We start from the raw sequence: 343,999 nt of genomic DNA on the forward strand, positions 1-343,999 counted from the left end.
TTCAAGAGTTGCACCAATGGGCATCCGAACGGCGCAATAGGCCTGATCCTGCGGCAAATCGGCACCGCAATCTACGACGGCAAGCCCAATTTCAGGCGCTCGAGTAAGGCCATTCGATACGTCTTGGGCTAACAATGATGACACCCAAAGACCACAGGTGAGAATTGAGATAATCAAACGTTTCATGCGAAACTCCGCAAAGGTAAAAATTAGGATGACAAGGCCGAAATCGCCGCCGAAATATTGCGCAACTCTGAGCGCAACGTTTTTGGATTTGCCCCGGCATTGAAATCAGCTTCAACCGCAGTGACCTGATCTTCAAGAGCAGAGACATGTAAACCATTCGCTTGACCTGCCGAAGAGCTTCGCAGAGCGCTCAGACGTGTTTTCAAAGACGCGATCTCACTGCGCAATAATCCAATTTCACGGCTGTTGGACGCTTCTTGCGTCTCTAGGCTATTAATGTTGCGCTGTGCGGCGTTATTGCTAGCGATAATGCGCTCAACTTCTGCATCATTTGTCGAAATCTGACGATCATACTCACCCGTTTCGATATTTCGCAGGTTGTCGAAAATGTTAGCCTTTGAAGGATCTGTCTCCCCTTCACAGCCAGCTAATAAGATGCATCCCAATGCTGATGAAATAAGTGCTTTGAGCTTCATTATTCTTCCCTTTAGATCTAGCGGAAAAAGGCGCCCCCTATCAGCGCCCTCCGAGCTTACCTTACACTGATAAAGTCAATGGATTGAACAGTGCGATTCAAACGATTCCTCGTTGAAGTGGCCGCCGCTTTGGACCGCGAAAGATTCCCTGCGCCATCTTTTTCCAAGGCAACAAGATTTTTATACGCGCCATTCACCTGACCAGATGTGTTTTGCAGCGCGGCTCTGACAGCTCGACGGTTCGAATTCACACCACGTGCTCGGGCTTTGTAAATAGACTCGCTAATTTGACCTGCCGACACTTGACGACGCAACGATGAAAGTTCTGCGTTTTGCTGACGAACAACCGAACGCAAGCGCGATTCAATGCTGCCCAATTTTTGATTGATGCCGCTGATTTTAGCGATGACTTGCTTTTGCTCTACTAGCTTTTTATTTGCCTGTGCTGCTTCTTTTCCTGCACCGTACCCGACTGCGCCCCCAGCAACACCCCCCACAATCGCACCATCTTTGCAATCATCGGCGTCCCCACCCAACAACAGTGACAAAGCACAACCCGCAGCAGCACCAATAACTGCGCCCTCGATTGCGTTCCGCGCGACAATGTCTCTTGACTGGCGAGAAAGTGATTTTGCTTCAGCTAAAAGTCTACCTTCAGAAGCGGAAAGCTCTTTGTTTTTAGATGCTTGTCCTTGTGCCTTCGAAACACTCACTGGCTGATCTACACAAGCGGAAAGGGCCACGATACAGCACGCAGCGAGTAGTTTCATTAGTTTCATACTAATCTCCATTAATAGTCGTATTTAGTGCAATAGCATCACGTAAATCTGAAATTAATTGTTTCACAAGTATCACAATGAAACCAGCCCAGAAATTTACCGTTCCACAAGACTGAGCTGAGGTATAAACACAAAAAAATCTGTTATACGTTTCACCACCGTGGTTATTATTACCATTAAAAGCTATCGGCTTTTCCCTTTGCGGGTTGACGGTTGGGTTTTCAACCAAAACCTTAAACCTCCTGAAACAGTGATTATTCAACAAAAATTTCATGTGTGGTTGTACAGTCGCCATGCTGAGCTGTTAACAGCTGCACTCCGGGCTCATTAATTTCAATCTGCTGTAAGTTTTGACCAATTTTAACCCCGTTAAGGTACCAGGCCGCACCATTGCCACCTATTATGGAAATATTTTTACTTATTGATTTAATCCAAGCACCATCTTCTGGGTAAGAAATAAGTCTTTTACAGCTGGTAGCTAGTTTTGAATTATAAGTTGATTTACCCTGGCTGACCTTAGGCTTCGCAGGTCGAACCAGGCCTAATGATCTACCAATTTCCAGCGAAATAGGGAATGCCGTACTAACACCCGTTAGTGTAGTAGTAGGTTCATTATCTGGCGTACCAACCCAGACTAATACGAGATGTTTATCATAGATCTGAACGCTCCACGCGTCTTGTCTGGCGAATGAGGTGCCCGTTTTGAATGCAACTCGTTCTCCATTTGCCATATCTTGTATTAGTAACGATTGGATTTGATTGGCTGTATTTTGAGTGACCAATGTGAAGTCCGACATAGGAGCATTGTCTTCAGTAAAAGATAGGCGTCTAGCATATCCAGGATCTACAAGCCCCATATAGATATTCATCAACTGTTCTGGTGTTAGATAAAGACCACCAACAGCCAAGCTTAATCCCGCAAGTTGCTGAGAGTTTAGGGAGCCGTCTAGATAGGTGTTTAATTCAGCCTGTAATAGATCGGGGCCGACTTTTTCCAAAGCCCGGATTGCTGGAATATTGAGTGATGTCAGCAGTGCCTGCTTGAGGCTTACCTTGCCGCCAAAACCTTCACTGAAGTTTGTTGGCCGATAACCTGACTTAAAGTACGCCGTATCATCAAACACGTGTTCGTAGGTAATGAGATTACGATTAAGAGCTTTTGCGTACACTAACGGTTTCAAAGTGGAGCCTGGGCTACGTAGTGCGGTCAAATAGTTGATAGCACCTTTTCTAGTTTGTGAGCTGTATGTTGCTGAGCCTACATAAGCCCGGACTAGTCCTGTTTTCCGCTCAACAATCATTGCTGCTGCCTGGATAGGGGCAGAGCGGGTCTGAATGTCTTGTGCCAGTATGTTCTGCACTTCGCGCTGCCAGTCAGAATTGATGGTTGTGCGAAAGTGTTTGTTATCTGCAGAAGCGAGGCGCTGGGCTAGGTGTAACGCGTGGGATTCCGGCTTTATTAGACGAGTAGGAAGTGGCTCTTCTATTACCTCCTGAACGGTCTGATCTTGGAAACCTAGGCGAGGGGCTACTTTGGCGAGAACAAGTTGTTTCGCTTGGTATGCGTCAGCTGGGAACCTATCAGGACGGCGACGCTCAGGAGATTGTGGTAGAGCAACTAAAATCGCGATCTCGTTGAGTGTGAGTTGAGCTGGCGTCTTTTGAAACCATGCTTCGGTCGCGGCCTTGATACCCTCAATATTGCCACCGTACGGAGCCAATGTGAAATATGCTTCAAGAATTTCTTCTTTAGACCAGTGCTGCTCAAGTCGACGCGCTTCAATCATTTGTCGAATCTTTGTTAACAAGGAATGCTGGCGTAGGCTGGTGTCTAGCAACCGAACAGTTTGCATCGTTAGTGTAGATGCACCTGAACTCACTTTCCCGAACTTTATCGCGTTCAAAGCTGCACGCGAGATTGCTTTTAGATCTACTCCCCTGTGTTCCCAGAAACGTTGATCCTCATAAGCGACCAAAACTTCAATGAGTTCTGGATCAATGTCCTTAATTTTGATTGGCTCGCGCCAATAGCCCTCATCTGTAAGGCTAAGGTTTATTATGCGGTCATCGGTCCCTCGCAGAACAACAGAGACATCAGACAAGCGCCCCAAATTTGGTGGTTGTGCTATGTACCAAACTAGGGCGCTGAGAGTGACTACTAAGCTACCCGTCAGCGCAATGATGACTTGTCTGATTAGTGTCATCGTGCTTGAACGACTGTCCGTCTAATGTTTGATCGACCATTTATTTCGGGGAAATACATTTCTTCTACTGTGGCATCCGGGATTTGTGCTCTCCCTTCATAGGCCGCTCGTACAGTGTACCTCACAAAAGCGAAGCTACCTTGGAACCACCGATCATCAAAATGTGCGATTAGACGATCGTCCATTGCGGCTGTGAAGTAAGGCTTTCGACCTTCATTCAAGTCAACCTTAACGCCATTAACTTGCGGATCTGTAATTGTTGCATCTTCAATTTCGAAGCCTGTTGGTAACAAGTCTGTAAGAAGAAGATCAGACCCAGAACCTCGTCTAGTTCGATCGATTTCCACAACAACAGTAAATAAATCGCCTTGATTTACAGCTAAAACACCATCTTCCAATAGCACTGGCTCGCCTGAACGATCATACCACCATTTAGTAACCTTGTAGCCGTTATTGCGTGGTAAGGTGTAGCGTCGCTGGCCTGTAGTTTTGACGTTTAGGAAGAGTGGTGTTTTGGCATTGTGACCAATTTCAAATCCAAATTGTAGTTGTTGATTGGTGAGGGGGAGATTTCCGCTGTCATCAAGAACAAGATCCATTCCGTCCAGTGTGATTGTTGTTCCTGCCATTGAAGCTTCTTGGAACTTTTGAAGTGAGACTAGCTTGGCGCTTGATTGTGTTGAGCGATACCCACGCTGACTTAAGTGCTCATTAGTGTTAGCAATTACCGTCATTAACGGAGGTGCCAAAAGTTCTGTATCTAGCTCTGTCAGTAGGTGAGCAGTATCTGGCGCGGATACGCCGAGTTTATGATAAGATCTTCCACTGCTATTGGCCGTAAACCATGTACCAGTTGTACGGCTGACGTTTGGTTCTTCAGGGGTGTTTTTGTCTAACAGAAACTGTACTCGCTCTGCTAACTGCAACATTCGTTTCGTATCATTGAGATTTGCCGCCACCCAATATGCGAGAGCAAAATCTTCCAATGCATTCGATAGTACAAATGGGGTCACTTTGGCAGCAGCCAACTGAGGACGTTTCTCTGAGAGATCTAGGTCAATTGCATATCTTGCTCGCGACGTTACTTCATATCCTGAACGGGCAAGAATTCCATATGCATACAACTTTGTGCGCTGTTCATTGAAGTTTGTCCGATAGAGATATTCGAGGCCATTGTTAATCGCATCGATGACAGCCGCTTGATTATCTGCGTAGGGCAAAAGCTTTTGCAGAGTGTCCACGGCATAAGGTTGATAGACTTCGTAAACACGTGAATTTTTAGACCAATAGCCAAATGCACCAGATGTCTTCTGTTTAGCCATTAGGTTATCGATGCCGATCTGAATTCTACGTGATGTGTCTTTATCCAGCCCGCGTAATTCAGCCATTGCTACAACGCCTCGAGCTTTTGAAGAGACTTGTTCCACGCAGCCATATGGATAGCGGTCAAGTTCTGAAACTACCTGGCTTAAGTTAATTCCTACAGTGGATTTTAGGCTTGCTGTTACGGTACTACCAGGCTCGGCAAGGTCCACGATATACGAATTGTACGGCTGTACTAAAGAGCTGCCCAGTCCTAACCAGTTTTGTTTTTTTAGCTCGACAGATTGAACCTCTGAGACTGGGTATGAGCCGTGGCGTGAGACGAGTTCATATGTCCGACTGTATAGACGATCACCTGCTGCCATTTCGATCACTACTGGCACAGTTCCAGTAGTGTTGGCGGTAATAGGTAAGTCTACACTGAAGGTGTTGGACGCTGGCTTAGCGATGGTTTGAGTTGCAATCGATTTTCCAATCGTCGTCTTCAATTCCACCGGGCCGTCGAAGTCGTTCCATCGGATGTTCATTTTTGCATTTACGAAATCTTTTGGCGCAACAAATCGGGGCATTGAGACATCAATACTTACTGGGTCTTGAACCGTGATTGTGCTTTCTGAAAACCCAAAGCCTGTTTTATCCAAAGCGACTACGACCACGCGTAAACGACCTTCCCATTCCTCAGTTTGATCAAACTGGTAAACAGCCTTCCCATCGACAATATCGATTAGTGGGCTTGAGGCGACAAAGGTTTTGAAGAACTCAGACTTTGGAGCCTCAGCTGCGGCTGATAGCATCCCCTCATCACCACCGACACGTATTGCTTTTAGGCTGCTGTCTTGGGAAATAAGTTTGCCAAAATTTGTAAATATTCCAAAGTTGAGCGCTCGCTCGCCCAGATAATGATCTTGGATGTTGTCGTTCTTATAGCCAGAGATTGCGTGTATGCCTTCGTCAATTACAAAAATCATAGCGCTGCCATCAGTGCCATTGGTATCAATGGTGACCGAGATAGGGTCCTGGCTCGTAATTGTTTCCTGAGTATCTACCTCTACCGACAACTTACGGCCGGCTGCTGTGTTAGGGACCCATGTCTTGCCAATAGCAATTTGTGGTAAGTGTTCAGACCCTGGTGCGATAGGGCGGACCAAGGAACTCAACAGGTGGACGCCAGGCTCTGTCTTAGCCAAGATCTCCAACGGAAACTCAAATGCGCCTTCTTTAACTTCAGCTTCGAATACGGATTGTATGTCCTCATTAGCGACGAATATTGACAATTTTCCGTTAAAGGGCGCTGTGCCTCGTACATTTGTACCGTCAAAAGCTAAGCTCAGTTGTTCTGGCTCACTGGCGGGTTTGGCATTTGCACCCCAGCCAACATAGAATTCGTAGATAGTTTCAAAGCCAAGTTTGTTCTTAACGATCAGTTCATGACGACCCCATGAAAGAGGCGTTTTGAGTGTTAAGTTTTTATTAGATACGCTGCCGCTTTCCACAGCATTTTCTGAAACCCTAACCGCATTCCAGCGCCAACCGCCATCATAGTACCAGTTGTAGTCGCTATATACTCTTTTGACCGTGTACGTGACGCCATCGAAGCCAACGCTGTTTCCTTGGCGATCAACAGAGGCAACAGTGAAGCTAGGCGGATAATCTTCACTAGCGTAGTCATCAAAATTTGAACGGACGCCGACATAGCTATCGAGAGTGTCTAGAGCGACCCTCTCTTTTACTTTGTTTGCTCTCCCGCCCACATCGTAGACTGTTCCCTCAATAATAACTTCATAGAGGCTTTGGGCGTTGACCGTGTAATCTGAAAGGATTGAAGTGTTCAGTTTACCGTTTTCATCCAGCAACTGCTCATAGCTGTCTAATTGCTTGATTGATGATGCATCTGGATTGCCAAACACAAAGCCAGATAGTTCAGCAGATTTATGAGTTCTAACTTCTTTTAAGAAAGTGATGATTTCAGCTGACAAGTTTGCAGCTGGTCCGCCTGAATAATACTCACCTTGAAGCGTTAAGTTTTGCTGTTCCCCAAGTGCCCAGTATTCGCCATTTGTATCCAGCCGAGCTTCGATGGTTAAAGGCACAAAGTCGCTGATACTTATTTGGTGATCAGCAAGTATATCTTCGTCAACACTTAACACCTGAACAGAATACTGCCCAAGCGGCAGAGTTTTCTTCAGTTCTATTTTTTGAGCAAAGGCCCCAAATTCATTACTGGCAATTTGAGATTTATAAATTTCAGAATTTATACTGTTGAGTAAGCGTACCGTCAGCTCTTGATTAGGTAAGGGCTGTAAATTTAACTTTCGGGCTGCGCCAACAAAGTGAAGTGTCTCACCGGGACGGTAAACCCCTCTATCAGTAGTTAGATAGACATCTACATTTGCGCGTTTCTCAGTTCCACCAGTTAAGAAGCGAGGTTTCTGGTCTAGTGCGTTTAGCTCAATAATGCTTGAACCATTTTTCTCGGTTGAAACTATAAGAAACTTGGGTGCAAAGCCCTTGGTGCCATCTAAGAGCCGGTTTGAAACTTCGACCCGACCACTCTTATCAGAGGTACCTTCAAAAAGTGTTCTGTTGTTAGCGGCTGTTATGCGGACGCTGGCATCTCGTATAGCTGCAGTATCACTAAAACTGGTCAAAAAGATGTCAGATTTGTTTAGTCCTTTATAAAATTGAAGCGCAACATTTGAAATTGAGAACCACTGTGTTGGGCGGTTAGAATAGCGGCTCATCTCAATTTGCGGTGACGTAAATGTAGCAACAAACAGGCCAGAAGCATCATCGTTTAAGATGTCGCTGAAATTCAGGTTTACCTTCTGTTGCTGGTTAAGTGGCGCATCGAGCATAATTTTTTTCTTTGCAACCTCGTCCCCCCAATAGTCTTTGAGCTGATTAATATCTTGCCCGTCGAGAATTGTTAGGATGTCGGTATACGCGCTCAAAGAAGCTGCATCCACTTGATGCAGTGTCACTTCAATTTCACTCACGTTTACATACTCAATAGGCATCACTGCGTTAGATGGGTCAGCCATTATTGACTTAGATGCATCAAGCTTGATGCTCGGACTGCGCTCAGGCGTTTGAAAGGCCAAGTTTATCGGTGCTGTAACTGACTGTTTGGGCAGCCCGTCCCGCTTAAGTTGTAAATTCGGCAAAATACGCAGCTGATATCGCGTCGAATGTGCAAGACCGCTGATGCAAAACTCGCTTCGCTTGTCGTTCCAAGAATAAATATCTTTTGGACCAGTAACTGAAAATGCATCGACGATTTTATTGTTCGATGTCACCTCAAAATAGTTTTGAAAACTATCATCAGCAAAATCTAAAGTTCTGCCGCTTTCTTGTGCTGCTAACGTGGAGCAGACCGACGCTGTAGTCCCACTATCAAAGGTTCGTGGTGGATAAGCGAAAACGGCCTGATCAGTACTTTGTGCGTAGAATAATGCCGCATCGGCATTGAGGACCTGATCTTTATACGTGAACGTTGCGAGCTTACCGCTCGGAGCAGTACTCAAGGTGACGTCAATGACACCCAAGAAATTCACTTCAGCACCTGCTGGTACTGTTGTCGTGTCGTTAATGATGATGGGCTCAATAGAGACGTATCGTCCGAGTTGCTCAGCAAACGAGAGCGATGGCAGAGCCCAAAATAGAATGAACGCTAAAGATTTAATAAGGTTTAACATATTTTGGGTCTCTTTTGTGGTATCGAAGAAGCCTGACATTGCCCGATTAAAGACGCCATGCATCAATGGTTTTTATTTACAGCAATGTTCCGAGAAAATCACTGTCACAATCGGATTTGAGATGTCTTAGCTGATCAGAAAGATTTCCAACGGGCCAAGTGTTGTTTGATGCGAGTTCGTAGTCTTCTGTGATAAGTGTAAAATTGGTTTTTTCTGAATTTTTGGGTAGATAATTGACTACGTCCCATGCCCAGTAACCTAAACGAATGTAGACCAGATTAGTCTTACCGTTGATCCCTTGATAGGTCTTTAGCAGCTGTCCTGCGGAAGCAATTTGCATGTCCGACAGTAAAAAGCTGAGCGCCAATGTCTCTGTGTCCTTGAGCACGGTTTTTGGATTTTTTGAGATCTCTGCCCATAATCTTAACTCGACTGCATTACAGTTTTGCGATGCCATCACTTCCAACCGACCGATAGAGCTTTGGTTGGAAGGCGACGCTAAAATTTGATGTTGATCTTGTGCCCAATCTTCTGCGGCTACAGCGGTTGTTGCCATTATCCAAGAGATGGCCAGGGGCATTAGCTTCAATCCCATTCTTCTACCCACAATACGAGAGCACAGCAAATAAGGAGTGTTACAATCAGAATGGGTGCGGAGATCATCAGAACATCTTTCTATCTTATTTAGATTTCAAATAACTCCCGCGAGGTCGGGAGATCACCTCGCGGGAGGAGCAAGCTCGTCTGCTCGACAGGTCGCCTCAACCTGCAGATTTGGTCTACAATGGTGAAATGCAGATACGTCTCGGCGTTTTTGTGGATTTTGAGGAGATTTGTGCAGATTATGTGCAGTCGCGGTGAAACTGATTGATCCGCAAAACATGTGTCTTCATGTAAGGTGTAAGTGAGGAACAAATGCCCAATATTGTGATTGTCGATGACGAGGTGGAAATCCTTCAGCCGCTGGAAGAGATGCTCGTAGATGAGGGCTTCTCTGTTCGTGCTTTTTCAAGTCCACTCAAAGCGCTTGCTTATTTGCAGACGCAAAGCCCCGATTTGGTTGTGTTTGATATAAAGATGCCTGAGCTGAACGGTTTAGAGCTTCTCAAAAGAGTGAGGGAAATACATACAGCTTTGCCGGCAATATTCTTGAGTAGCAAAAATGAAGATGCTGACCAGTTGATTGGGTTTTCAGTTGGCGCTGACGATTATGTCGGCAAACCTTTCACAAAACAGCTACTTATGTTTCGGATTAGGTCTGTTCTTCGCAGGCATGCACCTACAGATAAATCACCCAATCAACCAATTGTTGCAGGTAGTTTAGCGATTGATCCAGAACGCCATTTGGTGAGCTGGCGTGATCATAAATTATCCATGACTGTCACAGAATGTATGATCTTGATGTCTTTAGCTGAAAGGCCAGGGACCGTTAAGAAACGAGCCCAACTCATGGATGCTTGCTACGATGGCAATGTATTTGTGAGTGACAGAACTATCGACAGTCATGTCAGAAATATCAGGTCGAAAATACGTGATGTAGATCAAACTGCTGAACCCATCACTACTGTGCATGGCCTAGGCTACAAGCTAGCCGTTTGATATGCGCAGCATCCTGACAAAAATCTTTAGCTTGTTTTTGGGCTTCAACGTTGTGTTGTGGGTTTTTGTGTTGGCTTCAGATGACTTTGTTACAGCCGAAATCACCCATAAAAAGAACCAGTTGTCGCTTTCGTCAGTTTTGTACGCTCAGCTTGTATTACCAATTATTCGACGCTCAGACATATCTGAGTTTGAAAAGCAGGTGACGATTAGCCAGCTTCTTTCGGGGCCTGCTATTCCAAGCTCAGAAAACATCAAGGTATATCGCTTTGAAGCTGAAGGCGACTTGCCATCATGGTTTAAATATTACGACGGTACGGCCGCTAATCGTTTGGCGCCCGTTACAGTGAGCGTTTTGCCTGCGAGTAAGCTCAGTTCTCCGAGCAAGACTAAATTAACTGATCAAATCGCTGAGCGGCTATTCAAAGTCTATAAGCCTTTAGTTGATGGCAGAGTTGTCACGCCAGAGATAGTAGCCAAGCGAGCACGTTTCAGCACTCAAAACGAAGTTTTAGACAGCGATTTAGATTCCTATTTCTTGCGAGTGCTGGCCCCAATACGTGACGGCAAAGAGACCGTCGGAGTTATTGAAGTATGGGATACCTATAAAATCAAAGATGCTTACTTTGGTCGTAACGCTGTGCGGCTAAATCTACTTGGGGGAATTTCTCTAATAAGCCTTATTCTTTGCCTTATATTGGCGATCTCAATAGCGGTGCCCCTGCGGCGCTTGTCTCGGCGCCTTGATAAGAAACTATCGCCTGATGACATTGCCACCCAATTACAAAGTTTTCGTATCAATAGTTTGAGTAAGCGCCGCGATGAAATTGGTCGGCTGCATGGTAATCTTGTTAAATTGACGGGCCAGATGACGGACCTCTTTAAAGAGAAGGAGCAGTTTGCAGCAGAAGTCAGCCATGAACTTAAAAACCCAATCGCTAGCATCATTGCTTATGCTGAAAATTCTGAGAACCGCTCAATTGCAGATGATAGTGCAATGACTAAAGTCAAAGCGCAGGCTGTTCGAATGAATAAACTTGTTTCTGAGATATCCGAGGCTGCTGTAGTTGATAACGATTTAGTCACCAAAAAACGCGAGCGCTTCAATCTGTCTGAAATGCTTGATGAAATCTTGACCCATTACCAAGATACTAATGAGTACCAAGGGGTCGAAATCATTGCTGAGATCCATCCCAAAGTAGTAATTTCCGGGCTGCAGGAGCGCTGGGGGCAAGTGGTTGTAAATTTACTCGACAACGCAATCTCATTTACGAGACCCACTGGCCGAATTCAGGTTTCGTTAAGTAAATCATGGCGCCGCGGTGTAGTACTTCAGGTAGAAGACAGTGGCCCTGGGATTAGTGAAGCCGTAGCTGAACTAGTATTTGAACGGTTTTATACTGCTCGTAAGGGTAATGCATCGCAGTCAAATGCATCTGGTTTAGGGCTGTCAGTTGTTAAACAAATTGTGGAAGCACATGGTGGTAATGTTAAGGTCGGAAAGTCAGACCTAGGTGGGGCGAGTTTTTGTATTAGGCTCGAGCAGACCTATGCATTTCGGGCATAAGTAGCTTTTTTATTCAATAAATAATCGGTTATCATAAATCCTAATTATAATTCCCAACTAGCAATACTCACAATAATATCATGCAAGACTTTCTGTAGATGCTTAAAGTGATAAGACCGAGATCCATGCATAGTGGCCAAAAGTCAGTCGACCTCAAAATCCCCACTTCTTTTCAAAATGAATTAAATCAGGACCGCTTTCGGGACCACTTCTGCAAACGTCTCTCCCACTAAGCCCCTAATACTAAATGACAAATTGTGTAGTTCGATGTCCTCTCCTGGGCACCAGTTTTCCCCTCAAATAGAGTAACCAATAATTAACCAATTCAGAGGCTAACTCATATCCTCTGATTGTGAGTTAATTATGTTCCCCAGTTTTCATCGATATCCAGCGTGAGACACCTTGTTATAGGCATAAACTTTGCTCCTGAGGCGATGTCTACGGGCCTGTATACAAAGCAAATGTGTGAGTATTTGGCCGAGCTAGATCATAAAGTCACCGTTCTTTGCGGACAGCCTTACTTTCCCAATTGGGCGACTTACGGTGGGTGGAGCAAATTTCGCTACACAAAACGCGATCATGGCAAAATTGATGTGACCCACTGTCCTCATTACGTGCCGCAGAACCCAACAGGCATAAGGCGCATCATTCATCATACGTCCTTTGCCTTTGCAATTTTGCCGATCTTGATTTGGTACAGTCTAACTAAGCGGTTCGATTTAATTACAGTCGTCGCGCCCTCACTGATAAGCGCGCCGTTTGCTTTTGCCTTCGCGAAGGTTTCAGGGGCACGATCGCACTTGCATGTTCAGGACTTTGAGGTCGAGGCAGCCTTTGCTACCAAACTCATCGATCCGGAGGCGCTACTCGGACGCGCAGCACTTCGTTTTGAAGAGTGGTGCCTGAAGCGCTTTAACTTGGTTACTACAATTTCACCGACAATGCTCCTGAAGCTCCACCAAAAGGGGGTTACACCCGACAAAACATATGAGTTGCGAAACTGGGCCGATACCAGCCGAATAAAGCCGCAAGAGCCGTCGCAGTCATTCAAAAGGGAAATTCGGATCAGCACAGAATACGTCGCGCTGTACTCGGGTAATATCGGCAACAAACAAGGTATCGGGATCATAGTTGAGGCTGCGAAACTGCTGTCGCGCCGCACTGACCTTACGTTCCTGATCTGCGGGAATGGTCCTGCATTGACAGATCTCAAGCGCAAAGCGTTAGGGCTGCCGAACGTCTGGTTTATTGACCTACAGCCGCTCGAACGTCTGTCCGACCTGCTGAGCATCGCGGATATTCACCTGATGCCCCAAATCGCAGATGCCGCTGACCTGTTGCTGCCATCAAAACTGACTAACATGTTTGCGTCAGGACGCCCTATTGTGGCCACGGCGGCACGTGGCACCGGCCTCGCGGATGAGATCAAGGGTGCAGGGATTGCTACGCCACCTAATGACGCGCCGAAATTTGCCCGCGCAATCGAACAGCTTTTGAACGACAAAGAATTACACGCCGAGATGGGCAAAAAGGCGCGTTTAATTGCGCTCACGCGTTGGGAAAAGAACTCAATACTTACTCGATTTGAGGCACGCCTGCGTGAATTGCTTGGCACGGCTAAACAAAAAGGTAAGCCACGCGGTAATCCACGCACATAGGCACCCCAGATGCCTCTGCTCTTTCCTTGAGCGCTCAAAGCGCATATGCCAGCGGGCAACACTATTGCAGGGCCGGATATGACAAACACACTCTACCAAAATGACCTCCCTGACGACTTGGATTTGGGTCCGGTCGTCGCGATTGACTGTGAAACGATGGGCCTACATCCGCACCGCGATCGTCTGTGTGTTATCCAGATGTCAGGCGGTGATGGAAACGCACATTTGGTACAGGTAGCAAAAGGCCAAACCGAGGCACCAAATTTGTGCCGCATGCTGACCGATCCAAACGTACTCAAGCTGTTTCACTATGGCCGGTTTGACATCGCGGCTATGGATAATGCCTTTGGCGCCCTCACTGCGCCGGTTTACTGCACAAAAATCGCCAGTCGCCTCATTCGCACATACACCGACCGGCACGGCCTGAAGAACCTTCTGCAAGAACTTTTGAGCGTGGACATTAGCAAGCAGCAACAATCCAGTGACTGGGGTGCCGAAAAACTTACTGACGCACAGCTGGAATATGCCGCAAGTGACGTGCTTTACCTGCACCGCTTGCGTGATGAGCTAAACATCCGCCTTGAGCGCGAAGGCCGCATGGAGCTTGCACAACGGTGCTTTGACTTCCTGCCGACCCGTGCGCAACTTGATTTGGCTGGTTGGCCTGACAGCGATATTTTCGCGCACTCCTGATTTGAGCGGATCCTAGATATGACTGATTTCAAAAGCCTTGGCCAAGATGTCATCCGTGCCGAAGCCGAGGCCCTTGAGACACTCGCCAATCAGCTTGGGGATAGTTTTGAGGCTGCAGCAAAGTTGATGCTTGCCGCGACAGGTCGGGTCATTCTTTGCGGGATGGGGAAATCAGGTCATATTGCACGCAAGATAGCAGCCACGCTGGCAAGTACCGGCACGCCTGCACAGTTTGTACACCCCGCAGAGGCCAGCCACGGTGACTTAGGCATGATGGCGAAGGGTGATGTTGTTTTGCTTTTGTCAAACTCAGGTGAGACCCCTGAACTGGCCGATGTGATTGCACACACAAGACGCTTCAACATTCCGTTAATCGGCATGGCGAGCCGCGCAGACAGCACCCTGCTGACACAGTCGGATGTTGCTTTGGTCTTACCTCAACTCGGCGAGGCCTGCGGTACCGGCGTTGTTCCCACTATTTCCACAACCATGACCCTAGCGCTTGGTGATGCTCTTGCGGTCGTTCTGATGAAGCACCGTCAATTTACGCCTGCCAACTTCCGCGATTTTCACCCCGGCGGGAAACTCGGCGCACTGCTTTCAAAAGTCGGCGAGCTGATGCACTCGGGCGATGCGGTGCCGCTGACTACGGCAAATACCTCCATGCAGGACGTACTCATTACAATAAGTCAAAAAGGCTTTGGCGTGGTGGGTGTGACCGATGACAACGGCACCCTTAAAGGAATTATTACGGACGGTGACCTACGCAGGCACATGGATGGGCTTCTTGACCTGACCGCAGGCGGTGTGATGACTGCCGCGCCAAAAACCATCTCACCAGATGCACTTGCCGAAGAAGCGGTCGGGCAAATGAATGAACGCAAGATCACATGTCTGTTCGTTGTTGACCCAAAAGGACCAGCACAACCTTGTGGGATTTTGCACATCCATGACTGTTTGCGCGCCGGACTGGGGTAGGATGGTTCGGGCGGACAACAGATATTCGCGACTGGTTGTTTGGCTGAAAATCATCCTGCCAATTGTCGGCCTTGTTTTGCTGTCGCTGCTGTTTTTGGTCGCACGACCCGCCACTGATGTCCAAAGCACCATCCCCTATGCCAAAGTCGAGATAGATGAGATTGTCGCGGATCAGCGCATTTCGGCACCCACATATTCAGGGGTGACTGCTGAGGGTGATGCTATTGAATTTAACGCTAAACTTGCCGCGCCAAGTCCAAACAAGCCCGACAGCATCACGTCTGAGGGCATTTCAGCGCGGATTGATCTCAAAGGTGGTACCACCATCTCGCTGACGGCGCCACAAGCAAGCGTGGACGGACCGACCCAAACCGCGCGCCTTTCGGGAGGTGTTGAGGTGAATACTTCAGCTGGTGTGGTGGTACGAACTGACGCCGTAACAACATCGCTTGAGACAGCTACGCTGGTAACCGATGGGTCTGTGGAAGCCACCTCATCGCTTGGCCAGATCACAGCCGGTCAGATGACTTTGATCCAGCAAAACCGCGGCGTACATGTTCTGGTTTTCCAAAACGGCGTCCGAGTGATATACCAGCCATGACTTCTGGAGAGCACCCTATGTTTTTGCGCTTTATCATTGCCGCTTTTCTTTCTATTTCCTTCTGCGTTTCGGCGACAGCGCAACAAGTTGCGTTTGGTAAAATTGCTAACGACCCAGATGCGGCACTTGAAATTACTGCCGACCAGCTCAACGTTAATCAAGAAAACGGTACCGCCATTTTTGATGGTAACGTCGTGATTGGCCAGGGTGTGATGCGCCTTGCCGCAGGCCGTGTTTTGGTTGTCTATGCGGAGGGCGACCAAAAAATTGAGCGGCTAGAAGCAACCGGCGGTGTAACGCTAGTGAATGGTGAGGACGCAGCAGAAGCAGAGCGCGCCGACTATTCAATTGCAAACAACGAAGTCGTAATGAGTGGAAACGTCCTCGTAACCCAAGGTCCAAATGCGTTGACGTCTGAAAGTATGACACTTGACCTTGCAACTGGTACGGCACGTATGAACGGTCGCGTGAAAACAATCCTCAACACTGGGCAGGACTGATGCCAGATCTCAAAGTAACCGAAGGGTCTGCGGGACTACGGGTCAGTAACCTACGTAAAAGCTACCGTAAGCGGACCGTCATTCGTGACCTATCCATGACGCTGGCGCGCGGTGAAGTTGTGGCTCTGCTGGGGCCAAACGGATGCGGTAAATCAACCTGCTTTTATTCAATTGCAGGCCTCGTCACGCCCGAAGGTGGCCAAGTGACGATTGATGGCCGCGACGTAACGACCCTGCCAATGTATCGCCGCGCCAAACTGGGTATCGGCTACCTTCCACAAGAAATGTCCATTTTTCGCGGAATGAGCGTTGAAGACAACATCGGAGCAATCCTCGAAATTTCTGAGCCGGATCGCGCTATTCGACGCAAACGACTTGATGAATTATTGTCTGAATTCTCGATTGAGCATTTACGCCGCGCCTCGGCACTTGCACTTTCGGGTGGCGAGCGGCGTCGCGTTGAAATTGCCCGCTGCCTTGCCGCTGACCCCAAATATGTGCTGCTGGATGAGCCATTTGCTGGTGTCGATCCCATTGCGGTTGGTGAAATTCGTACTCTCGTTTCAGACCTCAAAACACGCGGTATTGGCGTTTTAATCACAGATCACAACGTGCGGGAAACTCTCGAAATTGTTGATCGTGCTTACATCATGCACAGCGGAACGATCTTGATGAGTGGCACCGCAGCAGAGGTCGTAGCGGATGAGAAAGTGAAGCAAGTTTACCTCGGCCAAAATTTTCGCATTTCATAACCAGCGCGCAATCTCACTTGACAGATCGCACTGATCCAGCGCCAAATGAGGCTAATGAAAGTGGCCAGACCCATCTTTTTTAGCCTGATACTCGGTTGTCACCGCGCCCTTTCATTCAGCCAAAAGTTACCATTTCTTTACATTCATGCGTCAGGCCATGTTGGGCGGAAACGGTTCAAATAACACTGGAGACTTCATGCGCTATCAAATCACTGGCAAGCAAATCGACATCGGCGACGCACTTCAAACACATGTCAAAAGCGAACTTAATGACATCGTTGAGAAATACGCAGAACGACCGACGGACGCCAATGTGGTTTTTTCAAAAAGCGGTCATGAACACGTCTGTGAAGCGACCATCCATCTTTCAACCGGACTGACCGCGCAGGCAAAGGCTCATGCGACCGAAATCTATGCGGCATTCGATGAATGTGCTGAGAAAATGGAAAAGCAGTTACGGCGCTACAAACGGCGCCTGAAGGACCACCATAGCAAGCGGAAAGAACCGGTTGAACAATTGGGGGCTTCCTCTTATATCCTCGCGACAAGTGAGGGCGTTGACGATAGTGAACCGGAAACGTTGCAGCCTATGATTATTGCCGAAGTTGAAACCAAAGTTTCAACAATGTCAGTCGGTGAAGCGGTTATGCAGATGGAGATTTCCGGAGCGCCAGTGGTGATTTTCCGGAACGAGAGTAACAGTGCGTTTGGGGTCGTCTACAAACGCGACGATGGTAACATTGGGTGGATCGAGCCCAAAACGTAACAGGGCATCGGCGCATCAGTCGAAAAGAGCAGTACAATGAACCTAAGCGATATCCTTACACCAAACGCCGTCCGCGTCTTGGGCAACGTTAGCAGTAAAAAACGACTGCTGCACGATGTGGGTGACATCGCGAATGCGTGCTACGACCTTCAAGGTGCGCGATTGATTGAGGCCCTTATGAAGCGCGAAGAGCTTGGGCCAACGGGAGTAGGGCACGGTGTTGCCCTACCTCACGCGCGGCTTGACCATATCGACACTGTAAAAGGTGTATTTCTTCGTCTTGAACGCCCCGTAGATTTTGGGGCGGTTGATCGCCAGCCTGTTGATCTTGTGTTTGCATTGTTTGCACCCCGCGACAGCGGTGTTTCGCACCTCAAAGCGCTGGCTCTGGTATCGCGGACATTGCGCGATGAAGCGGTCTGCGAGAAACTTCGCGCAAATAGCGACCCATCAACGCTGTATGCAGTTTTGACTGCTCAGAATATCTCAAAAGCAGCCTAGTTTTTCCAAGCTGAGAAACCGAACGCCATGTAATCGCGCTGGTACGCCTCGCGGCACGCGCGTTCGACTTCAGCATCGTAGATTTCTGCCAGTTCGAACTCAGCACTCGTGTCAGACTGCGTTAAGGCCGGACACGCGCTTTTGACCCGCGCCGAAAGATAAGCAAGCCCCTCAGAAAGCTCAGCCTCTCGGATAACCATATCAGGGCTCATAAACGTGCTAAATCCCTGAAGGATGCTTGATTGACTTGCCCAGTTTGGATCAACGCGGATACTCGTTTTGCCCCCAAGGTTTGCCTTAATGAACTCCAAAAACTTCAAGAAGCCTACTCGGTGCTCATTAGGACCATATCCAAAAGAGCGGCGTCCATCTTTGGGTAGGGTAATGTCGTAGTTTTCGATCAGATTTTGCCTAATCACAGGAAAACTGGCCTCATCCACGTTGAGGATTCTTTCACAGAACACTCTATGGGCCCGCTCAATAGGATGGCAAACAACGGTAAACGTCCTGTTGGGGGTCCGGTTCCGCTTCCACCGCCGGACAGTCTTTTGCGAAAAATCCGTCAACAAATCAGCGGTCGCTACGCCGTCTACCTGAGCAAGCCAGTGCGTAACTTTAGCCATCGGGCCACCAGGAATAGGATGATATAAAAGCCCCGTTTCAGCGGCAGCAATGTAACTTGGAACTGCCGCGCTTCGGGCAGGTTCAGTTGATGCAACCTCCTGCTCATCAATCTGCTCCACCCTACCAAGCGCTGCTCGCATCTCTGCATAGTTTGAAACTTTTGAGGACAGCGGCGCAGGGTTTTGCCGCTTCAACTCGGTCGACAACCCGCTAAGTGCAGGCGCACCAAGATAAGCGGCGATCCCATTCAACACATCAAGTGAGTTAAGGTCATCATAGTCCACACAGAAGGGTGCCTGGCCCGCCCGTTGAAGTGCCCCCCGCAGGTCTTGCTGAAATGCTTGAAGATCAGCTAAAAATTTAGCGTATTTGCGCGGCTGAAATTCGATCTGGCTGGTTTTGCGCCGCGTCTCGTCGGTTAGTTTCCACTGATTGGTCGCACGCGCGATTTGAAGGGACACAAAGCTATCAAGCGGATTGCGCGTCAAAATGATCTTGGCGCACCGCTCATCCTCGATGATATCAGCTAAGATGCGCGGATCGTGTTCATGAAAATACCGAAATCCATTGAGGCCAGCGGCGTTTCGGATCGCCTGAACAAGAAGGTGCGGTTTTTGTTCGCGCTGTTTTTTGCTGATCCCCAAAATATCATCTCGGTTGGGATAACCGATAAACGCAGGATTAAACGCCTCACCATGACATGTAACGCCTGCCATCGCGTTTAGGTGGGTTTCCAAAAGATTGGATCCCGTTCGCATCTCGGCAAACATTACAAAGCTATCAAAACGGCCTGTCATCTATCTCACCAAATATGGTCGGCGAGGCTCTGGCACGGGTGCTGCCTCAACGCTTGAAAGGGGAAAATCACCCATCAAATACGGATGCATCCCTTCGTTTTTCAGGCTCTGCAGAAACTGCCCAAAACCAGTAAGATCAACCATCTTGGGCACTTCTGTCAGGCGCCGAGGTGGCTTTTGCCCCATCTCATCAACAATATCTTGTAACGCATCCATGGGCGCCTCAATGAAGTCAGCCAGTGTCCACGTTCGGACCTTTGCTTTTACGTAAGGCGTTTTCAAAATCTCTAAGAACTTGTTTTCAACGCACTGTAGGCGTGCCGCCTCAACACGGACCTCCGCGAAAGGACGCTTTGAGTGAAAGAGCGGCACAGCCCACGCGCCAGAAATCACAGAAATCTGTGCGTTCGGATCAAGCGCCAGTTTCCAGTTAAGGTCTTGCACATCAGCAGGTCCAAACTGAAAACACTGCCGTTCGCCGCGCGTGTTCCAGATAAGTGACGTCAGAAAATCACGTGGAGCATAGTCGCGAACTGCGGCGCTGTCCGACAAAGCGCCATTAAAACTTGGCTCACCGCCCGCAAAATGCACTTTGTCCCGAGCGAATAAATGCCCATGGACACGAACTGGCGTTGCCCTTGGAAGCCAATCCGCAAAGCCTTCAAAAACGTCATTAAAACCACAAAAGACAGAATAGGGCGCCGCAGTCATTGCGCCTTCGACACCTGCATGGGGGAATCGCCCTTGCATATACAACCCATTACGGCCGCGTACACGACGCTCAACCGCCTTGGCAAATATCCGGTCAATCTTGGCTGGAGCAGGCTCTGTTTGTGGTACGGCACCCTCATTCTTTTGAAGAAACGTATCATAAAGTACATTCGCTTGGGGCCAAATCTTACGCGCTACAAAGCAATCAGAACGGCGTAAAAGCTGTAGATGATCATCGTAAAAGATATGGGGCTTGCCCTGAAAATCGAACTTGGACAGCGTGAGCGAGCGGCTCTCAATTCGTTCGGAATGGATCCGCGCAAGCGTTTGAAAGTAACTCTCGTCCGATATCCAGACACGCTTGAAGTATCGATCATACGTTTGGCGCATCGGATCGTTCAAAATGGCAGAGAGCGTGCTGCGCGTCAGGCACCACCACTGAGATCCCATATGGGGTTGTAGTCCCGTGGGTATTTTACGTTTAAATCTGATGCGGCGCTGCAGCCGGACATACCCATCAAATAGCCTTCGTTGGTGCTTCCAAGAGAACGGGAATCGTAAGGTAAAGCGCTCAGCATCCAGGCCACCAATCGTCCAAGGAACGTCTTGGGTCGTGGCGCTTTCGATGAAATCTATTTTGGGGCGCGCTTTTAAATAGGCGCATAAATCGCGCACAGGCCGCAGGGGCAAACATGACCCAGATGCTAGAAAAACATGCTCGACCTGTGGATGCTCACGCAGGATTTGCTCAGCTGCCATTTGTGTTGCGCCAACCAATGACCATGTGCCCCAATGACATTTACGTCGTGCAGAAAAGCTCACCTCAGGCAAATCTGAAAGCCGCCCGCGAAACGCAGTGAATTCCGCCCGCGACACAGCTTTGTCAACATGGACAACAACGGGACAACCACCGGCCACCCAATGACGCACTACTTGTTCAGCACGGTCCAATGCCGTGTGAACAAGCATGATGACCCCAACGCTCATGCCCAATTTCCTTTAGACATGAGGCCCAAAATTTCGAGCTGCCGCCAGTTAATGTAACTCTCTGACCACTTGCACCAAAGATCGGGGTCACCCTTCATCTGCGCAGCGTAGGATTTATACTCATGACTGGCCGCGTAGTGCTGTTTGCGGTTCAGTTCTTCAGCCGCTTTGGCACCAAACGTATCAAGAAACTTGGCGTGCAGTAGAACGCCCGTAGCCTTCTCACCGCCATTTGCATCGTAGGTGAGGTTCAAACCGCGGGGCAAAAGCATGTGTGTTGAACTGACATAGGTGTAGCCTTTACGCCACTTGACGAGCGGGGTTTTGTTGAGCGCAGGCGCACGGATTGGGTCATCGGCGAAGAACATCCGCATGCGCGGACCACCTTGAATCCATAAATTGTCGTATCGGTTATTGCGCGAAATCGTGTAATTGCCCGCGTCAAACCAATTGAGCACCTCAAGGGGGTCCTGACCTTCCACATAGCGGGACTGACCTATTGGGCCCTTTGGATACATATCCAAAAGCAATGCGCTGAATGACCGTATCGAAGATGTATCAAGCCAATCAGTCAGCGCCCGAATGGGGCGCGTATCGCTGAACGGAAAGACAAAAAATTCGTCACAATCAACGGTCAAACACCACTTACCCGCACCATATTTCGAGAGCAGATAGTTGAGCCAATCCATCCCAAAGCGTGCCGATTTATAGCTATGTTGTGTCGTCCAAACCGATACATCGGGCTGCTGCGCAAGATACTCACGGCCACCATCATCACTGTCGTTATCAACAATCACAAAGTGATCGACACCCTGCGCACGGTAGTACTCCAAAAAATATGGCAAACGGCGCTTTTCGTTGCGAAGGGTAGAGAACAGAACGATGCCATCACGTGGGATTTGAGCAGTATTATTGACAACCATTCGCAACTCACGGGATTTGCGCCGCGCACGGATGCGCAAGCGCTTCCTCTGCAGCCTCATCCTGTATGAGCTCCAAATACCCAAAAGCCAAACCTCATAAATCCCCAACCGATCACCGCCGGTTTTCGTACATCGCAACTATAGGCCAAAAATTGCGTTTTCGTAAATAAATTCGCCGCCTACGCGCCCCATTTGATCGGATACATAAGTCCCAAATCAATCAACTGCTGCGGACCCTCATAGCGGGCAGCACCTTTGTGCCACAAATCAGGGTTCGCACTTAGGGCGTCATAATACTCATCATAAAGGGCGGAATTATTGAAATGCTCATCACGCTGCTTTTCCTCGGAAGATTTATCAACAACTTCGGGCAGAAATTTCGTATGAAGCAGAACGCCAGATGGCTTTTCACTTCCCTGATAATTCTGCACATCGTTCAAGCGCTTTGGCAGCAGCGAATGCGTTGAGTTCACATATGCAAAACGTCGGCTCCATTTTACAAAAGGGATCTTGTTAAGCGTCGGCGCGCGGCGGAATTCTTGGGCGAAAAACTGACGTGCCCGTGGCCCGCCCTGCACCCAAAGGTTGTTCATCCGTCTTTGTGTTTTGAAGTCGTACCCATCAGGATCAAACCAGCCTAAGACATCGATCGGATCATCACCCGCTTTATATGTCTGCCGCCCAAGTGGCCCTTTAGGATACATGTCCAACATGAGTGCCCCAAAGCAAGTCTCACCCGCCGCATCAAGCACTTTGGACAGCGCCCTGAGATCTTGAGTAGTACTCTGATCGTATACGAGCAACTCATCGGCATCTACCGTCAAGCACCACCGGTCATGTCCGTAAACAACCATCAACCACGTCAGCCAGTCCATCCCAAACCGCGACAGCCGATAGCTGTGATTGGTGCGCCAAACAGACACATCCGGTGCGCCGTGAAGCAGTTCAGAGCTGCCGTCCGTTGAGCCGTTATCTACCACCAAAAAGTGCTGTACGCCCAATCTGCGGTAGTGTTCAAAAAAGTATGGCAGGCGCGTGCGTTCATTGCGCACACACACAAAGCACAAAACACTGCTCGGAATGAGATTGGCAGTCTTATCGCTTACCAGCGCGAGTTGATTCCGCTTGCGCAATGCGCGCAACAAATATCGGCGGCGTTTCCACCGCAGTTTATAAGCATCAACGAGGCGCGCTATCATGCCAAGACCCGAAACGTCAGCTACACCAAATCACTGTGCAGCTTGTTGTTGGCCAACCATCTGCTGAAGATAGTCCAAAAGCTCATCGCGGAGATCATCGCGACCCAAGCCAAACGAGACAGTCGCCTGCAGAAAGCCGGCTTTCGATCCACAATCAAACCGCTGACCTTGGAAACGGTATCCATAAACGCCCCGTTCGTTTTCAATCTCTTTCGCGATCGCGTCAGTCAGCTGTATTTCACCGCCCGCGCCAGATTTAAGCTGACTGAGGTTTTGCAGTACTTTTGGCGAAAGGATGTAACGACCGATCACAGCTAAGTTCGACGGCGTGTCCTCAACGGAAGGCTTCTCAACCATACCTTTGACCGACACCATCGCGCCAAGGTCTTCTTGGATATCAAGCATGCCGTAGCTGCTTGATTTCTCTTTGGGGACCTCCATCGCAGCCACCATCGAGCCGCCTGTTTCCTCATATGCCTCTACCATCTGTTGGAGACACGGCTTATCCGCCGCAATAACATCATCAGGTAGAATAACCGCAAAAGGCTCATTCGCGATAAGCCGGCGCGCGCACCACACCGCATGCCCCAGACCAAGGGCTTTGTGTTGGCGAATATAGGCGATTGCCCCACTATCCATGTTGGTATTTTTTAGAACCTCAAGAAGCTCATCTTTGCCCTTTTTGCGAAGTTCTTGTTCAAGGGTTGGGGCATGATCAAAGTAATCCTCAAGCGCCCCTTTGCCGCGAGACGTTACAAAGATGAATTCTTTAATGCCTGCCGCACGTGCTTCATCGATGGCGTATTGGATCAGCGGGCGGTCAACCAATGTCATAATCTCTTTTGGCACTGATTTGGTCGCAGGCAAAAATCGCGTGCCCAAGCCTGCCACGGGGAAAATAGCTTTTGTTACCTTTTTTCGCATTTGTCGAACCTTACGCAGTATTTAGGCACAGGCTTCTTGCCCGAATATGTCACCAGTAAGGCAAATATATGGACCAAAATACATTTCCACGGCAGTAGGGAGATTAAACACAGCTATGCCATTGTAATCAAGCTTGGCCCATATCGCGTAGCATCTTCTCAATCAAAGGCACGTCTTCTGGATTATTTAGCTCCCAGAACTTTGCGCCACGGGGCTCAACCTCAACACACATCATGGGGCTTGCACGCTCCAAGAACCGAAGCTGCTCAAGCCCCTCAAGCCCTTCAAGCGGACCAGAATCCCATGTGGGATAGGCCATCAACGCCGCGGGCCGATACGCATAGACACCAACGTGATGAAACACAGGTGTGGGATCCTGTGCGTCAAAGTCTTGTGCGACGAACGGGATGACTTCTTTGCTGAAATAGAGCGCATTATTACCCGCGCCGAACACAGCCGTTGTCCCACCAACGCGACCATGCTTGCGGTCGTTCAAAAGGCTGTTCAGCGTCTCACCATCACACCGCAAAACCGGCGTGGCCACATCAGCAGCTGGCATATTTTTCAGCCCATCGATCAACGCCTCAACAAACCAAGGCGGCGTGAGCGGTGCATCACCTTGTAGATTGACCACAATATCGTGGTCCGCACCAAGGTTCGCATAGGCTTGTGCGCAACGCTCTGTGCCGTTGGCGCAGCTCTCTGACGTCATCACGACCTCCGCACCAAAACTCTCTGCCGCTTGGCGAATACGGTCGTCATCAGTTGCGACAATAACTTTGTCTGCACCCTTCACGGCCATCGCTGCCCGCCAAGACCGCTCAATCAAACTGCGTTTTGTGCCGTCAGCACCGGTAAGTTCAACAAGTGGCTTGCCAGGGTACCGCGTACTAGCGAACCGCGCAGGAATTACGATGAGAACGGACATATCTAGCCTCGCTTAAGATCAACGCCCGGTGCGTGGGCAATAAAGAACGGGTTTGCATAATCACTTTTGCCGTATTTGAGCGGCGTATGATCGTCAAAACGAATAACCGCACCACCCGCACCATTCAACACCGCATGACCCGCTGCCGTATCCCACTCCATCGTGCGGCCCAAACGCGGGTATATATCAGCCTCACCCGTCGCAATCAGACAAAACTTCAGCGACGATCCCGCGCTTTTCATATCGCTGACCGAATATTTATTGATGTAATCATCTGTCGCCTGATCGCGGTGAGACTTTGAGGCAACAACAAGCAGAGCTGTATTATCTGGGGATGACACAGCGATCTTCGCCTGCGGACCCACTTTATCTTTTGCAAAAGGTCCCGCCTCTTCAACACTTTCACCCGACCCATTTGTGTAAAACAACCGCTGACGGGCAGGCGCGTAAACAACCCCACGTGTCGGCACGCCGTTTTCAACAAACGCAATGTTCACTGTAAAATCACCACGCCGGTTGATGAACTCTTTCGTGCCATCAAGGGGGTCAACAATGATAAATGTATCCGCCGTTTGCGTATGGGAGGCAGACTGCTCCTCTGTCACCAAAAGCACATCAGGAAAAGCGGCTCGCAAACCCGCAGAGATAAGCGCATCCGCGGCCTCATCAGCGGCCGTTACAGGGCTATCATCTGACTTGGTTTTGATGTCAAAATCATCCGCTTCATAGATTTCCATAATCACGTCACCAGCGCGCAAAGCCAACTCGCGGAACACCGCTTCCATCTTTGTGAAATCCAAAACTGTTACTCCCGATGTCGAAATCATTGATAAATTAGCGAAAAAGCGTATGGTCTTGCGTAAGGCTTATGCGACTCTGGTAATAAAACAGCAAGATTTCTGTGAAACCAGTGGGGTCGCGTGTTGAGCAGGATAGTAAATGTTTAGTTTTGAAGCACGGCCTACCGGGCGCCGAAAAGCCGTTGGTCTACTTGAGTTAATCTATCATGGGATCGTCCGTGACGTCCGCAAAAGTCATGGCAATGCCTTCTTGGCGTTGCTTACCAACATGCTGCAGACAATCATCTTTGTCGCGGCATTCTACGTTATGTTTTCCGTACTAGGCCTGCGCGGCGCAACATTGCGCGGTGATTTCTTGCTGTACATCATGTCAGGTATCTTTTTGTTCCTGTGCCATACCAAAGCCCTAAGCGCAGTTGTTAGTTCAGAAGGTCCGGCATCAGCAATGATGAAGCATGCCCCCATGACCACAGCAATCGCCATATGCTCCTCTGCGCTAGGCTCTCTTTATATTCAGTTGCTATCGCTATTCTTAGTTCTGTTTGGCTATCACGTTATCTTCACACCAGTCGTCATCGAAGACCCAATGAGCGCGCTTGGCATGCTGCTTTTGTCTTGGGCCAGCGGCGTTGCAATTGGGATGGTTCTATTGGCGCTCAAACCATGGATGCCGGCTGTTGTTGGCATCTTCACCCAAGTGTACAGCCGTGCCAACATGATTGCCTCAGGCAAAATGTTCGTAGCCAATACGCTGCCAAGTTTTATGTTGGCGATGTTCGATTGGAACCCACTCTTTCACACGATCGACCAAGCCCGTGGCTTTGTGTTTGTGAACTACAACCCGCGCTACACAGATTGGGAATATGCGGCCCTTATCACGGTCATATTCCTAATGATTGGTCTGATGGGTGAGTTTTATACCCGCAAACACGCCTCCGTCAGCTGGAGCGCACGACAATAAGCCGGCTTAAGTTGCAACACGGAGCGTTAGGTTAAGCCGACCGCCGTTGGGCAAAAGTCGTGATGAACCACCTTTGATGCGGTCAATACCGTGATAGGCAAGACGGGCCTGTCCGCCCATCACAACAACATCCCCTGATTGCAGCCAGATGCTTTCCGTAGTGCCGCCACGCTCAAGGCCGCCTACACGCAACAAGCCCTCATCCCCGAGCGAGATGGAAACAACGGGCCACTGAAAATCAGCCTCATCATGATCGCGGTGCAACCCCATGCGGGCTGCTTCATCATAAAAATTGATCAAGCAACTGTCAGGCAACGGCGCGTCGCGCGTGACGCTGCTCCACACATCAAGGATTTCGCGCGGAATGGCGGGCCACGCCACGCCGGAAGGATGACGCGCTGCATACTGATAACCCGAAGCAGTTGCTGTCCACCCAACACGTCCCGCCGAAGTCATTCTGACAGACATCTGACGACCGGATGGTGTTTGTGGCCTCATCAATGGTGCCGCCTTAACGATGCCCCGGACTGCATCGACCAACTGCCGCTGTGCGCCAATATCCAATGCAGTTTTATAGATATGAAAGCCCCGAATGCTTAAAGTGGGTCGCATTATCACTTTCCTTCAAATTTCGGTGCATTTATCCAAGGCGCGCCGCTTGCAGCGCCCTACACCCCTCCCTATATACGCTGCGAACTGGGTTGTCCCTCTGTGGGCGCCCTTCACCTTGGGATTGAGGCTTGGATGCCGGACATAGGGTCCGCGCCTCACGACATCGCCGGAAAAAGAGGATGATAATTCATGGCTAAAGTTATTGGTATTGACCTTGGGACAACAAACTCCTGCGTCGCCATCATGGATGGTTCGCAGCCCCGTGTTATTGAGAATGCGGAAGGCGCGCGCACGACCCCATCAATCGTTGCATTTACAGACGACGAGCGTCTTGTAGGCCAGCCTGCAAAACGCCAAGCAGTCACAAACCCAGAGAACACTGTTTTCGGTGTTAAGCGTCTTATCGGCCGCCGCGCCGATGATGAGCATCTGGCAAAAGACAAAAAGAACATGCCTTTCGCTGTTATCAATGGCGGCAACGGCGACGCTTGGGTCCAAGCCCAAGACGAAAAATACAGCCCTTCACAGATTTCAGCGTTCATTCTGCAAAAGATGAAGGAAACCGCTGAATCGTACCTCGGCGAAGATGTGACACAGGCGGTCATTACCGTTCCTGCATACTTCAACGATGCACAACGTCAGGCAACAAAAGACGCCGGCAAAATCGCTGGTCTCGAAGTTCTGCGTATCATCAACGAGCCAACAGCAGCGGCCTTGGCCTATGGCTTGGATAAAAAAGAGACACAAACCATCGCGGTTTATGACCTTGGTGGCGGTACGTTCGACGTAACGATCCTTGAGATTGATGACGGTTTGTTCGAAGTGAAATCAACCAACGGTGATACGTTCCTTGGTGGTGAAGACTTTGACATGCGCATCGTGAACTACCTCGCGGATGAGTTCAAAAAAGCGAACGGCGTCGACCTGACCCAAGACAAGATGGCGCTTCAGCGTTTGAAAGAAGCCGCTGAGAAAGCAAAGATTGAGCTTTCTTCTGCAAGCCAGACTGAAATCAACCAGCCCTTCATCTCAATGGACGGCAAAACAGGCCAGCCGCTTCACTTGGTTGTTAAACTGACCCGCGCGAAACTGGAAAGCCTTGTCGGTGACCTGATCAAAGCGTCAATCAAACCATGCCAAGCGGCCCTGAAAGACGCAGGTTTGTCTGTTGGTGATATCGACGAGGTTGTCCTTGTTGGTGGTATGACACGTATGCCAAAGGTCATCGAAGAAGTTACAAAATTCTTCGGTAAAGAGCCGAACAAAGGCGTGAACCCAGATGAAGTTGTTGCCATGGGTGCTGCAATTCAAGCCGGTGTTCTGCAAGGTGACGTAAAAGACGTTGTCCTGCTTGACGTAACGCCGCTTTCGCTTGGTATTGAGACCCTTGGTGGTGTGTTCACACGTCTTATCGACCGCAACACAACGATCCCAACTAAGAAGTCACAAACTTTCTCAACTGCTGAAGACAACCAGAATGCCGTGACAATCCGCGTATTCCAAGGCGAGCGTGAGATGGCTGCGGACAACAAAATCCTCGGTCAGTTCAATCTTGAGGATATTCCACCCGCACCACGCGGCATGCCACAAATCGAAGTGACCTTCGACATCGACGCCAACGGCATCGTGTCTGTAGGCGCGGCTGACAAAGGCACTGGTAAAGAGCAGAAGATCACGATCCAGGCTTCTGGTGGCTTGTCTGATGACGATATCGAAAAAATGGTCAAAGATGCTGAGGATAATGCCGAAGCAGATAAAGATCGTAAGGAACTTGTTGAAGCCAAGAACCAAGCCGAGAGCCTCGTCCACTCGACTGAAAAGTCCATGGAAGAGCACGCAGACAAAGTGGACCCAACAACGATCGAAGCGATTGAGTTGGCAATTGCTGCACTCAAAGATGATCTGGAAACAGAAGACGCCGGTAAGATCAAAGGCGGCATCCAGAACGTAACTGAAGCTGCGATGAAACTTGGTGAAGCAATCTATAAATCAGCGCAAGAAGAAGCCGCTGGTGAGGAAGCCGCACCAGAAGATGGCAACGCCGGTGTTGATGATGACATCGTAGACGCTGACTTCGAAGATCTGGACGACGACAAACGCGCCTAATCCGCGCTAAGGAACCAATAAAGCCAGCCCGCATCCCTGTAAGACGGGTGGGCTGGCTTTTACGTTCCAAAGGGGAGACCACCCATGGCAAAACGTGACTATTATGAAATTCTAGGGGTCTCAAAAGGCGCATCCGCTGATGAGATCAAGAAGGGCTATCGCACCAAAGCGAAAGAACTACACCCAGACCGTAATGCTGATAATCCAAACGCCGAGGCAATGTTCAAAGAAGCGAACGAAGCCTACGAAGTGCTGAAAGACGCAGAGAAAAAAGCTGCTTACGATCGTTACGGCCACGCAGCTTTTGAAGGCGGCATGGGTGGCGGCCGGCAAGGTGGCGGTTTTGGTGGCGGGAACGGTGACTTCTCAAGCGCCTTTTCCGATGTGTTTGATGATCTGTTTGGTGACTTCATGGGCGGACAGCGCGGTGGTGGCGGTCGTACACGCGCCAGCCGCGGCTCTGACCTGCGCTACAACTTGCGCGTCACCCTTGAAGAAGCTTTCGCCGGCAGCCAGAAAACCATCAACGTCCCGACATCTGTTAACTGTGATACATGTACTGGCACTGGTGCAGACGGTGGGGCCGAACCCGCGACCTGTCCAACGTGTTCAGGCATGGGTAAAGTCCGTGCGCAACAGGGCTTCTTTACCGTAGAACGCACCTGCCCTACATGCTCCGGTATTGGTCAAATCATCAAGAACCCGTGCAAAGCATGTGGCGGTGCTGGCCGGACAGAAAAAGAGCGTTCCCTTTCTGTAAACATTCCTGCTGGTGTTGAAACCGGCACCCGTATCCGTCTTGCTGGCGAAGGCGAGGCTGGAATGCGCGGTGGACCGACAGGTGATCTTTATATTTTCATCGAAGTCGCAGAGCATGAAATATTTGAGCGTGACGGGCAAAGCCTGTTCTGCCGCGTACCTGTTTCAATGACGTCTGCGGCTCTTGGTGGCGACATTGAGGTGCCTACTATTGATGGTGGGCGGTCACGAGTGAAAATCCCGGGCGGCAGCCAATCGGGGCGCCAAATGCGTTTGCGCGGCAAAGGCATGCCCGGGCTTCGCGGTGGCGGCGCAGGCGATATGTTCATCGAAATGGCCGTTGAAACGCCTGTGAACCTTACATCTAAGCAGAAAGAGCTTCTGCGCGAGTTCGAAAAACTTAGCGAAGACAACAACCCACAATCGTCAAGCTTCTTCTCAAGCGTCAAAAGCTTTTGGGAAACGATGAAGGGTTAACTGATTTTTTAGAGAATCGGCGCATTCATGTCGTGTCATGAGTGCGCCAGATCAGTTTTCTGAAAACCAAATGCCCTTGTTCGAGGGCCAAGAACTTCTCTTTACCGGCCCAAAAGGCGGGGAGCTAAGTTACGTCAAAGATCATCGGCAACGTCTTCATCACCGTTTCGCCGAAGGCGGTGCGCGCGGAATGCCCGACTACGAATTACTCGAGTTAGTTTTGTTTCGATCACTTCCAAAATGTGATGTGAAACCAGTTGCGCGGCGGTTAATTGATACATTCTCGGATATCAATGGCGTGATTTCTGCCCGCCCCGAACATTTAGCCAAAATCCGCGGTGTGGGTGATTTGGTCATTACCGATCTGAAAATTCTGGAAGCCACGTCACACCGGATGGCACGCGCCCGAGTGATGCAAAAAGATGTGCTGTCCAGTTGGGACGCACTGATAAACTACTGTCACACAGCCATGTCACACGGTGACACTGAAGTGTTCCGCTGTCTTTTCTTAGACCGTAAAAATGTGCTGATTGCCGATGAGGAACTTGGCCGCGGCACCGTCGACCATGTGCCTGTCTACCCAAGGGAAGTTATGCGGCGAGCCCTAGAATTGAACGCAAGCGCCCTTATTCTTGTGCATAATCATCCGTCAGGCGATCCAACGCCGTCAAAATCTGACATATCCATGACACTAACCATGGAAAGCGCTGCCCAATCACTTGGGCTGACACTTCATGATCACTTAATCATCGGCAAATCGCGCGAGGTGAGCATGCGCTCAGACGGCTACCTCTGACCGCAAACCTCAGGCGCTATAAGGACAAGCCGTTAAACGCGCCCGTGACAGTGCTTGAACTTCTTACCAGAACCACAAGGACAACTATCGTTGCGTGATGGATTACCCCAAGTCGTAGGGTCACTTTCTACAAAGCCATCAACCGCGTTTTCATTATCGGATGCGGGGACAGCATCAGCCGGCGCTTGTAGCTGTGCCTGCTGTGCGGCCATTTGCGCCATCATCGCTTGCTGCTCTTCCTCCGTTAGAGGGCGGATTTGAGCCAGCTTCTGGGTTACATCGCCACGAAGACCATCGAGCAAAGCCTCAAATAGTTGAAAACTGTCGGTCTTATATTCGTTCAACGGATCACGCTGCGCGTATCCACGGAACCCCACGACAGAACGCAAATGCTCAAGAGCGATCAGATGCTCACGCCATTTTGTATCGATAGTGTTCAAAAGAAGCTGCTTTTCAATGCTCCGCATGCTGTCTTCACCGAACTGCTCAGACTTTTCAGCCATCATTGCATCGGCGGCTTCCTCAATACGCTCAAGGATTATCTCGTCATCGACACCTTCTTCGTCTGCCCAATCCACGATCGGCAGATCAAGGCCAAGGCGCTCAATCGCCTGCGCCTGCATGGTTTGCGTATCCCATTGGTCTGCATAGGTTTTTGGCGGCATGAACTCATCGACCAAATCTTCAATCACTTGATCGCGCATATCTTTTGTAATTTCAGACACGTCACGGCTTTGCATGATCTCAAGACGCTGGTTGAAGATAACCTTACGCTGATCGTTCATTACGTCATCAAACTTAAGCAGCTGCTTACGAATATCAAAGTTGCGCCCTTCAACTTTCGCCTGTGCTTTCTCGAGTGATTTGTTGACCCACGGGTGCACAATCGCCTCACCTTCCGCCATACCGAGGCGAGACAGAACTGCCTCAAGACGCTCAGAGCCAAAGATGCGCATCAGGTCATCTTCAAGCGACAGGAAAAACGACGAGCGACCCGGATCCCCCTGACGTCCAGAACGCCCACGCAACTGGTTATCAATCCGACGGCTTTCATGACGTTCGGTTGCCAGAACATAAAGACCGCCAGCCGCAAGAACCTTCGCCTTTTCATCCGCCACCGAGGCTTCGATTTCTGCGCGTAACGCTTCTGGATCAGCGTCAGGTTTCTCAGCCAGCGCTTCCATGACCTGCATATCGACGTTGCCGCCAAGCTGAATATCGGTCCCGCGACCCGCCATGTTTGTAGCAAGTGTTACTGCGCCAAGGCGACCAGCCTTTGCGATGATCTGCGCTTCTTGCTCGTGCTGACGCGCATTTAGAACGTTGTGCTCAATACCTTCGGCAGTAAGTACTTGGCTAATATATTCCGATTTTTCGATCGACGTTGTACCAACCAAAACAGGCTGACCGTTTGCGTTTGCGGCCTTCAACGCGTCAACAACAGCTTTGTATTTTTCGTCAGATGTGCGGAAAACTTGATCATGCTCGTCCACACGCTGGATGGGACGGTTTGTCGGCACTTCGACAACGCCCAGCTTGTAAATTTCACCAAACTCTTCTTCTTCTGTTTTGGCAGTACCGGTCATACCGCCTAACTTGGAATACAGACGGAAATAGTTTTGGAACGTGACAGAAGCGAGCGTGACGTTTTCAGGCTGAATAGCCACGCCTTCTTTCGCCTCAATCGCTTGGTGCAAACCATCTGACATACGACGGCCCGGCATCATACGGCCCGTGTGCTCATCAATGAGGATAACTTCGCCGTCGCGCACAATGTAGTCTTTGTCTTTGGTAAAGAGTTTATGTGCTGAAAGCGCTTGGTTCACGTGATGCACCAACGTTACACTTTCGGGATCATACAGAGTTTGCTCAGCATCAAGCAGACCACCTTCACGCAGGCGTTGCTCAAGCCACTCATTACCTTCTTCAGAATACGTAACGTTGCGGGTTTTCTCATCAATCGTGAAGTGTTCCTCGCTTAGTTCAGGAATAATCGTGTTCACGACTTTATACAGTTCAGACCGATCCTGCGCAGGGCCAGAGATAATCAGCGGGGTGCGCGCCTCATCAATCAAGATCGAGTCGACCTCGTCGACAATCGCAAAGTTGTGGCCCCGTTGTCCCATTTGGTCCAGCTCAGACCGCATGTTGTCACGAAGGTAATCGAACCCAAGCTCATTGTTGGTCGCGTATGTGATGTCGGCGGCGTAGGCTTGCTTTTTCTCAGCCTCTGGCTGCTGTGGATAGACAACACCCGTACTCAAACCCAACGCGCCATAAACTTTAGACATCCATTCCGCATCACGTTTGGCCAGATAATCATTGACCGTCACGATGTGTACGCCCTTGCCGCTAAGCCCGTTCAAATAGGCGGGGAAAGTCGCAACGAGGGTTTTACCCTCACCGGTTTTCATTTCAGCGATGTTGCCTTGATGCAGGAAAATACCGCCCATCAATTGCGTATCAAACGCCCGCAATCCAAGCGCACGGCGCGCGCCCTCACGACAGTTGGCAAAGGCTTCGGGCAGAAGACTATCGAGGCTTTCACCACCGGCAATACGCTCGCGAAACTCGTTTGTCTTTTCAATTAGTTGCTCATCGGTAAGCGCTTGGAAATCAGGCTCGAGCGCATTGATTTTCTCAACAAGTGGACGTGTCGATTTAACTTTACGATCGTTTGGAGTGCCAAAAACCTTCTTGGCGATGGTGCCTAAACCCAACATGTGTCTTCCTTGGCCGATGGCCCCAATAAAAATGTCATAAGACGGGTGGTTGCCCGTCCCGACCTGCAGCCATACATAAGAGCTTAACAGGCAGTCTCAAACCTTGAAGGCGTAAGTGCTGTAAAGGATGTAAGGGCCGCCTATGTTAGTGTCAACGGCACCACCCATGGGGCCACGAAAGGATCACGAAATGGTAAAACCCCTTAATTTTATTGGCGCAGCTTTGTTGAGTACTTTTGCCGCCACGTCCTTGCAGGCCCAAGATGCCTCAACCGTGATTACCTCGGTCAATGGCACCGACATTACACTTGGCCACGTCATCGCATCGCACGCGCGCTTGCCGCAACAATATCGTGATTTACCGCCAGAGGTCCTGTTTCAGGGCATCATCGATCAACTGACACAACAAGAGCTTCTCGCCCAATCTCTTGAAGACACACCCGCACGCGTTACGACTACTCTGCAAAACGAACGACGCTCGCTGCTGGCAGGTGAAGTGATTGACGCCCTGTCATCCGATGCTGTCGCGGAAGACGCGCTTAAGGCGGCGTATGAAGCCCAGTACGCTGATGCTGATTTGGGCAAAGAGTACAATGCCGCACATATTTTGGTGGAGACCCAAGACGAAGCAACCGCATTGGTTGAGCAGCTATCAAATGGTGCTGACTTTGCAGAACTTGCCAAAGAAAAATCAACTGGCCCGTCTGGTCCGAATGGTGGGGATTTGGGCTGGTTTGGAACCGGCGCTATGGTTGCCCCGTTTGAGGAGGCGGTCGTTGCGCTGTCTGTCGGCGAAGTTTCACAACCTGTCGAAACCCAATTTGGCTGGCACGTGATTTTGTTGAAGCAAGACCGCATCGCATCCGCCCCCAGCCTCGATGAGGTGCGTGCAGACCTGTCACAACGACTGCAACGTGAAGCCGTTGATAGCTATGTCGCCAATCTTCTTGAGGGCGCTGATATCACTCCGGCAGACCTTTCTGCAATCGACCCATCAATCATTTCTAACTACGAACTGTTGTCTGAATAAATGACCATATCGCCCCTCGCCCCAGCTAGTTTTCCCGTTGTCCCGATGATCTCGGGCGTCCGCTTTGCGACTGTCGAAGCTGGCGTGCGCTATTCAGGCCGTAAAGATGTGATGCTTGCACATCTGCAAGCCGGCACATCAATCGCAGGGGTTTTCACAACGTCCGCAACCCGCGCGGCACCCGTGCTGGACTGTCAGGCTAAACTTGGTGGCGACCCCTCTGGCGAGGCAGCAATTATCGTAAACTCTGGCAACGCTAATGCGTTTACAGGATCGGGCGGCGCAGAGGCGGTGACGAATATCTGCACAGCGGTCGCCGATACACTCGGGATTGCCCCTCAACGGGTGTTCTCATCGTCAACTGGCGTGATCGGTGAAGCCCTGCCATTTGAGAAAATTACAGCCAAACTTTCTGAGCTGAAAGAAGGTCTCTCACCGGGCAAGCTGAAGGGTGCCGCCGAAGCGATAATGACGACGGACACGTTCCCCAAAGCGGCAGGCGCACAGATTGATATTGACGGGAACACAGTATCGATCACCGGCATCGCCAAAGGGTCCGGCATGATTGCGCCCGATATGGCCACAATGCTGGTTTATATCTTCACCGATGCAAAAATCGCACAGCCAGACCTGCAACAGATGGTGTCCGCAATTAACGACAGGACCTTCAACTGCATCACTGTAGACAGCGACACATCTACTTCCGACACACTCATAATGGCAGCGACAGGCGCATCGAACGTTGACGTCACGGGTAACGCTGAATTTGCACAGGCACTTGAGACATTAATGCGGGACCTCGCTCATCAAGTCGTACGTGATGGCGAAGGCGCCACCAAATTTGTGACAGTCAACGTGACCGGCGCTGACAGTGAGCCGGATGCAAAGCGTTGTGCACTCTCAATCGCGAATTCGCCACTCGTCAAAACGGCGATCGCGGGTGAAGATCCAAACTGGGGCCGTATTGTTGCAGCTGTGGGTAAATCCGGTGCAAAGGCGGACCGAGACACCCTTTCAATCAGCTTTGGTGACATCCGTGTGGCCGAGAATGGTTGGGTCAGCCCAAGCTACGCGGAAGAACAAGGTGCAGCAGTGATGAAACAGCAAGACATTGCAATCAACGTAGACCTCGGCGTGGGAACATCCGATGCAACTGTGTGGACATGTGATTTGACCCACGGCTACATCACAATCAACGCTGATTATCGCTCATGAAGACGGTTCTTGTGTCTGCTGTAGCTTTGATTGACGTTGATGGTCGCGTTTTGCTCGGCCAGCGCCCTGAAGGTAAATCCATGGCAGGTCTGTGGGAATTTCCAGGCGGAAAAGTCGAAACGAGCGAAACACCAGAGGCAGCTTTGGTGCGGGAGTTAAACGAAGAGCTTGGCATTGATACGTGGGAGAGCTGCCTCGCGCCGCTTACCTTCGCGTCGCACTCATACGAAAAATTCCATCTTTTGATGCCGCTGTTTGCTTGTCGAAAATGGAACGGCACGCCCCAGTCGCGCGAAAACCAAGCCTTAAAATGGGTGAAAGCGAACAAACTAAGCAATTATCCAATGCCTGCCGCAGATATTCCGCTCATCCCCATTTTGCGTGATTGGCTTTAGGTTCGTACTTTCGACACTGATCTACGGCCTCAAGATAGCAAGATTTCTTGGTTACCATTTGGTTAAGATGCTCAAGTTGGTCGTATGTGGAACCCGAAAATGCTTAGAACAATTCAGATTGGAAGTGGCGTGTCCGTACAAGGGATTCTGATTAAGGCTCTCGAAAACGGCAAGCTACTCATCAGAATTGGTGACAAAACCTTTGAGGGTTTTCCAGTCTAACCAGTGTATGCTGACCCCTACAAACCGCTGAAATGAAAAAAGGGCGCCAATAGGGCGCCCTCTGTTATTTCAAATTACCGGTCGGAACCGAGGCTACTTCCAATCAAGAAAGCGTGCGCTCAACTTCTTCGCGCTCAAAGATTTCGATCACATCGTTGGCACGGATGTCGTCGTAATTCTCAAACGCCATACCACATTCTTGACCTGATTGAACTTCGGGCACCTCGTCCTTGAAGCGCTTCAATGTCTTCAATGTGCCTTCATGGATCACCACGTTGTCACGCAGCAAACGCACGCCAGCAGAACGACGGGCAACGCCCTCGGTCACCAGACAACCGGCCACTTTACCAACGTTAGACACCTTGAAGACGTCCTTAATGTTCGCATAGCCAATGAAGTTCTCTTTGATTTCCGCAGACAGCAGACCACTTGCGGCTGCTTTGACGTCATCTACCAGATCATAAATCACCGAGTAATAACGGATCTCAACACCCTTTTGGTTCGCCACGTTACGTGCGGTAGCATTTGCACGGACGTTAAAACCAAATACAGGCGCGCCAGACGCTTCGGCAAGGCCGATGTCAGATTCAGTGATCGCACCAACACCAGAGTGAAGCACACGAACACGGACTTCTTCGTTGCCGATTTTGTCCATCGCTTGGCTGATCGCCTCGGCAGAACCCTGAACGTCAGCTTTTACAACAATTGGCAGCTCAGTCATGGATTCGTCTGCTTTGGCATTTGCCATCAACTGCTCAAGCGTCGTTGCAGCACCAGCGGCCGCACGTTTGTCTTTCGCAGCCTGTGCACGGTATTCCGCAATTTCACGGGCCTGCGCTTCGGTTTCAGTCACGTTAAGCACGTCACCAGCTTCGGGTGTGCCGTTAAGACCCAGAACCTCAACAGGAACTGATGGACCTGCTTCTTTAACCCGCTCACCTTGGTCGTTAACCAACGCCCGGACTTTACCCCATTGCTCGCCGACAACAAAAATGTCGCCTTGCTTAAGGGTACCAGTCTCAACCAGAACCGTCGCAACCGGACCGCGACCAACATCAAGCTGAGCCTCGATCACAGCGCCGCGCGCAGCACGGTTGGGGTTGGCTTTCAGCTCAAGAAGCTCAGACTGAAGGCTAATCGCCTCAAGCAACTGATCAAGACCAGTGCCGTTGATGGCAGACACTTCAACATCTTGCACTTCGCCAGACATTTTCTCGACGATCACTTCGTGCTGAAGCAAATCAGTCCGAACTTTGTCAGCGTTTGCAGCAGGGCGGTCGATCTTGTTGATCGCCACAATCATCGGAACATTGGCGGCTTTCGCGTGGTTAATCGCCTCGATCGTTTGCGGCATAACCGCGTCATCCGCAGCAACCACCAAGATAACGATGTCAGTTACCTGCGCACCACGTGCACGCATTGACGTAAACGCCGCGTGACCAGGTGTATCGAGGAAGGTCAATTGCTTGCCATTTTGCTCGACCTGATACGCACCGATGTGCTGGGTGATGCCACCGGCCTCGCCCGCAACAACGCGCGCATTCCGGATTGCATCAAGCAACGAAGTTTTACCGTGATCAACGTGCCCCATCACAGTAATGACCGGTGGACGTGCCTCAAGGTTTTCAGGCGCATCTTCGATCTCAGTGATGACATCTTCCACATCAGAATCGGAAACCCGAACCACTTTGTGGCCAAATTCTTCGATGATGAGTTCGGCAGTATCCGCATCAATCGTCTGAGTTTGCGTCGCCATGATGCCATTCGTCATCAAAGACTTCACTACATCTGCAACTCGCTCGGCCATACGGTTTGCGAGTTCAGACACCACGATCACTTCGGGGAGCTGTACATCACGTACAACCTTTTCGCGCTCAACTGCGCCGCCCATAGCTTTCTGACGTTGGCGTTCTTGCTTACGCTTCATCGCCGCCATTGAACGCTGACGCCCACCTTCACCACCCGAAAGGGCTTGGTTCAGGGTAAGCTTGCCGCTGCGGCGACCATCGTCGTTACCGCGGTTTTTATTGCGTTTGTTGTCACGGTCATTATCCGCTTCGCGACGAGGAGCAGTAGTCAGCTTGCCGGGACCGCGTGGCGCAGCCGGTGCAGCAGGTGCTTCAGCAGGCGCAGCAGCACGTTTCGCAGCTTCTTCAGCTTCGCGAACCTTGCGTGCATCCTCATCTTTTTTCGCTTTCAGCGCTTCTTCGCGAGCACGCTCTTCGCGATCTTTAGCTTCTGCTTCTTCGCGGCGGCGTGCACGGCTTTCCGCGCGTGCCTTCTCTTCTGCTTCTCGCTTCGCAGCATCTTCGGCTTCGCGGGCTTTCGCCTGCTGCAAAGCCTTCATACGGCGTTCCATTTCCGCGTCGGAAATACCTGCCGGACGCTTCGATGGATCGCCCGCAACAAGACCTGCACCAGGTTTAGGCTGTGAGCCACCACCCGGCTTGGGCACCATTACGCGCTTGCGCTTAGTCTCCACCACGACGTTCTTCGTACGTCCGTGACTAAAGCTCTGCTTTACGTTACCAGGTCCGCCGCGGCGAACGCCCAATGTCTTTTTACCGTCGTCTTCACTCATCGAGTGCTTTTCCTTTCCGACGTGCCTTCACGCCGTTCCATTCACGTATCGCTTCCAGTTTGGCTGCGGTCTCAACGATACCATCGGTGAGCCCACCAGATGCGAGTGCGCCGTGTATCACACTTTCTCGCCCAAATGCCAAACCCAATTCATTTGCCGTCAAACAGCCGATAAATCGACCATAGTGTGGCGTACTCAACTTTGACTTGCCTCGCTCGGAACCGTCGCTTGCTTGCAACAGAACCTCTGCATACTCCTTCACGAGCCAGTCTTTTACTTTCTCAAATCCGACAACCGCGTGGCCTGCTTTGCGAGAAAGCGCCATCAAGTTCCCAAAACGCGCAACCAACGCATGATCCACAACAGCGATCAGATCATCAGGCGCAACCACCTTTGCCTTGGCGGCTTTACTGAACAAACCCTTTTTCTGGGCAAGCTCCAAAGCTTCTTTGGCTGCTGACACGTATATACCGCGTCCTGGCAATTTTTCCATCACATCAGGGTAAATGTGATTATCCGGCCCTACCACAAAACGGATCAAACCGCCTTTTGGTTGCACGTCACCTGTCGCAATGCACTTACGTTCAGGGCCGTTAGACCGGTCTTTATCAGCACCACCGCGCGTCATGTTCAAGGGTTCCCGAGGCCTGCGATCAGACCTCGGCCTCCATTTCAGCTGCGTCGCCTTCGCCCTCAACTTCATCAGTTTCAAGCTCGGTCGGATCAACCCAACCCAACATCACGCGTGCTGTCATGATCATGTCTTGGGCTTCCTGCAAGCTCACGTCAAACGGCTCAAGCGTACCGTCATCTTTTGAGCGCTCACCGTTCACAGTTGTCCAGCCGCCAGCAAGTTCCCAATCGGCGCAAGTTGCGAAATCCTCAAGAGTTTTAACGTCATCATTTGCAAGCGCTTCAACCATTTGTGGCGTCAGACCATCAAACGAGATCAAGCTATCTTCAGCACCCAAAGCGATTGCATTCTCAAGGGCCTTTTTGTTGGCCGCTTCGATGTTGTCACGGGCACGTGCCTGAAGCTCGGACGCAGTTGCTTCGTCTACACCGTCAATAACCAGAAGCTCATCTACTTCGACGTAGGCAACTTCTTCAAGCGATGTGAAGCCTTCAGAGACAAGCAATTGTGCGAAGAATTCGTCGACGTCCAGTGTTTCCATGAACAGCGCGGTGCGCTCAGCGAATTCTGCCTGCCGACGCTCGGATTCCTGTGCTTCAGTCAGAATATCAATGTCGAGGTGTGTCAGTTGTGACGCAAGGCGTACGTTTTGACCACGGCGGCCAATTGCCAGTGAAAGCTGCTCATCCGGCACAACAACCTCGATACGCTCGGCTTCCTCGTCAAGAACCACCTTAGTCACCTCAGCAGGCTGAAGCGCGTTCACAAGGAACGTTGGCTGATCGTCGTTCCATGGGATGATGTCGATTTTCTCGCCCTGAAGCTCGTTCACAACTGCTTGGACACGGCTGCCACGCATACCGACACAGGCACCAACCGGATCAATTGAGCCATCATATGAAATCACTGCAATCTTGGCGCGCGAACCGGGATCACGGGCAACTGCCTTGATCTCAATGATGCCGTCATAGATTTCAGGAACTTCCATTTTGAACAGCTCTGCCATGAACTCTGGCGCAGTACGGCTAAGGAAAATCTGCGGGCCGCGCTGCTCGCGACGAACGTCCTTGATGTAGCAACGGATGCGGTCGTTCGGGCGATAGCTTTCACGGCCAATCTTCTCGTTACGGCGCAAAACGGCTTCGCCACTGCCCACGTCAACGATGACGTTGCCGTACTCTTCACGCTTAACAAGCGCGTTGATGATTGTACCCGCGCGATCTTTGAATTCTTCGTACTGGCGGTCACGCTCAGCTTCGCGAACCTTCTGCAAAATAACCTGCTTGGCGGATTGTGCCGCGATACGGCCCATTTCAACAGGGGGTACTTCTTCGATCAGCTGTTGGCCGACCTCAGGGTTTTCCATGTACTGCTTGGCTTGTTCAACTGTGAACTCAGCTTGATAATTCTCAAGCTCTGCTTCCTCAACAACTGTGCGGACACGGGTGAATGTCGCACGGCCTGTCTTGCGGTCGATGCTGACACGAATGTCCATTTCGGCGCCGTAACGTGACTTTGCCGCACGCGCGAGGGATTCTTCCATGGCTTCGATGACGAGCGCAGGATCAATCATTTTCTCGCGGGCAACAGCCTCTGCAGTTTGCAAAAGCTCAAGCTGGTTCGCTGAGGTAATAGCCATTTATACGTTTCCTTCTTCTTCACCGTCGATGATGGTTTCAACCTCATCGAATTGTGTCTCGTCAATGTGACCCGCGTCTTTGCGGCCCTTTAGGACCTCGCGGATAAGATCATCAGTCAAAATAAGTTTTGCATCAGACAGCCAATCGAACTTGAGCCCGATAGTGCCTTCTTCAATGGTGATCAAAACCTCATCACCTTCAACGCCCGCAAGCTCACCCTTAAAGCGGCGGCGTCCGTCAATCAGTTCATCAGTTTCGATCCGGACCTCATAGCCCTCCCAAAGCGCAAAATCTTTCAAACGCGTCAGTGGGCGGTCAATACCAGGGCTGGAGACTTCAAGCGCGTAGGCATCCAGAATGGGATCCTCAACATCAAGGGTCGCGCTTACTTCGGTGCTGATCTTGGCGCAGTCATCCACCTCAATGGTGCCATCAGGTTTTTGCGCCATGATCTGCAACGTTGTCTGCTTGCCGCTCATCAATCGCACGCGCACCAGCTCATACCCCAAGTCTTCGATGACAGGTGTAATGATCTCGGCAAGTCGGCGATCAATCGCTGCTTTTGCAATCAGGTCGTTCATTGGTTCGTATACTTTCATCGCCCTAACTGTGGGCACAAAAAAACGGGCGCACGGCCCGTTATATCGCTTCGGTGGATGCTAGGTTTGGACCCCAACATGCCGCTGTTGAGATGCATATAGGCACAAAGGTACTAAACTGCAAGTGAAATGGTATGGTGACTGATTTAGCGATACCCCAAACAAAAACGCCCCACCAAACGGCGGGGCGCAGTTGTTAGTTTAGGGATACGTGCGTTACGCGAACCACCAACGCTCGACCAGACGCGAGCTATCCATCTGGAAGACGTTACCAATGGTGCCAGAGTTGGTCAGTTTAGTGCTGTGCGCATCGACGTAGTTTGCATACATCGGGATAACAGTCGCACCATCAACAGACATAATCTGCTGCATTTCGCCGTACATATCGCGACGCTTATCGCTATCAAGCTCGGCACGCGCCGTCAGGAGCAGCTCTTGGAAGCGGCTATTGTCCCACTTGCTGTCCCACCAAGGCACGCCAGCTTCGTATGCAGTTGAGAACATCCAGTCCTCGGTTGAGCGACCGGACCAGTAGCAGGCACACCATGCCTTTTTCATCCAGACGTTTGACCAATATCCATCATCAGGCTCTTGGATCACATCAATGTTGATACCCGCCGCCTTAGCAGAAGCTTGATAGAGCTGTGCCGCATCAACCGCACCAGCAAATGCTGCGTTTGCGGCAGATAGCTGAACAGTCAAACCATCAAGGCCAGCCTCTTTAATAAGGCTTTTCGCTTTATCAGGATCGTATGCGTTTTGCGCAAGACCATCGTTAAAGTATTGGTTGGCAGGCCCAATCGGATGGTCATTTGCAACACGGCCGTGGCCAAGCAAAATCTTATCGACCATCTCTTGGCGGTTAATCGAATGCTTAAGCGCCTGACGGACCTTCACGTTATCAAAGGGTGACAGGTTGGCCAGCATCGGGAACGTATAATGCTGGTTGCCAGTCACTTCAAAAATATTAACCGTTGGATTGGCGCGCAAAAGTGGCTCTGTCTTGAAATCAACGCGGTTCACCGCATCCACCTGACCCGTCATCAACGCATTCATACGTGCAGAGGAATCGTTAATCGCGACCGCTTCAACGCTGTCAAACCAACCTGCGCTGCCATCTTTGTAGTGGCTATCCACACGGCTCAACAATGCGCGAACACCGGGATCAAAGCTCTCGACTTTGTACATACCCGTACCGATACCCTTGGCGATTGCTTCTTCGACCTGACCGGCCGGATACATCACGATGTGATAGTCAGACAGCAGGAACGGGAAGTCCGCGTTACCAGCTTCAAGGGTAAAGACGATCTCGTGATCGTTAATCTTTTCCATGTTCGTGATCGCAGAAACAATCGGCTGAGCCGCAGATTTCGCGCCCTCAGCCACGTGCATGTTCAACGATTCGATCACATCATCAGCACCAAACGCTTTGCCGTTGTGGAACGTCACACCTTTGCGCAGCTTGAAGTTCCACACCTTGGCATCTGCTGACGCGTCCCAGCTCTCGGCAAGCTCACCTTTCAACTGGCCGTCCGCACCTACTTCGGTAAGGCAATCGAATACAGCGCCGTGCGCCAGCATGATCATAAAGCTGTCAGAATGCGTACGCGCGTCCCAGCTGTCAGATGTGTTAGCACCCGCAATCCCAAGGCGCAGCGTGCCGCCCTTTTTCGCTTCGGCGCGCGCGGGCACACCTGTGGCAGCCAGCATACTTGCGGCAACACCCGTCTTTAGAAGTCCGCGTCTACTTAGTCCTGACATATTCTTTTTCCCTTCGTTGAACAGTTTATCGAGTTTTCATAGGCAGGTTCGGCCCGCTCTCACTTAGATTTATTAGATCGCCTACATTTTACCGACGGCTGCATCACCAATGTTTTCCATGCCGCGTTCCTCAAGAAGATTGGTCAGCCAATCAGGGTCCATTTCGGGCACAGATGACAGCAGCAAATCCGTGTATGGGTGATGCGGCGGCTGGAACATCTCTGCCTTGGGCCCCTGCTCCACAACACGACCATCCTTCATAACAACAACTTCATCAGCAATAGATTTCACAGTAGCAAGATCATGCGTAATGAACATGTAAGTCAAGCCAAGCGTATCTTGCAGATCAGCAAGTAATCGCAAAATACCCTCGGCAACCAATTGATCCAGCGCGCTTGTAACCTCATCACAGATGATGAATTTTGGCTCAGCCGCAAGCGCACGGGCAATTCCAACGCGCTGTTTTTGACCGCCAGACAGCTCGGACGGTAAGCGGTCACGATACTGTGATGGCTCCAATTCGATCTGCGTCAGCAGCTCATCCACGCGTTTGGTTTTTTCACGGCCAGTCAGGCCCATGTAAAACTGCACAGGACGGCCAATAATTTCTGCGATAGTTTTGCGCGGATTAAGCGCCGTATCAGCCATTTGATAAATCATCTGGGCTTGGCGCAGCTGCATCTTATCACGCTGCTTATATGAAGCGGGCAGTTGCGCACCATCAAACTCAACGTGACCCTGTCGTGGAGCCAACAGGCCGGTAATGCAGCGCGCCGCTGTTGATTTACCCGAACCAGACTCGCCCACCACGGCCACTGTCCGACCAGCGTGCATGTCGAAACTAACGTCGCTCAAAACATCAACCTTGCCGTACGCCGCAGTGACGCCGCACACCGAGACAACGGGCGTTGCGCCGGTATGAACAGCAGGCTTTGCGGGGCGCTCAAAACTGCGGACAGCCCAAAGCGACTTCGTGTAGTCTTCTTGCGGATTGGCCAGCATTTCGCGCGTATCTGCGGTTTCAATCTCATCGCCGCGCAGCAAAACCTTAACCCGATCTGCCATCTGCGCGACGACTGCCAAGTCGTGCGTGATGTAAATCGCGGCGGTATCAAAATCCTCAACGATCTTGCGAATAGCCGCCAAGACCTCAATCTGCGTTGTCACATCAAGGGCAGTTGTTGGCTCGTCAAAAATGATCAAATCAGGGCGGCAGGCCATGGCCATGGCTGTCATTGCCCGCTGCAACTGACCGCCTGAAACCTGATGCGGATAGCGAAAACCAATTTCACGAGGGTTGGGAAGGCGCAAACGCTCGTAAAGCTGCATCGCATCTTCTGAACTTTCTGCACGCGCCATCACACCGTGCTGGATGGGTGCCTCAGTGTGCTGATCAATGATCTTATGCGCAGGGTTAAAGCTGGCGGCAGCAGACTGTGCGACATAGGCAATGCGCTTTCCAAGCAACCCGCGTTTTACATCTGCGGATGCTGAGACCAGATCGATGCCGTCAAAATTAACCGAACCAGACGAAATGCGGCACCCATCACGGGTATACCCCATTGCAGCGAGTCCAAGCGTGGATTTACCCGCCCCACTTTCACCAATTAAACCCAGAACTTCACCGCGCTTAAGGCTTAGGTTCACGCCATTGATAATGGGCGACCACACCTCATCACTGCGGCCTTCGATATAGATCTCGTTGATCGTTAAAAGATTATTCATGACTTCAGCCCCGACGATCTGTGAAGCATCCAGTCCACCACAAAATTCACAGCAACGGTTAGCAACGCAATTGCACCAGCCGCCAAGAGGGGTGCTGCTGCTACCTGTGGCGCAAAGGCGGCAAAGTTAATGAACTGCGCCAAATCACGAACCATCGTGCCCCAGTCAGCAAGGGGTGGCTGAATCCCAACACCAAGAAACGACAGCGATGCAATGGTAAGAAACACGAAACAAAATCGCAGACCAAACTCGGCCAAAAGAGGCGCAGTGGCGTTAGGCAAAATCTCTTTAAAGATCAGGTAGCCCATGCCCTCACCGCGTAGTTTTGCGGCCTCGATGTAATCCATAACGACGATGTTATAGCCAACCGCGCGCGCCAAGCGGTACACCCGCGTGCTGTCGATGACGGCGATGATTACAACCATGAACAATGTTAGCGGTATACCCAAACGCGGCGCCCAAACGGCCGCGATGGTCATCAAGAGCAGCGCAAAAATAAGCGATGGAATTGCCATCAAAACGTCCACCGCACGGGACATGATTTGATCAAACCAACCGCCAAGAACAGCCGCCAGAAAACCAAGCGAGCCGCCAAGGAAAAACGCCAGAAGCGTGGTGACGAATGCGATGCCAACTGTGTTCTGCGCACCATAGATCAAACGGCTCAACAAATCGCGACCCAACTGATCCGTACCAAGGGGAAATTCTGGGTTGCCGCCAATGGCAGGGTTTCCGCCCGGTACAATATTAGCCGCGACACCTTGAATGATTTCGTCCTGACCGTACGGTGCAATGACCCCCGCAAAAATTGCAGCGATTGAATAGAGGATGATCATCAAGATGCCGAAAGATGCGGTCAATGGCATCTGACGGAACAACTTACGCGATCCATTGGTGCCGATGCTGCGCCCAACAACACGGAAGAGCCACGCGGCAATGGTAAACAGCACAAAGGCCTCCATCGCTTTGCCAGCAAAGAAGTACTTATTGGCAACCAACGGATCAGCATCACGCGACAACGCATAAAGCCAAATCGCGCCCATGATAGCAACCAAACCAAAAATATAGCCGAACGCGGTCGCATAGGGCATATCGCGAAACACAGGCTCATCTGGCTTCAACGCACGCGCAACCGCACGGAAAGCCCATGCGAAAATCGCCATGCCAACAAAAAACAGAACCACAGTCACGAAACCACTCATTTTGGATGCCTCAGACGTGGGTTGGATAAGATCGACATAATGTCAGCCGCGAGATTAAGCAGAATATATGCCCCCGCGAAAATCAGACAGCACGCCTGCACAACGGGTATGTCACGCAATTTCACACTATCGACGAACAGCTGGCCAATACCCGGATAGACAAAAACAGTCTCAACGACGACGACGCCGGTAATGAGATAGGCAAGGTTAAGCGCGATCACATTGATAATCGGCGCAAGTGCATTGGGAAGCGCGTGCTTGACGATTACACGCATCGGGCTGATGCCCTTAAGGCGCGCCATCTCGATGTAAGGCGAGGCCAGCAAATTAATAATGGCAGCCCGCGTCATCCGCATCATATGGGCCGTAACAATCAGTGTAAGCGTAAGCGCGGGCAGCAACGTGCGCTCAAGACGCTCGGAAAAGCTCATCCCATCAAAGATATTCGAGAGGGACGGAAGGATCGGGTTCAACACTGCAAGAACCAGGATCAACACATATGCCAAGAAAAACTCGGGGCTAGAGATGCTGGACAGCGTGAAAATATTGGCCGCCCGATCAAAAATTGTCTCGCGGTAGAGCGCGGCAAGCACGCCCAAAAAAACCGCCAGCGGCACCGCAATCATCGCTGTCACACCTGCCAAAAACATCGTGTTTTCAAAACGCGGAGCAATAGTTTGTGCGACTGTACCAAGGCCTGATCCTGCGTCGCTACCAACAAAGCTGCTGAAATTAGCGGCGGCAAAGCTTGTGCCTAGATCACCGCGTACTGCACCGGACAGCCAATCAAGATAACGGACAAAAAACGGCTGATCCAAGCCTAAATCTTTGCGGATCGCCTCAACGGCGTCTTTGGTCGCGCCCTGACCCAAAATGCTTTGAGCAAAATCACCAGGGAGTAAGTTAACTGCGGTAAAAATGACAATTGAGACAACGAACAGCGTCACAAGACCAAGGCCAAGCCGCTGTAAAATAATCTTTGAAACGCTTCCCAAACTGGTCCCCAAAAATGACGAGCGTACACGCCCCCGAGTGATCAAGTTAAGGAAAATAGAAATCGTGTAAAGGCTTAACGCCCGCGCCTAGGCCAGCCTGGTTGCGAAACGATCCATCGTACGTACCAATTCCTCGCTGATGCCTGCCTCTGAAAGTGCGTGTCCTGCGCGCGCAATCAGCTTGAGCTCTGCCTCAGGCCAGTTTTGGGCCAACTTATAGGCCGACGTCGGCGGGCAGATCATATCATATCTACCTTGTACGATTATCGCCGGAATACCGCGCAGCTTGTCCATGTTATCAAGAATTTGATGGTTCTCGCCCAAAAAACCCGCGTTCATGAAGTAGTGATTTTCGAGCCTTGAGAAAGCACGGGCATACTCGGCTGGCGCGTCACCACCGGCACCCTCGTTCATGATGCTGGCCAATGCATTTTCCCAAGCAGCCCAAGCGCGCGCATAGCGCACCTCAGTGGCGTGATTACCCGAAAAGAGGCGCTTATGATACGCGCCAATCATGTCTGCGCGCTCTTCTTCCGGAACAAGGTTCTCAAAGGGTGCCCACAGATCAGGGAAGAACATCGCAGCGCCGCCACCGTAAAACCAATCAAGTTCAGCGCGGGTCATCAAAAACACACCGCGCAAAATAAGTGCCTTTGCGCGATCAGGGTGTGCTTGCGCGTAAATCAATGACAGCGTGGCACCCCAGCTACCGCCGAACACCACCCAACGCTCAATACCCAAAGTTTCACGAATAAGCTCAATGTCGCGCACCAAGTGCCACGTTGTATTATCCTCGACGCTGGCGTGAGGTCTTGACCGCCCACACCCTCGCTGATCAAACAAAATAATGCGGTACTGCGCAGGATCAAAATACCGCCGCATCGTAGGACTACATCCACCACCCGGACCGCCGTGCAACACAACGACAGGTATGCCATCGGGGTTTCCGCACTGCTCCATATAGACAGAATGGCCGTCGCCAACGTCCAGCATCCGTTGATCGAACGGTGCAAGCGCCGGATAAAGGTGCGACAAGGCGCGGCGGGGGGATGCGTTTCTGTCCATGAATGACCTATATAACCCAAAAGAGCGCCGAAACATCCGGTGCGCCATGTTTTTTTGTCATAAGGGCACATCATGACCAACGCACAAACAACCGTCGATCCCGCAGAAATCGCAAAATTCGAGGCAATGGCGGCAGAATGGTGGGACGTAAACGGTAAATTTAAGCCCCTTCATATGCTTAATCCGTGCCGTCTTGATTACATCACAAGACAAATTGCTGCTGAGTTTGGCCGTGATCTTACCCAAGACGCGCCTTTTGAAGGGCTCCGCATTCTTGATATCGGTTGCGGTGGCGGTTTGCTGTGCGAGCCGATGGCGCGCCTTGGCGCCACCATTGTTGGGGCTGATGCTGCCGAGAGAAACATTCCCGTAGCAAAAGTCCATGCAGAACAATGTGGGCTGGATATTGATTACCGCTTCACAACCGCAGAAGCCATGGCCGATGCAGGCGAGCAATTTGACGTGGTTCTCAATATGGAAGTGGTCGAGCACGTAGCAGACCCACTGGCATATCTAACGGCATGCCAACAGTTGCTAAAACCCGGCGGGTTGCAAATTTGCTCAACGCTCAATCGCAATCCCAAAAGCTATTTAATGGCGATCATCGGCGCAGAACACATTATGCGCTGGCTGCCAAAGGGTACTCATGAGTGGTCAAAATTCATCACGCCTGACGAGTTGTTCGAATTGCTGACCACTTCAGGAATGACACCCGTCGACCGCAAGGGCTTTGTCTTCAACCCAATCTCTTGGAGTTGGTCAATTTCTGAAAAAGACCTTAGCGTGAACTACGTGACAGCGTCGACAAAACCGGCCTAATCATCCGCCAGCTTTTGACGCATCTCGCGTAGAATTGGCAGGGTACGGCTTATCTTGTCGTGCCCGATATCTTCGACCATCTGGTTTACCAGCGGCGTGATTTTACGCACAGCTTCATCACGCGCCGCCCGCCCAGCGCCGCTAATCGAAACAAGCTTACGCCGCGCGTCGTCCCAATCAGGGCGAACGTGCACAAAACCCATCAGATCAAGTTTGTTAATCGTGTTGGTCATAGCCCCGCGGGTAAGTCGAAAACGGGCGGCAAGCTGTGCTGGCGTGCGTTCCCCCGTACTTGCAGCAAGATAATTCAGCACTGTTAAATGAGAAATTTCCATCCCATGGGGCAGCGCCTTGGTGACACGACTACGCAACAACTGATCAATCGCCAGAAGCTCAACGACAAGCGTCGCGCCAAGGGTATCAGACGTAGTAACCGGCATTAGGGCCCTTCGAAAAGTTGGTTGTGCTCCCATGCAGGAACACGCTTACGGGCTTTTAATACCTGATTTTTGTCAATTTCAATATAGCTGACGCCAACGCCCTCGCCAAAGTCGCTAAGCACATTTCCCCAAGGATCAACTGCCAAAGAGTGCCCGTATGTTTCGCGGCCCTCGTGCGCACCCCACTGCGCAGGCGCCAGAACATAACAACCTGTCTCAATTGCACGGGCGCGAAGCAACGTCTCCCAATGCGCCTTGCCTGTGGCGACGGCAAACGCAGACGGCACCATAAGCACCTCCGCACCGGCCTGTGCCAAAGCGCGATAAAGATGCGGAAAACGAACGTCATAACAAATTGTCATGCCAATATTCAGACCGTCTGCACGGCCTAAGACCGCAGAGGAACCAGGTCTGTAGCCGCGCGATTCCTGATAGGATTCTGCCTCTGACAACGTGACATCAAACATATGAATTTTGTCATACCGCGCAGTAATATTGCCCGAGCGATCAATCAGAAAAGACCTGTTGGCAAACCGACCATCAGTATCCTTTGTTTTCAGGGCCAAAGACCCAATCAACAAATTAACCCGAAGGGCTGCAGCCAAATCACGAAGCTTTGTTAGCGTAATATCGTCCACTTCAACGTGCAGAACTTCCATTTGCTGGGCACGACTTACGGAAACACAATTCGTCACCTCAGGTGTTGCAATAAACTGCGCACCGGATGCCGCCGCTTCTTCGATAAGCGCCGTTGTCCGTACAAGATTTTCTGCAGGACAATCACCAGAGTTAAGTTGTAGAAGGGCTGCCTTCACGCCAGTAATTTATCCAACTTGCCTGCACGATCCAATGCAAACAGGTCGTCACATCCACCCACATGGATATCGCCAATGAAGATCTGGGGCACAGTACGCCCGCCATTGGCGCGCTTGATCATTTCACCCTTGCGATCAGGCTGAGCCAAAATATTAATCTCTGAAAAGCTTACGCCCTTTTGGCTGAGAAGCCGCTTGGCAGAATGGCAAAAGCCACACAGGGGTGACGTATAAAGTTCAACAGTTTTCATTTTAGGGCGCTCCAATTTGTAGTTGCTAGATAGTTAAGTATCTTTTCCCGCGCGCGCTAGTGTGATGACGAACACCTCGCCAGCACGTGAAGATGCCAGCGCGTTTGCCGCCTCCGCAAGCGTGGCACCTGTGGTCATTACGTCATCTACTAACAAAATTGGTCGCTGAACGATATTTAAGGCGCGTTTTGGATTGACCGTTATCGCGCCGCTTAAAATGTTTAGTCGATCATCGCGGGTTTTACCCTCTAGCATCGGTGTCCGTTTAGGCCGCTGCAAAATATCTGGACCGTATTGCAACCCCATCTGTTGCGCTATCCCGCGAGCCAGCTCAGCAGACTGATTGTAGCGCCGACCAAAAAGACGCGACCAATGAAGCGGTATTGGCACGACCAGCATATTATCACGCCTAAGCGGTCTGGCATGCTGCGCCATCCATTTTGCAGCAGGCCGAACAAGATCAAGACGATCACCGTGTTTAATGCCAAGCACCATCCGGCGACCAAAACCGCTGTAATGAAACACGGACCGGCCAGCACTCCACGGTCTTGGCGCGTGCAAGCAATCGTCGCACTGCATACCATCGACTTCGCTCATCACTTGGGCGCCACATTTTCCACAGACACTGCCATTCAAAAAAGAAACCTCACCCCAACAATCCCCACAAAGCGCGTCAGGCCCGCCGGTCAAGGTGTCGCAAGTTAGGCAATGATGAGGATAGATCAGCCGAAGTGGGTTTTGCATTATAACTTTCCTGACTACATGAGCAGCATGACACAACAACCGCCCCTTACAGATACGCACACCCTGCACCTGCATCACAAAAACCGTCGGACCCCCGATGGGATGTTTTTGCAGCGAGAAGCATTCGATGAAATTTCAGAAAGACTGCTTGGGGTTAAGAAGTCGTTTACGAAAACAGCTGTGGTCACATCGTGGCCGGACCTATGGGCGAATATTGTGAAGGGGGCGGACGTCATCCACCCTGATGATACACTGCGATTTACGGACAACGGCTACGATCTGATCGTTCACGCAATGGATCTTCATTGGGCGAATGATCCTGTCGGGCAAATTGTGCAGTGTCGAAATGCGCTCAAGCCTGATGGATTGTTTTTAGCCGCTTGTTTTGGTGGCCAGACCCTAAACGAGTTACGAAGTGCTATCGCCAAGGCTGAAAGCAGAGTGATGGGCGGGCTGTCACCACGCGTTGTGCCCATGGGTGAAGTGCGCGACTACGGTGCGCTGCTTCAAAGAGCGGGCTTGGCGCTTCCGGTTGCGGACACTTTGACGCTGCCTGTGAGTTACAGCGACACGACTGCTCTGATGATCGATCTGCGAAAAATGGGGGAAAGCAACGCGCTTACCGCACGTACCAAAAAGCCCACGCCAAAATCCGTTTTCGACGCGTTAGAGACTGTTTATCGCCAGAATTTCTCTGACGGCAAAAGGCTGATCGCAACATTCGAAATCATTTTCTTGGCCGGTTGGGTGCCTGATGCAAGCCAACAGCAACCCCTCAAACCCGGCTCGGCAAAGATGAAATTAGCAGATGCTCTGCGTATTCCTGATGACCCAAAAGATTGACCTGAAGCGATTTCCAGTTATCTGGCAACTTAACGCACTTATACCTACGGACTTTAGATGATGTTTGACGCGAAAACGAATACGAGCGACGAGGCTATCTGCCCCGTTCACGCACCAAGCGATCACCCAAAGGTGAAGCCTGCTAAGATTGGGGTTTTGGTCGCCAATCTGGGCACACCGGACAATTACGACTACTGGTCGATGCGCCGGTATTTGAACGAGTTTCTGTCCGATCGGCGTGTCATTGATTACAGCCCATGGCTTTGGCAGCCGCTTTTGCAACTGATCATTTTAACAAAGCGTCCATTTTCTAGCGGTGAAGCGTATAAATCGATCTGGAACCACGACGAGGGCGAGAGCCCTTTGATGACGATCACAAAAAAACAAACCGCTAAGATAAAAGCGCAGATGCAAGAGACCTATGGCGATGACGTCATGGTCGATTTTTGTATGCGCTACGGAAATCCGTCTACAAAATCCAAGGTCCGCGCAATGATCGAAGCCGGATGTCAGAAAATTTTGTTTTTCCCGCTGTATCCACACTACGCCGGAGCAACATCAGCCACCGCAAATGACGAATTCTTCCGTGTTTTGATGAAAGAAAAATGGCAGCCAACCGTGCGCACGGTGCCGGCGTATTATGAGCGTCCGGATTACATTGAAGCGCTAGCCCAGTCGATTGAGACTGCCTACGCCAACGCCGAAAAGCGCCCCGAAATATTGGTGTGTAGCTATCATGGTGTGCCGCAGCGGTACCTGATGGAGGGTGATCCGTATCACTGCCAATGTCAAAAAACGACGCGCCTTTTGAAAGAACGTTTAGGCTGGGATGACACGCAGATCATCACAACATTCCAATCTAAATTCGGGCCGGAAGAGTGGCTTCAACCTTACACCGTCGAGGAAGTCGCGCGGCTTGCGGAAAAGGGCAAAACAAATATTGCAGTTTGTGCGCCTGCATTCTCAGCTGATTGCATTGAAACGCTTGAAGAGATCAACGAGGAAATCTTTGAGAGTTTTGAAGAGGCTGGTGGTCACGACTTCCTCTATATTCCGTGCCTTAATGATGATGATGCTCACATTGCTGCGCTCTGCAACACAATCGACGACAACCTAAAAGGTTGGGTATAAACGCCCTGCGTGCCAGCGATTAGTCTAGCTGCGCACCTGACCAAGTGATCAGGACCTCTCCCAGAGGGCCTGATGCACCGCCTACCCCTGCGATTTCGTCAGCTAAAGGCCCCGCTAGAACGGCAGTGACTGAAATTTGAGTGCTGCCTGCAAGAATGTTGCCGGCTCCCGACGTGCCAAATCCAATTGCCGAGGCATCTGTTTGCGTACCATTCACCAACGTGGGGCCGCTTAATTCAATGCCTGTAATTTCGATCATCTCTGCGCCCGTAGGATTATAATTCGCCGCCCCCGATTGGCCGATTGTAGCGCCACCTGTACGGACACTATCGGCAAGGACATCAGCGCGGCCAGCGCCACCAATAAAACGTAAGGTCGTACGTGCGTCCATTGTGACAGCGTAAGTTGCGGTACCGTCTGTGACCTGAGCAATCGCAGTGCCCTCATAAACAGTCGGAACTATTGGAACCGCAGAATTAGCAGAGGCCCGCACAGCAAGCTTCACATTCCCTCCAACCGGCGAGACCGGGAAAACGTGCTGCAGACCCAAACCCAACGCGTTTTCAATCAAGCCGACGCTGATCTGATCAATGATCAGACTTCTGTTAGTCAAATTCGCTTCCGTTTGACCCAGAGCAGTTTCAAGAGACAGGCTATCAAGACCCAAGGTTGCGACAGAAACAATCACATCTGGATTGGGCGTAGGGTCAGGCGGGTCCGGTGGATCAACAGGAGGATTAACCACAACCGGTCCACCGCCCGTCGTTGCACCGCCACCACCGCCGCTTGCGATTAATGTCACAATAAATAATGCGGCAACTACCGCCCTGCACACAAACTTAAAAAACATGGGTGCCATAGATCACAGCAGGTTTAATAAACGCCTAATCACACCCACAAATCACCAACGGACAAAGCATCAAGGCCAACCCCCCACAATTCAATCGTAGTGCCCTCAAGCGAGAATTCCGCGTGACCATTTGAGTTGGTATAGAACTGATCAAGCGCTGACTGGCGGGATGAAATACCATCAAACCCAGTCAATTCTAAGCGATCAATCCCCACATCAAAATCTGCACCAATCACCACAGCCTGATCCGTGAGAGAAGTATGCCCAATCACATCATTGCCATGCATTGGGTGGAACACAAATACGTCAGCACCGTAACCACCATTCAGAATGTCATCGCCACGGCCACCTTCCAATGTGTCGTCACCCCAGTACAAAAACGCACCAAAATCACCCACCAGAATGTCGTCACCCGCGCCGCCTTCAAGGGTATCATTGCCGTAACCACCAAGCAGCGTATCCGCGTTTTGAACACGACTTGCCACGTCACCATCAATCAACTGATTGGCACCACTTAAAGCGAGCAGAAAATCATTCCCGATACCGCCCTGCATTTGCGCCCCACCGTTTGTATCAAAAATGCTGTCATTTCCCGTATTGCCCTCGAGAATATCGCGACCACCACCACCCGAAAGTATGTCATCGCCATCACCGCCCGACAGGCTGTTGGCGGTGCTATCACCCAAAATCATATCATCGCCTGCTGACCCCAAGACACCTTCAATACTTTGATACGACTGACCCGTAATGTTGACTGAGTTAAGCGATGGATTGTCGAGCGATACGGTCACTTGCTCAAGCCCAGCAAAACTAATCACATCCAACCCCGTGCCTCCAATAAAGCTTGCATTGGGTTGGCTTGCCTCGAAGATTGTCGTTTCAGTCGATGAGAAGAACATCAGACTTCCGTCCCCAGACCCGCCTTCGATCAGATTAACCGTGGGCCGCGATAGACTTGTGTCCAGAATGTGAGCAATGTCATTGGCGCCCGCGCGCGTACCAGTAACGACAACCAAAACCTCTGAACCGTAGGTAAGGCGAAACCCGTCTGATCGGCCCTTCACTTCCATCTGGTCAAACGAATAGATCGACCCCCAAGCAGACAAATCAAGCCGATCCTCAATCAGATCGAAATCACGGATCGTATCTGTGCGGCCGTCAGATGTTAGGATGAACCGATCCGCACTGTCACCGCCGTAAAGAACGTCATTGTAGGCACCATCAACAAACAGGTCACCACCACCGTTGCCATAAATGACAGACGGCTCATCACCTGCAATAAGAAGGTCACTCTGTGGAGTTCCTTGTATAGTGCCCTCAATAACCGGCGTGGCATTCGGTAGCAAAGAAAGGGGCAACGTAAGCTCCGCAACGCCATTAATTGTGTCACTACTTACAAACACACGAAGCGTGCTGGACGTTTTCATCACCTCGATCTCATTGATCGTACCAAGAGATGCCTCAGCCGTGTCCGCGAATTGACCCAGCGACAGCAACCGCCCGTCACCCATGACGCTTAGCAACGAAATCCCCGCATCAGCGCCGCCCACCAGAATGAAGACCTGACCTTCGTGGTAGAAAGTCTCTACAGCAGCGGCGTTATTCAAGCGTGTCTCGCTCGTATCAATCACAAAATCCAGTAAGTTCAGCGCATTAGTCGAAATGCTAAGGGTCGCCAGCGCGCCGTGATCCGTTGTGACAAGTGCAATATGCTGTTCGCCTAATTCAATCACCTGCACATCAACAATGGCGCCAAACCCAAGCCCCTCGACCGCGCCAAGGCTATCGATAACGCCTATGTCCCCAGACAGGGTTCTTTCCAGTAAAATCACACCACCAGACGCAGACCCCGTGAGGATAAAATCACGACCATCAAGGGTAAATTCAACGATGCTTGAGATATTGCTGCCATATGCATGATCGCTGGCAACATTATCCGTGCTCGTGGCAGTTGTGGTATCATCGTCCACTGAAAACTGATGCAGACCGCTGACCCCATACCCCCCAGCAAGCAGCGACAGGCCGCTTTCGTTTTGGCTGACAGTATAATTGACCGCGTAATTTGCATGAGACAGGTCGGTGCTGTTCAGGCCGCCAGAAGCCCAACTGATTGGCGCACCGCCTGCGGTTACTGATTGTGTTCCAAAATTTAACGCGATGTCCGGCGCATTGGCTACAATTGGCTCCGCATCAATATCAAAGCCACCGCCATCAAGCGAGACAGTCTCGTACCAATCATTTTGAAAGCCAAAAACGCCCAGATATGTACCTGCCTGATTAGCAAAGACTGCCAAATCGCGCGGCCGCATATCTTCATTTGGCTCGCCCCAAACGTGGCGAACCTGAAAACTCAAGCTCAACATAAAACTCACCCACCTATTACCCTATTGGCAAGCTAACCGCGCAGGGTTAACGCAGCTTCAGCGCAACTAGGCAATTGAGTGATCAGTTTGTGGCGGAAATTGGACAATAAAAAACGGCGGCCTGCAGAACGCCGTTAGCTAAGATTTTATAAAGACTTATCTCTAAATGAGCAAAACCTGAGTACCCACTTTGGTCAAATCAAACAGCTCTTGGACGTGTTCATTATAAAGACCAATGCAACCGTTCGATGACCTGCGCCCAATCTTGCGCGTGTCATGAGTGCCGTGGATGCGGTAATATGTCCAACTCAGGTACAGCGCATGGGTCCCGAGCGGATTGTCCGGACCGGGGCCAATGAAGTCGGGCCATTCGGGGTTACGCTCTTTCATCGAAGGCGTTGGACGCCAGCTTGGGCCATCTACTTTTTGCGTGATCCGCGTACGCCCTAGACGGGTCAAATCATCTGAAAGCGGCACACTGGTAGGGTAGAGTTTATAAACACTCTCGTCCTCGGACCAATAATGCAGCGCACGAGACGTCACATCTACAAGCACGGCGCCATTCTTAAGGTTGCTAAAGTAAGGCTGCCACTCAAGCGCACGAAAACTTGAGATATTGCGACGAACAACTTCAGAGATGTCACGCTCAACTTCAATTTCCTCATCCAAGGCCAATGCTGGGCTGGCCAATGACGTCGCGGCAGCGCCGACAAACGCGCGGCGGCTCAATTTAAAAGTGTCGCTCATCAATATCGCTCCTGGTAAAACCATCTGACACATAATTATTGCCTGAAAGCCGCACTAGCAAATCAAACAAGCGTTAGATCGCCACGATTTTTCCAATCTGGGTTTGATCTACAACGGTGTTGGTTTACAGGTTGGGAAAGGTTTGAGGTTTTAATTGATATGATCCGTCCCATTCTTCTTTCGCTGACAGTTGCGCTTTCATTAGCGGCTTGTACCCCGATTACGTCAGGACAGCTGGCAATCGATGGAAAGCCTCGGCCAAAACTCTATAAAATCCGCGAACGCGATACTGCCAAAATCCAGTTCCGCACGCTGGATTCAGTAAATGCACTGCGCCAAGCGTCCGGGGCAGGACCAATCGAATTGAGCGCTGAGTTGACGGCAGCAGCAGCCACGCATGCGCGCGATATGTCGGTGCAAAACCGACCGTGGCACTTTGGCTCTGACGGGTCGTCCCCATTAGACCGCGTCGCACGCGCTGGATACTCTGGTGCATTCATAGGTGAGGCAATCTCGGAAACTTATGAGACCGAGCTAGAGACATTGGCCGCATGGATGGAAGAAGAAGGCACACGCCGTGTTATTCTGAATACCGATGCAACTGAAATGGGTTTTGCGTGGTTTCAGGAACCAAATGGCAAAATCTGGTGGACGTTGGTTTTAGGTGAGGCTGCCGCAACACCCCAAGAGCCGCTGCCCTTAGGGTAAAATCACAATTGGCGTTCCAGTTTGGACCATTGAGTAGATTTCCGTCATCTCACGATCTGTTACGGCTATACATCCCCATGTCCAATCCCCTCGCGCCCTTTGAAAGCGCGGGCCGCGACCATGGATGAAAATGTCCCCACCCGGTTCAACCCCTGCTGCCTTGGCGACAGCCATGTCGTTTGCATTCGGATATGAAATACCCAGAGACAGATGATACGCACTATTGGGATTGCGTCGGTCGATGAAGTACGTCCCCTCAGGTGTCCGACCATCACCTTCGGCCTTTTTATGACCTTCGGGCGCAAACCCAAGACCAATATTATAGCGGCGCAGAATGCGCTTATTTTGCATCAGCCACATTTTGCGGCGTGATTTTGACACCGTAATCTGAGTAACCTTAGGACCGCGGTAGGCTTTAGGCGCGCCCATAAGACCGCATCCCGCAAGCCCAAGGCCCATAAGCCCAAGGAGAAGTGTTCGCCGTTGCATCAATACCTGCCCTCAGTTTTTCACTGTCTTTCGGCACATTTACTGCAAAACGCTACTATCACAAAGACATTACTGACTACGGCCTATGGCTCGCGAAACGCCTCACGCGATTTATACAAAGGCTTCAAAAGATACTGCAACACAGTCTTTTCGCCCGTATGAAGCTCTACTTGCGCCTGCATCCCGGGCCGGATCTCAATGTATGCTTGCCGGTCGTTCAGATTAGCAAGATCAACCTGAAGCGTCACTTTGTAATGCGGATCACCGTCTGGCTTTCTGTCATCCTTAAACGTGTCCGCCGAGATAAACTGAACCTGCCCCTTCAGACTTCCATAGATCGTGTAGTCATAGGCAGAAAGCTTTATGGTCGCGTCTTGCCCCCGCTTGATGTTGGCGATGTCCTCGGGCCGCACGCGCGCCTCAACGAACAACTCTTCATCAAGTGGGATGATCTGAAATATCTCCTCGCCAGGCCGCACAACGCCACCGATCGTCGTAATGCTGAGGTTATTCACCACGCCACGCATTGGGGACTTAATGATCGTTCGTTCCAGTTGATCTTGGGCAACTTTCAAGTTTTGCCGCAACGTCGCAATTTCTTTCAATGTGTCTGAATACTGCCCAGCGCGCTCCAGCTCAGCTTGCGTAACGATTTCATTGTATTTGATCTCGGCGTCACCGTGGGCTTTGCGGGCGCGGGTAACTTCAATCAAAGAGACGATTTTACGTTCAAGCAAATTCTCGAGTAGCTCACGTTCCTTAGCGGCCTGCGCTAACACGTTTCGCGCGCCTTGGGTTCGGCTGACATAATCGCTTTGCCTGGCGTTCAAAAGCGCTTGCTCGGAGGCGACCATCTCAGGCTGCCGCGCAGCAAGATCAGCAGCAACGTCAAAATCAAACGCGCCAGCAACTTCTGCCTCAAGGCGCAGACGGCGAACCTCAAGCGCGTCAATCTGTTCTTGCAGATCATCGACCGCCGTTTGAAACCGCGTAGCATAAAGTGTGGCAAGCACTTGCCCCGGCTGAACCGTATCGCCTTGGCTCACCAGCATCTCTGACAGGATGCCGCCTTCAAGGTTCTGAATGATCTGAGGACGCGAACTGCTGACGACCTCACCATCCGCGCGCACAATCTCATCAATCCACGCAAACGCGGCCCAGCCAATGAACACCGCCAATGTTGCTGCAACGAGCCAGATGATAATGCTTGGCCCACGCATTGTTTCGTTCAAATCTGCGTCAATAGTTGCCATCAGCTTACCTTCTTTTTGGTTTGAGCAAGATGGTTAAGAACTTGTTCGCGTGGCCCATCAACCGTGAGGCGACCATGCTGCAAAATCAAAGTCCGCTCTGTAAGCGCAAGGATCGGAACCCTGTGTGTGGCAATGATCGCGGTGCGCCCTGTAAGCCAGCCCTTCAGCCGTTCAACAAGTGCACCCTCAAGTCCTTGATCAAGCGCAGCTGTCGGCTCGTCGAGCAGCACAATTTTGGGATCTTGCAGCCAAATCCGCGCCCAGCCGATGGACTGACGCTGGCCAATCGAAAGGCCCTCACCCCCATCGTGGATCACCAGATCCAAACCCTTGGGGTGGTTTTTGACATGTTCTCCAAGCCCCGCAAACTCAAGCGCCTGCATTAAGCGGTCATCGTCACGCTCAAGCATGTTCAAGTTCAGGTTATCGCGCAGTGTTCCTGCGAAAAGCCGCACATCCTGAGACAGGTAACCCACATTGCGACGGATATCCTTGGGGTGCACTTGGTTCATGTCCACACCGTCCAAAAGAACCCGACCGTCAGTGGGCGCATAGAGCCCTGAAATCAACTTAAGCAAAGTCGACTTCCCAGAACCGTTGCTTCCTAACACCGCCACAGTCTGTCCCGGCAGGATTTTCACTGCAGCCACATCAAGTGTTGGCGCGCCGTCTACATCGTACTGGAATTTCAGGTCGCGCAACTCAAACGTACCCTCCATCATTTCACGGCGAAGGTATGTTCTATCCTCGTTAAGTTCCTGCTCTGCGTCAGCCACGTCATCAAGACCATCCAGAGCAGCTTTCACGTTTGTCCAACGCGCCATAGTGCCTGCAAATTGAGTAAGGGGTGCAAGTGTACGGCTTGTGAGAATACCAACAGCAATGATGGACCCAACTGTGAACTGTCCGGCAAAAACCATATACGTGCCGACCACGACCGCCGCGACATAAGTCGCTTGCTGTACGCCTTGGCTCCAAAAAGTGAGCGTACTTGCCAGCTTGCGTTGCTCTGATGATTTCAAGCTAGAAAGCGTCATCAACTCGGTCCAGACGCGGCGGAAACGCTCTTCGCCGCGCTGTGCTTTTACGGTGTCCGCTTCGTAAATCGCTTCGTGCAATAACCGGCTTGCCTTGGCGCTAGCGCCTTGTGTCTCTTGCGTCAGCTTGATCATGCGTTTCTGAAAGAAGAACCCGGGGATCACCATCAATGCGCCACCGGCAACAAGGACCCAAACCAAGTCACCTGCGATCGACCAAACCAGCGCAAGAAAAACAAATACAAACGGAATATCCGTCAGGCTGCCAATGGTTGAGGCTGTAAAAAACTCGCGAACAGAACCGAACTCGCGCATGGCATTGTAAAGAGATGAAGGGGACGCGCCCTTACCGGCTTTCATACCCAACACGCGCTGCATCAGCACATTTTGAACTGAAAGCTCAATCTGACGGCCCGCTGAATCAAGCAGTCGCGCCCGTGCAATCTTTAGAAATGCTTCCATCAAAAGCGCCAAGCCAGCGCCAACAAAAAGCACCCAAAGCGTTGCCGTGGATTGATGGGGAATGACGCGGTCATACACCTGAAGCGAAAACAGCGCGACTGACACGGCCAAGATATTTGCCACGAAAGAGCCCACGCCAACCTCAATTAGTTGACGCTTATATTTTGGAAATTCGCCCCAGAACCAATGCGCGCGCGCAGACTTAGCAGCATGCTTCGTGGCAAGCTGTTGAAGGCGCACCTCACCGCGCACAATGATGCCTGTAAAGACGCTTTCAAACTCCTCTAGAGGGACCTCTGCGCGATTGTCTGAACATGTGATGTCGTAAATCGTTAGAGTATCTTGGCTTTGCTGCAGCACCAAAACAAACTGGCCGCTCGTCATCATTGCAATGGCTGGCCAGTGATCTGCCGTACAGACATTCACAGTCGCCACCTCAGTGGTGAGGCCCGCCTGCTTTAGCCCGCGCGCCATATCGCCTGCCGTTACTTCGCCAGTATTATGATCTGCATCTGAAACCATCGCCTCAAGAACGTCAGAGGTAACTGCCTCCACGCCCAAAATACCCGCATAAACACTTGCAAGCTGCGCCCGTGATCTCAGTTTCTCTGCAAAGGGATCAACAGCGGGCGTGACATCAATATTGGGCGTAGGCTCTGTCTGCGCATCCGCTTTGGTGCTGCGGGTCACTTTTTGCAGCTTACCGTCTTTTCGGGCGTTGATATCAAAGGCAAGAACAGGTCCGGTCAAATCTCTTCTCCGTCTGCCAACAAACCAAGTTCTTTGGCGATTTCCAATTGAATGCGAGCGACCTCGAATTGATGGGTAACGTGTGCCCGCTCACTGCGGATTTTCGCCTCGTAAACGTTGATCACATCCATCACGGGCCGCTGACCCGCATCATATTGCTGCTCAAACAAATCAAGGTTCGCATTCGCACCATCTAGCAAAGACTGGCTCTGTGATTGCTGACGCTGAACCGAGATGAGCTGTTGCTCAAGCTTGGCGAGGCGGCGGTTGCTATCCTCTACGGCTTGGGCAACTTGTCGCTTCGCCGCGTCCCGCTGTGCATCAATTGCCTTCAGATCAGAACCCAACCCAAAGCCGATCCCATTTTCAGCCCCAGCTGAAACACCTGCGCCGCGCGACCCGTCACTGCCGACAGAACCACTAAGCGTCAGCCCCGGCAACAAACCAGCACGGGCCGCGGTGGCCTCGGCAATTGCGCGGTCTTTCTCGGCATGCGCGCGCATGACCAACAGCGGCTCGGCACTATCGTTCAGAACCGGAATATCGGAGATACCCATCACATCATGGATAGAGGTTGCAGACATTGCGGCAAGTTCAGCTAAAGCAGTGTTCGCCTCCTCGACATCCTGCGCATAGGCAGAGCGGATCTCGGCTGCTTTTTGTTGAATGACCTGAAGATCAGCGCGGTTTGACACACCACCACGCACCCGTTCGCTCATCACCCACTCAAATTTCACCATCCGCTCTACCGCAGATTTGCCCACACGCGCGCGGGCTTTGGCACTTTGTGCGGTCAGATATAGATCGAGACCTGTGTAAACGCGGTTATTGGTATCTATCGCCAAATTTACTGCAGCGACCTCAACATCAGCAGCAGCAAACGCGCGTTCGGCCTTTTTCTTTCCATTATCGAAAAGAACCTGTTCGACCAGCAGACTTGCCACAACACCACCCAAAGATGTCAGCGATACAGACGGACCAATCGTGGGTAGCCAATTCTTGGAGCGCGCCTGCGACCGTAATTTGGCCGCACGCAGCTCAGCCTCGGCTGTGCGTGCATTTGCTGCCAGCACACCATCGCTGATCTCAGAAAACGGGCTGTTTTTTGGCAGAACACTCTGGCGCGATTGAAGCGTTGTGATGATCTTACTTGATGACGATTGCGCCGCATCAGCGCTATTAGTTTTAGGTGAAAACAACGCTTTGGTTCCACGTGTGACTTCGGGAAGCGGGTTCACACATCCAGACAACACAACCACGGCAATACCTGCCGCGATTATTGGTCTTTTGGGGATGTTGAAAGTCACCACTTAGTCTCCACGCACTCGTAAACCTTGCCCCGAAAGGGCGCAGATCAAGTAATCACTGCGCCCGTCACGGGTTTAGATAATAACGTTAATGTCTTCGTTAATAACGAGGCTGCCACCCTCGTTACCGAGAGAATACACATCAAAGGTTTGGCCATTGATTGTCTCGGTTGTGTTCGCACGAACGGCGCCTTGGATGTTGACCGTATCGTCACTGCCGCCGTTGATGCGCACTGTGTTGGAATTTGAAGATAGGCTTTCAAGATCATCGGCTGTAATCGTGAGTTGTGAGTCCTCAGCCAGCGACAGATTGATAGAACCGATATCAAATTGGCCAAGTGCAGCCACATTGAGATCCACAATATCGGTCGCAACATCGTCCAACACAAACAACGTTGAATTTGAATTTCCTGATGCATCATCCGCCGTAACCACCAACTGTGAGCCATCCGGCACACCGTGAGTAAACTCAAAGTCTGTCCGGTCACGCAATGTGTTCTCGGTTTGAGTAAATGTCACATTATTGGCGCTACCGCCTGCGGTAATTTCAGTAATGGTAAACGTGTCAGTTGTGGTCTCGGTACCAATTTCAACAACACCGTCACGAGCATCTTTATCAAATGACCGGATCAAAGGCGCATCGGGTGCCTGCGTGTCTACATCAAACGACGTGTTAAGCGACTTCACGTTGCCAACTGCATCAGTCGCTGTAACGACAACGTTCGCAGTATAATCACCAAGGGGCAAAGTGGCGGGATCAAACGAAATGCTCCAATCGCCGTTTGGTGCAACAGTTGCCTGTTGCGACACACCGTTAATGGCGACGGACACAGTTGAGCCAATTTCAGTCGTGCCGTTCAGCACAACACCGTCTGAATATTCACTTGCGTTAACAGCATTGTCGCCCTCAACCGCAGTGCCGGAAATGGACATGTTGCTAACGATCGTATCGATGCGCACGTTGGCAGATACATCGCGTACGTTGCCAGCAAGATCAGTGGCAGTAGCTGTAACAGCCGTAGAGGCGATCTCGGCGGCGGGAACAGCAGACGCGGGGAAAGTCACGTTCCAATTACCGTTACCGTCTGCAACCGTGGTAAGAGACGATGTGCCAAACGCAACAACCACAGTTGATCCAACTTCGGACGTGCCAGAGATCAGAACTCCGTTTGCTGCGTCAGACTGGCTGATGATGTTATCACCTTCGATTGGTTGCTGGATGCCCAGATTATCAACCACCGTATCAACGCGCACACTGTCAGCCACAGACAAAGTATTGCCAGCGCTGTCAGTTGTGGTGGCAGTGATAGAGGACGGGTACGTTCCACCGGCTACTTCGGTTGGCAGATATGTCGTGGTCCAATTGCCGTTCACATCTGAAACAGCCGTGTGCTCAACCCCGCCGAGGGTAACATTCACAACAGCCCCAGGTGTGGCGGTGCCATGCAGCACCACACCGTCACTGGCCTCGTTAAAGTTGATGACGTCATCGCCTTCGATTGGATCCGCACTCAACGTCAGGAAACCCGCATCACGGTCAATCTGAACAGTCTCGCTAATTGAAGTCGTATTTTGAGCCGCATCAGTTGCATCAATCGTCAGTGTTGTAGGTGTTTCACCGGTAGGGATCTGTGCACCATTGAAAGCCACAGACCAATCGCCATTCGGCTGTACAACTGCAGGCAAAGTGACTGCGCCAAGCGTCACCTGAACCGTTGATCCAGGCTCAACCGTCCCAGTCAGGGAAACGCCTTCCGCGGCCTCAGCAATGTTGATGACACCATCACCACCAACGGGACCACCTGTTTTGGTGAGGTCGTTTACATATGTATCCACGTCAAACGTATGGCTTGCAGTTACCACGTTACCGACCGCGTCAGTAGCTGTCGCGATTGCCGTCAACTCATACTCACCGTTGGGGAAGTCGGTTGCGGGGTATGTTACGCTCCAGGTGCCATCGTTCGCTACAGGGGCATCGTAGGTTGCATCACCAATCGCCACACTCACGCTTGATCCGGGCGCGGCAGTACCAGTCAGTACAACGCCATCGTTCCGCTCAGCACCGTTAACTACATTCTCACCCTCAACCTGAGTCGATGTGATCGCCACAGATGTGATCGTATCAATATCCAATGTGGATGTGGTTGATGCAGTATTTCCGTATGGGTCGGTAGCCGTCGCGACCACGGTTGCTTCATACTCGCCAGCGGGAATTTCTGACGCGGCAAAAACAGCAGTCCATGTACCGTCATCGGCAACAGTCGCCATGTGCGTCACAGAACCCATTTGCACTGAAACTGTTGAGCCAATCTCAGTCGTTCCAGTGATGGTAATGCCGTCATTGGCTTCTGCAGCGCTTACGACACCATCTTGCTCAACTGTCTCAGTCTCAAGCGTGACGTGCGCCAAGGTGTCAATATGAAGGGTGTCCGTTGAGGTTGCAGTGTTACCTGCTTCATCCGTAGCCAAGATGGAAACTGGTAGCGTATACTCACCGCCCTCCAGAACACCTTCCTCATATGTGACGGTCCATGTGCCGTTCTCAGCCACAATTGTCTCGCGGGTGTTGCCGTCAACCGTAACCTGAAGCGCTGCACCAGGCTCACCAACGCCGGAAACATCAACGCCGTCGCCATGATCAACCGCATTGACCGTATGCCCAACAGAGACTGTGCCCGCTGTAATTGAGGCGTCAGGTGGCGTGTTGTCTCCACCACCTCCTCCGCCACCACCGACCAACAGCGCGGCGCCGCCAGCCACCGCAGCACCAGCACCAGTCGCGCCGATCCCACCAAGACCCGTCAGAAGGGCGGTACCAAGCATACCCGCCTCCGGCTCTGTTACGATTGCATCGGCAATTGCAAAATCGACGTTGTCACCGCGTGTGAAGAAAAGTGCGTCATCAGCACTCCACTTTCCAAAGGCTTCTGCCTCGGAATAATATGCTGAAATCAGATCCCCACCTTGCTCGGAAATCTGCACCTCTGTGAGGAAGCCATCGTCGCCTAGAAACAGTTGATTAGAAACGGCGCCTGCCTCAACGAAGTATCCGCCAAGCGTAAGAACGCTGCCGTCCGTCAATGTAACAACCAAGTCACTCCCTTGCCGGTCAAAGCTAGCAACTTCGGATCGCCTTAAATTCAGTGAAATATCTTGGCTGCTGCCGATATTGAGAGCTGCGGTATCGCCGTTCTCCAGAACGGTTCCGCGCTGTAAATTGCCCGTGCCATCACGGACAACGAACCTAATCGCTGACATGGTTACTACTCCGCCTCAAAAGTTACGGCTTTTGGCGCCGCTTAACTATTGATACGAGCAATATATCTTTTGGTGTCAGATTTCTACTAAAATGTTGCGCACGGTCAGAGTGATGCAAATTTACCGCGTAAGGACGCTTGCGACTTCAACGTGATGAGACCACCTGAATTGATCCACAACCTCCAGTTTTTCCAAAGAAAATCCAGCTTTCATCAACGCCTCTACATCGCGGGCGAAGGTTACGGGGCTGCATGAAATCATCACAACCTTACGCACCTCACTTTCGATAATCTCTTGAACCTGCGCCTCAGCACCGGCGCGCGGCGGGTCAAGCACAACGACATCAAATTTGCGCAACTCATCCGGCATCAGTGGCCGTCTAAACAAATCACGCGCCTCTGTGGTGACCGAATGAAGGCCACTGGCCATGCGCCAACCTTTGGCCAACGCATCAATCATATCGGCTTCACCTTCAACCGCGTGAACAGCCGCATGAGCCGCCATTGGCAGGCTGAATGTGCCGCAACCTGCAAACAAATCTGCAACTTTTGCAGCACCTACGATATTATTGATGATGAACGCTTCAAGCGCCAACTGACCGTGTTCCGTGGCTTGCAAAAACGCGCCGGACGGTGGCGAAACCGCCGCTTTTCCCATCGTCAATTGCGGCGGTGTTTCCATCGCCAACAACTCACCGTTCCATGTCAGGCGCACAACCCCGTGCTGAACCGTCAGTTGTGCCAACGCCGCTTGCTCTTGCGGGCCAGCGGGCTTTGCACCGGCAACATCCAGATCAATGCCCGTATTGGTAACGGTGGCGGTAAACTCAACCTCCCCCTTGCGAGAGCCATACTCAACTGTCAGCTGCTCCAACACGGGAATGAGGCTCAACAACTCAGGATGAAGGATTTTACAATTGGGCACCGCCAAAACAGTATGAGACGCGCGGCCATGAAAGCCCACAAGCGCACCTGACTTTGTCCGCTTACCCGTCAGCTTAGCGCGCCGACGGCTTTGTGCTGGACTGGTATGAATGGCATCCACCACACGCTCAATCCCGCGTGAGGCAAGCGCCGATTGAACAACTTCTTTCTTCCAATTGGACACAAAATCATCATGGGCGTGCTGTAAACTGCAACCACCGCAGCTGTTGTAATGTGAACAAGGTGCTTTGATGCGGTGGTCAGAGGGCGTCTGAATTGCCGGCTTTGCCATGATCTGACCGTCGATATCGCCCTTCACCACCTCCCCTGGCAAGGTGCGCGGTACGAATATCGGTCCCGCTGCAATCCCGTCACCTTTATGGCCAAGCCGTTCAATCGTCACTTCAGCCATTTTCCAGCCCTTCAATTAAGTCATCTTTTGTCAGTGCAAAATCAGATGCAATCCATCGGTCTTTTGCATCCCGAAGGGCCGCGCCCAACTTAGCGCCCGAATACGCCGGCATAAGGTCAGCAGCAACCAAAGGGAAAACTGCCTCTACCCCACGGCGAACGTCATTTAGCCCATTCAATGGTTGCTCAAACATCGCAGCGCGCAAGGCAAGGCACAGCGCACCAACCTCAAATCCATGTTCATGACCCAATGCAGCAGCCGCGGTCATTGATCCCATCTCAGCACGGTAAATCGCAAATCGTTTCTGCTGTGCGTTACTTAACCGCAACGTCGAAACATCACCTGTGACAGCAGCAAGTCGCGCCATTGGGTCAACAGCCAAATCTGCGCTCAGATGTACAAAAACCGACAATATATTCGTGAACCCGCCTTCAACAACGGCATTCAGAACCCCAGTTTGCGCCATTGCAGACACGGCAAGGCTTGGGTCAGGCGCGGTCATAAGCTTAACCATTTCAGCGCCAATACGCTCACGGGCGATTTGCCCCAACCCTTCGATACCACCAGCACAGGCTGCCAGAGCATCCGCATCAAGCCCAAGCTCAAAACTACCGTACCAAGCCTGAAATCTAAAAAACCGCAGAATGCGCAAGTAGTCCTCGGCAACGCGATCATCCGCGTCACCAATAAACCTGACAAGGCCCGCATGAAGGTCAGGCAGACCGTTTAACGGATCAATCACCTCACCACTTTGGTTGGCGTACAACGCATTCATTGTAAAATCGCGCCGCTTAGCATCTTCAATGATTGATGTAGAAAACGCTACTTTTGCGTGCCGGCCATCCGTCTCAACATCACTTCTGAATGTAGTCACTTCAAACGGAGAGCCATGTGCCACAACAGTGACTGTGCCATGCTCAATACCCGTCGGAATAACGCGAAGGCCTGCTGCTTCTGCGCGAGCAATTACTTCGGTTGGAACAAGGGACGTAGCCATATCCAAGTCGGTTATGGCACGCCCCATCAACGCGTTTCGCACACACCCGCCCACGACATACCCCGCGCCGCCATCGGCATTGAGTAGGGCCAAAACAGTCTGCGGTGCTTTTGCTTGCAGCCAGTCAAATTGTGTCATTGCGCCGCCTCCGCGAGCGTTCTTAGCATGCGCGCCGTGGCCCCCCAAATATAATAAGGGCCAAAGGGTACCGTATAATAAGACCGCCACGTACCGGACCAGCGGCGCGACTGCACCGCATACCTGCCTGCATCCAAAAGATGATCAAGCGGCACCCAGAAAGCTTCGTCCACTTCGCCAGCTTCGCAGACCACCTCAAAAGGTTCTTTCAACAAAGCAACAACAGGTGTCACGTCGAAGCTGGTGACGGTTATGTGTGTCGGCAGCGTGCCAAGCACGTCCACCACACCGTCAGGCAACCCAACTTCCTCACGCGCCTCACGCAAGGCGGTTTCAATGACATCCGCGTCTTCGGGGTCTTGCTTGCCACCAGGGAACGCAATCTGGCCCGGGTGATGGCGCAGCTTGGCAGAACGCTTGGTCAGCAAAACTTCCTGCGCACCCGCAGTTTCACGTATCAAAACAAGCACTCCCGCAGGGCGCGTCTTGCTCGTTGGGTAGGGCAAGTCAGGGTTTAGATCAAAATCGGATGAGGCCCCCTGCGCAGTCGCAAGGAACCCCAACATTTGAGATCTTAGATCAGTCAGAGGCACCTTCTGCCTCGAATCCAACTGTCTTTGGGTCCATTTCGTAGTGTGCGCCGCAGAACTGGCAATCGGCCTCAACCAACCCCTCGTCGGTGGTCATGTGACCAATGTCTGAGGCAGAATAAATTGATAGGCTTTGCTTTACGCGCTCCTCAGAACATGTGCATCCAAAGCGAACGGGCTGGGCTTCATACACGCGGGGCTCTTCCTCGTGGAACAGCCGCAGCAACAAATCTGTTGGCGATACGGAGGGGCCGATCAACTCAAGCTCCTCGACAGTATCAAGCAGCACATTAGCGCGCGTCCAGTTTTCCGCCGCATCGTCCTCCAGAAGATCAGAAGCTGTGACCAATGCCTCACCAGATCCGTCTGGCGCATCTTTCTTTGCCATCAAAGGCGACGCCTTGGGCATGTGCTGTAACATCACGCCGCCCGCGCGCCAGCTTTCCTGTTCATCCGCAATTGTGGAGCGGCCGAAAGTAAGCGCAAAGCGCGTTGGCAGTTGCTCGGATTGAGCAAAATACGCCTCTGCACAAGCTGACAGCGAGCCACCCGCAATTGGTGTGATGCCCTGATAGGGCTGGGTGCCTTTGCCTTGATCAATCAAGATCGCAAAATAACCATTACCGATTTGGTCGTACCCATCGCCGTTCAGATCGATCGCGTCTTTGTCATAGCTGGCATAGGCCCTGATGCGTGCGGGCTGCCCGTCATCAGTGGGGCCGTAGTAATCCGTCGCGATCAAACGCACCGGACCGTTGCCGCGCACCTGCAAAGACAGCTTCCACCGCAGCGCGATCGTTTGACCGATTAGCGCCGTTAACAGGGACATTTCCGCCACCAGCGCCTCAATCAGCGGTGGATAATCATGTTGCGCCAAAACGTGATCTAACACCCCATCAAGACGCGCAACGCGGCCTCGAATATCCGATTGATCAAGTTGGAACGGTAGGACAGTGTCGTCCCAAGCGATTTTCGATGTGTTCGACATGTGATTTCCTAAGCCGGGTCGTGGCGACATATCGTGGCAATATAGGCACGTAAAGCACGCAAAAAAGGGGCAGCGCCATGATGATGCGAATTGGAGAGACACCAAAGGCCGGTCAGCGCTACGTTCATCGCCCCGGAGCCTACGCTATTTTGCGACGTGGAAGCGACATACTTCTGACCTTTCAAGAACGGCCAGAACCTGAATTTCAACTGCCTGGCGGCGGCGTTGAGGTCGGCGAACATCCAATCCCCGCCCTGCACCGTGAAATCTTTGAGGAAACCGGCTGGCGTGCTGCTAATCTTCGAAAGCTAGGCGCCTTTCGTCGCTTCACGTTTATGCCCGAGTACGATCTTTGGGCCGAAAAGCTGTGTTCCATTTACGTGGGAACACCTGTTTTGAAATTGAGTGAGCCTATTGAAAAAGGCCACCATGCGGTCTGGATGCCAATGAGCGAGGCAGTTGACGCATTAGGTAATGATGGTGACCGGATGTTTTTGAGTAGCCTTATTGAGCAGCTCTGAACCCCAACGAAATAGCCGACAAATCATCTTCAAGGTCATTTGAGCCAGTAAACCGCGTGACCTCATCAACGACCCTCTCCAAGAGGCGGTCGCCACAAAGAGAGCGGCTTCGCTCTAGCAACTCGCAAAGCCCATGTTCTGCGAACATCTCACCTTTTTTGTTCAGCGCCTCGGTGATCCCGTCTGACCCAATAAAGACCCGATCACCGGCATAAAGTTGAACATGAGACAATTCATATGACGCGCCCTCGATCAATCCTACCGGCAATCCACCAGCGCCAAGGCGCTGCGCCGAGCCCGCACTTCGCTGCAGGATTGGGTGCGGATGGCCTGCTTGGCAAAATGAAAAATCTCCCGTTTCAGTATTAATCACCCCATAAAGAATGGTGAAATAATGTTCTGTCGCAATTTCTGAAAACATCATGTCATTGAGACGTCGGACAACCCGTTCCGGAGAAACGGCCGCGGACCTGCCCGCTTGGTTATCAATGGCGACGTTTTGTACGGGATCACCAGCCGAGAGATACCCCGCAAGGCGCGCCGTCATCAACGCGCTTGATACGCCATGACCCGACACATCAAGACCAAACAGACCCACCTGATTTTCGTTAATCTTGAAGTAGCCAACCAGATCGCCACCGACGTGGCCGCTGGACCGCAAGCCCAACGAAATGCTGGCACGACCAAAGGTTACATTTGGCTCTGGCAACAGCGACATTTGAAGCGTTTTTGCCTGCTGTAAATCACGGTCTAAAATATCATATAGGCGCTGAATCTCGCCCAACGCACCAGCGATCTCAGCGTTTCGGATAAATAGCTCACGTTGCATTTCAACAATCCGGTGGCCTGCACCCAACCTCGCCTGAAGTTCAGAACCGTCCACAGGCTTTGTCAGGAAATCATCCGCGCCTGCTTCAAGCCCAAACGCAATATCTGCCGCATCACCCTTGGTGGTGAGCAGCACAAAATACGTGTAGGTTCCGTCTTCCATAGCGCGAAATTTTTGGCAAAACTCTGGCCCTGTTAGTTGCGGCATCATCCAATCACTGATGATCACGTCAAACTGCGCGCTGCGGCACATCTCAAGCGCCTCTGCGCCATCCGTCGCCTGAGTTACATGATAGCCACGTGCCTCTAGAATTTTTGATAAGATGCGTCTTTGAAGGGCGCTATCATCAGCAACCAACACGCGTTTGGCTACATTCCTGGCGTTTTCTGGCTGTTCCAAAATCATCTGACACGCGTGTCACGAAGGCTTGAAGATTAAGTTAAGATTTCCTCGATTTCAGTCATGTTAAATTAAAACTCTTTGCCGATATCTGGTGTAATACCGGGGGAACAAAATGATTGATTGGGCGCAAGTCAGGGCATTGCAAAGCGATGTCGGCGACGAGATATTTGATGAAGTCGTTAAAATTTTTGACATTGAAACGCGCGAGCTTCTTGGCGCGCTTGAGGGCAGCAAAACAGATGCTGAGCGCTCTAAAATTGCGCACGGTATTCGCGGAAGTGCGGTTAACTTCGGCATGTCCGATGTGGTTGAAGCCGCAAAACAGATCGAACAACAGCCCGAAGATGTTGCTCACGTTGCTACCTTGCGACAGGCCTATGACAGCACGATTGATGTGTTTCTAACCAACCTTAGTGCCAAGCGCCTAAATCAGGAATTCGGCTAGCGCACCATCGTTGGTGATGTCGCGATAGCCAAAACCACCCTGCTCCATCAAATCCGTAAGACGTGTGAAGCTGGATGGATCAGTGGTTTCGATACCAATCAAAACAGACCCAAAGTTGCGCGCTGACTTCTTGAGGTACTCAAACCGTGCAATGTCGTCACTGGGTCCCAGCATGTGAAGGAAATCTTTCAAGGCGCCAGGTCGTTGGGGCATCCGAAGAATGTAGTACTTCTTCAAACCAGCTGATCGCTGCGCCCGCTCTTTCACTTCCGGTAGCCTTTCGAAATCGAAATTGCCGCCCGAAGCGATACAAACCACCCGTTTGCCCCGAATATCGTTCGAAATGTCTTTAAGTGCATCAAGCGCCAACGCGCCCGCAGGTTCGAGTACGACACCTTCGGTATTCAACATATCCAACATAGTTGTACAAATACGGTCCTCGGCAATTCTAATGACGCGATCCAGCGGTGTGTTCTTTAGAACATCAAAGGTTGCATCGCCGATTTGCCCAACCGCCGCACCATCAACAAAAGTATCAACATGATCCAGCGCAACCGGCACACCCGCCTCAAGCGCTGCCGTTAGGTTTGCTCCACCTTCGGGTTCAACCAAGTACAAATCAGCATCAGACCCCTGACTGGCCATGTAAGCAGTCACGCCCGATGAAAGACCGCCGCCGCCCACAGGTAAGACGATCACGTCAGGCGCAGCACCAAGCTGTTGCATCATCTCAACTGCAACTGACGCCTGCCCCTCAATCACATCGGGGTCATCAAAGGGTGATAGAAAATGCGCACCCTGTTCATCACAATAAGCGCGCGCGGCAGCCAAAGTACTGTCGAAATAGTCACCAACCAACACAATCTCGATCGCATCCCCACCGAAAATACGTGTTTTATCAATCTTCTGCTGCGGCGTTGTTACAGGCATAAATATGACGCCGCGTCGCCCGAAATGCTTACATACATAAGCAACGCCCTGGGCGTGATTTCCCGCACTCGCGGCCACAAACAACTGCTGATCCGGGGTCTGCGCCAAACACTTGCGCATCGCATTAAATGCACCGCGAATTTTGTAACTGCGCACAGGTGTCAGATCTTCTCGCTTTAACCAGATATCAGCATCGTACATTTCGCTAAGGTGCGCATTTCTTTGAAGCGGCGATGCCTCGAACAAGGCGCGCATTTCTGTCTCGGATGCTTTGGCTCTTTGTACAAAATCGGTCATGTGCGTTCCCTCTGGTCTCGCCACCCTATCACAGAACAATGTTTCAGAAAGCAGCATCCCTTGCCGCAGGTAACAAAACGGATTATCCCGCCGCCATACGTGATCAGGAGAACGCCAATGTCTGCACCCAAAAAAGTCGTCCTTGCCTATTCAGGTGGCCTCGACACATCCATCATCTTGAAGTGGCTGCAGACAGAATATGGCTGCGAAGTGGTGACTTTCACTGCGGATTTGGGTCAGGGCGAAGAACTTGAGCCAGCGCGCGCCAAAGCGGAAATGATGGGCGCTTCTGACATCTACATTGAAGACGTCCGTGAAGAATTTGTTCGGGATTTCGTTTTCCCGATGTTCCGTGCCAATGCCGTTTACGAAGGTCTTTACCTGCTCGGCACCTCAATTGCGCGGCCACTGATCTCAAAGCGCCTTGTAGAAATTGCGGAAGAAACTGGCGCAGACGCGATTGCGCACGGCGCAACCGGCAAGGGCAATGACCAAGTTCGCTTCGAGCTGGCTGCATACGCGCTAAACCCTGACATCAAAGTCATCGCTCCATGGCGTGAGTGGGACTTATCCAGCCGCACCAAACTGATCGACTTTGCTGAGAAAAACCAAATCCCAATCGCAAAAGACAAGCGCGGCGAAGCACCATTCAGCGTTGACGCAAACCTTTTGCACACCTCGTCTGAGGGCAAGGTTCTGGAAGACCCGGCCGTTGAAGCACCCGATTATGTCTACCAACGCACGGTCCACCCAGAAGACGCACCGAACACAGCTGAATTCATCGAGATCGGCTTTGAAAAAGGTGACGCAGTAAGCATCGACGGCAAAGCAATGTCGCCTGCCGAAGTGCTGACCGAATTGAACACAATAGGTGGCCGCAACGGTGTTGGTCGCCTTGATCTGGTTGAGGGCCGTTTTGTGGGCATGAAGTCACGCGGTATCTATGAAACACCGGGCGGAACTGTCCTGCTTGAAGCACACCGCGGCATTGAGCAGATCACGCTGGACCGTGGCGAAGCGCACCTCAAAGACGAGCTGATGCCACGCTACGCAGAACTGATCTACAATGGTTTCTGGTTCAGCCCAGAGCGTGAGATGCTTCAAGCTGCAATCGACCACTCGCAGCGTCACGTAACCGGAACTGTTAAGCTGAAGCTTTACAAAGGCTCTGTGCGCACAGTCGCACGCTGGTCTGATCACTCGCTTTACTCTGAAGCACACGTCACATTCGAAGATGACGCAGGCGCTTACGATCAAAAAGATGCAGCAGGCTTCATTCAACTGAATGCACTTCGCTTGAAACTTCTCGCTGCGCGCGACCGTCGTCTCAAGTAAGACATATCAATCAGGTTTGAGGCAGTGCTTTGACAGTGTCTCGTAAATTGGCAAAGCGCGCTCCAACAGGGGCGCGTTTTCTTTTGTGACTTCGGGCAATGGGCCCTCAGCACCAGAAAATCCGGTACTATTGTGCACAGCGCCGTACCAGTGCTCCGCCCAAACACCATCAAAATCCTTGGGGCCGCACGGCCACGAAAGCATCGCCTCGTCAAACGGAATGCCCAGCGCATCACAAAGTTTACCAAGCATTTGCCGCGGATCAGCACGAATATCTGCACTATCAATCACCACGCCGCCAAACGTCTCAAACAACTCAAGCTGCTGCGCAAACCCAAGGTCGTCAAACGTGGGGCTTTCCCGTTTCGCCTGATAGCTGGCAATCACCCGCGCTGGATGTCGAATTAGAAAGGCATTCTTCACATCGCCAAGCCAGTCACGTGAAAACGTCGGCAACATATGATGTGTCATATGCTTTTCATACTGCAACGTTTGAGGTTTGGTCAGCGCCATAAGCGCGTCCTGCGCGTTTGTTGGCTGGCTTGCCAATATTGCATCCTGCATCGGGTGAACCAAACCTGTTTGCGCCAAATAGGCGGCATACAACGGCTCATCAATCGCGATGCAATCGGACCGGTTTCCAAACGCATACATCATAGCCGTCGACAGGTTGCGTGGACCTGACCACATGGCGATACGCGTCATTGTTGATCGACCAATTTCTTATAAAGCTCACGCAAGCGCATGGTCATAGGCCCCATCCCACCTGTACCAATCTGGCGCCCGTCAATGTGACTAACAGGAGTTTGCGCGCCGAATGTACCCGTCAAAAACGCTTCATCCGCGCCATAAGTATCAACAAGTGAGTAATTGCGTTCAAATACGGGAATTTCGCTAGCGCGACACAGATCAATCACCTTCTGCCGCGTAATGCCGTTCATGCAGTAATCGCCCGTGCTAGTCCAAACCGCACCCTTACGGACAATAAAAAAGTTGCACGCGTTAGTCGTGTTCACAAAGCCATTAACATCCAACATCAACCCTTCGTCAGCTCCAGCTTTTTCAGCAGCGATACACGCAAGAATACAGTTCAGTTTGCTGTGCGAGTTCAATTTTGGATCTTGGGTCATTGGCAAGCCTCGTAGATGAGGCACGGTCGCCAGCTTGATTGGTCGCGGAATTTTGGGTTGTGAGTGCTCCATAACAATCACGAATGTCGGACCACTTTGACTTAGACTTGGATGCTGAAATGGCCGCGTCTTTGGACCCCTTGTCACCATAAGCCGCGCGTGGGCGTTCGTGGTCATCTCATTAGCAATGCGGGTCTGTTCCAGCGCAGTTCGCACTTCTTTCCGGGTTTTGCCGATATCTAGATCAATCGCTTTTGCGGCCTCAAACAGACGGTCCAAATGCTCATCCAGAAAAGCCCAAACACCATTATAAAGACGCAACCCCTCCCAAACACCATCGCCCAGCATAAAGCCGCTGTCGTAAACGCTAACCACAGCCTCGACTTTTGGCACAACACGATCGTTCAAATAGATCAAAAGCGCTTCATTTCGGGCGTCTTCTTCGGCTTGGTGGGTTGTTACGTGCTCATTCATAATTTTGCATCCTGCACATCTTTAAGGTCGGGTATCACATCAGCAGTACCATGACGTGTCACCATGATCGCAGCGGCTTGAACGGCTAAATTCAGGGACTGTTCCAGACCAAAACCACGATCAAGCCCAGCCACAAAGTACCCAGTAAAAGTATCACCCGCCCCTGTAGTATCAACTGCAACAACTTTGACCGCAGGCACATCAAGCCTTGTGCCATTGTCATAAACTGTAACGCCATCTGCACCCTTGGTGATCAGCACCTGTGCAATGCCCAACTCGGACACATCTTTGCCAGTCGCATCTTGGAGCTGGTCTGCCTCAACCTCGTTCAACACAAGAATATCGATCAGCCCATCAAGCACCATAATTGCGTCGGCCGAAAACGGCGCGGCAGCATACATCACCCGCAGAGCAAGTTCTTTTGCAATTTTAGCCGCTTCATACTGACCATTGGTTTCGTTCTGCGTTACGAAAATATCACCGGCATTCGCCTCACTCAGCGCAGAGCCAATCAGATTTTCGGGAATAACCCCATTTGCGCCTGAATAGAGTATGATTTGGTTCTCGCCATCATCATCAACAGTGATAATCGCGTGGGCCGTTGGTTCATCCGCGACCGCAATAAACCGCGTATCCACGCCATACTCCAAAAGTCGGTCGCGCCATTTTGTACCGTCCTCACCCACAGCACCGATATGACAAACACGCGCCGCAGCGCGCGCCGCAGCCACAGACATGTTTGCGCCCTTGCCGCCCAGCCCAACAGTCAACGACCGAGAGGCCAACGTCTCTCCGGCAACGGGCAGCTTATCGACGCGGTAGGTATGATCGGCGTTAATAGACCCCAAATTCCAGATGGTCATGCATCACCCCACATTGCAGGCGGCAATAATTGCCATGTTCAAAATATCTGTCTCAGATGACACCGTCGAACAAATCTGAATCGGGTGATCAACACCCGTCAGGATAGGCCCTAAAATAGTAGCCCCCGCCATCTCTTGCATCAACTTCACGCTGATGGACGCTGAGTGACGCGCAGGCACCACCAACACATTCGCAGGTCCAGTAAGCCGTGAGAACGGATAGCTTTTTTGCGCTTCCGCATTCAGCGCCACGTCAACAGCCATCTCGCCCTCAAATTCGAAATCAACGCCCTTTTTGTCCAGCAACATAGGCGCCAAATGCATCTTCTCAGCACGTTCTGACACCGGATAGCCAAAGGTAGAAAAGCTGACAAACGCCACGCGGGGTACCAAACCAAGCTGCCGCGCAACACCCGCACCTTTAATGGCGATGTCGGCCAAGTCAGCCTCGTTTGGCCACTCATGAACAACCGTATCACCGATCAAAACAATCCGCCCTTTATGCAAAATAGCGGTAATGCCCACCGCGCCATCACCAGGGCCCAGATCAAACACATGGTTCATCAAATCCAGAACATGGGCAGATTTTCGTGTGGCACCGGAAACAAGTCCATCTCCGTGACCGTGGGCAAGCATAAGTGCAGAAAACACGTGGCGGTCACGCGCAGCGAGGCGGTGCACATCAGATTGGTCAAACCCTTTGCGCTGCAGCCGTTCATACAAGAATGATTTATACATCGGCAGATGCGGAGAGTTTTTGGCGTTCACCACCTCAAGCTCTCGGTAGGCATCGCCCATCCCTGCTGTAGTCAACAGGTCCTTAACATCAGCCTCACGTCCGACGACCAGCGCCTTGCCAAGGCCAGACCGCTGATACTGAACAGCAGCACGCAACACCCGTGGATCATCTCCTTCGGCGAAAATCATCCGCGCTTGCGCACGTTTTGCCCGCGCGTGAATGCCCCGCAAAATAGACGCGGTTGGGTCCATTCTTGATTTCAGATTAAGTGTGTACGCCTCCATGTCCACAATCGGGCGGCGCGCTACACCGGTATCCATACCAGCCTTCGCGACAGCAGGCGGGATCACATGGATCAAGCGTGGATCAAACGGTGTTGGAATGATGTAATCACGGCCAAATGTTAGCTTACGACCATATGCAACTGCGACCTCATCAGGCACATCTTCGCGGGCCAACTCCGCCAACGCACGCGCACAGGCAAGCTTCATTTCATCATTAATCGCCCGGGCATGAATATCCAGCGCACCGCGGAACAAGTATGGAAAGCCCAACACGTTGTTCACTTGGTTCGGGTAGTCACTGCGCCCCGTCGCAACGATGGCATCAACTCGCACCTCATGCGCTTCTTCAGGCGTGATTTCCGGATCAGGGTTTGCCATCGCAAAAATAACAGGGTTATCCGCCATTGATGCAACCATCTGCGGTGTAACAGCACCTTTTGCAGAAACACCCAAGAACACATCACAACCAACCATCGCATCCTCAAGGCTGCGCGCATCAGTGCGCGCGGCGTGTGCAGATTTCCATTGGTTCATGCCTTCGGTGCGGCCTTGGTAAATAACACCCTTTGTGTCGCACATAATGCAGTTGTCGTGCTTAGCGCCCATCGCCTTGATCAACTCAAGACACGCGATGCCAGCAGCACCCGCTCCGTTCAGGACGATTTTTACGTCCTCAATCTTCTTACCCGATAAATACAGCGCATTAATTAGACCCGCTGCGCAAATCACCGCTGTCCCGTGTTGGTCGTCGTGAAAGACAGGGATATCCATCTCTTCCTTCAGACGCTGCTCAATGATGAAACACTCGGGTGCTTTGATGTCTTCAAGGTTCACACCGCCGAACGTAGGACCCATCAGCTTCACAGCATTCACGAATGCATCCACGTCTTGGGTATCAAGCTCGATGTCGACGCTGTTTACATCCGCAAACCGCTTAAACAGTACCGCTTTACCTTCCATCACGGGCTTACTTGCTAACGCGCCCAAATTCCCAAGGCCCAAAATCGCTGACCCATTGGAAATGACCGCCACCAAATTGCCCTTGGTCGTATAATCATACGCAGCCTCAGGCGAGTCCGCGATAGCCTGAACAGGCACAGCAACACCAGGTGAATACGCCAACGACAGGTCCCGCTGGGTGGTCATTGGAACAGTCGCGGAAATCTCAAATTTGCCTGGAGTTGGCTGTAAATGAAACGCTAAAGCTTCGGCGTCGGTGACTTTGGTGTTGGACATCGTTTTTAGGCCTTTGTTTTGATTACAGAAGTGATAGCGCTCTGGATTGACACAAACAACGGTTTTGGGGTTTCGGCGACTTCGCCCTGCGGTTAGTTTTCACAAACACCGTTTGACCTTGGGGGATCCGATGGCGGCGTCTGCGCACACAACCACACCGATGATGGCCCAATATCTTGGCATCAAAGAAGAATACCCTGATGCGCTATTGTTCTATCGCATGGGCGATTTTTACGAGTTGTTCTTTGATGATGCGGTTCAAGCGGCCTCTGCTTTGGACATCGCACTTACCAAGCGCGGCAAACACAACGGTGAAGATATCCAGATGTGCGGTGTACCGTTTCATGCAGCCGAAGGATATCTGCTGACACTTATACGCAAGGGGTTTCGCGTTGCCGTGGGCGAACAGCTTGAAAGCCCGGCCGAGGCGAAAAAGCGCGGCCATAAATCTGTCGTCAAGCGTGGTGTCGTGCGGCTAGTCACACCCGGCACATTGACCGAAGACAGCCTGCTAGAAGCACGGCGTAACAACTTTCTCTGCGCCTATAACGAAGTTCGATCGGACGGTGCAATTGCGTGGGTCGATATCTCAACAGGCGAAGTGCGCGTTTTGTCATGCAAACGTTCACGCTTATCCCCTGAATTGGCGCGATTGCTGCCTAAAGAAGTGCTCATCGCCGATGCAATTGAACGCGATTGTGCGGAAATAGTGTCTGATATTGGCGGTGCGCTCACTGTTCTTGGTGCATCAAGTTTCGACAGCACACGGGGTAAAGAGCGGCTAATGGAGGCGTTTGAGGTCGCATCTTTGGACGCTTTCGGCACCTTCAATCGCGCGGAGCTTGGCGCACTTGGCGCCATTATTGATTATCTCGACATCACGCAGAAAGGGAACATGCCCCTGCTGCAACGGCCCATTCGGGAAGACGAAGGGGGCTTGGTTCAGATTGATGCCGCCACCCGCCGAAACCTTGAAATCACGACCAGCATGAACGGCGGGCGTGATGGCACATTGTTGCAAACCATCGACCGCACCGTAACGTCGGCAGGCGGGCGTTTGCTAGAGCGGCGCATCAACGCCCCTTCCCGTGATGTTACCCTGATCAATGACCGCTTGGATGCCGTTGCGCATTTTCTATCTGATCCATTGTTACGTGACACCGTCCGAGAAGCGCTACGCAAATGCCCTGATATTGAGCGCGCCCTATCTCGCATCTCTCTGGACCGGTCTGGACCACGTGACCTTGCTGCTATTCGTAACGGACTTCAACAAGCAGAAGATCTTTTCGCAAACCTGCCTCAAACTGGCCTGCCCACTGATATCGACGCCGCACGCACAGCACTTAGCGGCCACGGCGAACTGGTCGCACTTCTGGATGACGCACTGATCGCTGAGCCACCACTCTTGGCGCGCGATGGCGGATTCATCACAGAAGGATATGATGCTGAGCTGGATGAGACTCGCAAGCTTAGCAATGAGGGCCGAAGCGTGATCGCCTCAATGCAAGCCGATTTTGCTGAGCAAACGGGCATCTCATCGCTCAAAATCAAGCACAACAATGTCTTGGGTTATTTCATTGAAACCACCGCTCTTCACGCTGAAAAAATGCTGTCTGCGCCTTGGTCTGAAACTTTCATCCACCGCCAAACCACAGCAAACGCAGTGCGCTTTACCACCGTGGAACTGTCTGATCTCGAAACGCGCATCCTGAATGCAGGCGGTCGTGCGCTTGAAATCGAAAAGCGGGTCTATTCCAGCCTAACTACCGCGATTTTAGAAACCGCAGCGACAGTTGCCACCACATCAGCTGCACTTGCAGAACTAGATGTGTTTGCTGCGCTAGCCGATATTGCCAGCGGTGAAGGCTGGACCCGACCCACCGTTGACACCACTGGCGCATTTGAAATTGAACAGGGCCGCCACCCGGTTGTTGAAAGGTCGCTCAAGGCGCAAAACGCCGCGTTCGTGGCCAATGATTGCACACTGACCAAATCTGAAAATAACGCTGCCGTTTGGTTGCTAACGGGCCCAAACATGGCGGGTAAATCTACATTCCTGCGCCAAAACGCGCTGATTGCGTTGATGGCACAAATGGGGTCGTTCGTACCCGCTGCCCGCGCGCATATCGGTGCCGTTTCACAACTTTTCAGCCGTGTAGGTGCCTCGGATGATCTGGCGCGCGGCCGCTCAACGTTCATGGTTGAGATGGTCGAAACGGCCGCCATTTTGAACCAAGCTGATGACCGCGCCTTGGTTATTTTGGACGAGATCGGTCGCGGCACAGCAACTTATGACGGCCTATCAATTGCGTGGTCAACGCTGGAATATCTGCACGACCAAAACAAATGCCGCGCATTATTTGCGACCCACTACCATGAAATGACGCAACTTGCAGGCAAGATGGACGGCGTCAGCAATGCGACGGTTGCTGTGCGCGAACATGACGGCGATGTCATCTTTTTACACGAAGTCCGAAAAGGCGCAGCAGACAGGTCTTACGGCGTGCAGGTCGCAAAACTCGCAGGGCTGCCGCCAATGGTCATCGCCCGCGCACAATCAGTTTTAGAGGCACTTGAAAAAGGTGAGCGCGAAGGAACAGCGGGCCAAAAGGCTATCGTTGATGACCTGCCTCTTTTCTCTGCAACACCTGCCAGCCCAGCGCCTACAAAAGAAAAAGCCAACGCAGTTGAAGCCGCGTTGGCTGAAATGTTACCAGATGAGATGTCACCACGGGACGCGCTTGACGCCCTTTACCAACTCAAAGCGTTGACTAAGCCGGCGTAGAAGAAACGCCAACTTGCGCGGGGCGCAACAAACGATCGTGCAGCATAAAGCCCTCGGCCATTACCTGAATGATGTCACCGGCTTTGGTGCCCGGCACAGGCGCTTCAAACATCGCCTCATGGTTTTGCGGATCAAACCGGTCCCCGACTTCAGGTGAAATCACAACGATACCGTGCTTGCCAAAGACGCTGATCAACTCACGCATCGTCAGCTCAATACCCTCAAGCAGCGCTTTGTTCGCCTCGCGCTGTTCGTCAGTCACGGTTTCCAACGCGCGCTTCATGTTGTCATAAACTGGCAACATGTCCCGCGACAGTTTTGAACCGCCGTAATTCTCAGCCTCGCGGCGATCACGATCCGAACGCTTGCGCGCATTTTCAGCATCAGCCAGCGCACGCATGAAGCGATCGCGATAGTCATCACGCTCAGCCTTCAACGCATCACGCTCCAACTCTTCGTCAGAGAAATCGACATCCGCCTCTTGATCCAGCTCCGCCTCAGCTTCTGCCAAATCATCGAGGAAGTTCGTTGGTTCCTGTTCTGCCATATCTTTACCCTTTATCCGCGGTCGGCCATCAGTTTCCCGATTAATTGGGCAGTGTAATCAACGATCGGGACAATACGTCCGTAGTTCAATCGCGTCGGGCCAATGACCCCCACAGCACCAATAATCTTTCGGTCAGCGTTCATATAAGGAGAAACCACCAAAGAGGAACCCGAAAGTGAAAAAAGCTTGTTCTCAGAGCCAATAAAAATACGCACGCCTTCGCCTTCGTCGGTCAACTCTAGAAACTCGGCAATATCACGCTTGCGTTCAAGATCATCAAACAGCGTTTTGATGCGATCCAACTCTGCAGGATCACCACCTTCGTTAATCAAATTGGACCGCCCGCGCACAATAAGACGCTCGCTTGCGGTGCCTTCATTCTCCCAAAGCGCCAGCCCGCTTTCGACCATATCCTTGGCCAGCGTATCAATCTCTTGGCGGCGCTTTGAAATCTCACCGCTGACGACGCGCTGCAACTCTGAAACTGTCCTGCCTTCGGCAACGGCATTTAGAAAGTTGGCAGCTTCTCTCATCGAAGAAGGCGTCTGGCCCATCGGCGGTGTGAACACGCGATTTTCCACCTGACCATCCGCAAACACAAGCACCACCAAAGCCCGATCAGGACCAAGTGAGACAAACTCAATATGCTTGATCGGCGCTTCCGTTTTTGGCGTCAAAACCAGCGATGCGCCCTGCGTTAGACCCGAAAGCGCCCCACCAACGCGGTCCATCAGTGCAGGCACGCCATCAGAATTAGACGACATCGTATTCTTCAAATGGTCACGGTCCACGGCATCAAGATCACGGACCTCAAGTAAACCATCCACAAACATCCGCAAACCAATTTGCGTGGGCACACGACCCGCAGAAATATGCGGACTATCCAACAGACCAAGATGCTCAAGGTCTTGCATGACATTACGAATGGTCGCCGCACTTACCTTTTCCGACATTTCCCGCGTCAGCGTCCGCGACCCAACAGGATCGCCGCTCTCAAGATACGACTGCACAACGCGGCGAAACACTTCGCGCGACCGGTCATTCATATTGTCAAAGGGGCTCTCGATCTCTGTCATAGACGGTAATTTGATCCCCCCCACCCAATGTTGCAAGGGGTTGCGTTCAGTTTGCCACCATGTGATCCAATCTCCAGAAAAACAAAGGATGATATGATGCGCCCCTCCAACCGTGCACTTGATGAAATGCGGTCTATTGAGATCGAAACCAACGTGACCCGCCACGCGGAAGGCAGCTGCCTGATCAAAGTCGGCGATACCCACGTGCTGTGCACCGCATCTGTTGACGAGCGCGTCCCCCCCTTCATCAAAGGATCTGGCCTCGGCTGGGTTACTGCAGAATATGGTATGCTGCCCCGTGCAACACACACACGTATGCGCCGTGAAGCCAAGAATGGACAATCCGGACGCACCCAAGAAATTCAACGCCTAATCGGCCGCAGCCTCCGCGCCGGTGTTGACCGCGTCGCTATGGGCGAGCGTCAAATCACAGTGGACTGCGACGTTATCCAAGCGGACGGTGGCACGCGCTGTGCCTCAATTACGGGTGGTTGGGTTGCACTTTCCTTGGCCGTCCAAAAACTGATGAAAGCAGGCGACATCAAAACAAACCCGCTGATCAGCGCCGTTTCTGCGGTAAGCTGTGGCATCTACGCGGGCCAGCCCGTTCTTGATCTGGACTACCCCGAAGACAGCGAAGCAGGTGTGGACGGTAACTTTGTCATGACTGGCGACGCTGGTCTGATCGAAATCCAGATGTCCGCTGAGGGCTCTATCTTCAGCCGCACACAAATGGATCAACTTCTTGACCTTGCGATCAAAGGAAGCGCTGAGCTAACCAAAGCACAACTAGCGGCGGTAGGTGCATAAATGCGCAAACTCACCGAACCCAAGATCGTCCTCGCCAGCCATAACGCAGGAAAACTGCGCGAAATCTCTGAACTGCTGAAACCTTTTGGTATCGAAGTGGTCTCGGCGGGCGAGCTTGGGCTTGATGAGCCAGAAGAAACGGAAAGCACTTTCCACGGAAACGCCCGCATCAAAGCGCATTATGCCGCCAAAAATGCAGGCCTTCCGGCGCTTTCAGATGACAGCGGCATTACAGTTGACGGCCTTGACGGCGCACCGGGCGTCTACACCGCAGACTGGGCCGAAACGCCAAAAGGCCGCGACTTCCCCCTCGCCATGAGCAAAGTCTGGAACGCACTTGAAGAACGCGACGCCGACTACCCGCGCCTCGCCGCCTTTAACTGCACGCTCTGCATCGCTTGGCCCGACGGACACGACGAAATCTTTGACGGCATAGTCAAAGGCGAAGTCGTCTGGCCAATGCGTGGTGAACACGGGTTTGGCTTTGACCCCATGTTCCAACCCCTTGGTCATTCAGAAACATTCGGCGAAATGGATCCCGCGCAAAAACACGCCATGTCACACCGCGCCGATGCATTCGCAAAACTGATCGCAGGCTGCCTTGACTGAAGACTGGCAAAATGGCGGGTTCGGCCTGTACATTCACTGGCCCTTTTGCAGCGCAAAATGTCCGTACTGTGATTTCAACTCGTACGTTGCGGATAGAATAGACGAAAACCGCTGGGTTAGAGCCTACATTGCGGAAATTGAACGTACAGCTTCACTCACCAAAGGGCGGGTGCTGAATTCAGTCTTCTTTGGCGGCGGCACCCCCAGTTTGATGTCCGTTTCCGCCATTGAACAGATCATCACAGCCGTGCGCGCCAATTGGTCATGCGCAAATACGATCGAAATCACGATGGAGGCGAACCCGACGTCCGTCGAAGCAGGCCGTTTTGTCGGCTACAAAGATGCAGGTGTGAACCGTATTTCAGTTGGCATTCAAAGCCTCAACGATGATGATCTCAAACGCCTCGGCCGCCTTCATACAGTTCGCGAAGGCATCCAAGCCTTTGAACTTGCGTCAAAAACCTTTGAAAAGTGCAGCTTTGATCTCATCTACAGCCGCCAAAATCAAACACTTGCCGATTGGCAATCTGAACTGAAAGAGGCACTCACGATCGCTGCTGGCCACCTTTCAATGTACCAACTAACGATTGAGCCCAATACAGCCTTTGGTGATCGTTATGAAAAAGGCCTGCTAAAGGGACTGCCGACCGAAGACACCGAAGCAGACATGTATTTTGCAACGCAGGAAATCGCTGCAAATGCAGGATATATGTCATATGAAGTGTCTAATTACGCTAAACCGGACCATGAAAGCGCCCACAACCTGATCTATTGGCGCTACGGCGATTACATCGGTATCGGCCCTGGCGCGCATGGAAGGGTAACTCTTAACGGAACCCGCCACGCGACAGAAACGGAATTAAGTCCCCTAAATTGGCTCAAATCAGTCGAACAAAACGCAACAGGCGAAACCACGACCGCCCCGCTATCACGCGAAGAGCAAGGAACAGAATTTCTACTGATGGGCCTGCGATTGGCAGAAGGCGTTTCGCCAACTCGCTATAGCGAAATATCGGGTCTAACACTGCCAGAAACAGCAATTGCCCACCTAGCAGAACTCGGTTTGATCGCTGCAAATGACGACAACTTAGCAGTCACCCCCAAGGGACGACCACTGATTAACGGCATCTTGCGCGAATTGCTTACCGATTAACCCGCAAGCAATCTGCAAAGGTCATCTAGTTGCTCTAAGTCTTTGTATTTAATCACGATTTGGCCACCATCGTTGCCGGGATTGTGGGAAATTGAAACGCCCATCCGCAACTGGGCCGACAATTCGCCTTCAAGCGCGCGCGTATCAGCGTCTTTATCATTAGAGCCACCGCTGCGCCCACCACTCGAACCACCTGATTTGCCCGAGTTAGAGCCGTTTTTAACCAGCTCTTCGGTCTGTCGAACTGACAAACCCTTTGCGATAACAGTCTGTGCAATCTTACTTGGATTATCCGCGCTAATCATTGCGCGTGCGTGACCCATACTCAACGCACCCGTTACCACTTTGTCTTGCACATCGTCAGGAAGGGTCAATAAGCGCAGCAAGTTAGTAATGTGCGACCGGCTTTTCCCCATCGCCTTAGCAACTGCATCTTGTGTATGTCCATGTCTTTGGATCAATTGGTTGTAGGCTAAGGCCTCCTCAACCGCGTTCAGATCAGCGCGCTGAATATTCTCGATGATACCCAACTCGAGTACTTCAGTATCGTTGAAGTCCCGAACGATTACGGGCACTTCATGGATTTGCGCTCTCGCAGCAGCGCGCCAACGCCGCTCACCCGCAACAATCTGATAAGCACCTTTCTGCCCTGTCGTATCCGGACGGACGATCAGCGGCTGAATAATTCCCTTTTCCCGAAGCGAACTTGCCAACTCATCCAAATCACTCTCATCAAACGATTTCCGCGGCTGGTCAGGGTTCGGAAAAATTAGATCAATTGACACTAACGTGGTGCTTTTCACCACATCCTCCGACGGCGTTTCTGATTGCGTAGGAACATCAGCCATCAAAGCAGACAACCCACGGCCCAACCCGCGACCTTTGTTTGGTGACTTACTCATGATCTAAACTCCTTCTTGAGCGCGCTGCCGGCGCAAAAATTCCTTGGTCAGCGCACGATACGCCTGACTCCCGCTCGAACGCGGGTCATATTCTAGAACAGATTGCGCATAAGACGGCGCTTCACTTACACGTACGTTCCGCGGAATAACCGTTTTGAAAACAAGATCTTTCAGTACTTCTCTGGCATCATTTTCGACCTGCTGGGCCAAGTTGTTCCGCTGGTCATGCATCGTCATCACGACACCCTCGATACGCAAGGCGGGGTTAGCTGCTTCACGAACTTCACGGATGGTAATCATCAGCTGAGATAATCCCTCAAGCGCGAAAAACTCACTTTGTAGCGGCACAAGAATGCTATGTGCTGCGACCATTGCGTTAACAGTCAGCAAGTTGAGCGAGGGCGGACAATCAATAATGACATAGTCATAACCAAGTGCAGTCATATCTACTGACCGCAGCACGTCCCGCAGTAAAAAACTACGCTTTTCATTAGAAATAAGCTCTATATCGGCCGAACTGAGATCAGTCGTCGACGCGACAATATCAAGGTTTTCAACAGCCGTCGGAACAATAACCTCGTCAATCGGCGCATTTGAAACAAGAAGATCATACACCGTCTGGGTCGCTTCTTCTTTTTGCACCCCGAGGCCCGTTGTCGCATTTCCTTGTGGATCAAGATCGATCAGCAAAACCGATAGGTGCAGTTCAGACAGCCCTGCGGCGAGGTTAATCGCGGTTGTCGTTTTACCAACCCCCCCCTTTTGATTGGCAACGGCAATAATCTTTGCAGGATCGATATTATGCACGCTTCAACGCCTTAATCTTTACCAGTTTCGCCTCGGGATCGGTTTTGCTTGGGACCAAATCTAACTCAAACGACCACTTATCCCGCACAACTGCAAGCTCCGCTTCAACCGTACGCCCTTTTAAGAACAAATATTCTGTATCACTGTGCCCGTGGGGATGAGCCCAATCAAACAGTACATCAAGGCTTGCGAGAGCTCGGGCTGTTATCACATCCGCAGAAATCGGTTCGAGTGTTTCTATCCGCGCCGTTTCAACCCGGGCATTTAAGGAAAGTTCACGAATACACGTACGAAGAAATGCACACTTTCGGGCATCGCTTTCCACTAAAACCGTGGTTCGTTGGGGCGCGGTCTGAAGAAGATAAATGGCGATCACAATACCAGGTAGACCGCCACCACTTCCGAGGTCTGCTACTGTTTGCGTAATTTCACTGATATGACTGCATATCTGCAAACTATCGTTGATGTGGCGGTCGGACAAAGATTCCAAAGTTGTCGGTGAGACAAGATTGATCTTCGGATTCCACTTACGAATAAGCGCTTCATACGCCTGTAGCCGCTCTGATGTTTCACGTGAAACATCCATTACGCAATCGACTTTCGCTGACTGCTTTTAGCAATAGCCATCAAGATCGATAGACATGCGGGCGTCATACCGTCAATCTTTGCTGCCTTTGCAATGGTCTCTGGCTTTGCCTTCAAAAGCTTATTCTGCATCTCATTGGAAATACCGCTAACCGCCGAGTAGTCAAAGTTAACGTCAAGTGCGGTCTGTTCATCCCTTTTTAAGCCTTCTGCATCTCGGTCTTGCCGAGCAATATAGTGTGCATACATCGCGTCGTTAGAAAGCTGGAGCTGAATATCTGAATCAATACTTTCTACTCCTGCCTCCAACTTTGCAGCACACTCCATATCAAACCCGTTCATCGACAAAAGATCAAACAAAGTACGTTTGGTTCCATCTTGGTTGATTTTCACGCCCGTTTCCGCAACTTGTTTCGGCGTAAAGACCTTTGCAGTCAGAATATCCATCCCAACATTAATGGAGTGTTTTTTCTCATCATAAGAGGCCCAGCGGACCTGTGAAATCAGGCCAAGCTCTTTTCCAAACTCTGTGAGCCGTTGGTCTGCGTTGTCAGCCCTTAGCGAAAGACGATACTCCGCACGAGATGTAAACATTCTATAGGGTTCCAAAACGCCTCTACTCGTTAGATCATCTATCATGACGCCTATATAAGACGTCCGACGGCTGAAAATTACTGGCTCTCTATCCAAAACACTAAGGCCAGCATTTAGGCCTGCGACTAGCCCCTGTGCTGCGGCCTCTTCATATCCTGTAGTTCCATTAATCTGGCCCGCAAAATATAGGCTATTTACGCTTTTCAATTCAAGCGTCTGCTTAAGCGCCCTGGGATCTACATAGTCATACTCGATAGCGTAGCCTAGCTGATGTATTTCTGCGCTCTCAAGTCCCTTAATGGACCTAATGTACTGATACTGAACGTCTTCTGGCAACGACGTCGAAATACCGTTTGGGTAAATCCAGTCACTACTCAGACTTTCTGGCTCAAGGAAGATCTGGTGAGATGTTTTGTCAGCAAAACGAACAACTTTATCTTCAATAGAGGGACAATACCGCGGTCCAACACCATCAATGTGTCCACCGTACATCGCAGATTTATCGAGGTTTTTCGTAATTATGTCGTGTGTGTGTTCATTTGTGTGAGTGATGGCGCAACTAACTTGTTGAGCGGAAACATCTTTTGTCAGAAACGAGAAAAAGGCAGGAACGTCATCCCCAGGCTGAACTTCCAACCCCTCAAAATTTATCGATCCCTTCGCAATTCGAGGAGGTGTGCCTGTTTTTAGGCGTCCAATAGGAAGCCCCAAATTCAAAATACGATCAGCCAGCTTGGTGGAAGCATTCTCTCCCATTCGGCCAGCGCTGTAAGAAACGTCACCGATGTGCACTTTCCCATTCAGGAAGGTTCCGGTTGTCATAACTACCTTTTGAGCAGTGATTTCGGAACCATCACCGAGAACCACACCATTAACGATATCGCCTTGCATCTTCAGGTCAGCAACTTCACCTATTATGATTTCAAGGTTTGGTGTATTCCGTAACTCATGCCTCATAAGCTCCCCATAAAGAAGCCGGTCAACTTGGGCACGTGGCCCTTGGACTGCTGGTCCTTTTCGACGGTTTAGCAAGCGGAATTGGATGCCAGCTTGATCCGAAAGACGCCCAAGAATACCATCAAGCGCATCTATTTCGCGTACAAGATGACCCTTACCCAAACCACCAACTGCAGGATTGCAAGACATTGCACCGATGCCAGCCTCCGTCATTGTAATGAGCGCTGTTGAAACCCCTAACCGTGCAGAAGTTGCCGCCGCTTCAGTACCTGCATGACCTGCGCCGATTACGATTACGTCAAAATGTTTCACGTGAAACACTCCTTACTTTCCAAGACAGAACGACGAAAACACTTTATCCAGTACATCTTCAACATCAACGTGACCGATCAATTGATCAAGTTGTCGTGTTGCTGCGCGTAAATCATCTGCGACCAACTCAACTTCTTGTCCATTTTCCAAGCCAAAAATCGCTGTATCCAAATAGCCCACGGCGTTCGTAATCGCAATCCCGTGCCGTTCTAACGTAGCGACGCCTACCCTTGAAACGCGATCACTTAAAACCGTTCCGATATGGTTAAGGATGCGGTCGATGCCGTGGCCCGTCTTTCCCGACAACCCATTATCATACACACCTTCATCATCTTTAGCCGTCACGATCAAATCATCAGCCGTCATATCGACCGGCTCAACATCATCATTAGGCGTCTTGAGCCAAATGCGCAGGTCAGCAGAGGCAGCGCGATCCAAAGCACGTTCAACACCAATTTTTTCTACACTATCGTCAGTGGCGCGAATGCCCGCCGTATCAAGAATCCGTACTGAATGACCCCGCAGGTCAAGATCAACCTCCAACACATCGCGCGTGGTACCGGCTACATCCGTAACGATAGCTACATCACGTCTGGCTAACGCATTGATAAATGTAGACTTTCCAGCGTTTGGTTGACCAATGATGGCAACCTCAAACCCAGATCTTACACGTTCAGAAACAACTACGCCGCGGGCCTGTGCCTCAAGCTCAGCACGCAATGGCAGCAATATTTCGGACACCTCGGGGAATACATCCACGGGAACTTCTTCGTCGGCAAAATCAATTGTCGCTTGAAGCAGCGCGCCAGCGTGAATTAGCTTTGCACGCCAATCGGCCACTGCTGTTTTCAGATGTCCATTCAAAAGCTTACGCGCTTGGGTTGCTTGGCTTTCTGTCTCTGCGTCAATCAGATCAGCAAGCCCTTCAACTTCTTCAAGCGTCATTCGACCGTTGATCAAAGCACGGCGAGTAAACTCACCCGGTTCAGCCATGCGCATATTTGACAACTGAGAAAGGATTAAAATTGCTTCTTTTTGAATGGCGGGGCTACCATGAAGGTGCAGCTCTACGGTTTCTTCGCCTGTAAAGCTTGCTCCTTTGGCGAAACCCAAAACAAGCGGCGTATCAATTATCTCACCGCCTATTTTATGGAAATCCGCCAAATAAGGCGTCCGCCGATCCGCATTGATTTTAGGCATCACAGGCTTCAAGGCGTCAAAGACACCCTGCCCCGACAGCCGCAGCACACTGACACCCGCACGGCCGACAGCCGTCGCAAAGGCGAAAATAATATCCATTATTCAGCCTCCTTTTTGTAGCGGGTGTTAGCCGTTCATTGAGTCGAAGAAGTCCGCGTTACTCTTTGTTTGCTTAAGTTTTGACAGTAAGAATTCGATGGCGTCCGTCGTTCCCATTGGGTTCAAGATACGACGCAGCACGTAGGTTTTCTGCAGATCAACTTTATCAATCAACAGGTCTTCCTTACGTGTACCTGATTTCAGAATATCCATCGCTGGGAAGACGCGTTTATCTGCGACTTTACGATCAAGCACGATTTCAGAGTTACCTGTGCCTTTGAATTCTTCAAAGATCACTTCGTCCATCCGCGACCCAGTATCAATCAAGGCCGTTGAGATGATGGTCAAAGAACCACCTTCTTCGATATTCCGCGCAGCACCGAAGAACCGTTTAGGGCGTTGAAGCGCGTTGGCATCCACACCACCGGTCAAAACTTTACCAGAGGAAGGAACAACGGTGTTGAACGCGCGTCCAAGACGAGTGATCGAGTCGAGAAGGATCACAACGTCGCGTTTATGCTCAACAAGGCGTTTCGCCTTTTCGATAACCATTTCTGACACAGCAACGTGGCGCGTTGCAGGTTCATCAAACGTTGAGGATACAACCTCGCCCTTCACGGAGCGCTGCATGTCCGTAACTTCTTCTGGGCGTTCATCAATCAAAAGGACGATCAAATAGCATTCTGGGTGGTTTTTCTCGATGCTGGTCGCGATGTTTTGGAGCAGAACCGTTTTGCCCGTGCGCGGAGGCGCCACGATCAACGAACGTTGGCCCTTACCAATTGGCGCAACCAAGTCGATAATCCGCGCAGAGCGATCCTTGCTTGCTGTTGGGTCCTCGAGTTCCATTTTCAGACGCTCATCAGGGTAGAGCGGTGTCAGGTTTTCAAATGCAACTTTGTGGCGCGCTTTTTCGGGCTCTTCAAAATTGATTTGTTGAATGCTTGTTAGTGCAAAGTAACGCTCGTTATCACCAGGGGCACGCATGACGCCTGTAATCGTATCACCTGTGCGCAGCGAATATTGGCGGATCATGTCAGGTGAGACGTAAATATCATCCGGACCCGGCAGATAGTTTGCCTCGGTTGATCGAAGAAAACCAAATCCGTCCTGAAGCACTTCCATGACGCCGTCACCGCTGATTTCCCAGCCGTCTTCCGCCCGCTCCTTCAGAATCGAGAACATCATATCCCCTTTGCGCATCGTCGATGCGTTTTCGATCTCAAGCTCTTCAGCCAAAGACAGGAGGTTTTTTGGGCTTTGAGCTTTCAGCTCAGCCAATGACAGACGCTCTTGGGTCATACTTTCACCGTCATGCGTTGGAACGCATTATTTTAAAGGAGTTAAAGTGTTCGGATGAACACTTAAGCCGTAGCTAACATGAGTGGGTTAGTCAAACTTCGATTTGAGAGGTTCAATGCTTCTTCTAATAATAAGAAAGATTAAAAATTGATGATGATGGAGTGTTAAGAATATCTGTGGATTACTTTTTATCCAATTCTTTATCCACAGTGTATCGGTAGATTTACACCTAAATATATTTAGATAGTTGTATTAAATCAATATGTTGAGCATATCTTTACGTCTTGTTAATTAACGTAAAGCAAAATTATCCACAGCGTAGATTCGACACATTTATCCTTTCCACAGGCGTATAAAATCGGCAAATTGTCGTGGAATTGTGCTATGTCCTGCTGTGATGGGAATGGTGCTGAAATCTCACGGTGACTGTCCTTAAGGCATTCATTGGTTTGTCCAAAAGGTTATCCACATCTCTTTTTCACTTACACTCGCTTCGTCCTCGAAAATTCGGGCTCAGCTGCTCGAAAACGCGGGCATTCCTGTAACGATTCGACCTATGCCCATTGATGAGGAGCTGATCAAAGGCGCGATGGTTGCCGAAGGCGCACCCCCACGGGATGTCGCGGATGCGCTGGCTGAAATGAAAGCGCGGCGATTGTCAGATAAAGGACATGAGGGGCCGATTTTGGGCTGTGATCAGGTTCTGGACTTCAAAGGCGCTATTTATTCAAAGCCGACCTCACCAGATGATGCGCGTGCGCAGTTGCGGGCATTGTCAGCACAGGTTCATTATTTGCATACGGCGGCTTGTTTATATCAGGATGGCAAACCCGCGTGGCGGCATGTTTCACGTGTAACGTTGCGCATGCGGCAATTGAGTGATGCCTATATTGATGCCTACGTTGAGCGGAATTGGGATGACATTCAGCATACGGTTGGGTGTTACATGCTTGAGGCGGAAGGTGCGCGACTGTTTTCTCAGGTGCAGGGCGATTACTTTGCGGTGTTAGGCCTGCCTTTGGTGGAGCTTTTGTCGTTCTTAACCTTGCGCGGAGATATTGACGGATGAGTGGAAAACTACGGCTTGCGGGTGTCATTGGGCATCCAATTTCGCATTCAAAATCACCGCGTTTGCATGGGCATTGGCTAAAGCGTTACGGGATTGATGGGCATTATATTCCGATGAACGTCGCACCGGATGATTTGGCATGTACGATAGAATTACTCCCCCGACTTGGGTTTGCGGGGATTAACGTGACGCTGCCACATAAAGAGACTGTGATGGCTTTGTGTGATGAAATTACACCCCGCGCTAAGGCTGTTGGCGCTGTTAATACTGTTATTTTTCAAGAAGATGGCAGTGTTTTGGGTGATAACACTGATGGCTACGGTTTTATGGCTAACCTGTACGCTGGCGCGCCTAACTGGCGGGCTGACACGGGTCCAGCGGTGGTTCTGGGCGCTGGCGGGGCGGCACGTGGTGTTGTCGCGGCGCTACTTGATGCTGGTGCGCCACAGATCATCTTGAGCAACCGAACTGCTGAGCGGGCTACTGCGCTTCAGTCAGAATTTGGCGCACGGGTTGTGGTTTCTGCGTGGGATGACGTTGGTGATGCTATCAAGGGCGCGAACCTGCTGGTAAACACGACCTCGCTTGGGATGGACGGCCAGCCCGCCCTGCCCGTTTCGCTTGATCATTTGGGACCTGAGACGCTTGTGACAGATATTGTCTACGCCCCTTTGAAAACCCAACTTTTGATTGATGCAGCTGCGCGTGGATGTGCCGTTGTTGACGGGCTTGGAATGTTGCTGCATCAAGCTGCCCCCGGTTTTGAGGCGTGGTTTGGTCAAAAACCGATTGTGGATGACGAACTGCGCGACGCTGTTTTGTCATGACATTTGTCATAGGCCTGACTGGCTCAATTGGCATGGGCAAATCGACCACGGCGAAGATGTTTGCCAAGCGTTATATACCTGTGTGGGATGCGGATGCGGCGGTGCACCGGATTTATCAAAGCGGCGGTGGTGAATTGGCGACCGCGTTCCCGCAAGCGGTGAGAAACGGGATGATAGAGCGTGAATTATTACGCGAGATCATCCATCAAGATCAGACAGCACTAGCAAAGATTGAGGCGATCATTCATCCGCAAGTTGCCGCCGACCGCGCGCGATTTATTGAGGCCTCTAAAAGTGAGATCGTGCTGGTAGATGTGCCTTTGCTTTTTGAAACAGGTGCCGATGACAGTGTTGATGCGATTGTTGTTGTAAGCGCGCCAAATGACGTTCAGCGCGATCGTGTTTTAGCGCGCGACGGCATGACAGAAACGCTTTTCGATACTATCCTATCAAAACAAATGCCAGATGCCGAAAAGCGCGCAAAAGCGGATTACGTTATTGAGACAACTTCGCTAGATGCTGCTGAGGCGGCTGTTGATGCGATTTTGGCCAAGATTAAGCGGGAGTTAAGCGATGCGTGAGATCGTTTTGGATACGGAAACCACTGGTTTTGAGCCTGCCGAGGGCGACCGCATTGTTGAAATTGGTGCGGTAGAGCTGTGGAACCACATGCCGACGGGCAAGACCTATCACCAGTATATCAATCCGGAACGCTCAATGCCCCAAGGGGCGTTTGAGGTGCACGGGCTCGGCGATGATTTTCTGCGTGATAAGCCAGTTTTCAAGGATATTGCGCAGGATTTTGTTGATTTTGTCGGTACCGATGTAATGGTCATTCATAACGCGGCGTTCGATATGAAGTTCTTGAATGCAGAGTTGGGTTGGCTTGGGCGCCCTGCTCTACCGATGTCGCAATCGCTTGATACGCTGGCAATTGCGCGTAAGCGTTTCCCAGGCTCGCCTGCTTCGCTTGATGCGCTGTGCCGCCGTTTCAACATCGATAACTCGTCGCGGACTTTGCACGGAGCGTTGCTTGATAGTGAAATTTTGGCGGAAGTTTATCTTGAACTTATCGGCGGCAAGCAGCCGGATTTCGCGCTAAGTACCAACTCAAACAACGCATCTTCGGATCAAACCGCTGAATGGCGTCCTTCACGCCGTCCGACGCCGTTGCCATCACGGCTAACTGAAAAAGAAAACGCCGCCCACGCCGAATTTCTCGACAATATGGGCGGCGCAGTGCTTTGGCGATCTGAGACTTAGGTTATTAAGAAACAGTCGCGTTCTTTGCTTCTGCTTCAGCGCGGCGTGTAAGCTCTGCGCGGTAAAGCTGAAGGAAATCAATGGTTTCAAGGTTAAGTGGTGGGAAGCCACCATCACGAGTGACGTCGCTAACAACGCGGCGCACAAACGGGAACAGCATCCGTGGGCATTCGATCAGCAAGAACGGGTGAAGCTGGTCTTCTGGCACGTTTTCGATCTGGAAAACGCCGCCGTACTCAAGCTCCATCAAGAACAGCGCCGCTTCTGAAGCTTTTTCATTTGATTTGATCATCAGTTTAATGATGACCTCAAACTGGTTCTCAACAGTACGCTTTTTCGCGTCGATATTCACTTGAACAGAAACGTCTGGGGTTACATCGCCTGCGCCGCCTTTTTGAACGAGAATGTTCTCAAATGACATGTCGCGGATGTATTGCGCCAGCACGGACATTTTGATGCCTGCGGGTGCTTCTTGTGCGGGGGTTTCGTCAGCCATGGGGCATCTCCAATTAACTTATACTCGCAGTTTCGTAACAGGTCGGGGCAGGGGCCTCAATCCGTTAGTGTTTGGTCCACCCTGACGGTCCAGAAGGTTGATTTGCAGGTGGGGGTACCTCCTCAAAGTCACCATCAATGGTTGTTCCACCGGCTGTATTATGGTGGGGCTGGCGGGCCCGCGTGTTTGAAAAGCTTTGTACTTTGATCCGCGATTTGAGTGCGGAAAATACAGATGTGCGCACAGCGGGAATGAGCAATGCAAAGCCAACAGCATCAGTGAAAAAGCCGGGCGTGAGCAGGAGCGCGCCAGAGAACAGGATCATCGCGCCGTGGGCCAGCGGTTCTGTAGGGTCGTTCAGGTTTTCAAAGCTGCCGCGGACTTGTGACAGAGCAAGCGCGCCTTGTTGCCGCACCAATGCGGTTCCTAGAAGTGCTGTGATGACCACAATAAGTAGCGTTGGCCAAAGGCCAAGCCAGCCACCGATCTGAATAAACAGGCCAATTTCTATCAGCGGCACCGCTAGAAATGCCAAAAAGAGCCACATGGTTAAGATCCTTTTCATAACTTTACGCCAAGACCACAAACTAGGTGCGGTGAGTGGACTTGATCCTATGCCTGCCCTACATAAGTGCGAGTTAAGTAATTTTCCACGCCCCCAACGCCAGAGGCTTTCATGAACAGCTCACTCGTCCAACTTTTGGTCCTTGCCGGCATTGCCATCTTTTTGGTTTTGCGTCTGAAAAACGTGCTTGGCACACGTGAGGGTTTTGAAAAGCCACCAGAGGCTGTGCAAGATAGCACACCCGTGCGCCGTGAGTTTGAGGTGATCGAAGGCGGACCTGACCGTGATATCACGGATCATGCCGAAGAAGGTAGCGCCCAAGCTGATGCATTGGCGCAAATGAAGGCTGCTGATCCAAGCTTTAGCGTGAACGAGTTTTTGGGCGGGGCCAGTGGTGCCTATGAGATGATCTTGATGGCGTTTGAGGCTGGCGACATGGACGGCATCAAGGGGTTCTTATCAGATGATGTTTTCGAAAGCTTTAATAGCGTTGTCAAAATGCGCGAAGAGCAGGGGCTTTCTGTAGACGCCACTTTTGTTGGTGTCCGTGAGATGCGTTTGAAGGATGCGACGTACAACGCCTCTACGACCGAAGGCGAAGTAACGGTGAAATTCGTGGCCGAGCTTACTTCAGTTGTGACGAATGCTGAGGGTGAAGTGGTTGAAGGCAGCGCCAAAGAGATCAAACGCCAGAAAGACACATGGACGTTTGCACGCGTGATGTCGTCAGACGATCCAAACTGGCAACTGGTAGCGACTGGCGAATAAACGTAGATGGGCGCGGTAAATTTGAAGTGGCAAAGAAACCCAAAGGCTTAACTTCTGACGACCGCTCCATTTGGCAGCGTGTCGCAGAAACAGCTGTGCCAATTCAACATGCGCCCGTCAGTAGGCCCGCTGACAAAAAGCCCCCAAAGAAAATCCGTGCCGAGCAGCACCCCGCGATTTCCCACTTCAAGGTCGGTGTGCGGGCGGCTCCTTTGCCGCGAAAGCATGACATTCAAAAGGATATCCGGCAGCAGGTCGCCGAAGCCCCTGTAAACATGGATCGAAAGTCGTTTCAGAACCTGCGGCGCGGTAAGTTAAAGCCCGAGGGGCGGATCGACCTGCATGGGATGACGCTTGCAGAAGCCCACCCTGCATTAATAGGGTTTGTGATGTCGTCTCATCGCGCTGGGAAGCGGTTGGTTTTGGTGATCACAGGCAAAGGCAAACACAAAGACGAGGGCGGCCCGATGCCTGTCCGCATGGGCGTTCTTCGTCATCAGGTGCCTGAATGGCTGCGCATGGCGCCCGTTGCATCGCTTGTTTTGCAGGTCAGCGAAGCCCACTTAAAACACGGTGGTGGCGGCGCATATTATGTTTATCTACGGCGCAAACGTTAAAGCACGTAGCGGCTGAGGTCTGTTGAACGAGATAACTCGCCTAAGTGTTTCTCAACAAACGCAGCGTCCACAGTTATTTCATCACCACCGCGGTCAGATGCCGTGAAGGAAAGTTCTTCAAACACCCGCTCCAGCACAGTGTAGAGCCTGCGCGCCCCGATATTTTCGACGCTTTCGTTCACTTCCGCAGCAATTTTGGCTAGGGCAGCAATACCTTCGGCCGTGAACGAAACAGTCACATTTTCTGTTGCCATTAAGGCGGTGTACTGACGGGTAAGCGCGTTGTCTGTTTCTGTCAGTATGCGTACAAAATCGCTCTCAGTTAGCGCGCGTAATTCAACGCGAATAGGTAAGCGGCCCTGCAATTCAGGTAGCAGATCAGAGGGCTTAGCAATGTGAAATGCGCCAGATGCGATAAATAGAATATGATCGGTTTTTACGGGCCCATGTTTTGTCGAGACTGTCGTGCCTTCGATGAGCGGCAGCAAGTCGCGTTGAACGCCTTCGCGGCTGACATCACCGCTTCTTGTTTCGCTTTTGGCGCAGACTTTATCGATCTCGTCCAGAAAAACGATCCCGCTGGACGAGACTGCCTCAAGCGCGGTTTGTGTCACTGTCTCATCGTCCAACAGTTTGTCTGCCTCTTCGCCAATGAGCACGTCATAGCTTTCGGCTACTGTCATTTTCCGACGTTCGGTGCGGCCTGCAAATGCTTTGCCGAACAAGTCGCCAAGGTTCATCATTTGGCCGCCACCGGGTTGTCCAGGAATATCCATTGATGGCATTTGTGGCATCGGTGCAGCCACGTCGAGCTCAATCACAGTGTCGTCAAGCTCACCGGCGATGAGTTTTTTGCGGAACATTTCGCGTGTGCCGCTTCTTGCATCTTCACCGGCGATTGCAGTGATTACACGCTCTTCGGCGGACTTCATTGCCTTTGATTTAACTTCGTCGCGCATTGTTTCGCGAGTAAGGGTGATCGCGCTGTCCACAAGATCGCGGATGATCTGCTCAACATCACGACCGACATAGCCGACTTCGGTAAACTTTGTAGCTTCAACTTTGATGAAAGGCGCATTTGCGAGCTTGGCGAGGCGGCGGCTAATCTCAGTCTTGCCGACACCAGTCGGCCCGATCATCAGGATGTTTTTGGGATACACCTCATCGCGTAAATCATCAGGCAATTGTTGTCTGCGCCACCGGTTGCGCATTGCAACAGCAACGGCGCGTTTTGCGTCTGCTTGGCCAATGATGAAACGATCGAGTTCTGCAACAATCTGTGGGGGCGTTAAGTCAGTCATGATTTTATCGTCTCGATCGTGAGGTTTCCGTTGGTGTAAACACAGATATCTGCGGCAATTGCCATCGCGCGTTTCGCAATTTCTTCCGCGTCATGATCACTATCCATAAGCGCGCGACCGGCGGACAGAGCGTAGTTACCACCGGATCCGATTGCAGTGATGTCATGCTCAGGTTCAAGAACGTCACCTGCGCCTGTAATGACAAACAAGTCGGTTCCGTCTGACACAATTAGCATTGCCTCAAGTTTCTGGAGATATTTGTCCGTGCGCCAGTCTTTCGCGAGCTCAACTGATGCGCGGGCTAGCTGGCCTGGCGTTGCTTCAAGTTTCGCCTCTAGTCGCTCAAGCAATGTAAACGCATCAGCGGTTGAGCCCGCAAAGCCTGCAACCACATCATACCCACCCGGAGAAAGGCGGCGGACTTTGCGCGCGGTCCCTTTCATCACGGTCTGGCCAACGCTTACCTGACCATCGCCTGCAATGACGACCTTGCCGCCTTTGCGAACGCCGATGATTGTGGTGCCGTGCCAGCCCGGAAAATCTGAGTTGCTCATGTTTGCGCTCCCGCTTTTGTGCGTGGAAATAATATGGTTGCCGGCCGAGTGTTTCACAAGGCGATGTGCGTACGAAAAAAGGCGCACCTTGCTTGGCACGCCTTTGTTTTTCGTCTGGCCGCGTCTGTTAGATGGATTCTTCAATCCAGCTTTGCAGCGCTGCTTTTGGTGCCGCGCCGTTGCGGTTTGAAACAACTTCGCCGTCTTTGAAAACGAACAGAGCAGGAATGCCGCGAACACCCATTTGTGCGGCTGCATTCGGGTTGCTGTCTACATCGACCTTCACGATTTTTACTTTGCCGTCCATTTCGGCGGAAAGTTCTTCAAGTGATGGGCCGATTTGTTTGCAGGGGCCGCACCATTCTGCCCAGAAATCTACTACAACGGGGATGTCTGAATTGCGGACTTCTGCGTCAAATGTGTCGTCTGTTGCTGCAACGGTAGCCATTGGGTCTCTCCTTGAGATCTGCGTTGCTGTGAACCTAAGAGTGGGCGGGCACAGCGTCAAGATATGGGGGTCGTTTCCAGTGCCTGCATCACCATATCGTGGGGAAGCTCCATCAACTCAGCGGTTTTGGTCCATAGAAGAGCCGTCTTGATCGGTTTGTTGGGGAAAACCGCCTCTAAAGCTGCTGCATAGGCACCCATTTGGCGCAAAAGGCCTAGGGGCGTATCTTGAGGGTTTTCGGGAATGATCGCGTTTGATTTAAAATCGACCGCAAGAATGTGGTCGCCCTGATCGATTAGTCGGTCAATCGTTCCCAACACTTGCTTTCCCTCAAGCTGAGAAAGCGGTGATGTAATGCCAACCTCTGCCATTGCGCGATCAGAGAACAAAAATTCTAAGTGCGGGGCAGTTAAGACGTTTATGGCTTCTTGAATGATTTCCTCAGCAAGCGGACCGACAGCAAAGGCATCGTTGGTTAGTAAGAGTTGTTTCGCCTGTTCCTGCCATGCAGGCCGAGGCACGTCGGGCAAATATTCGAGAAGCAAGTGTATGAGTGTACCGCGACGCATCGCGGCTTCTTCGTCAAAATGAGTGTCTGATCCGCTATATAGAGCCTTTGCGCCACCCAGCATGGACGGCGAAAGTGGGCGTTGTTTCGCATCAGGCGCTGTTGGATTGAGCGTCAGGTGGGTTGGTATAGAAACGGATGTGGCATGCTTAGCTGTTGTAGGCGCATCTGTGGCGGCCCAAGTGCCAACCTCAAAGCGGAAAGGTGTTTCATCGCCAAGCTGCGCCGCCTTTGCACCAAGTTCAGTTACCGCGTCTTCGATGCGCCCGTACCACGTATCTGTCGTTTTCGCAGGGTCCATCACGCCATCAATCATGAGCCACTTTTCAGCGCGGGTCATTGCCACGTACAGCAATCGGTCACTTTCTTCGGCAGACAGGCGCTTTGCCTCCTCCACGGATGCCTCAAGACACTCGGGCATGTCTGCGGTGGCGGGCTTCCAAACAGCGGTGCCGTCTTTGTTGATGGTCGGGTCGCGGAACTGGCTTTTCTGTGCGCCTGTTTCAGGGAGAATAACAATCGGCGCTTCCAGCCCCTTAGCGCCATGGATGGTCATGACTCTGATTTGGTCACCTGCACTTTCGGCTTGTCGTTTTATCTCAACGTCCTCTGCCTCGAGCCACGTCAAAAAGCCGGTCAGGTTTGGTACGTCGTTTTGCTCGTACGACTGTGCTTGGTCGAGCAGCGCATCAATGCCGTCAACGGCCTCTTCACCCAAGCGGGCGATTAGCTTTCGCCGACCATCGTGACGTGTAAGGGCACTTTCCAGAAGATCAAAGGGGCGAAGAAAATCCGATGAATTTCGCAGATCATCAAGCACTTCCATAGTTTCAGGAAACTCAGTGCGCCTGTCCCGCATTTCTTGCCAAAGATATTTTTTGGCAGCGCGGCGATGGGCCAGATCGAACAAGTCTTGCTCGCTCCAGCCAAACAGGGGCGATTTCAGCAGCCCCGCAAGCGCGAGATCATCTTCGGGCGTCGATAAAAAGGCAAGCAGCGCAGTGAGGTCTTTGACCGCCAACTCGCCTGCAATTTTCAGTTTGTCAGCGCCCGCAATTTTCAGACCTTCTGTTTTGCAGGCACGGATCAGCTCGTGGAAAATCGCTGACCTTTTACGAACGAGAATTAGAAAATCGCCCTCATGAACGGGACGGAACACGTTCGGTGTTTCTTCGTCAGGAATACCAACTTTCGTATCGATCATATGTCGAATTCGCGCTGCAATACGTTTGGCCAATATCACCGTTGCGTCTTGTGGTGATTTACGGTCGAGGGGCGTGTGCCAGGGCAGATCATCCTCGGTTTTTTGTGGCTCAACCACTGAAAAAATATCCACGCGGCCAGCCAGTTCAGCTTTGAACGCCTTGTGTAAAACTGTGCCGCCTAGGCTTGTCGTGTCACCTTTTGAAAAGACCTTGTCGACGCTGCTCAAAACTGCTGCCGATGAGCGGAACGAGTATTCAAGCTGTAGTGGTTGAAAGGGTTTTTGGATGCTTTCCAGCTTGCTTTGAAAGCTATTGCGCATTTCAGAAAAGCCCGCGGGTTTGGCCCCTTGGAACGAATAGATTGACTGCTTGGGATCACCGACCACAAAAATAGTCCGCTCTACATCATCACGTGCGCCAAGACCGCTGGTGAATTCGGAGGCAAGGTTTTCAATGACGTTCCATTGGGTTGGGCTGGTGTCTTGCGCCTCGTCCACGAGGATGTGGTCAATGCCGCCATCGAGACGAAACAGAACCCATGACGCCATACTTTGATTGGACAGAAGATCGTTTGTTTTCTCAATTAGATCATCAAAATCAAGCCATCCACGGACTGTTTTGGCATCCTCATATTTTGGTAGAAAGACGCGCGCAAAAGCATGTAGGGCTTTGGTTTTGTGGGCTGCATCGAGCTTTAATTTCAGTTCTTGCGCGTCCTCAATACGCTGCATCAGATCATGAAGTTGTGCGGTGAGTTCAGGATGCTTTTCCGCGATCGCCTTTGTTGGAGCGCGTCCAATTTTGGCGCGCCGATTATTGGCGCCACTATGAAAAAGAAGTGGCTTTGCAAGCTCTGAAATAGCGGCGTAATCGAACGTTTTTATGGCATTCAGCGCGTCAGCAAGCTTGGTATCGTTGGCTGACGATGTGCGTAAAATTGGAATTAGGGCGGTAAAGAGATCGCCTTCAGACCCGTGAAAAGCTTGATCAACTAATGACTTTTCGGTCGTTCCAGAAGGCAGGTCCAATACGTCTTCAATCGATATATCAGCTGCATACAAGGCTTTGTTCTTGATGATATCGCGCGCGAGTTTTTCAAAATCTTGATCGGTAATTTGCATCGCCAAAGCATCAAGAAGGTGCCGATTTGGGCCGGTCGCAATATCGTCCAAAACAGCTTCGCGTAGCAGCACCCCTGCACGGTCTTCCATTTCGGTGAATTGGGGCGACACGCTGGCCTCAAGGGGGAACCGCCGTAAAAGTGTGGCGCAAAACGAGTGGATCGTTTGAATTTTGAGCCCGCCAGGTGCTTCGATCGCACGGGCGAACAAGCGCCGCGCATTATTCAGATCATGATCTGACCAAGCATCATTAACACCCAGTCCGATTAATTCCTTACGCAGATCGGGTTCGGGCTTCATTGCCCAATCGCCTAACCTTTGGAACAGGCGGTTCTGCATCTCGCTGGCGGCGGCTTTGGTGTAGGTCAGGCACAATATGCGCTCTGGCGGAACACCGGACAGAAGCAAGCGCGCGACCCGATCTGTGAGAACGCGTGTCTTTCCAGAGCCAGCATTTGCGGCAAGCCACGTCGACATATCGGGGCGGGCGGCCTGAATTTGCCGCAGGCTTGCGTCGTTCGGGATACTCATTTCAGCACCTCTGGGTTCGGTTCGTCCGTGACGTCCCACTCCCCAAATCGCGAGAGGTGATCGTACTCGTTTGCATAGGTGTCTTTTTCAGTTTGCCGGCGCGCAAGATATCCCTGATCCGGGTTGTCATAGGCTAAAATAAGCGCGCGTAGTTCTGTTTTGATCTCCGTAATTGAGGTCTCATCAATAGGAGCTGGCGTGCTTTGTAGTGACGAACCCACTTTTAGAAACACACCGCTTTCAGCGGACACAGGCCCTAATTCAGAAAACGCACCTTCTTCTATCATCAGCATTTGAAGCAAAAGCTGACGGTCAAACAGAAGCTGTTGTTTTTTCTGTGGCGGGGTACCTGTTTTGTAGTCGTAGATAATGGCCCCACCCGTTTCGGTCATGTCGATCCGGTCCGCTTGGGCGGTGAGGTCGAACGATATGTCGGCAAACGTAAGCTTTCCCTTTTGCTCTAGAAGGGTTGGCGCCCCGTATTGCTGCCTGACTTTTTCCTGTTCAACAAACTCGTGCGCAATGCGGCTTAGCTGCCCCAGCCACAGACGTTGAGCCGTTGGCCAAGGCGCTTTTTTGGCCAACACCTCCTCGGCGATATTGAGAAGTGTGTCGACGGGATCTGGCGTCTGTATCCTGTTCTGCTTGATGAACTCCTCAAATACAGAGTGAACTACGGTTCCACGCAGCAATGCGTCAGCGGATCGTCGCAGAGAATGGAGCGGCTTTAGTTTGAGGATGTCGCGCGCGTAGACATTGTAGGGATCGCGGATCAGGTGTTTGAACCGAGTGACCGACAAATGGCGGGGCCGGGCGCTTACAGGCGGGCGCGGGGCAGGGCGCTTGGCCGGTGCAACTTTCTGTTGTGGTTTTTCCAATTCAATAGCGAGCCGGAGCCATTTATCGCCGCGCGCCAACATTCCTTTATAAGCCGCCTCACCGTTTTGCTTTGGTAGGCCCTGAACAAGGTTTGTAATCCTGTTCAACCATCTGGATGGGACTGTCTCGGCATCGCTACTGCGGGCTGAGCGCGACAGCCATATTTTTGGCCCTGCCGCTGCGATTTGGAAGTCGTGCGCAGATAAGCCAAGTTTACGATCAGGAGATAGCAGGCCAACCTCGTTTCGCATTTTGCGGTTGAGCCATGGATCATGAGCCACAGCTTCTGGCCAGCTTCCTTCATTCAGTCCAGCAAGGATAACAATATCTGCGCCACCAACACGTGCCTCAAGGGTACCCCAAATAAAAACGTCTGGTCGTGGTTGTTCCCGGTCGCGGACTTCTTCATTTGCTAAAATACGGTGGAATAGGGCCTGATAATCGCGAGGGGATAGGTCGTTTCCATAGACCGCGTCTTGCTGGAGAAGCGTCACGGTTTGCAGCGCTTTCTCACCTTCGTCGCGCAACCAAAGCGCGCCATCGCTCTGAGAGCTGTCGCCCGTTGACAATAGCTCGGCGTACTTGAGGTGTACCTTAATGAGATCGGGCAAAGGTTGTGTGGTAGTGGCTGAGAAGACAGAAACTGCCCGCCCTATAAGGCTGGCCCACGTGCCAACACCTTCGTCTTTTTCACCGTTTGCCCATGCCACAAGCAGTTCTTCAGTGGGAAAAGGCATGCCGTATTTGCGGATGTATATTTCAAGGTTCCGCGTCCACCTAAGGTGGTTACCACGATCCCCGCCTGAAAAGACCAGAGGGTTTTTAAGCAATGCTAACAGCGTATCGGCGGTAACAGGTTCGCCCATAAGGCGTGCTGTTTGATCTAGCAGTCGGCCTGGTGCTGTGAGGTGTAGCGGGATGCCAGCACTGTCGTCAGCCCGAATGCGCCACCTGTCGAGCGCAGCGCTAACGCGGCGTGTCAGGGTGCGATCAGGTGAAATAAGCGCTACCGTTTTGCCTTGCTCAACGGCGTCTCGAATACCGATCGATATCGCTTGCGCTTCAAGCCGTGGCGATGGGGCGTTGAGAAGCGTGATATCTTCGCAGCACTCTTCCAAATCACCAAGTTTTGGACCTTCGCTAAGCCATTGATCCGTGATTGGCGCGGGGCGCAGGGCCAGTGATATCAGTTGCGTCCGTTTGGACTGCTCCGCTGACACTGTTTCATCCCACGGCTGTACTTGATCCGGACTTACATCGACCTCATCCATAAACGCTTTCAGGCGGTACTGCGGATGATCCTCAGCTTTGTGTTTCTCTGATGATAGGTTTGCCCAATCGCGAGTGGTCATTGAGGTGTCAAAACCCGGCAGGATGACAGCGCCTTGTGGCAGGCTTGCGATGGCGCGCATCAACCTTGCCGTTGTCCCGCGAGACCCCGTGGAGCCGGCAAGAATGATAGGATGCTCTGGCGGATTTTTGAGCCAAGTCCCAATAAGCGCATCGACTACCATGCCTTGACGGGTTTCTTTATCGGGTAGAGACGTTTCTGCCAGATATTGCTGTGCAATTGTCAAGAATTGCTGCGTACGTTGCCAATGTGCAGAATGATCCGACACATCAATGTTTCTTATAGCTTCTGGATCAACCGCCTCACTTTGTATCTCATCAGTGAGACGGGCAAGGCTATCTGCAAGGTCAAACAGGGCAGAGCGGGGCGCAAGCTCTGGCGAAGCCGTGAGCAGTGCATCAATCAGTTGGGCAAGCTCCAGATGTCTGCGAATGCGTGATACAGGTTGGGGTATGGCGCGTGTTTCTGGTGTATCATCAAGACCTGAAAGAAGCTTGATCCTCGGTAAAAGGCGCGCTGGGCCAGAGGCAAGCAATTCTGTGACACGCTGTTCCGAACGACGGGTATTAAATATTAACGTGGTCTTTGCCCATGACATCGGATCATGTCCATGCAGTCGCTGTTCAAGCCCGCGTGCAATGGTTTTTGGAAAATCACAGCCAAGGGGAAGGTGAAATACTCTTGGTGTCGGGGATTGGGGAAACATCATTTAACTAACATTCGTTCTGCAATATTTATGCCTTCGGGGTGGCCAACATCGCACCATTCGCCCGAGTATACATGACCCTTTAGGGTACCAGACTGCTTAAATATGTCCCAAAGTCTGCTGATCGAAAAGGATGTTTGCTCTATTTGGGATAGAGCATCTGTCTTTATGATTTGTAGCCCACTGTAGACAAAAGGCCCACCGCGAGAGATTACGCTGTGGTCATCAAGGGTGAAATCTCCACCCTCATGGCCGTTTGTCCGACTGGGGTCACATAAAAGTAGAAGTGCATCCATTTTGTTGGGTTTCCAGTGGGACAGCAGTTCACTAATCGGGTTATTCCCTCGCCAAACAGCATCGGTATTCATGGTGATAACGGGGTCTTTGCCCAGAATGCTTAAGGCATTTTTTAACCCGCCGCCCGTTTCAAGAATAGTTGGTACTTCGTGAACGACCTTGATGCCGGTTCCGAGAAAGTGATCTTGAATCTGTTCAGCAAGATAGTGAGTGTTTATGGCGATGTTTTCGATTTTTGCTTCATGCGCAATTTCGATAGCATGATCCACTAGCGGCTTGCCCGCCGCGGAAATCAATGGCTTTGGCGTTGTCTTTGTAAGATCGCCCATACGTGTGCCAAAGCCCGCACCAAACAACATCAGTGATGGTTTGTTGGGCATTTATGTCTCAATAGGTTTAGGATTTCGGGCGTTGGCTCAGGAATATTTTGGATTACAATCTGTGCTACCGACGAAAGGCTTGGATGTTGCAGATCCTGTTGTAGGCTGGCCCAAACGCGCGGAATAAAATCTAGGTAGGATGGTTTTCCGTCACGGATACAAAGCCGTGCGAAGACACCAAGAATGCGCAGGTTTCGTTGCGCACTTTGTACAGCACAGTTGGCGCTAAATTTATCAGGGTCGATGCCGCTTTCGGATTGATAATATTGCAGTAGGTCATCACGCACTGGTATTGATACGTCGCGGCGGGCATCGCCGAGCAGTGAGACTAAATCATATGTTGGCTGGCCAACCCGAGCGTCTTGAAAATCTAGAAGGCCGATGTTTTTCGGGGCCTCAAACATAGGCGTCCAGAGTAGATTTTCAGCGTGGTAGTCGCGTAAAACAAGAACTGGCGTGGCGGTTTCAGTTGCTTCTATCGCAGTAAATAAAGCCGTTTCTAGCTCTGCCTTGGCGTTATCCATTGCTCCGGCATTTTGAGCGTACCACTCTAGAGAAAGACATCCGAGCGGGGCCATCTCCGCCGCAGAATACTTTTCTAGCGGCGCTTCTGGCAGCCGTGATTGGTGCAGGTGAAGGAGCGCATCGACAGCGGCTTTGTATAGATCAAATTCTGACCCATTGGCTGCAAGTTTTGCCAGTAAGTCATCGCCTAAATCTTCGAGCAGAAGGAATCCGTTTGCCTCATCCTTGGCGTATATGGACGGTGGATTCAGTCCAATACTTTCCAAATGTTGGGCAATAAGAACGAAGGGTACAACATTCTCCCCCTTTTCAGGCGGCGCGTCCATTAAAATGGCGGTTTCAGCACTATTGGTTTTTCTAAGGCGGTAGTATTTTCTATTTGAAGCATCGCCTGCGATCATAGCCATTTCTGCATCTGACCATTGTGTTTTGGCGATGAATTCAGATGCCAGTTTACACCGCATTTTCAAAAACTTTCTGAAGAGATGCTGCCCAATCCGCATCTGTACTTTCGAATGATAACTTTCGGACATCACCGCCAAGATCGTTAATTCGGATGGTAAGTGCACCCGGCGGTGTTAGGTCTGCCAAGTTTTCAGGCCACTCGATGAGCGTGACGGCAGTAGCCATCGCATCATCTAGGCCAAGCTCAATCACTTCATGAGGACTTGAAATACGGTAAAGATCACAATGCCAAAGATCACCCAGTTTGGTTTCATAGGTCTGAACAATTGTGAATGTTGGGCTTGGAACATCTTCTGGCGTGTCTTGCAAAGACTGTATTAGCGCGCGGGCGAAAAGTGACTTTCCGGCCCCGACTGACCCAACCAAAAGCAGGCAGTCCCCAGCCTTTAGAACTTGGCCAATACTGACGGCTAAGTCTGCCGTCTGGTCGGGCGAGGTTGTCTCGGTGTGATACAGGGTTGAGGCCATACCCTGCACATTAGACCGTCACCTTACAGTCGCAAGGCGTTAAAGTGCGGCCATGCTTGTATTTTCTACTGCGGATGTGTCGCTTGGTCGTTCTGAGAAATGCACGAGCATGTGCCCACTTGCCTTTCGATCAATATTCAGCGCGACTGAGTTGTTACCTTCTAGAGCCAATTGGCTTTTCCAATGATGAACGGACATTGGTTTGTTGAGGGCTGCGCGCATTTGGTCCCACTTATCTGTATGTTTCGCACGCTTGCCGATGCTTGTGGCCGCACTGATTGGATAGTTTAATTTGTCTTCCCATTGCACGCGGAAGGCTGAGTTGGCGGCGCATACTTTTTTGCCCTGATCAATAATGCAAGTTGGCTCAGGAATTAGATCAAGTGCTTCTTTCAGCGCTATGTTTTCGGCCTGCAGTCCTTGAATGACCTCGCTCATGTCCGGCGTCTCTTCAATCGAGATCACGCGCGACCCTTCCGCGTGAGGCATCACGGCGGCTGTTAATTTGCGACCTTTTTTTGTGGCCCACGAGGTAGTCGCAACCGCATTTTTTTCGTCGGGTGTGAGGGCTGCGGCCCAGTCCTCAAAGCGGGTGTCCGCAGGGGTAAGCCGAAGTTCGCGTAGTTTATGAAGGAACATATCAAGTGATGGGCGTCGCAATAGAAAATCTATTGGAAGCGCATATTTATCGGCTAGTGCTGGGTTGAAGACGGTAAGCCTGTCATCACGATCAAACAGAGCCAGCCCACATGACAGCGCGGCAAATGTTTTTGCCATAGATTGGCGAAATTGATCCAGCTTTGCTTCTGCTTCAACAACTTGATCCGCTGGTGAGGCGTAGAACCGAAACCCTGCTTCCAAGACTTCATGTGAAACGTCATACCACTCTACCAATTTTTGGCTGTGAACTTGTGATATTCGCTGCTGAGTACCCGAAGGTTTTTGCTTCAAGCCGGTGGTAACGAGCAACTTCGGTAGGGGCCATGTTTCAATATGTTCGCAACGCTTCAAGTACGCTTCGTTAGCCCAAACGATCTCACCTGCTTCATTTTCCTCCCAAACGAGAAAAGGCGCTGACAAAGTTCGATCTGCTGATGTTTTCTGTGTGACGCTTGTGCCTTGAAGCTCGACACGAATGAGGGTGTGAATAGCCTCGAAGGTAAGCGACAGCCGTTCGTCCCTATGTGATTTCAGGGTTGAGTGACCCAAGGATACGGCAGTTTCAGCATGCGCATCTAGATCAGCAAAATCATCAGTAACGGCTGATTTGAAGTGGGCCCAATCATCAAGGTTACTGGGCTGGCTTATATCCTTTAGCAATGCCTTAGCGGTGTTTGTTGCATCAACCAGATACCCGTCTTCAAAAAGAAAAATCGTTCGCCTTTCGTCATTTGTGCCGAGTGAATAAGTTGGTTTTTGGGCTGTTAGGGTGGATGAACTAATCCACCAATTGGCTGCCGTAAAAAACACAAGGCAGGCGGAAAAAAATACAAAAGACGCCATCGTTACTCCGTGAAACTACTGACAGAGTATTTAGAAAACGAAATTAAAGAAAATATTAACAAGCCAAAGTTTTAGACGTCAAATGGCTCATTTTCGCCAAGTGACATTGTTTTGTCGCTGACTATTTTGGAGGCTAGCCATGACACTTCGACGATTGCGCCGCTTCGGTTGAGTGGTGTGGATGACTCAATGGTAGGATCTGATCCATTTGAAAACCGCAGGGTCGCGCCTGATCTTTCCAGCAGTGTTTTGGCAATAAATAGACCGAGCCCCATTCCTTCATAACCTGGTCTTTTTTGCTGATCAGTTTGTGAGTTGCGGCGTTTAACAAATGGATCGCCAATCCGGTTAAACACCTGCTGTGAAAACCCGTCGCCATCATCAGTGATCCGCAGTGTTATTTCGGTATCGCTCCATTGCACATCGATCCAAACTTGCGTGTCGGCGAAGTCCACCGCGTTTTGGATAAGGTTCCGCAGTCCGTGAATAATTTCGGGCCGACGATTGATGTGAGGTTGTGGAATGTCGTGCGTGTCATCAATTGCTGAAACGTCAAAATTAACGGCCTTGCCGCGGTTCATGTGGGGCTCTGCGGCCTCCTGAAGAACGGCTGAAATGGGTGCTGTCATCAGGTGCTTATCTTCTTTTCCGGCGCGCCCCATCGAATGCAAAATCTCGCGACAGCGTTCCGACTGCTCGCGGATTAGTTTGGCATCATCATAAAGGTCAGGTTGTTTGGAAAGATCTTCCATCAACTCGGCACTGACAAGTTTAATGGTGGCGAGCGGTGTTCCAAGCTCATGTGCGGCTGCAGCAACAACACCCCCCAAGTCTGTCAATTTCTGCTCACGGGCGAGGGCCATTTGAGTAGCGACTAGCGCATTGGACATTGTGTTCATTTCAACTGTGACGCGGCGTGCGTAAAGTCCGATAAAGATCACGCCAACGCCCATCGATACCCAGAAACCAAAGAGCAAAATAGACGGCATCTCATGGATGAAGCCCTGCGCGGTTCGCAGCGGTACGTAAAACGTTGTGAGAGCGGTAATCGCTAGCAACGTCAGTCCACCAACAGTAATTGTTGAGCGGGTGCTAAGTGCTGTGGCCGATATGGTGACTGGCGCGATCAGCAAAACAGCAAACGGGTTGTTCATACCCCCGGTCAAAAAGAGCAAAAGCGCCAACTGTCCAAGATCAAACATGATCATCGAAAGCGCTTCGTTCTCGTCCAACCTCTTGTTTTCAGGGAGTACGAATGTGGCGATCAGATTAAATATGATACCTGCGCCAACAACCATCAGGCATAGCCCCAAATCAAGGCTGAGCGAGAAGTAGATTTTCCCCACCGCCATCGCAGCAAGTTGTCCGGTAATGGCGAGCCACCTTAAGCCGATCAGAGTTCGTATCCTGATCCAGTTGGCGCGTGCACTTTCCTCAAAAAGAGCAATCTCGGATGCGTGTTTTGTTGGCACGTTGATTTGTCCTTAATGTGACCCATGGTCGCTTATCAAAGCCTACCATATCCTGCTACTTAGCGGGCATGACTACTTTTGAAATGTGAGAGGGTGTTAATTATGGCTAAGGGTTTCGCTATTGCTGCGGGTGTTTCGACAACAGCACTGGTTATTGCTGGCGTTTTGGCGACAACTATTTTGGCGCCATCCAACAGATTTGAGCAGTGCAACGTTATGGCTGTTGCCGGTGGTCAGCTTGGTGGACCGTTCACTTTGGTAAATCATAAAGGGGAGACGGTCACTGACCAAGATGTTCTGACACAGCCATCGCTGGTTTATTTTGGCTATACGTTCTGCCCTGATATTTGCCCGCTTGATGTTGTGCGAAACGTTGATGCGATTGATGCTTTGGCCGATCAGGGCAAAGATGTGAAACCTGTTTTCATTTCCATTGACCCCGAGCGCGATACGCCTGAAGTTTTGGCGGATTACGTCTTTAATTTTGGCGAAGATATGACGGCACTGACGGGTACGCCTGAGCAAGTGAAAGTAGCATCCAGAGCGTACAAAACTTTCTACCAACGCCAAGAAGGTGACCCAGATTACTATTTGGTCGACCATTCTACGCAGAGCTATTTTGTGCTTCCTGAGCAAGGTATCGTTCAACCTTTTGGTAGGCAAATTCGACCAGACCGCATGGCAGAGCAGATGGCTTGCATGATGGACGCAGTCTAAGAAATTGACCGCATAACAGTTCACTCCATATCATCACTCATAGACCAGTTTGGGAGATCACTATGTCGGCTGAAGCAAAGTATGAAATTGGCGAAGACAAGACATTGCTTTTGGTCGACGACGATGAGCCGTTTCTAAAGCGTCTTGCGAAAGCCATGGAAAAGCGCGGCTTTGCGGTTGAGACTTCTGACAGTGTTGCAGGCGGCAAGGCGATCGCCACTGCGCGTCCGCCTGCATATGCCGTTGTGGATTTACGGTTAGGTGATGGAAACGGTCTCGATGTGGTTGAGGTTCTACGCGCGCGCCGCCCCGACAGCCGTATCGTCGTGTTGACCGGATACGGTGCAATTGCGACTGCTGTTGCAGCGGTAAAGATCGGAGCTACTGATTATTTATCAAAGCCAGCTGATGCGAACGACATTACCAACGCACTTTTATCTGGCGATGATGAATTGCCTCCACCACCAGAAAACCCGATGTCAGCGGACCGTGTTCGTTGGGAGCATATTCAACGTGTCTATGAGCTTTGTGACCGAAATGTTTCCGAGACAGCACGCCGCTTGAACATGCACAGGCGCACGTTGCAGCGCATTTTGGCAAAACGTAGCCCGCGATAAGCTAAAGCTGTTCAATAAGTGCGTTGTAGCGCGCGGTGTAATCTGCGCGCACAACGGGTGCGGGTCGAAGGACGATTTCAAGATCGCCAATCAATGCTCCGTTTGGTTTGCCAAAGAACTTATCTGCCTCGGCTTCGGAAAAACCTGCGATCTGAACTGCTTCCATCCATGCGCTGATCTGGTCAGCTTTTTTGATCTTTTTCTTAACAGCGACTGGTATTTTTGCGGGCAGGCCAAAGCGGATGTGGATTGCTGCCTCAAGACGTTCATCCAAAGCACTGTAACCCGGTCCAACGGCGGCCTTAACGGGGCTAATCATATCGCCAATCACGTATTCAGGTGCATCATGCAAAAGGGCTGCTAGCCGCCATTTTGCGGGGGCGCTGGGGTTCATTCGGGAAAAAATCGTCTCAACAAGCAGTGAGTGTTCGGCAACGGAATAGGCGAAATCGCCGATCGTCTGCCCATTCCAGCGGGCAACAAACGCCAACCCGTGAGCGATATCTTCGATCTCAATGTCGACCGGTGTCGGGTCAAGCAGGTCAAGTCGCCGTCCCGATAGCATACGCTGCCAAGCTCGTGGTTGTTTCATCAGATACGCTCCGTAAGATCACTTCACGAAACTAAGGACCCCTCTACGCATTGTCGAGATGGGTCTGGAGTGCTATCTGCCCGTTAAATTCAAAACGAAAAGTGAGGCCATCATGGCGAACGATTACATTGTTAAAGATATCTCTTTGGCTGATTTTGGCCGTAAAGAGCTTGATATTGCGGAAACGGAAATGCCGGGCCTGATGGCGCTACGGGAAGAGTATGGTGATACCAAGCCTTTGGCGGGTGCGCGTATCGTCGGCTCTCTGCACATGACTATTCAAACGGCGGTTCTGATTGAGACGCTTGTGTATCTTGGCGCGGATGTTCGCTGGGCGTCGTGCAACATCTTTTCCACTCAAGACCACGCGGCGGCTGCAATTGCTGCAGGTGGTACACCTGTGTTTGCGATCAAGGGCCAGTCATTGGAAGAACACTGGGACTACCTTGATAAATCTTTCATGTTCCCAGATGGGCCGAACCTAATCCTTGATGATGGTGGCGACGCGACTTTGTATATTCTGCTGGGCGCCCGCGTTGAGAACGGCGAAACAGACCTCATCGAGGTGCCGACATCCGAAGAAGAAGTCGCTGTATTTGCACAGATCAAAAAGCGCATGAAGGAAAGCCCGGGCTGGTTCACAAAGATGCGTGGCCAAATTAAGGGCGTGTCCGAGGAAACGACCACTGGTGTTCACCGCCTGTACGATCTGGTAAAGCAAGGACAGCTTCCGTTTCCCGCGATCAATGTGAACGACTCTGTCACCAAATCGAAGTTCGATAATAAATACGGCTGTAAAGAGAGCCTTGTTGATGGCATTCGCCGTGCCACTGATACAATGATGGCTGGTAAGGTTGCGGTTGTCATGGGCTACGGCGACGTTGGTAAAGGCTCAGCTGCATCGCTCGCGGGTGCGGGCGCGCGCGTAAAAGTCACCGAAGTTGATCCTATCTGTGCACTCCAAGCGGCAATGGACGGCTTTGAAGTGGTTCTGCTCGAAGATGTTGTAGACACCGCTGACATCTTCATCACCACAACTGGCAACAAAGACGTGATCCGCATCGAGCATATGCGCGAGATGAAGGACATGGCGATTGTTGGCAACATCGGCCACTTCGACAATGAGATCCAAGTTGCGTCCCTGAAAAACCATAAGTGGACAAACATCAAAGAGCAGGTGGATATGATCGAGATGCCGTCAGGCAACCGTTTGATCTTGCTTTCAGAGGGCCGTTTGTTGAACCTTGGTAACGCAACGGGTCACCCGTCTTTCGTGATGTCTGCATCATTCACCAACCAAGTGCTTGCACAGATTGAGCTGTGGGTGCGTGGTAATGAATACAAAAACGACGTCTATATTTTACCCAAGCATTTGGACGAGAAGGTAGCGCGTTTGCACCTTAAGCGTATTGGCGTGAAACTCTCCCAACTGGATCCAGAACAAGCCGCTTACATTGGTGTTTCACCTGAGGGCCCATTCAAGCCAGAGCATTACCGCTACTAAGCTTACGATGAAAAGTATTTGAAACGCCGCTGGGTCAAACCGGCGGCGTTTTGCGTTTAAGGTCTGGGTGAAATGCGCGGCGTCATACAGCACTTAAATTTTCCCTTTAACGTGGCTGACTTAGCGCTTACCCTACGCAAACGGGGGCCAAGGTGGTTGTCCGGTAGTATTTTAACGAGGGGACTTACGGTATGGGTAAGCGCGACGATTTAATTGCGAAATATGCTGATGACTTGAAGAACAAATGCGGGATGACACCTGACATTGATCTGTTGACCAAAGTGACAATTGGCTGTGGTCCGGCGATCTATAACGCTGATGCGTCCACCGTAGCCGCAGGTCAGCCAGCAGAGCTTGAAACGGTTAAGAACAATTTTCTTATCAAAAAGCTGGGCCTTGCAGATAGTCCCGAACTTGATGCGGCGATTACATCAGTTTTAGAAACTTATGGTATGTCGGAGCGCAGTAAATATCGTGCGGTAGTCTACTACATGCTGACAAAGCATTTTGGAAAAGAAGCTGTCTACGGCTGATTGGTTATGAAGGGGCGCTGTATTTAGGGCGCCCTTTTTACGTTAGTTAATAGTCTCTTAATGTACTGAATTTAAAAGATATTTTATATATCAAAAGCTTGCACCTAAAGGTTAGAGTAGGTAGACGATCAATACGAACCAAGAATGGTTTGGACCTTTTATATTTGAACACGTGTGGTGCTAGGGAGCACGTGGGGTGAATGAGGGGTCCAAGGGGTTGGACCCCTCATTTTATGTTTCGCACCCAGCCATCTGACAAATCTTCTTCCAATGTTCCTTCGCCACTGGCTGTACGGACAACCTTGGCGATTTCACCAGTGGCATATCATCAAAGAACGGATCACCTTTGATCTCGGCCAGTGAAACAGGGCTGGGCAGTTCTTTGATCGCCTTGATGTCCACGCATTGCCAGCGGTCTTGCGTTGTTGTGCTATCTTGGTGTGCTTCTGAAATGATCTCAACGATCCCCACGACCGCCTTTTCATCTTGTGAATGATAAAAGAAGCCACGGTCACCGACAGCCATTTCACGCATGAAATTACGCGCCTGATAATTGCGCACGCCGTCCCATTCTTCGCCAGTGTCGCCTTTGGCGACCTGATCCGCCCAACTCCACGCACTTGGCTCAGATTTGAACAGCCAGTAGTTCATCCGCCAATGACCCTGTTCCAGTGAAGCAATTCCACGCTCTCAAACAGACCAGCAAGTGCATAGGGGTCTGATGCTGCCCAATCCTTGGCGTCAGCCATGCTTTGCACGTCCAGAATAACGACCGAGCCGATCATCTCGCCCGCGTCACTCAAAATTGGACCCGCTTGCTGCACGACACCGGTCGACTTGATGTACGCAAGATGCGCATCCCGGTTCGCTTTGCGCACATCAAGTGCGCCGTCTTTGTCTTTAGCTATCAGGCTTACAAGCATTAGCTTTCCTTCTTTAAGGGTCTATTCAAAAGTGATTTGACCGCATCTTGGACGGTGATTTGTTTGTCTACAAGTGCCGCTACGGTTTCAATAATCGGCATTTTACCATGATTTAGGGATGCCATTGCTTTCGCAGTTGCTGCGCCTTCGACAGTTTCCTCAGATATCCAGGTGTTACCCGCGCCAATCCCCAGTCCGTACCTAAAATTGCGCGAGGTTTCTGACGACGCGGTTAGGGTTAAGTCACCTAAGCCAGACAGGCCCATAAGCGTGTCAGTTCTGGCCCCAAGGGCTTCTGCGTAGGTCCGCATTTCAGAGAACCCGCGTGTCAGAATTGCCGCGCGCGCGCTTTCGCCGAGGCCTGATCCGATGGCCACGCCACATGCAATTGCAATCACGTTCTTTAGCGCACCACCCAACTCAACACCGCGCCAATCATCGGTAAGATACAGTCGAAGCGTTGGCGTGCTCAGGGCGTTTTGGAGGTTTATGCCCTCATCGCTCAAGGCAAGGGTAAGCGCTGTTGGAAGGCCTGCGGCGATGTCCTTGGCAAAGCTTGGTCCGCTCAGAATACCAACGGGCCCACCAAGATCGGCCTTTTGCATCAGGCCAACTGGCCCAAGTCCCGATTTTAAATCTACACCCTTGCAGCAAGCTATCAGTGGCCTGTTTCGCAATGCTGCCTGCTCTTGAAGTAATATCGTCGACAGCTGCTGTGTGGGCGTTGCGATCAATACGGTACCTTCGCCAGGCAGCTTGTTCGTAACGGTCACATTGGACGGCAGCTTGTAGCCAGGTAGCCGACGTTTGTTTTCCCGATCCGCATCGATTTGCGCCGCCGTTTTAGCGTCCCGCGCCACCAAACTAATGTCGTCGTTCGTAGCCAAAGTAATGGCAAGTGCGGTGCCAAAAGCGCCTGAACCCAAAATGGTGATGGTCATGCTTTGGCTCCTTTTTTGCCTGAGCCAAGCATTGGTGCCGCGGTTTGATCGAGCGGCCATCGGGGGCGCGCTGATAAGGTCAAATCGTCGTAGTGGCCTAGTGCAAAAAGTTCTGCGCCAGCATAGGCGATCATGGCCGCATTATCCGTACACAGGCTTAGGGGCGGCGCTACAAATGGTAGATCTTGGGCATTGCAAAGCGCAACCAAGCCCTGACGAATGGTCATGTTGGCAGCTACGCCCCCGGCAACCGCAACGGCCGTAGCATCTGGGCAAAGGGCGATGGCGCGCTGTGTTTTTTCCACCAACACATCTGTGACGGCGTTTTGAAACGCGGCGCAAAGATCACGTCGATGCGTTTGCGGCAACCCGCCGTGTTCTTCAACAATAGCGTCACGCGCGCGCAACAAAGCAGTCTTGAGACCAGAAAATGACATGTCGCAGCCGTCACGGTCCAAAAGTGGGCGTGGCAATTTATAGGCTTTAGGATTGCCGTTTTTCGCTTCGTTTTCTACCGATGGTCCGCCCGGTTGTGCCAGTCCCAAAAGACGCGCCGTTTTGTCGAACGCCTCACCGGGGGCGTCATCAATTGTGCCGCCAAGGCGTCTGTAGCTTGTTGGTGATTTCACTTCTAAAAACTGACAATGCCCGCCCGAGACAAGCAGCATCAAATAGGGGTACGCAATACCGTCACTTAGGCGTGGCGTTAAGGCGTGACCCGCCAAATGATTAACGCCGATCAGCGGTTTTCCCGATCCTGCGGAAAGCCCTTTTGCGCACATGACACCAGCTAAGACCCCACCAATAAGACCTGGTCCAGATGTTACCGCGATTGCGTCGATATCATCTAAACTTTTACTCGTCTGTTCCAGCACTTTCGCCACACAGCCATCCAGCTTTTCAGTGTGCGCGCGCGCGGCAATCTCAGGAACGACACCGCCAAAATCATTGTGAAGCTGCGTCTGACCTTCAACTACCTGCGCCAGAATGTTTGGCCCTTCAGTGCCCACTTGTACGATTGCCGCTGCGGTATCGTCACAGCTGCTTTCAAGACCCAAGATGGTCAGAGGGGGGCCATTGCGTGTCATCATGCTGCCAGCTACCATTTGCGCGATATGCAAACAATGCCTTCTGCTCGCCCCACAGTGATCATCACCCGCCCTGAGCCTGACGCGGCTCAGTTTGCAGAGCAGGCGCGCATGACGCTTGGCGCAGCCGTAGAGATAGTTTGTGCACCGCTTGTAGAGATTGAGCCGCTTTCTCAAGCAATCGAGTTTACCCATGATGAGCAGGTAATCTTCACCTCGCGTAACGCTGTGCGTCTTGCGCCGGACGGGGTGGGCCGAACGGCTTTTTGTGTTGGTCAGCGCACCGCTGAGCTTGCATTGGACGCGGGCTATCGCGCTGTGTCTGCGGATGGTGATGCATTGGACTTGATTATCTTGCTCAAGGCTCAGTCATCAGGACCGTTGGTTCATGTCCGCGGCGAACAAACAACGCTCAGCTTTTCAAATGCTTTGGCAGCGTCGGGTTTGGTCGTTCGTGATATCGTGGCGTACAGACAGGTGGCCAAAGAGCTACCCGCAGATGTTGTGTCTAAAATACTTTGCGAGCAAAGAACTATTGTGACCGCTTTCTCTGCAAATGCAGCCGAGGTTCTGTCAAAGCATGTTGCGGGAAACAAAGCGATGTCAACGCTTGTGGCGATTAGTTCATCTGCTGCGGCGCCGTTGGCGGGCAGTTTTGCGAAGACCGTGGTGGCATCGACGACGGATGCGGCGGGGCTTCTTGTGGCGGTGCAAGTGATCTGCGATGACTTGAGCAAACAGATATCTGGCTGATGTGACGCGATTGATTAGTGTATTGTTGAGCGTAAGCAAGATTCGAGGGAGTTAACTAGGTGGCCGAAAAGACATCTGAAGAAGAACCGATCACTGAAAAAGTTGACCCTGTGTTGGATGAAACGGTCGTAGACGCAGTTGCCAATGATACTCACGAAACGGACAGTACACCCGACGAGGAAGGTTCTGACGAAGCAGCTGTTGAGCAGGATGAGACGCCAAAAGAAGAGCCTAGCGATACGAAAACCAGTCCAAAGGGCGGTATTTTGCCGATGCTGGGTGCAGGTGTTGTGGTGGCTTTGCTTGGTTTTGTCGGGGGGCGTGCAGATATTATTTCAAACGATGCGCTTCCTGAGTTTTTACAACGCGATAGCACACTTGCAGAAACAGTTGCGGACCAAAAGGTGGCTTTGGATAACCTTGAGCAACGCTTGACCGAGTTTGCGATGGCTGATGACATCGCCGCACTTCAATCTCAATTGAACGAAGCGGCGGAAGATGGCGCGGCTGCGCGTGCCGCGTTAGCGGATCAAATTGCTAATCTTCCCGTTGTGACAGACAGCGCAGCGAAAGTTGATATTGCAGCGGTACAAGATTTGATCAACGCGCAGAGTTTGAAAATAGCAGCACTGGCTGAACAGCTTCAGGCACAAACCGAGCAAACTCAAACAAGTGTGGTGCAGCTTGAAGCCGCCGCCGTTGAAGAGGCGCTTTTTGCGCAGGCGCGTGCTGCATTGTCCCGAGTTCAGGCGGCTATCGAAACTGGTGCGCCTTTTGGTTCGGCTTTGGCTGATTTTTCACAAGCGAGCACGGCTACTGTGCCGGAAGTTTTGCAAGCTGTCGCAAGCACTGGTGTTCCGGCGCTGGCTTCTTTGCAGGATGAATTTCCACCACTTGCACGTCAGGCGCTTGCTGCGGCACGCTCAGAAACGCCAGTTCCCGAAACCACTGTTGGAAAGCTGTCAGCTTTTCTGGATCGTCAGACCGGAGCGCGCTCTGTGACGCCGCGTGAAGGGTCGGATGCCGATGCTGTGCTGTCGCGTGTTGAAGCTGCTGTGCGCAAAGGTGCGTTGAATGATGCGCTGGGCGAGTTGGATACGCTTCCAGAGACGTCTAAATCTGCTTTGTCGCCGTGGGCTGAAGCTGTAAAGCGCCGACTTGATGCCAGTACTGCTGCTGCTCAATTGGCAGCATCCCTTAAATCGAACTGAGGTCACGCATTATGCTTTGGTCCCTTACTAAAATTCTTGTTTTTGTTGCATGTGTGGCTGCCCTCGCGTTTGGTGCGGTTCAACTTTTGGAAATGGAGGGCGGTGTTCAGATTACCTTCAATGGGGTTGAGCGGACATTTGGCCCCCTTCAAACAGCCATTGCTTTTGCGGTGTTGGTCGCCGCGCTTTACATCGTGTTGAAAGTGTTAGGCCTGATTGGTGCTGTGCTTCGGTTCATTAATGGGGATGAAACAGCGCTGTCTCGTTATTTTGTGCGTAACCGCGAGCGTAAAGGATTTGATGCCTTGTCCGAAGGCATGATGGCGCTTGCGTCAGGCGAGGGGCGCTTGGCGATGTCAAAGGCTAGCAAAGCTGAGCGGTATCTACGTAAACCCGAGCTCACAAATTTGATCACCGCGCAAGCGGCAGAGATGGTTGGTGATACCAAAAAAGCGAACCAAGTTTACAAAGAGCTTTTGCAGAATGATCAGACCCGCTTTGTGGGTGTACGTGGAATTATGCGCCAAAAATTAGCTGCTGGTGATACGGATACGGCCTTGGCCTTGGCTGAGAAGGCTTTCGCTTTGAAGCCTAAGCATGAAGAAACGCAGGACGTTTTGTTGCGACTTCAGGCCCAGAAAGAGGATTGGAGCGGCGCGCGCAAAACGCTGACTGCGAAGTTGAAGCATGGATCGTTGCCGCGTGATGTGCACAAACGCCGCGATGCGGTTCTGGCGCTGTCAGAAGCGAAGGCGATTGTTGCAGATGATAGCACGATCGAAGTGAAAGAGGCGGCGATTGAGGCAAACCGGCTATCGCCAGATCTAATTCCGGCGGCGGTCTTGGCCGCGGATTCTTATATCGCAGCCGGTGAAGGAAAGTACGCGGCGCGGGTTTTGAAAAAGGCGTGGGGCGCGCATCCTCATCCTGATCTAGCGGCTGCTTTTGCACGAATTGCGCCCGAAGAAACTCCGACTGAGCGCCTCAAGCGGTTCAAAGCATTGACCCGCGTTGCCCCTGATCACGCCGAAACAAAAATGCTGCTTGCTGAGCTTCATATCGCGGCTGAAGATTTTCCAGCAGCGCGCGCTGCGATGGGTGATTTGGCGGAAAGCAATGCGACAACGCGCAGTCTAACAATTCTAGCGGCGATTGAGCGTGGCCAAGGTGCCAGTGATGATGTTGTGCGCGGTTGGTTGACGAAGGCGCTAACTGCCCCGCGTGGCCCGCAGTGGGTTTGTGAGAACTGTCAAAATATTCACGCAGAATGGGCGCCGACCTGCTCAAATTGCGGTGCTTTTGATACGCTTGCGTGGCGTACTCCAACGACTTCTGACGCGACGATGCCATCATCTACGGAAATGCTGCCTTTGCTTGTTGGCACGCCCTCAGCGTCCGATGTGGATGATGCCGAAGTCATTGATGAGGCGTCAACTGGCGTAGATGCATCGGAGAAATACTGACTGCGTTCAAACTATTTTTCGGCGTGCTCCTTATTAAATTTTAGCGATTAGCCCTGTCAGAGTTAATTTAAGTTAATCAAGGGCTTGTTTCGGGAAATAATTGTTCTAGTCTCCCTAACATTCTTGGAATGCCAAGAAGCATAGCTTCGTTATCAGAGGTTAGTAAGTTTCGTTATCCTGTGATGTGAAGCCGAAAAAATAAGCGACCCCATAATGGGTTGCGCTGATCGATTCCTTGGGAGGGACTATGACAAATACACTTAACCGCAGAAAGTTTTTGCGCGGCTCGGCTGTTGCCGGCGCTGCCGCTTTGGCGACACCAGCAGTTGCGGCCAACCACGGCACAACACTGAAAATGCAAGCTGCTTGGGGCGGCGGTATTTTCCTTGAAAATGCACAATCGTTTGCAAGCCGCGTTAACGAAATGTCTGGTGGTTCATTGACCATTGAAGTGCTGTCTGTCGACTCCGTCGTTAAGACAAGCCAGATGCAAGACGCGGTACACCGCGGCGTTCTTGATGCAGCGCACTACGTATCAGCCTACTGGTACGGCAAGTCCAAAGCCGCATCACTCTTCGGCACAGGCCCGTGCTTTGGCTGGTCAAGCCAAGAGATGCTCGGCTGGATCCACGCAGGTGGTGGTCAAGAGCTCTTTGATGAGCTGATGGATAGCCTGCGCTTGAACGTTGTGTCTTTCTTCAACTCACCGATGCCAGCACAGCCACTTGGTTGGTTCCAAGAAGAAATTAAAGACGCAAGCCAGATGAATGGTCTGAAGTACCGTACTGTTGGTCTTGCTGCTGACGTTCTGCTCGAAATGGGCATGTCAGTTGTGCAGTTGCCTGGCGGTGAAATCCAGCCAGCGATGAAATCTGGTCTAATTGACGCGGCTGAATTCAACAACCCAACATCTGACCGTGACTTTGGTATGCAAGATGTTTCCAAGCACTACCACTTGGCATCATACCACCAGAGCCAAGAGTGCTTCGAAGTTACATTCAACAAAGACAAGTTCAACGGCCTGTCACCTGAGCACCAGGCGATCATCCGTAACGCGTCAATGGCTGAAAACTCCGGCTTCTACTGGGGCAACACAAAGCGTTACTCAGACGATCTGATCAAACTGCAAGAGCAGGACGGCGTGAACGTATACCGTACACCAGATTCTGTTATGGCAGCGCAGCTCGAAGCATGGGACAAAGTTGCAAACCGCATTGCGGGCGACGATCCATTCTTCGCGAAGGTTATGGAGTCACAGAAGGCATACGCCAAAGATGTGATGAACTACCTCAACATGAACCAGCCTGATTACAAACTGGCGTACAACCACTACTTCGGTTAATCGCTTAGTTTAGAAACGGTGTGTCCGGGTGCTTTATTGCGCCCGGACATTTGCGCTCAATTGACGAGCGCCAATAATTCACATGATCTGTAGGGGAGCGACAGACACATGAAAATCGTTTATGCCATTGAGGGACTGAGCCTGTGGGTTGGACGTGCCTTTGGGTGGTGCATTCTCATCCTCACACTGTCCGTATCGTACGAAGTGTTCGTAAGATACGTCCTGAATTCGCCGACTGTTTGGGCGTTTGATATGATGATCCAGATGTACGGTGCTTTGTTCTTAATGTGCGGTGCGTATGCACTGGCGCAGGACACGCACGTGCGTGCTGATGTTGTGTACCGTTTACTACCGATCAAAGTTCAAGCCTCGTTGGATTTTGTGCTTTATTTCCTATTCTTCTTTCCGGGCGTCATTGCCCTTGCTTGGTATGGTTACGAGATCGCTTCTGATAGCTGGCGCTACAAAGAAGTGAGCTTTAACAGCCCTGCCAGTATTCAAATTTATTTCTTCAAATCTTTGATCCCGCTATCTGGTGCGCTGTTGGTGCTCCAAGGCTGTGCGGAGCTTGCGCGCTGCGTGATGGCGATGCGCACCGGTGCTTGGCCCGAGCGTTTGGCTGACGTCAAAGAAACTGAAGATTTGTTGGCGAATATTGATCTGGACGCGATCCAGTCAGCTACGCCTTCTAATAAATGAACCGCCATAAGAGCGAATAGAAAGATATAAAAAGATGTCAAATCCTGAAGTCGCCCTGTTGATGCTTGGGCTGTTCATTTTCCTTGTACTTCTTGGCTTTCCGATTGCTTTTACACTCCTCGCGATGGGTGTGGCATTTGGATATTATGCGTACCACCAAGGTGGTCCGATCGAGACGTTCTCGGATATTTTCAACAACAACATTTTCTACCTACTGAACCAGAACACGTATTCTGTGATGGAAAACCCGATCCTGGTTGCGATCCCGTTGTTCCTGTTTATGGGCTACGTGGTTGAGCGGGCGAACATCGTCGATAAGCTGTTCTTCTCTTTGTACATGGCTGCACGCAACTTGCCGGGCAGTCTTGCAATTGCCGCCTTGCTTACTTGTGCGGTGTTCTCAACGGCATCTGGGATTGTTGGCGCGGTTGTAACACTGATGGGCTTGTTGGCGTTTCCCGCAATGGCAAATGCCAACTATAACAAAAGCTTTGCGTCTGGCGTGATCTGTGCCGGTGGTACGTTGGGTATTTTGATCCCGCCATCCATCATGCTTATCGTCTATGCGGCGATCGCAGATTTGTCGCCCTTGCGACTTTATGCAGCTGCGGTGTTCCCCGGTTTATTGTTGGCGGGTCTCTACATTGTGTACGTGATCACACGTGTTTGGTTTAATCCTGCATTGGCGCCAAAACCGACCATGGAAAATGTGCCACCACCCCGCGAAATCTATAAAGACCTTTTGGTAAGCTTTGTGCCGCTGACTGTTTTGATTGCGCTTGTTCTTGGTTCAATCCTTGGTGGTCTTGCGACACCGGCTGAAGCCGCTGCTATGGGTGCTTTGGGCGGTATGGTGTTGGCGGTACTTTATCGCTCCATGACGTGGGAAAAGCTGAAGGAAAGCGTCTTCCTGACCGCAAAAGCAACCGCGATGGTGTGCTGGTTGTTCGTTGGTTCGTGGACGTTTGCATCGGTCTTTTCGTACTTGGGTGGTCACGACATCATTGCAGATTGGGTTGGTGGACTTGATCTTGAGCCGTGGGAATTCTTGATCCTTGCTCAAATCATCATCTTCTTGCTGGGATGGCCGCTGGAATGGTCTGAGATCCTGATCATCTTCGTGCCAATCTTCTTGCCGCTTCTCGAGGTATTTGGTGTAAACCCCTACTTCTTTGCGATGTTGATTGCGTTGAACCTGCAGACTTCGTTCCTGACACCACCCATGGCGATGTCCGCCTATTATCTCAAAGGGGTCCTCAAGGACAAAATTGAGTTGATGGACATCTTCCGCGGTATCATGCCGTACTTGGGCATTGTGATTTTGACGATGGTCTTGATGTATAACTTCCCAGGCATCGCATTGTGGTTCCCTGACTATCTCTTTGGACCATACATTCCATGATCCCAGATAGTTATAAACTAACTGCAACCGAGGCGGTGGATGCCATCGCCTTGGGACGCCTTAGTTCTGTTGAACTGGTCAAGTCTTGCTTGGCGCGCATTACGGAAACCGACGAAGCTATCAAAGCGTGGGCTTTCCTCGATCCTGATGCAGCACTTGCCCAAGCGGCTGAATGTGACCGACTTCGCAGAGCAGGTATGGCAACGGGTCGTCTTCATGGCATTCCGGTTGGCCTGAAAGACATCATCGATACCGCCAAAATGCCAACACAGCGCGGAACATCGATCTTTGCCGGACGGCAAACGGAACACGTAGCCCGTTTGGTTGAACGTTTGCGCGAAGAAGGTGCTGTGATCATGGGTAAAACCGTGACCACTGAACTGGCTTTTGTGCACGCAAACGAAACCCGTAATCCCCATAACGCCGACCACAGCCCTGGTGGTTCATCAAGTGGTTCGGCAGCTGCGGTTGCAGCGATGCATGTGCCGCTGGCCATTGGTACCCAGACAAATGGTTCCGTTATCCGTCCCGCATCATTCTGCGGAACATTTGGGTTCAAACCTACACGCGGCGTGATTTCTCGCAGTGGCGTTTTGCAGACGTCAGTTTCGCTTGATCAAGTGGGTTGCTTTGGTCGCAGTCTTGAAGACGTTGCCCTGTTGACCGATGCAATCGGAGGCTACGATCAAAATGATCAAGTTAGCTTTGCGCGCCCGCGTCCAAAGATGCTTGAAGGAGCGCAGGCCGAGGCATTGGTCACGCCCGAGTTTGCATGGTTTGACCTGCCCTTTAACGAGCGTCTTTCCGGCGATGCGCGTGAGGGCATGGAAGCGGTACTAGACATTCTTGGCTCTAAAGTGACCAAGATGGAGCCCGCAGATACCCTATCTGATCTTGTCATGGTGCAAGCGCGTATCCACGAATATGAAATTGCCCATCACCAAGCAGAGGTTTTCGATACGCACTGGGATCAGATCAGTGATACGTTAAAACCCATCATTGAGCGTGCGCGTAAAATCACAAAAACTGAGTATGAAGATGCGCTAGCTGTCAAAGGGTCCGCTGAGTCTTTCTTTATGAACTTCTTTCTGGATTATGATGCGGTCATTGCGCCGTCAGCTGCTGGCGAGGCTCCAAAGTTTGGAGACGGCACAGGCGATCCGATTTTTTGTACTCTGTGGACGCTTGCGGGGCTGCCATGTATCAGCCTTCCTCTTCTCGTTGGTGACAATGGGCTACCGATCGGTGTGCAACTTATTGGGCCACCTGAAAAAGATGACCGGCTTTTGCGCACGGCGCGATGGCTACAAACCTATTTATCTGAAACAGCCGAGTAACTGAGAGGACCTACAATATGTCATATATGGTTAAGTTAATCGCAGGCCTGACTGGCACAGCATTTTTGTGCATTTTCATCGGGGGCCTGTCCCAAAGTATCTCAAGCGGTTTTGCCGGCTTTGTCGGTGGTGCGCCGTTCATGCTTATCGCTATTCTCGTGTGCGGTATGGCCGTCTACGATTTCTGGGACGAGTGTGTACGTAAGAAATGAGTAAGAAACGTCTTTGGATTACGCGCCGCCTGTCTGATGCAACGCTTGAACGGGCTGCGCGCGATTATGACGTTGTTATCAACCATGAAGATACCCCCGGGACTGCTGCGGAGTTAATCGCGGCAAGTGCTGATTTCGACGCGGTTATCCCCTGCCACTCCGAACACTTTACTGCGGATGTGGTGAGCCAGTTTTCTGACCGCTTGAAGATTGTGGCCAATCATTCGGTTGGTGTCGACCACTGCGATATTCCTGCGCTTAACGCGCGCGGCATCGCAGTCACGAACACGCCCGATGTGCTTTCTGATGCGACCGCTGAGTTGGCTATGTTGTTGATGCTTGGTGCTGCACGCAATGCTGTAGCTGGTGACCGGATTGTGCGGACCGGCAACTGGGATAGCTGGTCACCGGCCTTTATGGTTGGCAAACAGGTAACCGGTGCGCGTTTAGGCATTATTGGGATGGGTCGCGTGGGGCAGGCTTTTGCTCAAAAGGCGCGAGGTTTTGGGATGCAAGTGCATTACTACAACCGCCGTCCGCTGTCGCCTGATCTTGAACACGGGGCTGTCTATCACGAGACCGTCGAAAGCCTTTTGGCGGTGTCTGATTTCTTATCGCTTCATTGTCCCGCAACGCCTGACACGGTCGACCTGATGAATGGTGAGCGTTTTCAAATGCTGCCAAAAGGGGCTGTCATTGTGAATACGGCACGTGGGGCGTTGGTTGATGAAGACGCTCTGATTGCAGCGCTTGATAGTGGGCATGTTTCTGCCGCCGGTCTTGATTGTTTTAAGGTTGAGCCGGGTGGCAACCCCAAGTTTTCGTCCTACGATAACGTATTCATGTTGCCCCACATCGGGAGTGCAACACGACAAACACGAGATGCCATGGGGTTCCGCGCCCTCGACAATCTTGATGCATTCTTCGCGGGCCAGACACCAAAGGATATCTTGACCAAATGATGGATAAATCAATCACCAAACTCGCGTTTCTGGGCCTTGGCGTCATGGGCTATCCAATGGCAGGCCATCTGGCAAAAGCAGGTCACTCCGTCACCGTTTACAACCGTACCACGGCAAAAGCTCAGGCGTGGGTAGATGAGCATGGTGGCAGCTTGGGTGAAACACCTGCAGAAGCAGCGCGGGGCGCAGAAGTTGTTATGGCCTGTGTCGGGAATGATGATGATCTGCGCTCGGTTTGCCTTGGACCTGACGGGGCATTCGCCACGATGTCCGAAGGCAGCACTTTTGTTGATCACACCACCGTATCCGCAGCAGTCACAGCCGAGCTTCACGCCGCTGCGAAAGCTAAGGGCATTGCCTTCGTCGATGCGCCTGTGTCTGGCGGACAAGCAGGCGCAGAGGGCGGGCAGCTTTCGATCATGTGTGGTGGTGCGCAAGCGGATTACGATTGGATTGAACCCGTCATCAATACCTATGCAAAATTGTGTCGTCGTATTGGTGAAAGTGGCGCGGGTCAGATGACCAAAATGTGTAACCAGATTGCGATTGCCGGGCTGGTGCAAGGGTTGTCCGAAGCGTTGCACTTTGCTTCCAAAGCGGGACTCGATGGCGCATCTGTCGTTGAGGTGATCAGTCAGGGCGCTGCCGGTTCATGGCAAATGTCCAACCGCTATCAGACTATGCTGGATGATCACTTTGACCACGGGTTTGCCGTTGATTGGATGCGCAAAGATCTGGCGATTTGTCTAAGCACCGCCGAGGAAAATGGCGCGTCACTACCAATCACAGCTTTGGTCGACCAGTTCTATAAAGATGTGCAGAAGATGGGTGGTGGCCGTTGGGACACATCCGCTTTGTTCAAGCGCCTTCAAAACGACGGCACTAAGTAACACGATAAAGTTGTGCAGCGCGCCAGCAGGTGTGTTGGTTCGCTGCATAGCGATTTTTGCGATATTCGGGTTCTTTTGCTGATCGCGATGGACATCAAGCTGTCGTTGGCTATCAATACCTATCCAAGAACATTGCTAACAAACACGCGCCGAAAAGAGTGCTGTCAGATAGAACCCCTCGGAGGAAATATGAAATTCAAATCCCTATTCGTCGCCGCGACTGTTGCGGCTCTGACAGCTACATCCAGCGTCGCTGAAGATCTCAAAGTTGGGATGATCACAACGCTTTCCGGTGGTGGCGCAGGCCTTGGTATTGATGTGCGTGACGGCTTTATGTTGGCAGTCGCACAATCTGGTCGAACCGATATTGATGTGATCATCGAAGATGACCAGCGCAAGCCAGACGTTGCTGTTCAGCTTGCAGACCGCTTGATTCAATCTGAGAAGGTTGACGTCATGACCGGTATCATTTGGTCGAATTTGGCAATGGCTGTCGTTCCAGGTGCTGTGGCTCAGGGTAAGTTTTATCTGTCGCCGAACGCAGGCCCTTCACCTCTTGCAGGCCGTGCGTGTCATGAAAACTATTTCAACGTAGCATGGCAGAACGACAATCTGCACGAAGCGGCAGGTGCGTATGCGAATGACGCAGGCCACTCAAACACATTTATTCTGGCACCTAACTACCCTGCTGGCACTGATGCGCTTACCGGCTTTAAGCGGACCTACAGTGGTGAGTTGGCTGGTGAAATCTACACCAAACTTGGCCAGTCAGATTATGCGGCTGAGATCGCACAAATCCGTGCAAGCGGTGCTGATAGCGTGTTCTTCTTCCTGCCCGGCGGGATGGGTATCTCGTTCCTCAAGCAGTATGCAGATTCAGGCGTTGACTTACCTGTTGTCGGCCCGGCCTTCAGCTTTGACCAAGGTATTTTGCAAGCGGTTGGTGCAGCAGCGTTGGGCGTCAAGAATACATCGCAGTGGAGCAAAGATATCGACAACGCGGCCAACGCTGCATTTGTTGAGACTTTTTCCGCTGAGTACGGACGCTTGCCATCGCTCTACGCAAGCCAAGGGTTTGACACGGCGAACTTGTTGATTTCAGCGATGGAAGCGGCAGATGTGAGTGACGCGGGTGCATTCCGTGCCGCTCTTAAGGCAGCAAATTTCGATAGCACACGCGGCGCGTTCGCCTTTGCCAGCAACCATCATCCAATCCAAGACATCTACGTACGCGAAGTGATCAAAGAGGGCGATGTGTTTACCAACAAGATCATTGCAACGGCATTGTCAGATCACTCAAACGCCTACGTTGCTGACTGCAAAATGTAAGCTAGCGTTCATTGGCCCGCGACGTGTGGGCCAGTGACTTTTCACACGGAAATCCATGTCGTTTATTCTGTTCATTGAGCAGGCCCTGAATGGTTTGCAGTTTGGGGTCATGCTGTTTTTGATGGCCGCTGGCCTGACGCTTGTTTTCGGCGTTATGGGGTTGATCAATCTGGCGCACGGCTCGCTTTATATGATCGGCGCTTTTGCTGCGGCGGCAGCTGCGGCGGCGACGGGATCATTCGTGTTGGCGTTGATTGCCAGCTTCGTATGCGCTGCGTTTGCTGGTGTCTTGATTGAATATTTTGTCATCAGACGTCTTTATGATCGTGACCACTTGGATCAAGTCTTGGCGACCTTCGGGCTTATCTTGATCTTCTCCGAGGGCACACGTTGGGTCTTTGGCTCATTTCCCTTGTTTCTTGATAAACCTGAGTGGCTCTCGGGCACGGTGATGCTGCCGTTAGGAATTGAATATTCGATCTACCGGCTGGCCATTATTGTTGTAGGCCTCATGATTGCGGCTGGTTTGTTTTGGATGATCGCGCGCACGCGTGTAGGTATCCGAATTAGGGCCGGTGAGAACGACCGCGAAATGATTGGTGCGCTCGGGGTTAATATCTCGCTTTTGTATACATTTGTTTTTGCCCTTGGCGCGGCACTTGCGGGACTGGCGGGTGCGCTGATTGGCGCGATCCAATCTGTCCAAGTCGGGATGGGTGAGCCGGTTTTGATACTAGCCTTTGTTGTGATTGTCATCGGTGGCATTGGCTCTATTCATGGTGCATTTATTGGCTCTGTCCTTGTCGGTATGACTGATACGCTTGGTCGGACAATGCTTCCTAGTCTATTTAGTCTGTTTTTGGAGCCGTCTGCAGCAACGTCTCTTGGGGCCTCTTTGTCCTCTATGCTGATTTATATTTTAATGATTGGCGTCCTTATTTTCAGGCCTAAAGGCCTGTTTGGGGGAGCATAGAATGCGGCGTGAGGCGATTTTCAATTACACTCTGCTGTTTGCGCTTTTGGCATTTCCGCTTTGGGCCTGGACGGCTGACGAGCCATTTCTAATCACCCTCACGACCCGCGCGATTATTTTTGCGATTGCCGGAGTAGGGCTTAATTTTGCGCTTGGCTTCGGGGGATTAGTAAGTCTGGGTCACGCGGCGTTTTTTGGACTTGGTGGGTATGTGATGGGCGTGCTGGCCTATCATGCGCAAACGTACACCGCGTTCGTAACGTGGCCGGTTGTCATTGAAGGCACCAATTCGATGCTAACGATCTGGCTTGTGGCAGTAGTTTTGTCAGCGGCCTTGGCTTTGGCCATTGGGGCATTATCGCTGCGTACCTCGGGCGTTTACTTTATCATGATCACTTTGGCATTTGCGCAAATGCTCTACTATTTTACGATCTCGTGGCCCAAGTATGGGGGCGAAGATGGCCTGTCGATTTATGTGCGTAACCAATTTTTCGGCCTGAACACCATGGACCCAATTCAGTTCTTCGCTGTGTGCTATGGAGTATTATTATTGGTTTTGCTGTTTGTGTTTCTTGTGTCGCGTTCGCCGTTTGGTTTGATGCTTGGGGCCGCGCGGCAGAACGAGGCGCGGGTGCAGGCAGTTGGCCAGACGCCGTTCCGCCTTTACCTCACTGCCTTTGCAGTGTCCGGCGCGATTACCGGCTTAGCAGGGGCAATGTTTGCTGATCTTAACCGTTTCGTCAGCCCGACGATGTTCTCGTGGCAGACCTCGGGCGAGGTTATGATCTTTGTTATCCTTGGCGGCGTTGGTCGCGTTTTTGGGCCGGTTGCCGGCGCAGTTTTGTTCATAATTCTTGAGCACTTGTTGGGCGGGCTCAGCGATTATTGGCATATCTACCTCGGTGCAATTTTGCTCGGCGTCGTGCTGTTTGCGCGCGGTGGGCTGTATGGGTTGATTGCAGGTAGGCAGGTTGCTCATGAGTAGTGCAGTTCTGCAAATTCGCGGCGTTAGCAAAAGCTTTGGCGCATTAGAGGCAAGCAAAAACATCACCCTTGACGTGCGGACGGGTGAAATTCATGCGCTTATCGGACCAAACGGCGCGGGTAAGTCGACTTTGATCCAGCAGATTGCGGGTGGTCTGCAGCCTGATCGTGGTCACATCCTGTTCATGGATCAGGACGTGACAACCCTTTCAACAGCCGCGCGCGCGCGAAAAGGCATGGCGCGAACATTTCAGATCTCGTCACTGGCAATGGAATATACGGTTCTGCAGAACGCTGTACTTGGCGCACTTGGTGCGCGCGGTGATGTGTACCGGTTCTTTCGACCGGTCATGAAGGATCAAAAACTGCTGTCTACAGCGCAAGAAATGCTCGCCCTTTTGGGGCTGGGTGATGTGCAGAACACCATCACATCTGAATTATCTCATGGCCAACGCCGCCAATTGGAGGTGGCTGTCGCACTGACGTCTTCGCCCAAGTTGTTCTTGATGGATGAACCGATGGCGGGCCTTGGTGCTGAGGCGTCAAAAAGGCTAATGACGTTCTTGGCAGAGTTGAAAAAACAGGCGCCGATCTTGTTGGTAGAGCATGATATGGACGCAGTTTTTGCGCTGGCAGATCGGATTAGTGTTCTTGTGTACGGAGAGATCATTGCTACGGGGACCGTAGAAGAAATCCGGTCTAACCCTGCTGTTCGTCTTGCGTACTTAGGAGAAGAGGCAGAAGAATGAGCCTTCTTGAACTGTCCAATGTATCGGCTTTTTATGGCGCCAGTCAGGCTTTGTTCGATGTGTCGTTGACCCTTGAGGAAGGCCAAGTGCTTGCAATGATGGGTCGCAATGGCATGGGTAAGTCGACGACCGTCAAAGTGGTTTGCCGGCTTCTGCAACACAAAGACGGTCAGGTTATTTTTGATGGGCAAAACGTCAAAAGTGCTCCTTCGCATAAGGTTGCGCAACTTGGTGTTGGCTTGGTGCCTGAGGGGAGACGTTGCTTTTCAAACCTGACGGTTTACGAAAATCTGGTTGTTGCTGCGCGGTCAGGAGAATGGAATTTTGCTTCTGTTTCGAAGCTCTTTCCTCGGTTGAGTGAGCGAAAAGATCAAAAGGCGTCGTCTCTTTCAGGCGGCGAGCAACAGATGCTTGCGATTGGCCGCGCACTGATGACCAACCCAAAACTTTTAATCCTAGACGAGGCGACCGAGGGCTTGGCCCCGGTGGTGCGTCAAGAAATCTGGCGCGCAATTGAGCGTCTTAAGTCGGATAGCTCAATGTCTATTCTTGTCATCGACAAATCCCTCAAGGAGCTGTCGCGCATCGCCGATACAGCGGTCATCCTTGAGAAGGGTAGATCGGTTTGGAGTGGCGACTTCACTCAACTAACGCCAGATGTGACCGATCCTTTCTTGGGTGTTTGAAAGACTGTAAGGTGCTGAGCTTTAGGCGTCTCTAAGGTTTGATATTTTCACAAATATTTTGTATTAGGTTACTTTTTTGTGCGGACTAGATCGCTTCGGTTGCTTGCAATTTATTTTCATGACGGCGGAGCGCGTGCGGTTGATCAAAATGTAATGTAATTATTGCAACCGGTTGCAAAAATAAATTGCTAGGCCTAAGGTTCATCACATCTGGATTCAACTTCGGCGAATGCGCACCGGTAATTATCAAATTTGTTCATGATTTACGCGCAGTTCTTTCGCCTTGTGACGATCCAAGATGAATCAATCGCCTCAAAAAGAGGCCTCGGCAATTTATGCGCGAACCGAGCGCGCTTCCTTGGGAGGAAAAAATGAAAAAGATATTATTGGCTACTGGACTTGTCGCCTTGATGGGCACTTCAGCGATGGCGCAACAAATTGGTGTTTCCATTGCGCGCTTTGATGACAATGGCCTGACCGTGATGCGTAATGGCATGACAAGTCACGCAGATACACTCGATGGTGTGAGCCTTCAGGTTGAAGATGCGACCGATGACGTTGCAAAGCAGCTTGACCAAATCAATAACTTCGTTGCGTCTGGTGTTGATGCGATCATCGTAAACGCGGTTGATACAAACGCGACCGAAGCGATGACCGCAGCTGCTGCGTCTGCTGGCGTGCCGCTGGTCTATGTAAACCGTCAACCGGTTAACATGGATACGCTGCCTGATGGCCAAGCGTTTGTTGCGTCCAACGAGATTGAATCTGGCACATTAAAAGCGTTCGAGGTTTGCAAAAACCTGCGCGCTGCAGGCAAATCTGGTGGAGCTACGGCGTACATTCTGATGGGTCAGCTTTCAAACCAAGCAGCGGTTCAGCGCACAAAGGACGTCGAAGACGTTCTGGGCATGGACATGTGTAACTTCATCACGGTCATCGACAAGCAGACCGCTGAATGGTCACGGGACAAAGCGCAGGATCTTATGACGAACTGGTTGTCATCCGGTGAGCCGTTTGACGCTGTGTTTGCCAACAACGATGAGATGGCAATTGGTGCGATCCAAGCGCTGAAGGCGAACGGTATTTCTATGGATGCAGTTCAAGTCGGCGGCGTTGACGCGACAGCAGACGCGCTTCAGGCGATGAAGGCTGGCGATCTTGACGTGACTGTATTCCAAGACCTTGCCGGTCAGGGTTCAGGATCAATTGATACTGCGCTGAAGCTTATCAACGGCGAAGCAGTCGACAAGACTGTATTTATCCCGTTCAAGCTGGTTACTCCTGATAACGTTGATGAGTTTATCGCAAACTGATCGAACAATAGACTTTAAGTGGGGCGGCATGTCTGCCCCACTTCTTCACAGAAGCTTCACAGACCACAAAGGAATTGATTGATGGCAGACAAGAGCCACGGGATCGGCGGATTGAGTTTTGATTCATCAAAGCGCCAATGGCCAAACGAGATAAACGTTTTCTTTGCCTTGATCCTTATTGTGGTCATTTTCGAAATTCTTGGCGCCATGGTTATGGGTCAAAGCTTCTTGTTTGATAGCAACGATCGCTTTGACAGCATTTTTAACGAGGCCCGTCTTCGCATCATTATCCTGCAGGTCGCCATTATCGGCATTATCGCTATTGGCGTGACACAGGTCATTATTACAGCAGGGATCGACCTTTCATCTGGTTCTGTTTTGGGTGCCACGGCCATGATCGTCATGAGCTTTGCGCAAGTTGCAGAAGTGAACGGCAACCCTAACCCGAAGGCCCTGTTCGGCCCGGCGTTCCTTGATTTGCCAGTAATTATTCCAATCCTTGTTGGTCTTGCCGTTGGCACGCTTGCGGGTGTTATTAATGGGACACTTGTTGCTTTCGCACGCATCCCACCATTTATCGTCACACTTGGAATGATGCTTTTTGCAAGAGGTGTGGCGCTGTGGTGGTCTGATGGGCGTCCCGTATCGTTTCCCACTGAAACCTACGGATTGATCGGCAAGGGGATGACCCCGGTATATATTTTCGTCGCCTTGGCCATCCTGTTCCATTTCATCATGAAGTACACGGTTTACGGGAAACACACCTATGCCATCGGCTCAAACGAAGACGCAGCGCGGATGTCTGGCATCAACGTCGCACGTCATCTTGTGCTAGTTTATGCAATCGCTGGAATGTTGGCTGGCTTGTCTGCAATCGTCATTACTTCGAAGAACCTCACCGCACAGTCGGGCATGGGCTTTACCTATGAATTGGAAGCCATTGCGATGGCGGTTATCGGTGGGGTCTCGTTGTTCGGTGGGCGCGGGTCTATCATTGGGACGGTAATTGGTGCGCTTATCATTGGGGTCATTACCTCTGGTTTCACATTCCTAAGGCTTGGTGCGTATTATCAAGAAATGACGCTTGGTTGTATTATCGTTGGGGCGGTGGCTCTGGATCAATGGCAGCAAAAACGCGCCGCTTCGCGGTCATAAGGGAAGGGAAAATCTTATGTCAGATATTATTCTAGAGACGAAAAACCTGACCAAGCACTACGGTGGTGTTCATGCACTTGATGGCGCTGACTTTGTCCTAAAGCGCGGTGAGCATGTTGCGATTATGGGCGACAACGGCGCAGGCAAGTCAACCTTCGTGCGGCAGATCACCGGCGTTGAACAGCGCACCCGTGGCACAGTCATTTTTGACGGTGAAGAAGTTAATTTCAGCGGTCCAATTGATGCGCGTGAAGCAGGCATTGAAACTGTATTTCAAACACTGGCGCTTGCTGATCACCTTGATGTTCCAGATAATTTGTTTCTTGGACGTGAGATATTTAAGTTTCGCCTCGGGCCATTTTCAATTCTGGATTATAAGGCCATGCGCAAAGCAACGCTCGCGGGTCTTGAAAAGACAGCGGTGAAAATCCCTAACATCAACAATACGATCCAGAACATGTCAGGCGGTCAACGCCAGTGTGTTGCTATCGCGCGCACAGCTACTTTTGCGTCTAAGTTGACGATCATGGACGAGCCGACTGCAGCCTTGGGGGTTCAAGAGACCGCGCAGGTTGAGAACATCATCCGCACATTGAAAGAGCAGGGCGAAAGCCTGATCCTTGTGTCTCATAATATGCGGCAAGTATTTGATTTGGTTGACCGTATCGTTGTTTTCCGGCGTGGTCGGATTGTGGCTAACCTCGATGTGAAAGACACCGATGGTCAGGACGTTGTGGCCTACATCACGGGTGCCAAAACCGGTGCCGAATTTGAAGGCGCGGCGTAAGCGGTGTTCAATCTAGGCGTCCCATTCTTTCTGCCCGTCTGGCGCCGTGTCTTGGTGGTTGTCATAGCTATCGCTTGGGGGCTTTTTGAGTTTGCAAATGGCCAGTTTTTCTGGGGTATTGTCTTTGTAGGCATGGGCAGTATAGCCACGTGGAAGTTTGGCCAGACCGATTGGTCCCAAGTGGCGGACGACGATAGGGGCAGTAAGTAGGGGGTCAGATCATGGCCGTAACGCTTAAGGATGTTGCAGAAAAAGCCGGCGTTTCGCGTTCGGCAGTGTCGCGCACTTTCACCGAAGGCGCGTCAGTTTCCAAGAAAACCCGTACCAAGGTTATGTCTGCAGCAGACTTGTTGGGCTATAGTCCAAACGCCCTAGCGTCGTCGCTTACAACTGGCAGAACAAAACTTATTGGGCTCATTTCCAATAACTTTCATAACCCAATTTTTCTAAGTGTATTTGACCAGTTCACCGCAGGATTGCAGGAGCGCGGTCTGCGGCCACTTTTGCTTAACCTTACCGATGAAATGGATACCGAGACATCGTTGCGCATGATGCGTACTTACTCGGTTGATGGGGTTATTGTTGCCTCTTCCACACTGCCGCCAAGTTTTTCAGAGGCCTTTTGCGATGCAGGTGTGCCTGTTGTGAATTCGTTTGGACGTCATTCGCTCTCGCCCAAAATTGATACGCTGGGAATTGATAACATTGAAGCGGGCCGCATGGCCGCGCGTGAGATGATCAAACGGGGCTATAAACGCTTGGGCTTTTTGGGCGGGCCTGAGCGGGCAACGTCTACGCAAGACCGTTTAAGTGGGTTCGCTCAAGAGGTAGCTGGCGCCGAAGGCGTGACTATGTCGCAAAGCTTCGCGACGCAGTATTCATTCGATGCTGGCCGCACAGAGATGGTTGCGCTTTTGAAGGATACACCGAAAGAGGCGTATTTCTGCGGGGACGATGTGCTGTCTATTGGCGCGCTTTCCGCAATTCAGTCAGCGGGCTTAAAAGTGCCTGATGATATTGGATTGATCGGATTGAACGACATGGAAATGGCTAGTTGGCAAAACATCAACCTGACGACAATTCACAACCCAATTAAGCAGATTATTCGTACGTCGATCGATGTTATTGAGGAAATGCTGATCGATGATACACGCAAACCACAAGCGCAGCTTTTTGATTGTCATGTGGTTGAGCGGGGCACGTTGCGCCCCGCCCCTTAACTTAGCGCATTGATGGCGGCCTTGCATCCAACCATTTGCCATCATCTTTGCCTGATTGTGCCACAGCAAACACAGCGGCCATAGACCGCAAGCCGTCTTCTGCACGAGGATAAAGATTGGCTGCGGGGTCCATAACGCGGCTTTCTTTACGGGCGGAAATTGCCTCGGCCAGATCAGTATAGATATTTGCAAAAGCAAGAGGCATGCCCTCAGCGTGCCCAATAGTAACGCGGGTTGCACGATCTGCCTCGGGGGACAGGTTCGCCTCACCGCGTTCAATGATCTGAAGCCGCTCATTCAGTGGCATATAGAAGAGTTGGTTCGGCTGTTCTTGGCTCCAACGCAGGCCGCCAGTTTCGCCGAATACTTGGATGCCAAGGCCGTGCTGGCGACCAATCGCGATAGACGATGTCCAAAGCCTACCAACAGCACCGCCGTCCATGCGGAAGTTCACCATCGCATCGTCTTCAAGGGTCCGAACGTCGATGCATGACACGGTATCGGCGCTCAACTTGGTCACTTCTTGACCTGTTACAAACGACGCCATGTGCAATGCGTGGATACCGCAGTCCGCAAACTGAGCGGACACGCCAGCTTGCGCTGGGTCATAACGCCAGCGGACGCGGGGATTGTCGGCATCTGTTGCGTCAGCATGGTGCCCATGTGCAAACTCGGCGTTCACAAGCCGGACCTTTCCGATATCCCCACGGGCGATCATCGCGCGCATGTGGCGGACTAGTGAGTAACCAGAATAGCCGTAGTTCACCGCACAGATGTTGCCGGTCTTCTTGGCGATCTCTACAATCTCCTCACCCTCTTCGATGGTCATAGTCATCGGCTTTTCGCACAACACGTTGAAGCCGTTCTCAAGGAAGGATTTGGTGATTTCGAAGTGTGTAGCATTGGGTGTTGCAACGGTCACAAGATCAACGCGGTCATCACGTTTCTTTTCACCTTCGAGCATATCTTGCCAACTGCCGTAAGCGCGGTCGCCAAGTCCAAGGCGTTTGCCATAATCGATACCCTCGTCTGGGCGGTGATCGAGCGCGCCTGCGCTAAATTCAAACAGCCCGTCAAGTCCTGCGCCCAAGCGGTGTGCTGGTCCGATCTGACTACCTTCGCCGCCGCCGATCATGCCCCATTTTAGCTTTGTCATATTATGCTCCCTCAAAGCCGATAGATTGCAGATACCGCCGGTTTAGTTTGGCATCATCTATGGGTGAAGTATCGCCAGTGGGGTCGCAATCCTGCTCCACCGTGCACCAGCCATCAAAGTTATTGTCGACCAAGATTTTGCGAACAGCTGGGAAGTCCACGTCACCATCGCCCAAGTTACAGAAAATACCATCGCCGCAGGCAGTGTAGAAATTTGTACGGTTGGCCACGACCTGCGCTTTGACCTTAGGATCGATGTCTTTGAAATGCATGTAGCTGATCCGGGAGATGTACTTCTGCATGAATGCTACTGGATCGAAACCGGCATATGAGTGGTGCCCTGTATCAAAACAGATTTTCAGAATGTTCTCATCAACCTCACTCAGGAGGCGCTCAAGCTCTGGCTCAAAATCCATAAAGCCTGCCGCATGGGCATGGATGCCCACAGTAAGGCCAAACTCTTCGGCCCCAATCTTTGCAACTTCAGCGATCCTATCACGAAATGCAGTCCATTCAGCTTTGTCCATTTGCTCCGCTTCATCCGCGCGACCGGCGGTAGGTGCGCGACGCTCGGAGATGCTATCGATCAAAACCAAATGCTGTGCGCCGTGGGCAGTCAGGGCCTTGCACGTCCGGCGTGCTGCATCGAGAACTTCACCCCATTTACTGGCATCGTGGAACGGGCGGAAAACAACGCCACCGACGAGCTCCTGGTTAAACTCAGCCAAAGCTTCGCCAAGAACCGCAGGGTCCTCTGGCATAAACCCAACTGGGCCAAGCTCGATACCAGTGTATCCGGCTTCAGAATTCTCTTGCAGCACTTTGCGCCATGCAGGGTTGCGCGGATCATCTGCAAATTCCACGCCCCAACTGCATGGGGCATTCCCGATTTTGATCATGTTGATCTACCTTTTTCTTAGTAATCTTTGACATCGACCCACGCGCGTTTGTCGTGTGAATCAAGTGCTGCTTTGACGACGCGGTTCACCTCCATACCTTCTTCGAAAGTGGGCCAGATATTTTGGTTTTGGTGAATGGCGCGCAAAAAGTCGTTTGCTTCGATGATGATCTGATCCTGATAGCCCGTGCCGTGCCCGGGACCCTGACAGAAGGGCAAGTAATCAGGATGCGCAGGGCCGGCTAGAATTTTGCGAAAACCGCGCTCGGCTTCTGGACCTTCGCTGGTGTAAAGCCACAATGCGTTTTGGTCTTCTTGATCAAAGCGGATCGCACCCAAGGTACCGTGGATTTCGTATGCATAGCCCATCTTGCGCCCTGTTGCGATGCGGCTGAAAAATAGATGCCCTTGCGCACCGTTTTCGAACTTACACATCATTTGTGCCTGATCGTCGTTTGTGACGGGCACGCCGCCACGTGTAGCGTGAACGGTCTCAACGTTAGCAATTAGTGAGCTGATCGGCCCAATAAGACCCCGCGCGGCGTTGATCATATGCGGTGCTAGATCACCCATAGTACCGTTGGCCATCCCTTCGGTCCGCCATGTGCCGGGTGCGGTAGCATCTGCCAGGAAGTCTTCTGTATGTTCGCCCCGAAAATATGTGACGTCCCCGATACGCCCCTCAGCAACAAGTTGGCGGGCATATTGTGATGCGGGGGTTCGGATATAATTGAAGCCGACCATGTTGATGGCGCTTGCCTCTTTTGCTGCCGCAACCATTTCGCGACTTTCTTCGAGCGATGCGCCCAAAGGCTTTTCGCAAAAGACGGGTTTGCCGGCTTGGAATGCGGCAATCGCTATGTCTTTGTGCGTTACTTGCGGCGATGCGATCACCACTGCATCAACATTAGGGTCGTTTACTAGTGTCCGCCAATCAGATGTTGCGCGGTTAAATCCAAATGAGGCGCGGTACCGTTCAGCCGATGTATCAGTAGAAGCGCACACCATTTCAAGAACGGGTCTCAGTGCGGTGTCAAATAGCCCGCCGACGGCTGCAAAAGCCACTGCGTGTGCTTTGCCCATATAGCCACCACCGATAATTCCAATCCTGATATTTGTCATTTTAGTGGTCTCCTGAAAAAGCCATTGCAACCGGTTGCAAAATGGCTATCTTGGTTTTGGGTCGCTGGTCAACAGCAATGTTGTGCGCAGTAGAAAACTTACATCCTCTGGAGGGCGATTTGGGACAATCTACCGATACAGTAACACTTACCACGGCACAGGCGATTGTCCGCTATCTTGCTGCGCAGTTCATTGAGATTGATGGCAAAAAAACGCGCGTTTGTGGTGGTGGGTTTGGCATCTTTGGGCATGGTAATGTGACGTGCTTGGGTGAAGCGCTTTATGATCATCAAGACGAGCTACCCCTTTACCGCGGTCAAAATGAGCAGGGTATGGGGTTTGCTGCAGCGGCATATGCCAAGACCCATTTACGTCGCCGTTTCATGTTCTGCACAGCATCAGCTGGGCCCGGTACGTCAAACTTGCTGACATCTGCCGCATTGGCGCATGCAAACCGTCTGCCTATGCTGCTGTTGTGTGGCGATGCTTTTCTGACGCGTTTGCCCGACCCCGTTTTGCAGCAGCTTGAGCATTACGGAAATCCCACGTTTGGTGTGAATGATGCGTTCAAGGCTGTTTCGCGTTTTTGGGATCGGATCACGCATCCCGCACAGATTATTCAGTCACTGCCGGCTGCTTTGAACACTATGCTCGACCCCGCAGATTGTGGCCCCGCATTCATCGGTCTACCGCAAGATGTGCAAGGCTGGACGTATGACTATCCTCTTTCGTTCTTTGAGCCTCGGGTGCATCGCATCCGGCGCCAAAAAGCAGATGCTGACGAGATTGCCGATGCTGCTCGTTTGCTTAGCACCGCGCGTCAGCCAATGCTCATCGCAGGCGGTGGTGTGCAATATTCTGGCGCTGTCGCGGAACTTACTCGCTTTGCCGAAGCTCATAACATTCCCGTTGTTGAGACCATTGCTGGCCGCGCAAATTTACTGAATGGCCACCCGCTAAACATTGGTCCTTTGGGGGTGACGGGTTCAAATTCCGCCAATGCAATTGCGGAGAAGGCAGACGTTATTGTGGCCGTTGGGACGCGGTTACAAGACTTCACAACAGGCTCTTGGACGGCGTTTTCACCTGATGCAAAGATTATCGGGATGAACGCAGCGCGGCACGACGCGGCCAAACATATGTCGATGACTGTAGTCGGCGACGCAAAACTGGCCTTGGATGATTTGTCCGGTGCGCTGGATGGTTTCAGCGCCCCTTCTTCTTGGTCTGATTTTGCGAAAGCAGAGCGTGCAAAGTGGAACACGTACGTTGCCGAAAACACGCGGATCGGGAATGGTCCTGCGTCTTACGCCCAAGCCATTGGCGTCATCAATGATAATTGCAGCCCACGTGACCGGATCGTTGCAGCGGCAGGTGGCTTGCCGGCTGAGGTCACAGCAAATTGGAAAACGCTCGATATCGGTACTGTTGATGTTGAGTTTGGTTTTTCGTGTATGGGATATGAAATCGCCGGTGGGTGGGGTGCGCGTATTGCCCAATCCGAAAACGAACCTGACAGCGACACAATCGTATTTACGGGTGACGGCTCATACCTGTTGATGAATTCTGATATCTATTCATCGGTGCTGACGGATAAAAAACTGATCATTATGGTTTTGGATAACGGCGGTTTTGCGGTGATCAACAAACTTCAGAATAACACTGGCAACGAAAGCTTTAACAACCTGATCAGTGATACACCGACAGCGAAAAACCAAGTTGGTGTCGATTTTGAAGCCCATGCAAAGTCGATGGGTGCATTGGCTGAAACAGTGTCTAATCCTGCTGAACTTGCTGCTGCATTTGCGCGCGCTAAGGCTGCAGATCAGACTTATGTTATTTCTATGAAGGTGGATGCCTACGATGGTTGGACTACCGAAGGGCACATATGGTGGGAGGTCGGCACGCCGCATGTAACGCAAAATGCCAGCGTGCGTGGGGCCCATCTTGAAACTGAAGCGGGCCGTAGTCGCCAAAGAAAGGGCTTCTAATGGATGTGATTGAGGGCATCAAAGGCAACAACTTTGTTGTGATCGGCCGCGCAGGAATGGATCTTTATCCAGACCCGCCCGGGACGGCGACCGAAGATGCGCAAGCCATGACTGTCGCTTTGGGAGGCAGTTCGGCCAATATTGCAGCTGGCATCTGCAAGTTGGGAGGTAGGGCGTCTCTGGTTACGCGCGTTTCTGATGACAGCATCGGTCGCTACTGCGTGAAGCAGCTGCAGACTTACGGTGTTGGGACAGAGTATGTAACGCCGGTTGGTGGTGAGTTCCGGAACTCATTGGCTGTCTATGAAAGTAGAGTCGAGGGGCACCAGTCGGTGATCTATCGAAACGGCGCCGCTGATTTTGAGATGTCCGAGGCTGATGTAGAGGCCGTTGACTTCACTAAGTTCAGCGCCCTGATTACCGCGGGAACGGTCTTTGCCGCGGAGCCGTCTCGAAGCGCCACATTTAAAGCCTTTGAAATGGCGCGCGCAGAAGGCATCCCAGTTATTTTCGATGTCGATTATCGACCCTATTCATGGCCTTCGGCTCAAGTTGCGTCCGATGTTCTATCCAAAGCCGCCGCGATGAGTGATGTAATTGTCGGCAACGATGAAGAGTTTGGGTTTATGGCTGGCTCTATCGAAAAGGGCCTTGGCAAAGCACGTGCGTTAGCCGCCGATAGCGCTCAAATCGTTGTTTACAAAATGGGTGCGCAGGGCGCTGTGACTTTTGCAGGTAAGGAAGAGATTACGACCGGTATTTACCCTGTTGACGCGTTGAAGCCAACGGGTGCCGGAGACAGCTTCATGGCGGGTTTCCTAACTTCAATTGCGAACGGTCATTCGCTTCATACCTCAATCATGCGGGGCTCTGCTTGCGCGTCAATTACAGTGTCTAAACCCGGATGCGCGCCCGCTATGGCGGACAGTGATACGCTTGAAAAATTCCTCGCTTCTCACCCGGGCCCTACACCCGTGGGTTCAAATTAAAGGATCGCCCTAATGCATATTGCTCCATTTGATAACGCGAATAAACCAATCGTCGATGTAGGTGATCCGTTGGTCCCGTTGAATTATTTCAACATCGTAAAGCTAAAAAAAGGGCAGGCGTTTGAATATTCGGTCCCGGGCTATGAGACTTGTATCGTTCCGGCCACCGGTACAGTTGATGTAGATATCGAAGGGTTCAAAGCGGATAGCCTTGGAAAGCGCACCGAAGATGTTTGGGACGGAGAGCCAGAGGGTGTCTACGTGCCAACGGCAGCCAAGGCGACAATGGTGTGCACCACTGATGAAGCCGAAGTTTTTGTGGCTGGCGCCAAGTATGACAAGGTGCTTGAGGCATTTACGGTCCGCGAAGCGGAGTTGGACTTTGTTCAGTACGGAAGTGACGAGACCAAAACCCACCGCAAAATCAAACACATTCTTGGCACAAAATACCATGATAAGGTGGGGCGTCTGCTTGTGTCCGAGTTGTTTACCGTCGGTGCGGGCGGGTGGTCAGGCTTCCCAAGTCATAAGCATGATACGGACCGTCTGCCCCAAGAAACGCGGCACGATGAAACTTATAACTTCCGGTTTAAGCCAAATCACGGTTCAGGCGTTCAGATGCTTCAGCGTGAAGATGGTAAATCGGGGGATGCGTACCATCTTGTTGATGGCTCCACGGTGATGATTGACAAAGGCTACCACCCCTGTGCCGTTTTGCCTGGATACGAAATGTATTACTTCACTATCCTTGGTGGGCTTACACAGCGCAGTCTCGTGCAGTACTTCCAGCCATCCCATGCGGATCAGTTAGAGACTATTCCAGGCATTAAAGACATGATTGCGAAGTTCAAATGACACTCGCAACCTTGGCAGACGTTCTGGGTCCCGCCAAGTCAGGTGGGTACGCTGTTGCTGGTCTGGTGACTTTGGGTTGGGAAGATATGCGTGCGTTCGTCGCTGCGGCTGAGGCTGAGAATTGCCCTGTTATTTTACAAGCAGGCCCCGGGTGCCGTGCGCACACGCCGCTTCCGATTTTGGGTAAGATGTTTCGCTATTTAGCTGAGGGTTCTTCTGTGCCCGTGGTGGCGCATCTTGACCATGGATACACCAAAGACGAATGCGAGCTTGCGATTGATAGCGGCTTTACGTCGGTGATGTTCGATGGCTCGAAGCTGGCGCTTGCCGATAACATTGCTCAAACCGCCGAGATCGTAGAGTTGGCGCACCGGGCAGGTGTCTCATGTGAGGGTGAAATTGGGTTTGTTGGCTATGCAAATGGCGCAAATTCCGCTGGAACAGACCCTATGGAGGCGGAACAGTTTGCCCGTGAGACAGGTGTCGATGCCATGGCGATATCTGTTGGTAACGTGCACCTTCAGCAAGACAAAGAGGGTGGGCTTGATGAGGCGCGGATAGCGCAAATTCAGCAGCTTACAGATGTTCCATTGGTCATTCATGGCGGTTCGGGTGTTCCGGTGGCGCAGCGCAAAAAGTTGGCTCGCGAGACAAACATTTGTAAGTATAACATCGGAACCGAGTTGCGTATGGCGTTCGGGACCGCGATGCGCGATGCAGTAGATTCCGATCCAAACCGGTTCGACCGTGTCGAAATTCTTAAAGAAACACATGATCCGATGGTTGCCGCCGCACGGCAGGTTTTGTCGGCGTTGAAGGGGTAAAATATGATAAATATTGGTCTTTTGGGTGCTGGCCGCATTGGCGTTGTGCATGGCCGAACGCTTCGTGGGATGAGCACAGCACGAGCCGCGGCCGTGTCAGATTTTATTCCCGCGGCTGCCGAAGCGCTGGCAAAAGAGACAGGCGCCCAAGTGATGAGTAGCGATGAAATTATTGCTGACCCTTCTATTGATGCAGTTGTGATTGGTACGCCAACGACGACTCATTATGACCTGATCCATCAAGCTGCCGCCGCCGGTAAGGCCATCTTTTGTGAAAAGCCCGTGGATTTGTCGGTAGACCGGATCAAGGAATGCCTGGCTGCTGTTGAGAAAGCAGATGTGCCCTTCATGACGGCGTTTAACAGGCGTTTCGACCCTAACTTTGCACAATTACGCTCTCAGCTGCAGGATCAGGTGATTGGAAACGTAGAGTTGGTGACAATTTTGTCTCGTGACCCTGCGCCCCCGCCCATTGGCTACATCAAGACGTCAGGCGGTATCTTCAGGGATATGATGATCCATGATTTAGATATGGCGCGGTTCTTGTTGGGAGAAGAGCCTGTCGAATTGCACGCATCCGGATCTTGTTTAGTAGACCCTGAAATTGGTGCGGCGGGTGACTTTGATACTGCTGTGGTTACGCTTAAAACGGCGAGTGGTAAGCTTTGTCAGATCAGTAACTCGCGCCGCGCGAGCTATGGCTATGATCAGCGGATCGAAGTGCACGGTGAAAAAGGTATGCTGCGCGCTGATAATCAACTTGAGACGACTGTAGAATTGGCCACCGGTGACGGTTTCTGCCGCGCCCCAACTGAGGCGTTCTTCCTTGAACGCTACGCAGCCGCTTACCGTGCAGAGATGGAGCATTTCGTATCTGTTTTGGTTGATGGTGCGGAAATGACACCCACTGGTCTTGACGGCTTGAAAGCCCAAATGATGGCTGATGCCGCAGACGCGTCTGCGCGGGATGGACAACCACGTCAGCTAAGCTGGTAACTTAATGGTTAGTTGACGCTTGCCCTTGGGGTCGCTCTAGGCTCTGATCGAATGCAGAGCACGGAGTCTCAAAATGCCTGATCCAACCTTGCGCGCCGCCGATGTGTTGGCGCGCCGTCTTTATCTTGCTGGATGCCGCTATGCGTTTGGCATCCCGGGCGGCGAGGTTCTCACCCTTGTTGATGCCTTGGAAAACGCTGGGATTACTTTCGTGTTGGCGCGTCATGAAAACGCAGCAGGCTTCATGGCTGAGGGGACGTATCACCGGACAGGTGCACCCGGTATTCTGGTTTCAACAGTCGGTCCCGGTGCGCTTAACGGGGTGAATGTGGTTGAGAATGCCCGCCAAGATCGTGTGCCGATGATTGTTCTAACGGGTTGTGTGGATGCGGACATGGCACATACTTACACCCACCAAGTTCTGGATCAGCCTGCAGTTTTCAGTGCGATTACCAAGGACTCATTCACGCTTAGCGCGGCTTCTGCCCACGTAATTGCAGATAAAGCAGTCTCAATGTGTATGGAGGGGCAACAGGGCCCCGTCCACATCGACGTACCTATTTCTGTTGCGGATCAAGATGCCTCGGGAGAGGGTGAGTTGCGACCACCCGCGATGCCTGTTGTGCCGTCTGATGTTGCGTTGCTTCGCGAAATATTGTCATGCGCTAAGCGGCCTCTCATTGTCGCCGGTGTTGATGCAGTGGCGCAAGATGCTGGTGCTGAAATTACCGCAATAGCAGAGCGGCTCGGCGCGCCGATAATTACTACTTACAAGGCCAAAGGCGTTGTACCTGAAAGCCATAAACTCGCTATGGGCGGTGCCGGCCTATCACCTCTTGCGGACGAGATTTTATTGCCTTTGGTCGCAGAGGCCGATGTTATTTTGTGTCTTGGGTATGATCCGATCGAAATGCGGGCTGGTTGGCAAAACCCATGGGATTTGTCGCATCAAACTGTGATCGACGTCACCGCTGTGCCCAATCACCACTATATGCATCACGCCAGTTATAATGTGGTGGGGAGTTGTCGTGAGACAGCGTCTGAATTGATCCCTGCGTATTCTGAAGCAAACTGGCCGGATGGGCGTTTGGCGCAGGTGAAGGCCGATTTAGCTAACGTTTTTGCGCCTGAACCCGAGTGGGGTCCAGCGGCCGCGATTGCCACGTGCCAGCGTGTGTTGCCGACTGATACATTGGCCTCAGCCGACAGTGGCGCCCACAGGATTCTGCTGTCGCAAATGTGGCAGTGTGAGTTTCCGCGTGCGTTAGTTCAGTCGTCAGGACTGTGTACGATGGGCTGTGCGGTGCCTTTGGCAATGGGCCAAAGCATTGTTGAACCTGATAGAACTGTCGTGTCATTTTCGGGCGATGCTGGCTTTTTGATGGTGGCCGGTGAATTGGCAACTGCAGCTGGCCTTGGACTAAAAACTATTTTTGTTGTCTTTGTTGATGCCAGCCTTGCGTTGATTGAATTGAAACAGCGAGGCCGACAGATGAAGAATTGTGGTGTCGATTTTGGCAGATCAGACTTTGCAGCGATTGCCCGCGCGTTTGGCGGGGCTGGCCATTGTGTCCGCAGTACTAACGAATTGACCGAGGCGTTGAACACAGCGCAAATGGCTGACACATTCACGGTCATAGCAGTAGAGATTGAGAAAGGCGCCTATGATGGCCGTATCTGAACCAAAAGGTGCATTAGACGGCCTTGTCGTTCTCGATTTAACTCGCATTTTGGCAGGTCCAACGGCGACCCAACTTTTGGGTGATTTGGGCGCGACCGTTATCAAGATCGAAAACCCGAAAACCAATGGTGATGATACCCGCGCATGGGGGCCGCCCTACGCGCAAACAACAGACGGTGAGCAAGATCTTAGTGCCTATTTCATGGCTGCCAATCGCAACAAATATTCTGTAGCTGCGGATCTGAGTAGCCCAGAGGGGCAGCAACTTATAACGGCAATTGCATCGCAGGCGGACGTTGTGATCGAGAACTATAAACCTGGCGGCCTTGAGAAATATGGCCTCGATTTTGCGACACTGACAAAGCGCCATCCACGCCTTGTGTATTGCTCGATTTCGGGCTTCGGGCAGACTGGTCCAAACCGCGATCAGCCGGGCTATGATCTGATGGCGCAGGGCTATGGCGGGATAATGTCACTGACAGGTGAACCCGATGGTACACCGATGAAAGTTGGAGTTGGTATTACTGATGTGATGTGCGGGATGTATGCGACTATTGGTGTTTTGGCGGCATTGCGACACCGCGATGCAACAGGCGAAGGACAGCATATCGATTTGTCGTTGGTAGACAGTCAGATGGCATGGCTGATCAATGAGGGGACTAACTTTTTGGCCTCTGGTGATCTGCCTAAACGTCGCGGTAACGCGCACCCAAATATTGTTCCTTACGACGTTTTTCCGTGCGCAGATGGCCATGTGATTTTGGCTGTTGGAAATGATGGGCAGTTTGGGCGGTTTTGCTCTGCTGTTGGTTTGGATGAATTAAGCGGTGATGCGCGTTTTGTGACGAATTCGCTGCGCATTGAAAATCGTATCGCGCTGACGGCTGCAATTCAGGCGCGTTTTCAGGCCCTAACTATGGACGATATCCTTTCGCGGCTGCGCGAGGTAAAAGTGCCGGCAGGGCCTATTCATACTGTCGGCCAAGCCCTTTCGACGGATCAGGCAAATGCGCGCGGTGCTGTGGTGGCTATGACCCACGAAGACACGGCCCAAGGCGAAGTCCGACTTCTTGGCAATCCACTAAAATTTTCCAAGACACCTGTAACATATCGTCGTCCACCTCCGCGGTTTGGCCAAGATACAGACCAGATTGAGCGTAGGTTTGGCCAAAATCCCCCCAAAGAGCCGCACTCCCCTGATTAATGGACGATACAAATCACGCTTTCGTAATGTCGCGTGTACGTGAAGTGTGTGTGATGCCTTAGCCCGTTACGACCAAAGTCATACAAGTAGTGACCCCACGGGACGTAACGATGACCTATGATATCTGCCAATGCCAAGTGACCCTGACTGATGCACAAGCCGTTAGGGACTGGAATGGCCTGATCAAAGCATTCTTGTCCCATGGCACTACGGCGCCAAAACACCTGAAGGCTGTGCTAACGGCAGAACCCGATTTTGCTATGGGGCATGCTGTCCGTGGGCTCTTTTCCATGATGATGGGACGGCGCGAGATCACTGAAGTCGGGCATCAGGCAAATACCACGGCGCAGGAAAAGTTGCGCTTGGGCGGGGCCAATCGCCGCGAAACTTTGTGGTGCGAGGCGTTAGATATTTGGGTTTCTGGCAGCGCAATTGGTGCAATTTCAACGCTTGAAAAGGCACTTGTGTTAAGTCCGGCTGATACGTTCACAATGAAGGTTATCCACGCAATTCGGTTTATTGTGAGAGAAGTTTAGCAGAGAGTTTTGAGCAAACGCCCGAGACTTTGATTGATTACGCCCTGCGGGACCGCCGATGGTGTCAGGGAAATCTACAGCATTTGCGCATCCTGATGGCACGGGATTTCCATCCAGTGTCGCGGTTTCATTTGCTGCAAGGTGCAGTTGCGTTTTTGCTCTCTCCGGCGTGGTTTGCGTTGATCCTTATCTGGTCGTTCATTCCACAAATGCCGATCGGCCAGGTAGAGTATTTTAGCTTGTCTAACCCGCTGCAACCCATGTGGCCTATGGTTAGTGAAATTAGCGGGTTTGCGTTTTTGGCGATTATTTACGCGATGTTGCTGTTTCCAAAGTTTTTGGGAGTTCTGGTCTGTGGGATGAGGCCAGAAATTCGCGCAAGCTATGGCGGCTTGATGCAGTTCTGGGCAACGGCGTTGTTCGAGGTGATCTGTTCAATCCTTTTTGCACCTGTCTTAATGGTGCAGCAAACACTCTCTGTTTTTCGTGCCTTGCTTGGTAGATCGAATGAATGGTCCCCGCAGCGGCGGAATGCTATTGGCTACACATGGTCTGAGATGTTTCGCTTTCACTGGATCGAAACGTTGGTGGGGTTGTTGATGACCACCGGCATTATTTTGGGTGGGTTGTCACTTTGGCTGCTCCCCATCGCGCTCAGCTTACTTGGGGCCGTTATATTGTCCAAACTAAGCGGAGTAAAAGTCGCGGGGCGGGGCCTCAGACCGCTGCGCTTGGATAGCCCCAACTCGCTAATTGAGCCTGAAGTTGTTCGGCTCGCTGGGTCTCAAAGAGTGGCCATCAAAGCTTCTTTGCTGTCTGACGTGCCTCAGGTTGTTGCAGCTGAGTAATCCCGGGTGTTTGCGGTTTCGCGTTCGGCTTTATGTCCATGGATTTGGTCAAAAGCTCCCCGAGTTGGCAGCGAAATACCCTTTGTTCAGTCCACCGTTGGGGCGTTAGATGTATAACTTGGAATTGTACGTTTAGAGGCGCGTTTGGGTTCAAGATCATTCCAATTACTGTTCGCCAAACTAATGTTTTGCGTAATGTCTTCTTCCCAAAATGAGACAACATTTTCGGTGATATTGAGGTGCAGTTTGCCATCCACAATACGCCATAAATTGGGGTTTGCTGGCACCTTGCCGCCCGTGGCCACCCCGTAGGCGCAATGCCCATCAAATTGTGGGATATACTTTGCGGGGTTAGCCAAAAATGCATCACGGTTGGCTGCGTTAGAGAATGCGAAAGTCGCACCATTATAGTCGGCTGTGATCTCTATTTTGCCTGCAACCGCTTTGGGTTGCGGTGCTCCGACTGCTGATTGCTCAAGTCCGAAATACGCTAAAACGTCATGCCCGGAGACAGCAAAACTCGTTTCATCAATATACTGGGGCCCTGCAAAAGCGGTGGATGAGCTAAGCGCGGCGGCTGCGAATAGAATAAATTTTTTCATGAGACACTTACCTAAGATTACTAATCGCACTGATGCAGAAAACAGTCTCGTTGAATAGAGAGGCTCTCTGGTTCGTGATCCTTACAGCGCATTTGTGATCATCATTTAGCTACAAATTTAGGTGTTAAGCCCTCGGTAAGCTGTATCGCTTAAGAGATGCCTTGGGTGAAAGAAAAGGTGGTGAGTATGGCTGCGCAAAACATGGCGCCGGTCATCATCAAACGTAAAAAGGTTATCAGTGGTGGTGGTCACCATGGCGGCGCTTGGAAAGTTGCCATGTGCCACTCTCTCGTTTGCGCCGCATTTTACACGGCGAGTTATGCCGGGTCGCCCCAACGTGTCAGCCTTCTGGACCAAATGGCTGTCATCAAACCATGCCACCCCATCATGAGATGCATCGCCAGAATGGTGCGAGATTTGCTAACGAGTGCTTAATTCCATATCTCTTTATCTATCTGATTTTACGTAAATTTTATTATCTATTCTGAGGTGCCGTAAATGAGGCGCCAATAGTCCGTGTCGTTCCTTTTGGCCCGTATACTGTTGAACCTGAACTCGCTTTTCGAAGTTGTGAAACGCGCCTTATCGCCATTTCAATCCCGCGCTGTGAAGCCTTGAGGATGCGTGCGTTTGACATGCTGCTTTCTCTGATTTGCGCTAATAATTTTGGATTTTCTGTCTGATTGTTTAGTCGCTCAATGAGCGCAGTCTTGATGGGAATAATCTCATCAAGCTCTGCAAAGTTGTGGCTCAACAAAGCACGGCGTTCGGTTTCGAACGCATCGTATAGATCCTGCAATACTGGCTTCATTTTTGCTGTGCCTCACTCTTTTTCAGACTGTTAAAAACCTGTTCGGCCAATCCAATTCCGCCTGACCGAGCCATGGCGTTTGCTTGCTCCTTTATGAGGAGTGACTGGAATTGGTCTTCGCCTCCACCGCCGCCAAATGCCTCTGATGTTTTCCCCAAGCCGGCTGATTTTAGCATCTCAGACAAAAAGCTGGCCTCAAGATCGACGGCGGCCTGCCAAAGTGGATCATCTAATTTGGGGGGCGCACTATTCATACGTGACGCGCTAGATGAAATTTCCATCAACATACCTTTCAAATTGTCAGAACTTTCACCTTGTTTGATCGACAATCGTAAAGATGTCGTAACCATTTAGCGTTTATCTGCAGTGGTTCAGAACGAACTTCTAAGGGCAAGAAATGCACACACAGCTTCATTCCGTACTACCGACGGCCTCAGGTGACCTAATGAAAAAAGCATCAGCTTTGCCGATGGGCGAAGCGCGGTTTGAGTTTGGCAGCCTGCTCGAGGTTGAAGCTGATGCTGATATGCCAGAGCTGGATGGGAATGAGCCTGCCTTTCCGGAGGCGGTGGGTTTGGATGCGCTTTTGACGCCAGCCTCGGCCCAATTAGAGATGGGTTTGGTAGGCACAAGTCAGATAGTGGTTTCTGGTGTAGAAATAAGTCCTTCTGACATTTCAATGATAGAAACAGAAGCGAGTTCGCATAGAAGCGTTGGCGTGCAGCCAGAGGTAGTCGTCGGCGATGACGCGGCTGTAACGATCAAGAGTGATGTGGCAATCAAGAGTGATGTGGCAATTGCAATTCCGCCGCCCGAAGCTTTGCGATTCGCAGTAGGCGTGGGAGGGGTTATTGCTGACGTGCCCAAGAATAGTAGTCCGGTCACTGACTTGGCCTTAGTTCCATTAGCCGCGCAGCAATCACCTCTGAACGCAGCAACGCAACAACAGTTGGTCCAAGCTGAATCTGGTTCGTTGGATCAGACTCAGTCTGTTGAGTGGGCTTTACAGCCTTCAAAGCCTGTGAAGCAGGGTGAAATACAAAAACAGTATACTTCGGAAAATCCAATAAATGTTGAAGCTGTTCGGAGCACTGAAGGTGCCGACCTTAAAGCAAGTGAAGAAGTAGGTAGCCTGACGCCCAAATCAGAGCAAATTGAAGCGATGAAGCAGGAAACACACCAAACACCATCTTCGCCAGCTAACTTGCCTTCAAACGCGCCTTCACTCTTGGCTTCCGTAGTTACTGAAGCACAAAGTATGGCACCTCAGTTTGCTGATGAATTCGCAGAATTTGCGCCCGCAGCCATTAGCGCCTCAACGCTGTCGCCTGTCGATGCAAAACAGATTTTACCGGCCGCGACACCTCAAAACCTGCCGTTGAATATTGCACGACAGATCAGCGAAGCGACGCGCAATGCGTCGGATGGAACCACTGAGATAACGCTCAACCCTGCGGAATTGGGGCGTGTGCGTATGTCATTTTCACCAACTGAAGCGGGCATGATGGTCGTGCTTTCAGTTGAGCGCCCCGAGGTGTTGGAGCTGATGAAACGTCACATCGAAGATCTGAGCCAAGAGTTTCAGAGCGCTGGATTTGGCATGGCTAGCTTTGATTTTTCAGGGGGCGGGTCAGACACGCCGAATGAACGTGGCGGCAGCGGCTCTCGCATTCACAGTACTGATGCTGCGTCCGAGGTGGATGTCCCCGTTAGGCCAAGTTTGCTTCGAACTTCACAATTAGACATTAGATTATAGGTGCCCATATGAACGTTCTCCCAACGCCAACAATCCAACCTGCCTATGGGTCAGGTTCTGGGTCCGGCTCTGATCGTGTGATCAACTCAGATTTTGATACGTTTTTAAAAATGCTGACGACTCAGGTTGAAAACCAAGATCCGCTAGACCCGATTAAATCTGAAGATTACGCAACGCAGCTTGCGCAATTTTCGGCCGTTGAGCAGCAGACAAAAACGAATGATTTGCTTGAGGCGCTGAACGCGCAGTTTGGTCAAATGGGGATGGCTGAACTGGCCAATTGGGTTGGCATGGAGGCGCGCGTTGCAGCCCCTGCCTCTTTTGTTGGTGCCGCAATTTCGGTCGCAGCCAGTCCAGTCACAACAGCAGATCGCGCTTTTTTGGTTGTTAGAGATCAATCAGGCGCTACGGTTGACCGCCGTGAGATTCCAGTGACTGAGGCGACACTAGAGTGGGACGGACGCGGTTCTGATAATATTGAACTGCCCAAAGGGCTTTACGCGTTCGAAATTGAGAGCCAGCAGAATGGTGATGTTTTGGATACCAAGCCTGCGGAAGTCTATGTTCCTGTAACGGAGGCGCGCAACCAAGAGGGTGGCACGTATTTAGTACTGCGTGGCGGGACTGTCGTTGATGCAGGCGCAGTCCGCGCAATTCGCGAGCCAAACGCGGCTTAAGCTAGAAATACCATCACTGCTGCCGCTGCCGCGAGTGCAATTACACCACCGGTAGACGCCCATAAAAGCGGGCCAAGGTAAGTGCGCTTTCCTTCGCCCTCACCGCTCTCTGAGTTTGTCTGCGCAATTAGCGCGGCCTCAGCGAGTTGCGGTAGCTTGGGACCAAAGCGGGCAAGAACACGTGCCGTCTTGAATAAATCGCGGGCAAGCGCCTTTGGTCCAATGCTTTGTTTGATGTAATCCTCAACAATCGGTTGAGATACTTGCCAAATATTGATGTGAGGGTTCAGCGTCCGCGCGACCCCCTCAACAACGACCATAGTGCGCTGCAGCAGAATCAGCTCGGTTCGCGTTTCCATGCCAAAGCGCTCTGTTACCTCAAACAGGTAGTTGAGAAGTCGACCCATCGATATGCGCGTAGCGTCCATCCCAAAAATGGGTTCACCAACTGCACGCAACGCCTGTGCAAACTCATCAATGTCTCTGTCAGCAGGAACGTACCCCGCCTCAAAATGTACCTCAGCGACCCTCCGATAATCTTTGCGGATAAAGCCGAACAGAATCTCGGCATAAACGCGGCGGGTATATTCATCGATACGACCCATAATGCCGAAGTCATACGCAACGATCTCACCCTCGGCGTTAATCTTCAGGTTGCCTTGATGCATATCGGCGTGAAAATACCCATCACGCAAAGCATGTTGTAAAAAGAGTTGTAATACCCGCTCACCTAAGGCGTGGCGGTCATGGCCGGCCGCGTCAATAGCGTCCACATCGCCGGCCGGAATGCCGTCAACCCAGCCAAGGGTCATGACGCGGCGGGAGGAGTGCTCCCATTTGACCTGCGGAACTGTAAAGCCTTGATCGTTTTTTGTGGTTGCCGCAAACTCTCCTGCGGCACTGCTTTCAAGACGAAAATCGAGCTCTCCGCGGACGACACCTTCAAAGTGTTCAATGACCTCACGGGGGCGCAGTCTGCGCGCACCAGGTGCAAAAATTTCCACCATACGGGCCGCAAAATAGAATGCATCAATGTCTTTGCCGAAACGCTTTTCAATGCCCGGGCGGAGAACTTTGACTGCAACGGCTTCGCCCGTTTCTGCCAAATGCGCTTTGTGCACTTGAGCAATAGAAGCCGCTGCGACAGGTTCCGAAAATGTTGAGAAAACCTCTTCAACGGGGCGCTCAAGCTCTGTTCGAACCATCGCCTTCGCTTGCTCAATCGAGAACGGTGGTAGCTTGTCCTGAAGCACCCGCAGTTGGATTGCCAACTCATCGCCCACCACGTCGGGGCGTGTAGAAAGCACCTGTCCAAACTTGATATACGCCGGCCCAAGAGCAACCAGTGCGCGTACCGCCGACGGCATTTCAGGATCGCCTTTGAGACCCAGCCACTTGAACGGCCAGCCCAGCAATTTAGCCACAATACGCAGTGAGGCAGGGGCTTGAAACGCGTCGAGAACAACGTTCATCCCGCCCGTGCGTTCCAGCGTGGCACCCATGCGGATGAGGCGAATAATGTTGTGAGGCCCGCGCATTTTAAATCTTCCACCCAGAGTGCAGGGCCGCGATGCCAAGGCTTAGATTGCGGTAACTTGCGTTCTCAAACCCTGCTGACTTGACCATCGATAGGAAGGTTTCCTGATCAGGGAATTGTCGGATCGATTCCACAAGGTATTGGTAGCTGTCAGCATCATTAGCAATCAGTTTGCCCATGCGTGGGATGACGTTGAACGAATACAAGTCATACGCTTTTTGCATCATCGGATTTGGGAGCTGGCTAAATTCTAAAACCATAAGGCGACCACCAGGTTTTAGGACCCGATACGCTTCATTTAGCGCCTCTTGTGGGCGGGTGACGTTTCGGATGCCGAAGCTGATTGTGTAGACGTCAAAGGTGTTATCCTTGAAGGGAAGCGCCATTGCGTCCCCGACAGCCCAATCCAACTGCTTGGCCATGTCGTTAGCTTCAGCGCGCTGACGCCCTTCGACCAGCATAGATTCGGTAATATCAAGAACTGTCGCGTGCCCACTGCCTGCGCGCCCTAAAAATTTGAATGAAATATCACCAGTACCACCAGCAACATCCAAAAGTCGTTGTCCTGCACGCGGTGCAAGCCAATCCATCATCGCATCTTTCCAGACGCGGTGAATTCCAACGCTCATCACGTCGTTCATGATGTCGTATTTACTCGCAACATTCGTAAAGACTCCCTGAACGCGGCCAGCCTTCTCGCCCTCTGGGACAGTCTCAAAGCCAAAATGCGTTGTTTTTTCAGTATTTTTGGCCATGGGGCTTGTCTTTTCCTTGCTGCGGCACTTGTTCTTATAGGCTGCTATTTGGTGGTTACAATGCGTCCACCTGTCAGGGAGATGGAGTGAAATGCCAGAATTACCAGAAGTCGAAACCGTTCGTCGCGGATTATTGCCGGCAATGGAAGGCGTGAAGATTGCGGATGCGGCAGTAAATCGTCCAAATCTTCGCTGGATGCTGCCTGAAAATATGGCGGATCGGTTGACTGGTGCCACGGTTACTGCGCTGCGGCGCCGGTCAAAATATATTCTGGCGGACCTCGATAGTGGTGAGACACTTATTATTCACCTTGGAATGTCTGGTCGTATGCTGATCAGTGGCGTTGCGGTGGGTGAATTCGTTCATGAGCACCCCGCGCCACAAAAGCATGACCATGTCGTTCTAAATATGGAGAATGGTGCGCGTGTCACTTTCAATGATGCGCGCCGTTTTGGACACATGGATTTGGGCGAAACAGCGACCCTTGAAGATCACTGGCTGGTGTCATCAATTGGACCTGAACCTTTTGGTAACGGGTTCAACGAATCCTATTTAGTGCAAGCCATCAAGAATCGTGCGTCGCCGATTAAAACAGTACTTCTTGACCAGCGTGTTGTTGCGGGTTTGGGCAACATTTACGTCTGTGAAGTCCTTCACCGCGCAAAAATCTCACCCACACGCAGGGCCTCTAATCTATCCAAAAAGCGGATTGAAAGCTTGGTTCCGATTATTCGTGATGTGTTGAGCGAGGCGATCGAGGCAGGTGGATCATCTCTGCGCGATTATCGGCAAGCCGATGGAGAGCTTGGATATTTTCAGCATACGTTCCGTGCGTATGGACGCGAAGATGCGCCTTGTGTGACCGAGGACTGCACCGGCAAAATCACTCGCATCGTTCAATCTGGACGTTCGTCGTTCTATTGCCCGAAATGTCAAAGATAGCTTGATCGAGGTTGGTTAAGGTTTTAGCGGTTACAATTCGGGAAACAATGGGGCTTAAAATTTCATGGCTTATGAAACGATCAACGTCACGATCGAAGATCGAATTGCACTAATCAAACTTGATCGCCCTGAGGCGATGAATGCGTTGAACGGTCAATTACTTCGTGAATTAGCCGCTGCTGTGGCGCTTGCTGATAACAATGAAAAAGTACGCTGCATCGTTCTGACCGGGTCCGACAAAGCCTTTGCGGCTGGCGCTGATATTACTGAAATGGCCGATAAATCTTTTGTCGATATGTACGTCAGTAATTTCTTTGGTCCCGAAACCCAGCAGTTTTTGCAGGTTCGCAAACCAATCATCGCCGCGGTTGCGGGCTATTGTTTGGGAGGAGGCTGTGAGTTGGCTATGATGTGCGATTTCATTATTGCCGCTGATACTGCAAAGTTTGGTCAGCCTGAAATCAACCTTGGTGTCGTCGCGGGCATCGGCGGTACACAGCGTTTGACGCGGTTGGTAGGGCGTTCAAAATCGATGGATATGCATCTAACAGGACGCTTTATGGATGCGGATGAAGCTTTGGTTTCTGGCCTTGTCAGCCGTAAGGTGCCCGCCAAAAAGCTACTTGATGAGGCACTAAGTATAGCGGCTAAGATTGCTGATAAATCCCAATTAGCGGTGACCTCGGCCAAGCAAGCGGTGCATGCAGCTGATGAAATGTCTTTGTCTGCGGGCTGTGCCTATGAGCGGTCTCTCTTCCAGGCCTTGTTTTCGACCGAAGATCAAAAAGAAGGGATGGAGGCGTTTATTGAAAAGCGCGAAGCCCAATTCCGAGACAAATAGAACGATAACCCTGTTGACTTGAAGGCGACTCGGTCCTAAGTAGCGGCTTCTAGTTTTAACCGAACCCTTGAAGGGAACGAAGATCCATGGCCAATACGCCACAAGCAAAAAAACGCGCCCGTCAAAACGAACGTCGCGCAGCCGTAAACAAAGCACGCCGTACGAACATCCGTACTTTCTTGCGCCGTGTTGAAGAAGCAATTGCTTCTGGTGACCAGACAGCAGCTGCTGAAGCTCTGAAAGTCGCGCAGCCAAAGCTGATGCGCGGTGTTACTAAAGGCATTTTCCACAAGAATACTGTGGCACGTAAGGTATCTCGCCTGAACGCACGCGTTAAAGCAATCGCGTAAGTACCTTATCCTACATTGATTTGAAAGGCGTCCTCTGGGGCGCCTTTTTTGTTTTCAAATAACTAATGAGATCATGCGATAGATTCTTTTTCGAATTACGCGCTGTCAATATTAAAGGCTTATTGAAAGCACTGGTTTTCGGGCGCTACTACTAGTCCAGCGATTCACTGTCTGGGGGGACAGCGCATCTGACAAAGACCTTACGTTGCACAATTAGCAGCGGATTTAGGTGTCAGTAGCGTAGAAAAAGTGGGGCTTTGCTCTGCTTTGCCACATACGTCGTATGTGCGTGTCCTTCATCAACCGAAACGCAGTTAGGCATGCCGCGAGGGCGTTGTTCTCGCGAACGGCGTAGCTTTGTTTTGATAGTAGTTGCTGTGTGAGCGCTTGTGGGAGGCGCTTGCTTGGAAAAATGAAGGGGCAGAATGGAATGACGAAGCAAACGTGGGGTATGGCGCAAGAAGCGCTGGCGCAGACTGTCGGTCAAAACAATTATAAAACCTGGATCGAGCCGATCGGTTTTGCCAGTTTTGACGATGGTGTTGCAGCCCTCACTGTTCCAACTGCTTTTATGGGCAACTACGTCCAATCCAACTATGCAGATGCCATTCTGTACCAGCTGAACATGAACGGCTTGCAGGCTGATCGCCTGAATTTTCAAGTTAGCCGCGGTGCCCCTCGCGCCACCCCTGCTCCTACACCTACGTCTCGCGCCGTTGCCGCAGCGCCAAAAATGGACATGCAGGGCAACCCGCTTAACTCTCAATTCACGTTTGATACTTTTGTTGTGGGCAAGCCAAACGAGTTGGCTCATGCCGCTGCGCGCCGTGTCGCTGAAGGCGGCGATGTTACGTTTAACCCACTTTTTTTATATGGTGGCGTAGGTCTGGGTAAGACCCACTTGATGCATGCGATCGCCCATGAGTTGCAAACCCGTCAGCCTGAGAAACGCGTGCTGTATTTATCAGCTGATCAATTCATGTACCGTTTCATCCAAGCGATCCGCAGCCGGAAAACCATGGATTTTAAGGCCATGCTGCATTCCGTTGATATTCTGATGATTGACGACGTGCAGTTTATCGCGGGCAAAGACAGCACACAGGAAGAGTTCTTTCATACCTTCAACGCGTTGATCAGTGCCAATAAACAGATCATTATTTCTGCAGACCGTGCCCCAGGTGAAATCAAAGACCTTGAAGAGCGGATCAAGTCCCGTCTTCAGTCAGGTCTGATTGTGGACTTACACCCCACGAACTTTGAGCTGCGTCTTGGTATTTTACAATCCAAGGCCGAGATGTACGGCGCTTCCTACCCTGACGTGAAAATCAACGATGACGTGCTAGAGTTTTTGGCGCACCGTATCTCAAAGAACGTCCGCGTTCTTGAGGGCGCGCTAACACGGTTGTTCGCCTTTGCTCATCTTGTGGGCCGCCCTGTTGATCTTGAGTTGGTGCAAGAGTGCTTGACAGATACTCTTCGCGAAAGTGATCGCAAAGTAAGCATCGAAGAAATCCAGCGCGTCGTTTGTGATCATTATAATCTTCGCCAATCCGATTTGGTGGGGCCCAAACGCCTGCGTGCTTTTGCGCGGCCTCGTCAGGTGGCGATGTTCTTGGCCAAGACCATGACACAACGTTCGTTGCCTGAAATCGGACGCAAGTTTGGTGGCCGTGACCACACAACAGTGATGCACGGGGTTAAGAAAATCACAGAGCTTTGTCAGATTGATAGCCATATTGCTGATGATCTGGAAATGCTGCGCCGTACTCTGGAAGCGTAGCAGAAAAGCACTTGCTGCGAGCCTGTTATGAGGTAATCTGCCCGTCCTAGCACCGTGCTTAGTGCGGTTAGAATTGGCGGCAGGAGTGAGTCGATGAAACTCAGCATTGAACGGGCCACGCTTTTGAAAGCAGTGAGCCAAGCGCAATCGGTTGTTGAGCGGCGCAATACAATTCCGATCCTTGCGAATGTTTTGATCGAGGCTGAGGGAAACAGCGTTTCTTTCCGTGCGACCGATCTCGATATCGAGGTTGTTGATAAAGCGGATGCCATGGTTGAGCGCGCTGGCGCGACAACTGTGTCTGCCGTGACATTGCATGAGATCGTCCGCAAATTGCCGGACGGTGCTATGGTTACTTTGACGGATGACAGTGCCGCTGGCCGATTGACCGTTGAAGCTGGACGCTCCAATTTTAATCTTGCGACCCTCCCGAAAGAAGACTTTCCGGTCATGGCGTCGTCTGAGTATCAAACGAATTTTGGCGCTTCGTCACCCGTGCTGCGCCGTTTGTTTGATAAATCAAAGTTCGCGATTAGCACCGAAGAAACACGGTATTATTTGAATGGCGTTTACCTGCATATCGCAGACAGTGATGGGGGCCATGTGCTGCGTGCAGTCGCAACTGACGGTCACCGTCTGGCGCGAATTGATGCGGATATGCCGGAGGGCGCGTCTGGCATGGCTGGCGTTATCGTGCCGCGCAAAACTGTTAATGAACTGCGTAAACTTCTGGATGATGATGAAGTTCAGATCGCCGTTTCGGTCTCAGAGACAAAAATCCGGTTTGCGACACCTGCGATTACGCTGACATCCAAAGTTATTGACGGTACGTTCCCTGATTACACGCGCGTTATCCCACAGGGAAATACGCGTAAGATGGAAGTCGACGCGGCGGACTTTGCAAAGGCTGTCGACCGTGTCGCAACTGTATCCTCCGAGCGCAGCCGTGCTGTGAAACTTCAGCTTGATGAAGACCGTTTGGTTCTGTCAGTGAACGCCCCCGATGCGGGTGCCGCCGAAGAAGAGCTCGCTGTTGCATACGGGGATGAGCGTCTTGAGATTGGCTTCAACGCTAAATATTTGCTTGAAATCGCCAGCCAGGTAGACCGCGAAAATGCTGTCTTCTTGTTCAATTCAGCGGGTGATCCCACGCTGATGCGCGAAGGCAATGATCAATCGGCGATTTACGTCGTCATGCCGATGCGCGTGTGAGTGGACTTCATCTTTCACGTCTGAGCCTGTCCCATTTTAGATCGCACAAACGCGCTGTCGTTGAGTGTGATGCGCGGCCTGTGGCAATATTTGGCGCAAACGGTGCCGGAAAAACCAACCTGATTGAAGCGGTAAGCTTGCTGTCGCCAGGGCGTGGTTTACGCCGGGCATCTGCCGAAGCCATGACCCGCCGTCCAGAGGCATTGGGCTGGAAGGTGGCGGGTGAACTATCTGCTTCCGGTCAAAGTTATGAAGTAGAGACGTGGTCAAAAGATCACGCTGCCCGTCAAGTTAAAATCGATGGTAAAGCGTCCACTCAGATAGCGCTTGGACAGATTGCACGGGTGTTGTGGTTGATCCCTGCGATGGACCGTCTTTGGATTGAGGGCGCAGATGGGCGACGTCGTTTTCTGGACCGCATGGCCATGAGCTTCCACCCGACCCATGCGGAAGCAACCCTGTCATATGAAAAAGCTATGCGCGAGCGGAACCGCCTTCTGAAGGACATGGTGCAGGATCCGCATTGGTACCGCGCGCTTGAATTGAAGATGGCGGATAGCGGTATGGCCATTATGCGCAATCGGCGTGATGCGGTCATGAAGTTGACGGCTGCACAGGGAGCGGCGCAGACAAGTTTTCCGACAGCGAAGTTGTCGTTGTTGGAGGTTGAGGGCGCGCCGATTGGCGACGAGGATGACTTGTTGCAAGCACTGCAAGTCAGCCGTGCACAAGATTTACGGGCAGGTCGTACGCTGGTGGGTCCCCATCGTAGCGATCTTGATGCTGTTTATGCGGTCAAAGACGTTCCTGCGCGAGATTGTTCAACAGGCGAGCAGAAAGCGCTGCTGATCTCGCTGATCTTAGCAAATGCGCGGGCGCTTATTGCAAATGTTGGTGCGCCGCCTCTACTGTTGTTGGATGAAGTTGCGGCACACCTTGATGCAGGGCGTCGCGCGGCGCTTTATGATGAAATTACTGCCTTGGGTGCGCAGGCGTGGATGACGGGGACAGAACCCCATTTGTTTGATGCATTGGGTCAGCGGGCCACGTACCTTGAAGTTGACGCGGATACGGTTCGCCAAGTGAGTGTTTAGTGATGGAGTGGGTGCAGTGCAGGCAAATAGAGTTACATTAATCACTTTAGGTGTCGCCGATTTGGCTGTGTCGAAAGCTTTCTATGCGGCGCTTGGTTGGGTGCAAGAAGAGGCGACGGATGATGTGGCCTTCTACGATATCGGCGGCGCTAAGTTCGGGCTCTATAGTCTTAGGAAAATGGCTGAAGATCTTGATTTGAGCATCGAGGATTTGGGGCGCGGTGCGTCAAATCTGTCTCAAAACTACCCAACCGAGGCCGAAGTCGATGCGGCGTATGACTTGGCATTAAGCGCAGGTGCCAAACCCGTGAAGAAACCAGCGGCTATCTTTTGGGGTGGCTATTCTGGGGCTTTTGCTGATCCAGATGGCCATATTTGGGAAGTTGCGTGTAATCCGTTTTGGCCGCTGAACGACGAAGGACACATTGCATGACCATCGATTTGGCGGGCGCGCTTCTTTATGCAGGTTCGTTGCTTGTCTTGTTCATGACGCCCGGACCCGTTTGGGTTGCTTTGATTGCCCGTGGGTTATCTGGTGGGTTCCAGTCCGCTTGGCCGCTCGCCCTTGGTGTGGCTTTGGGTGACTTCCTGTGGCCAATCGTGGCCATTTTCGGCGTGTCCGTCTTTGTCACTCAGTTTGAGGAATTTATGATCGTCCTGCGATATGCGGCTTCGATCATATTTTTCGTTATGGGATACTCGCTGATCCGTAATTCTGACCGCGCCCTTGGCTCAGACAGTAGGTTAACCCGACCCGGCATGATGGCTGGGTTTGTGGCGGGTATTGCGGTGATCATCGGCAATCCCAAGGCGATCTTGTTCTATGTTGGCGTCTTGCCGGGGTTCTTTGATCTGACGCAGGTAACTTGGCGCGATGCGTTGATGATTTGTACATTGTCGTTTGTTGTTCCGCTGACAGGCAACATGATTTTGGCCGTATTTGTCGAGCGGATCCGCCCAGTTTTAACCTCCAAAACAGGTCTAAAACGGATCAATCTGACCAGTGGAGTATTGCTGATTTTGGTTGGGTTGGTCATTCCGTTTACCTGACGCAAAATATAGCGGTGAGGCGTGACAATCAGCGCTAAACCTCGTATAAAAGTGTGAAAATACGAGGTTACAATCGCATGTCCGACACGCCAGTCACGCCGCAAGAATACGGTGCCGATTCTATTAAGGTTCTCAAGGGGTTAGAGGCTGTTCGTAAGCGCCCTGGAATGTATATCGGTGATACCGATGACGGTTCTGGTTTACACCACATGGTTTACGAAGTCGTTGATAACGGCATTGACGAGGCGCTGGCCGGTCATGCGGATTATGTCACGGTTACAATTCACGGTGACTCGAGCATTTCAGTGCGTGATAACGGGCGCGGCATTCCTGTTGGAATGCACGAAGAGGAAGGCGTTTCTGCAGCAGAAGTCATCATGACACAGCTGCACGCAGGCGGTAAGTTTGACAGCAATTCCTACAAGGTTTCTGGCGGCCTTCACGGCGTCGGTGTGTCAGTTGTAAATGCGTTGTCGGACTGGCTCGAGTTGCGCGTTTGGCGTGATGGGTCCGAGCACATCGCACGGTTTGAGCGCGGCGATACAGTCAAACACCTTGAGCGGGTCGGCCCCTCTGACGAGACAGGTACTGAGGTGCGTTTTCTTTCGTCACTGGAGACGTTCAGCAATCTTGATTACAGTTTTGAAACACTCGAAAAGCGTTTGCGCGAACTGGCGTTCTTGAACTCAGGCGTGCGGATCATTTTGGTTGATGAGCGTCCTGCAGAAGAATTGAAGAGTGAGTTGTTTTACGACGGTGGTGTGAAGGAATTCGTTAAGTATCTGGATCGCTCAAAGTCTTCTGTGATGGATACGCCAATCTACGTTAAGGGTGAAAAAGACGACATCGGCGTTGAAGTCGCGATGTGGTGGAACGACAGCTATCATGAGAATGTGCTACCATTCACCAACAACATTCCGCAGCGCGATGGCGGCACCCACATGGCGGGTTTCCGTAGTGCGTTGACGAGGACCATTCAAAAATATGCCCAAGATACAGGCATCGCCAAACGTGAAAAGGTGAACTTTACGGGTGATGATGCCCGTGAAGGACTGACATGTGTGTTGTCGGTAAAAGTGCCCGATCCGAAATTCTCTAGCCAAACCAAAGACAAACTTGTTTCGTCCGAAGTCCGTCCCGCGGTTGAAAGCCTTGTTGGAGAGAAACTTCTTGAGTGGTTTGGCGAGAACCCCAATGAGGCCAAGATCGTTGTCGGCAAAATCATTGAGGCGGCAATGGCGCGTGAGGCTGCGCGCAAAGCCCGCGAACTGACGCGTCGCAAGACGGCTATGGATGTAAACTTCCTTGCGGGTAAACTGAAAGACTGTTCAGAAAAAGACCCGTCAAAAACTGAAGTTTTCCTTGTCGAGGGTGACTCTGCGGGGGGCTCAGCACAGACTGGTCGTGACCGTCAAACGCAGGCGATTTTGCCCTTGAAAGGTAAGATTTTGAACGTTGAGCGCGCGCGTTTTGATCGCATGCTTGGCAGCCAAGAGATTGGTAACCTTGTGATGGCGCTTGGTACTGGCATTGGCCGTGACGAGTTCAACATTGAAAAACTGCGCTACCACAAAATCGTCATCATGACCGATGCGGACGTCGATGGTGCCCATATTCGGACGCTTTTGTTGACGTTCTTCTTCCGTCAAATGCCCGAGCTAATCGAAAAAGGTTACCTCTATATTGCGCAACCGCCGCTTTACAAAGTGGCACGCGGTAAGTCCGAAGTTTACCTAAAAGACCAAGCGGCGATGGATGATTACCTCATTGATCAAGGGATCGACGGTGCTGTTTTGCAGTTGCAATCGGGTGAAGAGATTTCAGGCCAAGATTTGCGCCGTGTCGTCGAAGATGCACGTCAAATGCGCCGAGTGCTGGAGGCATTCCCAACCCATTATCCGCGCCATATTCTTGAGCAAGCTGCGATCGCAGGGGCTTTTGTGCCGGGCGTTTTGGACGCCGATTTGCAGGGTGTTGCCGACAAAGTTGCAGAGCGTTTGAACCTGATTGCGCTTGAGTATGAGCGCGGCTGGACGGGCCGCCCAACCCAAGACAAGGGCATGCGTTTGACCCGAATTTTACGCGGTGTTGAAGAAGCGCGGGTTCTGGACGGACCTATGCTGCGCAGCGGTGAATCGCGGCGGACAGGTACCATGACCGAAGCACTTCAAGAGGTGTATAGCCTGCCGGCCAAGCTGTATCGCAAAGACCGTACTGTTCCAATTTACGGGCCTCTTGATCTGTTGACTGCTGTCCTTGAGGAAGGCGAAAAAGGTCTGTCGCTGCAGCGCTACAAAGGTCTGGGTGAGATGAACCCGGATCAGCTTTGGGAAACAACTCTGGACCCCGACGCGCGGACACTTTTGCAGGTCAAAATCGAAGATGTGGCGGATGCCGATGATATCTTTACCAAGCTGATGGGCGATGTTGTTGAGCCGCGTCGCGACTTTATTCAGAACAACGCATTGTCAGTTGAAAACCTCGATTTCTGATCCGTCTACATGACCTAAACATTGATGGCGTAGCTTTGTTGAGCTGCGCCATTTTGTTTTGGGGCACATAGAGCACCCATCTTTTTCGCGCCTACTACTTACGCTGAAATACTCAAACATTCGATCGCGGTGGTGTTTGCTCCGCTTACGACGCCATTTGCATCTGGGGTGTGCTCTCGCCAAACAGCATCCCACCCCCCCAAGTCGGACCATGCTTCGCCAAAGGGCACGACAGACAAGTTCGTTGCATGCTCCATTACGGCGTAGTCGATCGAAATATCTTTGACCTTTGTCCATTCATCGGGCGCTAGCCTCAAGAACCCCAAGTCCACAATTGCCTTTTCAACGGCGCGTTTTACGGGCGCCAAAAGCGCCTCTGCGTGGGTTGTGCAGGCTGCAATCACGTCTTTTGCCGCCACGAGGAAGATACCAGCGTTCCACAGATAATTGCCAGCAGCCAGCATCTCCGCGGCTATGTCTGCTGACGGTTTCTCAACAAAGCGAGCCAGTGCGCATGGATTATCGTTAACGGATGGTGTCGCAAGCTCAAGATACCCATAGGCTGTTTCAGCATGGGTCGGCGTGATCCCGAATGTCACTATCTGACCATTTTTCACGGCTGCTAACCCCGTGCTAATAGCCTGTTGGAACGCGCTGACATCAGGGATTAGGTGATCAGAAGGCGCGATCAATAGCACAGCGTCGGGATCCGTTTGTGCCACATGTAGGGCCGCAGCGAGGATCGCGGGTGCCGTGTTTTTGCCATCTGGCTCAATCAAAATGGTTCCGGGATCAATGGCAACTTCTGAGAGTTGCTCCGTCACAATAAATCGGAAATCGGAATTGGTAACGACGATTGGCTTGCGCCATTCAAGCCCATGATCATTTTGTCCAGACACGCGCAGGGCTGAAGCCTGAAAAAGCGTTTTATCGCCAATCAGAGACGCAAATTGCTTTGGATAACTTTTGCGCGATAAAGGCCACAAGCGTGTTCCGGAGCCGCCGCAAAGTAAAACTGGGTAAATATCATTCATAGTAAGTCATCCGTTTGCCTGTCTACCTTTTGGCAGGTCTGCCTCTAGATATCCAAGGATGTTGCGTCATTTAAGGCGTTAGCGCGCGGATGGTTAAGCGCAGGTTAAGCGCCGCGGAACAAAGTGCATGCACCCTTAGTTTGCCTTGTTTGGAGCCATCATGACCACACGTTCACCACTTCTTGATCTGCCGTATATTCAGTCATCTCAGGCGCAAAAGCACCTTACTCATAATGATAGCATCCGGACACTTGATACGCTTGTGCAGCTCAGCGTTTCGGACGCTTCGCTTGCGCAGCCACCACAAGATGCAAGTGCAGATGCTCGCTTTATTGTTGCTGAGCCAGCCCTTGCTGATTGGGCAGGGCACGGTGGCAGTATCGCGCAACTTGATGGGGAAGGTTGGGTGTTTTTCACGCCGCAAATAGGGTGGCGTGTGTGGGCTGCCGCGCAGAACACACTGCTTGTGTGGGATGGCGCTGCTTGGCATGATGTAGTCACACGCAATCACGCCACACTTGGTGTGAATGCGATGGCTGATGAGGTGAACCGATTGGCACTCTCAAGTAAGGCGGCACTGTTTAACCATGATGGCAACGGCCATCAGCTCAAAATCAACAAGGCGTCTGAGCAGGATACTGCGAGTGTATTGTTCCAAACAAATTGGGGTGGCCGCGCGGAACTTGGAACTGTGGCGAATGACGACTTCACTATCAAAGTCAGCAACGATGGAGGCAATTTCCGTTCTGCGATAACAGCCTCAAACGCCTCGGGGCAGGTGAGTTTTCCGTCCGGTTTAGCGGGCAACGGTGCGCGGGACGCTAATCTAATTTTGAACGGCGCCGGTGAGTTGGGGCCTGATATAAATTCGCTGTTGTCTGCCACATTTGACGAAAGCATGGGGCCTGATACGCGGGGCAGTTGGCGGTTGTCTGGGTACACTAGTTGGGTTGAGCTGCCTGACCGCATCCAGTTGAATGCCAACGCGTGTTATGAAGTTGGGGTTGCGGTCTGTCAGGATATCGCAGTTGGGGATTGGTCAGCGTTCAGCGCTGCTGAGCGGCATCAGCAGAGTGTTGCGTTCAATTGTTTTGATAGCGACGGCGCACTGATCGAGGCGCACCATCATATGCGCTATCAAAGCGCGGGTATTGATAGCTTATCTGAGCTTACGGCGCCTTTGGCCGTCGGTGATAAGGTGATTGAAGTCAGTGACGCTAGCGGTTGGAATGACACTAGCGATGCCGCTGAGGACTTAGGTGTAATTATATTTGGCTACCGTACTGCAAATGGACGTTTGTACGAAGGGTATAGCCGGTTGGTTCAGCAAGGCCTTTTTGATGTGGCGGGCGTCGATAAGTCGAACAACCGGATCAGTTTGCTTGCGCCTTGGCCAGCGGCGCTGGGCTCTCCAGATCAGCCTGATGGAACATGGCCCATTGGAACAAAGCTCGCAAATTCTAGCGGTGGCATAACGGCAAGAGCCTGTATTTCTGACGTTGTTCCAAGCGAAACGAATACGTGGTTTCGTGTTAGCTCTTACATTGGCGGCACTGACCTGAGTGGTCAAAATACACCCATGCAGTTCGCGCCGGGGACTGCCTCTGTGCAATTAATTATTGGTGTAAATTCATCAAATATCAGCGGCGGCGCCAACGGATTTCCTGACACTGGACCTAATCATTCTGTATGGTTCGCGGACATTTATATGCGCGAGGCAGCCTTGAGCCACCTTGAGCGTAATGCGTCAAAAGAGCTGACCGTACGTGTGCCGTCATGTGAGAGTGGGACGAACGAACTGGTGTATGCAGTGCCTTCGGTTTCAGTGGTGCGCATTTAGCCGTTTCAAAAGTAATTGAGCGAGGCGTTACACATCGTGTCAGACGCCTCGTTCGTTCTTAACCCTGTAGCATCATTTGCGCACATTTTTCCCCGATCATAATCGCGGGCGCGTTGGTGTTACCGGAAACGATCTCTGGCATGATCGAGCAATCCGCGACACGTAGGCCTTCAATTCCGTGCACCTTAAGTTTGCTATCCACAACTGCATCGGTGCCTTGGCCCATTTTACAGGTGCCAGTCGGATGATAGATTGATGCGGTGTGATTGCGCACCCAATCCAACGTCCCCTCATAATCGTCCATGGCGAGGTCTTTTGTTGGCCGAAACTCCTCAGAAATTTTTGAGTCCAACGGCGCGTGCTTACCGATGCGGCGGGCAATGTTGACGCCCTCAACAATTGTGCGGCAATCGTTTTCTGTTGAAAGGTAGTTGGGAATAATTTTCGGATAATCCATCGGATTGGGTCCGTTTAGACGAATCTCACCGCGCGATTCAGGGCGTAACTGACACACAGACATTGTGAAGGCGGAGAATGGATGCACCCCTTCGCCGGGGCTGTCCGCGGACCACGGTTGAACATGGAACTGCACATCTGGCGTACCAACGTCGGGGCGCGTTTTGAAAAAGCCAGTCGCCAAACTTGCGGCCATCGTCATCGGGCCCGAGCGGAACAGCGCATATTTCGCTGCAATTTTGGCTTGGTTTACGAGGCTACGAACCTCGTCGTTCAGCGTTGGCTCCTTGCATTTAAATACCAAACGAGCCTGTAAGTGATCTTGAAGGCCTTTGCCGACGCCGTCGAGTTTATGCAAAGGGGTGATGCCGTTTTCTGTAAGCTGATCTGTGTCACCAATGCCCGACAGCATCAAAAGCTGGGGTGAGTTGATCGCACCTGAGGACAGCACAATATCGCGTCGTGCGTTCACGGTGTGCTCCTGCCCTGACTTATCAAGGTAGGTCACGCCCGTCGCTTTTTTGCCGTCCAGAACAACACGCTGCACTTGGGCGTTTGTAATGATTTTCAGGTTTGGCCGCTTACGTGCAGGGTTCAAGAAAGCTACTGCGGAACTGCATCGTCTACCGTTGCGTGTAGTAAGCTGAAAGTAGCTGACGCCTTCTTGGTTGGCACCATTATAATCTGGGTTAAATTTGTAGCCGGCCGCTTGTGCGGCGGCGACCCATGCATCGCAAATGGGTCGTTGGATGCGCATGTTTGACACAGACAATCCGCCATCATCGCCGTGAAATTCATCTGCGCCGCGTTCATTTGCTTCTGACTTTTTGAAGAGGGGAAGCACTTCGTCCCAGCCCCACCCTTCGTTGCCCATTTGACGCCAGCGGTCGTAATCCTCTGCTTGGCCGCGCACATAGAGAAGACCGTTGAGTGAGGATGATCCTCCAAGCACTTTGCCGCGGGGCCAGTCAATTGAACGTCCGTTTAGGCCCGGATCGGGTTCTGTTCGGTAGCACCAATCGACCGACGGGTTATGCATCGTTTTGAAATAGCCAACCGGAACGTGGATCCACGGGTTCCAATCGCGACCGCCTGCCTCAAGCAAAACAACCTTATTATTTGGGTCCTCACTAAGCCGGTTGGCGAGCACACAGCCTGCTGAACCAGCACCAACAATGATAAAATCTGCGTCCAATGCAGCGTCCTCCTAGAAGCGGTTGAAAAAAAGACTATGCAAAAACAAAACTCCGCGCTAGGCTTTTTTGATACAAAAAGTCTCAATAATGGACCATATGGGAGGAAAACATGGGTACCAGTGACAATTTAAGCAAAATTTCACGTCGTGATTTGTTCAAAGTGGCAGGTCGCTACGGGATGAGTTCGACGCTGCTTGCGGCGGGGTCGTTTGGCGGCGCAATGAGCCTTGCAAACTTGGCAAGTGCGGCGGAATCAACATATGAAAAGCGCTTCTCCAAGCCGGCGAAACATACGCTGAAATTTGGTGCTGCGGGCTTCAATGCGCGCAACCTTTTGATCGAGCGCGCAGGCGCGTTGGAATTTGCGCGTGATCTTGAAGCACGTACCGATGGTGAGATTCGTGTTGAATTCATCGGCGACAACCAGATCTGTGGTCAGACATCATGCGTTGAGAAAACCCAGCAGGGCATCGTCGACATCTATGCGGCGTCTACGCAGAACTCAGCAGGTGGCGCGCCGTACCTTAACGTTTTGGACTATGCATTTATGTTCCCGGGTCGTGCGTCGCAGTATCACTTCCTGTACCACCCCAAATCACAACAGCTTCTACGTGACCCATATGAAAAGCGTCACGGCCTGAAGTTCTTGTTCAGCCACGCCGAATTACGCGGCATCCAACTGGGCCTGAAATGGCAAGATAAACCAACTGTCACCAGCATTGAGCAACTGTTTGGCACCAAAAACCGCGTAACAGGCACACAGCTTGGCCGTATCGCGATGCAGGCGCTTAACCTGAACCCAGTGCCGGTTGCATGGGAAGAAACGCTTGATGGTCTGAAGCAAGGTCTCATCGACGGTGCTGAAACATGGGCATCTGCGGTGGCGTACGCCAACATGGCACCCGTTGTTTCACAGTCGGTTCACTTGAACTTCTTCTGCGGCACAGAGCACACAGCCATGAGCGCGTCAGTATTTGATGGCCTTGGTGGTGAGCTGCAAGACGCGGTGAACGAGTCTTCATACTGGGCGCAAACACACGTTCAGGCAGCAAACGAAGCGGCACTGGTCAAAACAGTTGGTCAATCTGATCCGATCTTGCCAGGCACAATCTTTGCGGAAAACAATGTTCGCAACGCATTCCTGAGCAAAGAAGAACGCCGCAAAGCCGAAGAAATGTGTTCACCCGAGTTCCAACCACAGTTGTGGGAACAGTGGCGTGAGCGCCTCAACGGTTGGGCCGGTGGCCTTGATACATATCAAGAAATCTACGACATCGCGCGCGAAGTCGACGAAGATATGAAGCCAGAAAACGTTGAGCCACGTCGTTGGTGGAAAGGCTAATTTAGCCTCGGACGAAAGTTTGGCCGGCCTGCATTTTGTGGGCCGGCTTTTCTGACCGAGGGGGTAGGAGAGGTGTACCAAACGGTGCATATTCCCTTGGTCAGATATACTAAATGCACGGGGGCCGAAGGCTGCGCCACGCAGCACGGTGTATTATTCACTACCAAATAGGGGGGTTCCAGCATGTCCATCTGGACCGAAGCGGGCAACATTATTTCCGCTATTCTTTCACAAGATTCATTTGAGATGAAAACCGCGTTTCGCACCGACGGCATGTGGCTTCTGATGCTGTTCGTAACCGTCTGCGGCGGGTTTCTTGTTCATTTTATTTATAAGACCGTCCCCTTTCTCGAGCGTCAGCTTGAACGTGGCGTGACGGTAGTCACTTACCTGATCATTGCCGGAATTATCTTTTGGGGCGTCATCGACCGGTTCGTTTTTTCAAGCCAGGTCCCGTGGTCCACAACCATTCCGCCGCTGCTGTTTATGGTCATGGCGTGGTTCGGATGTTCTTATAACGTTAAGCTGCGCACGCACCTGTCATTTAGTGAATTCCGCACAAAGCTTTCTCCAACGGGTCAGATGGCGGCGCTTAGTGTTGACGCTATTTTGTGGCTTGGGTTTTGCTGGGTTGTCATCACGACGACACTGCGCGTGACGGCCAATTCGGCGGCTAACTTTCAGATTGTGTTCGGAACCGACAACGTCATGCAGTGGTGGTATATCTTAACTGTGCCATTCGCCTTTACCCTGATGTCTGGCCGCGTGATTGGTAATTGGCTGGAGGACTGGAAAAACTACAGATCAGGCAATCAGCTGATCAAACAAGCTGTTATCGGGGGAGATGCGTGATGACTGATGGAAGCTGGATTACGCTTATTTCGATGGCTGTGACGTTCTTGTTCATGATGGGTGTGCCCGTCTTGTTGGTGATATTCTATTGGGTTGTTGGCTGTAGTTTTGTCACGGGTCTCCAACTTGATAACGCGGGTAATGAGTTGCTCAATGTGTTCAACAAAGGCTTCGCGTTGTTGGCCATGCCACTTTTCATCCTGACGGGTGACCTGATCAACCAGTCGGGTATTGCGCGGCGGTTATCCGATTTTGCCTATGCCTGTCTTGGCTGGCTCAGAGGCGGGTTGGCGATGGCCGCGATTGGCGCGTGTGGTTTGTTCGCGGCGATCTCAGGCTCAAACTCTGCGACCACGGCGACCATCGGCTCTATGCTGCACCCTGAGATGGTAAAAGGCGGTTATGACGAACGCTTCTCGGCAGCCACCGCAGCGGCGGGCGGCACAGTGGGCATCATCATCCCGCCGTCGATCATTTTCATCGTCTATGGTTTCTTGATGAACCTGCCGATCTCAGACCTGTTTATTGCGGGCATTGTGCCGGGTGCGTTGATGGTGCTGGCCATGATGCTGGCGTGTTTCATCATCTGCACAATCAACGGTTGGGGTATTTTGATCCGGCTGTCTTTCATGCGTGTTTTGAAAACAGCGATTGGCGCGTGGCTTGGTTTCTTCGCAATTGGTCTGGTGCTTTGGGGGATCTACACAGGTAAGTTTTCACCCACTGAGGCAGCCGGTGTCACCGTTGGTTTTTGTATTATCGTTGGCATGATCTGCTTCCCGCTTAATAAGGTAATGGGCTCAGACAAAGACATGCCGGTTGCTGACAAAAGCATTGGATCGATGTTTGTCGTGGAAGGCTTCACGCTGCTTCAAGTGCCAAAAATCGTGACGCGCTCGGCGCAAATTACGGGTATCCTTGCGCCTCTTATTGCGGTGTCCGTGGTGATGCAGCAGCAACTATCTGACCTAGGTGCAAAAGAAGTTATCGGTGATTTTGTGACCGGAATGGGCGGCTATTACGCAGTTTTGTTCACATCAATGATCATCGTCTTCTTTTCAGGCATGATCCTTGAGTCGCTTCCCGTGACGATCATTCTGGCCCCGATTTTGGCGCCTATCGCGGCGTCTGTCGGGATTGATCCGGTGCACTTCTCGGTCATTTTCTTGGTAGGTGCATCCATTGGGTTCATCACGCCGCCTTATGGCTTGAACTTATACGTGGCGTCCGGTGTGACGGGGGTTCCGTATTTCCGTCTACTTCGGTACACGGTTCCCTACTTGGTCGCATTGATCAGTGTTTGGATCATCGTCGCGTTGACGCCTGACCTTGCGCTGTTCCTACTGCCGGACCGCTAAGAGGTTAAATGCCAGACGACGCATCCCATAACGGGCAAATTCCTACAAACCTCCGGCTCCTTTTGCTGCTGGAGGCTGTGGTGAGTGCCGGGGTGCCGATCACGCCGTCGGTCATTGGTGAAAGCCTTGGCCTTCCCAAACCGACGGTCCATCGGCTTATCCAAACAGCTGTTGCTGAAGGGTTTTTGCAAAGTGATATTGATGGGCGTTCTTACGGGCCGGGGCCGCGCCTGCGCAGCTTGGCGCTTGGAACGCTGTCGTCTCAGCGCGTGCGTACAGAGCGGTTGCGGGTACTTGGGCAGCTTGCCGAAGAAGTGGGCGAGACGTGCAATATTGCGCTGCCCGATCGCGATGGGATGGTCTACCTTGACCGCGTAGAAACCCATTGGCCGTTGCGCATTCAGTTGCCTGCCGGCAGCCAAGTACCTTTCCACTGTACAGCTAGCGGCAAGATGTATCTGTCATCGCTTTACGCGGGAAAGCTTGACCGATTGTTGAAGTCTTATCCACTTGAAAAGTGCACGGACCGCACGCTTGTCACGGCTGACGCGTTGAAAAAAGAGCTTTTGCTGACTGCAAAACGTGGTTTCGCAACTGATGATCAAGAGTTCATGGACGGGATGGCGGCAATTGCTGTCGCGATCCGTGGCCCGCAAGGCCGCCTCGTTTCGACACTATCCTTGCACGCCCCCATCCAACGCGGTGGATTGGCGCGCTTGCAAGAGCAGCTTGAACCATTGCGCGCAGCAGCGGGTCAGCTTGAAGAATTATTAACGGAATAAATTTGCTTACTATCTATTTGAAACTTTGACGTTAAGGTAAGCAAAGTTTATTAATGGTTTTGGAGGGCGATCGTATTCGCCACCCCTTTGTAGTATGTTTTGAGTAAGCAAATTTTATCGTTGAATCTTTATCTTTTTGGAACCGTTTCGCTGCGGTTCTTGAACGGGAAAGATGTCACTCCGAAATCTAAGAAGGCACAGGCGATGCTGGGTATGCTTGCCCTGGCACCGCACGGCGCGCGTTCGCGCCGTTGGTTGCGTGAAAAGCTGTGGCCGGGAAAATCGAACGTGCAAAGTTCCGCCAGCTTAAGGCAAGTGCTTCTTGAGTTGCGACGGGCAATTGGACCGACGGTTAATCACTATTTTCATACAGATAAAAATACTGTTTCGATCAATACTGATCATGTTATTTTTGACCATCAGCGCGCTTTGGATGATCAGAGCCTTGCAGCAACCGCCGAGTTCCACCCCAGTAATTTGATGGCAAGTATTGATCTTGCAGATGATCTCTACATGGCATGGCTAAACGGCGAGCGTAGTGCGTGGGCGCGTAAGTTTGAATTATTTGGTGCACTGGATCAGGCCTCGCTGAGGCTTCAACCATCAAGCGAATTTCCGGTCATTGCACTTCCTACGGTCCGGCCACGTGTTACACCGAAAGCCGCGTTGAACGTGCGTATCGCGCTTTTACCGCCAAGCGTGGCCTATCCTTGCCCGCAGATAAATCGCTTGATCCCAGAAATTTACCGCCTCTTGGCAAAGTCCTTCGCGGACCTTGGTGATTATGAGGTGATTGAGCCTTACTTGCCCGCCAGTGCATTCTGGTCTGGGGATTTACCTGTTATTGGCCCACAACAGATGGAGGCTGATTTATGCATTGGCGTTTATCTGAACGGCGCGGATGGTAATCAAACGGTGACACTCGCCCTTGTTCAAGGACGTCAGCCGTTGCCATTTTGGTCGTCTGAGACGCATATTACCTCAAGTACAGCTAGCAGCATGTCGCATTTTTTGTTTCCGTTGATCGCAGGCACGGTTGATGCAGCTCAAAACCACTTGCTGTCGGCAAGTGACCCTGATGGGGACAGCCTTATCCACGTCCGCGCCTTAGCGCGAATGCTGGATTTAAGCGCCACGGATATTGACGCGGCTGAGGCAACATTGCGCGCTGAGATCACACGCAAACCTACGGCGCAGGCCCATGCTTTATTGTCGTTTCTGATGACGTTTCGGGTAGGGCAAAGGTTCCAAGCCGAAGACGTTATTTTGATCGAAGCGTCACAGTACCATGCGGATGCAGCGCTGGCGCTTGGACCTGACAACTGTCTTGTCGCGACTTTGTGTGCTTACGTCCGAAGCTATCTATTTGGCGAGCATAACGCGGCCGCGGAGCAATTTGAAAGGGCGTTGCGATTAAATCCGACGTACCCGTTGGCATGGGATCTTTACGCAATGTTAAACGCCTATACAGGGACGCCAGTGCGGGCGCTGCGCATGGCCAACTGGGCGTGTGAGTTGGCCGCGCACAGCCCACAGCGTTATTATTTTCAGACCACGCGCGCGATTACGGCGTGCTTTTCAAGCGAGCATCAAGTGGCTGTTGAGGCGGGTGAAATGGCCCTGCGCGAGCGGCCATCGTTCAACTCAATTCTGAGGGTTTTGGTCTCAAGCTACGCGCATCTTGGCAAACTTGATGAGGCCGCGGCCTATCTTCTGCAGCTTCGCCAAATCGAGCCGGACTTTTCAATAAAGGCCCTACGTGATGCACGTTATCCCGGTCTTGATACGGAAGGCGGGCGGCATTTTATTGATGGCCTCTTAGCCGCAGGAGTTACTCAACGCTGAGGACGCCCATGTGATTTGTCCCACGTTCGCGGGCTAAGCGGATCTGTTTTTGGCGTTCACGGAAACGGGTTTTATCGTCTTCCGAGGTCTCACCAATGCACTGGTGGCAAGAAACGCCTTCTTCCCATTCGGTGCGGGTTTTGTCTTCTGGCAAAACAGGCTTGCGGCAGGCGTGACACATCTCGTGGGGGCCTTCACGCAGCCCGTGCTCAACGGATACGCGGCCGTCGAATACAAAGCACGAGCCTTCCCAGGTGCTCTGTTCCTCAGGCACTTCCTCGAGGTATTTCAAGATGCCGCCCTTGAGGTGAAACACATCGTCTACCCCTTGGCTCATCAAATAGTTTGTCGATTTCTCGCAGCGGATACCGCCTGTACAGAACATGGCAATTTTCTTGTTGTGGAAGCGGTCCTTGTTGGCCTCCCACCACGCAGGAAATTCGCCAAAGCTGGTCGTTTCCGGGTCAATTGCGCCTTTGAATGTGCCGATGCCCACTTCATAATCGTTGCGTGTATCAATGACCGCTACGTCGTCGCGCTCGATCAATTCGTTCCAGTCTTGCGGTGCAACATAGTGGCCAACATGGGCTTTTGGATCCACGTTTGGTTGGCCCATCGTGACGATTTCACGTTTGAGACGCACGCGCATGCGTCCGAACGGAGCGTCTTGGGATGTAGATGCTTTCCATTCAAGATCGGCGCAGCCGGGCAATGTTTTGAGGTATGCGATGATGTTGTCGATACCGCTGCGCGAGCCTGCAATTGTGCCGTTAATCCCTTCGGGGGCCAACAACAGCGTGCCCATGATCCCGTTTGTGTCACATGCGGATTTAAGGGGCGCTTGCAGGGCTTGGTGATCGGCAAAGCGGGTGAAGTGGTAGAGTGCAGCAATCGTATACATAAAGCTGCATTTACGCCTAAGGCTGACATCGCGCAAGTATGCCATTGGGTACGGGCAATGGTGGCTTTCAAGGAGGCTTGGCATTGACGGGGCCGGATGGGCCTTTTACCCATTATCCTTAAGTATGAATGGGAAGGATTGCCTGTGACGCGCGCGCCGAATGAAGCGCTCATCGTGATTGATGTGCAGAACGATTTTTGTTCAGGCGGGGCTTTGGCCGTGCCAGATGGCGAGGCTATCGTTGCAGGAATTAACGCTGTGATGGACGAGTTTTCGTGCGTTGCGTTGACCCAAGATTGGCATCCCGCAGGGCACTCATCGTTTGCCAGCAGTCACGACGGACGTGCGCCTTATGACCTGATTGAGATGCCCTATGGCGCGCAAGTTTTGTGGCCGGATCACTGCGTTCAGGCCAGCCGTGGGGGTGCGTTTCATGCAGACCTCAATGAGGCGCGCGCTGATATGATCATTCGCAAGGGTACCAACCCACTTATCGACAGTTATTCGGCATTTTTTGAGAACGACAAAACAACGCCAACGGGCCTTGAGGGATACCTGCGCACACGCGGCATTCAGAAGCTGATAATGGTTGGTTTAGCGACAGATTTTTGCGTCAATTTTTCTGCAGTTGATGCGGCACGGCTTGGGTTTGATGTGCGTGTTGATCTTGATCTGTGCCGTGGTATTGATTTGGATGGCTCACTTGCGGCGGCCCTTGCGGGGATGAAAGAGGCGGGAGTGCAGATCGATGGTTGATATTGCGACGCGGGTTTGGAACCACAAATGGAAGATTGACCCTATCGTTCGATCGCTGATTGATACCGACTTTTACAAGTTGCTTATGTGCCAGTCCGTGTTCCGCAACAAGCCGGACACCCAAGTGCGGTTTAGTTTGATCAACCGTTCACAGGATGTGCCGCTTGCAAAGTTGATCGACGAAGGGGAGTTGCGCGAGCAGCTTGACCACATTCGTAGTCTGTCTTTGACGCGCGGTGAAAGCACATGGATGCGCGGCAATACTTTCTACGGCAAGCGCCAGATGTTTCGCCCTGATTTCATGGATTGGTTTGAAAACCTCACGCTGCCAGAATACCATCTTGAACGAATCGGTGATCAGTATGAATTGACCTTTGAGGGGTCATGGCCAGAGGTCATGTTGTGGGAAATCCCCGCTTTGTCTGTGTTGATGGAGCTGCGCGGGCGCGCGGTTTTGGGCGAGATGGGTCGCTTTGAATTGCAGGTCCTTTATGCCCGCGCCATGACTAAGCTGTGGGGCAAAATTGAAAAATTGCGCACAGTAGACAACCTGATGATTGCTGATTTTGGCACGCGCCGCCGTCATTCATTTTTGTGGCAGGATTGGTGTGTACAGGCGATGACCGAAGGGCTGGGTAATTCATTTCTGGGAACATCGAACTGTTTGATTGCCAAGAACCGGGACCTTGAGGCGATTGGGACCAACGCGCATGAATTGCCAATGGTTTATTCTGCGCTTGCTCAAACGGACGAAGAATTGGCCCAAGCGCCTTATCAGGTTTTGTCCGATTGGCATGACGAGCACGAAGGTAATTTACGTGTGATCCTGCCTGACACATACGGCACGCAAGGGTTCCTTGACCGTGCTCCTGATTGGCTTGCGGGGTGGACGGGTATTCGCGTGGACAGCGGTGATCCCGCAACGGCCGCCGAGACTGCGATTGCGTGGTGGACAGAGCGCGGAGAGGACCCAACCAAAAAGCTGATCATCTTTAGCGATGGTCTGAATGAAGATAAAATTGTGCAATTGGCCAAACAGTTTGACGGGCGCTGTCGCGTCTCGTTCGGGTGGGGTACGCTTTTGACCAACGACTTCCGAGGCTTGACTGACGGTGATCGGCTTGCGCCGTTCTCGATGGTTTGCAAAGCGGTTGAGGCCAACGGCCAGCCCACCGTGAAGCTGTCAGATAACCCCAACAAGGCGATGGGCCCAGCGAATGAAATCGCGCGGTATAAACGTGTGTTCAACGTAGGCGAGCAAGTCGCGCAGAGCGTCGAAGTTTAATCATCAGTGCTAACTTTACCGCGCAAAGACTTCACCTCGCCACGGTTCTTTTTGGCGGCAAGCCTACGTTTCTGACTGCCCCAAGTGGGCTTTGTTGCAACGCGTTTTTTTGGCGTTTCAAGCGCTTTTCGGATCAGATCACGTAGGCGTTCACGGGCAATCTCGCGGTTGCGAGCCTGTGATCTGGTTTCTTCTGCGCGGATCACGATGGCACCTTCGGTCGTCCACTTTTGACCTGCGAGCCGCTTTAGCCGTGCCTTGACAGGTGGCGCAAGATTGGGCGAACGGGCCGCCTCAAAACGCAACTCAACCGCCGTTGCAACTTTGTTCACATTTTGCCCGCCCGGTCCGGACGAGCGCGTAAAGCTCTCGGTCAACTCCCAATCCTGCAGGGTGATTTTGTTGCTAATCATCATGATAAACGCGGCCAGTTCGGGTCTTGTTGTAAAAGTAAAAAGGGCCGCCCAATTGGTGAGCGGCCCTTTCGAGATCAAGGAGGTGGGTAGGTTAGATACCAGCGTCGCGCTGGTCCCACTTCGGGGCTATCGCCCTAAGGTCTGCCGTTAGAGGCGCGCCTCCCGAATTGTCCCGTTACCTGTCTCCAATGCTTCTCTGATCACTGGATCACCTCCTTCCATTTTGTTTCCGATAACTGAATGTTTGCACAGCTATCGAAAATCTCAAACAGTTTTTTGCGGTCCTTTGCCGAAGCTAGCGACAAGCAGCCGAAACGGGATAAGCGCAATCAAGGCGAGCGATAGCTTCACCATCCAGTCAGCTACGGCCAGCGAGACCCAAAGCGGGGCAGGTGCACCGACGCCCAAGATCGGCAAAACTTCACCGGCCCATGATACATCGTTGGCAGTCTCAATGAACGACAGGCTTGCCGAAAATGCGATGGTGAAAAACAGCGCCGTATCAATGGATGATCCAATCACAGTCGATGCCAATGGCGCCCGCCACCATGTGCCATTGCGCAGGCGGTCAAAGATCGCGACATCAAGTAATTGTGCTACCAAGAAAGCTGTACCTGATCCAAGTGCGATGCGCAGGGTCACGGCAGGGCCGAACTCTAGCATTACTTGCGTGCCAATAAGTGAGCAAATGACGCCAACGACAAAGCCTGCAAACACCACGCGGCGCGCGGCGCTTGGGCCATAAAGGCGGTTCATTAGGTCGGTGACGAGAAAGGCGATGGGGTAGGTGAAAGCACCCCAAGTTAGCCATTCGCCGAGAAGAAATTGTACAAGAATATTTGAAGCGACCACGACAGCGGCCATAGCCAGAATGCCTGGCAGGTAAGAACGTTGCATAATGTAGATCCGTTTTACAAGGTTGCGGAGACTCGGCCCAAGCGCGTGCGCGATGGACACGCCGCGTTTAGGCGCGTTGCGCAAACCTTGCAAGAAAAACCTAAATGTCCGCTAGTCCGCGCGCAGGACCGCGGTGCATTGCGCGGGCAGATCGTTCAGCGTTAATTCGCGTCGTTTCTTAGGCGGCGGTGCGTTGGGATCAGGGGGCGGTGGATCAAGGATGTCGCGGACCCATTTGCGCGCGTCATCGCAACCGTCGCCCTTAGGCGGTGCCGGCTGACTAACGCACGCGGTGTCACCTTTGGGACAGTTTAAGCGGACGTGAAAATGATAGTGGTGACCCCACCAAGGCCGAATTTTATTGAGCCACGATTTGTCACCGGTTTCAGCATCACACATGGCGACTTTTGCACCTGGAAAGACAAAAATCCGTGCAGTGCGGTCATCTTTTGCCGCAGCCCGCAGGATGTTCATATGCGCAGGCGTCCAGTTGTCGTTGGTATAGGCGCCCCGCGCGCGCCGCGTAGAGATTGATGATATATTTTCCCGCTCTGAGGCTGTGAGGTTCAACCGCTGGGGCGGAAGCATCCAGACATCAATGCCAAGGCCCGTTTGGTGACTGCGATGCCCCGTAAGCATTGGGCCACCACGGGGCTGCGCCATATCGCCGATGTAAAGACCCTGCCAACCCGGTTGGGTAGCGGCAAAGCGTGATAGCTTTTGAACATAATCAATGGTGTCGGGATGCGCCCAGTTTCGACCGCGCGACAGGCGCATTGCTTGCCATGTTGGCCCTGTTTCGGCCAATGCCTCGGCACCTGCTAAACACCCTTTTGCGTATCCGCCGATCGCTTGGGGGGTCATGGCTGCGGGCGTTTTCGCCGCTCCGAATTGCACTTTGGCAAGTGTGGTGCGCTCGGCCTGTGTCAGGGTTGGCCGCTTTATTTGTGCGCCTGAAATATCGCGGTCGGCGCTTGCCCCACAGGTAGCTAAAAACGTTGTTGCGGCAATAGCGCTAAGTACTCGTCTCATACACTTCCCCTTTCGGATTAACCCACCTTAGCAAGATAAGCCCCAGAAGGAACAACCCCACGACGGGCGCGATGCCGAGACGCGGAGAGTTGGTAATCGTCGTTGTGATGCCGATCAATGCAGGGGCCAGAAATGCCGTTGCCTTGCCGGACAGGGCGAAAAAGCCGAATGCTTCGGTTGGGCGTTCAGGGTCGGCGTGGCGCACCATCAGCGATCGACTTGCCCCCTGCAGCGCGCCGCCCGCACCACCAATAACCGCGCCGCAGATATACATAACAATGTCGGGGACTGCGCTGCCTTGGGGCAGGGGGATCCCGAAGAACATCTCGCGGGACATGGCAACCAAGCTGATGCAGACTGAAACGAGCGCGAAAATGCAAAAGATGATGACAGGTTTTGGACCAAATCGTTTGTCGCACACACCGCCCACATAGGTGAATAATGTCGCGGCCAATGCGCCTGTGATGCCAAACACGCCGATCATTGTGATGGACCAGTCAAGCACCAATGCCGCGTAGACGCCACCAAAGCTGTAAAGGCCGTTAAGCGCGTCGCGATAGAACATGGACGAGCCGAGATAGCATGCAAGACTACGCCTTTTTACGATTGACCCAAAAGACAAGCGCAGCTCACTCAAGGCGGCAGAAACAGAAGTTTTCTGATGTTGTGACGTGTCCTCGCGAACCCACAAAAAGAATGGGATCATAAACAGCGCAAACCAAAGGGCTGTGAACGGCCCAACGGATCTGGTCCCTTCGCGGGCATCAGCATCAAGACCCAAGATCGGATCGAGACCAATGAATGTTTTGCCAGTATCGCCCTCGGCAAAAAAGAGCAGCATGATCACAAGTGAGACCACACCACCGGCATAGCCAATGGCCAACCCTGCGCCACTGATCTTGCCAACTTCGTCGCTTGGCCCAAGACTTGGCAGCAATGCATTGGTGAAGATAAGCGCAAATTCGGCGGCAATGAACGCCACACAAAACATTGCCAAAGCCAAATAAAGCCCCGTGCCGTCAGGTTGCAAGACCCACATGAAGCACGCGGAGAGCACGAACAAAATTGAAAATCCAACCACATAGGGTATGCGCCGGCCAGAGCTGTCGGCGTAGGCGCCAATGAACGGCGCAGTGATGGCAATTAGCAGGCCTGTGGCAGTTTGTCCCCAAGACCAAAGCGCTTGGGATTGCGCATCAGCGGTTGCTTCATCAAGTCCCGTTCCCATGAAGTATTGCGTGGCGACCACTGCAAAATACGGTGCAAAAATGAAGGTCCAGCCAAGGGTGTAGAAGGGCTGAGCGGCCCAGTCAAAAGCCATCCAGCCCCAAACGCGCTTCTTCAATTCGGTGTTTGCCATAGGCCCGCCCATTCCGCAGATGTATCGCAAAGAATAAGACGCGGGACGGGGGGCGTTTGGCAACCCTTGGTTTTCAGGGCTCAGACAAAATTTCTGGTGGCCAAGGACGGGTTGCGTCCGCATCGATCCAGTTTTGCACCCATTCGGGTGGTGTCGGGGATGTAGTTATGTCCTGTCCGAGCTGCTGCAAAACCAAAGCGGGCGGCACAATCCCGTTTGGGCCTGTTACTGCAGACCGATAGAGCGCCTGATTGGCGGTTTCGCCATTTGCTTTGACCATGACTTGCTCAAGATAGATGAACCGCTCATCCCAGCACAGCGCGCGGCCTTTGGTTTCGAACTTTTCAAACGGCCTGATGCGGCGACGATAGCGAACGGACACTCCGGCCATCGTCAGGCCCCAGTTGTTTGCGCGCAGAACTTTAAGCAGTCCCGTGCGCTTTGCCAGCACCGTGCGGTTCAGATCAAGCAGCGTCAGGATGCGGCCGTTGTTCATCTCAGAGTAGTAATCGATGTCCTGTGGCCAACAGCGGTGCGTGCTGGTGTGCGTGCCTGTCACCGAAATTGGCGCGGCGTTTCGATGGGCAATAAGTTCTTTGATGACACGAATGATGGGATACATGGGTTACGACCTTTCACCCCTTAGATAGGTATCTTTACGTGCGCGTCACAGGGTAATTTCAGTGCCTAACGTCACGGAAAGCAGTTGTTCTTGAGCTGATGCGCGCTTACCTATGCACAACAAGAGAAACAAAGGGGCCATTACCCATGCAATCGCTTTACGAAATTCTGATGCTGATCCTGGATGTGATTTGGTTTGTTATGATTGCGCACATCTTGATGTCGTGGCTTTTGAACTTCCAAGTGTTGAATATGGGCCAGCCGATCGTTGCGCAAATCTGGTACGGGCTGAACCGTTTGCTTGAACCGATTTACACACCGATCCGCCGCTTTCTGCCGGACATGGGTGCGCTTGATCTTGCTCCATTGGTGGCATTCATCGGTTTGATTGCGGCACGGATTGTGTTGCAGAATAACGCGGGCTTCTTTTACGGGTTCTAAGTGGAGTTGCGGCGCTAGATTTTTACAAAATCACGATGCACGAACAGATCATCGGGGCCGCAAAATTCGATAAGCTCGTAGCCATTAGCCCGCATGATCGCAGGAATTTCGGGACCGCTGGTGTTGTTCTCAATACTCCAGCTTTTGACGCGGTGCGCCGCAAACGGAAAATCCTCTAGGCACTGGACCTCGCCGCCTTCAATATCAAGACTGACGAAGTCGGGGTGCGGGATATCTAGATCCAGAAGAAGTGTGGACAGCCGCCGCGTTTCGACCTCAATCACTTCTTCTTTGTGCCGTTGATCGGCGCGAACTTTCGCCAGCATATTGGTATCATAACTCTCGGCGAGACCGCTCATCTGGGTATAGCCCTGCTGCACCTCTATGAAGCTGGCCGCGCCATCATTGTTGCTGACTGCAAACCCAAGGCACGGACAACGGCGCACTGTTTTGGCCTTTTGCAAATTGCGTGGAACAGGCTCTACCAATGCGCCGGTCCAGCCCCGAAACACCTCCAGAAAAAGCGTGTTTGATCCGGTGATGCCGTCAAAGCCACCTACATCAATGAATGTCCCAGGCTTGCCACCAAACAACCTATCGATGACCGCGTCTTGACCCGCTTGCGACGTGTAGCGGTAGTCAGGGGAATGCAGCCGAATTTCGTGCAGTTGACGATTAAGTGCTGCCCGCGAGCGGTCCTTGCGATCTTTCAGGGCAGCGTTGATGGCCGCCTCTGCTGCTGCAAGATTGCGTTTCCCCTCACGGAGGTGTTCTGAAGGCTTCATGCACTTTTGCTCATTGGGGCGTAGGATTTTTCTTCAACAATTGCTGAGCCGAGGTGGATGTTGATCTCGCGCTTTAGGCGCGCGCGTTCATCGTTTGTGACGTAGACGGCTCTGGCAAGGTCAACGAATGCATCGCCGAACGACCCGTTGCGCTCGTAAATACGGATGTCATCCTCAATGTCCCAAAGCTTGGCATTCACCTTCTGCAACGCGTCCGTTAGCTTGGCGAGTTGCGTTGATGGGGCTATATGTTGCGCCGCTGTATCCTCTAAAATACGCAACTCATACGCCACGTTTTTAAGCTTTTCTGCATCAGCGATTTTTTCAAGCTTGAGGCGTAAAATCGTTATTTTATCCAGTACTTCACCGGGCGAAACGGGGGTGAGTATGTTATCCATCTGGGGCCTTCCCGCTACTCATTAAACTCTTCAAATCACTTACAACTTCATCGAATACCGCATCCCAGTCCCGGGGTTTTGGTTGGCGATAAAGGCGCATGTTGGGGTACCACGGCGTTGTCGTGCTGCCCTTGCCGTAAAGCCAAAAACCATCCCAATGCAGCAGGTTCCAGACGGGTTTCCCAAGGGCGCCTGCAATATGCGCGATGGCGGTATCCATGGTTACGATCAAATCCATCTCGGCAATGACCGCGGCACTGTCAGCAAAGCTGCGATCAGACGAAGCGAGATCAACAATTAGACCTGAGGTGCCATCTCTATGAAACGCATCAAGGTAGGGGCCTTTGTAAAGCGAGTAGCATTGCACCTCATCAATGGCGGCCAGACGGAGCAAGTGTTTATGATCAAACCTGCGAAAGTCATTGCCCTTGTATGTGGCAGAGCCGGACCAAACGACACCAATTTTGAATAGGTTTTGATGCGGAGAAACAGCGCGCTTGGCGTGGCTGACGCTATCTTTTGGCAAAGACAGTTTCGTACATTCTGGAATACCAATACCACTTGCGAAAGCGTGCATGGGTATGTCGAGCATACTGGTCCAAACGTCGAATTCCGGCGCATCAGCCGGGTCCGAGATGAGCAGATCCACACCTTTAATTTGAGCGAGCATCGGCGCGATTTGGGGTTTTGCGAGCAATATGACGCGCGCATCCAGCGAGGCTAACCATGGCATAAATCGAGCGAATAAAACGCAATCACCAAAGCCTTGCTCAGGAAAAATCATGATCGTTTTGCCTGCGATATCTTCACCTGCCCACTTGGGCTTTGCAACTTTTGGCGGGGTTATTTCCGCTTGCTCCCACCGTGCCTGATAGTAGGCAAAGCCTTTCGCATAATTTCCCGCTGTTAGGTGTGAAAAAGCCAACTGCATCCGCAATTCAGCATCATCGGGGTAGGTTTCAACGGCTTTGCTTAGGTATGTGATTGCCCTGTTCAGATCACCGGCGATGCGCATGCTCCGTCCGGCGAGGGCGATCTGATCGGGGCTATCTGGCGCCTTTGTAATCAGCTCAAGTCGCAGCGCGCATGACTGCTCAAGCTCACCCATATCCCCCAGAATATTCGCCAGATTGTTGTGCATATCGCCCGAATGGGGATCGAGCGCGAAGGCCCGCTTCTGAGCCAGCAAAGCCTGTTCGTAATTCTTCGTTTTCCGCAGCAATATACCAAAGTTGGTCCACGCGCCCGCGTCCGCAGGATGCCGTGCCAGATAGCGCGCATAGAGGGGCATCGCCTCTTGCCATTTACCTGACAAGTGCAGCGCGTCTGCCCTTTCCTTCATGGAAATTGGCTGTGTTTTCATCTCGATACTCAACTACTCAATAAAACTCTCATCAGAGCATCTCTTTCTTAGGAGCAAATTAGGTTTTTTTTGTGAAATAGGGGAGATGAATTACTTAATCGTTAGTTTGTGTGTGTGTTTTGTATTTGGGTTGGGCTGTGGCGTTTATGTGCTGCGGGACCTTGGTGTTGGTGGTTTGCTTGTTGGCATAGCCCCCGCTTTCCTTCACAGTTTGGCCTTTGCTTTGGCGGGTTGGCTGCTGTTTGAGCGCCGTATCGCGGTGCTTGTGTGGTGTGTTTTTCTGGCAGCGATCGGTATTGGTTTTGAATTGGCGCAAAATGTGATTTTGCCCGTTTGGTTCCCAAATACGATGCGCGCATACAGTACCCACGGGGTTTTTGATCCTTTGGATGTGGCCGCAACGGCACTTGGATTTTTTTGTTGGATATGCACTCATTGGGTGGCGGCGGGGCACCTCTATATCTTGTGGTACTGGCAGTGGCATGGCACATTGTAGGCAGCAGCAGATATAGACAGGCCTTCAATGAAAAACCCGCAGAGCATTTTGCGTGACATGTTTGGATTCGACGATTTCCGCGTGGGACAGCGTGAAATTGTAGACGCCGTGATAGCGGGCAAAAACACCCTGGCGATTATGCCAACAGGTGGAGGGAAATCGCTGTGCTTTCAGCTTCCTGCTTTGGTTCGCGACGGGCTAACTGTTGTTATATCACCGTTGATTGCGTTGATGCGGGACCAAGTCCGTGCGCTTCAAGAGGCGGGTGTTGCGGCAGGTGCATTGACCTCAGGCAACACCGAAGAAGAAACGCAGGCTGTATTTGATGCCTTGTCCGAGGGCCGCCTCAAGCTGCTTTATATGGCACCAGAACGGCTTTCGGGAACTGCAACTTTCAACATGTTGCAGCGATCCAATGTCTCTTTCATTGCGGTAGACGAGGCCCATTGCGTCAGCCAGTGGGGGCATGATTTCAGGCCTGATTACTTGCGGATTGGGGCGCTGAGGCAGGGTCTGAATGTACCTCTTGCTGCGTTCACGGCGACCGCCGATCAAGAAACACGCGAAGAAATTGTTGAAAAGCTGTTCGCGCAAGAAGCCCCAGAGACATTTTTGCACGGCTTTGACCGGCCCAATATTGCCTTGGCTTTTGATGTGAAAAACAGCCCACGACAGCAAATTCTGAACTTCGTTGCTGCGCGTAAAGGGCTGAGTGGAATTGTCTACACAGGGACCCGCGCCAAGACCGAAACGCTTGCGAATGCGTTGCGCGAGGCCGGACACAGTGCGTGCAATTATCACGGCGGCATGGAGCCTGAGGCCCGCCGCGAGGTGGAACGCCGATTTCAACAAGAAGATGGGCTAATCGTTTGTGCGACAGTCGCGTTTGGCATGGGTATCGACAAGCCTGACATCAGATGGGTCGCGCACGCGGATTTGCCAAAATCGATCGAAGGCTATTACCAAGAAATTGGGCGGGCCGGTCGCGATGGGGCGCCGGCTGACACGTTGACACTTTTTGGTCCCGATGACGTTCGTTTTCGCCGCACACAAATTGACGAAGGGCTTGCTCCGGCTGAACGGCGCATCGCGGATCATGGTCGGCTGAATGCGCTGATGGGTTTGGCCGAAGCGCTCGGTTGCCGCCGTGTTCAACTGCTGGCTTATTTCGGGGAGACGTCCGAGCCGTGTGGCAATTGTGATCTTTGCGAAACCCCCGCGGATACATTTGACGCCACAACGCCCGTACGCATGGCCCTGTCGGCTATTTTGCGCACAGGTGAATGGTTTGGCGCGGGTCACCTGATCGATATTTTGCGCGGGGACAAAACCGAAAAAGTGTTAGCGCGTAGCCACGATACCCTGCCAACTTTTGGGGTCGGGACCGAGTGGAGCAAGCGCGAGTGGCAGGCCATTTTCCGGCAAATGATGGGACACGATTTGGTGCGCCCAAACCCCGAACGCCACGGTGCGCTAACGATGACCGATCGTGCACGCCCGATTTTGCGCGATGAGGAGGGTATCACCCTGCGCCGTGACACGATCCAAGCAACACGTACGGGTCCGGCGGTAAAAACATTGGTCGGCGAAGAAGACGCGCCGCTTTTGTCTGCCCTAAAAGCCAAGCGACGTGGCTTGGCTGAGCGCGCCAATGCGCCAGCTTATGTTATTTTCAATGACAAAACCTTGATAGAGATGGCGCAAACACGGCCACAAACTTTGGATGATATGGCGCGGATTGGCGGCGTGGGTGCCAAAAAGCTTGAACGATACGGCGCTGAATTTTTGCAAGTGATCGCGGGTGAAGTCGCGGCAATGCATCCGCAGCGGCGCAAGATGGCAGGTAAATCCGAAGGCTCGACTTATGATCGCTTGCTTGAGGTGCAAAGTGATTTGATGCGCGGCGAAGATGGTACGGCCAAACCGCTAAGTTGTTCTGCATCCCTACTCGCGCGTTTGGTAAAGCAGCGTCCGCGTGATTTGAGCGGTGTCGAGCGGGTGCTTGGCGATAAGCGTGCGGACAGGTTTGGCGATGCGTTTCTTGAGGTGCTGCGCGAGGCTTGAGATTGGCGGAGTTTCCTCTAAATCATTCATGAACGACGAGGAGTGCAGCAATGCTGGTTACAATTTCGCCTGCCAAGGCCCTGAACTGGGACGCACAAGATGGCGTTGCCATGACCGATCTACAGTTTCCTAATGAGGCGCTTGAGCTTGCTCAGGTCTCACGTGAACTGTCGATTGATGAGTTGCGCAAGCTTATGCATATCAGTGAAGACTTGGCGCTGTTGAATGCAGATAGGTTTGCAGCTTACTCCAAGAACCCCGCTACGGAGGCCGTTCGGCCTGCTGCGCTGGCGTTCAATGGCGATACTTATCAGGGTCTGGAGTTCAAAACGCTTGACGAAGATGCGGTGCAATATGCGCAAAACCACCTGCGTATTTTGTCGGGGCTTTACGGCGTTTTGCGTCCGCTTGACGGGATGCAGCCCTACCGTCTTGAAATGGGCAGCCGTTTAAAAACGGATCACGGCGCCACGCTTTATGCCTATTGGGGTGCGCGGATCGCAAAAGCATTGAACGCGCAAGCAGAAGAAGTTGGCGCGACTGCTTTGGTCAATTGTGCCAGCCAAGAGTATTTTAAGGCCGTAGACAAAAAGACGCTTAACATCGACATCATCACGCCCAAGTTTTTGGAAAACAAAGACGGTCGTTCAAAAATGGTTAGCTTTTACGCCAAACGTGCGCGTGGGGCGATGGCGCGTTTTGTGATTGAAAACCGCGTAACAGATTTGGACGGCCTTAAACAGTTCGACAGTGGTGGTTATGTTTTTGAGCCAAGCGAAAGCGATGACAAGACGCTCACGTTCGTGCGTCCTTACCCTAGCTGATCTTGTGCAGTATCTCCGCTTAGGGGGAGTGCTTCGTCCGGTCGATAGCGGCTGATCATTTCAACGATCTGGTTTTTCTTGAGCGGCTTGGCGAGGTAATGATCGAGGCCGCATTCCAAAAGCTCTTGCGCGTCACCGTTCATGATGTGTGCAGTGAGGGCGCAGATGGGAGTCTGAGCGCCCCAATCAGTTGCCCTGATTGCGCGTGTGGCATCTTTCCCGTCAATTTCTGGCATAGAAATGTCCATAAAGATTAGGTCGGGATCAATACTGGCGGCGGCTTCGATAGCCTCTTTTCCATCATTGGCGAATGTCACATCCACGTTCAGCGGCTCTACCATTTTGGAGAAGACAAGACGGTTTGTGGCGTTGTCTTCGGCGGCCAAAATCCGCATTTTTCGGAGCTCGGAAGCTGGCTGATCGTTGGCTGTTTCAACTTGCAGGGTTACGCCAAAAACCGATCCATCGCCCTCAACCGAGTTGACCCAAATGGTGCCGTTCATCAGTTCTACCAATTGTTTGCTAATAGCGAGGCCAAGCCCGGTGCCGTCAAACCGGCGGTTCTGAGTTGCCTCTACCTGGTTAAATTCGCCAAAGATTTCTGATAACTTAGTGGTCGGAATACCGATCCCTGTGTCTTCAATCTCAATTCTGAGCGTTGGGGGTGATGCTGCAAAACTACCGTTCACACGAATTGAAACGGCCCCTTCGGAGGTAAACTTGATCGCGTTGCCTACGAGGTTCGTGATGATCTGGCGCAGCCGCCCAGGATCCGCGATGAGAGTATTCGGCACGCAGGGGTTTAGATCAAGATCAAGCTTGATCCCTTTATTTTCCGCAGCAGGCCGCAGCAGCATAATGACTTCGGATAGTAGTTGTTGCAGGTCGAACGGCTCAGGGAAAAGCGAAAGACGCGCGGCTTCCATTTTGGAAAAATCAAGCACGTCATTGATGATTACTAGCAGCGCCTCTGCAGAGTTATATATCGTTTCTACGAACAGTTTTTGTTCGTCATCAAGCTGTGTGTCGCGCAGCAAATCGGACATGCCGACGATGCCGTTCATGGGGGTTCTGATCTCGTGAGACATATTGGCGAGAAAGGCCGACTTGGTGCGACTGGCTGTTTCCGCTTTGCGTTGGGCCACCTCAATCTCGCGCTGATGTGTGATGGTTTCAGTAATGTTGATGACAAGTGATACGATGTCCCCGTCAGCGCCGCGACGGTCCATCACGCGCACATACTGGCCGTTCCACAACCGAACAGTCACTGGTTCCATTTCATCGCGCATCCAGCGCTGCAGCATCATTGTGCGCCAGTCAGAAGGCGCCATCTCGCCCGTGTCGATCAACCCTTCTTCGCAGGCGAGTTGCAGCAACCGGACGTAGCTGATCCCCGGTTGGACTTCTTCCAGCCCATCAAACAGCCGCACGTAGGCGGGGTTTGACAGGACCATGCGGTTGTCAGTGTCAAAAATCGCGAAACCGTCGCGGACTGTTTCAATGCTGTCCCAAAGCCGGCGTTCGGTGCGGTCAACTTTTTCTTCTGCGATCATCAGGTCCGATTTGACCCGTGTGGTTTCGCCCACTGCGGACACAACCGCTTTGCGCGTTTCAACAATTTCATCTGAAAGTCGGCGTGCATAAAGGCCAAGTTTGCGATTGGCAGCCATCAGTTCGCCCTGCTTGTGTTCAAGCAGATGCTCAGCCTGAAGGCGCAGGCGTCGTTCTTCGGAAAGCCGTTGATTGATATCCATCCCCGTCCTCGTTTGGGGCTTCGTGTTGGCTGAAGGTACGGTCAAAGTGATGAAAAAAGCGTTAGCGGCTGGCCAGCTGCGGCGTGCCTCCTAGATCATTGTGCAAATAGGAGTACGCAATGTTTGGTCCTTCACGTTCAGAACTTTGGTTTCGTCTACTCGCGTCTATTGCAGGGCTGGCGTTCATGGTCATCGCGGTGAGTATTCGCGGTGTGTCCGGCATGGCGTGGGTAGAGGTCGTTGGTCTGTCATCCATTTTCTTTGGCGGTACGGCGGTTTGGGCTGGTTGGAAACTTTGGACACAAAAAGGCCCGCGAGATTAAGCGCGGGCCTTTGTCGTGAAATTATGAAGTGGCTGCTATTTTACGTCGAACGCAAGTGGCCGTACTTGTTTGAACATACCGGTAGTATTCAAAGCAGCGATCACGTCATCTGGAATTGGGTGGTCGATGTATAGAAGCGCGATTGCCTCACCACCAACTGCCGAGCGGCCAAGTGTAAAGTTGGCGATGTTCACGCCGTTCTTGCCCATTGCGTTACCCAACAGACCGATGATGCCCGGCACGTCTTCGTTTGTGGTGTAGAGCATATTTTGACCGATCTCTGCATCAATGTTGATGCCTTTGATCTGAATGAAGCGCGGCTTGCCGTCGCTAAACACCGTACCGGCTACAGAGCGCTCACGCTTGTCAGTAACGACGGTCACTTTGATATAGCCATCAAACGCACCGGTTTTGTCTTGGTTTGTGGTGCTGATTTGGATGCCTTTGTCTTTGGCAATAACGGGTGCAGATACGACGTTCACATCTGGGTTGGCCTTTTTCATGATGCCAGCCACCACAGCACAGTTCAGCGCTTCGAGGTTCATTTGTGCCACGGTGCCATCATACAGAATGTTGATCGCTTTGATCGGCTCGTCGGTCATCTGACCTGTGAAGTTGCCCAAGTGTGACGCCAGCTCAACCCAAGGGCCCATGACTTTGGCTTCTTCGGCCGTGATGGATGGCGTGTTAAGCGCGTTCTCAACCGCGCCGGTCAGCAGGTAGTTGGCCATTTGATCGGCGACTTGCAGCGCCACGTTTTCTTGCGCTTCTGTTGTTGCAGCGCCCAAGTGCGGTGTGACAACAACGTTTGGCAGGTTGAACAATGGGCTTTCGGTTGCGGGCTCAACAGCGAAAACATCGAACGCCGCACCAGCCACATGACCAGACTTCAAGGCTGCAGCCAGCGCATCTTCATCAACCAGCCCACCACGCGCGCAGTTGATAATGCGGACGCCCTTTTTCATCTGGGCCAGACGTTCTGCGGTGATCATATTGGCGGTTTGTTCGGTCTTTGGAACATGCAGCGTGATGAAATCAGCCTTTTCGAACAGCTCATCCAACTCAACTTTGGTGACGCCCATTTTGTCGGCTTTTTCTTCAGACAAGAACGGGTCAAAGGCCAACACTTTCATCTTAAGGCCTTTGGCGCGGTCACAAACGATCCCACCGATGTTACCCGCACCGATTACACCAAGTGTTTTACCCGTAAGCTCAACACCCATGAATTTGGACTTTTCCCATTTGCCCGCATGCGTGGAGGCGCTTGCTTCGGGGATTTGACGCGCCACAGCAAACATCATCGCAATCGCATGTTCGGCGGTTGTGGTCATGTTGCCGAAAGGGGTGTTCATCACGATGATGCCCTTTTTGGACGCGGCGTCTTTGTCGATGTTGTCTGTGCCAATTCCTGCACGGCCAATAACCTTCAGGTTGTCAGCCGCGTTGATGATTTTCTCAGTCGCTTTGGTGGCAGAGCGAATGGCCAAACCGTCATATTTTGGAATAGCGGCCAGCAGGGCTTCTTTGTCTTTGCCGAGGTCGGGCATGAAGTCCACATCAATGCCGCGATCACGGAAAATTTGAACTGCTGCTTCTGAAAGCTTGTCGGAAATAAGTACTTTAGGGGCCATGGTGCATGTCCTTTTGAATAAATGCCCCCGATGCGTTTGCGCGATCTGATGGGGCTGAATTTTGAGAGTGGGGAGGGCGCGAGGCGTTTGCCTCGCGGTATCAATTAAGCGTCAAGCTCGGCGTGGAACGCCCAGTGTAGCCACGGCAACATTGCTTCAATGTCCGAGGTTTCAACCGTGCCGCCACACCAGATGCGCAGCCCTGCTGGTGCATCGCGGTATGCACCCACATCAAGGGCAACACCTTCTGCTTCCAGCCGTTTTGCGACCGCTTTCGCAAAGGCGGCACCATCTGTGATGCGTGGATCTGTGAACTTTAGACACACAGACGTGACCGAGCGCGTTGCGGGATCAACGGCCAGATTGTCGATCCAATCATTGTTGTCGCAAAAATCCCAAATCGCCTGGGCGTTTGCTTGTGCGCGTGCTTTGAGGCCAGTGAGGCCTCCAACAGATTTGGCCCATTCAAGGGCGAACAAATAGTCTTCGACGCACAGCATTGAGGGTGTGTTGATCGTCGCACCAGAGAAAATACCATCGATTAATTTGCCACCTTTGGTCAGGCGAAAAATTTTTGGCAACGGCCATGGTGGCGTGTAATTTTCAAGGCGCTCAACCGCGCGTGGGCTAAGGATCAAAATGCCGTGGGCCGCTTCGCCGCCCAGAACTTTTTGCCACGAGAACGTCGTTACATCCAGTTTATCCCACGGCAAAGACATCGCAAAGGCAGCTGATGTGGCGTCGCACAAGGTAAGACCGGCGCGGTCAGACGGGATCGCATGGCCGTTCGCCATACGTACACCGGACGTAGTGCCGTTCCACGTAAAGCAGACATCATTATCATAATTCAGAGAGGCCATGTCCACGATTTCGCCGTACTCGGCGGTGTGAACGGTGTGTTCGATTTTCAGCTGTTTGACGGCGTCAGTGACCCAGCCCGCGCCAAAGCTTTCCCACGCAACCATCTCCGCAGGACGCTCACCAAGCAGTGACCACATGGCCATCTCATAAGCACCTGTGTCAGACGCGGGAACAATGCCAATTTTGTAATTGGCAGGAATATCAAGGATTTCACGTGTGGTCTCGATCGCTGCCTTCAGCTTGTCTTTGCCAACAGTTGCGCGGTGCGAGCGGCCCAAGGGCGCGTCACGAAGTGCATCAAGTGTCCAAGTGGGGGGTTTTGCGCATGGTCCGGATGAGAATCGCGGATTAAGCGGCTTTGTCGCCGGTTTCGTCGTCGTCATAATATCTATCCTTACAGATAAGTGCCCTTCGTTGGGGAAGGGTGTCCCACCGCCGGACATACGGGTGCTGCACCTGCGAAACAACTCCGAAAATGGCCCTGTGGCGGCAGGTCGCACACTTTTTGCGACGTATTTTGAGCGGATTGGAAACTTTTGCTGAAAAATCGCTGCTTTGCGGGGGCGCAAATAGGCCAGAGGGGTTGTGGCTTTGCGGGTGCTGGTGTGAATAGGAGCAAAGGAGACCCGCCATGTATATTGCTTCGCTTATTGGCCCCCGTTTGGATGCAGCTTTGGTTGATGCGTTGCGCATGGCGTGGGGTGGCCAAGAACCGGTTCATCTTTGCCCGGGTGAGGCCGCGGAGTTCGCCATCGCAGATACCCCTTCCAATTTGTGGGACGTGTGGGCCGATCTTCAGCGTGAGCATGTTGATCTGGTCGTACAGCCTGCCTTTGGTCGTAAAAAAGCGATGCTTTTGGCTGACATGGACAGCACTATGATCCGCCAAGAATGCATTGATGAGCTGGCTGATGAGGCGGGTTTTGGGGAACGCGTTGCCGCGATCACAGCACGCGCCATGAACGGCGAGTTGGACTTTGAGGAAGCTATTATCGAACGGGTCGGCTTGCTTAAGGGATTGCCCGAAGCAGTTATTCAAAAAGTGCTGGATACGCGTATTGAGATGATGCCCGGTGGGGCCACTTTGCTTGCTACGATGCGGGCAAATGGCGGTTACGCTGCGCTTGTTTCGGGTGGCTTCACGGCGTTCACAGAGGCCGTTGCTGCACAGCTTGGTTTTGATGAAAATCGCGCCAACACACTTTGCGCCGAAGCTGGCGTTCTGACGGGTGAGGTTGGCCGCCCAATTCTGGGACAACAAGCAAAAGTGGATGCACTGGAACAAATCACGGCACGCCTTGGGATTGAGGCTGACGACGTGATTGCCGTTGGTGATGGTGCTAATGATCTGGGCATGCTGTCGCGCGCAGGAACTGGTGTCGCACTTCATGCCAAACCATCAGTGGCTGAGCAGTGCAGTGTGCGCATCAACCACGGTGATTTGACTGCGTTGCTCTATCTTCAGGGATATTCGAAAGACCAGTTTGTTTGAGGTCGGCCCAGAGCTTCTTGCGCTTTTGCTGGCGGTCGCTTTTGTTGCGGGCTTTGTCGACAGCATCGCGGGAGGCGGCGGCCTGATTACGTTGCCAGTGTTGTTGCTGGCGGGGGCAACACCGCTTCAGGCGCTAAGCACCAACAAAGTTCAGGGGTGTTTCGGCTCGGCCACGGCTGCGATCAGTTATGCGCGGGCGGGATTGGTCAATTGGCGTAGCCAGTTTTGGTGGGCGGTGCTTGCTTTTGGTGCCTCCTTGATAGGTGCTTTCGTTGCAAGTGCCCTGCCTATTGGGTTGATCCGCGGTATCTTGCCGGTAGTTTTGATTGGGGTAGCACTGTTCTTTGCCTTTAAGCCTGACCTTGGAAACCTAGACCGCAAAGCGCGGCTGGCGCCGGTGCTGTTTGGGCTGATCTGTGTGCCAATCGTTGGGTTCTATGACGGTGTTTTGGGGCCGGGTGCGGGTTCTTTCTATATGCTCGCGTTCGTCATGTTTGCGGGGTTCGGGGTGCTGAAGGCGACGGCGCACACGAAACTTCTCAATTTTGCCAGCAACATCGGTGGACTGGTGATGTTTGCGTTGGTAGCTGACATCTGGTGGGCCACGGGCCTTGCCATGGGTGTCGCGCAAATTGGTGGTGCAGGCGTGGGTGCGCGATTTGCAATGCGTGCCGGAGCGCGTGTCATCAAGGGTTTGGTGGTTGTGACTTCCGTGGCGTTGGCGCTGCGGTTAATGTGGGAATGGATCTGAGGAGTGCTGAGATGAAGCCTGTAGTTTTGTGTATTTTGGACGGTTGGGGACTGCGCGAGGAAGCGGATTTCAACGCACCAAAACTCGCCCGTACGCCAAACTTTGATCGCATCATGCAGGGCCCTTCTGCACAGCTTTTGACACACGGAAATGACGCCGGTCTGCCAACAGGTCAGATGGGCAACTCCGAGGTTGGTCACACAAACATTGGTGCGGGCCGCGTTGTCGCGATGGATTTGGGGCAAATTGATCTGGCGATTGAGGATGGCTCGTTCTTTGAAAATGCCGAGTTGCAGGCGTTTATTTCGGCACTTCAACAAAGCGGTGGGACGGCGCATTTGATGGGTGTTGTCAGTGACGGTGGTGTGCATGGACACTTGTTGCACATTGCGGCGGCGGCAAAAGCCGTCTGCGACGCTGGGGTACCATGCGTGGTGCACGCCATTACCGATGGGCGCGATGTTGCCCCAAAATCCGCAGATCACTTTATGGCCGAATTGGCAGCAGCCTTACCACAGCAGGCCCGTATCGTGAGCGTTACAGGTCGCTACTTTGCGATGGACCGCGACAACCGTTGGGAGCGCGTCAGCACTGCATATAACGCGATGATCCGCGCTACAGGTAATGCCGCCCAAGCCGCAGATGATGTCGTGCAAGCGGGCTATGCGCAGGACATTACTGACGAGTTTTTGCCCGCCAGCGTCCTTGACGGTTACGAGGGTGCCAAAGATGGTGACGGCTTTTTCTGTCTGAATTTCCGTGTCGATCGCGCGCGCGAGATTATGGCCGCCATCGCCGCACCCGCGTTCGATGACTTTGACCGCGGGACACCCGTTAAATGGGCTGCGGTTTTGGGTATGGTCAGCTATTCTGATGCGCATTCACGCTATATGTCTGTGGCCTATCCCAAACAAAAAATCGTCAACACTCTGGGCGCCTGGGTAGCCAAGCAAGGCAAGCGCCAATTCCGCTTGGCCGAGACAGAAAAATACCCCCATGTGACGTTCTTTTTGAACGGCGGCCAAGAAGAACCAGAGGTTGGTGAAGATCGCTATATGGCGCCGTCGCCCAAAGTCGCCACTTATGATTTGCAGCCCGAAATGTCGTGCAATGAGGTGACGGAAAAGTTCGTTGAGGCGATTGGCGCGGGGTATGATTTGATCGTCACCAACTATGCCAATCCGGACATGGTTGGACACACGGGTGATTTGGACGCTGCCATTGCTGCGTGCGAAGCTGTTGATGCAGGGTTGGGCCGGGTTCTGTCAGCGCTTGAAGCCGCCGGTGGGGTTATGATTGTGACCGCAGATCATGGCAATTGTGAGGTCATGTGGGACGCTGAAACGAACGGGCCGCACACTGCGCATACGTTGAACCCAGTGCCTGTGGCGTTGGTTGGGCATGACGCAAAACTGCGCAACGGTCGCTTGGCTGATTTGGCGCCAAGCCTTCTCAAATTGATGGGCCTGCCCAAGCCCGACGAGATGACCGGAGACGCGCTCTTTTGATCCGAACGGTCTTCATATGTCTTTTGCTGGTCAGTACATTTTTTGCCCCGCAGGTTTCGCTGGCGCAAAACGCTGGCATGACTGCGCAAGAGGCGGCAGACGCGGCCGCTGAAAAATTGATCCGTGCGTCCATCGCGCTTGAGAATGCCGAAAGCGCACCAGACCGGATCACCGCGTTGACCGAAGTTGTCGATGCCTATGAAGCGGGCCTGAGCGCGCTGCGTTCAGAGGTGCGGCGCGCGGCCCTTCGTGAACAGGTGCTGTCCCGTGAGCTGTCAGAAAAATCTGCAGAAATTTCGGGACTGTTGGCGGTGATGCAGACAGTTGGCCAAGCGCGCGGCCCGCAAGTAACGCTTCACCCCAACGGAGCATTAGGCACGGCGCGGGCAGGCATGATGGTGGGTGCTGTGGTACCTGCACTTCAATCGCAAGCTGGATCGCTTTCGGCGCAACTGACCGAATTACAGATTGTCCGGTCTTTACAAGATGCGGCGCGTGAAGATTTGCTGGCGGGGCTGGACGGGGTGCAGACCGCACGCACAGAACTAAGCGAGGCAATTTCACGCCGCACAGATCGGCCCAGACGGTTTTCCGAAGACCCTGTGCGCATGGCGTTGTTGCTGGATGCCAGTGAAACGTTGGCGGCTTTTGCCTCGGGGCTTGCTAACCGTGGTGCTGCAGACATTGATGCAATCACACCTCTGAAAGGTAAGCTTTCGTTGCCGGTGGATGGTGCTGTCTTGCGCCGTTTTGGTCAGCCCGATGCGGCAGGCATCGTACGGCCCGGCTGGATCATGGCGACTGCACCACAGGCGCGGGTTACAACGCCAATGGCGGCGACTGTGCGGTATCTCGGCCCGTTTTTGGACTACGGCAATGTCATCATTCTTGAGCCTGCAACGGATGTTTTGGTTGTTTTGGCAGGGATGAAACGGGTTTTCGGCTCTGTCGGGCAGGTTCTTGAGGCCGGTGATGTTGTCGGGCTGATGGGCGGATCTGACGTAATTTTGAGCGAAACGACGCAGGTGGGTGGCGCATCACGCTCAGAAACGCTCTATATAGAATTAAGAGAAAACGATACGCCGGTGGATCCCGCCGAGTGGTTTGCACAGTAAAAATAAGCTGGGCCGTGCCGTAGCACCATGTTGGCCCCAGAGAGGAATGTGATGAAAAAACTTGTGATGGCTGCCGCCGTTGGTACTCTTTCGAGCGTTATTTTGACAACTCAAGTTGCCGCACCGTTGCTGGCGCAGGACACCCAATCCTCCGGCAATGTGTATCAACAACTTGATCTGTTCGGCGATATTTTTGAGCGCATCCGCAGCCAATATGTTGAGGAAGTAGACGAGGGTGAACTGATCGAAGCGGCGATTAACGGCATGCTTACGTCGCTTGATCCGCACTCAAGTTATTTGCCACCTGCGGACGCAGAAGCGATGCAGGTTCAAACGCGTGGCGAGTTTGGTGGCTTGGGGATTGAGGTGACCCAAGAAGAGGGTTTCGTGAAAGTTGTGGCGCCCATGGACGGAACACCCGCGGATGAAGCGGGCATTCTTGCGGGTGACTTCATCACCCACGTGGACGGTGAAGGTCTTCTTGGGCTGGGCCTAGATGAAGCTGTTGAAATGATGCGCGGCTTGGTTGGCACAGACATTGTCCTGACGGTCGTGCGCGAAGATATTGACGAGCCGTTTGATGTCACAATCACCCGCGATGTGATCAAGCTAACGGCTGTGCGTGCCCGTACTGAAGGTGACACTGTTGTGTTGCGGGTCAGTACGTTCAACGATCAGACCTATCCAAACCTGAAAGATGGCTTGGAAGAGGAGATCGAGAAAGCTGGTGGTCTTGATGATATCAACGGCGTTGTACTTGATTTGCGCAACAACCCCGGCGGGCTTTTGACACAATCGATCCGCGTCTCAGATGCATTTCTGGAGAAGGGCGAGATCGTATCAACTCGCGGCCGTGAGGCAAATCAGGGTGAGCGTTTCAATGCCACACCGGGTGACTTGATTGACGGCAAGCCACTGGTGGTTTTGATCAACGGTGGTTCTGCGTCCGCGTCCGAAATCGTTGCGGGTGCGCTTCAGGATCATCGCCGTGCGATTGTGATTGGGACGAAAAGTTTTGGTAAAGGCTCGGTTCAAACTGTCATGCGGATGCGCGGTGATGGTGCGATCCGCCTGACGACTGCGCGGTACTACACGCCTTCGGGCCGCTCTATCCAGTCGCTTGGAGTGTCACCCGATATCATTGTTGAACAGCCCCGCTTAGATCCGACGGACGCAGAAGATACGGATGCTCCGGCGCGTGCGTCACGTTCCGAGGCAGACTTGCGCGGTTCACTTAACAACGACAGCTTAACCGAGGATGAGATTGAACAGATTGAAGCAGACCGCGAGCGTGCGCGTGCAGCTGCAGAACTTCGCACGGAAGATTATCAACTGGCCTATGCGATTGATATTCTCAAAGGGCTTAGTGCCCTTGGCCCGCAGGAGTAAGCAACCGTGACACCTGATGAAATTGCGGCGCTGCCGTATCGTCCCAACGTTGGCATTATGCTGGCAAACAAAGACGGCCATGTGTTTATGGCGCAACGTTTGGACCGGTTTTCAGATGCGTGGCAAATGCCGCAGGGTGGCATCGACGAGGGTGAAGATGCCCAAGTCGCCGCGCTGCGCGAGCTTGAAGAAGAGACTGGTGTGCCTGCGTCTGCCGTAACAGTTGAGGCCGAAACGGGTGGGTGGATACCGTATGATCTACCCCATGATTTGGTGCCGCAATTATGGAAAGGGCGTTATCGCGGCCAAGAACAGAAGTGGTTCCTTTTGCGGTTCCATGGGGATGATGCGTTGATCAACATCGCCACTGAAGAGCCTGAGTTCTCAACGTGGAAATGGATGCCCGCATCGCAGATTGTCGATGCTATTGTGCCGTTCAAGCGCGGTGTTTACGAGGCCGTTTTGGCAGAGTTTCAGCATAGACTATGAGCGTTTTGCGCGGCACGCTATTGGCGGTGATGCTTTGCACGGCGGGACAAGCGCAGGCGCTGAGTTGCTTGCGCGCAGATGCTGCTACTACTTATTTGAAAGCCGTAAATTCAGATAGGCAATACATGGTGGTTTTGGGTCGTTTTCTTTTTGATGAGAGCGCGTTGAAGACCGCCGCAGAAGATATGAAGCAGTCACGCCAAGCGCGACAAACGCCAGCGCGATTTAGTGGCCATTATCTGACGAAGGCTGGCTTTGTTGCGCCTTGGAGCAGTACGATTGGCCTGCAGGTGGATTGCGCGGCCTCATGGTGTGGAAGCCTGAAAAGCGGTGCGCAAACCCTAGCATTTGTGCAAACCAACGGGGCGGATCACACGCTGCATCTTGCGCCTTGTGGTAACACAACATTCGTCAATCCGAAGGCAGATGATATCGGCAGTGTCGTTGCGTGTCACAAGGGCCGCCAATGTGGAGCGAGCGCGATACGCTAAATGCGCTGGCAAAAGCTGCCAAGTCCTACTACGAATTTATGTATGATTAACCAATGTATTGATACCCGTGCGATCGGACTTGATGTCGGCCTGAAATTTATGTCGTGGCTGACGGGCGCTGAAAATCTTCATTACGGACTTTGGACCGGTTTTGAGGTGAATGCCGCCAACCTTGGTGCGGCGCAGGCTGCCTATACCGATAAACTTTTCAAGCTTTTGCCGCCTGCACCGGCGCGTATTTTGGATATCGGGGGCGGGGCAGGTGAGACGGCGCGCAAGCTGATCGATCTTGGCTATGATGTTGATATTGTCGTGCCTTCAGAATTTTTGGCAACGCGCTGCCGCGAGAACGCGCCAGCCGCCCGCGTGCATTTGATGAAGTTCGAAGATTTCGAAACGGCTGATCGTTTTGATGTATGTCTGTTCTCTGAAAGCTTTCAATATATTGCTGTCGATCAAAGTTTGCCAAAAGCGAATACCTTGTTGCGGAAAGGCGGCGTGATTGTGATCGCTGATTGCTTCCGCTCGGAAAACTTTGTCCGTGAGGATTTAAATCATAAAGTTGGCGGGGGGCATGCGCTTCAACTCTTCCAAGATGCGGTGCCGCGACACGGCTTTGTTGTGACGTCTGAGGAAGATATCACAGCGGCGGTCGCTCCATCTGTTGATCTTGAACAGCAGCTTTTCAACGTAATCGGTTTCGCTACGACGCGCATCGATGCAGAGTTGCAGGCGAAAAAGCCAAAAACGCGGTGGTTTATCGCGCGGGCATTTGGGCTCTTTTCAAGCGAGCGGCGGCGTGTTCGGCTTGACAAACGGTTGAACCACAAAACCCGTAACGCAGATACGTTTTGTTACAACAACCGGTATCTGATGCTGATCCTAGAACGGGCTTAAGTCCTTTAGCGCAGGGCTTTGAGTATGCTTAATGACGGGTAGCCATCCGGTATCGCGCCCACGCTTCGTTGATATGCGCGGACGGCACTAATCGTGTTCGGTCCTATTTTACCGTCCACGCCTTGGGTGCTAAAACCCGCAGCACTTAGCCGTTCTTGCAATTCTTTACGCTCTGCAAATTTCAGGGCGCGGTCGCCGCGTGGCCATGACGCGCGGATCGGGCCGTCACCTTTCAGGCGGTCTCCCAAATGACCCACACCAATCACATAGGCGTCCGCTGCATTATAACGCTCAATCACGTTGAAGTTTTTGAAGATCATAAAGGCTGCACCTTGCGCGCCAGCGGGCAAAAGAAGCGAGGCCGCGCCATAATCCTGCACTCTTCCCCCGCTCATGTTGCGCACACCAAGGGCCGCCCAGTCTGAGGGCATTTTTTTGATTTTCCGGCTTGCCAGTGCGTAATTGAATCCCCGTGGCAGCTGCACTTCAACACCCCAGGGCATGCCTTTGACCCAGCCAAAGCGTTTCAGATATGCCGCAGTTGATGCAAGCGCATCTGTTGGATCATCGGACCAAATATCGCGCTTGCCGTCGCCTGTGAAATCTACCGCATAGGCCAGATAAGAGGTTGGGATGAACTGCGTGTGGCCCATTGCGCCCGCCCAAGAGCCGGTCATGTTCCGCGGACTGACGTCCCCATTATCAAGGATCTCAAGCGCTGCGATCAATTGCTGTTCAAAGAAGCGGCCGCGCCGTCCGTCAAAGGCCAAAGTAGCCAATGCTTCGATGATGTCTTCATTTCCGCGAAACTCTCCGTAGGCGCTTTCAAGGCCCCAGACGGCTGCAACGATTTCTCGCTCAACGCCGTATTTTGCCTCAATCGCGTCAAATGCTTTGCGGTGCTTGCGCAATGCGGCTTTGCCGTTTGTGACCCTTGATGCGGAAGCAGCACTGTCAAGGTAGTCCCAAATTGTTTTGGTGAATTCAGATTGGTTGCGATCACGCTCAATAATTTTTGCGTCATAGCGGACGCCTTCAAATGCGTTGTCAATTGTGCGCTGTGAAACACCTTTGGCGCGTGCGCGAGATTTGAACGATCGTACCCAGCGGGTGAAGCGTGCGTTGTCTTGTGTGGTGCTGGCTTGGACCAAAACGGCTTCCTTCTTGGGGGCAACTTGCGTGCTAGCGCCGCGCATTTTGGGCCGAAGGGATCGGCCTTGTAGTAACGTGATGGGTTGGGTGGCCTGCGCCGCGGTCAGTTGCAGCGCTTGGGGTATTTCGCGCAACGTCGGGCGCAAAGATGAGGTTGGCGCATTGGCTTGCGCAGGCAAAACGAGCGCACATGAAAGTGCAAAAGAGGCCAAGATCGAAACTTTTAAGCACCGCATAGCATTCAGCCCGCCTGATAAAGTACCCTCATCTTAGCAGATTAGTCGTCGTTTTTGCGGCAAACGCAAGTGATGCGGCGAATTGTTGCGTGTTCAGGTCCAATCAGCTGCGCGTGCGTGTTACTTTGCGTTTGGTTTTGGCGGCCTTCTTCTTGAATTTACTGCCCTTTGGTCCCGAAGATTTTCCCTTAGGACCACCCTTGTCGCGGCCATAGCGTTTCTTGCTTGATGGCCCTTTGGCAATGGTCTCACCATCAATCGTGAGCAGTTCAAGCTCAATCCCGCCCGTCATGGCGACTGCTTCGGCAAGCCGCACGGTAACACGTTGACCAAGGCCGATCACACGGCCTGTGTCGCTGCCCATCAGGGTCTGTTCATCCACATCGTGGTCGAAGTATTCAGAGCCAATTGTGCGCACAGGCACCAGACCATCTGCGCCCGTTTCATCAAGCTTCACAAACAGGCCAAAGCGCGCCACGCCGCTGATCCGACCAGAAAATTCGTTGCCAACACGTTCGGTCAAATAGGCGGCAAGGTAGCGATCAGTCGTGTCGCGTTCAGCAACCATAGAGCGGCGCTCTGTATCGCTGATTTGTTGCGCAGTTTCTTGCAGGTTTTCGATATCAAACGGCGATAAGCCGTCTTTGTCCCAGCCGTGTGCTGTGACAAGCGCGCGGTGCACAATTAAATCTGCATAGCGGCGAATTGGCGATGTGAAGTGTGCGTAGTTGCGAAGCGCCAAGCCGAAATGCCCAAAGTTCTCTGGGAAGTAGTAGGCCTGTTGCATGGATCGCAGGGTGCTAATATTGATAAGTTCGGCGTGCTCGCCGCCCGCTGCATCGTTCAGCAATTTGTTGAGATGTCGGGTTTGCAGCACCTGACCTTTGGCCAAATTGAACCCGCTTGATTGTGCGGTTTCCCGCAGGCTTTCCAGCTTTTCGGGCTTTGGTTCTTCGTGCACACGGAACAAAAGCGGCTGTTTGCGCGCGATCAACTCTTCTGCGGCAGCGACATTTGCCAGTACCATGCATTCTTCAATCAGGCGGTGCGCGTCCAGCCGATCTTTGAAATTCACAGACTGGACCTCACCGTTTTCCGCAAGCTCAATGCGGCGTTCGGGCAGGTCAAGATCAAGCGGGCCGCGGCGCTTACGCGCCTCAACGAGTGCTTCATAAGCTGCATAAAGTGGGCGGATTACGTCATCCATAAATGGCGCGACACGATCATTGATGCGGCCGTCCATTGCCTCTTGGACTTCCTCATAATGAAGGGACGCATGAGATTTCATCAACCCGCGCACAAACCGGTGCCGCAGTTTTTCGCCAGAGGCATCAAGCACCATTTCAACGGCGATACACGCACGCGGCACGCCTTCGTGCAGACTGCACAGATCCCCAGATAACCGGTCAGGCAGCATCGGTACGACGCGGTCAGGAAAGTAAGTTGAATTGCCCCGCTTGCGTGCTTCGCGGTCAAGTTCCGAGCCAGAAGTGACGTAGTGGGCCACATCGGCAATCGCGACCCAAAGGATATGGCCACCTGCGTTTGCAGGATCAGGGTCAGCCATGGCAAAACAGGCGTCATCGTGATCGCGTGCGTCTGATGGGTCAATGGTGATCAAGGGCAGATCGCGCAGATCGGTACGTGTGCCCAAGGGGGCGGGTTTGTGGGCGTCTGCCTCCGCGAGCACATCACTGGGGAAATCATCAGGGATGGCGTGTTGGTGGATAGCGATCAGAGACACTGCTTTGGGTGCAGTCGGGTCGCCAAGTCGCGCTGTAATCCGTGCCCGTGGCAGGCCTATGCGGCCCTTTGGGCCGGCGGCTTCGCCTTCGACCAATTCACCGTCTTTTGCGCCACCCGTGGCATCTGCGGCCACTGTCCATTCGCGATCTTGTTTTTTGTCGATTGGCTGGATACGCCCACCTTCAGCGGACTTTTTGAAGATGCCGACAACCTTTGCAGCCGCTTGCCCAATGCGCCGAATAACGCGGGCCTCATAGGTATGATCGCCGCCTTTTACTTCAGTCAATTTGCCCAAAATGCGATCACCGGCACCAAGTGCGGGATCGGTTGCGCGCAAAATCATGAGAACTACGGGCTCAGCACCTTCGCCATGCCATTCCAGCGGACGGGCAAAAAGGTCACCATCAGCGTTTGGTGTAAGCACCTGCAACACAGAGACGGGCGACAACTTTTCGGGATCAGAATAACTGCGCTTGCGCTTGGCCAGATGACCTTCTGCTTCAAGCTCTTTGAGCATCCGCTTTAGATCGATGCGGGCAGCCCCTTTGATGCCAAACGCGCGGGCTATATCGCGCTTGTTGGATTGGGTCGGGTTGTCTTCGATCCATTGTAGCAGATCGGCGCGTGTAGGAAGTGTGCTCATAGGCCGAGGCCTATCACGTCCTGCTAGGCGAAGTAATCCCGAAGGATGCGTGCATAGATTGTTTTGAGTTGGTGGATATGGGCAATTTCAACGTGTTCATCGACTTGGTGCATTGATTTACCAACCAGTCCAAATTCAACCACGGGGCAATGATCTTTGACAAAGCGCGCATCGGACGTGCCGCCAGACGTGGAGAGCGTCGGTACGCGATTTGTCTCAGCCTGAACAGCGGCGGCCACCATGTCGGATAGTGCACCCGGAGGCGTGATGAAGCTCTCGCCGCTGATCTTGATGTCCACTGAAACCTCAATTTCGTAGGCCTTGCTTATTTCGGCAGCTTCGGCACGCAGCCAGTCAGAAACGGTTTCACCGCTGTGCAGGTCATTGAACCGGATGTTCACAGCCGCTGTTGCCGCCGCAGGTATGACGTTTGTTGCGGGGTTGCCCGTATCGATTGTGACGACGGCGATGGTCGATGGATCAAAGTGATCGCTGCCTTGGTCCAGCTCATGGCTTGCGATGCGGTCAACAAGGCGCGCAATGGCAGGAAGCGGATTGTTGGCGCGGTGCGGATACGCCGCGTGCCCTTGTTTGCCAGTCACCGTGAACCACGCAGTAAGCGAACCGCGACGCCCAATTTTCATCATGTCACCCATCTCATCGGGGCAGGTCGGCTCACCCACAAGGCAGACGGACATCTGTTCATTCTGCGCGTCCATCCACTCTAGTAAAGCGATGGTTCCGTCTAACGCGGGGCCTTCTTCGTCGCCTGTAATTGCCAAAATCAACGAGCCGTCGGGCGGTGTGTCGCGCACGTGGTCAATGGCGGCTGCTGCAAATGCTGCTACGCCTGATTTCATGTCAGTTGTGCCACGGCCGTACATCGTGCCGTCTACAACCTCGGCGCCGAAGGGGTCAAATTTCCAAGCGGCTGCGTCGCCAATTGGGACCACGTCCGTGTGACCATTGAAGCCAAACGTTTTGCTGTGACCTTTGGTTCCCCAACGGGCGAATAGGTTTGCGGTCTCACCACGGTCAACGCGCGTACACTCAAATCCCGCCTCAGAAAGTAGCTTTTCAAGCAACACAAGCGCGCCGCCTTCCGTGGGCGTTACACTTGGGCAACGCACAAGATCGGCGGTAAGCTGAACGGGATCGACTGGGGACATTGGCGCACCTGACTGTTGTAGATAGTTTTAACTACCGTCGGGCTTAGGCGGATGCAAACCTAAGCACAGGCGTCACGCTTGAGCCTTTGCAACGACACTTTGCTGAGTTAGGTATTTGGCATGTTTTATCGGTTTTTTGTTACCCTCGCTTTGATTGTTTTGCCAACCGTTTGCACCCTTAGGCAGTTGATCCCATTGTCGTCGCGACAGTCACGCGTGCGCCCTTTTCACTTGTGGAAGGGGGCAAGGAGACGGGCTTTAGTCTCGATCTGTGGGGTGAAGTGGCTCAGAGTATTGGCCGTGAAACGGAAGTTATCCGGTTTGAGCAGTTTGCGGATATGCTGGACGCAGTTGAGACAGGGCGCGCGGATTTAGCAGTTGCGAACATTTCGGTCACCTCTGCGCGTGAAGAAGTGTTTGATTTCTCGCGCCCTATTTTTGCCAGCGGTTTACAGATCATGGTGCCGGCGGGTGGCAATAGTCTTAGCATCTGGTCCATTCTGTTTTCGACGGATGTGTTACTGGCGGTCATTGGGGCGTTTGCGCTGTTGTTCGGCGGCGGCATGATCATGTGGCGCCTTGAGCGAAATGCGCAGCCGTACTTTGAAGGCACCGCCAAACAGATGGCGTTTCCAGCGTTTTGGTGGGCGCTTAACCTGGTGGTGAATGGGGGCTTTGAGGAGCGGGTACCACGGACTGCGTTGGGGCGCATTCTGGGCACATTTCTGGTGGTTGCGTCGTTGTTTCTTGTGTCTGTTTTTGTGGCGAAAATTACATCGGTTTTGACCGTGAATGCGATTACATCATCGATTAACGGACCGGATGATCTTTATGGGCAGCGGGTCGCAACGGTCGAAGGTTCGACTGCGGCGGCGTTCTTGGACGGGCGCGATATCCGCTATGTGGGGTATGAAGGCTTGGGCGGTCTGCTTGAGGCATTCGAAAGCGGCAAAGCAGACGCTGCGGTTTTTGATAGTCCGGTTTTGACCTACTACACTTCAACGATAGGCGAGGGTGTCGGACAGATGGCGGGGCCTGTGTTTATGCGTGAAAACTATGGCTTTGCTCTAGCCTCAGGCAGCAGTCTTGCAGAGCCTGTGAACAGGCTGTTGCTGCGCTTGCGCGAAGATGGAACCTACGCGCGCCTTTATCGAAAATGGTTCGGAACGAACCCGCAGTAGGGCACGTTGGCCCCTGCTATTTCTGTTCGTCAAAGAAAGGGGTTAGTTGTGCCACAACGACTGAATTCTCGTCCAACGCTCGCTGCATCAATGCGCGCTCGTCATCCGAAATATCGTGTCCTTCGGCAAGACGTTCCTCAAGGGTGCCATAGCCCGAAACATCCAATGGGGCGAGGTCTGCTTGCTTTAAGATAGCAACGGCCTCGCGCACTGCTTCGGCCTCATCCACGCCCGATGAATAAAGCATAAGCGCCCCGCCGGTTGCCCCATCAGGCAAGCCGTCGCCATCCTTGCGGCCCACTTGGACCAGCAAGGTATAGACGAAGTGGGCGCGCTTTTCTTTTTTGGGTTTATCAGTCACGCAACAGCTCGTTGATAGATGTCTTTGAGCGGGTCTTTGCGTCGACCTTTTTCACGATTACGGCACAGTAAAGGTGCACGCCGTTTTTGGACGGCATTGAGCCTGCAACAACAACGGAACCTGCGGGAACTTCGCCGTAAAAGACATCGCCTGTTTCGCGGTCAAGGATTTTTGTCGATTGGCCGATGAACACACCCATGCCCAAAACAGAGCCTTCGCGCACGATGCAACCTTCAACAACTTCAGAGCGCGCGCCGATGAAACAATTGTCTTCAATGATTGTTGGACCTGCCTGCATCGGCTCCAACACACCGCCGATGCCAACGCCGCCAGACAGGTGAACGTTCTTGCCGATCTGTGCGCAAGAACCAACGGTTGCCCATGTATCAACCATGGTGCCTTCGTCGACATACGCACCGAGGTTCACAAATGATGGCATCAACACAACACCTGGGGCGATGAACGCTGATTTGCGCACCACACAGTTTGGCACTGCGCGGAAGCCTGCGTCTTTCCATTGGGCGTCGCCCCAACCTTTGAACTTGCTATCAACTTTGTCCCACCAGCCAGCGCCTTGTGGGCCACCTTCGTGCTGTTCCATGTCTTTGATGCGGAAGCCCAAAAGTACGGCCTTTTTCGCCCATTGGTTCACATGCCAGCTGCCATCATAGGTCTTTTCAGCGACACGCAGTTTGCCGCTATCCAAAGCAGCCAAGGTGCTCTCAATGGCATCGCGGGTTTCGCCAGTGGTGGACGGTGTGATGGTATCACGTGCATCCCATGCGGCTTCAATGGCGGTCTCGAGTTGGGCGTTTGACATGTGTCTCTCCAATTGGTGACTGGTCACAGATTATCGGTGGATATAGACACAAGGGGTAATCGGCGCAATCAGGAAGGCCATTCTATGACGAAGCACCGCAAGCATACTTTACGCGGCAGTACCGAAGACCGTGAAGCCGCCAGCCATATCCCTGATACGCCGCAAACGCGCAGCCCTGCTTATGCGTTGGCGTTTGCTGATGACGCATTTATGTGCCGTGAAGAGTTGCGCCCCATGCGCCTTCAGCTTGAGTTGCTAAAGCCCGAACTTTGTCTGGATGAAGAAGGTGTCAAATCAACGGTCGTGATGTTTGGCGGTGCACGCATTGTTGAGCCATTAAAAAAGGCTGAGGTCCGTACCAAAACGCTCGCTGATCTATCGGTGTTTTATGACGAGGCGCGCGAGTTTGCCCGGCTGATGACCCTTAAGGGCAGTGATGGTGAGAACATGATCGTCACCGGTGGTGGCCCGGGCGTTATGGAAGCAGGAAATCGCGGTGCGCTTGATGCAGGTGGCCGATCAATCGGTCTGAATATTGTATTGCCGTTTGAACAAGCGCCGAATGAATATGTGACGCCCGAGCTTTGTTATAACTTTCATTATTTTGCGATCCGCAAGATGCACTTTTTGATGCGTGCCAAAGCGATCACTGTGTTCCCGGGTGGTTTTGGCACGCTTGATGAGCTGTTTGAGGCGCTGACGCTTATTCAAACAGGCCGGATGGAGCGCGTGCCGTTCTTACTGTTTGGCCGTGCGTTTTGGGAAAAAATTATCAACTGGGACGCGTTGGCGGATGCGGGAACCATTGCTGCTGATGATCTGGACCTGTTCCGTTTTGTCGATACCGCCGCAGAGGCAGTTGAGTTGATTGAGACATGGGACGGCGCGGGCGAAAAGCGCGGCACCATCCCGGGTCGTTAATTACCTGTGTAGAGTGTCCCCTGCAGAGATTATCGGCTCAAGCTCGATGATCTGTGGGTCTTGGGGTGCCTCCGCGCTGTAGCGCGCGGCGATGATTTCTGCCGCTTTGCGACCAATTTCAAGACGGCACGCATCCATCGTCGCCAGCTTGGCTGGTAGACCTTGCAGCAGTTCAACCCCGTTGAAACCCGCCAGCCCCACATCAGACGGAACATCAACGCCTTTCTCGCGCAAATGCAGGAGGCCACCCGCACCAATCATGTCATTTGAATAATAAAGAAAATCCAAATCGGGCGTACGTGATAGAATTGCCTCTGTCATCTCGCGACCTTTAGCAAGAGCTGACCCGCCGTCGTAAAATTCCTGATCCGCGATCTCAATACCGTGCTTTGCAAGGGTTTCCGTAAACCCTTCGAACCTTTTGCGGGCGCGGTGATCCATGGGCATTTTAGTGCCAAGGAAACCAATCCGCTTGTACCCTTCTTTCGCGATTGCCTCGGCCATCATTCGGCCAGCGCGCCTGTGCGAAATTCCAACGCAGCTGTCCACAGGGGTGCCATCGACGTCCATGATTTCGACGATTGGAATGCCACTTGCCTTCATCATGGCTCGGGACGCATCAGAATGCTCAAGTCCGGCGATGATGACGCCTGAAGGGCGCCATGACAGCATCTCGAAGAGGACCTGTTCTTCTTTGCCGGGCTTGTAATGTGTGATGCCAACAACTGGCTGTAAGTCAGTCTGGTCCAACACTTCACTGATGCCCATCATCACTTCTGGGAAGACCATGTTGGACATCGATGGAATTATGACTGCAACCAAATTGACCCGCTGTGACGCAAGCGAGCCTGCGATTTTGTTGGGAACGTAGCCAAGCTCTTTGGCGGCGGCTAACACCTTCTCTCGGGTAGAGGTCGATACATCTCCGCGGTTGCGTAGCACGCGGCTAACAGTCATTTCAGAAACGCCCGATGCTTCAGATACATCGCGCAGGGTAAGTGGCCTTTTAGACGTCACAGCGGTCGTCCCTCAGTATTTCAATCTATTGAACGTTAGCGGCGATCATTAACAAAGTCCAAGGGTTGAATGGAGCAAGCATTTATCCGATGGTCACATCCGCACGGCCCCGTGGCTCAACAGGATAGAGCAGCCCCCTCCTAAGGGGCAGGTTGCAGGTTCGAATCCTGCCGGGGTCGCCATCTATACCATCTTGATGACAGTGCTATCGATCGACAGCATATAGCCTTTGCGCGCGATGTTTTTGACCAATAACTCGCCGACCATTTGGTTGCCTAGTGCATCTCGAAGGCGTTTGATCCGTGTTGCGCCTGCTGCTTCGTCGCAATCTGATGAAAGGCGCCCAGATATCATTGCCTCCAGCTCGGCGCCGTTCAGGATGTCTCCGTCCATACGCGCTTCGGCCAAGACACTTAGGGTTTCGATCGCCGCAGGGGTAAGCTTAAACTCCATATTGTTGAGATAAACCGTGTTTTCTTCGCGGCTAATCAACAGGCTGTTCACTTCCATTCCTGCACGCTCAATTGTCGCCATACGTTTGTTCAGGCCCACAAGCATTAGCAAAAAAGTGAGTGCGGCAATAAGCAGAGCGGTCGCAAAAATGAGTAGTACCAAGATAACCATTCGGTAGCTTGCGAGGGTCTCAGAGAACGCCGTGCCAGAGCCTGCGAGTATTTCCAGAAGCTTGATTTCCGCGCCTGACTTTAGATCGTCATTTGCAACAAAAAGTGCTTCAACGCGCGCATTGAACATTCCGGCATCTGGCAATGTGAAAACCAAAAAGAACGCAGCCAACAGCAAAATGACGATCACACTGGTGATGCCAATCGCCACTGTGCGGCTTCCCAAAACACGGGCATCAGTAACGGAGGAAGAACGCACCAGCAGCCTCCTTTTTTGTGTTGAGCTGCGCCTCACTAAAGACAGATAGAACCGTTAGCAGTGTCCAGTTTTTCTGCTCAAGGCGCAGAGCCAGCACTTTTGTAGCGGCTGCGATGTTGCAGCTATCGTCGAGTATTTGTGCCACGCCGTAGTGAAGCCTCAATGGATCGTCCTGTTTGGCTTTGTAGTCTGCGTAACAGGCCGCCTGAGCAGGCACGGTAAGAACAGCGGTGAATAACAATGTGATAAGAATTTTCATACCTATCATAAAGCGCCACTCGTCGCGGATATTCAATAACAGCGCGCGCGTTATCGCCTAACAGCGCGGCGATATTGAGCGACATTGTAGCTGCCGAGCATGGTCGCTTCATCATGCTTGCGAGCCGTCCCAAGCAGAATTCAACGTATGGAGCACCCAGATGAAACGTTTCTTGATTACTACTGTCACCGCAATTTCTATCGCCACCACATCAATTTCGGCATCCGCGACCCCTGCACGGGCAGGCGGTTCCGATGTTGCCGAGGTGCTTGGTGCTTTGGCGCTATTTGCGATTATCGCCGCCGGGGTTGAGCACGAAAGAAAGGCTGAAAAGAAAAAGCAACACACCACAAAACCGCGTGCTGTCCGCCAACCGGTTGCTCTTCCGGGGCGTTGTGTTCGCCGCCTAGAGAATAATCAGGGCACACGACGTGTTGTGGCGCGGGGCTGCCTGGAGCGTCACTATGCAGCAGCAGGATCACTGCCTCGTTATTGCGCGACGCGGTTCAAAAATGCGCGGGGCAACACGCGCAAGGGGTATGATTTGCGCTGCCTACGGTCGGATGGCTACCGCGTTATCCGTTAAGCTCACCAAACTGTTTGGGCCGCCCCTGATCCCCTCTGGTCTCGGGCGGCCGTTTTTGGTTTAGGAAGACTATGAAAATATTCCCGACATTCGATCTTGAAAGTGAACTCTATACATCGGGCCACGCGCGCATCATCGGTGTGGACGAAGTCGGCAGAGGGCCTCTTGCAGGGCCGGTCGTTGCAGCGGCAGTGTGGCTTGATCCGAGCAATATTCCAGATGGGCTAAACGACAGCAAAAAAGTGCCGCTGAAGCTGCGCAACGCCCTTGCTGAACTTCTGCCGCAGATCGCGGATGTATCTATTGGCGAGGCGAGTGTGCAGGAAATTGATGAGTTAAACATTTTGCGCGCCAGTCACCTTGCGATGGAGCGTGCGGTGGCGGGTCTCAATGTGCCGGCAGATTTTGCGCTGGTTGATGGCAATCTAATCCCACGCGATCTTGCGGTACCTGCCCGCGCAGTTGTCAAAGGCGATGCCATTTCACAGTCGATTGCGGCGGCGTCTATTGTTGCAAAAGTGCGACGCGATCAGCTCATGTTGTCTTTAGCGCAACAGTACCCAGGATATGGATGGGAAAAGAACCAAGGTTACCCGACTAAGGCGCATCGAGAGGCGCTCCAAAATCTTGGTGTAACCCCACACCATAGACGTTCGTTCAAACCGGTACACAATATGTTGTGACAACAAATTTTTCTAACATATTGATTCAAAAAAGAAATTGACCACGAATCGTCTCTGACTCATGTTGGTAGCAACAAATGACCACACAACGTGGCACTATGAGGCAGACATGACAAAGACAAAAACAAAGGCAGCCCCGGCGGCGCTGCCCCTCAATACTATTTTGGATGGCGACTGCATTGAACGGATGAATGCACTGCCTGAAAACAGCGTAGACCTGATTTTCGCAGACCCACCCTATAACCTGCAATTGAAGGGTGAGTTGCACCGGCCGGATAACTCTAAGGTCGATGCGGTTGATAACGATTGGGATCAGTTCGACAGTTTCAAAGCCTATGACCGCTTTACGCGTGACTGGCTGGCTGCGGCACGCCGCTTGCTGAAGCCGAATGGCGCGATCTGGGTGATCGGCAGTTACCACAACGTGTTCCGTATGGGCGCTGAACTGCAGAACCAAGGCTTCTGGATTTTGAACGATGTGGTGTGGCGCAAGTCCAACCCAATGCCAAATTTCCGTGGCAAACGCCTGACCAACGCGCATGAGACGTTGATCTGGGCCTCAAAGCAGGAAGCCAGCAAATATACGTTCAACTACGAGGCGCTGAAATCGTTGAATGAAGGTGTTCAGATGCGCTCTGACTGGGTCCTGCCAATTTGCACGGGCCATGAGCGCATTAAGAACGAAAATGGTGACAAAGCGCACCCAACACAAAAACCGCACAGCCTGTTGCACCGTGTGTTGGTGGCTACGACAAACCCGGGTGATGTGGTTCTTGACCCATTCTTCGGCACCGGCACAACCGGCGCTGTTGCCAAGATGCTTGGCCGCGAATTTATCGGCATTGAGCGTGAAGCTGAGTACCGTGCAGTTGCTGAAAAACGTATCGCTGCGGTTCGTAAGTTTGACAAAGATGCGCTGCAGGTCACGCAATCAAAGCGCGCTGAGCCACGTGTGCCGTTCGGCCAGCTTGTTGAGCGCGGCATGCTGCGTCCGGGTGAAGTTCTGACATCGCCACGTGGTCAGGTCGCAAAAGTACGTGCTGACGGAACACTGGTTGCGCACGATGTGAAGGGGTCTATCCACCAAGTAGGCGCAGCGATTGAGGGCGCGCCAAGCTGCAATGGCTGGACCTATTGGCACTATAAAAACGAAGGTCAAAAGATGCCAATTGATGTTTTGCGTCAGCAAATTCGCGCTGAGATGAAGAACATCTAAACCGCTAAATTTACAACAGTTACCGCCAGCGCTTGCGACTTTTCACGCAAGCGCGCACCTTACCCTCGTCTGCTTTTTTACAAGCGACGGGGGTTTTTTTGTTTAGCGTGGCAGCGGATTTGAGGCGTCATTATAGGGCTGCCAATCTGTGATCTGGGGATAATGCTGTTTGTGCCATTGTCGGACACGCGGGTTCATGCGCCTACGCCAAAGGGGCGGGATCATGGCCAGCATCGTCATCACGGGATAACCGTACGGCAGTTGCGGGGCCTCTTCTGTGCTGTAATTCTGCAAAAGCGGAAACCGGCGGTCAGGTTTATAATGATGATCTGAGTGCCGTTGAAGATTTATCAGAAGCCAGTTTGATGCCTTATGCGCGGCGTTCCACGAGTGGTGTGGCTTTACATGTTCATATTTGCCGTCACCAATATGCGCGCGCGTCAGGCCGTAATGCTCAATGTAATTCACCAGTTCGAGCTGCCAAACGGCCACGGCGGCTTGCAATAGAAATAACCCAACCCCGACAAAACCACCCAGCAGAAAGGCAAGCGTGAGCATGCTCAATTGCAGTGCCCAGTATTTGAAAAACGGGTTACTGGGGTGCGTCCAAGTTTTGGATTTGCGGGCAAGCATCGCCGCTTCGGCCTTAAATGCTGACTGCCAAGACGCGCGCAAAACACGCGGGAAAAATCTGTGAAATCCCTCGTTATATCGTGCGGTAACAGGGTCACGCGGGGTGGCAACGTAGCGGTGGTGAACCAAAAGGTGCTCAGACCGGAAGTGCGAATAGAGCGCCATGGCCAACAAGATGTCCGCCAAAACACGTTCAACCTTGGGTTTTTGATGCATCAGCTCATGACTGTAGTTGATGCCAACCGTACCGGTAATTACGCCCATCCCGACAAACAAAAAGACCATCTCCCAAGTGGCCAGATGCCCAGAGTGTAGCGTGAACCAAAGCACACCAAAGAGCGTGCAAAACTGTATCGGCGCCCAAATCAGTGTGATTAAGCGGTACCAAAGCAGATCTGTGTCTGGGGTTTGTGGATCCTCGTTTTGCTCGTTCAATCCGGCGAAAGCGTCAATTATTGAAAAGAGGTACCACGCGGAAATCGGTAGGGCGAAAACCCAAACGCCACCAAATACTGCACCGATCCAGATCAATGGGATCAGCCCGAGCGATAGCCAAAAGGGCAGCGCTTTGCTGAATGATGATGCCATTTGAGAACCCTCCGAAACACTTACTTAGCTACAGTATATTAAAAACAGCTTTAGGCTCAAATATGGCGTTATGCCTCGCGGGCGATATCCCAAACCTTGCGCATTACAGTGGGCAGGGCCGATGGCTGAAACGCATGCTTTTCAACCCAATGACGGCCTGAAACCACTGGTAAGCCCTCAACGGTTGCGACCATTACATCCAACCGCAAATGAAAGTGGGTAAAGGTATGCAGGGCCTGTGCGTTCACTTTTGTCCATGTCACATCAAGCGGTGGTGCGGGCGATGGCTCGTCGCCCCAGTCGCCGGTGGGCCAGCCGAGCATACCGCCAAGTAGCCCTTTTTCGGGGCGGGTTTCGAGCAGTAACGCACCTGTATCACTACTAACCACGTAGGCAATTCCGTGGCGGGTTGGTTTCGGCTTTTTGGGCGTCTTCTTGGGGAGCTCTGCGGCAGTTCCGTTTTGACGTGCCAAGCACGGTGTCCGCCATGGGCAAATACCACAGGCGGGATTCTTGGGGGTGCAAATGGTGGCGCCCAAATCCATGACGGCTTGGGCATAGTCCCCTGCACGTGCGCGCGGCGTCAACTCGGCGGTTTTATCGTATAATTCAGGTTTTGCTGCAGGCAGAGGCGTATGAATATCAAAGAGGCGTGCCATCACGCGCTCAACATTGCCGTCCATCACAGGTGACGGCTCATCGAATGCAATCGAAGATACTGCGGCGGCGGTATATGGGCCGATGCCGGGTAGTTTGATCAGCCCATCATAGGTTCGGGGAAAGGCACCGAGCTGGGAGACGGCGCGTGCGCATTTGAGCAAGTTGCGCGCGCGGGCATAGTATCCAAGACCCGCCCAATAGGCCATGACGTCAGCATCTTCGGCCGCAGCGAGGTCATCGACGGTTGGCCACCGTTTTGTGAATTTGATGAAGTAGTCACGCACTGTCGCAACAGTGGTCTGTTGCAACATGATCTCGGACATCCACACACGGTATGGATCGGGCTTTACGCCAGCTTGCTTTTCAGCGGGTGGCGTGCGCCATGGCATTTCACGGGCGTTGATGTCATACCATTGCAGTAGGTCGTCGCTGTTTGGGTGTGTCACAAAGGGACGCCTTTTTGGTAAGATCGGAAAGATTCGGAGCGCAGCATCTTGCGTCCGCGCCATAAATTAAAGCCAAATTCAGTCGGAACAATAATCCCATGCGGCGATACTCTACAACCAAAGGCTTCAAGACGACGTCCTCTCTTTTGCAAAAGCGCATTAGAAATGCGTCGGAAAGCCGTGGGTTTGCGCAAACACGCCTACTGACCCATTGGGAAGAGATCGTTGGCGCAGATATTGCGCAATGCGCTGTACCGATCGAAGTAAAGTTTGGCCGTGGCTTTGGCGGGACCCTGACTATTTTGACAACGGGCGCGCATGCCTCGCTGTTGCAGATGCAGGTGCCGCAGATCCAAGATAAAGTGAACGCTTGTTATGGCTATAACGCCATTGCAAAAATTCGGATTACGCAAACGGCGCCAACCGGCTTTAATCAGGGCAGGGTTCAATTCGGGGCTTCACAAGCGACCAAGGCACAGCCGCCCGCCGAAGTTACCAAAGCTGCTGACAATGTCGTGTCTGATGTCGCAGATGATAGATTGCGCCTTGCGCTTGCCGCGCTTGGGGCCAATGTTATGCACAAGTCAAAGCGCAAGAATAGGTGAGTAAGATGAACAAAGGTTTTCTGGCCATAGCAGCCGTAATCGTAGCGGTTGCCGGGGGTGCTGGTTGGTATTTCGGCGGCTCAAGCGAGCCTGCCGAGGCGGCAGTTGAGACAGTTGCAATGGTGGACGGGGTGCAAGAGATGACCCTTGGTGCGGATGATGCGCCCGTCGAGATCATTGAATACGCCAGCTACACATGTCCGCATTGCGCGCGTTTTCACGAAGGCCCGTTCAAGCAATTGAAGACGGACTACATCGATACGGGCAAAGTCAAATTCACCTACCGCGAAGTGTATTTTGATCGCTTCGGGCTTTGGGGTTCAATGGTGGCGCGATGTGGTGGTGAGCAAAAGTTCTTCGGCATCACCACTGAACTTTATGCCCAGCAATCTGAATGGGCGCGCCTGCAAGACCCCGTCGCCATCGCGGATGCGCTGCGCAAGATTGGCCGTACAGCCGGTATGAACAACGAGCAATTGGATGCCTGCCTAAATGATGCAGAGCAGGCCGAAACGCTTGTGGCTTGGTATGAGGCAAATGCCGCCCGTGACGGTATTTCATCCACGCCGTCTTTTGTTATTGATGGGCGGACCTACTCAAACATGAACTTCGCTGAGTTTCAGTCGATCATTGATGCAAAGCTGAACTAAAGCCCGAGCCGATCCAACAGCGCGTTAATTTCGGTCTTGTCGTGAAAGGCAAGTCGTACTGGCAAAGCTAACACTTTACTCCTAAAGGCGTCGGGCAATCGCACGGCGTCTTTTTCTGTTGTGACCAATTGTGCGGGTAGGGCGCGGGCCTCTGCCTCAAGGCGCGCCATCAGAGCAGGTGTAAGAGGTTGGTGATCGGCCAAAGCTTCGGCGCGCTTTATATCCGCGCCAGCAGCTTTCAGTGTGGCAAAAAACTTCTCTGGGTGACCGATACCTGCAAAGGCCAGCACTGGCAGATCGGTCCAGACCATGCCTGTTTGTAGTGGGACAAGATGCCCTGTGACATGCGGGCAGTGGATGGTTTTTCCCCATTGCTCCTCAAAGGTTTTCTGTGCCGGTTGTGGCCCGATAGAAAGAAGTAAATCCGCCCGTTTCAGTCCCGCTTGAACCGGTTCGCGTAGCGGTCCAGCGGGTATTGTCCGACCATTGCCAAATCCCTTTACGGCATCAACGACAACAATACTTGCGTCCTTGGAAACATCAGGGTTCTGAAAGCCATCATCCATCAAGATGACATCAACCCCAAGTGTATCTGCGAAAGCGGCCCCCGCTGATCGATCTTTGGCTACAACCGTTGGCGCAAAAGCAGAAAGCAACAAAGGCTCATCGCCTACTTGATCAGCAGTATGTTGAGGGGTGACTAGTATAGGTCCGTCAAGGCTGCCCCCATAGCCGCGGGACAAGCAAGCGACGCTGTTGCCGCGCTCGGATAGTTGTTGAATGAGAGCAATGGCAGTCGGTGTTTTGCCTGTACCACCGGCGTTGATGTTGCCGATACAAATGGTCTTAGCTTGCGTTTTGGTCTTGACGGGCTGTGCAGCACGGCGCTTGGTCGCCAAAGCGTACAGCGATCCCAAAGGTGACAATAACGCGCCACGAATATCTGTTGGCCGGTACCAGAATGAAGGCGCGCGCATCTTTCAGACCCCGATTGCGTCAAGTTGGTCGTTCAGTATCGCAAGTACCTCGTCAACAATAGGTGCAGCTTGGGTCGCGACATCCCATGCACGGTGCGCAAGCGTCGCCTGTCTGTCTGGGGCCTGCAACTCGATCACAGCGCGTTCTAAATCTGCGTCACTGCGCACGGGGTGCGTGGCTTGCATTTTGGCCAGTGACCGAAAGGCATCCCCGTGTGGCGCGGTGCTTTCGCCGTGTACGATTGCCGCCCCGAGCGAGGCCGCGTCCATAGGGGAACGGCACATCCCATCAAAGCTGCCACCCATAAAGACAACTGGCGACAGTCTTAGCCAAATGCCCGGGTCTTGGTCAGTATCCACAACCAGTACTTGGCTAGCCTCTGACATTGTCTCAATCTGGCTACTAAGCGCTACATTCCATCCGTTGTCTGCGAATTTCGCTGCGGTTTCAGTAGCATCATTCTGAGGCATCAAGATCAGAAGCAACCGGTGGTTGCTGGCCATTGCCGTGCGGTGGGCTTTGGAAATCCGCTGCATATCGCGGGGTCCTGCATCAATAGCCAGCCAAGCTGGACGGTTGTGCAGGTGGGCCGCGTAACGCTCGATGTCTTGGGGCACAGCAGGCAGAGGGGCGGACAGTGGCCGGAGCTGACCCGTCGTGCGCACTGCGTCTGCATTTGCGCCGTTCTTGATCACCGCATTGGCGGCCTCACGATTGAGGGTGCAAATTTTGTTAAAATGCGCAAACACCGATTTGCGAAGCCCGAATGGCCAACGTGAACCACGTCTTTCAGCAGCGGCCTCGCTTAGGTTCAAAAGCGTTTGCGCAATACCCGCCGCATTTATTTTTTGCACACTGGTTGCGCAACTTGCGTCACCTGCCCACACCACTAAATCCGGCGTCCAGTGTTTTAGTGTTTTGCCAATCCGTGCATCCAGCACTTCGTCAATATGGGTCGGTGTTTGCGGATTGAAAATCACGAACGTGCCATCGCCCCGCTCCTCGCGGAGCAAAGGTTCAAGCGCGTGAATTGCCTGGCTGTGGTGTCCGCTTGGGTCCAGCGCCAGTATCAAAGCTCCGCTGGGTCGCGCAGGCCAATCCTTGGGGCTACGGGCTACGCCCGGTTGGCCAGCATGGAGGGCTGCGCGGATCACGTCGGCCTTAAAGCCCGAGTTCTTCTGTCGATGAGGCGGGCGTTGCCTCATCACGCAGACGGTGCAAATGCGCGATGAAGTAACGCATGTGGGCATTATCTACGGTGCGCTGGGCCTCGGATTTCCATGCGTTGTACGCGGCTTCATAGTTTGGAAAAATCCCGACGATGTGAATGTCGTTCACATCTTTGAAGGCATTCTTGGTGGGGTCGATAAGCTCTCCGCCGAAAACGAGGTGTAGGCGCTGTGTCATTGGTTTCTCCGCTTGGGGGTAGATAATATTGCGCGTACCATAATGCCGCATGCAAAGCGCGTAAATGATGGATCAGGCGAGTGCCTTAATAAGCTCTTTGTGGACCGGTGGCCCTGCCGCAACCATGCCAGAAAGCTGTGGCATCGCATTGTTGAACACAGGTTCTTCATTGTGTCTGCCTGTGACCGCACCGCCTGCTTGTGTAACCAAAAGGCTGCCTGCGGCCACGTCCCACTCCCAAGTCGGGCGCAAGGTAAGCATCGCATCAAAACGGCCCTCCGCCACAAGCGCCATTCGGTAAGCAAGTGATGATCTAAATGCAGGCTCAACATCAGGCACGTCACCGCGCCAGTGGTGTTGGTCAAAGTTTGGCTTGGCCGCGAGCACAGTGGCGCCGCTGATTTCGGTCCGCCCGCTTATCGTGATTTCCTGACCGTTCAATTTAGCAGGCACGTCACGCGACGCAGTGTACATTTTGTCGAGCATTGGCAGATAGACTACCGCGGCAACGGGCCTGCCGTCTTCGACAACGGCCAACGAATGCGCCCAAGTATCAGAGCCCGCGATAAACGCGCGTGTGCCGTCAATTGGGTCAATAACGAAAACGCGTGATTTATTGCGCCGTGAGGTGTCATCCTCGGTTTCCTCGGACAGCCATCCGTAATCAGGACGTGCTGTGGGAAGCGTTTTTTCCAGCATTTGGTTTACGGCTAAGTCCGCCTCAGTGACGGGGCCTGCATTGTCAGATTTTTCCCAGACTTTCGCGTCAGATTTGAAAAAACCGCGTGCGATTTTTCCAGCCTCTCGGGCGGCGGTGACCAATAATTCTAAATCGCTAGGCACCTGCTAATGTCATCCCGTCAACAAGCAGCGATGGCACTACGTAGTTTAGGTGCGCGTGCGCGTCATTGGCGGGGGCGATCGTGCTAAGCATTGCCTTAAGATTACCCGCGATGGTGCACTCGTTCACGGGATATGCGATCTCGCCGTTTTCCACCCAAAAGCCGGATGCTCCGCGTGAATAATCGCCGGTATTTGGGTTGATGGTTGAGCCAATCATCGACGTTACCAAAAGGCCGGTGCCCATATCGCGGATCAGGTCGCCGCGGCTTTGTGTGCCTTGTGTCAGGCTGATATTGGTCGTCCCAGGGCGCGGTGGTGATGAGGTGCCGCGCATCGCGTTGGCTGTGCTTTCCAGCCCCAACTGCCGCGCAGTAGCCAGATCAAGTGTCCAGCCTGTCAGGGTGCCTGCCTCGACAATAGCGCGCTGCTTTGTGGGCAGCCCCTCGGCGTCAAACACACGGCTTCCAGACACACGGGCGCGGTGCGGGTTCTCTGTAATCGACAGATGCTGCGGCAAGACCTGTTGGCCCAATGCACCGCGTAGCCATGACGAGCCGCGTGCAATACCTGCCCCGTTCACCGCAGACAAAAGATGCGAAATCAGGCTTGATGAAATGCGCTCGTCAAAAAGAACGGGGTAGGTGCCGGTCGCAGGCTGTCGTGCGCCTGTGCGTTCAACGCAGCGCTCACCGGCAACGCGGCCAATGTCTGCGGCGCTGCGTAACTCGCTTTGGAAAATACGCGCGTCAAAGTCATAATCCCGCTCCATTTCAAGACCTGTGCCGCTGATCGCGACGCATGAGATTGAGCGGTCTGTGCGCGCGTAACCCGCATTAAACCCAAGGCTGTTTGCAACATGAATGTCACGTGCAGAATAGCTGGCTGAGGCGGATTGGACTTGCGCGACACCGTTGATTGCACGGGCCGCTTCTTCTGCGGCTTGCGCGTCATCTTGCAGGGTTTTGGCAGACGGCTCTGGACTTGGGTCATGCAATTCTAGGTGAGCGACATCTGTGTTGGTCGCCAGCTGAGCGCGGTCCGCAAGTCCTGCGTAAGGATCGGCGGGCGCAACTTTTGCCATCGCAACCGCGCGTTCTGCCATTTCGGAAATGGCGCGGTCACTGCTGTCAGAACTTGAGATGCATGCTTGCTTTTGACCAATGAAAACCCGCAGGCCCAGATCAATCCCTTCGGATCGTTCCGCTTGTTCCAGCTTGCCTTCACGCACATCAATCTCAACGGCAGTGCCCTGAACGGTCAACACATCTGCCGCATCAGCGCCCGCCTGTTTCGCAGCGTCGAGCAGGGCTTGGCTTAGTCGCGACAAATCATGCATGAGGTGTTCCTTGGTCTGAAGTTGAGCGTTGGGTATCGTGGTGCTTGCCAGAATAGCAAGTCGGATGTTGTTGCGTGGTGCGGGGCAATGGCGCGTTTAGCGAACCCGCTGACCGTTGATATATTGCTCGCCATTTTCGCGCATCTCGATGGTGGTTTGCAAATCAGTTCCGTTTTCCGCAGGCCGCGTAAAGAACCCCATCATCATTTGCGCGCCAAACAGCTGTTCGGGCGCAAGTATGCCAAGTTGGGCCATCGTGCTCATGACTTCAGTGATGCCACTGAACGTAAACTCGGCCTTGCCTGCCATCGCGGGCATCGTCAGGTCGATTGGGTTTTGGGGGCCAACAAAGCGCATGTCGCCTTGACCGGTTGCTGTGACGCCAAGCGCTGTCAGGATCAGGTCGTTTAGACGTGCAGTTTTGGGTGCAAAGGGCCCGCGCCCACCGTTCGTGAATTCACCTGTGCCCGAGACAGACACTGAAATCGTTGCGGCGGACCTGTCCAGACCGCCTTGTGGGTCAAAAATGCTCCAGACGCTTTCGTTGATCTTTAGCCCTGCCAAAACCGCTTCAAGGGCATAGTCTGGCTCCGGCTCGGTTGGGTCAAAAGAAATCGGTGCAGAGCCTTTGACGCGGACGTTATCAAGTGTGGCGCTGATGGGTAACGGAAGTGCACCTGCCAACGTGAACGTCATATCAGAAGCATCTTGGCTATATTCAACGCGTGTTGCGCTACTTGCGGCACGCGTGCTGCTTTGCGCTTGTCGTACAGTGCCGGTCCATGATCCGGTGCCATCTTGGGCCGAAAACGCCAGATCCGTCAGACCCGTGTTGTATGTGGTTTCAAACGAGGATTGTGGCGCGAAGGGCGCTTGGCTTGCTAGTGGATAGATGCCAGCAGCGCTGGTGGCGGACCCGGTGAATTGTGGTTCTTGTATGCGCCCGTTTACGTCAAATGCGCCGTCTGAGTTTGGGTCAGAAAAACGGGCAAAAATCGCGACCCCGTCAGCAGAGATACTTTGAGAAACAGTGCGCAGATCGACGGTTTTATCTGTGCTGTTGCCCCGCACATTGGTCGCTTGGGCGCGGATGGTACCGGCTGCGTCGGCATTTTCGGCGGTGATTGCATTGACCGAAAAATCCACAGTCTCTGCATCATATACATAGCTCAGGTCATTGATGTCACCTGATGCAATCATGCTAAAGCCACTCGTAACGATTTCGCCGACGATCCGTAGGGGGCCGGTATCGTCAGATGTCTCGACAACGCTAATGGCAACTGGCCCACCAAGTGAAATGTCGACGCTGCCGCCCGCCCGCTGCGTCAGCTTTAGCGGCGGATACGCAAGGCTGGCCATGACGCCATCTTCCGGCGCGCCCAAGCCAAGCGTTAGGCCTTCGACCAAAATGCCATCTTCCAGTAAGTTGAACTGACTAAGCACGACTGTGTCAGCGACACTTTTCATGTCTTCTGCCCAACGCGCCCAAAGTTGTTCCGGTGTGATATCTGCGAAAACAGGCGCAGCGGTGCCAATGAGGAGAGCTGAACTGAGAAGAAAACGTCGCATAAACGGGGTACCTCTTTGGCAATAGGGAGTGCTAAGTGTAATGTTGGTCCGCGGCGCGCAGACTGCAAGTGATAACAGCGTGAAGGGCACGATATGATACGTTTAGACAAAGATAACGGCCTTTGGACCATTACATTGGTCCGCCCTGATAAGGCCAACGCTTTGACGTATGATATGCTTGCCGAAATTGCGGATATCGCTGAAAGCGCCCAAGACGCGCGCGCGCTGGTTTTGACAGGCGAAGGTAAAGTGTTCAGCGCGGGTGCCGATCTTGATGCCGCGAAAGAAGGTCTTGCCACATCTGATGTTTGGGACCGTGCCTCTAGTGCAATTGCAAAGTTACCATGCATGACGGTTGCTGCGTTGAACGGCACATTGGCGGGGGGTGCTTTTGGCATCGCGCTGGCCTGTGATTTACGTGTCTCAGTGCCTGCGGCGAACTTTTTCTATCCGGTGATGCGGCTTGGCTATTTGCCGCAACACGCGGACCCCGCACGCATGGTGGCATTGATGGGACCTGCGCGCGCCAAGCTGATTTTGATGGCTGGGCAGAAGATAGATGCGGAAACCGCGCTGCAGTTTGGTTTGATTGACCGCATTTCTACAGATCCCGTTGCCGAGGCCAAAGCGCTTGTTACCCATGCGCTTGAAGCCAGTGAAGAGCACGCCCATGCCATCAAGCGTATGTGTCAGGGCGGTTAAGTGAGCCATTGTACGACTGAAACTGCCGTTGACGCACTTGTGGTGGGGGCTGGACCTGCGGGGCTGATGGCCGCTGATGTGTTGGGCAGGGCTGGGTACTCAGTGCTGTTGGCCGAGCATAAACCCAGTGTTGCGCGCAAATTTCTTATGGCGGGAAAATCTGGTCTAAACCTGACCAAGGACGAGCCGTTAGATGAGATGCTTCCGGCTTTTGGTCCTTCTGCAGATCGGCTTGCGCCAATATTGCGCGCCTTTGATGCACACGCAGTTCAGGCGTGGGCCCAATCATTGGGTCAGCCGCTTTTCACAGGCTCGAGCAAGCGGGTGTTTCCCAAAGCCATGAAAGCATCACCGTTGCTTCGGGCGTGGTTGGCAGAAGTAAACGCGCGTGTCGAAACCCGCTGGCGTTGGCAAGGGTTTGATGGCGCGTTGTCGGTCTTTGAAACTCCTGATGGCCCGCAGAACGTGAAAGCTAAAGTCACTGTTTTGGCGATGGGTGGCGCGAGTTGGCGCAAACTTGGCTCTGACGGCGCTTGGGCGGAGGCACTGCCTACTGAAGATATCGTTCCGTTTCAGCCGATGAATATGGGGTTCCGGGTTAATTGGTCCTCGCACATGAAGGCGCATTTTGGTGCGCCCATCAAAGCGGTTGCTCTGCACGCGGGCGGACAGGTCGAGCGGGCAGAATTCACCATTTCAAAAGCGGGCATTGAGGGGGGTGGTATTTACCTTGTCTCAAAAGCGATGCGCGATGGCGCGCCGCTTACGGTTGATTTGTTCCCTGACATGTCTGTTGATGTGCTTCGTCAAAAGCTTGGTGGGCGGGGCAAGGCCAGTGTGACCTCCCACCTTCGCAAGCGCCTCAAGCTTACGGGTGCGCGCCTTGCTTTGCTTCAAGAATTTGGCCGTCCTCTGCCCAATGATCTTGCACCGCTTTTGAAGGCTGTCCCAATCCTGCATGACGGGCCGCGTGATCTTGATGAGGCAATTTCCACAAGCGGCGGTGTGTCTTGGGCCGCACTGGATAGCAATCTTATGTTGCGCGCGCGTGCCAACACATTTTGCGCGGGCGAAATGATTGACTGGGACGCCCCAACGGGTGGGTATCTATTGACGGGCTGCCTTGCCACAGGTCGCTGGGCGGGCTGTGCCGCCGTTGAGGCGCTTGCCGCGATTTAGGGCAGCGCACGTACCGCTTTGAACGAAGGCCGATCGCGCAAACGTTTGGCGTATGCTTGGACTTTGTCGCTTCCTGTTGGAAAGCCCACACCACGTGCCCAGTTAAGGCAATGTACCGCCAGCAAATCTGGTAAGGTCAACGTGTCGCCCATCAAGAATGTTCCGGTTAGCCGTGCCTCGAGTCGGTCAAGCGATTGCGCAAATTCGGCTTTCAGCGCCTCAGTTACATTTGGGATGCGCATATCCTCGGGCAGGGCGTGTGTGTGTTTTGCGTGTGTCCACAAAACACCGTCGATCTCATCAATGATAAAATGCATATGCGCGTCTTGTTGGGCGCGTTCAATTGTTCCTGCGGGAAACGTAAGGCCTTGGTGCTTGTCCGTGAGGTAGGTCATGATCGCAACGCTGTCGGTGATTGCGGTGCCGTCAACAACAACGGCGGGAATTTTGCCTGTTGGGCTGAGCTCTAGCGCTTGAGTCGATCGGACGGGGGCAGGCACGTGCTCATATTCAATCCCGAGTTCTTCACAAACCCAAAGCACGCGAAATGCACGGGTTGCCATTGCACCAACAACTTTCATTTATCTTCTTCCCATCATCGCTAGTCTAATTAAAGCGCGTTCCATCAACGCCATTTGGGGCGCTTGATCCGCTGACCTTAGCTGTAGGTCAGTATTGATTAGCAATTGCAGCGCGTCTTCAAGTTTGATCCGCCCCCATTTTGACGCCTGTCTGCGCAGTTGATCGCCCTTGGGACCTTTGATGTAGAGGCTTGCCGGATTGACGGCCGTAGCGTGCAACGTTCGGAAATGTCGGGTGGCGCCAATGCACAAGCCAACCGGTTGCACCCCTTGGCTTTGCAGTTTTCGCAAAACAGGACCAAGTTGTTCACTACGGCCTTCCGCGACAATATTTAGCGCATCGTCAAGCGCGGCCTCGGTGGACGTGGGCGCACAGGCCGTGATGTCATCGTGGCTAAGCGGGGTTTCGTCGTTCAATTTGTAAATAACAAGTTTGGTCAGTGTTTGACGAAAATCACCGGGCTCAAGCTCGTTTGCGAGGCCGGTCAAATGCTCAAGGCTGTCACGATCAATGTTGCGCAAACCGGCATCTGCCAGATCACGCTCAATCTCTTCGCGGGTGGGTGGATTGTCATAGATCGCTGCGGAATAGGCGTTTGGATGCGCCTCAAAAGCCTTGCGAATTTTTGATGTCGGCTTGAGATTGCCTGCGGTCACGATCAGTTGCGCATCGCCTTCGGACCAGTCCTGCAAGGCAGCTAAAATAGCGGGCGCGCTTAGATCATTTGCTTCTTCGACGAATGCAACACGTGGACCGGGGAAGAAGCTGGTGGCTTTGAGCGCGTCTAAAAGCATCGCCGGATCTTTGCGGATGTCTGCGCCGCTCATGCGCGAAATACGCATTTCCTCTTCCGCGTTTGGACCAACCAGAGCGGGGATAATCTGCTGCCGCTTATCCGCGACGCGCAGAGCATCGCTTCCAAAAATCAAAACACCCGCTTTGCGCGGGTCGGGTTTGCGAAAATAACTGGCCGTATCGCGTGGGGAAAGCTTCATGGCAAAGACACAAGAAGACGCGTCGTCATCTGATCCGCTAGGATCACCACCAACCTGCGCTGCGCATCAAGCTGTGCGGTCTGCGTTGCGACTGTGGTGCCCGTCGCAGCATAGCTGGTAAAGCTGTCTACGACGCCACTGGTGACAACGTTATCATCGGACAACCGCCGCAAAGTATATTGAGTTTGGCCAATTACATTGAAACGCGTCGTGACTTGATCCGTTGTGATGCCCACGCCGTCTTCACGGATTTCAGTTTTATAACTAAGCTTGAATAACGGGGATTGTGCTGTGCCTAACCGATCTTCAAGCGCGTTTCTAAGGTCGAAAGACACGCGGTCCTTTGGTGGATCAAATGCGATTTGACCATGTTTGGCCGCGCCATTGTGCAACGGCGCAAATCCGCACGCCCCAAGAGCGAGCGGCGCGCCGATGCAAAATGATCGTTTAGATAACAACATTCACAATCCGTCCGGGAACGACGATGAGCTTTTTGGGCTGCCCGCCATCCAGTGCTTTGACCACAGCATTGTCCGCCAGCACCAGTTTTTCAATCTCATCTTTAGACATGTCCGCTGGGACTGCAATTTCCGAACGGCGTTTGCCATTGATCTGAATGGGCAGCGTGACGGTGTCATCCACCAGCATCTTTTCGTCAGCGACAGGCCAAGGTGCTGTCACCACAAGGCCGGTCTGCCCAAGGGCGGACCAGATATCTTCAGCCAAATGTGGCGTCATCGGTGCGATCAGTTGGGCCAAAGTGCGCATTGCTTCTTGCTTGGCAGCAGCACCGGCTTTGGATTTTGAAAGCGTTGCGACAAAGCCGTAGATTTTTGCAATCGCTGCGTTGAACCCGAAGGATTCCACACCGCCTGTTACATCATGGACGGCTTTGTGCATATCGCGCAGCAGTGCATCATCTTGGTCATTGGCGGGTGCATCGGATTGGGCGATGTCCTGAGCCAAACGCCATACACGTCCCAAGAATTTATGGGCTGCTTCTGCGCCAGATGCGGTCCATTCAACGTCGCGTTCGGGCGGGCTGTCTGACAGCACAAACCAGCGGGCGGTATCTGCACCATATGTGTCCACGATGATTTGTGGATCAACTACGTTCCGCTTTGATTTTGACATTTTGGCCGATGGAATGATCTCAACTTCGGTTCCATCCGCCAATTTGCCGTCGGTCACATCCTCGGGGAGGTGATAAACAGGGCGGCCTTTGGCGTCGCGGGTTTGGTAAATCTCGTGCGTGACCATCCCTTGTGTGAACAACGCGTCAAACGGCTCAACCGCACTTGCTGGTAAATGGCCCGTGATGTGCATCGCGCGTGCAAAAAACCGTGAATAGAGAAGGTGCAAAATTGCGTGCTCAATACCGCCAATATATTGATCGACGTTCATCCAATAGGCAGCCTCGTCGCTGTCAATCGGAGTGGTCGCATTGGGGCTTGTGAAACGACTGTAATACCACGAACTGTCCACGAACGTATCCATGGTGTCCGTTTCACGCTGCGCTGGCTTGCCGCATGACGGGCAATCGCAATCGCGCCACGTTGGGTGACGATCCAGCGGGTTACCTGGGATATCGAATGAAACATCGTCAGGCAGGCGGATCGGCAGGTTTTCTTTGCGTTCAGGCACAACGCCGCAAGCATCACAGTGGACAACCGGAATGGGGCAACCCCAATAGCGTTGCCGTGACAGACCCCAATCGCGCAGGCGATATTGTGTTTTGCCTTGGCCAACGCCTTCGCCCTCACAAAACGCAATTGCTGCATCAACTGCGGCTGCGCCTGTTTGCTGGGCCTCGCCAGCGAAACCTTTGACGTAGGTCACCACATCGGTTTTCGCGGGCACATACGCTTCGGTCAGCTCAGGCGCGCTGTCTGCATCGGGCAGATAAACAGGCGTAATCGGCAGATCATATTTGGTCGCAAAGTCAAAGTCGCGCTGGTCATGCGCAGGACAGCCAAAAATCGCACCGGTGCCGTAGTCCATCAAGATGAAGTTGGCGACATACACCGGCAATTCCCAAGAGGTATCAAACGGGTGACGCACGCGAAGGCCCGTATCAAAGCCCATCTTATCTGCTTTTTCCAAAGCTTCTTCGGTTGTGGAGCCCTTGCGGCATTCGGCGTTGAAAGCGGCCAGATCGGCGTTGTCTTCTTCCAGTTGCTTGGCAAGGGGGTGGTCCGGCGAAATGCCCACAAAGGATGCACCCAAAAGAGTGTCGGGGCGGGTTGTGTATACCTCAATGCCGTCACGCCCATCAGGGCCGTTGATCAATGAGAAGCTGAACTGCAGACCGCGTGACTGGCCGATCCAGTTTTCCTGCATCAGGCGCACTTTGGCGGGCCAGTTGTCCAGATTTTCAAGCGCGCCGCGTAATTCACCGGCCATATCGGAAATCTTAAAGAACCATTGCGTCAACTCGCGGCGTTCAACCTCGGCGCCGCTGCGCCAGCCTTTGCCGTCGATAACTTGTTCGTTAGCCAGAACCGTCATGTCTTCGGGGTCCCAGTTTACCACGGCGTTTTTACGGTAGACCAAGTCGGATGCGAGCATATCAAGGAACAGCGCTTGCTGCTGGCCGTAATACTCTGGGTCGCACGTGGCGAATTCACGGGACCAATCAATAGACAGGCCAAGCGGCTTCATCTGATCGCGCATGTGCGCAATATTTGCATAGGTCCAGTCTTTTGGATGGCCGCCGCTGGCCATCGCGGCATTTTCAGCGGGCATACCAAAAGCGTCCCAGCCCATCGGGTGCAGCACGTTGTGACCTGTCGACATTTTATAACGCGCAATCACATCCCCCATGGTGTAATTGCGCACGTGCCCCATGTGCAGATTGCCAGACGGGTAGGGAAACATCTCAAGCACGTAATACTTCGGCTTTGACGTATCTGCTTTGGCCTTGAACACGTCTGCGGTGTTCCATTCAGCCTGCCATTTGGCCTCGATCTGTGCGGGGGTATAGCGGTCCATGTCGGGGTCCTTCTAAATGCAAACGCCAAGCCGGTTTATGGCTTGGCGTGGTAAGTAAAATGCTTGGGCGCAAAAGGCCAGCCTGCGCAGCCTCAGAGTTTGCTGTCCGCAATCCGCAACTGCCGCGCGCGGGTCAGGATGGCGTCTTCAATGGCGCGGACAGTATCCACATCGGCGGGGCCATTGCGGGTTTGCAGCGCCACCGTCAGGCTGCGCGCATCAAGAGCGGGGTCGCGGACATAGATCGTGGCGCGGTAGGCGGCGCGGCCACCGGGGGGTGTGCCGAATCCCGTGGCAAAAACGCCCGAAAACGGATCAGCAGTTTGAACAGGCAGAAAGTTCAGCACATCAAGCGAGGCATTCCAGATGTATTTATTCACCTCAAGCTTGGTATTGGGATCATCGGTATTGGCGAACAAATCCCAGATCGTGCTTGTGCGGGTTTCCTCAACAGCGGCGGCATCTTGTTGTGTGGCGCCACGATCCGCACAGGCCGCTAACAATCCGCATACCATTACGCTGAGACATATGTTTCTAACTGAAAATCCACGCATGATCTGCTCTACCTGCCGTTAATTCCACATCGCTAATACTTGTCTATATAACGCAGTATGCGGTCACAAGGTAAATTGCCGTGGGGTGAGTGCAGGCCACCAACCAGCAATCCCGCACCTGAAATTTCCACCGCCGAGCGGTTGTGACAAAGTTGCACCACGTTTTGCATAGTTGCGCGCAGCCGTTTCGCGTTTCTTGCATTGCGAGCGCCCTCAAGCGAAACACCGGTCATACCCTTCACGGCGTTCGTGTTGGGGCCATTCTTTTAAACGAAGGAAATACGAGATGAAAAACATTCTCTTCGCAACGACAGCGCTTGTAGCAACCGCTGGCATCGCATCCGCAGACATCACAGTAACTGGTTCTGCTAACGTTGGTTTGAAGTACGTAGAAGATCGCGTTGATACCTCAAACTCAACTGACGATATGATCGTTCACAACGAAATCGACTTTAACATCGTCGCCACAGGTGAGTCAGACAATGGCATCACATTCGGCGCTTCTGTTGATCTGGACGCTGGTGAAGATGACCAAGTTACTACTACTGGTACAGTTGGTGATCCAGAAGTATACTTCTCTATGAACGGTTTAACTGTAACTGTTGGTGCTGTTGGCAACGCTGGTGTCGTATTGAACACAGCTGAAGTTGGCTTTGATGGCTTGAACACAAACATCCACGTAGATGCGGTTGATGACTCTGCAGTAGATGGTGACGTGCACGTATCATATGCTTTTGGTGACTACACTGTAGCAGCATCAATCGGTTCAGACTCAGAAGATACAGCTTTCTCAGTATCTGGTTCTACTGGTGCTTTGACATATGCTGTTGGTTTTGCAAGCGATGATTCAGCAAGCATTGACTACACATCATTCGGTGTGGGCTACACAATGGGCGCATACAACTTCCAAGCGCTGATGGTTAACATTGATAACCCAGCAGGCACTGCAGACGAAGATACATTCGGTTTGTCAGCTGCTTACACAATGGACGCAATGACATTTACAGTAGCGATGTCTGATACAGATGCTGCTGGTTCTGATGCTGCATATGGTATCGGTGCTTCATATGACCTCGGTGGCGGTCTCGCTATCAAAGGTGGTTTCGGCTCAGTCAGCGACAAGAATGTTGCGGACCTCGGTCTGACAATGTCATTCTAATCTAACGATTAGTATAGACTACAGAGAGAGCGCATCTTCGGGTGCGCTCTTTTTCTTTTGGGGCCTGCTGCGCGATACAAATAAGGTGCAACAAAGGGTACCCCCATGCAGCGACCGTCTGAGCAACAGTTACAAACTGCGTTCAAATCCGCCCTTGCCGCGATGAACGCCAAAAACTTCGCGCTTGCGGCTCAGCAATTTCAGAAAATTTAATGCGTCGTGCCAAATCATGGGCCGTCTCACCTGCATCTTGGAACGCTTTACACCAAAGGCGGTAAGCCGGATGCGGCGGTGACCCATTTGGCGGCAGCGGCCAAACAAATGCCAAAAGAGCCAGCGGTTCATATGCAATATGGCGTCGCTCTTGGTGCCGTTGGTCAGTACAAAAAGCGGTGTCCGCCCTTGGTAAAGCAGAAAAGCTTGCCCCGACTTCCGTTGCTGTGTTGGCCAATTCGGCGCATGTGTATCAACTGATGGGCGAATTGAAGAAGGCAGAGTTTTATCTCCGCAAGGCCCTGAAGCTAAAGCCAAATAACGGCAGTCTTTATCGCCTGTTGTCGATCGCGCGGAAGTTCACGCCCGATGATCCGTATCTTGCGAAAATGCTGGCGATCAAGCCTGATCAATTGGCAAATGACATGGACCGCTGGGAGCTCAATTTTGCGATCACCAAGGCGCTTGAGGACACCAAAGCCTATGAGGCCGCGTTCCCGTATCTAAAGCGCGGCAACGATTTGGTTGCAGCGAATTACCCCTATGACCCCCAAGCGTGGCGCGATCAGGTGGCACAGCTGCAAAGCGCGCAGTCTGGCCTTGATCCTGCGGCACCTCTTCCGGACCATATCAAAGACGCGCCAATTTTTGTGACCGGTATGCCGCGGTCGGGCACCACGTTGATTGAACAGATTATCGCGGCGCATTCTGATGTGACCAGCATGGGGGAGACGAGGTTTGCGTCGGGCGCGGTTGAGCGGCTTTTGCGCGATGGCACCACTTATAAAACCGTTAGTGATGTAGCGGATAGGTTGCGCATTAACGTGGCGGATAAGTACCTTGCGGATGTGGCGGCCCGTTATCCCTCTGCGAAGCGGACCGTTGATAAATCCATCCAAACGTACCTCTACCTTGGGGCGATAAAAACGATCATACCCAACGCCAAGTTCTTGATTGTTCAACGGGACCCGCGCGACAATCTGTTGTCGATTTATCGCAATCTGTTCCAAGCGGGCACCCACAGATACGCCTATGATTTTGAAAGCCTTGCGGATCACTATTTGGCTTTTCGGGATATGGTCTCGTTTTGGAAACAGCAGATGCCGGATGATATTTACATCGCCGATTATGATACGTTGGTTCGTGATCCCGAAGACAAGGCTCGTGCGCTGATTGCGGCGTGTGGTTTGGAGTGGCAGGATCAGTGTCTGGAGTTTCATAAATCGACAGGCGCGGTCAAAACGCTATCTCTGGCGCAGGTCCGCCAGCCAATTTACAAGTCGTCGCAAAAGGCATGGCAGCGTTACGGCGATGGGGTTATGCCCTTGCTAAAGGCTTTGGAAAAACGAGGTATCAATGTCACTGAATGGGATTAACGAGCGGATCGCGAAGACGTGTGAGCAGTTTGGGCGCGATGTGGCCGATGTTCAGCTTATTGCGGTGTCAAAAGTTCAACCTAATGCCCGTGTCGCGGACGTGTTGGCCCAAGGACACCGTCTTTATGGTGAGAATAAAGTGCAGGAAGCAGCTGGCAAATGGCCCGACTTCCGTGGTGAGTTTGCGGATGTAAACGTGCATCTGATTGGGCCGCTTCAGACCAACAAAGCCCGCCAAGCGATGGAGCTTTTTGATGCCATCCATTCAGTCGACCGTCCGAAGCTGGCCGGCACCCTTGCGCGGCTTGCGCAAGAAATTGGGGCCTGCCCGGACTTATTTGTACAGGTAAATACGGGCGAAGAGCCGCAAAAAGCGGGCGTATTGCCTTCGGATGCGGACGCATTTGTCGCCGAGGCGCGTGCACTTGATTTGCCCGTGAAAGGCCTAATGTGCATCCCGCCGGTAGATGAAGAACCCGCTTTGCACTTTGCGTTGCTGCGCAAAATCGCGGAACGCAACGGTTTGAAAGGGCTATCAATGGGGATGAGCAGTGATTTTGAGACGGCCATCCAGCTTGGTGCCACTCATATTCGTGTAGGATCCGCCATTTTTGGCGAGCGTGATTACGGCTAGGGTAGCAGTGTTAATGAATGAGGGAGTTTGGCACGATAAGGCGCGTGCCAAATGTTATCCGTGCCGCGATCCGTTTCAGGTGATCTGGGCGAAACCCGATGCAGCCTTCGGTACCAAATACGGGTCGCCGCCAGCGATGTAGAAAAATCGCAGAGCCACGTTTGAATTCGGCGCGCGGCCAGTTCCAATCAGTTAATATCACAATGTCGTAAAGTGGGTCAGCCCGCCGCAGCACCTCGTGACTGTGCGGGTAGGGCGCGCGAACCATCAGGTTGTAGTCTTCGTGGTGTGGATCATCAGACCACAAATCACCGGGTCTAATGGGCACAGCCCAATCTGCGGGTTTTGCAATGCGGTCGGGCCGGTAAAGCATCCCCACAATGGCGTGAACGCCGACGGGTGTTGCACCATCGCCTTCACGTTTATCAGATGAGATGCCGCCTTTTCCGATTGTGCGAGGGAAGTACTGCCCCTGAAAACGCAAGCCGCGTTTTGTCAAAACCAGATCGTTTGGGGTGGTGTAGGGGGTCACAGTAAATGGCCGGATTTAGCTGCTTTGGTTTTCAGATAGGCGCTGTTCACAGGATTTTTGCCAACAATAAGCGGCACGCGTTCGCTGACGGTGATCCCCATATCCTCCATGCGCGCGACCTTATTGGGGTTGTTGGTCAGCAGCTTAATGTTGCCAACACCCAGCTTGTTCAAAATTGAGGCGCCAATCCTAAAGTCGCGCTCATCATCCTCAAAGCCAATGCGGTGATTTGCTTCAACAGTATCAAAGCCTTGGTCTTGCAGAAAATAGGCCCGCATTTTGTTGGCCAGCCCGATGCCGCGGCCCTCTTGATTTAGGTAAAGCAAAATGCCTGCCCCTTGCGCGCCCATTTGCGCCATCGCACCGCGCAGTTGGGGGCCGCAATCACACTTGAGCGAGCCAAGCAAATCACCGGTGAAACACGCGGAATGAAGGCGCGTTAGGATGGGTTTGTTGGGATCTATTTTACCAACTTCAATTGCGTAGTGCTCGGCTGATCCATCGTCGGGCCGAAAGACATGCACGCGTCCTTCGTTTGACACAGCCATGGGTAGGGCTGCGTGAACGATGTCATTGTAATGGGCCGTGTCAGCCTGTGCCAACACTTCGGACGCGGTGAGAATGCTTAGCCCTTCGGCGGATTGCACGCGTACCATCACGGCAGCGGGCAGCAAATGGGCAGCCTTACAAAGCAAAATGGCGGCCCGGTGTGCCCGCGGGTCTCCGTCGCGCAAGGAACGAAATGGCCCCTTCATAGGTGTGCTTAGGTCTGTGGCTGGATCGGCGACGCCCCTTATCCAGCGAAGATCAGCATCGCTTTGTATGGCAAGCCGCGCGACATCGCCAAAATAAGCCGCTGTTTTAAGCGTTTCTGCGCGCCGGTGCGTGATGATCATCTCTGCGCCACCAAGGGCCAATGCTTGGCTGAGTTGGTCCGGGCTGAGCGTTTCAGCGGCAAAGGCAACCCAAAGACCATCATCATCGCGAATGCCCACGCCAAGCCCGATGCGAAGGGCTGCGTGTGCTTGGGCTTTTGCTTGGGCTGGTGTGGGCTGAAAGGGCATGGGCTCAAATGTTACAAGGTTACCAATGCTTGCCCTTTAAATTGAAACATTTGCAACCCTTTTGACACGAGCCTGTGAAACGGCGGGGTAAAACTTGCTCAATTCTGCGTTTGTGCCCATTTGTAGATCAATAACTCACGGAGGCCATGATGGCGCAATTGAAGAAAATTCTGCTTGTTGATGATGACGATGATCTGCGTGACGCTCTGTCGGAGCAACTCATCATGACGGAAGACTTTGATGTTTTCGAAGCTGAAAACGGCCATAACGCGATGGAACGTGCCAAAGAGCAGCTTTATGATTTGGTGATTTTGGACGTAGGCCTGCCTGATACTGACGGTCGCGAGCTGTGCCGTTTGATGCGAAAGCAAGGTGTGAAATGTCCGGTTCTGATGCTGACAGGTCACGATAGTGATGCGGACACCATTTTAGGGCTTGATGCCGGTGCAAATGATTATGTCACAAAGCCGTTCAAATTTCCGGTTCTATTGGCGCGTATTCGCGCGCAGCTACGCACCCATGAGCAATCAGAAGACGCCGTTTTCAATCTTGGGCCATACACGTTCAAGCCTGCGCAAAAGATGCTCATCACTGAGGACGAAAAGAAAATTCGCCTGACGGAGAAAGAAACAAATATTTTGAAGTTTCTTCACCGCGCCCCCGAGGGTGTCGTTGCCCGCGATGTACTGCTTCACGAAGTTTGGGGTTATAATGCCGGTGTAACGACCCACACGCTTGAGACGCATATTTATCGTTTGCGCCAAAAAATTGAGCCCGATCCCGGCAACGCGCGTTTGCTTGTGACGGAAAGTGGCGGCTACCGGCTTAACGGTTGATCTGGATCAAGGACGTATGCCGCACAGCGTGGCATACGTTATCTACCCTTTGATGTTGGGGATACAACATTCTCTCCCTGTTGGACTTTGCCCTGATCATATTGGTCAGGGCTTCTTTTTTGCCTCGAGGGCGTGGGCGCCTAATAAAGCTCTGACTTATACATCTTCTCAATGGCTGCCTGATCTGTTGTATCGACGGGCAATTGGGCGTGATCACGGACCATTTCGTAAAGCGTGCCGACAGGTCGTTTGTCAGGCCATGTGTCAGGGTTCCATAGTCCCGCGCGCATCGGCGCTTTGCCGCAATGGGTAAAGATTTGTGTGGCAGTAACTTTGGTAACTGTTTTTGGGCTGCGGCCATTGATCGCAAATCGGCCGCAAATTTTAGGATCAGCGGTGATTTCCGCAATACCGTTCACCCGCAACGTTTCGGTCACTGTTGGGATCATGAACAACAGTGCCACCCGCGGATCGCCCGCAATGTTGAGAAGCCCGTCGATACGGTTATTTCCAGGCCGATCAGGGATCAGCAGCGTTTTGTCGTCTTCCACATGCACAAAGCCTATGGGGTCACCTTTGGGGGATAAGTCCAGCCCATTTGCCCCGCTGGTCGCCATGATCACAAACGGCGAGGCGGCTATGATTGCACGACAATGATGATCGAAAATTGTGATCTCTTTTTGGGCGGCCCGTTCACTAGGGTAACCATACAGATATCGTAACTCTTGGGGTGTCATCGCGTGCTCCTATTGGGTAGGCGCAGCTTTGCATAGCGTAGGTCGGCGCTGCAACACTGGCCTTTCAAAGCGGGCTAAGTTACGACTTGGGCAAGTTACATCAGGAGCACCACCATGTCATTTACTCTCGCCACTTGGAACATTAATTCAGTGCGCCTGCGCGAGGATTTGGTGCTTAAATTGCTCTCTGAGCAAGCGCCGGATGTGCTGTGTTTGCAGGAGTGTAAATCTCCCGTTGAGAAAATTCCCACGGCTGGTTTTGAAGCACTTGGCTACACGCACATGGTCGCGCGCGGGCAGAAGGGTTACAACGGTGTTGCGATCCTTTCCAAGATCCCGATGGTCGAGGCCGGTGCCGAGGATTTTGCAAGTCTTGGTCATGCACGCCATATCGCGGGCCGGCTTGAGAATGGTGTGACAATTCACAACCATTACGTGCCTGCGGGTGGTGACGTCGCGGACCGCGATGTGAATGAAAAGTTTGGCCAAAAGTTGGACTATCTCACAGATATGCGTGATGCGTTCAGGACGTCAGCACCGAAGCGGGCTATTCTGGTCGGTGATCTAAATATCGCCCCGCGTGAGGACGATGTTTGGGACCACAAAAAGCTGCTTAAAGTCGTCAGCCATACGCCTATCGAAGTAGAGCATTTCAATGATGTGATGACGGCAGGTGACTGGCATGATGTGACGCGCGCGGATATTCCCGCAGGTCGGCTTTACAGCTGGTGGTCGTATCGCGCCAAAGATTGGGACGCGGCAGATAAAGGACGCCGCTTGGACCATATTTGGGCCACTGGTGACATCAAAAGCGCAGCACATAGCAGTCGCGTGTTGCGTGACGCACGTGGCTGGGAAAAGCCATCAGATCATGCTCCGGTTTTTGCGACCTTTGATCTTTGACATTTCGTCCTGCGCTACACATATGACGTGCAACTGATATTTAAGGGATAAAGCAATGTTGGAACTTGGTGCCTCGCAGAACGAGCAAGCAGATGATCTGATCAAAGATGGCTCAGAAGCGACCTTTATGCAGGACGTCGTTGAGATGTCTCAAAAGGTGCCGGTCATCGTTGACTTTTGGGCGCCTTGGTGTGGCCCATGCAAAACACTTGGCCCTGCGCTTGAGGCGGCGGTAACAGCCGCAAATGGTGCCGTTCGCATGGTGAAGCTGGACGTAGATCAAAATCAAGCGATTGCGGGACAATTGCAAATCCAATCCATCCCGACAGTCTATGCGTTTTGGCAAGGCCAGCCAGTGGACGGCTTTCAAGGCGCGGTTGCAGGTTCCGAAATTGAGGCGTTTGTCACACGTGTTGCCGCAATGGGCCCTGGTGGTGAGGATGACGGCCTTGCAGCTGCTGTTGAGGCGGCTGAGGAAATGCTGACTGCCGGTGATGCGTCAGATGCGGCTCAGACTTTTGCAGCCATTCTGGAAGAAGAGCCCACCAATGCAGCGGCTTACGGCGGTCTGGTTCGTGCACATCTTGCGCTTGATGAGGTTGAGCAAGCTGAAGCAGTTCTGAACGGCGCACCTGCCGAGATATCTGCGTCAGCCGAACTTGAGGCAGCACATGCGCAACTTGAGCTGGCAAAGCAAGCTGCTAGTGCAGGTCCGCTTGATGAGTTGCGCGCAGCGGTGAAGGCTGATGAAAACAACCACCAAGCCCGCTTTGATCTGGCCACCGCCATGCACGCAGCGGGTGATCTAGAGGGTGCCGTGGATCAGTTGCTTGATCTATTCGGGCGTGATCGTGAATGGAATGACGGCGCTGCAAAAGCACAGCTATTTACCATCTTTGATGCGCTTGAAGCAAAAGACCCTATCGCGTTGAACGGTCGCCGCCGCCTGTCGTCGATGATCTTTGTCTAACTAATTCACGCGGGGCACATTTGTCGCGTTGCCCTGCGTCTTTGCAAAGCTATCTGCTTGAATATGATGAAAACAGCTGACCTGCCAAATCGCGTTCCCGTATTCCCGCTGCCCGGTGCTTTGCTTTTGCCGCGGGCACGTTTGCCCCTTCATATTTTTGAGCCACGCTATCTTCAGATGATCGAAGACGCCCTCAAAACTTCGCACCGTTTGATCGGTATGGTGCAGCCCTATGAGGCGCGCGGCGAAAACGGTCTGCACGCTATTGGATGCGCGGGCCGGATCACTGCATTTTCCGAGACAGAAGACGGCCGCTATATGGTGACTCTTGCTGGTGTTTCGCGGTTTCGCGTATCGGCAGAAGTCGCAGGGTTTTCGCCCTACCGTCAATGCGACGTCTCTTGGAGCGGTTTTGAGCGTGATTTGGGCGCCGCCGAGCGGGATCCTGAATTTGACCGTCCCAAGTTTATGGCGTCGCTTGAAAAGTTTTTTGACGCTTATGATTTGAAGACTGATTGGGATGGCTTGGAGGAAGCGGACGAGGAGTTGCTCATCAACTCGCTTTCGATGCTTTGCCCGTTTGAGCCAGAAGACAAACAGGCGCTGCTTGAGGCGCCATCTCTGACGACACGCCGCGAAACTATTGTGACGCTGATCGAGTTCGCGTTAAGAGGGGGCCAGTCGGAGGAGATGATGCAATGAGCCAAGAGGTATCTGGTAAGACCGCTACCAAGTTTGATCCATGTATGCTTGAAGCCTTGGTCTGCCCGCGCACGCAAGGCACATTGGATTACGATGCTGATGCCCAAGAGCTTATCAGTAAGTCAGCTAAACTGGCCTTTCCGATCCGTGAAGGTATCCCAATCTTGTTAGTAGACGAAGCGCGCAGTCTTTAGACGCTTTGCCCTTTCATGAGCTTGGGCAAATCGCCGGTCAGGCCTGCGGCTTCGCGAATAAAGCCTCTGCGCAGAGCGGGAACTGCGTTTACGATCCCCATACCTACGTCACGCAAGCCGCGCAAAAAGCCGTTATCATTTGAAAATAGCGCGTTGAAGCTGTCGGTTGAGGCAGCAAGAGCCGCAACATCAAAGCGCCGCCACTGCGCATAGCGCGCTAATACCAAATCGGAACCGATGTCTTCGCCCCTGCGTTTTGCCAGTGCGAGAACCTCAACAAGACTTGCTACATCTTTTAGGCCCGCGTTTAGCCCCTGTCCCGCAATGGGGTGCACGCCGTGTGCTGCGTCACCCACCAACGCGATGCGCTGTGATGTGAGGGCGTTGGCCAAGGTCAGTGACAGCGGATAGTGATAGCGTGCGCCTGCAAGTTCAATGTTTCCCAGAAAGTCTCCAAAGCGGGGCTTGAGGTGCTCAATAAAATCATCGTCGCTCATTTTGCTGACGCGGGCCGCTGTTTCATGCGTTTCTGACCAAACAATAGAGCTTCGGTTCCCACTAAGGGGCAAAATCGCCAAAGGACCCGCGGGCATGAAAAACTGGTGAGCAATTCCGCCGTGTGGTTTCTCATGGGCAATCGCGCAGACCATCGCAGTCTGTCCGTAGTCGCGACCGTTGCGCATAATACCGGCGCGCATGGCAGTGCCTGATGTTCGCCCGTCGCACCCGACTAATACGCGCCCCGTATGCATGGTTCCGTCCGCAAGGGTAACAGAAGCGCCAGCCGCGTCGGTGTGCTGCGCGACTACTCGGGCATTCGGCAGATGGGTAATTTCAGCATTCTGAACAGCGTTCAAAAACGCACGTCGCAAATGCCGATCTTCGACCATAAACCCCATTGGGCCTTCTTCAATTTCAGCATGATCAAAATGCATGAAAAACGGTGATGGACCTTCGCCAACGCGCCCATCGGTTACTTTAATTTCAAGCATCGGCTGTGCGTCGCCTTCAAGATCGTCCCAAAGACCAATCCCGTTCAACAATCGCTGCGAAGCCAGTGCGATCGCATATGAGCGGCCGTTGAAATTGGACAGCGTCTGTGTCGCGACATCTTCGGCATCAATTAACGTGACGCTCAGCCCTGTGCCTGCGGCTGCCAAAGCAAGTGCGCATCCGTTCAGGCTGCCGCCGACAATGATCAAATCTGTACTCTTATCCATGTTGCTGAATATGGGCGTTGGGGCGGGATTGTCCATGCTGGATGCAGCGGATAGGTTTCACCTGAGAAAATTTATCTTGGGGTATTCCGGCATGCATAAATGGCAAACGATGACGGCCGTTGATCTTGGGCGTGGCATTGGGGCAGGGGATATCGATCCTGTTGAGTTGTGCGATGTGTTTCTGCAAGCGATTGCGGCCCACCCCTTTACGGACAAAATCTACGCTCGCGTTACCGCTGATCGCGCCCGGGCCGAGGCGCTTGCGGCACGAACTAGGCAACAGAATGGGGGGCGGCTGTGTCCGCTTGATGGCGTCCCGATTTCTTGGAAAGACCTGTTTGATACGGCGGGTACAGTCACGGAGGCGGGATCGAAACTGCTTGCAGGGCGAACCCCCGATGCAGACGCTCTTGTTTTGCAACATGCAACACAATTGGGTCTGGTCTGTCTCGGTAAAACACACATGTCCGAGTTGGCGTTTTCGGGCCTTGGGTATAATCCCGTCACAGAGACTAGCCCGTGTGTGAACGACCATGATGCAGTTGCCGGCGGGTCATCATCTGGCGCTGCTGCATCTGTTGCGTTTGGTTTGGCCGCTGCCGCGATAGGTTCTGATACGGGCGGGTCCGTCAGAATTCCCGCCGTTTGGAATGACCTTGTAGGGCTTAAGACAACCCATGGGGCGATTGCGACGAAAGGCGTGGTGCCGCTTTGCCAGCGTTTTGACACCGTTGGGCCGCTCTGTCGAAGCGTGGAAGATGCCGCGGTACTGTTTGATGTGTTGGGTGGTGGCAGTGTTGATCTGGCTCATGCGTCTCTTGAAGGGGTACGGTTTGGCGCGCTGCAAACAGTGGTGCTTGAAGGTTTGGAAGATGCGCCGCGCGCGGCTTACGAGCGCGCAGTCGAAGCCATTAAGCGGGCAGGTGCTGTTGTTGAACCGTTCGGATTTGAGGCTCTAAATGATGCCTTCGCGATTGCGGGGCCGCTATTTACTGCCGAAGCTTATGGCACATGGGGCGAGGTTATTGAGGCGTCGCCAGACACAATGTTCGATCAGGTTCGCGAGCGATTTAGAGCCGGCAAAAACGTAGCCGCATCTGATTTCGTGGCGGGGTGGCAAAAGTTGGATCACATCCGGCGTGAATATGCCATTCAAGCCGCGCGATTTGACGGGGTGCTGTTACCGACTGCGCCAATCATGCCGCCGAACTTGGCGAGATTGATTGCGGAGCCTGACTATTTTGTTGAGGCAAATTTGATGGCGCTTCGCAACACGCGCGTGGCCAATCTTCTGGGATTGTGCTCGGTCACGGTACCCGCAGGCCACAAATCGACGGGCCTCATGATTAATTGTTTGCCGATGCAAGACGCCAAAGCACTGCGATTAGCTGCCGCAATAAGCGCAATAGGGGCCTAAAAGTCACATAACCGCCCAATACTGTTGGCTTTTTCTGGACGCAGCGCCTCTGATTTGGTTTAATGTTGAAATAACGGGGCGATAATGATCCCGAACATGAGGCAGTATTGATGTATCCCCAGCGGTTTAGCGCCCTTCCGGCCTATGCATTTCCGCGTTTGCGCGCGTTATTGGACCACCTGCCGTCTGGCGGTGAACCGATTGCTATGACCATTGGTGAGCCACAGCACGCCTTTCCCGAATTTGTCCCCGAGGTTCTTGCGGCCCATGTGTCGGGCTTTAACAAATACCCCCCCAACGATGGCGCGCCAGAGTTGCTTGAAGCCATCGCCTCTTGGGTTGGTCGCAGGTTCGGCGCAAAAGTTGATGCAACGACTGAGGTTCTAACGCTTAACGGGACCCGCGAGGGCCTGTACAATGTGAACATGGCGCTGTGCCCTGAAAGTAAGAACGGGCAGCCGCCAGTCGTCCTTATTCCGAACCCGTTTTATCAAGTTTACGCAGTCAGCACGCTGAGCGCGTCCGCCGAGCCCGTTTATGTAAATGCCACCGCAGAGACCGGCTTTTTGCCTGACTACGCAAGCCTTCCCGAAGATGTGCTTAAGCGTACCGCCATGTGTTATATCTGTTCACCGGCGAACCCGCAGGGTGCCGTAGCAACGGAAAGCTATTGGCGCGAGTTGATTGGCTTGGCCGAGCGGTTTGATTTTAAGATTATCGCGGATGAGTGCTATTCCGAGGTCTACCGCGACGCCCCGCCGACTGGTGCGCTTGAAGTTGCGCAAAAAATGGGTGCTGATCCCGAGCGTGTCTTGATTTTCCATTCGCTGTCAAAGCGGTCAAATTTGGCGGGTTTGCGCTCAGGGTTTGTTGTGTCTGGGCCGCAAAATATTGCGCGCATGAAACAGCTGAGAAACTACGCTGGCACACCACTGCCATTGCCGTTGCAGCATGTTGCTGTCGCGTGTTGGAACGATGAAACCCACGTTACGGCGTCTCGGGCGCTTTACGCAGAGAAGTTTGATCTGGCCGATGAGATTTTTGCTGATGTCGAGGGCTATCAATCGCCCGAGGCTGGCTTCTTTTTGTGGCTGCCTGCCGAGGATGCAGAACAAGCAGCAGTAAAGCTTTGGACGCAAACGGGCGTTCGTGTTCTGCCTGGTAGTTATCTGAGCCGCGATACGGATGCAGGTAATCCGGGACAAAATTATATTCGGGTCGCATTGGTGGCCCCAAAACAAGACGTGCAGCGCGGGCTTATTGCCTTACGCGACTGCATCTACGGATGAGGAAACGGGATATGGCACTACGCACACAAGGTGACCCTTTGTTCGATACGGACATGCAGGCGGCGATTGAAAAACGCTCGAAAGAGTTGATTGGTCTTGGCCTTTTGGTCTTGGGCGCGCTGAGCTGGGCGATGCTGTGGAGTTATTCTCCGTCCGATCCAAACTTTATGGTCGCCACAACAGCGCCGATCGAGAATTGGCTTGGCCGCTTTGGCGCGTCACTGTCAGGCCCGCTTTTCATGATCGTGGGTAAAGGCGCTTGGGTCATCCCAGCAGTGTTTATCGCTTGGGGCGTGCGCTTTATTTTGCACCGCGGCCAAGAACGTGCGGTGAGCTGTCTGATCTTCTTTCCAATTTTGGTCGCGATCGCCTCCATCTATGGTGCAAGCCTGACGCCACCTGCGGGTTGGAACCATTCGTTTGGCTTGGGCGGATTGTTTGGCGAGACTACTCTTGCGGTCATCCTTAGCATTTTGCCGTTTTCCCCCGCGTTCGGGGTCAAGCTGATGTCCCTGCTGACTGGTTTGGGCACTGTGGCGCTTGGTCTGTTCGTCCTTGGGTTCATCAAAGATGAGCTGCGTGTGATCGGACGTTTCTTGTTGGTAGGCTTGGTTGTCACGTATGCGCAGACGTTGAAAGTGTTGGGTAAAGGCGCTTCAGGGGCGGGTGTTGCAGCGCGCCACATGGCCGAGCGTCACGCGCAGATGCGTGAGGCACGCGCGGATGCAAAAGCACTTGAGGCAGCGCACCGTCATGAAACACTCTTGCCCATGATGCATAGCGCGGAAGAAAAAGCACGCGTGGCGTCTGTTGTACGTGCGGACCCTGCATTTGGGGTCGAGCCTACGGTAGCTACAAATGCAGCTCCCTTGGTTGCTGATCCACGCCCCGCGCCGATGCCGGTGGCCGAGCCAAAGACAGGCCTGCTTGCGCGCTTGATGCCAAAACCTGCACCGATGCCTGAGCCAGAGTTGGTTGAACCTGCCTTAAGTGCTGATTTGTCCGCACCGGATGCGGGTACTGTATCTGCGCGTATTTCTGACGCGATTAAGAACCGCGCGCGCGGTGTCGCGCAAGCTACGCCACAAACTGCGGCGCGTGTTGAGCCGTCATTGATGCCCCGTGGCCCTGAGCCGTTGATTGCCCAAACAACTCCGCCACAGATGTATGCGGATGAGGCGCCAATGATGCATGAGGCCCTTGATGAGGGGCCAGATGCCTTGGTTGAAAGTTATGATCCGGTGACGCCCGATGTGGCTGACCCTTATGCGGCTGCAACTCAAACGCCGCCTATGCAAATTCCCACACCGCAAGCGCGTTCAGTTGTGCAGCATCCTGTGAAAAAGGCGATCGTCCCATCACGTCAGGCCAAAGCTGAGGCGCAGCCAGCCCTGAAGTTTGAGGAGAGCGCGAGCCAGTTTGATCTGCCGCCATTGAACCTGTTGCGTGCGCCAGACACCGTTGAGCGGCATCATCTGTCCGATGATGCGCTTGAGCAAAACGCACGGATGCTGGAAAGCGTTTTGGATGATTACGGCGTAAAAGGTGAGATTGTCAGTGTTCGCCCAGGCCCCGTTGTAACGATGTACGAGCTTGAGCCAGCCCCCGGTTTGAAGGCCAGCCGCGTTATTGGTCTGGCCGATGACATTGCGCGTTCAATGTCTGCGCTTTCTGCACGTGTTTCGACCGTGCCGGGACGTTCTGTTATTGGGATCGAGTTGCCCAACGAAAACCGTGAAATGGTAGTCCTGCGCGAAATCCTGTCAGCACGTGATTTTGGTGACAGCAGCATGCGCCTGCCCCTTGCCTTGGGCAAAGATATTGGCGGCGAAAGCATCGTGGCTAACCTTGCCAAGATGCCCCACCTGTTGATCGCGGGGACAACCGGTTCTGGTAAGTCTGTGGCGATCAACACAATGATTTTGTCGCTGCTTTATAAGCTTACACCCGATGAGTGCCGCCTGATCATGATTGATCCTAAAATGCTCGAACTGAGTGTTTATGACGGCATTCCGCACCTGCTTAGCCCTGTTGTGACTGACCCTAAAAAGGCAGTTGTTGCGCTGAAGTGGACTGTGGGCGAGATGGAAGAGCGTTACCGCAAGATGTCGAAAATGGGTGTGCGTAACATTGAAGGTTACAACAGCCGCGTCCGCGACACCTTGGCCAAAGGTGAGCTGTTCAGCCGCACGGTTCAAACCGGTTTTGACGAAGATACGGGTGAGCCGATTTTTGAGAGCGAAGAATTCCAGCCCGAAGTGCTACCCTATATCGTGGTCATCGTTGATGAGATGGCAGACCTGATGATGGTGGCGGGTAAAGAGATCGAAGCCTGCATCCAGCGCCTTGCACAAATGGCGCGTGCGTCGGGTATTCACCTGATCATGGCCACCCAACGTCCGTCTGTTGACGTTATCACGGGTACAATTAAGGCGAACTTCCCCACACGGATTTCGTTCCAAGTGACTTCAAAAATTGATAGCCGTACCATTCTGGGTGAGCAGGGCGCCGAGCAGCTTTTGGGCATGGGTGACATGCTCTACATGGCTGGTGGTTCCAAAATTACTCGTGTTCACGGGCCATTCTGCTCAGATGAAGAAGTTGAGGAAATTGTAAATTACCTCAAGGCTTTTGGCCCGCCCGAATACAAAAGTGGCGTTGTTGATGGCCCTGCGTCGGATCAAGAAAGTGATATCGATCTGGTTCTTGGACTTGGCGGTAATACCGATGGCGAAGATGCGCTGTATGATACTGCGGTGCAAATCGTTGTTAAGGATCGCAAGTGCTCAACCAGCTATATTCAGCGTAAACTGGCAATTGGGTACAACAAGGCCGCGCGCCTTGTAGAGCAGATGGAGGAAGAAGGTCTTGTCTCTCCTGCCAATCATGTGGGCAAACGCGAGATCCTGATCCCAGAGGCGCAGTAATACGCGCAAAAACGAAAGTGTTAGGCGATGTTATTGCCTAGCACTGGTAACTCCGCGAAACAGTGTCATGTAAATGATGCACAGGTTTGGATGCGGATGAATAGAATGACGAAAATAGCTAGTTTTGCGATGATGGTGTTGTTGGCGCTTGGCGTTCCTGCATCTGCTGCTGAGAAGCTCTCACTGGATCAGATATCGGGCTATCTTAACGACATGACCACTGCGCGGGGTGAGTTCACACAGATCAATGCGGACCAGACTATTTCTACGGGCACGATTTACATCAAACGTCCCGGACGCATCCGGTTTGAGTACAGCCCGCCAGAGCAAACGCTTGTGATGGCAGGTGGTAGTCAGGTGGCGATCTTTGATGGCAAGTCAGCAAATAATCCCGATCAATATCCGCTGCGCCGCACACCGCTGAACCTTTTGCTGGAACGCAACGTGGATTTGGCAAAACGCGATATGGTTGTGGGACATGAATTTGATGGCACGGCGACGTTTGTGCGCGCACAGGACCCTGAAAATCCGCAATACGGCAGTATCCAACTTGTGTTCACCGACAGCCCAACGCAGCTTCGCCAGTGGATCATCACGGATGAGATCGGCTCAGAGACAACCGTGATCCTTGGTCAGCTTGAGACGGACATCCCTCTTGGAGCGCGCTTGTTCAGCATCCCCCAAGAGGCAGAAAATTGGAATTAGCGGTTGCGCGCTTATGCCTTGCCGCAGGCGCGGAGCTGACTGTCATACGTTACTGCGCGGTTACCGACTTCACGTGAGACCCGCAGCAACCACGGCTTGCGATTATAACTACCCCGCGCATATCCGGTACGGCCCTCATGATAGGCAAGGTATTGATTGCGAGCGTCGTTGAGCGGGATGCCCAAGCCATCGCGCGACTTAACCATGTACCACCCCATAAAGTCAGTAGCATCGCCAATACGGTCGCGGCGTGCAGCCCAACGGCGTTGCTCAGAGCGGTACTCGTCCCATGTTCCATCTAGCGCTTGGCTGTATCCATAGGCAGAACTTTGACGGCCCATCGGAATAACTCCAAGCGCATAACGATAGGGCGTGCGTGCGTTCGCGATGAACTTACTCTCTTGGTAAATGGCCGCCATTTGAACGGCGACAGGTACGCCCCACTTGCGTTCGGTTTTGCGCATCGCCGTCAGGTAAGACGGGCGCTGGTTGAGAATGCTGCAAGCATTATCAAGATTGCGCGGGGCTGAATAATTGCTGCTGCCGCACCCTGCGATTAGCACGCAAAACATCAATGCTCTGGATAGTCGTTTCATCTGCCTGTTCCCATTTTTATCGGGTTATGCGTGCAACATAACTCAATTAAGGGGTCCGCGAAACATGTTTTGGATTTCGCTACACTAGAAACGCCAATGTCAGCGGGATCGTGACCAACGACATCACTGTTGAAGCAACCACCAAGCCCGCAACGGCATCTGCGTCCGCACCGTATTTTTCTGCGAGTAGATAAGATGTCACTGCGACAGGCGTCGCGATTTGCACAATCAAAACTGCTGCCGCCGTGGATTCTAATCCAAACCATTGCGCGATAAGAGCCGCGGCGCCGACGCAGACCACAACTTTAAATGCTGACAAAATGATTGAAAGAGGAAGGTGCGCTGGCGTGAGGCGGGCCACGGCGACCCCCAAAGTGATCAGCATAATCGGGATCGCCATATCCCCAACAAGGCCCAAAGCGTTTGTCAGGAATGTTGGTGTTTCCCAGCCTTGCCACAAAAACAACGCACCCAAAATGGTGGCCGCTACGATAGGCTCCTTGAGGACCTTAAGCGGGGAGCCGCCCCCCGCGACCAACCAGATGCCAAAGGTGAACGAGTAGATTGCCATGATCGCGAAAACCACAACCGCATAGCCAAAGCCGGCCTCTCCAAACGCAAAAAGGCACAGCGGCAGTCCAAGGTTGCCAGTGTTGCCCATGATCAACGGGGCAAGATAGGTGCGCCGGTCGAGCTTGCCTATTGCGACCAGCCCCCAGCACAGCAGGGTTACCGCGCCATATGCCGCAACAGTTGCAAGAGACAGCAGCGTCAGCGCGTTCGGATCAATTTCGGTTTGCATCAAAGCAACAAAGATCAAGCAGGGCACAGATATGGTCATGGCCAGCCGCGTGACGAATTCGACACGATACTCAAAGCCCATTTTCACCCAAACAAAGCCAATCATGCCAAGGATAAATACCGGTGCTGTGATCTCGAGAACTGTTAATGCGAGGTTCACAAACTGTTTCCTTCGATTTGGGGTGCGGAGCCCTAGACTCACGTTGTCGCAAAGTTTAGGCAATGGCCTCGGGGGTTACAACGCTATGCTCAAAACGCGCGCAAAATACTATCTGGGCCAAATCGTTCGGCATAAAAACCACCCGTTCCGCGGTGTGGTTTTCGACGTGGATGCAGAGTTTGCCAACACCGAAGAGTGGTACGACTCAATCCCCGAGGAAAGCCGGCCTGTGAAGGACCAGCCTTTCTATCACCTTTTGGCGGAAAATGAGCAAAGTTACTATGTAGCCTATGTTTCCGAGCAAAACCTAATCGCAGACTACTCCGGAGAGCCAGTTGGCCATCCCGATTTGGACGAGATGTTTGGCCCCTTCAATGATGGGGCCTACCAACTGCAATACCAGCTAAACTAGCAGGTCAGATGCCCAAGGCGCATCCGTCTTTGCGCGGATCAGAGCCGCCTTCCAGCACACCGTTGTCATGCAGAAAAATCGCTTGCGCGCCGCCAATTGGGGTGTTTGGCACATCAACAGTATGGCCAAGGCTGGTTAGTTCGTTGCGCATATCGTCGCTGTAGCCGCGCTCAACCTTCAGGGTCCCTTTGTCCGCGAACGAACGGGGCGCATCAATGGCGTCTTGAACTGACATGTCAAAGTCGACCATGTTGCTGATCAAACGCGCATGCCCATTTGGTTGATATGCGCCACCCATCACGCCGAACGGCATAAGCACGCGACCTGCTTTTTTGACGATGCCCGGAATGATTGTGTGCATTGGGCGCTTGCCGCCCGCAGCCTCGTTTGGGTGACCTTCTTCAAGCGTGAAGCCAGCGCCACGGTTTTGGAACAAAACCCCGTAGTTGGGTGTGGCAATGCCAGAACCGAAACCGTGAAATACAGAATAGATCAACGAAACACTCATCCGGTTTTTATCGACTACGGTGATGTAGATCGTATCTTTGTGAACAGCTTCCGAGATGGCTTTGGGATCAGCCATCGCTTGTTTTGGATCAATCAGGTCGCACAAACGGTCGGCAGTATCTTGGGACAACAAATAATCGGTTGGCGTGCCTGTATCAGCAATGAACCGGTTGCGTGCGTCATAGGCAAGCTTTGCGATTTCGGCTTCAATATGCACGCGCTCTGCGCCGAACGGGTCCATGGATTTAATGTCAAAGCGCTTCATCATGTTCATCATGAGGATCGCTGTCGCACCATGTCCGTTTGGCGGGTGCTCGACCACTTCCAAATCACCGTAGGTGCCGGAAATGGGCTGTGTGTAATCGCACTGGGTGCTGGCAAAGTCGTCCATGGTGTGCGTGCCGCCAGCCGCATTTAGCGTCGCTACCATTTCTTCAGCGACTGCGCCTGTGTAGAAACCATCGCGGCCGTGTTCGGCCAAGTGGTGCAACAATTTCAGCTGTCGTGGGTCGCGGAATAGTTCACCGGTTTTGTAGACTTCGCCGCCCTTGAGGAACTGATTACGCGCGCTTCCCTGAAGTGCTTCAAGCCCCTCCGCCCAATCAAAGGCAACACGTGGCGCAACGGGTATCCCGTGCTCGGCGTAGTGCATAGACGGTTGCAGCAGAACATCCCAGGGTAGCTGCCCCCAGTCTTTGGAGAGCCGGGCAAAGGCATCAACAGCGCCGGGAATTGTGACGGCAGAAGCATCGCGGAGTGGAATAGTGTCATGACCCTCCGCGCGTAATTTAGCGGCGGAAAGGCCAGCGGGCGCGCGGCCTGATCCGTTCATGGCCTTGATGTCGTTGCTGTTTGGCGGCGTGAACAGAACAAAGCAATCGCCGCCTAGCCCGGTCATTTGTGGTTCACACAGTCCCAGTACAATTGCTGCAGAGATAGCTGCGTCCATCGCGTTGCCACCCTTTGCAATGATATCAAGCGCGGTTTTGCTACCGATTGGGTGGGATGTTGCCACCATCGCATCTTGCGCGAAAACGGAAGAACGGTGTGGTTTGTGGAAATCGCGCATGACGTGCCTCGCTTATGATCTGGTTGAGCAGACATTAGGCTAAATCCTTGGCTCGTCTATGGGGCTTTCAAATTAATGTGGTGTGGGCGCTGGCACCTTGGTGATGACAAAGCTTAGGTGGTTTGTGCCGTTGCTGCGCTTGTACTCAAGATTGTCAGCCAAGGTGTTGATGATGATTAGGCCGAAACCACTTTCAGGTAGGCGACTTGCCTCAGGTGTAGCTGCTTCAGTTGGCAGCTGCACAGCCTCGGGACTGGCCATGCCTTTGTCAAATACGTGAAACTGCCACGCCCAAACCAGATCATCGGCCATGACATTGATCGTGCCACAATCTGTGTTGCTATAAGCGTGCTCACTGATGTTGTTGAGAATTTCTGCCAGTACTAATTCGGCAATGGTAATTGTTTCGGCGCCACCCAGAGTGCGTTCGGACAGTTGCGTACGAATGCTACTCAGCACGCGCCGAATACCTGCCGGAGTGGCTTCACACTGCACTTCAAAAAGCATATTAGACGCCTCAACGGGGCGTGGTTGGCTCAAAGCTTTTTCACACATCTGCGGGATACGTCACTGGCAGTTGTTTGTGAATTTTGAAAACAGTATCCATGCGGGTCAGGCTGAAAACCTTTTCGACAGCTGAAGACAAGCAGGCAAGCTCTAACGCTGTGCCATCTGGCATTTGTTTAAGTGCCGCAACGATCGCACCAAGCCCGCTGGAATCAATGAATGTTACTTCGCTAAGATCAAGTATCGCACGGCCTGTCTCGTCTTGTGTGGCGGCTCTCATCGCGTCTTTGAATGCAATCGCCGCCATCGCGTCAATCCTTGCCTCTTCGACGCGCAAGATCAGCCCTGCTGGCGTCGTTGTTTGTGTTAGTCTCACCTTTTGCCCTCCGGTTCACCCTGTGGACGGGTGTAAAGGCGCAACTGTTACTAATTCCTTTCTTGTGTCCGCGTGATCCGCAACGCATTTATCTAAAATGATCACCAAACCGGAGCCGCCCGTCATGATTGATTATCCCGCTTTGCACAAAACCATTGATGCGCTGACTGAAGGTGAAACAGATGAGATTGCTCTGATGGCGACAGTCGTGTGCGAGGTGCATCACGCGGATGATCGGTTTGATTGGACTGGGTTTTACCGCGTGACAGAACCCGAAGTTTTGAAAATCGGTCCCTACCAAGGTGGGCACGGATGCCTAAAGATTCCGTTTTCTCGGGGTGTTTGTGGCGCTGCAGCGCGTCTTCAATCCCCACAGTTGGTTGCGGATGTTCATGCGTTTGAGGGGCATATTGCATGTGCGTCTTCCACGCAGTCTGAGTTGGTTTTGCCCGTCTTTGATGGGCATGGTGCGCTTTTGGCGGTGTTCGATTTGGACAGCGATCAGCCTGCTGCTTTTACAAATGAAGACGTTCAGCAGATGACATCTTTGCTGCACCGCGTTTTTCAAAAAGTTCTTTAGCCAAGTGAAATTTTTATCTTGGCAAAGCCAGAATTTTCCGGCTACGTGAAATAACGCATTATTTTTTCACGAAGAGGTTTGAGTCGTGCGACATGAACAGCCAGTCAAAACGCTTGGCGCTGACTTAAGAGCCCTGCGCAAAGCGCGAGGTATGAAGCTGCAAGATCTTGCGGATACGCTTGGTCGCTCTGTCGGCTGGGTGTCGCAGGTTGAGCGCGATATGTCTGAGCCTTCAATCAATGATTTGCGTGACATGGCGCGTGCACTTGATGTGTCTGTGTCGTCTTTGTTTCGCGTAAATGCAGCCCCCGACGAGGAGGGGCTGATCGTTCGTGCGGGCGCGCGCCGCCCAATCGGATCACGCGCCGCCGGTCTGGTTGAGGAGCTTTTGTCGCCTGATCTTAGCGATGACTTTGAGGTGGTGCATTCAAGCTTTGCAGTGGGCGCCGTTCTTGAGCAGTTCGTCGAGCGCCCGACGCAAGAGGTTGGATATATTGTGCGGGGCAAACTTGACGTAACCATCGCGGACAAGACGTTTACCCTTTCAAAAGGGGACAGCTTCCGCGTGAAGGGTCAACCTTTTCGGTGGGCGAACCCCTACAGTGAAACATGTGAGGCGGTCTGGGTTATCGCGCCACCGGTTTATTGATGCGCGGGTCATGCCTGTGCGGGGGCTGCAGTTTTGAAGTGACTGAACCCGTCATGCGAATGGCGGCATGTCACTGCACACAGTGCCGCAAGCAATCGGGCCACTATTGGGCGGCGGGCCAAGTAAGCGACACAGGTATTTCAATCACTGGCGCGGTGTCGTGGTTTGCGTCTTCGCAGACAGCACAGCGCGGCTTCTGCCCGACCTGCGGCAGCGTTTTATTTTGGAAACTAGCTGGCGAGCCAAGCGTTAGTTTCTCGCTTGGGGCCATTGATGGGCCAACCCAGGGCCAGCTTGATGAACACATACACGTAGGCGCCAAGGGCGACTATTACACAATCGCGGATGATTTACCGCAAAGGGAGAACTAGACATGGCGGATTTTCCAACGACAGCGCGGGTTGTTATTATTGGGGGCGGTGTTGTGGGTGTCTCCACACTTTACCATCTTGCCAAAGAAGGTTGGACGGACTGTGTGCTTCTGGAAAAGAACGAGCTGACAGCGGGTTCGACATGGCATGCGGCGGGCAACTGCCCCAACTTTGCGCCCAATTGGGCCGTGATGAATATGCAGCGCTATTCGCTTGAGATGTACCGTGGCCTCGCGGATGAGGTCGACTACCCGATGAATTATCATGTCACGGGTGCGCTGCGTTTGGGGCACACCAAAGAACGTGCCATGGAGTTTGAAAAAGTTGCTGGACAAGCCCGCGCGATGGGCTTGCAGATGGATATGATCACCCGCGAAGAGATGAAGGATTATAACCCCTTTGTTGAGACGCATGATCTTGAAGGTATCCTTTGGGACCCGCTTGACGGTGACATTGACCCCGCACAACTGACCCAAGCACTTGCCAAAGGTGCGCGCGATTTGGGAGCCAATATCCAGCGCTTTTGCCCAGCGACAGGTGTATCACGTGATGGGGATGAGTGGATCGTTCACACGGAAAAAGGCGATATCCGCTGCGAGAAAGTTGTGAACGCGGCGGGGTATTATGCAGCGCGTGTGGGTGAGTGGTTCAAGCCTTTCGGTGGCCGCGATGTGCCGTTAACGGTGATGTCACACCAATATTTTCTGACCGAAGAGATTGACGAGATCAAACAGTGGACCCAAGAAAATGGGCGCAAGACACCAATGATACGCGACGTAGATAGCAGCTATTATCTGCGCCAAGACAAAAACGGTCTGAATCTTGGACCATATGAATTCAACTGCAAAGCGCATTGGACTACCAAAGAAGATCCAATGCCGCACGATTTCAGCTTCCAGCTGTATCCCGATGATCTGGACCGCTTGGAATGGTACATTGAAGACGCGATGGAGCGCGTGCCTTTGCTTGGGACCGGTGGCGTTGGCCGCAACATTAACGGCCCAATTCCATATGCGCCTGATGGCTTGCCGATGATAGGTCCGATGCCTGGTGTGCAAAACGCCTTTGAGGCGCACAGCTTTACATTTGGTATCGTGCAAGGTGGTGGAGCAGGTAAAGCGATGGCCGAGTGGCTGATCCACGGAGAAACCTCAAACGATATGTGGGCCGTTGATCCCCGCCGCTACACCGCGCACGCTGATTTCGACTACAACTTGCAAAAGTCGCTCGAGACTTATGGCCATGAATACGGAATGCATTTCCCGCACAAAGAATGGCCTGCAGGGCGTGACAAAAAGCTGTCACCCAATGATGCGACCGTTCGCGCAAACGGCGGTGTGATGGGAGCTTATAACGGTTGGGAGCGTGCGAACTGGTTTGCCAAAGACGGTGATGATACCTCAATAGAGAGTACAGAAACATGGGACCGCGCAGGTCCATGGGAACCCCGCATCAAAGCTGAAGTAGAGGCGGTGCGTGACGGTGTAGGTGTTCTGGATTTGCCCGGGTTTTCGCGGTTCATCCTTAAGGGCGAAGGTGCTGCTGAGGCGCTTCGATCCACAATCACGGGCGCCTTGCCAAAGACTGGCCGGATGAACCTGGCGTATTTCGCAGACACCAAAGGCCGCCTTCTTACTGAGATGTCTGTTGGCCGTTTAGGCGAAGACGAGTTTCAACTTATCACCGCAGCACCTGCGCAGTGGCATGACTTTGAAGTGCTGCGTGACCGGTTGCCTGATGGTCTTGAGTTGGTGGATGTTACGGATGACTATTCGACCCTCATCCTAACGGGACCGAAGTCGCGCGAATTGTTGGCTGGCTTGACCGATGGTGATCTGTCGTTGGGGTGGCTAACGATCCAAGATGCAACTGTGGCTGGTGAACAGGCGCGTTTGATCCGTGTTAGCTTCGCTGGTGAATTGGGCTGGGAAATTCATGCACCGATGGGCAGCATCAAGGCCATCTATGACGCTGTGCTTGCTGCCGGTGCAACGCCGTTCGGGATGTATGCGCTTAACAGTATGCGGATCGAAAAAGGTTACCGTGCGTGGAAGGGTGATCTCTCGTCAGACTACACAGTGCTTGAAAGCGGGATGGAGCGTTTTGTGCGCCTCGATAAACCGCAGGACTTCGTGGGCAAAGCGGCTATCGCAGCAGAGCACCAGCAGGGGCGTAAGAAAGCTTTCGTCACCATGACTGTCGAGGCGGGCGAGCAAGACGCACCCTATATGGCGCCGGTCTATGCAAATGGTGAAGTGGTCGGTGAAGTCACATCTGCCGCTTATGGTTACCGGTGTGATCAGGCCATTGCGCTGGGCATGGTTCGCATTGATGCGGCGGTTGCTGGTACTCAGCTTGAGATTGATGTCTTCGGCAAGCGTATGGCGGCAGTGGTGCAAGAAGATCAGCCCCTTTGGGACCCTGAGAACGCTCGCATCCGCGCGTAATTTATTTGGCTTCGGCGCGGCCACTCGGGGCTGCGCCTTTCATTTTCATTATCTTTAAGGATCCTTCTGATGAGCCTTCCTGAAAAAGCCCGCGTTGTCATCATTGGCGGTGGCGTAATTGGTTGTTCTGTCGCCTATCACCTTGCGAAAAAAGGGTGGAAAGACATTGTCTTGCTTGAGCGAAAGCAGCTGACGTCTGGCACAACGTGGCACGCAGCGGGCCTGATTGCGCAGCTCCGTGCAACGGCTAACATGACGAAATTGGCTAAATATTCCCAAGAACTTTACGGCGAGCTTGAAGCAGAAACTGGTGTTGCTACGGGCTTCAAACGCTGTGGTTCAATCACGGTTGCGCTGACTGAAGAGCGGCGTGAAGAGATCTACCGCCAAGCTGCAATGGCGCGCGCTTTCGGTGTTGAGGTTGAGGAAATCTCTAACGAGCGTGTCCAAGAGCTTTACCCGCATATCAACCTCGATGGGGTTGTCGGTGCAGTTTATCTGCCCAAGGACGGGCAGGGCGATCCGGCCAACATCGCACTCGCGCTAGCTAAGGGCGCGCGTCAGAACGGCGCGCTTATTAAAGAACGCGTTAAAGTGACTGGCATCGCCAAAGAAGGACAACGCGTCACCGGTGTCGATTGGCAAACTGAGGATGGAAATACCGGTCATATCGAAGCAGACATGGTCGTAAACTGTGGTGGCATGTGGGGCCGTGAGGTTGGTAAAATGGCGGGCGTTTCGGTGCCGCTTCATGCTTGTGAACACTTCTATATTGTCACTGAAAACATTCCCGACATGACGCAGCTGCCCGTCCTGCGGGTGCCTGACGAATATGCGTATTACAAAGAAGATGCCGGTAAGATTTTGCTTGGTGCGTTCGAGCCCGAAGCCAAACCTTGGGCGATGGATGGCATTCCTGAGGATTTCGAATTTGATCAACTGCCCGAAGATTTTGATCATTTTGAGCCTATTTTGGAAAAAGCCGTGGACCGTGTGCCGCTGCTTGCTGAGGCGGGTATTCATACATTCTTTAACGGCCCGGAAAGCTTTACGCCCGATGATGCGTATCATCTTGGTCTTGCGCCCGAGTTGGATAATTTCTGGGTGGCATGTGGTTTCAACTCGATCGGCATTCAATCTGCTGGTGGGGCGGGTCACGCGTTGGCTGAGTGGATGGATAGCGGTGAAAAACCGTTTGATCTGGGTGATGTGGACATTGCACGGATGCAGCCGTTTCAGTCGAATGCGAAGTATTTGTATGAGCGTTCCAAAGAAACGTTGGGACTGCTTTACAAGGATCACTTTCCGTTCAAACAAAAAGAAACAGCACGCGGTGTGCGGCGCTCACCTTTCCATAACCATATGACAGAACGTGGTGCGGTGATGGGTGAGTTTGCTGGCTGGGAACGCCCCAACTGGTTCGCTCGTGAAGCGCAGGAGCCTGCGTATGAATATAGCTGGTCGCGTCAAAACTTCTTTGACAATGTCCGCGAAGAGCACATGGCCGTGCGTCAAAACGTGGGCATGTACGACATGTCATCATTTGGCAAAATCCGCGTTGAGGGGCCAGATGCCGAGGCGTTCTTGAACTATGTCGCTGGCGGTAATTATTCGGTACCTGTTGGCAAAATCGTCTATACGCAGTTTTTGAATAACCGCGCCGGCATTGAGGCGGATGTGACTGTAACACGCCTTGGCGAGACATCCTATTTGGTCGTGACGCCTGCTGCGACACGTCAGGCGGATCAGGTCTGGCTGATGCGTCACCGCGGTGATTTCAACGTTGTGATCATGGATGTTACTGCTGGTGAAGGTGTGCTGGCAATTATGGGGCCGCGCTCTCGTGAGTTGTTGCAGGCTGTATCGCCGAATGACTTCAGCAACGAAGTAAATCCCTTTGGCACTGCCCAAGAAATTGAGATCGGCATGGGCCTCGCCCGCGTTCACCGCGTCACATATGTCGGTGAGCTTGGGTGGGAAGTCTATGTCTCTGCGGATCAATGCGGTCATGTTTTTGAGGCGGTCGCTGAAGCCGGATTTGACCTTGGCGTGCGCCTATGCGGGATGCACATGATGGATACCTGCCGGATTGAGAAAGGCTTCCGGCACTTTGGCCATGATATTACTGCTGAGGATCACATCCTTGAAGCGGGGCTTGGCTTTGCGGTCAAAAAGGACAAAGAAAACTTCATTGGTCGCGATGCAATTTTGCGCAAACAGGACGCGGGCCTTGAGAACCGTTTGGTGCAATTCAAACTGAACGAGCCAGAGCCGCTGTTGTATCACAACGAGCCTATTTTACGCGATGGTGAGGTGGTCGGATATCTTTCCTCTGGCGCCTACGGTCACAACGAAGGAGCCGCAATGGGCATGGGCTACGTGCCGTGCAAAGGTGAGACCGCTGCTGAGATGCTCGGTTCAAAATTTGAGATCGATGTAGCCGGTGTGCGCGTTGAGGCGACAGCACAGATGAAACCTTTCTACGATCCGAAGTCAGAACGGGTTAAGGTCTGAGATAATTCAGTGTAAAGGCGGGGCATGAGTGATACCTATGCCCCGCCCGATATCCCGCTAGAGATCTTGCACGACGATCATGAGATTGTTGTGGTGAACAAACCTGAGGGTTTGTTGAGTGTTCCCGGCAAGGGTGAACATCTGGCTGATTGCCTTGAGGCGCGGGTCCGTGCGGTGTTTCCAACAGCGTTGACGGTCCACCGGCTTGATCGCGACACGAGTGGCGTCATGGTGTGGGCGCTGACTCCTTATGCCCAACGTCATATCAACCTGCAGTTTGAAAAACGCCGCCCCAAAAAGACGTATGTTGCGCGGGTGCATGGCAGTGTTGAGGGGGACGAGGGCACTGTAGATTTGCCGATGATCGTCGATTGGCCAAACCGCCCGCTACAGAAGATTTGTCATGAGATGGGCAAGCCTGCGGTCACCAATTGGAAAGTGATTAAGCGCTTGGACGGCGAGACGCGGCTGCGCATGTTCCCGCAAACGGGCCGGTCCCACCAGTTGCGCGTTCACTGCCTTAGCATGGGAAATCCGATTATTGGCGACCCGTTCTATGCGCCTGAAACAGCGGCAGAATATCCACGTATGATGCTGCACTCAGAGGTGTTGGAATTGCACCATCCCGACGGTGGGCAGCGTCACCGTTTCCGCGCAAAGGTCCCATTTTAGGCAGCGGCAATAGGCGTAACGAAAAAGGCCCCGCATGTTGCGAGGCCTTCTTTTTGTTTCTAGCGCAGTTCCTATTCGGCGACAAATCCGGATAGTGCTTTGACTTCAAGGAATTCATGAAGACCGAACGCACCACCTTCGCGGCCATTGCCTGACTGCTTATAGCCGCCAAAAGGCGAGCCTTGAGCAAAGCCTTTGCCGTTGGTTTCAACCATTCCTGAGCGCAGTTGACGACCCACGCGCATACGCTTGGCATCGTCCGAGCTTTGCACATAGTTGGTAAGACCGTAGACAGTGTCATTTGCCAGTGCGACAGCTTCTTCTTCGGTGTCAAACGGAATGATTGACAGCACAGGGCCAAAAATCTCGGTCCGCGCAATTTCCATGTCGTTGTTCACATCAGCAAAAACTGTCGGGCGAACAAAATAGCCACGGTTCAAGCCGTCTGGGCGGCCTGTGCCACCAGCGACAAGGCGCGCTTCTTTCTTGCCAATCTCGATCAGGTCCTGGATTTTGGTGAACTGTGCTTCTGACACGACGGGGCCAATGTGCTCGCCTTCTTCAGATGCAGGACCGACGCGTGTTGCTTCTGCTGTTGCTGCGGCTTGGATAACTGCTTCATCATAGCGGCTGCGTTCGACAAGCATACGTGTGGGGGCGTTACATGACTGGCCGGAGTTGCGGAAACAGCGTGCTGCTCCGCGGTTTACAGCATCTTCGTCTGCATCGGCGAAAATGATGTTTGCACCTTTGCCGCCCAATTCAAGGCTGACGCGCTTGAGAGTGTCAGCGGCGGCTTTCGAAATTGCGATACCTGCGCGTGATGAGCCTGTGAAGCTGACCATGTCCACATCAGGGTGGCATGAAAGTTGTGAGCCAACGCCGGGTCCATCCCCGTTTACCAAGTTGAACACGCCAGCAGGGAACCCCGCTTCATGCATGAATTCAGCAAACAAAATACCCGACAGCGGGGATACTTCGGATGGTTTCAGCACGACTGTACAGCCGGTCGCGATGGCGGGAATAACTTTCAGGATGATCTGGTTCATTGGCCAGTTCCAAGGCGTGATCAAAGCACAAACGCCAATCGGCTCCAGAAGTGTAGCCTCGGTTGGTGTGTGCATTTTTTCAAATTCAAACCCGTCAAAGGCTTTCAAAAAGCCGTCGATGTGCCATGTGCCGGCGCCAATTTGTTGAACGCGTGCAAGTTGCTGCGGTGCGCCCATCTCTGTTGAGATTGCTTGGGCCATGTCTTCGGCGCGGGACACGTAAATGTCGCGGAACTTTTGCAACAATGCGACGCGGTCAGCTTTGTCTGTTTGGGACCAGCCGGGAAATGCGGCTTTCGCTGCTGCGACTGCTGCATCTGTGTCAGCCTGATCCCCGATGGCGATCGTGGCGCATACTTCCTCGGTTGAGGGGTTGATGACATCCATCGTTGCAGCACTGTTGGGGGCGACCCATTGACCGTTGATGTAGAATTCCTGAGTGTTCATTTTGCGCTCCCTGACGGCCTAAATTTTGTGCACACTGTCACGAGGAGGCGGGTTCGTTCAAGCCTCAGTTACGTCACTAACATGCGGGTTCCGACCTTTACGTGCGGATAAAGCATTTGCATGTGATCATTGCGCAGTTTGATGCAGCCAGTCTCATAGGCCAGCCCGATTGACCACGGTATGTTGGTGCCGTGAATGCGGTAGTATGTGGGGCGCCCGTTCACTGCCATGTAAAGCGCTGCCGCGCCCATGGGGTTACGCGGATCGCCGCCATCAAGCCCGCCTTTGTATTGAGCATAAAGGTCTGGTCTTCGTTTGAGCATACGGGGCGTCGGGGTCCAGCGGCGCCATTCAGCTTTGTGGTGAATTGTGGCGCGGCCTTTGAAATCAAGGCCTTGTTCACCCAAGGAAACGCCCACGCGCCACGCCACGCCACGCTTGCGAATATGAAAAAGCTGAAACCGGTCTGACAACACCCGAATACTGCCTACGCGCCACGATTCAGGAACTTTAACCATCGCGGGTTTGAAATGCTCTTCCAGCTCGTACGCGCCATTCGAGTCTTTCGCTGCACGCTTAAAGAACGCCGCAGCGGGAGAAGCTGCAAGCAAGGCAGGTGATGCAAAAAGAAAAGATCGCCGAGAAATCATAACAAGACACCGTTTACGGCCTTTAAGGTTAACATAAGGCGAAATGTGGGCGCAAAACGAAAGCCGCCGCATCACAAAATTTTGCCTCAGACAGCGACCAGATAACAAAAAGCCCCACTATTTCTAGCAGGGCTTTGAGATGATTAAGCGGTGAGAAAGAATTTATTCTTCTTCGTCGCCTTTTTTCTTTTTCGGCTCTTCTTTGATCTCTTCGCCAGTTGCTTGATCCACTACTTTCATAGAAAGGCGAACCTTGCCGCGGTCATCAAAGCCCAGCAGTTTGACTTTCACTTCCTGGCCCTCTTTGAGGACGTCGGATGGGTGGTTCAAACGGCGGTTTTCGATTTGGCTGACGTGTACCAAGCCATCGCGCTTACCAAAGAAGTTCACGAATGCACCGAAGTCGACGATTTTGACGACTGTACCGGTGTAGACCGCGTTCACTTCTGGCTCTGCCACGATGGAATAGATCATGTCGTAGGCTTTTTGGATGGCTTCTGCGTTTGCAGAGGCGATCTTGATGATGCCGTCATCGTTGATGTCGACTTTAGCGCCGGATGTTTCAACGATTTCACGGATCACTTTACCACCAGAACCGATGACCTCACGGATTTTATCCGTTGGAACCTGCATTGTTTCAATGCGCGGCGCGTGAGCAGAGAATTCACTCGCGCCAGACAGCGCTTTGTTCATCTCGCCAAGGATATGCATACGACCGTCTTTTGCTTGGTCGAGTGCTTTTTCCATGATCTCAGGTGTGATGCCTGCGACTTTGATGTCCATTTGAAGTGATGTGATACCTTTTTCGGTACCCGCCACTTTGAAGTCCATATCGCCAAGGTGATCTTCGTCGCCAAGGATATCGGTCAGGATCGCGTATGATCCGTCATCTTCAAGAACGAGGCCCATAGCCACACCAGCAACAGCTGATTTAAGCGGCACACCAGCGTCCATCATGGACAAAGAGCCACCACAAACTGACGCCATTGAAGACGAACCGTTTGATTCAGTGATCTCAGAAACAACGCGCACAGTGTACGGGAAGTCTGTTGCAGCTGGCAGAACAGCCTGAAGAGCCCGCCATGCGAGTTTACCGTGACCGATTTCGCGGCGACCGGGAGGGCCAAAGCGGCCAACTTCACCAACGGAATAGGGAGGGAAGTTATAGTGCAGCAAGAAGTTCGACTTATACATGCCCTGAAGGCTGTCAATCATCTGCTCGTCATCGCCCGTGCCCAAAGTGGTCACAACCAAGCCTTGTGTCTCGCCGCGTGTGAACAGGGCTGAGCCGTGTGTACGTGGCAAGAAGCCAGTTTCACAAACGATGTCGCGGACTTCATCCGTACGACGACCGTCAATGCGCTTGCCGTTTTTCACAACATCACCGCGCAGAACGCCGCTTTCGAGTTTCTTGAGCGCTGTGCCAAGGTTCTCGTCTGCGAGCTGCTCTTCTGACAGGCTTGCTTTGATTTCTTCTTTGACGGCGGCAACAGCGGTTGTGCGCTCTTGCTTGTCACCGATTGCATATGCCGCGCGCATTTTCTCTTCGCCAGCGGCTTTAACTGCTGCGAACAAATCGCTGTAGTCAGGTGCCTGGAAGTCAAACGGCTCTTTGGCGCAATCTTCAGCCAAAGCAATGATCAGATCGATCGCTGGTTGGATTTGCTCGTGAGCAAATTTCACAGCGCCAAGCATCTCGGCTTCAGTAAGCTCGTAAGCTTCTGATTCAACCATCATCACAGCGTCTTTTGTGCCGGCAACAACCAGATCAAGGCGTTGATCAGGGTTGTTCTTTAGATCGTGCATATCGTCGATCTCTGGGTTCAAGATGTAATCGCCATCTTCATAACCGACGCGGCACGCAGCGATTGGGCCCATGAATGGAGCACCAGAAATGGTCAGCGCAGCAGATGCCGCGATCATTGCAACCATGTCAGGGTCGTTTACGCCGTCGTGCGACAGAACAGTACAGATCACCAGAACTTCGTTTTTGAAGCCAGGAACAAACAACGGACGGATCGGACGGTCGATCAGGCGCGATGTCAGTGTTTCTTTTTCTGTTGGGCGGGCTTCGCGTTTGAAAAAGCCACCGGGGACTTTACCAGCAGCGTAGTATTTCTCGTTGTAGTGCACTGTCAGCGGGAAGAAGTCTTGGCCCGGCTTTTGTGCTTTTGCGAAGGTGACGTTCGCCATTACGGATGTCTCACCGTAAGTAGCGATAACAGAACCATCAGCTTGGCGAGCAACTTTGCCTGTCTCAAGCGTGAGGGTTTCTTCACCCCATTGGATAGATTTTTTCGTGACGTTAAACATATACGTTTCCTAGTTCGGCCCACGTGGGGCCATTAGCGTAGAGGGCGAATTCCCTCTGATCCCGATATCTTATTTGGTGGGCGCTGGAATCCGGGCGCCAACTTTCAGATAGCGGCGCAATACAACAGAAAGGGCAGTTTGGGAAGCAATACCGCAAGGCCGCCAATATTCCGGCGTATAGCGTCCGAAAATGGCCTTTGGGGCGGTAGGATAGAAAGCAAAAAGGCCGCCTGATTTAACAGACGGCCTTTTCGTATTCGACTGGTTTGAAATGCGCTTAGCGGCGCAGGCCCAAACGCTTAATCAGGTCTTGGTAACGTGCTTCGTCTTTGCCACGGACATAGTCCAAAAGCTTACGACGCAGAGCAACCATTTTCAAAAGGCCACGGCGACCGTGGTTGTCTTTTTTGTGTGTTTTGAAGTGCTCAGTCAGGGTCGCGATGCGCGACGACAAGATTGCAATCTGAACTTCGGGGGAACCAGTGTCACCCTCTTTGATTGCGAAATCTTTCATGATCTGTGCTTTTGTTTCAGCTGTAATCGACATCGGGGTCTCCTTTAAGGTTAGAGTGATGGCGCAAGCCGAGATGTCGTTCAGCAGGGCCCATGGAGGTATCCACACAAAGCGCGGATGAGGGCGTATAGGCGCAGATGGCTGTAAATGGAAGCGATTCTTTGCGCTCGGCTTACTGCGTTACAGCCTAGTTTACTCCGCAGCGGGGCCAATCACCGTTCCGTAAGCATCCGACATACGCATCACCACCAAATCGGAGACATCCTCAATAGCGTTAGACGTGACTGTCCCAATCGTTTGCCCCGCCAACAAAACCTCGGTCGTGCCATTCAAGCGTGGCCGCAGTTGCACTTCACTGGGGTCATAGGTTTTCTCGTCATCAATAATCACAATCAGCTGGTCTGTGTCGGGCCTGAACTCCGCAATATTACACGGATATTGCCATGCCCATTGGGCAAAGCTTGGCGGACGGATTGATGGCTCTGGTGATATTAGCTTTAACATTTTAACCCCTACTCAAACTATCGCCCAAAGACGGGTGATCTGTGGCAAGGATGTGGAGGTGTCCGCCGCGAACTGTGGCAAGAGTTTGGGCTTTAGTGAGATTTGTTCGCAGTTAAGTCCAAAGTACAGGTTTTTGACTGTAGGCAATATAAAGCGGGTGTTTGGGGTGCCCGTCTTTGGACAAGCCCAAATGCGATAGCGGTTTGCCCGTTTGAACGAGTAGTCCTTTCACAAAGGCGCCTCGCTGCATAAAGGCACCGTGTGTTCCCCATGCGCAGACAATTTGATTTGCGATGACCGCCGCCTGCGTGATTGCGGCGTCATTATTCGGACCGATTGGGTCTTTTGAAGCGCGCATTTTGCGTGGGTCTGTGTCACGCCACGCAAAGATATTGGTCACGCAAAAGCTGCCAAAGCCCAAGGTCCGCGCACGCCTTTCACAACGCTCAACAGTTGGGTCGTTTTGCACCTCTGTTGCGGTGGACGGGTTTAGCATAACGAACAAAACGTGCTCTTGGGATTGGTCCCAGGTGCGCGTGAGGGAGTAGCGGTATTTCTCACAATCTGAATAGACCGCTACGGACGGCGCATCATCTTTGATATGTGTTCGTGTGATCATTCGGCAGGTAAGTTAAACACCCGCGAAGGATGCAGGTTGCCCGCTTTGAAAATACCAACAGCGACAGGGACGCCTTGGTGGCTTACCCACGCTTCTTCGCCATATTCCGCCGCGCCAATTGCCATGGCAGGGTTGCCGTTGCGAAACCGCGTGGCCGCTGCTGCATCACATGTCAGATGTGGTAGATCGCTCAGACCCAACTCAAGCGGGAGCAGCAGGTCGTCAATATCAGCGGTACGCGCAAGCTCTTCAATGCGCTCAAGACCGATCGCGTTTTCTACGTCAAAAGGGCCTGACCATACACGGCGTAACCATGCAACGTGACCATAACAGCCCAACGCGTCGCCCAAATCACGCGCGACTGATCGCACGTATCCGCCTTTGCCGCAGGTCATTTCAATAATCGCGTGATCCGCATCTGGCCGGTCACTCAGGATAATCTCGTCAACAAAAAGTGGACGCGCGGCGACTTCGAAGTCTTCACCATCACGGGCGAGTTTATAGGCGCGTTCACCATCGATTTTCACGGCTGAAAATTTTGGGGGCACTTGCTCAATATCGCCCAGAAATGCCTGAAGTTTTGCTTTGATGTCATCGTCCGTGGGGCGGGTGTCAGAGCGTGCTATGATTTCACCCTCTGCGTCATCAGTGTTGGTTGCCTCACCAAATTTCACGGAAAACTCGTATGCCTTAAGCGCGTCTGTGATGTAGGGAATGGTTTTTGTGGCCTCACCCAACGCTACGGCCAGAACGCCGGTCGCATCAGGATCGAGCGTGCCTGCGTGCCCTGCTTTTTTGGCATTGAACGCCCAACGCACTTTGTTCACCACAGTCGTAGACGTGGGACCTGCGGGTTTATCAATGATGATCCAGCCGCTGATATCGCGGCCATTTTTGCGTCGTGCCATGTAAATACTCGGTGTTAGTGTGAGGCAGAGATGATCGGGCCCATCGGCTGACCAATATCAGAGCGGCCAAGGGATGGGGCGTGTAACTTGCTTATGCGCCCGTCAAAGTAAAGCGCGTTGGGTGTTTTAAGGGCACCTCTGAAAAAGAGCGCCATCTGGTGGAACGTAACAGCCCCGTTCGACATGACGAAAAAGGCGGTCTTGCCATTGTCGGTAGTGCCAACGCCATTGCGGATGTTGGTAAAGGTGCTTTTGGGCAAAAAGCGGGGATGCAATTCGCCGTCAATCACAAACATCGGACCGGATTGTGTTGCATGGACACAGGGCTGTGGGGATTGCTGAAAAGCGAGGGTTTCAATAACCCGAACGGCGCTGGGCGTGATGCACAGGATCCCGTTTGGTAACAGCCCGAAGTTGCCGGGGCCTGCGTTTGGGATGACACGCATGATTTCAACGCCGTCCTCCACATAGTAACCGACGGGTGATCGATCCGGATGATACATGCCTGCGTTCATCGCAAAAGGCAGGGGGCCTTGGGTGGCCTCAAGGCGGCGGAAACTGCCAATGACCTCACCATCGTCACCCCTAAGATGCAGTCGCAACACGGACGGGTCGTCCACAGTACAAACGGTATATTCAGCACCTTCATGGCTTTGAACGGCGCATGTCGTTGGTTGAACATCTGCAAGCGCGCATGTGCCCGCGGCCCAAAAGGCCAACGTGAGAAGCGCACGCCGCATTGCTTTAGTCCTCGGCGTCGTCGCTGGGCGCTTGCGCATCACGGCGCACAACGTCTTGGGCCAGCAATTTCTTGGTCGCATCAATTTGATCGTAGGTGTCATCCGCCAAAAACCGCAGCTCGGGCGAAAAGCGTAGGGTCAGCTTTTTATCAAGCGCGTGTCGCAACTCACCTTTGTTGCGCTTAAGTGCGGCGATTGCCTCTTCCTTTTTGTCCCCGCCCAATGGCAGCGCGTAAACAGTCGCAATCCGCAAGTCGGGGCTTACGCGCACTTCGCCAATAGATAGATACAGCCGGTTCAGGTCTGGATCGTGGATTTCTCCACGTGTCAAAACCTCCGACAGAGTGCGGCGAATAAGCTCGCCAACGCGCAATTGGCGTTGGGACGGAGCACCAGAGTTATCAAATTTGTTCTTTGCCATACGCGGGATGTATGACGGATGGCCTTCCTTGCCAAGCGTAGGTGTCGTAGGACGGTACGGAATATGGAGAGAATGATGACTGATTTGCCGAAAATAGTGGTAACGGGTGCTTCTGGCCGGATGGGGCAGATGCTGTGCCAGACAATTTCCCAGAGTAATGCCTGCACATTGGTTGGTGCGATTGAGCGTGCGGGTCACGACTGGATCGGCCGTGATATCGGCGTTGCGATGGGTGGTACTGAAATGGGCGTGATCGTCAGCGACGATGCCCTTGCTGCATTTGCACAAGCACAGGCAGTCATTGATTTCACCGCTCCCGAAGCGACGATTGAGTTTGCGGCCATCGCTGCACAGGCCCGTGCGGTGCACGTCATCGGCACGACGGGCTTCACGGACGAGCAGATCGAGCGGCTTGAGCCGGCCAGCCGTCACTCGGTTCAGGTGCGCGCGGGAAACATGTCTCTGGGTGTAAACTTGCTGACGAAACTTACCCAAATGGTGGCCAAAGCGCTGGATGAGGATTTTGACATCGAAGTGATAGAAGCCCACCACCACCACAAAGTGGATGCTCCAAGCGGAACTGCATTGATGTTGGGCGAGGCTGCTGCAGCGGGTCGCGGTGTTGCACTGAGCGATGTGCGCGACGCGGGACGCGATGGCATGACGGGCGCCCGCAAACGCGGCGATATCGGTTTTGCCGTGGTCCGTGGTGGTGATATTGTTGGAGAGCATGACGTGATGTTTGCCGCCGCTGGTGAGCGTATTGTGTTGCGCCACATGGCAACAGACAGAGCGATCTTTGCGCGCGGTGCCCTAAAGGCTGCACTTTGGGGTCAATCGCGCGGGCCTGGGCAATACGATATGTTCGACGTTTTGGGCCTTTAGGCCGCTGATTGATCCAAATTGGCATGCCTTGCGTAACAACAGTGTATGTCAACGAGGATCGCACCATGGGCTTGGGAAATGTCTTTGCCACTATTTTGATTGGAACATGTGCGCTTGCGTCTGCAGCGCAGGCCGATGGTTTTGCGAAGATTGATAACGAAGAACGCTTTCGCAGCGTGATCCAAGGCAAGTCACTTCACTACCCGGGCATTAAATTGCGTGTTGAAGAAACGGGCGAGATTATGGGCCGCGCACTTGGTCGTGCCGTGACTGGCGATTGGGCGTGGCAATCAGGCTATTTTTGTAGAAATCTTAAGTGGGGATCGCGTGACATTGGCTACAACTGCCAAGAGGTGCGCGTGAACGATAACAAGTTACGCTTTACATCAGATCGTGGCGCAGGACGTTCGGCGGTTTTATCACTGCGCTAGCGCTGCCTTACATCTTGATCAAAAGTCGATCGCGATGCCTTTCTTTTCCCAATCACCAAAGCGAACAGGTTCGGGGCCATCGCGGCCACCAAGTTCCTTGGGCAGTGCGTCGGCTTTTGCTTTGGCGCGGCGCTCTTCGGCTTCGGCCAGCGCGCGTTTAGCGGCGTCAGGAAGATTTTGGTACGGGTCATTTGTTGCGTCAGTCATGAGCGTGATATAGGCCGCAAGCAATTGTTGATCAAGGATATCACCACATGGCGGATCAAGGACTGGCTCCACGGCGCGCAGCGCTCAAACTTCTTGAGGCTGTTTTGGCCCAAGGGCGTTTGCTGGCCGAGGTGAGCAATACCCTCGATCACCTCAAGGCAGAGGACCGCGCACGCGCGTATCGTCTGGCCGTTCAAACACTGCGGCACCTTGATAAATGTGACCACGTTCTTAAACCGTATTTGAAAAAAAACCCTCCGCTGATCGTGATGAATATTTTACGATTAGGCGTTGTTGAGATCTGCGAAGACGGCGCTGCGGCACACGGTGTGGTGAACGCAGGCGTCACGCTGACTTCGAAATTACCCCGGGTTGGCGGCCTTAAAGGTATGGTTAATGCTGTGTTGCGCCGCGTGGCCGAAACGGGTCCGGATGCTTGGGCAAAACTGCCGCCCGCCCGCATGCCCAATTGGCTGCGTGGCCCGCTTGTGGCGGCGTGGGGCCGTAGCAGTGTCGAGGTCATGGAAAAAGTCCAAGCCGCAACGCCTCCGCTCGATATTTCTTTGCGTGGTCGCGATGGTGATGTGACGCCCGAAGCTGTGACGCTTCCCACAGGATCACACCGTCTTGCGGCGTTCGGGCAAGTCTCAAAGCTTGATGGTTTCGATGAGGGTGCTTGGTGGGTTCAAGACGCCGCGGCTGCCCTTGCTGTCAAAGTGCTTGCCCCCAAAGTAGGTGAGCGTGTCTTGGACCTGTGTGCAGCACCAGGTGGCAAGACGATGCAATTATCTGCGGCTGGTGCGGATGTGGTGGCTGTTGATGATAATGCCAACCGTCTCAAGCGGGTTGAGGAAAACCTCGCGCGTGTGGATTTGAAGGCGCAGCTGGTGAACAGCGATGTGTTTGAAGTGAGCGAAGATGAGCACGGGCTTTTCGATGCTGTATTGCTGGATGCGCCTTGCTCGGCAACCGGTACGATGCGCCGACATCCGGATTTGCCCCACGCCAAAGACGGCAGTGATTTTGGTGCGCTGATCGATTTACAGGCCCGAATGCTTGCGCACGCGATGCGCCTTGTGAAACCGGGTGGCCGGCTGGTTTTCTGCACCTGTAGCCTGCTGCCCGATGAGGGCGAGGTCCACATTGATGAGGCGGATCTGACAGGCTGGAGCGTTGACCGTGCGGCGCTGTCTGTTGAGGGTGTTGAACCAAATTGGATCAGTGAAGAGGGCGGTTTGCGCTTGCGGCCTGATTATTGGGCTGAACGCGGCGGCATGGACGGATTTTATATCGTGTGCCTGCGCAAAGACGATTGATGACACCTTGCGAGCAACGGGCTAACCTGTGACAAAACCGGCCATATCGTAGGATGTGGTGTTGGGGTGTTGCGGCATAAACGTCGCGTAGTCGGGTGAGTTAGTTGAGCAAAAAACAAGTTCCAACGATGGCGGATCGCTTTCATGCGTGGCGTGCTGGTAAATGCGCTGCGGCGACGGGATTTGTGGGCCAGCCTGAGCCTCGCAGTATTGGCAGTTACAACAAAGGCCGCCAGATCGTGGCGGGTAACTTGATGTTTGCGGGAGAATTGATCGAAGCGCCCGATACATCACTTTGGGACATTGAAATGCCGTCCGCGGATTTCAGTAGTGAGGCTCACGGGTTCTTGTGGCTTGATGATCTGGCCGCGGCAGGTGATGCCAAGGCACGCGATCTGGCGGGGCATTGGCTTTCGGAGTGGATCACGAAGTATCCCGCACCTTCACTGCCCGCATGGTCCCCTGAGGTAACAGGGCGGCGCGTGATCCGGTGGGTGAACAACGCGCTGTTTATTTTGCGCGGTAGTGGCGCGGACATCTCTGACGATTACTATACATCTCTTTCCAAACAGACTGAATTCTTGGCCCGCCGTTGGCGTGTTTTGCCAAGTGGTTTAAGCCGTTTCGAAGCGCTTGTTGGGATCATTTATGCTGGTCTTACCATTGAGGGGATGCAGCATCACGTTGATCCGGCCATGAAAGCATTGGCCAGTGATTGTGACGCCCACATTGATGCGCAAGGCGCGATTGTAAGCCGTAATCCCGAAGAGCTGTTGGACGTATTGACACATTTGACGTGGGTGCAAAAAGCGTGTGCTGCTGTTGGGCGTGAGCCAGCAACTGCGATCAGTAATGCGGTTGAGCGGATAGGCCCAACTCTGCGGGCGCTGCGACACGCGGATGGTGGACTTACGCGTTTTCATGGCGGTGGGCGCGGCGTGGACGGCAAGCTGGACCAAGCGCTTGCAGATGCTGCGAGCCGCATGGCGCGTACGGGTGATACTGCCATGGGATTTGCGCGGTTGAATGGCGGACGCACGAGCCTGATTATTGATGCAAGCCCGCCTCCTGTAACCACGAATGCGCGCCGGGCACATGCCAGCACCTTGGCGATGGAACTCACGTCTGGCAGGCGGCCATTGATCGTAAACTGTGGCGCAGGTGTATCTTTTGGCGATAGATGGGCGCGGGCGGGACGGGCGACGCCGTCGCATTCTGTTCTGCATCTTGAGGGGCAGTCCTCTGCGCAGTTGAACGATGAAGGGCATCTGGTGGGTGGTCCGCAAACGGTTCAGTTGGATATTCAGCGCACCGCAGAGAACCAAAAGCTGGGGGCCGCGCATGATGCTTGGGCAGGCTCACACGGGCTGACGCATGTGCGTGAGTTGGAGCTGTCCGCAGATGGGCGCGTTTTAAACGGTTCTGACATGCTTACAACGATGAATGATGCGGATAAGAATCGCTTTGACTTGGCTTTGGATGCCACATCTTTGCAGGGCATTGCCTACAGTGTTCGGTTTCACCTGCATGCAGAAGTGGACGCTTCACTGGACATGGCTGGCCGTGCGGTATCGCTTGTTTTACGCTCGGGTGAAATTTGGGTTTTTCGCGCAATTGAAGGTGTGCAACTGTCACTTGAGCCGTCTGTTTATCTGGAAAAGGGGCGAATTGCCCCGCGTGCGACAATGCAGATTGTCCTTTCGGGTAAAGCCGTGGCATACGCCAGCCAAGTGAAATGGTCACTCTCCAAAGCGCAGGACACGCCGCTGGCGGTCCGCGATTTGTTCGACAGTGGCGATGCACGCGACTGGAACGACTAAACTTAGGACCAAACACATGCCCAATCTTGCCCCTGTTACCCGCGCTTTACTGTCAGTTTCTGACAAAACCGGACTTGTTGAATTGGGCCAAGCGCTTGCACGGCACGGGGTTGAATTGCTGTCTACGGGCGGCACAGCAAAGACGCTACGCGATGCGGGTCTTAACGTGAAAGACGTGTCCGAGGTGACGGGTTTCCCCGAAATGATGGATGGGCGTGTCAAAACCCTTCATCCCGTTGTGCATGGTGGCCTTCTTGCCCTGCGCGACAACACAGAGCACCGCGCCGCGATGGATGAGCATGGTATTGGCCCGATCGATTTGGTTGTCGTGAACCTTTATCCGTTTGAAGAAACAGTGGCTAAGGGCGCCGACTACGACACCACGATTGAGAACATCGATATTGGTGGACCTGCGATGATCCGCTCGGCCGCAAAAAACCACGGGTTTGTGAACGTTGTTGTTGATGTTGAAGATTATGCGGCTGTCATTGCGCAACTTGATGCAAATGGTGGGCAAACTGAGTACGCATTCCGTCAAGGTCTGGCCCAAACGGCCTATGCGCGCACCGCAGCGTACGACACTGCGGTTAGCACTTGGATGGCTGCGCAGGTCGAAGGCACGCCGCGCCGTGTTTCAGTTTCAGGCACATTGGCGCAAACACTACGCTACGGCGAGAACCCGCATCAGTCAGCGGCGTTCTACACGGATGGCAGCACCCGCGCGGGCATCGCTACGGCCAAACAACACCAAGGCAAAGAGCTGTCGTACAACAACATCAACGACACGGATGCGGCGTTTGAATTGGTAAGTGAATTTGGCGGTGGTGCGCCAGCCTGCGCCATCATCAAGCACGCTAACCCATGTGGTGTGGCGACAGGTGAGACACTTCGTGATGCCTACACGCGGGCCTTCCAATGCGACCAGACAAGCGCTTTTGGCGGGATCATCGCGTTGAACCAAACGTTGGACGCTGCAACGGCTGAGGAAATCACCAGCATCTTTACCGAAGTGGTCATCGCCCCTGATGCAACGCCTGAGGCGATGGAAATCTTTGCCAATAAGAAAAATCTGCGCCTTTTGACCACTGGTGGTTTGGCGGATGCTTCTGCGGCAGGTCAGACGATCCGTCAGGTAGCAGGTGGCTATCTTGTGCAAGACAAAGACACAGGCCGCGTCAGCATGGACGACCTGAAGGTGGTGACGAAAAAGCAGCCAAGTGAGCAAGAAATGAAAGACTTGATGTTTGCTTGGACCGTGGCGAAGCACGTCAAATCAAACGCAATTATCTACGTCAAAGACGGCGCTACCGTTGGTGTGGGCGCAGGCCAGATGAGCCGCGTTGACAGCACACGCATTGCTGCGCGCAAAGCCGAAGATATGGCGCAAGAACTTGGTTTGGCCGCACCCTTGACCCAAGGGTCTGTGGTTGCGTCCGATGCGTTCTTCCCATTTGCAGACGGCTTGATCACTGCGGCTGAAGCAGGTGCCACCGCAATTATTCAACCCGGCGGCTCAATGCGTGACGATGACGTAATTGCTGCAGCTGATGAGGCTGGCCTTGCTATGGTATTCACCGGCATGCGCCATTTCCGCCACTAATGAAGCGCGCGCTCACAGTTGCCGCGCTGATCTTTGTATTGGATCAAGCGATTAAGGTTTGGGTCGTTCAAGTCATGGACCTTAAAACGCTTGGGTCGATCAACGTGATTGATCCCTACCTTAATCTGCGCATGGCATGGAACCGGGGTGTTAACTTCGGTTTGGGTGCTGGGCTCGACATGCGCTGGATACTCATTGGTGTCGCACTTGTGATCACGGCTGCTGTGGTGTGGTGGGTTGCGCGTGAACAAATGGGCAAATGGGCGCAGATCAGCGCCGGTTTGCTTATTGGCGGGGCGCTTGGCAACATCATTGACCGGATTGTTTACGGTGCCGTTGCGGACTTTTTGAATATGTCCTGCTGCGGGATTGAGAACCCTTTTGCGTTTAACGTGGCCGACATCGCCATTTTTGTGGGCGCGATTGGTTTGGTTTTTTTGACGCCGTCTGGTGAAAATAAGAAAAGCACCTGACGCGCCTAAAAATCTAGGTTATCTAAACATAACGACTGGGCAGGGGCATTATGGGTTATCTGATTAAAGCCACGATTTTGATGATTGTTACCACTCTTGCACTTGCTGGCTGCGAGCGCGGGGAACCTCAGCTGTTGAATTTGAAAAAGTCGCAGTCTGGCCCTGATGAATTTGCAATTTTGCCAAATAAGCCGCTGCAAGAACCTGCTAGTTTTGCTGAGCTTCCTACACCTACATTGGGTCAATCCAATCTGGCAGACCCCACACCTTTTCGCGATGCTGTGGCAACACTTGGCGGTAGCCCGCAACGCATGAACGCTGATGGTCGTGCGGGCGACAGTGCTGTTCTGGCGCATGCTGGCCGTTACGGGACTGACGCCAATATCCGCTCCACTCTGGCGGCCAGTGATCTGGAGTTCCGCAAAGCAAACCGTGGGCGTTTGTTGGAACGCGCGGCAAATGTGAATGTTTATTTCAAAGCCTATGCTCAGCAAGCATTGGATCAGCATGCCGAGCTTGCACGTCTGCGCAGCGCTGGCGTGCGCACCCCCGCTGCACCGCCGCTGCCGCTTGCCGAATAACTCATCACGAGTACGCCATCGGCCTTGAATGATTTGCGCGCCACCGTAGCTTACAGTCTGTAACAACGGAGTGTTTTCGATGCGCTTAGCCTTTCTTATGCTTGCCTCATTACTGTGGATGCCACTGACTGCGGCTGCGGCGGATAATGTCACAACATTCGCGCTTGATAACGGCATGGAGGTGGTTGTGATCGAAGACCACCGCGCACCTGTTGTGGTGCACATGGTCTGGTACCGCGCAGGTGCCGCTGATGAAGACCCCGGAAAATCTGGTATCGCACATTTTCTTGAGCACCTGTTATTCAAAGCAACGGATGACATGGAAGCGGGCGAATTTTCCAAAGTCGTTGCGGCCAACGGTGGGCGCGACAATGCGTTTACCAGTTACGACTACACTGCGTATTTTCAACGCGTGGCTGCGGACCGCCTTGACTTGATGATGCGGATGGAAAGCGACCGAATGCGCGATCTACGCCTGACTGAAGATGATATCGAGACCGAGCGGAACGTTGTTCTGGAGGAACGCAACCAGCGCACAGAAAACGATCCGGGGTCCTTGTTTGGGGAACAGCGCATGGCAGCACAATACCAAAATCACCCTTACGGCATTCCCGTCATCGGTTGGAAGCATGAGATTGCGCAGTTGGGATTAGACGATGCGCTGGCATATTATCAGCGCTTTTACGCTCCTAATAATGCCGTGTTGGTTGTGGCGGGTGATGTGTACCCAGATGAGGTGAAGCGCCTTGCGGAAACGTATTACGGCGTACTTGAGCCAACCAAAGACCTTACGGCGCGTGCGCGGCCTACTGAGCCGCCGCACCGCGCCGAACGCAGGTTGGTATTTGAAGACCCCCGCGTGGCACAGCCCTACGTGATCCGCACATATTTGGCGCCTGAGCGTGACAGTGGTGCGCAAGAAAAAGCAGCGGCGTTGACACTGTTGTCCGAATTGTTGGGTGGCAATCCCGCGACCTCATTCTTGGGGCAGCGGCTGCAATTTGATAGCCAAGACGCGGTTTATACAGGCGCGTTTTATTCAGGGTTATCGCTGGACGATACAACCTTTGGCGTTGTGATGGTGCCCACGCCTGGGGTTTCGTTGAGCGAGGCAGAAGCCAAACTTGATGCCGCCATTGCGCAGTTTCTTGAGGCGGGAATTGATGAAGAACAATTAGCCCGTATCAAGGTGCAGTTGCGCGCTTCTGAGATTTATGGCCGCGACTCCGTTCAATCCTTGGCGCGAACATATGGCGCGGGGCTGACGTCCGGTTTGACTGTAGCGGATATCCAAGCGTGGCCAGATGTTTTGGCCGCTGTCACGTCTGATGATATCCTGCAGGCCGCGCGGGCGCTATTTTTAGACCGTAAAGTGGCAGTCACCGGCTATCTTCGTTCACCGACTTCACCCGAAGCAGCATCACAGGTGTCACAATGATCCGTTCTTTTATTACCACCTTCGTCGCGTTTTTGATGACGGCCCACACAGCCTTTGCCGCCGTGGAGATACAAGAAGTAACGTCCAAGTCTGGGATCAAGGCGTGGTTGGTGGAAGAGCATTCGATCCCGTTTGTGGCGCTGGAAATTCGCTTCAAAGGCGGTGCTTCGCTTGATGCGGAGGGCAAGCGCGGTGCAATCAATCTGATGACAGCTCTGCTTGAAGAAGGCAGCGGCGACATGGACGCGCAGGCATTTGCACAGGCACGTGATGCGCTGGCGGCGGACTTTTCGTTTGATGTAAGTGACGACTCGCTACAGATTTCCGCGCGGTTTTTGACGGATACACAAGACGAGGCCATCGCCCTTTTGCGCCAAGCGATCCTCAAGCCGTTGTTTGAACAGTCAGCGATTGATCGCGTGAAATCACAGGTGCAATCGATCATTGCGTCGGACCTAAAAGACCCGAATTCAATCGCAAGCGAGACGTTTGCCCGTCTTGCCTACGGGCAGCATCCTTATGCATCCAATATCAACGGTACGCAGCAATCTGTTTCGGCATTGACGCAGGCAGATCTGTTTGAAGCAAAAGATCGAACGATGGCGTTGGATCGTCTTTATGTGGGCGCATCGGGTGACATCACGCCCGACGCGCTGGCGTTTCTATTGGATGATTTGTTGCTTGGACTGCCCAAAAGTGGCGCGCCGATGCCCGCACAAGTCACGCAAACACTTAAAGGCGGTGTGACTGTTGTACCATTCGAAACACCACAGTCTGTAGCGCTTTTTGGACACAGCGGACTTCGCCAAGATGATCCTGATTTTTTCGCGGCGTTTATTTTGAACACCATTTTGGGCGGTAGTGGTTTTGAAGCCCGCCTGATGAAAGAAGTGCGCGAGGAGCGGGGCCTTACCTACGGCATCGGTTCCTATTTGGTGCCCAAAGACTACGCCGCGATGTATTTGGGTCAGGTTTCAAGCGCAAATGACCGGATTGCAGAGGCGGTCGAAGTCACAAAGCAAGTCTGGGCAGATACGGCGCGAAATGGCGTGTCCGAGGATGAGTTGTCCCGCGCCCAAACGTATTTGACCGGTGCGTATCCGTTGCGGTTTGATGGCAATGGGCCAATCGCGAATATTATGGTTGGAATGCAAATGCAGGGCCTTCCGATTGACTATATCCCAACCCGCAACGACAAGGTCGAGGCCGTGACACTAGAGGACGTAAACCGTGTAGCAGCTGAGTTGTTACGCGCAGATGATCTGCATTTTGTGGTAGTCGGTCAGCCAATGGGATTGCAAAGCACCAACTAGTCGAATCTGTGGTGGCGTGCTAGCTATTGTGGCATGCCAGACACCGTCAACAACATACGCCCTGTCATCCGCCAATTGGACGCAAATGCCATCAACCGCATTGCGGCCGGTGAGGTTGTTGAGCGGCCAGCTTCTGCAGTGAAAGAGCTTGTAGAAAACGCCATCGATGCAGGCGCGCAGCGTATTGATATTGCAATTGCACAGGGCGGCAAATCTTTAATCCGTGTTACTGACGATGGATGTGGTATCGCGCCGGATGATCTTGGGCTTGCCCTCTCACGACACGCCACCTCAAAGATCGATGGCACCGACCTTTTGAACATTCACACGTTCGGGTTTCGCGGTGAAGCGCTTCCGTCGCTTGGGGCGGTAGGACGTTTGACGATCACTTCGCGCGCGGAAGGTTTTGATGCCGCTGAAATCAAAGTCAGTGGCGGCGAGATGGGCAGTGTAAAGCCTGCTGCACTAACACGTGGTACCATCGTTACGTTGCAGGATTTATTTTATGCCACGCCAGCACGATTGAAATTCATGCGGTCTGACCGCGCCGAGGTGCAGGCAATTAGTGACGTCGTAAAGCGTCTTGCTATGGCCGAACCCTTCGTCAGTTTTACCCTGCGCGATGTGTCTGGTGGCGGTGAAGGTCGGGTGACGTTTCGCGCAGATGCGCAGACTGGTGATATGTTTGATGCATTGCATGGCCGCCTTGCAAACGTTCTTGGGCGCGAATTTGCAGATAACGCAGTACCGATTGATGCAGAACGCGATGGTTTTCACCTAACTGGTTACGCGGCACTTCCTACTTATTCCCGTGGTGCTGCGGTTGCGCAATTCTTGTTTGTGAACGGCCGCCCTGTGCGCGACAAAGTCCTCGTCGGTGCTTTGCGCGGCGCTTACATGGACTTCCTTTCGCGCGATCGCCATCCTGCCGCGTGTCTCTTTTTGGACTGTGATCCAACCATGGTGGATGTAAACGTGCATCCTGCCAAATCTGAGGTCCGGTTTCGCGAAGCTGGTGTGGCACGCGGGTTGATTGTGAGTGCTGTGCGCCATGCGCTGGCCAATGCGGGGCACCGTGCATCGACTACCATTGCGGGCGAGACTTTGGGTGCGATGCGTGCGGAAGCAGTTGAGCCGCGCATCTATCAAATGGACCGGCCCAGCCAAGGTGGGCTATCTGCGTCTTATGCTGCGCAAGCACCTATGTTTGAGGACGGGCAAACCCCTTTTGATGCGCCCTCTGCACGTATTGAGGCAAATGCGCCGACAGACACGCCATTGCCTGATCACCCGTTGGGGGCTGCGCGTGCGCATTTGCATGAGAATTATATCGTTGCTCAAACCCGTGATGGGATTGTTTTGGTCGATGCGCATGCCGCCCACGAAAGGCTTGTTTATGAGCGCCTCAAAAAGCAGATGGCGGAAAACGGTATTGCGCGGCAAGCGTTGCTGATCCCTGACATCGTGGAGCTATCTGATGGGGACGCTGCACTGATCATCGGGCAAACGGATACGCTGGCGCGGTTCGGTGTGGTGGTGGAACCTTTTGGTGCAGGCGCAATCGCTGTGCGCGAAACGCCTGCGCTATTGGGCCAGTGTGATGTGTCAGGCCTTATTCGTGATGTGCTCGATGAGTTGCATGACCTTGGTTCAAGCGATCTGGTGCAAGCCAAGATTGAGGCGATTTTAAGCCGTGTTGCTTGTCACGGTTCTGTTCGTACAGGCCGGCGGTTGAATGGGGATGAGATGAATGCACTGCTGCGCGAGATGGAGACGACCCCGCACTCTGGCCAATGTAACCACGGCCGCCCCACATACGTGGAGCTGAAGATGACTGATATTGAGCGGTTGTTTGGCCGCACATGATTGAGATTGGTGCGTATAGCTTTTCGCTTGAAGATCCGCTTCATCTGTTGGGCCTTGTGGGCATTGCAGCGTTGGTGCTGATCATTTTGTTGTTGGTTGTGACCACCCGTGCGGCGGGCCGGTCAGCGCGTGCAACAGGTCCTCTTGCGGCACAAATGCAAGGGCTGGGCCAGCGGGTTCAAATGCTATCTGATGGGCAACAGCAACTTGCAGGAGGTCTGACCCATGTGTCAGAGGCGCAGGCCGCTGCACAAGCAAATATGCTTCAATTGATGGAGCAGCGCCTTCAGGCGGTTACCGTGCAGATGAATGAAAACTTGTCGGGTACGTCACGTCGCACCGCGCAGTCTTTGGGAGAGTTGCAACAGCGATTGCAGGCGATCGACAAAGCTCAGGACAACATTACGAAGTTGAGTGGTGATGTGCTGTCTTTGCAAGATATCTTGAGTAACAAACAAACGCGCGGGGCGTTCGGCGAAATCCAGTTGGCTGATATTGTGTCCAAGGCGCTGCCAAGCGACAGTTACACGATGCAGGCGACCCTTTCGAACGGCAAGCGCGCGGATTGCCTTATTCACCTGCCTAATCCACCAGGGCCCATTGTTGTGGACGCAAAGTTTCCTCTGGAGGCTTATGAAAAGTTACGCAGTGCTGCGAATGATTGGGAGGTAAAGGACGCCGCCCGTCAGTTGCGTCAAAGCGTGCGCGCCCACATTAAAGCGATATCCGAAAAGTATCTGATTGAGGGCGAAACCGCCGATGGTGCGTTGATGTTTTTACCGTCAGAGGCAGTCTATGCAGAACTGCATGCCAACTTCCCCGAGGTGGTGCGTGATGGGTTTGCGGCGCGCGTTTGGATTGTGTCACCAACGACCTGCATGGCGACCCTGAATACGATGCGAGCTATTTTGAAGGATGCGCGAATGCGTGCGCAAGCGGGCGCTATTCGAAAAGAGCTATCGATGTTGTTTCAGGATGTTGAACGGCTCGGTGCCCGGGTTGAAAACCTTGATCGGCACTTCGGTCAGGCAGCGAAAGACGTGGCAGATATTCGGATTAGCGCTGAAAAAGCGGGTCGCCGTGCTCGGCGTCTTGATGCGTTTGATTTTGAAGAACTCGAGGCAGCTGACGGCCCTGATACTGTCCCGCTTGTAGACAAATAGCCCGTTAGCTGAGGTCAGCTTGGGCCCTTAAATGCGGAAGAACGGCTGAAGTACTTTTGGCAGGATGCCGTTGAACTTAAGGGGTGCATCGCTTGCCGCGAGGCAGATGCAGTCCACAGGCCCAACTGCAACTGGCGTATGGTTCATCTCTTCGTCAGCAATTTCTACATCGCCTGCGCCGAAATAGTCGCTTTCGTCTTGAAAAGCACCTTGCAAAACAAGTGTCATTTCTGTGCCGTTGTGCGTGTGATCTGGCATTGCAGCGCCAGTCGGGATGTAGAGCAAACGCACAGATGCATCGCGCGAGGTCTTCAGGATAGCTTGCTTTACGCCAAGTCCAATCGGCCGCCAGCGTACCGCATCCAAATCACCCCCCACATAATCTTGAAGCGGTGCAGGAAACAAGCCAGCTGATTTCTGACGCTTTGGTATGCCGGCGGCTTCCATTTTGATCGGGTCTTTGGGCATGCTCTCTGCCATTTTTAGGCAGGCTTCCAAACTGCCAGATGACATCGCTGCTTTTGGTGTTTCTTCGATGACAACGCCGCCAATCGCATCCAGTGTGTCCATGTGAGAACGACAGGTTTCACAGAGCGAAATATGCGTGGCAACCACCAGGCTAAAGGCTTCTGGTAGCGTGCCAGCACAATATGCCAGCAGCACGTCATCCGTGAGGTGATGTTTGATATTTGTCATCGGTCTAATTTCCATCCATTGCGTGGCGCAAGCGATCCAGCGCCAAGCGTATTCGTGATTTGATTGTTCCAAGCGGCAGCCCCGTCTCGGACGCGATTTGTGAGTGTGATTGATCGCCAAAATATGCGCGTTCGACCAATTCTCTTTGTTTCTGCGGAAGCTGAGACATTGCTGTCTTCAACTGTGATTGTTCTTGTTGTGCACTAAGCTGATCGGCCTGATCCGGTTCCGCCTCGGGTCCCCATGACAAGTCTTCAGGTTCAGGACGTTGCGTTTTGCGCAGCACATCGATTTTGCGGTTACGAGCGATGGTAAAAATCCAAGTCGAGACACTAGCGCGTGATGCGTCAAACATATCGGCCTTGGTCCAAACGATTGCCATAACCTCTTGTGCAATTTCTTCTGCAAGCGCCTCGGACGTGCCGCCGCGCATTAAAAACCCCTTTAGCCTTGGCGCAAAATAATCGAACAGATCAGCGAAAGCTGCCTGATCTCGGAGGGTTTTGATGCGGTCCATTTCCGCAACCCACGCTGTGCGCTCTTGTGTCGTCGTCATCTGGGAATGCCGCCTTTTGGGCTGGATGAATCGTGCAACCTGTGGCCGAGCGTAGCTGATCGGCTGCGCGGTTGCACTGCTTTCTTCCAAACTGGCGATCCCGTCTATCATGGCACTGTTACGGCTGGTCGCTAAGTTTGGATCACTGCATGTGCGAAATAAACGATGAGTCATCCACTTTCTCAATCGCGGCGTATATAGAGCACTCAAGACCAACCAAACAAGGACGACAATATGCCATTGGATAAACGGCGCGGCCCAAAGCGGGTTGCGGTGATTGGCGCTGGTATTTCTGGCATGGCGGCGGCGCATATGCTGGCAGATGACCACGCGGTAACCCTTTATGAGGCAGAGGGGCGGCTCGGCGGACATGCGCGCACACGGATGGCTGGACGCGACAAAGATGTGGCGGTGGATACGGGTTTCATTGTCTTTAACTACGCTAACTATCCTCATCTCACCGCGCTTTTTGCCGAGCTTGATGTGCCTGTTGCGCCAAGCAACATGAGCTTTGGGGCGTCCATTGATGGTGGTGCGTTGGAGTATGGTTTGGTGTCTCTTGATGCGCTTTTTGCGCAGCGCCGTAACTTGTTGAAGCCAAAATACTGGCGAATGTTGCGCGACATTTTCCATTTCAATGCCAACGGACTGAAGCTTGCCAAAGACGGTATGAGCACAGGTGATTTGCTCGAGGCTCTTGGCACGGGCGAATGGTTCCGCGACCGGTATTTATTGCCGTTCTCAGGCGCGATTTGGTCTACGCCCAAAGCTAAGATTATGGATTTCCCAGCCAAGGCGATGATGACGTTTTTCGAAAATCACGCCCTACTCAGCGCTACGGGCCAACATCAGTGGTACACTGTTCAGGGTGGCTCGATTGAATATGTGAAACGTCTGGAAGCATCGATGGTGAAAAAAGGCGTCGACATTCGGCTTGGTGCCCCGATCGATTGTGTCAACCGCACTGAACTTGGCGTGCACGTGATGCCCGAAGGCGCAGATGCGGAAATTTTTGATGAGGTTGTGTTCGCAACTCATTCTGATGACGCACTCCAGCTTTTGGCAGACGCGAATGCGGCTGAAACTTCTGCACTAGGGTCGGTTGGCTACCAGCCCAATCATGTCGTTTTGCATTCGGACGCTTCGGTAATGCCGCGCAAGAAACAGGTGTGGTCGTCATGGAATTACACCGAGGCAGCAGGCAAGCAAGATGATCAAATTGATCTAACGTACTGGATGAATAAATTGCAGCCGCTCGAAACGGAGCAGGACTTTTTCGTGACGCTCAATAGCACCCGTGAGATTGACCCAAGCCTGATCTGGGACGAAGTTGTATTACGCCACCCTGTTTATGACGCCGCAGCTTTGGCAGCCCAAGATACAGTCAAAGCGATGAACGGTACGAACAACACGTGGTTCTGCGGTGCGTGGTTGGCCAACGGTTTTCATGAAGATGGTATAAAATCAGCCGTGGAAGTGGTGGAAGCCATGCGCGCAACTCCGGCGTTGGCAGCGGCAGAATAAGCCGATGAAAACCGTCGACCATATTGAGGCGCGGACCTACCACGGTCGTAAGGGTTCTGTGAAAAATGCGTTTTCCTACAGCGTTGATTACGTACTGGTTGATGCGGAGGCTGAGGTCCGCGCGCCTTGGCCCTTCAAGCGTAACCGGCCTGGCATGGTTGCATTGCATGACGTTGATCACGGAGGGCTGCCCAAGGCCGGAACCGGTGCGGCGTGGGTCCGCGATGTGCTGCGTACGCATGGTTTGCCAAACGACGGACGGATTGAGCTTTTGGCCCAGCCCAAAGTACTGGGGCATTTGTTCAACGCGGTTTCTTTTTGGCTTTGCTATGATGCAACCGGCGCTCTGCGTGTTGTGATTGCTGAGGTGGCCAATACGTTCGGTGACCGGCATTCATACTTGTGTCATCATGACGATCATCGGGCCATTTCTGCCAAGGACACCCTCCACGCGAGCAAAATGATGCATGTGTCGCCGTTTCAGCCGCTCGAGGGGGGCTATGCGTTTAATTATGACATCACTGATGAAAAGATCAGCATTCGGATTGATTACACAGAAACTGCCGATCCAAGCGGAGGGGGGCTGATTGCAACCCTGACCGGTAAACGCCAGCCACTCACAACACGTTCCATGCTGCGGATGCTGGTGCGCCGTCCGCTTGGTTCGCGGCGTGTGCTTACGCTGGTCCACTGGCAAGCGGTGAAACTGTGGTTTAAGGGCGCGAAGTTTCGGTCCCAACCTGAGCCGCCCGAAACTGAGATATCACGATGACTCGCGCACAGCGGTTGCCATCTTATGGGCTTTTTGCGGCCATGCTGGCGGCGGCTGGCTTGCCTATTTATATCCACGCTCCCAAGTTTTACGTGGATGAATACGGGCTTAGCTTGACTGCCCTTGCATCCGTTTTGTTTGTTTTGCGCCTTGTCGATGTGGTCCAAGACCCGCTGCTTGGATGGCTATCCGAAAAGACGCGCAGTGTGCGTGGGGCGATGGTATCGTTTGCGGTTATCATTTTGGCACTGTCGATGTGGGGGCTGTTTGCAATCGTCCCGCCCATCCCTGCGTTGTGGTGGTTTGCACTGACCCTAGGGGGGCTCTTTTCATCGTTTAGCTTCCTTACAATCAGCTTTTACGCGCAGGGCGTTGCCAAAGCAGATGCGATGGGCGCGGGGCATGTCAGGCTTGCTACTTGGCGTGAGACTGGCGGGCTGTTGGGTGTGTGTGTTGCGGCCATCACGCCGACTGTTCTGATGGGCTTTATGGGCCGTCCATTTGTTGGCTTTGCACTCGGGTTTGCGGTGCTGTGCCTAGCTGGATGGGGTTCGATGCGCAAAGAATGGAGCGCGGGCAAGGCGGAAAATGAAGCGGCTACACCTGTTGGTTTTGCGGTTGTCCTAAAAGATCCGATTGCTCGCCGGCTGCTTACAGTGGCCTTGGTCAACGCTACACCGGTTGCGGTAAGCTCAACATTGTTTTTGTTCTTCGTGGAAAGCCGTTTGGATGCGTTGGGCTGGGAAGGGCCGCTGTTGTTGCTGTTCTTTTTGTCTGCCGCAATAAGTGCACCGCTTTGGGGATGTATGGCGCAGCGGGTCTCGCCCAAGACAACTTTGCTGGCGGGTATGGTGTTGGCGGTTATCACTTTTGCAGGTGCGCTGTTGCTTGGCTCCGGTGACGTGGCGCTTTTTGCGGTTGTTTGCATTGCCAGTGGTGCCGCTTTGGGCGCGGACATGACTTTGTTGCCTGCCCTTTTTGCCCGCCGCTTGTCTAAAATTGCACCAAATGCGGGCCAAGCTTTTGGGGTGTGGTCATTTGTTACTAAATTTACACTGGCTTTTGCGGCAGTGGCCCTACTTCCTTTATTAGAGCAGAGCGGATTTGTAGCGGGGCAGATAGCTCAGCCTGATCAAGCGCTCTGGGTTTTGAGCTATTTATATGCGGGCGTTCCGTGCGTGCTGAAGCTGATTGCGATCTTTTTGCTTTGGCGCACTAATTTGACGGAGGATGATGCGAAATGAACGAATTTCTATTTGTGCTAATCGGTGTCGTCATCACACTGATCTGTGTGCTGCTCTATGTCCGTTTCTGCACTTTCCGTGCGCAAAAGCCGGCAGAGTATGATGGGCTTGGTCCGATTATGGACATCAAGGATCATCTAAACGGTAAGATTGCCTGCGAGGGTGTGATTTATGGTCCTCTGGGGCGTGTGAGTAGCCGTTTTGTTGCCGAGTTTGAGGCGGAGTGGAAGGGCGATAGCGGCGTGATGCGCGAGGTCTTTCACTACGATAGTGGCAGCGTTCAGCACCGCGAGTGGCGCTTACAGCTTGATGAAGGCGGCGTGGTGCGTGCGGATGCGGATGATTTGGTGGGACGTGGTAGTGGCCAGCAGCGTGGTAACGCCCTGCTGTTGAACTACACGATTAAGTTGACTCCAGAGGCGGGTGGTCATGCGCTTGATGTGACAGACTGGATGTATTTGATGCAGAACGGGACAATCATTAACCGATCACAGTTTCGTAAGTTTGGTATCAAGGTTGCAGAATTGGTCGCTACGATGCGGCCAGTTGAAGTTGATGCTGTGCGCAAGCGGGTTGCTTGAAATTATAAGGAGTGTGGCGTGACAAAGCAGTGGGCGGGTAAACGGTATTGGCTGGTTGGCGCATCTGCGGGCCTCGGTGAGGCGGTTGGCCAGATGATGAGCGCCGCAGGTGTTGAGGTGATCCTTTCGGCCCGTTCCGAAGATGATTTGAAACGGGTTGTAGACACCCTTCCGGGGAAAGCATCCTATGTCACCTGCGATGTCAGTAGCCTCAAAAGCGTAGAAGAAGCGTACGCTCAAGTCGGTGAAATTGACGGTGTGGTGTTTTTGGCCGGTGTGTACTGGCCCATGAAAGCTGATGCCGTTGATGCCGCTCAGTTAGAGCAGATGGTCGACATCAACTTTACCGGTGCTGCGCGTATTTTGGGGGCTATTTTACCAGACTTTGTGAAACGTGACGCGGGGCATATCGTGCTGACTGGCTCACTTTCAGGGTTCCGCGGTTTGCCGGGGGCAGTTGGTTATGGGGCGTCCAAAGCGGGCGTGATGTATCTTGGTGAAAGCCTTTATGCGGATCTGCGCAAAACAGGTGTTGAGGTTCAGCTAATTAACCCCGGTTTCATCAAAACGAGGCTGACGGACAAGAACGATTTCAACATGCCGTTCATCCAAACCCCTGAAGAGGCAGCGCGTGACTTCTGGGAGCATATGAACTCGACCGCGTTCAAAAAATCCTTCCCGCGCGCATTTTCACTGATGTTCCGTGCAAGCCAGTTTTTGCCCGACTGGCTATACTATCGCATTTTCGCGTAGGGCATTTTGAAAACAGTCACGGGCGCGGCCCCATGTGCCGTTGCTGTCATCCTTTAGCTGAAGAAGTGTCGGCAGCAGTTGTGCTGCAAAGTCTTCAGAACTTTCGGCCGGCAACATCGACGGCAAGTTATCAATCGCAGTGACATCCAGAACCGATTCATTTGAAATACGCGTTGCGGGAATGTCCCAACTTGTTGCGGCGGAATAGATCGGGATCGGGTTATACGGGCTGTCTGGGTCACACGCGATATCGCTGATCACAGATAGCGTCCGCTCTGCCCCGACGGCGTCAGGCCCCACAAAAAGCGGTGTTTGTGGGCTGGCCAAGATGCAGTTCATAAATAAGTTGTGTGTCAAAATTTCTGGGAATGGGCCGCCATGTGCGGTCTCGTCCTTATCCCACTTCGTTGGCGTTATACCCAGTGCTTCACACAGATCTGATGCACCGGTACCGACACGGCCAAGTGCCCCAATGATTAGCGCGGTAGGGCGCTTGGTGCTACATTGGGTCAGTTGCTCTTCAAGTTCAGCGCGTAGATCAGTTGCGCTATCATAAGCAGATACCGCCCCCGCAATTTCATTCCGTTGTTGCGCTGCCCAACAAAGCAGTGCCATTGCGGCACCGGTGTATCCGGCCCAATAGCCAAAAGCGGCTACGCGGCGTCCGCTGGTATCGGTCAGGTATTCCAAGTCCGAAAGCTCGCCACCACCCTTGGCAAACCGCGCAAGCAGTTTTGGTCCTGCGTCCTGGCCTTTGTAGGCATGTCCAAACATGATGTGGCGGTGGGGCAGGGCGCTGCCATCGTCGGGCAGTTCTTTGAGGCCGAAAATAATTGCGTCCTTCGGCGCGTCTGGCCAGCTGTGAGCTGCTGCAATCTGGCAACCTGCTTTTGCGTATTCGTCTATTGGGATAGCGCGCGCATCGCTTTTCTCAACAGTGACTGACATGCCCGCTTCGATGAGGCGCGTAGCACCTTCGGGTGTCAGGCCAACACGGCGTTCAAAACTGCGGCTCTCAGCCCGTACCCAAAGATGCATAACGTTTACTCCAGCTTATACCATTGTCTTTTTGTCAGCGCGGTCCGCACGGTCCAGATGCGGCGTCGAACCATACATCGTCATATGCAAATCAGACGCGCCATTCATTGTGCGGTAGTTAAACCCATGCAGCGATGTATGCGCCACGTTCAGAAACATTTTAGCCTTCTGGGTTGTCTCAAGCCCAAGAGCCAAAGCTGTCAGCGACGCGATGACGCCTGTTGAGCTTACCAATAAAACCCGCCCTTCGATCAATGATGCGTCCCTTACTGCGTCAAAAATACGGGTGCGAAAACCGGCATAGCTTTCTACGTGCGGGGGTGTTTCCTCAGCGGCCCAATGGCTCAGGATTTGCGGCACATGTGCTGCAAAAGTCTCGGCGCTATCGGGGAAAGGGACGCCGTGCATATCAGTCAGCGAGTCCGACAGCGCGAAGTAATCCAGCTCATTCAGGCGCGCGTCAGTGGTGTGTGGAATTGCGGGGCCGCCAAGCCCCGCCAAAATACCCTCAGCCGTCTCGCGCTGTCTGCGCAGACTGCCGCTGATGATGTGCGTGTAGGGCTGCGCGTCTTGCAAATACTCACCCAGCCATCGGGCCTGCACATGTCCCAATTCGGATAGTTTGTCGTATTCCAGCTCTGACTTAGCACCAGAATTCGCCTGCCCGTGGCGTGTAATTGTCACTTCACCCATCGTCGTCTCCTGTTTCCTATGGTGCGTAGCCTGCCTTGCGGCGTGGCGCAAACGGTTGGTGGCGTGTCGTGCTTGCTGTGGGCGGGTTATTTTGAATCGCCTAGTTTAAGCTAAATTCAAATCGGGAAGTTTGCGTCATGTCTGATAAAATCACCTTTACCTTGGACGGCCAGACCGTTGAGGCTGATGCTGGCATGACCATCTGGGAGGTCGCGAATGGCCGTGGTCTGGTCATTCCGCACCTTTGTCACAAACCCGCGCCAGGATACCGCCCCGATGGGAACTGCCGTGCGTGCATGGTTGAGATCGAAGGCGAGCGGACGCTTGCGGCTTCGTGCATTCGAGAGCCCGCCGATGGTATGGTGGTGAACACGGAAACTGCACGTGCCAAAAATGCGCGCAAGATGGTGGTTGAGATGCTGTTGGCGGACCAGCCCGAGCGTGACGCAGCCCACGATAAATCCAGCCACCTGTGGGATATGGCCGATCTGAACGGTGTCGCCGAAAGCCGCCTGCCCACGTTAGAAGCTGAGCGTATTCCACTGCTCGACAACAGCCACGTTGCCATGTCCGTTAACCTTGATGCTTGTATTCAATGCGGTCTGTGCGTGCGCGCCTGCCGTGAAGTTCAGGTCAATGATGTGATCGGCATGGCCGGACGTGGCCATGACGCCTACCCAACGTTCGATATGGCTGACCCAATGGGCGACAGCACGTGTGTGGCCTGTGGTGAATGCGTCCAAGCCTGCCCCACAGGTGCCCTCATGCCCTCGACTGTTGTTGATGAGCAGCAAGTTGGGGATAGCGCTGATTTTGACAAGGAAGTCGAAAGCATTTGCCCGTTTTGCGGTGTTGGTTGTCAGATCAGTCTGAAGATTAAAGACAATAAAGTGAAATTCGTTGAGGGCATCAATGGTCCTGCCAACGAGGGCCGCTTGTGCGTGAAAGGGCGTTTTGGTTTTGATTATATTCACCACGATCACCGCCTGACCAAACCGCTTATCCGCCGTGATGATGCGCCTGCAAAAGGCCTTAATGTTGATCCGGCAAACTGGGGCGACGTGTTCCGCGAAGCAACATGGGATGAGGCGCTTGATTTTGCCGCAGGTGGCCTGAAGGGCCGTGGCCGTGAAGTTGCGGGTTTCGGTTCAGCAAAATGCACCAACGAAGAAGCGTACCTGTTTCAAAAGATGATCCGCCAAGGATTTGGACACAACAACGTCGACCACTGCACGCGCCTTTGCCACGCATCCTCTGTTGCGGCACTGATGGAAAACGTTGGCTCAGCGGCTGTGACAGCCACTTTCAACGAGATTGAGAACGCGGATGTGGCGATTGTGATCGGCGCTAACCCAATTGAGAACCATCCGGTTGCTGCGACGTATTTCAAACAATTCACCAAGTGTGGTGGCAAGCTGATCGTGATGGACCCGCGCGGCCAAGCGTTGAAGCGTTTCGCCAGCCATATGCTGCAATTCCGGCCCGGTGCTGACGTGTCGATGCTGAACGCTATTATGCATACGATCGTCGAAGAAAAGCTTTATGATCAGCAATATATTGAAGCCTACACCGAAAACTGGGAGGCCGAAAAAGCCCATCTGAAAGATTTCACACCCGAAAAGATGAGCGAAATTTGCGGCATTGAGGCAGAAGTTCTGCGCGACGTTGCGCGTACCTTTGCAGGCGCTAAGGCGGGTATGATTTTCTGGGGTATGGGCGTTAGCCAGCACATTCACGGCACAGATAATTCGCGCTGTTTGATCTCGCTCGCGTTGATGACGGGGCAGGTGGGTCGCCCTGGCGCGGGCTTGCATCCCCTACGCGGTCAAAACAACGTACAAGGTGCATCCGATGCGGGCCTTATCCCAATGTTTTTGCCGGATTATCAATCTGTCACGGACGATGGTGTGCGGTCTGCATTTAATGATGTCTGGGGTTCTGGTGATTTCAGTAATGAAAAGGGCCTTACGGTCACCGAGATCATGGACGCAGTGCATACGGATGACATTAAGGCGATGTATATCTTAGGTGAAAACCCCGCCATGTCAGACCCTGATGTGGATCATGCACGTGCCGCGCTGGCCAAGCTGGACCACCTTGTGGTTCAGGATATTTTCATCACTGAGACCGCAAACTACGCTGATGTAATTCTGCCGGCTTCTGCATTTGCGGAAAAGTCTGGCACCGTCACAAATACCAACCGGCAAGTTCAAATGGGACGTCCGGCTGTTTCGCCCCCCGGTGAGGCGCGTGAAGACTGGTGGATTGAAGTTGAGTTGGCGAAACGCCTTGGGCTTGGCTGGACCTATACGCACCCAAGCGAAGTCTTTGCCGAAATGAAGCTGAACATGAAATCGTTGAGCAACATCACGTGGGATCGCCTTGAAGGTGAAAACGCGGTGACATACCCATCGCTTTCGCCCACTGATCCGGGCCAGCCGATTGTGTTTGGTGATGGTTTCCCCCGCCAAGATGGACGCGCGAAGTTCACGCCGGCAAGCGTTATTGCACCTGATGATACGCCCGATGATGAGTACCCGATGATCCTTACAACAGGCCGTCAGCTTGAGCATTGGCACACAGGGTCAATGACTCGCCGCGCCACAGTTTTGGACGCGGTAGAGCCTGAAGCAAACTGTTCGCTGCACCCGTCTACGTTGCGCAAGCTTGGGGTAGAACCTGGTGGAATGATCCGTCTGACGACTAAGCGTGGGTCCGTTGTGATCATGGCGCGCATGGATCGTGCGGTAGCTCCTGATATGGTCTTCCTGCCGTTTGCGTATGTTGAGGCAGCCGCAAATATTTTGACCAACTCGGCAATTGATCCTTATGGTAAAATTCCTGAGTTCAAGTTTTCAGCCGTAAGGGTGGAAGCCGCGCACGAGCCACAAGTTGCCGCGGAATAAGATACTCACAATTTAATTGATATGCCGCTCAATCGTCATGATTGGGCGGCAATCTATGCAAAAGTAGCGTTTATTGCTATGCTCAAGCGTGTGTTGGTTGAGTGTGGGGTTATCAGTTATGAAATACTTTTTGCAAAAAACAGTTTGGTTCCTGGGGGTTTTGGGCGTTGCCGTGTCGCTGACCGGATATGCACAGGCGTGTAGTACGCCTGCTTTGACCGGCGCGCATAATGCCATGGTGCCCGCAAAATCACCTGATAGTGCCTTGTTTGACAGCGCGGTTCTGCACTACGTCAACAAAGTACGGTGCTCAAAAGGATTGCCAGCGTTAACTTCTGCCAGTGGTTTGGTGGATGTCGCTGAGGTGCATTCAAAATGGATGGCTAAGTCCCAACAACTCAATCACAAATCGCGTGTGTCAGGGGTGAATACGTTCAAAAAACGGCTCAAGGCATCTGGCGTGGGCAGTCCTGCCGGATCGAAAAATATTGGCGTTACCCATCGCTATCAGTTGGAAACAGCAGGTGTATTCTTGACCCGCGATCTAAGCGCGTGCCGGTTCGAAGCCAAGGGGCGGACAATACCTGCGCATTCATACAAAAGTTTGGCTAATCATATTGTGAACATGTGGATGGCGTCATCGGGTCACCGCAAAAACATTCTTGCGCGAAGATCTAAGCTGACAGGGGCATCGCTTGCCTTTGACGGTAAGTCACCCAACTGTGGTCGCTACTTTATTACGCAGAATTTCGCGGGTTAGTCTGCCTACCGCTTTTAAGGCCGATGTCAGAAATGAAAAAAGCCGCCCCAATTTAATGGAGCGGCTTTTGAATGTTCAATTGTCGAAGGCTTAGCCCTGACGTGCCTTGAAGCGAGGCTGTGTTTTGTTGATCACGTAAACGCGGCCTTTGCGGCGAACGATACGGCAGTCGCGGTGACGGTTCTTCAGCGACCGGAGCGAGTTCTTGACTTTCATAAGTCTGTCTCCTGTTTTTCCGGCGCGAGATCACGCCATTCAAGTTGCGTTTGCTTCAAAGGCTAATGCCAAGAAGCGGTTATCATGGTGGGCACTACTGGGATCGAACCAGTGACCCCTTCGATGTCAACGAAGTGCTCTACCGCTGAGCTAAGCGCCCATGAACCATCAACTTTGCGACCAGCCCAATTAAAAAGGACGCGGGTCGCGCCGCGTCAGGTGAGAGGTTGATTAGAAGGCTTCAGCTAAAAGATCAAGGGGGCTTTTGGAAACAAAGTGAAACAGTCTATGTTATGTTCAAACGGAGCCCGAAATGCCGAAAGCAGTCTACTTTTTAGACCTCCCAGAGGTCCGAAATACAAGCGTTGTCTTCGCCAGCCCCCACAGTGGGCGGGACTACTCACGCGCATTTATGCAGCGGACCGTTTTGGACGCACACACGATTCGGACATCTGAGGATGCATTCGTTGATCGCCTCTTTTCCAAGGCACCAGATTTGGGTGCGGTGTTTTTGCATGCCGGTGCGCCGCGTGCCTTTGTGGACCTGAACCGCGCTGCGGATGAAATGGATTGCGCAGTGGTCGAAGGTGCGCCGCGCATTGTGCACAACCCCCGAATTGCCTCGGGGCTTGGGGTGATCCCTCGCGTTGTGGCCTCTGGTCGGGCAATCTACCGCGGCAAGCTCACACGGGCCGAGGCCGCACTTAGGGTTGATGAATATTGGCGGCCCTATCACGCGGCGTTGGCCAAAGAGATGCGTGCCAACCATACCCAGTTTGGCAGCGCTATTTTGATTGACTGTCACTCAATGCCCCATGAAGCGATTGAGGCGATCACTACGCCTCAAGGCCAGCGCCCGCAGATTGTGATTGGTGACCGGTTTGGGGCCTCTGCAAACTCTGATATCGTTGACCGCGTAGAGGCTGCTTTTATACGTGCGGGCTTTGTCACGGCACGCAATGCGCCATTTGCAGGTGCTTACATAACCCAAGCTTACGGACGGCCATCACGCGGGATGCACGCGATCCAGATTGAGATTGATCGTTCGCTTTACATGGATGAAGCGCTGATTGAACCAAACGCAGATTTTCAGGCGGTGCGCCGCAAGATCACAGCCGCGATGGCTGACATCGTTGAAATTGGCCAGCGCCAAGTGCCGCTTGCTGCTGAGTAGTTAGCGCAGCGCGCGTCCCTTCATAATTGCGTCCTTTCCAAACCGTTCTCTGATGGCGTCGGTGGCGCGTTCGGCTGCGGCGCGCTTTGGGGCGTCTGGGTCCAAAAGGTCGCCCGCGCTGTCAGCAACTGAGGATGGCCCTAGGTCAGACAGACCGACGCCAATCAACCGAAATGGACCTTGGGTGCTTACCTGATCAAACAGCTGTCTTGCGTGCCTATAAATTCGGTCGGCAATTTGCGTGCTATCGGTCAACGTGATCCGCTTCGATAGGGTTTTGAACTTTGCCGTTTTGAGCTTGAGGGTCACGACTATGCCCGCCAACTCGCGCGCCTTGGCCCGCGCACTGACTTTTTCGGAAAGCCGCCAAAGGTGCCCATCAAGTAGGTCAACCGCTGCGGTGTCTTCGTTGAATGTGGTCTCATTACTAATTGATTTAATGGGTCGGTGTGCGGAAACAGTGCGCTTATCTTCACCGCGCGCCAGATGCCAAAGGCGCTCGCCGATACTGCCAAACCTCAGGATCAGGTCTTTTTGCTCCCACCTCAGAAGGTCCGTAAACGTGTGAATACCCGCCTGTTCAAGCGTTGCGCGCGCAGACGGTCCGACACCCCAGATCATGCCCACGGGCTTGTCTTTCAGGAAAGTCATGGTTTCAGCTTTGCCGATCACGGAAAAGCCTTGCGGTTTATCCAAATCGGATGCGACTTTTGCTAAAAACTTATTGTGGCTAAGGCCGATTGATCCGGTGATCCCGATCTCTTCGCGCATGCTTTTGACAAGGCGGGCGAGCATCACGGCTGGTGGCGCCCCATGAAGTTTGTGGGTACCGGACATGTCCAAAAATGCCTCGTCTAATGACAGCGGTTCAATGGCGGGGGTTAGTTCCTCCATCAGGGCGCGGATTTGTTTCGATACATCCGCATAGACATCCATGCGGCCGCGCACGACCACTGCATCTGGGCAAAGCTTTAGGGCCTTAAACATCGGCATCGCAGACCGGACGCCGCGAATGCGTGCAATGTAGCAAGCGGTACTGACGACGCCGCGCCGCCCGCCGCCTATGATAACGGGTTTGTCCGCAAGCTCTGGGTTGTCGCGTTTCTCAACGCTTGCATAAAAGGCATCGCAATCCATATGGGCGACTGACAAATCAAACAGTTCGGGATGCGCCAACATACGCGGACTGCCGCAATCCACGCAGCGTCGCGGTTCTTGCGCAGAGTAAGTGGTTAAGCAGTCGCGACAAATTGCAGGCATAATGCTGTGATACGCGCCGTACAGGGTGTCAGCAACGTTTACGAGATTTTTCTTGGCAATTAGATACGACACGTGTAGGGGTTTCCCATAGGAAACATGTCCGCTCGGGAGAGCGTGGATTATGCCACCGCCGAAGGAGCAACCACCCCGGTCACCTCTCAGGCAACAGGACTGGCGGACGTGTCACACTCTGGAGAGACGCCTTCTTGCAAGGCGCACCGAAGGCGCAAGCGGTTCCCTTATGGACCGTGCATCGCTCAGGTAAAGCGAACGGAGCGGGGTTGTTTGGGCAAATGCGCCCAACCGTTTGGAGTGTGAAAACATGACTCGTATCGCAGTAATTGGCGCTGGCATCACCGGTGTGACAACAGCTTTTGAATTGGTCAGCCGTGGTCTTGATGTTGTTGTATTCGACAGAAATCGCTACGCGGCGATGGATACCAGTTTTGCCAATGGTGGGCAGCTTTCCGCATCAAACGCAGAGGTTTGGAACACAGTCGGGACGGTCCTGAAGGGTATCAAATGGATGGCGCGGCGCGATGCGCCCTTGTTGGTGAATCCGCGCCCAAGCTGGCATAAAATCAGCTGGATGGCTGAGTTTTTGAGTAACATTCCGAACTACAAAAACAACACAGTTCAAACAGCGGCGTTGGCGGTTAAGGCGCGCGCTGGATTGCAGTCCATGGCGGACCGTGCGGGACTAGATTTTGATTGGTCTCCGGCGGGCATTCTGCATTTCTATAAAAACGAAAAAGATATGGCGCACGCTCGCAAAGTGAACGAGCTTTTGTCGCAAGGCGGTGTGGAGCGTGTTGAGTTGACGCCTGATCAGGTGCGTGCGCGTGAACCAAACCTGCGTGGCACCATCACTGGTGGGTTCTGGACGGAAAGTGACAGCACCGGCGATATTCACAAATTCACGTTCGGCCTTGCAAAGTGGCTTGAGGCACAGGGCGTTGATTTCCGCATGGGCAAACCGGTTGAGCAACTTAGCAGTGCAAATGGTGAGACCCGGGTGAACGGTGAAGCTTTTGACGGCGTCGTCGTTTGCGCCGGCGTTGGTAGCCGTGCGATGGCCAAAAAGCTGGGCGACCGCGTTAACATTTACCCCGTTAAGGGCTATTCAATCACTGTGAATATGCCGGATGCAATCAGCCAAGATGGTGCGCCGATGGTGTCTTTGCTTGATGATGATGCAAAGATTGTGACGTCTCGTCTGGGTAAAGACCGTTTCCGTGTTGCGGGGACGGCGGAATATAACGGCGAAAACCGTGATATTCGAGCAGACCGCATTGAGCCGCTGACCAAGTGGGTGGAAACGCATTTCCCATCAATCTCAACCGAACACGTGGTGCCTTGGGCCGGTCTGCGCCCGATGATGCCAAACATGATGCCGCGCGTTGGCGCCGGCAAACGTGCAGGTGTTTTCTACAACACAGGTCACGGGCATTTGGGTTGGACGTTGTCGGCGGCAACCGCGGCATTGGTTGGTGCGTCTGTCCAAGAGCATTTTGCGTCAAAAGGTGGCGCACAAGGCAACAAACGCGGATTTACCTTCAAAAGCGCCTGATAAGCCGCCATAGTCAGGCTAACTCAATAGGAGAGGCTGACCATGGGGAGTGAAGAGGTTTTGCAGGTTTTATTTAGTATTTTGGGCGGCAACATCGTTGTGGTGTTGCTAGCCGCGTTTATCATTATTTGTATTCTGCTTGGTGTTCGGATCGTTCCGCAGTCAGAGCAGTTTGTCATTGAGCGTTTTGGTCGGCTTAAGGCGGTGCTTGGGCCCGGCATTAACTTCATTGTGCCGTTCCTTGATCGCGTGGCGCACCGGATTTCGATCCTTGAGCGACAGCTTCCGAATGCCTCACAGGATGCGATCACGTCGGACAACGTTTTGGTACGGGTTGAGACATCCGTATTCTATCGCATCACAGAACCTGAGCGAACAGTTTACCGGATCCGCGACGTAGACGCAGCGATCGCAACAACAGTAGCAGGTATTGTGCGCGCCGAGATCGGTAAGATGGAACTTGACGAGGTGCGATCGAACCGTGCGCAACTGATTGAACAGATCAAGGCGCTGGTGGAAGAGGCCGTAGATAACTGGGGCATTGAGGTCACGCGCGCAGAACTTCTGGACGTGAACCTTGATCAAGCAACCCGCGACGCGATGTTGCAACAGTTGAACGCCGAACGCGAACGCCGCGCGCAAGTAACCCGTGCAGAAGGTGAGAAACGCTCGGTTGAGTTGCAGGCGGACGCTGATCTTTATGCGGCACAAAAGCAGGCTGAGGCGCGCCGTATTCAAGCAGACGCTGAGGCCTACGCAACTGCGACGGTTGCTGACGCGATCAATGCGCACGGCTTGGAAGCAGCACAGTATCAAGTGGCTTTGAAGCAGGTCGAAGCCCTGAACACACTTGGAAATGGTAATGGAAAAAGCACGATCGTGGTGCCGGCAAATGCGCTTGAGGCGTTTGGCAATGCGTTCAATATGCTGAAAGGGCGCGGTTAATATGGATGCATTGGCAAACACGTGGTGGGCATGGGCTGCGTTTGCCCTTGTTTTGGCGATCCTTGAGGTGCTGGCCCCAGGCTTTGTCCTGCTGGGGTTCGCCATTGGTGCGGCGCTGGTGTCTGTTTTGGTTTGGCTCAACGTCGGCCTGTCGTTGATCTGGCTGTCACTGTTGTTTGCTGTGGCGTCACTTGTTGCGTGGCTTGTGCTGCGGTCGCTTTTTCAACTCAAGACCGGTCAAGTGCGCACGTTTGATGAAGATATAAACAGCTGACCATAAAAAAGGCCCGCTTAAATTGCGGGCCTTTCTACTGTGTCTAAAAAATAGGTTTAGCCCAGTTTGCTGGTCAATTCGGGCACTGCGTCGAAGAGGTCTGCGACCAAGCCGTAATCAGCAACTTGGAAGATAGGTGCTTCTTCGTCTTTGTTGATTGCCACGATGATCTTGGAGTCCTTCATGCCAGCAAGGTGCTGGATCGCGCCGGAGATGCCGACAGCAACATAAAGGTCAGGTGCGACGACTTTGCCAGTCTGGCCCACTTGCCAATCGTTTGGCGCGTAACCACTGTCCACGGCTGCGCGTGATGCGCCAACGGCGGCACCAAGCTTATCTGCAAGTGTTTCGATCAGTTTGAAATCATCTTCTGATCCAACGCCGCGGCCACCGGAAACAACTACACCGGCTGATGTTAGCTCGGGGCGATCAGATGTTGCGACTTTGTCTTCGACCCATTCGGACAGGCCTGCGTTGCCAGCGGCTGCAATGTTCTCAACTGTTGCCGAGCCACCTTCGCCCGCAGCGTCGAATGTTGACGTCCGGATGGTTGCGACTTTTTTGGCGTCTGCTGATTTCACAGTCTGGATTGCGTTGCCCGCATAGATCGGGCGCTCGAATGTGTCTGCGTCGATCACAGCAGTCACTTCAGAAATGACCATCACATCCAGAATCGCCGCCACACGGGGCAAGGTGTTCTTGGACGCAGCGGTAGAAGGCGCAACGATGTGGTCATAATCACCAGCCAGCGATACGATCAGATCAGCAACAGGCTCGGCCAAGTCATGGCCGTATTCGGCGGCATCTGCGCAAAGCACTTTGCCAACGCCGTCCAGCGCAGCAGCAGCCGTTGCAGCGCCAGCGCAGCCTTCGCTTGCGCAAAGGACAGTGACATCGCCCAATGCTTTGGCCGCAGTTAGGGCCTTTGCGGTCGCGTCTACGTTAAGTGCGCCACCATTTACTTCAGCAATCAGAAGAACAGCCATTATACAGCCCCCGCTTCTTTGAGTTTCTCGACCAGCTCATCAATTGAGCCAACTTTGATACCAGCCGCACGTTCTGCGGGCTCGGACGTGCCAACGATTTGCAGACGTGGTGAGACATCAACACCGTAATCAGCTGCGGTCTTTTCATCGAGCGGCTTCTTCTTGGCCTTCATGATGTTTGGCAAAGACGCATAGCGCGGCTCGTTCAGGCGCAAATCAACAGTGACGATAGCAGGCATCTTCACTTTAATGGTCTGCAAGCCGCCGTCGACTTCGCGTGTCACGGTCGCTGTGTCGCCATCAACGGCCAACTCAGACGCAAAGGTTGCTTGTGACCACCCCAAAAGCGCCGACAGCATTTGGCCGGTCGCGTTCATGTCGTTGTCGATCGCCTGTTTGCCAGCAAGGACAAGCCCGGGCTGCTCTTCGTCGACAACAGCCTTGAGGATTTTGGCAACCGCAAGCGGCTCAATGTCAGTGTGCACGTCATCAGCAGCAACAACCAGAATGGCGCGATCAGCACCCATCGCAAGCGCGTTGCGCAGGGTCTCTTGGCTCTGTTTTACGCCAATAGAAACCACAACAACTTCGTCAGCCGTTCCGGCTTCCTTCAAGCGGATCGCCTGCTCTACTGCGATTTCGTCGAATGGGTTCATCGACATTTTGACGTTTGCAAGATCAACACCGCTGCCGTCCGCTTTCACACGAACCTTAACGTTATAGTCGATCACGCGTTTGACGGGCACGAGGACCTTCATGGCGTTTCTCCTGTTGGTAAGCCTTTACGCAGATTCGCTGCGCAATAATCTTCCTTGGTTGTCTAGCAATGCAGAACAAACGAAAACAGGGCAAAATCGACACCAAAGGGCTCTTCGACGCCGCGTTGCCTTTTTTGGTGTTTACCTATTGGCGCCAGGAACCCACAAAACATCGTCTTTGCCGTCATTATTCGCCACCCGCGATGCGACAAAAAACCAATCTGACAAGCGGTTCAGATATTTGACGGCTGCGGTGTTCACGTCTTCAACGCTGGCCAGTTCAACGGAAAGGCGTTCTGCGCGGCGTGCAACGGTGCGACATTGGTGCAGGTATGCAGCAAGGGCTGATCCGCCCGGCAAAATGAAGCTGCGAAGTGGCTCAAGCGCTTCGTTCATCGCATCAATTTCGCTTTCGAGGCGGGCGACTTGGCCGTCTGTGATACGTAGCGGTGTGTATTCTGCTTCCGCATCTTTGGCGATGTCAGGGCGACACATGTCGGCGCCCAAATCGAACAGGTCATTTTGGATCATGGCCAACTGCGCATCGATTTCGCCAGTGGCGTGTAGCCGCGCAAGGCCCACGATTGAGTTGGTTTCGTCAACAGTTCCATAAGCGTTCACGCGCATGGAGTGTTTTGCGACACGCTCACCGTTGCCCAAAGCTGTTTGGCCTTTGTCACCGGTTTTTGTGTAGATTTTGTTGAGTACGACCATGGTTTACGCTCCGAATGTCTGTGAGATGAAGACCCAAGCAACGATCAAAATTACCGCCGCAAACTGTGCATAAAGACGCCAGCGCATAACTTTGTTGGCGTGCTTTTTGTTGAAGTCACCGCCTTTGGCAAAGCCACCGATGCCCAACATCAAAATGCCAAGCACAATTACGCAAGCGATAGCAGCAACGATAAATAGTGGATCGGAAAGCATGGTCAGTCCTTGTTTTTGTATAGTTCCCTGCGAGATAACCCGCTTTGGCCGAAAGGCGAGGGGTCAGGCCTTGGATATCAGCCAATCTAATGCGCGGGTTGGCAAAATGCGGCGGGCAAAGCCCATAATGTAGGTCGGCGTTGTGATGTAATAGCGTGGTTTTGGCCTAGGATGTTCAAGCGCGTGACGCAGTTTTTTGGTCACCGCCGAGGCAGGCAATTCGAAAGTATCGGGACCGTTATCCTTGTATAATCGCTTGGACAGGCCCGCTTCATAGGCACTTCGACGGGCGCTGTTTTTCCAATCAATCCACTTTTCAAAATGCGGAATAGAGTTTGCGCGAATGCTGCTGGTAACGGGGCCTGGCTCAAGCAAGATGATGTGAATGCCAGTTCCCTTCATCTCGATACGCAGCGTATCCGTCAGCCCTTCGAGTGCGAATTTGGTGCTGTTGTAGGACCCGCGCCACGGCAGCACGACTAGTCCCAATACTGATGAACAGTTCACAATACGCCCGTGTCCTTGTTTGCGCATGACTGGGATCACAAGGTTGGTCAGTTCATGAACGCCAAACACATTCACTTCGAAATTCGCGCGCAGTGCGTCGCGTGGCAAATCCTCAACTGCGCCCGGGGTTGCGAAGGCGCCGTTGTTATAAAGTGCGTCCAAGGTGCCGCCTGTGGCATCAAGCACCTCGGCAAGGCCTGCCTTCAGGCTGTTGCTGTCAGCGTAATCCAAAAGGGGGCTTTCAAAGCCTTCTGCCTTCAGGCGGTCGCAGTCTTTTTGTTGTCGGCACGATGCAAAAACGCGCCAGCCTGCGTCGCGCAGCCCGTGGGCTGCATCATAGCCGATGCCGCTTGAGCATCCTGTAATGAGTACTGATTTCATTGCGCTGTTGTGGCAAGCGCAGCGGTGTCCCGCAAGGGTTATCCGTCGCCCAAAAGGAAATCTGCAACCCAGCCGATGCGGTTCTCAGCCGTTCGAATTTGCACCCACCCACGGCCAAGATCATCAATGACCTTAACTTCATCACCGGCGTTCAGCTTTGTCACAACGCCGAAAACAGTGCCCGGCCCGCCACGGATGTTCACAACACTGCCCGTGATTACCTTAATTACCTCTGGTGGCGCTGCGGGGAGGATGTCCTCAGCCTCAAGAGCGTCCTCAACAGCTGTTGACAGTGCAACTGTGGTAATGACTGCGTCACTGGTCGAGGCTTCTGCAGCGTTGATTTTGGGTGGGTTGGCAAGCTCGGCAAGTCCGAAAGCGTCGCTGGTAATCGCTTTGGTCACGGCAACTTCGACTGCTTGTTGATTATCTTCAAGGGCGGGTTCTGGAGCAGGCTCATAACGCGCGATTAGAACAAGCTCGCTGCCATCCGGCCAACTTTCCGCCACGAACTCATCGCCCCCGCTCAATTCATAAAACGCAAAAGCCAAAAAACCGAAACAAAGAAGGATCACTCGCCACATCACACTACTCCGCACGCCGAAGCGCTAACTCGTTACAACCACACTTAAAGTTCTAGCATGAGTTTTTCGATTCTGTGAGCAGGCAAAGGCAAATATTCAACTTTGTTCGCTTTACGCGCGATTCAGCCACAGTTACACAAAGCCATGACTAATTTACCGCCCGATACAGATGATCAAAACGTCCCCGCCGTCGCAGAGCCATTGCGCCGTGCTTTGGGTGACCGGTATCTGACCTACGCATTGTCCACCATTATGCACCGGGCCTTGCCTGATGCGCGTGACGGTCTGAAGCCTGTGCACCGGCGGATTTTATACGCGATGCGCGAGTTGAAGCTAAGCCCAACAGGTGGGTTCCGTAAATCAGCTAAAATTTCCGGTGACGTGATGGGGAACTATCACCCGCACGGGGACGCCGCGATTTACGATGCAATGGCGCGTTTGGCGCAGGACTTTAACGTCCGCTATCCGTTGGTTGACGGGCAGGGTAACTTTGGCAACATCGACGGCGATAATCCCGCCGCGTCGCGTTACACTGAAGCGCGCATGACCATCGCAGCCGAGGCGCTGCTGGATGGTCTGGCCGAGAATGCTGTTGATTTCCGCGAAAACTACGACGGCACGTTGACTGAGCCTGTGGTCTTACCAGCTGCGTTTCCAAACCTGTTGGCGAACGGATCAAGCGGTATTGCCGTGGGCATGGCCACGAACATCCCCCCTCACAATATCGAAGAATTGATCAACGCGTGTTTGCATCTGATCAAGGCGCCGAATGCGCGGGACGAAACGCTGCTTGAACACGTGCCGGGTCCTGATTTTCCAACTGGCGGTGTCATTGTTGAGCCGCGTGAAAATATCGCCGAGGCGTATCGCACCGGTAAGGGCGGGTTCCGCCTGCGGTGCCGTTATGAGATTGAACAGCTTGATCGTGGGATGTGGCAAATCATCGTCACTGAAATCCCCTATCAGGTGCAAAAGTCGAAACTAATCGAGAAGCTGGCCGAGGTCATTCAGCTTAAAAAAGTGCCGATCCTTGCGGATGTGCGCGATGAAAGTGCCGACGACGTACGTATCGTGCTTGAGCCGAAGTCCAAGAATGTTGATCCCGATGTGTTGATGGGAATGCTGTATCGCAACTCTGATCTTGAGGTGCGTTTCAGTTTGAATATGAACGTGCTGATTGATGGTCTGACACCAAAAGTGTGCAGCCTAAAAGAAGTTCTGCGCGCGTTTCTGGATCACCGCCGTGACGTTCTGCTGCGCCGCTCAAAGCACCGGATCGACAAGATTGATCACCGGCTTGAAGTGCTCGAAGGCTTTATCATCGCGTTCCTGAACTTGGACCGTGTCATTGATATTATCAGATATGACGAAGACCCAAAGCGCGCCCTGATGCATGAAAGCTGGTCGCAAGACTTTGTGCGCGCGACGGATGAGAAAGATTATGTTTCCCCGTCACGTGATCTGGGTACCGAGCTGAGTGAAGTTCAGGCTGATGCTATCTTGAACATGCGCCTTCGGTCGCTGCGCCGCCTTGAAGAGTTGGAGCTGGTACGCGAGCGTGACGCCTTGATGGAAGAACGCGCCGGTCTGCAAGACCTTCTTGATAGCGAAGAAATTCAGTGGTCCACTATTTCAGAGCAACTGCGTCAGACCCGCAAGGAATTTGGTGCGAAATCTGAATTTGGCGCACGGCGCAGCACATTCGCCGAAGCAGGCGAAGTGGAAGACGTTCCCCTTGAGGCGATGATCGAGCGTGAGCCGATCACGGTTGTCTGCTCAAAAATGGGATGGATCCGCGCTATGTCGGGCCATATCGACCTTGGCCGCGAACTGAAGTTCAAAGATGGGGACGGCCCGCGGTTTATCTTCCACGCCGAGACAACCGACAAGATTTTGCTGCTTGGGACGAACGGGCGTTTCTACACGTTGCAGGCCAGCACTTTGCCCGGTGGCCGGGGCATGGGCGAGCCCGTGCGACTGATGGTTGATTTGCCTCAAGACGTCGAAATTTTGATGCTGTTCATCCATAAGCCGGGGCGCAAGCTGCTGCTTGCATCAAGTGCGGGCGATGGGTTTGTGGTGCCTGAAGATGAGGTGATCGCGCAAACCCGTGGTGGCAAGCAAGTGTTGAACGTGCGCGCACCAAACACTGCTGCTGTATGTCGTCCCGTCTTGGGTGATCATGTGGCTGTGGTTGGTGAAAACCGCAAAGTGCTTGTTTTTGCTCTTGATGAATTGCCGGAAATGGCGCGGGGCAAAGGGGTTCGCCTTCAGAAATATAAAGACGGCGGTCTTAGTGATGCGACCACGTTTGATTTCAGCGAAGGGTTGAGCTGGCTTGATCCGGCTGGTCGTACCCGTACTGAAACGGCACTTGCGGAATGGACGGGTAAGCGCGCGGGTGCTGGCCGTATGGCGCCGCGCGGGTTCCCGAGGGATAATAAGTTCACCTAGGTAGCTGGTGTGTGAGTAAGAAGGATGACGAGTAATGGAGCAGGGCGACACACTTGAAGGCAGATACGGTGGGCAACGTGGTCCCATCTTTTTGCTGGTCCTTCAAACGGGCATTTTGACTGTTTTGACCCTTGGGATTTACCGGTTTTGGGCCAAATCGCGTGTGCGGCGTTATGTGTGGAATGCGGTTCAGCCCGGTGGTGATCCAATGGAATACTCGGGAACAGGCGTTGAAAAATTCATTGGCTTTCTGATCGCTTTGGTGGTGCTGGCCGTTTATTTGGGATTGTTGCAGGTCTTGCTGACTTTTGCCGGTCTCAGCCTGCTTGATTTGGTTCCTGATGAGGGGGCTAGCGAGGCGCAGATATTTGCAAGCATTGGCGCGACATACGCCACGCTGATCGCGATTGTCCCGCTTATCTTTATCGCCCAATATCGCGGCCGTCGTTACATGCTGTCGCGCACGCGGTGGCGGGGTTTGCGGTTTGGCATGGATCAGGCGTCGCTTGGCTATATGTGGCGCGCGATTGTTTACAGCGTCATCACGGTTGTCTCACTTGGTATTCTTGCCCCGCTTGGTACATTTCAGTTGGAGAAATTTAAGACTGACCGCACTTGGTACGGCGATGCGCAATTTGAACAAGGTGGCCGCTGGACAATGCTTTATCGCGCGGCATCTGTGTTACTTCTTGGACTTGGGGTCAGCATTGTGGGGGCAGTTGTCAGCGCGTCAGGTTCCGAGGGTCTTGGCATCACGGTCATGGTAGTTGGGACGGTCCTGATCGTGATCGGGTTTGTGCACTACCGCTTGCAAAGCTTTGCGATAATGGCGCGGTACAAAACACTTGATGATGGGGCGATTGAGTTTGAGGCGTCACCCCAAACTGGCCGTGTCGTTGGGCATTACATCAAAGGGTCGTTGCTAACGATGTTGGTGACTATTGCGGCGGCAATTCCGGCAGGTGTGATTTTATTCATGGCCAGCCAAATTGGTGCAGCCGGTGGGTTCGGTGGCGCGCAGATTTTCAGCACAATCATTGCCGTGCTGAGCTATGTGGTTGCGCTTGTGATGGGCGGCGCTTCGACCATGGCATTCATTACCCAACCGATTTTTGGTCACATCGTAGAAACATGCGCTGTGCGTTATCCCGAGCATTTCGACACCATTCAACAACGTGCTGCCGATGATATGCCTGACGCCGAAGGCTTTGCGGATGCTCTTGATGTGGGCGGTGCGTTTTAAGCGATGGCGTTGCAAAGTAGCCTTGCCTCTTTCGTAGATGGAAAGACCGCTGGAAAGCGCGACGTCTACATCGAAGTTGCGGCGACTGCAGAGGTTTTGCGGATTTGTGATGCCCAAGGCGATGTGCTTGCGGAGTGGCCATTAAAGCGGTTGCGGCGGATGCAAGACGGATCGCGCACGGTTTTGTATTTGGCTGGTGATCCAGATGAAGCGCGTCTTTACCCGTTTAATTTGCACGATGAGACGGTTTTGGCGGCGCTCGCCCCTAACCTTGATAAACGGCGGCCCATTGGACCGCTGGTTCGAAAAGTAATCGGTTGGAGTGTGGCCGCGGCGGCTGCCTTGGCGGTGATGCTCTTCGTAATCATTCCCAGCCTGTCAGATCAACTCGCTACTGTCATTCCGACTGAGCGTGAAGAGCGTATCGGTAAAGTTGTTTCTTCTCAGATTGAGCGTGCGATGGTTTGGCAAGACGACAGTGCTGATGAAAGTTGGCAATGCTCATCAGCCGCAGGTGATGCGGCTTTGGCCCAGATGGTCACCCGTGTGTTGGGGCCGCTGGATGTGCCCTACACCTTGAACGTTCAAGTCGTGGATCACCCTTTGATTAACGCATTTGCATTGCCCGGTGGTCAGGTGATTTTGTTCCGTGGTTTGTTGGAGGCTGCTCAGAGCGCAGATGAAGTGGCGGGTGTTCTGGCCCATGAATTAGGCCACGTGATTAACCGCGACCCGATGCGCCTGACGTTGCGTGCGGCGGGGTCTGCGGGATTGTTGTCGCTGATGCTTGGCGACGCAACCGGAGGTTTGATTATTGCAGGCGCGGCAGATCAGGTGATGAACGCGAGCCACACCCGTAAAGCAGAAGCTCAAGCAGACGAATTTGCCCTGAAACTTTTGGATGAGGCTGAGATATCTCCACTGGCCTTTGCGCGCTTTTTTGAAACGCTTAAAGAGGACAGCCCAGATATGACGGGTGCTCTTGAATGGTTATCATCGCATCCCTCGCTGAGCCTGCGTGCCCAAAACGCGCGGGACAATGTACAGCAGGGCAAGACCTATCGGCCCGTTTTGAATGCGCAAGCGTGGCGCGATCTACAGACGATTTGTGGCTAGCTGCTAAGCTCTTCAACCTGAAGCCACACGCCGCCACTTGGCCGTAGTGTCAGGATCAGTTCCGGACGCGGATCACGTCCTTTAACGGCCGTGAATTTGAACCGCGAAAGCAGTGTAGCCAGAATGATCACCGCCTCTTGCAGGGCAAATGACGCCCCGATGCACACCCGTGGACCATCCCCGAAGGGTAGGTATGAAAAGCGGTTTACGGCCTTTGGATCCGCAAAGCGGTCAGGGTCAAAGGCGTCAGGATTTTCCCACAGGTCTTTATGACGGTGCAGGGCATAGATGGGCAGCATGACTGTGTCGCCCTTGCGCACCTCGCGCCCACACAGCGTATCTGATTGTTGTGCAGTGCGGCTGATGAAAGCGGCAGGCGGATAGAGGCGCAAAGCTTCATCAATGATCTGGCGAATGTAGGGCAGGGCCTTGATATCGTCTGCCGTGGCCGTGCGCCCGTTCAAAACCTCGCTTGCCTCGGCGCGGGCCTTTTGCTGTACGTCTTCATCAAAGGCACACAGATAAAGCGCCCATGCCAAGGTGAGGGCAGTTGTTTCATGTCCTGCAACGATGAAGGTCAAAAGGTTGTCGCGCAATTCATCCGTGTTCATCTGGCGTTTTGTTTCCGGATCTTCGCCTTCCAGCAACAGATCAAGTAGATCAGGAATGTCACGGGGTCCTGCGTTGCGCCGTTCTTCAATCGAAGCATCCGCGATACGGCGCATATCCTTCATAGCTGAAGATGATCCGATGCGGTTCAGGCGCGGTACCCACGTAGGCACGCCAATAATATCAAGCAGTGACACTTTGGCAGTCTGTGCGATGTAGGCATCAATGGCGCGGTGAACTGCGCCTGCGTCCACACTATCGCCGTCGGAGAACGTGACGTCCGAGATCACCTCAAACGTGGCTTGCACCATTTCGGCAAACACATCGACCGCACGGCCTTTGGATGCTGCCAGCCGCTTGGTTGAGCGATCAGCAGCCGCGCCCATGATCGGAGCCAAGTTTGCGATATTGCGATGTTTGAAAACGGGCGTTGCGGCACGTCTTTGCCAACGCCAATGGCTGCCTTCAGCGATGAAAAGGGAATTGCCGATGGCAGGTTCAAGAATGTTTTTGGTGACGTCCGACTTGGGATACACATCCACGGCGTCCTTCAGAATGTGGCGTAACGCATCCGGTTCCATCACCATATGCCAACGCACCACAGCGGTTTTGCCCGAAACAATTGGTTGCTTTGTGGCGATGTCCGGAATGATCTCAACCAAGTTCCGTCGCGCGACACGCAGTGTCTCGATAATGCCCAACGGCTCGGTCACGAGTTTGCATCGCGCTGGCAGTTTGTCTGACATTTGATCGCTCCGTTACCTGTTGCCGTTCATAATGGTGACCCCTTGGAGGTAAGTCACATCTTCGCGCTGTCCATTGTGAAGGGCCCTGAAACTGCGTTAGGAACTTTCAACCGGTTATGAAAGGTGTGTGCCCGTGTGGAAAATGATAGTTGGTTTGCTTGCGCTGCTCGCAGTTGCGGGATGTGGGGGCATAACCGCTGAGATGACACCCCCTTCGCCTGCGCTCAGCAGCTTTGATCTGGGTCATAACGTTGTGATCGGAACGACGGCCAAGAAGGGGCCTTTGTCTCGGGATGCGACGGCGGAGGAGTGGGTCGAAAGCCTTAGCTCTGCCATTGATGCCCAGATCGGTCGCTACGATGCAGGTGGTCTCTATCATTTGGGTGTAAGCGTTGATCAATTTGTCTTGGCCGCCCCCGGCGTGCCACTTGTGTTGTCGCCCAAGTCGATCTTGCAAGTTTCAGTCACTGTTTGGGACAACGCCAAGGGCCAAAAGATCAATAAAACGCCCGAACAAATCCTTGTTTTTGAGAGCTTTTCCGGTGGTAGCCTGCTTGGCTCAGGGCTTACCAGATCGCGTGAAGAACAAATGGCGGGCCTAAGCGCAAATGCCGCGATAAAGATCGAAAATTGGTTGATCGAAAATGCCGCATGGTTCGCGCCACTCAACGATGCGGAATGACTTGATTTATCTGTGTAAACCTCATACACGCCGCACCGTTGGAAACGGGCTGCGATAACGGTGTTTTCCGCCGCGCCCCTGAATAGATTGAAGGTTGGCTCATGGCTAAGGAAAAGTTTGAACGCTCTAAACCGCACGTAAACATCGGCACGATTGGTCACGTTGACCACGGTAAGACGACGTTGACTGCAGCGATCACCAAGCAATTTGGTGACTTCAAAGCATACGACGAGATTGACGGCGCGCCGGAAGAAAAAGCACGTGGTATCACGATTTCTACTGCTCACGTTGAGTATGAAACAGAGACACGTCACTACGCACACGTGGACTGCCCAGGCCACGCTGACTATGTGAAAAACATGATCACTGGTGCTGCTCAGATGGACGGCGCGATCTTGGTTGTTAACGCAGCTGATGGTCCTATGCCACAAACACGCGAGCACATCCTGTTGGGTCGCCAGGTTGGTATCCCTTACATGGTTGTTTACATGAACAAAGTTGACCAAGTTGACGACGAAGAGTTGCTCGAGTTGGTTGAAATGGAAATCCGTGAGCTTCTGTCATCTTACGAGTACCCAGGCGACGACATCCCAGTTGTAGCCGGTTCTGCTCTGGCCGCTCTGGAAGACCGCGATGACAACATCGGTAAAGAGTCTATCGACAAGCTGATGGAAGCTGTTGACAGCTACATCCCGACACCGGCACGTGCTGTTGACCAGCCGTTCCTGATGCCGATTGAAGACGTGTTCTCAATCTCTGGCCGTGGTACAGTTGTAACCGGTCGTGTTGAGCGTGGCGTTATCAACGTTGGTGAAGAGATCGAGATCGTTGGTATCCGTGACACCACGAAGACAACCTGCACAGGTGTTGAAATGTTCCGCAAGCTGCTTGATCGCGGTGAAGCAGGCGACAACATCGGCGCGCTTCTTCGCGGCGTTGACCGTGAAGGTGTTGAGCGTGGCCAGGTTCTTTGTAAGCCAGGTTCCGTATCTCCTCACACGAAGTTCGAGGCAGAAGCTTATATTCTGACCAAAGAAGAAGGTGGCCGTCACACGCCATTCTTTGCGAACTACCGTCCACAGTTCTACTTCCGTACAACTGACGTGACAGGCACAGTTGAGCTTCCAGCGGGTACCGAGATGGTTATGCCGGGCGACAACTTGAAGTTCGAAGTCGAGCTGATCGCACCTATCGCGATGGAAGACGGTCTTCGCTTTGCGATCCGCGAAGGCGGCCGCACAGTAGGCGCAGGCGTCGTAGCAAAAATCATCGCCTAAGCTGATTGCGCCTTTTGGGCGCATTCAAAACGATACAGCGGCCGCTCCATTCATTTGGGGCGGCCGTTTTCCATAGTTTTGCCCAGATTGTGTCATAGCCCGCTCTCGTAACTTTTGCGGAGACGCTATGACCCTCATCCATCATGACAAAGCCGAGCTTTCTTGCGTCTTTATGGTCGAACCGGGCCATTATGAGTGGCCAGCCATTCTTCTGGCGTCCTCATTGATGGCGTTCGCTGCGGATGATGTGGCCCTCCACGCTTATTGCCGTTCGCATCTGATTGATCAGTTACATCCCGAAACAGTGCGCTTTTTTGAACGGCACGGCGTACAGCTTGCCCCGATATCACCTGAGTTTGAGGTACCTTATCCCCAAGGTAATAAGCTTTATGCCTGTGCCGCGAGCCGCGCAGCGCCCGCCACAATTTTGTTTGATACAGACATGTTCATGTTGCAGCCCGCTTTCCTTGGGGACGCTTTGCGCGTTGGTGCAGTGTCTGGCAGGCCAACTGGCGATTGGATGTGGGGCAAAACTGTAGATGCGTGGCGCGCGGCTTATGCTTCAGTTGATATGGAACTGCCCCGTGGCAGGCTTGCGCGGCCCAGCGGATCTTATGTTGCGCCAAGTATGTCGGCCGGCTTTGTGGCGTACCACGGGGATCAATTCGGTAAAATTTGGCGCGATACGGCGCTTGCGATTGAAGCGCGACGATTGGCGAAAGGGATCTATCCCACGCTCGATCAGATAAGTCTGCCTGTTGCAACGCATCTGGCGGGGCTCAAGATGAGTATGATCGATGTGAAATGGAACAAAGCTGGTGCGATTAAGCCGCAAGCGCTGCTCAATGTGATTTGTTACCACTATCAAAAAGCACAAACGCTGTTGGAGTTGCCGATCAAATGGGTGGCTGATGAACTGTTGCGGGACTTCACCGAATTTGACGGACTTGAAAGCATGATTGCTTTTTACGACGTGCACAGCGCGAAACCCGCTGATGTCATCCACAACGCTGGATTTCAGCGTGCGGTGATTGCTAAACAGCGGGCTGTTGATATCCCGCATGAGCGGTAATTGAGCCACGAGATGAATTGCTGTCTTGATCTTACCCCAGACCTCGCTTATTCGCATTCCTGCCTGCAGGGGTGTAGCTCAGCGGTAGAGCATCGGTTTCCAAAACCGACGGCCGGGGGTTCGATCCCCTCCGCCCCTGCCAGGCGAATTTTCCCATGACACATATTATGCTGCACGTTGGCGTGCACAAAACTGCCACGACGCATATGCAGGCCAGTTTGCGCCTGTCACGGGCACGGCTCAACGCGGCGGGCGTAAGTTACTGGGACCCAAAGACGCTTCGCGCGGGTGGCAGTGACGTTGCGGATCATTTGCGCCTTGCTGAGGGGCGTTTTGCAAGTGGTGTGCAACAAATGTTGGACGGGCATGATCGGTTGCTCATTTCCGAGGAGAACATGCTGCGGCTGCCCTACAAAATGGGCGAGGGTCCGAACCCTGTTCTTTATGAACGCGGTCATCAGTTGATTGCGCAGATGGGGCAGGGCGCGCCTGAGCAGCAGGTTGATGTAGCGATTTCGCTGAGGGATTACGCGGGCTACTTCCGATCGCTCTACACCCAAACGCTGATGGGGGGGTATTTTCCATCGTTTGAGCGTTTTATCGCGCGCTCAAGTTATGATGTTTGCACGTGGGTGGACTTGGTTCATCGCATCCATGCTTTGCCAAACGTCCGCCGGATCATGGTCTGGCGCTATGAAGACTATGGCGTGTTGACCCAGAGAATATTTGCAGGTCTGATTGGTCAAAATTTGGGCACCATTCCGTTGGTACCTGAACGGTCCCACCCCGGGCTGTCCGAGCAGGCTGTTGTGGCCCTGCGGGACCATCAAGCACGTGATCCCGGTCATAATCGCCGTCTGCACAAAATCCCCCGCCGGCCGATTGCACAGGCAGCGCGCGATGCATTTCCGACAGGGGCGCAATATCCAAAGTTCGACCCTTGGCAGGCCGCTGATCTGGAAATGTCAGCGCAAAGATATGCGGCCGATATGGCGGAAATTGCAGCAATGCCCAAGGTTCATCTGCTCAAGGCTTGAAAAACCAGTCTGGCCCAAGTATCTGCCAATGAAATCTATAGGAAAACGACACATGGCGAATCCGCTTCAGTTTATTCAACAAGTCCGCACCGAAGTTGGTCGCGTCACATGGCCAACGCGCCGTGAAGTAGTTTTGACGACAATCATGGTGTTCATGATGGCCGTTTTGACGGCTATCTTCTTCTTTTTCGTCGATTGGATTATTCGCTCGGGACTATCGTTTATCCTGAACGGCTAACACGTAGCTGCTTTCTAAATTGCGTATAACACCTTGAAACAACATGTTTTCGGCGGTATTGCGCAACAACTTGAGACAGATGGGCGTGCTTCGATTCGTGTAGCGCGCCGCTTTTTGTTTTGAGAAGGCAGTGTAACTGTTTGAATTAACATAAGATTTTGCGCGCTTTCGCGTGCGGCACAAAAGGACCGACAGCAATGGCAAAACGGTGGTATTCAGTTAGCGTACTCTCGAACTTCGAGAAAAAGATCGCTGAAGGCATCAGAGTCGCTGCGGCTGAGGCTGAGTTGGAAGACCAGATCGACGAAGTTCTGGTTCCAACCGAAGAAGTCATCGAAATTCGCCGCGGCAAAAAAGTTCCGACCGAGCGTCGCTTTATGCCTGGCTACGTTTTGGTTCACATGGAAATGACGGATGAAGGCTATCACCTGATCAATTCCATGAACCGCGTCACAGGATTTTTGGGCCCGCAAGGCCGCCCGATGCCGATGCGTGATGCAGAGGTGAACCAAATTCTTAACCGCGTTCAAGAAGGTGAAGAAGCGCCGCGTACGCTCATTCACTTTGAAGTCGGTGAGAAAGTTAAAGTTAACGACGGTCCGTTCGAAGATTTCGACGGCATGGTTGAGGAAGTCGACGACGACAACCAGCGCCTCAAGGTTACAGTATCAATCTTTGGTCGCGAAACGCCGGTCGAATTGGAATACACGCAGGTCACTAAGCAGGCCTGATCGTGCAAATCGTGGGAGGTTTTGGCAGCGCGCTGTCAAACCGGACCACGGCAACCCATCCCGCCAGACGCGTCTGGAGTGGGAGTTGAGCAAGGAGAAGTCCAATGGCTAAAAAAGTCGCTGGCACAATGAAGCTGCAGGTTCCTGCAGGTCAAGCTAACCCATCACCGCCCGTAGGCCCTGCGCTTGGCCAACGTGGTATCAACATCATGGAATTCTGTAAGGCGTTTAACGCCAAGACACAGGATATGGAGCCAGGTGCACCCTGCCCAACGGTTATCACGTATTACGTTGATAAGTCCTTCAGCATGGACATCAAAACGCCACCAGCATCATACTACCTGAAGAAAGCTGCCAAGGTTAAATCTGGCGCGAACAACCCAAGCCGTGAGACGGTTGGTCAGGTAACTGCTGCGCAGGTACGTGAGATCGCTGAAGCGAAAATGAAAGATCTGAACGCGAACGATATCGAAGCCGCGATGCAGATTATTCTGGGCTCTGCCCGCTCTATGGGCATTGAGGTGAAGTAAGATGGCAAAACTTGGAAAACGCACAACTGCGGCACGCGAGGCATTCGCGGGCAAATCCAACGTCACCGTTGATGAGGCGGTCGCACTGGTAAAAGCCAACGCTACAGCAAAGTTCGATGAAACAGTCGAAATCTCCATGCAGCTCGGTGTTGATCCGCGTCACGCAGACCAAATGGTTCGTGGCGTTGTATCTTTGCCAAACGGCACTGGTAAATCAGTTCGTGTTGCTGTCTTTGCACGTGATGCAAAAGCAGACGAAGCGAAAGCGGCTGGCGCAGACATCGTTGGTGCAGAAGATCTGATGGAAATCGTCCAAGGCGGCACCATCGATTTTGATCGCTGCATTGCGACGCCTGACATGATGCCAATCGTTGGTCGGTTGGGTAAAGTACTCGGCCCACGCAACCTGATGCCAAACCCAAAAGTTGGCACAGTGACTATGGACGTCAAGGCGGCTGTCGAAGCTGCAAAAGGCGGCGAAGTGCAGTTCAAAGCTGAAAAAGCTGGTGTTGTACACGCAGGTCTTGGCAAGTCGTCATTCGGTGAGAAAAAGTTGATCGAAAACGTTCGCTCTTTCATCGGTGCGGTTCAGAAGGCTCGTCCTTCCGGTGCCAAAGGCGCTTACATGAAAAAGATCACACTAAGCTCAACAATGGGCCCAAGTGTAACGGTATCTATCGACGACGCTGCACAAGAATAATCTTACGTGCTCAGTTGTTGAGTATTTTGAGGCGGGCCTTTCGGGGCTCGCCTTTTTCTTTTTGTGGATGTTGTTGGGTCGCACACCTTAGCGAACCCTATCGTTTGTTGCGCGGACACTAACAATCCTTTTCTTTGACATGAATTGATGCAGATTGAGGCCAAATTCGGCCATATTCCCTTGGTTAACAATTCCTTACTAAGGAGTGTTTTGTTTCCATGAAGGGTTGGCGCCGCGCGCCTCAGTCACCGTATGCCTACAACGTTTAACGTTATTTCCCTTGGCAATCAGTCAATCATCGACCCTATCGAGGGTAATTTTTTCGCTGAAAACGCTAATCTTCTGGAGCAGCAAACCTTTGGGGGAGTTGGCAATGCGCTCGTGAACGATATTCGTTCGTTCTCAACCGTTGGTAACGGGTTCAATTTCGGTTTTGGCGGAATTTACGATCAAAATAACTTCTTTTCCAATGATCAGTTTTCAATTGATGGGGGTCCTGTTCGGATCTTCGATGCGCTTGCCGTATACAACGCGACGCTCACATACGTTGACGGTACAAGCGCGCAAATTACCGCTGTGGTCTTTCAGGATACCAATGGTGACACGTTCCTCGCGCCGGATTTCGGCCCAAGTGCTAACCAAACAGCACTTGAAGCGGCCGCCATCCGTTCTGTTACTTTGGGGGCGTTGGACACCAATGCTTCCGTGGGTTTGTTCGGGGATCGTGAGGCGTTCAATTTTGTCACGTGCTTTGTAAAAGGGATGGAAATCCTTACGCCTCAGGGCAACCGCAGAGTTGAAGACTTGCAGGTGGGTGATCTGGTGGTCACACGTGATGGGGGGCTGCAGCCCATCCGGTGGATTGGCAAGGCAAGCCGTCCTGCTCGCGATAATTTTCGACCTGTTCGCATTAAGGCTGGTGCGCTTGGTGCAGGGATTCCGAGTAAGGATCTTATCGTCTCACAGCAGCATCGGATGTTGTTTGTATCGCCAATCGCTGAAAGGATGACAGGCACAGCCGAAGTTTTGGTCCCCGCTATCAAGCTGCTGGATTTGCCGGGTGTTCAGCTTATTGAGGATTGGGACACGGTGACCTACTTCCACCTACTTCTTGATCAGCATCAGATTATTTATGCCCATGATGCACCGACCGAGTCACTACTTACCGGCGCGCAGGCCTGCAAAGCGATTGGCCCCGATGCAGTTACAGAGATCGCAGACTTCTTTCCCGAATTGTTGCAAACCGCAGCACGGCCAGCACGGCTCATTCCCAGGGGAAGGCAGATCAGGCAACTTGTTGCGCGGCATTTGAAAAACAACAAACCTGTAGTCGGTGGGTTTTCGCCGGCTTTGTGCGCGTAGCAATCGTGGCGGTGAAACGGGGCTTGGCAAAACACTAACAATTGTCTAACCACGTCATTGCAGTTGAGCGCGCGATTCGTCACGCGCTCTTTTGCGTTTCGTCCGAGATGGTGGGTTTGGGCCTTTGTCCTTTAATTCCTGCCTGAGACGGGATCAGACCAGTTTCTTCAGCGGCCGTTTTGGTCACTGGCGGTTCGGGCGTCCCGTTTGAAGGACCCAACCGCCGGAGCAATCCGGTACACTGAGCCGGCGGGGTAACCTGCCATATTTGGAGAAAAACTGTGGATAGAGCACAAAAAGAAAAAGTCGTCGACGAACTCGGCCAAATCTTTGAAAGCTCTGGCGTCGTAGTGGTTAGCCACTACGAGGGAATGACAGTTGCTGAAATGCAGGACTTGCGCGCTAAAATGAGCGAAGCGGGTGGGTCTGTGCGTGTTGCCAAAAACAGGCTCGCCAAAATCGCCCTGAACGGTCAGCCATGCGAAAGCGTGTCTGAGTACCTGACAGGGATGACAGTTCTCGCCTATTCAGAAGACCCTGTCGCTGCGGCGAAAGTGGTTGATGCATACGCAAAGGAAAACGGCAAGCTCGTTATCCTTGGTGGTGCAATGGGTGATACTGCTCTGGATGTTGCTGGCGTGAAAGCCGTTGCATCGATGCCAAGCCGCGAGGAGCTTATTGCTTCTATCGTGGGTTGTATCGGCGCACCTGCTTCCAACATCGCTGGCGCAATTGGCGCACCTGCTTCGAACATCGCGAGCATTCTTTCGACCATCGAAGAGAAAGCTGCATAAGCACAACTGGAAACCCTCGTGGGCAACATCGCTACACGTTGGAACACAACCTTAGGAAACGGAAACAGTATAATGGCTGATCTGAAAAAACTTGCTGAAGAGATCGTTGGTCTTACCCTTCTCGAAGCACAAGAACTGAAAACCATCCTCAAAGATGAGTATGGCATCGAGCCAGCAGCTGGCGGCGCAGTCATGATGGCTGGCCCAGGTGGCGACGCTGGTGCAGCTGCTGAAGAAAAATCTGAGTTCGACGTTGTTCTGAAGAACGCCGGCGCACAGAAAATCGCAGTCATCAAAGAAGTCCGCGGCATCACAGGTCTTGGCCTGAAAGAAGCTAAAGACCTCGTCGAAGCTGGCGGTAAAGTCAAAGAAGGTGTCGACAAAGCAGAAGCTGAAGACATCAAAGCTAAGCTGGAAGCAGCTGGCGCAGAGATCGAACTGGCCTAATTGGCTGGGTGTGGGGCTTAGTCCCGCGCACAATATTGGCTGGGCATGGTTAATTCCGTGCCCAGCTTAACCTGTCTTAGAAGCTGCTTTCAAATGCAGAGCCGCTTCTAAGGAAGGTCCAAGCGGGAGCGTGTCGGTGGGACGATACGCAGGTATTGGCTTGGTTTTCCTGTCTCAAAAGGGCCGCGCACCGATGCCCGACGGTGTAGCGATCCAGTGAGAACACATGAAAGGTGACAACGCACATGGCTCAATCCTTCCTCGGCCAGAAACGCTTGCGCAAATACTACGGTAAAATCCGCGAAGTCCTAGAAATGCCGAACCTTATTGAGGTTCAGAAGTCATCATATGACCTCTTTTTGAAGTCAGGTGACCAGCTTCAGCCGCTCGACGGCGAAGGCATCAAAGGCGTCTTCCAGTCGGTTTTCCCGATCAAAGACTTTAACGAAACCGCGATCCTTGAGTTCGTCAACTACGAGCTGGAAAAGCCGAAGTATGACGTTGAGGAGTGTCAGCAACGTGACATGACATACAGCGCGCCACTGAAAGTGACGCTGCGCTTGATCGTGTTTGAAATTGACGAAGATACAGGCGCGAAATCTGTCAAAGACATCAAAGAGCAAGATGTCTTTATGGGCGACATGCCTTTGATGACGCCAAACGGTACGTTCGTTGTGAATGGCACCGAGCGTGTTATCGTGAGCCAGATGCACCGTTCACCGGGCGTTTTCTTCGATCACGACAAAGGCAAGACCCACTCATCAGGTAAACTCCTGTTTGCATGCCGCATCATCCCCTACCGTGGTAGCTGGCTGGACTTTGAGTTCGACGCCAAAGACATCGTCTTTGCGCGCATCGACCGTCGCCGCAAGCTGCCTGTAACGACGCTTTTGTATTCTTTGGGTCTGACCCAAGAAGACATCATGGATGCATACTACGACACAGTGTCTTACCGTTATGAAGCGGGTAAAGGCTGGGTCACGAAGTTCTTCCCAGAGCGCGTTCGCGGCACACGTCCAACATATGACCTCATCGATGCAGCTTCGGGCGAAGTAATTGCTGAGGCGGGCAAGAAGGTGACACCACGCGCGGTCAAGAAATTGATCGACGAAGGCCAAGTCACTGAATTGCTGCTTCCGTTCGATCAGATCATGGGTAAATATGTTGCCAAAGACATCATTAACGAAGACAACGGCGCGATTTACGTTGAAGCCGGTGATGAGCTGACATGGGAAGTCGACAAAGACGGCGATGCAATCGGCGGTTCTGTGAAAGAATTGCTGGACGCTGGTATCACTGAAATCCCTGTACTCGACATCGATAATGTCAACGTTGGCCCTTACATGCGTAACACCATGGCGGCAGACAAAAACATGAACCGCGAAACTGCGCTCATGGACATCTACCGTGTGATGCGTCCGGGTGAGCCACCCACCGTAGATTCTGCTTCTGCTCTGTTTGATACGCTCTTCTTCGATAGCGAGCGTTATGACCTGTCTGCAGTTGGCCGCGTTAAGATGAACATGCGTCTTGCGCTTGATGCAGAAGACACACAGCGCACATTGCGCAAAGAAGACATCGTTTCATGTATCAAAGCGCTGGTTGATCTGCGCGATGGTCGTGGCGACATCGACGACATTGACCACCTCGGCAACCGCCGCGTGCGTTCCGTTGGTGAGCTGATGGAGAACCAGTACCGCGTTGGTCTGCTCCGCATGGAGCGTGCGATCAAAGAGCGTATGTCCTCTGTCGAAATCGACACAGTGATGCCGCAAGATCTGATCAATGCGAAACCTGCAGCCGCCGCAGTTCGCGAATTCTTCGGCTCATCGCAGCTGTCACAGTTTATGGACCAAACAAACCCGCTTTCCGAAGTGACGCACAAGCGTCGCCTCTCAGCGCTTGGACCAGGCGGTCTGACACGTGAGCGTGCGGGTTTTGAGGTGCGCGACGTGCACCCAACGCACTACGGTCGGATGTGTCCGATTGAAACGCCGGAAGGTCCAAACATTGGTCTGATCAACTCGCTGGCAACTTTCGCACGCGTTAACAAATACGGTTTCATCGAAACACCATACCGCAAAGTTGTTGACGGTCAGGTGACTGACGAAGTTCAGTACATGTCCGCGACGGAAGAAATGCGTCACACAGTTGCGCAGGCCAACGCGAACCTTGATGAAGGCGGCAAGTTCGTCAACGATCTGGTTTCGACACGTAAGTCTGGTGATTACACATTGTCACCGTCCGACAGCGTGAACCTGATCGACGTTTCACCAAAGCAGCTAGTCTCTGTCGCGGCCTCGCTTATCCCGTTCCTTGAAAATGACGATGCTAACCGCGCCCTGATGGGGTCGAACATGCAACGTCAGGCGGTTCCACTTCTGCAAGCCGAGGCACCACTCGTTGGTACTGGTATCGAAGAAGTTGTGGCCCGCGATTCCGGTGCGGCGATCATGGCGAAACGTGCGGGTATCATCGACCAAGTCGATGCGACACGTATCGTTATTCGTGCAACCGAAGACCTCGAACTTGGCGACGCTGGTGTTGATATTTACCGCATGCGTAAATTCCAACGCTCAAACCAAAACACTTGTATTAACCAACGTCCGTTGGTGAAGGTTGGTGATTTGGTGACCAAAGGTGAAGTTATTGCCGACGGTCCGTCAACTGACATGGGTGAGCTGGCCCTTGGTAAAAACGTGGTTGTCGCGTTTATGCCTTGGAATGGCTACAACTATGAGGACTCCATCCTGATCTCCGAGCGCATCACGCGTGATGACGTGTTTACTTCCGTGCACATCGAAGAGTTCGAAGTAGCGGCACGTGACACCAAGCTTGGGCCAGAGGAAATCACACGCGATATTCCAAACGTCGGTGAGGAAGCTCTGCGCAACCTCGACGAAGCGGGTATCGTGTACATCGGTGCGGAAGTTGGTCCGGCTGACATCCTTGTTGGTAAGATCACGCCAAAAGGCGAAAGCCCAATGACACCCGAAGAGAAGCTTTTGCGAGCGATCTTTGGTGAAAAAGCATCTGACGTGCGTGATACATCACTTCGTCTGCCACCAGGCGATTTCGGTACAATCGTAGAAGTCCGCGTTTTCAACCGCCACGGCGTTGAAAAAGATGAGCGTGCACTTCAGATCGAGCGTGAAGAAGTTGAGCGTTTGGCCCGTGACCGTGATGACGAGTTGGTCATTCTCGATCGCAACATCTACGCCCGTCTCCGCGACATGATCGAAGGCAAAATTGCTGTCAAAGGACCAAAAGGCGTTAAAGCCGGTTCTAAAATTGACGCAGATTTGCTCGATAGCATTAGCCGCGGTCAGTGGTGGCAGCTTGCTCTTGAGGACGAAGACGATGCGAAAATCGTTGAGGCCCTGAATGAGCAGTATGAGATCCAGAAACGGACCCTCGATGCGCGCTTTGAGGACAAGGTAGAGAAAGTTCGCCGCGGCGACGATCTGCCCCCAGGTGTTATGAAGATGGTTAAAGTCTTTGTCGCCGTTAAGCGTAAGCTGCAGCCCGGCGATAAGATGGCGGGTCGTCACGGTAACAAAGGTGTTATTTCCAAGGTTGTACCTATGGAAGACATGCCGTTTCTCGCCGATGGTACGCCGGTTGATTTCGTTCTGAACCCGCTTGGTGTTCCGTCACGTATGAACGTTGGTCAGATCCTTGAAACCCACATGGGTTGGGCTGCACGTGGCCTTGGTATTCAGATTGATGAAGCGCTTGGCGAGTACAAGCGTTCTGGCGATCTGACACCTGTCCGTGATGCGTTGAAAATTGCTTATGGTGACGACGTTTATGACGAAGGCATCAAGGGCATGGATGAGCAGTCTGTTGTTGAAGCAGCGGGCAACGTCACACGCGGTGTGCCAATTGCGACGCCTGTATTCGACGGTGCCAAAGAAGCTGACGTCAATGATGCGTTGGTTCGCGCAGGCTTCAGCCAGAGCGGTCAGTCAATCTTGTTTGACGGTCGTACTGGTGAGCAGTTTGCCCGTCCTGTCACAGTCGGCATCAAGTATCTGCTGAAACTACACCACCTCGTGGACGACAAAATCCACGCGCGTTCAACGGGTCCATACTCGCTGGTCACACAGCAGCCATTGGGCGGTAAAGCGCAATTCGGTGGTCAGCGTTTCGGGGAGATGGAGGTCTGGGCTCTGGAAGCTTACGGCGCTGCATACACCCTGCAAGAGATGCTTACGGTCAAATCGGACGACGTTGCTGGACGGACGAAAGTCTACGAAAGCATTGTCAAAGGCGAGGACAACTTCGAAGCGGGCGTACCCGAGTCGTTCAACGTTCTTGTCAAAGAAGTCCGTGGCCTCGGCCTGAATATGGAACTCCTGGATGCGGAGGATGGTGAATGAGGGCTTAGCCCCTCATTCACCCCTTCCTCCCCCCTGATTTAAGGATCTGAAAATGAACCAGGAACTCACAAATAACCCGTTTAACCCACTGACACCCACAAAGGTGTTCGACGAAATCAAAGTATCTTTGGCATCGCCAGAGCGCATTTTGTCTTGGTCATTCGGTGAAATTAAAAAGCCAGAAACCATCAACTACCGCACGTTCAAGCCTGAGCGTGATGGCCTGTTCTGTGCGCGTATCTTTGGCCCGATCAAAGACTATGAATGTCTGTGCGGCAAATATAAGCGCATGAAATATCGCGGCGTTGTCTGCGAGAAATGTGGCGTTGAAGTTACGCTTCAAAAAGTACGCCGTGAGCGTATGGGCCACATCGAGTTGGCATCACCAGTAGCACACATCTGGTTCCTCAAGTCACTTCCATCTCGGATTGGCTTGATGCTGGACATGACACTGCGTGATCTTGAGCGCATTTTGTACTTTGAAAACTATGTCGTCATCGAGCCTGGCTTGACTGACCTTACTTACGGTCAGTTGATGACCGAAGAAGAGTACATGGACGCACAAGACAACTTCGGCATGGATGCGTTCACTGCAAACATCGGTGCGGAAGCGATCCGCGAGATGTTGCAAGCCATCGATCTGGAAGCAGAGGCCGAGCAGCTGCGCGCTGATCTTGCTGAAGCAACTGGTGAGTTGAAGCCGAAGAAAATCATCAAGCGTCTCAAAATCGTCGAAAGCTTCATTGAGTCCGGCAACCGTCCTGAGTGGATGATCCTGACTGTTGTGCCTGTGATCCCGCCAGAGCTGCGCCCACTCGTGCCTCTTGATGGTGGTCGCTTTGCGACGTCTGATTTGAACGACCTTTATCGTCGCGTAATCAACCGTAACAACCGTCTGAAGCGCCTGATTGAGCTGCGCGCGCCTGACATCATCGTACGTAACGAAAAGCGTATGTTGCAGGAATCGGTTGATGCGCTCTTTGACAACGGCCGCCGCGGTCGTGTGATCACCGGTGCAAACAAGCGTCCGCTCAAGTCACTTTCTGACATGCTTAAAGGTAAGCAAGGTCGCTTCCGCCAAAACCTTTTGGGTAAGCGCGTCGACTTCTCTGGCCGTTCCGTCATCGTCACGGGCCCCGAGTTGAAGCTTCATCAGTGTGGCTTGCCTAAGAAAATGGCGCTCGAGCTGTTTAAGCCGTTCATCTACTCCCGCCTTGAAGCCAAAGGTCTGTCCTCGACAGTTAAGCAGGCTAAGAAGCTGGTAGAAAAAGAGCGTCCAGAAGTTTGGGACATCCTCGACGAAGTTATTCGTGAGCACCCCGTCATGTTGAACCGTGCGCCTACGCTGCACCGTTTGGGCATTCAGGCGTTTGAGCCGGTTCTCATCGAAGGTAAAGCAATTCAGCTGCACCCGCTGGTGTGTTCTGCGTTCAACGCTGACTTTGACGGTGACCAGATGGCGGTTCACGTTCCGTTGTCACTTGAGGCACAGCTTGAAGCACGTGTTCTCATGATGTCTACCAACAACGTTCTGTCGCCCTCGAACGGCGCGCCGATCATTGTTCCATCACAGGATATGATCTTGGGCCTTTACTACACGTCACTACAGCGTGCGGGTATGAAGGGCGAAGGCATGGTCTTTGGTTCAATCGATGAGGTGCAGCACGCACTTGATACGGGTGAAGTCCATCTTCACGCCAAGATCCAAGCACGTGTTCCTCAGATTGACGAAGAAGGTAACACCGTCATCCAACGCTTTGAAACAACACCGGGCCGTGTGCGCCTTGGTGCATTGCTGCCGATGAACAACAAAGCGCCGTTTGAATTGGTGAACCGTCTGTTGAAAAAAGGCGAAGTTCAGCAAGTCATCGACACTGTTTACCGTTACTGCGGCCAGAAAGAGTCTGTCATTTTCTGTGACCAGATCATGACCATGGGCTTCCGCGAAGCGTTCCGCGCCGGTATTTCGTTCGGTAAGGATGACATGGTTATCCCAGACAACAAATGGGAAATCGTTGATGGCGTTCGTGAACAAGTAGCTGAATTCGAACAGCAGTACATGGACGGCCTGATTACTCAGGGTGAAAAGTACAACAAAGTTGTCGATGCCTGGTCAAAGTGTAACGACAAAGTCACTGACGCCATGATGGGTACGATCGCTTCGATCAAAACCGATGAAAACGGCGCAGAGATGGAGCCAAACAGCGTCTTCATGATGGCTGACTCCAAAGCGCGTGGCTCGGTCACTCAGATGAAACAGCTCGGCGGTATGCGCGGCCTGATGAACAAACCAAACGGTGAGATCATCGAGACGCCAATTATCTCGAACTTTAAAGAAGGTCTGACTGTTCTTGAGTACTTCAACTCTACCCACGGTGCTCGTAAGGGTCTGTCGGATACGGCGTTGAAAACTGCGAACTCAGGTTACCTGACACGCCGTCTTGTGGATGTGGCTCAGGACTGCATCGTGCGCGAGCATGACTGTGGTACTGAAGTGGCGATCACGGCTGAAGCAGCGGTTAATGATGGTGAGGTTGTTGCAACCTTGGCAGAGCGTGTGCTGGGTCGTGTGTGTGCGGAAGATGTTCTGCACCCTGTGACTGGCGATGTTTTGGCAACCAAAGGTGAGTTGCTCGACGAGCGCGCATCTGACCGTCTTGAGGAAGCTGGCGTAGCGTCTATGCGCATCCGCAGCCCGCTAACTTGTGAAAGTGAAGAAGGCGTTTGTGCGGCATGTTATGGTCGTGACCTCGCACGTGGTACAATTGTGAACCAAGGTGAGGCCGTCGGCATCATCGCGGCGCAGTCTATCGGTGAGCCAGGTACACAGCTGACCATGCGTACATTCCACATTGGTGGTGTTGCGCAGGGCGGTGGCCAACAATCGTTCCAAGAAGCTAGCCAAGAGGGTAAAGTTGTCTTCGCTGATGGCCAGTTGATCGAGAACGCCGCAGGCGAGCAGATCGTTATGGGCCGTAACATGAAGCTGTCCATCACTGGTCCAGACGGCAAAGAGCGTGCGTCACATAAAGTGTCCTACGGTTCCAAGCTTTTGGTCAAAGAAGGTGCTGATGTTGCACGTGGCGATAAGTTGTTTGAATGGGACCCATTCACACTTCCAATGATCGCAGAAAAAGGCGGCGTCATTAAGTTTGTTGATCTGACTGCGGGTATCGCAGTTCGTGAAGACACAGATGACGCAACCGGCATGACGCAGCGTATCGTTACTGATTGGCGTTCGGCGCCAAAAGGCAACGAGCTGGCACCAAAAATCTTGGTGGCGGATGCAAATGGTGAGCCTGTTCTGAAGGACGATGGCAACCCTGTTGCATACCCGATGTCAGTAGACGCGATTTTGTCTGTTGAAGATGGTGACACGGTAAACCCAGGTGATGTTGTTGCGCGTATTCCTCGTGAGGGCGCGAAAACAAAAGACATTACCGGTGGTCTGCCACGCGTTGCGGAACTCTTTGAAGCACGTCGTCCAAAGGACCACGCGATCATCGCTGAAATCGATGGCTACGTACGCTTCGGTAAAGACTACAAGAACAAGCGCCGCATCGCGATTGTTCCTGCAGCCGAGACGCCCGAAGCCGCCGATGAGGCGAAAGTCGAATACATGGTGCCTAAGGGTAAGCACATTCCTGTTCAGGAAGGTGATTACGTCCAGAAGGGTGATTACATCATGGACGGTAACCCTGCGCCGCACGATATTCTTGCGGTTATGGGCGTCGAAGCGCTTGCTGACTATATGATCAACCAAGTGCAGGAGGTTTACCGACTGCAGGGTGTTAAGATCAACGACAAGCACATCGAAGTTATCGTGCGTCAGATGCTCCAGAAGTGGGAAATCCTCGACAGCGGTGAAACAACGCTGCTCAAGGGCGAACATGTGGACAAGCAAGAGTTTGACCTTGCAAACGAGAAAGCCGCTGCACGCGGTGGTCGTTTGGCGAAGGGCGAGCCTATCTTGCTCGGCATCACGAAAGCATCGTTGCAGACACGCAGCTTCATCTCAGCCGCATCGTTCCAAGAAACGACACGCGTGCTGACTGAAGCTTCGGTTCAAGGTAAGCGCGATAAGCTGATTGGTCTGAAAGAGAACGTCATCGTGGGTCGTCTGATCCCAGCCGGTACCGGTGGCGCAACTCAGCAGATGCAGCGTGTTGCTCAGGATCGTGACAACGTTGTTTTGGAAGCACGTCGTGAAGAAGCCGAAGCAGCTGCCGCATTGGCCGCGCCGACAGCCGAAGACGTTGTGGGTGGTGATGAGTTTGACACCATCATGACAGGCGATACTGACAGCCGCGACTAAAGCGACCGTCCTTAAGTGTTGAGATAGGCCTCCGCAGTGCGGGGGCCTTTTTCGTTTGGGCTGAACAACAATGCTTCCCTTTTCTTGCGGGCCGTGTATTCGATTTGCCATGGCAACTTTGCAAGAAAACACGCGCGGTGCCGCGCTCATGATGTGCTCTATGGCGGCATTCACGCTAAATGACGCTTGCTTGAAAGCGATCTCAACGGAATGGCCTTTGTTTCAGACACTGACCGTCCGCGGGTTTGTCACTGTCATCCTAATTGCGATCATGGCTGCTGTGATGGGCGCTTTCCGGAAAGGGATCGCCAAAGGCGATTGGCCATTGGTTGCAGCACGTGTCGGTGCCGAAATTGGTGCCGCATATTTCTTTCTTACGGCCTTGATCAATCTACCGCTCGCCAACGCGACGGCCATTCTGCAAACCCTTCCGCTCACAGTAAGCTTAGCAGGCGCACTTTTTCTGGGCGAGATGCTGGGCTGGCGGCGCATGTTTGCCATTGTTGTGGGGTTCGTCGGTGTGCTGCTTATCGTGCGGCCCGGTGCGGACGGGTTTAACGTATTCTCGATCTACGCGCTGATTGCCGTTGGTTTCGTTACCGTCCGTGATCTGGTAACGCGACGCCTGTCGCCTGACACGCACACAATGGCGGTGACGCTGTTGTCAGCTATCGGCGTGTTTTTGTGGGCCGCCGCGTTTAGTACCACAATCGAATGGGCGCCGTTCACATCGCGGTCAATTTGGTTGGTGTTGGGTGCATCTCTGTTCATCATCGGCGGCTATGTATTTAGCGTGATGGTCATGCGGGTTGGGGATATCTCGTTTGTGGCACCGTTCCGATACACGGCTTTGGTTTGGGCGCTGGTTCTGGGCTTTGTCCTTTTCGGTGAATGGCCGAGTATTCTGACCATTTTGGGCGCGCTCATCATTACTGGATCGGGCCTATTTACGTTCTACCGCGAGCGGCGGATCGCCGAGCGCGAGAGGGTTTCTCCGGCTTAGCACGTATCGCTGATCTGATGCGTTCATGAGGTGCTGTTGACAGGGGAGGCGACTCTCAGTATAGCCCGCACATCCCAAGAGGGGGTACGCCCCTTTTGTCAAAGAAATTAGTGGTCACGATCCGAACTACTGCTGTTCCGATCCTCTGAAAATCCACCGCTCGGATCCCAGGTAGGGTTACCCGATGCGGGGTTTTGTGTTTGCGGACGCGCTTGCACGACACGAATGAAACGGGGACCTAGGCCCCCAAAACGAAGAAGTTGCAACAAAGGGGAAAGTCCTCAATGCCGACTATCCAACAGCTGATCCGCAAACCGCGTCAGCCTAAACGTAAATACTCCAAGTCTCAGCACTTGGAGCAATGCCCTCAAAAACGTGGCGTTTGCACACGCGTTTACACAACCACGCCTAAGAAGCCGAACTCGGCGATGCGTAAGGTTGCTAAAGTGCGTTTGACCAACGGTTTTGAGGTTATTTCCTACATTCCTGGTGAGAGCCACAACCTTCAGGAGCACTCTGTGGTTCTGATCCGTGGCGGTCGTGTAAAAGACCTTCCCGGTGTGCGTTACCACATCCTGCGCGGCGTTCTGGATACCCAAGGCGTCAAAGACCGTAAACAACGTCGTTCGAAATACGGCGCCAAGCGCCCTAAATAAGGAGAGCCGCAGATGTCACGTCGTCACGCCGCTGTTAAACGCGAAGTTCTGCCCGACGCCAAATATGGCGATAAGGTTCTGACAAAATTCATGAACAACATGATGCTCGATGGTAAGAAATCTACCGCTGAGCGCATCGTCTACAACGCACTCGACCGCGTTGAAGGCAAGATCAAACGCGCCCCCGTTGAAGTGTTCCACGAAGCACTCGATAACATCAAACCCGCCGTTGAGGTTCGCTCACGTCGTGTTGGTGGTGCAACATACCAAGTGCCGGTTGAAGTGCGCCCTGAGCGTCGCGAAGCATTGGCCATCCGTTGGTTGATCAACGCATCCCGTTCGCGCAACGAGAACACAATGGAAGAGCGCCTTGCTGGTGAGCTTCTGGACGCTGTTCAGTCACGCGGCTCAGCTGTTAAAAAGCGCGAAGACACGCACAAGATGGCAGATGCCAACAAAGCGTTCTCGCACTACCGCTGGTAATTTTCACTTTTCGTCCAAGGACCCATTCCAATGGCACGCGAATATCCCCTAGAGCTGTACCGTAACTTCGGTATCATGGCGCACATCGATGCAGGTAAAACCACCTGCTCCGAGCGTATTCTCTTCTACACAGGCAAGTCCCACAACATCGGCGAAGTCCACGACGGCGCAGCAACGATGGACTGGATGGAGCAGGAGCAAGAGCGTGGTATTACCATCACGTCCGCCGCGACTACGACATTTTGGGAGCGCACCGAAGACGGTGCAACACCAGACTCGCCTAAGCACCGTATGAACATCATCGACACACCAGGCCACGTTGACTTCACGATTGAAGTTGAGCGTTCGCTTGCGGTTCTCGATGGTGCTGTTTGTGTTCTCGACGCCAACGCCGGTGTTGAGCCACAGACTGAAACTGTTTGGCGTCAGGCTGACCGTTATAAAGTTCCACGTATCGTTTTTGTTAACAAAATGGACAAAATCGGCGCGGACTTTTTTAACTGCGTAAACATGATTGAAGACCGCACTGGTGCACGCGCTGTTCCAGTTGGTATCCCGATTGGTGCCGAGACTGAGCTGGAAGGTTTGATTGATCTCGTAACCATGGAAGAGTGGTTGTGGCAGGGTGAAGACCTTGGCGCCTCTTGGATCAAAGTGCCAGTTCGCGACAGCCTGAAAGACATGGCTGACGAATGGCGCGGCAAAATGATCGAAGCTGCTGTCGAAATGGACGACGAAGCGATGATGGAGTACCTGGAAGGCAACGAGCCTGACGTTCCAACACTGCGCGCGTTGATCCGTAAAGGCACGTTGGCTTTGGCATTTGTTCCTGTTCTTGGCGGCTCTGCATTCAAAAACAAAGGCGTTCAGCCTCTGTTGAATGCTGTTGTTGACTATCTTCCTTCGCCACTCGACGTTGTCGACTACATGGGCTTTAAGCCAGGCGACGAAGAAGAAGTTCGTAACATCCCACGTCGTGCCGATGACAGCATGGCCTTCTCTGGCCTCGCGTTCAAAATTATGAATGACCCATTTGTTGGCTCCCTGACGTTCGTTCGTATCTACTCAGGTACGCTCGGTAAGGGCGACTCAATGCTGAACTCAACTAAAGGTAACACCGAGCGTGTTGGCCGGATGATGATGATGCACTCCAACGATCGTGACGAAATCACCGAAGCATTCGCTGGTGACATCATCGCGCTTGGTGGTCTGAAGAACACGACAACTGGTGATACACTTTGTGACAAGAACGACGCTGTTGTCCTCGAAACAATGACATTCCCAGATCCAGTTATCGAGATCGCGGTTGAGCCTAAGACGAAAGGCGACCAAGAGAAAATGTCGACAGGCCTCGCACGTCTTGCAGCGGAAGATCCGTCTTTCCGCGTAGAGACTGACATCGAGTCAGGTCAGACAATCATGAAGGGTATGGGCGAGCTTCACCTCGACATTCTCGTTGATCGTCTGAAGCGTGAGTTCAAAGTTGAAGCGAACATTGGTGCGCCACAAGTGGCCTACCGTGAGACCATCGACCGCGAAGTTGAGCATTCTTATACGCACAAAAAGCAATCTGGTGGTTCAGGTCAGTTTGGTGAGGTTAAACTCATCATTACACCGACAGAGCCAGGCGAAGGTTATTCCTTCGAGAGCCGCATCGTTGGTGGTTCGGTTCCAAAGGAATACATCCCGGGTGTTGAAAAAGGCATTAAATCGGTTATGGACAGCGGCCCGTTGGCTGGCTTCCCCGTCATCGACTTTAAAGTTGCTTTGATCGACGGTAAATTCCACGACGTTGACTCCTCAGTCCTCGCGTTTGAGATCGCTGCGCGTATGTGTATGCGTGAAGGCATGAAAATGGCTGGCGCGAAACTGCTCGAGCCAATCATGAAAGTGGAAGTTATCACTCCTGAAGAATACACCGGTGGTATCATCGGCGACCTGACATCACGTCGCGGTCAAGTTCAGGGTCAGGATACTCGCGGTAATGCGATTGCCATCGATGCAATGGTGCCGCTTGCGAATATGTTCGGTTACATCAACACATTGCGCTCTATGTCTTCGGGCCGCGCGCAGTTCTCGATGCAATTCGATCACTATGAAGCTGTACCAAGCAACATCTCTGAAGAAATCCAAGCTAAATACGCTTGATCTGACACCTTTTACGGTGGCCCATGAGGGCCACCGTTCTACTGGAAAATGAAGGAGGCCTCTCATGGCTAAGGAAAAGTTTGAACGCTCTAAACCGCACGTAAACATCGGCACGATTGGTCACGTTGACCACGGTAAGACGACGTTGACTGCAGCGATCACCAAGCAATTTGGTGACTTCAAAGCATACGACGAGATTGACGGCGCGCCGGAAGAAAAAGCACGTGGTATCACGATTTCTACTGCTCACGTTGAGTATGAAACAGAGACACGTCACTACGCACACGTGGACTGCCCAGGCCACGCTGACTATGTGAAAAACATGATCACTGGTGCTGCTCAGATGGACGGCGCGATCTTGGTTGTTAACGCAGCTGATGGTCCTATGCCACAAACACGCGAGCACATCCTGTTGGGTCGCCAGGTTGGTATCCCTTACATGGTTGTTTACATGAACAAAGTTGACCAAGTTGACGACGAAGAGTTGCTCGAGTTGGTTGAAATGGAAATCCGTGAGCTTCTGTCATCTTACGAGTACCCAGGCGACGACATCCCAGTTGTAGCCGGTTCTGCTCTGGCCGCTCTGGAAGACCGCGATGACAACATCGGTAAAGAGTCTATCGACAAGCTGATGGAAGCTGTTGACAGCTACATCCCGACACCGGCACGTGCTGTTGACCAGCCGTTTCTGATGCCGATCGAAGACGTGTTCTCAATCTCTGGCCGTGGTACAGTTGTAACCGGTCGTGTTGAGCGTGGCGTTATCAACGTTGGTGAAGAGATCGAGATCGTTGGTATCCGTGATACCACGAAGACAACCTGCACAGGTGTTGAAATGTTCCGCAAGCTGCTTGATCGCGGTGAAGCAGGCGACAACATCGGCGCGCTTCTTCGCGGCGTTGACCGTGAAGGTGTTGAGCGTGGCCAGGTTCTTTGTAAGCCAGGTTCCGTATCTCCTCACACAAAGTTCGAGGCAGAAGCTTATATTCTGACCAAAGAAGAAGGTGGCCGTCACACGCCATTCTTTGCGAACTACCGTCCACAGTTCTACTTCCGTACAACTGACGTGACAGGCACAGTTGAGCTTCCAGCGGGTACCGAGATGGTTATGCCGGGCGACAACTTGAAGTTCGAAGTCGAGCTGATCGCGCCTATCGCGATGGAAGACGGTCTGCGCTTTGCGATCCGCGAAGGCGGCCGCACAGTAGGCGCAGGCGTCGTAGCAAAAATCATCGCCTAAGCTGATTGATTTATACGCAATGACGCTTGCGTCACTGCGTGACAAGATTTAAGGCGGGCCCTCTAGGCCCGTCTTACGGGTTTGATGTGGGTACTGGACGAGCCAGCCATCCACCTCTCAACGCCTCACGCCAATTAAAGGCAATGAAAATGCAAAGCCAAAATATTCGCATTCGGCTGAAAGCGTTTGACTACCGTGTACTGGACGCCAGCACACAGGAAATCGTCAACACAGCCAAGCGTACTGGTGCCAACGTTCGTGGTCCCATTCCGCTTCCAAACAAAATCGAGAAGTTCACTGTTCTGCGTGGCCCACACGTAGATAAGAAGTCTCGCGACCAATTTGAAATCCGCACGCACAAGCGTTTGCTGGATATCGTTGATCCGACTCCCCAAACTGTTGACGCGCTTATGAAGCTCGACCTGGCAGCTGGTGTGGACGTCGAGATCAAACTGCAATCTTAATCGGAGGATTTGAAACAATGATCCGTTCCGGAGTTATTGCAAAGAAAATGGGCATGACCCGTTTGTTCATGGAAGACGGTAAGCAGATCCCGGTTACTGTTCTTCAGCTAGACAACCTTCAGGTTGTTGCTCAGCGTACCGAAGAAAAAGACGGCTATACTGCTGTTCAGCTTGGTGCTGGTTCTGCGAAAGCAAAGCGCACATCTGCTGCGATGCGCGGTCACTTTGCTGCGGCAAAAGTCGAGCCAAAGCGTAAAGTTGCTGAGTTCCGCGTTAACGCTGACGCGCTGATCGAAGTGGGCGCAGAAATTTCTGCTGATCACTACCTCGAAGGTCAGTACGTTGATGTTGCTGGCACATCGATCGGTAAAGGTTTCCAAGGGGCGATGAAGCGCTGGAACTTTGGCGGTCTTCGCGCGACACACGGTGTGTCTATCTCACACCGTTCACACGGCTCTACAGGCCAATGTCAGGATCCTGGCCGCGTTTTCAAAGGTAAGAAAATGGCCGGTCACATGGGTGCTGCTCGTGTTACTACGCAAAACCTGCAGGTTGTTAAAACTGACGCCGCCCGTGGCTTGATCATGGTTAAAGGCGCTGTTCCTGGCTCCAAAGGTGGTTGGGTGACTGTTAAGGATGCGGTTAAGAAGCCATTTCCTGACAACGCACCGATGCCAGCAGGCCTAAAATCCGACGCAGCTACAGCTGAAGCTCCGGCCGAAGCACCTGCGACTGGAGGTGAAGAATGAAACTTGATGTGATCAAACTTGACGGCAAGACTGCTGGCTCTGTTGAGCTTTCAGACGAGCTGTTCGCACTTGAGCCTCGCGCAGACATTCTGCACCGTGTGGTTCGTTGGCAGCGTAACAATGCGCAGGCCGGCACTCATAAGGTGAAGACACGGTCTGAAACCAGCTACTCAACAAAGAAGATCTATCGCCAAAAAGGCACCGGTGGCGCACGTCACGGTGACCGTAACGCGCCGATCTTCCGTAAGGGTGGTATCTACAAAGGCCCAACACCACGTTCACATGGTCACGAGCTGCCGAAGAAATTCCGCAAGCTTGGCCTGAAGCACGCGCTTTCTGCAAAAGCAGCAGCGGGTGAGTTGGTTGTGATTGAGAACGCGGAAGCAGAAGGCAAGACTGCAGCGTTGGCTAAGCAAGTGAAAAACCTCGGTTGGAAGCGTGCATTGGTCATCGACGGTGCTTCTGTGAACGAAGGGTTCTTGAAAGCCGCGCGCAACATCGAAGGTTTGGATATCCTGCCGACAATGGGCGCAAACGTGTATGACATCCTCAAGCGTGACACTCTTGTGATCACCAAAGCAGGTGTCGAAGCTCTGGAGGCTCGTTTGAAATGAGTGCGAAAGCTGAACACTACGATGTGATCCGCAAGCCGATCATCACTGAGAAAGCAACTATGGCGTCTGAAAATGGCGCGGTGGTTTTCGAAGTAGCGATCGACGCAAACAAACCACAGATCAAAGAAGCAGTTGAGACGCTCTTTGGTGTGAAGGTTAAAGCGGTTAACACAACGATCACCAAAGGTAAGGCTAAGCGTTTCCGCGGCCAGCTTGGTAAACGTAAAGACGTCAAGAAGGCATATGTTATGCTCGAAGACGGCAACACGATCGACGTGAACACAGGTCTGTAATTAGACCAGTATAATTGGAAAAGCCCCGCCGTCATTTGACGAGCGGGGCTTTTTGTTTGTTTACTACGCTTGTAGGGCTGATCGATTTGCGGCAGTGTTTCTGGCATGAAACATGTACCCAAACAAACCACTGATGATGCTCTTATTCAGGAATTTCTCAATAAGGGCGGCACTGTCACCAAGGGCAAGACGAAGCCAGCACCCGCGGAATTGGGTCTGAGTAACAACCAGTGGAACAATAAGCTGACCAAAGAAGAAAAAGCTGCGCGCGATAAGAAGTAGCTTTTGTGGTCTGGCTGGGTAGCGGCTTGCTTATTGTACTTAGGTAAAATGTGCTTGGCCCTTGACCCGAATGGGTCAGCCCCCTAGTAAGCACCATCGGCTCAGCCCCAGATTCGTCTGGGGCTTTGTTGTTGTTTTGTGCAGCTTGCTGCGCAACGCATTCTACGGGCACCTTCGGGGGCCTATAACTTCCGGTTCTGATGGCGAAAGCCGAATGAGCCGCAAAGCAAATGGAAGACAGAAAGCATGGCACTTAAGTCGTACAAACCGACGACGCCTGGCCAACGTGGGTTGGTTCTGATTGACCGTTCGGAGCTTTGGAAAGGACGCCCAGTCAAGGCACTCGTTGAGGGTCTGACGAAGAACGGCGGCCGGAACAATACCGGACGGATCACAATGCGTCGTAAAGGTGGTGGTGCAAAACGCCTCTACCGTATCGTTGATTTCAAACGTAACAAGCTGGACATCGCTGCCACCGTTGAGCGGATCGAATATGACCCCAACCGGACAGCGTTTATTGCACTCATCAAATATGATGATGGCGAGCAAGCATATGTACTTGCACCACAGCGTTTGGCCATCGGTGACAAAATCATCGCGTCCGCTAAAGCAGACATCAAGCCAGGCAACGCAATGCCGTTCTCTGGTATGCCAATCGGTACAATCATCCACAACATCGAGCTGAAGCCAGGCAAGGGCGGTCAAATCGCACGTGCTGCCGGTACGTATGCTCAATTCGTTGGTCGTGATGGTGGTTACGCACAAATCCGCCTCAGCTCTGGTGAACTTCGTTTGGTTCGTCAGGAGTGCATGGCGACTGTTGGTGCTGTGTCTAACCCAGACAACTCTAACCAAAACTTCGGTAAAGCGGGCCGCAACCGTCACAAGGGCATCCGCCCATCTGTGCGTGGTGTTGTTATGAACCCCGTCGACCACCCTCACGGTGGTGGTGAAGGCCGGACTTCTGGTGGTCGTCACCCAGTGACACCATGGGGTAAGCCCACAAAAGGTGCCCGCACCCGGAACAAGAACAAAGCGTCCAGCAAGCTGATCATCCGCTCGCGGCACGCCAAGAAGAAAGGGCGTTAATCTATGACTCGCTCTGTTTGGAAAGGTCCTTTTGTCGACTCGTATGTCCTCAAAAAGGCAGAAGCATCCCGTGAAAGCGGCCGCAATGAAGTCATCAAAATCTGGTCGCGTCGTTCTACGATTCTTCCACAGTTTGTTGGCCTCACGTTCGGCGTCTACAACGGCAAAAAGCACATTCCAGTGAATGTGTCTGAAGAAATGATCGGCCAGAAGTTTGGTGAATTCTCACCAACCCGTACATACTACGGACACGCGGCTGACAAAAAAGCGAAGCGGAAGTAAGTCATGGGCAAGGATAAAAACCCCCGCCGCGTGGCCGAAAACGAAGCAATGGCGAAATTGCGCATGCTTCGTACAAGCCCGCAGAAACTAAACCTGGTTGCGACAATGATCCGCGGCAAGAAAGTTGACAAAGCGTTGACTGACCTGTCGTTCTCAAAGCGCCGCATCGCTGAAGACGTGAAGAAATGCCTTCAGTCTGCGATTGCGAACGCGGAAAACAACCACAACCTCGATGTTGACGAGCTGGTAGTTGCAGAGGCTTACGTTGGTAAGAACCTGACACTCAAGCGCGGTCGTCCTCGTGCACGTGGCCGGTTCGGTAAGATCGTAAAGCCGTTCTCGGAACTGACCATCAAGGTTCGTCAAGTTGAGGAGCAATCGTAATGGGTAATAAAGTCAATCCAATCGGTATGCGCCTTCAGGTAAACCGCACATGGGACAGCCGCTGGTATGCAGACACCAAAGACTATGGTGACTTGCTGCTTGAGGATCTGAAACTGCGCGCATTTATCAAAGAAGAGTGCAAGCAAGCTGGCGTAAGCCGCGTGATCATCGAGCGGCCGCACAAGAAGTGCCGCGTTACGATCCACACAGCGCGCCCCGGTGTTATCATCGGTAAAAAGGGTGCTGACATTGAAACACTTCGTAAGAAGTTGGCATCAATGACTGCGTCTGAGCTTCACCTGAATGTCGTCGAAGTTCGCAAGCCTGAGTTGGACGCAGCCCTCGTTGCTGAATCCATTGCTCAGCAACTTGAGCGTCGTGTTTCTTTCCGTCGTGCGATGAAGCGCTCGGTACAGAACGCAATGCGCATGGGCGCTTTGGGCATTCGTGTAAACGTTGCTGGTCGTTTGGGCGGCGCAGAGATTGCGCGTACTGAATGGTACCGTGAAGGTCGTGTGCCGCTGCACACACTTCGCGCCGACATCGATTACGCACACGCAGAGGGCATGACTGCCTACGGGATCATTGGCGTTAAAGTCTGGATCTTCAAAGGCGAGATCATGGAACATGATCCAGCTGCGCGTGACCGTAAAGCACAAGAACTCCAAGACGGCCCAGCACCTCGCGGTGCAGGCGGTCGTCGCTAAGGGGGAGATTGAAAGATGCTTCAACCAAAACGCACTAAGTTCCGTAAAATGCACAAAGGCCGGATCCGCGGCGACGCCAAAGGCGGTTCGGATCTTAACTTTGGCACATACGGCCTGAAAGCACTGCAACCCGAGCGTATCACCGCACGTCAAATCGAAGCGGCTCGCCGTGCGATGACGCGTCAGATGAAACGTCAGGGTCGCGTATGGATCCGGATTTTCCCGGATCTGCCTGTTACCTCTAAGCCTGTCGAAGTTCGTATGGGTAAAGGTAAAGGTTCCGTGGATTTCTGGGCAGCTAAGGTAAAACCTGGCCGCATCATGTTCGAAATCGACGGCGTACCCGAGCCAATCGCGCGTGAGGCACTTCGCCTTGCAGCGATGAAGCTGCCGATCAAAACACGCGTAGTGGTCCGTGAGGACTGGTAAGCAACGTGTTTACTTAGAATAGAAAAGTCCCCGCATGGAACCGTGCGGGGGCTTTTTCATTTTGGAGCGCCGAGCGTGGCATAATTAGTTTGTGGCCCCGACGCCGGTGGTAATTAAGCTGGGCGTAATCTGTTGGATAACGCGATGCCACTTTGTAATCGGTTGTTCAGCCGCAAAGATAACGTCGTTTGGGCGTAACTGAAATTCGGTCGCAAGCACCAAATTCGCAGTATTCGAAAAATCAAACCTGTATGCTGCAATCGGGCGACCGGAACTGCGTTTCCGTAGGATGTAGACCTGGCTAATGTTTGCCGTGGTCGTCGGAATGCCGCCACTGTCAAAGAGGGCATCAGCAAGACTTGCATGGTGCTCAAACGGTAGTGGGAACCGCGTTTGCTTACTCGCTTCGCCAGTCAAGTAAACGTAGTCACGCTGCAAGCTACCCGTCGCGACGCGCATCTGAATAGCAGCTTGTTCAGTGCGTTGTTGTAGATCGAGCGCGCTTAGGTGCGCTGCGATTTGTTCGGTCCGCTGGGTTTTTAGGGCTATGGATAATTCGGTTCGCGCAATCTGTTCCGAAAAATAAGCCTGCGCAGTAGTTAAATCGTAACCAACATGTACGTAGACGGCGTCACCAGACATTAAGGGCAGGCGCTGCAAGTCTGACGTCTGTAAATAATCTGCAAACGGTAGCTGATAGAGCTCGCCCAATCTGTATATCTTAATTGAAGTGGAGCGCTCGTCTTTGGTTACGATTCCGCCTGCCGCAGCTATCGCATCGCTTAATGTGCTTGGTGCAAACGTGACGGGGATACGGATGTGGGTTTTGACCGCACCACCGACGATAATCTGTTGTGAGTTGAATTCACTTATATCAAGAGCAAAGGTATCCGTGATTTGGTTTGCGGCCCTTCTTTTGAATACCGCTGAATGGGCATCCTCAATTGTGAGGCCGGCTACCTTGATCGAACCAACGTCTGGAAGCGCGATGGCGCCGCTGTCTTGGACTGTGTAACTGTTTGATCGCCGCTGATCTTCAGCTCCCGAGATCGCAATGGGATTGCTCCGCCCTATGAGGGAGACAACATCACCCACTCCAATTTGGTACCGCTTTGTTTTGGTTTGCGGAGGTAGCCTCAATACCGGCGGAGCGCTGATGGTTTGTTGTCGCGAGGCGACGCGTGGCAGCATTGGCTGGCCGGACTGCAGATCTATTGCGGTTACATCTGCGGACCTAGGCCTTGGTAGAGCGCGCGGTGAGTAAGCAGAGCCGTTCGCAATTTTTACAACGCCTTGTGTCACTTCGACGATCTGCACATCCGGATCGTTCAATGGAACCGTTGGGCTGATGTAGAGCGCGCCGCAGTTGTTAAGAATCGCGAGCGATGTAATTAACGCGATTCTGTGCGCTATGGTGTGAAACAAATTTTTGGAGTGGCGATTCCCCTTAATTTGGAAAAAATTCGGATTAATTTCGACTCGTGCATGGGGCATTGGTGGGCGGTTCACTCTGATTTACTCGTTATTCAGCTTAGTGTTGGCTTAGATTCTGCACTTTTCATGAACAGCGGGTCATTTACTTCGGTTTGAGCAGTTGTTTGTACTTGGCCCAAAGGTCGAAAATGTAGTTTTTATTGAGGTAATTACGTTTGTTCGAAAAACTTCACATGAAATTCAAAAAGGGGGTTGCGTGTTTTGTTTGTTAGACCTAAACCCCACTTCACCGGCGGCGCAGAGATGCAGCGCGGGTCGCCAGAGGGGCTAGGGAGACGCTGAGAGGCTGACTTAGTTCTGAGGTTGGAGAAGAAATTAGAGGTATTTGAGGCGGGGCGCGCCGTATGATTTAGGGCGCATCTGGTCTCTTTTGTTCCTCACGTTGTTTGAAATTGCTGGTATTTGAAGAGATATGTGGGCGGTTTGGTTCATTCGATGGATCA

Annotated in this window: 326 protein-coding genes, 3 tRNA genes, 1 pseudogene and 1 riboswitch (1 of these 331 running past the window's edge); of the genes and pseudogenes, 182 read left to right on the forward strand and 148 right to left on the reverse strand. The window is 52.7% G+C overall.

The genetic code is table 11. From position 1 onward, the window contains the following. The 6 genes from NeNHUV3_RS07580 to NeNHUV3_RS07605 all read right to left on the reverse strand — a co-directional run. Positions 1 to 186, reverse strand: the 5' portion of a protein-coding gene (locus tag NeNHUV3_RS07580) for an FHA domain-containing protein (RefSeq protein WP_391480705.1). Its footprint begins 1,371 nt before the window's first position; the window shows 186 of its 1,557 coding nt (coding positions 1-186); it begins with the start codon at positions 184 to 186; its stop codon lies off the left edge, out of view. A gap of 23 nt (positions 187 to 209) precedes the next feature. Continuing rightward, a complete protein-coding gene (locus tag NeNHUV3_RS07585) occupies positions 210 to 662 on the reverse strand; it encodes a hypothetical protein (protein WP_391480707.1) in 453 nt (150 codons plus the stop codon). A 56-nt stretch (positions 663 to 718) separates the two neighbouring features. Then, a complete protein-coding gene (locus NeNHUV3_RS07590) occupies positions 719 to 1,441 on the reverse strand; it encodes a hypothetical protein (RefSeq protein WP_391480708.1) in 723 nt (240 codons plus the stop codon). Positions 1,442 to 1,695: 254 nt separating this feature from the next. Continuing rightward, positions 1,696 to 3,645 carry a penicillin-binding protein 1C gene (gene pbpC, locus NeNHUV3_RS07595; protein WP_391480710.1) on the reverse strand — a complete coding sequence of 650 codons (1,950 nt, stop codon included), beginning with the start codon at positions 3,643 to 3,645 and terminating at the stop codon, positions 1,696 to 1,698. Continuing rightward, positions 3,642 to 8,663 carry an alpha-2-macroglobulin gene (locus tag NeNHUV3_RS07600; RefSeq protein ID WP_391480712.1) on the reverse strand — a complete coding sequence of 1,674 codons (5,022 nt, stop codon included), beginning with the start codon at positions 8,661 to 8,663 and terminating at the stop codon, positions 3,642 to 3,644. Before NeNHUV3_RS07600 ends, pbpC begins: the two co-directional genes overlap by 4 nt. Before the next feature lie 76 nt (positions 8,664 to 8,739). After that, entirely contained in the window at positions 8,740 to 9,258 is a 519-nt protein-coding gene (locus tag NeNHUV3_RS07605; protein ID WP_391480713.1) for a hypothetical protein, read from the reverse strand. A 320-nt stretch (positions 9,259 to 9,578) separates the two neighbouring features. Between NeNHUV3_RS07605 and NeNHUV3_RS07610 the strand changes: the two genes are divergently transcribed. From NeNHUV3_RS07610 to NeNHUV3_RS07655, 10 genes are all read left to right on the forward strand, one after another. After that, complete coding sequence (locus NeNHUV3_RS07610; RefSeq protein ID WP_391480715.1) at positions 9,579 to 10,262, forward strand: response regulator; 684 nt, start codon at positions 9,579 to 9,581, stop codon at positions 10,260 to 10,262. Position 10,263: 1 nt separating this feature from the next. Continuing rightward, positions 10,264 to 11,829: a sensor histidine kinase gene (locus NeNHUV3_RS07615; RefSeq protein WP_391480716.1), complete on the forward strand. Its 1,566-nt coding sequence runs from the start codon at positions 10,264 to 10,266 to the stop codon at positions 11,827 to 11,829. A 392-nt stretch (positions 11,830 to 12,221) separates the two neighbouring features. Continuing rightward, a complete protein-coding gene (locus tag NeNHUV3_RS07620; RefSeq protein ID WP_391480717.1) occupies positions 12,222 to 13,487 on the forward strand; it encodes a WcaI family glycosyltransferase in 1,266 nt (421 codons plus the stop codon). Between the two features lie 78 nt (positions 13,488 to 13,565). After that, entirely contained in the window at positions 13,566 to 14,180 is a 615-nt protein-coding gene (locus tag NeNHUV3_RS07625) for a ribonuclease D (RefSeq protein WP_048598784.1), read from the forward strand. A gap of 18 nt (positions 14,181 to 14,198) precedes the next feature. Continuing rightward, positions 14,199 to 15,158, forward strand: a complete 960-nt coding sequence (locus NeNHUV3_RS07630) for an SIS domain-containing protein (RefSeq protein ID WP_391480719.1) — start codon at positions 14,199 to 14,201, stop codon at positions 15,156 to 15,158. Beyond that, positions 15,130 to 15,759 (forward strand): LPS export ABC transporter periplasmic protein LptC, encoded by a 630-nt coding sequence (gene lptC, locus NeNHUV3_RS07635; protein ID WP_391480721.1) that lies wholly within the window; start codon positions 15,130 to 15,132, stop codon positions 15,757 to 15,759. The genes NeNHUV3_RS07630 and lptC overlap by 29 nt, the downstream gene beginning before the upstream one ends. Before the next feature lie 17 nt (positions 15,760 to 15,776). After that, positions 15,777 to 16,259: a lipopolysaccharide transport periplasmic protein LptA gene (gene lptA, locus NeNHUV3_RS07640; RefSeq protein WP_391480723.1), complete on the forward strand. Its 483-nt coding sequence runs from the start codon at positions 15,777 to 15,779 to the stop codon at positions 16,257 to 16,259. Beyond that, the gene (gene lptB, locus NeNHUV3_RS07645; RefSeq protein WP_341246434.1) at positions 16,259 to 17,011 is read left to right on the forward strand and encodes an LPS export ABC transporter ATP-binding protein; all 753 of its coding nucleotides are present in this window, start codon (positions 16,259 to 16,261) and stop codon (positions 17,009 to 17,011) included. Before lptA ends, lptB begins: the two co-directional genes overlap by 1 nt. A 196-nt stretch (positions 17,012 to 17,207) precedes the next feature. Then, positions 17,208 to 17,777, forward strand: coding sequence for a ribosome hibernation-promoting factor, HPF/YfiA family (gene hpf / locus NeNHUV3_RS07650; protein ID WP_391480724.1), 570 nt, complete (start codon positions 17,208 to 17,210; stop codon positions 17,775 to 17,777). 36 nt (positions 17,778 to 17,813) lie between these two features. Then, entirely contained in the window at positions 17,814 to 18,278 is a 465-nt protein-coding gene (locus NeNHUV3_RS07655) for a PTS sugar transporter subunit IIA (RefSeq protein ID WP_391480726.1), read from the forward strand. On the opposite strand, the gene NeNHUV3_RS07660 is transcribed toward NeNHUV3_RS07655, so the two are convergent. The 7 genes from NeNHUV3_RS07660 to cysQ all read right to left on the reverse strand — a co-directional run bounded on the left by NeNHUV3_RS07660 (position 18,275) and on the right by cysQ (position 26,156). Continuing rightward, the gene (locus NeNHUV3_RS07660; protein ID WP_391480728.1) at positions 18,275 to 19,699 is read right to left on the reverse strand and encodes a nodulation protein NodH; all 1,425 of its coding nucleotides are present in this window, start codon (positions 19,697 to 19,699) and stop codon (positions 18,275 to 18,277) included. The two genes, NeNHUV3_RS07655 and NeNHUV3_RS07660, sit on opposite strands and share 4 nt — an antisense overlap. Then, a complete protein-coding gene (locus tag NeNHUV3_RS07665) occupies positions 19,700 to 21,397 on the reverse strand; it encodes a beta-1,6-N-acetylglucosaminyltransferase (RefSeq protein ID WP_391480729.1) in 1,698 nt (565 codons plus the stop codon). Beyond that, positions 21,394 to 22,404 (reverse strand): glycosyltransferase family 2 protein, encoded by a 1,011-nt coding sequence (locus tag NeNHUV3_RS07670; protein WP_391483207.1) that lies wholly within the window; start codon positions 22,402 to 22,404, stop codon positions 21,394 to 21,396. The genes NeNHUV3_RS07665 and NeNHUV3_RS07670 overlap by 4 nt, the downstream gene beginning before the upstream one ends. A 95-nt stretch (positions 22,405 to 22,499) precedes the next feature. Then, positions 22,500 to 23,519 (reverse strand): glycosyltransferase family 2 protein, encoded by a 1,020-nt coding sequence (locus tag NeNHUV3_RS07675; RefSeq protein ID WP_391480731.1) that lies wholly within the window; start codon positions 23,517 to 23,519, stop codon positions 22,500 to 22,502. A gap of 30 nt (positions 23,520 to 23,549) precedes the next feature. Next, positions 23,550 to 24,443 (reverse strand): UTP--glucose-1-phosphate uridylyltransferase GalU, encoded by an 894-nt coding sequence (gene galU / locus NeNHUV3_RS07680; protein WP_391480732.1) that lies wholly within the window; start codon positions 24,441 to 24,443, stop codon positions 23,550 to 23,552. Between the two features lie 127 nt (positions 24,444 to 24,570). Further along, positions 24,571 to 25,371, reverse strand: a complete 801-nt coding sequence (locus tag NeNHUV3_RS07685) for a 3-deoxy-manno-octulosonate cytidylyltransferase (protein ID WP_391480734.1) — start codon at positions 25,369 to 25,371, stop codon at positions 24,571 to 24,573. A gap of 2 nt (positions 25,372 to 25,373) precedes the next feature. Beyond that, positions 25,374 to 26,156, reverse strand: coding sequence for a 3'(2'),5'-bisphosphate nucleotidase CysQ (gene cysQ, locus NeNHUV3_RS07690; protein WP_391483209.1), 783 nt, complete (start codon positions 26,154 to 26,156; stop codon positions 25,374 to 25,376). A 154-nt stretch (positions 26,157 to 26,310) separates the two neighbouring features. Between cysQ and NeNHUV3_RS07695 the strand changes: the two genes are divergently transcribed. Continuing rightward, the gene (locus tag NeNHUV3_RS07695) at positions 26,311 to 27,132 is read left to right on the forward strand and encodes an ABC transporter permease (RefSeq protein WP_341246441.1); all 822 of its coding nucleotides are present in this window, start codon (positions 26,311 to 26,313) and stop codon (positions 27,130 to 27,132) included. Between the two features lie 6 nt (positions 27,133 to 27,138). Here NeNHUV3_RS07695 and NeNHUV3_RS07700 read toward each other — a convergent pair whose 3' ends face one another. Then, complete coding sequence (locus tag NeNHUV3_RS07700; RefSeq protein ID WP_391480736.1) at positions 27,139 to 27,744, reverse strand: alpha-ketoglutarate-dependent dioxygenase AlkB family protein; 606 nt, start codon at positions 27,742 to 27,744, stop codon at positions 27,139 to 27,141. Between the two features lie 189 nt (positions 27,745 to 27,933). Here NeNHUV3_RS07700 and dnaK point away from each other — a divergent pair, with 189 nt between their 5' ends. The 3 genes from dnaK to radC all read left to right on the forward strand — a co-directional run bounded on the left by dnaK (position 27,934) and on the right by radC (position 31,882). Beyond that, positions 27,934 to 29,850 carry a molecular chaperone DnaK gene (gene dnaK / locus NeNHUV3_RS07705; protein WP_391480738.1) on the forward strand — a complete coding sequence of 639 codons (1,917 nt, stop codon included), beginning with the start codon at positions 27,934 to 27,936 and terminating at the stop codon, positions 29,848 to 29,850. Positions 29,851 to 29,934: 84 nt separating this feature from the next. Beyond that, positions 29,935 to 31,086, forward strand: coding sequence for a molecular chaperone DnaJ (gene dnaJ / locus NeNHUV3_RS07710; RefSeq protein ID WP_048598513.1), 1,152 nt, complete (start codon positions 29,935 to 29,937; stop codon positions 31,084 to 31,086). 37 nt (positions 31,087 to 31,123) lie between these two features. Further along, the gene (radC, locus tag NeNHUV3_RS07715; protein WP_391480740.1) at positions 31,124 to 31,882 is read left to right on the forward strand and encodes a DNA repair protein RadC; all 759 of its coding nucleotides are present in this window, start codon (positions 31,124 to 31,126) and stop codon (positions 31,880 to 31,882) included. A 32-nt stretch (positions 31,883 to 31,914) separates the two neighbouring features. Here radC and secA read toward each other — a convergent pair whose 3' ends face one another. Next, entirely contained in the window at positions 31,915 to 34,605 is a 2,691-nt protein-coding gene (gene secA, locus NeNHUV3_RS07720; RefSeq protein ID WP_391480741.1) for a preprotein translocase subunit SecA, read from the reverse strand. A gap of 190 nt (positions 34,606 to 34,795) precedes the next feature. Between secA and NeNHUV3_RS07725 the strand changes: the two genes are divergently transcribed. The 3 genes from NeNHUV3_RS07725 to NeNHUV3_RS07735 are packed head-to-tail and all read left to right on the forward strand — an operon-like array spanning position 34,796 to position 37,245. After that, positions 34,796 to 35,635: a peptidylprolyl isomerase gene (locus NeNHUV3_RS07725; protein ID WP_391480743.1), complete on the forward strand. Its 840-nt coding sequence runs from the start codon at positions 34,796 to 34,798 to the stop codon at positions 35,633 to 35,635. Then, complete coding sequence (argJ, locus tag NeNHUV3_RS07730; RefSeq protein WP_391480745.1) at positions 35,636 to 36,850, forward strand: bifunctional glutamate N-acetyltransferase/amino-acid acetyltransferase ArgJ; 1,215 nt, start codon at positions 35,636 to 35,638, stop codon at positions 36,848 to 36,850. Beyond that, positions 36,847 to 37,245 carry a (deoxy)nucleoside triphosphate pyrophosphohydrolase gene (locus NeNHUV3_RS07735; RefSeq protein WP_391480746.1) on the forward strand — a complete coding sequence of 133 codons (399 nt, stop codon included), beginning with the start codon at positions 36,847 to 36,849 and terminating at the stop codon, positions 37,243 to 37,245. Before argJ ends, NeNHUV3_RS07735 begins: the two co-directional genes overlap by 4 nt. Positions 37,246 to 37,570: 325 nt before the next feature. On the opposite strand, the gene infB is transcribed toward NeNHUV3_RS07735, so the two are convergent. The 9 genes from infB to pip all read right to left on the reverse strand — a co-directional run bounded on the left by infB (position 37,571) and on the right by pip (position 49,669). Next, a complete protein-coding gene (gene infB / locus NeNHUV3_RS07740; protein ID WP_391480748.1) occupies positions 37,571 to 40,048 on the reverse strand; it encodes a translation initiation factor IF-2 in 2,478 nt (825 codons plus the stop codon). Beyond that, positions 40,041 to 40,676 (reverse strand): RNA-binding protein, encoded by a 636-nt coding sequence (locus tag NeNHUV3_RS07745; protein WP_048598788.1) that lies wholly within the window; start codon positions 40,674 to 40,676, stop codon positions 40,041 to 40,043. Before NeNHUV3_RS07745 ends, infB begins: the two co-directional genes overlap by 8 nt. 25 nt (positions 40,677 to 40,701) lie before the next feature. Beyond that, positions 40,702 to 42,321, reverse strand: coding sequence for a transcription termination factor NusA (gene nusA, locus NeNHUV3_RS07750; protein ID WP_048598519.1), 1,620 nt, complete (start codon positions 42,319 to 42,321; stop codon positions 40,702 to 40,704). Next, the gene (gene rimP, locus NeNHUV3_RS07755) at positions 42,322 to 42,903 is read right to left on the reverse strand and encodes a ribosome maturation factor RimP (RefSeq protein WP_048598789.1); all 582 of its coding nucleotides are present in this window, start codon (positions 42,901 to 42,903) and stop codon (positions 42,322 to 42,324) included. A 234-nt stretch (positions 42,904 to 43,137) separates the two neighbouring features. After that, positions 43,138 to 44,682 carry an ABC transporter substrate-binding protein gene (locus NeNHUV3_RS07760; RefSeq protein ID WP_391480750.1) on the reverse strand — a complete coding sequence of 515 codons (1,545 nt, stop codon included), beginning with the start codon at positions 44,680 to 44,682 and terminating at the stop codon, positions 43,138 to 43,140. 81 nt (positions 44,683 to 44,763) lie between these two features. Beyond that, positions 44,764 to 46,407 carry an ABC transporter ATP-binding protein gene (locus NeNHUV3_RS07765; RefSeq protein WP_391480752.1) on the reverse strand — a complete coding sequence of 548 codons (1,644 nt, stop codon included), beginning with the start codon at positions 46,405 to 46,407 and terminating at the stop codon, positions 44,764 to 44,766. Further along, positions 46,404 to 47,609, reverse strand: a complete 1,206-nt coding sequence (locus NeNHUV3_RS07770; RefSeq protein ID WP_391480753.1) for an ABC transporter permease — start codon at positions 47,607 to 47,609, stop codon at positions 46,404 to 46,406. The genes NeNHUV3_RS07765 and NeNHUV3_RS07770 overlap by 4 nt, the downstream gene beginning before the upstream one ends. Then, positions 47,606 to 48,604, reverse strand: coding sequence for an ABC transporter permease (locus NeNHUV3_RS07775; protein ID WP_341246453.1), 999 nt, complete (start codon positions 48,602 to 48,604; stop codon positions 47,606 to 47,608). Before NeNHUV3_RS07775 ends, NeNHUV3_RS07770 begins: the two co-directional genes overlap by 4 nt. An 87-nt stretch (positions 48,605 to 48,691) precedes the next feature. Then, the gene (pip, locus tag NeNHUV3_RS07780) at positions 48,692 to 49,669 is read right to left on the reverse strand and encodes a prolyl aminopeptidase (protein WP_391480754.1); all 978 of its coding nucleotides are present in this window, start codon (positions 49,667 to 49,669) and stop codon (positions 48,692 to 48,694) included. 72 nt (positions 49,670 to 49,741) lie between these two features. Between pip and ubiG the strand changes: the two genes are divergently transcribed. Next, positions 49,742 to 50,488, forward strand: a complete 747-nt coding sequence (ubiG, locus tag NeNHUV3_RS07785; protein WP_391480756.1) for a bifunctional 2-polyprenyl-6-hydroxyphenol methylase/3-demethylubiquinol 3-O-methyltransferase UbiG — start codon at positions 49,742 to 49,744, stop codon at positions 50,486 to 50,488. Here ubiG and NeNHUV3_RS07790 read toward each other — a convergent pair. The 4 genes from NeNHUV3_RS07790 to NeNHUV3_RS07805 are packed head-to-tail and all read right to left on the reverse strand — an operon-like array spanning position 50,485 to position 52,813. Continuing rightward, positions 50,485 to 50,928, reverse strand: a complete 444-nt coding sequence (locus NeNHUV3_RS07790; protein ID WP_341246456.1) for a MarR family winged helix-turn-helix transcriptional regulator — start codon at positions 50,926 to 50,928, stop codon at positions 50,485 to 50,487. The two genes, ubiG and NeNHUV3_RS07790, sit on opposite strands and share 4 nt — an antisense overlap. Continuing rightward, a complete protein-coding gene (locus NeNHUV3_RS07795; RefSeq protein ID WP_391480757.1) occupies positions 50,928 to 51,743 on the reverse strand; it encodes a carbon-nitrogen hydrolase family protein in 816 nt (271 codons plus the stop codon). The genes NeNHUV3_RS07790 and NeNHUV3_RS07795 overlap by 1 nt, the downstream gene beginning before the upstream one ends. Continuing rightward, entirely contained in the window at positions 51,740 to 51,994 is a 255-nt protein-coding gene (gene grxC, locus NeNHUV3_RS07800) for a glutaredoxin 3 (protein WP_048598527.1), read from the reverse strand. Before grxC ends, NeNHUV3_RS07795 begins: the two co-directional genes overlap by 4 nt. A 33-nt stretch (positions 51,995 to 52,027) precedes the next feature. Further along, the gene (locus NeNHUV3_RS07805; RefSeq protein ID WP_391483210.1) at positions 52,028 to 52,813 is read right to left on the reverse strand and encodes a ComF family protein; all 786 of its coding nucleotides are present in this window, start codon (positions 52,811 to 52,813) and stop codon (positions 52,028 to 52,030) included. Here NeNHUV3_RS07805 and NeNHUV3_RS07810 point away from each other — a divergent pair. Together NeNHUV3_RS07810 and hemH are read left to right on the forward strand one after the other, a co-directional pair. Beyond that, complete coding sequence (locus NeNHUV3_RS07810) at positions 52,757 to 53,581, forward strand: SAM-dependent methyltransferase (protein ID WP_391480759.1); 825 nt, start codon at positions 52,757 to 52,759, stop codon at positions 53,579 to 53,581. The two genes, NeNHUV3_RS07805 and NeNHUV3_RS07810, sit on opposite strands and share 57 nt — an antisense overlap. Before the next feature lie 60 nt (positions 53,582 to 53,641). Further along, the gene (gene hemH, locus NeNHUV3_RS07815) at positions 53,642 to 54,712 is read left to right on the forward strand and encodes a ferrochelatase (RefSeq protein WP_391480761.1); all 1,071 of its coding nucleotides are present in this window, start codon (positions 53,642 to 53,644) and stop codon (positions 54,710 to 54,712) included. Between the two features lie 19 nt (positions 54,713 to 54,731). On the opposite strand, the gene NeNHUV3_RS07820 is transcribed toward hemH, so the two are convergent. From NeNHUV3_RS07820 to NeNHUV3_RS07830, 3 genes are all read right to left on the reverse strand, one after another. Further along, entirely contained in the window at positions 54,732 to 55,514 is a 783-nt protein-coding gene (locus tag NeNHUV3_RS07820) for a hypothetical protein (RefSeq protein ID WP_391480762.1), read from the reverse strand. An 86-nt stretch (positions 55,515 to 55,600) separates the two neighbouring features. Further along, complete coding sequence (locus tag NeNHUV3_RS07825; RefSeq protein ID WP_391480763.1) at positions 55,601 to 57,925, reverse strand: calcium-binding protein; 2,325 nt, start codon at positions 57,923 to 57,925, stop codon at positions 55,601 to 55,603. A gap of 162 nt (positions 57,926 to 58,087) precedes the next feature. Beyond that, entirely contained in the window at positions 58,088 to 58,672 is a 585-nt protein-coding gene (locus tag NeNHUV3_RS07830) for a L,D-transpeptidase (protein ID WP_048598533.1), read from the reverse strand. 159 nt (positions 58,673 to 58,831) lie between these two features. Between NeNHUV3_RS07830 and NeNHUV3_RS07835 the strand changes: the two genes are divergently transcribed. Further along, complete coding sequence (locus NeNHUV3_RS07835; protein ID WP_391480765.1) at positions 58,832 to 59,380, forward strand: CAP domain-containing protein; 549 nt, start codon at positions 58,832 to 58,834, stop codon at positions 59,378 to 59,380. Here the strand turns inward: NeNHUV3_RS07835 and NeNHUV3_RS07840 are convergent. The 9 genes from NeNHUV3_RS07840 to NeNHUV3_RS07880 all read right to left on the reverse strand — a co-directional run bounded on the left by NeNHUV3_RS07840 (position 59,372) and on the right by NeNHUV3_RS07880 (position 71,984). Then, positions 59,372 to 59,869 carry a murein L,D-transpeptidase family protein gene (locus NeNHUV3_RS07840; RefSeq protein ID WP_391480766.1) on the reverse strand — a complete coding sequence of 166 codons (498 nt, stop codon included), beginning with the start codon at positions 59,867 to 59,869 and terminating at the stop codon, positions 59,372 to 59,374. The genes NeNHUV3_RS07835 and NeNHUV3_RS07840 overlap by 9 nt on opposite strands. Positions 59,870 to 59,952: 83 nt before the next feature. Further along, positions 59,953 to 61,122, reverse strand: coding sequence for an HlyD family type I secretion periplasmic adaptor subunit (locus NeNHUV3_RS07845; RefSeq protein WP_391480768.1), 1,170 nt, complete (start codon positions 61,120 to 61,122; stop codon positions 59,953 to 59,955). Further along, positions 61,122 to 63,371, reverse strand: a complete 2,250-nt coding sequence (locus NeNHUV3_RS07850; RefSeq protein ID WP_391480769.1) for an ATP-binding cassette domain-containing protein — start codon at positions 63,369 to 63,371, stop codon at positions 61,122 to 61,124. The genes NeNHUV3_RS07845 and NeNHUV3_RS07850 overlap by 1 nt, the downstream gene beginning before the upstream one ends. Next, positions 63,368 to 64,678 carry a TolC family protein gene (locus NeNHUV3_RS07855; protein ID WP_391480771.1) on the reverse strand — a complete coding sequence of 437 codons (1,311 nt, stop codon included), beginning with the start codon at positions 64,676 to 64,678 and terminating at the stop codon, positions 63,368 to 63,370. The genes NeNHUV3_RS07850 and NeNHUV3_RS07855 overlap by 4 nt, the downstream gene beginning before the upstream one ends. Before the next feature lie 75 nt (positions 64,679 to 64,753). Next, positions 64,754 to 67,936, reverse strand: a complete 3,183-nt coding sequence (locus NeNHUV3_RS07860) for an Ig-like domain-containing protein (protein ID WP_391480773.1) — start codon at positions 67,934 to 67,936, stop codon at positions 64,754 to 64,756. A gap of 120 nt (positions 67,937 to 68,056) precedes the next feature. Continuing rightward, on the reverse strand, positions 68,057 to 69,271 hold the full coding sequence (locus tag NeNHUV3_RS07865; RefSeq protein WP_391480774.1) for a class I SAM-dependent RNA methyltransferase: 1,215 nt from the start codon (positions 69,269 to 69,271) through the stop codon (positions 68,057 to 68,059). Further along, positions 69,264 to 70,406 carry a CCA tRNA nucleotidyltransferase gene (locus NeNHUV3_RS07870; RefSeq protein ID WP_391480776.1) on the reverse strand — a complete coding sequence of 381 codons (1,143 nt, stop codon included), beginning with the start codon at positions 70,404 to 70,406 and terminating at the stop codon, positions 69,264 to 69,266. The genes NeNHUV3_RS07865 and NeNHUV3_RS07870 overlap by 8 nt, the downstream gene beginning before the upstream one ends. Next, on the reverse strand, positions 70,403 to 70,972 hold the full coding sequence (locus tag NeNHUV3_RS07875; RefSeq protein WP_391480777.1) for a CoA pyrophosphatase: 570 nt from the start codon (positions 70,970 to 70,972) through the stop codon (positions 70,403 to 70,405). Before NeNHUV3_RS07875 ends, NeNHUV3_RS07870 begins: the two co-directional genes overlap by 4 nt. Positions 70,973 to 70,985: 13 nt before the next feature. Next, the gene (locus NeNHUV3_RS07880; RefSeq protein WP_048598541.1) at positions 70,986 to 71,984 is read right to left on the reverse strand and encodes an Hsp33 family molecular chaperone HslO; all 999 of its coding nucleotides are present in this window, start codon (positions 71,982 to 71,984) and stop codon (positions 70,986 to 70,988) included. Positions 71,985 to 72,061: 77 nt separating this feature from the next. Between NeNHUV3_RS07880 and NeNHUV3_RS07885 the strand changes: the two genes are divergently transcribed. After that, a complete protein-coding gene (locus NeNHUV3_RS07885) occupies positions 72,062 to 72,505 on the forward strand; it encodes an NUDIX hydrolase (RefSeq protein ID WP_391480779.1) in 444 nt (147 codons plus the stop codon). Here the strand turns inward: NeNHUV3_RS07885 and NeNHUV3_RS07890 are convergent. Continuing rightward, positions 72,489 to 73,739: a PP2C family protein-serine/threonine phosphatase gene (locus NeNHUV3_RS07890; protein WP_391480781.1), complete on the reverse strand. Its 1,251-nt coding sequence runs from the start codon at positions 73,737 to 73,739 to the stop codon at positions 72,489 to 72,491. The two genes, NeNHUV3_RS07885 and NeNHUV3_RS07890, sit on opposite strands and share 17 nt — an antisense overlap. A gap of 109 nt (positions 73,740 to 73,848) precedes the next feature. On the opposite strand from NeNHUV3_RS07890, the gene NeNHUV3_RS07895 reads away from it, so the two are divergent. Then, positions 73,849 to 74,181, forward strand: a complete 333-nt coding sequence (locus tag NeNHUV3_RS07895) for an Hpt domain-containing protein (RefSeq protein ID WP_391480782.1) — start codon at positions 73,849 to 73,851, stop codon at positions 74,179 to 74,181. Here NeNHUV3_RS07895 and ilvA read toward each other — a convergent pair. Further along, entirely contained in the window at positions 74,161 to 75,408 is a 1,248-nt protein-coding gene (ilvA, locus tag NeNHUV3_RS07900; RefSeq protein ID WP_391480783.1) for a threonine ammonia-lyase IlvA, read from the reverse strand. The two genes, NeNHUV3_RS07895 and ilvA, sit on opposite strands and share 21 nt — an antisense overlap. A gap of 117 nt (positions 75,409 to 75,525) precedes the next feature. Here ilvA and NeNHUV3_RS07905 point away from each other — a divergent pair, with 117 nt between their 5' ends. Continuing rightward, complete coding sequence (locus tag NeNHUV3_RS07905; protein ID WP_391480784.1) at positions 75,526 to 76,743, forward strand: argininosuccinate synthase; 1,218 nt, start codon at positions 75,526 to 75,528, stop codon at positions 76,741 to 76,743. A 6-nt stretch (positions 76,744 to 76,749) separates the two neighbouring features. Here the strand turns inward: NeNHUV3_RS07905 and NeNHUV3_RS07910 are convergent, their stop codons facing one another. From NeNHUV3_RS07910 to NeNHUV3_RS07925, 4 genes are read right to left on the reverse strand one after another with little or no spacing between them, the layout of a single operon-like run. Further along, on the reverse strand, positions 76,750 to 77,448 hold the full coding sequence (locus tag NeNHUV3_RS07910) for an HAD family hydrolase (protein WP_391480786.1): 699 nt from the start codon (positions 77,446 to 77,448) through the stop codon (positions 76,750 to 76,752). Then, positions 77,445 to 78,347: an aminotransferase class IV gene (locus tag NeNHUV3_RS07915; RefSeq protein WP_391480787.1), complete on the reverse strand. Its 903-nt coding sequence runs from the start codon at positions 78,345 to 78,347 to the stop codon at positions 77,445 to 77,447. Before NeNHUV3_RS07915 ends, NeNHUV3_RS07910 begins: the two co-directional genes overlap by 4 nt. Further along, positions 78,344 to 79,210, reverse strand: a complete 867-nt coding sequence (locus NeNHUV3_RS07920; RefSeq protein WP_391480788.1) for a ribokinase — start codon at positions 79,208 to 79,210, stop codon at positions 78,344 to 78,346. Before NeNHUV3_RS07920 ends, NeNHUV3_RS07915 begins: the two co-directional genes overlap by 4 nt. A 3-nt stretch (positions 79,211 to 79,213) precedes the next feature. Next, on the reverse strand, positions 79,214 to 81,469 hold the full coding sequence (locus NeNHUV3_RS07925; protein ID WP_391480789.1) for an NADP-dependent malic enzyme: 2,256 nt from the start codon (positions 81,467 to 81,469) through the stop codon (positions 79,214 to 79,216). A gap of 130 nt (positions 81,470 to 81,599) precedes the next feature. Here NeNHUV3_RS07925 and mutS point away from each other — a divergent pair, with 130 nt between their 5' ends. Further along, entirely contained in the window at positions 81,600 to 84,254 is a 2,655-nt protein-coding gene (gene mutS, locus NeNHUV3_RS07930) for a DNA mismatch repair protein MutS (RefSeq protein ID WP_391483212.1), read from the forward strand. Here the strand turns inward: mutS and NeNHUV3_RS07935 are convergent. Together NeNHUV3_RS07935 and hrcA are read right to left on the reverse strand one after the other, a co-directional pair. After that, complete coding sequence (locus NeNHUV3_RS07935; protein WP_391480791.1) at positions 84,241 to 84,801, reverse strand: nucleotide exchange factor GrpE; 561 nt, start codon at positions 84,799 to 84,801, stop codon at positions 84,241 to 84,243. The genes mutS and NeNHUV3_RS07935 overlap by 14 nt on opposite strands. A gap of 11 nt (positions 84,802 to 84,812) precedes the next feature. Beyond that, positions 84,813 to 85,877, reverse strand: coding sequence for a heat-inducible transcriptional repressor HrcA (gene hrcA / locus NeNHUV3_RS07940; RefSeq protein ID WP_391480792.1), 1,065 nt, complete (start codon positions 85,875 to 85,877; stop codon positions 84,813 to 84,815). Between the two features lie 96 nt (positions 85,878 to 85,973). Here hrcA and rph point away from each other — a divergent pair, with 96 nt between their 5' ends. From rph to hemW, 3 genes are read left to right on the forward strand one after another with little or no spacing between them, the layout of a single operon-like run. Further along, positions 85,974 to 86,687, forward strand: a complete 714-nt coding sequence (gene rph / locus NeNHUV3_RS07945; RefSeq protein ID WP_391483214.1) for a ribonuclease PH — start codon at positions 85,974 to 85,976, stop codon at positions 86,685 to 86,687. After that, positions 86,688 to 87,296 (forward strand): RdgB/HAM1 family non-canonical purine NTP pyrophosphatase, encoded by a 609-nt coding sequence (gene rdgB, locus NeNHUV3_RS07950; protein ID WP_391480794.1) that lies wholly within the window; start codon positions 86,688 to 86,690, stop codon positions 87,294 to 87,296. Beyond that, the gene (gene hemW / locus NeNHUV3_RS07955) at positions 87,289 to 88,449 is read left to right on the forward strand and encodes a radical SAM family heme chaperone HemW (protein ID WP_391480795.1); all 1,161 of its coding nucleotides are present in this window, start codon (positions 87,289 to 87,291) and stop codon (positions 88,447 to 88,449) included. Before rdgB ends, hemW begins: the two co-directional genes overlap by 8 nt. Here hemW and NeNHUV3_RS07960 read toward each other — a convergent pair. The 6 genes from NeNHUV3_RS07960 to rho are packed head-to-tail and all read right to left on the reverse strand — an operon-like array spanning position 88,446 to position 95,207. Further along, complete coding sequence (locus tag NeNHUV3_RS07960) at positions 88,446 to 89,351, reverse strand: ParB/RepB/Spo0J family partition protein (RefSeq protein WP_391480796.1); 906 nt, start codon at positions 89,349 to 89,351, stop codon at positions 88,446 to 88,448. The genes hemW and NeNHUV3_RS07960 overlap by 4 nt on opposite strands. Positions 89,352 to 89,354: 3 nt before the next feature. Continuing rightward, on the reverse strand, positions 89,355 to 90,158 hold the full coding sequence (locus tag NeNHUV3_RS07965; protein WP_391480797.1) for a ParA family protein: 804 nt from the start codon (positions 90,156 to 90,158) through the stop codon (positions 89,355 to 89,357). Next, the gene (rsmG, locus tag NeNHUV3_RS07970; RefSeq protein ID WP_391480798.1) at positions 90,151 to 90,744 is read right to left on the reverse strand and encodes a 16S rRNA (guanine(527)-N(7))-methyltransferase RsmG; all 594 of its coding nucleotides are present in this window, start codon (positions 90,742 to 90,744) and stop codon (positions 90,151 to 90,153) included. Before rsmG ends, NeNHUV3_RS07965 begins: the two co-directional genes overlap by 8 nt. Continuing rightward, the gene (gene mnmG, locus NeNHUV3_RS07975; RefSeq protein ID WP_391480799.1) at positions 90,744 to 92,615 is read right to left on the reverse strand and encodes a tRNA uridine-5-carboxymethylaminomethyl(34) synthesis enzyme MnmG; all 1,872 of its coding nucleotides are present in this window, start codon (positions 92,613 to 92,615) and stop codon (positions 90,744 to 90,746) included. The genes rsmG and mnmG overlap by 1 nt, the downstream gene beginning before the upstream one ends. A gap of 3 nt (positions 92,616 to 92,618) precedes the next feature. Then, the gene (gene mnmE, locus NeNHUV3_RS07980) at positions 92,619 to 93,905 is read right to left on the reverse strand and encodes a tRNA uridine-5-carboxymethylaminomethyl(34) synthesis GTPase MnmE (protein WP_391480800.1); all 1,287 of its coding nucleotides are present in this window, start codon (positions 93,903 to 93,905) and stop codon (positions 92,619 to 92,621) included. Between the two features lie 27 nt (positions 93,906 to 93,932). Then, on the reverse strand, positions 93,933 to 95,207 hold the full coding sequence (rho, locus tag NeNHUV3_RS07985; protein ID WP_048598560.1) for a transcription termination factor Rho: 1,275 nt from the start codon (positions 95,205 to 95,207) through the stop codon (positions 93,933 to 93,935). A 469-nt stretch (positions 95,208 to 95,676) separates the two neighbouring features. Between rho and NeNHUV3_RS07990 the strand changes: the two genes are divergently transcribed. From NeNHUV3_RS07990 to dnaQ, 4 genes are read left to right on the forward strand one after another with little or no spacing between them, the layout of a single operon-like run. Then, positions 95,677 to 96,276, forward strand: a complete 600-nt coding sequence (locus tag NeNHUV3_RS07990) for a Maf family protein (protein ID WP_391483216.1) — start codon at positions 95,677 to 95,679, stop codon at positions 96,274 to 96,276. Then, complete coding sequence (locus tag NeNHUV3_RS07995; RefSeq protein WP_391480802.1) at positions 96,273 to 97,103, forward strand: shikimate dehydrogenase; 831 nt, start codon at positions 96,273 to 96,275, stop codon at positions 97,101 to 97,103. The genes NeNHUV3_RS07990 and NeNHUV3_RS07995 overlap by 4 nt, the downstream gene beginning before the upstream one ends. Continuing rightward, positions 97,100 to 97,684, forward strand: a complete 585-nt coding sequence (gene coaE / locus NeNHUV3_RS08000) for a dephospho-CoA kinase (protein WP_391480803.1) — start codon at positions 97,100 to 97,102, stop codon at positions 97,682 to 97,684. Before NeNHUV3_RS07995 ends, coaE begins: the two co-directional genes overlap by 4 nt. Further along, the gene (gene dnaQ / locus NeNHUV3_RS08005) at positions 97,677 to 98,366 is read left to right on the forward strand and encodes a DNA polymerase III subunit epsilon (protein ID WP_391480805.1); all 690 of its coding nucleotides are present in this window, start codon (positions 97,677 to 97,679) and stop codon (positions 98,364 to 98,366) included. Before coaE ends, dnaQ begins: the two co-directional genes overlap by 8 nt. A 4-nt stretch (positions 98,367 to 98,370) precedes the next feature. Here the strand turns inward: dnaQ and secB are convergent, their stop codons facing one another. After that, positions 98,371 to 98,862 (reverse strand): protein-export chaperone SecB, encoded by a 492-nt coding sequence (secB, locus tag NeNHUV3_RS08010; protein ID WP_391480806.1) that lies wholly within the window; start codon positions 98,860 to 98,862, stop codon positions 98,371 to 98,373. Between the two features lie 64 nt (positions 98,863 to 98,926). Next, positions 98,927 to 99,409 (reverse strand): FxsA family protein, encoded by a 483-nt coding sequence (locus NeNHUV3_RS08015; RefSeq protein WP_391480808.1) that lies wholly within the window; start codon positions 99,407 to 99,409, stop codon positions 98,927 to 98,929. Positions 99,410 to 99,538: 129 nt separating this feature from the next. On the opposite strand from NeNHUV3_RS08015, the gene NeNHUV3_RS08020 reads away from it, so the two are divergent. Continuing rightward, complete coding sequence (locus NeNHUV3_RS08020; protein ID WP_391480809.1) at positions 99,539 to 100,195, forward strand: Tim44/TimA family putative adaptor protein; 657 nt, start codon at positions 99,539 to 99,541, stop codon at positions 100,193 to 100,195. Positions 100,196 to 100,221: 26 nt separating this feature from the next. Beyond that, on the forward strand, positions 100,222 to 100,812 hold the full coding sequence (locus NeNHUV3_RS08025) for a Smr/MutS family protein (RefSeq protein ID WP_391480811.1): 591 nt from the start codon (positions 100,222 to 100,224) through the stop codon (positions 100,810 to 100,812). Here the strand turns inward: NeNHUV3_RS08025 and hslU are convergent. The 10 genes from hslU to regB form a co-directional block, all read right to left on the reverse strand. Continuing rightward, positions 100,809 to 102,113: an ATP-dependent protease ATPase subunit HslU gene (gene hslU / locus NeNHUV3_RS08030; RefSeq protein WP_391480813.1), complete on the reverse strand. Its 1,305-nt coding sequence runs from the start codon at positions 102,111 to 102,113 to the stop codon at positions 100,809 to 100,811. The two genes, NeNHUV3_RS08025 and hslU, sit on opposite strands and share 4 nt — an antisense overlap. Then, positions 102,110 to 102,667 (reverse strand): ATP-dependent protease subunit HslV, encoded by a 558-nt coding sequence (hslV, locus tag NeNHUV3_RS08035; RefSeq protein WP_334066816.1) that lies wholly within the window; start codon positions 102,665 to 102,667, stop codon positions 102,110 to 102,112. Before hslV ends, hslU begins: the two co-directional genes overlap by 4 nt. 127 nt (positions 102,668 to 102,794) lie before the next feature. Continuing rightward, a complete protein-coding gene (trxA, locus tag NeNHUV3_RS08040) occupies positions 102,795 to 103,115 on the reverse strand; it encodes a thioredoxin (RefSeq protein ID WP_048598570.1) in 321 nt (106 codons plus the stop codon). A 56-nt stretch (positions 103,116 to 103,171) separates the two neighbouring features. Then, complete coding sequence (addA, locus tag NeNHUV3_RS08045) at positions 103,172 to 106,540, reverse strand: double-strand break repair helicase AddA (RefSeq protein ID WP_391480814.1); 3,369 nt, start codon at positions 106,538 to 106,540, stop codon at positions 103,172 to 103,174. Further along, the gene (gene addB / locus NeNHUV3_RS08050; RefSeq protein ID WP_391480816.1) at positions 106,537 to 109,479 is read right to left on the reverse strand and encodes a double-strand break repair protein AddB; all 2,943 of its coding nucleotides are present in this window, start codon (positions 109,477 to 109,479) and stop codon (positions 106,537 to 106,539) included. The genes addA and addB overlap by 4 nt, the downstream gene beginning before the upstream one ends. Continuing rightward, a complete protein-coding gene (locus NeNHUV3_RS08055) occupies positions 109,476 to 110,153 on the reverse strand; it encodes a nucleotidyltransferase family protein (RefSeq protein WP_391480818.1) in 678 nt (225 codons plus the stop codon). Before NeNHUV3_RS08055 ends, addB begins: the two co-directional genes overlap by 4 nt. Next, entirely contained in the window at positions 110,132 to 111,211 is a 1,080-nt protein-coding gene (locus NeNHUV3_RS08060; RefSeq protein ID WP_391480819.1) for an aminoglycoside phosphotransferase family protein, read from the reverse strand. Before NeNHUV3_RS08060 ends, NeNHUV3_RS08055 begins: the two co-directional genes overlap by 22 nt. Next, positions 111,132 to 111,611 (reverse strand): tRNA (adenosine(37)-N6)-threonylcarbamoyltransferase complex ATPase subunit type 1 TsaE, encoded by a 480-nt coding sequence (tsaE, locus tag NeNHUV3_RS08065; RefSeq protein ID WP_391480821.1) that lies wholly within the window; start codon positions 111,609 to 111,611, stop codon positions 111,132 to 111,134. Before tsaE ends, NeNHUV3_RS08060 begins: the two co-directional genes overlap by 80 nt. Positions 111,612 to 111,650: 39 nt before the next feature. After that, positions 111,651 to 113,114 carry a hypothetical protein gene (locus NeNHUV3_RS08070; RefSeq protein WP_391480822.1) on the reverse strand — a complete coding sequence of 488 codons (1,464 nt, stop codon included), beginning with the start codon at positions 113,112 to 113,114 and terminating at the stop codon, positions 111,651 to 111,653. 71 nt (positions 113,115 to 113,185) lie between these two features. Next, a complete protein-coding gene (regB, locus tag NeNHUV3_RS08075) occupies positions 113,186 to 114,586 on the reverse strand; it encodes a sensor histidine kinase RegB (protein ID WP_391480823.1) in 1,401 nt (466 codons plus the stop codon). Between the two features lie 102 nt (positions 114,587 to 114,688). Here regB and NeNHUV3_RS08080 point away from each other — a divergent pair, with 102 nt between their 5' ends. Next, positions 114,689 to 115,303 (forward strand): SCO family protein, encoded by a 615-nt coding sequence (locus tag NeNHUV3_RS08080; RefSeq protein ID WP_391480824.1) that lies wholly within the window; start codon positions 114,689 to 114,691, stop codon positions 115,301 to 115,303. 62 nt (positions 115,304 to 115,365) lie between these two features. Further along, positions 115,366 to 115,920: an ActR/PrrA/RegA family redox response regulator transcription factor gene (locus NeNHUV3_RS08085; protein WP_048598579.1), complete on the forward strand. Its 555-nt coding sequence runs from the start codon at positions 115,366 to 115,368 to the stop codon at positions 115,918 to 115,920. A 1-nt stretch (position 115,921) separates the two neighbouring features. Here NeNHUV3_RS08085 and NeNHUV3_RS08090 read toward each other — a convergent pair whose 3' ends face one another. Continuing rightward, the gene (locus NeNHUV3_RS08090) at positions 115,922 to 116,512 is read right to left on the reverse strand and encodes an HD domain-containing protein (RefSeq protein WP_391480825.1); all 591 of its coding nucleotides are present in this window, start codon (positions 116,510 to 116,512) and stop codon (positions 115,922 to 115,924) included. 112 nt (positions 116,513 to 116,624) lie between these two features. Here NeNHUV3_RS08090 and ahcY point away from each other — a divergent pair, with 112 nt between their 5' ends. Continuing rightward, positions 116,625 to 118,016 carry an adenosylhomocysteinase gene (ahcY, locus tag NeNHUV3_RS08095; RefSeq protein ID WP_391480826.1) on the forward strand — a complete coding sequence of 464 codons (1,392 nt, stop codon included), beginning with the start codon at positions 116,625 to 116,627 and terminating at the stop codon, positions 118,014 to 118,016. A gap of 191 nt (positions 118,017 to 118,207) precedes the next feature. Beyond that, positions 118,208 to 118,549 carry a DUF2853 family protein gene (locus NeNHUV3_RS08100; RefSeq protein ID WP_048598581.1) on the forward strand — a complete coding sequence of 114 codons (342 nt, stop codon included), beginning with the start codon at positions 118,208 to 118,210 and terminating at the stop codon, positions 118,547 to 118,549. Positions 118,550 to 118,780: 231 nt separating this feature from the next. Here the strand turns inward: NeNHUV3_RS08100 and NeNHUV3_RS08105 are convergent, their stop codons facing one another. Genes NeNHUV3_RS08105 through tsaD form a run of 4 tightly spaced genes read right to left on the reverse strand, consistent with a single transcriptional unit; the run spans position 118,781 to position 121,504 of the window. Beyond that, positions 118,781 to 119,200 carry an EVE domain-containing protein gene (locus tag NeNHUV3_RS08105; protein WP_391480827.1) on the reverse strand — a complete coding sequence of 140 codons (420 nt, stop codon included), beginning with the start codon at positions 119,198 to 119,200 and terminating at the stop codon, positions 118,781 to 118,783. Then, on the reverse strand, positions 119,197 to 119,472 hold the full coding sequence (locus NeNHUV3_RS08110; protein WP_391480828.1) for a YciI family protein: 276 nt from the start codon (positions 119,470 to 119,472) through the stop codon (positions 119,197 to 119,199). The genes NeNHUV3_RS08105 and NeNHUV3_RS08110 overlap by 4 nt, the downstream gene beginning before the upstream one ends. Continuing rightward, positions 119,472 to 120,413, reverse strand: coding sequence for an NAD(P)H-dependent glycerol-3-phosphate dehydrogenase (locus NeNHUV3_RS08115; protein WP_391480829.1), 942 nt, complete (start codon positions 120,411 to 120,413; stop codon positions 119,472 to 119,474). Before NeNHUV3_RS08115 ends, NeNHUV3_RS08110 begins: the two co-directional genes overlap by 1 nt. Then, a complete protein-coding gene (gene tsaD / locus NeNHUV3_RS08120; RefSeq protein WP_391480830.1) occupies positions 120,410 to 121,504 on the reverse strand; it encodes a tRNA (adenosine(37)-N6)-threonylcarbamoyltransferase complex transferase subunit TsaD in 1,095 nt (364 codons plus the stop codon). The genes NeNHUV3_RS08115 and tsaD overlap by 4 nt, the downstream gene beginning before the upstream one ends. Before the next feature lie 24 nt (positions 121,505 to 121,528). Here tsaD and NeNHUV3_RS08125 point away from each other — a divergent pair, with 24 nt between their 5' ends. The 19 genes from NeNHUV3_RS08125 (at position 121,529) to NeNHUV3_RS08215 (ending at position 140,968) form a co-directional block, all read left to right on the forward strand. Continuing rightward, a complete protein-coding gene (locus NeNHUV3_RS08125) occupies positions 121,529 to 122,254 on the forward strand; it encodes a uroporphyrinogen-III synthase (protein ID WP_391480831.1) in 726 nt (241 codons plus the stop codon). A gap of 59 nt (positions 122,255 to 122,313) precedes the next feature. Next, on the forward strand, positions 122,314 to 123,465 hold the full coding sequence (locus NeNHUV3_RS08130) for a COG4223 family protein (RefSeq protein WP_391480832.1): 1,152 nt from the start codon (positions 122,314 to 122,316) through the stop codon (positions 123,463 to 123,465). A gap of 11 nt (positions 123,466 to 123,476) precedes the next feature. Continuing rightward, the gene (locus NeNHUV3_RS08135) at positions 123,477 to 124,928 is read left to right on the forward strand and encodes a heme biosynthesis protein HemY (protein ID WP_391480833.1); all 1,452 of its coding nucleotides are present in this window, start codon (positions 123,477 to 123,479) and stop codon (positions 124,926 to 124,928) included. A 247-nt stretch (positions 124,929 to 125,175) separates the two neighbouring features. Continuing rightward, positions 125,176 to 126,270, forward strand: a complete 1,095-nt coding sequence (locus NeNHUV3_RS08140) for a TRAP transporter substrate-binding protein (protein WP_391480834.1) — start codon at positions 125,176 to 125,178, stop codon at positions 126,268 to 126,270. 108 nt (positions 126,271 to 126,378) lie between these two features. Next, a complete protein-coding gene (locus NeNHUV3_RS08145; protein ID WP_391480835.1) occupies positions 126,379 to 126,969 on the forward strand; it encodes a TRAP transporter small permease subunit in 591 nt (196 codons plus the stop codon). 34 nt (positions 126,970 to 127,003) lie between these two features. Further along, a complete protein-coding gene (locus NeNHUV3_RS08150; protein ID WP_048598590.1) occupies positions 127,004 to 128,371 on the forward strand; it encodes a TRAP transporter large permease subunit in 1,368 nt (455 codons plus the stop codon). After that, on the forward strand, positions 128,368 to 129,708 hold the full coding sequence (locus NeNHUV3_RS08155; RefSeq protein ID WP_391480836.1) for an amidase: 1,341 nt from the start codon (positions 128,368 to 128,370) through the stop codon (positions 129,706 to 129,708). The genes NeNHUV3_RS08150 and NeNHUV3_RS08155 overlap by 4 nt, the downstream gene beginning before the upstream one ends. 17 nt (positions 129,709 to 129,725) lie before the next feature. Further along, positions 129,726 to 129,920, forward strand: a complete 195-nt coding sequence (locus tag NeNHUV3_RS08160) for a hypothetical protein (RefSeq protein WP_048598592.1) — start codon at positions 129,726 to 129,728, stop codon at positions 129,918 to 129,920. Further along, the gene (locus NeNHUV3_RS08165) at positions 129,917 to 130,882 is read left to right on the forward strand and encodes a 2-hydroxyacid dehydrogenase (RefSeq protein WP_391480837.1); all 966 of its coding nucleotides are present in this window, start codon (positions 129,917 to 129,919) and stop codon (positions 130,880 to 130,882) included. The genes NeNHUV3_RS08160 and NeNHUV3_RS08165 overlap by 4 nt, the downstream gene beginning before the upstream one ends. Positions 130,883 to 130,893: 11 nt before the next feature. Continuing rightward, a complete protein-coding gene (locus tag NeNHUV3_RS08170; RefSeq protein WP_048598798.1) occupies positions 130,894 to 131,772 on the forward strand; it encodes an NAD(P)-dependent oxidoreductase in 879 nt (292 codons plus the stop codon). 189 nt (positions 131,773 to 131,961) lie between these two features. Next, the gene (locus NeNHUV3_RS08175) at positions 131,962 to 133,101 is read left to right on the forward strand and encodes an ABC transporter substrate-binding protein (RefSeq protein WP_391480838.1); all 1,140 of its coding nucleotides are present in this window, start codon (positions 131,962 to 131,964) and stop codon (positions 133,099 to 133,101) included. 55 nt (positions 133,102 to 133,156) lie between these two features. Next, positions 133,157 to 134,074: a branched-chain amino acid ABC transporter permease gene (locus NeNHUV3_RS08180; protein WP_391480839.1), complete on the forward strand. Its 918-nt coding sequence runs from the start codon at positions 133,157 to 133,159 to the stop codon at positions 134,072 to 134,074. A 1-nt stretch (position 134,075) separates the two neighbouring features. Next, complete coding sequence (locus NeNHUV3_RS08185; protein WP_391480840.1) at positions 134,076 to 135,059, forward strand: branched-chain amino acid ABC transporter permease; 984 nt, start codon at positions 134,076 to 134,078, stop codon at positions 135,057 to 135,059. Continuing rightward, entirely contained in the window at positions 135,052 to 135,807 is a 756-nt protein-coding gene (locus tag NeNHUV3_RS08190) for an ABC transporter ATP-binding protein (RefSeq protein WP_391480841.1), read from the forward strand. The genes NeNHUV3_RS08185 and NeNHUV3_RS08190 overlap by 8 nt, the downstream gene beginning before the upstream one ends. Beyond that, positions 135,804 to 136,493 carry an ABC transporter ATP-binding protein gene (locus tag NeNHUV3_RS08195; protein ID WP_391480842.1) on the forward strand — a complete coding sequence of 230 codons (690 nt, stop codon included), beginning with the start codon at positions 135,804 to 135,806 and terminating at the stop codon, positions 136,491 to 136,493. Before NeNHUV3_RS08190 ends, NeNHUV3_RS08195 begins: the two co-directional genes overlap by 4 nt. A 371-nt stretch (positions 136,494 to 136,864) precedes the next feature. Then, complete coding sequence (locus NeNHUV3_RS08200) at positions 136,865 to 137,806, forward strand: substrate-binding domain-containing protein (RefSeq protein WP_391480843.1); 942 nt, start codon at positions 136,865 to 136,867, stop codon at positions 137,804 to 137,806. 81 nt (positions 137,807 to 137,887) lie between these two features. Beyond that, on the forward strand, positions 137,888 to 138,961 hold the full coding sequence (locus tag NeNHUV3_RS08205; RefSeq protein ID WP_391480844.1) for an ABC transporter permease: 1,074 nt from the start codon (positions 137,888 to 137,890) through the stop codon (positions 138,959 to 138,961). A 16-nt stretch (positions 138,962 to 138,977) separates the two neighbouring features. Next, positions 138,978 to 139,748 (forward strand): ATP-binding cassette domain-containing protein, encoded by a 771-nt coding sequence (locus tag NeNHUV3_RS08210; protein ID WP_391480845.1) that lies wholly within the window; start codon positions 138,978 to 138,980, stop codon positions 139,746 to 139,748. A 221-nt stretch (positions 139,749 to 139,969) separates the two neighbouring features. Then, on the forward strand, positions 139,970 to 140,968 hold the full coding sequence (locus NeNHUV3_RS08215) for a LacI family DNA-binding transcriptional regulator (RefSeq protein ID WP_391480846.1): 999 nt from the start codon (positions 139,970 to 139,972) through the stop codon (positions 140,966 to 140,968). 1 nt (position 140,969) lies between these two features. Here NeNHUV3_RS08215 and NeNHUV3_RS08220 read toward each other — a convergent pair whose 3' ends face one another. From NeNHUV3_RS08220 to NeNHUV3_RS08230, 3 genes are read right to left on the reverse strand one after another with little or no spacing between them, the layout of a single operon-like run. Further along, positions 140,970 to 142,124 (reverse strand): Gfo/Idh/MocA family protein, encoded by a 1,155-nt coding sequence (locus NeNHUV3_RS08220; RefSeq protein ID WP_391480847.1) that lies wholly within the window; start codon positions 142,122 to 142,124, stop codon positions 140,970 to 140,972. Between the two features lies 1 nt (position 142,125). Continuing rightward, positions 142,126 to 143,022: a TIM barrel protein gene (locus NeNHUV3_RS08225; protein ID WP_391480848.1), complete on the reverse strand. Its 897-nt coding sequence runs from the start codon at positions 143,020 to 143,022 to the stop codon at positions 142,126 to 142,128. Positions 143,023 to 143,039: 17 nt separating this feature from the next. After that, on the reverse strand, positions 143,040 to 144,143 hold the full coding sequence (locus NeNHUV3_RS08230; RefSeq protein ID WP_391480849.1) for a Gfo/Idh/MocA family protein: 1,104 nt from the start codon (positions 144,141 to 144,143) through the stop codon (positions 143,040 to 143,042). Between the two features lie 77 nt (positions 144,144 to 144,220). On the opposite strand from NeNHUV3_RS08230, the gene iolD reads away from it, so the two are divergent. The 9 genes from iolD to NeNHUV3_RS08275 all read left to right on the forward strand — a co-directional run bounded on the left by iolD (position 144,221) and on the right by NeNHUV3_RS08275 (position 154,067). Then, the gene (gene iolD / locus NeNHUV3_RS08235) at positions 144,221 to 146,134 is read left to right on the forward strand and encodes a 3D-(3,5/4)-trihydroxycyclohexane-1,2-dione acylhydrolase (decyclizing) (RefSeq protein WP_391483218.1); all 1,914 of its coding nucleotides are present in this window, start codon (positions 144,221 to 144,223) and stop codon (positions 146,132 to 146,134) included. After that, positions 146,134 to 147,123, forward strand: coding sequence for a 5-dehydro-2-deoxygluconokinase (gene iolC / locus NeNHUV3_RS08240; protein WP_391480850.1), 990 nt, complete (start codon positions 146,134 to 146,136; stop codon positions 147,121 to 147,123). The genes iolD and iolC overlap by 1 nt, the downstream gene beginning before the upstream one ends. Before the next feature lie 12 nt (positions 147,124 to 147,135). After that, positions 147,136 to 147,978 carry a 5-deoxy-glucuronate isomerase gene (locus NeNHUV3_RS08245; protein ID WP_391480851.1) on the forward strand — a complete coding sequence of 281 codons (843 nt, stop codon included), beginning with the start codon at positions 147,136 to 147,138 and terminating at the stop codon, positions 147,976 to 147,978. Then, positions 147,975 to 148,802: a class II fructose-bisphosphate aldolase gene (locus tag NeNHUV3_RS08250; RefSeq protein ID WP_391480852.1), complete on the forward strand. Its 828-nt coding sequence runs from the start codon at positions 147,975 to 147,977 to the stop codon at positions 148,800 to 148,802. Before NeNHUV3_RS08245 ends, NeNHUV3_RS08250 begins: the two co-directional genes overlap by 4 nt. A gap of 3 nt (positions 148,803 to 148,805) precedes the next feature. Beyond that, entirely contained in the window at positions 148,806 to 149,798 is a 993-nt protein-coding gene (gene iolG, locus NeNHUV3_RS08255) for an inositol 2-dehydrogenase (protein WP_391480853.1), read from the forward strand. Positions 149,799 to 149,871: 73 nt separating this feature from the next. Beyond that, positions 149,872 to 151,479 (forward strand): thiamine pyrophosphate-binding protein, encoded by a 1,608-nt coding sequence (locus NeNHUV3_RS08260; protein WP_391480854.1) that lies wholly within the window; start codon positions 149,872 to 149,874, stop codon positions 151,477 to 151,479. After that, a complete protein-coding gene (locus tag NeNHUV3_RS08265) occupies positions 151,463 to 152,683 on the forward strand; it encodes a CaiB/BaiF CoA transferase family protein (RefSeq protein ID WP_391480855.1) in 1,221 nt (406 codons plus the stop codon). The genes NeNHUV3_RS08260 and NeNHUV3_RS08265 overlap by 17 nt, the downstream gene beginning before the upstream one ends. 110 nt (positions 152,684 to 152,793) lie before the next feature. After that, on the forward strand, positions 152,794 to 153,219 hold the full coding sequence (locus NeNHUV3_RS08270; RefSeq protein ID WP_391480856.1) for a hypothetical protein: 426 nt from the start codon (positions 152,794 to 152,796) through the stop codon (positions 153,217 to 153,219). Positions 153,220 to 153,314: 95 nt separating this feature from the next. Further along, a complete protein-coding gene (locus NeNHUV3_RS08275) occupies positions 153,315 to 154,067 on the forward strand; it encodes a hypothetical protein (protein ID WP_391480857.1) in 753 nt (250 codons plus the stop codon). Positions 154,068 to 154,153: 86 nt separating this feature from the next. On the opposite strand, the gene NeNHUV3_RS08280 is transcribed toward NeNHUV3_RS08275, so the two are convergent. Beyond that, positions 154,154 to 154,669 (reverse strand): YHS domain-containing (seleno)protein, encoded by a 516-nt coding sequence (locus tag NeNHUV3_RS08280; RefSeq protein ID WP_391480858.1) that lies wholly within the window; start codon positions 154,667 to 154,669, stop codon positions 154,154 to 154,156. A 186-nt stretch (positions 154,670 to 154,855) separates the two neighbouring features. Here NeNHUV3_RS08280 and NeNHUV3_RS08285 point away from each other — a divergent pair. Then, positions 154,856 to 154,945, forward strand: a pseudogene (locus NeNHUV3_RS08285) (chemotaxis protein MotB); the annotation flags it as partial. Positions 154,946 to 155,144: 199 nt separating this feature from the next. Here NeNHUV3_RS08285 and NeNHUV3_RS08290 read toward each other — a convergent pair. Both NeNHUV3_RS08290 and NeNHUV3_RS08295 read right to left on the reverse strand, forming a co-directional pair. Next, positions 155,145 to 155,480, reverse strand: a complete 336-nt coding sequence (locus NeNHUV3_RS08290) for a hypothetical protein (protein WP_391480859.1) — start codon at positions 155,478 to 155,480, stop codon at positions 155,145 to 155,147. Then, a complete protein-coding gene (locus NeNHUV3_RS08295; protein ID WP_391483220.1) occupies positions 155,477 to 155,761 on the reverse strand; it encodes a rod-binding protein in 285 nt (94 codons plus the stop codon). Before NeNHUV3_RS08295 ends, NeNHUV3_RS08290 begins: the two co-directional genes overlap by 4 nt. A gap of 164 nt (positions 155,762 to 155,925) precedes the next feature. On the opposite strand from NeNHUV3_RS08295, the gene NeNHUV3_RS08300 reads away from it, so the two are divergent. Further along, the gene (locus NeNHUV3_RS08300; protein ID WP_391480860.1) at positions 155,926 to 157,236 is read left to right on the forward strand and encodes a flagellar hook-length control protein FliK; all 1,311 of its coding nucleotides are present in this window, start codon (positions 155,926 to 155,928) and stop codon (positions 157,234 to 157,236) included. Positions 157,237 to 157,244: 8 nt separating this feature from the next. After that, on the forward strand, positions 157,245 to 157,913 hold the full coding sequence (locus tag NeNHUV3_RS08305; RefSeq protein ID WP_391480861.1) for a flagellar hook capping FlgD N-terminal domain-containing protein: 669 nt from the start codon (positions 157,245 to 157,247) through the stop codon (positions 157,911 to 157,913). On the opposite strand, the gene ubiB is transcribed toward NeNHUV3_RS08305, so the two are convergent. Further along, positions 157,910 to 159,451 (reverse strand): 2-polyprenylphenol 6-hydroxylase, encoded by a 1,542-nt coding sequence (gene ubiB, locus NeNHUV3_RS08310; protein ID WP_391480862.1) that lies wholly within the window; start codon positions 159,449 to 159,451, stop codon positions 157,910 to 157,912. The genes NeNHUV3_RS08305 and ubiB overlap by 4 nt on opposite strands. Before the next feature lies 1 nt (position 159,452). Further along, on the reverse strand, positions 159,453 to 160,205 hold the full coding sequence (gene ubiE / locus NeNHUV3_RS08315) for a bifunctional demethylmenaquinone methyltransferase/2-methoxy-6-polyprenyl-1,4-benzoquinol methylase UbiE (protein ID WP_391480863.1): 753 nt from the start codon (positions 160,203 to 160,205) through the stop codon (positions 159,453 to 159,455). Between the two features lie 91 nt (positions 160,206 to 160,296). Here ubiE and mutM point away from each other — a divergent pair, with 91 nt between their 5' ends. The 9 genes from mutM to gyrB all read left to right on the forward strand — a co-directional run bounded on the left by mutM (position 160,297) and on the right by gyrB (position 169,967). Beyond that, positions 160,297 to 161,148, forward strand: coding sequence for a bifunctional DNA-formamidopyrimidine glycosylase/DNA-(apurinic or apyrimidinic site) lyase (gene mutM, locus NeNHUV3_RS08320; RefSeq protein WP_391480864.1), 852 nt, complete (start codon positions 160,297 to 160,299; stop codon positions 161,146 to 161,148). A 64-nt stretch (positions 161,149 to 161,212) separates the two neighbouring features. Then, positions 161,213 to 161,989 carry an enoyl-CoA hydratase-related protein gene (locus NeNHUV3_RS08325; RefSeq protein WP_391480865.1) on the forward strand — a complete coding sequence of 259 codons (777 nt, stop codon included), beginning with the start codon at positions 161,213 to 161,215 and terminating at the stop codon, positions 161,987 to 161,989. Between the two features lie 86 nt (positions 161,990 to 162,075). Next, positions 162,076 to 162,339, forward strand: coding sequence for a 30S ribosomal protein S20 (gene rpsT / locus NeNHUV3_RS08330; RefSeq protein WP_048598610.1), 264 nt, complete (start codon positions 162,076 to 162,078; stop codon positions 162,337 to 162,339). A 430-nt stretch (positions 162,340 to 162,769) separates the two neighbouring features. Then, the gene (gene dnaA, locus NeNHUV3_RS08335) at positions 162,770 to 164,119 is read left to right on the forward strand and encodes a chromosomal replication initiator protein DnaA (protein ID WP_391480866.1); all 1,350 of its coding nucleotides are present in this window, start codon (positions 162,770 to 162,772) and stop codon (positions 164,117 to 164,119) included. A 93-nt stretch (positions 164,120 to 164,212) separates the two neighbouring features. Continuing rightward, entirely contained in the window at positions 164,213 to 165,331 is a 1,119-nt protein-coding gene (dnaN, locus tag NeNHUV3_RS08340; protein WP_391480867.1) for a DNA polymerase III subunit beta, read from the forward strand. Further along, entirely contained in the window at positions 165,328 to 166,425 is a 1,098-nt protein-coding gene (recF, locus tag NeNHUV3_RS08345; protein ID WP_391480868.1) for a DNA replication/repair protein RecF, read from the forward strand. The genes dnaN and recF overlap by 4 nt, the downstream gene beginning before the upstream one ends. Positions 166,426 to 166,441: 16 nt before the next feature. Then, a complete protein-coding gene (locus NeNHUV3_RS08350; protein ID WP_391480869.1) occupies positions 166,442 to 166,858 on the forward strand; it encodes a VOC family protein in 417 nt (138 codons plus the stop codon). After that, entirely contained in the window at positions 166,855 to 167,475 is a 621-nt protein-coding gene (locus NeNHUV3_RS08355) for a LysE family translocator (protein ID WP_391480870.1), read from the forward strand. Before NeNHUV3_RS08350 ends, NeNHUV3_RS08355 begins: the two co-directional genes overlap by 4 nt. A 77-nt stretch (positions 167,476 to 167,552) precedes the next feature. Beyond that, a complete protein-coding gene (gene gyrB, locus NeNHUV3_RS08360; RefSeq protein WP_341247636.1) occupies positions 167,553 to 169,967 on the forward strand; it encodes a DNA topoisomerase (ATP-hydrolyzing) subunit B in 2,415 nt (804 codons plus the stop codon). Positions 169,968 to 170,065: 98 nt separating this feature from the next. Here gyrB and NeNHUV3_RS08365 read toward each other — a convergent pair whose 3' ends face one another. Then, entirely contained in the window at positions 170,066 to 171,001 is a 936-nt protein-coding gene (locus NeNHUV3_RS08365; protein ID WP_391480871.1) for a mannose-1-phosphate guanylyltransferase, read from the reverse strand. A 160-nt stretch (positions 171,002 to 171,161) separates the two neighbouring features. Here NeNHUV3_RS08365 and NeNHUV3_RS08370 point away from each other — a divergent pair, with 160 nt between their 5' ends. Beyond that, the gene (locus NeNHUV3_RS08370; RefSeq protein WP_391480872.1) at positions 171,162 to 172,841 is read left to right on the forward strand and encodes a DUF2793 domain-containing protein; all 1,680 of its coding nucleotides are present in this window, start codon (positions 171,162 to 171,164) and stop codon (positions 172,839 to 172,841) included. A 58-nt stretch (positions 172,842 to 172,899) separates the two neighbouring features. Here the strand turns inward: NeNHUV3_RS08370 and NeNHUV3_RS08375 are convergent, their stop codons facing one another. Continuing rightward, the gene (locus NeNHUV3_RS08375; RefSeq protein ID WP_391480873.1) at positions 172,900 to 174,492 is read right to left on the reverse strand and encodes a GMC family oxidoreductase; all 1,593 of its coding nucleotides are present in this window, start codon (positions 174,490 to 174,492) and stop codon (positions 172,900 to 172,902) included. 110 nt (positions 174,493 to 174,602) lie between these two features. On the opposite strand from NeNHUV3_RS08375, the gene NeNHUV3_RS08380 reads away from it, so the two are divergent. The 5 genes from NeNHUV3_RS08380 (at position 174,603) to NeNHUV3_RS08400 (ending at position 180,672) form a co-directional block, all read left to right on the forward strand. Then, the gene (locus tag NeNHUV3_RS08380) at positions 174,603 to 175,835 is read left to right on the forward strand and encodes a TRAP transporter substrate-binding protein (protein WP_391480874.1); all 1,233 of its coding nucleotides are present in this window, start codon (positions 174,603 to 174,605) and stop codon (positions 175,833 to 175,835) included. Between the two features lie 183 nt (positions 175,836 to 176,018). Further along, on the forward strand, positions 176,019 to 176,687 hold the full coding sequence (locus NeNHUV3_RS08385; protein ID WP_391480875.1) for a TRAP transporter small permease: 669 nt from the start codon (positions 176,019 to 176,021) through the stop codon (positions 176,685 to 176,687). Next, positions 176,687 to 178,045 (forward strand): TRAP transporter large permease, encoded by a 1,359-nt coding sequence (locus NeNHUV3_RS08390; protein WP_391480876.1) that lies wholly within the window; start codon positions 176,687 to 176,689, stop codon positions 178,043 to 178,045. Before NeNHUV3_RS08385 ends, NeNHUV3_RS08390 begins: the two co-directional genes overlap by 1 nt. An 8-nt stretch (positions 178,046 to 178,053) precedes the next feature. After that, positions 178,054 to 178,827, forward strand: a complete 774-nt coding sequence (locus NeNHUV3_RS08395) for an IclR family transcriptional regulator (RefSeq protein WP_391480877.1) — start codon at positions 178,054 to 178,056, stop codon at positions 178,825 to 178,827. A gap of 159 nt (positions 178,828 to 178,986) precedes the next feature. Beyond that, positions 178,987 to 180,672: an SARP family transcriptional regulator gene (locus tag NeNHUV3_RS08400; RefSeq protein ID WP_391480878.1), complete on the forward strand. Its 1,686-nt coding sequence runs from the start codon at positions 178,987 to 178,989 to the stop codon at positions 180,670 to 180,672. On the opposite strand, the gene NeNHUV3_RS08405 is transcribed toward NeNHUV3_RS08400, so the two are convergent. Further along, positions 180,659 to 181,573, reverse strand: coding sequence for a rhodanese-related sulfurtransferase (locus NeNHUV3_RS08405; protein WP_391480879.1), 915 nt, complete (start codon positions 181,571 to 181,573; stop codon positions 180,659 to 180,661). The two genes, NeNHUV3_RS08400 and NeNHUV3_RS08405, sit on opposite strands and share 14 nt — an antisense overlap. A gap of 96 nt (positions 181,574 to 181,669) precedes the next feature. Between NeNHUV3_RS08405 and pncA the strand changes: the two genes are divergently transcribed. Continuing rightward, positions 181,670 to 182,329 carry a bifunctional nicotinamidase/pyrazinamidase gene (gene pncA, locus NeNHUV3_RS08410; protein WP_391480880.1) on the forward strand — a complete coding sequence of 220 codons (660 nt, stop codon included), beginning with the start codon at positions 181,670 to 181,672 and terminating at the stop codon, positions 182,327 to 182,329. Further along, the gene (gene pncB / locus NeNHUV3_RS08415) at positions 182,322 to 183,614 is read left to right on the forward strand and encodes a nicotinate phosphoribosyltransferase (RefSeq protein WP_391480881.1); all 1,293 of its coding nucleotides are present in this window, start codon (positions 182,322 to 182,324) and stop codon (positions 183,612 to 183,614) included. Before pncA ends, pncB begins: the two co-directional genes overlap by 8 nt. Here the strand turns inward: pncB and arfB are convergent. The 5 genes from arfB to NeNHUV3_RS08440 form a co-directional block, all read right to left on the reverse strand. Next, positions 183,611 to 184,030, reverse strand: coding sequence for an alternative ribosome rescue aminoacyl-tRNA hydrolase ArfB (arfB, locus tag NeNHUV3_RS08420; protein WP_370726433.1), 420 nt, complete (start codon positions 184,028 to 184,030; stop codon positions 183,611 to 183,613). The genes pncB and arfB overlap by 4 nt on opposite strands. Before the next feature lie 264 nt (positions 184,031 to 184,294). After that, positions 184,295 to 184,927, reverse strand: coding sequence for a queuosine precursor transporter (locus tag NeNHUV3_RS08425; RefSeq protein ID WP_391480882.1), 633 nt, complete (start codon positions 184,925 to 184,927; stop codon positions 184,295 to 184,297). A gap of 111 nt (positions 184,928 to 185,038) precedes the next feature. Then, positions 185,039 to 185,959, reverse strand: coding sequence for a penicillin-insensitive murein endopeptidase (mepA, locus tag NeNHUV3_RS08430; RefSeq protein WP_391480883.1), 921 nt, complete (start codon positions 185,957 to 185,959; stop codon positions 185,039 to 185,041). Next, positions 185,943 to 187,319 (reverse strand): MFS transporter, encoded by a 1,377-nt coding sequence (locus NeNHUV3_RS08435; RefSeq protein ID WP_391480884.1) that lies wholly within the window; start codon positions 187,317 to 187,319, stop codon positions 185,943 to 185,945. Before NeNHUV3_RS08435 ends, mepA begins: the two co-directional genes overlap by 17 nt. A gap of 73 nt (positions 187,320 to 187,392) precedes the next feature. Then, the gene (locus tag NeNHUV3_RS08440; protein ID WP_391480885.1) at positions 187,393 to 187,941 is read right to left on the reverse strand and encodes an acyl-CoA thioesterase; all 549 of its coding nucleotides are present in this window, start codon (positions 187,939 to 187,941) and stop codon (positions 187,393 to 187,395) included. A 146-nt stretch (positions 187,942 to 188,087) separates the two neighbouring features. Here NeNHUV3_RS08440 and NeNHUV3_RS08445 point away from each other — a divergent pair, with 146 nt between their 5' ends. Further along, positions 188,088 to 188,381, forward strand: a complete 294-nt coding sequence (locus tag NeNHUV3_RS08445; protein WP_048598627.1) for a YggT family protein — start codon at positions 188,088 to 188,090, stop codon at positions 188,379 to 188,381. A gap of 14 nt (positions 188,382 to 188,395) precedes the next feature. On the opposite strand, the gene NeNHUV3_RS08450 is transcribed toward NeNHUV3_RS08445, so the two are convergent. From NeNHUV3_RS08450 to NeNHUV3_RS08460, 3 genes are read right to left on the reverse strand one after another with little or no spacing between them, the layout of a single operon-like run. Next, positions 188,396 to 189,166 carry an FkbM family methyltransferase gene (locus tag NeNHUV3_RS08450; RefSeq protein ID WP_391480886.1) on the reverse strand — a complete coding sequence of 257 codons (771 nt, stop codon included), beginning with the start codon at positions 189,164 to 189,166 and terminating at the stop codon, positions 188,396 to 188,398. After that, positions 189,163 to 189,564, reverse strand: coding sequence for a DUF6165 family protein (locus NeNHUV3_RS08455; RefSeq protein WP_391480887.1), 402 nt, complete (start codon positions 189,562 to 189,564; stop codon positions 189,163 to 189,165). The genes NeNHUV3_RS08450 and NeNHUV3_RS08455 overlap by 4 nt, the downstream gene beginning before the upstream one ends. Then, positions 189,557 to 190,927, reverse strand: a complete 1,371-nt coding sequence (locus NeNHUV3_RS08460; protein ID WP_391480888.1) for a tetratricopeptide repeat protein — start codon at positions 190,925 to 190,927, stop codon at positions 189,557 to 189,559. Before NeNHUV3_RS08460 ends, NeNHUV3_RS08455 begins: the two co-directional genes overlap by 8 nt. Positions 190,928 to 191,012: 85 nt before the next feature. Here NeNHUV3_RS08460 and NeNHUV3_RS08465 point away from each other — a divergent pair, with 85 nt between their 5' ends. From NeNHUV3_RS08465 to yaaA, 3 genes are read left to right on the forward strand one after another with little or no spacing between them, the layout of a single operon-like run. After that, entirely contained in the window at positions 191,013 to 191,423 is a 411-nt protein-coding gene (locus tag NeNHUV3_RS08465; protein WP_391480889.1) for a hypothetical protein, read from the forward strand. A gap of 27 nt (positions 191,424 to 191,450) precedes the next feature. After that, positions 191,451 to 193,487, forward strand: coding sequence for a DNA helicase RecQ (gene recQ / locus NeNHUV3_RS08470; RefSeq protein ID WP_391480890.1), 2,037 nt, complete (start codon positions 191,451 to 191,453; stop codon positions 193,485 to 193,487). A gap of 50 nt (positions 193,488 to 193,537) precedes the next feature. Continuing rightward, positions 193,538 to 194,311 (forward strand): peroxide stress protein YaaA, encoded by a 774-nt coding sequence (gene yaaA, locus NeNHUV3_RS08475; RefSeq protein WP_391480891.1) that lies wholly within the window; start codon positions 193,538 to 193,540, stop codon positions 194,309 to 194,311. Here the strand turns inward: yaaA and NeNHUV3_RS08480 are convergent. Beyond that, the gene (locus tag NeNHUV3_RS08480) at positions 194,299 to 196,065 is read right to left on the reverse strand and encodes an ATP-binding protein (protein ID WP_391480892.1); all 1,767 of its coding nucleotides are present in this window, start codon (positions 196,063 to 196,065) and stop codon (positions 194,299 to 194,301) included. The two genes, yaaA and NeNHUV3_RS08480, sit on opposite strands and share 13 nt — an antisense overlap. Before the next feature lie 119 nt (positions 196,066 to 196,184). On the opposite strand from NeNHUV3_RS08480, the gene NeNHUV3_RS08485 reads away from it, so the two are divergent. Then, entirely contained in the window at positions 196,185 to 196,388 is a 204-nt protein-coding gene (locus tag NeNHUV3_RS08485; protein WP_391480893.1) for a hypothetical protein, read from the forward strand. Positions 196,389 to 196,423: 35 nt separating this feature from the next. On the opposite strand, the gene serA is transcribed toward NeNHUV3_RS08485, so the two are convergent. Next, positions 196,424 to 198,019, reverse strand: a complete 1,596-nt coding sequence (gene serA, locus NeNHUV3_RS08490; RefSeq protein ID WP_391480894.1) for a phosphoglycerate dehydrogenase — start codon at positions 198,017 to 198,019, stop codon at positions 196,424 to 196,426. 104 nt (positions 198,020 to 198,123) lie between these two features. Next, the gene (locus NeNHUV3_RS08495; protein ID WP_391480895.1) at positions 198,124 to 199,263 is read right to left on the reverse strand and encodes a phosphoserine transaminase; all 1,140 of its coding nucleotides are present in this window, start codon (positions 199,261 to 199,263) and stop codon (positions 198,124 to 198,126) included. A gap of 248 nt (positions 199,264 to 199,511) precedes the next feature. On the opposite strand from NeNHUV3_RS08495, the gene serB reads away from it, so the two are divergent. From serB to NeNHUV3_RS08535, 8 genes are all read left to right on the forward strand, one after another. Beyond that, positions 199,512 to 200,372, forward strand: coding sequence for a phosphoserine phosphatase SerB (gene serB / locus NeNHUV3_RS08500; RefSeq protein WP_391480896.1), 861 nt, complete (start codon positions 199,512 to 199,514; stop codon positions 200,370 to 200,372). Next, positions 200,365 to 201,123, forward strand: a complete 759-nt coding sequence (locus NeNHUV3_RS08505) for a TSUP family transporter (protein ID WP_391480897.1) — start codon at positions 200,365 to 200,367, stop codon at positions 201,121 to 201,123. The genes serB and NeNHUV3_RS08505 overlap by 8 nt, the downstream gene beginning before the upstream one ends. Positions 201,124 to 201,134: 11 nt before the next feature. Beyond that, positions 201,135 to 202,631 (forward strand): 2,3-bisphosphoglycerate-independent phosphoglycerate mutase, encoded by a 1,497-nt coding sequence (gene gpmI, locus NeNHUV3_RS08510; RefSeq protein ID WP_391480898.1) that lies wholly within the window; start codon positions 201,135 to 201,137, stop codon positions 202,629 to 202,631. A 77-nt stretch (positions 202,632 to 202,708) separates the two neighbouring features. Further along, entirely contained in the window at positions 202,709 to 203,746 is a 1,038-nt protein-coding gene (locus NeNHUV3_RS08515; RefSeq protein ID WP_391480899.1) for a murein hydrolase activator EnvC family protein, read from the forward strand. A 51-nt stretch (positions 203,747 to 203,797) separates the two neighbouring features. Next, complete coding sequence (locus NeNHUV3_RS08520) at positions 203,798 to 205,135, forward strand: S41 family peptidase (RefSeq protein ID WP_048598640.1); 1,338 nt, start codon at positions 203,798 to 203,800, stop codon at positions 205,133 to 205,135. Positions 205,136 to 205,141: 6 nt separating this feature from the next. Beyond that, the gene (locus tag NeNHUV3_RS08525) at positions 205,142 to 205,624 is read left to right on the forward strand and encodes an RNA pyrophosphohydrolase (protein WP_391480900.1); all 483 of its coding nucleotides are present in this window, start codon (positions 205,142 to 205,144) and stop codon (positions 205,622 to 205,624) included. After that, positions 205,621 to 206,115, forward strand: coding sequence for a hypothetical protein (locus NeNHUV3_RS08530; RefSeq protein ID WP_391480901.1), 495 nt, complete (start codon positions 205,621 to 205,623; stop codon positions 206,113 to 206,115). The genes NeNHUV3_RS08525 and NeNHUV3_RS08530 overlap by 4 nt, the downstream gene beginning before the upstream one ends. 42 nt (positions 206,116 to 206,157) lie before the next feature. Continuing rightward, entirely contained in the window at positions 206,158 to 207,012 is an 855-nt protein-coding gene (locus NeNHUV3_RS08535; protein ID WP_391480902.1) for a class I SAM-dependent methyltransferase, read from the forward strand. Positions 207,013 to 207,017: 5 nt separating this feature from the next. On the opposite strand, the gene NeNHUV3_RS08540 is transcribed toward NeNHUV3_RS08535, so the two are convergent. The 3 genes from NeNHUV3_RS08540 to dapE all read right to left on the reverse strand — a co-directional run bounded on the left by NeNHUV3_RS08540 (position 207,018) and on the right by dapE (position 211,958). Further along, entirely contained in the window at positions 207,018 to 208,400 is a 1,383-nt protein-coding gene (locus NeNHUV3_RS08540; protein WP_391480903.1) for a lytic murein transglycosylase, read from the reverse strand. A gap of 103 nt (positions 208,401 to 208,503) precedes the next feature. Then, positions 208,504 to 210,789 (reverse strand): ribonuclease R, encoded by a 2,286-nt coding sequence (gene rnr / locus NeNHUV3_RS08545; RefSeq protein WP_391480904.1) that lies wholly within the window; start codon positions 210,787 to 210,789, stop codon positions 208,504 to 208,506. A 23-nt stretch (positions 210,790 to 210,812) separates the two neighbouring features. After that, positions 210,813 to 211,958, reverse strand: a complete 1,146-nt coding sequence (gene dapE, locus NeNHUV3_RS08550) for a succinyl-diaminopimelate desuccinylase (protein ID WP_391480905.1) — start codon at positions 211,956 to 211,958, stop codon at positions 210,813 to 210,815. 233 nt (positions 211,959 to 212,191) lie between these two features. Between dapE and NeNHUV3_RS08555 the strand changes: the two genes are divergently transcribed. After that, positions 212,192 to 213,139, forward strand: coding sequence for a transporter substrate-binding domain-containing protein (locus NeNHUV3_RS08555; protein ID WP_391480906.1), 948 nt, complete (start codon positions 212,192 to 212,194; stop codon positions 213,137 to 213,139). 16 nt (positions 213,140 to 213,155) lie between these two features. On the opposite strand, the gene NeNHUV3_RS08560 is transcribed toward NeNHUV3_RS08555, so the two are convergent. Then, positions 213,156 to 213,500, reverse strand: coding sequence for a hypothetical protein (locus NeNHUV3_RS08560; protein ID WP_391480907.1), 345 nt, complete (start codon positions 213,498 to 213,500; stop codon positions 213,156 to 213,158). Beyond that, positions 213,493 to 214,320: a 2,3,4,5-tetrahydropyridine-2,6-dicarboxylate N-succinyltransferase gene (gene dapD, locus NeNHUV3_RS08565; protein ID WP_391480908.1), complete on the reverse strand. Its 828-nt coding sequence runs from the start codon at positions 214,318 to 214,320 to the stop codon at positions 213,493 to 213,495. Before dapD ends, NeNHUV3_RS08560 begins: the two co-directional genes overlap by 8 nt. An 84-nt stretch (positions 214,321 to 214,404) precedes the next feature. Between dapD and NeNHUV3_RS08570 the strand changes: the two genes are divergently transcribed. Next, positions 214,405 to 215,241 (forward strand): TIGR00730 family Rossman fold protein, encoded by an 837-nt coding sequence (locus NeNHUV3_RS08570; protein ID WP_391480909.1) that lies wholly within the window; start codon positions 214,405 to 214,407, stop codon positions 215,239 to 215,241. On the opposite strand, the gene NeNHUV3_RS08575 is transcribed toward NeNHUV3_RS08570, so the two are convergent. After that, positions 215,242 to 216,258 carry a LacI family DNA-binding transcriptional regulator gene (locus NeNHUV3_RS08575; protein ID WP_391480910.1) on the reverse strand — a complete coding sequence of 339 codons (1,017 nt, stop codon included), beginning with the start codon at positions 216,256 to 216,258 and terminating at the stop codon, positions 215,242 to 215,244. It lies immediately after the preceding gene. A gap of 105 nt (positions 216,259 to 216,363) precedes the next feature. Between NeNHUV3_RS08575 and NeNHUV3_RS08580 the strand changes: the two genes are divergently transcribed. Then, positions 216,364 to 216,440: transfer RNA gene (locus tag NeNHUV3_RS08580), tRNA-Arg, on the forward strand. Position 216,441: 1 nt separating this feature from the next. Here NeNHUV3_RS08580 and NeNHUV3_RS08585 read toward each other — a convergent pair. Both NeNHUV3_RS08585 and NeNHUV3_RS08590 read right to left on the reverse strand, forming a co-directional pair. Beyond that, the gene (locus NeNHUV3_RS08585) at positions 216,442 to 217,140 is read right to left on the reverse strand and encodes a transcriptional regulator (RefSeq protein ID WP_391480911.1); all 699 of its coding nucleotides are present in this window, start codon (positions 217,138 to 217,140) and stop codon (positions 216,442 to 216,444) included. Continuing rightward, positions 217,118 to 217,399 carry a hypothetical protein gene (locus NeNHUV3_RS08590; protein WP_391480912.1) on the reverse strand — a complete coding sequence of 94 codons (282 nt, stop codon included), beginning with the start codon at positions 217,397 to 217,399 and terminating at the stop codon, positions 217,118 to 217,120. The genes NeNHUV3_RS08585 and NeNHUV3_RS08590 overlap by 23 nt, the downstream gene beginning before the upstream one ends. Positions 217,400 to 217,559: 160 nt before the next feature. Here NeNHUV3_RS08590 and NeNHUV3_RS08595 point away from each other — a divergent pair, with 160 nt between their 5' ends. The 3 genes from NeNHUV3_RS08595 to NeNHUV3_RS08605 all read left to right on the forward strand — a co-directional run bounded on the left by NeNHUV3_RS08595 (position 217,560) and on the right by NeNHUV3_RS08605 (position 219,884). Beyond that, positions 217,560 to 217,985: a hypothetical protein gene (locus NeNHUV3_RS08595; protein ID WP_391480913.1), complete on the forward strand. Its 426-nt coding sequence runs from the start codon at positions 217,560 to 217,562 to the stop codon at positions 217,983 to 217,985. Positions 217,986 to 218,056: 71 nt separating this feature from the next. Beyond that, a complete protein-coding gene (locus NeNHUV3_RS08600; RefSeq protein ID WP_391480914.1) occupies positions 218,057 to 218,668 on the forward strand; it encodes a ribonuclease HII in 612 nt (203 codons plus the stop codon). A gap of 109 nt (positions 218,669 to 218,777) precedes the next feature. Then, positions 218,778 to 219,884, forward strand: a complete 1,107-nt coding sequence (locus NeNHUV3_RS08605; RefSeq protein WP_341247653.1) for a site-specific DNA-methyltransferase — start codon at positions 218,778 to 218,780, stop codon at positions 219,882 to 219,884. 102 nt (positions 219,885 to 219,986) lie between these two features. On the opposite strand, the gene NeNHUV3_RS08610 is transcribed toward NeNHUV3_RS08605, so the two are convergent. Continuing rightward, on the reverse strand, positions 219,987 to 221,105 hold the full coding sequence (locus NeNHUV3_RS08610; protein WP_391480915.1) for an alkane 1-monooxygenase: 1,119 nt from the start codon (positions 221,103 to 221,105) through the stop codon (positions 219,987 to 219,989). Positions 221,106 to 221,173: 68 nt separating this feature from the next. Beyond that, positions 221,174 to 222,154 (reverse strand): A/G-specific adenine glycosylase, encoded by a 981-nt coding sequence (locus NeNHUV3_RS08615; RefSeq protein WP_391483222.1) that lies wholly within the window; start codon positions 222,152 to 222,154, stop codon positions 221,174 to 221,176. Positions 222,155 to 222,309: 155 nt separating this feature from the next. Here NeNHUV3_RS08615 and NeNHUV3_RS08620 point away from each other — a divergent pair, with 155 nt between their 5' ends. Further along, positions 222,310 to 222,816: a DUF721 domain-containing protein gene (locus NeNHUV3_RS08620; RefSeq protein ID WP_391480916.1), complete on the forward strand. Its 507-nt coding sequence runs from the start codon at positions 222,310 to 222,312 to the stop codon at positions 222,814 to 222,816. A gap of 5 nt (positions 222,817 to 222,821) precedes the next feature. Continuing rightward, entirely contained in the window at positions 222,822 to 223,466 is a 645-nt protein-coding gene (locus NeNHUV3_RS08625; RefSeq protein WP_391480917.1) for a DsbA family protein, read from the forward strand. On the opposite strand, the gene lpxK is transcribed toward NeNHUV3_RS08625, so the two are convergent. From lpxK to NeNHUV3_RS08655, 6 genes are all read right to left on the reverse strand, one after another. Then, a complete protein-coding gene (lpxK, locus tag NeNHUV3_RS08630; protein WP_391480918.1) occupies positions 223,463 to 224,443 on the reverse strand; it encodes a tetraacyldisaccharide 4'-kinase in 981 nt (326 codons plus the stop codon). The two genes, NeNHUV3_RS08625 and lpxK, sit on opposite strands and share 4 nt — an antisense overlap. A gap of 3 nt (positions 224,444 to 224,446) precedes the next feature. Then, complete coding sequence (locus NeNHUV3_RS08635) at positions 224,447 to 225,649, reverse strand: 3-deoxy-D-manno-octulosonic acid transferase (protein WP_391480919.1); 1,203 nt, start codon at positions 225,647 to 225,649, stop codon at positions 224,447 to 224,449. Further along, positions 225,606 to 225,851 (reverse strand): DUF4170 domain-containing protein, encoded by a 246-nt coding sequence (locus tag NeNHUV3_RS08640; RefSeq protein ID WP_177193441.1) that lies wholly within the window; start codon positions 225,849 to 225,851, stop codon positions 225,606 to 225,608. Before NeNHUV3_RS08640 ends, NeNHUV3_RS08635 begins: the two co-directional genes overlap by 44 nt. 72 nt (positions 225,852 to 225,923) lie before the next feature. After that, positions 225,924 to 226,694 carry an inositol monophosphatase family protein gene (locus NeNHUV3_RS08645; protein ID WP_391480920.1) on the reverse strand — a complete coding sequence of 257 codons (771 nt, stop codon included), beginning with the start codon at positions 226,692 to 226,694 and terminating at the stop codon, positions 225,924 to 225,926. Then, positions 226,687 to 228,030 (reverse strand): TldD/PmbA family protein, encoded by a 1,344-nt coding sequence (locus tag NeNHUV3_RS08650; protein WP_391480921.1) that lies wholly within the window; start codon positions 228,028 to 228,030, stop codon positions 226,687 to 226,689. Before NeNHUV3_RS08650 ends, NeNHUV3_RS08645 begins: the two co-directional genes overlap by 8 nt. A gap of 96 nt (positions 228,031 to 228,126) precedes the next feature. Continuing rightward, the gene (locus tag NeNHUV3_RS08655) at positions 228,127 to 229,599 is read right to left on the reverse strand and encodes a hypothetical protein (RefSeq protein WP_391480922.1); all 1,473 of its coding nucleotides are present in this window, start codon (positions 229,597 to 229,599) and stop codon (positions 228,127 to 228,129) included. Between the two features lie 93 nt (positions 229,600 to 229,692). On the opposite strand from NeNHUV3_RS08655, the gene NeNHUV3_RS08660 reads away from it, so the two are divergent. Beyond that, positions 229,693 to 230,301, forward strand: coding sequence for an enoyl-CoA hydratase/isomerase family protein (locus NeNHUV3_RS08660; protein WP_391480923.1), 609 nt, complete (start codon positions 229,693 to 229,695; stop codon positions 230,299 to 230,301). Beyond that, complete coding sequence (locus tag NeNHUV3_RS08665; RefSeq protein ID WP_391480924.1) at positions 230,302 to 231,480, forward strand: TIGR03862 family flavoprotein; 1,179 nt, start codon at positions 230,302 to 230,304, stop codon at positions 231,478 to 231,480. It abuts the gene before it with no gap. Here the strand turns inward: NeNHUV3_RS08665 and NeNHUV3_RS08670 are convergent. The 5 genes from NeNHUV3_RS08670 to NeNHUV3_RS08690 form a co-directional block, all read right to left on the reverse strand. Beyond that, the gene (locus tag NeNHUV3_RS08670; RefSeq protein ID WP_391480925.1) at positions 231,477 to 232,061 is read right to left on the reverse strand and encodes a glutathione S-transferase family protein; all 585 of its coding nucleotides are present in this window, start codon (positions 232,059 to 232,061) and stop codon (positions 231,477 to 231,479) included. The two genes, NeNHUV3_RS08665 and NeNHUV3_RS08670, sit on opposite strands and share 4 nt — an antisense overlap. Continuing rightward, on the reverse strand, positions 232,062 to 233,057 hold the full coding sequence (holA, locus tag NeNHUV3_RS08675; RefSeq protein ID WP_391480926.1) for a DNA polymerase III subunit delta: 996 nt from the start codon (positions 233,055 to 233,057) through the stop codon (positions 232,062 to 232,064). After that, positions 233,054 to 233,518 (reverse strand): LPS assembly lipoprotein LptE, encoded by a 465-nt coding sequence (gene lptE / locus NeNHUV3_RS08680; protein ID WP_391480927.1) that lies wholly within the window; start codon positions 233,516 to 233,518, stop codon positions 233,054 to 233,056. The genes holA and lptE overlap by 4 nt, the downstream gene beginning before the upstream one ends. Then, positions 233,505 to 236,048: a leucine--tRNA ligase gene (gene leuS, locus NeNHUV3_RS08685; RefSeq protein ID WP_391480928.1), complete on the reverse strand. Its 2,544-nt coding sequence runs from the start codon at positions 236,046 to 236,048 to the stop codon at positions 233,505 to 233,507. Before leuS ends, lptE begins: the two co-directional genes overlap by 14 nt. A gap of 92 nt (positions 236,049 to 236,140) precedes the next feature. Further along, complete coding sequence (locus NeNHUV3_RS08690; protein WP_391480929.1) at positions 236,141 to 236,563, reverse strand: DUF3576 domain-containing protein; 423 nt, start codon at positions 236,561 to 236,563, stop codon at positions 236,141 to 236,143. A gap of 325 nt (positions 236,564 to 236,888) precedes the next feature. On the opposite strand from NeNHUV3_RS08690, the gene NeNHUV3_RS08695 reads away from it, so the two are divergent. From NeNHUV3_RS08695 to NeNHUV3_RS08705, 3 genes are all read left to right on the forward strand, one after another. After that, complete coding sequence (locus NeNHUV3_RS08695; RefSeq protein ID WP_391480930.1) at positions 236,889 to 237,761, forward strand: porin; 873 nt, start codon at positions 236,889 to 236,891, stop codon at positions 237,759 to 237,761. Positions 237,762 to 238,153: 392 nt separating this feature from the next. After that, positions 238,154 to 239,350 carry a sulfotransferase gene (locus tag NeNHUV3_RS08700; RefSeq protein WP_391480931.1) on the forward strand — a complete coding sequence of 399 codons (1,197 nt, stop codon included), beginning with the start codon at positions 238,154 to 238,156 and terminating at the stop codon, positions 239,348 to 239,350. Continuing rightward, positions 239,331 to 239,984 (forward strand): YggS family pyridoxal phosphate-dependent enzyme, encoded by a 654-nt coding sequence (locus NeNHUV3_RS08705; RefSeq protein WP_391480932.1) that lies wholly within the window; start codon positions 239,331 to 239,333, stop codon positions 239,982 to 239,984. The genes NeNHUV3_RS08700 and NeNHUV3_RS08705 overlap by 20 nt, the downstream gene beginning before the upstream one ends. A gap of 10 nt (positions 239,985 to 239,994) precedes the next feature. On the opposite strand, the gene NeNHUV3_RS08710 is transcribed toward NeNHUV3_RS08705, so the two are convergent. Beyond that, complete coding sequence (locus NeNHUV3_RS08710; protein ID WP_391480933.1) at positions 239,995 to 240,516, reverse strand: L,D-transpeptidase; 522 nt, start codon at positions 240,514 to 240,516, stop codon at positions 239,995 to 239,997. Further along, entirely contained in the window at positions 240,513 to 241,580 is a 1,068-nt protein-coding gene (gene ribA, locus NeNHUV3_RS08715; RefSeq protein ID WP_391480934.1) for a GTP cyclohydrolase II, read from the reverse strand. Before ribA ends, NeNHUV3_RS08710 begins: the two co-directional genes overlap by 4 nt. A gap of 149 nt (positions 241,581 to 241,729) precedes the next feature. Between ribA and NeNHUV3_RS08720 the strand changes: the two genes are divergently transcribed. After that, positions 241,730 to 242,416: a response regulator transcription factor gene (locus NeNHUV3_RS08720; protein ID WP_048598693.1), complete on the forward strand. Its 687-nt coding sequence runs from the start codon at positions 241,730 to 241,732 to the stop codon at positions 242,414 to 242,416. A gap of 140 nt (positions 242,417 to 242,556) precedes the next feature. On the opposite strand, the gene NeNHUV3_RS08725 is transcribed toward NeNHUV3_RS08720, so the two are convergent. Next, positions 242,557 to 243,153: a pyridoxamine 5'-phosphate oxidase family protein gene (locus NeNHUV3_RS08725; RefSeq protein ID WP_391480935.1), complete on the reverse strand. Its 597-nt coding sequence runs from the start codon at positions 243,151 to 243,153 to the stop codon at positions 242,557 to 242,559. A 114-nt stretch (positions 243,154 to 243,267) separates the two neighbouring features. On the opposite strand from NeNHUV3_RS08725, the gene NeNHUV3_RS08730 reads away from it, so the two are divergent. The 4 genes from NeNHUV3_RS08730 to NeNHUV3_RS08745 all read left to right on the forward strand — a co-directional run bounded on the left by NeNHUV3_RS08730 (position 243,268) and on the right by NeNHUV3_RS08745 (position 245,922). After that, positions 243,268 to 244,056, forward strand: coding sequence for an exodeoxyribonuclease III (locus NeNHUV3_RS08730; protein WP_391480936.1), 789 nt, complete (start codon positions 243,268 to 243,270; stop codon positions 244,054 to 244,056). 55 nt (positions 244,057 to 244,111) lie between these two features. After that, positions 244,112 to 245,026 (forward strand): tetratricopeptide repeat protein, encoded by a 915-nt coding sequence (locus tag NeNHUV3_RS08735; RefSeq protein WP_391480937.1) that lies wholly within the window; start codon positions 244,112 to 244,114, stop codon positions 245,024 to 245,026. 63 nt (positions 245,027 to 245,089) lie between these two features. Then, entirely contained in the window at positions 245,090 to 245,728 is a 639-nt protein-coding gene (locus NeNHUV3_RS08740; RefSeq protein ID WP_391480938.1) for an LON peptidase substrate-binding domain-containing protein, read from the forward strand. After that, positions 245,725 to 245,922, forward strand: a complete 198-nt coding sequence (locus NeNHUV3_RS08745; RefSeq protein WP_391480939.1) for a Trm112 family protein — start codon at positions 245,725 to 245,727, stop codon at positions 245,920 to 245,922. Before NeNHUV3_RS08740 ends, NeNHUV3_RS08745 begins: the two co-directional genes overlap by 4 nt. Here the strand turns inward: NeNHUV3_RS08745 and NeNHUV3_RS08750 are convergent. Further along, positions 245,919 to 247,178: an FAD-dependent monooxygenase gene (locus NeNHUV3_RS08750; protein WP_391480940.1), complete on the reverse strand. Its 1,260-nt coding sequence runs from the start codon at positions 247,176 to 247,178 to the stop codon at positions 245,919 to 245,921. The genes NeNHUV3_RS08745 and NeNHUV3_RS08750 overlap by 4 nt on opposite strands. Before the next feature lie 55 nt (positions 247,179 to 247,233). On the opposite strand from NeNHUV3_RS08750, the gene NeNHUV3_RS08755 reads away from it, so the two are divergent. The 4 genes from NeNHUV3_RS08755 to NeNHUV3_RS08770 all read left to right on the forward strand — a co-directional run bounded on the left by NeNHUV3_RS08755 (position 247,234) and on the right by NeNHUV3_RS08770 (position 253,480). Continuing rightward, positions 247,234 to 248,559: an amidase gene (locus NeNHUV3_RS08755; protein ID WP_391483224.1), complete on the forward strand. Its 1,326-nt coding sequence runs from the start codon at positions 247,234 to 247,236 to the stop codon at positions 248,557 to 248,559. A 110-nt stretch (positions 248,560 to 248,669) separates the two neighbouring features. After that, the gene (locus NeNHUV3_RS08760; protein WP_391480941.1) at positions 248,670 to 249,848 is read left to right on the forward strand and encodes an aminotransferase class I/II-fold pyridoxal phosphate-dependent enzyme; all 1,179 of its coding nucleotides are present in this window, start codon (positions 248,670 to 248,672) and stop codon (positions 249,846 to 249,848) included. Positions 249,849 to 249,859: 11 nt separating this feature from the next. Continuing rightward, positions 249,860 to 252,775 (forward strand): DNA translocase FtsK 4TM domain-containing protein, encoded by a 2,916-nt coding sequence (locus tag NeNHUV3_RS08765; RefSeq protein ID WP_391480942.1) that lies wholly within the window; start codon positions 249,860 to 249,862, stop codon positions 252,773 to 252,775. 105 nt (positions 252,776 to 252,880) lie between these two features. After that, complete coding sequence (locus tag NeNHUV3_RS08770) at positions 252,881 to 253,480, forward strand: outer membrane lipoprotein carrier protein LolA (protein WP_391480943.1); 600 nt, start codon at positions 252,881 to 252,883, stop codon at positions 253,478 to 253,480. 11 nt (positions 253,481 to 253,491) lie between these two features. Here NeNHUV3_RS08770 and NeNHUV3_RS08775 read toward each other — a convergent pair whose 3' ends face one another. Beyond that, positions 253,492 to 254,076 carry a lytic transglycosylase gene (locus NeNHUV3_RS08775; RefSeq protein ID WP_391480944.1) on the reverse strand — a complete coding sequence of 195 codons (585 nt, stop codon included), beginning with the start codon at positions 254,074 to 254,076 and terminating at the stop codon, positions 253,492 to 253,494. Between the two features lie 79 nt (positions 254,077 to 254,155). Then, positions 254,156 to 255,037, reverse strand: coding sequence for an AEC family transporter (locus tag NeNHUV3_RS08780; RefSeq protein WP_391480945.1), 882 nt, complete (start codon positions 255,035 to 255,037; stop codon positions 254,156 to 254,158). A gap of 85 nt (positions 255,038 to 255,122) precedes the next feature. Here NeNHUV3_RS08780 and hspQ point away from each other — a divergent pair, with 85 nt between their 5' ends. Beyond that, positions 255,123 to 255,449 carry a heat shock protein HspQ gene (hspQ, locus tag NeNHUV3_RS08785; protein ID WP_048598704.1) on the forward strand — a complete coding sequence of 109 codons (327 nt, stop codon included), beginning with the start codon at positions 255,123 to 255,125 and terminating at the stop codon, positions 255,447 to 255,449. Between the two features lie 4 nt (positions 255,450 to 255,453). Here the strand turns inward: hspQ and NeNHUV3_RS08790 are convergent, their stop codons facing one another. The 3 genes from NeNHUV3_RS08790 to NeNHUV3_RS08800 all read right to left on the reverse strand — a co-directional run bounded on the left by NeNHUV3_RS08790 (position 255,454) and on the right by NeNHUV3_RS08800 (position 257,908). Beyond that, positions 255,454 to 257,025 (reverse strand): gamma-glutamyltransferase family protein, encoded by a 1,572-nt coding sequence (locus NeNHUV3_RS08790; RefSeq protein WP_391480946.1) that lies wholly within the window; start codon positions 257,023 to 257,025, stop codon positions 255,454 to 255,456. Between the two features lie 72 nt (positions 257,026 to 257,097). Further along, on the reverse strand, positions 257,098 to 257,580 hold the full coding sequence (locus tag NeNHUV3_RS08795; RefSeq protein WP_391480947.1) for an ATP-binding protein: 483 nt from the start codon (positions 257,578 to 257,580) through the stop codon (positions 257,098 to 257,100). After that, positions 257,573 to 257,908, reverse strand: coding sequence for an STAS domain-containing protein (locus tag NeNHUV3_RS08800; RefSeq protein ID WP_391480948.1), 336 nt, complete (start codon positions 257,906 to 257,908; stop codon positions 257,573 to 257,575). The genes NeNHUV3_RS08795 and NeNHUV3_RS08800 overlap by 8 nt, the downstream gene beginning before the upstream one ends. 97 nt (positions 257,909 to 258,005) lie before the next feature. On the opposite strand from NeNHUV3_RS08800, the gene NeNHUV3_RS08805 reads away from it, so the two are divergent. The 6 genes from NeNHUV3_RS08805 to NeNHUV3_RS08830 all read left to right on the forward strand — a co-directional run bounded on the left by NeNHUV3_RS08805 (position 258,006) and on the right by NeNHUV3_RS08830 (position 265,141). Further along, entirely contained in the window at positions 258,006 to 258,488 is a 483-nt protein-coding gene (locus NeNHUV3_RS08805; RefSeq protein WP_391480949.1) for a GAF domain-containing protein, read from the forward strand. An 85-nt stretch (positions 258,489 to 258,573) separates the two neighbouring features. Beyond that, entirely contained in the window at positions 258,574 to 259,137 is a 564-nt protein-coding gene (locus tag NeNHUV3_RS08810; RefSeq protein WP_048598709.1) for a helix-turn-helix domain-containing protein, read from the forward strand. A gap of 59 nt (positions 259,138 to 259,196) precedes the next feature. Continuing rightward, the gene (locus NeNHUV3_RS08815) at positions 259,197 to 259,508 is read left to right on the forward strand and encodes a GFA family protein (protein ID WP_391480951.1); all 312 of its coding nucleotides are present in this window, start codon (positions 259,197 to 259,199) and stop codon (positions 259,506 to 259,508) included. A 2-nt stretch (positions 259,509 to 259,510) separates the two neighbouring features. Continuing rightward, the gene (locus tag NeNHUV3_RS08820; protein WP_391480952.1) at positions 259,511 to 261,955 is read left to right on the forward strand and encodes an FAD-dependent oxidoreductase; all 2,445 of its coding nucleotides are present in this window, start codon (positions 259,511 to 259,513) and stop codon (positions 261,953 to 261,955) included. Between the two features lie 69 nt (positions 261,956 to 262,024). Beyond that, positions 262,025 to 264,469 (forward strand): FAD-dependent oxidoreductase, encoded by a 2,445-nt coding sequence (locus NeNHUV3_RS08825; protein ID WP_391480954.1) that lies wholly within the window; start codon positions 262,025 to 262,027, stop codon positions 264,467 to 264,469. Between the two features lie 24 nt (positions 264,470 to 264,493). Next, a complete protein-coding gene (locus NeNHUV3_RS08830; protein WP_391480956.1) occupies positions 264,494 to 265,141 on the forward strand; it encodes a pseudouridine synthase in 648 nt (215 codons plus the stop codon). Between the two features lie 71 nt (positions 265,142 to 265,212). On the opposite strand, the gene NeNHUV3_RS08835 is transcribed toward NeNHUV3_RS08830, so the two are convergent. The 9 genes from NeNHUV3_RS08835 to rbfA all read right to left on the reverse strand — a co-directional run bounded on the left by NeNHUV3_RS08835 (position 265,213) and on the right by rbfA (position 273,306). Further along, positions 265,213 to 266,637, reverse strand: coding sequence for an aldehyde dehydrogenase family protein (locus NeNHUV3_RS08835; RefSeq protein ID WP_341246785.1), 1,425 nt, complete (start codon positions 266,635 to 266,637; stop codon positions 265,213 to 265,215). A 68-nt stretch (positions 266,638 to 266,705) separates the two neighbouring features. Further along, a complete protein-coding gene (locus NeNHUV3_RS08840) occupies positions 266,706 to 267,248 on the reverse strand; it encodes a L,D-transpeptidase (RefSeq protein ID WP_391480957.1) in 543 nt (180 codons plus the stop codon). Between the two features lie 201 nt (positions 267,249 to 267,449). After that, positions 267,450 to 269,600: a polyribonucleotide nucleotidyltransferase gene (gene pnp / locus NeNHUV3_RS08845; RefSeq protein ID WP_048598716.1), complete on the reverse strand. Its 2,151-nt coding sequence runs from the start codon at positions 269,598 to 269,600 to the stop codon at positions 267,450 to 267,452. Positions 269,601 to 269,877: 277 nt separating this feature from the next. After that, complete coding sequence (rpsO, locus tag NeNHUV3_RS08850; protein WP_048598717.1) at positions 269,878 to 270,147, reverse strand: 30S ribosomal protein S15; 270 nt, start codon at positions 270,145 to 270,147, stop codon at positions 269,878 to 269,880. Positions 270,148 to 270,306: 159 nt separating this feature from the next. Then, positions 270,307 to 270,618: a hypothetical protein gene (locus tag NeNHUV3_RS08855; protein ID WP_391480959.1), complete on the reverse strand. Its 312-nt coding sequence runs from the start codon at positions 270,616 to 270,618 to the stop codon at positions 270,307 to 270,309. Between the two features lie 112 nt (positions 270,619 to 270,730). After that, positions 270,731 to 271,237, reverse strand: a complete 507-nt coding sequence (locus NeNHUV3_RS08860; RefSeq protein WP_391480960.1) for a DUF1643 domain-containing protein — start codon at positions 271,235 to 271,237, stop codon at positions 270,731 to 270,733. Further along, entirely contained in the window at positions 271,234 to 272,145 is a 912-nt protein-coding gene (gene truB / locus NeNHUV3_RS08865) for a tRNA pseudouridine(55) synthase TruB (protein WP_391480962.1), read from the reverse strand. The genes NeNHUV3_RS08860 and truB overlap by 4 nt, the downstream gene beginning before the upstream one ends. Positions 272,146 to 272,159: 14 nt before the next feature. After that, complete coding sequence (locus NeNHUV3_RS08870) at positions 272,160 to 272,885, reverse strand: phosphodiester glycosidase family protein (RefSeq protein ID WP_391480964.1); 726 nt, start codon at positions 272,883 to 272,885, stop codon at positions 272,160 to 272,162. Positions 272,886 to 272,889: 4 nt separating this feature from the next. After that, positions 272,890 to 273,306 carry a 30S ribosome-binding factor RbfA gene (rbfA, locus tag NeNHUV3_RS08875; RefSeq protein WP_391480965.1) on the reverse strand — a complete coding sequence of 139 codons (417 nt, stop codon included), beginning with the start codon at positions 273,304 to 273,306 and terminating at the stop codon, positions 272,890 to 272,892. A 75-nt stretch (positions 273,307 to 273,381) separates the two neighbouring features. Here rbfA and dapB point away from each other — a divergent pair, with 75 nt between their 5' ends. Both dapB and NeNHUV3_RS08885 read left to right on the forward strand, forming a co-directional pair. Next, on the forward strand, positions 273,382 to 274,191 hold the full coding sequence (dapB, locus tag NeNHUV3_RS08880; protein ID WP_341246791.1) for a 4-hydroxy-tetrahydrodipicolinate reductase: 810 nt from the start codon (positions 273,382 to 273,384) through the stop codon (positions 274,189 to 274,191). A gap of 65 nt (positions 274,192 to 274,256) precedes the next feature. Then, positions 274,257 to 274,622: a dihydrodipicolinate reductase gene (locus NeNHUV3_RS08885; RefSeq protein ID WP_391480967.1), complete on the forward strand. Its 366-nt coding sequence runs from the start codon at positions 274,257 to 274,259 to the stop codon at positions 274,620 to 274,622. An 18-nt stretch (positions 274,623 to 274,640) separates the two neighbouring features. On the opposite strand, the gene NeNHUV3_RS08890 is transcribed toward NeNHUV3_RS08885, so the two are convergent. Continuing rightward, on the reverse strand, positions 274,641 to 274,829 hold the full coding sequence (locus tag NeNHUV3_RS08890) for a DUF1674 domain-containing protein (RefSeq protein WP_391480969.1): 189 nt from the start codon (positions 274,827 to 274,829) through the stop codon (positions 274,641 to 274,643). A gap of 47 nt (positions 274,830 to 274,876) precedes the next feature. Between NeNHUV3_RS08890 and NeNHUV3_RS08895 the strand changes: the two genes are divergently transcribed. The 9 genes from NeNHUV3_RS08895 to NeNHUV3_RS08935 all read left to right on the forward strand — a co-directional run bounded on the left by NeNHUV3_RS08895 (position 274,877) and on the right by NeNHUV3_RS08935 (position 286,399). Further along, on the forward strand, positions 274,877 to 276,145 hold the full coding sequence (locus NeNHUV3_RS08895; RefSeq protein WP_391480971.1) for an RsmB/NOP family class I SAM-dependent RNA methyltransferase: 1,269 nt from the start codon (positions 274,877 to 274,879) through the stop codon (positions 276,143 to 276,145). Positions 276,146 to 276,249: 104 nt separating this feature from the next. Then, positions 276,250 to 277,965 (forward strand): heparinase II/III family protein, encoded by a 1,716-nt coding sequence (locus tag NeNHUV3_RS08900; RefSeq protein WP_391480972.1) that lies wholly within the window; start codon positions 276,250 to 276,252, stop codon positions 277,963 to 277,965. Between the two features lie 16 nt (positions 277,966 to 277,981). Beyond that, positions 277,982 to 279,565: a bifunctional phosphoribosylaminoimidazolecarboxamide formyltransferase/IMP cyclohydrolase gene (gene purH / locus NeNHUV3_RS08905; RefSeq protein WP_391480973.1), complete on the forward strand. Its 1,584-nt coding sequence runs from the start codon at positions 277,982 to 277,984 to the stop codon at positions 279,563 to 279,565. After that, the gene (gene lspA / locus NeNHUV3_RS08910) at positions 279,565 to 280,038 is read left to right on the forward strand and encodes a signal peptidase II (RefSeq protein WP_391480975.1); all 474 of its coding nucleotides are present in this window, start codon (positions 279,565 to 279,567) and stop codon (positions 280,036 to 280,038) included. The genes purH and lspA overlap by 1 nt, the downstream gene beginning before the upstream one ends. A gap of 50 nt (positions 280,039 to 280,088) precedes the next feature. Next, positions 280,089 to 280,619: a DUF3035 domain-containing protein gene (locus NeNHUV3_RS08915; protein WP_391480976.1), complete on the forward strand. Its 531-nt coding sequence runs from the start codon at positions 280,089 to 280,091 to the stop codon at positions 280,617 to 280,619. Positions 280,620 to 280,698: 79 nt separating this feature from the next. Continuing rightward, positions 280,699 to 282,057, forward strand: a complete 1,359-nt coding sequence (locus NeNHUV3_RS08920; protein ID WP_391480978.1) for a M16 family metallopeptidase — start codon at positions 280,699 to 280,701, stop codon at positions 282,055 to 282,057. Further along, positions 282,054 to 283,370, forward strand: a complete 1,317-nt coding sequence (locus NeNHUV3_RS08925) for a M16 family metallopeptidase (protein WP_391480979.1) — start codon at positions 282,054 to 282,056, stop codon at positions 283,368 to 283,370. Before NeNHUV3_RS08920 ends, NeNHUV3_RS08925 begins: the two co-directional genes overlap by 4 nt. Before the next feature lie 33 nt (positions 283,371 to 283,403). Further along, positions 283,404 to 285,236, forward strand: a complete 1,833-nt coding sequence (gene mutL / locus NeNHUV3_RS08930) for a DNA mismatch repair endonuclease MutL (protein WP_391480981.1) — start codon at positions 283,404 to 283,406, stop codon at positions 285,234 to 285,236. Continuing rightward, positions 285,233 to 286,399 (forward strand): DNA recombination protein RmuC, encoded by a 1,167-nt coding sequence (locus tag NeNHUV3_RS08935; protein ID WP_391480983.1) that lies wholly within the window; start codon positions 285,233 to 285,235, stop codon positions 286,397 to 286,399. Before mutL ends, NeNHUV3_RS08935 begins: the two co-directional genes overlap by 4 nt. A gap of 27 nt (positions 286,400 to 286,426) precedes the next feature. Here the strand turns inward: NeNHUV3_RS08935 and NeNHUV3_RS08940 are convergent, their stop codons facing one another. After that, positions 286,427 to 287,095: a ChrR family anti-sigma-E factor gene (locus NeNHUV3_RS08940; protein WP_391480984.1), complete on the reverse strand. Its 669-nt coding sequence runs from the start codon at positions 287,093 to 287,095 to the stop codon at positions 286,427 to 286,429. Positions 287,096 to 287,099: 4 nt separating this feature from the next. Further along, positions 287,100 to 287,651 (reverse strand): sigma-70 family RNA polymerase sigma factor, encoded by a 552-nt coding sequence (locus NeNHUV3_RS08945; protein WP_143081997.1) that lies wholly within the window; start codon positions 287,649 to 287,651, stop codon positions 287,100 to 287,102. Between the two features lie 234 nt (positions 287,652 to 287,885). Here NeNHUV3_RS08945 and NeNHUV3_RS08950 point away from each other — a divergent pair, with 234 nt between their 5' ends. The 5 genes from NeNHUV3_RS08950 to NeNHUV3_RS08970 are packed head-to-tail and all read left to right on the forward strand — an operon-like array spanning position 287,886 to position 292,525. Continuing rightward, positions 287,886 to 289,175, forward strand: a complete 1,290-nt coding sequence (locus NeNHUV3_RS08950) for an NAD(P)/FAD-dependent oxidoreductase (RefSeq protein ID WP_391480986.1) — start codon at positions 287,886 to 287,888, stop codon at positions 289,173 to 289,175. Between the two features lie 4 nt (positions 289,176 to 289,179). After that, positions 289,180 to 289,947, forward strand: a complete 768-nt coding sequence (locus tag NeNHUV3_RS08955; protein ID WP_391480987.1) for a DUF1365 domain-containing protein — start codon at positions 289,180 to 289,182, stop codon at positions 289,945 to 289,947. Next, entirely contained in the window at positions 289,944 to 291,191 is a 1,248-nt protein-coding gene (locus tag NeNHUV3_RS08960; protein ID WP_391480988.1) for an MFS transporter, read from the forward strand. The genes NeNHUV3_RS08955 and NeNHUV3_RS08960 overlap by 4 nt, the downstream gene beginning before the upstream one ends. Further along, the gene (locus NeNHUV3_RS08965; protein ID WP_391480990.1) at positions 291,188 to 291,772 is read left to right on the forward strand and encodes a DUF3833 family protein; all 585 of its coding nucleotides are present in this window, start codon (positions 291,188 to 291,190) and stop codon (positions 291,770 to 291,772) included. The genes NeNHUV3_RS08960 and NeNHUV3_RS08965 overlap by 4 nt, the downstream gene beginning before the upstream one ends. Before the next feature lie 18 nt (positions 291,773 to 291,790). Continuing rightward, positions 291,791 to 292,525 carry an SDR family NAD(P)-dependent oxidoreductase gene (locus tag NeNHUV3_RS08970; RefSeq protein WP_391480991.1) on the forward strand — a complete coding sequence of 245 codons (735 nt, stop codon included), beginning with the start codon at positions 291,791 to 291,793 and terminating at the stop codon, positions 292,523 to 292,525. Here NeNHUV3_RS08970 and NeNHUV3_RS08975 read toward each other — a convergent pair. Next, on the reverse strand, positions 292,502 to 293,563 hold the full coding sequence (locus tag NeNHUV3_RS08975) for a saccharopine dehydrogenase (protein ID WP_391480992.1): 1,062 nt from the start codon (positions 293,561 to 293,563) through the stop codon (positions 292,502 to 292,504). The genes NeNHUV3_RS08970 and NeNHUV3_RS08975 overlap by 24 nt on opposite strands. Before the next feature lie 15 nt (positions 293,564 to 293,578). Next, positions 293,579 to 294,256, reverse strand: a complete 678-nt coding sequence (locus tag NeNHUV3_RS08980; protein ID WP_391480993.1) for a histidine phosphatase family protein — start codon at positions 294,254 to 294,256, stop codon at positions 293,579 to 293,581. A 137-nt stretch (positions 294,257 to 294,393) separates the two neighbouring features. Here NeNHUV3_RS08980 and fdhF point away from each other — a divergent pair, with 137 nt between their 5' ends. Then, entirely contained in the window at positions 294,394 to 297,162 is a 2,769-nt protein-coding gene (fdhF, locus tag NeNHUV3_RS08985) for a formate dehydrogenase subunit alpha (protein WP_391480995.1), read from the forward strand. Between the two features lie 118 nt (positions 297,163 to 297,280). Continuing rightward, the gene (locus NeNHUV3_RS08990) at positions 297,281 to 297,922 is read left to right on the forward strand and encodes a CAP domain-containing protein (RefSeq protein WP_391480997.1); all 642 of its coding nucleotides are present in this window, start codon (positions 297,281 to 297,283) and stop codon (positions 297,920 to 297,922) included. Between the two features lie 90 nt (positions 297,923 to 298,012). Here NeNHUV3_RS08990 and ykgO read toward each other — a convergent pair whose 3' ends face one another. Together ykgO and NeNHUV3_RS09000 are read right to left on the reverse strand one after the other, a co-directional pair. Continuing rightward, positions 298,013 to 298,138, reverse strand: a complete 126-nt coding sequence (ykgO, locus tag NeNHUV3_RS08995) for a type B 50S ribosomal protein L36 (protein WP_008205324.1) — start codon at positions 298,136 to 298,138, stop codon at positions 298,013 to 298,015. Positions 298,139 to 298,223: 85 nt separating this feature from the next. After that, positions 298,224 to 298,298: transfer RNA gene (locus tag NeNHUV3_RS09000), tRNA-Val, on the reverse strand. 153 nt (positions 298,299 to 298,451) lie between these two features. On the opposite strand from NeNHUV3_RS09000, the gene NeNHUV3_RS09005 reads away from it, so the two are divergent. After that, positions 298,452 to 299,312, forward strand: a complete 861-nt coding sequence (locus tag NeNHUV3_RS09005) for an N-formylglutamate amidohydrolase (RefSeq protein ID WP_391480999.1) — start codon at positions 298,452 to 298,454, stop codon at positions 299,310 to 299,312. On the opposite strand, the gene NeNHUV3_RS09010 is transcribed toward NeNHUV3_RS09005, so the two are convergent. Next, the gene (locus NeNHUV3_RS09010; protein WP_391483226.1) at positions 299,313 to 300,572 is read right to left on the reverse strand and encodes a DNA polymerase IV; all 1,260 of its coding nucleotides are present in this window, start codon (positions 300,570 to 300,572) and stop codon (positions 299,313 to 299,315) included. 94 nt (positions 300,573 to 300,666) lie between these two features. Then, a riboswitch (glycine riboswitch) is annotated at positions 300,667 to 300,756 on the forward strand. A 138-nt stretch (positions 300,757 to 300,894) separates the two neighbouring features. On the opposite strand from NeNHUV3_RS09010, the gene NeNHUV3_RS09015 reads away from it, so the two are divergent. From NeNHUV3_RS09015 to NeNHUV3_RS09025, 3 genes are read left to right on the forward strand one after another with little or no spacing between them, the layout of a single operon-like run. Beyond that, on the forward strand, positions 300,895 to 302,142 hold the full coding sequence (locus tag NeNHUV3_RS09015; protein WP_341246811.1) for a D-amino acid dehydrogenase: 1,248 nt from the start codon (positions 300,895 to 300,897) through the stop codon (positions 302,140 to 302,142). A gap of 42 nt (positions 302,143 to 302,184) precedes the next feature. Continuing rightward, positions 302,185 to 303,087, forward strand: a complete 903-nt coding sequence (locus NeNHUV3_RS09020) for an SPFH domain-containing protein (RefSeq protein WP_391481001.1) — start codon at positions 302,185 to 302,187, stop codon at positions 303,085 to 303,087. 1 nt (position 303,088) lies between these two features. Next, positions 303,089 to 303,361, forward strand: coding sequence for an NfeD family protein (locus tag NeNHUV3_RS09025; protein ID WP_391481003.1), 273 nt, complete (start codon positions 303,089 to 303,091; stop codon positions 303,359 to 303,361). Between the two features lie 56 nt (positions 303,362 to 303,417). On the opposite strand, the gene NeNHUV3_RS09030 is transcribed toward NeNHUV3_RS09025, so the two are convergent. The 6 genes from NeNHUV3_RS09030 to NeNHUV3_RS09055 form a co-directional block, all read right to left on the reverse strand. Beyond that, the gene (locus tag NeNHUV3_RS09030; protein WP_391481004.1) at positions 303,418 to 304,347 is read right to left on the reverse strand and encodes an FAD-binding protein; all 930 of its coding nucleotides are present in this window, start codon (positions 304,345 to 304,347) and stop codon (positions 303,418 to 303,420) included. Continuing rightward, positions 304,347 to 305,105, reverse strand: coding sequence for an electron transfer flavoprotein subunit beta/FixA family protein (locus NeNHUV3_RS09035; RefSeq protein WP_341246814.1), 759 nt, complete (start codon positions 305,103 to 305,105; stop codon positions 304,347 to 304,349). Before NeNHUV3_RS09035 ends, NeNHUV3_RS09030 begins: the two co-directional genes overlap by 1 nt. A 141-nt stretch (positions 305,106 to 305,246) precedes the next feature. Next, on the reverse strand, positions 305,247 to 305,819 hold the full coding sequence (locus tag NeNHUV3_RS09040; protein ID WP_341246815.1) for a cob(I)yrinic acid a,c-diamide adenosyltransferase: 573 nt from the start codon (positions 305,817 to 305,819) through the stop codon (positions 305,247 to 305,249). A gap of 3 nt (positions 305,820 to 305,822) precedes the next feature. Continuing rightward, positions 305,823 to 306,032 (reverse strand): twin transmembrane helix small protein, encoded by a 210-nt coding sequence (locus tag NeNHUV3_RS09045; RefSeq protein WP_048598750.1) that lies wholly within the window; start codon positions 306,030 to 306,032, stop codon positions 305,823 to 305,825. Positions 306,033 to 306,095: 63 nt separating this feature from the next. After that, positions 306,096 to 306,920 (reverse strand): SDR family NAD(P)-dependent oxidoreductase, encoded by an 825-nt coding sequence (locus NeNHUV3_RS09050; protein WP_391481007.1) that lies wholly within the window; start codon positions 306,918 to 306,920, stop codon positions 306,096 to 306,098. Between the two features lie 38 nt (positions 306,921 to 306,958). Continuing rightward, positions 306,959 to 307,504 carry an SH3 domain-containing protein gene (locus NeNHUV3_RS09055; protein ID WP_391481008.1) on the reverse strand — a complete coding sequence of 182 codons (546 nt, stop codon included), beginning with the start codon at positions 307,502 to 307,504 and terminating at the stop codon, positions 306,959 to 306,961. 144 nt (positions 307,505 to 307,648) lie between these two features. Here NeNHUV3_RS09055 and parC point away from each other — a divergent pair, with 144 nt between their 5' ends. Genes parC through NeNHUV3_RS09070 form a run of 3 tightly spaced genes read left to right on the forward strand, consistent with a single transcriptional unit; the run spans position 307,649 to position 312,317 of the window. After that, on the forward strand, positions 307,649 to 309,958 hold the full coding sequence (gene parC / locus NeNHUV3_RS09060) for a DNA topoisomerase IV subunit A (protein WP_341246818.1): 2,310 nt from the start codon (positions 307,649 to 307,651) through the stop codon (positions 309,956 to 309,958). 34 nt (positions 309,959 to 309,992) lie between these two features. Next, on the forward strand, positions 309,993 to 311,201 hold the full coding sequence (locus NeNHUV3_RS09065; protein WP_391481010.1) for a DUF898 family protein: 1,209 nt from the start codon (positions 309,993 to 309,995) through the stop codon (positions 311,199 to 311,201). 3 nt (positions 311,202 to 311,204) lie between these two features. Further along, positions 311,205 to 312,317, forward strand: coding sequence for a M48 family metallopeptidase (locus NeNHUV3_RS09070; RefSeq protein ID WP_391481011.1), 1,113 nt, complete (start codon positions 311,205 to 311,207; stop codon positions 312,315 to 312,317). Here the strand turns inward: NeNHUV3_RS09070 and NeNHUV3_RS09075 are convergent. Next, complete coding sequence (locus tag NeNHUV3_RS09075) at positions 312,314 to 313,672, reverse strand: cytochrome P450 (protein WP_391481013.1); 1,359 nt, start codon at positions 313,670 to 313,672, stop codon at positions 312,314 to 312,316. The genes NeNHUV3_RS09070 and NeNHUV3_RS09075 overlap by 4 nt on opposite strands. A 202-nt stretch (positions 313,673 to 313,874) precedes the next feature. On the opposite strand from NeNHUV3_RS09075, the gene NeNHUV3_RS09080 reads away from it, so the two are divergent. From NeNHUV3_RS09080 to rplP, 29 genes are all read left to right on the forward strand, one after another. Beyond that, the gene (locus tag NeNHUV3_RS09080; RefSeq protein ID WP_391481014.1) at positions 313,875 to 314,354 is read left to right on the forward strand and encodes a hypothetical protein; all 480 of its coding nucleotides are present in this window, start codon (positions 313,875 to 313,877) and stop codon (positions 314,352 to 314,354) included. Between the two features lie 101 nt (positions 314,355 to 314,455). Then, positions 314,456 to 315,631 (forward strand): elongation factor Tu, encoded by a 1,176-nt coding sequence (gene tuf / locus NeNHUV3_RS09085; protein ID WP_048600220.1) that lies wholly within the window; start codon positions 314,456 to 314,458, stop codon positions 315,629 to 315,631. A gap of 127 nt (positions 315,632 to 315,758) precedes the next feature. Next, positions 315,759 to 316,703: a hypothetical protein gene (locus NeNHUV3_RS09090; protein WP_391481016.1), complete on the forward strand. Its 945-nt coding sequence runs from the start codon at positions 315,759 to 315,761 to the stop codon at positions 316,701 to 316,703. A 67-nt stretch (positions 316,704 to 316,770) separates the two neighbouring features. Next, a tRNA-Trp gene (locus tag NeNHUV3_RS09095) sits at positions 316,771 to 316,845 on the forward strand. A gap of 13 nt (positions 316,846 to 316,858) precedes the next feature. Further along, positions 316,859 to 317,740: a hypothetical protein gene (locus NeNHUV3_RS09100; protein ID WP_391481018.1), complete on the forward strand. Its 882-nt coding sequence runs from the start codon at positions 316,859 to 316,861 to the stop codon at positions 317,738 to 317,740. 52 nt (positions 317,741 to 317,792) lie between these two features. Then, positions 317,793 to 317,978 carry a preprotein translocase subunit SecE gene (secE, locus tag NeNHUV3_RS09105; protein ID WP_048599871.1) on the forward strand — a complete coding sequence of 62 codons (186 nt, stop codon included), beginning with the start codon at positions 317,793 to 317,795 and terminating at the stop codon, positions 317,976 to 317,978. 197 nt (positions 317,979 to 318,175) lie between these two features. Beyond that, positions 318,176 to 318,709, forward strand: a complete 534-nt coding sequence (nusG, locus tag NeNHUV3_RS09110) for a transcription termination/antitermination protein NusG (protein ID WP_048599872.1) — start codon at positions 318,176 to 318,178, stop codon at positions 318,707 to 318,709. A gap of 104 nt (positions 318,710 to 318,813) precedes the next feature. Next, positions 318,814 to 319,239 carry a 50S ribosomal protein L11 gene (gene rplK / locus NeNHUV3_RS09115; RefSeq protein WP_048599873.1) on the forward strand — a complete coding sequence of 142 codons (426 nt, stop codon included), beginning with the start codon at positions 318,814 to 318,816 and terminating at the stop codon, positions 319,237 to 319,239. A gap of 1 nt (position 319,240) precedes the next feature. Then, positions 319,241 to 319,939: a 50S ribosomal protein L1 gene (gene rplA / locus NeNHUV3_RS09120; RefSeq protein ID WP_391481019.1), complete on the forward strand. Its 699-nt coding sequence runs from the start codon at positions 319,241 to 319,243 to the stop codon at positions 319,937 to 319,939. Positions 319,940 to 320,191: 252 nt separating this feature from the next. Continuing rightward, positions 320,192 to 321,301 (forward strand): Hint domain-containing protein, encoded by a 1,110-nt coding sequence (locus NeNHUV3_RS09125; protein WP_391481020.1) that lies wholly within the window; start codon positions 320,192 to 320,194, stop codon positions 321,299 to 321,301. A gap of 281 nt (positions 321,302 to 321,582) precedes the next feature. After that, the gene (rplJ, locus tag NeNHUV3_RS09130) at positions 321,583 to 322,095 is read left to right on the forward strand and encodes a 50S ribosomal protein L10 (RefSeq protein ID WP_341247476.1); all 513 of its coding nucleotides are present in this window, start codon (positions 321,583 to 321,585) and stop codon (positions 322,093 to 322,095) included. 72 nt (positions 322,096 to 322,167) lie between these two features. Further along, a complete protein-coding gene (gene rplL, locus NeNHUV3_RS09135) occupies positions 322,168 to 322,542 on the forward strand; it encodes a 50S ribosomal protein L7/L12 (RefSeq protein WP_391481022.1) in 375 nt (124 codons plus the stop codon). A 245-nt stretch (positions 322,543 to 322,787) separates the two neighbouring features. Continuing rightward, positions 322,788 to 326,924 (forward strand): DNA-directed RNA polymerase subunit beta, encoded by a 4,137-nt coding sequence (rpoB, locus tag NeNHUV3_RS09140; protein WP_391481023.1) that lies wholly within the window; start codon positions 322,788 to 322,790, stop codon positions 326,922 to 326,924. A 52-nt stretch (positions 326,925 to 326,976) separates the two neighbouring features. Beyond that, complete coding sequence (gene rpoC, locus NeNHUV3_RS09145) at positions 326,977 to 331,239, forward strand: DNA-directed RNA polymerase subunit beta' (protein ID WP_391481025.1); 4,263 nt, start codon at positions 326,977 to 326,979, stop codon at positions 331,237 to 331,239. A 109-nt stretch (positions 331,240 to 331,348) separates the two neighbouring features. After that, positions 331,349 to 332,242 (forward strand): DMT family transporter, encoded by an 894-nt coding sequence (locus NeNHUV3_RS09150; protein ID WP_391481027.1) that lies wholly within the window; start codon positions 331,349 to 331,351, stop codon positions 332,240 to 332,242. 284 nt (positions 332,243 to 332,526) lie between these two features. Next, on the forward strand, positions 332,527 to 332,898 hold the full coding sequence (rpsL, locus tag NeNHUV3_RS09155) for a 30S ribosomal protein S12 (RefSeq protein ID WP_048599881.1): 372 nt from the start codon (positions 332,527 to 332,529) through the stop codon (positions 332,896 to 332,898). Positions 332,899 to 332,910: 12 nt separating this feature from the next. Next, positions 332,911 to 333,381: a 30S ribosomal protein S7 gene (gene rpsG, locus NeNHUV3_RS09160; protein WP_048599882.1), complete on the forward strand. Its 471-nt coding sequence runs from the start codon at positions 332,911 to 332,913 to the stop codon at positions 333,379 to 333,381. Positions 333,382 to 333,411: 30 nt separating this feature from the next. Beyond that, positions 333,412 to 335,529 (forward strand): elongation factor G, encoded by a 2,118-nt coding sequence (gene fusA, locus NeNHUV3_RS09165; protein WP_391481028.1) that lies wholly within the window; start codon positions 333,412 to 333,414, stop codon positions 335,527 to 335,529. A gap of 64 nt (positions 335,530 to 335,593) precedes the next feature. Beyond that, positions 335,594 to 336,769 (forward strand): elongation factor Tu, encoded by a 1,176-nt coding sequence (gene tuf, locus NeNHUV3_RS09170; protein ID WP_048600220.1) that lies wholly within the window; start codon positions 335,594 to 335,596, stop codon positions 336,767 to 336,769. Positions 336,770 to 336,918: 149 nt separating this feature from the next. Then, entirely contained in the window at positions 336,919 to 337,233 is a 315-nt protein-coding gene (gene rpsJ, locus NeNHUV3_RS09175; RefSeq protein WP_008756422.1) for a 30S ribosomal protein S10, read from the forward strand. A gap of 17 nt (positions 337,234 to 337,250) precedes the next feature. Then, positions 337,251 to 337,982, forward strand: a complete 732-nt coding sequence (gene rplC, locus NeNHUV3_RS09180) for a 50S ribosomal protein L3 (RefSeq protein WP_391481030.1) — start codon at positions 337,251 to 337,253, stop codon at positions 337,980 to 337,982. Continuing rightward, positions 337,979 to 338,596: a 50S ribosomal protein L4 gene (gene rplD / locus NeNHUV3_RS09185; protein ID WP_048599687.1), complete on the forward strand. Its 618-nt coding sequence runs from the start codon at positions 337,979 to 337,981 to the stop codon at positions 338,594 to 338,596. The genes rplC and rplD overlap by 4 nt, the downstream gene beginning before the upstream one ends. Continuing rightward, a complete protein-coding gene (locus NeNHUV3_RS09190; protein WP_048599686.1) occupies positions 338,593 to 338,889 on the forward strand; it encodes a 50S ribosomal protein L23 in 297 nt (98 codons plus the stop codon). Before rplD ends, NeNHUV3_RS09190 begins: the two co-directional genes overlap by 4 nt. A gap of 105 nt (positions 338,890 to 338,994) precedes the next feature. Then, positions 338,995 to 339,171, forward strand: a complete 177-nt coding sequence (locus NeNHUV3_RS09195; protein ID WP_048599685.1) for a hypothetical protein — start codon at positions 338,995 to 338,997, stop codon at positions 339,169 to 339,171. A 246-nt stretch (positions 339,172 to 339,417) separates the two neighbouring features. Further along, positions 339,418 to 340,260 carry a 50S ribosomal protein L2 gene (gene rplB, locus NeNHUV3_RS09200; RefSeq protein ID WP_048599684.1) on the forward strand — a complete coding sequence of 281 codons (843 nt, stop codon included), beginning with the start codon at positions 339,418 to 339,420 and terminating at the stop codon, positions 340,258 to 340,260. A 3-nt stretch (positions 340,261 to 340,263) separates the two neighbouring features. Further along, positions 340,264 to 340,542 carry a 30S ribosomal protein S19 gene (gene rpsS / locus NeNHUV3_RS09205; protein WP_048599683.1) on the forward strand — a complete coding sequence of 93 codons (279 nt, stop codon included), beginning with the start codon at positions 340,264 to 340,266 and terminating at the stop codon, positions 340,540 to 340,542. Positions 340,543 to 340,545: 3 nt separating this feature from the next. Next, the gene (gene rplV, locus NeNHUV3_RS09210; protein ID WP_048599682.1) at positions 340,546 to 340,926 is read left to right on the forward strand and encodes a 50S ribosomal protein L22; all 381 of its coding nucleotides are present in this window, start codon (positions 340,546 to 340,548) and stop codon (positions 340,924 to 340,926) included. Further along, on the forward strand, positions 340,926 to 341,633 hold the full coding sequence (gene rpsC / locus NeNHUV3_RS09215) for a 30S ribosomal protein S3 (protein WP_341247541.1): 708 nt from the start codon (positions 340,926 to 340,928) through the stop codon (positions 341,631 to 341,633). Before rplV ends, rpsC begins: the two co-directional genes overlap by 1 nt. 15 nt (positions 341,634 to 341,648) lie before the next feature. After that, positions 341,649 to 342,062, forward strand: a complete 414-nt coding sequence (gene rplP / locus NeNHUV3_RS09220) for a 50S ribosomal protein L16 (RefSeq protein ID WP_048599680.1) — start codon at positions 341,649 to 341,651, stop codon at positions 342,060 to 342,062. 84 nt (positions 342,063 to 342,146) lie between these two features. Here the strand turns inward: rplP and NeNHUV3_RS09225 are convergent, their stop codons facing one another. Further along, positions 342,147 to 343,556, reverse strand: a complete 1,410-nt coding sequence (locus NeNHUV3_RS09225; RefSeq protein WP_391481034.1) for a polysaccharide biosynthesis/export family protein — start codon at positions 343,554 to 343,556, stop codon at positions 342,147 to 342,149. Positions 343,557 to 343,999 lie beyond the last annotated feature (443 nt).

The sequence above is a fragment of the Nereida sp. NH-UV-3 genome (assembly GCF_042939535.1).
Taxonomy (GTDB): Bacteria; Pseudomonadota; Alphaproteobacteria; order Rhodobacterales; family Rhodobacteraceae; genus Nereida; species Nereida ignava.

Excerpts from the sequence above, each read along its gene's own strand:
- NeNHUV3_RS08750 (WP_391480940.1), bottom strand. The coding sequence starts at position 247,178 with ATGGACAATCCCGCCCCAACGCCCATATTCAGCAACATGGATAAGAGT.
- NeNHUV3_RS08920 (WP_391480978.1), top strand. The coding sequence starts at position 280,699 with ATGCGCTTAGCCTTTCTTATGCTTGCCTCATTACTGTGGATGCCACTG.
- secA (WP_391480741.1), bottom strand. The coding sequence starts at position 34,605 with ATGTTGGGTTTAGGCACCATCGCCAAGAAGGTTTTTGGCACTCCAAAC.
- NeNHUV3_RS09100 (WP_391481018.1), top strand. The coding sequence starts at position 316,859 with ATGACACATATTATGCTGCACGTTGGCGTGCACAAAACTGCCACGACG.
- NeNHUV3_RS08870 (WP_391480964.1), bottom strand. The coding sequence starts at position 272,885 with ATGCGGCGTGCGCTTCTCACGTTGGCCTTTTGGGCCGCGGGCACATGC.
- hemH (WP_391480761.1), top strand. The coding sequence starts at position 53,642 with ATGTTTGACGCGAAAACGAATACGAGCGACGAGGCTATCTGCCCCGTT.
- NeNHUV3_RS07915 (WP_391480787.1), bottom strand. The coding sequence starts at position 78,347 with ATGAATGAGCACGTAACAACCCACCAAGCCGAAGAAGACGCCCGAAAT.
- serA (WP_391480894.1), bottom strand. The coding sequence starts at position 198,019 with ATGGCCCCTAAAGTACTTATTTCCGACAAGCTTTCAGAAGCAGCAGTT.
- NeNHUV3_RS09090 (WP_391481016.1), top strand. The coding sequence starts at position 315,759 with ATGACCCTCATCCATCATGACAAAGCCGAGCTTTCTTGCGTCTTTATG.
- NeNHUV3_RS08205 (WP_391480844.1), top strand. The coding sequence starts at position 137,888 with ATGGCAGACAAGAGCCACGGGATCGGCGGATTGAGTTTTGATTCATCA.
- tuf (WP_048600220.1), top strand. The coding sequence starts at position 335,594 with ATGGCTAAGGAAAAGTTTGAACGCTCTAAACCGCACGTAAACATCGGC.
- NeNHUV3_RS08390 (WP_391480876.1), top strand. The coding sequence starts at position 176,687 with ATGACTGATGGAAGCTGGATTACGCTTATTTCGATGGCTGTGACGTTC.
- NeNHUV3_RS07920 (WP_391480788.1), bottom strand. The coding sequence starts at position 79,210 with ATGACCATCTGGAATTTGGGGTCTATTAACGCCGATCATACCTACCGC.
- NeNHUV3_RS08155 (WP_391480836.1), top strand. The coding sequence starts at position 128,368 with ATGATCCCAGATAGTTATAAACTAACTGCAACCGAGGCGGTGGATGCC.
- NeNHUV3_RS09020 (WP_391481001.1), top strand. The coding sequence starts at position 302,185 with ATGGGGAGTGAAGAGGTTTTGCAGGTTTTATTTAGTATTTTGGGCGGC.
- NeNHUV3_RS08770 (WP_391480943.1), top strand. The coding sequence starts at position 252,881 with ATGACGAAAATAGCTAGTTTTGCGATGATGGTGTTGTTGGCGCTTGGC.
- NeNHUV3_RS08465 (WP_391480889.1), top strand. The coding sequence starts at position 191,013 with ATGAATTACTTAATCGTTAGTTTGTGTGTGTGTTTTGTATTTGGGTTG.
- tuf (WP_048600220.1), top strand. The coding sequence starts at position 314,456 with ATGGCTAAGGAAAAGTTTGAACGCTCTAAACCGCACGTAAACATCGGC.
- NeNHUV3_RS08720 (WP_048598693.1), top strand. The coding sequence starts at position 241,730 with ATGGCGCAATTGAAGAAAATTCTGCTTGTTGATGATGACGATGATCTG.
- NeNHUV3_RS08650 (WP_391480921.1), bottom strand. The coding sequence starts at position 228,030 with ATGCATGATTTGTCGCGACTAAGCCAAGCCCTGCTCGACGCTGCGAAA.
- secB (WP_391480806.1), bottom strand. The coding sequence starts at position 98,862 with ATGGCTGACGAAACCCCCGCACAAGAAGCACCCGCAGGCATCAAAATG.
- NeNHUV3_RS07605 (WP_391480713.1), bottom strand. The coding sequence starts at position 9,258 with ATGGGATTGAAGCTAATGCCCCTGGCCATCTCTTGGATAATGGCAACA.
- NeNHUV3_RS09050 (WP_391481007.1), bottom strand. The coding sequence starts at position 306,920 with ATGAAATCAGTACTCATTACAGGATGCTCAAGCGGCATCGGCTATGAT.
- NeNHUV3_RS09070 (WP_391481011.1), top strand. The coding sequence starts at position 311,205 with ATGGCGTTGCAAAGTAGCCTTGCCTCTTTCGTAGATGGAAAGACCGCT.
- mepA (WP_391480883.1), bottom strand. The coding sequence starts at position 185,959 with ATGAGACGAGTACTTAGCGCTATTGCCGCAACAACGTTTTTAGCTACC.
- NeNHUV3_RS08635 (WP_391480919.1), bottom strand. The coding sequence starts at position 225,649 with ATGAGGCAACGCCCGCCTCATCGACAGAAGAACTCGGGCTTTAAGGCC.
- NeNHUV3_RS08640 (WP_177193441.1), bottom strand. The coding sequence starts at position 225,851 with ATGACACAGCGCCTACACCTCGTTTTCGGCGGAGAGCTTATCGACCCC.
- NeNHUV3_RS08405 (WP_391480879.1), bottom strand. The coding sequence starts at position 181,573 with ATGTATACGATTGCTGCACTCTACCACTTCACCCGCTTTGCCGATCAC.
- NeNHUV3_RS08160 (WP_048598592.1), top strand. The coding sequence starts at position 129,726 with ATGTCATATATGGTTAAGTTAATCGCAGGCCTGACTGGCACAGCATTT.
- NeNHUV3_RS07615 (WP_391480716.1), top strand. The coding sequence starts at position 10,264 with ATGCGCAGCATCCTGACAAAAATCTTTAGCTTGTTTTTGGGCTTCAAC.
- dnaJ (WP_048598513.1), top strand. The coding sequence starts at position 29,935 with ATGGCAAAACGTGACTATTATGAAATTCTAGGGGTCTCAAAAGGCGCA.
- purH (WP_391480973.1), top strand. The coding sequence starts at position 277,982 with ATGCCCAATCTTGCCCCTGTTACCCGCGCTTTACTGTCAGTTTCTGAC.
- NeNHUV3_RS08210 (WP_391480845.1), top strand. The coding sequence starts at position 138,978 with ATGTCAGATATTATTCTAGAGACGAAAAACCTGACCAAGCACTACGGT.
- rdgB (WP_391480794.1), top strand. The coding sequence starts at position 86,688 with ATGCGCAAACTCACCGAACCCAAGATCGTCCTCGCCAGCCATAACGCA.
- NeNHUV3_RS08215 (WP_391480846.1), top strand. The coding sequence starts at position 139,970 with ATGGCCGTAACGCTTAAGGATGTTGCAGAAAAAGCCGGCGTTTCGCGT.
- NeNHUV3_RS09125 (WP_391481020.1), top strand. The coding sequence starts at position 320,192 with ATGCCTACAACGTTTAACGTTATTTCCCTTGGCAATCAGTCAATCATC.
- NeNHUV3_RS08965 (WP_391480990.1), top strand. The coding sequence starts at position 291,188 with ATGAACGAATTTCTATTTGTGCTAATCGGTGTCGTCATCACACTGATC.
- NeNHUV3_RS09025 (WP_391481003.1), top strand. The coding sequence starts at position 303,089 with ATGGATGCATTGGCAAACACGTGGTGGGCATGGGCTGCGTTTGCCCTT.
- NeNHUV3_RS07805 (WP_391483210.1), bottom strand. The coding sequence starts at position 52,813 with ATGCAGGTGCAGGGTGTGCGTATCTGTAAGGGGCGGTTGTTGTGTCAT.
- NeNHUV3_RS09055 (WP_391481008.1), bottom strand. The coding sequence starts at position 307,504 with ATGTGGCGAGTGATCCTTCTTTGTTTCGGTTTTTTGGCTTTTGCGTTT.
- NeNHUV3_RS09015 (WP_341246811.1), top strand. The coding sequence starts at position 300,895 with ATGACTCGTATCGCAGTAATTGGCGCTGGCATCACCGGTGTGACAACA.
- NeNHUV3_RS08055 (WP_391480818.1), bottom strand. The coding sequence starts at position 110,153 with ATGCCCAACAAACCATCACTGATGTTGTTTGGTGCGGGCTTTGGCACA.
- iolD (WP_391483218.1), top strand. The coding sequence starts at position 144,221 with ATGTTGTGCGCAGTAGAAAACTTACATCCTCTGGAGGGCGATTTGGGA.
- rplD (WP_048599687.1), top strand. The coding sequence starts at position 337,979 with ATGAAACTTGATGTGATCAAACTTGACGGCAAGACTGCTGGCTCTGTT.
- NeNHUV3_RS08760 (WP_391480941.1), top strand. The coding sequence starts at position 248,670 with ATGTATCCCCAGCGGTTTAGCGCCCTTCCGGCCTATGCATTTCCGCGT.
- addA (WP_391480814.1), bottom strand. The coding sequence starts at position 106,540 with ATGAGTATCCCGAACGACGCAAGCCTGCGGCAAATTCAGGCCGCCCGC.
- rimP (WP_048598789.1), bottom strand. The coding sequence starts at position 42,903 with ATGAACGACCTGATTGCAAAAGCAGCGATTGATCGCCGACTTGCCGAG.
- NeNHUV3_RS08935 (WP_391480983.1), top strand. The coding sequence starts at position 285,233 with ATGATTGAGATTGGTGCGTATAGCTTTTCGCTTGAAGATCCGCTTCAT.
- ubiE (WP_391480863.1), bottom strand. The coding sequence starts at position 160,205 with ATGGCCAAAAATACTGAAAAAACAACGCATTTTGGCTTTGAGACTGTC.
- NeNHUV3_RS08150 (WP_048598590.1), top strand. The coding sequence starts at position 127,004 with ATGTCAAATCCTGAAGTCGCCCTGTTGATGCTTGGGCTGTTCATTTTC.
- NeNHUV3_RS08125 (WP_391480831.1), top strand. The coding sequence starts at position 121,529 with ATGCAAACAATGCCTTCTGCTCGCCCCACAGTGATCATCACCCGCCCT.
- NeNHUV3_RS08990 (WP_391480997.1), top strand. The coding sequence starts at position 297,281 with ATGAAATACTTTTTGCAAAAAACAGTTTGGTTCCTGGGGGTTTTGGGC.
- pnp (WP_048598716.1), bottom strand. The coding sequence starts at position 269,600 with ATGTTTAACGTCACGAAAAAATCTATCCAATGGGGTGAAGAAACCCTC.
- NeNHUV3_RS08380 (WP_391480874.1), top strand. The coding sequence starts at position 174,603 with ATGGGTACCAGTGACAATTTAAGCAAAATTTCACGTCGTGATTTGTTC.
- rplP (WP_048599680.1), top strand. The coding sequence starts at position 341,649 with ATGCTTCAACCAAAACGCACTAAGTTCCGTAAAATGCACAAAGGCCGG.
- NeNHUV3_RS08200 (WP_391480843.1), top strand. The coding sequence starts at position 136,865 with ATGAAAAAGATATTATTGGCTACTGGACTTGTCGCCTTGATGGGCACT.
- NeNHUV3_RS08955 (WP_391480987.1), top strand. The coding sequence starts at position 289,180 with ATGAAAACCGTCGACCATATTGAGGCGCGGACCTACCACGGTCGTAAG.
- mutS (WP_391483212.1), top strand. The coding sequence starts at position 81,600 with ATGGCGGCGTCTGCGCACACAACCACACCGATGATGGCCCAATATCTT.
- NeNHUV3_RS08825 (WP_391480954.1), top strand. The coding sequence starts at position 262,025 with ATGAGCCTTCCTGAAAAAGCCCGCGTTGTCATCATTGGCGGTGGCGTA.
- NeNHUV3_RS08895 (WP_391480971.1), top strand. The coding sequence starts at position 274,877 with ATGGCGGATCAAGGACTGGCTCCACGGCGCGCAGCGCTCAAACTTCTT.
- iolG (WP_391480853.1), top strand. The coding sequence starts at position 148,806 with ATGATAAATATTGGTCTTTTGGGTGCTGGCCGCATTGGCGTTGTGCAT.
- NeNHUV3_RS08515 (WP_391480899.1), top strand. The coding sequence starts at position 202,709 with ATGACTGCGCAAGAGGCGGCAGACGCGGCCGCTGAAAAATTGATCCGT.
- tsaE (WP_391480821.1), bottom strand. The coding sequence starts at position 111,611 with ATGGCCTCAACCCTGTATCACACCGAGACAACCTCGCCCGACCAGACG.
- nusA (WP_048598519.1), bottom strand. The coding sequence starts at position 42,321 with ATGGCTATTACCTCAGCGAACCAGCTTGAGCTTTTGCAAACTGCAGAG.
- NeNHUV3_RS08180 (WP_391480839.1), top strand. The coding sequence starts at position 133,157 with ATGTCGTTTATTCTGTTCATTGAGCAGGCCCTGAATGGTTTGCAGTTT.
- NeNHUV3_RS08775 (WP_391480944.1), bottom strand. The coding sequence starts at position 254,076 with ATGAAACGACTATCCAGAGCATTGATGTTTTGCGTGCTAATCGCAGGG.
- rpsG (WP_048599882.1), top strand. The coding sequence starts at position 332,911 with ATGTCACGTCGTCACGCCGCTGTTAAACGCGAAGTTCTGCCCGACGCC.
- NeNHUV3_RS07845 (WP_391480768.1), bottom strand. The coding sequence starts at position 61,122 with ATGGCAACTATTGACGCAGATTTGAACGAAACAATGCGTGGGCCAAGC.
- NeNHUV3_RS08450 (WP_391480886.1), bottom strand. The coding sequence starts at position 189,166 with ATGAAGCCTTCAGAACACCTCCGTGAGGGGAAACGCAATCTTGCAGCA.
- NeNHUV3_RS09190 (WP_048599686.1), top strand. The coding sequence starts at position 338,593 with ATGAGTGCGAAAGCTGAACACTACGATGTGATCCGCAAGCCGATCATC.
- trxA (WP_048598570.1), bottom strand. The coding sequence starts at position 103,115 with ATGGCTACCGTTGCAGCAACAGACGACACATTTGACGCAGAAGTCCGC.
- NeNHUV3_RS09080 (WP_391481014.1), top strand. The coding sequence starts at position 313,875 with ATGACACCCCCTTCGCCTGCGCTCAGCAGCTTTGATCTGGGTCATAAC.
- NeNHUV3_RS07860 (WP_391480773.1), bottom strand. The coding sequence starts at position 67,936 with ATGTCAGCGATTAGGTTCGTTGTCCGTGATGGCACGGGCAATTTACAG.
- radC (WP_391480740.1), top strand. The coding sequence starts at position 31,124 with ATGAGTGCGCCAGATCAGTTTTCTGAAAACCAAATGCCCTTGTTCGAG.
- lptE (WP_391480927.1), bottom strand. The coding sequence starts at position 233,518 with ATGTTGTTATCTAAACGATCATTTTGCATCGGCGCGCCGCTCGCTCTT.
- rpsJ (WP_008756422.1), top strand. The coding sequence starts at position 336,919 with ATGCAAAGCCAAAATATTCGCATTCGGCTGAAAGCGTTTGACTACCGT.
- NeNHUV3_RS08885 (WP_391480967.1), top strand. The coding sequence starts at position 274,257 with ATGGGCTTGGGAAATGTCTTTGCCACTATTTTGATTGGAACATGTGCG.
- NeNHUV3_RS08890 (WP_391480969.1), bottom strand. The coding sequence starts at position 274,829 with ATGACTGACGCAACAAATGACCCGTACCAAAATCTTCCTGACGCCGCT.
- rpsC (WP_341247541.1), top strand. The coding sequence starts at position 340,926 with ATGGGTAATAAAGTCAATCCAATCGGTATGCGCCTTCAGGTAAACCGC.
- NeNHUV3_RS08140 (WP_391480834.1), top strand. The coding sequence starts at position 125,176 with ATGACAAATACACTTAACCGCAGAAAGTTTTTGCGCGGCTCGGCTGTT.
- NeNHUV3_RS08625 (WP_391480917.1), top strand. The coding sequence starts at position 222,822 with ATGAACAAAGGTTTTCTGGCCATAGCAGCCGTAATCGTAGCGGTTGCC.
- NeNHUV3_RS08455 (WP_391480887.1), bottom strand. The coding sequence starts at position 189,564 with ATGGATAACATACTCACCCCCGTTTCGCCCGGTGAAGTACTGGATAAA.
- NeNHUV3_RS07905 (WP_391480784.1), top strand. The coding sequence starts at position 75,526 with ATGTCTGCACCCAAAAAAGTCGTCCTTGCCTATTCAGGTGGCCTCGAC.
- rplL (WP_391481022.1), top strand. The coding sequence starts at position 322,168 with ATGGCTGATCTGAAAAAACTTGCTGAAGAGATCGTTGGTCTTACCCTT.
- rplC (WP_391481030.1), top strand. The coding sequence starts at position 337,251 with ATGATCCGTTCCGGAGTTATTGCAAAGAAAATGGGCATGACCCGTTTG.
- NeNHUV3_RS08945 (WP_143081997.1), bottom strand. The coding sequence starts at position 287,651 with ATGACGACGACACAAGAGCGCACAGCGTGGGTTGCGGAAATGGACCGC.
- NeNHUV3_RS07810 (WP_391480759.1), top strand. The coding sequence starts at position 52,757 with ATGAGCAGCATGACACAACAACCGCCCCTTACAGATACGCACACCCTG.
- NeNHUV3_RS08090 (WP_391480825.1), bottom strand. The coding sequence starts at position 116,512 with ATGAAACAACCACGAGCTTGGCAGCGTATGCTATCGGGACGGCGACTT.
- NeNHUV3_RS08265 (WP_391480855.1), top strand. The coding sequence starts at position 151,463 with ATGATGGCCGTATCTGAACCAAAAGGTGCATTAGACGGCCTTGTCGTT.
- NeNHUV3_RS08290 (WP_391480859.1), bottom strand. The coding sequence starts at position 155,480 with ATGAAGCCAGTATTGCAGGATCTATACGATGCGTTCGAAACCGAACGC.
- rho (WP_048598560.1), bottom strand. The coding sequence starts at position 95,207 with ATGACCCAAGAGCGTCTGTCATTGGCTGAGCTGAAAGCTCAAAGCCCA.
- NeNHUV3_RS08060 (WP_391480819.1), bottom strand. The coding sequence starts at position 111,211 with ATGTCCGAAAGTTATCATTCGAAAGTACAGATGCGGATTGGGCAGCAT.
- holA (WP_391480926.1), bottom strand. The coding sequence starts at position 233,057 with ATGAAGCTTTCCCCACGCGATACGGCCAGTTATTTTCGCAAACCCGAC.
- argJ (WP_391480745.1), top strand. The coding sequence starts at position 35,636 with ATGACCATATCGCCCCTCGCCCCAGCTAGTTTTCCCGTTGTCCCGATG.
- NeNHUV3_RS08110 (WP_391480828.1), bottom strand. The coding sequence starts at position 119,472 with ATGCTTGTAAGCCTGATAGCTAAAGACAAAGACGGCGCACTTGATGTG.
- mutM (WP_391480864.1), top strand. The coding sequence starts at position 160,297 with ATGCCAGAATTACCAGAAGTCGAAACCGTTCGTCGCGGATTATTGCCG.
- NeNHUV3_RS08365 (WP_391480871.1), bottom strand. The coding sequence starts at position 171,001 with ATGAATGATATTTACCCAGTTTTACTTTGCGGCGGCTCCGGAACACGC.
- dapE (WP_391480905.1), bottom strand. The coding sequence starts at position 211,958 with ATGTCCCCAGTCGATCCCGTTCAGCTTACCGCCGATCTTGTGCGTTGC.
- NeNHUV3_RS07790 (WP_341246456.1), bottom strand. The coding sequence starts at position 50,928 with ATGCCGGTTACTACGTCTGATACCCTTGGCGCGACGCTTGTCGTTGAG.
- NeNHUV3_RS07700 (WP_391480736.1), bottom strand. The coding sequence starts at position 27,744 with ATGCGACCCACTTTAAGCATTCGGGGCTTTCATATCTATAAAACTGCA.
- secE (WP_048599871.1), top strand. The coding sequence starts at position 317,793 with ATGGCGAATCCGCTTCAGTTTATTCAACAAGTCCGCACCGAAGTTGGT.
- dapB (WP_341246791.1), top strand. The coding sequence starts at position 273,382 with ATGACTGATTTGCCGAAAATAGTGGTAACGGGTGCTTCTGGCCGGATG.
- NeNHUV3_RS08820 (WP_391480952.1), top strand. The coding sequence starts at position 259,511 with ATGGCGGATTTTCCAACGACAGCGCGGGTTGTTATTATTGGGGGCGGT.
- NeNHUV3_RS08175 (WP_391480838.1), top strand. The coding sequence starts at position 131,962 with ATGAAATTCAAATCCCTATTCGTCGCCGCGACTGTTGCGGCTCTGACA.
- NeNHUV3_RS08440 (WP_391480885.1), bottom strand. The coding sequence starts at position 187,941 with ATGTATCCCATCATTCGTGTCATCAAAGAACTTATTGCCCATCGAAAC.
- NeNHUV3_RS09195 (WP_048599685.1), top strand. The coding sequence starts at position 338,995 with ATGAAACATGTACCCAAACAAACCACTGATGATGCTCTTATTCAGGAA.
- NeNHUV3_RS08230 (WP_391480849.1), bottom strand. The coding sequence starts at position 144,143 with ATGACAAATATCAGGATTGGAATTATCGGTGGTGGCTATATGGGCAAA.
- rpsL (WP_048599881.1), top strand. The coding sequence starts at position 332,527 with ATGCCGACTATCCAACAGCTGATCCGCAAACCGCGTCAGCCTAAACGT.
- ribA (WP_391480934.1), bottom strand. The coding sequence starts at position 241,580 with ATGCCCTTTCAGCCCACACCAGCCCAAGCAAAAGCCCAAGCACACGCA.
- NeNHUV3_RS07695 (WP_341246441.1), top strand. The coding sequence starts at position 26,311 with ATGTTTAGTTTTGAAGCACGGCCTACCGGGCGCCGAAAAGCCGTTGGT.
- leuS (WP_391480928.1), bottom strand. The coding sequence starts at position 236,048 with ATGGACCGCTATACCCCCGCACAGATCGAGGCCAAATGGCAGGCTGAA.
- rplV (WP_048599682.1), top strand. The coding sequence starts at position 340,546 with ATGGGCAAGGATAAAAACCCCCGCCGCGTGGCCGAAAACGAAGCAATG.
- NeNHUV3_RS08540 (WP_391480903.1), bottom strand. The coding sequence starts at position 208,400 with ATGCGGTGCTTAAAAGTTTCGATCTTGGCCTCTTTTGCACTTTCATGT.
- NeNHUV3_RS08655 (WP_391480922.1), bottom strand. The coding sequence starts at position 229,599 with ATGCGACGTTTTCTTCTCAGTTCAGCTCTCCTCATTGGCACCGCTGCG.
- NeNHUV3_RS08520 (WP_048598640.1), top strand. The coding sequence starts at position 203,798 with ATGAAAAAACTTGTGATGGCTGCCGCCGTTGGTACTCTTTCGAGCGTT.
- parC (WP_341246818.1), top strand. The coding sequence starts at position 307,649 with ATGACTAATTTACCGCCCGATACAGATGATCAAAACGTCCCCGCCGTC.
- NeNHUV3_RS09045 (WP_048598750.1), bottom strand. The coding sequence starts at position 306,032 with ATGCTTTCCGATCCACTATTTATCGTTGCTGCTATCGCTTGCGTAATT.
- fdhF (WP_391480995.1), top strand. The coding sequence starts at position 294,394 with ATGTCTGATAAAATCACCTTTACCTTGGACGGCCAGACCGTTGAGGCT.
- rpsO (WP_048598717.1), bottom strand. The coding sequence starts at position 270,147 with ATGTCGATTACAGCTGAAACAAAAGCACAGATCATGAAAGATTTCGCA.
- rpsT (WP_048598610.1), top strand. The coding sequence starts at position 162,076 with ATGGCCAATACGCCACAAGCAAAAAAACGCGCCCGTCAAAACGAACGT.
- NeNHUV3_RS08355 (WP_391480870.1), top strand. The coding sequence starts at position 166,855 with ATGACCATCGATTTGGCGGGCGCGCTTCTTTATGCAGGTTCGTTGCTT.
- NeNHUV3_RS09035 (WP_341246814.1), bottom strand. The coding sequence starts at position 305,105 with ATGAAGGTCCTCGTGCCCGTCAAACGCGTGATCGACTATAACGTTAAG.
- NeNHUV3_RS08805 (WP_391480949.1), top strand. The coding sequence starts at position 258,006 with ATGATCACCAAACCGGAGCCGCCCGTCATGATTGATTATCCCGCTTTG.
- NeNHUV3_RS08425 (WP_391480882.1), bottom strand. The coding sequence starts at position 184,927 with ATGCAACGTTCTTACCTGCCAGGCATTCTGGCTATGGCCGCTGTCGTG.
- NeNHUV3_RS08105 (WP_391480827.1), bottom strand. The coding sequence starts at position 119,200 with ATGAACTACTGGCTGTTCAAATCTGAGCCAAGTGCGTGGAGTTGGGCG.
- dnaN (WP_391480867.1), top strand. The coding sequence starts at position 164,213 with ATGAAACTCAGCATTGAACGGGCCACGCTTTTGAAAGCAGTGAGCCAA.
- NeNHUV3_RS08915 (WP_391480976.1), top strand. The coding sequence starts at position 280,089 with ATGGGTTATCTGATTAAAGCCACGATTTTGATGATTGTTACCACTCTT.
- NeNHUV3_RS07870 (WP_391480776.1), bottom strand. The coding sequence starts at position 70,406 with ATGACACAATTTGACTGGCTGCAAGCAAAAGCACCGCAGACTGTTTTG.
- NeNHUV3_RS08185 (WP_391480840.1), top strand. The coding sequence starts at position 134,076 with ATGCGGCGTGAGGCGATTTTCAATTACACTCTGCTGTTTGCGCTTTTG.
- tsaD (WP_391480830.1), bottom strand. The coding sequence starts at position 121,504 with ATGATGACACGCAATGGCCCCCCTCTGACCATCTTGGGTCTTGAAAGC.
- NeNHUV3_RS07895 (WP_391480782.1), top strand. The coding sequence starts at position 73,849 with ATGATTGATTGGGCGCAAGTCAGGGCATTGCAAAGCGATGTCGGCGAC.
- NeNHUV3_RS07925 (WP_391480789.1), bottom strand. The coding sequence starts at position 81,469 with ATGTCCAACACCAAAGTCACCGACGCCGAAGCTTTAGCGTTTCATTTA.
- NeNHUV3_RS08145 (WP_391480835.1), top strand. The coding sequence starts at position 126,379 with ATGAAAATCGTTTATGCCATTGAGGGACTGAGCCTGTGGGTTGGACGT.
- NeNHUV3_RS08435 (WP_391480884.1), bottom strand. The coding sequence starts at position 187,319 with ATGGCAAACACCGAATTGAAGAAGCGCGTTTGGGGCTGGATGGCTTTT.
- NeNHUV3_RS08830 (WP_391480956.1), top strand. The coding sequence starts at position 264,494 with ATGAGTGATACCTATGCCCCGCCCGATATCCCGCTAGAGATCTTGCAC.
- NeNHUV3_RS09010 (WP_391483226.1), bottom strand. The coding sequence starts at position 300,572 with ATGCCTGCAATTTGTCGCGACTGCTTAACCACTTACTCTGCGCAAGAA.
- NeNHUV3_RS08070 (WP_391480822.1), bottom strand. The coding sequence starts at position 113,114 with ATGGCGTCTTTTGTATTTTTTTCCGCCTGCCTTGTGTTTTTTACGGCA.
- NeNHUV3_RS07765 (WP_391480752.1), bottom strand. The coding sequence starts at position 46,407 with ATGAATAATCTTTTAACGATCAACGAGATCTATATCGAAGGCCGCAGT.
- NeNHUV3_RS08115 (WP_391480829.1), bottom strand. The coding sequence starts at position 120,413 with ATGACCATCACCATTTTGGGTTCAGGCGCTTTTGGCACCGCACTTGCC.
- NeNHUV3_RS07995 (WP_391480802.1), top strand. The coding sequence starts at position 96,273 with ATGAGTGGAAAACTACGGCTTGCGGGTGTCATTGGGCATCCAATTTCG.
- NeNHUV3_RS07825 (WP_391480763.1), bottom strand. The coding sequence starts at position 57,925 with ATGTTGAGCTTGAGTTTTCAGGTTCGCCACGTTTGGGGCGAGCCAAAT.
- rnr (WP_391480904.1), bottom strand. The coding sequence starts at position 210,789 with ATGAGCACACTTCCTACACGCGCCGATCTGCTACAATGGATCGAAGAC.
- NeNHUV3_RS08270 (WP_391480856.1), top strand. The coding sequence starts at position 152,794 with ATGACCTATGATATCTGCCAATGCCAAGTGACCCTGACTGATGCACAA.
- rpoB (WP_391481023.1), top strand. The coding sequence starts at position 322,788 with ATGGCTCAATCCTTCCTCGGCCAGAAACGCTTGCGCAAATACTACGGT.
- lptC (WP_391480721.1), top strand. The coding sequence starts at position 15,130 with ATGACTGTTTGCGCGCCGGACTGGGGTAGGATGGTTCGGGCGGACAAC.
- ahcY (WP_391480826.1), top strand. The coding sequence starts at position 116,625 with ATGGCGAACGATTACATTGTTAAAGATATCTCTTTGGCTGATTTTGGC.
- NeNHUV3_RS07625 (WP_048598784.1), top strand. The coding sequence starts at position 13,566 with ATGACAAACACACTCTACCAAAATGACCTCCCTGACGACTTGGATTTG.
- pncA (WP_391480880.1), top strand. The coding sequence starts at position 181,670 with ATGGGCCTTTTACCCATTATCCTTAAGTATGAATGGGAAGGATTGCCT.
- NeNHUV3_RS09005 (WP_391480999.1), top strand. The coding sequence starts at position 298,452 with ATGCCGAAAGCAGTCTACTTTTTAGACCTCCCAGAGGTCCGAAATACA.
- NeNHUV3_RS08015 (WP_391480808.1), bottom strand. The coding sequence starts at position 99,409 with ATGTGGCTCTTTTTGGCATTTCTAGCGGTGCCGCTGATAGAAATTGGC.
- NeNHUV3_RS08740 (WP_391480938.1), top strand. The coding sequence starts at position 245,090 with ATGATGAAAACAGCTGACCTGCCAAATCGCGTTCCCGTATTCCCGCTG.
- NeNHUV3_RS08165 (WP_391480837.1), top strand. The coding sequence starts at position 129,917 with ATGAGTAAGAAACGTCTTTGGATTACGCGCCGCCTGTCTGATGCAACG.
- lspA (WP_391480975.1), top strand. The coding sequence starts at position 279,565 with ATGAAGCGCGCGCTCACAGTTGCCGCGCTGATCTTTGTATTGGATCAA.
- NeNHUV3_RS07610 (WP_391480715.1), top strand. The coding sequence starts at position 9,579 with ATGCCCAATATTGTGATTGTCGATGACGAGGTGGAAATCCTTCAGCCG.
- truB (WP_391480962.1), bottom strand. The coding sequence starts at position 272,145 with ATGGCACGACGCAAAAATGGCCGCGATATCAGCGGCTGGATCATCATT.
- mutL (WP_391480981.1), top strand. The coding sequence starts at position 283,404 with ATGCCAGACACCGTCAACAACATACGCCCTGTCATCCGCCAATTGGAC.
- NeNHUV3_RS08765 (WP_391480942.1), top strand. The coding sequence starts at position 249,860 with ATGGCACTACGCACACAAGGTGACCCTTTGTTCGATACGGACATGCAG.
- dnaK (WP_391480738.1), top strand. The coding sequence starts at position 27,934 with ATGGCTAAAGTTATTGGTATTGACCTTGGGACAACAAACTCCTGCGTC.
- NeNHUV3_RS07960 (WP_391480796.1), bottom strand. The coding sequence starts at position 89,351 with ATGAGTAAGTCACCAAACAAAGGTCGCGGGTTGGGCCGTGGGTTGTCT.
- pbpC (WP_391480710.1), bottom strand. The coding sequence starts at position 3,645 with ATGACACTAATCAGACAAGTCATCATTGCGCTGACGGGTAGCTTAGTA.
- rpoC (WP_391481025.1), top strand. The coding sequence starts at position 326,977 with ATGAACCAGGAACTCACAAATAACCCGTTTAACCCACTGACACCCACA.
- NeNHUV3_RS08245 (WP_391480851.1), top strand. The coding sequence starts at position 147,136 with ATGCATATTGCTCCATTTGATAACGCGAATAAACCAATCGTCGATGTA.
- NeNHUV3_RS07725 (WP_391480743.1), top strand. The coding sequence starts at position 34,796 with ATGGTAAAACCCCTTAATTTTATTGGCGCAGCTTTGTTGAGTACTTTT.
- NeNHUV3_RS08480 (WP_391480892.1), bottom strand. The coding sequence starts at position 196,065 with ATGGATATCAATCAACGGCTTTCCGAAGAACGACGCCTGCGCCTTCAG.
- NeNHUV3_RS07655 (WP_391480726.1), top strand. The coding sequence starts at position 17,814 with ATGAACCTAAGCGATATCCTTACACCAAACGCCGTCCGCGTCTTGGGC.
- NeNHUV3_RS08325 (WP_391480865.1), top strand. The coding sequence starts at position 161,213 with ATGGCTTATGAAACGATCAACGTCACGATCGAAGATCGAATTGCACTA.
- NeNHUV3_RS07770 (WP_391480753.1), bottom strand. The coding sequence starts at position 47,609 with ATGAGTGGTTTCGTGACTGTGGTTCTGTTTTTTGTTGGCATGGCGATT.
- hspQ (WP_048598704.1), top strand. The coding sequence starts at position 255,123 with ATGCTCAAAACGCGCGCAAAATACTATCTGGGCCAAATCGTTCGGCAT.
- NeNHUV3_RS08620 (WP_391480916.1), top strand. The coding sequence starts at position 222,310 with ATGCGGCGATACTCTACAACCAAAGGCTTCAAGACGACGTCCTCTCTT.
- NeNHUV3_RS08960 (WP_391480988.1), top strand. The coding sequence starts at position 289,944 with ATGACTCGCGCACAGCGGTTGCCATCTTATGGGCTTTTTGCGGCCATG.
- hrcA (WP_391480792.1), bottom strand. The coding sequence starts at position 85,877 with ATGACAGAGATCGAGAGCCCCTTTGACAATATGAATGACCGGTCGCGC.
- NeNHUV3_RS08190 (WP_391480841.1), top strand. The coding sequence starts at position 135,052 with ATGAGTAGTGCAGTTCTGCAAATTCGCGGCGTTAGCAAAAGCTTTGGC.
- NeNHUV3_RS08535 (WP_391480902.1), top strand. The coding sequence starts at position 206,158 with ATGATTAACCAATGTATTGATACCCGTGCGATCGGACTTGATGTCGGC.
- NeNHUV3_RS08790 (WP_391480946.1), bottom strand. The coding sequence starts at position 257,025 with ATGCGCGATTTCCACAAACCACACCGTTCTTCCGTTTTCGCGCAAGAT.
- NeNHUV3_RS08275 (WP_391480857.1), top strand. The coding sequence starts at position 153,315 with ATGGCACGGGATTTCCATCCAGTGTCGCGGTTTCATTTGCTGCAAGGT.
- NeNHUV3_RS07675 (WP_391480731.1), bottom strand. The coding sequence starts at position 23,519 with ATGATAGCGCGCCTCGTTGATGCTTATAAACTGCGGTGGAAACGCCGC.
- dnaA (WP_391480866.1), top strand. The coding sequence starts at position 162,770 with ATGACGAAGCAAACGTGGGGTATGGCGCAAGAAGCGCTGGCGCAGACT.
- NeNHUV3_RS08795 (WP_391480947.1), bottom strand. The coding sequence starts at position 257,580 with ATGTGTGAAAAAGCTTTGAGCCAACCACGCCCCGTTGAGGCGTCTAAT.
- NeNHUV3_RS08530 (WP_391480901.1), top strand. The coding sequence starts at position 205,621 with ATGAGCGTTTTGCGCGGCACGCTATTGGCGGTGATGCTTTGCACGGCG.
- ilvA (WP_391480783.1), bottom strand. The coding sequence starts at position 75,408 with ATGACCGATTTTGTACAAAGAGCCAAAGCATCCGAGACAGAAATGCGC.
- NeNHUV3_RS08950 (WP_391480986.1), top strand. The coding sequence starts at position 287,886 with ATGCCATTGGATAAACGGCGCGGCCCAAAGCGGGTTGCGGTGATTGGC.
- pncB (WP_391480881.1), top strand. The coding sequence starts at position 182,322 with ATGGTTGATATTGCGACGCGGGTTTGGAACCACAAATGGAAGATTGAC.
- NeNHUV3_RS07685 (WP_391480734.1), bottom strand. The coding sequence starts at position 25,371 with ATGTCCGTTCTCATCGTAATTCCTGCGCGGTTCGCTAGTACGCGGTAC.
- NeNHUV3_RS08670 (WP_391480925.1), bottom strand. The coding sequence starts at position 232,061 with ATGAAAGTTGTTGGTGCAATGGCAACCCGTGCATTTCGCGTGCTTTGG.
- NeNHUV3_RS07745 (WP_048598788.1), bottom strand. The coding sequence starts at position 40,676 with ATGACGCGCGGTGGTGCTGATAAAGACCGGTCTAACGGCCCTGAACGT.
- NeNHUV3_RS09150 (WP_391481027.1), top strand. The coding sequence starts at position 331,349 with ATGGCAACTTTGCAAGAAAACACGCGCGGTGCCGCGCTCATGATGTGC.
- NeNHUV3_RS08860 (WP_391480960.1), bottom strand. The coding sequence starts at position 271,237 with ATGATCACACGAACACATATCAAAGATGATGCGCCGTCCGTAGCGGTC.
- NeNHUV3_RS08080 (WP_391480824.1), top strand. The coding sequence starts at position 114,689 with ATGGCTAAGGGTTTCGCTATTGCTGCGGGTGTTTCGACAACAGCACTG.
- dapD (WP_391480908.1), bottom strand. The coding sequence starts at position 214,320 with ATGTCAAACGCCCAACTCGAGACCGCCATTGAAGCCGCATGGGATGCA.
- grxC (WP_048598527.1), bottom strand. The coding sequence starts at position 51,994 with ATGAAAACTGTTGAACTTTATACGTCACCCCTGTGTGGCTTTTGCCAT.
- NeNHUV3_RS08395 (WP_391480877.1), top strand. The coding sequence starts at position 178,054 with ATGCCAGACGACGCATCCCATAACGGGCAAATTCCTACAAACCTCCGG.
- NeNHUV3_RS09040 (WP_341246815.1), bottom strand. The coding sequence starts at position 305,819 with ATGGTCGTACTCAACAAAATCTACACAAAAACCGGTGACAAAGGCCAA.
- ubiG (WP_391480756.1), top strand. The coding sequence starts at position 49,742 with ATGACCAACGCACAAACAACCGTCGATCCCGCAGAAATCGCAAAATTC.
- NeNHUV3_RS08980 (WP_391480993.1), bottom strand. The coding sequence starts at position 294,256 with ATGGGTGAAGTGACAATTACACGCCACGGGCAGGCGAATTCTGGTGCT.
- NeNHUV3_RS07910 (WP_391480786.1), bottom strand. The coding sequence starts at position 77,448 with ATGACGCGTATCGCCATGTGGTCAGGTCCACGCAACCTGTCGACGGCT.
- rplK (WP_048599873.1), top strand. The coding sequence starts at position 318,814 with ATGGCTAAAAAAGTCGCTGGCACAATGAAGCTGCAGGTTCCTGCAGGT.
- yaaA (WP_391480891.1), top strand. The coding sequence starts at position 193,538 with ATGCTGGTTACAATTTCGCCTGCCAAGGCCCTGAACTGGGACGCACAA.
- rph (WP_391483214.1), top strand. The coding sequence starts at position 85,974 with ATGCGCCCCTCCAACCGTGCACTTGATGAAATGCGGTCTATTGAGATC.
- NeNHUV3_RS07665 (WP_391480729.1), bottom strand. The coding sequence starts at position 21,397 with ATGAGCGTTGGGGTCATCATGCTTGTTCACACGGCATTGGACCGTGCT.
- addB (WP_391480816.1), bottom strand. The coding sequence starts at position 109,479 with ATGATGTTTCCCCAATCCCCGACACCAAGAGTATTTCACCTTCCCCTT.
- rplB (WP_048599684.1), top strand. The coding sequence starts at position 339,418 with ATGGCACTTAAGTCGTACAAACCGACGACGCCTGGCCAACGTGGGTTG.
- gpmI (WP_391480898.1), top strand. The coding sequence starts at position 201,135 with ATGAAGCCTGTAGTTTTGTGTATTTTGGACGGTTGGGGACTGCGCGAG.
- NeNHUV3_RS08250 (WP_391480852.1), top strand. The coding sequence starts at position 147,975 with ATGACACTCGCAACCTTGGCAGACGTTCTGGGTCCCGCCAAGTCAGGT.
- NeNHUV3_RS08135 (WP_391480833.1), top strand. The coding sequence starts at position 123,477 with ATGCTTTGGTCCCTTACTAAAATTCTTGTTTTTGTTGCATGTGTGGCT.
- NeNHUV3_RS08305 (WP_391480861.1), top strand. The coding sequence starts at position 157,245 with ATGAACGTTCTCCCAACGCCAACAATCCAACCTGCCTATGGGTCAGGT.
- rbfA (WP_391480965.1), bottom strand. The coding sequence starts at position 273,306 with ATGGCAAAGAACAAATTTGATAACTCTGGTGCTCCGTCCCAACGCCAA.
- NeNHUV3_RS08020 (WP_391480809.1), top strand. The coding sequence starts at position 99,539 with ATGAACAGCTCACTCGTCCAACTTTTGGTCCTTGCCGGCATTGCCATC.
- NeNHUV3_RS08725 (WP_391480935.1), bottom strand. The coding sequence starts at position 243,153 with ATGACACCCCAAGAGTTACGATATCTGTATGGTTACCCTAGTGAACGG.
- gyrB (WP_341247636.1), top strand. The coding sequence starts at position 167,553 with ATGTCCGACACGCCAGTCACGCCGCAAGAATACGGTGCCGATTCTATT.
- lptA (WP_391480723.1), top strand. The coding sequence starts at position 15,777 with ATGTTTTTGCGCTTTATCATTGCCGCTTTTCTTTCTATTTCCTTCTGC.
- NeNHUV3_RS08690 (WP_391480929.1), bottom strand. The coding sequence starts at position 236,563 with ATGGTATGCGGATTGTTAGCGGCCTGTGCGGATCGTGGCGCCACACAA.
- NeNHUV3_RS07630 (WP_391480719.1), top strand. The coding sequence starts at position 14,199 with ATGACTGATTTCAAAAGCCTTGGCCAAGATGTCATCCGTGCCGAAGCC.
- NeNHUV3_RS08815 (WP_391480951.1), top strand. The coding sequence starts at position 259,197 with ATGGCGGCATGTCACTGCACACAGTGCCGCAAGCAATCGGGCCACTAT.
- NeNHUV3_RS07660 (WP_391480728.1), bottom strand. The coding sequence starts at position 19,699 with ATGACAGGCCGTTTTGATAGCTTTGTAATGTTTGCCGAGATGCGAACG.
- NeNHUV3_RS08295 (WP_391483220.1), bottom strand. The coding sequence starts at position 155,761 with ATGGAAATTTCATCTAGCGCGTCACGTATGAATAGTGCGCCCCCCAAA.
- NeNHUV3_RS08385 (WP_391480875.1), top strand. The coding sequence starts at position 176,019 with ATGTCCATCTGGACCGAAGCGGGCAACATTATTTCCGCTATTCTTTCA.
- NeNHUV3_RS08940 (WP_391480984.1), bottom strand. The coding sequence starts at position 287,095 with ATGACAAATATCAAACATCACCTCACGGATGACGTGCTGCTGGCATAT.
- NeNHUV3_RS08590 (WP_391480912.1), bottom strand. The coding sequence starts at position 217,399 with ATGAAAATTCTTATCACATTGTTATTCACCGCTGTTCTTACCGTGCCT.
- NeNHUV3_RS08195 (WP_391480842.1), top strand. The coding sequence starts at position 135,804 with ATGAGCCTTCTTGAACTGTCCAATGTATCGGCTTTTTATGGCGCCAGT.
- NeNHUV3_RS07865 (WP_391480774.1), bottom strand. The coding sequence starts at position 69,271 with ATGGCTGAAGTGACGATTGAACGGCTTGGCCATAAAGGTGACGGGATT.
- coaE (WP_391480803.1), top strand. The coding sequence starts at position 97,100 with ATGACATTTGTCATAGGCCTGACTGGCTCAATTGGCATGGGCAAATCG.
- NeNHUV3_RS09225 (WP_391481034.1), bottom strand. The coding sequence starts at position 343,556 with ATGCCCCATGCACGAGTCGAAATTAATCCGAATTTTTTCCAAATTAAG.
- fusA (WP_391481028.1), top strand. The coding sequence starts at position 333,412 with ATGGCACGCGAATATCCCCTAGAGCTGTACCGTAACTTCGGTATCATG.
- ubiB (WP_391480862.1), bottom strand. The coding sequence starts at position 159,451 with ATGCGCGGGCCTCACAACATTATTCGCCTCATCCGCATGGGTGCCACG.
- NeNHUV3_RS08615 (WP_391483222.1), bottom strand. The coding sequence starts at position 222,154 with ATGCCATGGCGCACGCCACCCGCTGAAAAGCAAGCTGGCGTAAAGCCC.
- rsmG (WP_391480798.1), bottom strand. The coding sequence starts at position 90,744 with ATGGATGTTTCACGTGAAACATCAGAGCGGCTACAGGCGTATGAAGCG.
- rpsS (WP_048599683.1), top strand. The coding sequence starts at position 340,264 with ATGACTCGCTCTGTTTGGAAAGGTCCTTTTGTCGACTCGTATGTCCTC.
- NeNHUV3_RS08755 (WP_391483224.1), top strand. The coding sequence starts at position 247,234 with ATGCATAAATGGCAAACGATGACGGCCGTTGATCTTGGGCGTGGCATT.
- galU (WP_391480732.1), bottom strand. The coding sequence starts at position 24,443 with ATGCGAAAAAAGGTAACAAAAGCTATTTTCCCCGTGGCAGGCTTGGGC.
- NeNHUV3_RS08925 (WP_391480979.1), top strand. The coding sequence starts at position 282,054 with ATGATCCGTTCTTTTATTACCACCTTCGTCGCGTTTTTGATGACGGCC.
- NeNHUV3_RS08445 (WP_048598627.1), top strand. The coding sequence starts at position 188,088 with ATGCAATCGCTTTACGAAATTCTGATGCTGATCCTGGATGTGATTTGG.
- NeNHUV3_RS08460 (WP_391480888.1), bottom strand. The coding sequence starts at position 190,927 with ATGAAAACACAGCCAATTTCCATGAAGGAAAGGGCAGACGCGCTGCAC.
- NeNHUV3_RS08595 (WP_391480913.1), top strand. The coding sequence starts at position 217,560 with ATGAAACGTTTCTTGATTACTACTGTCACCGCAATTTCTATCGCCACC.
- NeNHUV3_RS08745 (WP_391480939.1), top strand. The coding sequence starts at position 245,725 with ATGAGCCAAGAGGTATCTGGTAAGACCGCTACCAAGTTTGATCCATGT.
- rplA (WP_391481019.1), top strand. The coding sequence starts at position 319,241 with ATGGCAAAACTTGGAAAACGCACAACTGCGGCACGCGAGGCATTCGCG.
- NeNHUV3_RS08300 (WP_391480860.1), top strand. The coding sequence starts at position 155,926 with ATGAAAAAAGCATCAGCTTTGCCGATGGGCGAAGCGCGGTTTGAGTTT.
- NeNHUV3_RS08660 (WP_391480923.1), top strand. The coding sequence starts at position 229,693 with ATGATACGTTTAGACAAAGATAACGGCCTTTGGACCATTACATTGGTC.
- NeNHUV3_RS08570 (WP_391480909.1), top strand. The coding sequence starts at position 214,405 with ATGACGAAGCACCGCAAGCATACTTTACGCGGCAGTACCGAAGACCGT.
- hslV (WP_334066816.1), bottom strand. The coding sequence starts at position 102,667 with ATGAGCAACTCAGATTTTCCGGGCTGGCACGGCACCACAATCATCGGC.
- NeNHUV3_RS07935 (WP_391480791.1), bottom strand. The coding sequence starts at position 84,801 with ATGGCAGAACAGGAACCAACGAACTTCCTCGATGATTTGGCAGAAGCT.
- pip (WP_391480754.1), bottom strand. The coding sequence starts at position 49,669 with ATGGACAGAAACGCATCCCCCCGCCGCGCCTTGTCGCACCTTTATCCG.
- NeNHUV3_RS08600 (WP_391480914.1), top strand. The coding sequence starts at position 218,057 with ATGAAAATATTCCCGACATTCGATCTTGAAAGTGAACTCTATACATCG.
- NeNHUV3_RS07585 (WP_391480707.1), bottom strand. The coding sequence starts at position 662 with ATGAAGCTCAAAGCACTTATTTCATCAGCATTGGGATGCATCTTATTA.
- NeNHUV3_RS07840 (WP_391480766.1), bottom strand. The coding sequence starts at position 59,869 with ATGCAACGGCGAACACTTCTCCTTGGGCTTATGGGCCTTGGGCTTGCG.
- NeNHUV3_RS08280 (WP_391480858.1), bottom strand. The coding sequence starts at position 154,669 with ATGAAAAAATTTATTCTATTCGCAGCCGCCGCGCTTAGCTCATCCACC.
- arfB (WP_370726433.1), bottom strand. The coding sequence starts at position 184,030 with ATGATGATTAGCAACAAAATCACCCTGCAGGATTGGGAGTTGACCGAG.
- NeNHUV3_RS07880 (WP_048598541.1), bottom strand. The coding sequence starts at position 71,984 with ATGTCGAACACATCGAAAATCGCTTGGGACGACACTGTCCTACCGTTC.
- NeNHUV3_RS08605 (WP_341247653.1), top strand. The coding sequence starts at position 218,778 with ATGACAAAGACAAAAACAAAGGCAGCCCCGGCGGCGCTGCCCCTCAAT.
- dnaQ (WP_391480805.1), top strand. The coding sequence starts at position 97,677 with ATGCGTGAGATCGTTTTGGATACGGAAACCACTGGTTTTGAGCCTGCC.
- NeNHUV3_RS08260 (WP_391480854.1), top strand. The coding sequence starts at position 149,872 with ATGCCTGATCCAACCTTGCGCGCCGCCGATGTGTTGGCGCGCCGTCTT.
- infB (WP_391480748.1), bottom strand. The coding sequence starts at position 40,048 with ATGAGTGAAGACGACGGTAAAAAGACATTGGGCGTTCGCCGCGGCGGA.
- NeNHUV3_RS08695 (WP_391480930.1), top strand. The coding sequence starts at position 236,889 with ATGAAAAACATTCTCTTCGCAACGACAGCGCTTGTAGCAACCGCTGGC.
- serB (WP_391480896.1), top strand. The coding sequence starts at position 199,512 with ATGTATATTGCTTCGCTTATTGGCCCCCGTTTGGATGCAGCTTTGGTT.
- NeNHUV3_RS09030 (WP_391481004.1), bottom strand. The coding sequence starts at position 304,347 with ATGGCTGTTCTTCTGATTGCTGAAGTAAATGGTGGCGCACTTAACGTA.
- lptB (WP_341246434.1), top strand. The coding sequence starts at position 16,259 with ATGCCAGATCTCAAAGTAACCGAAGGGTCTGCGGGACTACGGGTCAGT.
- NeNHUV3_RS08100 (WP_048598581.1), top strand. The coding sequence starts at position 118,208 with ATGGGTAAGCGCGACGATTTAATTGCGAAATATGCTGATGACTTGAAG.
- lpxK (WP_391480918.1), bottom strand. The coding sequence starts at position 224,443 with ATGCGCGCGCCTTCATTCTGGTACCGGCCAACAGATATTCGTGGCGCG.
- NeNHUV3_RS07830 (WP_048598533.1), bottom strand. The coding sequence starts at position 58,672 with ATGAGCGACACTTTTAAATTGAGCCGCCGCGCGTTTGTCGGCGCTGCC.
- NeNHUV3_RS08085 (WP_048598579.1), top strand. The coding sequence starts at position 115,366 with ATGTCGGCTGAAGCAAAGTATGAAATTGGCGAAGACAAGACATTGCTT.
- ykgO (WP_008205324.1), bottom strand. The coding sequence starts at position 298,138 with ATGAAAGTCAAGAACTCGCTCCGGTCGCTGAAGAACCGTCACCGCGAC.
- NeNHUV3_RS08225 (WP_391480848.1), bottom strand. The coding sequence starts at position 143,022 with ATGATCAAAATCGGGAATGCCCCATGCAGTTGGGGCGTGGAATTTGCA.
- NeNHUV3_RS07735 (WP_391480746.1), top strand. The coding sequence starts at position 36,847 with ATGAAGACGGTTCTTGTGTCTGCTGTAGCTTTGATTGACGTTGATGGT.
- mnmE (WP_391480800.1), bottom strand. The coding sequence starts at position 93,905 with ATGGATATTATTTTCGCCTTTGCGACGGCTGTCGGCCGTGCGGGTGTC.
- NeNHUV3_RS09065 (WP_391481010.1), top strand. The coding sequence starts at position 309,993 with ATGGAGCAGGGCGACACACTTGAAGGCAGATACGGTGGGCAACGTGGT.
- NeNHUV3_RS08835 (WP_341246785.1), bottom strand. The coding sequence starts at position 266,637 with ATGAACACTCAGGAATTCTACATCAACGGTCAATGGGTCGCCCCCAAC.
- nusG (WP_048599872.1), top strand. The coding sequence starts at position 318,176 with ATGGCAAAACGGTGGTATTCAGTTAGCGTACTCTCGAACTTCGAGAAA.
- hpf (WP_391480724.1), top strand. The coding sequence starts at position 17,208 with ATGCGCTATCAAATCACTGGCAAGCAAATCGACATCGGCGACGCACTT.
- cysQ (WP_391483209.1), bottom strand. The coding sequence starts at position 26,156 with ATGGAAGCGGTGTTCCGCGAGTTGGCTTTGCGCGCTGGTGACGTGATT.
- NeNHUV3_RS08730 (WP_391480936.1), top strand. The coding sequence starts at position 243,268 with ATGTCATTTACTCTCGCCACTTGGAACATTAATTCAGTGCGCCTGCGC.
- NeNHUV3_RS08705 (WP_391480932.1), top strand. The coding sequence starts at position 239,331 with ATGTCACTGAATGGGATTAACGAGCGGATCGCGAAGACGTGTGAGCAG.
- NeNHUV3_RS08220 (WP_391480847.1), bottom strand. The coding sequence starts at position 142,124 with ATGACAAAGCTAAAATGGGGCATGATCGGCGGCGGCGAAGGTAGTCAG.
- NeNHUV3_RS09075 (WP_391481013.1), bottom strand. The coding sequence starts at position 313,672 with ATGTCAGACAAACTGCCAGCGCGATGCAAACTCGTGACCGAGCCGTTG.
- NeNHUV3_RS07835 (WP_391480765.1), top strand. The coding sequence starts at position 58,832 with ATGATCCGTCCCATTCTTCTTTCGCTGACAGTTGCGCTTTCATTAGCG.
- NeNHUV3_RS07885 (WP_391480779.1), top strand. The coding sequence starts at position 72,062 with ATGATGATGCGAATTGGAGAGACACCAAAGGCCGGTCAGCGCTACGTT.
- iolC (WP_391480850.1), top strand. The coding sequence starts at position 146,134 with ATGGATGTGATTGAGGGCATCAAAGGCAACAACTTTGTTGTGATCGGC.
- recQ (WP_391480890.1), top strand. The coding sequence starts at position 191,451 with ATGAAAAACCCGCAGAGCATTTTGCGTGACATGTTTGGATTCGACGAT.
- NeNHUV3_RS07590 (WP_391480708.1), bottom strand. The coding sequence starts at position 1,441 with ATGAAACTAATGAAACTACTCGCTGCGTGCTGTATCGTGGCCCTTTCC.
- NeNHUV3_RS08485 (WP_391480893.1), top strand. The coding sequence starts at position 196,185 with ATGTTTGGTCCTTCACGTTCAGAACTTTGGTTTCGTCTACTCGCGTCT.
- NeNHUV3_RS08610 (WP_391480915.1), bottom strand. The coding sequence starts at position 221,105 with ATGGCATCATCATTCAGCAAAGCGCTGCCCTTTTGGCTATCGCTCGGG.
- NeNHUV3_RS07600 (WP_391480712.1), bottom strand. The coding sequence starts at position 8,663 with ATGTTAAACCTTATTAAATCTTTAGCGTTCATTCTATTTTGGGCTCTG.
- NeNHUV3_RS08370 (WP_391480872.1), top strand. The coding sequence starts at position 171,162 with ATGACCACACGTTCACCACTTCTTGATCTGCCGTATATTCAGTCATCT.
- NeNHUV3_RS08975 (WP_391480992.1), bottom strand. The coding sequence starts at position 293,563 with ATGCATCTTTGGGTACGGGCTGAGAGCCGCAGTTTTGAACGCCGTGTT.
- NeNHUV3_RS08855 (WP_391480959.1), bottom strand. The coding sequence starts at position 270,618 with ATGTTAAAGCTAATATCACCAGAGCCATCAATCCGTCCGCCAAGCTTT.
- NeNHUV3_RS07760 (WP_391480750.1), bottom strand. The coding sequence starts at position 44,682 with ATGTCAGGACTAAGTAGACGCGGACTTCTAAAGACGGGTGTTGCCGCA.
- NeNHUV3_RS07890 (WP_391480781.1), bottom strand. The coding sequence starts at position 73,739 with ATGATTTTGGAACAGCCAGAAAACGCCAGGAATGTAGCCAAACGCGTG.
- hslU (WP_391480813.1), bottom strand. The coding sequence starts at position 102,113 with ATGACTGACTTAACGCCCCCACAGATTGTTGCAGAACTCGATCGTTTC.
- NeNHUV3_RS07875 (WP_391480777.1), bottom strand. The coding sequence starts at position 70,972 with ATGTTGGGGTTCCTTGCGACTGCGCAGGGGGCCTCATCCGATTTTGAT.
- NeNHUV3_RS08735 (WP_391480937.1), top strand. The coding sequence starts at position 244,112 with ATGTTGGAACTTGGTGCCTCGCAGAACGAGCAAGCAGATGATCTGATC.
- NeNHUV3_RS08495 (WP_391480895.1), bottom strand. The coding sequence starts at position 199,263 with ATGACGACGACGAAACCGGCGACAAAGCCGCTTAATCCGCGATTCTCA.